This is a genomic window from Acinetobacter sp. 'aerobic (ED)' (assembly GCF_904886855.1).
In the GTDB taxonomy this organism is placed as follows: domain Bacteria; phylum Pseudomonadota; class Gammaproteobacteria; order Pseudomonadales; family Moraxellaceae; genus Acinetobacter; species Acinetobacter courvalinii.
Window position 1 is genome coordinate 1 of record NZ_CAJHGI010000005.1, and the last position, 336,263, is coordinate 336,263.

Below are 336,263 nucleotides of genomic sequence, written 5' to 3' on the forward strand. Positions count from 1 at the left end.
GGGTGTGGAAGCACGGTGACGTGTGAAGCTGACCAATACTAATTGCTCGTGAGGCTTGACTATACAACACCCAAACAGTTGTTGTATTCAAGATAAATTCAATACATAACTTGATTTAGTGTAAAAACTGGTTACAATACGACTCGATTAAACTAATCCGTTAATAACTCTTTCGGTACTAAGTGGCAAAAAATGTAAGACCACCCAAAACCAAAACAGTTTGCTGGCGACAATAGCAAGAGTGAACCACCTGATCCCTTCCCGAACTCAGAAGTGAAACCTCTTAGCGCTGATGGTAGTGTGGCACTTGCCATGTGAGAGTAAGTCATCGCCAGCTTTTAAATACGAAACACCCCCTAACTAACGTTAGGGGGTGTTTTTTATTGGATAGAGAAAAATACATTGAATAGCATCTCTTGAGGAGTATGTTATTGTTTTATAGGTTGAATCAAAATAACAAAAGGATGACATTTAAATGATCAATAATAACCTTGCTATGACTTCAGAAGAATTCGTAGAGGAATTTAAACTTTTAAGAGATGATCTGATCCAGAGTTACTTTACTGTTGATTCTGAAATATCACGAATCAGTCTATTAGAAAAATCTGGTATGAATCATGAACAGATTCATTTAACTAAAAAAATTGTTTCAGAAGCCCTAACTGATGCGTTGTATACGGTTTTGCTAGGTCTTGATGGTAGTGCAACAATAGGTCAATATCAAATCATGTATAAGCTATTGGATGAGCAATCCAATGAACTGACTGGCGACTTGGAGTCGATCGCATGGGAAAAGTTTCATGGTCAAAATATATAACAACAAATTTGCACATTGTGCACCGAGATGAATTGAGCTTAGAATTTATATTTATGCTATTTAGATATTCCTATGAAATGGGTTGTCGCTGAAACGTATTCTTTTCCTTATGAAGCCCAAATTGCCAAAACTCAACTTGAAGCTGCTGGTATTCCTGCCCGTATTGAAAATGAACATACCATTAATATGGATTGGCTTTATTCCAATGCATTGGGTGGGGTTCGGTTATTGGTTCCTGACCGTTATTTCGAACAAGCACAAGCATTACTGGCGCAAGACTTTAGCCAGGAATTAGAACAAGAGTTTGGTTTAAGTGAGCGTTGTCCTCAATGTGGAAGCACAGATATAAAGCCTTATACGGAAGGAAAACGGCCTGCTTATCTGGTTTTCTTATTACTTGGTTTCCCGTTATTCTCGTATAAACATGGAACCAAGTGTCAACAATGCCAACATTTCTGGAGTTAAGCTTATATAAGCATTGATTAACAGAACCAGATTTGAACTTATACACGGCATCCTGTAAAAATAGATAAAAAATCAAAAAGGAAAAAAAGATGCAATATAAAGGAAGTTGTCATTGTGGAAAATTAACCTTCATTGCGCAGGGTGAACTCACTGAAGCGTTGTCTTGTAATTGTTCAATTTGCCAGAAAAAAGGTTCTTTACTCTGGTTTTTACCTCAGAGTGAAGTTGAGATTACTGTGGATGACGATGCTCAGGCGACTTATCAATTCAATAAGCATGTGATCGAGCATCATTTCTGTAAGGTTTGTGGTATTCACCCTTATGCAATCGGTGTAGATCCTCAAGGGAATACCATATGTGCGATCAATGTGCGTTGTATTGATGATCTGGAACTGGAAAGTATCAAGATCAATCACTTTGATGGTCGTTCGGTATAACCTCAAAATCTAGAGTATAAAAATGACCAAGAATAAAAAGTTAGACCTTGAACAGGTTGCAAGGCTATTCGACATCTTAAAGCAGCGCTTTGAACAAAATATGCATCGTCACAAAGATCTGAATTGGTCTGATATTGAAGGTCGATTACAGCAACAGCCAGAAAAGTTATGGTCACTTCATCAAATGGAAGAAACGGGTGGAGAACCAGACATCATTGTATTGGATGCAAAGTCACCAGAAATTGTCTTTTATGATTGTGCCGTAGAAACACCAAAAGGGCGTAGAAGCCTGTGTTATGACCGTGCTGCTTTAGACGCACGTAAGGAACATAAACCCGATAATAATGCGGTCGATGTTGCTGAAGCCATGGGAGTTGAATTACTCACAGAAGAGCAATATAGGCAGTTACAGGCAATGGAAGATTTTGATCTAAAAACCTCGAGTTGGGTCAAAACGCCAGAGGATGTAAGAGCTTTAGGTGGTGCAATTTTCTGTGATAGTCGTTATGGTCGGGTTTTTACTTATCATAATGGTGCTCAATCTTATTATGCGACGCGTGGATTTCGAGGCCGATTAAAAATATAGTTTTATGCTTTATCACAGGTTTTGACCTATTTTTTAACTTTTAATTTTGCCAAGCGCTTGCTTGGTTTTTCCGGTTTTGCTACTTTAGTGCTCATTCAATAAACAATGATCAATAATTGCTAGGAAGCAGAATATGCACCTTAATCCTTTGTACTATAACGAGCAGCATCTGGAATTTGCCAAGAGTATTCGACGCTTTGTTGAAAAGGAGATTTCGCCTTTTGTGAATGAATGGGATGAGAATGAAACTTTTCCGCGAGAGCTATATAAGAAGGCCGCAGATATTGGTTTATTGGGATTAGGGTTTGAAGAGCAATATGGCGGGATTGCAGGGACAGATGCATTTTATACGCTGTTAGCTTCGATTGAGCTGGCAAAATGCGCGTCGGGTGGTCTTAGTGCTTCTTTACTGTCGCATACCATTGGTGCGCCTCCGATTCAGCACTTTGCAAATGAAGCGGTGAAAGCTGAAGTGCTGCCTCAGATTTTATCGGGTGAAAAAATCTCGGCACTGGCAATTACTGAGCCAGGCGGTGGTTCAGATGTCGCTTCACTCAAAACCAAGGCAGTACGTGACGGTGATTATTTTCTGGTCAGTGGTGAAAAAACCTTTATCACTTCGGGGATGCGAGCAGATTATTACTCGGTGGCAGTGCGTACTGATCCAAATGCGAAAGGGGCAAATGGGATATCCATGCTGCTGATTGATGCGCATAGTGAGGGAATTAGCAAAACCAAACTGGATAAGATGGGATGGTGGGCATCCGATACCGCGCATTTGCATTTTGACAATGTCAAAGTGCCTGTTAGCCATTTATTGGGTCCAGAAAATATGGGCTTTCTGGTGATTATGAATAACTTCAATATGGAGCGTTTTTTCCTTGCTGCCAGTAGTTATGGTTTTGCCCTGACCTGCTATGAAGAGGCATTGGATTGGGCACAGCAACGCCACACTTTTGGCAAGCGTCTAGTTGATCATCAGGTCATGCGTCATAAGCTGGTAGATATGGCAACTCGATTGACCGCAACCCGTGCTTTACTCGAGGACACTGCTTATCGCTTGGGCAAGCCTGAATTGCAAGGCAGTGAACTGATTGCCCAGATTTGTATGTTGAAGAATGTTGCCACTCAAACCATGCAATTCTGTGCCGATGCGGCGGTGCAGACACTCGGAGGCATGGGCTTTATGCGTGGTACCAAGTCTGAACGAATCTATCGTGAAGTAAAGGTCAATATGATTGGCGGTGGTGCAGAAGAAATTATGAAGGATTTAATCAGTAAGCAATTGGGGTATTAAACTGATCTCTAGGAGCTTATTGTATAGGTTCAAGCCAATAAGCTCCTTTTCCCTCTGGATGAACTGCGATATACCAAAGTGATGAATCCTGAGCGTAGACCAAAAACTGGAATCCCTGATCCTGCATTTCTTTCTTTTTACCTCGAGCTGCATTATTCATTTTAATTGGTATGGCACCTTGGGCGCTAAAATAGTTCAGATCTGTGGGGGAAAAGGTAAAAGAACCATGGCCTCTATTTAGGTCTAAATCATTTATTTCAATAATATTTTTTGTACTCGGTGGTAAAATCGGAGGCAGCCAACCACGTTCAAATGCATGTTCAGCTTTCGCATGCTGCAAATCTGTAAACTTGGTTGTAACAATATCATCTGTACAACCCAGTATTAGGCTGGAAAGAAGAATCGTGATGATACGTTGCATATATTTCGCCTAAAGAATTGGCATCAGTTTATTTTTATCGTTATGGGGCCGATATTTCAATAATTAAAAGGCTTGATATTTTTGATCTGTCCAATCGCTATTTAAAATTGCCCAACGTTCATGGTCTTTCCATTCTTTTCCACCGACTCGCAGATATTGGCGGGAGAAGCCTTCTTTCACAAAACCTGCATGTGATACAAGACGAATAGAGGGCAGATTATCGGGTTGGATATTGGCTTCTAATCGATGTAAATTCAGTGTTTGAAATGCTTCTTGTAAAACCAGTTGTAGCCCTTGTCGCATATAGCCTTGTCCTGCATAAGGGTAAAAGGCTTCATAACCCAAGTAAGCAGAATGGAAGTGACCTCGAACGATATTGGAGATGTTAAAAGTGCCGACAATGGCATGATTCTCTTTCAAGCAGACAAAATAACGGTGTTCTTGCGCGAGGTAGTGTTCAAAATTAGCAGGTGGATAGGTCCATGGCCGATGCAGTTGAATACTACTCTGGTAAGCCTGTTTGATTTCGGCTAAATCACTGAGTAGGGGCTTACGTAAATAAATATGCGACATTCTCTTCTTTCTACATTTGGCTTATTCGTATTGCTTTAACTCATTTTCTAATTCTTCTTTTAAGTCGAATGGATCTATAATCCAAACAGAAATATCTAAATTTGGTAGAACTCCAATTTTTATACCATCATCATTTAGAATCTGTAACCATTTTTCGATAAAAGTATTGAGATCGACTTTAGTTGGTGTGAAAGAAGGATAAATTTCACGGAACGAGGCCGCGTAGTCGGCATGTGGCCATATAGGTAAGTATTCTAAATTTTCTTGGGGCGTAACGATAAGATAATTTGCATGTTTATCTTCTAATATCCAGAGTTCTTCCCAGTCACATACTTTTGAAACAAAATGCTCATAACGTTGTTTAGGTGTAAAAGAAAATATATTTTCAATTTGTTTAGGATGCATGCGATAACTCATTATTTCACCGCCATTTCCCAAACCATTTCAGTCAGTTCATCAATTTTGACTTTACCTTCAGGTCTGTACCAGGTTACGGTCCAGGAAATCGAGCCACCCAGCAAACGACGCCAGATAAAAGCTTCATGTTTCACTTTGCCCTGAGCACGTAATTTTTCAATCACGTCTAGCCAAACCTGCTCATATTCATTGCGCATCTTCAAAAGATAGTCTTGCTTCTCTTTAGAAAGGGCAAACCATTCATGTACCAGTACTGCCATCGCCGCACCGGTATCACCGGCAATCGATAATAATTCAGCTTTGATCAAATGACGTAATTGTTGTTCAGGATCGCTTGAGCGTTCAGCCGCTTCTTTTAAACGGGCGAAGTTATAGATAATGGTTTGTTCCATCACCGTCGCCAGAATTTCATCCTTGCTTTTAAAATGATGGAACAGGCTACCTGATTGAATGCCAATAAATTCACCAAGTTGACGAACCGTGGTTTTGTCATAACCTTGCTTATAAAACAGATAGGCTGCGCCCTGTAATAAACGCCCACGTGGACTATCGTCAAAGCAAACAATCTTGGGTATTTGCTCAATTGAAGTTGCGATCATGCCTATCCGTCTATCCTGTTCAAGCTAAAGTGTATTGTAACAAAATTCATTCGATGCTTTGTCTTATCTTTTTATAACAAGCAGTTGCTTGAGTTTGTCTTTTTTTGCCAATACAGCATAGCATTATGTACTTTACAAACCAAGCACTTGCTTGGTAATGTTAAGGCGTTTTTAGCAATAACAATGAGAAAGCGCATGACAACTGTCAAACAGGATGACCAGAGGCTAGTTAAAATTGGGTGTGCATCGGGCTTTTGGGGCGATACCAACACTGCTGCATTTCAGTTGGTCCATCTGAGTGATATTGATTATCTGGTCTTTGACTATCTGTCTGAAATTACCATGTCGATTATGGCCAAGGCGATGATAATGGACCCAAGTCATGGGTATGCGCTGGATTTTGTCAGTCGGGTGATGTCACCACTGATCCATAAAATTGCCGAGAAAAAAATAAAAGTGATCAGCAATGCAGGCGGGGTAAACCCACTGGCTTGTCGTGATGCCTTACAGAAAATCATTGATGAAAAGGGCTTGGATTTAAAAGTTGCAGTGGTGCTCGGTGATGATGTATTGCCAAAGCATGCAGAATTATCAAAACAAAATATTCAGGAAATGTTTAATGGCGATGCGTTACCTGCACAGGTTGCCAGTAGCAACGCCTATCTCGGTGCTGTTGCGATTCGCGATGCCTTGGACTTGGGTGCGGATATTGTGATCACGGGCCGGGTGGTGGATTCAGCAGTCGTACTGGCGCCTTTGTTACACGAATATAAATGGTCACTGCATGATTATGACAAGCTGGCGCAAGGTTCACTGGCTGGGCATGTGATTGAATGCGGTGCACAGTGTACAGGTGGAAACTTTACTGACTGGCGTCTGGTTGAGGGCTTTGACAACATGGGCTTTCCGATCGTGGAGGTCAGCGCTGATGCTTCATTTATCGTGACCAAGCCCAAAGAGACGGGTGGTCTGGTTTCAACTGCGACTGTAGCAGAGCAGATCGTTTACGAAATAGGCAATCCGCAAGCTTATCTTTTACCTGATGTGACTGCTGATTTTAGTCAAGTCCATTTAGAACAGGTGGGCGAACATCGAGTCAAGGTGACTGGTGCCACAGGTCGCGCACCAACCCGGCAATATAAAGTCAGTGCGACTTATGCGGATGGCTACCGAGTTTTGGTTAGTTTCTTGATTGCGGGTCGTGAAGCACCAGAAAAAGCCCAAGTGATTGCTGATGCCATTCTGAATAAATGTGAACGCGTTTTGGCACTACGTTCAGTTCCTCCTTTTAGTGAAAAGTCGGTTGAGATTCTCGGTATTGAAAGTACCTATGGTGTGCATGCCCAAATCCAAGATAGCCGTGAAGTGGTGGTGAAGATCGCGGTCAAACATCTGTTTAAAGAAGCTTGTATGTTCTTTGCCTCGGAAATTGCTCAAGCTTCAACAGGGATGGCACCTGCATTGGCAGGGATTGTCGGCGGCCGTCCGAAAGCATCCGCTGTAGTGAAGCTGTTTTCTTTCCTGATTGATAAAGATCAATTAAAAGTTGAAGTCGACTTTGCGGGGCAGCGTTATCCGGTAAAGGTTCCTGTTGGGCAAAAGGTAGCAGAGGTCGAGCTACATCCCGTTGGTGAAGTGGCAAGTTATCAAGGTGATGAGATTGAAGTCCCTTTGATTGAGCTAGCACATGCACGCAGTGGCGATAAGGGCAATCACAGCAATATTGGTGTGATCGCGCGCAAGGCTGAATATTTACCGTGGATTCGTGCAGCTCTGACCGAGGCCAATGTTGCCGCATATATGCAGCATGTTTTAGATCCTGAAAAATCAAAAGTGATTCGTTATGAATTACCTGAGATGCATGCGCTGAATTTCATGCTGGAAAATGCATTGGGGGGCGGGGGAATCGCCAGCTTGCGGATTGATCCACAAGGTAAGGCGTTTGCACAGCAATTATTGGATATGCCGGTGAAAGTGCCTGCACAACTGTTAGAAAAATATTAAGGATGTAAACATGGGTTATCAATCAATTTTCAGGGCAGATGCATTTGCTGACAAAGTCATTATTGTGACAGGTGGAGGTTCTGGTATTGGCCGTTGTACTGCACATGAATTGGCATCCTTAGGTGCACAGGTCATCATTACCGGTCGAAAAATTGAAAAGCTGGAAAAAGTCAGCCAAGAAATTCTGGAAGATGGCGGCAAAGTGCATTTCATCGTCTGTGATAACCGAGATGAAGAACAGGTTAAAAACATGATTGCCGAAGTTATTGAAAAATTTGGCAAGCTGGATGGATTGGTCAATAATGCAGGCGGACAATTTCCTTCTGCATTAGAGAATATTTCTGCCAATGGTTTTGATGCCGTGGTCCGTAATAACCTGCATTCCACCTTTTACCTGATGCGTGAAGCCTATAACCAGTGGATGGCAAAACATGGCGGTAGCATCGTGAATATGACCGCAGATATGTGGGGTGGTATGCCGGGCATGGGCCATTCAGGTGCAGCACGTTCAGGTGTGGATAACCTGACCAAAACGGCTTCTGTGGAATGGGGCAAATCTGGAGTACGTGTTAATGCAGTTGCACCGGGCTGGATTATTTCTTCGGGTATGGACAACTATAGTGGCGATTTTGCCAAAGTGATCATTCCAAGTTTAGCGAGCAATGTTCCATTAAAACGGATGGGCACAGAGTCAGAGATCTCCTCAGCGATTTGTTATCTACTTTCCGATGCAGCGGCTTTTGTATCGGGCGTCACCCTGCGTATTGATGGAGCCGCATCACAAGGCACACGCATGTATCCATTGGCTGATGCGACCAATAATGACGCCTTTAACGGTTTCCATCGTGCGTTTATTCCTGACATATTCAAAACAGATGGAGAATAAGTATGACGATTCTCCAATCTGAAATTGTAGTGGGTAGTGAACAATACCAACAAAATCGGGAGGCGTTATTAACCCAGTTAGCTGAAGTTCGTGCTGTACAGCAAAAAAGTATTGATAAGTCTTATGCGGCAAAACCTAAGTTTGATAAGAAAGGTAAAATCTTGCCGCACGAACGTATTCGTTTACTATTAGATGCGGATTCACCTTTTGTCGAGCTATGTGGTCTGGTTGGCTACAACATGCATGATGATAAAGATGGTTCCGAAGCAGGCGGTGGTGTGATTGCCGGGATTGGTTTTGTCAGTGGGGTCCGTGCGCTGGTGTCTGCCAGTAACAGCGCAATCAAAGGCGGTACCATGTCACCCATGGGCGTGCATAAAACCCTACGGCTGCAAAAGATTGCCCTGGAACAAAAATTGCCGATGGTGACCTTGACCGAAAGTGGTGGTGCAAACCTGAATTATGCCGCGGAAGTATTTACTTATGGTGGAATGACCTTTGCCAATCAGGCACGTTTATCTGCGGCAGGGATTCCACAAGTGGCGGTGGTGCATGGCAATGCAACTGCGGGTGGTGCTTATCAGCCGGGTTTGTCTGACTATGTGATTGCGGTGCGCAAGCAAACAGAAATGTTGTTGGCAGGACCGCCATTGTTATTGGCGGCAACAGGTGAAGTTGCGACTGCGGAAGAACTGGGTGGGGCAGAAATGCATACCCAAGTGTCGGGTGTCGCGGAATATCTGGCTGAAAACGATGCAGACGGTATTCGTTTGGCGCGTGAGATTTTTGAGCATTTGAATTGGAAAGAGCAAACTGCACAATCCAATCAGAGTTATAAAGAACCGCGTTATGCGGCTGAAGAGCTGTTAGGGATTATTCCACAAGATCCAAAGCAACCCTTTGATATGAAAGAGATCATTGCGCGGATTATCGATGATTCAGATTTTCTGGAGTTTAAACAGGAATATGATGCCTTAACCGTGTGTGGTTGGGCCAAAGTAGGCGGACTACATATCGGCATTATTACCAATAATGGTCCGATCACCCCGCAAGGGGCAGCTAAAGCAGCTCAGTTTATTCATCTGTGTGAGCAGACCCAACGCCCTCTTTTATTCCTGCATAACACCACCGGTTTTATGGTCGGAACCGATGCCGAGCAGAACGGCATTATTAAACATGGTTCCAAGCTGATTCAGGCGGTGGCCAATGCAACAGTACCCAAGATTTCGATTGTGGTAGCAGGCTCTTATGGCGCAGGTAACTATGCCATGTGTGGCCGTAGTTTATCGCCGCAATTTATCTTTGCATGGCCAAACTCACATGTGGCGGTGATGGGCGCGGCACAAGCTGGCAAAGTCTTGCGTATCGTAGCTGAAGGCAAACAGAAAACTTCGGGAATGGAACCGAATCCGCAGATGCTGGATTTTCTGGAACAAAGTACAGCAATGAAACTGGAACAGCAGTCGACGGCGTTATTCAATACGGCCATGCTGCATGACGATGGCATCATTGATCCAAGAGACACCCGTAAGGTCCTGATCTTTTTATTACAAACCATTTTTGAAGCACAACAACGTGAGTTAAATCCAACACGATTTGGTGTATCGAGATTTTAATAATCCCTCCCGACCTCCCTTTTTAAAGGGAGGAGTTCCCCTCTTTAATTAAAGAGGGGTTAGGGGAGATTAATTTTAAGGAACAAAAACAATGAAATTTACCGCAGAACATGAAGCCTTACGCCGTACCACACGCCAGTTTGTTGAAAATGAGCTGAATCCGTTTATTCCGGAATGGGAAGAAGCGGGCCGTTTTCCGATTCATGAGGTATTTAAGAAAATGGGGGATCTGGGCTTATTGGGGATTTGTAAGCCTGAGGAAAATGGTGGTTTAGGACTCGACTATTCGTACAACCTTGTAGTGGCAGAAGAATTAGGTCGTGCTGCATGTGGTGGAGTGCCCCTAGCGATTGGCGTGCAAACCGATATGGCAACACCTGCACTGGCACGCTTTGGCAGCAAAGAGCTGCGCGATGAGTTTTTGAATCCTGCCATTCGTGGTGAATATGTGGCGTCGATTGCAGTATCTGAAGTACATGCAGGTTCTGACGTGGCAGCGATCAAAACCACAGCAAAAAAAGATGGTGATGATTATGTGATTAATGGCAGCAAGATGTGGATTACCAATTCACTGCAAGCCGATTTCTTCTGTTTACTTGCCAATACCTCTGACGATAAGCCACACGTCAATAAATCCATGATTATTGTTCCTGCAAAAACGGCAGGGATCAGCTTTTCAGAACCCTTGAATAAATTGGGGATGCGTTCAACCACGACTGCACAAGTCTACTTCGACAATGTGCGCGTACCGCAACGCAACCTGGTTGGGGTTGAAGGGATGGGCTTCATGATGCAAATGATGCAGTTCCAAGAGGAACGTATGTGGGCCTGTATCAATGCAGTGGGTGGGATGGAAAAAGTCATTCAGCAAACCATTGATTACACCAAGGAACGGAGCACTTTTGGTCAGCCTTTAATTCATAACCAGTACGTTCATTTCCGTTTTGCTGAATTGATGACCGAAGTTGCAGCACTGAAAGCCTTAACTTATCAGGCCTGTGAGCAACATATTGCGGGTGAGGATGTGACCTTGATGGCCTCAATGGCGAAGCTGAAAGCGGGACGATTAAGCCGTGAGGTTGCCGACAGCTGTCTGCAATATTGGGGTGGTAATGGCTTTATGTGGGATAACCCGGCATCACAATTGTTCCGTGATGGGCGCTTAGGTTCGATTGGCGGCGGTGCAGATGAAATCATGTTAGGAATTATCTGCAAGCTCACTGACATTCTGCCGAAGAAACAGAAAAACTAGGGGCTGATGTATGACACTTTCAACTTCTATTGCAGGCTTAGAGATGGATGACAGCATTCAGCTGGAACAGCAAGGCAGTATTTTAACCGTATGGCTAAATCGTCCTGAAAGCCGTAATGCCATGAGTTTGAAGATGGTCACCGCCATTCAGCAGGTGTTTAGCCAGATTGCCGATGATGTCTCGATTCGTGCGGTGATTTTTCGCGGTCAAGGTGGGCATTTTTGTGCCGGAGGCGATATCAAGGATATGGCAGGACTGCGGGTTGAAGCTGCCAATAGTGGTAGCTTACAAGCTTATGTCGATTTTAATCGCCGTTTCGGTGCCATGATTGAGCAAGTGGATCAGGCTCCTCAAACTGTTGTTGCTGTGCTGGAAGGTGCAGTGCTGGGAGGCGGCTTCGGCTTAGCCTGTGTGTCAGATATTGCCATCAGCCGTGATACCGCCCAGTTTGGTTTACCAGAAACCGGCTTGGGGATTTTGCCCGCGCAGATTGCGCCTTTTGTGGTGAAACGGATTGGACTAACCCAAGCCCGTCGTTTGGCATTATTAGGTTTACGCTTTGATGGCAAGACCGCGCTGGATTTAGGTGTTGTTCATCAGGTGGCATCGAATGAAACGGAATTGGAACAGCAGCTTGAACAGACCATTCAACAGATTAAACGTGCTGCGCCTCTGGCTTCCCGTGCGACCAAGGCGTTATTACACCGAACCCTGAATGAACCTTTAGATCAGCTTCTGGATGATGCAGCACAACAGTTTGCAGATGCAGTTGCGGGTGCCGAAGGACAGGAAGGCACCATGGCCTTTATCCAAAAGCGTAATCCGAGTTGGTTTGACTAGAAATCGTACTCAACTGCTGTTTGAACAGCAGCAACGAGGGGATTGAATCGTAGAGATGAAACAATGAGTTTTTCAAAAGTCTTAGTGGCAAACCGTGGTGAAATTGCTGTACGGGTGATGCAAACTGCCAAAGCAATGGGTTATCAAACGGTTGCGGTCTATTCAGATGCCGATGCCAATGCCCGTCATGTGCAGGTAGCGGATGAAGCGGTTTATATCGGCGCATCTAAAGTTTCCGAATCTTATTTATCTATTGCCCAGATTATTGCCGCCTGCCAAAAAACCGGGGCAGATGCGGTACATCCGGGCTATGGGTTTTTGTCTGAAAATACTGATTTTGCCCAAGCCTGTCTTGAGCATGGCATCACTTTTATTGGGCCAACTGCGGCTGCGATCGAGTTGATGGGCAGCAAGCGTCTTTCGAAAATAGCCATGACTCAGGCAGGCGTGCCATGTGTACCGGGCTATGAAGGCGATCAGCAGGATATCGATTATCTGGCTGAGCAGGCTGAGTCTATATGTTATCCTTTGATGGTCAAGGCTTCGGCAGGTGGGGGTGGACGAGGCATGCGTCTGGTCCAGCAGGCTGCTGATATCGTGGAAGCCTTAAAAACAGCACGGTCGGAAGCAGAGAACGCCTTTGGCTCTGGCGAGTTAATCCTGGAAAAAGCCGTGATTGCACCAAGGCATGTCGAAATACAGGTCTTTGGTGATACGCATGGCAATTATGTGTATTTATTTGAACGGGACTGTTCGATTCAACGCCGACATCAAAAGGTGGTCGAAGAAGCACCATGTCCGGTGATGACACCCGAGCTTCGTCAGCAAATGGGGGAGGCGGCAGTGGCCGCAGCCAAGGCCTGTGATTATGTCGGCGCTGGTACGGTCGAGTTTCTACTTGATCAATCGGGTGAATTCTATTTCTTGGAAATGAACACGCGTCTGCAAGTTGAGCATCCGGTGACGGAAATGATTACCGGACTAGATCTGGTGGAATGGCAGTTGCGTGTGGCGAATGGTGAAACTCTGCCTTTACAGCAACATGAGTTGAGCTTAAACGGGCATGCGATCGAAGTTCGTTTATATGCCGAAGATCCACGTCAGGATTTCCTGCCACAAACAGGGAAGGTACTGCGTTGGCAACCCGCAGGTAGCGATGGGATGTTGTCAAATGTCCGTATTGACCACGGCATGTTAGAACAAGGTGAAATCAGTCCCTTTTATGATCCGATGGTGGCAAAAGTGATTGCTTACGGGAAGACCCGTCAGGATGCCATCCGTTTACTCGCCCGTGCCGTGGATGATTGTGTATTGCTGGGGGTGAATAGTAATAAACAATTCCTGGGCAATTTATTACGTCATCCGATTATTGTGGCTGGAGACACCAATACTGCTTTTATTCAGCAACATTTTCAGGATGATGTGAGTCTGCATCAACAAAGCCTGACGCTTGAAATATTCGCTGTGGCAGCCGCACTGTTTAGCCAGAAAAATCAGCAGCAAGTGGCTTGGCAAACGGGTGTTGCTATGCCATTTCCATTGAAACTGAAATATGCCGATCAGCAGCTCTTGTTACATGTACAACATGATCAGCAGCAGCTCAAAGTCGAGTTATGTGATCAACAGGCAATCCTCCAGATTGTCAGAATCAATAGGGAGGAAATCATTTATAGCTGTGACGGTGTTCGCCGTAAGATGGCCTATGTGTTTGATCAAGATCAACTATATCTGGACGCAGGCAATGGTAATGTCATGCTTGAAAATATCACCTATGCCGCACCTGAAGCAGCAGAAGTGGTGGGAGATGGCAAAATCCGTGCGCCAATGGATGGGGCAATTGTGAATCTGCTGGTTAATGTGGGGGATCAGGTGGTAAAAGGGCAAACCTTATTAGTACTTGAAGCCATGAAAATTCAGCAACAGATCAAATCGGATGTCGATGGGGTGGTAGAGGAATTGATTGGTCAGGTCGGCCAACAGGTGAAAAAACGTCAGCAATTATTAAATGTTGCTTTGCTTTGATTTTATGGCTTGATTGAACCCTTGCGACCTGCCATCGCTTGGGTTCAAGCGATTTAAGGGAACATTTTCAAGCGTAAACTCTCTAAACGGCTTTGATACTGCTGTTGCCATTCGGCTTCTGAAAGCTGTGTTTTCAGCGGTTGCATCTCTTGTTGTAACTGCTGCAAGGCCTGCTGATATTGATTGACTTGCTGCTGTTGTTGAGCCTCCTGTTGTTCTCTTTGCTGAACCTGTCGGCGTTGCTGCTCGGTCAAATATTGCTGCTGTAATTGCTGCTTTAACCGTGCCGTTTCTGCCGGGTTGTGTGAGCCTTGCTCGAGCAGATTCAAGGCCTGTTGATATTGTCCGATCTTGCTTTCCTGCTGAGTTGCATCTGGATACTGTTTTTGCAACTGTTCAAAGGCTTTTAAACGTTGTTCAGCACTCAGATTCTGTTTCTGTGCCAGATCATGATAGGCAAAATGATAATTTGCATACTGTCGTTCTTGTCCAAAGCCTAGCATGGCTTCGGCTTGGCCTAAGGTCTGCTCCCTGAGTTTCCAAAGCGCGTCAAAACGTTCTTTAGGAGATAATGCGGTTGAGAGTACCGTGCTTTGCATCTGTTGTTCATATTGCGGAATCCGTTTCAACAGATTCGCAACTAAAGCTGCAAATTTCTGGTCGGGATAATTGGCCAAAGCTTTTGCGAGCGCTGCATTACAGTCAGAGACAGGACAACTGGCTTTAAAATCATTTAGAAATTCAGTGATGTTGCCAGGTTGCTGTTGCAGCATTTTTAATTGTTTTAACAGCGAGTCCTGAAAAATTTCATCCTTGCTTTTATTTGGCATGCTGTCATCGTTCATCTGTGCTGATGAATCCTGAGATGAGGCTGTGGATTTGGTGTACTGGACTGCAGCGGAAGAGGCGGTGCTCTTCCAGACTACAATCGCAACCAAGACCACGACAACAATCAATATTGTCAGCAATAGTCTTTTATTCATACCGCATTCCGTTTATGGTGTGTAATTAAATTGACCCATTACCGGGAAATGATCGGAGAGATCCCAGGTCATGAACAGGGAGTCCGCCGTACTGCGCAGAATACGCACATCATTACGCGACTGTGTTGGCTGACGATGGTTATTGGAAGCCACAATATAGTCCAGATATTCAACATTTGAACCGCCAGAACCTGCCGCTCCTGCCAGCTTATTCACACGTGGATCAAAGGTCGAAGCGGTATAACCTGTGCTTGGTGCTGCGGTTGCATTCAGGTTGGTCAGCATGTCTTGATAATCTTGCGGCCATAACAGTTTATTGACATTAAAATCTCCGCCCATCAGTACGGCATCAAAACTTGGAATATTTTGTTGATTGACCAATTGGCGAATCTGTTTGAACTGGGTCTGGCGTAATGCGCGTGCGGCATCAGTATCAAAAGATGCAGTATGGGTTGATGTCACATGATAGGCCTTACCATTCTTAATGATTTCAGCATAGAGTACGCCTTTATCGGCAAAGCAGTCGGTGCCGGTACAGTCCGGATAAATCAATTGTGCTGTTTTCACGATCGGATAGCGGCTGACAATCACCAGACCACTGTCAAACAGGTTATAGCCCGAACCGACAGGAATATGGGTTTGATACGGATATTGTTGTGCCAGTTGATTCAACATGTCTGTGCGTGAAGAGGCAAAAGCTTCCTGCATCATAATCACATCGTAGCCGTTTAAATGATTGGGCAATTCAGCCAGACGTTCACTAATCTTACTCGCCACCATAGGCAGGGCATAAATATTATACGTCAGGACTTTGAGTTCATCGGCACTGGCTGAAACCGGTTCTGGAACGGTGTTTTGATGAATAGTGTAGTGGAAGTCATCATAACCGCCAGTATATTCGGCTTTTACCGCAGCCTGAGCGGATAAACCCGCATAAGTGGTATTAATCCGATGAACATTACGATCTGAATACCACGGTGATGTTGTCGTCGCGGTTTGGATGCCATGCTGTATGTTGCTGCCAGACCAGGTGCCAGTCATGGTCTGCTTTAAAGTCACTTGTGAGTTGCCGCTGCTGACGATAGTATCAAAGTTATAGGTTTTACCGGATTTGATCCCGGTATAACGGTTGATCCTTAAAATACGTTTGGTTTCATAAGGGGCGATTTGTGTGGCTTCCTGTGCCCATTCATTGCCTTGCTGTAAGGCCGCTCCCGTCTGATTGACTTGTACCGATACCGTTTGCGGTGTGGTATTGGTCACAAAAACATAGGAATCAGCCATCGCCTGCTGACTCGAAAAACCACTAATCAATAACGCAACCCCTGCGCCGAGTTTTAAGCTTTTCAGCTTCATTTTTCTCTCCATCGTGCTCATTATGTTGGAACAAAAACGAGATGTGTTATTAAAATTATTCATTTATGAAAAATTTATGATCGTTATTTGTTCGAAAATTATAATAATGAAAAAATATTGCTAAATCATTTAAATTAATGACCATTCATCTGATGTTTTGAAAACTCTATCTTATTTATAGTTATGAATATTTTAGAGAGAACTAAACGGGGTCCAAAATCTTTCTAAGATCGTAAAAATATACAAGTGTTCATAAACGAAAATAAATAGGTGGATGCAAATTCTATGATGCATAAAATGAAAAAAATCTGACAAGGATGACACCCTGTCAGATTAGTTATTTTATGAGGTGTTTAGGCTTGATCTGCTTCGGAAATCGCCGTACTGGCCTGCTTTAGGCTATAAAGAAGCTGGCCTAATAATACGTCCTTGTTACTTAAGGTCACCATAACCATCGGATGATGCTGGGCCGGGATAGAGGTCAGGATCGCTTTACCATTTTCAGCATCCAGTGTAATACTTTGACATCCGGTTAACTGGATTTCATTCAGAAAAGCCGTGACCATAGCCAGAATTGAACTACTGACAGCAGCCAGCTTGGTACTGTTATACGGATTTTTCTTATAAATTGCCGCGAGTTCAAACCCGTCTGTTGAGCAGAGCATAATATAATCCACCCCTCGAATATTCATCAGAATATCATTGGCTTGAGCCTTGGCAAACTGGATCAGCTCTTTGGGTGCGGTACGTTGCTGACTGGGAATACTGAACATAATTCTTCTCTTTTATAAAGTAATTAATTTGTTGCTTTTAAATTGACTTCTAATGCTGCAATAAGAGATTCAATCATGAGCAAGATATGCTCTTGTTTACGCGCATCGATAAAAAATAGAGGATAGTGATAGTCATTCTGAATCAGCCAGTCCCGATAGATCGTAGTCGGCTGTTCTTTGTTTTCATCGACATGGGTAATGCCAATCGAAATATTCTGGGTGTAATCTTTAAAGGTTTCCAGATAGGCTTCAAGTTCTTCAATCGGCACTTTGCTGTTATGGTCGACCAGTAAAATAACGCCCAAGGCACCTTGGCAGATCACTGGCCAGATAAAATCAAAACGTGATTGACCTGGTGTCCCGTACAAGCCGATCTTTACCCCGTCATCCAGCGTAATTTCGCCATAATCAATCCCTACCGTGGTTTGCATCTTGTTATGGGCCTGACTGTCTGTGTTTAATGCCTCAGTCGCAAGCACAGGAATTTCTGAAAGCGATTTAATCGCTTCGGTTTTTCCTGCGCCCATACTTCCTGCAAAGACAATTTTATATTGTTGGAGAATCATAGTATTCCTTAAAGCCCAAAGCGGCGTCTGATTTTGCCGAAAAATTTATTTAAAAAACCTTTTTGTTCAATCGTTTGTTCTTCAGTTTCTGTTTTTAGGTAATGACTTTCTGAAGCAGGAATAATGCCGCCATTGTTCGAAATCATGCAGGCCGCAATAAACTGTTGAACCGTTTGAATGGGAAGTTTTAGCTGTGTGGCGACCTGATAAAGTTGCGCGCCTTGTATAAAGCAGGCTGAAAGTAGTAGGGCGGTTTTACGACCTTCGCTTTGAGCAGGCTGCGGCCAGTATTCGATTTTATAATATTCATTTTCGTTGGGTGCCAGACGTTGGAATTCGATCGAGTGCCAAAACAGATTCCAGACCCAGTCCTGTAAGTTATATTCCACTTTACGGGACACTTTAGTGAAATTGGAGGTGGTTGCAAATTCGTATTTAAAGCTGTGATTGGTTTTGGTATGAATGCGTGTCGGCTCCAGCCAGGCAATTTGACTACGGGTATCGATGATGGCCAAGGTACCGTGATCATCAAAAAGATGCAGTCTGGCATTATCGGGATTGAGCATATCCGTCAAATATTTTTCATTAATGGCATTGTGGCTGGAAACGCGTTCGGTTTTGGGTTGCTGGGATTGTTGATGAGAGAGATAGCTCAGTAGACGAAACTGAATCCAGTTTTTTAATGCCTCGCTATGCTGAAACGGTAAATACAGGGTATTGTGTTGTTCGATATGATCTGAGCCTTCTCCTTTCGCCACTTTTAAGCAGGGTAGTTGTTTTTGTTTTAAAATGCGTTGAATGCCTTCGGACTCGAAGAAATTTTCATTGATTAATAGTAAGTCGATATTGGGATCGGCAATATTGATCCAGTTTATGCCAAACTCGTGTGGTATGGTTTTTCTAAGTTCTATTTTTAATTCATCTGAAACTTTTAAACTTATACCTGAAATTGCGATATTAATGCAATGTCCATTCATAGTATCACTTTAATGTTTTTAAAATATTGGACTGCAAAAAATAGCCATTATACTAAAGGCTAATAATAGGCAACTTGTATTATTTCTATTTTATGATAATGAATAAATAAAATAGAAATATATACAAGAAACCTAATGTATTAAATATTTTTAAATTAAGAATTAAGCAAAATCTAACTCTTTTTCGAAGGTTTTAAGTTCGTGACGCGCCATGGCAAGATTTGATTTGGTACGGTCTAAAACAAGATAAAGGAACAAATTGCCATTGCTTTCTAATGGACGGATCAAGTGATATGCCTTACCTAAGGTGATCAGGATATCTTCAATATCATCGTTAAGTTTCAATGAGTTGGCTACGCGACGTTTGGCGCGGATAACTTCGGTATTACCAGCAGCTGCCAATTCTAAATCCAGTGAACCCCCACCTTGTGTTGCTAGCGCCAAACCGCTTTCTGTATCTACTAATGCTGCTGCAACGAACCCATCAATATTTGTTAAGCTTTCTAATGAAATTTTAGCCATGATTTTATCTCTACTGATACATCTTTGTTTATGAATTTATATATACACTACTTTTGTTTTTGATTAGTTTTCAAAAGTAGATAAATTTATTATAGGAAACTCTTTTATTAAATCAATCATGCTTTAGATTAATTGAAATTTAAGGAGTGCTAATAATTGACATTTTTTGTCAGATTAACAAATAAAAATATTAATTAAGATGAATAATTAATTGTTAGTGTGATTTTATTCACATTAATAATTAAGATAAATATGTAATTGGGATTGTAAATAAATGTAAATTTATTAATTAGAAAGTTTGAATTATTATTTTAATAATGATTAATTTTCTACTAAAATGATGATAAAGAAAGAATTTAATTCTTTCTTTATCGGCTTGTCTCAAATCAGCCAGAGATTAACTGGCAATATGAACAATACAAAAATATAAGAATGACCAATGCTACCAGAGGAGAAACAAGATAGGCCCAGCCGGGTACCACTGGCGGGACAATATCTGCAGCTTCATGCGGCTCATGAGCCTCAGGTTTGGCCTGATTTACCATCTGGTTAAACTCCTGCATGGTGGCTTCAAGAGAAACCTCTTCTTGAACAACCGGTTTGGAGCCCAATAACTCTGTCAAATGGTTGGTTGACCAGACCCAGTCTTCCGCTTGGCCGGATAGATGTTCAATTTGACCCATTAACAGTTCGGTCAGTCCGGTTTGTCCGAAGCTGCCGGTCTGGTCAAGCTGCTTTAACTCTGTTAGTTGTAAAGCCAGTACTTCTGAAACACTATTTTCGAGTTCAGACGCTTTAAGCTCAGACTGATTATGCGGGGAGGTGGTCAGGTGACGAGCAATCTCTTGGATATAAAGCGGATCAGCGGTTTGAACTTCCTGATAAAGTTTCTGGGGATTCTGTTTCCATAAGCTGATTAATTGTCCAAGAGTTAAAATATTGACTTCATCAATATAAGACTGTTTTTCTTTTGGAGAATATTGGCTAAAAAGCTGCGGTTTTTGAATTTTAATCTGTTCAGCAAAATACTGAACCAAGTCAAATGCCATTGTGTCTCTCCTTGCTTAATCTAAAATTCTGAGTGAAGGTTTCTTTTTCGTAGGTTCTGCTTCTTGCTTGGTTTGTTCTGTTTCTGGTGCAGCAGTTTCTTCCATATCTTCATATTCAGAAGGATCAAAGAATAGGCCTTGTCCATTTTCTCTGGCGTAAATTCCAAGTACGGCACGGATAGGCACATAAATTTCTTTGGCAACACCGCCAAAACGGGCGGAGAAAGTGATCGCATCATTACTCATATGCAGTTGATGCACTGCATGCGGCGCGAGGTTCAAAACAATTTGCCCATCTTTTACAAATTGTAGCGGAACATCTGTGTGCGGTTGGGTTGCATCCACTAACAAATAAGGCGTCAGCTGGTTATCGCAAATCCATTCATAAATGGCACGAGCAAGGTATGGGCGTGTAGGCGTAAAAGTTATTTGCTCAGACATAATTGAAAAACTTATTAAATCGTAGAAATCAATTCATTGTAGCTGTTTTTTTCTTGAGCTGTCATTGATTTAATGAAAGATGGGCGGCTAAAGATACGATGACAATACAAGAAGATCGGTCGGCAATGCTGTGCCGGTAATTCGATTCCCATACTTTTAAGGCGCAAGAAGATCGGGGCTAGCATGCAGTCCAGAATCGAGAAGGTTTCTGACATGAAAAATGGAAAATGCTGAAACAGGGGCGTCAGTGAAATCAAGGTATCCCTGAGTTCTTTCTGTGCTTTTTGTTTTTGTTTCAGGTCCAGGCTATCGGCATGTCTGAGCATATGATCTGCCAGTTTGAACCAGTCCTGTTCAAAGCGCCAGATATATTGTCGCTGTTCAGCTCTGGCCATCGGTGCATCGGCATAGAGTTTATTCTGGCGATAACGGTCATCTAGATATTCAGCAATCACGTTGGCTGAAAATAGCTTTAGGTTTTGTTCAATCAACATCGGCAGCTGATTGTAGGGATTGAGGTCTGCCAAATCCTCATCTTCATGGTCAGTGATAATGAGCTGATATTTGATTTGTTTTTCAGCAAGTAAAAAACGAATCCAGTGTGAGCGGAAATCATCTGCATGACTATAAAGCGTAATGCCTTGCACAGGGCTTGGGGGATTTTCTAAAGACATAAATCCAAAAAATTCTGATTGACTGTTTAGAATACTAAAATTAACGTTGGAAAGCACTTAAACATTAATAATATGAGCCTTACAGAATAGATTTATTATTCAATAAGTTCAATGAGAGAAAATAGAATGAAACGAGATTATCTGATTGTATTGTGCGGTGTGTTGTTACTAGGTGGTTGTGCGGGTTCGCCTAAGGGAGTGGGGCAGAGCAATAGTTCTTCGGTAGAGAGTGAGGCGGCAGCTGATGCCGTGATTGCTGCTGGGGCTGATGAGGATAGTGGGCAACAATATGGTGGCATTAAAAAGCAGTATGTGGTCAAAAGCTGTCAGGTGACCATTTTTAATGATGGACCGATCCAGATGGTACATGAAAAAACCGGGCAGCCGTGTAATGCACCGATTCCGAAAGATCATCAATTTTCCAAAAGCACTCGAAGCTATCAGCAAAATGGCTGTACTGTCACCGAATTTGCTGCTGCCGATGGCACAGGTGATGCAGTCATGGATTGTTCTAAAAAGAAGTAATAAATAAAGGCAATAAAAAAAACCTCGGAAAATCCGAGGTTTTTTTGTCCAATTCGTAAAACGATTAACGTTTAGAGAATTGAGGACGTTTACGTGCTTTACGTAAACCAAGTTTCTTACGTTCAACTTCACGAGCATCACGAGTAACGAAACCAGCTTGACGAAGAGCAGGTTTTAAGTTTTCGTCAGCAGCGATCAATGCACGAGTAATACCGTGACGGATAGCGCCAGCTTGACCACCAATACCACCACCTTTAACAGTGATGTAAAGGTCAAATTTTTCAGTAACTTCTAAAAGTTCTAAAGGCTGACGTACAACCATACGAGCAGTTTCACGACCGAAATATTGCTCTAAAGTACGATTGTTGATTACGAGTTTGCCTGTACCAGCTGACAAGAAAACACGTGCAGTTGCGGTCTTACGGCGACCTGTACCATAATTAGTAGCCATGTGCTGTATCCCTTAGATGTCCAAAACTTGTGGCTGTTGAGCAGTATGAGGATGCTCGCTACCAGCGTACACTTTCATTTTTTTGATCATTGCATAACCAAGAGGACCTTTTGGTAACATACCTTTAACCGCTTTTTCTAAAACAGCTTCAGGTTTGTGAGCAATTAACTTCTCGAAGTTAGTCTCACGGATACCACCAGGGAAACCAGTATGGCGATAGTATTTCTTATCAAGTGATTTGTTACCAGTCACTTGAACTTGTTCAGCATTGATCACAACGATGTAATCGCCAGTGTCAACGTGAGGAGTATAAGAAGTTTTGTGCTTACCGCGTAAACGACGAGCGATTTCAGTCGCAAGGCGACCTAAAGTTTTGCCAGAAGCATCAACAACATACCAATCGTGTTGAACTTCAGCTGGCTTAGCGCTGAGAGTTTTCATTTAAACCACTACCTATTATAGTTGGTTTGGACGGTGGAATCTGTCCAAACAAAAGGAGACCGAATTCTACATGAGTTTATATCCATGCACAAGAAAAAAACGCTACCGAAGCCAGAAATTGCTGCAATGTGACTGAATTGGGAACTAATCGGCGGTGAGTTGCAGGGTCTGTTATTTCGCTTGAGACAGCGCCGGGATTAACCTATTATTTTTTATGCCAATTATTTGAAATAAATAGAAGTATTTACCTCTTCTCTCGGGGAATTTGATGAAGTTGTCGTTTTCTACAAAAATGGTTGTAGTCACCTTGCTGGTGGGTGTTTGTGCGACTCAGACCCATGCACGACGACTGTATAAATGGGTCGATCAGACCAGTGTGACCAATTATTCTGAATTCCAGCCGAAAGAGGGCACAAGCCGTAAACTTGAAGTGCTGGAAAGTCGTGGCAACGATCATATTGATCCTGCAATGGCGGTTACCGCTGAAATGAAAGCCATCGAAATTCCGGTAGATCCGCTAAATCTGCAAGGGACATCAAGTAATACGTTGGCAACTCCCGCACCTCAGTTACCCGCACCGACCACCCAGACCATCGTAAAGCAAGGGGCTATGGTCGCTGCTTATGCCCGTCCAGCCAGTACAGTCGTGAACACTACAGCACTTGAGAAGAAAGAAGCTCCACTTCAGCAGGCGCTGCCAGCAGCAGAAAAAAAAGACAGTATCAGCAACCCTTTTGCTGACAAGCCAGTAAGTACGGTTGCCGTGAGTGAAAAAAAAGAAGAAATGGCTTTGGCGCAGCCGGAGAAGAAAGCACAGCCCAAAGTAAATCCATGGACCCGAAAGGTTGAATTTGTTCCTTCCAATCTTGTTCCACAGAACCTGTCTAAAGCTGTGCTGCCTGAACGCTGATCCAGCAGCTTGATTGAACGGATAAAATAATGTCTTATGAGTGTGAATCCAAATAAAAAGACTCATGATGCTGCGCGTAAAACAATTTCTATTGGGCTGTCTGTTCGGTCTCATCACAACTTATTTCATTCTGATCACCGGGTTTGGAATCTATTACGGTTTTAGCGGGATGGTCGGCGTGGCCTTAGTCAGCATGTTTATGCATTTCACACCTTTTCCATATCTGCTTTATTTGGCAGGTGGGCTGATTTTTTTCTGCATTCCAGCGCAGCGTTTTAGCCAGACCCATGGCCAACTGTGGAAATGGCTGGCTATTGCTATTGTGGTTGCCGGGGTCCTAGTTTGCTTGTCAGAACTTGCGCATGTGCTCGGCTGGTTAAATGCCGAGTTTCATTTACCACGAAAACCGGAAGACTAAATACTTCAACACTCATATTCTGACTTTTATAAAGGCTGAACTTAGCAAGGGTTTAGGCAAGACCGTGTTGATTTTAACGAAGAGCCATTACTTTTTTGGCTGTATGTACTGTAATAAAGGGCTATTGCTGATCTTTCAACAGAATTTATAAAAAGGTAGGGCTATAGCTGCTTTTAGATTTTGGTTACACTAGCAGGAAATCAAAAAGACTGGCGCTAGATATGCTTCCTTTATATGTCACTTCAGGTGAACCCGCTGGAATTGGTCCAGATATCTGTCTGAGTCTGGCGGAACGGATTGATGAGCGGCCGCTGGTGGTATTGGCTGATATCGAAATGTTGCAGCAACGTGCCAATCTACTCGGTTTAAATGTTGAACTGGTTGCTTATCAGGGACAAACAGCATCGAGTTTGCAGGGGCAACTTTTTGTTGAACATGTGCCCTTGGCAAAACTGGTGAATTTAGGGCAGTTAGACTCAGCCAATGCAGCTTATGTATTGGAGCAATTGCGTCGTTCGGCTGATTATGCCATGTCTGGACAAAGTGTTGGTGTGGCGACGGCGCCTGTACAAAAGTCCATTATCAATGAGGCGGGCATCGCGTTTAGCGGACATACCGAGTTTTATCAGGAGTTTGCTGGTGTTGATCGTGTGGTGATGATGCTGGCGACCAAAACGCTACGGGTGGCTCTGGCAACCACTCATTTGCCGTTGCGCGATGTGCCTGCTGCGATTAGTCCTGAACGTTTACATCAGGTGCTTGATATCCTGATTCATGACTTAAAAACCAAATTTAAAATTTCTGCACCGCGTATCTTGGTATGTGGTTTAAATCCGCATGCGGGCGAGGACGGCTATTTAGGTCGTGAAGAAATTGAGGTGATTAATCCTGTGCTGGAAAGCTATCGAGCGCAGGGCCTGAACATGAGCCTGAGCTTGCCAGCAGATACTTTGTTTACCCCGGAAAATCTCAAAGATGCAGATGCGGTTTTTGCGATGTATCACGATCAAGGCTTACCTGTGTTAAAATCACAGGGCTTTGGTGAAGCAGTAAACATTACATTAGGTTTGCCATTTATTCGAACCTCTGTCGATCATGGTACGGCACTCTCTCTTGCAGGCACTGGACAGGCAAAAGCATCGAGCTTGCATGTTGCAGTGGATTTAGCACTTGATTTGGCAAGAATCTCCCCCAGCCCCTCTTTATAAAAGAGGGGGGAATTAAGTTTCAAATATTGAGTATAAATATATGTATCAAATTAATGCCCTAAACCCTAAAGATGAAGGGCATCAGGCTCGAAAACGTTTTGGTCAAAACTTTTTACATGATCAACGTGTGATTGCCAAAATTGTACGCTCAGTCAATCCTCGTGCGGGCGAAAACATTGTTGAAATTGGCCCTGGTCTGGCAGCATTGACCTCACCGTTAATTGGTGAGTGTGATGCGTTGACCGTAGTTGAACTGGACCGTGATTTGGCAGCAGGCTTGCCAGGCCGTGTACCACATCCTGAGCGTTTGACCATTGTTGAAGCAGATGCCTTGAAGTACGACTTTACCCAGCTGTTTCAGGAAGGCCGGCCACTGCGCGTGGTAGGGAATTTACCCTATAACATTTCAACACCACTGTTGTTCCATCTCTTGGAGTTTGGTGACAAAGTCAAAGACATGCATTTCATGTTGCAAAAAGAAGTGGTTGACCGTATTACCGCAACACCCAATACCAAAGAGTATGGTCGTCTGTCGGTTATGATTCAGTATTACTGCAAACCAACTTTCTTGTTTGAAGTACCACCTGGATCATTTAACCCTCCGCCAAAAGTGACGTCAGCAGTTTTCCGTTTAGAGCCATACGAAACCAAACCGATTGTGGCAAAAAATGAGAAAGCGTTAGCGCGTTTGGTGGGGCATGTATTTACTCAACGCCGTAAAACCTTGCGTAATAGCTTAAAAGGCATGCTGGTGGAAGATGGCTTTGAAAAAGCTGGGGTTGATCCGATGGCGCGTCCAGAAACCTTAAGTCTGGCAGATTTCGTGGCGCTTTCCGATCAGATGGTGGCCTGATGTCTAAGCGCTATAATTATGTCATTGGTGATGTGCAAGGCTGTTTTGAAGCACTAAAAGCGTTGCTGAAAGAAATCCGCTTTGATCCGGACCAAGACTTTTTATGGTTCGCTGGCGATATGGTGGCGCGTGGTGAAAACTCGGTCGGTGCCTTACGCTTTATTAAAAAGTTGGCTGACCGTGGGGCCGCTGCAACGGTGTTGGGTAATCATGACCTGACCTTGATTGCCTGTGCGCGTGGCTTTAAAAAAGCCAAAGAAAAAGACCATACCCAGGAAGTGATTGACGCAATTGATGGCGATGAGCTGATTGACTGGCTACGTAAACAGCCTTTAAGTCTGTCTCCCAATCAACACACCTTGATTACTCACGCGGGCGTACCCTGTATCTGGAGCGCTGAAAAGACAGTTGCATTGGCGCAAGAAGTGCAACAGGTTGTTGCGCATGATGATCTCTCGGTGCTGGATGCTTTTCTGGCAGAAATGTATGGCTCACAGCCGGATCTGTGGTCGGATGAGCTGACAGGTATGGCGCGATTGCGTTGTATCACCAATTATCTGACCCGTATGCGCTTAACCGATGCCGAAGGTCGTCTGGAGTTTGAATTTAAGGATGCACTCGATGCGCCAATGCCAGCGGGTTTTCAACCTTGGTTTGAGTTTGAAAGTCAGGCCGCACACACCCATCAGCTGATTTTTGGACATTGGGCGGCATTACAGGGCAAGACCATTAGTCCTCAAATTCAAAATGTGGATGGTGGCTGTGTCTGGGGACAACAATTGGTGGCTTTACGTTTAGAAGATCAGCAGCTTTTTGCGGTAGATAACCCGCTTGCCTGATGGATGCAGTGCTATTTTTAGATGCCCATTTTTGCTTGGAAAATGGGCATTTTTTATTTTAAGACTGTCAAAAAACTGTCATACACTGATCATTAAAGTGTCAAAAAATGCTTATAAGCTAAAAGCATGAAAATAACGACACAAATGGATGGCGATATGCAGAGTACATACGCGACATCTCTATTCAAGCAAGAGTTTCCTGAAAATTTTAAATTTTACTTTAAAAGGAAACAACTCAAAAATAAACAAGATGAATTGTCTGAACTGCATGATCTGGTTCGTCCTCGTCTCCGTATCGCGATTGTGACTGAAACCTGGCCCCCAGAAATTAATGGTGTGGCTTTATCCATGATGCAGTTATGTCAGGGTTTACAGCGACTTGGGCATAAAATCTTACTGGTACGTCCCACACAAAAAACAGTCTGTACCGAATTCCATCCTGATCAGGAATGTCTGGTGATGTCTCAGCCGATTCCCAAATATCCAAGTGTGCAATTCGGATGGCCACAATATCTCAAGGTGTCCAAAGCCTTTGAGAAATTTATGCCGGATGTGGTGCATATCGTCACAGAAGGGCCCTTGGGTCTAACCGCTTTGCAGGCCGCAAAATCGCGAAAGGTTGCAGTGTCGAGTGGCTTCCATTCAGCCTTTCATGACTTTAGCCGGTTCTTTGATCTGGCTTTTCTGGTCAAGCCGATTCAACGTTATCTGACCTGGTTCCATAACAGTACCGATGTTACCTGCGTACCCAGTCAATACACCGAACAGGCTTTACGCGGTTTTGGCGTAACCTGTCCTTTGGTGGTGGTCGGACGTGGTGTGGATACGGAAAAGTTTTCACCGAAACATCGTTCAGAACAGCTTCGCCAACAATGGGGCGCTGATGCAGATACCCGTGTCATGCTATATGTCGGGCGTTTGTCACCTGAAAAAGAAGTCGATGTGCTGATCAAGAGTTTCCATGCCTTACAGGCACAACAAGGTAAAAACACTAAATTCGTGATTGTGGGCGAAGGGCCAGACCAGACACGCCTGAGCAAAATGGCGCAATCCAGTGATGTGATCTTTATGGGGAGCCTGAGCGGGAAAGCGCTTTCGGCGGCTTATGCCAGTGCCGATGTGTTTACCTTTGCCAGTCAGGCAGATACCTTCGGAAATGTGGTGTTGGAAGCCATTGCCAGTGGTTTGGCAGTGGTGGCCTATGACTATGTCTGTGCCCATCAACATGTTCGGCATGGGGTCACCGGCTGGTTGAGCCAGCTTGGAGAGACCACGGATTTTATTCAATCCATTTGTCATTTACCTGCGCTACCGCAATTGAGACAAATGGGCTTACTGGCTAGCGAAAGCGTACAACACAGCAGCTGGCAGTTTCCGGTACAACAATTAGAACATGCATTTTATCAGGTCGTGAGGAGTCTCCCATGACGCCGACCTAAATCCTGAAGAGGAGAAAAAGTATGAAATTTCAAAATGCAAAAATAAAAATGCTGGATCTCGATTTAAAAGGGTGTGTCTATCTCAACCATCTTTCACAGTCGCAACGTATCGCTTTATTTTTTAAAACGATCAGCCGATTGGGTGATGGGCCATTTTGGTATGTCATGTTGCTGTCAGTTTGGGCGATGCATGGCTTGGCATATGGGGTGCAGATCTTGTATCTGATCGGGGCGGGTTCTGTAGGCACCTTGATTTATAAATTTTTAAAACATAAAACTACCCGTCCAAGACCTTATCAGGTGCATCAGGTCATTGTCTTGGGGGAGCGACCGCTCGATCATTTCAGTTTTCCTTCGGGTCACACCTTACATGCGGTCATGGTCACCATCACTTTGGGTTATATCCAGCCCCTGTTATTGATCCTGATGCTACCGTTTACGATCTTGGTCGCATTGTCACGGATGATTCTGGGGCTACACTATCCAAGCGATGTCATTGTTGGTGCAATGATTGGTGCATCGGTGGCAAGTGCGATTATTTTGCTGGCACCGAGCTTTAATCTGGTTCTGTAACGCATTTTACAAGCGTTTTAGCGACAATTTAGCACTTCAACACTATCTCTTAAATCCGGTGTTTTGTTAAAGTAGGCTCAATCACATACATTTATTCAGGTTGTTATATGGGCTTACGCTGGACAGATACGATTGATATTGCAATTGAACTTACCGAAGCACATCCAGATGTCGATCCACAATGGGTACGATTCACCGATTTGCATGCCTGGGTGTGTGCATTACCAGACTTTAGTGATGATCCGAATAAATCAACCGAAGGTTTGCTTGAAGCCATTCAAATGGCCTGGCTGGATGAAGTTCGTTAAAAATTCGTCAGAAATCGCTGAACTTTTGCATATTCAAGCTGATTATTAACGATGACATCGGTATAATGCGGCAAATTTTTTAGTTTAGACCATAATAGGAGTCAATCATGGCGATTGAACGTACTTTATCTATCGTAAAACCAGATGCAGTTTCTAAAAACCACATCGGCGACATCTTTGCTCGTTTCGAAAAATCAGGTTTGAAGATCGTTGCTACTAAAATGAAACACCTTTCTCAAGCTGATGCTGAAGGTTTCTATGCTGAGCACAAAGAACGTGGTTTCTTTGCTGACCTCGTTGCATTCATGACTTCTGGTCCAGTAGTTGTTTCAGTTCTTGAAGGCGAAAATGCAGTTCTTGCTCACCGTGATATCTTGGGTGCAACGAACCCGAAAGAAGCGGCTCCAGGCACAATCCGCGCTGACTTCGCTGTAAGCATCGACGAAAACGCTGCTCACGGTTCTGACTCAGTTGCTTCTGCTGAGCGCGAAATCGCTTACTTCTTTGCTGATAACGAGATTTGCCCACGCACTCGTTAATCCAAAGTATTCGAGCCAGATAAGTGGTATACTACTTATCTGGTTTTTTATTTCTTATTGATTGTATTGTGCAAATAATGCACAGTATTTTTTAGCGCTGATATTGTTTAGGTAAATATACATGAGTTCTGCAGTGGTCGTTTCATCAGAAAATTTAGATGAAAAACAACAGTCTGTTACTACGCCTGTCGTTCAAGCTGCCGAGCATAAAGTCAATTTACTTGGCATGTCTCGAGCTGAACTGGAAAAATTCTTTGAAGATCTGGGCGAAAAAAAGTTTCGCGCCGGTCAGGTCATGAAATGGATTCATCAATATTTTGTGACAGATTTTGCCGAGATGACCAATATCTCGGGCAAATTACGTGAAAAATTAGAAAAAATCTGTGAAATTAAAGCGCCTGAAGTGGTGCATCGTAACTATTCCAAAGATGGCACCCGTAAGTGGGTATTCCGTGTCGGTAATGGTGAGGGCTCGCTGGTTGAAACGGTCCTGATTCCGGCTGATGATAAAACTGGCGCGCGTAAAACCCTGTGTATTTCTTCACAAGTGGGCTGTGCACTGGATTGTTCATTCTGTTCTACCGGTAAGCAAGGTTTCCAGCGTGACTTAACCCCTGCAGAAATTATTGGTCAGCTGTGGATGGCGAACTATTCCTACATGGAAGAAGTGCCGGTTGCTGAGCGTGAACGTACTGTCACCAATGTCGTGATGATGGGGATGGGTGAACCCTTACTCAATTACGATGCTGTGCTCAGTTCGATGCAGTTGATGCTGGATGACTTTGCTTATGGCATGTCGAAACGCCGTGTCACCTTATCAACCTCGGGCGTGGTGCCAAAGATCGATCAACTGGCGCAGGATATTGATGTTGCCCTGGCAATTTCATTACACGCACCGAATGACGAATTGCGTAATGAACTGGTACCGATCAATAAAAAATATCCGTTACAGCAACTGATTGCGGCTTGCCAGCGTTATTTGGGCAAAGATGGCAATGAAAGTTCTCGTCGCCATGTCACCATTGAATATGTGATGCTGGAAGGGGTCAATGACCAGCCTGAGCATGCACAGCAATTGTTAAAGTTGCTGAAAAACTTACCAAGTAAAATCAATCTGATTCCATTTAATCCGTTCCCGCATGCACCGTATGGCCGTTCGAGCCGTAACCGCATTATTGCCTTCCAAAAAACTTTGTCGGATGCCGGATTTGTGTGTACGATTCGTCAGACACGTGGCGATGATATCGATGCGGCATGTGGACAATTGGTAGGACAGGTGGCTGACCGAACCCGTCGTGCTGAACAGTGGAAAAAGAAAGTGGCGCAACGACAAGAAATATTGCGCACACAAGGATAAAACTTGGGGAAAAAGCGTTGAATACAACTCGATCAAAAACGATTATAGCGACAGCTGTTGTGTTTACTTTACTTGGCTTAACAGCTTGCCAGACGCCATCTACAACATTAAAAAAAGATCCTGAAAAAGCGGTGCAGGTGCGTACGCAACTTGCGGCAGAATATATTCGTACACGTGATCTGGATTCAGCCAAGCGTTCGCTTGATCAGGCATTAAAACTGAATTCCCGGGATGCCAACGCCAACATGATGATGGGCATCCTGCTGCAACAGGAAGGCAGCGCAGCCAATATGGAAAAAGCGGAGTCTTATTTCAAGCGTGCTATTTCCTCCGAACCAGATAATGCTCAGGCGCGTAATAATTACGGTACATATTTGTACCAGCAGCAGCGCTATAATGAAGCCATTGAGCAATTTACCCGTGCGGGCGCAACTCTGGGTTATGATCAGCGTTTTCAGTCGCTGGAAAACCTGGGGCGAATCTATTTAAAACTCGGCGATGTGGCGAATGCTGAAAAAGCATTCAAACAGGCGCTACAAGCGAATCGAAACGCAACAATTTCAATGTTAGAGTTGGCGGAAATTTTCTATTTGCAACAAAATAATAGAGATGCATCGCAACTATACGAACAATATGTTCGTAATGTAGGTCAGAAAAACCAGGGTGCCCGTGCGCTTTGGATTGGTTTACGCATTGCTCGGGCAAATGCGGATCAGTTAGGAATGCAAGTGTTAGTCAATCAGTTACGCGCTTTATTTCCTGATAGTCCAGAATATCAACGTTATTTGCAATTACAGTACAGTACTGAGGCCGTATGGAAATAAATCCAAATTCACATCAGCCAACTGGCTCAACCTCGCCATCGTCTGCGTTAGGAAATATTCAACGACCTGGTGAGTATTTGCGTCAAATTCGTATTGCACAAAAGAAAGAAATTGAAGAGATTGCAAACGTATTGAACATGCCGGTCAAAACCTTGACGGCATTAGAGCAAGATGACTACAAGTCATTGCCAGAAGCGACCTTTATCAAAGGCTATTATCGTGCTTATGCCAAGCATTTAAATGCGGATGCAAGCGCGATCATTCAGCGTTTTGATGAAATCTATGTTAATGATACCGGCCTTAAAGCCAGCCATGCCCTGAATAACTCTCCGATTAAGATCATGGGGAAATTGTCAGGTTCGAAAAGCGTACGTAACCGTAAATGGTTAAAACGCATTGCGATTGTGGCAGCGGTGGCAGTATTGGCATGGTTAGCGGTCATGGCTGTACAGAATTGGACATCAAGCCATAAGGATGATGCGGATGTACCAAAGATCAAAAACTCTGAAGTTGAAATTCTGCCGATGGGTGGAAATACAACGGCAGCAACATCTGGTGACCAATTAGTGCTGAACTTTAGCCGACCAACCTCTGTGCATATTGTGGATGCAACAGGTAAAGTATTGGCAACAGGTCGTCAGGCATCGACCTTGAATCTGAGTGGTCAGTCGCCATTCCAGATTCGTTTGGACGATGCGACCGCTGTATCCCTGGTTTTGAATCAGGAACAGATTTCATTGTCTCCTTATACCGTCAATGGAAAAGCAGAATTCCGTTTGTCTCGTTAACGACAAAGAGTAGAGCTATACGATGATTGTGAACCCCATTAAACGCCGCCCGACACGTAAAATCCGTGTCGGTTCGGTGTATGTCGGTGGTGATGCCCCGATTAGTGTTCAAAGTATGACGAATACTGAAACCTGTGATGTCGATGCGACTGTCGCGCAAATCCAGCGCTGTGCAGATGCTGGTGCAGATATCATGCGTGTTTCTGTTCCTTCAATGGAAGCAGCAGAGGCATTTGGTGCTATTCGTAAACGTGTGACCGTGCCTCTGGTGGCGGATATTCATTTTGATCATCGTATTGCGTTGGCTGTGGCGGATTATGGTGCCGACTGTTTGCGCATTAACCCGGGGAATATCGGTTCAGATCAGAAAGTACGTGAGGTGGTTGCTGCGGCAAAACATCATGGTATTTCGATCCGTATCGGTGTGAATGCGGGTTCACTGGAAAAAGATTTACAGGCGAAATATGGCGAGCCAACCGGGCAGGCCTTGCTTGAGTCGGCGATGCGTCATATCGATATTCTGGACCGTCTGGACTTCCATGAGTTCAAAGTCAGCGTAAAAGCTTCGAATGTTTTCCTGACCATGGATGCGTATCGCTTATTGTCGCAACAGATTGATAATCCTTTGCATCTCGGTGTCACAGAGGCAGGTATCTATCGTACCGGTACGGTGAAATCAGCCATCGCGCTGGGTGGATTATTGATGGAAGGCATTGGCGATACCATGCGTATCTCGCTTGCTGCCGAGCCGGAAGACGAGATTAAAATCGGGTTTGATATTTTAAAATCGCTGGGCCTGCGCTCAAATGGCATTAACTTTATTGCTTGTCCAAGCTGCTCACGTCAGGAATTCAATGTGATTCAGGTGATGCAGGCACTGGAAGAGCGTCTAGAAGATATCCGTACCCCGATGGACTTGTCTGTGATCGGGTGTAAGGTGAATGGTCCGGGTGAAGCCAAAGAAGCGGATATCGGGATTGTCGGGGCATCTCCGCGTTCACTGGTGTACCGTAATGGCGAAAAGAGCCATTTAATCGACACAAATCAGTTGGTTGATGAAATTGAAACAATGGTTCGTCAACGTGTTCAAGAGCTTGAAGAAGCAAAATCTAAAGAAATTATTCGTAGTTCATCATGAGTTCAATCGTCGCTATCAAAGGTTTTAATGACATCCTTCCAACGCAAACTGCGGCTTGGAGAAGTCTGGAACAACAACTTGCATCTTTAATGGATGCGTATGGTTATCAACAGATCCGTTTACCGATTGTTGAGCAAACCGGTTTATTCAAACGTGCTATTGGCGATGCGACCGATATCGTTGAAAAAGAAATGTATACCTTTTTTGACAAGGGAAATCCGCCTGAATCACTGACGCTACGTCCAGAAGGGACTGCGGGTTGTGTACGTGCCTTGCTTGAACATAATCTGTTGCGCGGTGCGACGCCACGTGTGTGGTATATGGGACCGATGTTCCGTTATGAAAAACCGCAAAAGGGCCGTTACCGCCAGTTCCATCAGTTTGGTGTAGAAACCTTTGGTGTGGCAACACCCGATATCGATGCCGAGTTGATTTTACTGACAGCACGTTTGTGGAAGCGTATGGGCGTTGCGGACAAGGTTCAACTTGAGTTGAATACACTCGGGGAAACCGACGAACGTGCAGAATACCGTGCTGCATTGGTTGAGTTTTTAAATCAGCACAAAGATGCTCTGGATGAAGACTCGCAACGTCGTTTAAGCACCAATCCATTGCGTATTCTGGACTCTAAAATTGAGTCGACCCAAAAGATTCTGGAAAATGCGCCCAAGTTGCATGATTTCCTCAAAGAAGATTCAATCAATCACTTCCAGCAATTACAGCAATACCTCACTGATGCGGGTATCGAGTTTGTGATTAACCAGAAGTTAGTCCGTGGTTTGGATTACTACAACAAAACCGTATTTGAATGGACCACCACCATGTTGGGTTCACAAGGCACGGTGTGTGCAGGTGGTCGCTATGACGGTCTAGTCGGGCAGTTAAAAGGTAAGGCGGATCAGTCTGTGCCTGCGGTTGGCTTTGCGATGGGCATGGAACGTTTGCTCCTGTTGCTCGAGCAAGTCGAACAGGCCAAAGCAGTACGTGATTGCGAAATCTTCTTGTTGGCTGAACCGGCTTATCAAGCCAAAGCTTTGGTCTTGGCGGAACAGATTCGTGATCAGCTGGAAGCGGCAAATAGCCCGATTCGTTTAAAAACAGGTTCACAAGGCAGCATGAAAAGCCAAATGAAAAAGGCCGATCAGTCAGGTGCGATTTTTGCGATGATCTTGGGTGAGCGCGAGTGGGAATCACAGCAGCTTCTCATTAAAGAATTGGCGACTGCAGAACAGTCTCAAGTTGCTTTGACTGAACTGACGCCGTTTTTGATTGAAAAATTTAAACAATAAGTTGAAGAATTTAGGAAAAGGACAATCACATGAGTTTAAGTGATGATGAACAGCTCGACAGTTTAAAGTCGTTTGCCAAAAAATATGGTTCTGCAATCATTAGCGGAATTCTCATTGCCTTGATTGCCTTTTTCGGATGGGAATACTGGCAAAAGAAAAATCTTGCCGAAGCCCAGAACCAGACGGCGAAGGTACAGAAGTTGATGGATGAGGCCAAAGCTGCCACAGGTCAGCCCAATGCCTTTGCAAGCCTGTCTGAGGCTGCAGATAAAATTGTGAAAGAAGATGCCGATTCTGCACAGGCAATTCAGACACAATTTGTTATGGCGAAGCTTGCGTATGACAAGCAGGACTATGCTGCTGCTGAAAAAGCCTTGAAGAAAGTTGAAAACTCAAAAGTAAAAGACGAGGGTTTGCTACAGGTTGTAAAAATACGTTTGGCTGATGCGCAATTGGCACAAAACAAATTTGACGAAGCCTTAAAAACCTTGTCTGCTGTGACAGAGCCTGCGTTCAAGGCTACTGCTGATGAGCTTCGCGGTGATATTTTTGTTGCGAAGAAAGACAACGCCTCTGCGCGTAAAGCGTATCAAAGTGCATGGGATAACCTGCTCGAGCGTAAACAGGAGCGTCAGCTTTTACAAATTAAACTCGAAAGTGTCGGCGTTTTAGTAGATGATCCTGAGTTTGAGCGCCCGATCTTAGATACCAAAGTGGATGAGTCTTAATGCAGAATAAACTAAAACTTCCTTTGGCAATTGCAATTGCTTCAGCTTTACTTGTTGGATGTTCGAGCAATAAAGTAAAAGAGGCAAAACCAAATCCATTGCCAAAAATCACGCAAGAACAAAGTTTAAACCTTGTTTTTTCACAAAGTGTTTCGTCTACCAATGCGGCTGAGGCTTTGCGCTTACAGCTGGATACAGACAATGGTGTGATTTTTGCGATTGACCCTGATGGTCAGGTGTCTGCTTACAAAGGCAAAGAACGCCTTTGGAAAAGCAAGATTACCAAACAAGAACTGACTGCCGGTGTAGAAGCCGGTGAAGGGATTGTGGTCATTGGCAATCGTAAAGGACAGTTATTTGGTTTAGATCAGGCTACAGGTGAGCAAAAGTGGACGGCAAAACTGTCAGGTGCCATTCTGTCGCCATCCTTGATCCAGTCGGGTCGTGTAATTACCATTGCCAATGATGGCACTGTGTTTGCGCATGATGCAGTAACAGGCCAGCAAGTCTGGGCCTATAAACTGCCAAATGTACAGTTTAGTTTACGTGGTCAGCCAGCCCCAGTGCGCTTGGATGAGCGTACCGTGTTGATTGGTTCTGCCAATGCTTATGTATATGCACTAGATATTATCAGTGGTGTGCCTCGCTTCCAGCGCCGTGTGGCGATTAGCGATGGTCGTTCAGACATCCAGCGTTTGATTGATGTAGTCGGCGATCCGGTTGTTGCAGGTCAATTCCTTGTCACCACAAGCTTCCAGGGTCAGGTTACTGTAATCGATCTTGCTTCACAACGTGTGGTATGGAGTGAAGATGCCAGCAGTACCAACACTGCCGAAGTTGCCGAAGATAAAGTATTCGTGACCACAACCGATGGCAAGTTAAATGCTTATAACTTGGTGACTGGCGAGTTGGTTTGGCAGAATGAAGAACTGTTAAACCGCCAGCTGAGCAACCCTGTGATGTTAGGACAAAACCTGGTGGTGGGTGATCTGGATGGTGTACTTCATCTGATTAATCCGGCCTCAGGCAAGTTGATCGGTCGTGCCAAAACCAGTGGTGAAGTGCGTTCATTGCGTGTGATTGACAACCAGCTTTATGTTGCAACACGAAAAGGTGCATTAACCATTTGGCAGAATCGTTAATTTTGCCTTAGCTTGTGCTAAAATGCTCAATTAGCTATTGCTAATAAAAGAATGATCGGGGTATTTGTTTAAACAAAACCCCGAATTTTTATTGTGATTACTTGATCACCAAAATCTTCCATACTGTTTCTGATACGATGTCATCAACGATGGCTCGTCTGAATTAAGGTTAATTTATGAAACCCGTTATTGCGCTCATTGGTCGTCCAAACGTCGGAAAATCAACGCTATTTAACCAAATCACCAAAAGTCGTGATGCTTTGGTTGCTGACTTCGCTGGTTTAACTCGTGACCGCAAATATGGCGATGCGGTTTATCAAAATAAATCATTCATTGTCGTAGATACGGGCGGTATTGGTGAGAATGAAGGTGGCATTGACTCTTACATGGCCGAGCAGTCAAAAACAGCTATCCATGAAGCAGACATTATTGTGTTTGTGGTAGATGCACGCGCTGGTTTATTGGCGTCGGATGAGCAGATTGCCCGTGAGCTACGTACATTAGGCAAAAAAGTCCATCTGGTGGCCAACAAGGTCGATGGTGTCCATGCAGAAGCTGCATTAGTTGAATTCTACAAGCTTGGTATGGGCGAACCAATGCAGGTTGCGGCCAGCCATGGTCGTGGTGTGCAGCAAATGCTTGAAGAAGTGTTGGCTGAAGTGCCTGAAGATGAAAATCCGGACGAGCACAATAAAAATACCGGTTTGCGTTTAGCGATTATCGGTCGTCCAAACGTGGGTAAATCGACGTTGGTAAACCGTTTACTTGGGGAAGAGCGTGTGGTTGCGTTTGACCAGCCAGGTACAACCCGTGATTCGATCTATATTCCTTATGAGCGTGATGGTCGTCAATATACCTTGATCGACACTGCCGGTGTACGCCGTAAAGGTAAAGTCGATGAGATGATTGAGAAATTCTCAATCGTTAAAACCCTGCAAGCCATGAAAGATGCGCATGTTGTGGTCGTGGTGGTCGATGCACGTGAAGGGATTGTTGAACAAGACTTGCATTTGATTGGTTATGCACTTGAAGCAGGCCGTGCCATGGTCATTGCGATCAACAAATGGGACAACATGACCGAGTATGATCGTAAGCAATGTAAACTTGATGTGGAACGTCGTTTTGACTTTATTCCATGGGCAAAAATCCATTTGATTTCAGCCCTACATGGTACAGGCGTGGGTGAGCTTTATCCTTCGATCCATCGTGCTTACGAGTCGGCAAACCTAAAAGTTTCACCGGCGAAACTGACCCAGATTTTAAGTGATGCTACTGAGGCGCATCAGCCACCAATGATCAGTGGGCGTCGTATTAAAATGCGTTATGCGCATATGGGCGGACAAAATCCACCAACCATCGTCATTCATGGTAACAAGGTGGATAAGACTCCAGCGGATTATCGTCGTTATCTGGAAAACGTATTCCGTAAAGTCTATAAGCTTGAAGGTACGCCAGTTCGTATTGACTTTAAAACCTCAGAGAACCCATTTGAAGGACGTAAATCCCAAGTGGACGAACGCGTTGCAGCACGTAAGCGTCGTTATGTTCAGAAGTTTAAGAAAGCTGAAAAGAAATTCAAGCGTTAAGCTGTATTCGATGCTCAAAAGCCCAAACTTTGCTTTGGGCTTTTTTATACACAGGAGATGTTGCTCATGACGACAGGTATCATACACATCCATGTTCAGGCATTGGCGCAGCTGCTGCAAAAGGATAAAACAGATTTTGCCGATTTTAGAGGCTTTAATCATTATCAAAAACAGCAGATTCAGGCGCGACGTAATCAGCTTCTGGCTCATCAACTGCATTGCACTATAGATGATCTGGGGTTTTCCAAACATGAGCATGGCAAACCTTTTTTAAGTTCCCATTCCTTACATTTTAATCATTCGCATAGTCAGCAATATTATGCACTGGCAATGAGCGAATGTGTTCAAGATATCGGCATTGATGTTGAAGCGCTGGACCGAAAAGTCCGTTTTGATGCCTTGGCCCGGCATGCTTTTCATCCTGAGGAATACCAGACTTGGCAGCAGCAAGATCAAGACACAGAATATTGGTTTAGGGTCTGGACCACCAAAGAAGCAATTTTAAAAGCCTCAGGTCTTGGTATTCGTTTAGACCTAAATAGTTTGAATACGCAGATTCATCCTACAAATCAGGGTGGTATGTGTTCGCATCCATTGATTGGCACTTTTGCCTATCAGAACTTTATCCTGAACCAGAATCTTGTGGTCACCATTGCATGGCGGGCAGAGCGGTCTTGCCGAGGTTTTCAATTTCCACAGATCCAGATTGTTCAGTATTAAAGCATCGTCAGATAGAGCAGATTTTAACGCAATAAAAAAATGCCAGCATATTGCTGGCATTTTATTTGAATCAAAGAGGAGAGGGATTTAAGGAATCTCTTCTTCTTCAAATTCAGGTTTAACTTGGACAATAAAGTCCTGACGGTTCAGACCACGCCATAAAGCGAATGCTGTACCGATATAAATCGATGAGTAAGTTCCCACGAATACACCGACAAACATGGCAACAGAGAACCAGTGTAAACCATCACCGCCCAAGAACATCATGGCAAGAACCACAAGTAATAAGGTCATCGAGGTATGGATGGTACGGCGTAAGGTTTCTGTCAGTGCAATATCGACGATTTCACGTGGCGTGGCACCACGAATCTTACGGAAGTTCTCACGGATACGATCCGAGACAACGATGTTATCGTTAAGTGAGAAACCGATCACCGCAAGGACTGCAGCCAATACGGTTAAGTCGAAAGGCCACTGGAACAATGCGAATGCACCGATAATCAGTACGATGTCATGGAATAATGACATGACCGCGCCCATCGCGAGTTTAAACTCGAAGCGAATGGTGACGTAGATCAGCATCAAGATCAAAGCCAGTGCAACAGCGCCTGCAGAACGCACGTAAAGCTCATTTCCGACAGCACCACCTACCGCATCTACTTTATGCACTTCAACGGTGTTATTCGGTAATTGAACCGCTTTGGTGATGCTATTGCTGAGGTCTTCGACATTCAGGTCTTCTTGCACAGGCATACGCACGATCAGGTCGGTATTACTGCCCAAGGTTTGTACTACGGCATCTTTAAAGCCAGCACGGTCAAGTGCCTGAACCACTTGCGTAGGCTGTACACCTTGCTTGTAGTTCAATTCGGCTGAAATCCCCCCAGTGAAATCCAGTCCGAGATTCAAGCCTTTGGTCACGATAAAGAAGATACTCGCAATCGTCAGCAGGATCGACAAGATTGCCGCCGGTTTGGCAATCTTCATGAACGGGATAATTTTCAGGTTATCCGGGCGACCGTATTGTTTTGAGTCTGGTTGAGTCAGATCAGTCATATGAATCTCCTTAAATACTCAACTTTTTCAAATTACGGCGTTTGCCATAAATGAGCTGGACGATGGCACGAGTGACGGTAATGGCCGTAAACATTGAACAAATAATACCAATCATCAATGTTACCGCGAAGCCTTTAATCGGACCTGTTCCAATCGCGAACAAGATAAACGCAACCAGTAAGGTGGTTAAGTTCGAGTCAAGAATGGTGTTATAGGCTCGATCATAACCTGCCACAATCGCCTGTTTGGGCGAGGCGCCCCAGAGCATTTCTTCCCGTATTCGTTCACAGATCAGGACGTTGGAATCGACCGCCATACCAATGGTAATCACGATACCCGCAATACCTGGCAGGGTGAGGGAAGCACCAATCCATGACATCACGGTCAAGATCATGGCCAAGTTAAAGACCAGGGCAAAGTTTGCGATCAGACCGAATAAACGGAAGAACACGACCATCCAGATGGCAACCAGCAAGAAGCCGATCTGAGTTGAGAGTACACCCTTATCAATGTTTTCCTGACCGAGGCTAGGACCAACCACACGTTCTTCTACGAAGTACATCGGCGCAGCAAGTGCACCTGCACGCAGCATCAAGGCAAGCTCGGCTGCTTCTTGTGGTGAATCCAGACCGGTAATCCGGAATTGTGAACCCAGCACCGCCTGAATGGTTGCCGCATTGATCACCACAGATTCGGTATATGGGGTACGAACTTCAGTCTGAACGCCTGTATTCGGATCTGCGACATAAGAGATCTTCTGTTTATTTTCGATAAACAGAACTGCCATCCGTTTGCCAACTGCACCACGCGTTGCATCTGACATGAGCTTACCGCCGGCAGAGTCCAAAGTAATGTTAACTTCAGCACCACCAGAATCCTGGCTAAAGCCAGAACTTGCATTCTGCACACGCTCACCAGTCAAGATACGGTTACGTTGTAACAGCAACTGACGACCACTATCCAGTGATTGGTAAGCGAACACCTCAGTACCAGGAGGAAGTGGCTGACCGTTATATTTACCGGTATACGGATCGATATATTGATCATTGCTGTCTGCAACCAGACGGAATTCCAGGTTGGCTGTACGACCCAAGACACGTTTTGCCTCAGCCGTATCCTGTACACCCGGTAATTCAACTACAATACGGTTGCTGCCTTGGGTTTGTACCAAAGCTTCTGCCACACCCAGTTCGTTGATACGGTTACGTAGGGTGGTTAAGTTTTGGTTCACTGCATAAGACTGAATTTCCTGACGACGGGCATCGGTATAATTCAGTCTTAAAGTCGCACCAGATGAGGTCGCAACTGCCTGTTGAGTAAACTCGTTACCATTACGACGCAAGAAATCAGTCGCTGCATCGCGGTCTGCATTGTTTGCAAACTGCACTGTAATGGTGTTGTTGTTTAACGCCAGGTTATTGAATTTGATTTTGTTATCACGGAATTGACGACGCAAATCAGTCGCAGATGTTTCCATACGCTGACTAATCGCTTTATCCATGTCGACTTCGAGCAAGAAGTGTACACCGCCACGTAAGTCCAGACCGAGTTTCATCGGTTTAGCCCCAATCTTTTGCAACCACTCCGGTGTGGTTGGCGCAAGGTTGAGTGCAACCACATAGTCATCACCAAGATCACGACGAAGCACTTCTTTGGCTTTTAACTGCGCCTCAGAAGAGCTTAAACGTAATAATGCCGCATTGTTGGTGAAGCTATTGTCGTGACTGCTAATATCGGCAGTTTTTAAAATCTGCTCAGCTTTTTGCACGATGGTCTGATCAATCTTGGTGCCGGCTTTTGCGCCAGAAATCTGGACGGCAGGCTCATCTGGATACAGACTTGGAAGTGCATATAACGTACTGATCACAAGGACAACCAGGATCAGTAAATATTTCCATGCAGGGTAACGCATTCGCTTTCTTCTTAAATGAAAAAGTCGTGCTGAGGCACGACTATTTTATGATTAAAGGTTATTTAATGTGCCTTCAGGTAATACTGAAATGACACTCGCACGCTGGATTTTTACCTCAACACCACGAGTGAGTTCAACGACTGCAAAGTCACCTTCGAGTTTGATAATTTTCCCCATTAAACCACCAGCAAACACGATCTCGCTGCCTACACCCAGACTTTCGATCAAAGAACGGTGTTCTTTGGCACGTTTTGCCTGAGGTCTCCAGATCAAGAAATAGAAGATTGCGATAAATACCGCGATCATCAACAAGTTAGCCATAAGACTTGGACCTTGTGTTGCACCCGGTGCAGCATGAGCAGTAGAGATGAAAAGACTCATTTCGTTTTCCTAAAATTAAAAAGCCAAAAAATTAACAATAAATTCCAATTCGTTTTGCAATGTACCTTGTCTTGCGATTAGGCGCAAATCTTGATGCATTTACCTGACATTAGTCTTCTGGGCAAGGCGGAACATCTAATCCACGACGTGCATAAAAGTCCTGAACGTATTCATCAAATGTGCCGTTATCCAGCGCATCACGCATACCTTGGGTCAGGCGTTGGTAGTAACGCAAGTTATGGATGGTGCCGAGCATTGAAGCCAACATCTCACCGCACTTCTCTAAATGATATAAATAGGCACGGGTAAAGTTTTTACAAGTGTAGCAATCGCAATGTGGGTCTAATGGCCCTTTGTCATGACGATATTTGCTGTTACGGATTCTGACCAGACCATCGGTCACAAAATAATGACCATTACGGGCATTACGGGTTGGCATCACGCAGTCAAACATATCGACGCCACGGCGTACCGCTTCCACGATATCTTCCGGTTTACCCACACCCATCAGGTAACGTGGTTTGTCCTGTGGCATTTTATTCGGTAAATAATCAAGCACCTTGATCATTTCTTCTTTCGGTTCACCGACCGACAAGCCACCAATCGCATAACCGTCAAAACCGACTTCCAACAAGCCTTTCAGTGACTCATCACGCAGGTCTTCGTACATGCCCCCCTGAATGATGCCGAATAAAGCATTTTTATTCTTGAGTTCATCATGGTGGTGGGTTTTACAACGTTTTGCCCAGCGTAAAGAAAGCTGCAATGATTTTTGCGCTTCTTCATGCGTCGCAGGGTAAGGAGTACACTCATCAAAAATCATCACGATGTCTGAGTTGAGTACCTGTTGAATTTCCATCGAAATTTCTGGAGACAGGAACACTTTTGAACCATCGATCGGCGAACGGAAGGTGACGCCTTCTTCCTTGATCTTACGCATTGCACCCAGACTAAAGACCTGGAAACCGCCCGAATCCGTCAAAATCGGTTTATCCCATTTGATAAACTCATGTAGACCGCCGTGCTCTTTAATCACTTCCAGACCAGGACGTAAATAAAGATGGAAGGTATTCCCCAGAATAATTTGTGCCTGAATGTCTTCAATATCGCGCGGCAACATGCCTTTGACCGTGCCGTAAGTACCGACCGGCATAAATACAGGTGTTTCAACCACACCATGTTCTAAGGTGAGTCGACCACGACGGGCGCGCCCCGACTGGCCTAATTTTTCAAATTTCATACACTATCCATCAAGGCGAAAAAACAGTTCGCTGATCAAAAGCGGCTATTTTCCTTGATTATGGCGTCCAGTTCTACTACTAAATGTAGCCATAGCCAAAAAATAATAATCTCTCCTAACCCCTCTTTGAAAAGAGGGGGATAAAGGAATATTTTTTATGGGAAATTCAAATGCACTAAAAATTCGGTTTATAGTCAAAATTGTCAGTGGCCAGATTATCCTTAAACGGACGAATGCTTTTCTTGGATAAGGTCAGGGTATTGATCAGGTTATTGGGAAATACTTCGATCTGGTTATTAAACAATTCCACGTTACGGTTAAAAATTGTAATCGCAGCACCGACATTCTCGTTTTGTTCCTGAATATCATCCATCATCTTGCTATACAGCGCGTCCGCTTTCAGTTCAGGATAATTCTCGACCACAACATTCAAGCTACGGATTAGCTCTTTGCTCATTTTCTCAATCTGTTGTAACTGTGAAATATCCGTGTCATTGACATTCAGATTGAGGATCTGCTGACGCAATTCAGTGACTTTTTCCAAAGTGGATTTCTCGAACTGGGTATATTGGTCCAGCGTTGCTTCCAATGCTTCTAGTGTTTTTACTTTTTGACGTTCAAAATTGGCCACTTCTGACCATGCCCGTTTGGTGGCATTAAAATAGCGTACGATGTTGTTGCGGATCGACACGCCCCAGACAATCAGCACCACAAAAATCCCCAAGAAAATGAGTAAACCTGTCATCGCTTGCCCCTTATTGTTATTGCGAGATGATTAGCTAATTAAATTCAGCATGAGTTGTTGAAACTTCTGATACTGCGGCATGGTCATGGTGCGCAAGTGTCCGCGTAATGCCGGAATATCATGTATTTCACTGCGTTTACTGGCGGTTTGGAAAAGATTTTGTTCGCCTAAATAACACAGAATTTGTTCTTGATGATGATAAATTAAATCACCGTTAAAATGTTGAAAAAAATCATGTAATTTTAAAGTTAAACTCGGACTGACCTGCTTGGCCAACTGATGTTGATCCAGACCAAAAATATTCAGTTCCTGATTAATCAGGATATCGCTGCTTTGCCAAGCACTGCTATAGGGCTCAAAAAAACGGGAACGCTGATCACTGACTGCAATCCCCAAAGCAGGCATTTGAAAAATAAAGGCGCCCCATAAATCTTTATGGATCTCTTTGACGATTTTCTTATCGTTACCCTGATCTTGCAGGATTGGCATTTCATTAACGTAGTGATATTGAAAAAGCAATACCTGATGCGTGTTTGTGCCATCGTTCCATGTCGTGGATGCGTATTGGGTGATTTCGTTGGATTCACTGCCACGATTAAATAAGGGGAAATGTTGTTTTAACTTACTCATCACCAGTAGTGGTTGCGCCTGAATCGGTAAATAAGCAGGCAATTGCTGAAACTGCAGGCCATAACGTAATACCGTGATGCGTTGTTCAAGATAATTGATTACACGGTTGAGAGGTTCTCGTGGTTCATACAGGAGATACGCCAGAAAACCAGTCAGAAATGCCCCGAGCAGGCTCCAGATATATTGAATATGCGGATGCAGAAAATAGCCAAACACCAGCGTGCCGATGCTGATGATGCCCAGTAAGTAGGGCAGGGCATTAAAAAAACACAGATTATGATCTTCACGCCAAGGATGCAAAGCATCTAACAAATCCTGATCGCTATGCGATTTTTGTCCAGCCTCCCACAAACGGGCGATATTACGAAATACCTGCGCATTTTTTTTACGCCGGATATGGAGGGCTTGTTGTACGGTATCGATCGGCATGGCGTTTTTATGTCATTATAATTGCTGGGTATAAAATGAATTATGCGTTAAATTTCAGAAACTAAGAAGTACCTTGCGGGTTATTTTAACCGTTATAAATGCAATTAGAGGGTCTTGAGCAGACTGTAGAAAGCATCTTGTAAACGTTGAAGTTTTGGCATTTGCAACTGTTCCAGCTTTTCAGCCAGTTCATTGATGCTCATGGCCTGAAACAAATAATTATTTTCGGCCAAAGGCGACTCATTAAATAACCAGCACATCACACTAGTGTGCGGATCGACATAAAAATCGCCATGAAAAGCCTGCATCATCTGCTCAAGTGCCAGTAAGCGTTCTGGTGTTAAGAATTTCACAAACTCAAATTCATTGACACCACTTTGCTGGTACTTGTGGTTAAAACGGATATCACTGGACTGCCATTCAATGCCAAGATGACAACGGCTTTTATGTGCGGCTGAAATACTAACGCCTTTATAGGGAAAATTCTCCATCAGCACCCCCCACAAATCACAATGAGTGGTTTCCCAAACCTCTCTTCCCTGATTATCGGTTGTTTTGGTTAAATAAGTGTAATGATATTTAATCACTGAATAATCATAGTTTTTCTGTTTAATGAGCATTTGCCCAGTAAGCAAGGTTGTCACGGTATTGTCTTTATCACCGAGTTGAAATAAGGGATGTTCCTGTAATGCATGGGGTAATGGTGTATTTTCATGATCAAACTGAACCTGATAGGTCTGTTCCAGCAGATAAAGCCTGAGTTCCTGTTTTAAGTTTTCCAGTTCAATGGTCGGAATGCGATAACGCAGCCCAAGAGCAAACAAAGCAACACAAACAATCAGGTAGTAGGCTGAGAACAAAAGGCCAGCCAATAAAAAAATCAGGCTCAGTGTGGTCAGCGCCCAGTAAAGGTAATTCTTGATATACAGGTTTTGCTCGCCTTGCCAATGTTTTAAGCGATGAATAAGCGTGTCGGGTGTGGGCTGTTCCTCAAGCAATTGGCGAATGGCCTTAATATTTTCTAAGGTCACCTGATTATGCATAAGTTGATTTTGAAAGGTTTTTTGAATTTTTTTTGATATAAATGGCATGGTTTTCTTAAATCATTATTCTGAAAAAAATAGGCTAAACCTGAATTTAGCCTATTGATTGTTTTAAGCGTCGAGTTTATCAATCAGCATCGCATCGCCATAACTAAAGAAGCGATAACGTTGTTGCACTGCATGTTTATAAGCAGCCAAAATATTGTCACGATTCGACAAGGCTGAAACCAGCATCAATAAGGTCGATTCAGGTAAATGGAAGTTAGTAATCAAACGGTCCACGATACAGAACTGATAACCCGGATAGATAAAGATCTGGGTATCACCGGTCCATGCTGCAATTTTGCCTTGGTTGGCCTGTGCTGCACTTTCCAGCGCACGGGTCGCCGTAGTGCCTACTGCAATCACCTTATTACCGCGTGCCTTGGTTGCCAGAATCAGGTCAATGGTGGCTTGTGGGACATCACACCATTCACTGTGCATGATATGGTTGGTAATGTCTGTAGTGCGTACAGGCATAAACGTTCCTGCACCGACATGTAAGGTCACAAAGGTTTTTTGTACGCCTTTAGCGGCTAATTTTTCTAACAGGTCTTGATCGAAATGCAGGCTGGCTGTGGGTGCAGCGACACTGGCAATTTTTTCAGGGTCGTGGAACACGGTCTGATAACGTTCAGTATCAATCTCTTCGGCTTCACGATTGAAATAAGGTGGAATCGGGAGCTGACCGTATTGATCCAGTACCGACAAAATCGGCTGGGAAAACTTCACCACAAACAGGTTTTCATGGCGACCTTGTACGGTGACAGGAACCGCATCTTCACCGATATACAGTTCTGCGCCTGCTTTAGGTGAGTTACTTGATTTGATATGGCAATGTGCAGTGTGGGTATCCAACATACGTTCAACCAGTACTTCGATTGCCCCACCAGTGGCACGTTTACCTTTTAAGCGTGCTTTCATGACTTTGGTGTCATTCAGTACCAGTAAATCACCGTCTTCGAGTAGATCGAGAATATCGGTAAAGGCATGGTCGTGATATTGACCTTGCGCATCGATATGCAGCAGGCGAGATGCGCTACGACTGTCTAAGGGATAGCGAGCAATAAGTTCATCGGGGAGATCAAACGAAAAGTCGGAGAGTTGCATACATCTAAAACATTGCAAAAATTGGGCGTAGTATAGTCTTTTTTGCGTTTTTTCGCTGAGTTCGCGTGTTTATTGATAGAAAAATATCTGAGTGATTTAAAAGTGAGCAATAAGCGGTAGTTAGTGTTTGACAATAAAATCAAACAGGTTATTATACGCAACACAAAGCATCGCACTCTTCCCGAGGTGGTGAAATTGGTAGACGCGGCGGACTCAAAATCCGCTGTCAGAGATGACGTGTCGGTTCGAGTCCGACCCTCGGGACCAAGATTCAAAGACCCCAAGCTGGTATTAAAGGCTTGGGGTTTTTTATTATCTTAAGTTGTATTGTTAATTATAGAATGTTAGATTTAAGCTTTAGGATATTTATAGGGTTTTGAATTTTAATAATTGTTTAAATATATGAAATGTTATTTTATTAATTATACTAAATTAAATTATTACAATAAAATTTAGATAATAAATTAAATATTTAACTTAAAGTGTTCTATGACATTAGAACACTTTAATCTTGGTTAATTATGCATTTTCTTTAATGTGTTGCCTTATTTTTAATGAAGCAAGAATATTTTTAACATTTTTTAGAGCTCGATCATATCGCGTAAAATGCAGCTTATTAGCGTCCACGAACTTATAAATTATCTGCTCTAAATTTTCACAAGCATTTTCTAAGTACTTTAGTTGCTCGTTTGTCATTGTTTTAGAAAATTTATTATAGAAGGCCTCATATCTAGAAATTGGTCGTAAAACCTCACTTTTTCTTTTATTTCCTTTTTGGATTTTTAGGATTAATTCATATGAACGTTTAAATGATTCAAAGGCTAAATCATGCTCTTGAGTTTCTAAGTTTATTGCATATTCAATGTGATATCTTGAATATTGAGTTTCAATATCATCTGTCCAGTAGCCATCAATTCTATTTGCTAATGATAGTGCAGTATCCAAATGAGATTGTGCATATTTTAAGTTGTTAGAGTCTGGGTGGCTTAGTCGAGCAATTGCATACTGTAGCCAGAAGTGGGGATTATTTCGCTCTTGTGGTATCTCTCTCAAACCTTCATAAAAATTAATTAGCGATTCACGTTTCCCTTTATTAGGCAAAATTTTCTGTGCATATCTGAAACTTGCTAAATCTTTATATATTTGCATATATAAATCATTGCTTTCAAAGGAATTTGATCTTACGTTTTTACATAATTCAATTAGGTATTTCACAATTAAATTTGAATCAGGAAAATTGTTCAAAATATATTGTGCCATGATGGATGATTTTGGAAATAAATATCCATATTCAGTTTTGTAGATTAAATGACTAAAAGCTGGGCTAGAACGAAAAATTGATGAGCTAATATTATTTTCACCACTTAGTGTGGAAATCAAATAATTTGTTGGATTTTGAATATTTGTTATGTTTAAGCATAAAATTGCTAATATATTCTTTAAAACACTTTCAGATGCTTTCATCTCATCGAATATAGTGTCAAGCTTTTTTGCAACCTGCGGTGATTCTAATATCCCTAATAAGAGACCGCTGATTTCTCTTTTGGCTTTTTCATTGATATAATTTTCCTTGCTTTTTTTACTAAGAGCATGTCGGCTTCCCCATAGTCCGTATCTATCATAATATTCTATAAATTTTGAAACATCTTGTTCAGATAATTTGTCAATCTCAACTTCATATGTTTCAGATGTATTTAATATTTTTTTATTGAATAATATATCATCAATATAACGTTCGTGCTCAATAGTTCTTGATATTAATAATAATTTTGTTGTAGATTTTCTAGCCATGTTTATGTGGTTAACGATTTCAAGGTTATTAGTATAGTTCTCAATTAGAAAGAGGCATTTGTCATATTGTTTTATTATCTTTTCAATTTCATAGAATGCAATAGCATTCGAGTGAACATCATTGAGAGTGAATACATTGTATCCATCTATTATAAGTCTGTAGCATAGAATTTTAGATAAAACTGATTTTCCATTTGCTAATTCTGAGTATAATATTAAGTTTTTGTTGTTTTTTAAATCATTTATACACTGATCTTCTTCATGTCTTTTTATTATATAATTATTTCGATTGTTACTTAGGATATCATTAGATAATAAGATTTCGTTTAGGTTCCCAAAAGACATTAAATCAGAAACATCATCATGTCTAATTGGAATGTTATCTTTATTATGAAAAGTTAACTCTTGAAAATTATTCAATGGAACTTCATCTATTTTTAATTTTATACTTTCTGTTATATTTAAATCATTCGCAAAAGATTTAATACCAATTGGTTTTACTGTTCCGAAATCTACTATATCCATGTCATCTATTTCAGTTTCGGTTAGGTCAACTTTATCAATAAAAAAGGTCTTATTCTTTACACTTTCATCCTCAAACATTATCTCTTGTATATCAATGTCATACATTGAATATCCAATAAAAAAAATTGCTTGAGCTGTTTGAATGTCATTTCTAAATACATTACACCATGCAGATTCTCTGAACTGTTGAGTCAAGTAACTAGTTGATGTTAGTTTAAATGATGTATTTAGTTTGGTCTGATCAAGGGTTTCAATATATCCGTTTATATGAATAACATTCTGCTTTGTTATCTCTCCTCTTGGACTTTTGTCTGCGTCCAGAGATTGATATCTTAAGCTGTTTTTTGCTGCCGATACTTCAAAGGCATTGTCATAATTTGTTGTATATACACGTAACCATGGAATACTTGCTATTGTTTCATGATCTTCACTTGTCCTATTTACTAAGAAATGATCCTTTAGAAGTTCTACTAATTCATCTGCACTTTTTTTTAATAAATATTTTTTACATGCTCTTTTTAAATCATCTGTTTTGGAGATGGATGCTTTATCACATAGAATATTAGCCAAACCTGATGCAGTGGGTAAGGTGTTTCCTACAATGGATTTCAACCCAAACGAAAACCCAGACCCTAAAAAAAGAATTGCTTTTCCATTTTTTGCACAACTTAATGCTTGTTCGTAGTTCATGGTTACTCTTTATTAATTTTAACTATATTGTCGTCTATCCTGATCTTTAATTTTATCTTTTTATTTTTATTTTTCAATGCTATTTTTAATATGATTTTATAGTTATTAGTTAGGATAATATTAGATATAAATATTTAATTATTTTACTAAAGATTTAAGTTTTTTGAGGCAATCGGAATTCTAAGTTGTTTTTCTAAAACTTTATAAGTTAATTGAAAATTTATAAAAATGAAAGAGCTTAATTTTTTATTTAACTCCTATAAGAGACTGTAATAAGATCTTATTTAAATGCTGTTTCCTTGTTTAATTTTAATGAAATTTCACGTTTTGTTGCGAATTGATTAAATCAACAATTGCCTTTTCTGTTAAAGTTTGTTAATACTAAGTGATAGTTTTCACATTTTTTCTATAAAACGTAAAGAACCGTATAACGAAAATATTCGAGAGGCGGGAATGGCGATTCAATTATTAGAACTACAGCAAGCCGAGAAGCTAAGCGCTTGTAAAATCTCTCTTTCTTTGGGGCTAAACTCAGAGCAGAACCTGCTTGAGCAATTTTTACAGTTCAATCGAAAACTCATGCAAGCCAGTACGGCATTACTCGCTTTTCATCAGGAACCTTACCTTTGGCATCGTTGCCCTGAAAAGTTACAAGCAATAGATACCTCCAAAATTAGCAAAAGCCTAAATACACTTTTCGTCAATGGCGATCTGGTCGACTGTGATCATCCACAATATCAGACCCTATTGGCATTTTTACATCCGATTAAAAAGAAAGTCCAGTCAGCAATTGCCTTACATCTCAGGCATCCGGACCAAACCTCACTGGGTTATATCATTCTGTTTGATGAAGCAGCACAAGGCTTTAGTGAGTTACAAAAACAATTGCTACAAGAGCATTGCATCAACTTCATGCAACAGCTGGAACTGAAATTTAATCACGATGAACTCAAAGAATTATACGAACAAGAAGCCGCACTGAATTTTAGTAAAACCAAATTCTTTTCCATTATTTCCCATGACCTGCGTGCACCATTTCATGGTTTGCTCGGTTTTGCGGAAATATTGGCCAAAGAACGTGACACCCTAGATGAGTCGAGCATCCAGAATATTGCCGATTATCTTTATGATACTTCGCAGTCGACCTATAACCTGTTGGAAAGCTTACTGAATTGGGCGATGGCAGAGGGTGGGCGCTTTGTCTATCATCCGATTAACTTCAAGTTGCGCCAGATTACCAATATTGTGACCGATATCCTGAAAACACTGGCCATCAAGAAGAATATTGAACTGATTAATGAGGTCGATGAAAATCTGAAAGTCTATGCCGATATGAACATGATCACCTCGGTGATTCAGAATCTGGTGTCCAATGCCCTGAAGTTTACCGATGTAGACGGCTCAGGCAAAGTCTATATCCAAGCACAACATAAAGGCACCTATGTTGAGGTTTATGTCAAGGATACGGGGCTGGGCATGACCCCGGAACAAATCAAGAATTTATTCCAGCCGCGTATTACCATGAGTTATAAAGGCACTGCAGGAGAAAAAGGTGCCGGGCTGGGTTTAAGCCTGTGCAAACGCTTTGTGGAAATGAATCTGGGGGAAATCAATGTGACTTCCAATGAAGGGGAAGGCACGGTGTTTACGGTACTGCTTCCGATAGAGCGTGAGCAGGTTGATTTGTGTACAACTCAAGCGAAAACCAAAGCAAAATTAGTCTAAAGTGATTTTAAAGATAAGCTTGTAACTGATATAACTAACCAAGATGAGATGACATCAGTCGAGCCTTTTGATATGAATGCGCAACAACTACAAAAAACCTTGGTCGCAAGCCAATATGCTGAACAAGTTTTAAATTTATACCAAGCAGAATTAGAACAAGATTATCACCAAGATCAATTCCTTGAGTCATTATCGACTGAAACCATCTATCAAAAAGTTCAACAGGCTGTGGCTGAGATCAGCAATGAACAAGCCTGGATGAAAGCCTTGCGTGTGCTGCGTGCCAAGTTGATGTTCCGCTGGATCTGGCAGGATGCCAATCAATTGACCAATGTGATCACGCTAACCCGTGAACTGTCTGATTTTGCCGATGCCAGTATCTGTGCTGCCAAAGCTTTTGCCTTACCGCCTTTATTGGCCAAACATGGTGAACCGATCGGTTATTCAGGTCAGTTGCAGGATTTGATTGTCATCGGAATGGGCAAGCTGGGTGCGCAAGAGCTGAATCTGTCCAGTGATATTGACCTGATCTTTGCCTTTGATGAACAGGGCGAAAGCAATGGGCGTAAATGTATTGATGTGCAGCAGTTCTGTATTTTGTGGGGACAGAAACTGATTTACCTGCTGGATCACATTACTGCTGACGGTTTTGTATTTCGTGTCGATATGCGCTTGCGTCCGTGGGGCGATGGTTCGGCTCTGGCGATCAGTCATAGCGGGCTGGAAAAATATCTAAGCCAGCATGGACGTGAATGGGAACGCTATGCCTGGATTAAGGCACGCGTTATTACGGGCGGCAAAGCAGGTTCAGAGTTATTGGACATGTCGCGTCCGTTCGTATTCCGCCGTTATGTCGATTATTCCGCTTTCGCAGCCATGCGTGAAATGAAGGCGATGATTGAGCGTGAAGTCATGCGCCGTAATATTGAAGAAGATATTAAGCTCGGCGCAGGCGGAATTCGTGAAATTGAATTTATTGTGCAGGTGTTCCAGCTCATCTACGGGGGATCGAAGCGTGAACTGCAAGATCGTCAATGTCTGGTCAATTTACATCATTTAGGTGAAGCGGAGTTGCTGGATCAGCAAGCGGTGATTGATCTGGAAGATGCCTATCTGTTTTTAAGACGGGTGGAACATGCGATTCAGGCCTTGAATGATCAGCAGACTCAATCCTTGCCTACCGAACCCGAACTGAGACAGCGGATGCTGGATACCTTGGGCTTTAGCGATTGGGCAGCATTTCTTGAAGTGTTAAACCAGAAGCGTGACAAGGTCAAAGTCCAGTTTAAGCAATTAATTCAGGAAAAAGAGTTTGCTGAGCCGGTGGATGATTTTGTCCAGCTAGAACAAAAACTCAATGCGGTACTGGATGACAATGCCAGAAACCTGATCCAGAACTTCTGGCATGGGCAAGCTTTACGTAAAATTCCTGCCAGTGCTTTGGAGCGGTTAAAGAAATTCTGGCCGCATTTGATAGAGGCCATTTTACAGTCGGATCAGCCGCAAGTGGCTTTGTTGCGCTTGATGCCATTGGTCGAGTCGGTACTGCGTCGTACCGTGTACCTGGTGATGTTGATGGAAAGTCGCGGTGCCTTGCAGCGACTGGTAAAAATGTCGACCGTCAGCCCATGGATTTGTGAAGAACTGGCGCAGTATCCCGTGCTGCTGGATGAGTTCCTGTCAATGGATTTTGGTCTGCCACAACGCAAAGACCTCGAAGACTCTTTACGTCAGCAATTGCTGCGCATCGAGATTGACCAGGTTGAAGACCAGATGCGGGTATTACGCTTATTTAAAAAGAGCAATGTCCTGACCGTCGCTGCCAGTGATGTATTGGCAGAAAGTCCGTTGATGAAAGTATCGGATGCACTGACCGATATTGCTGAAGTGAGTGTACAGGCAACCTTGCGTTTAGCCTATGAAGCTGTCGCAGCACGGCATGGTTATCCTTTGGGGAATGATGGGCAACGTTGTAGTCTGGATCGTAAAGGCTTTGCTGTGATCGCGTATGGAAAATTAGGCGGCATCGAGCTGGGTTATGGCTCAGATCTGGATCTGGTGTTTATTCATGCGCTTGAAGAGCAGGGTGAAACCGATGGTCGTAAGGGCATTAGTGGGGCCGAGTTTGCGATTCGGGTGGCACAGAAGTTTATGTCGCTGATGACCACGCAAACCCTGGATGGACGTGTTTATGAAATTGATACGCGCCTTCGACCATCGGGTGAAGCCGGCATGTTGGTGACCAGTTTAAAAGCCTATGAACAGTATCAGCAGAAAAATGCCTGGTTATGGGAACATCAGGCTTTAGTCCGTGCCCGCTCGATTGCAGGTGATCAAAGTTTATGCCAGCAATTTGAGCAGATCCGCTGCCAAATCCTGACGCAAGTCCGTGATGAAAATGAAGTGCGTGAAGAAGTGTTAAAAATGCGTCAAAAGATGAAAGATCATTTGGGATCATCTTCTGAGCAAAAAAAACATGGTATTTTTCATTTAAAACAGGACTCAGGTGGTATCGTTGATATCGAATTTATGGCACAGTATGTTGTGCTTGCATGGAGTGGGACGAATACAGATCTCGCCCATTTTTCCGATAATGTAAGAATTCTAGAAGATGCTGCTAAAGCAGGCTGCTTATCCAGTGAAGATGCCACAGCATTAATACACGCTTATCTCCGTGAACGAACTGAGAGCCACCGTCTAGCGCTTGCAAATCAATCTATGCAAGTCAATGCTGCGGATTGGCGCGATACCCGGGAGATCGTTTGCAAGTTATGGCAAAGATTAATTGATCCAACTGCGCAAGCATTGGAAAGTGAATAATTGTGTAAAAAAGAAAATGGAGTATGTGCGATGAGTTTGGCTGATCGTGATGGTTTTATTTGGCAAGATGGAAAATTGGTTGATTGGCGTGATGCAAAAATTCACGTCCTGACTCATACACTACACTACAGCATGGGTGTCTTCGAAGGCGTCAGAGCTTATGAAACACCGAATGGTACCGCAATCTTCCGTTTGCAAGATCACACTAAGCGCTTATTAAATTCAGCAAAAATTTATCAAATGAATGTTCCATTTGATCAAGCGACATTAGAACAGGCACAAATCGATGTTGTGCGTGAAAATAAACTGGCGTCTTGCTACTTGCGTCCATTGATCTGGATTGGTTCTGAAAAGCTTGGTATTGCAGCGACAGAAAATACCATTCATGCCGCAGTCGCAGCATGGGGCTGGGGTGCATACCTCGGTGAAGAAGCAATGGCACGTGGTATTCGTGTAAAAACCTCTTCATTCACGCACCATCACCCGAACGTGACCATGTGTAAGGCAAAAGCATGTGGTAACTATACGGTATCGATTCTGGCGCATCAGGAAGTGGCACGCTCGGGTTATGACGAAGCCATGTTGCTTGACCCGCAAGGCTTTGTTTGCCAAGGTGCAGGCGAGAACGTGTTCCTGATCAAGGATGGTGTGTTACATACCCCTGACCTGGCGGGTGGTGCACTGGAAGGGATTACCCGTCAAACCGTGATTACCATTGCTAAAGATCTGGGCTATGAAGTGGTTGAGCGCCGTATCACCCGTGATGAATTCTACATTGCAGATGAAGCATTCTTTACCGGTACTGCGGCAGAAGTGACGCCAATCCGTGAGTATGATGACCGTGAAATCGGTTGTGGTTCACGTGGACCGATCACCACTGAAATCCAGAAGACGTTCTTTGATGTGGTTCAAGGCCGTAATGACAAATATGCCCACTGGTTAACTTATATCAAATAAGTTCAAAGCAGTGCAAAGGCGGAGCTTCGGCTTCGCTTTTTTATTGACGAATTAATAGTAAAAAAATGCCTGGGCTGTATGCTAAGATGGCACTATATTCAGTGCATATGTCTGAACGTTTTTAAGTTTTATCATAAAGCGGGACCGCATATCTCAAGCAATTAAGGTTATCAGATGGTAGATATTCAACAAGATTCGGCAACTCCTGAAGACAATGTCATTTTGTGTATGAAATGGGGAACCAAATATGGTGCCGAGTACGTTAACCGTCTCTATAACATGGTCAAACGTCATCTGACGTTGCCATTTAAAATGGTCTGTCTGACGGACCGTACCGAAGGCATTGACCCTGCTATTCAATGTTTCCCGATTCCATCGCTGGATCTGCCGGCAGGCAGCCCTGAACGCGGCTGGAACAAGCTTTCGACCTTTGAACCTGATTTGTATGGTTTAAAAGGCAATGCGTTGTTTATCGATCTGGACGTGGTCATTGTCGATAATATTGATTGCTTCTTTCAAGCCGAAGGTGAGTTTCTGGTGATTCATGACTGGAAACGTCCGTGGCGGATTACCGGCAACAGCTCGGTTTATCGTTTTAAACTGGGTGCTTTCCCTGACGTTCTGCCATATTTCCGCGAGCACTTTGATGAAATCCGCGAGAAGTTCCGTAACGAGCAGGAATATCTGTCTTGGTTTATGCACAAAGAAGGCAAGCTCAGCTATTGGGATAAAGACTGGTGCAAGAGTTATAAATACCATTGCTTAAGAAAAGTTCCTTTTGCTTACTTCCAGCCACCGGTTAAGCCGAAAGGCGCAAAAATTATTATTTTCCATGGTGAGATCAACCCACCTGACGCGATCAGCGGTGGTGGCGGTAAATGGTATCGCTATGTGTTGCCATCCGACTGGATCAAAGAGTCTTGGCAGTAAGTCTAATACGGGTCATTTCTAAAGCAGGGATGACAAGCATAAAAAAATCAGGCGATTTGCCTGATTTTTTTGTATTTAGGGATTTAGATATTGTGATACTGGCGATACCAGTCCACAAAGTTTTTCACCCCATCCACAACCGAAGTTGCTGGCTTGTAGTTAACATAGTTTTCCAGTGCCGAACTATCTGCAAAGGTATCTGGTACATCACCAGGCTGTAGCGGAAGCAGCTCTAAAATCGCTTCTTTACCCGCAGCTTGTTCAATGGCCTGAATATATTCAATCAGCTTCACGGTACGATTGTTGCCAATATTAAAGATTCTAAACGGGGCATTGCTGGTCGCAGGATTCGGATGATTGCTGTCCCAGTTTTCATCAGGTGTCGCGATCTTGTCACTGGTCCGGATAATACCTTCTACAATATCATCGATATAGGTGAAATCACGGGTATGGTTGCCATGATTAAACACTGGAATCGGTTTGCCTTCAAAAATATGCTTGGTGAACTTGAACAAGGCCATATCCGGGCGTGTCCACGGTCCATAGACGGTAAAGAAACGTAGGCCTGTGGTCGGGAGTTTAAATAAATGGCTATAGCTATGCGCCATCAACTCATTGGCACGCTTGGTTGCTGCATAGAATTGTAACGGATGGTCAACGCCATGCTGTTCGCTAAAGGGCATGGTGGTATTGGCGCCATAGACACTGCTGGTACTGGCATAGGTTAGGTGAGGCGTTGCTGCGTAACGGCATGCCTCAAGGATATTGGTAAAGGCAATCAGGTTGCTTTCCACATAGCTATGCGGATTTTCCAGCGAATAACGAACACCGGCCTGTGCCGCCAAATGAATCACACGGTCAAAAGCATGTTCTTTAAAACATTGATCCACCGCTGCTTTATTGGCAAGGTTTTCCCTGATCAGGGTAAAACTGCCTGTATCGTTGCGTTCAGCCAGTAACTGTAATTGCTGGGCACGTGCCTCTTTCAGGGATGGATCATAATAATTATTAAAATTATCAAAACCGACCACATCATCACCGCGTTCAAGCAGTTTTTGTGCAACACTAAAGCCGATGAATCCAGCAGCACCTGTGACTAGAACTTTCATTCATCGCCTCCAAAAATATCTCGGGTATAAACTTTATCTTGTACATCTAGTAAGTCATTCGACAGGCGATTGGCAATAATCACATCACATGATTGCTTGAATTCATTTAGATCCTGGGTAACTTTCGATTTAAAGAAGCTATCTTCATGAAAGGTCGGTTCATAAATGATGATTTCAATGCCTTTGGCTTTCAGGCGTTTCATCACCCCTTGAATCGCCGAGGCACGGTAATTGTCCGAACCGCTTTTCATCACCAGACGATAAATACCGACTGTACTCGGGTTTCTGGCGATAATCGAATCGGCAATAAAATCTTTACGGGTACGGTTGGCATCAACAATCGCCTTGATCAGGTTGCTTGGCACATTGTTATAGTTGGCCAATAACTGTTTGGTGTCCTTTGGCAGGCAATAGCCGCCGTAGCCAAACGAGGGATTGTTATAATGACTGCCAATACGCGGATCAAGACAGACGCCTTCAATCACTTGCTTACTGTCCAGTCCGAAGCTTTGTGCATAAGTGTCCAGTTCATTGAAGAAGGCCACCCGCATCGCCAGATAGGTATTGGCAAACAGCTTAATCGCTTCAGCTTCAGTTGAATGGGTCAGCAATACCGGAATATCCTGCTTGAGTGCACCTTCTACCAGTAAATCTGCAAATTGCTGGGCACGTTCAGACTGCTCTCCCACAATGATGCGGGATGGGTAAAGGTTATCGTGCAAGGCTTTGCCTTCACGTAAAAATTCAGGCGAGAAAATAATGTTTTCGGTCTGGTATTTCTGTTTGACTTGCTCGGTGAAACCCACAGGAACCGTTGACTTGACGATCATGGTCGCGTTTGGGTTAATGGCTAGTACATCCTGAATTACACTCTCAACACTTTGGGTATTAAAGTAATTGGTCTGTGGGTCGTAATCGGTGGGCGTGGCAATAATAATAAAATCAGCATTTTGAAAAGCCTGCTGCTGATCTGTGGTCGCTGTAAAATTAAGTTGTTTTTCTTTTAAGAACAGGGAAATATCATGATCTTGAATCGGTGATACCTTGTTGTTCAGTAAATCTACTTTACTTTGTAGGATATCAAGGGCAACAGTTTCATGGTGTTGTGCAAATAGCATTGCATTTGACAACCCAACATACCCAGTTCCAGCAATCGCTATTTTCATAAGTACCTAACAGATTCGACATACATGATGGACGGTTAATAGGATAACCACAGTGAACCGAGTTTTAAATCCCATTCTACCGGTGTAATGACCATTCGTCCTGCATTTGGGGTGAGCGTAATTTCACTGAAGTAAACGTGATCCTGAGATAATAAGAAATCTACTCGACTATAACCATACGCAAAACAGAGTTTTTCTGACAATTCAATAATTTTTTCCAATTGTTGAGGTTTGGCTAAAGCATCGGGTGAGTTATCTTTCAGATCAACACGAAAGGGCTGTAAGTTCCATTCAGTATCATACATGTTTGAATAGTCATTACCTCGGGTATCTTGTACATCAATTTCCAGATATTCTGGACGGCCTTCAAAGCAGTGAACACGACAGGTGGTAATAACTGACTGGGTGGCCGGATCGACATATAAATCAACATATTGTTCAATCAGAATTTTGGGGCAAATATCTTTGTAGTGCCACTCACGTTTTCTGAAATACATGTTCTTTTTCATGTGATCTTTGATTTTAGCCTTGGCCGTGGTGACATCAAGTTTGCTTTTATCACGGCAAATCTTGGCACTGCCACTGTCATGCGTACATTTCAACACAAACTGATTCGGTAGTTGCTCAAAATCGATTTCATCAGCACAGGCATAGACGCCAAGCAGAGGAACCAAATAGTCATTGCCTACTTTTGCTGAAATTAAATCTCTGACGGCACATTTATCTGCCAGCTTGGTCAGTAACGGACTTCTTTCATAGATCATGCGCGCCGTGACTTTTTCATTAAAGCTTTTGGGTGCGCCAAAGTCAGGCGCATAGCCCAACTTACACATAAAACGTTTAGTGAGATACTTTTTATCTGAAACAAATTTAGTTCTAATTACTTTGGCTTGATATTCAAAATAGTCATAGTTAATCATTTTAAAAAAAGGTGTAATCCCGAAAAAGTAATCGATAATTATAGTAAATATGCTTAAATTCGTCTAATAAAAATATAAAGATTTTCTTTACTATCTTATTCCAAAAGGTTTGATTTTGTTAAGGATTGTTGGGTTTTAGCTTGCTTGCCCATACGGTAAAAATGTGATGATAGAAGCATTAAAGATCATGAGGGAAAACAATAAAATACTCAATAAATATAATATATTGATTTATATGAAATGATTGATCTTTTAACGTCGAACGCTCTTACGAAAAGAGGCTGACGGTAAACAGATCAGTGGTGTTATCATAGGAGATGAGATTAAACATCTTTAGCCGTATTTTCGTGCTTTCTAATTGTTTCAGAGTGAATTGATGAGTGAAATGATGCAACCGGTTGATGTGGTGATTGCCTGGGTAGATGGTAATGATCCAAAGTTAAAGCAAAAACGCCTACAGTATCAGGGCAAAACACAGGCCTCTGATGCGGTAAGTGATACCCGCTTTGCCAGTAACCATGAAATTTACTATAACGTTGCATCTATTTTAAAGTACGTTCCATTTTGCCGTCATATTTACATTGTGACCGATGCGCAGCAACCGCAATGGATTGATGATTTTGTCACGGATGGCATTTGTGAAGCCGGCAAGATCCGGATTGTGGATCACCGTGAAATTTTTGCCGGTTATGAACAATATTTACCCACCTTTAATACCCGTTCGATTGAAACCATGCTGTGGAATATCCAAGGTTTATCAGATTACTTTTTCTATTTGAATGACGATTTTTTCTTTAATGCGCCAGCGCAGTTAGAGGATATTATTGTCGACCAGAAAATGGTGATTTATGGTCATTGGCAAAGTAGTTTTGCGCTCAAGGCCAAACTCTGGTACCGCCAATTGTTAAATCAGTATTTTGCCAAGCCGATTCAACCCAAACATATGATTGCGCAAATGTTGGGGGCAGATATGCTTGGATTTAAAAAGTTTTTTGAAATTCACCATTATCCGCATGCTGTGGACCGTAACATCCTGCAAGACTATTTGCTTGCGCATCCGGAGTTTCTGGAAAAACAGATTCAGTATAAATTTCGCAGTGTCGAGCAAATTAACCCGATTTCATTGATGAATCATTTAAAGATTAAGCAGAATGAAGCGATGTTAAAACCTGATCTTGAGATTGCTTATTTAAAGAATGAAAGTAGTTTAAATAGCTTCTTGCATAGCCTGAACAATGTGCAGATTAAATATGGCTGTATGCAAAGTCTGGATCAGTTGAGCGATGTTGCAGCACAGCAGATTTATACGGCTTTAAATCAGAAATTAGCAGGCTACTTACCCCACGTTTTATTGGCGCAAACAGCCGAAGGATAAAGAATGAAAGTTGTAACTTATCTGATTAACCTGGATGGTAGTGATCAACGTCTGGCAAGTGCGACCGCACAGTTGCAGCAACAAGATTGGCCGTTTATTCGTTTTTCTGCCTATGATGGCCGTGGCAAAGCGCTGTCCGAGTTTAAACAATATGATGATGCCGAGGCGCAGCGGATTTTAGGACGTAGCCTGATCAACTCCGAGCTTGGGTGTTATCTGAGCCATTATGGTTGTGTGGAAAAATTTCTCCAAACAGATGCCGATTATCTGGTGGTGTTGGAAGATGATATTCAGGTGCTACCGAACTTTAAAAATAATCTGCAATCACTGCTGAACTATCTGGATCAACATAAAGAGTTAGACTGGTATGTGGTGAATCTGGCGGCGAAAAAGAAGAAGCTTGCCAAAGATATTGTGCAGATAGAGCAATATAACTTATGGCATGCCTACTATTTCCCGATCCGTGGTGTGGGGCTGGTCTGGTCGAGAAAAGGCGCTGAGGAGTTTGTCAAACTCGGTAAAGAGATTCATGTGCCTGTCGATATCTTCTTCCAGGGCTGGCTCAGTAAAAATGGCAAAGGCTTAGGAGTTTGGCAGCCGTTTGTGAAACCTGCGGGTTTGGATAGTGATATTCTGGGCACGGTTGCAACACAGGGCATTCAGCGTAAGGATCTGGAAAAGCGTGATGCCTCGCATGGCTTAAAAAAACAGAAACGTATGTGGCGTGATCGCTTTTACGCATTCAAGCATCTTTATTTTTAATTAATATTGTCCGGTCAAATCACCTGAGTAAAAAGCTGAGGTGATTTGAAGATACGGCTGAGTAACCTGTATGAAAATATTTAAAAAAATATTCTATCTCTTGAAGTTCTATACGATGTATTCGAACCAGAAGAGAGGGGTGAATCCAGCCATCGACAATGAAGCAGATTTGATCGTGATTAATCCGACCACCCCTGATGCGGGTATTCCCAAGAAAATCTGGATGTATTGGGAAGGCCCACTGGCTGGATTTGTAGAAAAATGTGTGGAACAGGTCAAAAAGACCAATCCGGATTATGAAGTCCATTTTCTTACGCCAGATACCGTCAAAAACTTCTGTGATATTGATTTTGGTCGCTTCCCTAAGGCAACACCGCAACAAAAGGCCGATCTGCTCCGTTTTGAACTGATTTATCAATATGGCGGAATCTGGTTAGATGCCAGTACAATTGTCTATGAAAGTCTGGACTGGATTCAGGCATTGGTCAAAAAGACTCAGACCCATAGCTTTGCTTATTATCGGGCCAAGAATACCACGATCAAAACCTTTCCTGTTTTAGAAAACTGGTTATTGGCAAGTGCAGCAAAAAATCCATTTTTCAAGTACTGGTTTGATGAGCTGGTTATAGCGATTGAATTAAGCCCGAAAGCTTATCTGCAAAAATTGAAAGAAACAGAACCTAATTATCAGGACTTGTTTCAGCATATTGGTCGTCTGGAGTACCTGGTAGCGTATGTGGCTTGTCAGAAGGTGATGCGTCAGCATTTGCCTAGTATGTGCCTCATTAACTGCGATAAAAATGCACTGTATTTTCAGGTGAAACACCAATGGGTCAAAGAGAAAGTACTGATTGATATGGCAATTCATCACCCGCCTGCTGAAATGCCAAAGCTGATTAAGCTCGCAGGCAAGGAGAGAAAAACCCTGAGTCATTATTATGAAAAAGGGATGTATCTGGAAGATTCATTACTCGATATCTAAATCAGAGGCGGTTAAGGGCTAAAGCAATGTTTTCGGATCAATCTTCTCAAAGGCTTGAACTGCACTACCTTGAGATAGATTAAACACATGAATTCCTTTTTGATGAAACAGTGCTGCAGCGACATCAAAGGCTTGGAATACTTCATTGACATGACGATTTAAAGTCGTCGGTTGTTGATGCTCATGTTTTTCATAGAAACGGGGTTGTGTGAAATTGTTCATATCCAGACCCGCAATATAAATTTCTTTATAACTTAGGGTGTAGATCACCTGAAGAGCTACATATGCGACCGTAAAGTAGTCGAAAGTTCCCTTGAAGATATCTTGTGAAAAGCCAAAGCCTTTCTGGATAAAAAAGTCCTGTTCATTTTGATCATAGTGCTTGGCATGATCTAAAAAAAATTCAATGACATTATCTGTAATGGTTTCAATGATCTTGATCTGACAGCGGATCTCTTCTATCCGAACTTGTCTGAGAATCATATCTAGACAACGGGGTGTGGTGAAAAAGGTGCAGTCTGTATTCAGGACTTTCAGAACCAAATCAAAGCGACAGTCAACAAAGTTATGGTCAATAATGATGTAGCTGGAAAATGTGATTGACTCAAATGCGATTGCACCGTTGACCCCAATATAGTCTATGTCTGGGCGATGCAGAATTTCGGGATCGAGTTGCTGAATAGAAGGACCTGCTGCCACCAGCATACATTTCTTGTGGTTTATCTGTTGTGGGGCAAGATTATTAGAAACCAGTTGTTTTTTATAATAAATCCGTTCAATGCGATAGTGCTGGTCTCTTGTTACAGTATAAAGCGGCCAGTAACGACGGTTATGTTTTGCTGCTTTAGGAAAGAAAATTTTATAAATTAATTTATAAAGGCTTCTGGAAATTGAACCTGAGAAGAAGTGAACCATTTAAACGGACCATTTATAAAATATCGTTAAGAACAATGGAACCAGATGCTCACAGGAGACAGCCTAGTTCCATTTATATTAGTCATCTAAAGAAAAACTTTTCTTTTTAAACTTGGCCTTTAAATTATGCAGAGAGCGGGCAAACCAGTTTTTGTCTTCAGGACGTGTCACTTTGTTTCCACGATAATGAATTTGAGTGGCTTTAGAAAAGTCACCAAAAGGTTCAATCTGGTAATTTTCCGGACGATAGCCCGCCGCTAATGCTTCTTCATAATACTGGTCAAAGAGTTGCGTCAGGTCGCTTCTTGGATGAGGCATGATTTTACCGTCAAACCAGTGTTTTTGACCTGCAGCTTCTAAGCGCGGTAAAGAATATTTATGGCTGAACTGAGTGCCCATATCTGAATAATGTAGAATTTTGATCTGATCAATAGCTAATTCTTCGCCATCAATATTATTGTATGAATCTTGATAAGGCTGAACCAGTTTTGGCTTATCTTTTAACAAACGCATCAGTTTTTTGTGGCTTTCAGGATCTGCCTGTATGTCTTTTAATGGCGGTAAGTAGGCTTTCGCTTTTTCGCAATCCCATACACAGGTGCACAGTCGGGCCGAGTTCTTGCCACCTTTGGCAATCACCATGGCATCATCTTGCTTAGGGTGAGCCCATAATTCTGCGATATCGCATAACACAACCACATCCGCATCCATATAAATGGCACGGCCCTGAAAATTACATGACTCTGGAATTGCCCATCTAAACCCTGAAAAAGGGGTCGCCCAATGCTCAGTGTGCCAGCCTTCGCCCGTCTGTTGATTGGTATACCATGGACTATTTGGGTCATGGCTGAGCTGCATCCATATGATTTCAACGGGATGTTTGGTATGCTTGCGGACACTATAGTCCAGTACCATCATTTGTTCTAGATCACAGTTATTGGGATCGCAACCGACAAAAATTTTAATTGTGGAGTTAGACATTCCTAGCTTCCATCTTTAAGGCTGTATTCATAATTATAGTCTAAAAAGAGTGACGATTTTTGAAAAATTTCTCAGGTCGTGATGGATTTATAACGTGTTTATGTGAGGCAATGTAGTGATAACAAATACATTTATTGAAAAAACCAAAAAAAAGATTGCCAGAGCTAAAGTTGTTTCTTTTGATATATTCGATACTTTGTTATTACGTCCTTACCTTTCGCCTCGTGATTTATTCCTGCATATTGAAATTGACCAATGTCTGGAAGGATTTGCTTTTGCGCGAAGAGAAGCAGAATTGAGCGCCAGAAAGAAAAATCCTGATAAACAGGAGATTTGTTATGATGATATTTATAATGAAATTGAAGCACGCTTTGCAAGCGCCAAAAAAATTGAATTAGATTGGGAGTTTATGGTGCTCCAGCCGAATCCTGAAATGAAAATACTTTGGGATTATGCGCTTGAGTTAAATAAGAAAGTAATTGTCATATCAGACATGTATCACTCATATGAAGACCTTAGCCAGTTACTTATTAAAAATAAATTTCATGATTTTGCGCATCTCTATGTATCTAGCCGCTATGGTAAAACCAAGAAAAAAGGGACTTTATTTGAACAGGTCTTCCATGATCTACAGGTGAAACCACAGGATATTGTCCATATAGGGGACAATAAAAAGGGGGATTTTAGAACGCCAGCAAAATTAGGCATGCAGGCCATTTTATATAAACAGGTTACACATCAGTTTTTAGCCATAAATGAGCGAGCAAGACGATTTACTGAACAGAATGTCTCAAGTTTAGGCAAAAGCATTTTAGTGGCTATGTTGGCTATGAGATGGCGTAAGCAAACTTTGCAACAAGAACGCGCTCAATATTGGGAAGATATTGGCTATGCCTATGCAGCACCTCTGGCTTATAGTTATAGCAAATGGATTGAAACAACAGCTCAGCAGAAACAACTGGATCATCTTTTATTTGTTGCTCGAGATGGGTTTTTATTACAAAAAGCTTTTAAGCATTTCCATTGTGGTGAGATAAAGACAAGTTATGTGTATGCACCACGTTTACTGAATCTGGTTTATCGTCTGGATTATGACAAACGTAATATTGAGCATGTCCAAACGATTGTGGATTTCTATAGCCAGAAATATGCAGATATCCGTGAGTTAAGAGAGACTCAATCCCTGATTAAAGCAAATGATTATCACCAGTTTATTCAATCACATAAGCATATGTTTGAGCGTTATGCCAAAGAAATGTATGCAGATTATCATATCTATATTGATGCAATTGTGAATAAACAGGAGAAAGTTGGTCTGATTGATAGTAAGACCATCGCATTTACTTCACAAAAAATGTTGGAAGATGTCTTGCAGCGACCAATTCAGGGATTTTACTGGTCGACACTTTTGCCTTATCGAACTAAGAAATATGCTTTTGATACTTTTATACCCAATAACTTAAATATGCTTGATCCAAATGTGTTTACTAAAAACTGGAAATTTATTGAGCTACTTCTAAGTTCACCCGAGTTTTCCATTCAGGGGGTTTCACAAGAGGGGCGAGCGATCTATAAAGATGATCCGAGTACAGATGAACGAGTCATCAAAGAGAATTACAATCAAATTGAGAAAGGTGCTGAAACCTTCTATACCGATATTAAAGCTATTTTTGGTCAAACACCTGTTTATATAGAAGGACAGGAACTTGTTTCCTGGGTGAATATCTTTTGTGATCACCCTAACAGTCATGACATTAAAGAAATGACTGAGATCAGATTAGCTATTGATGCCTCCCATCACCGTAGTGTCCCTTTATTCTCGATGAAAACTTCATGCCTGGACTTTTTTAAACAACCTAAGGTGACCTTGAATGCGTTAAAGGGTATCGCTTGGAGAACGCCGCTACAATCACTTATTTTACATATACTTAAGCCAATAAAAGTAAAAAGGAAACAGACCAAACAAGTTAAAATCAGCTTTTTTCCTTATCTTAAAGTGCGATACTTTTTGTGGACCTTATCGCTGTTTAAGCGATTTTCTTTTCAATTAAGTTTAGGCAACCACAAAGAACATAACTCTTAGTGTTGTGTGCCTTATTAATCAGCTGAGTCAGGGCGCTTACTTCTCGTATTTAGATCAGCTTGCTTAGCTTTGCTAAGTATTTTTGTTTAGAAAAGGACGTGTTGAGTAAATTTTTAATGAGCAGGCTATATTGAATATTTTCTTAAAGTATTGAATTTAATGTGTTTGATGGTGAGCTTGTTTGCGGGGTGAAATGAGCTTTCTAACTGAAATATTATTTTTTATCCTATATTTAAAGGATTTCATTTCATCTCAATTTATGTGTATCTGAAATAATGTACATCATAATCAAAAACAAGTATTCTTAGCGCCTACAGGCATATGGCCTAATTTGTATGAATTATTACTATCCCGATATGAAAAAGTTTGTTGTAAGTCTCTCAAGCGCAGTCGAGCGTCGTCAGCATATATCAGCTCAGTTTGAGAAACAGGGCATCGAATTTAGCTTTTTTGAAGCTGTGACACCTGATATTGCAGCCTCAGATGCGCAAGTCATGAACCTCAGTATCCATGAAAATCATATTGCTCGGGGAGAACTTGCCTGTTTCATGAGTCATGTTCACTTATGGAAAAAAATTGTTGAGGATAATATCCCTTACATGGCTATCTTTGAAGATGATATTCATCTCGGTGAGAAAGCGCATGTTTTTTTAAATCAATCGGACTGGATTGAAAAAGATTGGCATTTAGTTAAATTAGAAGCATTTACCCCTAAAGTGATACTTGGTCCTAAGCATAAAGATTTTCCTCAGGAAGGTCGCGAGATCTATAAATTAACCGGCAAGAACTTGGGTACGGCAGGTTATATCCTCTCGTTAGAAGGGGCAACGTTTCTTTTAAATGAAATTAAGAAAATGGATTATATTATTCCATTAGACAATTTTATGTTTGAATATACTGTTAAAAATCATAACTTTATGATGTATCAAATGCAGCCTGCCTTATGCATTCAGGATACGATCTTGCACTATCGCTCGACCAGTATTCAACTTAAAAGCCAGTTAACTTCTGAAAGAAAGAAACGAATGCATGCAAACAAGGCCAATGGGTTACAAAAAATTATGGTCGAGTTGGCTCGAATTACATCACAATTGAAGATTACTCTATTTGCCCGTCGAGTGACTTTTAAGTGAAAAATTTTGTTATCAGCTTAAAATCTGCTACGGATCGTAGAAAGCATATTGAAGAACAGTTTGGAGAAAAAGGAATCGTATTTGATTTCTTTGATGCGATTGAACCTCCGCAAGTTGATCTTCAAGCTGAAAAAATTGGCTTGATTCTTCGTCAAGGTGATCTCAGCCGCAATGAACTTGCATGCCTGTTAAGCCATGTGTCTTTATGGCAAAAAGCTGTAGATGAAAAAATACCAGCAATCGCAATTTTTGAAGATGATGTACATTTGAGCCATGATGCAGAGCTGTTCCTAACTGACTCAAGCTGGTTGCAGTATGATATTGTCAAGCTGGAAAAATCATATAAAAGTGTAATTTTAGACTTGGAAAAAACACAAGTTTTCAAGGATAAAGAGTTCATTTTAAGGAAGTTAAAAAAACCTCACTTAGGTGCTGCTGGTTATATTTTGTCCTATCAGGGTGCGTTAGCACTTCTGGATTATATGAAAAGCCAGAATGAACTTGATCATGTTGATCAAATTGTTTTCCGGAAATATATTCATGAAGGCGAGCTTGGAATCTATCAATTGAATCCCGCTTTATGTATTCAGGACTATATCCTAAATCCTGAAGAACAAAAATTTAAAACCAGTCTGCAATGGCGTAATAAAGAAAAAATTAAGGTCAAAGGATTGAAGAAGTTATTGCGCGAACTGAACCGCTTTTTCACTCAGTTGAAAGAGTCTCCTTATAAAACCAAGCTCAAATTTATGAAAAGTAGTAAGCATTAAGCTCGCGTTATATTGGTTTAATCGTGACTCTTTTCTCGCTTTGCATCATGCGAATATTTCCTTGTGGTTCATTTTATATGGTTTAGTTGTATAATCCTGATTTTTATTCTCAAGCATGATGGTTGTCTAAGTGAGTATTTTTGTTATTAGTTTAGATTCTGCGGTTGAGAGAAGACAGCACATTGAAGCAGAATTTAAAAAATATTTAGTTGATTTCAACTTTTATGATGCAATCACCCCGGTCACATCTGATGAAGCCGCAAAAAGTGTCGGAATTGATTTAAGTCGACGTGGAGACTTAACAAAAGGGGAGGTTGCCTGTTTGTTAAGCCATGTCATGCTCTGGAAAAAGATCGTTGATCTTGATCTGAAGTATATGGCTATTTTTGAAGATGATATTTATTTGGGTGAAAATATACAGAACTTTTTTAATGATTTTTCATGGATCCCAGAAGATGTCCATATCATTAAATTAGAAGCTTTCGATAAAAAAGTGGATATGGCTTTTTTCCCAAAATTATCAAAAGATGGGAGAAGCTTATATCATCTTAAAGCCATGCATTTAGGTGGAGCGGGTTATATTTTATCAAAAGCAGCAGCTGAACATTATCTTGCACTTATTGCGAATATGCCAAAATTGGTACCTGTAGACCACATTCTGTTTGGTTGTGATGTTAAATATGGGAAGTATGAAACCTATCAAATTACTCCGGCGATTTGTGCTCAAGATTTCTATGTTTATAATAAATATGATAATTTGCCAAGTCATTTGGAAGAAGACCGTTCAGTCCGTCATAGAGCTGAGAAGTTGGCCCGACTGCAACAAAAGAAGAAACTAAGTCTATCACTCAAAGTCAAAAGAGAAATTTTCAGATTAATTTCGCAACTTCTAAAGCTTACAAAATTCTCTGCATATCGAACGGTAAAATTTAAATAATTAGGTTTTATTTATATGAGCTGTCTGTAAATTATTTATAGACAGTCTTATCACCGCCTCTAAACCGTTTATAACCCCACATATATTCAGCAGGAAAGCGGTTGATCATCTGCTCAACTGCCTGATTGAGTGCAGTGGTCGCAACTTCGATATCTCGATCATACAGTGCTGGATTATTCAGATCATCGCAATACACATCAAATCCCTCACCATCGTCACGGCGGAAACAGCTTAATCCTACCAGACGACATTGGGTTTTCTGTGCCATTTTGCTGGCCAGTGTACTGGTCAGGCAAGGAATTCCGAAAAAAGGAACCACGACACCGCCAGACGGATCGGGAACATGGTCAGGCAGAATTACACTGAAACCACCTTGTTTTAGATTCTTAAATAGAGCTTTGACACCCGAAGCATCTGTCGGCACTAAAGTTGCGTTGAGGCGTTGACGTGCATGTAAGGCAAATGCATTGAACCCCGAGTCTTTCATCGGCTTATACATGATGGTCGGGATACCATATTGATGTACCCAGGCATTCATCATTTCCCATGTCCCCAGATGTGGGGTAATGATCAGTGCGCCACAAGGATCGCTCAGTGCATCGGTCAGGACTTCCAGATGATGCACGGTATGAATCTGTTGAATGCTCCACTCGGGTGGCATGGCCCAGCATTTTCCAGATTCGATATAACTGAGACATTGCTTGGTCACACTTTCACGTGCAAGCTGTTCCTTTTGCGCTTGGCTGAGTTCAGGATAAGCCAGCCCAAGATTGACTCTGGTTTTCCACAGCATACTTTTATTCGGGTTTTGATTGATAAAGTAAGCCGCCACTTTCGCGATACTGCGCAAAAATGGGAGGGGTAAAATACGGAGCAGAGTAGGGTAAAACGACATGCTAGTAGGTCTTATTTATCGGCATTGCCTTTAAGCACCATATAAATCAGTGCCACAAAAATCAGTAAGGCGCCCACCAGACTACTTACGCAGAAGTATAAAATACGTTGGTTGGTATCCATATTGAAAAGTTCATTTGCCAGGATGTAACGCATAAAGAACCATTGAGCAAGTGAAAACACAATAATGATAATTGTATGTCGACGTACATCAGGACGCATTGCCATAAGACTGACCTCTCAATAAAAAGCAGTCTATTATGCCATTAGCGGACATGATCTCAAAGCAAAACTCGGTATTATAAAAAAACCCTGCAGCGCGCAGGGTTTTTTTGAAGCATAAACTCAAGGTTTATTTTTCTTCAGCTTTTGGCTTTTCGCGTAAACGAATACCCAAGTCACGCAATTGATTTGCTTCAACTGGTGCTGGCGCTTGAGTTAACGGACATTCAGCAGTCTTGGTTTTCGGGAATGCAATTACATCACGAATCGAAGATGCACCTGTCATCAGCATGATTAAGCGGTCAAGACCGAATGCCAAACCACCGTGCGGAGGCGCACCATAACGTAATGCATTCAGTAAGAAGCTGAATTTCTCTTCTGCTTCTTCTTCACCAATACCTAAAGCTTCAAAGATTGCCTTTTGCATCTCTAAAGTATAGATACGAAGTGAACCGCCACCGATTTCAGTACCGTTCAATACCATGTCGTAGGCAACAGAAAGTGCTTCACCTGGATTATTCTTCACTTCTTCAACGCTTGATTTTGGCAGTGTGAATGGGTGGTGAACAGAGGTCCATTTACCATCATCCGTTTCTTCAAACATTGGGAAATCAACCACCCAAAGTGGCGCCCACTCACACGTTGCAAGGTTAAGATCATGACCGATTTTCACACGAAGTGCGCCCATCGCATCGTTTACAACTTTGGCTTTATCTGCACCAAAGAACACGATGTCGCCATTCTCAGCACCAACACGTTTTAATAAATCAAGTACGATTGGCTCGATGAATTTAACGATTGGAGATTGAAGACCTTCGATGCCTTTTTCAAGTTCGTTGACTTTGATATAAGCCAAGCCTTTTGCACCGTAGATACCGACGAATTTGGTATATTCATCAATTGCACTACGCGGTAATGAACCAGCACCAGGAACACGTAAAGCAACGATACGGCCTTTAGGATCTTTGGCAGGGCCAGCGAAAACCTTGAACTCAACGTCTTGCATCAAGTCTGCAACGTCAACAAGTTTCAATGGAATACGCATATCCGGTTTGTCAGAGGCATAATCACGCATTGCGTCAGCGTAAGTCATACGTTCAAACTTATCGAATTTTACATTCAATAATTCGTTGAACATTTTAACGGTTAAGCCTTCCATTAAATCCATGATGTCATCGTCACTCATGAACGATGTTTCAACGTCGATTTGGGTAAATTCAGGCTGACGATCCGCACGTAAATCTTCGTCGCGGAAACATTTCGCAATTTGGTAATAACGATCGATACCGCCCACCATCAACAACTGTTTGAACAACTGTGGTGATTGTGGAAGCGCATAGAAGCTACCATTTGAAACACGGCTTGGTACTAAATAGTCACGTGCACCTTCTGGCGTTGCGCGTGTCAAAATTGGTGTTTCAACGTCAAGGAAACCATGATCTTCAAAATAGTTACGGATCAGGTTGGTGACTTTAGAACGGAAACGTAAGCGCTCTAACATTTCTGGACGACGGATGTCCAAGAAACGGTATTTCAAACGAATTTCTTCTGAAATATTGGTATTTTCGTCATTCAATGGGAATGGCGGAGTATCAGAAGCTGCAAGAACTTCAATCTCTTTACCTAAAACTTCAATCTGGCCACTCACCATGTTGGCATTTTCAGTACCTTCATAGCGACGACGAACACGACCTGTAATTTTTAAAACAAATTCTGAACGTGCTTTATCTGCTGTTGCGAATGCTTCAGGGGTATCTGGGTCGATCACCACCTGTACGAGACCATCACGGTCACGCATATCAAGGAAAATCACACCGCCATGGTCACGGCGACGATGAACCCATCCGCATAAAGTCACTGTTTGATCGATTTGGGCTTCAGTTAAAGAGCCACAGTAATGAGTGCGCATCATATTGAATTATTTATCCAAACTATATTGGCTGTAGAAGGTGAATGCGTAAACAGCGCAGCACCAATGAAGGGGAGATTATGCCTTGTTGAACGTATAGTCTCAAGTCTTAATGTTTTCAAGCGAATTTTAAACACACGCTTTTTGTTAAAATGATTTGCTACGGCTAGTTCGATCCAAAAACAAGAATAATAGACAGGCCATGGTGAAGACGGTTAAGCCAGCTTGCGTAAATTCATTCATCGATTTGCCAATAAAAAAATAACGTTCAGTATTCCAAAGATCAGTATTGATATGGCGGTTATAGTCAAACACTGAAAATAGCCCATATAAGATGGAAAGAATCATACTGATGAGTGCAAATCCCTTGAGTCGAGTGGGAACGGGATGATGATGTTGATGCGTCTTATAATAATGCCAGCACATTTTTATTAAAAAGGGCAGCGCAAGAATTGAAGAACCAATCTGCAAGACAAAGTGTAGTGGATAACTAAAACCCCACAATGAAATGTTCTGAGCCAGCGTTTCTTTAAAAGCAAATGTTCGAAAATCAAGATGGGTGAGCCCATCCCAAATCAAATGTGTGCTGATTCCAATGATAAGTGCAATACAATTTAGAAAGCTAAAAGAAATAAAATCATCCAGTGACTTGATCCCTAGAGGATCTTGAATCTCAAGACAACGATAAGTCACAGGCCGATAGATGATATACCACAATAGACAAAAGCAGAGGCCAAGCGGTAGGTTCGGAAATAAGAGACCGGCCCATTGATGGGTTAAAGGGGTATTTTCTTGTGTAAATAATCGATAAAGATCAGGTGTCATACAACCAATCGCCAAGGCGGCGACAGGTAAATGTCCCTGGCTCAGTTTGGATAAAGGTGGAGCAAGTACAGCATGTGACAGAGTAAAAGGCATATCGTTGGGGAATAACCATTGATTGCAAACATGGACAAGCAGTTTAACAAATGTGCTTGGTCAGACTGTTTTTTATTGCAAAATAAATGAAATGTTATAATATAACAAAAAATAACGATCAACTGATTCGAGACACGGTATGTCATTTCCGCACAATATTTTGACCTTATCCATTTTAGCTGCTGTTTCTGTATCTGCCTTTGCTGCAGAAAATGAACTGGTGACCACCTTAGATACCATACGTATTAAAGCGCATCCGCTTGAGCAAACCTCAAAAGATTTTGCGGTTGCAGATACCGTTGTAGATGAAAAACGTTTACAACAGGGGGCTGTGACCATTGGTGAAGCGCTGAGCAGTGAGCCTGGCATTTATTCCAATCAGTTTGGTGCAGGTTCAAGCCGTCCTGTCATTCGTGGACAAGATGGCCCACGCGTTAAGGTGCTGCAAAATTCATCAGAAAACATTGATGTTTCTACCTTGTCCCCTGATCATGCAGTCACGGTAGATCCGGCACTGGCCAAGCAGGTTGAAGTGATTCGCGGGCCATCTACCTTATTATTTGGCGCGGGAACCGTTGGCGGGCTGGTCAATGTCAATGACAGCAAGATTCCAACAGCAATGCCTGAAAAAGGTTACGAAGGGAATGTTGGTTTACGTTACAACACAGGCAGTGATGAAAAGCTGGCAACTGCAGGTGTCACGGTTGGTCTGGGTGATCAGGTGGCGTTACGGGTCGAGGGGCTGAAACGTGAAGCCAATGACTATATCGCACCTGACTATCGCCATGAAGGTGAGAAAGAGCGCCGTGTCGGCAATACCTTTGCCAAAGGCGAAACCGTCAATGTTGGTTTATCCTGGATTTATGATCGCGGCTTTACCGGAATTTCTTATAGCAACCGTCAGGATCAGTATGGCTTGCCGGGGCATAGCCATGAATATGAAAGCTGTAAAGCCCATCTGAGTGGCCGTCCGCATCTGCACTGTGGTGACCATGATCATGAAGAGGGCGAGGACGATCACGATCATGGACATGGCGATCACGACCACGATCATGCTCATGAAACCGGGCCGTGGATTGATCTGAAATCTGAGCGTTATGATGTGCGTACAGAATTGAATGATCCATTTGCTGGCTTTAAAAAGTTACGTGCGCAAGCCAGCTATACCGATTATCAACATGATGAAATTGAAGAAGACACTATCGCCACTCGCTTTAAAAACAAGGGCTATGATGGTCGTTTAGAGTTGGTACACAATCCGATTGGCCCATGGGAAGGGGTGATTGGTACGCAATATGGTCAGCAAAAACTGAAACTTACTGGTGAAGAAGCTTTCTTGGCGCCGAATACCACCAAGAAGTGGAGTATCTTTGGCTTAGAGCATGCACAATTTAATGATGTTCATGTAGAACTGGCAGCTCGTGCAGAAAAACAGAAAATTGATATTGATGATTCAAGCAAAAAAGATTTTGACGGTTCAGCCTTTTCTGTTTCGGGTGCTGCTAACTGGGAGTTTGCACCAGACTATAAACTTTCTTTGGTTGCGTCACATCAGGAGCGCTTACCGCTGGCGCAAGAGTTATATGCCAATGGTGGGCATTTTGCCACCAATACCTATGAACTGGGCAATGATGGTTTAAGTAAAGAGAAGTCAAATAATGTAGAGCTCGGTTTGCATTATGACAACGACAAGTTTGACTACCATGTGCATGTCTATCACAACTGGTTTGATGACTATATCTATGCGCAAACCCTAGACCGTTATAAAGATTTCCGTTTGGTGAAATATACCCAGGATCAGGCACGTTTCTATGGTGCAGAAGCGGAAGCGGGGTATCAGATATCGGACATGTATAAAGTAGGCGTATTTGGTGATTATGTTCGTGGCAAGATCGACAATGAAAATGCCCCGCATGTGCCGGCTGGACGCTTGGGTACCAAAGTGAATGCGGACTTTGGTGATGGTTTTAGCGGTTCAGCTGAATACTACCATGTGTTCCAGCAAGACAAGATTGCAGCGTATGAAACCGATACCCAAGGCTATAACATGTTGAATCTGGGAGTGGCGTATTCAGGTAAATACAGTAATGTCGGGGATTATCGTGTGTATTTCAATGCCAATAACCTGCTGGATGATCAGGTGTATCAACATGCATCGTTCTTGTCGACCATTCCACAAGTGGGCCGTAACTTCACTGTTGGGGTGAATTTTAACTTCTAATTTTTCACTTAAATCTTATTGAAAAATCAAAGTATAAGCTCTAGCCTACATAAAGTTCCCCCTCTTTGATAAAGAGGGCTGGGGAGATTTTTATTCGGCTAGGGCTTTTTTTGTTTATATGCGTATCTTCCAACGAATCCATCGAAAATTAAACTGGTCAGGTCGACGTTACATGGCAGTCATATTGAGTATTTTTGCGATTGGGTATATTGCTTCGGCAATCTACCACACCGTAAAGCCGCTCCCGAAAGGGCTGGATTTTACCGGGCAGCTGCGTCATGCCAATGTGAAATTTTTAGCCGATCAGACCTATATCGATGCACAAGGCCAGCAACAGGTCGATCAGCATATTTTCAAGGAAGTCTTCCATTTAATTGATCAGGCCCAGACCACTATTGTGCTGGATATGTTCCTGTTTAATCAGGAAGTCGGCGCTTCTAAGGTGAAACAGTTGCCTTTGATGCAGGAGTTGACCGATGCGCTGATCGTGAAGCGTCGTTTGCATCCCAATGTCGAAGTTGTGGTGATTACCGATCCGATCAATTCGGTGTATGGCGGGATGACACCGAAACATTATCTGCAATTGCGTCAAGCAGGTGTGGATGTAATTGAAACCGATTTAAAACCATTGCGTGCTTCTAATCCGCTTTGGTCGGGATTCTGGTATATCTGCTGTCAAAACCTGGGCAATAATCCTGAAGGCGGCTGGTTAAGCAGCCCGTTTGGCAATGATAAGATTACCTTACGCAGTTATCTGGAGTTATTTAACTTCAAGGCCAATCATCGTAAAACTTTGGTGGTTGATACGGTGGATGGCTGGAAAAGTCTGGTGACCTCTGCCAATCCGCATGATGGCAGTTCGCATCATAGCAATGTGGCACTGGTGGTAGATGGGCCAACCGCCATTGATGTTTTACAAACTGAACAAGCCGTTGCCAACATGTCAAAGGGTTCCAGTCCCTTTGTGATCATGGGTGGGGTGAGTGAAGACAAAACCTTGCCGCAGGTGCAAGTGCTGACTGAAAAAGCCATTTATGATGCTGTACTGAAAATGATTGAGACAGCAAAGCGCAATGAGCATCTGGATATGGCCATGTTCTATTTGTCGGAACGCAAGATCATTAAAGCCCTTAAACAGGCGCAACAACGTGGTGTCAACATCCGGATCATGATCGATCCGAATAAAGATGCATTTGGCCGTCAAAAGAATGGTATGCCCAATCGTCAAGTCGCATCAGAACTTCATGCTGCCGGTATTCCCATTCGCTGGTGCGATACGCGTGGTGAACAGTGCCATAGCAAGATGTTGCTGAAATATAATGCCCAGCAAGCGGAAATCATTCTCGGTTCTGCTAATCTGACCGCACGCAACCTGAAAAACTATAATCTTGAAACTGATATGCGTGTGATCGGTTCAGCACAAGCGCCTGTATTTAAAGATGCAGGGCAATACTTTGATGCCGCATGGACAAATGCCAATGCACGTCAAATTACAGTGGATTATGCAAAATATGCCGATGAATCCAAAGTGAAATACTGGATCTATCGTTTTATGGAATGGTCAGGCTTATCCACTTTTTAATTCAGCATAAATAGAGTTCTACACAATGGCGAAGATTAAACTGAATATCAGACAGGATCAGCAGATTGATTTAGAGGTACATCAATTTAATCATTATGCCGATATTGTTGAAATTCAAAGTTGGGCAGAACTGTTAGAATGCTATCGCTCCCTTAAACAGGAAGTCTATCCTAAAAAAGTGTTTCTGGTTCTGGATGATCGAGCACAGGCAGAATACACCTCGATGCATGCGGTCGAGGATGAGCGTCTGTATGTTGATTTTAGTGACGACCTCAAGGGAATTGAAGTTGATGATCCACGATGGGAGCAAACGTATCAAAATGTATGTGTTCTAAAACAATTGCAGCATTATCTTCAGCAATTGAATGATCCCGCACAGCAGCAGCGTTTTGAAAGCCTGGCTGAAAAAATGCAGCATTACGATGAAAATGACTTAGAAGCACTGCTTTATTTCAATCAAGATCTATTGATTTCTACTCATACTGAAATCATGGTTAAAGTGGCGGCTGTTGAAACAGAAGCATTGAAATTGGCGATGCTGCCGAATGGCTATTTTTCTTGTGATTTTGATCCTTTCGAGAATTATGCGCTGATTCAAAAAATGCAACCCTATGGTTTTGAATTTATCGGCCTCGGAGCAGCGTTATTAGGATGGATCAAAACAGCAGATTTTAAAGCTGAAAAGGTTGAAGATTTAATTCAGGATTTGGCGTTGATTTATCCTTTAGACGCTTCCCATCAGCAACAACTGAAAGCGCTCATTTTAAAACATGATTATCTGATTTTACCTTATTCTGAATCACCGCAAGAATATTTAGATTACGACCTATCCTGATTCAGGTTGAGTGTTCAACACGCTAAATTCAGCAGCTTAGTTGGCATTCAGCGTGTTGAAAGTGATATATCCTCAATAAAAAATTAAGGACTCGGTGGAATCAACTGATCCAGATCTTTATCGGCCATTTGCTCCAGTTCACTTAAATCGGTTTTGATTTTCCACTGGCTTTCATCATCGACCGGGTTCGGTAAGCGCGCCTCTAACCAGTCACAAACCACATCCGGGCTAAATTCCGGATGATTACACTGGATCACCCAGCCTAGAAAATCTTTGGCTTCACCATTCATATAGGGTGGTGGTGATACAGGGAAAAACTGGGTCGGTAAACGTTCATTGGTGGATAAATAATTGAGGACATGCCCAAGTTCTTGCACAGTTTGCCATGCCAAGGCATGTTCAACATCAATATTGAATTTAAACCACCAGGCATGCTGACCATCTGCACCATGCGCCACGATACGGGATTCTTGTACGCTAGGCACTTTACAGAAAAATTGATAGAGACGATCAAAATTCATTTCAGCCACAGATGTTGCCTCAAAACCAAAAAACTGATTCTAACATATCTACGCAAAGCTACAGCTTGCTGCATTTTATCCATGAAATTGGACAGTTAATCTGAAAAAATATGATGACAACAGTGGCGCTGGTTTTTTATTCTAAAATAGAAAGACACTCTGCTTTTAGGGAGATCACGATGCAGCAATTTCAACCTTATATTTATGGCTTGGCAGCTATATTGAGCTATCTCCCTATGATGAGCCATGCTGATAATGCTTGGGGTGGTTATAGCGGGGTAGAGCGCCGTTCCTATCACCAGCAGAGGCCGGCCTATCAACCGCCTGCACAAGACCCGTTTGCATTCTCGAATCAGCGCGCGACACCGACTGCACCACCAAAAGGCTATTATTATCAGCCCTATCAAAATAATGATTATCCTCACCGGAATTATCGACCGGGTGTTCGTGTCGAATATTATCCGGACACTCAATATGAGCGTAGCTATCGCCGCGAGTCTTTTGTGGTGGGAAATGAGCTACCGGGTGAGTTCCGTAGCGAGCGTTACGTGCTGCGGGATTGGGATTCTTATTCTTTGCGTGAACCGCCACGTGGTCGACATTGGGTGGTGGTCGATGGGCGTTATCTTTTAGTGACGGATGACAACTTTACTATTGAGATGATTCGCTGATCTGACATCTGCTTTTTAATTTTGGATGGAGCGGATTCTCCATAATTTCTCGCTATTCATTACAAAGCTTTGCAATGTCGTGGGTTTTATTCATGCTTTCTCCTAGAGTTTTTCTTAATCTGGTTTTAGATCAAAAAACTCAGGATCACACAATGAAAAAGACCGTCGTATTGCTTGTATCAACACTGATGCTTGGTGTCTCTGCTTCAGCCATGGCAGATTCAAACCGTTGGAATCATGATCATAAAGACCGCTATGATCGTTATGACCACCGCTATGATCACCGTGAACAACCACGCTGGTCGAATGGCGATCGCGGCAATCATTATGGTCAACGCATCAATTTCAAACGTGGCGAGCGTTTACCGTCAGAATTCCGTAGTCATCGTTATGTGGTATCTAACTATCGTAACCACCGCCTTTATCAGCCGCCACGTGGCTATAACTGGATGCAGGTACAAGGAAAATATGTACTGGTGGATTCCAAATATCGTATTTTCCGGGTGGCATAACCCCTAAATTAAAAAAGCAGGCAATCAGCCTGCTTTTTTAATTTATGCCAGTTCATCATCTTGTGGCCGAGGTGTTTTGTTGGAAGGCAAGGGTTGTTCCTGATCTTTACCACGAATCACGGAAGGGTAGTTCCACGATGCAAAACGTACCACCAGAATCGCCACTGCCAAAATCAGGATCGAACCTGTAGTAATCACCAAATCCATTGATGCTTTATGGTTATGCTGAATATCGGCAATCAGCAAACGGGTCAGTGCGGTAATGGCAACATAAATCAGAAAGCGCACTGGCATATGATTGGTCTTGAAATAAATCCCGACCATGGCGCCCAGTTCCAGATAGATAAATAGCAGCAAGATATCATCAATGGTGGCGTACTGTTTTACGGTCAGAATTTCAATCACGGTATGTACGGCTGACCATGCAATCATACAGCCGATAATAAACAGGGCTAAATAATGAAAGGCTTCAACTGCGTAATGACCGAAGCGATCAAGTAGACGAGGTAAGCCTTCAAGTTTATCTTTGGAGTTCGACATACGGTTTATATGCTCAACATGATGATTGGAATGATATGCAAGTTTTATGCTGATTTTATTATAGGCATAAAAAAACTGCCTCAACCTAGATTGAGGCAGTTTTTATGATTGAATGCGACTTAAGCTTGATTGGTGAAGTAATCTTCGCTGAAGTTCATGATCAAGTCTGAACCTGCTTTGATTTTCGCTAAACGCGCATCGAGTTCAGGCAAGATACGATCGACAAAGTATTGCGCTAATGCAATTTTGTTCTGGTAGAAGTCACCAGATTTGTCTTTTGCCGCTGCTGCAATTTTTGCGAACATATAAGCAAAGCTGAGTAAACCAACAGCATGTAGATAATCAACTGCAGCTGAGTTCGGGAACTCTGCATTTTCGGCTGCTTGTTCAATGATGAACTGGGTGATCGCTTCAATTTCAGTTGCAGCGTCTAGAGTTACATCTTTAATGAAGTTCAAATCTGTATCTAGATCATTGGCAAAGTCACGGATCTCGGTGATGTATTCTGCGATGAATGCCCCACCACATTTAATGGTTTTACGACCAATTAAATCTTGAGATTGAACGCCGTTGGTGCCTTCGTAAATTTGAGCAATACGAAGATCACGGATACATTGTTCCATACCCCATTCACGGATATAACCATGACCACCGAACACCATTTGCGCATCGAGCGTCGCCTGGAAAGCGGTGTCAGTGAGGTAAGCTTTTGCGATTGGTGTCAAAAGAGCAACGCGATCATTGGCTTTCTTCACGGCTTCAGCATCAGTTGAGAATTTAGTGATGTCGAGCTGTTGACCCACATACACCGCAAATGCACGAGATGCTTCGTTGTTGGCACGTACATTGAGCAACATACGACGTACATCACCATGTACCAAAATGCTGTCTGCCGGTTTGTTTGGTGATTGAACGCCAGAAGCACTACGACCCTGTAAACGGTCAGTCGCGTATTGTGCTGCGTTTTGATATGCAAATTCAGAAGCACCAAGACCTTGGATACCCATTGATAAACGTTCGTAGTTCATCATCACGAACATCGCAGCAAGGCCTTCGTTTTCTTTACCGACCAGATAACCTTTGGCACCGTCAAAGTTCATCACGCAAGTTGCAGATGCCTTGATCCCCATCTTGTGTTCGATTGAACCAGGACCAACAGGGTTGCGTTCGCCCAAAGAACCATCTTCATTCACCAAGAATTTCGGTACGATAAATAACGAAATGCCACGTGAACCTGCAGGTGCATCAGGGGTTTTCGCAAGGACCAGGTGAATGATGTTTTCAGCGAGATCGTTATCACCACCGGTGATGAAGATTTTCGTACCGGTAATGTTATAGGTCCCATCTTCATTGCGTTCAGCTTTGGTTTTGATAATGCCTAAATCTGTACCTGCATGTGGCTCGGTGAGACACATGGTACCTGACCATTCACCCGAATAGATTTTAGGTAAATAGGTTTCTTTTTGCTCTTGTGATGCATAGCTGTTTAAAGCCATCCCTGCACCCACTGAAAGAAGCGGGTAGAGCATGAATGATGGGTTGGTGGCGAACAGCATTTCATCAGACAGTACCGTCAGCATTTTTGGCATGGCCTGACCGCCCCATTCTTCGTCTGCACCTAAGCCGATCCAGCCGCCTTCAGCGTATTGACGGAATGCTTCTTTAAAACCTGCTGGTGTGAAAACTTCACCATTTTCCCAACGTGCGCCTTCTTCATCACCCGTACGGTTTAACGGATGTGTCACGTTTTGGGCAAATTTCGCCATTTCTTCTAAAATTGCTTCAGCTGTTGCAGCATCTACATGAGCCAGGTTTTCATTGGCCTGCCAAAATTGTTCTGCTTTAAATACATCATTCAAGATGAATTTCATGTCTGCTAGAGGAGCATTGTAAATTGGCATAATCGTTCCTTTCTACGCACAGCGTCATGTGCAAAATGATCAAATAAAACGAACAAATGAATTGAATCGTATAAATTTAGCATTGATTAAACAAAAAAAGGACGGTCAAAACTGACCAGTCCTTTTTCCGTGATGAACGTTGCATCTCATTCTAAACTATGTTTAGAAAGCGAAGTGTTCCGCATCAAGTTCAAACAATGGCGCAACGCCAGTTGAAAGTACGTCTACATGCGAACGAACACGTGGCAGGATCTTCTTGAAGTAGAAGCGAGCTGTGGTCACTTTTGCATTGTAGAAGTCAACATCAGTGGTACCTTCTGCTAATTTCTCTTGAGCAACAAGTGCCATACGTGCCCATAAGTAAGCAAGCGTTACATAGCCAGAGAAGTAGAGGTAATCCACCGCAGCTGCACCCACTTCATCCGGGTTTTGCATTGCACGCATACCAATTTGCATGGTGATATCGCCCCATTCCTTGTTTGCAGCAGCCAATGGTGCAATGAACTCTTGCATCGCCGCATTGTCTTTGTTTGCTTCAACAAATTTATGGATGATCTTGGTGAAGTCTTTTAACATTGCACCTTGAGTTTGCAATACTTTACGACCTAACAAGTCAAGCGCTTGAATCTCGGTTGTTCCTTCGTATAGGCAAGCGATACGTGTATCACGTACAATTTGCTCCATACCGTGTTCAGAAATAAAGCCGTGACCACCAAAGACTTGTACACCGTGCTTCGCAGATTCAGAACCAGTTTCAGTTAAGAATGCTTTTGCAATTGGCGTTAACAAAGACAAGATATTGTCAGCAAACTTACGCTCTTCTTCAGTTTCGCCTTTTTCAACGATGTCTGCATATTGAGCCAATAAGTAAACCAGCGCACGACCACCTTCAGCAAATGACTTTTGCGTTAACAGCATGTTGCGAACAGCAGGGTGAACGATAATTGGGTCAGCTTCTTTTTCAGGTGCTTTAGGACCAGAAAGCGAACGCATCGCTAAACGGTCTTTCGCATACGCCAAAGCGCCTTGGAAAGAAGATTCAGATGCAGATAAACCTTGAACCGCAGTACCGATACGCGCTGTGTTCATGAAGGTGAACATGCAGTTTAAGCCACGGTTTTCAGGGCCAATCAAGTAACCTTTTGCTTGGTCGAAGTTAATCACACAAGTCGCATTACCATGGATACCCATCTTGTGTTCGATTGAACCACAACGTACTGCATTACGCTCGCCGATAGAACCGTCAGCATTGACATTGAACTTCGGTACAATGAATAGAGAAATCCCTTTGGTACCTTTTGGCGCGCCCGGTAAACGTGCAAGTACGATATGGATGATGTTCTCAGCCATGTCGTGTTCACCAGCAGAGATAAAGATTTTCTCGCCAGAGATTGCATAGCTGCCATCCGCATTTGGTTCAGCTTTAGAACGGATGATACCCAAGTCAGAACCTGCATGAGATTCAGTCAGGCACATGGTACCGGTCCAAACACCTGAAACAAGGTTTGGCAAGTAAGTATTTTTTTGCTCATCAGAACCGTGGTGTTCTAAAGTACGCACAGCACCATGAGAAAGACCAGGGTACATACCCCATGACCAGTTTGCAGTACCCACCATTTCAGAGATTGCGATCCCTAAAGAGTTTGGTAATGCCTGACCGCCGAACTCTTCATCAGCAGAAAGAGACGGGAAGCCAAGTTCGATATATTTTTGATACGCTTCTTTAAAGCCTGTCGGAGTCGTAACAACACCGTCGTTCCAAGTACAACCTTCACGGTCGCCCACTTGGTTTAAAGGAGAAAGTTCGTTTTCGCAGAAATCAGCCGCTGCTTCTAAGTATTGATCAACCAATTCACGGCTTACTGTGTCTTGAAATGCAGGAAGTTTTGCGTAATGTGCTTCAGCATTTAATAATTCGTGCAAGACGAACTGCATATCACGTAAGGGTGCTTTGTATTGTGGCATAGCGGGTTCCTCAATACTGGTTAAACCAGAGTTATAATCTTAGTCAATGATAAATGTGCCCAAGAGCACCATTTTGTAGCGCTAATCGTGCAACAAGTTATAGTTCGGTACAAGCTTTTGCAGGTCATTTCTTAGTGACTGCTAAGTCAAAGTTTATGGTTCAACCTGTTTAAGCGCTTAGATTGTAGGTGGTTTTCCAGCATTTGAGTGAAACTGTTCAGCTAAAATCGTAAGCAGCTGTGTAGTCACAAAAACTGTATTTCAACCATAAAAAAAGGCGCTTTGAAAGCGCCGGAGAGGAGAGGGTGATTACGTTGTTGGATTCGCTTGACGCTTGAATTGTGATTGGTCTGGGGTAAAGCGAACTTCACAAGTACCTTGAATGACACGTTTATTCCATTGCACATTGACGCGTTCTCCGATACGTTTACCTTGACATGCCTGTTCGATCTGGGCGCGTTGTGCCTGATTTTGCTGACGCATTTGTTCGCGTTGTTCTGAACGCTGTTCACGTTTCGCTTGCCATTCAGCACGCTGTTCAGGGGTAAGTGGTGCACGTTGCATATTGTGACGATGGTGGTCACGATCCATTGACTGTTCCGCTGGTGTGGTCGACTGACAGGCAGCCAAACCTAAAACAGAACCGAGTAAGGTGGTCATCAATACAATTTTTGTCTTGTTCATTGTTTTATCCAGCGTCTGCAGTTGTGATTTGATGCTTAAAGATTAGATAATAAAGATGAAGAAACAATGGAGAGTTTTTTTGAACCATGTTGGTTACAATCCATAAATAGAACACTATTGAGATTAAGCGTTTGAATGTTCGTCGTGTCCCTTTAGCCTTACGCCTGTTTTTAACGGTATTACTGACTACCTTGCTGATCGCGACCATCAGTCTGGGCGTTTTGCATTGGACCATGCAAAAGAACTTTGCCCGCTATGTGGCCGATGTCGAGATGCAGAAACTGGATCGGCTGATTGCTAACTTAGGCAATGTTTATACGGTTTATCACGACTGGGGCAATGCCATTCAGGCGCAGATCTTGCAAATCGAGGGAACTGCAGCGCCAGACGACTACGACCGGCTGTCTCAATGGTGGTTACGTCGCCAGTATGACATTGCCTTGCAGCAACGTTATTTTAATGACCATACTTTATTGAGTCTATCTCCGACTTTGGCGCAAAATAATGTTGAGATGAGAAACCGTCAGATCTTTAATGATGAAGAACTCAAAATCCTCAAACAAAATTTACCCTCCGAATATCAACCCTTTGAAGGACTACGTTTTCCACTCAGCCCAAGCCAGTTCCGTTTAAAGAAAGATGATAAAGATGACAAACAGGAGCATAAATTAAGTGCGCCTGCCGAGCATGGTAAAAAGCGTTTTGTCTCGATTCCTGACCGTTTAGGCCTGAGTTCACGCCTATCTTTATATGATGAAAATCAGCAGTTTATTGTCGGTGAACCGGCTACCGATCAAATCTCGTTCCGTCCGATTATTGTGGATGAACGGGTGGTAGGTTATCTAGGCCTAAAACCGGTACTGGACCAGGATGATGCATCCAGTATTAACTTCTTTAGTAATCAAAAACGCTATCTGCTTTTGGTCTATGCATTAACGGTATTGTCTAGTTTGATTGCAGCACTGCTAATGGCGACCTATTTTAAAAAGCCGATTCAACGCCTGTTAAAAGCCACTTTAGAATTGACGCGTGGTAACTATCAGCATCAGGTGAAGATCAGACGTAATGATGAATTAGGTGATTTGTCCAATCAGATCAATCATCTGGCAGACATCTTGCACCATCATGAAGAGTCACGCCGTCAATGGGTATCCGATACCTCGCATGAGCTGAAAACGCCATTGGCCGTGTTGCAGGCACAAATCGAAGCGATGCAGGACGGGATTCGTAAAGCCACACCTGAACACCTTGCGGCCATGATGCGTCAGGTCAGCAGTTTGAAAAAATTAACTCAGGATCTGGCGGATCTGGCTCAGGCCGATGCACAACAGTTGAAATGTTATTTTGCCGAAGTCAATCCGTGGGATGTGGTGCTGCAAGAAGTCGAAAACTTCAGATCAACCTTTGAGCAAAATCAGCTGGACGTTACCTTGTCGGGAGAGGGCGCTTTACTCTCGTTAGATCGTGATCGTTTTAAACAGATTATTGTCAATTTGCTGGGGAACTGTGTTCGCTATACTGAACAAGGTGGAAAAATACAGATTCACACTCAACAAGATGAGCAACAATGGATATTGTATGTAGATGACAGTCCATTGGGGATGAATGATGAGCAACTGGCCCGTCTGGGTGAACGTTTCTACCGTGTCGACGATTCACGTACACGCAGTACAGGCGGTACAGGGTTAGGTTTGGCTTTATCATGTAAACTGGCACAAGCTTTAGGTGGTTCACTGACTTTCGATCATTCACCATTAGGTGGATTACGTTGTGTACTGACTTTCCCGAAACAAAATACGTAACTTTTAGATCCTCTTTGGTTGAGGATGATGGATAGGATGAAGACCATGAAACATATCATGTTGGTTGAAGATGAGGTTGAACTGGCACAGTTGGTTCGTGATTATTTGGAGGCTGCTGGTTTTGAAGTCAGTATGTTCCATGATGGTCAAGATGCATATACCCAGTTCCAGCAACGTAAACCAAGCTTGATGATTCTGGATTTGATGGTGCCGCGTATGGACGGTTTAACCATCTGCCGTAAAGTACGTGAGCAGTCTGATCTGCCGATCATTATGGTGACGGCACGGACTGAAGAAATTGACCGTGTTTTGGGTCTCAATATGGGTGCAGATGACTATATCTGTAAGCCTTTTAGTCCCAAAGAACTGGTTGCCCGTGTTCAGGCTGTTTTGCGTCGTTTAGAGCGTAAAGCGGAACCTGAACAGAATGATCTATTCCGTATTGATAAAGCGCAGCAACGCATCTGGTATCAGCAAAAAGCATTGACCTTGACCCCAACAGAATTCCGTTTACTGGAGCTGTTTTTAGAACATCTTGGACAGGTCTATTCACGTGCACAGTTGCTCGATCATATCAATCCGGACAGCTTCGATGTGGCAGACCGTGTGATTGATAGCCATATTAAAAACCTGCGTCGTAAGATTTCAGAAGCAGCGGATACAGGCAATCGTCATGAATGGATTCAAGCGGTGTATGGTGTCGGTTATCGTTTTGAATATCCAGATGAGTAATCAGCATTACGTGGTTTGTAGTGACACATAATCAAAAATCTGGAACAGTTTCTATAGATGAACTCATCTCTTTTTCTTCGGATAGAGAGAATGATATGAGATGAGTTTTAATGAGGGTAAAGGGTAGAGCGCGGCAAAAAGTTTTATCCTGTGGCTACCCCTTGCGCTGCTACAACGCAGCTCATATCCAAGAAAATGTAGAATAGTTTTCTTAAATTAGCTCATGGTTTTCTTTGGATAGAGGAACTGAAAGAGGACGAAATTTTGTGACGATAATGGGCAAAGCACGGCAAAAACTTTTATCCTGTGGATAACCACAGCGTTATCCACAGAAAATGTGGATAGTTTCGCAAAGATTTTGTCGAAATTATCTGCTTTTCTGGTTTTAAATGGAACATCACTGGATTCTGCGCAAACTAAGATTACATTACTTTACAATCACTTGTGATGAGCTGGATTGCTGTAATGAGATTATTTCTGGATTAGAAACTTATCCCCTGAATAAGCCTTGCTCGGTTTGATCATCGCCTTTATCCGCAAGCTCATCTGAGCATTGCCCCCATTAGGGGTGGATGATAATCGGCGTATGATCAGCAACCAGTTGCCATATTTCGTCTATATCCGAGTTGGTCACTGCAATACAGCCTAAGGTCCAGTCTTTGCGTGGCATATAGCGTGCACTGGCAGGAAATGAGGTGGCACGTGTCGGCACTGTCCCGTGAATCATCACATTTCCTCCCGCAGAACGATTGTGCTGTTGGGCATAGGTCGTATCAGTTTTATTGGGGTAGGAGATATGCAAAGATTTATAATAAGCGCTTTGTGGATTGCGCCAATCAATAGAATAAGTTCCCTCAGGCGTTTTGCCATCACCTTCAAATTGTTTATGTCCGATCGGATCAAAGCCTAAACGTATCGGATAACTGCGAATGACTTCCTGTTGATGTTTTAATTGTAGAATACGTTGGCGCTTAAAGACTTCAATTGAGGTCACGGGTTTATTCTGTTTGAGCTGTTGTATTTGTTCGGCTGAAAGTGGCGTATGGGTTGCTGCAAATGTGGGGATGAACTTGCCATACTGATAAAAAGCCAGTGCCAATAAAATGATTAAAGCAACACATCCAACAATCAATCCAGTTTTCATGATGTTCTTCTTTTTAAAATAAATAGCTCACCTGAGCCGCAATCGCGACCCAAGCGAATCACAACGACTCAAAATTAAGATGAACAGCTCACCATTACCTCTGGTACATCACTTGGTAAAGGGGCAGTATCTGCTTCGGTTTCCAGATCAGGCTGTTTTTGATAGGGCTGATTCAGCAGCTTAAATAGACGGTCAACCTCACTAAAATCACCACGTTCAGCCTGCTCAATGGCTTTCTGCGCCATATGATTGCGCAGGATATACTGCGGATTGGCCTGTTGCATTTGCTGGTTTAATTCATCCGTATCCTGATGTTGACGGATATTCTGGTAATGTGTCAGGAAATCATCAAACTGTTGCACATGAATACAGTCATCTCTTAAAGCTTTATAATCTTGCTGTTGCAAACGAATAAAGCTTTGGGTGTAATCCAGTTGCTCGGTTTGCAAAATTCTCAAGAAGGCAAAGCTACAATCCAGACTGTCTTTATGAAAATGCGGCAGTCCCATTTTTTGACAGAGTCCCTGACCATAATGCTGCAAAAAGGTGGGTTCAAATTTCTCTAGGCAACTCGCCAGATCTAGTTTGAACTGTTCTTTATCTTCGGCCGATGCTAATGGAATCAGGTTGTTTAGCCATGTCCACAGATTCCAGTGCCCGATGCTTGGCTGGTTCTGATAAGTATAACGGCCCTGATAATCGGAATGGTTGTTAATCCAGTTTGGACGGAAACGTTCCATAAAACCGTAAGGGCCAAAGTCCAGTGTTGAACCGGTAATATTGAGATTGTCGGTATTCATCACCCCATGTGCAAAACCGACCAGTTGCCATTTGGCAATCATGATCGCAGTTCGTTCAATCACGGCTTGAGCAAAGGCCAGAATTGGATGTTCAGCTTCAAGGCATTCTGGATAATGCCATTCGATACATTTTTGCGTGAATTCAGCCAACAGTTCAGGCGCATATTGATTGATCCATTCAAAATGACCCAAGCGAATATGGCATTCGGAAGTGCGCAACAGCATTGCCCCTAGCTCTAGGGTTTCGCGTTGTACGCCCTGAGTTGAACTGGTAAAACCGACTGCATGACTTGATGCGACACCCAAAGCATTTAAGGCATGTCCAGCGAGATATTCACGAATTACCGAACGCAGCACAGCACGGCCATCGCCCATGCGCGAGTAGGGGGTTGAACCTGCACCTTTGAGATGTAGATCAATGGTCTCGCCGTGTTTATTCAGGATTTGTCCGATCAGCAAACCCCGACCATCACCCAGTTGTCCTGCCCATTGTCCAAATTGATGCCCCGCATAGACCATGGCAAGTGGTGGAAATTCGGCAAAGGTTTTTTGACCGCTACAGATTTCCACCCAGTTAGCTTTATCTTCTTCGCTCCATTGCAATTCATCTGCCAAGGCTTCATTGAAATGGCCTGCTTTGGCACCACGCAACGGACTGGGCTGTTGCTGATGATACAGCTTCGGATTTAAAGAATCATAGCGAGGGTTAAATTGCATAAGCGAATCATCTTGAAAGACTGATCTATGACTATAACAAATTAACCGATGCAATGGGGAAGCGTAGAACAGAGGGATGAAACAGCAGATATAAAAAATGGCCTCAATTTGAGACCATTTTTAATTGCTAAGCTGTTATTCAGAAACAGGCGCTTTTTTGATGTTACGCATCAAGGTTTCCAAACATTCACGGTGATGACTTAAACGATGTTCAAGTAACTGGAAATCAACTTTCAGCTTATGATCCATTTGATGGATTTTTTCAGCCATGGCTGCTTTTTTCGCATGAAGCTCTTGTTCTTTCAGCTTGGCCCAATCATTTAAGGTATGGGTAAATGCTTCATATTCTTGGGCAATACGTTGTTTCATTTGCACGATGTCGGTATTGACATCATGCCCATAGATCGCAAGATCGCGTTCCGCATATTTAAACTTCATCGCAAGTTCAGCTTTTTTGATATTAAAGCTTGGAATACGACGTAAGTTCTTCGCTAAACCGAGCTTTGAGCTGGTCCAGATTAACCATTTGGTTGGGTCATATTGCCACCATTTCACGCCATTACGGTAGTCGTACTGGAAGATGTGATGGTAGTTATGATAACCCTCACCCCAAGTGAAAATAGCTAAGACAAAGTTGTCACGTGCGGTATTTTCATCGGTATAAGGACGTTTGCCCCACATGTGGCAAAGCGAATTGATGAAGAAGGTCACATGGTGACTGATGATCAAACGCAATAAACCACCCAGTAAAATCACGCCCCAGATGTCGCCAGTCGCCCATCCGATTAAGCCCAGTACACCGACATGAACAGCGATGACCATTGGCACATAATATTTATGCTGGAACATCACCAGTTTGTCATTGAGCAAATCAGGGGCATTTTTAAAGTCAGGTTCAGATGGCGAGTGATCGCGAATCATCCAGCCCAAGTGTGCATACCAGAAACCACGTTTAATTGAATACGGGTCTTGATCGACATCATCGACATGGCGGTGATGGGTGCGGTGACCTGAAGCCCAGAACAAAATACTGTTCTGCACAGCAAAGGTACCGCCAATCATCAATAAAATTTTCAGCGGTAATGCCGCTTCATAAGCACGATGCGCCCAAAGACGATGATAACCAGCTGTAATGCCCAGGCTACTCAGCGCCAAAAGGAAGATCATGCTCACCCAAGCACTTACACTAAAATCATAATAATAAGCGTATAAAGGGATTAAAATAGCGGCAAGAATTGGTGTGCCAATTAAGGTAATGCTAGCAGTCCAGTTAATGGGTGCCTTTTTGAGTGGGGCGGAAGTCATATCCGTCAGCGCTCCTAATAACCTTGTTTGTACAAGATAATAAAACTAAACGAGATAGCAAAACCAATCATGACGATATATTGCTATTTTATCACTGATATTAGCATGCCCAAATCGATTAGCACTAGTATTATTGTACAGTTGTATCGGAAGAACAGTAACAGAATTCATTTGTAAATATGGTCAATGAATTAAAAGGTGAAATAAATCAATGTCTGAGCAAATTACCATGAAAAATCCCATTTTTTCTTTGAAGGCATTTTTTAACAAAACTTTAATCTTCTCTGCCGCTGTCATGCTTGCAGCCTGCCAAAGCCAACCGCAGCCCGCGCAAAAACATAGCTTGCAGCCAAAACGGGTGACACAGCCACCTGCCATGCAAGTCCGTAAAAGTACCGATGGTGTGCAAGATGTGGACTGGCAAATTACCACTATCCAAAGCAAGCGCGCGTTGTTCTTTAACCAGTATCCCGGTTTTCAGCTTAACTCGGTTTCCAAGATGGTGTCAGGGCATACCGGCTGCAACAATATTTATGGTCGTTATAAATATGATTTCAGCCAGCGTAAACTGGATTTTGATGTGATGGCACAGCATCAAAGCTGTAACCGCGCTTTGGCGCAAGAGGCAGATTTGATGGATGCGATTCAACGGGTTGAACGTTTCCAGCTGGATGGTGCAAACCTGTATTTATTAGATGCAAAAGGGCAACGTTTGATTCAGGCCCAGCGTAAGAAATAAAACAAAAGGCGGAATTTATTCCGCCTTTTCTTATTTAAAATGTTGCAACATGGTACTTGGAACATCGGTAATTAAACCTTGAATACCTAACTGCTGCAGGTGCTTGGCACGTTCAACCTCATTCACTGTCCAGACACTAATCTCAAGATTGGCCTGTTGGGTCCGTTCAATGATTTCATCTGTCGCCAAGGCATCTCCCCAGCCAATCTGACAGCAGCCATATTGCTGCGCTAGTTCAATCGCATATTCCCCAATTGGAATTTCAACCAATAATCCTCGCTTAAAATGACTTTGATGGCGCTGTAAGGCAGCTAAAATTTTGACATCAAAACTGGTAATGGTTGCGCTTTGCTCAAAACCTTTTAAATCTTGATGCAGTTGATAGACCAAGCGTTCAGCTGCTGCATCATCTGCAACGGCTTTAATTTCAACTTCGATATGTTCAAAGTCAGTGAGACACTCAAGAACATGGGGAAGGCTAGGGGTATATTCTTCAAAGGCCCATGCCTGCCATTGATGGCGATGATCGAATTGCTGAGCTTCGAATAAATTGCAGCTTTCAACCTGCTGGGAACGACCCGCAGTGCGTACAAAGTCATCATCATGGATCACGACCAGTTGATCATCTTTCAATTGGCGTACATCAAACTCGACTGCATGTACGCCTAAATCATGCAGATAACGAAAACCACCTAAAGTGTTTTCAGGAGCTTCACCACGCGCACCACGATGACCAATAATTCGCATTTGTCTCTGCCTATTGAAAAGTTATGCTTGATCGATACTGTCGTTAATATTCTTTTGCCATAGCACTTCACTACCACCTTCGGCGCGTTGTAAAGCTCGTGAGGCAACGAATAACCAGTCGGATAAGCGATTCAATAATTGTAGCGCAGTCGCCTGAATATTCTGGTCGCGATGATGTACCGACAATAACGCACGTTCTGCACGACGGCAGACGGCACGGGCTTGATGTGCATAACTGCAAGCCAAAGTGCCCGATGGTAAAATGAAGTCTTTTAACATCGGTAAAGACTCATTCATGTGGTCGATTTCTTTTTCCAGAAAGTCGATGCATACCGGTTGAAGCAGGTGATAGTTTGGAATACAGACTTCGCCACCTAGATCGAACAACCAGTGTTGGATCAGGCTTAAGCTTTTATCCCAATGCGCTTTAGTTTCAATTTGGCTGGCACTGATTTGTGCGCGCAGTACACCAATGGTTGCATTGAGTTCATCGACATCACCGAGAGCAGCAATGCGTAAATCATCTTTGGCAACACGTGAGCCATCTCCCAGACCTGTTGTGCCTGAGTCACCTGTACGTGTATAGATTTTACTTAAACGATGTCCCATAGTTCTGTTTCTCTGATCCTGAAAATAAAAAGGGGATAATGTCGGTCAGAACATTACCCCGAAACTGGAGTTAAGAAAATGTTTTTATTATTTTAGCGCAGGATTAATAACGGAATGTGACACCAGCAGAGGCTTGACGTCCACCGTTGATGTAGTACACGCCATTACCGTTATAAGCAGTTTTATAATTTACATCACCAATGTTCTCAATATTTGCAAAGAGTTTGATCATTGGGATAGGTTGCCAATACACGTTTACATTCGTGGTGACATAGCCAGGGGTAGTTGTTGGTGTTGTTGATGGCCAATCTGCAAAATCTTTTGAATTCGATTTCGCAATAACAGAAGCCGAAACACCATATTCTCCATCATCCCATCCCGTTGTAAGGGTTAGGCTTTGACGTGGGCGACGAGTTAGATCTTTTTTGGTTTCATCATCTTTTGCTTGTACATAAGCATAAGTTGTAGTTAAAAAGAGTTCATCTTGCTGCCATTTAAATGAAGCTTCGCCACCAGTAAAAGTTGCTTTATTAACATTGATCAACTTGCCTGCTTGAAAACTAATGAGGTTATCCACTTTATTGCGATAAATAGATAAGCCTAAGTCGATGTTGTGGTTTAACTTTTGATCTACACCAATTTCATAAGAAAAGCTTTCTTCTGGTTTTAAATCAGGATTTGCACCCCATGATAAGGCATATAAGTCATTGGTGGTTGGTGCACGGAAGGCAGAACCGACATTGGCATATACACTGGTAAGGGGTAATACTTGGTAGCGAATCGCCCCTTGACCAACGGTATGCGTACCAAATTTATCGTTGTCTTCAACACGAATACCCACTTGGGTGTCTAAGCCATTATGCTGATATTGATGTTGAGCAAAATAACCAATGGTATCTACGGATTCTTTATATTTGACGTCTTGTCCACCGTATAGATTTTTTGAGTAGACATCACCTTTAATATCTTTAAAGGTTGAACCAACTAAAATATTTTGGGCAGGCGTAATTTGCCATTTTGTGTAAAGTTCAGCTTCCTGAGTTGTACTATGTACGTAATCTGAAGAAGTATTTTGATCAATATTATCTTTATATTGCGAAAGACGGGCATGTACTGCAAGATTATCTAAAACATTGAGGCGACCTTTCATATTGATAGCTTCGTTTTTAAAGTCTTGAGAAACTAAGTTACCGTAATTATCGTAATCGCTATAGCCTTGGTTCTCACTATAATCAACAGAAGCCGCGTATTGTTCTTTATCTACTCCAACTTTTGCACTATAGCCTTTCTGATCAAAGCTCGCCTTTTTATTGTTTTTTGCATCAGTAACAGGCGTACCATCTGTTTCTAAGCGTTGTCCGCGAATTTGAGCATAAAAACCATTTTCAGCCAGGTCTGCGCCGACAACAGATTTATAGGTTTTATGTTCACCAATTTCACCTGTTACAAATGCAGAGGTTTTTTCAGGTGTTTTAGATATCAGTTGAACGACTCCACCAATTGCATCGGCACCATATAAAACAGAGGCTGGGCCTTTGAGAACTTCGATCTGTTTAATATCTGTAGTATCAATAAAAGGGAGCGATGCTGCACCTGAGGTATTTGAGTTTAGACGAACACCATCTCTTAAAAGCAAAGTGTGATTCGAGTTTGTACCACGTAAAAAAATAGAAGCAGCTTGTCCATAGCCGCCAGTTTGTACCATATTGATTGAAGCATCAGTTTGTAATAACTGAGGTAGAGATGCGATTGGTGATTGTTCCAGAATCTTAGGCTCAATAATATTGATACGTGCAGGAACATTTTCAATTTTCTGTTCACTACGAGATGCAGTCACGACAATCGTATCTAGCGTCGCAGTTTTATCGCTGGCTTGATCTTGAGCAAAAGCAGGTGAAGAAAACCCCATCGCAATAGCGATAGCACCAACTAAACGAGTCGGTTGTAAAACAGTAGACATGACGTCGCTCCAGACATTCACCCGTCGTGAATGATAATGTGGAAATAAACAACAAGCAGGTCTCCGGACTTCACTATAATCATCAAACAAATGATATTACTCATCATCTTCCCACATCGTTCCGATGCAGTGATTTGGCGTTAAGCTGGGATAAGTAATTCAGTGTTACCGTTGCGAGGGCAGTGCTGGAATTTCACCAACTTCCCTATAAGCAAAAGAAATTGCTTTAGACTTGTTGCAAGATTACGCAAAGTATAAAGTGTTAACGTTTCTTAAACAATTGCATTTCAGAATGAACTTTGCACAAAGTGAGTCAAATTGCATTACAATGCGAGAGCTTCAAAATATTCAGACTAGATTGGACAGCTCATGCGCCAAAGCCAGATGCGAACTCGCGCCAAGATTTGTGGAATTACCCGAATACAAGATATTCACGCCGTTGTACAATCTGGTGCAGATGCGATCGGCTTTGTTTTTTTCCCGCCAAGTCCGCGACATGTCAGTATTGAGCAGGCGCAAGCATTGGCAAAGCAGGTCCCGCCTTATGTACAGCTGGTCGGCTTATTTGTAAATGCAACTGCTGAAGAAATCCAGACGGTGCTTGATTCGGTTCCTCTGGATGTATTACAACTACATGGCGATGAAACGCCAGAACAATGCCAATTCATCGCAACGCAATGCAAACGTCGCTGGTATAAAGCGATTCAGGTCAAACCTGGTCTGGATGTGGTTGCTGAAATCCAGCGCTATCAAGTAGCGGGCGCCAGTGCAGTGTTATTAGATGCTTGGCATCCTGAGCTAAAAGGTGGGACAGGGCACAGTTTTGACTGGACGCAATTTCCCCAACTCGATATTCCACTCATCCTGGCCGGGGGCTTAACCCCTGAAAATGTCAGTGAAGCTATTGATACCACAGCTGCTTTTGCTGTGGATGTCAGCGGAGGCGTCGAGTCCGCAAAAGGTATAAAAGACCAACAACTCATTGAAAAATTTATGCAAGGAGTCCAACGTGGATCAGCAAAACTCTAATCAAGAAAATCAGGTGATTGATTACACCCAGTTTCCCGATGCGCAAGGGCATTTCGGTATTCATGGTGGACGTTTTGTATCAGAAACGCTGATGGCTGCACTTGAAGACCTCGAAAGTCTTTATGGTCGTATGAAGAATGATGCACAGTTTTTAGCAGAGTTTGACCGTGATCTTGCGTTCTATGTTGGTCGTCCGAGTCCGCTGTATTATGCCGAGCGATGGTCTCAGCACCTCGGCGGTGCGCAAATTTACCTGAAACGTGAAGACTTGAATCATACCGGTTCGCACAAGGTCAATAACACCATTGGTCAGGCTTTATTGGCAAAGTTGTCAGGTAAGAAACGCATCATTGCGGAAACAGGTGCAGGTCAGCATGGCGTGGCGACGGCAACCATTGCAGCACGTCTGGGTATGGAATGTGTCGTGTACATGGGTGCCGAAGACGTGAAACGTCAAGCCATGAATGTCTATCGTATGCGTTTGTTGGGCGCGACGGTGGTGCCCGTACAAAGTGGTTCAAAAACCTTGAAAGATGCCATGAATGAGGCGATGCGTGACTGGGTCACCAATGTTGACAGTACTTATTATGTAATTGGTACTGTGGCTGGTCCTCATCCATATCCGCAACTGGTTCGCGATTTCCAGTCGATTATTGGTCGTGAAGCGCGCCGTCAAATCCAGGAACAGGCAGGGCGTTTGCCAGATGCTTTGGTCGCTTGTGTTGGCGGTGGTTCAAATGCGATGGGCTTGTTCTATCCCTTCCTGAATGATCAAGATGTGAAAATGTACGGTGTTGAAGCCGCAGGTCATGGCATCGAAACAGGTAAACATTCTGCGCCGTTGAATGCAGGACATGTGGGGGTATTACACGGTAATCGTACTTATTTGATGTCGGATGAGCAAGGGCAGATCATTGAAACGCATAGTATTTCAGCTGGTCTGGACTATCCAGGCGTAGGTCCGGAACATAGTTTCCTCAAAGACATGAACCGTGTGGAATATGTGCCAATCAATGATGATGAGGCCTTACAAGGTTTCCGTGATCTCACCAAGATTGAAGGTATTATCCCAGCATTGGAAAGTTCACATGCGATGGCTTATGTCACTAAACTTGCACCAACCATGTCCAAAGATCAAATCATTATTGCGACAGTTTCAGGCCGTGGCGATAAAGACTTGATGACGGTTGCGCGTATTGATGGCGTGGAAATGGTGGATATGTAGGTCTTAAGATGCCAAGTCTGTTTATGGTGATGCTGGGTGGCCGTCATGCGCGTGCCAATACCGAAGTACATGATGTGGTGATGGCAATTGGTCATAGCTTGTCTGAGCTTACACCCCAGTTGAAACAGGCCTGGTTTGGTGAATTAAAAGGTTTGCATATTGATGCCTGGGCGCAGATTTCAGGTGTGCAGTCGCAAGGTGTGAATTATCAGATCCAGTTTTCTGATGCGGCACCATCAGCATCAGATAAAAAGCTGTACTTGATTAATCTGGGCGGCTATACGCCAAATATTTTTGGTGAATTGCATAGCTATCATCTTGTCGTTGCAGCTGATGCAGTGGCGGCAAAACAGTTGGGCAAACAGTTCATTGAACAACACTGGCATAAGCCACATACCGATCGTGTAGTGGATGTCGATGATTGCATTCCGATAGATCATATCGCAGGGCGTTATATCCATTTGGTTCAAGGTGAATTTAGTCCGATGATTTGGGAAAATACTTATCTCACCTTAGCTTAAGCATGATTTTAGAAAAGAAATAGGGAAGCAATTGCTTCCCTGTTTTTATTTAGGATCTGATTAAGGTGTGACTTTGATTCGATCAGTTTTAGGTGCGGTCAGAGGAGAATGCTGAGCCACATATTGTTCTAGGGCATCAATATCTTGTCCGCCACCAACTGGATTTTTACCTTGTTTTAATACCGTGAAGTTATCACCACCATCGGCAAGGAAGCTGTTTACAGTTACACGGTAAACCTTGTTATCATCCAGCGCTTGTCCTGCAACCAAGATATTGCTGGCGCGTGGTGAAGCCGAGTTGTCTTTCTTATAGGTATAACTGAACTCTTTTGATGGCTGCAAGATACGTACCGTGGCTGCATTGGCACCTGACCATTGTTGCTCAAGCACATCACGAATCTGTTTGCCTGTCAGACTTAATGTCACAATCGAGTTGCCAAATGGCTGCACGGTAAAGACATCACCAAAGGTAATCTGATTATTGGTATTGACCAGTAAATCGGCGCGTACACCGCCCGGATTCATCAGGGTAAAGTCAGAACCTTGATTGCTTGCAGTGAGTGCCATGGCCTGTTGTGCATCGGCAATTAAATTACCCAGAGCACTTTCACCACTTTCGGTGGCATTACGATTAATCACACCATCTGCCGTACCGACAACACGGGCTGAAATGCTGGTCACGGCTTGACGATATTTATCCAGAATGGCTTCAATGCTTGGGGTTTTATTGAATTTCTCGTATAGATCCGTCAAGTTCACTGTGGTTGAGCCCGAGGTATAGGCTTCACTTTGAATCGGAACCTGTTTGGCATCTTTCTTAATCACATCACCTGTTTTGCCATCCAGTTCTAATTGAATATTGGTAATGGCGGTACCGTATTGTCCGGCAGAGGTGAGCAGGAACGGTTTTTGCGGATTCTTGGTCGAGTAATCACAAATATAAGATTGATGGGTATGTCCAGAAACCACTACATCAACTGCAGGATCTAGGCGATCGAGGATACCGAGTAATGGACCGCTAAGGCCATCACAAGTTTTCTTATTAAATTTGGTACTTGGTGCGACGCCTTCATGTACTACCACCACAATCGCTTCAATGCCTTGTTTCTTTAACTCTGGAATCAAGGCATTAACCGTATCGGCTTCATCGTTAAAGTTAACGTCTTTAATACCCGCAGCCGAGACAATGCTGGGTGTCGCTTTCAGGGTCATACCGATAAAGGCTACCGGAATGCCACCATAGCTTTTGACTTTATAGGCAGGGAATAAGGTTTTGTTGGGATCAGCCTTCATCGAGACATTGGCAGCCAGGAAGTTAAACTTGGCACCCTCAAATTTTGGATTGATCTGGCAGGGTTTGGTACTGGTATATTGCTGACAGCCACCATTCTGCAAGCGACGTAATTCATCGGTACCCCGGTCAAATTCATGATTGCCGACTGCGTTAAAATCGATCTGAATATCATTCATGGTTTCAATGGTCGGCTCATCCAAAAACAGGGATGAGGTCAGTGGTGAGGCACTAATCAGGTCACCTGCCGAAACGACCGCATTATTTGGATATTGCACGCGTAATTTTTTAATCGCATCGGCAAAATAACTGACGCCCCCGACAGGAATACGTACCGTTTTGCTACTGTCATTTGGGTCATCTGCTTCTATAAAGCGTTTAGGTGGTTCAAGGTTACCGTGAAAGTCATTAAACGCAAGAATGTTGATATTTTGATTTTTGCGTTGAACCGTTGACGTTCCATCATTATCGTCATGATCATTACAGGCCGTTAACGCCAGCATCATCAGACAGAGAACTTTGGCTTTTAATAACTGTTGAGTCATCATTGTTTTTGATCGGGTGGTATAAGATTGTTTTTAAAAATAAAACTTCTGTATGAATGTTTGATGAAATTATGAGCTAGAATCATTTGGCAAGCACTTGGATTGAGCGCTAAGAACTACGGTGCAGTTATCATTTTTACAGATAAAACGATTAGCAAATTTGTCCACTTAAGCTTTATGATTGAAGCAGTTGCAAACCCGTACTCATGGAATGAAAGAATGGATTTGATACAAACCAATGGTCAGCCACGTTATGGACGTTTTGATCAGGTACCCTCAAGGATTAATCTGGATGACTATATTTATAAAACGCCTTATGGACAGGTATTAACTGGCTGGCGCAAGCAACTGAAATATAAAAAATTTAAATTCTGTGGCTTGCAACATGAGCATTACAGCATTGGTGTGGCAATTGTCGACCTATCCTGGGCTGGGCATGCGTTCTTTTATATTTATGATCACCAGACTAAAAAGGTGATTGAGTGGAATGCGATTCAACCTTTGGCATTCAAAACACAATTGGATGAGCAGCCGTTATTTAGTCAAAGTTCGTTCAAAAAATCAGCCTATCAATTCGATATGCAGCATGCCAATGGCGTGCGTTATATTCAGGTCAGCAAACATGGTGAGATCCAGCTAAAAGCCCGGATTTTTTGTGCAGGGACCGATGCCTTAAGTTTATGTAGCCCGACCGGGATTAATGGCTGGACCTATACCCAGAAGCAAACCACATTAGCGGTTGAGGGCTTTTTCATTAGTCCAGCTCAGCAAAAGATTGAATTTAATGCTTATAGTCTTGCGGCTTTGGATGATACCTGTGGCTTTCTGCGCCCTGAAACAGCCTGGTTCTGGTTGTCTTGCCAGTTCCGTGATGCACAAGACCGTCGTATTGGTATCAATCTGGCATCAGGCGTCAATGAAAGTTTTGGCAACGAAAATGCCTTGTGGGTGAATGGCCGTTTATATCCGCTGACAGATGCTTTATTTGAGCAAAAGAATGAAAATACCTGGTCGATTCGTTCTTTGGGTGGATGTTTAAATCTGGTGGTTGAAACAGGCTGGTGCCGGTTTGAAAATATTAATCTGCGTATGATTGGCAGCCAGTTTAATCAATGGCAGGCTAAAGTCAGTGGAACGATTGCCCATGAACAGGTTGAATTGGTGGCATTAGATAATGAATATGGCTTATTAGAACAGCATTATGCAAAGTGGTGATGCTGAAAATAAAAATCCCCTCAATTGCAAGGGGATTTCTTTAGATTAGATTAATGAACTAAAGTCCCGCTTGCCAGAACGCTTCACCTGCTGCAATCGGATCATTGGTCTTAGCTAAAGTATCAATCCAGACATCATACTGGCGAATCACCGGATGTTGATTTGGATGGAAATCCTTTTTAAACCAGTCACTATATTGCGCTCTTTTCGCAGTCAAAATACCGTTGCGACCAAAGAACCACGGCAAGCCTTTACGCGCCATATCAAAACGTTGTCTTAAGCTAAAACCATCGGTTTTGAGCATCACATCAGTACGATACAGGGTAAAACCAAACATCATCACTGTGGTAAAGACCAAGGCAAAGCGACGGGTTGCTTCCGGGACTTCACCGACTTCACGCATCACATCAAAAGCCACATCGCGATGTTCCATTTCTTCAATGGCATGCCAGGCAAACAGCGCACGTACAAAAGGATCTGCTTCTGCCAAGGTTTCTTTTTTACTATAGAAGGTATCTGCCATCAGTGCGGTTAAATGCTCGGCAGCTGCGGTCATGGCAATATTGTATTGAGGAGAGCGATTCTTCAGTTCAAAGCGAAAGATTTTCTTTAAGCGGGTGGTGAACTGCTCCACAGGCATCCCTTGATCTTTCATGATCTGGTTCATTTTATCATGCGCGATACCATGCTGTGCTTCCTGCCGAATAAAATCAGCGACACGTTCCTGCAAGTCTGGATCATCAATTTTGTCTCGGAATAAACGGACGCATTCAATAAAATAACGCTCGCCATCGGGGAAGGTCAGGCTGAGGGCATCAAACATACGGGTACGGAATGGGTCGCCACCGAACCAGAAGCGGGGTGCCTGCTCGAGATGGAAGTCCAGTTTGGTTCTGACCACGGGATCAACTTGATAGGAAACATGTGCATTCATCTTTGCTATTCCTTGTTTTTCTTCATGTCGCCAGTATGGAAAAAGTCCGATGAAATGTTTTGACAGTTACAGCCAATTTTTATACAAATAACGACAGCTCAGGATGAGGTTGGCCCATGTCCGTTAAAATAATCATTGGATATTTACGTTTGTTGAATCGCGTTTTGCAACAGGAACAAATTGATTTGTCTAAAGTTGTTGCGCCTGAACTTTGGCAAGCCTTTCAGGCCTGTCTGGAAAATCCGGATGAGCGTGACTTTGATGTCGAACGTTATGCATTGTTGTTACAGGCAGCTCAAGCACATTTTACCCGTCCGATTACTTTAGTTTTGGCTGAACATGCAAATTTGCAGGATTTGGGCTTGATGGGTTATCTGGCCTCAACCAGTATGGATCTCCAGCAGGCACTTCAACTCTTGCAACGATACTACTCGCTGGTGTTTAAACAAACCAATCTGGAACAGCTCGATGTCCAGCAGTTTCCTGATTACATCCAGATTGTCTGGGGCGCATCTTATTGCGACTATCGGGAAATGTATGAGCTGAATCTGGCCTTGATCTTTAAAATCGCGCAATCGATAGTGCAGGATGCTCTAGTGCCACCGCAGATGATCCAGTTTGGTTATGCCCCGCATACGGCACTGTATCATTTTGAAAAATTCTATGGTTGTCCGATTCAGATTCAGCAGGGCCAATATGCGATCCGCTTTTCCAATCAGGTTTTAAAGGCAAAAAGTATTGCGGCAGACCAGCAACTGAATCAGGTTTTGTCTACTCAGGCACAGCATTCATTGAACAGTGTCAGCTCGTTTGAGGTTCAGCAACAGCAATTTAGACAAAAAATCCATAGCTTGATTGAACAGGGCTTAGTGCAGCAGGAAGAGGTATTGCAAAGTTATGTGGCGAAGCGTTTGCATTGTTCGGAACGGACACTTCAACGTCAGTTGAAGGCTTATGAATTGAATTTTCAGGATGTGCTGGATCAGTATCGTCTAGAACAGAGCAAGCTGTATCTGCAACAAGGTAAGTCTTTGTCTGAGATTGCGGAGCGGCTGAATTATGCAGATCAGAGTGCGTTTGGACGGGCATTTAAGCGTTGGACAGGCGTTACACCCAAGCAGTTTTTAAAATCTCTGTAGATTTTAGATCAAGCTTTTAATTAATAAGTGTTTAGCTAAGGTAGTTTAATTTATAAACAAACAAATGGGTTTGATATTTTCCTTACTTTTCAGGGATGAAAAGTAACAAAAATCCTCTGTTGGGCTGACGCTACGTCCTGAGCAAATTTTAAAGCCCTGCTTTGAAATGCAGCACAAGGCTAGTCCAACGGGCGACATCCATGTCGCCTACCACGATAGTAGATACTTGTCTAAATTGAAGCGTTATTGAGAGTGGGATTTGAGCAGTAATTCAATCTTCTACGGTTTTTTTAAACGCGGATAATTAAAGACAATGGCAAGCACCGCACAAACCGCAAGAATCCAGCAATAGTAGATATTGCCAATTAATTCAACCGGAGAAAGTTTGGCAATCGAACAGGCCAACAGTAACTGCGCTCCATAAGGAATCATGCCTTGAACCACACAAGAAAAAATATCCAGTAAAGCTGCACTCCGTTTAGGATCTACGCCGTATTCTCTAGCCACTTCACGCGCCATATCGCCCGATAAAATAATCGCAACGGTATTGTTGGCCACAAATAGATTCGAGAAGACCACCAGAAAACTAATACCGAATTCACCAGCACGCTGTTTACCGAATTTAAATAGGCGGGTAATCGCATAAATGCGTTGAATCAGCCACTGCAATCCGCCTTGTTTTTGCATCAGGGCGGACAGACCACCCAGCAACATGGAAAGTAATGCCACCTCAAACATGCCGACAAAGCCGTCATAAATCGCACTATTCAGCTTGAGCACATCAAAATCCGGTTTTTCAAGCAGCCCCATCAGACCCGATAAAATCACACCGATCATTAGCACTGCCAAAACATGCAGACGGGTAAAAGCAAGAAAGAACACCGCCAGATAAGGCAGAATCAGCCAGAGATCATAAGGCTTGGATTGAATGGCTTCTGCCTGATGGCTCATGGAAATATAAACCATTAAGGTGATGACGGCAGCGGGAAGTGCAATCCAGACATTGACCCGAAATTTATCTCTGAGTTCAACATTCTGACTACGGGTAGCTGCAATGGTGGTATCCGAGATCATGGATAGATTATCACCAAACATGGCGCCACCAACCACCGCACCAATGGCATAGACCGGCGCAATATCAGTCGCTTGAGCAAAACCAAAGGCAATGGGCGCACAGGCTGCAATGGTGCCCATCGAGGTACCCATGGCCGTAGCAATAAAAGCGGCAATGATAAACAGCATGGGTAAGACAAATTCTGGCGAAATAAGCGAAAGTCCTAACTGTACCGTCGCATCGACGCTGCCAATGGCACTGGAAACACTGGCAAAGGCACCTGCCAGCATAAACACCATAAACATCAGAATCAGATTCGGGTGACTGGCACCTTGCAGGAATTCTTCAATCGCTGTATTGAGTTTCTGTTTATACAGTAAAAGTGCGAGAATCACCGCAGGTATTGCAGCCACAGGCGCTTTAACCTGATAAAAGGCGAATTCAGTTCCGATCATTGAATGATAAAGACCACTCCCAAGAAAGATGATCAAAAATACCAATAGCGGCAGCAAAGCAAGGGCATTGCTTTGTACTTTTTCGGGAGAGTGGGCAGACATAAAATAAAAAGGAAACTTAAAAATTTCGGCTAGTATAAAGGAGCTTGGCGAAATTCTAAAATGCTAAGCGATCAGCCTGAAATTAGGAATCTTTGATCATTGAGAAAAAACTCAAAATATAGATAAATGTAGCAGAGGAGTTGTAAGTCGCAGGATTCGCTGTCGCATTCACGTCAAACTCTGTTCAATGAACAAAAAATAGCGTTACAATGCAGTGTTTTTAAATGACCACAAACAACTCCTTAATTTATATAAATCAGGAAAGCATAATCCTATGTCACGTCTTGCCACTCGTTTTGAACAGCTTAAATCTCAGCAACGTAAAGCGCTTGTTTCTTATGTAATGGCAGGTGACCCGCATCCACAAGTCACTGTTCCATTGCTTCATCAAATGGTTGAGGCAGGGGTTGATGTTATTGAACTGGGTCTTCCGTTCTCTGACCCGATGGCAGATGGTCCTGTAATTGCTTTGGCAGCTGAGCGTGCTCTGGCAGGTGGAACCAATACTTTAGATGCATTGGATATGGTGAAAGCTTTTCGCGAAAAAGATCAAACGACACCGGTTGTTTTAATGGGCTATTTAAATCCTGTTGAAGTGATTGGTTATGAAAAGTTTGTGACTTATGCGAAAGACTGTGGTGTTGATGGCGTACTTCTGGTGGACTTACCACCTGAAGCATCTCAGCAATTAGGTGAAGTTCTTAAACAAAATGGAATGGATCAGATTTTCTTGCTTGCGCCAACCTCAACCGACCAGCGTATTCAACATGTGGTCAATCAGGCAAGTGGTTTTGTCTACTACGTGTCACTCAAAGGTGTGACGGGTGCAGCAACCCTAGATACTGCTGAAGCAGCAGCGCGTATTGCAAAAATTAAATCTAAAACCAGTGTACCAGTCGGTGTTGGTTTCGGAATTAGTGATGCGGCGTCTGCAAAAGCGGTGGGTCAGGTTGCCGATGCCGTGATTGTGGGAAGTGCTTTCGTTAAATCTTTTGCGACATTGCCAGCAGATCAAGCTGCGCAACAGACGGTGAATAAAGTGAAGGAGCTTCGAGCTGCGCTCGATGAGTTAGTATGAGTCAAGAGTTAACATCAGGGAAGGTTCTTAACCCTTCAACCCCTTGGACTGAGCGTCATGTACCTGGTATTCAGGTGGCAGATCAACAGCAAACGTTTAAAGCGACCTTTACTGAGCCTACGATTGAATGTCCTGAGTGCCATGCACTGGTGACACGTACTGCCATGTCATTTAATGCCTATGTCTGTCCTCAGTGTGATGAGCACCTGCGTATGCGTGCGCGTGATCGTTTGAACTGGTTCTTTGATCAGGTCAATGGTGAGTTAGGTCAGGAATTTAATGCCAAAGATCCATTAAAGTTTGTGGACAGCAAACCTTATCCAGATCGTATGCGCGAAGCGCAAGACAAAACGGGTGAGACAGAAGCACTTGTGGTAATGCAAGGTTCGCTTAAAGGTTTAGACCTTGTTGCCTGTGCCTTTGATTTTGATTTCATGGGCGGTTCAATGGGCACGGTTGTGGGCGACCGTTTTGTTCAGGCGGCTGAACGTGCCATTGCTTTACACCAGCCGATGATCTGTTTTGCAGCCTCAGGCGGTGCACGTATGCAGGAAGGTATGTTGTCCCTGATGCAAATGGCGCGTACTGCAGCAGCCATCCAGAAAATGAAAGAAGCACGTGTGCCTTATGTAGTGGTGTTAACTCATCCAGTTTATGGTGGTGTAACGGCTTCATTGGCCATGTTAGGTGATGTACATATCGCTGAACCGAAGGCGATGATTGGCTTTGCCGGTAAGCGTGTAATTGAACAAACCGTACGTGAGAAACTGGAAGAACCGTTCCAGCGTGCAGAATATTTGCTTGATCATGGTGTGGTCGATCAAATTGTTCATCGTCATGCATTACGTGATACTGTATACAGACTTGTTGCAAAACTGATGAACTTACCTTGAAACCGCACGCTCCACATTCAACGGATACATTAACAACATGGCTCGATTATTGGGGCCATGTTCATGTTACAGGCATTGATTTAGGTTTAGAACGCGTTATTCCTGTGGCTGAAAAGCTGGGTGTGATGCAACCTGAGGCGAAAGTATTTACTGTCGCAGGTACGAATGGTAAAGGCTCAACCACGACAACTTTAGCTGCAATTTTAAATGCACAAGGTTATAAGGTGGGCCTGTATCAGTCACCGCATATTTACCGTTTTAACGAGCGCGTAAAACTGGCGGGTGCCGAGGTAGATGATCAGCGTCTGATAGGTGCTTTTGTACAGGTCGATCAGGCTCGCCGTGAATGTGGATTAAGCCTTTCTTTTTTTGAAGCAACCACTTTGGCTGCTTTTGTCATTTTTAAACAGCAACAATGTGATGTCTGGGTACTTGAAGTCGGACTGGGTGGTCGTCTTGATGTAGTCAACGTGATTGATCCAGACATTGCTGTGATTACCAATATTGGTTTAGACCATGTCGACTGGCTCGGTGATACGGTCGAAAAAATTGCCTTCGAGAAAGCAGGGATTATTCGTCCGAATATTCCGGTGGTTTTTGCCGGGCAACAGCAACTTCCACAAGCCATTCAAGATAAGGTGGCTGAAACACAAGCCCAGTTATATACACTTAATCAAGATTATTTCTATCAGCTGGATGAAAATGGGCAAACATGGTCATTTGCATCTTCTGGTAGCACCTTAAAGCTTCCTGTTGGTCAGCTGGCTTTGGATAATATTTCAACTGCGGTTGCTGCTGTACTGGTGAGTGGAATAGACATTTCACAACAAGCCATTGCAACGGGTATTCAGCAGGCACGCCTACAAGGCCGTTTTGAAATCAGACAAATTCAGAATAGAACCGTTATTTTTGATGCGGGGCACAATGCCCATGGTGTCGAATTTTTGTTGAAGCAGTTGCGAAAATTCCTAAAATACAATAAACAGTACACAGAAGTTGTTGCAGTATTTTCAATGTTGGCAGATAAAGACATTCCATCTGTCACTGATTTACTAAAAACAACAGTAAAAGATTGGTTTATTGCTAATTTAGATGTGCCTAGAGCCGCACCAGTGCAACAGATTCAAGATGCATTGCAAGGGCAACAGGTCCATGAGTTCGGCAGTATCCAGCAAGCGTTTGAAACTGTGCTGAAACAAGGTAATAACAATCAGCTGATTTTAGTCTGTGGTTCGTTTCATACTTTAGAAGCGGTCTGGGAGTATTTAGAAGAATGTCGATGAATAACAAACAACGTTGGATGGGTGGCGTTGTTCTATTAGGAGGTGGTGTTTTATTGGCCGCACTGCTTCTTAAAGGTAATGAAGAAATAGAGCAAGATCATACGCAAGCTACCGTTACTCATCCTATTCCCAAAACAGCCACTAAGCCAAAAACTGCTCAGCCTGCCCAAGAGAGTGAAATGGTTTCATTACAACCTTTGGCGGTTGATGTTGAAACAGAAAAACGTTTGCTTGAAGAACAACGTCGCTCTCGTGAAAAAGCAGTTGCTGAACAAGAGGCACGTGCAGCTGAATTTTTAAAAATGCAGCAGCAAGCAGAAGCAGCTGCAGCGCGTAAAGCGGCTGAAGAATACGCGGCAATCAATGCACGTCGCACCGCTGCACAAGAAAGTTCAGACAATATCCCGCCTGAACTGGTTGAAGATGAAAAAGCTAAGGCAAAACGATTGGCTGAAGACAAACGCAAAGCGGATGAAAAGAAGCGAGCGGAACAGTTAAAAGCAGACCAGCAAAAGACGACTGATGCTGATAAAAAGCTAGCGGAAGATAAACGTAAAGCAGAAGCAGCAAAGAAAGCGGAAGCTGATCGCAAAGCTGCGGAAGACAAACGTAAGGCAGATGCAGACAAGAAAGCTGCTGAAGACAAGCGTAAAGCAGAAGCGGATAAAAAAGCTGCCGAAGATAAACGTAAAGCTGAAGCAGACAAGAAAGCTGCGGAAGACAAACGTAAGGCCGAGGCGGATAAGAAAGCCGCTGAAGATAAACGTAAGGCAGATGCAGACAAGAAAGCTGCTGAAGATAAGCGTAAGGCAGAAGCTGAAAAGAAAGCCGAAGCTGAAAAAGCCCGTGACCTGATGGAAAACGGCGATAAAAAATGGATGGTACAAGTAGCACTGGCGGCTAATCAGGCCAATGCAGATGCCGTGGTATCGAAATTACGTGCTAAAGGCTATAAGGTAACCACTAGCCCGACCTCTAAAGGTATTCGGATCATGGTTGGTCCAGCCAAAGACCGTGATACTGCGGATACGACCCGTAAGAAAATTACCACTGATGATAGTCTGAATATGAAATCAGCCTGGGTAATTGACTGGGTGCCACTCGACCAGCGTTAAATGAAACCCTTTTGATGGGATGCTATGAAGATGGGTTCGACAGTTGCTGTTGAATCCATTTTACATTTTCAGGGCTCAGCAAATGCTCGATATTCTTCCAGATCACATGAAAACCATAGCCACCTTGTTTCATTTCTTTTACCGCATCTTCAATTGACCAGTGTTCAAAAATAATGCGATACATGGCAATGGTCGCACCTGTACGGTCTGAACCATGATAGCAATGGATTAAAACTTTTTGATTGTTCTGTTTGGCAGTTTGAATGGCACGCATCGCTTGTAATAAGTCTTCGCGATTGATCGCCCAGGTATAAATCGGGATATGGACCAGATTAAATGGCTGGTCTTTAAGCACCTTGGCATCGTCATTGCGTGCACGAAGGTTGATCACCGTATCAATATTGTACTGTTTTAAGCTTGGAATTAACTGATTGCTCGGCTGTTCACTACGAAACACATCACTGCTGATCTGATAAAAATTATGGGTGTGTGAGATCAGTGTTCCCCAATTTTCAGGGCGTTGTTCATCATCCAGACCTGGATGTTTGATACAGCCACCGATACTGAGGCAGGAAGTGACTGTAAGCGCGATGAGTGCTTTTTTCATAAGATAGCTTGATAGCGACTGAATTCAACGGGATCGTGTGCACAAATTAACTCAATCTTGGGTTCATGTTGAGCCAGATATTGTAAGCGTTTCAGGTTATGCAAACGCTGCTGGTTATCTTCAGCCAATAAACGTTCGGTAAGATCGAGCGCTCTGAGTTTATGTTTAGGATTGAGTTCCAGATGAGAAAAGTAGGCATCACCACAGAATAGAATCCAGCCGTCCTGTTTTTTTATTGCAATGCCAGTGTGTCCAAGTGTATGTCCGAGCAACGGCACCATTAAAATTTCATCCTGAAACAACGGGAGGCCTTTTACGCGCTGGAGATTAAACCATTCTTCACCATCGTTATGTTCTGCAAAGCTCCAATGTCGATGCTGTTTAAACTGCGCGGTTTTATAACGTAGTTTGCCTTTGCCAGATAAAGTCTGGGTTGCATTAAATTCAGTGGCCAGCACATGCACGGTTGCATGGGGAAAATCAGAGATGCCGCCTGCATGGTCAAAATCCAGATGGCTCACAAAAATATGTTTTACCTCATTGGGACTAAAACCGAGTTGCTGAATCTGTTGAATGGCACTGAGTTTCAAGTTTGGCACGATAGAACCAAATTGTGTCAGTAAACTGCCAAGGCGCTGTTCGGTATGTAAATAGTCTTGCAGGCCTAAACCGGTATCAATCAATACCAATCCCCGATCAGTTTCAATCAACAGGCAATGACAGACCAGATGGGCTTTCCAGCCTTTTTGTCCAAATAAAGGCGCGCAGACAGGGCAGAAGCTGCCACAATGCAGGTGATGAATGTTATAGATCATGATGATTTTTATTGTGTTCCGGATCGAATTATTTTTATAACGTATCGATTCAGAAATACCAAAACAAATTTGAATCAGACCGAAAAAAGCCTATCGCTGAGATAGGCTTGATATTTTGTCTTGTATTGCGATCTTGCGAAGCTTTAGTCGCTTCTCAGGAATGAGCGTTGCTGGTCTTTATGGCTACGCACTTCGTTTGTCTTGCGCTTCGCTTGAAGCCTTTAATCGGCTTCAATCTTGCTCAGGCTGGGGCGTGAGTCTTAAATACGGTTTGACGGCTTTATAGCCTTTCGGGAAGCGTTGTTTGATTTCTTCCTCATCCTTTAATGACGGCACAATCACCACATCTTCGCCTTGTTGCCAGTTTGCGGGTGTCGCGACTTTATGGTTGTCGGTAAGTTGCAGTGAGTCGATCACGCGCAATACTTCATTAAAATTACGGCCTGTTGATGCCGGATAGGTAATGATCAAACGCACTTTTTTATTCGGATCAATAATGACCAATGAGCGAACGGTTAAGGTTTCACTGGCATTGGGATGAATAAATCCATAAAGTTCAGACACTTTTCGGTCTTTATCCGCAATGATGGGGAAATTCACCGTGGTATTCTGGGTTTCGTTAATATCCTGAATCCAGCCTTTATGCGATTCAACATCGTCAACCGAAAGGGCAATCGCTTTAACACCACGCTTGTCAAATTCATCTTTCAGTTTGGCGGTATAACCCAGTTCGGTGGTGCAGACTGGCGTATAATCTGCTGGATGGGAAAATAGAATACCCCAGCTATCGCCTAAAAAGTCATAAAAATCAATGTTACCTTCACTAGATTCTTGCTGGAAATTTGGCGCGGTATCGCCTAAACGTAATGTCATGATGAGTCCTCTATACTTTTTTCTATGTCGTTTCTCTATTCAATATGCAGCATTCACTTTATAAATAAAATTATTGTTTTTGTATTTTGTTATGAACTTTTGAGATATCTCTTAGGGATCTTGTTAAAAAATGATCGGAAATTCACATTCAGGTCGATGTAAGTTTAAGGCAAATTTGCTACATTAACGCATCTTTACTGGTGTGATGTCAGAATCGCCTCGCAGATTTTTTTACCTGTTTGGATGCAAAGCACTTGTAGTTCTTATTTCTGACTCCATAATAACAGCTAAGAAAAAATTAACCGACCTAAGGTTTGTTGTTATTGACGAACCTTATAACAAACAGGATTAGAGAGTTTATTCATGTTGGCAAGTCTGATCGGAGGTATCTTCGGTACAAAAAATGAGCGCGAGCTCAAACGCATGCGTAAAATTGTTGAACAAATTAATGCGCTTGAACCGACGATATCTGCTCTTAACGATGCAGACCTCTCTGCAAAAACTCCAGAATTCAAACAACGTTTTAGTAATGGCGAAAGTTTAGATAAATTATTGCCAGAAGCGTTTGCTGTCTGCCGTGAAGCGGCAAAACGTGTCATGGGCATGCGTCACTACGATGTGCAGTTAATTGGTGGTATTACCTTGCACGAAGGTAAAATTGCCGAGATGCGTACCGGTGAAGGTAAAACCCTGATGGGTACTTTGGCGTGTTATCTCAATGCATTGAGTGGTCAAGGCGTTCATGTCATTACCGTAAACGATTACTTGGCGCAGCGTGATGCCGAGTTAAACCGTCCTTTATTCGAATTTTTAGGCTTGAGCATTGGTGTGATTTACTCCATGCAGATGCCTGATGAAAAGGCACAAGCCTATACTGCCGATATTACTTACGGGACCAACAACGAATTTGGTTTCGATTATCTGCGCGACAACATGGTGTTCTCGCTACAAGAGAAAAAACAACGTGGCTTAAGCTATGCCATCATCGATGAGGTCGATTCGATCCTGATTGATGAGGCGCGTACACCATTGATCATTTCTGGTCAAAGCGAAGACTCATCTCAGTTATACCAGCTGATCAACAGTATTCCGCCAACATTACGTCCACAGAAAGAAGAAAAAGTGGCAGATGGTGGACATTTCTGGGTAGATGAAAAGCAGCGTTCAGTGGAAATGACTGAAATCGGTTATGAAACGGTTGAACAGAAACTGATTGAAATGGGGCTGTTGGCAGAAGGTGAAAGCCTGTATTCAGCAACCAACCTGAATCTGGTTCACCATGTGACTGCTGCAATCCGTGCGCACTATTTGTACCAGAAGAATGTACATTACATTATCGGTATCAATCCGCAGACGCAAAAAGAAGAAGTGATTATTGTCGATGAGAGCACGGGTCGTACCATGCCGGGTCGTCGTTGGTCAGAAGGTTTGCATCAAGCGGTTGAAGCCAAAGAAAACATGGAAATTCAGCCGGAAAACCAGACACTGGCAACCACAACTTTCCAGAACTATTTCCGTCTGTATAAAAAGCTGTCAGGTATGACCGGTACTGCCGATACTGAAGCTTCGGAAATGAAAGAAATTTATGGTCTGGATGTGGTGATTATTCCAACCCACCGTCCAATGGTCCGTGTCGATCATAACGATTTAATCTATTTAAACCGTAATGGTAAATATACCGCGATTATTGAAGAAATTACCAAGATTCGTCAGCAGGGCGTTGCACCGATCCTGATCGGTACCGCGACGATTGAAGCCAGTGAAATTTTATCTGCCAAGTTATTACAGGCTGGTATTCATCATGAAGTCCTGAATGCGAAACAGCATGAGCGTGAAGCAGATATTATTGCGCAAGCAGGTAGTCCGAATGCGGTGACGATCGCAACCAACATGGCGGGCCGTGGTACCGATATTTTGCTGGGTGGTAACTGGAAAGCCAAGCTTGCCAAAATTGAAAATGCGACCGCTGAAGATGAAGCGCGTTTACAGGCCCAATGGGAAAAAGATCACGAAGACGTGTTAAGTTCTGGCGGTCTGCATATCATTGGTTCTGAGCGTCATGAATCACGTCGTATTGATAACCAGTTGCGTGGTCGTGCTGGTCGTCAGGGCGATCCGGGTGTATCTCGTTTCTATCTGTCGCTTGAAGATGATTTGATGCGTATCTTCGCGGGTGACCGTGTAGTTGCCATGATGCGTGCCATGGGCTTGCAAGAAAGCGAAGCGATTGAGCACAAGATGGTCAGCCGTTCGATTGAAAATGCACAACGTAAAGTTGAGGCACGTAACTTCGATATTCGTAAGAACCTGTTGAAGTACGATGACGTGAACAACGAACAACGTAAGATCATCTATTCGCAACGTGATGAAGTTCTGGCAGAAAGTACGCTACAAGACTATATCGAAGAAATGCATCACGAAGTGGTGAAAGGCCTAATTGCCAACTTTATTCCACCAGAGTCGATTCATGACCAGTGGGATATTGAAGGTCTGGAAGGGGCGTTACAGTCTGACTTGGGAATTGAGTTACCGGTACAGCAATGGTTAGACCAAGATCGCCGTTTAGACGAGGAAGGCCTGATTGAGCGTATTGCAGATGAAGTGATTACCCGTTATCGCCAACGTCGTGAGCAAATGGGAGATGAATCCGCAGCTATGCTGGAACGTCATTTCATGTTGAACTCGCTGGATCGTCATTGGAAAGATCATTTGGCGGCGATGGATTACTTGCGTCAAGGGATTCATTTACGTGGTTATGCACAAAAGAACCCTGAACAAGAATACAAGAAAGAAGCCTTCAACTTGTTCGTGAATATGCTGGGAATTATCAAGTCTGATGTGGTGACTGATTTATCTCGTGTTCATGTACCGACAGCTGAAGAATTGGCGGAGCTTGAAGCGCAGCAACAACGTCAGGCTGAATCAATGCGTCTTTCATTTGAACATGATGATGTCGATGGCTTAACCGGTGAAGTTACGGTTTCTGAGGAAACTGAAGGCTTTACCGACAATGCACCATTCCCGGTACCGGAAAGCCGTAATGCGCCGTGCCCATGTGGTTCAGGCTTAAAATACAAGCAATGTCACGGTAAAATCTAAATCCTGATTTTAGATTGAACGATGCTAAAAAAGCAGAGCCTGAGTCTCTGCTTTTTTTACGATAAATAACTTGAGTCAATGAGCGCTTTGTAGTTTCATTATTGAACTTACAGATCTTGATTGAATTCGCATTAAAAGCGGGAAGACAATGAAAAAACCATTACAACTTTTAATTTTGGCAAGTGCTGCAGTGTCAGGTTTTGCATTTGCAGCTGAAGCTCCACAAACCACGACTGTTGATAAAGTATTGGCAGCAAAAGGTACTAACACGGCAGAAGCGCAAGTCAAGCGTGAAGTGACGACTGTGGTTAGCCCGCGTACCGGTATTCGCTATACCTTAGGCGAAACAGGTAACCGTCCAATCGTATTGCAAACTGCAGCAATTGCACCAGCGAACTCTGCCAACATCAATCGTATCGTGGCATCAAACCCGGCATTATCTGCAAAAAGCCAAGAGAAAGCGAAGATTGCTTTAATTGGTGAAACTGCAGTTCAGGCGGCGAATGCGGCTGCTGCACAAACTGCGGGCACCCAAACAGCTCAGGCGATTCAATAAGCAGTCGCTGCGGAATAAAAAAAGAGATGCAATCGCATCTCTTTTTTTATGGCTAAACCAACAGCTTTATAGAAAACTTGGCAGCAGGATCAGGCCAATAATAATCGCAAATAACAACCACTTTGAAGCATAGTACAGTGGACGATTACGTTCTTTTAAACCACGACCGTAATGATGTACCGCATAGCCATATTTGAAAATACGGTTGATGAAACCGGTCTTGTCTTGGTCATCATTGGGTGAGCTTGCAGCTGACATGACATTACGGCCAAACCAGTGGTTGAACTTTTGTGCCCAGCCCCATTTCATTGGTCGTTCAATATCACAGAACAGGATAATGCGCGTTTCATCGGTCTTATTCTCAGCCCAGTGCACGAAGGTCTCGTCAAATACAGTGGCTTCACCATCTCTCCAGCTATAACGCTCCTGATCAACCTCAATAAAGCAGTCATCGCTATTCGGAGTCACCAAGCCAAGATGATAGCGTACCGAACCGGCATAAGGATCACGGTGCTTACCCAGATAACTTCCAGAAGGAAGCTCTGTGAACATCGCCGCTTTCACTGAGGGAATGCTTTCCAGTAGTGCTACGGTTTTGGGACAGAGTTGTTGTGCTGACGGATGACTATCTTGATACCATTTCAGATAAAAGCGTTTCCAGCCACGTTTAAAGAAGGTGTTAAAGCCCGCATCATTATTTTTTTCAGAAGCTTTAATCTGGTTCTGTAGCTGAATGGCTTCCTCGCGAATCACCTGCCAGTTATCTTGCAGTGGTTTGAGTTCAGGGAACTGCGCCACATCAAAGAAAGGTTGGTTCGGCAATTTGGAAAAGCCCGTCATAAACATGTTGATCGGCGCTAAAAATGTCGAATGGTCAAATAATTGTCGAGATGCTTTTAAGCGCTCTTTACCACGTAAATAGGTATATAAGAAGCTGATTAAAAATACGGCAACGATAATCACTGCGTACATAACACAATCGTCTAAGAAAAAATAAAGGCGGTTATTTTAGCACAAAAAATATTTGGAAGAATGCAGTTGCAAAAGCAACTTTATAAGATAAAAGATCATAAATTGAATGGTATTTCAGATGATCTGGATCAGTTATTTACAGATCATCTGAAATTCAGTGCTTAAATCTGATTATTTACATCATCATGTTTGGTTTCACGAATCAGTAAAAAGGCGATTAAAGACAGGATCGACGCACAGCTGAGATATAGGCCCACTGCACCCAGTCCATAACTTTCAGCCAGTTTGGTCGCAATATAAGGAGCAAAAGAGGCACCGAAAATACCTGCCAGATTAAAGGTTAATGCAGAGCCGGTATAACGGACCGAGATGGGAAAAATCTCTGACAGTACGGTACCAATTGGTCCATAGGTTAAACCCATAATCGCAAGACCGATACACAGGAACAAGAACACCAGCAGTGGATTACCTGAGCCTAATAACGGTGCAAAGCAAAGTCCGAACAAGGCAGAAAGTACACAGACTGCAATCGAAGTGTTTTTACGGCCAAACTTCTCTGCAAAAATCGCAGAGAGGGGAATAAAGGCAGCAAAACATAAGGTTGCGAACAGTTGTAACACCAGAAACTCACCGCGCGCATAACCGAGTTTGGTGGTGCCCCAGTTCAAGGCAAAAACCGTGGTGAGATAAAACACCACAAAGGTACAGATGGCGGCGATAGTACCCAGGATTAACATGGGCAAATGTTTGGTCATGACTTCCTTGAAAGGTACATTGACTTCTTTTTGCTTATTCAAGACTTTCTGGAAGGCCGGTGTTTCATGCAGCTTTAAACGGATGTACAAGCCAACCAAGACCAAGATTGCACTGGCAATAAATGGAATACGCCAGCCCCAGGTCATGAACGCCTGTTCTGTCATAAAGGCATTCAGCAGTAAAAATGAACCTGTAGCAAGGATAAAACCGATCGGTGCACCGAGTTGCGGGAACATGCCATACCAGGCACGTTTGCCTTCTGGTGCATTCTCCGTAGCGAGCAATACGGCACCGCTCCATTCACCACCCAGACCTAAACCTTGTCCTAGACGGCATAAGGCGAGCAGGAGCGGGGCTGCAAGACCAATCTGCGCATAAGTCGGTAACAGACCGATACACACTGTTGAAATTCCCATGGTCAGCAAGGCAGCCACCAAGGTTGCTTTACGGCCGATCCGGTCACCGAGATGCCCAAACAGTGCTGCACCGATCGGGCGTGCAATAAAGGCGATGGCAAAGGTTGCCAGTGATTTTAGAACGGCAGCACCATCGCTACTTTCTGGAAAAAATAAATGTGGAAAAATGAGTACAGCGGCTGTGGCGTAGATATAAAAGTCAAAAAACTCAATCGTGGTACCGACAAGGCTGGCAAATAATACCCGTACTTTTGAATTGCTGGCCACTTCCGGGGTGGCAGTCGTAGTGCTTGACGACATACAAGACCTTCATGTTATTCGTTCAAGAAACAGAAGACTGTCTTGAAAAATTCCTTTTGAATGTGCAGTTTTACTTAGAAAAACTGAATGCTATATAAGGACTTATAATACATAACAGTAGATTGCTAAAAAGTGTAATCCTGCCCCTAATAGCACAAAAACATGCCAAATTGCGTGGGTATATCTTACCTTTTTTAACGCATAAAACAATGTGCCGATGGTATAAGCCAATCCGCCTGCAATTAAGAGTTGTATCGCATCTTTGCTTAGATAACGCTGCATATCATCCATCACCAGAATGGCGAGCCAGCCCATCAACAGATAGGCTGCCAGAGAAATCTTCTGGAAGCGGTGAATAAAGACCAGCTTAAACAGGGTGCCGATCAGCGCTATGATCCATAGGGCAATCAGCAGGTAGTGAGCTTTGGAGGTGGGAATCGCAATACTCAAAAACGGGGTATAGGTACCTGCAATCAGATAATAAATTGCAGTATGATCCAGCTTTTTATACCAGTAGCGTTTACGTTCATCCACTGCAAAGTGATAAAGCATGGAACTGCTGAGTAGCAGTACCAGACTAAAGCCATAGACCCATAAACTCATCCACTGGCCTAAGGGCAGAGCATGGCCCTTAACGATTAGAAAAATGGAAGCAATCAAAGCAAGGACAGCGCCAAGTCCATGACTATAGGCATTGATCAGTTCTTCTTTGGGGTCATAATCCAGCAATGTTTTTGAGTTCATCAAGCGATCAGGTGCATAAAAATACAACTGTATCGTAATGCAATTTCCCTTTTAAAGTAAGACGCTTTAAAATTTAGTTTCTATTTGTCAGGTTTTCATTATGTTTGCGCCGAATTTTTCTTTTGAACAAGAACAGCAGTTTTTCTTGGATATCCAGCAATCTATTGAAAATAAAAGCTTTGATCGGCTCATTCTGAGTCAGTACAAAGGGGAGCTGGCACATTTAGAGAAAATCACTTTCCGTAGGATTGAACTGCAAGGACAGGCAATTTTGTCCTGTTTGTATCACCATACGACACAAGACATCACCAAAAACTATTCGATAAGTGAAGGTCTGGAAAAGATTGCTGAATTATTGGCACAATCTAAACAGGCCAATTTATTTACCTTGAATCAAGATATTCAGCTCAAGAAAAATAAAAAGAAAGCCATGTTGACCCACCAGAAAAAACAGGCAGCAACGGACAAGCTTGAACAACAGCAGCATAATCGTGAAAAGCAGCGTTATGTGCAACAGCAAAGCCTGTTCTTAAAACATCTTGGCATTACCGATGAAAAAGGGCAGATCGTGCCTAGCATGGCACGGAAATGGAAACAGATTAATAAATTTATTGAGATCTTTTCCAATGCCTATGAACAGATCGATGCTGCACAGCAGGAATTAAATATTGTCGATTTTGGTTCAGGTAAAGGTTATTTAACGTTTGCCCTATATGATTATTTGCAAGCACAGCAAAAGACGCCTTTAATCACTGGGGTGGAGCTGCGTTCCAATCTGGTGGAGTTCTGCCAGCATGTGGCTGATCAGGTCGGTTTTAATCATCTGGACTTTTTTGAAGGTGATGTTCGGAGCTATCAACCAGAAAAACTGGATGTGATGATTGCATTACATGCCTGTGATATTGCAACGGATTTTGCCATTCATACCGGGATTCGTCTCAATGCATCCATGATCATGTGCGCGCCGTGCTGTCATAAAGAGCTACGACCACAATTACAAAGTCCAGAGGTGTTACAGCCGATGCTTCAGTTCGGCATTCATGCCGGACAGCAGGCAGAAATGTTGACAGATAGCTTACGTGCCTTGTTGCTGAAAGCCTATGGTTATGAAACCAAGGTATTTGAGTTTGTATCTTTGGAACATACCAGCAAAAATAAAATGATTCTGGCGACCAAGCGCAAAGATATACAACAACCTGATGCTAAAATTATGCAGCAGATTCAAGCCTTAAAAGCGATGTATGGGATTGAGAAGCAAAGTCTGGAACTGTTATTGCAAGATCAGATGCCAGTCGAGAATATTGGCTGTAAGTGTTAATTAAAACAGAGAAAACGATGTATCAAGTCAAACAGGGCATTTGGGATCAATTACAGCAAGATGCGAAATTGATCCGGACATTGGTTTTTATTCAGGAACAAGGTATTGAGGAAGCAGATGAGTGGGATGAGCAAGATGCGATCTCACAACACTTTGTCCTTTATGATCAGGATCAGCCGATTGCGACAGCACGATTATTACAAAATAATAGTGTGGGGCGAGTTGCAGTACTGAAGGCTTATCGGGGGCAAGGTCTTGGCCAAATGATCATGCAAGAGATTCTGGCTTATGCACGACAGCAGCAGCGTGAATTTCTGCATCTATCCTCACAAGTGCATGCGATTTCATTTTATGAGCAGCTTGGATTTGCAGTACAAGGCAAGGCATATGATGAATGTGGTATTCCTCATATTGAAATGATCATGCCAATCACAGCAAAGAACTAAGCTGTCATTGGCATTCATTGATCTGATTACTGCTTAGATTGCTCCGCTACTTCGGAACTGGCCGGAGCAGCCTCTTCCTGAGCATGCGCTTTCTGTTGCTGTGCCTTGCGTTGCGCGCCAGGCATATAATCAGGTTCTTGGGTCATCGCTAAATAGAAAAAACTTAAAAAAATGGTACTGAGTACCCCAACAATGATGACAAATTTCCATCCCAATACGGTTTCATTTGAATGTTTTTGTGGGGATGGCTGCTTATTCATAATCAATTCCCAAATAAATAAAAAAATAAAAGCAGATTTTGCGCCTTTTTCGCTGCTGTTGCCAAGTCTAAAATAGCAATGTGAATTCTATTGAGTTAACGGGACAGTCTAAAAGGAAAATATTCGGGAGATATGAAGGATGGATCAACATGACCACGCTGATCCTGTCTTAGTATGAGATTTAAAGTTTGTTCCAGTCTTCGATGGCCTGTAAGCCAACATCTAAACCTACATCATAGCTATAACGGATTTTGGCCTTATTCTTGGTGAGTCGGCCTGCCATATTTTTCAGATCGGGTGGGCAGACTTCCAGAATTTTTTGTCCTGATGGGGTGCGCACAAACTGAACCGAATCATTATAACGTTGTGTTCTGGACAATAGGCTTTGTGCAAAGCCTTGATTTTGCTTGAATAGGTATTTTGCAAGGAACTGATCGCCTTTGCTGCCCGCTTTATAATAATTCTGGGGACGGGTTCGTACGACCATCAATTTGGAAACATCATGCTGTTGTGCTGCCCAAAGTACCGGCAAGGCGTCTGCTACACCGCCATCGAAATAAGGCTCTCCAAACACCTCAACGGCTTGGCGTGTCAGTACCGGAATGGAGCTAGAGGCTCTTAGACCATCCAGAATATTGTCTTTTGAAGCTTTAATATAGGTGGCCTCGCCGGTAATGGCGTGGGTGAGGACAATATAAAATTCAGGATGACTGGCAAATAAATGTGCCTGATTCAGTGGGTGTTCGCTTTCTACGACATCCCACATCCATTTTAAATCGAGCAGGTCACCGCCTTTGAAAAAACGGCCATAATGAATAAATTCTTTTCGAAGCGAATGATCTAAGTAGATCTGTAGGGTACGGCCTTGTTGTGCAGCCAGATAGTTGGCGACATTGGTTGAACCAGAAGAAACACCAACACAGAGATCGAAGGGATTAAATTGTTGCTGTAAAAATGCATCTAGGACACCGCTGGTGAATGCACCGCGCATTCCACCACCTTCAACAACCAGTGCCTGACGATTTTGTTGAAGCATTGAATATCTCGAATAATATGATAAATCCATGTTTTACACGGATTTATCATATTCCACAATAACACTTTAGTGATTGTGCTGGTGGTTTTCCATGCTAGTTTCAGACATCATGGATGATTGTGACATTTCAGACTGAGGCGCCACTTTATTTTTGTTCATCGGCATATAATCTGGTTCATTATTCATGGCTAAATAGAAAACCACCATAAAAATAAAGCTTAGAATACAGGTGATAATTAATGCTTTCCAACCCCACGGTGAGGTTTCTGGACAGAGTTTCTCAGACATAAGATAGTTCCAAAGGACAAAAAAATTAAAGCAAAACTGTTGGTGGTTATAGCATAAATCGTGATGTAATGCTCGAAAGTTTTACTGGCATGCCATTGAAAAAAGAAAAAAGCCCGTACAGACAACGAGTTCCATAAGGGCTGATCTGCAACGCAGAGAGCATAAAATTATTGAATGATTTCTTTTCTCTGCGCGAGGTCTTTTAAGCGTTGTGGTGGTGCAAAACGTTCACCATATTGGTCTGCCAGTTGTTGAGCACGCTGCAAGGATTGCTCAATCCCGTTTTGATTCAGGAATTGAATCGCTCCACCTGTCCACGGTGCAAAACCGATTCCAAAAATTGAACCGACATTGGCATCAATGACAGACTCTAAAACACCTTCTTCATAGCAACGTAAAGTATCCAGCGCCTGTACAAACAGGAAGCGGTCAATCATGTCCTGTTCCGAAATGCTGTTATCTTTCTGCCAACGGCTGAGTCCATCCCATAAATGCTTTTTGCCATTTTCAGGATAGTCGTAGAAACCGGCACCTGCTGCCTTACCTTTACGATTCAACTCGTGAATCATGGTATGCACCACGTCATCGACAGGGGTTTTCGGTAAATCTTTACCTTCAGCCTGTAAGGCTTTACGGGTTTCGCTAGCAACGTGTTCAGTCAAGCTTAAAGAGACTTCATCCTGAATCGCCAGTGGGCCAACCGGCATACCAGCTTTCAATGCTGCCATTTCAATTTTGGCTGGATGTACACCTTCTGCAAGTAAACGCATCCCTTCCTGAATAAAGGTTCCGAACACACGGCTGGTGAAGAAGCCACGACTGTCATTGACGACGATCGGCGTCTTGGCAATTTGCTGCACAAAGTCATAGGCTTTCGCCAAGGTATCCGCAGAAGTCTCTTTGCCTTTAATAATTTCAACCAGTTGCATCTTATCTACTGGACTAAAGAAGTGTAGGCCAATGAACTTCTGAGCATCTTTACTTGCTGTCGCCAAACCTGTGATTGGCAGGGTCGAGGTATTTGATGCAAAGATGCCCCCTTCAGCCAAATATTGTTCAGCTTCCTGAGTCACTTTGGCTTTTAATTCCTGATTCTCAAATACCGCTTCAATGATCAGATCACAGCCTTGCAGATCTGCTGCATCAGCGGTTGCCGTAATCAGCGCTAAAACCTGATCACGTTTTTCTGCGGTCATACGACCTTGAGAAACACGTTTGTCGAGAAGCTTTTGAGAGTAGGCTTTACCTTTCTCTGCATTTTCAACCGAGACATCTTTCAGGATCACAGGGATGCCTTTGATTGCCGTCGAGTAGGCAATGCCTGCACCCATCATCCCAGCACCCAATACACCGACTTTAGTGGCTTGCCATTTTGCAACATCCGCAGGACGACTCGCACCTGATTTGATTGCATTCAGACCATGCCAGAAGGTACCGATCATATTTTTGGAAACTTGGCCCACAGTAAGCTGGGTAAAGTAACGCGATTCGATACGTAAAGCGGTATCGACGTCGACTTGTGCACCTTCAACAGCTGCCGCCATGATCGCTTCAGGCGCAGGGTAGCAACCTTTGGTTTTATCACGTAGCATCGCAGGCGCAATGGCAAGTACTTGTGCTACAGCAGGGGTTTTCGGATCGCCACCCGGAATTTTGTAACCTTTAACATCAAAAGGTTGCTGTGACTTTGGATTGGCTTTGACCCAGGCAATCGCCTTATCTAACAGCTCTTGCTCATTCTCGGCGGTGTCATGTACCAAACCGAGTGATTTTGCTTTATCGACACCAAATTGCTTGCCTTCCATGAGGAACGGAAATGCATTTTGCAGGCCAAGTAAACGTACCATACGCACGATACCACCACCACCTGGCAGCAAGCCTAAAGTGACTTCAGGCAAACCAAATTTGGTTTTTGGATCATTGATGGCAATACGGTAATGACAGCCTAGAGCAATTTCCCAACCGCCACCGAGCGCCGTACCATTTAAGGCAGCAACAACAGGTACACCTAAAGTTTCAATCGCACGTAAGTCACCCTTGAGCTCTTCAATCATCTTGAAAAATTCAGTGGCATGTTCAGGCTGAACCTGAATCAGTTCATCCAGGTCTCCACCGGCAAAAAAGGTTTTCTTGGCAGAACGGAAAATAATGCCTTTCAGATCAGTTTCTATTTTGAGCTTTTGACTGACGTCTTGAAGTGACTCTCGGAATTCTGTATTCATGGTGTTGGCAGATTGACCCGATGAGTCAAGGGTAAGAATTACAATATTGTCAGCGTTTTTTTCGTATTTAATAGCGCTCATGTTGTGCTCCTTACACCAACTCAATAATGGTGGCGATCCCCATTCCACCACCGACACACAATGTGGCCAAACCACGTTTTTTACCTTGACGCTCTAATTCATCCAGCAAGGTGCCTAAAATCATGGCACCCGTTGCACCGAGTGGATGACCCATCGCAATTGCACCGCCATTCACATTGACTTTCTCGGCTGGAACCTTGAGCTCATTGATAAAACGCATCACTACGGCAGCAAAGGCTTCGTTCACTTCAAACAGGTCAATATCATCAATCGTTAAGCCTGCTTTGGCCAAGGCTTTACGCGCAGCAGGCGCAGGACCTGTCAGCATAATGGTTGGATCGGTACCGACCAATGCTGTTGCCAATACTTTGGCACGTGGTTTTAAGCCTTGTTCTTTCACTGCTTTTTCAGAAGCCAGTAACACTACTGCAGCTCCATCGACGATGCCTGAGGAGTTACCTGCATGATGCACATGGTTAATTTTCTGTGCTTCTGGGTACTTCTGTAAGGCAACGGCATCAAAGCCCATTTGTCCCATCATTTCAAAGCTGGCATTCAGTTTTGCCAAACCTTCAACGGTGGTATTGCCTTTAATAAATTCATCTTTTTCCAAGATCAGTACACCTGAATGATCTTTGACAGGCACCACTGATTTATCGAAATATCCCTTTGCTTGAGCTGCAGCTGCTTTTTGTTGTGAACCGACTGCAAACGCATCGACATCTTCACGACTATAACCATCTAAAGTGGCAATTAAATCTGCCCCAACACCTTGTGGTACAAAAGACGACTTTAAGTTGGTTTCAGGATCAAGTGCCCAAGGACCGCCATCAGAACCCATTGGAATACGAGACATCGATTCCACACCACCTGCAACGACTACATCTTCCCAACCAGAACGGACTTTTTGTGCGGCCAAGTTGACAGCTTCTAAACCAGATGCACAGAAACGGTTAATTTGCACGCCAGCAACATCATCATTCCAGCCCGCTGCAATCGCTGCGGTTTTAGCAATATCACCGCCTTGGTCTGCAATAGGCGTGACACAGCCTAAAACGATATCATCTACTTTTGACGTGTCGAGTTGATGGCGTTGTTGTAATTCATTCAGTAATGATGTGAGTAAAGTAATCGGTTTGACTTCATGCAGTGAGCCATCTTTTTTTCCTTTTCCGCGTGGCGTGCGAATGGCATCAATAATGTAGGCCTCGCTCATAGGTTTTCCTTGTATCACCTTAAAATTGTTGTTTATCGAGTGTACTCAATTTAAAGGTCAGTGCAATGATGATAAACGTTGGCAAGTTTGATGTTTTTCGCCAATTTGACGACTTGATTGAAAAATAGATTCATCAGTACACTAACCGACCATAAATAAAATATATTGATTAAATGAAATTCATTAATATTATTGGTACCACAGGTTCTGGCAAATCTACACTAGCCCGACAATTGGCCGAAAAAACAAAATTACAAAACATCGAACTTGATAATTTACTCTGGCTGGATGATTGGCAAGAATCGCCAAATGATGCTTTATTTCTGAAGCTAAAAATCGCGATGGAAAATGCTGAGACTGGGTGGGTCATTGACGGGCTTTATACCCCTACTATTCCAATGATTATGGAAAAGGTAGATACCGTTATCTGGCTTGATTATGCCTTTCACATCAATTTATATCGTTTGAGTAAGCGTACATTCGGGCGTGTGATTAGCAGGAAAAAGTTATGGGAAAACTCGAATAATCGGGAAAGTTTAAAATTGATGCTATCTAAAGAATCTATTTTTATCTGGCTCATCAAATCGTATCCTAAAAATCGAAAGAAATATCTCGACTTAATGCAAAATCCAGCTTATCAGCTTATCAGCATATCCAGTTTATTCATCTGACTTCGCTAAAACAGGCCGCAATATTTTTAAAGCAGATAAAGCCGACACCATGACAGCCATTAAAACCAAAGCACTCTGTATTTTTCGATATCAAGATAAGGTTTTATTGTCACAAGGCTATGACCCAAGTAAAGATGAAATCTATTTTAGGCCAATCGGTGGTGGTATTGAGTTTGGGGAAACATCTACACAGGCAATTGCACGAGAAGTTTTAGAAGAAATTCAACAGCAGATTTGCAAAACCAAATTATTAGGTGTGTTGGAGAATTTATTCACTTTCGATGGACAGCAAGGTCATGAAATTGTTTTCGTATATGAGGCTGAATTTATAGACTCACATATCTATAAGCAACATCACATACAGGGTTGCGAAACCAATGGACATACCTATATCGCACAGTGGTTGAGTCGAGAACAAATCGCACTCAATCAATATCCAGTTTATCCAAAAGGCATTGAACAATGGTTATTCAATGTGTAGTTTAACTCAAGCTTGAGTTTATGGACTCATTCGATAAATCTAAATGAAAGAATTGGTTGTAGGGTGATTCGTTATATTCTGCGAAAGCAGCACCTTCAACAAAACCAAACTTCTTATAAAGTTTGATTGCGGCATCAAAGTGAACGTCTTTTCCTGTTTCTAAGCTCACTCTTTGATAGTGACGTTGCTGAGCGAGTTTTAATAAAAATTCAAGTAGTTGTGCTGCGACGCCTTGACGTAAATGATCAGGATGCGTCCGCATAGACTTGATTTCTGCATGGCCGGGTGTCAGCTCTTGGATTGCGCCACAGCCCAGTAATTGATCATCATTCCATAAGGTATAAAAACTAATTGAATCTTTTTGCAAGCTACTGAGGTCTAATGCAAAACTATGTTCAAGTGGGGTGTTTTGATGCAGGCCATGCAAATGGATATGAATGAGATTTTGGACTTGTGAGTGAGAGAAGTCAGCTTTTTTTATGATCATTGTTGTTCAAGCTTATCGTAAAATTAAGCTTATTTTTTACCATAGTTTTAAACGAGCGTTCAACAATCTCTAGTTGAACACTCGAATGAAAAATTAGTTGTGATGGCCGTGCAATTGACGATATAAACCAGGGGTGACACCTGTCCATTTCTTAAAGGCACGGTGGAAGGTACTGGTTTCACTAAAGCCCACTTGTTGCGCTACATCTTCCAGTGTCAGATTTGGCGTCAACAATAAATGAATCGCTGCATCACGACGCAAGGCATCTTTAACCCCTTGGTAGCTCTTACCTTCGGCAGCCAAACGGCGACGCAACGTTTGCGGTGACAAGTACAACATTGCAGCAACATCATTAAGCGTTGGCATTTCTTCGCCAATCTGGCTCTTTAATACATCACGAATACGTGAAGTAAGTGAGTTGGTGTTTTTGAATTTTACTAACAGTTGTGCAGGTGCAGCTTTCAAGAATTCTTCTAAAGTCTTTTCATCCTGACGGATTGGGAGATCAAGATAATCCGCAGCAAAAGTAATTTCGGTACGTGGCGCATCAAACTGCATGACCGGAGCGAAGAACAATGCATCATATTCATCGGCATGGCTTGGACGTTCATAACCAAAATGAACACGTTCTAAAGGAAGACGGCGTTCGATTAACCATGAAGCCAGACCGTGCCAGATCATTAGCATGCTTTCAGTAATAAAATGATCCGGATCTAAAGCTTTAGGGATATGCGGAACCAAACGGGCTTCATGCTTGTCACGTTCCAGGCTCACCGCCCACTCGTCGCCAAACAACTTATAAAATTGTGATGAAAGTTCCAGTGCCTGTCCAAGCGTCTTGGAATGAATAATCAATTGACACATGATGGCAAAAGTACCAAGACGGCGTGGTTGTACATCAAAACCGACATGTTCGTCTTGAGTAACCATCCATAACATCTTGATAAAACGGGTGTACTGCTCTGGAGAGATTCGAGCTTTCGGTTGGCGCAGTAACTCTGCTTCTATACCGACATGTGAAAGTAACGTTTCAACGTCCATGCCTAGGCGTTTAACACCTGTTAAAGCCGCATTCACGAAGTGGATGCTGATCGTATCACGGCTCATATTGAATCCTTCAGTTTCTTTACTATTCACGATAATTGACCTAAATAACCGTCTAAAATAAAAAGGGCTTGTTGGTTGATCAGATATAGCTGCGACAATAGACATTTTTTAGATGATACAAGGCATGGCTTGTGAAGTTTAGTACTTCTAAATGAGCATGACATAACGCAGTAGCATCAAAAAATGCCTTTGTCCCGTAGGGTTGTGGCAAAAATTTCCTCATCCATCGTTATGAAACTCGGAAATGAATTATCATTCCTGTCGTTTCATGTCTCGTCTGATAAAATTTTTGCTAACAACGCAACATATATATGATCAATTAACAAGCCCTATGGCAATTGACAAGAAAAATAATTGCGCCTTGTATACATGTTAAATTGCCGAAACTATCAAGGTAAATGGCTGAACATGACATTGTTTTTGTGTTTATCCACACCTAGTATAAAAGAAAATTTGAACAAATTGAGTAAAAATTATCATGCCATCTGCTCTAAAGGGATTGAAAGTCCTCGATTTTTCTACTTTATTACCAGGACCATTTGCCAGTATGTACCTTGCCGACATGGGTGCAGAAGTTATCCATATTGAATCTCCAACACGTCCCGATCTGATAAGGATTATGCCACCCTATGCGAATGGTCAGGCCACTGCACATAGTTATCTCAATCGAAACAAGCAGTCAATCGCACTCGATCTAAAAGATGCCGCCAATATTGAACTGATCAAAGCTAAAATTTCAGAGTTTGATATTGTGCTGGAGCAGTTCCGTCCCGATGTGATGCGCCGTTTAGGCTTGGACTATGAGACCCTGGCTGAGATTAATCCAAGATTGATCTATTGCTCAATTACCGGCTATGGTCAGACAGGCGCCTATAAAGATCGGGCCGGTCATGACATTAACTATTTAGCCTTGGCGGGTGTTTCTGGGCATAGTGGACGTCAGGATAGTGGGCCACCGCCTTTAGGAATTCAGATTGCCGATGTCGCAGGCGGTTCTTTGCATGCCGTGATTGGCATTCTTGCCGCCGTAGTTGAGCGTCAACGCAGTGGCTTGGGACAGTATATTGATATTTCCATGACCGATTGTGTCGCGAGTCTGAATAGTATGGCCGCATCCGCCAGTCTGGCCGGGCAGACTGCACAGGCGCCTGAAGCTGGCATGCTTAATGGTGCGAGTTTCTACGACTATTATGAAACTAAAGATGGGCGTTATTTCTCGGTTGGAAGTTTAGAGCCTCAGTTTATGGCGGGTTTGGCTGCTGCTTTAGACTTACCCGTACTGTTAGCCAAAGGTGCCTCTTTTGATCCTGAAGACCGTCAAATGGTCAAACAGGCTCTACAGGACAAGTTTAAAACCCGGAATTTCTCAGAATGGCAACATCTGTTCCAGAGTCTGGATATTTGTGTGGAACCGGTACTCAGTCTGGATGAAGCATTGGCCTCGCCAATGGCCCAACAACGCGGCTGGGTGGTGGATGTGCCTTTATCTGGAAATACTTCACAAACTGAGCCACAGTTGGCCTGTCCGATCAAGTTTTCCCGTTCTCAAATGAAGTATGCCTTTATCGGGCAGGGACTGGGCGAGGGTAAGTGGTAGAAAATATGTGCGACTAATCACTGATTGTTAAAATATTGTACAGTTTGTTAACATTTTGAATAAGTTGTAATTTAAAAATAAGAGTAACCTTTTATACACAATAACATAAAAGGTTACGTAAACATGACAATCTCTAAGTCTTTGATTGTTTCTTGTTTATCCGTTCTATCATTGAGTCTTTTTGCACATCAAACTCAAGCCGCTTCTGCAGCCTTTGACCCAAATGGTCAATGGCTGTTTGGTGATTGGAACGGTCAACGCACGGCGTTGCAAGAACAGGGTTACAAATTTTCTGCTGATTACACGGGTGAATTTGCAGGGGTTTTAGATTCTAAACAGCACTCAAGCCATGGCAGTGAATTCACTGGACAACTGGCTTTGGGTACCAACTTCGACCTGAATAAAATTTTAGGTTGGCAAGATACTGAGGCACAGATCACAGTCACTTACCGTGATGGTCAGTCTTTGTCACAAACTGCAGAGGGTTTACAAGGCCACCAGAGTTCTGTACAGGAAGTCTGGGGTCGTGGTCAAACTTGGCGCCTGACGGATCTCTGGATCAAAAAGAAATTTTTAGATCAGGCCTTGGATATTAAAGTCGGTCGTTTTGGTGAAGGTGAAGATTTCAACAGCTTTGCCTGTGACTTCCAGAACCTGGCTTTATGTGGTTCGCAGGTCGGTAACTGGGTCGGCGATCAATGGTACAACTGGCCAGTTAGCCAGTGGGCATTACGTGTCAAATACAACTTGCAGCCTGACCTGTATGCACAAATCGGGGCGTACGAATACAACCCTGAAAACTTGCAGCGTGGTAAAGGTTTCAATTTAAGTACGGATGGTTCACGTGGTGCGATTATCCCGGCTGAAGTGGTGTGGACACCAAAACTCGGTGCATTGTCTTTACCTGGCGAATACCGTTTTGGCTACTACTACAGTACTGCTGATGCCGCAGAAATTGAAAATCCTACCAAGACTGGACACAAACAAGGTGGCTGGTTCACCGTAAAACAACAGTTAACCCGTCATGATGGTCAGTCGGATCGTGGTTTAACTGGTTTCGTCAATGTCACGGTACATGATTCCAAAACCAATGCAGTTAAAGACATGCAAAATGTCGGTCTGATCTATAAAGGTTTACTGGACCAGCGTCCGCAAGACGAACTGGCTTTGGGTGTCGCACGTATCCATGCCAATGATGAAAATAACAGTTTGCTGGATGAAGAGTACAACACCGAGTTGTATTACGGCATTCATGCCACCAACTGGCTCACCATCCGTCCAAATATTCAATATGTACACCATGTGGGCGCATTGAAAGATGGCGATAAAACCTGGGTGGGCGGCATCAAGTTCCAAACCATTTTCTAATTTCGGTACTCGAGCAATTTTGCAGATGGCGTTCATAAAACGGACTGTATCTGCAAAATACTTGTTGTGATTTGAACTCGACCATCCAGTCGATCATGTCTGCGCTGGATGGATCTACAAATACAAAAGATGCAAGGTGATCTTATGAATCAATCTGCTTCAAAATCTGGGCTTAGAACCTTGACGGTGATCATTATCGCCCTCATTGCGTTGTTCTTGCTCATCGGCGGTATCTGGCTTGCTGCAATCGGCGGGTCTTTTTATTATGTAGTTGCAGGTGTGCTGTTGCTGATTGTGGCAGTACAACTTTATAAACGCGCTTCAGGCCCGTTATGGGTTTATGCTGCCCTTATGCTCGGAAGTGTGATCTGGGGTATCTGGGAAGTGGGTACAGACTTCTGGGCACTGGCACCACGTCTTGATATTCTGGGTATTCTCGGTCTCTGGTTACTCATTCCTGCAGTGACACGTGGTATTGATAATCTGGCATCAAGCAAGGTGGCATTATCATCAACCTTAGCAATTGCGATTGTGGTGATGGTGTACTCAATCTTCAATGATCCTCAGGAAATCAATGGCGTCATCCAGACACCACAACCTGCGCAAGCGAAAGCGGTTGACGGGATTGCACCTGAAGACTGGCCTGCATATGGTCGTAGTCAGGGGGGCGAGCGCTATTCTCCATTGACCCAGATCAATGATAAAAACGTCAAAGACCTGAAGGTAGCGTGGACCTTACGTACCGGTGATTTCAGAACTGAAAATGACTCAGGTGAAACCACCAATCAGGTCACGCCAATCAAGATTGGCAATAACATGTTTATCTGTACGCCACATCAGCATCTGATCTCGATTGACCCGGCAACAGGTAAGGAAAAATGGCGTTTTGATCCTAAACTCAAAACCGATAAAACCTTCCAGCATTTAACCTGTCGTGGTGTGATGTACTACGATGCTGCCAATACCACTGAATTTGCAACCAGTTTACAGACGAAGAAGTCGGCCTCTACCGAGTGTCCACGTAAAGTCTTCGTTCCGGTTAACGATGGTCGTTTAGTCGCAGTGAATGCAGATACCGGTAAGGCATGTTCTGACTTTGGTCAAAATGGTGAAGTGAACTTGCAAGAGTTCATGCCATATGCATATCCAGGTGGTTATAACCCGACATCGCCAGGTGTAGTATCTGGTACCACTGTCGTGATTGCAGGTTCAGTAACGGATAACTATTCGAGCAAAGAACCTTCTGGTGTGATTCGTGGTTATGACGTCAATACCGGTAAGCTGTTATGGGTATTTGATACGGGTGCTGCTGATCCAAATGCAATGCCTGGTCAAGACACGACTTTTGTGCATAACTCACCAAATGCGTGGGCACCGTTGGCCTACGATCCTAAACTGGACATTGTTTATGTACCGACAGGTGTAGGTACGCCAGATATCTGGGGCGGTGACCGTACCGAACTGAAAGAGCGTTATGCCAACTCAATGCTGGCGATTAATGCCACCACAGGTAAACTGGTTTGGCATTTCCAGACCACACATCATGACTTGTGGGATATGGATGTTCCATCACAACCTTCATTGGCGGATATTCAGGATAAATCGGGGCAAACTGTGCCAGCGATTTATGTCTTGACCAAAACAGGCAATGCCTTTGTTTTAGATCGCCGAAATGGTCAGCCAATTGTACCGATCACTGAAAAACCGGTACCACAAACCGTGAAGTGGGGACCACAGACCAAAGGTGAGTTCTATTCAAAAACCCAACCTTTCTCTGACCTTAACTTAGCACCGAAAGACAAGTTAACCGATAAGGACATGTGGGGTGCCACCATGTTTGACCAGTTAATGTGTCGTGTGAAATTTAAACGTCTCAATTATGACGGTATCTATACGCCACCTTCTGAAAACGGAACATTAGTTTTCCCTGGTAACCTCGGTGTATTCGAGTGGGGCGGTATGTCTGTGAATGCAGACCGTCAGGTCGCCGTCATGAATCCGATTGGCCTGCCATTTGTCAGCCGTTTGGTTCCTGCGGATCCAAACCGTCCTCAAACCGCGAAAGGAGCGGGTACAGAACAAGGCATGCAACCGATGTATGGTACGCCATATGGGGTTGAAATCAGTCCGTTCTTGTCACCATTCGGTTTACCGTGTAAACAACCGGGCTGGGGCTATGTGGCGGGTGTGGATTTGAAAACCCATGATGTCGTCTGGAAAAAACGTATCGGGACCATCCGTGACAGCTTGCCAAATCTATTCCAGTTGCCAGCAGTGAAAATTGGGGTACCGGGTCTAGGTGGTTCAATCTCGACTGCCGGTAACGTGATGTTTGTGGGTGCAACCCAAGATAACTACATCCGTGCCTTCAATGTTTCAAATGGTGACAAGTTATGGGAAGCACGTTTACCAGCCGGTGGACAGGCAACACCAATGACTTATGAAGCCAATGGTAAACAGTATGTGGTGATTATGGCCGGTGGACATGGTTCATTTGGTACCAAAATGGGTGATTATTTAGTTGCTTATGCTTTGCCAGATAAGAACTAATTTCATTTAGAAATCATCTTAAAAAGCCCGGATTCGTCTGGGCTTTTTCTTTTTATGGCAATTAGATAGGCTTATCAATAAAACCGTTATTAAATATGCAAAAAAAGCATTTTGTTGATGAATGAAAGCTCGCTATGCTAGTCGCCTTTATAATGAATGACTAGCCATACGCCATGTATTTATATACGGATTTCGATCAACAACTGATTAACCAACGTGTTGCTCAGTTTCGTGATCAGACAGAACGCTATTTAGCAGGAAAATTAACAGAAGACGAATATCGTCCACTACGTTTGCAAAATGGTTTATACGTGCAACGTTATGCGCCAATGCTCCGTATCGCTGTGCCGTATGGCTTGATGAATACCAAACAACTCAGAAAAATTGCTGAAATTGCGACGGAATATGACCGCGGTTATGCCCACGTTTCTACCCGTCAAAATATTCAGTTGAACTGGCCTGCATTAGAAAATGTGCCTGATATTCTGGCTGAACTGGCCACAGTGCAAATGCATGCGGTACAAACTTCGGGTAACTGTATCCGTAATACCACCACAGATCAGTTTGCGGGTGTTGTAGCAGGCGAGATTGCCGATCCACGTCCGACCTGTGAGTTGATTCGTCAGTGGAGTACCTTCCATCCTGAATTTGCCTTCTTGCCACGTAAGTTCAAGATTGCAGTATCTGCCTTGCAAGAGAAAGACCGTGCTGCAACAGCATTCCATGATATCGGTGTTTATCTGGTGCGTAATGATGCGGGTGAAATGGGCTATAAAATCATGGCAGGTGGTGGTTTGGGCCGTACCCCGATCATTGGTAGCGTGATTCGTGAATTCTTGCCGCGAGAAGATCTGATTGCCTATCTTGAAGCGACCTTACGTGTTTATAACTTGCATGGCCGTCGTGACAACAAATATAAAGCACGTATCAAGATTCTGGTAAAAGCATTAACACCAGAAGTATTTGCGCAAAAAGTTGAAGCTGAATTTGAACACACTCGTGAAGCGTTAAAGATTCAACCTGAAATCCTGAAAAAAATGGATGAAGAATTTACGCCATTTGATTATCAGGATCTGGAAGATCAAGACTTCACAGCGCTGTTTGCCGAGCATCCGAAATTCAAACAGTGGTTTAACGTCAATACCAATGCACATAAAGTGAAAGGCTATCGTATTGTTACGATTTCCTTGAAACGTGCAGGGGTTGCGCCTGGTGATGTTACTTCTGAAGAAATGAACTTAATCGCAGACTTGGCGGATAAGTACACCTTTGGTGAGTTCCGTACCACGCACGAACAAAATATTTCATTGGTGGACGTACCACAGAAAGATTTATTTGAATTGTGGCAAACCCTTGAACATCACAACATGGCGCGTGCGCATATCGGCTTTATTACCGATATCATCTGCTGCCCGGGTGGGGATTTCTGTTCATTGGCCAATGCCAAATCAATTCCAATTTCAGAAGCAATTAGCCGTCGTTTTGAAGATTTAGATACCATTTACAATCTTGGCGAGCTTGACCTGAATATCTCGGGCTGTATGAATGCCTGTGGTCATCACCATGTCGGCAATATCGGTATTCTCGGTGTTGATAAAAAAGGTGCTGAGTTCTATCAAATCACTTTAGGTGGTCATGCAGATCATGATGCCTCTTTAGGCGATATCTTGGGGCCATCCTTTGCTGCAGATGCGGTACCTGATGTGATTGAGGAAATCCTGAATACTTACCTTGATTTGCGTAATGAAGGTGAGCGTTTTATTGATACCTATCGCCGTGTTGGCATTCAACCATTCAAGGAGCGTGCTTATGCTTAATACATCGCTACAAGTGCTGTCTAAAGATGGCACGATTGCAGACAATACCTATCAGGTCATTGCAGAAGATGGTACGCTTCCTCAAGGTGATGTGGTATTAACTACGGCACAACTTGATCAATTGGCACAGGTACAGGGCAAAAAAGCGTTGTACATTACCGTGAATGATTCTCCTGAAACCCATCAGTTTCCGTTAAATGAATTTGATGCGATCTTTATTGAGTTTGCCGGTTTTAATGATGGCCGTGGTTATTCATTTGCGGCCTTATTGCGCCGTCAGGGTTACCAAGGTGAGTTACGTGCGGTCGGTGATATCTTCAAGGATGTTTTAAATTATTTAAAACGTTCTGGCTTTGACACCTTTGTGGTGAAAGAAGGTAAGGACATTCATGAAGCCGCTGCGGGTCTTCAGGACTTTACCAACCCTTATCAGGCTTCAACTGCCGTGCCGCAAGCAAGTTATCAGACCGGGGCTTAAGCCTTCTGTAATAAAAAAGCTGAACTCTGGTTCAGCTTTTTTATTTTCTCAAGCTTATTCATCCAGCTGACAATTGATCATCCATTTGATCCCGAACTGATCGGTAAAAGCACCGTAGAGTGCACCCCAGAAGGTTTTTTCCAAGGGCATTTCAACTTGACCATTGACCGATAAGGCATCGAAAAGTCTTTGTGCATCCTCAAGTTCATCTGGGTCGAGGTTAATTGAAATATAGTGATTGTTGCCTTGGGTAAACACACTATGCGGGGCACAGAATTGGTCGTTAACATCTGAGGCCATCAATACCGTAAATTCATTGATCGGTAAAGAAACATGCAGAATCAGGTTCTTATCGGCTTCGGAAAGTGAGACTCCTTCTGTGGGTGGCATATCACCATAACGGCTGAGCATGGCAAACTCACCGCCAAATACCGATTTATAAAAATTAAACGCCTGTTCGGTTTGTCCTTTGAAATTTAAATAATGATTCAGTTGCATGGGGGACGTCCTGTTGTTTTTTTATACACAGCATAACTTATCGGGAATTTAACAATGGGTGCATTATTTTTTGTAATTGCCAAAACAAAAAATCCTGCACTGGACAGGATTTTTCAGCTAAACGATCGAGCCTTAGATCAATTCAATCGCAACTGCAGTTGCTTCACCACCACCGATACAGAGTGCTGCAACACCTTTTTTACCGCCTGTGCGTTTAAGGGCATGAATCAAGGTGAGGATGATACGAGAACCTGTAGAACCAACAGGGTGACCTAATGCACAAGCACCACCATTGATATTCACTTTTTCTGCATCCAGTTTGAAATCATCAATTGGGCACATGGTCACCATCGCAAATGCTTCATTGATTTCCCAAAGGTCAACCTCTTGTGCATCCCAGCCCGCTTTCTTCAATACTTTTTCGATTGCACCGACAGGGGCAATGGTAAATTCAGAAGGGTGCTGTGAGTTAGACGCTGTGGCAATAATTTTTGCCAAAGGTTGTAAACCACGTTGTGCCGCAACTTCGCTTGAAGTAAGGACCAGTGCAGAGGCACCATCAGAAATCGAGCTTGCATTCGCTGCGGTAATAGTACCGTCTTTTGCAAAAGCTGGTTTAAGCGACGGGATTTTATCAATTTTTGCACTTAATGGTTGTTCATCCTGATCAACAACCACATCACCTTTACGGGTAGAAACCGTTACAGGGACGATCTCGTCTTTAAAGTAGCCTTCAGTAATCGCTTTCTGTGCACGATGTAAAGAACGGATCGCGAAATCGTCCATTTGTTCACGAGTATAGTGACGTTGATTTGCCATGTCCTGAGCAAATGAACCCATTAACCGACCTGTTTCTGCATCTTCAAGACCATCAAGGAACATATGATCCTTGATTTCACCATGGCCCATACGATAGCCGCCGCGTGCTTTAGGTAATACATAAGGCGCATTGGTCATTGATTCCATACCACCCGCAACCACAATCTCGGCACTACCGGCCTTGATCATGTCTGCTGCCTGCATTACTGCTTTCATGCCAGAACCACAAAGCTTGTTGATGGTGACTGCACCAGTAGAGTCTGGTAAACCGGCTTTACGCATAGCCTGACGAGCTGGACCTTGTTTGAGGCCAGCAGGTAATACACAACCCATGATGACTTCTTCTACATCAGTTGGTTGTACGCCAGAACGAGCAATAGCTTCTTTAATCGTTACAGCACCTAACTCAGGCGCTGTTACACCTGATAATGCACCTTGGAAGCCGCCCATTGCAGTACGAGCGCCATTAACAATTACGATGTCAGTCATTATGTGTCTCCACACTTATAATTTATAAAAAATGTTCCAAACTTAAGCAGTATATTAAAAAAACAACCGGAATAAAGTGTTTTACTTTTTTTAAGCTAGACTGAGGAGTTTTTAACAGCTGTATATTTTCTCAAAGCGGATATTGCCCATGCGGCTTAAGCGTATTTTAGTATGGTAGTCAGGCGAAGTTGAACAGTAAGTAAAACTGCCATTTGCAGCAAAGGGCAGTCCATTTTCACCCTGAAAAATGATTGCATTGGGAGTAGAGCCAAAAGCACTGTAATGCAGATCACCATATTTAAGCTTTAGGGCAACCGCAAAGAGCAAGACTTCGTTCTGATCTCGTTCCCTATTGCGGTTGCTATCTATAAATCCGATAAAGCCCTGATTCCAGTCTCTGCCACACTCACTTAAATCATTGCTTGGGCAGAGCATCACATTTTTATGATAAAGCAGTGCATCGGTTTTTGCTTTTTGTATATGAATTGTGAGGTTTCTTTTTAAGTAATTGGCTTCACTTGAAACCATTAAGTCGCGAAAATGTGGTAGGGCCATAAAGGTGAGAATCGCCAGAATACTGATCACGGTAAGCAATTCACTTAATGTAAATCCATGTGGTCTAAACATGTTTTTCCTGTCTATTTTTATTAACTTTTTTATTAACAATATGTTAAGGTTGCTTCCTATTTGTGATGGTGAAAATAACTAACAAATAAGTTAAATAATACTTAAGCATAGATTCATAGACAGTAATCTATTAGAAGCTGTATGAAAATTGAAAATTTACGGAACTACAACGGAAATTGTAAGCAATTTTGTCAATAATTTACGAGGTTAAAGTTATCAAGCACTTGGAAAATTCATCAAGTGTTTGTATGATTCAAAGTGAAGTGAATGGCTGAAAATAATGTTGTAGAACATTAATGTTCTCAGTACGAAAAATCATAGGCTGAGCTTACACAACAAACAATTGTTATCTCTGGAGGATATCCATGAAATTGAGTCGTATTGCACTTGCTATGCTTGTTGCTGCTCCTTTAGCTGCTGCTAATGCTGGCGTAACAGTAACTCCATTAATGCTTGGTTACACATTCCAAGACACTAAACACAACAACAGTGTTGAGAATTTAACTAACAGTGCAGAAATCCAAGACGACTTGTTCGTTGGTGCTGCATTAGGTATTGAATTAACACCTTGGTTAGGTTTTGAAGCTGAATACAACCAAGTTAAAGGTGATGTTGACGGCGCTACTCCTAATGCTGAATACAAGCAACAACAAATCAACGGTAACTTCTACGTTACTTCTGATTTGATCACTAAAAACTATGACAGCAAAATCAAGCCATATGTATTATTAGGTGCTGGTCACTACAAATACAAGTTTGAAGATGCTAGCGCTGCTGAATTAGGTCGTGCAGGTCGTGGCTTGAAAGAAGAAGGTACTTTAGGTAATGCTGGTTTTGGTGCTTTCTGGCGCTTGAACGATGCTTTGTCTCTTCGTACAGAAGCTCGTGGTACTTATAACATCGATGAAGATTTCTGGAACTACACAGCACTTGCTGGTTTGAACGTTGTTCTTGGTGGTCACTTGAAACCTGCTGCGCCAGTAGTAGAAGTTGCTCCGGTTGAACCAACTCCAGTTGCTCCACAACCACAAGAGTTGACTGAAGACCTTAACATGGAACTTCGTGTGTTCTTTGATACCAACAAGTCTGATATCAAACCACAATACAAGTCTGAAATTGCGAAAGTTGCAGAGAAGTTAGCTGAATACCCGAATGCGACTGCTCGTATCGAAGGTCACACAGATAACACTGGTCCACGTAAGTTAAACGAACGTTTATCTTTAGCGCGTGCTAACTCTGTTAAATCTTCACTTGTAAATGAATACAACGTTGATGCATCTCGTTTGTCAACTCAAGGTTTCGCTTGGGATCAACCGATTGCTGACAACAAAACTAAAGAAGGTCGTGCTATGAACCGTCGCGTATTCGCTGCGATTTCTGGTAGCCGTACTGTTCTTGTACAACCAGGTCAACAAGCTCAATAATTTGAGTTTTTGAGCTGAATAAAAAGCGACTCGTCAGAGTCGCTTTTTTTATACTGAAAAAAGTTATTTCACGTTGATGAGTAAAGTAGGGCCTCATATTCTAAAAGTAAATCTGGATAGCTGGGCTCTACTGCGAATATCGTGTTGGAATTATTTAGCTTTCTTGAAAAGATTTTGATAGCTTGTTAAAATTTTGATTAAAAAGTGATAAGCTCTCACAGCTTTGTTAGATATTGTTAAATTTAGAATTTTCTAAGTTTTTTGAAGAGAGATACGTCTTTTTGGTGGTACCCTGAGCAAATGTTACTAAATACTTGGAAAATTGGTCAGGTATTTGTATGATTTAAGCTAAGGTGAATGACTGAAAAAGATATAACAAAACTATTTCTCAGCATTCAAAAAAGTTATTCGCGTTTACAGAACAAACAATTTTTTGTTTTTGGAGGATATCCATGAAATTAAGTCGTATCGCACTTGCTCTGCTTGTTGCTGCCCCTATGGCTGCTGCAAATGCAGGCGTAACAGTCACTCCTTTAATGCTGGGTTATACGATGTTCGATACTGAACATAACAACCGTGGTGATAAAGGTCAATTAACCCCAGGCGCAGAGTTAGATGACGATTTATTCGTTGGTGCTGCACTTGGTGTGGAAATTACACCTTGGTTAGGCGCAGAAGTTGAATATAGCCAGATTAAAGGCGATACCAGCACCAATAATGACTATAAAGGTCGTAACATTGCTGGTAATGCTTATGTGACTTCAGACTTGATCACTAAGAACTACGATAGCAAAATCAAACCATACGTATTAGCGGGTGCTGGTCACTACAAATACGAAGGTGATGACATCTATGGTGGCAAGCAAGAAGGTACCTTGGCAAATGCTGGTGGTGGTGTGTTCTGGCGCTTGAACGATGCTTTGTCTCTACGTACAGAAGCACGTGGTACTTACCATTTTGATGAAAAATTCTGGAACTACACAGCGCTTGCTGGTTTGAACGTGGTTCTTGGTGGTCACTTGAAACCTGCTGCACCAGTAGTAGAAGTTGCTCCGGTTGAGCCAACACCAGTTGCGCCACAACCACAAGAGTTGACTGAAGACCTAAACATGGAACTCCGTGTATTCTTCGATACCAACAAGTCTGACATCAAGCCGCAATACAAAACTGAGATTGCGAAAGTTGCAGAGAAGTTAGCTGAGTACCCGAATGCGACTGCTCGTATCGAAGGTCACACTGATAACACTGGTCCACGTAAGTTAAACGAACGTTTATCTTTGGCGCGTGCTAACTCGGTTAAATCTTCACTGGTAAATGAATACAATGTTGATGCATCTCGTTTGTCAACTCAAGGTTTCGCTTGGGATCAACCGGTTGCTGACAACAAAACTAAAGAAGGCCGTGCGATGAACCGCCGCGTATTCGCTGCGATTACTGGTAGCCGTACTGTTCTTGTACAACCAGGTCAGCAAGCTCAATAATTTGAGTGTGTTTACTGAATAAAAAAAGCGACTCGTCAGAGTCGCTTTTTTTATGAACATAAGTTTTTCTGTAGGGTTGATGTAAAAGAAAGGACTTCCTTCTTAAAAAACAGAATAATCTTGATTAAATAATGAGGGTATCGTGAGGATTGTTTAGTTTTATTGAAAAGATTTTGACAACTGGTTAATATTTTGATTAAAAAGTGATAAGCTCTCACTGCTTTGTTGGAGGCTGCTAAGTTAGAATTTTTGGGAGAGAAATAAGTCGTTTTCAGTGACTGCTAAATAAAATGATAAGAAGTACTGAAGAGATATTCAGTATTCACTTAATTGCATATAAAGCGCATTGCTGAAAAGGTACAACAAGACTATTTCTTGGTATTCAAAAGCTATTAGGGTTTACAGAACAAACAATTTTTGTTTTTGGAGAATATTTATGAAATTGAGTCGTATCGCACTTGCTCTGCTTGTTGCTGCTCCTTTGGCTGCTGCAAATGCAGGCGTAACAGTCACTCCTTTAATGCTGGGTTATACCATGTTCGATACTGAACATAACAACCGTGGTGATAAAGGTCAATTAACCCCAGGCGCAGAGTTAGATGACGATTTATTCGTTGGTGCTGCACTTGGCGTAGAAATTACACCTTGGTTAGGCGCAGAAGTTGAATATAGCCAGATTAAAGGTGATACCAGCACCAATAACGATTATAAAGGTCGTAACATTGCAGGTAATGCTTATGTGACTTCTGATTTGATCACTAAGAACTACGATAGCAAAATCAAACCATACGTATTAGCGGGTGCTGGTCACTACAAATACGAAGGTGATGACATCTATGGTGGCAAACAAGAAGGTACATTGGCAAATGCTGGTGGTGGTGTGTTCTGGCGTTTGAACGATGCTTTGTCTCTTCGTACAGAAGCACGTGGTACTTACCACTTTGATGAAAAATTCTGGAACTACACAGCGCTTGCTGGCTTAAACGTCGTTCTTGGTGGTCACTTGAAACCTGCTGCACCAGTGGTAGAAGTTGCGCCAGTTGAACCAACGCCAGTCACTCCGCCACCACAAGAGTTGACTGAAGACCTGAACATGGAACTCCGTGTATTCTTCGATACCAACAAGTCGACGATCAAGCCACAATACAAAACTGAGATTGCTCAGGTTGCTGCAAAAATGGCTGAATACCCGAATGCGACTGCTCGTATTGAAGGTCACACAGATAACACTGGTCCACGTAAGTTAAACGAACGTTTATCTTTGGCACGTGCTAACTCAGTTAAGGCTTCACTGGTAAATGAATACAATGTTGACGCATCCCGTTTGTCGACTCAAGGCTTCGCTTGGGATCAGCCGATTGCGGATAACAAAACTAAAGAAGGCCGTGCGATGAACCGTCGTGTATTTGCGACCATTTCTGGCAGCCGTACTGTTCAAGTACAACCAGGTCAGCAAGCTCAATAATTTGAGTGGGTTTACTGAATAAAAAAAAGCGACACGTCAGAGTCGCTTTTTTGTTGGGTTGTGGTCTGATCATAATAAAAATTAAACATGTAGAATACTCCTGCGTTGCTATTGAAAATACTAAGTTTATTTAATAGGGTGTTACCAGATTTGCTTTTTGAGTTGCTGTTTGGCCTCTTGTCTATCACGACGATGTTGTGCTCGTGGTTTTTCAGTTTCATGCACACCACCTTTATGCAATAAAGGTGAGAGTGCGACAGGATTACGTGCTTTAATTTTCGGCATGGCTTTCAGTTTCATAGTATTAACCTTTAATACATAAAATTTGCTTGAGAGTGTGCACGACCTCGATCAAATCTGACTGGTTTGCCATCACCTGATCAATGTCTTTATATGCACCGGGTATTTCATCAATAACGCCACTATCTTTTCGGCATTCGATGCCTTGTGTTTGCTGAATCAGGTCATCCTGGCTAAATAGAAGTTTGGCTTTATTACGACTCATTTTTCGTCCTGCGCCATGTGAACATGAGCAGAAAGATTCGGGATTGGCCTTGCCTTTAACAATGTAAGAGCGAGCCCCCATCGAGCCTGGAATAATACCTAACTCATCTAGTCCAGCTCGAATGGCGCCTTTACGGGTAATCAGCAAATCTTCGCCATAATGATTTTCTCGGCTGACATAGTTATGATGACAGTTAATGGCCTCTTTGGTCATTTGAAATGGAGGTAGCAGGGGGCGGATTGCTTCTAAAATCAGACGCATCATTTCACGTCTATTCTCAAAAGCATATTCCTGGGCCCATTCAACTGCCTCAACATAATCATTAAAGCTATTTGAACCTTCCGCAAAATAGCTCAAATCTTTATCGGGTACATGCCCAAAACGATGTTGCGCTTCTTTCTTTGCCAGTTCAATGAAGTAGGTGCCAATCACATTGCCTAAGCCACGGCTACCGGAATGTAGCATTACCCAGACTTCCTGATTTTCATCCAGACAGAGTTCAATAAAGTGATTGCCTCCACCTAAAGTACCAAGCTGTTTTTGCCAGGTGGCATCAAATTTCCTGAGCATGCGCACTAGGCCTGGATGCTTTTTAATGATGGGTTGTAAGCGTTTTTCAAGCGGGATAATGCTTGATGCTTTCGCTTTGACCTGTTTATGCAATTCAAAGCCCACTGGCACTTTGCGTTCAATGGCATGACGTAACGGTGCAAGATTGTCCGGAAGCTGTGAAGCTTTCAGATTGAGTTTGATGGCATTCATGCCACAACCAATATCTACGCCGACTGCAGCTGGAATGATGGCATTTTTCGTGGGAATCACGCTACCAACCATTGCACCTTTACCGACATGTACGTCAGGCATCACTGCAATATGTGAATAAACAAATTGCAATTGTGCCATTTTTTTCAATTGTTCAATACTTTCGCTATCAATATCGTTGGTGAAGATTTTCACTGGAACGCCATAAGCAGCATCAGCATTAAGTATTTTTTGTATGCCCATTTTCTTGTCTCGGGATATTTTAGTTTTTCGTCCGAACAGGCATAAAAAAACCCAGCGAATGCCAGGTTAAATAGAGCATTCGGACAAGTGATCAATCGATTTGTACACTTGTCCGTGAGTCGACAGTGCCAAATCTTATCGTGTAGTTCCTGATTGTAATGGCATGCTGTCGTCCTCCTATTGTGTGGTGCCGTTGAAAATATGAGCGGAATTTTACTCATATTTTCATTCGGGTCAAGTGAAAAGTGTTTTTTTATTCGCCTTCTTTCACATTCATGTCTTTATAGGCAATCAGTTTGGTCTTGTGTTTCCACTTATACCCTAGCCAGATCACCAAGAATAATGGAATACTGATATAGGTTGAAACTAGGCCTAACCAGTCAATTTTACCACCCAGCAGGGCTTGATAGTTTTGACCCAAGATAATGATTGAACAAAGAATAAATGCAAACCAGGGTGCGAATGGGAAGAATTTGGCACGATAAGCCAGATCTTCAACCTTATAACCCTGAGCAATATAACCTTTACGGAAACGGTAGTGTGAAATTGCAATCCCTAACCAGACAATGAAACCACACATTCCGGACATGTTGAGTAGCCAGTTAAAGACCTGTTTCTCGCCGATAAAGGTAGTCAGGAAGCACAACGCTGCAACCGCAGTCGTCGCATAGAGTGCATTCATAGGTACGCCACGACCATCCAGTCTGGAGAACCACTTCGGTGCACGACCTTCTTTGGCCATATCAAATAACATACGGGTAGAAGAGTACATGCCTGAGTTACCCGCAGACAGAATTGCGCTGAGAATCACCGCATTCATCAAGCTTGCTGCAAAAGCAAAACCTGCTTTTTCATACAATAACGTGAATGGTGAAAGCGCAATATCTTCACTTTGTGCTGCTTTTAACAACAGTGGATCATCATAGCTGACTAATGTGCCGATGATGAAAATACACAGGATATAGAACAGTAGGATACGCCAGAAGATTTGTTTGATTGCCAATGGAATGGTTTTTTTCGGATCTTTGGATTCACCTGCGGCAACCCCAACCATTTCAGTGCCCTGAAAAGAGAATCCGGCAATCATGGCAACACCAATCAGAGCCTGGAATCCACCAACAAAAGGGGCTTCCTTATACGTCCAGTGTTGAAATACCGATACATTGGGTGTCATCATGATTTTGGCAATCATCCAGATCCCGATGACAATAAACACGATAATGGCAACCACCTTGATCAAAGAGAATAGGAATTCACTTTCACCAAAGCCTTTGACGGTTAATGCATTGATTCCGAAAATAATCGCAAGGAAGATCGCACTCCAGTAGAACCCAGGAATATCGGGGAACCAGAACTTCATGATGAACTGCACTGCAACCAGTTCAAACGCCACGGTAATGGCCCAGTTGTACCAGTAGTTCCAACCCAAGGCAAAACCAAAGCCATCTTCGACATAACGGCTACCATAGGTAAAGAAGGCACCAGAGGTTGGATTATGCGTGGCTAACTCACCTAAGCTGGTCATCAAGAAATAAATCATGATACCGATCAGGGCATAAGCCAGTAACGCACCACCAGGACCTGCATTGGCAATGGTTGAACCTGAAGCGAGGAATAAGCCTGTGCCGATCGATCCACCAATGGCAATCATGTTCAGGTGACGTGCCCCGAGCTTACGCTGTAGGTGTTGAGGAGCAGATGTATCGCTCATAAAAATTCCTTAAAATGTTTATTTTGCACAGGCATATAACACCTTGAATCCTTGTTGATCAGCTTTCACCATACATTGACCAAAACTTTGTTCAATGAGAGGGGGATAGTTCAGAAAACGGTTTGCCACGATCCATAATTCACCTGAATTTTTCAGGTGTACGCTCGCAAGCTGGCAAAGTTCTTCACTTGCATCGTAATTGGTATGAATCCCCTGATGAAAAGGTGGATTGCTTACGATAGCGTCCAGATCTTTGGGCGCATCTCTAAAACCTGTTACTGGTTGTAGAGTTAACTGGTTGAGATCCAGATTGTTTTTCTGGAAAGTCAGTTCAGTTGAACGTAAAGCAAATGCATCAACATCAAGTGCAAAAATTTGCTGGTTCGGATTTAGCTTGGCTAAATAAGCGCTAATAATTCCAGCACCACAACCAAAGTCGGCAATCTTACCTGATTTTACTTGACTAAGGTAAGGGACTAAGACGGCTGTTCCGACATCTAAATGATCCTGACTAAACACACCCGGTAGGGCACAGACCTTTAATTGATCCTGATCTATTTGAACTGTATAGCTTTTTAACCAATGTTCAAGTGGTTTCAACTGCTCAGTTTTTTCGATCTTCATTTGCCAGAACTGGCAATGACGTGCGCTATCCAGCTTCAGTGTTTTGCCATAGAGCTGTAATTGTTTGGCTGCACGTTCTACGCCGCCTTTTTTTTCACCGACCAGAAAGACATTCTGCCCAAGTTTTAGGTGGCTGACCACAACATGCAGAATATAATTCAGTAACTCTTTTGATTTGGGTACAAAAATAACCACCTGATCAAAGCTGGCTTGCGGAAACTCAACCGAAAAATGTGAGTGAATGCCGGTATTTTGAAAAGCCTGATGATCAGCATAATTCCAGCTCCAAACCGATGCCTGGACTTGCTCTGGTAAGTTTTTTGCGAGTTGATCATTGGGTGCATTAATCAGTAAGACTTGCCCCTTTAAATAATCTTGCTGTCTGATGACAACTTCACTACGTGGATCCATTTTGATCTCTCATCAAAAACAAAGCCCAGTCGTGAAACTGGGCACTTGACGTTATTTGTGAATTACTTATGTGTTTCGGGTAAAACAATATTTAAAATCAAGGCTGCAATACCGCCTGTTGCCACACCTGAGCTAAAAATATTTTTAAATAACTCGGGCAAGTGTTCAAGGATTTGAGGGACTTGAGCAACACCGAGGCCGAGCGCAAGTGAAATGGCAATAATCAGCAGGGCACGACGATCAAGGTGAATACTTGAAAGAATATTGATCCCGGAAGCGGCAACAGCACCAAACATGACCATCACAGCGCCACCCAATACGGCTTGTGGTACCGCTTGAATCACGGCAGCAACAGCAGGGAACAGTCCTAAGATAATCAGTAATACTGCAATCCAGATCCCGACATAACGACTTGCCACACCTGTCAGCTGAATCACACCATTGTTTTGTGCAAACACGGAACTTGGGAAGGTGTTGAAGATCCCCGCCAGAAAGGAGTTTGCGCCATTAACCAGTACGCCACCTTTAATGCGTTGCATCCAGACCGGACCATCAACAGGCTGATTAGAAATTTTACTGGTCGCCGTGACATCACCAATGGCTTCGAGTGAAGTGACAAGGTAAATGAAGGCCATTGGAATGAATAAGCTCCAGGAGAAGCTTAATCCAAAATGCATTGGTGTTGGAATTTGAACTAAAGGCGCATCCTGCAGTACGGAAAAGTTTAAATGTCCCATGAAGCCGGCAAGGATGTAACCAATCACCAAAGCAATCAGAATGGCTGAACTTTTGACCCAGATAATCCGAATACGATTCAGCAGGATAATAATGGCCAGCACGCTACATGACATGATCAGGTTATCGGTATTGGCAAAGGTATTGTCCTGCATGGCCGTATAACCACCACCCATGCTGATCAGTCCTTCTTTAATCAAGGTTAAACCAATCAGAAGCACGACAATGCCTGTCACCAGAGGGGTGATCAGCTTTTTCACCCACGGCAAAATTCGGGAGACGCCCATTTCAATAAACGAACCTGCGATGACCACACCAAAAATGGCAGCCATTACTTGTTCAACTGGGGTGCCTGCCGCAACCATTGCACTTCCAATACCGATGATCGGTCCGATAAAGTTAAAACTGGTACCCTGAACAATCAAAAGTCCTGCACCAAATGGGCCAACTTTTTTGCATTGTAAAAAGGTTGCGATACCCGAGATGATTAAAGACATGGACAAGATCATATTGGTGTCTTCGCGAGAGACGCCAAGTGCCAGACAAATCAGCAGTCCAGGGGTCACAATCGGGACTAAAATCGCCAAAAGATGCTGTAAAGCGGCTAAAAATGCAACAAAAGGTTTCGGTCGATCATTGAGTCCGTAGACCAGATCAAGCTGCTGCTGAGGTTGTGAATTCGACATGGGAGTATAAAAAGCGAGAGGCATTAGCGCGATATTCTAATAGAGTTAGCTCGCTTTACCAACGATTCAATGTCACTTCGTCAGAAAAAAAGTGCACTGTCAATAAACTGTCACTACTAAACTGTAGTATTTTTCTGTATAATTTGCCCTCAAATTTAAAGCGTATCGAATTACATGTCAGATATTAAAACTCTCCGTAACATTGCCATTATTGCGCACGTCGATCATGGTAAGACGACTCTAGTCGACAAACTTTTACAACAATCAGGTGCTCTTGGTGATCGCGCAGGCGAGATTGAACGTGTTATGGATTCTAACGCGCTTGAGTCTGAACGTGGTATTACCATTCTTGCAAAAAACACTGCAATCAAATGGTTAGATGCACGTACAAACACCGAATACCGCATTAACATCGTCGACACCCCGGGACACGCCGACTTCGGTGGTGAAGTGGAACGTGTAATGTCGATGGTTGACTGTGTATTGCTTCTTGTTGACTCACAAGAAGGTCCAATGCCACAAACGCGTTTCGTAACGCAAAAAGCGTTCGCGCGTGGTTTAAAACCAATCGTGATTATCAACAAAGTCGACAAGCCAAGCGCGCGTCCAGACTGGGTTATCGATCAAGTTTTTGATTTGTTTGATAACTTAGGCGGTACTGACGAGCAGTTAGACTTCCCGGTTGTTTATGCTTCTGGTCTTCGTGGTGTTGCAGGTCCTTCACCAGAAGAATTAGCGGAAGATATGACGCCGTTGTTCCAAACGATTGTAGATGTCGTTGAACCACCAGCAGTTGACGTTGATGGTCCTTTCCAGATGCAGATTTCATCACTTGACTATAACAGTTTCGTAGGTGTTATCGGTGTTGGCCGTATCCAGCGTGGTTCAGTGAAATTAAATACACCTGTTACTGTTATCGATAAAGATGGCAATACACGTAACGGCCGTATCTTAAAAATCATGGGTTACCATGGTTTAGAGCGTGTTGATGTTGAATCAGCTTCAGCTGGTGACATTATCTGTATTACGGGTATTGATGCACTCAACATTTCTGACACGATTTGTGATCCTAAAAATGTTGAAGCATTACCAGCATTGTCTGTAGATGAACCAACTGTATCGATGACTTTCCAAGTAAACAACTCACCGTTTGCTGGTAAAGAAGGTAAGTTCGTCACTTCACGTAACATCCGTGAACGTCTTGACCGTGAATTGATTCATAACGTAGCACTTCGTGTTGAAGATACTGACAGTCCAGACCGTTTCAAGGTTTCAGGCCGTGGTGAACTTCACCTTTCAGTTTTAATTGAAAACATGCGTCGTGAAGGCTTCGAAATGGGCGTATCACGTCCACAAGTGATCATGAAAGAAATCGATGGCGAAAAACAAGAGCCATACGAAAACGTAACGTTTGACGTTGAAGAACAGCATCAAGGTTCTGTAATGGAACAAATGGGCTTCCGTAAAGGCGAAATGACCAATATGGAAGTTGACGGTAAAGGCCGTATCCGTATTGAAGCAACTGTACCTTCACGTGGCTTGATTGGTTTCCGTTCTGAATTCCTGACTATGACTTCAGGTACAGGGATCATGACCTCAAGCTTCTCGCACTACGGTCCGGCAAAAGCAGGTACTGTTGCGAAACGTCAAAATGGTGTGTTGATTTCTATGGTTCAAGGTACTTGCTTGGGCTATGCATTATTCACACTTCAAGACCGTGGTCGTTTATTCGCTAAGCCACAGTTAGAAGTGTATGAAGGTATGATCATTGGTATTAACTCGCGTTCTGACGATATGGTTGTAAACCCAACCAAAGCGAAGCAGTTAACTAACGTTCGTGCATCAGGTACTGATGAAGCTTTAACTTTAACCCCTGCAATGGAATATACGCTTGAACAAGCGCTTGAATTCATTCAGGATGATGAGTTAGTTGAAGTAACACCAAAATCGATTCGTATCCGTAAGCGTTACTTAACTGAAAACGAACGTAAGCGTAATCGTGATAAATAATTTTTCTTCACTGAAAAATGACAAAACCGCTAAATTTATTTAGCGGTTTTTTATTGCATAAATTCAAGGGGAAGAACATGCTTAAGGACATATTTTTATGAAAATAAAAAGTGTTGTTAAAGTGTGAAATAGCTTTCTTTTTTTGATAAAAATATTAAATTACCAACATTATTGGAATAACTGCGCCTGTGTAATAAACAATGCCAAAACAGGGCGTGATCAAGTTCGACTCTGGAGAGTAATAGATGAGTATTATTAAAGAATTTAAAGAATTTGCAATCAAAGGCAATATGATGGATTTAGCGATTGGTGTCATCATTGGTGGTGCTTTCGGTAAAATCATTGATTCATTGGTGAAAGATATCGTAATGCCTGTGATTTCATGGATCTTGGGCGGTGAAGTGGATTACACCAACTGGTTCCTGATTCTCGGGGATAATCCAACTAACATCACTACGCTCAAAGCGGCACAAGATGCTGGCTTGAATGTATTTGCCTATGGTAACTTCCTCACCATCTTGATTAACTTCCTGCTTTTAGCCTGGGTCGTGTTCTTGCTGGTGAAAGTCATGAACCGTATCCGCAAGCAAGAAGAAGCTGCGCCTGAGCCAGAGGCGATTCCTGAAGATGTGCAATTGTTACGTGAAATCCGTGATGAATTGAAAAAACAAGGCTGATCATTCAGCTGATGTAGAAAAACGGTATCCTTGATGCCGTTTTTTATTGTCTGTAAAAAGAGACGAGTAACTTGCACGATTTCATTTTAAGATGCTGTGCAGATTGAGGGGGAAAATTGATGAATCGATTATTTGTATACGGCACCTTATGCCCAAATCGCGAAAATGCACATATTTTGGGAGGGATTGGTGGAGACTGGCAACCTGCTACGGTGCGTGGCACCATTCATATACTAGACTGGGGGCCTGATCAGGGGCTACCGGCAATTGTCTTAAATCCGCAGGATTCCCTGGTTGAAGGATATCTGTTTAGTACGGAAAAACTTGAGCAAAACTGGCAAATGCTGGATGAGTTTGAAGGCATGCAGTATGAGAGAGTACAGACTGAAGTCCAGCTGGCGACAGGTGAGCCAACCACCGCATGGACCTATGTCATGAAAGAGCGAGCAAAACCTGAATAAAGAATGAGCTTACCATGGGGTTTAAGCTCGATCTGCTTACCTTAAATTGCCCATCCGGAATTTAACTTCGACCAGATGAAAACCAAACTGGCTTTTTACCGGACCATGTAACACACGTTCTGCTGCGGTAAATACCAGTTTGTCGATGACAGGAACCAGCTGTCCTTTTCTGATTTCACCGAGCTCGCCCCCACGTTTGGCAGAGTTGCAGGTCGAATATTGCTTGGCAATTTTGGCAAAATCAGCACCCGACTGAATACGCTTTTTCAGCTGTTCAGCCACATCTTTATCTTTTACGAGAATATGTCGAACAATTGCAGTTTGCATGAGGTTGTTCTCCTTTAATAGCACTTAAATCATTTAGGCTTTGTTGCGTTTTAAAGGCTGGCATTGTGGGCAGAATACACTGGCACGTTGACCGAGCTTTAGATTTTCCAAGGTAGTCTCGCAATTGACGCACATTTCCCCAGCACGGCCATAGGCCAGTAAGGTTTGCTGGAAATAGCCATTTTCACCCATCGCATTGGTGTAATCACGCAAAGTTGAACCACCTAATTCAATGGCTTGTTTTAAGATGCGTTTCACTTCAACCACCAGCTTTTCCACTTGTAGTTTGCTTAAAGTCGAAGCGGGTTGTGCCGGGTGCACACCAATGTTGAAAAGACTTTCTGTTGCATAAATATTGCCAACACCGACCACCACATGGTTATCCATTAAAGCAATTTTAATGCCGACATTTTTTTTACTCAGCTTTTCGCGCAAATAGGCGGCGTTAAAATCATCACTGAGCGGCTCCGGTCCAAGCGGATCAATCAGCTTGCCCTGATGATGCTGATCAAGCCAGAGAATACAACCGAAGCGACGTGGATCATGGTAGCGAAGCTGCTGGTCTTCAAAATCGATGATCAGATGATCATGCTTCCTCAATTCCTCATTCGGCTGGCATAGACGGAAACTGCCGGACATGCCCAGATGCCAAAGCATCTGATCCTGTTCAAATTCGGCCAGAATATATTTAGAACGACGCTTAAGACCGACCAAACGTTGCCCAACCAGTTTGTCCAGATCATTTGGAATAGGCCAGCGTAAGCTCGGGTTCAAGACTTTAACCGCTTGAACGCGTTGCTCTAGAAGGGGGAGTAAACTGGTTTTGGTTGTTTCGACTTCGGGTAACTCAGGCATCGCCAACTCGCAGAATGAACAGATATACTGGATGAATCAAGTATAACGTGTGCTATGGATTATTTCAGAGATCACTATGTCAGATATTTTACCATTAAGCTGGTTTCAACGTGAAACCTCGGAAGTGGCCTATGACTTAATTGGTTGCGTCTTGTGTAAGCGGCAACCTGATGGCCAAGTCATCCGCTGTATCATTACCGAAACAGAAGCTTATTTGGGCGTTCGTGATAAGGCCTGTCATAGCTACAATGATAAGCGGACAGCCCGCACAGAAGTGATGTATCGACCTGGTGGCACGATTTATGTCTATTTAATTTATGGCATGTATGAAATGCTCAATCTGATTACTCAGACCGAAAGCATCCCGGAAGGAGTGATGATTCGTTCTGCATTTTTAAAAGACGCTTCCACTAAAAAGCAATATCAGCTTTTGGCTGGACCAGGTAAATTGACGCGTTATTTAGGCATTGACCGAACCTTAAAAGGGCAATGCTTGGGGGAAGAGTCGGGCTTGTGGGTGAAAGCAGCAACGACACAACCGGAAGTGATATTAACGCCCCGTATAGGAATTGATTACGCCGAAGAAGCTAAAGACTGGCCTGAACGATATTGCTGGAAAGATCATCCTTCGTTGAGCCGATAACCTTACGGGTAGATCATTTTTTAGTAAATGATGCCGTATTTTCCAGATTTACCGTTCTCCGGATTGAATTCAAAGTCCAAACCAGGCACTGCTTTTTGTTATCATAACTCCCATATAAATAAAGGAAATAAGCATGTCCTTATTACGTTTAAACCGACTTCATTACGGTATTTTGATGAGTATGGGCTGCATTTCTAGCCCGCTTGTTTGGGCCGAAGCGTTGGCTCAAGAGGTAGCGGTATTACCGACCCTACGTGTCGAAGCAACACGTACCGATACCACCTATATGCAAACACCTGCCTCCATTTTTAGGACCGATATGCCTAAAAATGATCAGTCCGCTCAGGTTAATTTAACTGAAGTGGTTAAGGGCATTCCAAGTGTTCAGTTACGTAACCGGGAAAATTATGCACAAGATTTGCAGCTCTCGATGCGTGGTTTTGGTGCACGTTCAACCTTTGGTGTGCGCGGCATCCGCTTATATACTGATGGCATTCCAGCAACCATGCCGGATGGTCAAGGTCAAACTTCAAATATTGATTTGGGTAGCCTGAGTCATCTTGAGGTCTTAACCGGCCCATTTTCTTCTCTTTATGGAAACTCTTCTGGTGGCGCGATATTAGCCACAACGCGAGAGGGACAGGGCAAAGATTCGATTGAGATGAGCTATGCGGGTGGTAGCCACAATAAAAATCGTGCAGGTCTCGTGTTACAGGGCGGTGCCAAAAACCAGAATGAACCGAGCTATATCGTCAGCTCTTCTTATTTTGATACCGATGGTTTTCGTGACCATAGTGGTGCCAATAAAGTTTTAAGTAATGCCAAGCTGACATGGGATCTCGACGATGGCAGTAAGGTCAATTGGGTCACCAACTATGTCAAGATCGATGCAGATGATCCGGGGGGGTTAACCCGTGCAGATTGGGAGAAAAATCCGAAACAGGTCGCTAAAAATGTGCTGGATTACAATGCTCGCAAAACAATTGATCAGACCCAGATAGGTTTGACTTGGTCAAAACCCATCAATGATCAAAATGAATTGTATGCGATGACTTATATTGGGCAACGTCAGGTAACACAATACCAGTCTATTCCAGATACGGTACAGAAGAATCCCAATACGCCCTATCAAGCTGGTGGCGTAATTGACTTCAAACGTGATTATTATGGGGCTGACTTCCGCTGGACTGGAAAAGATTTATTACCGAATACCCAATTTAGTGCAGGGGTAGCGATTGATGCAATGAATGAAGACCGTCAAGGCTACCAAAACTTTAATGATGCAGGTGATAAAGGGGTGAAAGGTGCTTTGCGCCGTGATGAACGTAATACTTTGTGGAATGTTGATCCCTATCTACAAGCATCGTGGTCTTTTTTACCCAGCATGCGTTTAGATACAGGGCTACGTTATAGCAATGTGCACTACAAATCAAAAGATCATTATATCGTTGGTTTGAACGGTGATAACAGCGGTAAGACAACTTATGAAGAAGTATTGCCTTCGGTTGCATTAAGCTGGCAAATCATTCCGGAAGTTCTGGCTTATGCGAGCTATGCCAAAGGTTTTGAAACACCGACCTTTACTGAAATGGCTTATCCTGCACAAGGTGGTGCCAGTACGCTCGACTTAAAACCATCAAAAAGTGATAACTATGAACTCGGTTTAAAATCTTCCAATACGCTGGGTGATTTTAACTTGGCGACCTTCTATATCGAAACCAAAGATGACATCGTCGCAGCCGAAAGCATGGGCGGGCGCGCGACATTCCGTAATGCGGATAAAACCCTGCGTAAAGGTGTTGAATTTGCATGGAATAAGAAGCTTTGGAAAGATTTAGCCGTGAATGCCAGTTATGCCTATCTCGATGCAACTTTTGATTCGAAAGTACCTGCTGCTGGGAAGATTGCAGAAATTCCAGAAGGCAATGCAATTCCTGGAATTGCCAAGAATCAAGCCTTTATTGGCGTAGTGTGGCAGCCAGAGCAAGGTTTCTATGCAGGACTTGATACTCAGTTTATGGATAAGGTCTATGTCAATGATATCAATAGTGATGCTGCTGCAAGCTATACCGTGGCATCGATCTATACGGGTTATGCATGGAAATATGCTGATTGGGGCATTAATGGCTTTGCGCGCGTAGATAATCTGTTCGATAAAAACTATGCAGGCTCAGTGATTGTCAACGAAGGAAGCAGCCGTTTCTTTGAACCTGCCGATGGTCGTAACTGGAGTGCGGGAATTAAAGTAAGCAAGCAATTTTAAGGAGCGTTCAGCAGCACTTGGGTGGTAAAGTGCTGCTGCATAAATTATTTTTTAGGTGTCTGAGCTGCCGCAGCTTTTTTCGCAGCAATGGCTTCATCAACTTTAGCTAAAGACTCTTTTGCATTCGGATAATTCTGTTTAGCTAGGCCACTGAAAATTGATCTGGATTCCTCCAGATTTTGTGTAACAATCCCGCCATTCGCTAGCATATTTCCTAATACCATTAGAGAAGGCGCGTATCCTTTTTTCGCTAAATCTTTAAGCGTTTCAACTGCCTGTTGTTGCATAAATGGATTTTTGTTCTTTACCCCCAAGCTCAAATCATAAATCGCTTTTAAATGCACAGCTGGGTAATAGTTCTTTCTTAACAACGGTAATAGTTTCTGCACAGCCATCTGGTCATATTCAGGTTTACCTTGTCTGAATAATATATTTGCAGATTCAACAATCGCTTCTTCTGAACCTTGATTCGAAGCTTTATCCAAATACTCTTTATATTTCTGATCGCTTTTTGCAACACCTAAATCACCCGTGTGATAGAGCTGGGCAAGTGTGAAACTGGCTTTGCCATAGCCTTTGTTAGATGCATCCTGATAGTATTGCAAAGCTTTTCTATCTTCCTTACTTGTTCCTTGTCCCATCTGGTGCATATAACCAAGGTTATAAATCGCTTGGGTATTTCCTGTATCTGCCAGACGGTGCATTTCCTGAAAGGCAGCATTGTAGTCTTTTGCTTCATAGAGTTGAGTGGCTTTTGCAAACACATCAGTGGTAGCATTTTTACTATCAGCGGCGAAGGTAGTATGACTTGCAAGGGTGATTAAACTCGCAATGAGCAATTTTTTCATCTTTATTTTTCCTTTCTCATGTTGATCTGCTTTCATCCTTTGCATAGCAGAACTCAATATGCTGTTGTCATCATAAAAGCTTGCGGAAAAATGTAAATAAGGAATTTGTATAAATCTTGGCAGGGGAAAAAGCGGTTTTTGATCTGTGTTTTTTTATAATTTATTTAAAATCAAATATGTATGATTAATATTTTAAAGAATGGCTTGCAACTCCTTGCTGGCAAAAGAGTCAACAAGCCTCCATATTTTATCTTTATTTCTTCGTACTCGCTTCTTTCAAAAGCTGTTCAATCTGCTCAGCATTTTGTGGGCTACCTGAGAGTCTCATTCCGTTTTGCAGGAATAAAGTCGGTGTGCCATCAATCTGCAGCTTTTGTCCTAATGCCAGATTCTTCTGTATCGGTGTTTCACATTGGGTCGTGCTTTTTGGGGCTTTACGGTGCAACATGTAATCTTCCCAAGCTTCATATTGATTTTTTGAGCACCAGATTTTATTGGCCACCGCTTCGGCTTGAGGATGTAATTTTTTTAGCGGGAACAGGAACAGATAGACGGTGACATTATCCACCGAAGTCATATGTTGCTCGAGCTTTTGGCAGTAAGGACAATCCGGATCACTAAACACATAGAGTGTACGTTCGCCTTTACCTTTAACATATTTAATCGCCTGATCAAGCGGCAGTTGCTTGATATCAATCTTGCTTAACTCGGCTAAGCGGTCCTCGGTCAAATTCTTTTTGTTTTGAACATCCAGTAAGTTACCGAAAAAAAGATATTTGGCTGTTTCATCGGTATAGATAATCTTACCCGCCGCATAAACCTCATAAATACCCGGTAACGGGGAGGGGCTAACTGATTTAACAGCAATCTCTGGATAATTTTTTTTGAAGTTTTGCTCGAGGGTTTTACTGTCCGCATGCACGGTTTGCAAACCGATCAGACTCAAGGTGAGTGCTGACAGCAGTGTTTTGATCATTATTTTCATTAGAAATCAGTCGAGTTAAGGATAGATGAACAATAACGCTCATTTCTATTTTCGACAAGAACGGGATTTCAACTTTATTTTAAATAGGGCAACAATGCGAATTGTAGCAACTCAATCAGCTCAGGGTCCATATATTGATAGTCGTCAGGGATGTCGAGGACAAAGACTTTTTTATGTTGTAGTTGTTTTGAGAACTTTTCTTTAATTTGTTGCTTATGCCGGGATTCCATTACAAAAATTTGATCGGCCCAAGCAATGTCTCTAACTGAAATAGTATGTTTAGCGTGGCGACTGGTCCCTGCTGAACGGGTATGTAGACCATACCCTTGAGCGAAAATCCGTTCAGCTGTTGGACTGCGCCATTGATTACGACTGCAAATAAAGAGGGTGTTCAGTAGCTTAAATCCAATAATTGAAATGGGCTTCACGTAAAAATTTTGCTTTGGAAATTCGAGGGTATTCGATTCCTAATTGTTTGGCACGTGCAAGTTTATCTTGTCGTGTATAGAGATATTTCCATTGTTTAGTCGGTCTCCAGCAAAGTGAAGTATGCCGACAGTCTCGCCCACGAAATAGAAATTTTTGTTTACGACGCCATGCGCGATTACGTTGTTGTGATAAATCATCCATATTAAAAAACTCATGAGTTGATCGGGTTCAGCAGCCGCGATAACACATGAGTTTTCAATATAAGACTAAAGCTTAATTTTTACAAGTGACTAGCTTGGACGCGCCACATCACCATTCAATGCTTCAGGCAAGTCCAGAACAGTCACGCCAAGTTCTGTCAGTGCAGCAGGTTTGGCAATCACAAGCGCGAGATAGCCATCTTCAAATGCAACACTATTGACCACTTCAACATCTTTGCTCAGTTGGGTGGCTGGCGCTGGCACATCTGCTTGAGCCTGGATCAGGTGTAACCAGTGTTTTGGTTTTGCTTTAAACCAAAGACGCGCTACGATTTCCTGACCGAGATAACAGCCTTTATCGAAATGTACGCCATCGCGTTGATGCAGGCGTAATTCTTGTGGCTGGAACAGATGTTCGGTATTTTGCTGAATCCAGGCCTGTCCAGATTGAATCGCTTGAATTTGCCAAGTATTGATATCAGTTTCTGTTGAAGAAAACTCGGTTTGAATACCATTGACTGCTGGAAAAACTGGACCTGTTTGTTCTAGTTTCATTTTGGAAAAAGCACCAAACTTTTTAATATGTTTGGCAAATTCTTCGGCTTGGTCTTGCGTGGTCACTAACTCAAAACTTTCTGGATTTAATCGTTTAATCCATAGACCAAAATGAATACGTCCTTTTAAATCACAAATAGCAGTATAGCGACTTTCATTTTCTGGTATGCGTTCAACGTGAATGGTGACTTGGCCTTGTAGAAATTTTTGTGCATCTACACCATTTAAGCTAAAAGCAGTAAAAGCAAGCTGACTCATAGATCAATCCTAAGCTGCATTCTGATCACTAAAATATGGACTGTTATTTTGCGCCATTTTTCACAAAAAAGCAGCTTTAGATTGTCGATAATCGTGCTCAAATGAAAGATCAGTGGCATCGCATTCGCCTGCCAAGTCGCTATGATAAATCGACCAAACACAATGAGCGTGACATGGGAGAATAATAATGACTGGAACAGTAAAACTACATCGCGTATTGAGTGCGCCTCCAGCGCGTGTTTTTAAAGCCTTTCTTGATCCGGATGCCTTGGTCAAATGGTTACCACCGCATGGATTTACCGCAAAAGTTCATCATCTCGATCCACAGGAAGGTGGAACGTATAAAATGTCCTTTACCAATTTTTCCACAGGTCAAACGCATGGCTTTGGAGGCAAATATATTAAAATTGTCCCGAATGAGCTGCTGCGTTATACCGACAAATTCGACGATCCAAACTTACCCGGTGATATTCAGGTCACGATTGAGCTCAAAGCCGTTATGGTTGGCACAGAGGTGCATATTACTCAGGAGGGAATTCCTTATGTAATTCCTGTAGAAGCCTGTTATCTGGGCTGGCAAGAATCCTTGTATTTATTGGGCCTGTTGGTTCAAGCGGAAATACCTGACGAATAAAGACTTTCGTTAAGTAAAATCGGGTGAGTGAGAAAAACAAAAAAATATTGGATGAATAATTAAATTGGGGAATCAAATGTCTGAACAAGCAATTGTTAAAGGACGAGAGCAGCTTGCGCGTGTTGCCATGCGGGCTGCTTTAGAAAATCAGCAGGCAGAAGAGAGTGTGGAGTTATTTATCCAGCACCATGTTGAAGAAATTGAGCCAGAGTATTGGAAAAAATATTCTGGAAGCGCTGTACCTACACCATTACAGGTGCTGGATTTATTGGTGTTGGCCGATTCATGGCAAAGTGATGAGATTGAGAGCCGTGAAATGCTGGATTTCACTTTACCCGATGAGATAACCCAGTATGTGATTTGTGTCAGCTTTGATGCACAAGGTCAGGTGATTGATATTTGCATGGAAAGCTAAACAGACTTCCAATAGGAGAAAAAAGTGCTGATTGCAATAAAACGTATTTATGATCCTGTTGCAGCAACTGACGGCCAGCGTGTGCTGGTTGATCGGTTGTGGCCACGCGGGATTTCAAAAGAGCGGGCACATCTGGACTTGTGGTTAAAAGAAATTGCACCGTCTACTGAGTTAAGAAAAGCGTTTTGTCATCAGGCCGAGCATTGGTTAAGTTTTCAGAAAGGTTATTATCAGGAGCTGCAAGGTAATCCACATGTGGAACAACTCAGGCAGATGGCTGAAAATCAACAGTTAACCCTGATTTATGCAGCTCAAGATCCTGAGTTAAATCATGCGCTGGTGTTAAAGAATTATTTGCTTGGCAAGGACATTCAACCTTAAAGTTTTGAAAAAAGGCGTCTATCCCGCATAATAGCCTTTTTGAGATTTTTTTATGTCTTTTCCAAATTGCCCACAATGCCAATCAGAATATACCTATCAAGATGGCGATTTATTGATTTGCCCGGAGTGCTCACACGAGTGGAAAGAAGGCGAGACACAGGCTGCTGAAGTACAAGACATTATTAAAGATGCAAATGGCAATGTGTTGGCTGATGGGGATAGCGTCACGGTTGTTAAGGATTTGAAAATCAAGGGCTCATCTTCTGTGGTTAAAGTCGGGACCAAAGTAAAAAGCATTCGTTTAGTACCAGATGCAAGCGATGGTCATAATATTGATTGTAAAATTGATGGCGTTGGCGCAATGAAACTGAAGTCTGAGTTTGTGAAAAAAGTTTAATCAAATAACTTGGAAAGGAGCATGTAAATGCTCCTTTTTTTTATTTACATTATTTACCAAATTTGAACAAAAATTAATCTTCTTAAACGGCAATTGCTGATCTATATTGGATGAGATAACAATCAAAACGTAACTCCAATAAATAGAGGTCCTTATGGCAGGATGGTTCGAAGTAAGTCAGGCAAGTGATGGGCAATACCGTTTTACACTTAAGGCAGGAAATGGTGAGCCAGTTTTAAATAGTGAATTATATAAAACCAAAGCAGCGGCAATGAATGGCATTGCATCTGTTCAGAAAAACAGTCCGGATGATGGCCGTTATGAGCGTTTAACGTCGAAAAATGACAAGCCTTATTTTAATTTAAAAGCAGCGAATCATCAGGTGATCGGGAGTAGCCAGCTGTATGCAAGTGAGCAGTCACGTGACAAGGGCATTGAATCTGTCAAAAATAATGGCCCCTCTGAGACGGTAAAAGATTTAACCGTATAATTGAGCCATAAAAAAGCCGTTTAAATTAAACGGCTTTTTTACATCTGTTAGTCAGATTAACGGACCAGTTTTGCCATTAATTCTTCTTTGTTCAGATTGCTTGCTTCGGCATCGCGACGGCCTTTGTATTCGAAAGTGCCTGCATCCAGACCTTTTTCACCAATCACGATACGATGTGGAATCCCCATCAATTCAAGATCAGAGAATTTCACCCCTGGACGTTCATTACGGTCATCCAGTAGTACGTCGTAACCTTGTGCCTGTAATTCCGCATACAGTGCTTCAGCTGCTTCGAGGGTACGCGGTGACTTGTGTGCATTCATTGGTACAATTGCCACTTCAAACGGTGCAATTGCTTGTGGCCAGATAATGCCTTTATCATCGAAGTTTTGTTCAATCGCCGCAGCTACTACACGTGTTACACCAATGCCATAACAACCCATGGTCACGGTTAATGGCTTGCCATCTTCACCCAATACTTTACAGTTTAAGGCTTCTGAATATTTGGTGCCGAGCTGGAAGATATGACCGACTTCAATACCACGTTTGATCTGAAGTGTACCTTTACCATCTGGAGATGGATCGCCTTCAACCACATTACGTAAGTCAAATACTTCTGTGAATTTGGCATCACGATCCCAGTTGACACCGGTCGCATGTTTGTCCACTTCATTGGCACCGGCAACAAAATCAGCCAATACCGATGCGGCACGATCGACAATCACGGTTAAGCCTTTTTCAACCAGACCTTGTGGGCCACAGAAACCAGCAGTCAAACCATGTTCTTGTAACTGTGCTTCAGTTGCAAAAGTTAAAGGTGCAGCAATTAACGGATGTTTTTCAGCTTTAATATCATTTAGCTCATGGTCACCGCGCAAGAACAGGGCAACCACTGGTGTATTGCCTTTTTCATCGGTTGGGCCTTGTACCAGTAGCGCTTTGACTGACTGCTTGGCATCTGCATTCAGGAACTGACAAACATCTGCAATGGTTTTCTGATTTGGTGTGTCGACAAGCGTATAAGCTTGAGTCGCGGCAGCACGTTCGCCCACCAGAACCGCTTCAGCCATTTCAACATTGGCTGCATAATCAGAGTCAGTCGAGAACGCGATATCGTCTTCGCCGCTGGCTGCCAGTACATGGAACTCATGTGAAGCTGAACCACCAATTGAACCAGTATCTGCCTGTACTGGACGGAAATCCAGACCTAAGCGGGTAAAGATACGGCTGTAGGTGTCATACATCACATCATAGGTTTCTTGCAATGACGCCTGATCGGTATGGAATGAATAGGCATCTTTCATGATGAATTCACGCGAGCGCATCACCCCGAAACGTGGACGAATTTCGTCACGGAATTTGGTTTGGATCTGATAGAAATTCAGCGGTAATTGCTTATAACTTTTCAGTTCATTACGAGCTAAATCGGTAATCACTTCTTCATGGGTTGGGCCCAGTACGAACGGATTATCGTGACGATCTTTAAAGCGTAATAATTCTGGACCGTACTGTTCAAAACGGCCTGATTCTTCCCACAATGCAGCAGGTTGTGTCACCGGCATAAAGACTTCTAATGCACCTGAACGGTTCATTTCTTCGCGCACAATGGCATCGACTTTCTTTAAAACGCGCGTTCCCATGGGCAACCAAGAGTATAAGCCAGAAGCGAGTTTACGAATCATCCCCGCACGTAACATGAGCTGGTGTGAAATGACCTCAGCATCATTTGGGGTTTCTCTTAACGTTGCAAATAAAAAGCGGCTTGCGCGCATGGAAACTGTCCTAAAGTTAAGTGTTATTTAAAAGATGCTACAACAAGGAGCAAAAATAATCGGCTCACTTTGAGCTGCTGGCATTATGACATGAATCATTCAATTTAGCGCAGTATAAAGCACTGCAATGTATGTAAATGTTGAAAATCTAGGGTTATTTAGCAGAGCAAAGGGAGAGGTTAAAGCAGTCATATGGGGCTTTTAAAGACTGATTTTTATTGTAATGTGTTTAAACGGGTGATGATATCGGCATATTCTGCCTCGGTTTTGTGGTAGGCATTGCGCAGGCTTTCTACGGTTTTTTTGACGTTCTCAATATTTTTGGAATTATTGTCCAGATTACTTTTTAACTGGGCTGGCAGCATTTCACCTTTACGATGGTAATCCATTTCCTGACGCTTGAAAGCGATTTTATCTTTTTGCAGTTGCTGTAATTGTTCTTGTTGATAATTGAGCTGTTTTTTTAGGTTTGCCAAAATCTGGTCACGTTTTGCCGTCGCAATTTGCGGGTTGCCATAGGCACGTTTTAATCTTAGATCCTGTTCACGACGACGGGCAACCGATTCACGTTGAGCCGACTGTTGTGCATCCGCAGCAGCATTATAAGGATGGTTGCGCTTCATCACCTGCATATTGCGGTCCAGCGCTTCATACCCATAACGGATATGTTCAGGGGTGACCGAAGTGCTGACATTGGCTACGCCGTTCTTGTCGTAATAACGATACCAGGTGGCCTTGGAAGACTCTATTCCGGCAAAACAGGCGCTGGACACAAAGCATATAAAAAATGAGCAGATGTAAGTACGAGCAATCGTGCTAAAGTGACGAATGCGGAAACCGCACTTTAACGAACCAGTCATTACATTCCCCGAAAAAAAGTTAATTAAATCACTTATTTTTAAATAATAATCAGTTGTATATTAGTGCTAATTTAGACAATTAAAAATACTTATTCGGCAAAAAAATTAGGAATTTAATTAAAAGTGTGACCTGTTTAGGATTGTGTAGCGAAACTGATAGGTTGGTTCAAAAAACTTCATTGATAATGCAAGTAAAGATATGTTAAAAATATCAACTGATCTGTATAAAACAAATTAAACCAACCATAATTTGTATTGAGTATTGGGGCAGGACAATAAATGGAAGATAAATTTCAGAATTTAAAGGTGATGGTGATTGACGATTCCAAAACGATTCGTCGTACAGCTGAAACGTTATTGCAACGTGAAGGCTGTGAAGTCATTACGGCGGTTGATGGCTTTGAAGCATTGTCAAAAATTGCAGAAGCTAATCCGGATATCGTTTTTGTTGACATCATGATGCCTCGTTTAGACGGTTACCAAACCTGCGCATTAATCAAAAATTCACTAAATTACCAGAATATTCCAGTCATTATGTTATCAAGCAAAGACGGTTTGTTTGATCAGGCGAAAGGCCGTGTCGTGGGTTCGGATGAATATTTAACCAAGCCATTCAGTAAAGATGAGTTGTTAAACGCGATTCGCAACCACGTTAGCGCATAAAATTAAAGATTGAGGAAAAAATGGCTCGCATACTTATTGTAGATGATTCACCTACTGAAACTTTTCGCTTTAGAGAAATTTTAACCAAGCATGGTTATGACGTTATTGAAGCAACCAATGGCGCAGATGGGGTGACCTTGGCACAAGCAGAATTACCTGACCTGGTGCTGATGGATGTGGTGATGCCGGGCATGAATGGTTTTCAGGCCACACGCCAGATCAGTAAAGGCAAGGACACACAGCATATTCCGGTTGTGATTGTCAGTACCAAAGATCAGGCCACGGACCGTGTCTGGGGGAAACGTCAGGGTGCATGCGACTATTTGACCAAACCTGTCGATGAACAACAGCTGATTGATGTGATTAAACAACTATTAAGTTAATTTCGCTCAATCTGAGCCTTCTCATTATTCAATACGGGATAGGGTATGGCAGCAAATGGATTTATCGAATTGCTTCGCTTATCCAAGCGAGGCAATAAGCAATACACTTCAACTCAAAACGAAACTCACCGCTGGTCGGGCATCGCATTTGAGATGTTGGGGCAATATTTTGTTGCGCCATTGGGGGAAATTTCCGAGGTGATTTATCCTCCGAAATATACACCAGTACCAAATACCCAGGCGTGGGTACGTGGTTTGGCCAATATTCGTGGAAGACTGCTTTCAGTTTCTGATTTGACACATTTTATTTCAGGACAAAGAAGCCAGTTTTCTCCGACGCAAAAAGTGATTTGTATTAGCCATCAAGATCATTATGTGGGGTTGGTCGTTGATCAGGTTTTGGGGATTCAGCACTTTAATAAAAAGAGTTTTTTCTCTCAAAATAATGATCTGGACCATAAGTTAAAAGACTATTGTCAAGGTCATTTCCACCAGCATAATCAACAATGGCATGTGTTCTTATTGAGTCGGTTATTAAAAAATCCTCAATACATGAATGCATCAATAAAATTTATAAACTAATTTAATGCGCTACGGAACATAAAGGCGTATTTCGGGGAGAAGCTGATATGGGCTTTAAACTTAAAAAAAAGAATGGTAGTGATAGTGCGGGGCTGAAAAAGGGAGGCGCGTTCCTGGATAATATACGAACGCAACTCGATCAGTTTTCCCGTTTATTCGGTGAAAGTGAGAAATCTAAACCGATTATCTATCGTGCTTTAATTGCTTTGGCCCTTGCAGTCATCCTCTTAATCTACTTGTTCGTTAGTGTGCCGCGTTCAAACCAGTTAACCCGAAGTCTGGGTGAGTTGCGTCTGTTGTCGCAAACCATTTCGCGTCAGGCCACCGAAGCGACTGCTTCTGGTAAACCTGAAGAGATGAAAAAGCTGGTTGAGTCAGAAAAGCAATTTACCGAAAACCTGGAAACGGTTGAAAGTGTTTATGGTAAAGGTTCTGATGAATACAAGAAAGTGAGCGAACTTTGGAGCGGCATTTCCAAGAACATTGACTTGATTGCTTCACAACAGAAAGTCATTAACCAGCTTTATGATACCAACATTGCGATTAGCGATACCATCCCCGAGATTCAGGCTGAATATAACCTGATGGTGGACCAGATGGTGCGTGAGAACATGCCGAGTAGTCAGGTAATTATCACCAAGAACCAGGTCTTTATTGCGGAACGTATTTTACGTTCGATCAACTCGGTGCTGGTCGGTACAGATAACTCTAGTGTTTCTGCAAATGACTTCGGTGCCGATATTGATACCTTCGGTGTGTATTTAAATGCCCAATTAAACGGTAGCTCTGAACTGGGTGTAGACCGTATCAGCTCGGCTGCCTTACGTGAATCTGTGGACAGCATTAAGTCTGACTATGATGCCGTGTTGAAATCAGCAGCGGCAACGGTATTGCAAAACGCCAACCAGATCGTGCGTGTTCGTCAGGCCTCTTCACAAATCTTTTCGCAGTCTGATGCACTGTTAAATTCACTCAATGATTTGTCCAATAAAGCGGAAGGCGGCTGGGGTAATGTCATTGCCGGTATCGTACTGATTGGTGCTTTAGGTCTGTTGGTCTTCTCTGCACTGCAATTACTGGCTTTACGTAGTAATACCGATAAAGAGCGTGTCACCCGTTTACAAGACGAATATGACCGTAACCAGAATGCGATTTTACGTTTACTCGATGAAATCGCGGACTTGGCAGATGGTGACTTACGTTCTTATGCAACAGTATCGGAAGATTTTACTGGTGCCATTGCCGACTCGATTAACTTTGCGATCGATCAGTTACGAGACCTGGTATCGCGAATCACCGATACCTCGCAAGAAGTGGCACGCTATACCCAAGATACCCAGAACATTACCAACCAGTTAGCTGAAGCTTCTGAACATCAGGCGCAAGAAATTGCGGGTGCATCCGCAGCCATGAACGAAATGGCACTGTCGATTGACCAGGTATCTGCCAACGCATCTGAATCTGCTGATGTAGCACAACGCTCAGTACAGATTGCGACCAATGGTGCGCAAGTGGTAAACCGTTCGATTGAAGGGATGGATCACATTCGTGAACAGATTCAGGAAACCTCGAAACGTATTAAACGTCTGGGTGAATCTTCTCAAGAGATTGGTAACATCGTCTCGTTGATTAACGATATTGCCGACCAAACCAACATCTTGGCATTAAACGCAGCGATCCAAGCATCGATGGCCGGTGAAGCAGGTCGTGGTTTCGCAGTCGTCGCCGATGAAGTACAGCGTCTTGCAGAACGTTCTGCATCAGCAACCAAACAGATTGAAAGTCTGGTGAAAACCATTCAAACCGATACCAATGAAGCCGTAATCTCAATGGAACAAACCACTTCCGAGGTGGTACGTGGTGCGAATCTGGCAAAAGATGCGGGGATTGCACTGGATGAGATTCAAACGGTATCGGGTGACTTGGCGAAACTGATTGCAAGCATTTCGGATGCGGCAAAACTTCAGTCTGCTTCTGCCAGTCATATTGCAACCACGATGAATGTCGTACAGGAAATTACCTCACAAACGACTACCGCTACGTTTGATACCGCACGCTCGGTTTCTGAGTTGGCAAACATGGCTGAATCGTTACGTGAATCAGTAACTGACTTTAAGTTACCTGAGTAAACCGAATTGGAAAGGCAGATGGGGGTGTCTGTCTTTCCATTTTAGATGTGTTGGATATCTCAACAAGGTGATGGCGCAGTGGAACTACATCTTGTCTGATAGATAGACGTAATTTTTACCCACATTTAGTGGATAAAAACGAAAGAAGCAGCTATGAAACAAATATTAAAAACGTTAGTTGAAACGATGACGCTTCCTGAAGACAGTTATCTTGAACAAGATGCAGAGATTCTTGAAATTTTTATTGAAGAATTGGATGAGATCTTTGTTGAGTTAGAACCATTACTTGTTCAATGGACAGAACAACCACATCAACAGAATGTGCTGAGCGATATTCGCCGTCATTTCCATACCTTAAAAGGCTCTGGAAGAATGGTCGGGGCGAAGTCGTCGGGTGAGCTGGCATGGACCGTTGAAGATACTTTAAATCGTGTGATTGCGGGCACGATTACCTTGAATGCTGATATTCAGCGATATGTACAGACGGTTTTTAATCTTTATCGTTTTAAACTGGCGCATGACTTTAAGGCGGTTCAGGCCCATCAGGTTGATTTTAAACCCTTGGTTTTACTTGGACAACAATTACAACAGCAGCAAAGTCCTGAACCTGCGCTGGCAGAGCTGTTAAATCTTGCCATTGATCTTAATCATGAACAGGTGTTGACTGGCCTTGAGCCAGGAGATGATGCTGCCGTTGAAACTGCTGCACAGGAACAAGAGCTACAGCAAGTTGAGTCTATCTCTGAGCTTGAAGGGATTGCGCCATTTGAAGATGAGGCCTTGGCCAAAGAAACCCTGGCCATTTTCCAGGAAGAGGCCGAAGAGCATCTGGCGACCATCAACCAGTTCTTACAAAATGATCGTCCAAGCAATGATCAATACAATACCCTGATTCGTGCATTGCACACCTTGCGTGGCAGTTCTGCCATGGCGCATGTCGATCATGTTTTTGAAGCCAGTTCAAAAGTTGAGAATCTGTTTAAAACCTTATTGCAGGAAGAACTGGACTCAAGTTCAGATGAGACGGCTTTGCTGACGCATTATGCACAGTTTGTCGGGGATTATTTACATACCTTGAAGCATGCAGGTAGCCCACAAAAGCTCAATGAAATTTATGAGACTTTTAATGTCGCTTGGGATGGTTATGATTTCCAGCTCGAAGAAAAGCATGGCGATGCAGTACGTCCTCAAGGTCTGGTATCTCAGTTAATTGAATTGGAAATTAATGACTTACTGGATGTCGAGTTTGATTTCGAGAAACGTGCACGGCATGAGTTCCCGCAATATGTCCAGTTATTGAGTCAGCAGGCAGAAATCCTGTTACAGCATACGCATCATCATGCAACGATTGGCATGTATCAGTACACCAGCTTGTTGCGTTCAAGCTATCAAGATCTTATTTTTAAACCAAGTTTACTCAATCTTGATTATGCTTTTGAACTTTACCATCAGGTGCATCAACAGTTTATCCAGTTGTTTGATACCTTGGCAGCTGGTCAGCGTGTCACTTTAACCAAAGCCCATGAGCGTGTCTTAAATGAACTGAGTTCATTTACCCAGCAAAATGTTGAGTCTGTGCCGCAAGAATCTGTGGATGTTGAGGCCCATACAGTTGAAGAAGCTTTGGTAATTGAACCACACGCAACGTCAAGCGCTGTGACTGACTTAGCTGCCCAGTTCGCACTGGATAAGCAACAGTTAAATGCAGATGAAGCCAACCGTGATTTTGATCCGGACTTGCTGGATATCTTCCTTGAAGAAGCAGATGAACTGCTTGCCGGGATTGATACTGATCTAAATACATGGGCGGTGAATCATAACAATGTGGATACCTTAAAGAATCTGATGCGTTATTTGCATACCTTGAAAGGGGGAGCAAATATGATTCAGGCTCCTCATATCGGTTTGATTGCGCATGAGCTGGAAAGCATTTATGAGAAGCTGATTAATCAGCAAATTCAAGCAACGCCGGCACTGATTGCCGTGATTCGTGCGGTACAGGATGATATTGCGGATCGTATCCAGATTATTCGTGATCAGCAGGTCGATTATCCTGCAACGCATGCCTTGGCCGTGTTACACAATCTTGGGAAAACTACGGTTACAGCGACGCAAGCAGACCTTACTTATGCGCCACAGCAGCCAGTACTTGAGACGATTGAAACAGAGAGTAATGAGCGCGCTGTTGAGACTGATATTTCGGAAACAGCAACCCCAGCCAATGCGACTGTCGATGTCACTGTATTTGCCGCACAACTGGCACTGGATCAGCAACAATTACAATCAGCAGCGTCCAATCGTGACTTCGATCCAGACTTGCTGGATATTTTCCTTGAAGAAGCCGATGAACTGCTTGCCGGAATTGATGCGGACTTAACTACTTGGACTGCCGATCATCACAATTTAAATGCGCTAAAAAATCTGATGCGTTATTTGCATACCCTGAAAGGTGGGGCAAATATGATTCAGGCGCCTCATATTGGCCTGATTGCGCATGAGCTGGAAAGTCTCTATGAAAAGCTGATCAATCAGCAGATTCAGGCAACACCACAACTGGTTGCGATTATTCGCTTAGTTCAGGATGATATTGCAGACCGGATTCAGACCATTCGCGATCAGCAAACCGATTATCCATCAACGCATGTGGTGCAGTTACTGCAACAGGCAGACCAAACGGTTGCATCTGCTACGTTCGAGCCTGTGCTTGAGCCGGTAGAGACCCTTGAAACAATTGAAGTGGATGTTGTTGAGGCCCAGTCAGAAGTACCTGAATTAGTTGAAGCTGAGCTTGATACGCAAACGCCGACCTTGCAGCCTGAAAGCAGTGGTGTTGCTTCGGATGAGATACGCGATACAACTTCAGCAACTCAAAGCGTTGAGACGGTGGCAGCGTCATTGGATGATGATGTTCGTTCGCTGGTGGAGCAGACTTTCCTGGAGGAAGCAGAAGAGTTACTGGAACAGGCTCAAAGCTTATTGAAGCAATGGTTTGAACAACGCAGTAATCGTAGTCTGCTGCTGCAGTTACAGCGTAATGCCCACAGTTTAAAAGGTGGCGCGCGCATGGCTGAGATGGATGCCATTGCCGTGATTGCCTACCATCTGGAAAATGCTTTTGAGCAGTTTGGTGTGCATCATTTCAATTCAAATGTATATGACAACTTACTCAATACCGCATTGGCATGGTTGCATGAGGCCATCTTTAAACGCCAATATGCCAATTTTGATGGGTTGAAACAAAGTCTGGAGAAGATGGAGTTTGTCGACGTTTCTGCACAGCTTCCTCAGAAACTTTCGGCGAGAGATATCTTCACACCTGAATATAGCATGGAGTTTGTTCAGGGCGATGGCACAGAACCGCCGTCAATGCTGGGTGAGTGGGAAACGACAGAGCGCATTGAGCAGAATAATGAGATGATTCGTGTCTCTGCAGATGTCATCGAGAAGATGATTGACCTGTCAGGGGAAAATGCGATTAACCGTTCACGTATCGAGATGGATCTGGGGCAACTCGGCGGTACGCTGACAGAAATGGAACTGGCGATCAAGCGTTTAGCCGATCAGTTACGTCGAATGGAAGGTGAGCTGGAAAGCCAGATTATTGCACGACATGGCGGGGAAGATGCGCGTTATGCCGACTTCGACCCATTGGAGATGGACCAGTATTCATCGCTGAACCAGTTGTCAAAATCACTGGCCGAGTCAGCTTCGGACTTGGTGGATTTCAAAACCACATTGTCTGAAAAGATTCGTGATACAGAAGGTTTGTTGCTGCAACAATCCCGTATTCAGGCTGAAATTCAAGAAAGCCTCATGCGTACCCGTCTGGTGCCCTTCTCACGCTTATTGCCGCGTTTACAACGTATCGTGCGCCAAACGGCTTCGGCATTGAACCGTCCAACTGAATTAGTGGTGAACAATACTGAAGGGGAATTGGACCGTAGTATTCTTGAACGTCTGGTGGCACCTTTTGAGCACATGTTGCGTAACGCGATTGACCATGGGATTGAAGATCGTGAACAGCGTTTACAGGCCAAGAAACCTGAAACCGGGCATATTGTCCTGAACATTGGCCGTCAAGGTACTGATGTTGTGGTGACTTTCAGTGATGATGGTAAGGGCATTGATGTCAACCGCATCAAGGAAAAAGCACTACAAACCGGTTTAATGACGCCAGATCAGAAGCTAGAACAGGAAGAGATTTTACAATTTATCTTCCATCCGGGTTTCAGTACTGCGGCTCAGGTCACGCAGATTTCTGGGCGTGGTGTCGGGCTGGATGTGGTACAAAGCGATATTAAAGCCCTAGGCGGCCATGTCAGTGTGGCGTCCACCTATGGCACAGGCACGACCTTTACCATCCGTGTTCCAACCACGGTTGCGGTCAGTGATGCCTTGATGGTTAAAGCAGGCGATCAACAGTTTGCATTCCCGCTGGCCCAGATCGACCGTATTGTGCGTATTTCACCTATGGCACTGGAACAATACTTTGACAGTCAGGACGACTATTTCACCATTGACCAGGAACGTTACCGTTTACGCTATCTTTCTGAGTTTGTGGCAGGCCAGCCAATACCGCGTTTGAGTGGCGTGGTGCATTCTTTACCGGTGTTGCTGATCAAAGGTGCCCAAGGCCAGACCACGGCATTACTGGTGGATCAGTTGATTGGTTCACGTGGTCAGATTGTGGTGAAACCGGTCGGACAGCAGTTCTCCAGTATTGGCGTGATTGCGGGTGCAACCATTCTGGGTGATGGTCAGGTCTGTTTGATTCTGGATGGTCAGAATATTGCACGACAAGCGCAGTCAACGGCACGTAGCAAGCAGGCTGATGAAAGCTATACTAAACAGCGTTATGATGAACGTCGCCTGATCATGATTGTCGATGACTCGGTCACCGTACGTAAGGTCACTTCGCGTCTGTTAGAGCGTCAGGGCTATGATGTGGTCACGGCCAAAGACGGTGTGGATGCGATGGAGCAGCTCGAAACAGTGAAACCTGATCTGATGCTACTGGATATTGAAATGCCGCGTATGGATGGTTTCGAGGTCACCAATCTGGTTCGACATCATGAATTGCACCGGGACTTGCCAATTATCATGATCACTTCACGTACCGGAGAGAAACATCGTGAACGCGCATTGTCACTCGGTGTAAGTCAATATATGGGTAAACCGTTCCAGGAAGAGGCTTTGCTGGAAAATATTGAAACTTTACTGGCTGTGCGCTAAGAGGTAGAAAAGAATGGTAAATAAAGGCGCAAACTCGGCATTGGGGCAGATTGACCAGCAAGAGTTACAACATTTAATTACGGTTTCAACCGGATTTATTGATGCCTACATTATTGAATGTCATCAAAAGGTTCCGATGCTGTTACCGCAAAATATCGTGTTGTCGGCAATGGATACCCAGACCAATGTTGAACATATTGAATGGCATGATTTAAAGCTGCCTGTGTACGCTGTAAATGATCCTGCACAGAAACAAGGCGTGGCGCTGGTGATCGAAGGTGAAGATGTATCGCAGCGTTTTGCCCTAGTCTGTAATGAAATGCCTGAGTCGATCCGTTTACGTATTTCGGAGATTGTCGATGAAGAACGGGACATCGATGATAAGACGGTCTTTCAATATGTGAAGATGGGGGAGAACAGGTTTTATGTCCCTCATCTGCAAAACATCCAAACCCAACTGGGGTTGTAATCAAAAAAGGAACTCATTGGAGTTCCTTTTTTATGTGTTCTCGCAATGTTTAAGCAAGTAGCTCTACTAAAATTTGCTCATAGATTTCAGCTAACGGTTCTAATTCTGCGACATTGACGTGTTCATTGATCTGATGGATGGTGGCATTCAATACACCCAGCTCAAGCACCTGTGCACCAGTTGGCGCGATAAAGCGGCCATCAGAGGTTCCACCGCTGGTTGAAAGTACGGTATCAACGCCAGTCACATTCTTAATCGCGGTTTTTGCTGCATTCACCAGCTCGCCTACCGGAGTCAGGAAGGGTAAACCAGACAAAGTCCACTGAATATCATAGTTGAGCTGATGTTTATCTAAAGTCTCAAGCACGCGTTGTTTCAGGATATCGGCGGTAACTTCAGTTGAATAACGGAAGTTAAAAGTCACTTTAAGCGTACCAGGAATCACATTGGTCGCACCTGTGCCTGCCTGAATATTGGAAATCTGGAAAGAAGTCGCAGGGAAATATTCATTGCCATTGTCCCAAACCGTTTCACACAGCTCATTAAGCGCTTTAGATGCAGTATGGATCGGGTTTTCAGCCAGATGCGGATAGGCCACATGGCCTTGTTTACCATGAACGGTTAAAACCGCATTCAACGAACCACGACGACCATTTTTAACAATATCACCCAACTGATGCGTGCTGGATGGTTCACCGACCAGACACCAGGTCATTTTTTCATTGCGCGCTTCCAGTGTTTCAACCACTTTAACGGTACCGTTAATCGATGGGCCTTCTTCATCCGAAGTGATTAAGAATGCAATTGAACCTTTATGGTTGGGATGTTTGGCAACAAAACGTTCCGATGCAACCACCATGGCCGCCAATGCAGTTTTCATATCGGCGGAGCCACGACCATAGAGTTTTCCATCACGAATACTCGGTAAAAACGGATCTGAATTCCATGCATCTAAATGACCGGTCGGCACCACGTCGGTATGGCCTGCAAAGCAGAATACCGGACTTTCAGTACCACGACGCGCCCATAAATTATCAACATCTTCGAAACGCATGTTTTCGATATTAAAGCCAATCTTTGCTAAGCGTTCGGCTATAATCTTCTGGCAATCATGGTCAACAGGAGTTACTGAAGGCTGGCGTAGGAGTTGTAAACTAAGTTCAAGCGTATCGGAATGGTTCATGCGGGATGTAGCTAAATCTGGTGAAATATGAACCGATATAATAGGGGAATCTGATGGAGAAAGGTATTAAAAATAAACCTTATCTAGTTCTAGATAAGGTTCGGTACAGCTTGCTCTAAAAAAATTACATTTTATCTTGAGTTTTTTCGGCGGTTTGAGAGACTTTATCACCCGCTTTAGATACATCCTGCCCAAAACCTTTAAATGTATTACAGCCAGTGAGAACAAAAGCAGTCATGATCGAAGCAACTAAGATTTTTTTCATCATCTTCTCCGTTTAAATGTAATTATGATGTACTTAAGAGGCTAAAAAAATTACTGCAAAATGAACATAAGGGTTTGATGGTAAATGTGTTATAAAATGTTATCTTAGCTATTAACAAGTGAATGAAGTAAAACTACATAAAAGTGAAGCCTGACGGTACATATAAAAACTTGGTGTGGCTGTAGGCTGATAATACAGACCATTGGTCCACCAGAGAGCGGGTTGTGAAGAAGCCTCCTGATCAGGACAGAGCCATTCATGTCTTTGCAAGCGATAATAAGGCGTACTTGGTATCTGAGTTCCCCATTGACCTAAACGCCGTGAAGTATTAATCCAGGATGGAAGACTTGATTTATCCTGTTGCGTAGGCAGGTACAGCTGACCTTTCATGACTGCAAACTTACGTTGAATGCGATGGTTGTTGGCTTCAGTAAACTGGAATTGACGTTCGGTAAAATGTTTGAGTTTGCGCTGTAAGGTATCTTGTCTGTTTAATCCAAACCATTGAGCCAGCGCCAGCTTTCCTTCGCCTAAATAATATTTTAAAGCCACTTCCCAATGTTCAACTTGTTGCGTTTCCTGATTGAGCAAAACAAAGTCCAGTTCACCTAAAGTCACCGCACCTGCAATTTTTTGAATGCTGTGTCCGAGCAACTGATAAGGATGGTAATCATCGTCCAGTAGCCAGAACCAGAGCAGGTTCTCAAATCGCAGGCCCAGTCGTGTGCTTTTGAGTTGAGCCAGAAAATCAATCAGTGGCTGAGGCTGCACATCCAGTTGCTTTAAACGTGATTCATAATTTTGATAATGGGTTTGCCAGATCGGGTCCGGATGTAATTCAAAATGATTTTTCAGGCTGAGATCGTCTGGAATATCTGCCAGAATATTCGGGCTGGCAATACAGAAGGCCAAATGCCGTACGATCGGATTGTTAAACTGTAACCACGGCTCAAAAAAACAAGGGGTGGTAAGCATTTTAGACATCAAGCCACTCAATCATGGAAATAATAGGTTAAGTTTAAGAAACCACAATAAAAACACTTTATACTAGCACGGTTGTAAACAGGTGTTGGTTAATTGCTCAATGAAAACTTTATTCTGGCGTAGTCTGGTCGTGATTTTTATTACGTTGGGAATCATTGGGGCAATTTTACCAGGCATGCCCACCACGGTTTTCCTGATTCTGGCTGCATGGGCGGCTTCCAAAGGCTGGCCGGAAATGGATGCCTGGTTATTAAATCACCCTAAATATGGACCGACTTTACGCAACTGGCGTGAACATGGCACAGTCCCGCGCAAGGCGAAATGGATTGCCAGTATCATGATGCTGCTTAGCGGTATTTTGATGCTGTTCACCAATGCACCGTTTTGGGTGAAAGTCTTTACCGATGTCACCATGTTTATCGTGGCTGTGTGGTTATGGTTACGCCCCGAGCCTGAGCGAGGATAAGCAAACTTAAAGCATTGCTTTAAGGATTTGCCCGAAGCGCAAGACGAGCGGCTATGCCGCGAGTGGCGAGTTGAGCAAAGTCAAGTAAGCTTTGCCCTGAGGAGTGATTAAAGCTTCGTAAGAAGATGAAAACCATATTCGAGTAAATGCATTAAGCAATCTTTATCTTAAGTCCCATCCAAAACATATCCGAATGACACGAACAAAGAACGAAACCAATATCTTCCAATGGTATTTTATTTTCCTACACCAACTTTAAGATTGATACATGACTAAAACTACTGAAAACTACAAGAAAAAAGACTTCATCTATGTTGAAATGAAGATGTTCTATCATCTATCGAGATAACAATGACCTATACCCTTGACCAGGCAGACATCATCATAGACTTGGCACAACAAACGCTACGTTTGCCGAAACAGAATAAATTCTATGTGATCTCTTCGGGCAAAAATGGTATTGGTGAACAGGAAAATAGTGGAAAGACCCCAAGAGGCTGGCATCAGGTTGCCCAAAAGGTTGGCGGCGATGCACCAAAAAATGCAGTATTTATTGCACGCCAACCGACGGGTGAGGTGTATGACTTACAATTAGCCCAGCAATTTCCTCAACGAGACTGGATCTTGTCGCGAATTTTATGGCTGGATGGTCTTGAAGAAGGCTTCAATCATGGGGAAGGGCACGATACCTTTAAGCGTTATATCTATATTCATGGTACACCGGATACAGAGCCAATGGGCATCCCGATGTCGCATGGTTGTATTCGAATGAAAAATGATGAAATTATCGAGCTATTTGAACTCGTTTCCGAACAGGCGCTGGTGTATATATCCGAACAAGCCTTAGAAAACGATATGTGAAAATGCAAATAAGTGCTTAAATAAAATACGAAAATATCAGTTTTTGCATGGAATCACTTATTTTTTAATCATTCGTACGGTTTTTTCAGAAAAGAATGGCAAAAGCGTTTGACAGGCTGTAAAGATTCTCTATAATGCACCTCACAAACGATGAAGACGTTAAGGGCGCTTAGCTCAGTTGGTAGAGCGTCTGCCTTACAAGCAGAATGTCGGCGGTTCGATCCCGTCAGCGCCCACCAAGCCTTTACGTTAAGACTCAAGTGCAGCGGTAGTTCAGTTGGTTAGAATACCGGCCTGTCACGCCGGGGGTCGCGGGTTCGAGCCCCGTCCGCTGCGCCACTTAAGTTTTAATAGTCGTTTGCTATAATTGCAAAATTATCGTGCAGCGGTAGTTCAGTTGGTTAGAATATCGGCCTGTCACGCCGAGGGTCGCGGGTTCGAGCCCCGTCCGCTGCGCCACTTTAAGATTGCAAGAATAGCTAGAGTTAAATAGATTAGAATTTATTTCTTTTATATTTAAACAAGTTTTAAAGCGATGCTTTAGATTTGTTACCTCGCTCAGGGCGCTTAGCTCAGTTGGTAGAGCGTCTGCCTTACAAGCAGAATGTCGGCGGTTCGATCCCGTCAGCGCCCACCATAATTTGTGACATTTACTTCTCTATGGAAGTAATACAGTGCAGCGGTAGTTCAGTTGGTTAGAATATCGGCCTGTCACGCCGAGGGTCGCGGGTTCGAGCCCCGTCCGCTGCGCCATTCTCTTGATTCCCTGTTCAAGAGGGTGATAATGTAAGACACTACGCACTCCGTTTGTCTTGCGTCATAAAAATTGATACTCAATCAATTTTTATTCCTCAGGGCGCTTAGCTCAGTTGGTAGAGCGTCTGCCTTACAAGCAGAATGTCGGCGGTTCGATCCCGTCAGCGCCCACCATATATCTTCCCCAATCTCATATCATTGTAATCAATACAAAGTTATTTTATGATTAGCATCAATAATGATTCTAATACGAAGTATTTTATGAGAAATCCTTATCAACGCAAGGCTGCGTCGAAATCTCAAGCTACATCTGCCAATTCTTCACTCAAAGACACTTACCGTCAGTTTATTCAAAACATTATTATGCAACGTCACGTGATAGCGCTCTATCATGACGGCTGGGCTTTATGCTCAACACCATCAGGTCAGCATGCATTATCGGTATGGCAAAATAAAAGCTTGGCGAAATTACTGATTAAAGACAATTGGGCACAATACGAAATTCAAGAAGTACCCTTGTTGGCTTTTATTGAGAAGATGATTCCATTTTTAAAAGAAAATAATACCATCTTATCTTTGGATTTAACCCCTGAAGGGAATAACCTTCTGGTTAGCCCCGATGCTTTATTATTAGATATTAAGAACTTTTTATACCAGATTTACTTACAACGACCCGATGTATTTGCTGAGTTAAAACTGCCGTTACCGCGTGATATTCGTTTACATCAGCCAGCTTCATCCTCATTGGAATAGTAAAGGGCTCAATCAATATTCATTCAGCAGCCAGCCACTGGCATAAGCAAAATATTCTCTTAACCAGGCGTTATAGCGTGTTGCCAATGGTGTAGTCGCTCCGAGCAGGGTAATATTACGATAGCCTTGTTTTCTAGCAATGGCAGCAGCTCTTAAGGTGTGGAAATCACTGGTGACAATTGCAATCGGTTGCTGGATATTGATGTGTTGGGCTTGTAATAAAGTTTGACTATTTTTAAGGTTTAGTTCAGTGCTGGTGCTTTTATCTTCCAGAATGATTTGTGACTTAGGAATATGGTAGTGCTGCTGTAAATAACCAGACATCACCATAGCTTCGCTTTCGGTTTCACCATAATCTATCCCACCTGTCAGCACCAGTTTTGCATCAGGCTGCGCTAAAGCTACAGGAGCCGCACGATCCAATCGTTTTGCCAGCGTCGCAGAAGGTTGTCCATTTTCTACGCCACTGCCCAAAACAATAATGGCTTTTACCGGTGCAACAGGTTGTGTTTCCGTACGATTATCCGCAAGGTAATCAAAGAAATAGCCTAAGCTGACCAACCATGCCCAGAAACACAGCCAGCCAAAACGCCACAGGCTATGCAGACGGAAGTGGTAGAAAAAGAAACGTTCAACATGATAATAAAAATAGGCATAAAGACAGAAAAACAGTCCGAGCAGTAGCGGGAGTACAGTACCAATATGAATCTTTTTAAAGGCAATCAGAATTGCGCCATCTAAGAACAGAACTGAACCGATAAGGGCTAAAGCAAGACGAATCCATAAACTTATTTGCATAATCTTAATTGTGTCGATTTGAACCGTGCTAAGTGTATGCAAAATTAAAAGAAAGGCAACACTGCGATTGTCTTATAAAAAAACGAGTGACTGGCACTCGTTTTTTTTAATGAGAAGGCTTAATACACATCTCGACGATAACGGCCTGCTTGACGTAATTCATCCAGTTTTTGTTCACCGAGAATATCTGTTAAAGCTTGGTCTACACCTGAGGCCATGCCTTCGATGCTACCACAGACATAAATCACCGCACCTTGCTCGACCCATTTTACTAACTCGTCGGCATTATTCCGTAGAATATCTTGTACATAGATACGCTGTTGCTGATCACGAGAGAAGGCCAGATCAAGTCGTTGCAATGTGCCCATATTTTTCCACGCTTCAATCGTTTCCTGATAGAAGAAATCATGTTCGCGTTGACGTTCACCAAAGATCAGCCAGTTGGCAGTGTAATTTTGTCGGTTACGCTGCTGTAACAGACTCATTAAACCCGCAATACCAGTACCGTTACCAATACATAGAATTGGACGGTTATCATCAATCAAATGGAATGACTCATTGGTACGGATACGTAAGGCAATCGGTTGTTTGAGTGGCGCATACTCGGTTAACCAGCCAGAACCCAAACCGAGTTGATGGTTATCATTATATTGTTGACGTACTACCAGTCTTAACAACTGTTGCGACGGGATACTGGCAATTGAATACTCACGCGTTGGCAAGGTTGGAAGCTGCGCCAGTAACTCTTCGATGCTATTGAAAGGTTGAGTTTCAACACGCAGGTTTTTATCCCATAGTACCTGTTCAACCGTCTGGTTGAGCGATTGCACAATAGTGTGTGTTGCAATCTGGTGTTTAGCTAAAAAGTTTTGGATCGCTATTGGGCTATTTGCTGGCTGAATTTCAGCAATATCACCGGCATGCCAAGTCATATCCGAAGCAGAGGTCAGTTCAATATTATAAGCCGCTTGACCTACACTATTTGGGTTGAGCAGGGTACGCGCACTTAACGTCCATTGATCAAAGACTTTCTCGATATTCATGGCATGTAATTCATGCTGGGTCACCACTGAAAGGGCTTGGTTCCAGCGCTGAATATCATGCGCATTGGCGTTATCTACTTCAATGAGATCAAAGAATGGCTGTGCCTGACATTGTTTTAACCATGCATCGACCGCATAACCGAAGCTGCAATAACTTTCTGGATATTCTTTGGAGCCCAGCGCAAGCACGGCATATTGCATCTGGCTGAGATCAGGCTTTTGCTGCATCAGTTTTTTGCTAAAACCTGAGGCGAGATCGGGTGCTTCACCAGTCCCGTAGGTACTGATCACAAATAAAACCTGTGCTGCCTGTAGCAGGTCCTGTTCAGTCAGTTGCTGGATCGGTTTTACGGTCGTTGGTTGTTGTGCTTCTTGCAGGCTCGTCGCTGTACGCCATGCCAGTTGCTCTGCTACACCGGTTTGAGAAGCATAAGTGATCAGCCAGGGTTGTGCATTCGGATCAATCTGTTGGGTGCTGAGGGATTGACGTGCAGCTTGGGTCAGCTTCTTCTGTTTACGGCGTTTTAAATATAACATCCAGCCGGTCACAAAAAACAGCGGCATGGTCAGTGACGCCAGCATGGCAATAAATTGATAGGTCGAACCAAAGAAACTGCCACGGTGTACAGGCAGCATACTGCTCATGATTTTTTCATTGAGCTTTTTATCTTCATACAGTTCAAGTTTTTCAAACTGTTGATCTTGGTAATTATAGATGGCTTGGTTACGTGCACGCTCATGTTGCGGAATCGCATCGACAAAAGACACTTCAACTTTGGCATCGTCACGCTTTGGAACAGTTAAGGTCAGGCTTGAATATTCGCGTCCGATTTGAGCATTGACGCCTGTCCAGCTCTGGGTCAGGATGCGATTGACCTGCTCGGTTGATAAAGCTTGTTGTTTATGCTTTTTATTTCCAGATTCATTGTGCTGTTGGTTACGTTGCGGTTGTTCAACCCCCATGACTTTGAACATCCCCGCACGCCACCAGTCATAGGACCAGTATAGGCCAGTACAGGCAAACAGCAGATAAAATATCACCACCCATGTGCCGACAACGGCATGTAAATCCCAGATGAAATTACGGCCTTTTAACTTGGGTTTAATGAAGAACCATTGTTTAAAGCTATGCTTCTTGGGAAAGCGTAAATACAGACCACTCAATACAAAGAAAATCAGCATCAGGGTAGAGGCACCAGTAATCTGTGCCCCAAATTCACCTGCCGTTAAATTACGGTGTAAACGTTGGATAAATTGCAACGTATCACGACCTTTAATATCAGGTAAAACTTCCGCTGTATATGGGTTGACCATCATGTTATAGCCACGGCGCGCACCTTCTTTTTTGATATTGACGGTGGAGGACGCAGCGGGATCAGCAGCGATGGTAATGCTGTTAATTTCAATTTGTGGTTGTTGTTGATTGAAATGTTGGTAGAGCTGGGCCGGAGTTAATTTGGGTGTTTGAGCCACTCCAACAACATAGCTGTCCTGATTGATCCATTTGAGGATTTGTGGCTCATATGAGTAAATCGCCCCTGTAACTCCCATTAAAGAGAGAATAAGCCCCGCGGTGATCCCTAAAAACCAGTGTATCTGGAAGAAAACTTTTTTAAACATGGTCAAAAAATGTAAATAGAGTGGAATTCATGTAAAAAATTATAACTCAAGAATAAGAATACAATGTGGATTTTGCAGGTAATATTGATTTTGATTCTCATTTATTTTATGGGCAATAAAAAACCTCTCATGGCGAGAGGTTCTTGTTCATCCGTGTCTTAAATCGATTTAGGCGCGCCTACAGTCTCATTTAAGTGCTTGCGAACGGTATTGAAAGAAAAGTTCTTTGAATCCATGCGCTTTGGCAAGATGTAAGCACCTTGTTGTTGTTCACCTTTAGGCGTTTTTACCTTGAAGTTCACCAGGATAAAGTCAGGAGAGCTATACCATTCATAGATATCTTTCCAGCCAATGGTGGCAGTACCTTCTTGTAGGCCCATTTTTTGGCGCATCACGATCCCGTGCGGTTGTACACCTAAACGTAAGCCTTTAATTTCCTGAACAGGGAATTCGGTCATCTTGCGTTTCACGTACCATTCCAGACCAAATTTCTTGATCAGATAAAACAGCACCACCCCTACAATCACCACCCAGCACAGTACGGTTGAGTAGGTTGAGTAATATTTAATAAGTCCTGCTGCAACCAAGGAAAGCACCACAAGTGCAATCATAATCATCCATGCTTTGCGGCTGAATTTGTTGGTACTACGCCAAATCATAAGTTGAGCTTGACGTTGTTCAGCTTCAGAAACTTCGTAAGGAACAGGTTGTAGCGTATAAGCGTATAGCGTTTTGGCGGTCATAGTGTAAAAAATGAGTCTAGAACTGGGTTAAGTTTAACACCTATTGGCATGCAAAGATATTATGCCAATGGCGAATGATTAGAGCGATGCATACTCGGTGCCGTCTTCATGGGGTTCATGACTCAAGCTTTGTTTCAGCATACTCAAACGGGTGAGTACGCCCAGCATCAGTGACAGTTGTTGTAAGATAATCAATGAATTCTGTTCATTTTCCTCATTGCGGCTTAAACGGTCACGAATGGCTTGCATCATATTCTGTGCGGATAAATCAGGCACTTCGTCTCTGAGTAACGCACCCTGAATATCATCCAGTGCCTGATCCAGTAAGGACAGCACTTCCTGATCTTCAATTTTTTCACGGTGCGCACCCAAGGCAGCGATATAACTTAAAAAGGTATGGCTGAGACAGAGAAATTCGAAGGCCAGACTTTTCTGGTTAACATCAATATTCGGTTCGGTGGCAATGGTTGAAATCAGTGATGCCACTTCTGCATCGGTATTATGGGCCGCCCGACGTACCACCCGATAATTCAGGGCATTATTACGACCATGATGATATTGCGCGACCACTTCGCTCAGGTATTGACATTGGGCCTGTAAAGAACGGCGGATCGAGCGGGGCAGTCTACGGAACTTCCAGTCCGGCCAGATAAAACTCACACCAAACCAGGCCAGCGCGCAACCGAGCACGGTATCAATAAAGCGGGGAAAACCTGCTGCAAAGGCAGAGCCATCCAGATTGAAATTGATGAGCGCCAGAATGGTAATAAAGGCAGTGGCTTGTGCATATTGCTTACTGCGCAGTTCTAAAAATAGCACACCACTCAGCACCAGCATGACCAGTTGTCCTTCAATTGAAGGAATAAAGTAGATAATCGCAAGACCGACAATAATACCAACCAATGTACCGATAATCCGTAAATAGAGGCGGCGCTTGGTGGCGTTAAAATTCGGCTGGCAGACGAACAGCGCCGTTAACATGATCCAGTAACCGTATGCGATATCGGTCATCTGGATAAACACATAGCCAATAAATAGCACAATGGATAAACGTACAGCATGACGGAACAATACCGATTCAGGAGAAAGATGCTGTTTTACACGGACAATAATGTCATTCCAGCCTTTGAGATCATCATCTTTCAGTTGGCTTTCTGCATGCTGGGCATTGATCTTTTGCAGATTGCGTTCGGTTTCCAGATTCTGTAATTGCGCATCAATCGATTTCAGGTTCTGATACAGCGCAAACAGGGCATTAATCCGCACCTGATCATAATGCCCATCTTGCCGCAACTTTTCCAGAGAGGTGCGTAAATTTTCAAAACTATGCTTAAAGCGTTTGTTATGCACATAACGGGTACGACTTAAAATCGATTGAGATAGATCCTGACAGGCTTTGCCCTGAATCGACAGGATGCGCTGGAAGCGGAACAGGATGTCGCTATGCTGGAACACTTTGGCCAGTTTCTGATAATCAATATGCGCTGAATCGGCACGTTCATGAATATCTTGCGCCACAAAATAATATTGCAGGCTGCGTCGGGTATCTTTTTGGCCGCGGTCACCTTTGAGCCGGGTTAACAAGGACATGCGCAGATCATTAAAGATCGCCACCAGCTTGCCATTTTCCATGGCAATATCAATCATGCTTTGTTGATAACTGGATGGGGTCATGTCGACATCAAACAGGTTGGACTTGGCAAACAGGAAACTTCCCAGCGCCGAATAAGATGCCGAAAGCTGATCCCGGACTTTTCGTACCGGGAACAGCAGGAAACTGATGGTAGAGAGTAGGCCATACCAGGCCGCACCTGCAACCAGAAGCGCGGGTTGAACATACCATTGCTCAAATAAATGTACGCCTAGCATGGTATAGACGGAAGTCACCAGACAGCCGTACGCAATGGTGGCATAACGTCTTCCCAGCGAGCCAAGCAAGATCCAGCCGATACAGGAAGCAATCAGGCCGATTGCAAAGGCAACCGGATAAGGGAATAACAGTTGAACCGATGCAGCGGTGATAAAAAATCCGATATAGGTATAAATCAGATTCATGATGCGCACAGAAAAGCGGTCATCAATATCACTAATCGCGGCAGCAACCACACCGAGGGTTAAGGGAATGGTGGCGAGTTGATAATCGAGTAAATAAGGAACGAAAGCTGTTCCGGTAAAGGCAATCAGCATACGCACGTTATACATCAACGTGGTGTTATAGGTTGTTTGTTTTAAACGTCCGAACCAAGGATTCAAGGGTTGTCCTTCTTATATTCTACAATTGAATTTTCATCGTGGCTGTTCACAGGGGTTAAAGTGTTCGCAGACGTTAATATTATGCACAAAACTGATGGGGATGCTAAGCTTAGAATATTCCAAAATTTGTTAAAGTGGGGCAGTATGCAGGCCGAGCAAACCAATCAACGTCAATATTCAACAGCATGGATTATGTTGCTTGCTTTGTTAACTGCGTTAGGGCCGTTATCGATTGATATGTATTTACCCGCATTGCCGCAAATGGCCGATGAATTTGGGGTAAGTACACAAATGGTTGCCAATACCTTGCCTGCCTATTTCTTGGGTCTGGCAATGGGTCAACTGATTTATGGTCCGGTCAGTGACCGGATTGGGCGTAAAAAGCCGCTTTATTTTGGCTTGGCACTATATGCCATCGCCAGTCTGGCGTGTGTCTTTGCAAGCAATGAATGGGCCTTGATCGCAGCCCGTATTTTCCAAGCTTTGGGCGGCTGTGTTGGGGTTGTAATGGCGCGTGCTGCAATCCGTGACCGTCTGGATATGCAGGGTTCTGCACAGGCATTTTCCAGCATGATGATTGTGATGGGACTGGCGCCCATTCTGGCACCCATCTTTGGGGCATGGATTCTCAACTTTTTTCCGTGGCAAGCGATTTTCATTACCTTGGCGCTGATTGGGGTAATGTGCTGGCTCTGTGTGCATTTCTTCTTTAAAGAATCTTTGCCGGTTGAGCGCCGTTTAAAATTATCGGTCTATCAGGTGACCACCCTATATGCGGCGATCTTAAAAGATGAGAGTTTCCGTGTGCCGATGTTTGCAGGCTGCTTAACCGGTGCGGCCTTATTCTGTTATATCAGCTCGGCTTCTGCGGTTTTTATGGGACAGTATGGCTTATCTCAGCAACATTTCTCTTATGCCTTTGCCTTAAATGCAGCAGGCATCATGCTGATGTCTTCGATTAATAAACACCTGAATACCCGTATGGGCATTTACCAGCGTTTAAAACTGGGAGGCGCGATTCAGTGTTTTGGAGCCTTGATTGTACTAGGCGCAGGGCTGATGGCAGATGCACCTCTAGCCTTACTGATGCCGGGCTTGTTTTTGGTGGTCTCTGGGATTGGTTTAACCGGGCCGAATGCCATGGCTTTAGCCATGTCTCAACAGGGCGCGCGTGCAGGTACAGCCAGTGCAATTATGGGCAGTATGCAATTTGCCTGTGGTCTACTGGCCGGGATCATCCTGAATTTCCTGTTCTGGAAAGCGTCCCTGAATATGGGCATTATGATGTTGTTATTTACCAGTGCTGGTTTCTTTGCCATCTTAAAAGTCGGTAAACAACAAAGCAGTATCTCTGGTTAAAGAAATACTGCGGCATCTCGGATGGTTTAATCTAGAAATACGGTGAAGTTTTCAACCGGTTCACGCGGGGTAATGAAGGTGTTGACGATATGGTCAGGGTCGGCATAACCCAAGGCAATGGTACACACCAGTTCTTCATCTTCTGGCGCGCCCAGAATATCCAGAACGATTGGGTGGAAATGATTCCAGGCTGCTTGCGGGCAGGTATCCAGACCACGGGCCTTGGCGGCCACCATGACATTTTGCAACATCATTGAAATATCCATTTTTGAACCGATGCCCATGATTTTATTCACGGTAAAATACAGGGCGACCGGCGCATCAAATAGCTGGAAGTTACGCAGCTGTTGCGCTGCCATTTTCTCTTTTTCACCTTTCTGGATGCCCAGCAAGCCATAGAGACCCCAGCCATTGGCACGACGACGATCGATAAATGGTGAAATCCAGGTTTCAGGGTAGTAGGCAAAGGTCTCCTGATATTGTGCGGTCAGTTCTGGTTTTTGTAGAAGTTCGATTTGTGCAGCGCAGACACGGTCAATCATTTCGGCACGTTTTTGTCCTGTGACCACATAGACTTTCCAGGGCTGGACATTGGTCCCCGAAGGGGCACGGCTGGCGACAGTCAGGATGTCTTTAATGGTTTGGGTGTCCACAGGGGTATCTAAAAATGCACGTACCGAATGACGAGAGGTGATGGCCTCGTCCACCAGGCGGACTTGTTCCGTGTTCATGAAAACTCCTAACATTTTGATCTTCTAATGACAGGAGAATATAAATCAATAAATGTTTTTTGTTGCGGATTTTTCAGGTATAAATATAGGGTTGCATAAAAAATACGCAAAAAAATTAGAGGATTAACACTAATTGTTGTGAGTTTTCTATCTTTTGTTAGGTTTGTGTGAAAAATAATTCTATAAGTAACATAATGAAATCGAAATAATATTTATGCCTACTCAATGGAATCAATAAAACTCTTTAAATAAAAAGTACACACAATATCCGAAATTTATGCATAATACGCCCTTTTTAAAAATGATTAGACTTTCCTTGCTGAATGGCTAAGGGGGAATTTTCTATTTTAAAGACAGCTTGAATTTATCCAATTCAATCTCTGTGGGAAATGTTGAAATATACACTATATACAAGGAGCTTCTCATGAGTTTATCTCTCATCCGTAAGCCGTTCGTAATGCAAGGATTAGCAATCACAGTTGCTGCCTTAATGATGAACAGTACACACGCTGCCAGCGAGCAAGAACAGATTCAGCAACTTCGCGATGAAGTCAAGGAATTAAGAGCTTTATTACAGCAATATGTTCCCCAGGCAAAACAACAAAATGATGCCGCTCAAGTTGCCGTCGCCCCTGCAACTGCAGTAGCTGCAACCAATAATCAAAATACAGCAGCGGTAGTCACAACCGCTGCCCCGAAAAAATCTCCATTAAATTTTAGCACTGCTTCTGGTGCGGAAGTAAAACTGTACGGTTTCTTGCGTGGTGACGCGTCTTATCAGGCAAAAGGTGGTGACGGTATTTTTAACCGCATCAATAAGGTTGATCTGGAAGGTGCTGAAAAGAACAGTGACCGTTTCTATAGCACTGCAACCGTGACCCGTCTTGGTCTTGATTTTAAAGCACCGGTTGAAGGCGCTGACGTTGGCGGTAAGTTAGAAGTGGACTTCCGTGGGGGTAGCAGCAATGACACCATTCGTATCCGTCATGCTTATATGACTTATAACGACTGGCTATTTGGTCAAACTACATCGACCTTCCTGGCCACAGATTTGCAACCGGAAATGCTGGACTTTAACTCGCCACTTGGGATTGGTACCTACCGTACACCTATGGTTCGTTATAGTGGCAAGTTCACACCAGAAACCAGCTATGCGGTTGCTTTAGAAAAAGGCAATGATGATAACCGTGCGCCATCCTTAACCTCAAAAGTAAAATATGATTTTGCTGAAGGCAAGGGAACCACCTCTGCACGTGCCTTGTTGACAGAAGCACGCAGTAAAGCGACCTACGACAACAACAATAACCGCATCAATTCAGGCGAAGCTGAACTGGGTTGGGGGGTTGCTGTGGGTACAAAATATAAATTCACAGATTCATTACAGGCCATGATTGACTATTCGCATGTTAAAGGCGATAGCAAATTCCTGTTGTATACCAACAATGCCTTCAATGTAAATCCAAATAATTTTGATTTGAATCTGAATGAATTTGATGCAGTGACAGTCGGTACAACCTATCAGATTAACCCGAAATTACGTAGTACTTTGGCCTATGGCGCCATGTTTGCAGATGACAGCAATGACTTTGCAAAACAGGCCGTGGTTGCAAAAGACACCGCCCAGAACAAAACCCTGCAACAGGGCTGGTGGAATATCATGTATTCACCAGTAACACCGATTACGTTCGGTCTGGAATATATCTACGGTGAGCGTAAAACCTTTGACGGGCAAAAAGGTAAAGATAATCGTGTAGGAGCAATGGCTCGCTATAATTTCTAAGCCATTTCAACCCGCTGATGCAAATCATCCGTGAAAACTGAATCACCATAACTTGCAAAGGTTCTCACATTGAACTGTATGCTTTTTATAAAGTTGATTGAGTTTTCACTCATTTTTAGAGTTACTATTTTGGCAGTTTTAAAGGGGCTACCCGCCGTCAGATGAACTACCAAGATAAACGGAAGAAGATATGGAATTTACTTTTAATGGTTTTTATACCCTGATTTCAGCCGTTATCGTGTTGTTATTAGGGCGTTTGCTCGTTAATAAAATTGATTTCTTAAGACGCTATAACATTCCCGAGCCGGTTGCTGGTGGTCTGGTTGCGGCCGTAGTTTCACTACTGGTGCATTCGCTTTGGGGTTATAGCATTGTCTTTAGTAGCGAGTTACAAACCAGTTTTATGTTGATCTTCTTTGCTTCGATTGGTTTAAGTGCCAATTTCCTGAAGCTTAGAGAAGGCGGTATCGGCTTGGTGATCTTCCTGGTCTGTGTTGCATCTTTCATTGTGGTACAGAACGCGGTCGGTATGAGTCTGGCAACCTTGCTCGGTATTGATCCGCTGGTGGGCCTGATTGCAGGTTCAATCACCCTGACCGGTGGTCATGGTACAGCAGGGGCATGGGGCGAAATTCTTGAAACCCAGCACGGGATTCAAGGTGCTTTAGCTTTAGGTATGGCGAGTGCAACTTTTGGTCTGATCATCGGGGGTATTATCGGTGGTCCTTTAGCGAAATTGTTAATTAACCGTTATAGCCTTGCTCAAGCGCAGACACCGGCTGAGATCAAAAACCGTGATACGCATCTAGATCAGCATCCTGACGAGCTGGCACCATTTGAAAATCCACATCAAGTCCGTTTAATCACTGCTGATAATGCCATTACCACTTTGGGTATGTTTGCTGCGTGTCTTGCATTTGCAGAGTTCATGACCGGATTCAGTAAGGGCACATGGTTCGAGCTACCAACCTTTGTCTGGGCGCTTGGCGGCGGTGTGATTTTACGTAACATCCTCGAAAGCGTATTAAAGGTAGATATCTTTGATCGTGCTATTGACGTGTTTGGTAATGCATCATTGTCACTTTATCTGGCAATGGCGTTGCTGTCGCTCAAATTATGGCAGCTGGCTGATCTTGCTGGACCGCTCGTTGTCATTTTAGGTGCGCAAACCATTACCATGGCATTGTATGCAGCATTCATTACTTTCCGTGTGATGGGTAAAAACTACGATGCGGCTGTATTGGCTGCAGGTCACTGTGGTTTTGGTATGGGGGCAACACCAACTGCGGTTGCCAACATGCAGGCCATCACCAATATGTATGGACCTTCTCATAAAGCGTTCCTGATCGTTCCGCTTTGTGGTGCGTTCTTTGTTGATTTAATTAACGCAACAGTAATTCAATTAATTTTGAAATTCTTTGCCTAAGTCGGATCAAAAGCCCCTAAAGGGGCTTTTTTGATTCATCCATTGTTATCGTATATGTACGTATGTACATAAAATATTTAAAAGCGAATAAGTGATGAATGAAAAATTAAATGACACCCTGATGGCTTGGGTAAGTTTTTTCAATGATCCTTTATGGGACTTTCTGGTTATTTTCCTTCTGGCAGTAGGTATCTTCTATACCATTGCGACCAAAGCTGTGCAGATCAGAATGTTCTTTCACAGTATCAAAGTGATGAAGGGCAGCCGTAGCAAAGGCGAAGAGAAAGATTCACACGGATTAACACCCTTCCAGGCCTTTGTAACAGGCTTAGCCAGCCGTGTTGGTGTAGGTAATATTGCGGGTGTTGCGATCGCGATTGCGATTGGTGGACCAGGTGCTGTGTTCTGGATGTGGTTTACTGCATTACTGGGGATGAGCTCGGCTTTTATTGAGTCTTCGCTTGCTCAGTTATTTAAAGTAAGAGACAGTAATAGCAAGCAGTTTCGGGGTGGACCGGCTTACTATATTACTCAGGGCTTACGTAGCAAAACCTTTGGTGTGATCTTCGCGCTGGCATTGATCTTCACTTATGGTTTCGTATTCAACTCGGTTCAGATCAATGCGATTGCCAATGCTTCTTCACATGCGTGGGGTTGGGATAAGGCCAATATGATTGCGCACCTGGGCGGTGTTGATCTGGAAATCTCATGGGTTGGTCTAGTACTGGTTGTGTTAGTTGCATTGGCAATTTTTGGTGGTATTAAACGTATCGCTAAATTTGCCGAGATGTTTGTGCCATTAAAAGCAGGTCTATACTTGGCTGTTGCTTTATATATCGCCTTAAGCAACTACGAACTTCTGCCTGGCATTTTCAAATTGATCTTTACTGAAGCATTCCAGTTTAATGCTGCAGCGGGCGGTTTCTTTGGTGCCATGATTTCCATGGCGATGATGCAAGGGATCAAGCGTGGCCTGTTCTCAAACGAAGCAGGTATGGGTTCGGCGCCGAATGCTGCCGCAGCTTCTGATGTGAAGCATCCGGTGAACCAAGGTTTGGTTCAGATGCTGGGTGTATTCGTCGATACCTTTATTGTGTGTACCAGTACTGCGATGATTATCCTGATTTCTGGTGTTTATCACGATGCCGGTTTCGTCGGGGTTGAATTAACCCAGCGTGCGTTAGAGACACAAGTGGGTAGCTGGGGTGGTGACTTCCTTGCGATTCTGTTATTCCTGTTCTGTTATTCTGCCGTGTTAGGTAACTATGCCTATGCGGAAAGTAATGTACAGTTCATCAATAACAATCCAAAAGTCATGTTCATCTTCCGGGTTTTTGTGTTGGTCATGGTGTACTTCGGTGCAATTGGTAGTGTTCCGCTGGTTTGGTCGATGGCTGACTTGTTCATGGGAATCATGGCAACCATTAACCTGGTGGCAATCTTATTGTTAACCCCAATGGCGCGTACCTTACTGAAAGACTATACCGCACAGTTGAAGAAAGGCATTAAAGAGCCTGAGTTCAAGATTGATAACTATCCGGAACTGAAGAAAAAAGTTGATTCTGATATCTGGTAAGTGATTTGAATAACGCTTTGAATGTATAAAAAAAGTCCCTTGCGAGGGACTTTTTTTATGAAGATTTCATGACATATGCAAAGAAATTGATACATCTTTTCAGATGTGCTGACGCTAAAATCCGACACAGAAAAACAGACAATATGGCAACACTGCGTATGAAACAGCTTAAATTCTGGGCCCTTGGTCTTTCAATCATGCTCTTGGCAGGTTGCCAAACTACAGCGCATGTAAGCCCTGCTGTGGAAGATGCTCAGGCACATACTGTTTCGCAACCTTTTAGTTATATCAAACAGCAACAAAAGCGACCTGTGGTGGCATTGGTGCTGGGCAGTGGCGGGGCACGGGGTTATGCGCATATCGGTGTGATCGAAGTGCTAGAACAACAAGGCATTCGCCCTGACTTTATTGTTGGAACCAGTGCGGGCAGTATTGTCGGTTCGATCTATGCCAGCGGTAAAAGTGCTGCTGAACTGCGTGATATTGCCTTGAAGCTAAAAGCCACTGATGTCCGTGATGTCAATCTGAGTCTAAAAGGCTTTTTTGATGGCAAGAAGGTGGAAGACTATATCAACCAGCAAGTCCATAATACGCCGCTACAAAAGCTGAAAATCCCGCTGTATGTGGTGGCGACCGAGTTAAAGGACGGGTCAAAAACCGTATTTAACTATGGCAATACCGGACAGGCGGTTCGTGCGTCTGCTTCGATTCCAAGTATGTTTGTACCAACCATGATTCATGATGTGGAATATGTCGATGGGGGGCTGGTCAGTCCGGTACCTGTGCAGGTGGCACGTGAGCTCGGCGCCGATGTGGTGATTGCGGTGGATATTCTGGCTCAGCCAATCCATACTGAAACTACCAATGTCTGGGGCCTGTTTAACCAGAATATCAATATCATGCAAGGTCGTCTGGCTGAAGAAGAGCTCAAAGAAGCAGATATCGTGATTCAACCTGACCTACGCGAGAAAGCACATATTTTTGATGTAAAAGGCCGAGAGCAGACCATGCAGGCAGGCATTGATGCAGCAAATGATAAACTGGCCGATATACAATGGGCCATTCAAAATAAAAGTAAACCCTCTAGAGCGGATCAGCAGAATATGGCGGTCAAGCAAAATTCAGCTTTGCCACGATGATTGAATATTGTTCAGATTTATAGATGGACTTAAGTGTTTGAGTCTATTTGCTAAAATTCATTTTTTATAAAAACAGCTTATAAATATTCTACAAAAAGCTATTAAAACGCCCAGAAAAATAGTAAATAACTACAAATCATAAAACTTTTCTATCAGAGAGTTTTAAGTTTTAGGTCATAGGATGACCTCATCAAATAAATTGTTTCATAACAAGGATTGTTAAACAGATGTTTAAGTCTTTCTTTCCGAACCCGCGTCTATTTTTTATTTCTGTGGTTGTCTGGCTCGCACTCAATATGCTGTTGTGGTACAGCGGTGGTCATAGCTGGGGCGAATATCTGGGTTTTCCTAAAGGCTATGCGGATGCAGAGCTGTCTGTCGGAGTTAATCGATTCTGGGAGCCTTCTTCACTTTGGTTTTATCTCTGGTTTATCACTGCTACGGCCTTATTTGCTGGATTTTGGCGTATTTTTTCAGATCATAAATGGCAAAAGTGGTCGATCTGGGGTTCAGCCTTTATTTTGTTTAATATCTGGTTTGGCGTACAGGTGAGCTTGGCTGTGAATGCTTGGTATGTACCATTCTGGGATATGATCCAAAATATGCTAACCAATGGTGGAGGAAGTATTACTGATTTATATAAAGAAACCATGGTATTTCTATATATTGCCATGGTTGGTGTGACTATGGCTGTGTTAAATGCTTTTTTTACCAGTCATTATGTATTTCGCTGGCGTACGGCGATGAATGAGTATTATACCGAACACTGGCCTAAGCTACGCCATGTCGAAGGTGCTGCACAACGTGTACAGGAAGATACCATGCGTTTTGCCACGATTGTCGAAGATTTGGGGGTTGAACTGGTCAAGGCAATCATGACATTGATTGCATTCTTGCCATTATTGTTCCAGCTTTCAAAACATGTTCCAGAAATACCTGTAATTGGAGAGCTACAATATTCACTTGTTTGGGCTGCAATTGCATGGGCGATATTTGGTACAGTTTTACTCATGGTGGTCGGGATAAAATTGCCTGGGCTCCAGTTCAATAATCAGAAAGTCGAGGCGGCTTATCGTAAAGAATTGGTCTACGGTGAAGATCATGAAAATCGGGCACAGCCAGCCACATTAAAAGAACTGTTTGAGCGAGTGAGAAAAAACTATTTCCGTCTCTATTTCCACTATACCTATTTTAACTTAACGGCTTCATGGTATGGGCAACTGGATATTCTCTATAATCTATTTGTGCTTTTCCCTGCGATTGCAGCAGGAAAGTTAACACTCGGTTTAATCAATCAGATTGGTGGGGTTTTTGGTAAGGTTCGTGAATCTTTCCAATATCTAATTAGTTCATGGAAAACCATTATTGAGTTGCTCTCTATTCATAAACGTCTTAAAGCATTTGAAAAGATTCTGGATTAGTTTGCTGACTTTGTTCGCTAAAGCCTTGATCAAAGATCAGGGCTTTTTTATTGCCTGAAAATTGGGCTGATTTGTGGTTTTTATGTGAAAAGTGAATATATATTGCAACGAAAATGACTTTATTTGATCAAAGTACTTCACTATAGTCGTTTGATAAAATTAATGATCTCTCATTTTGCTCTTGTATAACTTAGAACCTAAATAAATAGGATAAATCATGAAACCTGTATTGCTCAAAAGTGCATTAGCGCTTGCACTGACTGCTTTTACTGCAAATGTATGGGCAGACCCAGCAATTAAATCCTCCCCAACTCAAAAAAAATCAGGCATTGACCAGCAATTTATTGATCAAACCGTGTCTGCCCAGCATGACTTTTACGATCATGTAAATGGAAAATGGTTAAAAGATACTGAAATTCCCGCAGATAAGTCACGTTGGGGCGCATTTAACGAGTTACATGAATTATCGACCAACCAGTTGCATGCCATTGTTGAACAACTGAGTGCCCAAAAATGGGCAGCAGGCAGCGTAGAGCAAAAGATTGCCAGTCTATATGCCAGTTTTATGGATGAAAAAACAATCGAAGCACAAGGCATTCAACCTTTACAGCCAGAACTGGCACAGGTTGATGCAATTCAAAATAAACAGGACTTCGCTCGATTAATGGGGCATTTCTCGCGTATCGGCGTCAGAACGCCGTTTGATATCAGTATTGATCAGGATATGAAACGCTCTGATGTGATGATTGCAGGTTTGGCACAGCGTCGATTGGGCCTGCCAGATCGTGACTATTATTTGAAAGATGATCAGAAGTTTGTAGAAACGCGTGCAAAATATCTCAAGCATATTGAAAAGATGCTGCAGCTTTCTGGCGATCAGCAAGCCGCCCAGCATGCCAGACAAATCCTCCAGCTGGAAACAGAACTTGCCAAGATTCAGTGGAGTAATGTTCAAAATCGTGATTTATCCAAGCGTTACAATATTTACCCGCTTAAAGATTTGAATCAGTTAAGTCGTAACTTTGATTGGAATAGTTACCTGAAGACGGTTGGGGTAAAGGATAAAATCCAGACTATTCAGGTGCACCAGCTCAGCTATTTTAAGGCGCTTGATCCAGTGCTGAATAAAACCGATTTAGACGTTTGGAAGGCTTATTTTAAATGGAACCTGATCAGCAGTTTCGCCCCTTATCTGAATAAAGCTCTTGTTGATGAAAGTTTCGCATTTTATGGTAAAAGTTTGCGTGATGTGGCTGAACAGGAAGTGCGCTGGAAACGTGGCGTACAAACGGTAAACGGTGTGCTCGGTGACGGTCTGGGTAAAATCTATGTAGAAAAACATTTTTCTGCGGATAAAAAACAGCGCATGGATACCTTGGTTCAGAATCTGATCCGGGCGTATGATCAAAGTATTAGCCAACTGGACTGGATGAGTCCTGCAACCAAAGTACAAGCCAAAAAGAAACTGGCTAGCCTATCCATTAAAGTGGGTTACCCGAAGAAATGGCGTGATTATTCAGCGCTAGACATTAAAGATGGTGATTTGATTGGTAACGTGATTCGTGCCAGAGAGTTTGAACATCAAGATGATATCGATAAGCTCGGTAAGCCTGTGGATCGCGATGAGTGGTTTATGACCCCTCAAACCGTGAATGCGTATTACAACCCATCCTCCAATGAAATTGTATTCCCGGCTGCCATCTTACAACCGCCTTTCTTTAATATTGAAGCCGATGATGCGGTCAATTATGGCGGGATTGGAAGTGTGATTGGGCATGAGATCAGTCATGGTTTTGATGATCAGGGCAGCCAGTTTGATGAATTGGGCAATATGCGTAACTGGTGGACCAAGCAAGATCATCAGAAATTTAAAGCCAAAACCCAGGCCTTGATTGCACAATACAATACCTATGAACCGATTGCAGGGTATCACGTCAATGGTGAGCTGACGCTGGGTGAAAATATTGCCGATAACTCGGGATTATCGATTGCCTACAAAGCGTATCAACTGTCCTTGGCAGGTAAACCTGCGCCTGTGATTGACGGGCGTACGGGGGAGCAGCGTTTCTATATGGGCTGGGCGCAAGTCTGGCGCGCCAAAACTCGTGAAGCACAAGCGATTGTATATTTAAAAACAGATCCACATGCGCCTGATAAAGTCCGGGCCAATGGTGCTTTAGTCAATCAGGCGCCGTTTTATGATGCCTTCAAGATTAAAGCCGGGGACAAAATGTATTTGGCCCCTGAAAAGCGGGTCAGTATCTGGTAATCCAGAATTCAATAAAAACCTGCATCATGCAGGTTTTTTATTGGCTCGATTTAAAGGAAGGCAATTCCTAGTCCTGCCCCTGCGGCCATCACCCAAAGTGGATGGATCTTTTTAAACATCCCGAGCACAGCAGTAACAACTACGATAATGACCAGGAGCAGGTTTTGTGCGGAAGCATCGGCAATCATCCAGGCACTGACCAGGACCAAGCCGACAGTAATCGGTTTCAACGCTTTTTCAAAACGTGCCCGTAACGGATTGGCTTTAAAGCGTTCCCAGAATTTGAGCGCATAAATGGTAATGATGGAAGATGGACCAAACTTCGCCAATGAAGTGACCAGTAAACCTGCTGGACCTGCCACATGCCAGCCGACCAAAGGCACAATCATCATATTCGGCCCGGGTGCCGCCTGTGCCATGGCAAAGAGCGAGCTAAACTGCTCTGCACTCATCCATTGATGCACGGTTACCACCTGATGCTGCATTTCAGGCAGGATGGCATTACCACCGCCAAAAGCCAGCAATGAAAGCTGAGTAAAAACCACGGCAAGGGTGACTAAGATCATGATTTTTTCACTCCCAATACCAGCATGTTAATGGCCAGTAGAATCGCTAAAGTCAGTGCCAACGGCAGCTTGATCCAGATCATAAACACGAAGGTCAGGCCGATGGTAAAAAGGGTCAGGTAACTTTTCAAGATGGGTTTGAGCATCTTAAAGCCTGTGGCAAACAGCAAGCCTGCTGCGGCGGCGGCCAAACCCTGGATCATGTGTTTGACGGCAGGCAGATATTGAAAATGCTCATAGACCTGATAGATCATCAGCACAATTGCAGTTGGGGCGGAGATCAAACCGAGGACTGAACTGATCGCACCTTTCACGCCCTGGAATTCCATTCCAATAGCAACTGCCATATTGATGATGTTACCGCCCGGTAATAACTGGCACACGCCAAGTAAGTCGGTAAATTTGCCAGCATCAATCCATTTATGTTCTTCAACGATAATGCGATGTGCCAGTGGCAACACGCCACCGAAACCCATCAATCCCAATTTCATAAACCCCGTAAAAAGTGCCTTACAATCAGGAGCAGTCGTTAATGGTTCACGCTCTATTGATAGGACTTGGGCTTTCATTGGATTACCTTTCTGTTCAACCTTGTGAGCTATAGCATGAAAGATTTATGGTATATTCACAAATGCTATTTTTGCCATTATCTATACTTTTAAGGTATGTATGATCGATATTCATAAGCTCAATGCATTCGTGGCTGTGGTGGAAGAAAGCAATATTTCCAAAGCAGCAGTCAAACTGCATATGCAACAGCCGCCCTTGACCCGATTGATCAAAAGTCTGGAACAAGAACTGGATACGGCTTTGCTGAAACGTCTGCCTCGTGGTGTCGAGGTCACGGAAGCCGGTAAGGCTTTGTATCAGGAAGCGATTACCATTCTGGCGCATGCCCAGTCGATTCCGAAACGGGTAAAAAATATTGCGCAAGGGCTGGAAGGTCAGATCAATATTGGCTTTACCAACTCCGCAGGCTTACATCCTTTTTTGCCAGCGGTATTGCGTCAGTTTAGGGAACAGTTTCCTGCGGTAGCGATTCATCTGGAAGAGGACAGCAGCACAGCTTTAACGGATGCAGTCATCAATGAAAAACTGGATATCGTGTTTCTACGCAAACCGGCACCGATTCATACCGAAGTCCAAAGTATTCATGTACTGGATGAGCCTTTGATTGTCGCGTTGCCGAGTAATCATCCTTTGGCTGGGCAAGCGGGAGCAATCCGTTTAGTCGATTTGGAGCCGTATGAGTTTGTATTGTATCGCCGTATCGCGGGACAGGACCTGTTCGATAATATTCTGGCAAACTGCTATCAGGCCGGTTTTAGTCCCAATATTGTTCAAGAGGCACCGCGCTTAACCTCGAGCCTTAATCTGATTGCCGCAGGCATTGGACTGTCTATTGTCCCTGCGTCAATTCAGGACTTCTGGAACAAGCAGATTGTGTATAAATCGCTAGAGGCGAAAAAACCATGTATTGCCCCGATTTATGCAATTTGTCGTACCCAAGGCAATAGTGTTCGGGTTGAGCATTTCTTGAGTTTACTCAAAGCCAGTCAGGCGGTTTGGAACGGTTCAATGGTTAAAGTGATAGAAATTTAAAATCGGCCCGGCCAGATGTTGCTGTGATTGATCCAGCGTCACTTTAATGACCCTGAAGTTAAAGTCACCTTCGTCAATATATTTAGCCACACCATGAGTTCTGTAATTCAGTTGTGGAATCTGATAGCTAAAGAACGCCACCTGTTTGGAGGGATGTACCACCTTGACCAGTTTTTGCGGGTCTTTATAGCTGCCATATTCATTTTCAATACTCTGCTTTAACAGATTAGGAAAATAAAGCGTGGCATAAGGCATACCACAACCGACACAGAAGGATGAGTCGTATAATTCAATTGCTTGCTTTTGATTTGGACTCATCAGCAGGGCTGAACCCGTACCATTTGCGCCCGCATTTGCCTCCACATCGCGCCAATCTTTGGGTACCAGAATTGCACCAATTTCAGGTAGCGCAACTAATTTGAGTTGCTTGGCCTGATGTGTATCCAGCTTAAAGTCAAAATGGCAGCTTTTTGCTGTACAGCTTTTAAAGTCTTTTAATAAGCCTTCATCGGCTGGATTCAGCGCAGTCACTCCATAAAAGGGAACACGCACATCGTTGGCAAAGGACACTTCACCCAAAGCATAAATTTGATTTTCGGCTTTTCGCTCTTGAGCTGTATTTGAAAATTTGGGAAAGATCGGCTTAAAGGTGCTGACCTCTGCATGAGTTGAAGTCACTGATAATGTAAATAAAATAGCATGAATTGAAAGTGATTTTTGCATTTTTAGTTTTGTGTTATCGGGTTTAATTCACATTAACATATTGTTTGAGATGAGTGCATTTGACAAGCTGATTTATAGAGAGAATCAACCAGACAGTTCAAGCTTAACGGTATGGTGACTTTAAGGGGGAGATTAAACAATACCTATATTTCAATTTAGATTTTACATTTTGATTTAATTGTTAGATTTTTCTTAATTGTTTATTTTTATATTCTTAACAATTGGCATAAGGATAAATAAAGAAAATAAAATAGTTCTTGATCCTCATAAGTTAGAAGAAATGGCTATGAACATAAACTTAACATTGAAAGCACTTTTAGTTGCTACTGTACTTGGAATGACAGCCTGTGCCTCTATGCCAGGTGGTACATCCAATGAAAAATATCAACCAACCTATCTGCAATCTCATTTGATTAAAGGTAAGACTACGAAAGCTGAAGTGGTTGCAATGTATGGCGAACCTAAAAGTAAGTCTATTGCTTCGGATAAGAGTGAATCTTGGTATTTCAATTCTGGAGCATCAAATTCTCCGCTTGGTGCTTTTGCTTCTTCTTCCTCTCAGACTGTAAATACAGGAATGAATATTCTTAAAAATCGTTTGATGCAGGCAATTCCTGGAGGTGGGTCGGGAGAAGCAGGTGCAATGGTTCAATCTGCTAAAATCGATGCCGTAAATGCTGCTACAGGTACAGCAGGTGGGGCTAGTGGCGTTTCACTATGGATTAATTTTGATAGCAAAGGATATGTAGAGAGATTCCATACGAGCCAATGATCAGTAGAAAAAATTAAAATAGAAAAGCAGAAATGATCAAGGAGTGTTTCTCTATGTAATCACTCTTTTGAAGTTTTCAATTTAAAAATAGAATCTGTTTTCTGATAAATATAAAGTTGACGTAAATGAGAGACCATACTCACTTACGTCAACTCATGATAATTTTTATACCGGATATCATAATAAAACTAGAGTGGAGTATGATTGAACAATAAATAAGTCATATCTAAAAAATTAGTGATCGTAAGCTGACATTGACCTCGTATAAATAGGTTTGATTGCCTAGAGAAATAATCCCTATGAACAAGATACTTACAGTCTGTGGTTTTATTGCGTTGAGTTCGAGTGCTTTTGCCCAAGACATTAAGAGCATTTCTTTCTCGCATCAGGATTGGGAAATCTACTGTAGCAATACGGGTACTTGTCGGGCTGCGGGTTATCAAAGTGAAGCGGAGCGTAATGAGCCTGCTTCATTATTATTGACCCGTCAGGCGGGAGCACGGCAGCCTGTACAGGTAGAATTCGCACTGGCACGTTATGAAGAGGAGTCTTTTCCGGCCGCCAAGCTTAAAAATATTCATTTTTATATCAATGGGAAAGATTTGGGCGCAGTCTCGTTTGAGGGGACTGAATTTCCGCTGATGGGTAAACTTTCAGCAAATCAAGTGAATGCTTTATTACAGCAGTCCCGACAACAGACCGAGATCGTGTTTAAAAATGCGCAGCTGCAATGGAAAATTTCAGATGCAGGCATGACTGCAGTCTTGCTGAAAATGGATGATTTCCAGAAGCGTATTGCTACGGCAGGCGCTTTGATTAAAAAGGGCCAAGCGGATGAGTCGAAGGTATTAGCAGCTCAACCCAGATTTACGGTCAAACAGCTCAAAACCTCCAGTAAACCTTATCTAACCTTGCAGCCAAATAACAAACGCTATGCAGCGTTATATCGTAATTTGATGGCAGCTCAGCCGACACCAAAACAGGAGGGCTTTTGTGAAGGGATGTATGAGGATGGTGAAACAAAGCCTCAAGCGATCGAGCTGTATAAACTGACCAATAAAAAAGTATTGGCGATGACCTTGTGCTGGCGTGGTGCCTATAACGAAGGTTATGGCGCATGGGTGCTGGATGATTCACTTACAAACAAGGCAAACTTTGTGACTGAACAGGCTTCCGAGTTTTATAACGGTATTTTGAGTAGCTCACAAAAAGGTCGTGGTATCGGTGATTGCTGGGCCAGTGATGAATGGGTCTGGGATGGACAGAAGTTTGTACATATGCTAGATCGCTGGACAGGGATGTGTAAAGGAGTTGCCGCGGGTGGGGTGTGGGATCTTGATCAGATCGAAGCCATCGTTAAATAATGCATTGGACATAAAAATAGCCTAAGGAAATATCATGCTAAAGGATAAAAGTGTTTTGACTGCAATGATTCTGCTGGGTGCATCCACCTGTTTTAGTACAACTATTTTTGCTGCACCATTACAGGTTCTGGAATTTAAAAAGGGACAACTGAGTTCAACCGAACAAACGCAGCTTTGTGAACAAGTAAAAGAGCTATGTCAGAACAAACCACAATTGCTAAGTTTGAAAACACCTGATCAAGGTCTATGGCTATTATCTGAGGGCAATATTGCTCGGTTTGGTATTTCAACCACAGGTTTTAAACTATTGAAACAGTGGCATATTCCATTAGCCTCGTCGCAAGAAATGGCACGATCAGGACAGTATATTTTTCCTAAGCTATTTCCCATGGATCAGAATCGTTATGCTGTTGCCATGATTGATACTTTTTCTGAAATGTATTCCGGTGGTGGGGCGGGGATTGAACGGGCCAGCTTTTATGAGTTAAAGGATTCTGGTCAGACGCATCACTTTATTGAAAATTATCCTTTTCATTTTTATCGCATGATTCGGGCCTGTTTCTCGGAACAGGATTATGAACGTTCTAAGGGCAACTGCCATGATGAAGATGGCCTGAGTCTGGATATTCGTCCGATTAAGCCGATGCTTTGGCAATTCCGTTATCGCTATAGTTTGGATGTGTCACCTGCATCAGATTCGGGCGAGAAATCATTTAAGGGCAGTCGTAATCTGAATATTGATTTAAATAAAGCCCCGCAGCAGCCAAATATACCCGCATCTTGGGATTATGCCGGTATGGAATAAATGCGCATGCAGGAATATAGGGTTGTTATAGAAGATCATTTTACACTTTGCCAAAGCTTTAAAGGCGTGGGCTTACGCAATTTACAGCGTCATAACAGATGATTTGCACCGTACATGGTACAAAGGGAAAGATTGCAATTTGGAACTGTGCTTATGTCTCGTGTTTATTCTTCTACCCGCCGTAAATTTTCTCATCTGAGTCGTTCTGTCTTGATGGCTGCGGCTGTGTTGGGTACCACCCAAATGGCAACGGCAGGTCCAACAGTCGATCAACTGAGTGATTGTTTGGTGAAAGCGACTACCGCAGCGGATAAAACCACAGTGTTGCAATGGACGTTTAGTGCTTTAGCTGCGCATCCTGATTTAAAGGCATTTAGCAATGTCACGCCTGAGCAGAAAACCCAGCTGGATCAGAAGCTGGCGCAGGTGTTACAGCGTGTGATTGTAGAGCAGTGTTCGACGCAGACTAAGGCTGTGATCAAAGCCGAAGGAATTCAGGCAGTCGGTCAGGCTTTTCAGCAGTTAGGTCAGAGTGCGGGACAGGATATTGTCAAAGATCCAGCGGTCAGACAGCAGTTGCAAGGTACCTTGCGTTATATTGACTTAAATAAATTGGTTACGACTTTTTTAACGCCTGATATCTGGAATAAGTTGGGTGTGTTAAGAGGGCAGTAAGAGTTTAAGTTGTCTCTATTGATCAAAAGAATTGCTAAAAAATGACCTATACGTATAATTAAATGGTTAATACGTATAGGGAGAAACTTATGCAAGCAAAATTAACATTATCTATTGATAAGAATGTGATTGAACGAGCAAAACATTATGCCCAACAACATCAGCAAAGTGTTTCTAGCTTGGTAGAGGCTTATTTAGACCGTATTTCAGCTCAAGCGAATAGAACGACGAATGAGCTTCATGCCCCAATTACAGAGCATTTAACTGGAATGTTTGCAGAACAAGATAACGGGCAGGATTATAAAGAATTACTTGCAGATGGACGTATGGAAAAGCATCTATGAGTGAGCGTATTTTTATTGATTCTGATGTGATTTTAGATGTCGCTTTAGCGCGCCAGCCATTTGTTGAGGCAAGTCAGTCTGTTTTGGCCTTATGTGAAAATAGAACTTTTACAGGCTGTATTTCATCCAATAGCGTTGCCAATATTTACTATATTTTGCGTAAGTTAGGTGGGGATGAAAAGGCTCGTATATTTATAAAGCAGCTACTAAAATTTTTCGTCATTATTCCTGTTGATCATGTTGGAATTACCAATGCTTTAGAGTCTAAATTTACTGATTTTGAAGATGCTATTCAGCATTTTGCTGCTTTGAGTTTTGGTTGTACGATGATTGTCACTCGAAATATTCAGGATTATAAGTTTGCTGAATTGAAGGTGGTTTTGCCAAGTGTTTTTATTGATTGATTTTGATATATCTCAATGCATTGTTTTAAATAAGTTAGTCACGCCTTTACGTTAATAAATTAAATCCTATCCCTCGTTCATGAGGGATTTTTTTATTTTCTTGGATATTTATTTATCGCAATGAACAAGCCTTGCCTTCATATTCATAACGATGAACCTTATATTCTTGACCATCCCAACGGAATACGGCAAAGCAAAAACCAGAGCCTTCATTAATAAGATCTGGCCAACCATCTTTACCTGTAGTTTTTAGGAAAGTTGGAGTGCCTCGATTCTCGGCAATCATTTTCCATAGTCCTTTTTTCTGTTGTGAGATGAGGTGGTAACCCACCATTTCTCGGCCATAGCATGTTGAATCAGCATCTGAAATGATGGCATCTTTTAGTCCATCACCATTTAAGTCTTGATATGTGGTGATTTTACCAATATCACAGTTACCTTCCCAACCATATTTAGTTTTTTTAAAACCTGCCGCTTTAAAAATGGCCTCAGCATCGGCTTTAGGAACTTGGGGTGTTTGTGCAAAATTAGAAGTGCTGATTAAAAGTAAACAGGTACTCAACAGTAATCTATTTCTCATAAGTTGAAGGATCATGTCTGTTTTAGTTTAAAAATTTATTGTGTGAATATTTTATCCTATAAAAACCAAAAAACCCGCTCTAAAGCGGGTTTTCTTTCGAAATCAGATCAGTTTAACCAATCAATTTCTTCATTAATTCATTCACTTGGGCTGGGTTGGCTTTACCTTTTGCAGCTTTCATGACTTGACCAACAAGACCATTAAAGGCTTTTTCTTTACCAGACTTGTACTCTTCGACCATTTTTTCATTGGCTGCAAGCACGTCTTTGATAATCGCTTCAATCGCACCGGTATCGGTTTCTTGCTTCAAGCCTTTTTCAGCAATGATGTCATCCGCAGATTTTCCTTCTGCTTCCCACATAAAGCCAAACACTTGCTTCGCGATTTTGCCGTTAATGGTATTGTCGACAATACGTGCGATCATGCCACCCAATTGCTCAGCAGAAACAGGAGAGTCCGCCAATTCTAGGCCCGCTTTGTTTAAAGCGCCTGAGAATTCACCCATCACCCAGTTTGCTGATACTTTACCTTGCTTTGCTCCGCCCGCAGCAGCCACAACCGCTTCGTAGAAGTCCGCCATTTCGCGTGACAGCGTCAATACATGTGCATCGTACTCAGTCACACCGAAGTCAGCGATAAAGCGTGCACGACGCGCTTTAGGCAGTTCTGGAAGGGCAGCACGTGCCGCTTCGATCTGCTCGTCAGCAATGATCACAGGCAACAAGTCTGGATCCGGGAAGTAGCGGTAGTCGTTCGCTTCTTCTTTTGAACGCATTGAACGAGTTTCCATCTTGTTCGGATCGAACAAACGGGTTTCCTGATCAATCTCGCCGCCGTATTCCAGAATTTCCATTTGGCGTTCAATTTCAACATTGATCGCTTGCTCAATGAAACGGAATGAGTTGAGGTTTTTTAACTCGCAACGTGTACCGAACGGTTGACCCGGACGACGCAATGACACGTTACAGTCAGCACGGAAAGAACCTTCTGCCATGTTACCGTCAGAAATACCTAACCAACGCACCAAAGTGTGAATCGACTTGATATAGGCAACCGCTTCTTCAACCGAACGCATATCCGGCTCAGATACGATTTCAAGTAATGGTGTGCCCGCACGGTTCAAGTCGATACCCGACATACCTTCGAACTGGTCATGGATTGATTTACCCGCATCTTCTTCAAGATGGGCACGAGTCACGCCAATACGCTTCACAGTGCCATCTTCAAGCTGGATGTCGATATGACCCAAGCCCACAATCGGATTGTCCATCTGGCTGATCTGGTAGCCTTTTGGCGAATCTGGGTAGAAGTAGTTCTTACGCGCAAATACAGAGGCCTGATCGATATAGGCATCAATCCCCAAACCAAAGCGAATCGCAAGATCAACCACTTCCGCATTCAACACAGGCAATACGCCCGGCATGGCTAAATCAACAAGGCTGGCTTGTGTATTTGGGTCTTGACCAAATTCAGTCGATGAACCCGAGAAGATTTTAGATTTGGTTGCAAGCTGAGTATGGATCTCGATCCCGATAACGACTTCCCAACCGTCAATTAACTTTAACTTTTGAGCTTCAGCCATTATGTATTCTCCTCAGCAATTGCCGCACGTTTGGTATGCCAGTCTGTGTTTTGTTGATATTGATGCACAATCGACAGCAATTGTGATTCTGACCAGTAGTTACCAATCAACTGTAAACCGACAGGCAAGCTGTCTTTATCAAAACCAACTGGTGCGTTGATGGCTGGTAGACCTGCCAAGTTCACTGCAAGGGTATAGATATCGCCTAAATACATTTCAGTCGGGCTGAGATTCGCACCGATTTTATAGGCTGTGGTTGGTGCAGATGGTGCAGCAATCACATCCACATTTTCAAATGCTTTGAGGAAATCTTGCTGAATTAAACGACGTACTTTTTGTGCTTTGACATAGTAGGCATCGTAGTAACCCGCAGAAAGGGCATAAGTCCCAATCAGGATACGACGTTGTACTTCAGCACCAAAACCTTCTGAACGTGAACGTTTATACAAGTCCATCAAGTCCACTGGGTTTTCACAACGGTAGCCATAACGTACACCGTCAAAACGTGACAGGTTTGAAGATGCTTCCGCAGGCGCGATCAGGTAGTAAGTTGGTACATAGGCTTCAGTCATGTTGAGATCAATCTCAACCAAGATTGCACCCATGTCTTCTAACTTTTTCAATGACTCTTCAACGCGTGCTTTTACATCTGCGTCTAAACCTGCCACATTGAAGTATTGTTTTGGAATACCAATGCGTAGACCTTTCACTGCTGTACCGTTTAGGTTCGCCACATAGTCATCGACTTCTTTGTTGATCGAAGTCGAGTCTTTGGCATCATGACCCGCAATCACATTTATCAAATAAGCACAGTCTTCTGCAGAACGTGCCATTGGACCGCCTTGATCCAGTGATGATGCATAGGCAATCATACCGAAGCGAGATACACGACCATAGGTCGGTTTTAAGCCAGTTAAGCCACAGAATGAAGCAGGTTGACGAATTGAGCCACCTGTATCGGTACCTGTCGCAATCGGTGCAAGATCAGCCGCCACAGCCGCTGCTGAGCCACCAGATGAACCACCCGGTACATGATCCAGTGCCCAAGGGTTAGACGTTGCACCGATGTAAGAATTTTCAGAGGTTGAACCCATGGCAAATTCGTCCATGTTCACCTTACCTAAAGTCACGAGACCCGCAGCTTTGGCTTTTGCAACCACGGTAGCATCATAAGGTGAAATGAAGTTATCCAGCATTTTTGAACCGGCCGTGGTTTTAATGCCTTGGGTACAAAAAATATCTTTATGGGCAAGGGGAATACCCGCTAGCGCATGTGCATTGCCTGACTTCAGTGCCGCATCAGCCGCATCAGCTTCGGCCAATGCCTGTTCTGCGGTGACGGTCACATAGCTTTTTACTTTCGGGTCAATTTTTGCAATACGCTTTAAATAATGTTCAGTCAATTCACGTGATGAAAATTGGGCTGTTTTTAAGCCTTCAGAGAGTTCACGGATTGATAAGCGATGTAAATCTGTCATATGAAAAATTTCTTTACATTCTAAATATAAAATATTGACTAATCGAATAAAACTTATTCAATTACGCGAGGTACGAGGTACAAACCTGCTTCAGTAGCAGGGGCGACCGCTTGATATTCATCACGATGGTTGCTTTCAGTCACAACGTCAGCGCGTAAAGGTTGCGGGTTATCAAATGGGCTCTTTAAAGGCTCAACATCATCGGTATTAATGCCTTTCAAGCTTTCCATCATGCCAAGGATTTTATTTAAACTTTGAGCATATTCAGCAGATTGCGTGTCATTGAGAGATAAACGTGCAAGGTGTGCGATTTGTGAGACCGTTTGCGCGTTTAAGTCTGTTGTCTGCTGAGCATCTGATGATGTAGACATAACTTTACCTAATTCAGTATTAAAAAATTTCAAAATATCGTGCGTTATAATAAGCGATTGACTTGTTCAAATCATCACATTTAGTTAAAGTTGCCACCTTGTATTCACACAAAGTTTAATTGAGAACGCCCCCGTGATTCTAAAACGACTAATTGGCTTGTTTTCGCCGGATTTAGCCATTGATTTAGGTACTGCAAATACACTTATTTATGCACCAGGCCGTGGCATTATATTAAATGAACCAACTGTTGTGGCAATTCGTCACAGTGGTTCACAAAAAATTGTTGCCGCTGTAGGACTTGATGCTAAACAAATGTTAGGCCGTACACCAGCGAATATTTCAGCGATTCGTCCGATGAAAGACGGTGTCATTGCTGACTTTGAAGTAACTGAGACCATGTTGAATCAGTTTATTGGCAAAGTGCATGAAAAGCGTTTATTCCCGCCAGCACCACGTGTGGTGGTGTGTGTACCATGTAAATCGACTCTGGTTGAGCGTCGTGCCATTCGTGAGGCTGTATTCAATGCAGGCGCACGTGATGTTCGCTTGATTGAAGAGCCAATGGCGGCTGCAATTGGCGCAGGTATGCCGGTTGAGCAAGCCTGTGGTTCGATGGTCGTTGATGTCGGTGGTGGTACCACTGAAATCGCCATCATTTCATTGCAAGGTTGTGTATACGCAGATTCATTACGTATCGGTGGTGATGTATTTGATGAGCAGATCATCAACTACGTTCGTAAAGCGCACGGTTGTGTGATCGGGGAAACCACAGCTGAAGTGATCAAGAAAGAAGTGGGTATGGCTGTTACAGACGGCAAAACCCTTGAAATCGAAGTTCGCGGCCGTAATCTGGCAGAGGGTGTTCCTCGCGCGATTACCGTGACTTCTGATGAAATCACCCAAGCCATTGCTGATCCATTGCAAAGCATTGTCAGTGCGGTGAAATCTGCCCTTGAACAAACGCCTCCTGAATTGTCTTCGGATATTGCAGAACGCGGTATCGTGTTGACCGGTGGTGGTGCATTGCTACGTAACCTGGATAAATTACTTGCGCAAGAAACAGGTCTGCCTGTGATTGTTGCAGATGATCCTTTAACTTGCGTTACTCGTGGTGGCGGTAAAGTTTTAGAGTTCTTTGACAATCCAAACCATGACATGCTTTTCGTTGGTTAAATCATAAGGACGAGGCGGTGCAACCGAATCTTTTTTCAAGACAACCGCCATCTTTTCGCTCATTTGTCATTGCGGTCATTACATGTCTGGTGGTGCTTTTCTTTGATTGGCGCATGCCCTATGTCATCCAACCCGCAAGGGATGTCTTGTATGCCGCGTATAATCCGATTTATGCGCTGGCAAGCTATCCTGTACTGTCGCGAGAATGGCTTAACCAACAAACCAAATCCGAAGCCCAATTGCGCCGTGAAAATACGGCCATGCAGGCTGAACTCCTTCAGGCACAAGTCCGTCTACAAAAGCTTTCAGAACTCTCTGCGGAAAATAACCGTTTAAGAGGGCTATTGGATACGCCATTGATTATTGATGGACGTATGCAGATTGCCGAAGTGATCGGGACCGATGCTGACCCATTGCGGCATATTATTATTATTAACCGTGGTTCCATGGATCATTTAAGAACAGGACAAACTGTGCTGGATGATAAGGGGATTATGGGGCAGATTATTAATGTCTATCCGCATAGTTCACGGATTATGCTGCTATCTGATAAAGAACATTCATTATCGGTACGTCTAGAACGTACAGGAATGCGTGCCATTGTCACGGGTACAGGTGATCTGGGACAACTTAAAATGGAATATGTGCCGACCAGTGCCAATATTCAGGTTGGGGACAAGGTCTATAGCTCTGGACTCGGTGAACATTTTCCGGCAGGTTACTTAGTGGGTACGGTATCGAAAGTCAGTCGACATACCTCGGGCGAATTTGCTGAAATCGACGTGGCACCTGCTGCTCAGCTGGCTAGTGGTCATCACGTGGTCGTCTTATTCTCGGAATCTTTAGCGCAGGAGCAACCGTATGCCGATCGCTAAACTGAACTATGAGAAACGCAAAGATCCACTGTTGATGATTATCCTGTCGATTGTGATAGGTTCCGTGTTGATGATCTATCCGATCCCTTATGAGGCATCCGGATGGCGTCCATCGATGATGTTGATGATCATGCTGTTCTGGATTCTTTACCAGCCGGTCTGGTGCGGGGTCTGGTTTGCCTTCGGGATGGGGCTTTTTGTTGACCTGTTGCTCGATGCACCGTTTGGCTTAAATGCCCTGAGTTTTGTACTGATTGCCTTTACGACACGCTATTTGATTCGTGAACGCCGCATTCTGACCTTCGGAAACTCCTGGGTGATTGCGGTACTGGCGATTGTTGCGCATATTACCTTTCTGTGGATTAGCCAGACCATTGCCGGAACACATTTCTCGATTGCGCGTCACTGGCAACCTGTGGTGACAGGTGTGTTAGCATGGCCACTGGTTTATTATTGTTTGCATAAATGGCGCATATAATTCTCGCATCCAGCTCGCCGCGTCGGCAGGAGCTATTGACACAACTGGGTCTGGACTTTGAAATTTACAGTCCGGATATCGACGAGGCTGTGCAGGATGGGGAAGCGGTTGAACATTATGTTGAACGTTTGGCCCGAGCCAAGGCGCAAGTGGTGTTAGAGCAGTTTCCTCACGCCATTGTGATTGCGGCAGATACCAGTGTAAGTTTTGCGGGTAAAATTATTGGAAAACCGGAATCAAAACAGCATGCCTTTGAAATCTGGGCCATACTGTCTGGACAATGGCATGAGGTTTACTCTGGCCTCTGTGTGGCAACGTCTGCACAGGTGTTGAGTACTGCGGTATGCACTCAGGTTGAGTTACAGCCACTGAGTCCGGCAGCGATGGAAGAATACTGGGCGACTGGCGAGCCAGTAGGAAAAGCGGGCGCCTATGCGATACAGGGAATTGCTGCACAATATATTCCTCAAATTCGGGGCAGCTACAGTAATGTAGTGGGTTTGCCTCTTTATGAGACAGCACAGTTATTAGAAAGGGTTAAAGCCTAAGTATTGGAATACTGGGGATAACACTTTCGGATATAAGAATTTTTATAAAGTTTTGAGTTTGTTATGGCAGAAGAGTTGCTGATTAACGTCACCCCGATGGAATGTCGTGTGGCATTGATTGAAAATGGTACGGTCAATGAACTATTTGTTGAGCGTACGGTTAAACGTGGGTTAGTGGGTAATATCTACAAAGGTAAAGTGGTGCGTGTCCTGCCGGGGATGCAAGCAGCCTTTGTCGATATTGGTTTGTCTCGAACCGCTTTTTTGCATATTAACGATATGGTGTGGTCGCGTTCGCAACCCACCCCCAATGTCTTCGAGCTATTACATCCCGGGCAAATGCTGACGGTTCAGGTCATGAAGGACATGCTGGGAACCAAAGGCGCGCGCCTGAGCACCGATCTTTCTATTCCTTCGCGCTATCTGGTGTTGATGCCGTATGGCAATCACATTGGTGTATCTCAGCGAATCGAATCTGAAGATGAACGGGATCGGCTACGTGGCATTATTGAAGGCATTCAGGCCGAGCATCATTTGCCGGGCAGTGTAATTGTGCGTACTGCCGCTGAAGGCGTCGATGAAGCTGCGATTGCACAGGACATGTGCTATCTCAGCAAGTTATGGGAATTTATCCAGCGTAAACAAAAAGAAGCCGCAACAGCCGAACTGATCTTTGAAGAGTTACCTTTACCGCAACGCATTGTGCGTGATCTGGCCAGTGATGAAACGGCAAAGATCTATGTCGATTCACGCGAGATTCACGGCAAACTCAGCGAGTTTGTGGATGAGTTTGTGCCGACCATTCAAAACCGTTTAATTCATTATCCGGGTGAGAAACCGTTATTCGATTTATATAACGTCGAAGAAGATATTCAAAAAGCCTTGCAAACCCGTGTCGCGCTCAAGTCGGGCGGTTATCTGATGATTGACCAGACCGAGGCCATGACCACCATAGATGTCAATACCGGTTCTTATGTCGGCGGGCGCAGCTTGGAAGACACGGTATTTAAAACCAATATGGAAGCCACGCAGGTGATTGCAAGACAGCTACGGCTGCGTAATCTGGGCGGTATTATTATCATTGATTTTATTGACATGCAGGAAGCTGAGCATCGTGAAGAAGTAATGCGCCAGTTCGAACGTATGCTCGAGCGCGACCACGCCAAAACCAAAATTACCCAGGTTTCCGAGCTCGGTTTAGTGGAGATGACGCGTAAACGGACCCGTGAATCTTTGGAACATTTACTCTGTGAATCCTGCCCAACTTGTCAGGGGCGGGGATATGTGAAAACAGCAGAGACAGTATGTTACGAGATATTTCGAGAGATTCTGCGTTATGCCCGTGCATTTGATTCCAAGGGTGGCTTTACTGTCGTTGCACATCCAGCAGTGATTGATCGGCTCTTAACAGCAGAAGCCCCAGCTGTCGCGGATTTAGAACATTTTATTAATCGTGTGATTAAATTCCAGGTGGAAAATCTGTATACGCAAGAGCAATACGATATCATTTTAACCTAAAGTTGTAACAAGATTTCGCTTAAGCCTTGTTACAACTGAAATTTTACTTTCTATCATGAATTTTAAATACTAGAACCATAGAATGAGCCATAGGTACTTTTGGGTCCCTTAGCAAATAATATGAGGTATATAATGATGAATGTAACTGAAAGATTAGTGAGTCACGGTTTTAAACACGTTTTAGACAGCACCCCTGTAAACACTTGCTACATGGTCGACAGTCAAGGTAAAGAAGTTCAGATTACCACAGCGATGATTCGCTCAGCCTGCCATCAGCTCTTACAGCGTTGCCGTACAATTAAAAAGTAAGGGGCTAACGAAAGCCCCTTAATTTATTCTGTTATTCTAATTTTCGACTTTTTGCGCTTGCGGCAAATCTTGAATCGCCTGTTCAAAACGTTGAATCTCTTCTTCTAAATGTGTCAGTAAATTCTGCATTTTCGGCAAAGCATTACGACATGCAATCAAGCCGACTTCCAGTTTATCCAGATAACTGGTCATGGTGATATTGAGTGCTTGACCATCCATCACAATCGATGCAGGGTAGAGTGCATCCAGTTTGGCACCATTCCAGTACAAAGGCTCACGCGGGCCGGGAACATTGGAAATCACAAGGTTAAAGGCCTGACGCTTCGGCAACATACCTGAGGCAATGTTTAAACCTGCTGGTCCATAGACGACTGCACTATAGTTCAAAATTTCATTGGCGGTCATACGACTAAAGCGTTGTTTTGAGTTCTGTACGCTACGGCGAATGATGTCGAGACGTTCAATCGGATCTTCGATATGGGTGGCCAGATTGGCCAGAATCATGGTAATACGGTTGCTAACATCCGAATCGTCGGTCCGTAAAGACGCAGGCACCATCGCAATCAGCGGCTTTTTCGGCAAGCTATTGTGACTGAGCAGATATTCACGTAAAGCGCCCGAGCAGACGGCCAAAATCACATCATTCAGGGTTACGCCCAATGACTTGGCAATACGGCGGAAACGTTCCAGTTCAAATGATTGTGCTGCAAAACGGCGTGAAGAACTGACGCGTTGATTCAGGATCGAAGGCGGTGCCTGAAAGGTCGAGACATAGTCCGGATTTTTGCCCATCTCTTTAAAGATGGTTTGCGACAGTTCCTGCATAACCTTAGGTGCAACTTCAAGCTGGGACTTAATTCCTTCCATCACACCTTTAATTTTGCTTACCGTCGGTGGCTTAGGCGCTTTTAAACGTTTAGTTCTTTTGCCCTCTACACACCATAAAGGTACCACATGCTTTTCATTTGGATCATGAGAAAGCGATTTTTCAATCAGACGCATGCCTGCCACGCCGTCGACCATGGCATGGTGAATCTTGAAATACATGGCAAAACGGTTGCCTTCAATACCTTCAATAATGTCGCAGGTCCACAGTGGCTTAGCACGATCAATTAGCGAACTATGCTGCTGAGAGATATATACTAGCAGTTCACGGATACGTCCTGGATTTGGCAGGGCAATGTGACGGAAATGATGATCCAGATCGAACTCGCTATCCTCACCCCAGAATAAACCATTCAGCTGATTGTTGAATGGAGGCACAGGAATACTCTTGGACTGACGAATTTCCTCAACTAAATCATGTACAAAGGTCGATGATGCATTTTCAGGAAGCTCGAATAGAAACAATCCCCCTACATGCATAGGCTGTTGCCGTTTCTCTAATGAGAGAAAAATAAAATCAATGGGGTGTAGTGGGCGCATAGCAGATCTAGCCTCTCATCGCATTTTTTATAAGATACTCTATGAGTTCTTATTCGTCTTATTGAACCGTTCTGCGCAGTATATACTGTTTGTTCTGGTTAAAATATGACTTTGTACAGACGAGTCAGGAAAAATAAAACCACTGACGAATCAGTGGTTTTATTTTAATACGGGGCGAAAATCAGTGATTTAGGTGCAAACCGCATTCACGATGTTCTTCACCTTTGGTCGGATCAAAGTAATCTTCATTGTCCGGTAAATTATGTTTTTGCATATATTCCCATAGGTCTTTTGAGGTCCATTTTAATAATGGCGCAACCTTGATCAGACCATCCGGATTAATACTGACCGGGTCCATTTCTGCACGAACTGCGGTATCGGTGGCACGTAAAGCGGTAAACCAGACTTTAGGCGCAGTTTCACGGATTGCACGTTCAAAAGGCTCTAACTTTACTTCAGCGGTAAAGGCTTCGTGTTTTGGATCATCGAGTGCCGGCACAGGACCTTCCAGTGCTTCACGATGTGCGCGTGAACGTTTTGGCAGGTAAGTAAGAAGGTTCAAGTTCAGTAACTTGCTAATTTCATCTACATATCGATAAGTGGTTTCGGTGTTGTAGCCATTATCCATCCAAACCACCTGAATATCAGGTTTGACACGCGTCAACATGTGCAGAATGACAGCTTCGAATGGACGGAAATTCGTTGTCACAATGGCCTTTTCATTTAAGCTTAATGCCCATTCAATTAGTTTTTCAGCATCATTGCCAAATTCTGTATTGATTTGATCCAAATTTAAAGTCATAACACGTTGCCTTTTATGCTCATCGGTCTTCGTCGTTTACACGACATACTGCTTCATATAGTAATGCAATTATGTCTGGTCGGATATGTTCGCCAAGGAAATTCTTATTCAAAAAATCTATGGTTAGACCATGAAAAAAGGGCAATTGTTGAGCACATCTCCATGCTAAACTAGCGCAATTTTTAACACATAGGATAGTTGAATAAGCATGGAAATCGTATGCCTAGATCTTGAAGGGGTTTTAGTTCCAGAAATCTGGATTAACTTTGCCAAAAAAACAGGGATTAAAGAACTTGAGGCAACGACACGTGATATTCCTGATTACGATGTGTTGATGACTCAGCGTCTCAACATCCTAAAACAGCATGGTTTGGGCTTAAATGATATCCAGGCCGTGATTGCAGATATGGGGCCTTTTGAGGGTGCGAAAGAGTTTGTGGAATGGGCACGTACGCATTTCCAGCTGATTATTTTATCTGATACCTTCTATGAGTTTGCACATCCATTGATGAAACAGTTGGGATGGCCAACCATTTTCTGTCATAAGCTTGAAACCGATGAAAACGGCATGATTACGGCGTATAAATTACGCCAGCCAGATCAGAAGCGTCAAGCAGTCAAAGCATTACATGGCTTGAATTTCCGTGTGATTGCGGCAGGTGATTCGTATAATGATACTACCATGCTGGGTGAAGCAGATCATGGTTTCCTGTTTGATGCGCCAGACAATGTGATTGCAGAATTTCCGCAGTTCCCGCCATTGCATGGTTATGAGGCATTAAAGCAGGCGATTCGTTCTGTATCACAACGTGATATTCCAGAATAATGAATCCATTTGATTGCTGATTTTTTAAAACTCCAAAATAATAAAAGGCGCTTAAAGCGCCTTTTATTATGGGTTAATCATTAGAACTTATAGCCAATTTTTAAGCCATATGCGATTGCATCATTATTTTCAAATTCAGCGACATAACCCGGTGTATTAAATTGAGAACCTGATTGCGCTTTGGCATCACCGAGCCAGAAGTATTTCACACCACCCGCAATAAAGGTTGCAGGGGTAGGGCTATATTGAACACCTACACCGACATTCCAGTAGCCTTCTGTTGGGCCTAATGTGGTGACAGGGTTACCTGCACCAGAGTCCCAACCTACAGAGAGGTTGCCAGCCCATTGGTCATTGATTTTGCGACCAACGCCTGCGGTAATCGAGTATTGATCTTCGGTATAGGCCACCAGATCGAAACCATCTTTTTTGCCTGTTGAAGCAATGATTGGTGGTAAAGTCGAAGCAGCACCAAATTTATACGGACGAATCGCAAAGTCTTTCCAGTTCACCCAACGTAAATTCGCGAATGCAACTGTATTTTCCATAATGCCTGTTTGGAAATCGAGGTTAACCGATTGAGGCGTAGTAATTTCTGTCACACCTTCTGAGTTATTAATTTTATTTAAAACAGCATCAAAACCAGCATTACCAGTCATACCCGCTACACCATGCGTTTCATAAGCATTCATTTCATGCTTGATCTTGGCGCGATAAGTTAGAGAGGCTTTAAGCGCAATCTCAGGGACTTGATATGCCACCCCAGCTAACCAGCCCACTGCTTCATCACGGCCTGTTTTAAAATCATAACCGCTATATGCACTATAGCTTTGACCGCGTAATAACACTGTACTGTCTAAGGTTTGATAAACCGCACCTGCATACAGGTTCCAGTTCTGGTTTGGCTGGTAACCGAATAACAGGTTTAAGTTTTCAGTATCCACAGTAACGGATGTGCCACCTTTAAACGGGACAGGGCGGCTTTCGATAAAGTTACTATGACCTGTATATTCTGCATCGGCACCATAAGGCTGATCATAGATCAAACCAATTGAAAATTTGTCGGTTGCTTGAATTTTTAAGGCAGCATTAGGCGAGTAATAATGGTTCGCCATATTGCCTGTATTGTTTTGCGAGATATCTTTACCTGATACATTCGGATCAAGAATGGTAATACCTGCTTCAAAATAATTGTTGGGTTGCAGGAATGCTGCAATTGATTGGCCTGAGCGATCCAGTGCTGCGGCAAATGTTGTCGTTGTTGGAACCAAGCTAAGTAGAAGAGCCGTTTGAATAGCATTCAGCTTCATTAATATGTTCTCTCAAATCACTTTGTAACAGAATGGCGCGAAAAGTATCATAATTTTTATGGGCTTAAATATTTTACAAATGTCAATAAATGAACTGCTAAGGTCACCAAAAATACTTGAGCATTCACATTTTTTATTGGCGAATTTTGTGTGCTAAATAAGCAATGATATTTAACTATTATTTTGATTTTATTTATTAAAAGGGAATAAAAAAGGCCATCCTGAGATGGCCTTCTGTTTTAAATGATTGGATTAGAATTTATAACCAATTTTTAAACCGTAAGCGATCGCATTGTTATCTTCAAACTTAGCGACATATTCGTTACCACCTGCTTGAGCGCCAGTTTGCGCTTTCGCATCGCCTAACCAGAAATATTTCACGCCACCCGCGATAAATGTTGCAGGAGTCGGGCTATATTGTAAGCCTAGACCTACGTTCCAGTAACCTTCTGTTGGACCAAGTGTGGTCACAGGGTTACCTGCACCAGAATCCCAACCTACAGAAACGTTACCCGCCCATTGTTCGCTAAGTTTACGACCCACACCAGCATTTACAGACCATTGGTCATCAGCATATTCAACAAGGTTGAAACCATCTGGACGACCGACTAAACCACCAATTTGTTTAGATAATAAACCAAACTTGTAAGGCTGGATTGCAAAATCTTTCCAGTTCACCCAACGCACATTCGCAAAGGCAACTGTATTTGCCATGATGCCAGTCTGGAAATCTAGGTTAACAGATTGAGGTGTTGTGATTTTAGTTTTCTTACCAGCACTACCTTCTTCAAGAGCTTGAGCCTGAGCTAATGCTTCTGCCGGAGAAATGCCCAATAAGCCAGCTAAAACTGCTGGATTACTTGTTAAAGCTGAAGTCACAGCAAACTTTTCATTAATATTTACTTTGTGATCAATTTCAGAGCGATAAGTTACCGATGCTTTAAGCGCAATTTCAGGAATCTGATATGCTGCACCCACTAACCAACCCGCACCACCTGTTTCTTTAATATCAGCATCATAACCATTGTAGATACTGTAAGCAGTACCACGAAGATTTACTTTACCTTTTACAGTTTGGTAAACACCACCGGCATAAAGATTAATGTTTTTAATTGGTTGATAACCAAAAACGAGTGAAATATTTTGCGTGTCTACTTCTACAGCCGTGTTACCAACACCTAATGAGTTATTCGCATCTTGTAGGCCTTTTTGTAGAGCTTTAACTTGAGGACTGTTCAAGAAGCCTTGAGTGACTGTTGCTTGGGCTTGGGCAGGGGTCATGCCGCTTTGAACAAGCTGATTAATTTGTGCTTGGCCTGCAGTAGAGGTTAAATAATCAGTTACTTTCTTCTGTACTAAAGCATTTGTTTTTTCAACAGGTAACACTGTATCAGAACCAGGATTTGATACAAAAACATTTTCACCTGTATATTTTGCATCAGCGCCAAATGGTTGATCGTAAAGTAGACCAAATGAAACATTGTCTGTCAGTTGAAGTTTTAAGGCCGCGCTAGGAAACATATAATCGTCGCCCATATCGCCAATTTTACGTGTTGTTGACGACGTACCTGCTTCTTGACCTTTTACTGTTGGATCTAGAACCGAAATCCCCGCTTCAAAATAATTACCCGGCTGTAAAAAAGCAGACATAGATTGACCTGAACGGTCTAACGCTGCTGCAAAAACTCCAGTTGCAGGTAGCGTTGCTAAGATCATGGCAGTGCTAAGATGTTTTAATTTCATTTTTAATCTTTCCTTGAACTTCAAGATTCTTAAGTGTTAAGAAGCTATGATCTGACAACAAAAAAGTTATCTATTGTGATTGGCTATAACTTCATGTAACAAAAATACCATAATTAAAATAAGAGTAAATGTTCTAAATGAACTCGACAGTATGAGCAGATCGTAGAAAGTGGACAAAAATAAATCTTAAAAAATTTATATACATATGTGTTTTTATTGGTAATATGATGATAAATATAAAATATTATTTTCAAATAATAATCATTTATTTTTGCAGTTTTGAAAAAAAAGTTTTTTATTTGGTCAAAGATTTTTTGTAAAAAGTGAGATTTATTTCTTCATGATTTAAGTTTTTGATGTTTTTTAAGCCAATTTTCAGAATTTAAATAATTTTGCTGCGAAAGCTGTGTTGTACGGGGACTACCACACTTCAATTTATCTAGGGCTAAACAACAAGAGATGCATAGGCCACATAGGACTAAAATAAAAAAAGCACCTCATGACAAGATGCTTTTTTAAACCTACAGTTGATACAGAGGTTATTTGATATTCGGATCGCCCTGTTTCAAGAAGAAACGTAAGGCCAGCTTTTGTACCCAAGTCCCATAAGGTGGGTAGAACAGTTGGGTCGGGAAGAAACGATGACGGGCAAATACGGTTTTGGCATGAGAAAGTTCTCGGAAACCTTCTTCACCGTGATAAGTCCCCATGCCTGAGTTGCCAATGCCACCAAAAGGTGCATCATGATTGACCACATGCCAGCCCCAGTCATTGATGGTGACCCCACCTGAGTGAGTCTGCTTGAGAATATAATCTCGTTCACCGGCATCATGGCTAAAACAATATAAGGCCAGCGGTCTTTCGCCTGAACGAATATATTGAAGGGCCTCATCTAAAGTATCGTAGGCAACAACAGGTAACACAGGACCAAACAATTCTTCTTTTAAAATCCGCATATCTGCTGTGCAATTCAATACGATATGTACCGGCATACGGCGTGCATCTTTGTCACGATCATATTCACCGCAGGCAATCACCTGTGCACCTTTGGCTTGTGCATCATCCAGTATCTCTAATAAACGTTTGAGATGACGGTCATTTACAATCGATGTGTAATTAGAGTTCGTGCTGATATTTGTACCATACATGCTGGTAAAGCTGGATTGGCATTCAGCAACGAAGTCATCCACCTTTTCTTTTGGCACTAATGCATAGTCAGGGGCAACACAGATCTGACCACAATTGGTCGCTTTACCATGTAATACCCGCTTTGCTGCATCGGCTAAAGGATAGTTACGGCTAATCAGGGCCGGGGATTTACCCCCCAGTTCCAGTGTTACCGGGGTCAGGTTGTCTGCCGCTGCACGCATTACCACACGGCCAATCGCAGGTGAACCTGTAAATACGATATGGTTAAAAGGCAAAGAGGTAAATTGGGCTGGATCTAAAATTTCTTCACCAAACACCGCCACTTCATCTTCCCTAAACACTTCCGCTAGCATACGTTTAACCACGGCATTGGTGGCGGGTGTCACTTCAGGCAGTTTAATCATGACCCGATTGCCCGCAGCAATTGCTGCAATCAGAGGACCCAAAGCCAGATAAACCGGGAAGTTCCAGGGCACAATCACCCCAACCACACCTTTGGGCTGATATTGCACACGAAGATGATTGGATAAAAACAGCAATTCAGTATGGCGTTTGCTGGGGCGCATCCAGCGTTTTAAGTGGCGAATCGCATGTTCTGCCTCAAGTACTGAACCGAGCAAGTCGAGTAATTTTGACTCATCAACTGAGCGTGAACTAAAGTCACTATTGATTGCAGTTGCAATTACATCTTGATAACGGATGATTTGTTTTTTTATTTGGACGAGCTTGCTGCGACGATCATCTAGCTCCGGATAAGGCTTGGCATCAAAAGCACGACGTTGTTGCTTAAAAACCGAATACATATGTTCAGTTGCCGAATCAGCCAAAGCGTGGGAAGTTGAAAGTGTCATTTGTTGCTCCTTTCATGCTTATTAGTAGAATAGACTTTATGATTGATGTGCTTTGTGGTCGATGTTAAATTGAGACAACAAAAAGTAATTTCGTGCCATTATGCATCATCACTCAAGGAAAGAGGTGAGAAAATGCGTAAATCAGCTGCTGGACACAATGTGATTGAAGGGCGCTATGATGATCCAGATACTGGCTCGGGAATTCCCTTACTTGGCTTAAGCAGTTTGCTTAATGAAATGCAGCAGCAAGGATATCCAATCCCCGTTGTGCTGGAAGGAACGGGGATTGCCGCTGAAGCCTTAACCAGCGCTACGTCCAATGTCTCTCAATATCAGAAGTTAAAACTTTTTCAGAATATCCAGCGCCTGTCTAAAGACCCTCTGATCGGAATACGTGCCGGACAAAAGCAACGCTTATCTGATTTTGGGGTATATGGCTATGCCTTGTATGCATCGCGCAATCTGCAACAGGCCGCTGAGTTAGGGATGCGCCATATCAAGCTTGCAGGCCCCGTTCTCAAAAAAACCTTTTATATTCAAAATAACACGGCCATTTTCGAAGGTCATGAAATTATTGCGTTGGGTAAGCTGTTACCGTTGGTGTGCGAGTTCTGGTTTAGCTCCATTCAAACCCTGATTGAATGTGTATTGGAAGCACCGTTTCAAGCGCAAAAACTGTTGCTGCCTTATCCTGCGCCGGCCTATGCCGAAGAATATCAAAAAGCCTTCCGTTGTCCGGTGGAGTTTGATGCTGATGTGATGCAGTGGCATTTTGCACTTGAGTGGCTAGATCAACCCTGTCCCAATGCCAATCCGATTACGGCGGACATGTGCCAATCCTTTTGTGCGCGAATGCTGGGTACAGCGGATGAGCAACAAGAGCCGGAATTGGTACGTACCATTCGCCTGTTACTATTGGATTCGGTCGGGGGCTTTCCGACCGCGCAAGCAATCGCGGATCAACTGCATTTATCCAAAAGGACCTTATACCGTCGTCTGGCAGATCTCGAGATGAGCTATCAGGAGATTTTAGATAGCACTAGAAGACGACTGGCAGATGAATATTTAGCCACCAGTTTAAGTGTGGATGAAATTGCGGAACGATTGGGATTTTCAGATACCTCGAATTTCAGGAAAGCATACCGGAACTGGGTGGGTATTTCACCAAATGAATATAGAGCGCATAAAAACAAGATAATTGAATAAGAAAAATAGGTTTTATTCTCAAAATATGAATTTACTCTTTTATTTTCTGATATAAATTAGAAAGTATATTGTTATAATTTTCCAGTCCTTTTAAATAAGCAGATAGCCGCTTGTATTTTAGCCAAGCGTGTTGCCGGATAATTAAATGATATTTATTTTAATTATCATTCAATAAAATGTGTTAAATTTTAATCAAAAATTGCACCATAATGTGTCATTATTTTAATCAATATAGGTCATTTAAAAAGCTTATTTTGATTGTTCGGTATATAATAATATTTTAAAAATCATAAATTTGATAATAATGAACCCACTTTAATTTTTAAAACATTTTTCATGTGAATGGGTGGGGTGTACATATAATAAAATTAAATGAATTGCTTAAAGTTAAATCGCATAGAATCGGTCCTTAATTCGGGTAAGGTGTTTACCCATAAAAAAAACTTATCAGGCTAAGGATTGCTTTAAATGCTGACTTTTTTAGGTATCAGCATGATCATGTGTTTCATGTATTTGATCATGTCAAAACGTCTCAGTGCATTGGTTGCATTAATCTTAATTCCTTTTATCTTCGCTATTATTGCCTGGGGCTTAGGTTTCTATTTTGAAAGCCTGAGCCATATTCAGTTGGCTGAGCTTGGAAATACCATGCTGGATGGTATTAAGAAGCTTGCTCCAACAGGCGTAATGCTACTTTTCGCCATTTTATATTTTGCTTTAATGATCGACTCGGGCCTATTCGACCCGTCCGTCAGATGGATTTTGAAGAAAGTCAAAGGTGATCCACTAAAAATCACTTTAGGAACGGTCTTTTTAACCCTGCTGGTATCCTTGGATGGTGACGGTTCAACCACCTATATGATCTGTGTGGCAGCCATGATGCCATTATATAAACGGGTGGGAATGAATCCGCTGATCATGACCTGCTTGATGTTGCTGTGCAGTGGTGTGATGAACCTTACGCCGTGGGGCGGGCCAACCGCACGTGCAGCCAGTGCGCTTCAGGTCGATGCCAGTGATGTTTTTATCCCGATGATTCCATCTATGGTGATTGCAGCAGCCTGGTTATTCTTCCTGGCCTATCTCTATGGCAAATATGAGCGTAAACGTCTGGGCGTGATTGAACTGGTGGATATTAGCCATGCGGATAATATTTCCATTTCTAAAGATCCGGAAGCACAACGTCCGCACTTACGCTGGTTTAACGGTATTCTTACCCTGGTACTCATGGCGTCTTTGGTAAAAGGGATTTTACCGATGTCGATCCTATTTATGCTGGGCTTCTGTATTGCATTGGTGGTGAACTACCCATGCGTCAATATGCAGAAAAAACGGATTGCGATGCATGCGGATAGCGTATTGGCCGTGGTCGGTGTGATTTTTGCTGCAGGTGTATTCACCGGTATTTTATCGGGTACGGGCATGGTTGAAGCGATGTCGAAAGGCTTCGTCGCTGTGATTCCGCCAAGCTTAGGACCTTATCTGGCACCGATCACTGGGGTTTTGAGCATGCCTCTAACCTTCTTCATGTCGAATGATGCTTTCTATTTTGGTGTGTTACCGATTTTAGCTGAAGCAGCATCACATTATGGAATTAGCCCTGTTGAAGTAGCACGTGCCTCGATTATTGGACAGCCAATTCATTTATTATCTCCACTGGTACCTTCGACATATTTATTATGTGGTTTAGCCTCTGTTGAATTGGCCGATCATCAAAAATTTACCTTGAAGTGGGCATTTATTACCTGTTGCGTACTCATGGGTAGTGCTTTGATATTTGGTGTTTTTCCATTTTATAATCTGTAATTCTGATTATTCATGTGCTTTTATGTCGAAAATATAAAAGCACATCATTTGATTTGAATCCCTGTTTATTTATTTTTTGCTTGGAATAGAGCGAAAGAGATTTGTTTTAATTTTTTTTGAGATGGTTAGGAAGATAACAATGAAGATGAGAATTTTATTCGTCACAATGATGAGTATTGCAGCAAGTTCTGCATTTGCAGCGCCAAAATTATACGGCGAAATTGATGCCAGTCTGGATTATTTACCCGAAATGAATGCCCATTCATCCAACCGCGATGTATGGAAAGTGAACAGTAATAGTTCATTTGTCGGGATTAAAGGTGAAGAAAAATTAACCGAACATTTAAGTGCTGTTTATTTGGCTGAATGGGCATTTTATGCCGATGGTGATAAAACCGACTGGTCGCAGCGTAATCGTTTTATCGGTTTAAAAGATGACCGTTTAGGTACACTTAAAGTAGGTAAACATAATACCCCATTAAAAGATTTATCCAGCCCAGTTGATAGTTTTAATAACTATATCAGTAATAAAGCCGATATCACGGGAATTATGACGGGTGAAAACCGGGTCAATAATGTCGTGGTGTATGACTCTCCTGAGATTGCATTATATGAAGGTAATCTGGAAGCGAGTGTATTGCTGGCAACAGGCGAGAGCAAAGGGATTGAGGATGACGGGCATGGTGGTGTCAATGTCGCTGGACGTGGTTTGGGCGATGCCTGGTCTGCCTCGTTGAGCTATAACCATCCGATGTTCTTGGTTGGTGTTGGTTATGACAAGGCAATTCCAAGTGATTTCTTGGGACATGGCCTGTTAAATAGCAAAGACACCGAAACTAAAGTTGATGAAGTATTTGCCGCAGCTGATACGGTACGTGTGATTGGACGTTTGACGCCAATCGAAGGACTGGCATTAAAAACCTTATATCAAACCTCTAAAGTTACTGATAAAAAAGGAAATGATGAGGCCGCAGTTGATATCGATGATGCACAGGGCTGGTTAATCGGTGCTGAGTACAAGTTTCCCAATCAGTCAAAATGGGCAGTCAAGGCGCAATATAGCCAGAACTCTACCAGCTTCAAAAATGGCGCAGCTGACTTCGATGTCAAGCAACTGCTTGTCGGAACAGATTATGCCTTTAATAAACAAGTGAAAGTCTATGGTTATGGCGGCTATTCAACTTTTGAGCAGGCCAATGCTAAAGATAAGCAACCTGTAGTCGGTAGTGGTTTAGAATTTAAATTCTAATAAAATAAAAGGTTAAGCTGAATAAGTAGAGGTGATTGACTCTATTTATTCAGTAAGCTGGATTGTTGTTCCGAATGAAGCGGTTGTGTAGCCACGTTTGCAAATCAGTGCAGAATAATCCATAAAAATTCATAATTTTTACATTTTAGTCCTGTATGGTAGGGCTATAAATCTGTCATGGATAGTATGGATAACAACGGAAAATGATTTTTAAAGATACAAATATTGCTTTGTTTAACAGTATCAATACGTTTGCCAAAGATTCACCTGTTTTAGACAAGATCGTAATTTTTTTAGCTGAAGATCTAAATACGGTTTTTATTAGTTTTCTGGTGTTGTTATTGGTGCTTCAGTGGAAAACCTATGGTCTTCTGTTCGCAAAAACCTTGCTGATTGTGCTGTTTTCACTGGTTATAAGTGATGTGATCGAATTCTTTTATCATCATCCTCGACCATTCCAGCTGCATTTGGGCGATAAATTAATTGGGCATGGTGCCTCATCTTCTTTTCCGAGCCAACATACTTTAACCATTGTGATTATTGCCTTCTCTTATTTGCTGGCGGGTTTTAAAAAGATTGGTATCGTTGGTTTGGTGCTGAGCCTGGTGGTAGGCGCATCCCGAGTTTTTGTAGGTGTGCATTTTCCTTTCGATATCGTCGGTTCTTTTATTATCGGCTTTTTACTGGTTGTTGCCACCAACTATGTTTTAAAAGAAATGACGTTAAAAATCAGACGAATCCGTCCCATCCGTGTGATCGACTAGTTTTGAGATATACCTAAAGAAAAACGGAGCAGATGCTCCGTTTTTTTATGGCTGAGTTATCTGAATAAAATAAACAGACAAAATCGTGTGCAGAAAAATAGTAAAAGCAGAACAACAACTATAAACTCAGGCGAAAATCTTACTTAACCAGCAGCTTGTGGAAGGCAAGCTTCATTAAAAGGGCTATGCGCTCAGCGGGACTCGAACCCACGTCGGTCGCTTAGGAGGCAACTGCTCTATCCAGTTAAGCTATAAGCGCATAATTTGATGATTATAAACAAAAAAGTGACTGCAAACGCAATCACTTTTTGAGGAAACCGATCAACTGTTAGTTTTCAGTATTACGATTTAAAAACTTATAAAAAATAAACATCAATACAATCCAGATTGGAATCATCAGCACTGATTCTTTAAAGCCTTGCTGCCACATGATATACAGCACAACACCAATAAATGCCAACACCAGATAGTTACTGAATGGAGACCATAGCGCAGGATATGAGGTTTTGATTTGTGCTGTTTTGATATGACGACGATATTTTAAATGGGTCAAACTGATCATGGCCCAGTTTAAAACCAGCGCACCAACAACAACATACATCAAATGACCTAAGGCATCTTCAGGTACAAAGTAGTTAAGTAACACACAGCCAAAGATCAGGAACGCAGAGAGCAGTACTGCTGGAACAGGGACACCTTGCTTATTGGTTTTGGTAAAGATTTTCGGTGCATTGCCTTGTTGGGCTAAACCAAAGACCATGCGGCTATTGGCATACATTCCGCTGTTATACACTGACAATGCTGCTGTCAGGATAATAAAGTTCAGTAAATGCGCGGCCCAACCGATCCCCATCTGACTGAAAATCATCACGAATGGACTCTTATCCAAACCGCCAAGATCGAGCTGGTTCCAAGGTACAAGCGACAACAGGATCGCCAGTGAACCGACATAGAACACCAGAATACGAATCACCACCTGGTTAATCGCTTTAGGAATCGTGGTCTTTGGATCTTTGGCTTCTGCCGCGGCCATACCGATCAGTTCAATTCCCCCAAAGGCAAACATCAAGAATGCCAACATGTAGAACAGACCATCGAAGCCATGCGGGAAAAAGCCGCCTTGTGACCACAGGTTGCTAAATGAGGCCGTCGAGTTTGCATCGGCAGTGAACAGGAGGAACAGACCAAACAGGATCATGGCCACGACCGCTGTCACCTTGATGATCGCTAACCAGAACTCTGATTCACCATAAAATTTAACATTGGTCAGGTTGACTGCGGTAATCACCACAAAGAAAAACAAGACCGACTGCCAGGCGGGGATTTGCGGCCACCAGTAATTAATGTATTTACCTACGGCGGTGAGCTCAGTCATTGCCACAAGGATGTAGAGCACCCAATAGTTCCAGCCCGTAATAAAACCTGGAAATTTACCCCAATATTTATAAGCAAAATGACTAAATGAACCTGCAACAGGTTCTTCAACAATCATTTCACCTAAATGACGCATGATTAGAAAAACAATCAAGCCGCCAATTGCATACCCCAAAATAATAGATGGTCCAGCAGACTGGATAATTTGCGCAGAACCTAAAAATAAGCCCGTACCAATTGCTCCACCCATCGCGATGAGTTGGATATGGCGGTTTTTTAGTCCACGCTGAAGTTGAGAAGAATCGTTGTTCAAAGGACTGAGCTCGACGAGGAATTAACTGGATTATTCTAATAGATTGATTGATTTTCGCCTAGTAAAAGTACAGCATTGCCATGACTGCAAAGTTGTTTTTAAAAGTTATTTAAAATTATATATTTAGATTGATATTAATGTGAAATTTGCTTCATATTTATACAGTAAAATCCGATTCTTGTTTTTCCCGACGGATGGATTCGCATTTTTGCCATTGTGTAAGCAATGAAAAATACTCAATATAATGCACATATTTTATCCATGAAAATATAATCAGGCACCATTGGTCGTATGGTATTTATAACGGCTGTGCAGTAATTTGAGATGCAAAATACCGCTGCACCAAGAATATGATAAAAGGAAGAATGGACATGAGCTCAGTACCGCAAATCAAAGTCGCTGCAACCTATATGCGCGGTGGCACAAGTAAAGGGGTATTTTTCAAACTGGATGATTTACCCGCAGCGGCACAGGTAGCAGGCAAGGCACGTGATCAACTTCTTCTACGCGTGATTGGCAGTCCGGACCCTTATGGCAAGCAGATTGACGGGATGGGTGGCGCAACCTCCAGTACCAGCAAAACCGTGATTCTGGCAAAAAGTTCAGAGCCAGACCATGATGTGGATTATCTATTTGGACAAGTATCGATTGATCAGCCATTTGTGGACTGGAGTGGCAACTGCGGCAACCTCACCGCTGCTGTGGGTTCATTTGCGATTTCTAATGGTCTGGTCAATGCCGACCGTATTCCTGAAAATGGCATTTGTACGGTACGCATCTGGCAGAAGAATATCCAGAAAACCATTATCGCACATGTGCCTGTGAGCAATGGCGAAGTACAGGAAACCGGTGATTTTGAACTTGACGGGGTAACGTTCCCTGCAGCAGAAGTTCAGATTGAATTCCTGGATCCTGCAGATGATGGTGAAGAAGGCGGCGATATGTTCCCGACAGGAAATGTTGTGGATCAATTGACTGTTCCTGAGGTAGGTACTTTTGAAGCAACATTTATTAATGCAGGCATTCCAACCATTTTTCTGAATGCCGAAGATATCGGTTATCAAGGTACAGAATTACAAGATCATATTAATGGTGATGCGGCTGCTTTAGCACGATTTGAAAAAATCCGTGCCTATGGCGCGGTGCACATGGGGCTGATTAAAGACATTTCAGAAGCAGCTGCACGCCAGCACACCCCTAAAATTGCTTTTGTATCAAAACCAAAATCGTACACGTCTTCAAGTGGTAAAGCGGTTGAGAGCAGTGATGTTGATTTACTGGTTCGTGCCTTGTCGATGGGCAAGTTACATCATGCCATGATGGGAACCGCCGCGGTTGCGATTGGTACTGCCGCAGCAATTCCGGGGACGCTGGTGAATTTGGCGGCTGGGGGCGGTGAACGTGAAGCTGTTCGTTTTGGACATCCTTCCGGCACCTTACGTGTGGGCGCTCAAGCCGAATTGATTGATGGCAAATGGGCGGTGAAAAAAGCCATTATGAGCCGTAGCGCACGTGTATTGATGGAAGGTTGGGTGCGTGTACCTGGGGATACTTTCTAAGCACTGATTGGAATGATGCGATAAAGCCTTCATTTGAAGGCTTTATTATTTGGAATCGATTAAAACTACAAATGCAATTTCTTCAGATAAATAGTGTTATGATGTCGCCATTCTGGCAAGTCTTGTCATTTTCCTTCCATTAAGATTTCCCGAGGCAATTGTGTCATCTATTTCTCAAGTTAATGCGGATGTTTTAAAACAAGCTCAACAACGTATTCAACAGGATTTATTGACAGCATTGGCTGCATTTTCGATTCCAGAACCTTTAAAAGCAGCTGTTCATCATGCCGTCATGCTTGGTGGAAAGCGTGTTCGTCCAGCACTCTGTTATGCCGCAGCATCTTTGCAACCGAATCATAATTTTGCAGCGGCTCGCCGTGCAGCAGTTGCGGTTGAACTGATCCATTGTTATTCACTGGCGCATGATGATTTGCCATGTATGGACAATGATTTATTGCGTCGTGGACAGCCGACTTGTCATGTCGCCTTTGGTGAAGATACAGCACTGTTGGCAGGTGATATTTTGCAGTCGATGGCCTTTGAAATCCTGGGCAGTAGTCTGTTTGATGAACAGGGCCAGGGAACTGAAGCCGCGATTGTGTTGAAGCAGGTACAGATCTTGGCGACCGCGAGTTCAAAAATGGTCTGCGGTCAGGTCCTGGATTTGCAGGCAGAAGGGGCCGGTAAGCAAGTCAATCAGGCCGAATTGGAAAATATTCACCGTAATAAAACCGGTGCCTTGATTCAGGCCGCGATCATGATGGGCGCTGTAACCATCTTTGCGGGCACGGATCAGGCGATTCCTAAATTACGTCAATTTGGGCAAACTATTGGTCTGGCGTTTCAGGTACAAGATGACATTCTGGATATTACTGCCAGCACAGAAACCTTGGGCAAAACCGCAGGTAAAGATGAGCAAACGCAGAAGTCGACCTATCCTGCTTTAATGGGGCTGGAACAAGCACAAGCCTATGCGCAAAGCCTGCATGATCAGGCCTTTGACGCTTTAGCGTATTTTGGGGATGATGCCAAAGAACTGGTCGACATCTCAAAGTTTTTGCTAGCGCGTAAAAGTTAAAAGCCAGTCAGTTTTTCTCCATTGATTGATGTTATAAAAGACCAAGCTTATGGTCTTTTATTTTTTGGAAATAACAAAAATGCAAATAAATACAGCCGATGCGCCATCAATTCAAGATGTGGACACGCTCGCTGAAATATTTAATGCCTATCGGGTTTTTTATCAACAGGCCAGCGATTTAGCGGGTGCAATACAATTTATTGAAAACAGATTAAATAATCAGGATTCAGTATTTTTTATCCGGAAAAATGACAACAACAAGATCATTGGTTTTGTACAGCTCTATCCGACTTTTTCTTCAGTATCGCTGGGTAATGCTTGGATTTTAAATGATCTCTATGTGGATCAGAACTATCGTCGACAAGGTATTGCAGTATCCTTAATGCAGCAAGCCATCCAATTTGCGCAAGACACACAGGCCAAATTTATTGCATTAGAGACCGGTGCCGAGAATATACAAGCACAAAACTTATATCAAAAACTCGGTTTTCAGGAGCAAACAGGAACCCGATTCTTCACTTTATCCTTCAATCATATTTGACCGGATCTCATTGGCCTTGAGCTGAGAAGGCTGCTGTGGAAAATTTAATTTGAGCTATCATGTACGAACATACATAGTCCTAAAATCAAGCCAAATAATAGAGTAGGGGAAAATGTCATGAATCAGAACCAACTCGAACAATGCGCGTTGTACTATGCGCAAAACCTGCCTTTTGCAATCCAGTCGCAACCTTTTGGTCCCGAATTTGAGGTATTCAAAGTCTTTGACAAAATGTTTATGTATATCGGTTTTAATGCTGGAACATTGCTTGTCACGGTGAAATGTAAGCCAGAGAAAAGTCTGGAATATCAGGAACTCTATTCTGCGATTTCAGCGGGTTATCACATGAATAAGAAACACTGGATTTCGATTGCCAGTAGCCCAGAAATCACGCCTGATCTGCTACAGGATCTCATTCAGGATTCCTATGATCTCATCATAGTAAAACTGCCACTTAGAACCCGAAAACTGATCGGAAGTGTTTAAATAAAAAAAGCAGCGTTTACGCTGCTTTTTTTATTGGATAGATGACTTAATGTTTGCCCATGATGCCACGAATGGCATTGAGTACATCGGCAGGCAGAACCACCGTTTTGGCATTGCCAGATTTAGCTAAATCCTGCATTGCTTTCACGTATTGTTCACCGAGCAGATACGCCACAGGAATCTCCTTATCACCTACCGCACTGGTCACCATTTCAATGGCACGTTGTGAAGATTCTGCTAGCACAACCTGTGCTTCTGCATCACGACGCGACGCTTCCAGACGACCATCTGCTTCCAGAATTGCAGCCTGTTTTTCACCATCCGCTTTGGTCACAGTGGCACGACGCTGGCGTTCAGCGGCTGCTTGCGCTTCCATCGCCGCCTGCATGGTGTGTGAGGGTTGAATATCCTGAATTTCCACGGTTTTCAGGGTGATACCCCAATCTGAAATATCATCAGAAATGGCCGCTTTAAGTTTTGCCTTAATATGATCACGCGAAGAAAGCGCATCATCCAGATCCATTTCACCCACGATCGAACGCAGTGACGTCTGCACCAGATTTTGAATAGCCCAGGTATAGTTCTCAATGCCGTACACCGCTTTTTCTGGTGTGGTCAGGTTGATGTACGCTACGGCATTCATCACCAACACCGCATTGTCACGAGTAATCACTTCTTGTGAAGGAATATCCAGAACAATATCTTTGGTAGTAATTTTATATGCCACTTCATCCACATAAGGAATCACGAAGTTTAGACCTGGACTCAACGTGGTATGGTATTTACCTAAACGTTGCACAATCCATTTATAACCTTGGGGAACAATACGCACCCCTTTAAAAATAGTTACACCGATAAAAGCTAAAAAAGCTAAAACAACAATCGTACCGACAGACATTAGAAACCCTCTTTGTGTTTATGACGTATGAGGTTGAACGACTAAATCATTACCCAAAATATCAACCACGCGAACGCGATCACCGACATGTACCGGAGTTGTACAACGGCAATGCCATTCATCAGAACCTAAAACAGGGATCGGAAAGCGTACAATAATTTGTCCATGTTCAAGTCCGGTCTGGATCACCATACCGACTTGACCAATGGTTGCTTCGCGAGGGAGACCTGCTTTGGTTTTATCAATCGACAGCGGTTTGATAAATTTGAACCAGAGAATCGTACATAAAATAGATAAAATACCCCAAGTAATTACTTGGGTGGTAAAACCCATCATCGGGAAAAGCCACAGTAAAATACACACCATGACTGCTGCTATGCCAAACCACAATGCAGCAAAAGCAGGCAAAATCAGTTCTGAAAGAATCAGTAAAATCCCTAATACAAACCAGTGCCAAGGTTCAACTACAAATTCCATAGATTTGCTCGCATAATTAAACGGAGTAGAGGTGAAAAAACATTCACCTTAGCACTGTAGCAGATGATTATCTTTATGAATATGAAAAGATTGTTTTTTTAGGCATTGTGGCTGTTGAGGACTAAAAAACTGGGGATAATGCACGTTTTAGTAGTCTCAACAGCCTTTGAGGAGGAGTTTTAGAATTTTGGTCGTGGTGCCGGTTTTAAGGCAGCGGGAGATTTCTTAAATGCGCTAATTGCACTTTGAATCGCCGTGATCTTGGCCTGAGCTGCTTTTTCACCTTCTAAAATGGCTTGATTACTCGATTTAAGATCCAGTACGCCTAGATGACCCACTTTAGGTTGAATCACGATGGTGGCCTGATTCAGTTCTTCATTAATGCTTTGTTGACCCATAATATTAATGGTCTGGTCTAACAAGCCCCACATGCTGAGCGGCTTACCACCGACAGGTCGTGCAGAAATATCCACCGCAATCACGATATCGGCCCCCATGTCCTTCGCGGTTTTCACCGGAATTGGACTGACCAAGCCACCATCCACATATTTGGTCTTGCCGATGACCGCAGGGACAAACACATTGGGAATACTGCAAGAGGCACGTACCGCCTGACCGGCATTGCCTTTAATAAATTCGGCTTTTTTGCCACTGTCTAAACGGGTGGCGACTGCAGCAAAACGAATCGGGAATTGTTCAATCGGTTTATTGCCGACTTGATTATTCACATAATTCTGGAGTTTCTGACCGAGAATAATGCCTTGGCTATTAATGGTCAGATCACGTAAATCCGATTCTTGCAGTTTCAGGGCAAGGTTCTGCATTTGATAGGGCGTTTGACCGCTGGCATAAATACTGCCGACAAAGCTACCGGCACTGGTGCCTGTCACGATTTTTGGTTTGATGCCATGCGATTCTAAGACTTTAATCACACCAATATGGGCAAAGCCTTTGGCACCGCCACCGCCTAATGCCAGCGCAACCACAGGCTCACGTGCCTGAATTGCGGTGGTGGGTGGAGTTTTCTTTGTGATCTGATCACAGCCAAATAAAGCAAGACCAAAAACAGCCAAGCAGGACAGACGAGCAATGTTCATAACAAATGCAGATAAAATGTACAGGAAGATGGGCACATCAGAGCAGATTTGCCCTTCATTTTCTAGTTTTTTTTCACAAGTTTTTGTAAGGGTTCAGCCAGCCAATCCGGATTTTTCGGCGAGAAGTGACCGACATAACGTTGCATGATCTGATCAAGGTCCTGCTGGTAATGCCCGGTCGGGGTAAATGCGCCCAAACAGTAAATGGTTTTATGGTCATAATCAAAGGCAAACATCACAATCGGAATGCCGGCTGCATGGGCAATGTGATAAAAACCACTTTTCATTTTTTCGGCTTTTTTACGGGTGCCTTCAGGCGCCATACCGACCCAGATTTTGTCATGCTGTTGAATGGTGGCAACCACTTGTTCAGTCAGACCATGGGCACTATCGCGACGAACCGGAATCAGTCCGGCCCAGTTTAATAGTGGCTGGAAAGGCGGCTTGAATAAGGTGTCTTTACCCAGCACGGTCACTTTTAAGCCCAATCCGCCAATTGCCAGAAAACCATACCAGCCATCGATATTGGAGGTATGTGGAGAAATGATCGCGACAGCTTTAGGCAGGTTGGGAATTTCTCCGACCACAGTCCAGCCTTGGGCAAGAAAGAGCTTTTTACACAATGCACGGCTATAAGCTGTGCCACGTTGTGGAACCAAGGGCGGTAAATCTGGAAAATGTTGTGGCATACATGAATATAAATAATGACAACTTTATTCATGTTAAACGCTGATGACAGCGACTGCATTGGCAAAAAATAAGATTTTATTGCCAGAAGAATGAAAGGATTGGATACTGATGCTCCCTTATTACTCCAGCGCTGGAAACTGAAAATGCCGAATCTTCGTCAGGTTTACATTTTATTGTTTTCTTTGTATTGGGCGCAGGGTTTGCCTGTAGGCTTTATGACCCATGCCTTGCCCGTGATTCTGAGGGCGCAAGGTGTATCTCTGGCCCATATTGGTGGCTTTGGCTTATTGATGCTGCCGTGGTCGATCAAAGTGTTTTGGGCGGCCTATGTTGATCGTCTGGCCTTATCATCCCGATTAGGACATTACCGTAGCTGGATTATTCCCACACAATTATCCAGTGTACTGATTCTGATGATCTTGTCCTTTTTCCCGATTCAGGCGCTGGATCAACCCGGCTATCTGCTGGTTTTCTTTGTCTTGCTGTTTTTAATGAATTTAACGGGTGCCACGCAGGACATTGCAACCGATGGTCTGGCAGTCAACTTACTCAAAACAGATCAACAACACTGGGGTAATACCTTTCAGGTGATTGGATCACGCCTTGGGTTTATTGTGGGGGGCGGGGCAGTGCTGTGGTGTCTGGACTGGTTACAGTGGCAAGCCACCTTTTTGGCGTTGGCTTTATTGGTATTTCTCAATACTTTACCCGTATTGTTATACCGTGAACCTACGCATGCAAACTCAACGACAAGAACGCAGACAACTTCTGTGCCCTTGTTGCAGGCGATCAAAGCCTATTTAAACTATTTTCAATCGTCAGCAGAATTAAAAGCCTGGTTACTGGTCCTGATTAGTTTCAAAGTAGCTGACGGGCTTTCAGGGCCTTTATTAAAGCCACTGATGGTGGATATGGGATTGAACTTCACCCAGATCGGGGTTTATATCACCATGTTCGGTGCGGTCGCTGCGCTGGTTGGGGCGGGGATGGCCGGACTGCTGCTCAAGCATTATTCCAGAATCGCCTGTTTGATGCTTTTCTCTACTCTAAAAATTATCAGCTTGCTGGCTTATGCAATGATTGCTCACGGCTATGAAAGCCATGTCCAGATTGCACCTGTCTGGTTATATACCGTCAATGCCTTTGAAGATGCTTGCTCTGCCATGCTGTTGGTGGTGATGCTGACACTGGTCATGCAATATAGTCGTAAACAATGTGCCGGAACGGACTTTACTTTTCAGGTCTCGATCATGGCGACTGTCAGTGGTTTGCTGTATTTAATCAGTGGATTTGCTGGAGATGTATGGGGCTACTCTGGTTATTTGAGTTTTATCTGTGTGGTTGCGATTGTTTGCTTAGGGCCGATTTTTTATTGGAAAAATAAAGTAAGTTCAGTTTAAATTTTTATTACAAATATATTGCCAAACATCATAGAAATGAAACAAGAAATCAGCGTGTTTAAGTTTTCTTTATCTTGATATTTCCTGTTTTTAGTCTGGAATAAAGGTTTTCCTGAATTGAGTTTGTTTTCACAATGTCCTGCCAATTTGCATTATTAATTATTTGATAGAGCAATTAATTTATTAAATTATAAGGATATAGAGTGAAATCTTAATAGACAGCTAAAATGTATAAAAATTAAACTTTAGTCGAAATTAGAATAAATAAATAAGATTTTAATTATTTTGTCATATAAAGTTAATGTGTAGGATTTGTTACAAATTAAACCAGGATGTAAACAATGAAAATCAAAATTGTAACAGCAGCAGTGCTCAGTTTACTTGCAACCACAACATTTGCAGTACCAACCTTTTACGGGGAGATTGATGCCAGTGTTGATTATTTACCAGAAAAAAATGCAACAAAATCAAATAAAGATGTCTGGGAAATCAGCTCAAACAGTTCATTTGTCGGACTTAAAGGCGATGAAAAACTCACTGAGCGTTTAAGCGCAGTGTATGCGATTGAATGGGGTTTTAGTGCTGATGGCGATAGCAGTGACTGGACCCAGCGTAACCGTTTTGTAGGTTTAAAAGATGCCCAGTTGGGTACCTTGAAAATTGGTAAACATGATACGCCTGTAAAACAATTATCTAGTGTGGTCGACACCTTTAATAATTATGTGGCGAACAAAGCCGATATCGGTGGAATTTTCACTGGTGAAAATCGTATTGATAATGTACTGGTGTATGAATCCCCAGCTGTTCAATTACTGGATGGTGCATTTAAAGTGAATGCCTTACTTGCAACAGGTGAGTCATCTGGCATCAAGGCGACTAGCGGTGGTGCAAAAGTTGCAGGTCGTGGTTTGGGTGATGCTTGGTCAGCATCGGTGACCTATGATAATCCATTGTTGGTAGCGGGTATTGGTTACGATAAAGCCATTCCAAGTAACTTCTTAGGGCGTGGCTTCTTGAATGCGGCTGAACCTGCAATTGCAGGGGGGAGTCTCTTCGCTGCAGCCAATACGGTTCGTGCCATTGGTAAAGTAACGCCACTTGAAGGTTTGGCATTAAAAGCCCTCTATCAAAGCTCTGAAGTAGAAAAAGCTGAAGGAAATGCAGCGGGTTCAGAAAATATTGACGATGCACAAGGCTGGTTAGTGGGCGCGGAATATAATCTTCCACAAGCCAAAAACTGGACGGTAAAAGGCCAATATAGTCAAAATGACACCAGTTTTAAAAATAATACTGCCGACTTTAAAGCTAAGCAGGTGATTGCTGGTGCAGACTATGCTTTTAACAAACAGGTCAAAACCTATGGTTATGCAGGTTATTTAACCCTTGAGCAGGCCAGCAAAAAAGATAAGCAACCCGTTGCAGGTCTAGGTCTGGAATTTAAATTCTAAACTTTGCTTTTTGCAAGTACGCCCTTTAAGTTCGCTTAAAGGGCGTTTTTTATTAATTCATAAAATCATCGTAAATTCGGTGAAATAGCATTAAACTGTTTTTAGAAAACAGGATGTTATTTAAACTTTTATTAAAATTATGACTGCACCGAATACTTTTAGTTTGCTTCTGATGCAGTTTAAGTCATTTTTAAGTTTTTATTCTTATCTTTAAAACACTAAGAAATTTATTTTTAGATCATGATGCCTATGTTGCTGCAAAGACTCAGAACCAAGCCAATTTCATTACTCACCTTTAATGTACTACTTGCCATCTGGTTAGGTGTGTTCCTGAACTTCGCTTTTTATGAAAAAATGTTGGCTTTAACACCCTATACAGGTATCAAGGCTGGACTTTTTGTCGTTGCTTCTGTGGGCGTGGTCACGGCTTTATATGCTTTTATTTTTCAGCTATTGAGCTGGAAATGGACCGCAAAACTGCTGGCGATTGCTCTGGTCTTTATTGGCGGTTTTGCTGCCTATGCAGTCAATACCTTAGGGGTCTGGATTACCTCCGATCAGATTCAAAACTTGATGCAAACCAACTTTTCCGAAGCACGAGACACCTGGTCTTGGCGCTTGTTGATCTGGATGGCCGGGATGGTACTGCTGCCGATTCTGGTGATTTTGATGACCAAAATCAAATCTGAATCCATTCCCCGGCAACTGTTTAAAAAGTTGATTGCCTCGGTGGTTTCCTTGGCTTTGGTCGGTGGATTGTTATTTGTTTTCTATGTCGATTTCGCAGCTATTTTCCGTGAGAACCGCGATATCAAAGGCATGATCTCGCCTCAAAATATGATCGCCTCTTCGGTGTCGTATTATAAAAAGAAGGCACCTAAACAGAATTTACCGTTGGTACATTATGGTGAAGATGCGCAACGAACTCAGGCTGCAAAGGGTCTGCCTAAACTGATGGTATTGGTGGTCGGTGAAACTGCCCGCGCAGAAAATTTCTCGTTAAATGGTTATGCCAAAGAGACCAATCCGAAATTAGCCAAACAAAATATTATCAATTTCTCGCAAGTCAGTTCATGTGGTACGGCAACTGCTGTGTCGGTACCGTGTATGTTTTCAGGTATGCCGAGAGAAGATTATGATGAGAGGTTAGCAAGCCATCGTGAAGGTCTATTGGATATTGCCAAACGTGCAGGGTATCAGGTGACCTGGATTGACAATAATTCAGGCTGTAAGGGCACATGTGACCGGGTAGAACAGTTTAAAATTCCTGAGCCGATCCAGCAGAAATGGTGTAAGGATGATGAATGTCTGGATGATATCCTGATTGATAGCTTAAAAGCCTATTTAGCGACGATCCCGAAAGACGATACCCAACCACGTTTAATCGTATTACATCAAATGGGTAGTCATGGACCTGCCTATTATGAACGTATTCCGCCAGCATTCCGGGTATTCAAGCCAACATGTGATACCAATGCAATTCAAGGCTGTACGCAGGAAGCACTGATTAACAGTTATGATAATACTTTGCTTTATACCGATTATGTGCTGGATTCATTGATCGAAACCTTGAAAAATACGACCCAATATCAAACGGGTTTGTGGTATCTATCTGATCATGGTGAATCGACAGGTGAGAGTGGCATGTATCTGCATGGCGCGCCTTATGCCATTGCTCCGACTCAGCAGACCCATGTACCGATGTTGATGTGGTTCTCAAGCGCATGGCAACAACAGGCCAACAAACAGATGACATGTCTGGCCCAACAAAGTAAAAACAAACTGAGCCAAGATAATCTGTTCCCGACCTTGTTAAGTTTGCTTGATGTAAAAACCAAAGTAATAAATGCTAAAGATGACATGTTAGAAACATGTGCTAATCCATAAGGTGAAATGAAATCATGACCAAGATCTTGATGATAGAAGATGATTTTATGATTGCAGAGTCAACATTGACCTTACTGCGATATCATCAGTTTGACGTGGAATGGGTCAATAACGGAGTCGATGGACTGGCTTTGCTCACCAAGCAATCTTTTGATCTGGTGCTTCTGGATTTAGGGCTGCCACTCATGGACGGTATGCAGATCCTGAAACAGATTCGTCAACGCAGTGCCTTGCCGGTTCTGATCATTTCTGCCAGAGACCAGTTGCAAAACCGTGTGGATGGTTTGAATCAGGGCGCAGATGACTATCTGATTAAACCGTATGAGTTTGATGAGCTGTTGGCACGGATCAATGCCTTGTTACGCCGTGGCAATGTTGAAACGGCACAACTGAAAAGCCAGTCACAGTTGCTCAAAAGTGGCGAACTGACGCTGGATGTCGATCAGCATCTGGCTACATTTAAAGGCCAGCAAATCGAATTGTCTAACCGGGAATGGGCGATCCTGATTCCGATGGTGACGCATCCGAATAAAATTTTCTCTAAAGCCAACCTTGAAGATAAGTTGTATGATTTCGACAGTGAAGTCACCAGTAATACCATTGAAGTGTATGTACATCACTTGCGGGCCAAACTGGGCAAAGACTTTATTCGAACCATTCGTGGTTTAGGTTATCGTTTGGGGCAGTCATAATCCGATGCGCAACACCCGTCATTATTCGCTGAAGAAAAGACTGATCTGGGGAACCTCGATTTTTAGCGTGGTGTTGGGTTGTTTTCTGATTTTGGCCGCTTATAAAATTTCATTACATGAAGTGGATGAAATTTTAGATACGCAAATGCAATATATGGCTGAGCGCTCGACCTCCCAGCCTTTGACTACAGTTGCCAGCCGTGTTGAATTGCACCGGACCTATCATGAAGAAGATTTACTGATTGATATCTGGGCCTATAAAGACCAGAGCCATTTATGGCACCAGACCCATCTCTTGGTTCCGCCAGTCAAACAGGCTGGGTTTTACACCCAGAACACGCCGCAAGGGAAGTGGCGTGTTTATGTGATTCCCTTAAAAGATTATCAGATTCAGATCAGTCAGCAGGAGCAGGTGCGAAAAGCGTTCGCCTGGGAACTGGCGGGCAGCATGTTTATTCCGTATATCCTGTTGCTGCCTGTAGCGATTATTGTATTGGCCTTTATCATCAGTCTCAGTCTTAAACCACTGGATGAATTTAAGGAAGAACTGACCCAGCGTGATTCCGATGGCTTATCACCAATTGATGTCAAAGATTATCCGCAGGAATTATTACCGACCATTGAAGAAATGAACCGGTTGTTTGAACGGATTCAGCATGCACAGACCGAACAGAAGCAGTTTATTGCCGATGCTGCACATGAGCTAAGGACGCCGGTGACGGCCTTGAATCTGCAGACCCGTATCTTGATTAGCCAATTTCCTGAACATGAATCTTTGCAGAATCTGAGTAAGGGACTCGCCCGTATCCAGCATCTGGTAACGCAGCTTCTGGCCTTGGCTAAACAGGATGTCGCACTCAGCCTGATTGAACCGAATACCAGTTTCCGTCTTAATGATGTGGCGTTAAATTGTGTGGAGCAACTGGTCAATCTGGCCATGCAGAAAGAAATTGATCTCGGCTTTGAGCGTAATGATTTAATTGAAATGCAAAGCCTTGAATCGACGGTGCATTCGATTATTTTTAACCTGATTGACAATGCAATTAAGTACACACCAGTGCAGGGGATTATCAATATTTCGGTTTATAGCGATACCGATGATTTTGCCTATATCCAGATCGAAGACAGTGGTGCAGGGATCGATCCTGAACAATATGACAAGGTCTTAAAGCGTTTTTACCGGGTACATCACCATTTAGAGGTCGGCAGCGGACTGGGCTTATCAATTGTGGATAAAGCGACCCAGCGTTTGGGTGGTGTGCTGAGTTTATCGAGAAGTATTGAACTGGGTGGATTATCGGTATTGGTTAAATTACCGAAAAAACTTGCCCATCATGAAGACAAGGCAAGTCACTAAATCATTGAGGAAATGACTCAACTGATCTGGGGTGCGGTTTCGGCTTGATCGCGTAAATAACGTAGGAACAGCACACATTTCTGGATACGCTTGCCGTCATTGCCGACTTTACTGACATTAAAGCGTAGCACCCAGTTTAAACGTTTGCCGACTTTGCAAATATCTTTATAGACTTGTGGTTCGGCCCGTAGGGCTTGGTAAAGTTGCTGGCTGGCCTGTTCAAGCTGTTCAAACTCAAAATGATAGGCGGTGGAAAAAATAAATAATAACCAGTCACGTACAAAGCAGTCATGCAGGCTGAGTACATCTTTCGGATCGGTTTCAAAGTCAATAAAGGTAAACTGGTTCTGTTGATCAACCAGAATATTGCGCGCGAAAGCTTCGCTTAAATAACCTTGCTGCTGATGAATATGACTGATGGCTTGAATGGCCTGATCAAATAAGGCATATCTCGCTTCAGGATGATCTTTGAGGCTGCCCAGCTTCTGGTCGAGCTGACTGACAGGACTTTGACGTTGCGAGCCAACATCTTCCAATAAAATGCCTTTTTTTGAAACTGCCAACACATTCGGCGTCGAGATCCCTAGCGCTTTGAGTTGTTGAATGCGTTTGAACTCGCATTGAATGGCCTTCGCTCCGCCCTGATTCGGGACCGGGGTAATTGCACCTAGATTAAAGATCTTGGCCAGCCATTTCAGCGGCGTATAAAGCCATAGTCCATGGCGTTCAGAAGCCTTTTTTAACCATACTTTGCGTAAGCCTAATTCATAAGATTGAATAGAGTCTTGTTGGGAAGCAAGCGTAGATTCTAAAAATATTTGAAAATCCGACATACGACAGCAAAAAAATCCTAATGTGAGCAAAATTCAGTGCCCGCTCAATGGACACTGCTTGTCACTTTACCACATCAGATGCCAATAAAGGTACTGCATCGCGTTTTGCTGCGCGTTGATGATACTTATAAGTAAATGTATAACATACTAAATTAATTACAACACAGACCCATGCTGTCCACAGGTTATGACTGAGGAAGTGGGCACCACGCATCATCTGTGCCCAGCCCATGGCGAATCCAATCAGCGTTCCCGCAAACAGATAGAACCATGCTCTGCGCTTGTGATCGAGGCGATAGACAAAATAACCGGTGATCAAGGCAAAGCCTGTACTGGCATGTCCACCTGGGAAACAATGTCCGGCAGTTGCGGAGAAATCCCAGACAAAACCTGTTACGGTTTCATGGGTCATATACCACGGGCAGGCCTGGGCAGAGTGCGCTTTGAGCAAGCCTACGATGCAGGTACACAAAATACTGACCCAAAACATATAGCCATATTGCCAGCGTTGAGCTTTCAGTTTTTCAACTTTAAATGAAGCACACCACAGCAAAAAGAAGATCACGTAGATGGCAGTTAAAAGCTGTTTAACGTAACTATGGTTAAGTTGTTCCAGAAACCAGTCATGCTTATAAGGAAAATCACCATGTAAGCTGACCCAAGGCGCAATCAGATGTAAGTCAATTGCTCCGCCTACAGGAAACACCAACAGTAAAATAAAAAAACTGATAAAAACTAAAAAGCTCGTCCATAAGAAAAAAGGCGTTCTTAAAATCATGGAACATACTGTTAATGTGAGATAAACATCTCACTATTTAATTCCTAAAAGCTTAATCTGCTCTTAAATTTATATAAAAAAATGTTGGCTGAACGCTTGCTTGGAAAAGCTTAAAGATTTTATAAATCTGGAGGGCAAGTTTGAGCATTTTATCAAATAACGCTCGAGCTTTATTCGATAAAAAGCAGCCATTTAGGCTGCTTTATTTGTTGCATATCGTTTAGGTTAGTGCAAAATTTTATCGAGGAACTGCTGCGCGCGTTCGCCACGTGACGTACCAAAGAATTCATCTTTGGAGCAGTCTTCAACAATTTTACCCTGATCCATAAAGATAATCCGGTTAGCCACCTGACGGGCAAAGCCCATTTCATGGGTCACACACATCATGGTCATGCCTTCTTTGGCCAGCCCGACCATGACATCCAGTACTTCGTTGATCATTTCCGGATCAAGTGCAGAAGTCGGTTCATCAAACAGCATGGCAATCGGGTCCATGCTCAGCGCACGTGCAATCGCCACCCGTTGCTGTTGCCCGCCTGAAAGCTGGGCCGGATATTTATTGGCATGGGCACTGAGTCCAACACGGTCCAGATAAGCCAGTCCTTTTTTATTGGCTTCTGCTTCTGAACGTCCCAAGACCTTGATCTGGGCTATGGTCAGGTTTTCAGTAATGCTCAGATGTGGAAACAGTTCAAAATGCTGAAATACCATACCGACCCGGCTACGCAGTTTGGTCATATCGGTTTTGGGTTCGTGCACGGGTACGCCATCGACAAAGATTTTACCCTGTTGAAAGGGTTCCAGCCCATTGACGGTTTTGATCAAGGTGGACTTGCCTGAACCTGAAGGACCGCACACCACCACCACTTCACCTTGACGGATCTGGGTGCTGCAATCGGTCAGGACCTGAAACTGGTCGTACCATTTACTGACATTTTGGAGGTCTATCATTACTTTATTGTCGCTCATACCCGTAACCTCCTTTGTAAATGTTTAACTGCGAATGTGGCAATGGCGCTGATGGTAAAGTACACAAGTCCTGCAAATAGAATATATTGGGTAAGCAAGGACATTAAATCTCCACGAACATAAGTTGTTCTGAAAAAGTCGAGCAGACCAATGGCATACACCATGGTGGAATCCTGAAACAGGATAATGGTTTGCTGAAGCAATAACGGCATCATTTTTCTAAAGGCCTGTGGCAGGATAATCAGGCGCATCGACTGCCCATAACTCATGCCCAACGCGGATGCCGCGGCAGCTTGTCCTTTTGGAATCGACTGGATACCGGCACGGACAATTTCAGAAAAATAAGCGGCTTCAAACAGCATAAATGCCACGATACTGGAAACCAGTGCGGTATCAATGGTCAGATACTGGCCTGTTGCTGCGGTATAGATAAAGGGAACGGCAAAATAAAACCACATCAGCACCAGCAGCAGGGGAATGGAACGGAACAGGTTGACATAAGCCTGTGCAACCACATTCAGAATCCTGATGGATGACAGACGCATTAATGCCAGCAGCGTACCAATGGCAATACCGCCAATGGTGGCGATGACCACGACTTTTAAGGTAATGCTGAAACCATGCCAGAGAGCCGGTCCGGACTGCTGTAAATCACTGAGAAAAGAAGTGAACCATTCCATGCTACTTACCTCCTGATATTAAACCAGGAATGCGTAAACGCTTTTCCAGCAGGTTCATGGCAAAGATAAGACAGATATTGATGACAATAAAAATCACGGTGACATAGGTGTAGATTTCGATGGTATTCTGGGTGTATTCACTGATGGTTTTCATCTGCGAAATAATTTCTGCCACACCCACCAAAGACGCAACCGAGGTATTTTTCACGCAGTTGGTCAGCTCGGAACTCAACGGCGGTAAAATAGTACGAAAAGATTGTGGCAGAATGACATAGCGGTACAGTTGCAGAGTCGAAAATCCCATGGCATAACCGGCATTAATTTGCCCTTTGGGCAGGGCTTCAATACCAGTGCGCACCTGTTCACAGACACGTGCTGCGGTAAACAGTCCAAGACCGATACTGGCCGAAATCAGGGCAGTGGTATTGGCACCCAGATCATTCATCCACCAGTTTTTAATCGGTGCAGGCAGAAAGTTGGGAACCACATAAAACCAGATAAACAACTGAACCAGTAAAGGGATATTCCTGAACACGGTGACATAGGCCGTACCGATGGCCCTGGCGGTTTTATTTGGAAGTGTGCGCATAATTCCGAGGATACTGCCTAGCAGCATGGCGATGCTCCATGCCACAACAGCAATCACGATCAGCCATCCTAGGCCGGTGATAATCCAGTTCAGGTAGGTGGTGTCTCCAATACCTGTCGATTGCCACAATACTCCCCAGTTCCAGCTATAATTCATAATAACTCCTGAGAAGAAACGGGAGAACATCCTCTGTTTCCCGGTTCTGCAATAATAGTCTTGTTATCGCGGGGAATTACTTATCCCGGTCATGTGGATTGGCAATCAAGGCTTTGAGCTGATCAGACATCGCAAAGTCCAGGTTAATATTTTTTGGTGGAATTGGTTGCTGGAACCATTTTTTATACATGTTATTGATTTCACCAGAAGCATAAGTGGCTTTAATGGCATCATCAACCACCTGTTTAAAGCCTGTATCACCTTTACGCAGCATACAGCCATAGATTTCATGAATTGGCGCAGTGCCGACGATTTCCCATTGATTTGGGTCTTTGGCTTTGGATTTTTCACCCGCCAGTAAAATATCATCCATCATGAATGCGACAGCACGACCATTTTGCAGCATCAGGAATGATTCGGCATGGTCTTTGGCAGAAATGATTTCGCCAATGCCCAGTTCTTGCTGGTGCTGGCGGATATAACGTTCAGAGGTCGTGCCTGCTGTGGTGACCAGTTTCTTGCCTTTTAAATCTGAAAAGTCCTTGATACCGGAGTTCTTGGCCGTGAGCAGTCTTGAACCCACTTCAAAGAAACCAACCGAGAAATCAACCTGTTGCTGACGCTCTTTATTGTTGGTGGTTGAACCACACTCCAGATCAACCGTCCCATTGGAGACCAGTGGAATACGATTCTGGCTGGTCACCAGGTTATAGCGGATTTTCAGGTCTGGCATATTCAGCTTTTGCTTGACTGCTTCAACTACCTTGAGTTGCAGGTCATGGGCATAACCGACTGGCTGATTCGGATTGGAAGCAATGTAGGAAAAGGGAATCGATGAGTCACGATAACCAAGTACAATCGTACCAGAGTTTTTAATTTTATTGAGTGTGCCCGAAGAAGAAGCACTACCATCCGCCGCTTTGTCACCGGCAGCAGGGGCCTTATTGTCGCTACAGGCACTGAGTCCCAACATCAGGGCGCTTGCACAAAGCAGCGAGGTCATGGTGCGTTTAGATGTCATCTACAAAACTCCTTTTGTATCATTCTGATGCATTCGTAATTGTTGCGGTTTAACCGTTCATTGTTATGAAAAATAATGTTTTCTTTCTAAACATAAAAAATACATTATTTTTCATCTTAATCAACTTGCATACGATTGCTCAAGCGATATTGTTTACCGTTTTGTTAATGGTAACTGTTGATGAATTAAGCAGTTTTTAAATGAATGAATTCTGATAAAAATGCAGGATATATAAAGCATAATTTATGCCATTCATGCCGTATGGATAGATGGCTTTATTCAGGCATTGCCGTTCTGGAAGTCTAGGCACAACGACCTAAAGAGACCGTATTTTAAGAAGAGATAAAAAAAGCGGCCTGATCAGCCGCGTTTAAATAAGATAAAAGTTAGAACATCGATTCTTCGGAGTTCGCTGAAATTTTATGGATGGACAGGTCGGCACCACGATACTCGTCTTCCTGGGAAAGACGCAGTCCAAGCGTGGCTTTTAACAGACCATAAACCAGGAAGCCGCCAGCCAGTGCAACAATAATACCCAGACTGGTACCAATGATTTGTGAAATAAGTGAAACGCCGCCAAGCCCGCCCAGTGCTTGTTGTCCAAAAATTCCTGCGGCAATCCCACCAAAGGCACCACATACGCCGTGTAAAGGCCAGACCCCCAGTACATCATCGACTTTCAGTTTGTTTTGGGTATAGGTAAACAGGTAAACAAACAGTGCACCGGCGATGCCACCAATTAGTAATGCACCAATAGGGTGCACAATATCTGAGCCTGCACAAATCGCGACCAGTCCCGCCAGCGGACCATTGTGTAAGAAGCCCGGGTCATTTTTACCCATAAAATTTGCGGCTAGGGTGCCACCGACCATCGCCATCAGTGAATTAATCGCGACCAGACCTGAAATGGCTTCAACCCGTTGAGCGCTCATCACGTTAAAGCCAAACCAGCCGACGATCAGGATCCATGAACCTAAGGCGAGGAATGGAATTGAAGACGGTGGATGTGCGCTGACACGTCCATCATTTTTATAGCGACCATGACGAGCACCCAGTAAAATTACGGCAGCCAAAGCGATCCAGCCACCCATGGCATGCACCACAACTGAACCGGCAAAGTCATGGAAACTTGCACCAAATGTGTTTTCTAGCCACTTTTGCAAGCCATAGTTGCCATTCCAGATCATGCCTTCAAAGAAGGGATAGATCAGCGCCACCAAAAGCAGGGTCGCAATCGCTTGCGAGCGCATCTTGGCACGTTCGGCAATCCCGCCTGAAATAATCGCCGGAATGGCTGCTGCAAAGGTCAGCAGGAAGAAACAGCGCATCAGGTTATAACCATGGTCTGAGGCTAAGGTGCTCCCTGCATGGAAAAAGTTCTGGCCATAGGCAATCCAGTAGCCGACAAAGAAGTAGGCAATCGCTGAAATGGCGAAGTCGGTCAGGATTTTACTTAAGGCATTCACCTGATTTTTATGCCGTACTGTGCCGAGTTCCAGAAATGCAAAGCCAGCATGCATTGCCAATACCAGTACTGCACCGAGCAGTAAGAAAAATAGATCTACGTTTTGCATAGTGGTGCTCAAAAAAAGTGCTAAATTCGATTCTGGCGCATAGCTTTGATTCATTTTTTGCACCAAAAAGGATTTAGTAAATCTAAAAACTCAGGCTGTAGGGGAACAGCCCAATTTAATGAAATAAATAATGCAAAAAGTGCACCAATTTAGAAATTAATTTGTAATTTTGGTGAATAGTGGTGCAATTTGCTTAAAAATAGCACAGTTTATGCGGTGGTTTGAATGCAACATTACCCTGCAAATTTCATTTATTTTTTAGTTGATGAACAAACGCAAGCGAGCATACCACCGTCATGCTTTATCTTGAGCCGATAGACGATCATGCCTGACGATGGCGAGCCTGCGTATTTACAGCACAGGTGGGGTATAGCTTAAAGTTCTGCCTAAAATCCAGAGTAAAAACAGCACCAAAGGTAGATGGACAACCAGTTGGGTGACGGTAAAACCAATCACGTCTTTGGCTTTGAGTTTTAAAATCCCGAGCATGGGCAGCATAAAGAAGGGGTTGATCAGGTTGGGCAATGCTTCTGCTGCATTATAAATCTGTACCGACCAGCCGAGATGCACTTGCAGATCATTGGCGGCCTGCATCACATAGGGTGCTTCAATAATCCATTTCCCGCCGCCAGAGGGTACAAAGAAACCCAGTACCGCAGAGTAGATGCCCATCACAATGGCAAAGGTTTCTTTGGAGGCAATCGAGACAAAGAATTCGGCAATATAGTGGGATAGGGAAAGGTCTTCGCTATTTAAGGCTTGCGTCATAATAAAGGCAATACTGCCATAGAGCGGGAACTGGATCAGAATCCCTGAGACCGCAGGCACCGCCTGACTGACGGCATTTAGAAAATTACGCGGGGTACGGTGTAAGGCCAGACCTAACATTAAAAACACAAAGTTATAGGTATTCAGACTGGAAATGGCAATGATGGGATTGGTTTTGGAAAACTCGATAAACATCCAGATCAAGCCTAATGCCACCACAACTATGGTCAACAGTGGTGAGTTTTCCAGCCAATCGCCTGGTCGGGTCGATTTAACTTCAGTCTTTTCCTCTTCTTCAAAATCCAGCTCAAAATCCTGCATGGTTTTGACATTGTCGCCCTTAGGCGCAGACCAATAGGCAATCGCAATCGAGACAATTACCAATATTAGAGTCATCAGCATCGATTGCCACAGGAAGATGGTTTCAGTAAATGGAATCACACCGGTTAGGTTATAGATCGACTCAGGCAGACTGGCTTTATTGGCCTGTAATTGTGCTGCAGACGAACTGATGCCCAGCGCCCAGGTCGCACCCATGCCAATAATGGCGGCAGCTGCAGCAGCGCGATAGTCCATATGCAGTTCTTTACGCTTGGCCAGTGCAATCACCAGTAAGGCGGTTAAAATGGTACTGACCGCCCAATTGACCAGTGAAATAAGCAGACTTGTGGTGGCAACCAAGACAATGGCACTACGTCCCGAATGCGGAATACGCGCCATCATCTGAATCAGTTTTTTCACAGGCGCAGACACAGAAACCACGTAACCGACGATAATCAGCATGGTCATTTGCAGGGTAAAGGGAATTAAGCTCCAGAAACCGTTACCGAACGAACTGGCAACATCCTGTACCGGGGCACCGATACAGATTGCAGCGAATGAAACAATGATGACACCGAGTAAGGCAAAGATATAAGAGTCTGGAAACCATTTTTCCGACCAGTTACTGATCCGTAATGCGAAACGCTCCAACAGCGCAGGTTGTTTATTCATCTTAAGCATCCATCTTTGATTGTTATAAAGTTCATTTGTCCTAAATGAATTTTTTGTTGCCTAAAACGGCTAAAAGTGATGCTCGGAAAGCATCACTTCAATAAGGGAAATAAAAGGAAGTAATCAGTTAAGCTTGGGCTTCAATCAACAGCTCCACACCCGTGGCCTCCCGGATTTGCTGTTCAGTCACATCAGGGGCTAACTCGACCAGTTTGATGCCTTCAGCAACCACATCCAGTACGCCCAGATCGGTAATGATGCGATGCACCACTTTTTGTCCTGTGAGCGGTAAGCTGCACTGTTTGACGATTTTGGCTGTTCCATCTTTGGCATTGTGTTCCATCAACACCACCACGCGTTGTACGCCGGCAACCAGATCCATGGCACCGCCCATCCCTTTGACCTTTTTGCCCGGAATCATCCAGTTGGCGAGGTCGCCTTGTTCAGAGACCTCCATGGCACCCAGAATGGCGATATTGACGTGACCACCACGAATCATGGCGAAGGATTCACTGCTTGAGAAAAAGGCCGCACCTGCACGTGCAGTGACGGTCTGTTTACCTGCATTGATTAAATCGGGATCGAGTTGTTGTTCGGTTGGAAATTCGCCAATGCCGAGTAGACCATTTTCCGATTGCAGCCACACATCCATATCCTCTGGAATGTAGTTGGCAACCAGTGTTGGAAGACCAATACCGAGATTGACGTAGAAACCATCCTGTAATTCTTTTGCGGCACGTTGTGCCATTTGTTCACGTGTCCATGCCATGATTATGCGTCCTGTGCTTTTAGGGTTTTTTGTTCGATACGTTTTTCAGGTGTGGCGTTCAGTACCACACGATTGACGTAAATGCCCGCTAAATGGATTTCATCTGGATCAAGTTCGCCAATCTCAACGATCTGTTCAACTTCGGCAATGGTAATTTTTCCAGCCATGGCACATTCAGGATTGAAGTTTTGCGCGGTTTTACGGAATACCAGATTGCCGGCTTTATCCGCTTTATAGGCTTTGACCAGTGCCACATCTGCGGTCAGTGACGGTTCAAGGATATAGGTGCGACCATTAAATTCACGTTGTTCCTTACCTTCAGCCACCAAGGTACCTGCACCTGTTGCGGTATAAAAGGCAGGAATGCCTGCGCCACCAGCACGTAGTTTTTCGGCGAGTGTGCCTTGAGGTGTGAGTTCAACCTCAAGTTCGCCGTTTAGATATTGGCGTTCAAATTCTTTATTTTCGCCTACATAAGACGAGATCATTTTTTTAATTTGTCGGGTCTTGAGCAACACACCCAAGCCAAAATCATCAATACCTGCATTATTGGAAATACAGGTCAGGCCGGTTACACCTGTGTCTTTCAGCGCCTGAATTAAGGCTTCAGGAATACCACATAGGCCAAAACCGCCCACTGCAAAGGTCTGCTGATCTTGCACCACATCTTGTAGGGCCAGTGCTGCGGTTGAATAGACTTTATTCATTTTTTTCACCTGTAAATTCCTTGGTTTCTATTAGTTTTAGCACTCAGGGATTATTTACAGAAGTTTAAATTTCTAAAGGATTAATGAGGGAAACTCATTAATACCAGAAAAATCATCGATTTCACTCAAAAAGGTGCTATGACGGGCGGGTTGGTCTTGGTGTAGTAACTGAAGGGGCTTAGCCAAAATCATGTTGTAGCAGGATCTCGATAAACTCGGCTGAAATATTGGAAAGCTCAAAGTCTTTTTTATAGACGATGCCAATCGCCTGCGGCAGTTTACCGTCCTCAATCTCAATCAGCACGTTATGTTCCTTGTCGATAAAATTCTGAAAATGGCGGGGAATGGCACTAACGCCCATATCCAGTGCCACAAAGCTGGAGAGGGAACTGATCTGATGACATTCAACTTTTAAATCTAAAGTCAGATGATTTTTAAGACAGTTTTCTTCAATCAGGTGCCGAACAATGGAGGGATGCTGCAAGGTCACAAAGGGATTGGCGCACAGCTGTTTCCAACTGATCGAATCTGCACTTGCCAGTGGATGCGTCTTGGGCAACAGCGCCAGAAAATCTTCCTCAAATAAGGACTTAAATTCCAGTTGATCATGGCGTGGCGGTTCAAAGCAAATCCCAATTTCAAAAATACCATCCTGAACATTTTCCAGTACTTTCTCATTGGGAATATCATGAATGGAAAAGCTGATATTGGGATGCTTGGCTAAGAAGCTATGAATCACTTGCGGCAAAATCGCATGGGTGACAAAGGGCATCGAGGCAATATTCAGGGTGCCGCGATTGAGTTTAAAACGTTGTTTAACATCCTTTTCCATATCCTCCCAGTTGGCCAGTAATTTCTTGGCATAGGGAATCAGTGATTTTCCTTCCTGTGTCAGCTCGACCCGACGGGTATTGCGCTTAAACAGCTTGCCGCCGAGTTCTTCTTCCAGTGATTTGATACTTAAACTTAACGCAGACTGACTGAGATGCAGTTCAGCAGAGGCATTTGCATAATTCAGGGTACGCGTCAGCGCAAGAAATGCCTTGAGTTGCTTAAGTGTCATGTTCAGTCGCCTGTTCGGAAAGTTTTGATTTATATGGTGTAATTTATAAAAAAAACAGCGCATTGTGACTGGCATTTTTGTTAATTCGCTGGCGCAAGGCAAGCCGTTTGTTTTTAACTCAAGGACAAATGATTATTCACTTACTTTATCTCAATATCGAAAAATGGATTTTAAAAAGAATCAGCTAAATATACTTTAAATGTATTAATGAGTATTTTTTAATAGTTAATTTGTTTTATTAATCAATTAAATTATTTGCTGTTAATTTATGTAGTATATTGATTTTTAATAAAAATTAAAATGATGTATTTTGTTTTAATCGTCTTGTTTTTTATGGTTTTAATGATATTTTAAAATACGTTTGAGCATGTATCTTTGTTTTTTAAATGCTGTATTGCCATCGGCAGTTTCTTGATTTTATTTATGGTTAGGATAACCACCACACAGTATAAAAAAAATAATCTGGTTGACCCTGACATATATTCTTTGGAATGGAGTAAAAGAATATGTGGGACTTATTTGTCATTCTGCTGTCTTTAGGCTTGCTGATGTACACGGCCTATCGTGGCTTTTCCGTCATTCTCATGGCGCCGTTATGCGCCTTGCTGGCAGTCTTTCTGATTAACCCCGCCAATGTGTTGCCGTTTTATTCGGGCGTTTTCATGCCAAAGATGGTCAATTTCATTAAAGACTATTTTCTGGTGTTTTTACTGGGTGCAATCTTTGGCAAAGTGGTAGAAATGTCGGGCATTGCCGAGTCGATTGCCCGCACCATTGTCAACTGGATTGGCGCAAAGAAAGCCATTTTAACCGTGGTTTTACTCGGTGCCATTCTGACCTATAGCGGTGTTAGCTTATTTGTGGCGGTGTTTGCAATTTATCCATTTGCAAATCAGCTGTTCCAACAAGCCAATATTCCAAAACGACTGATTCCCGGCACCATTGCCTTAGGTGCATTTACATTCACCATGGATGCCTTACCAGGTACACCGCAAATTCAGAACGTGATTCCAACGACGTTCTTTGGCACCAATATCTATGCAGCGCCGTTTTTGGGTGTCATTGGGGCGATCTTCGTCTTGAGCATGGGGCTGCTGTATCTGGAGTCACGTCGTAAAGCTGCAGCACGAGCAGGTGAAGGCTATGCAGGTTTTGCTGCTGAAGGTACCGTCACGCAAACGACTGCTGATATCGAGCTATCTAATCAAAACAACGGTTCAGTGCTGCGTCAATGTCTGGCCTTTGTGCCGTTAATTCTGGTTGCAGTGATGAACCGTTATCTATCCACAGCCATCAAAGAATGGTATCCGAATGGCTTTGATTTTAATGCCATTGGTTTAGCCAACTACACGGTTGATGTGGCAAAAACAGGAGCAATCTGGGCAGTCGGTTTGGCCTTGATTGTCGGGATCATTGCGGCAATTTTATTTGATTATCAGCGCGTGGTGACCAACTTTAAAGAAGGGGTGAATGCCAGTATCAGTGGTTCATTGCTGGCGGTGATGAATACTGCGTCAGAATATGGTTTCGGTGCGATTATTGCGGCGTTGCCGGGCTTTGCTTTAATCAGCCATGCACTCGGTACCACCTTTACCAATCCTTTGGTCAATGGAGCTGTGACCACGACCGTGTTGGCAGGGATTACCGGTTCAGCCTCGGGCGGGATGAGTATTGCCCTGAGCGCGATGGCAGAAACCTATAACGCTGCCATTGTCGCTGCGGGCATTCCACCGGAAGTGATGCATCGTGTGGTGGCGATGGCCTCGGGCGGTATGGACACACTCCCACATAATGGCGCGGTAATTACCTTGCTTGCGGTCACAGGCTTAACTCATAAGCAATCCTATAAAGATATTTTCGCAGTGACGATTATTAAAACCTTGGCGGTATTTGTGGTGATTGCTGCATTTACATGGTTTGGGATCGTCTAAGACATATTTTAATTTGAGCTTGCCCATAATAAGGGCGAGCAATCCAGATAAACAAAAACAGGAGTAGCACCGTGACTCAACAACTTGAAGCCAAAGTGGCCTTTATTACCGGTTCAGCCAGTGGCATTGGTCTGGAAATTGCGAAAAAATTTGCGCAGGAAGGCGCCAAAGTGGTGATTTCTGATGTCAATGCCGAGAAATGCCAGCTAGCAGTAGAGCAGTTAAAACAGCAAGGATTTGAAGCCTTGTCTGCGCCTTGTGATGTAACTGATGAACAGGCTTATAAAGCCGCGATTGATTTGACTACACAAACCTTTGGGCGTCTGGATATCCTGATCAATAATGCCGGTTTTCAGCATGTTGCAGCGATTGAAGATTTCTCAACCGAGATTTACCAGAAACTGGTCCAAGTGATGCTGACAGGTTCATTTATCGGGATTAAACATGCATTTCCGATTATGAAAGCACAACAATATGGCCGGATTATCAATATGTCTTCGATCAATGGTCTGATTGGTTTTGCAGGTAAGGCGGGGTATAACAGCGCCAAGCATGGGGTAATTGGTTTGACTAAAGTGGCAGCTCTGGAATGTGCGCGTGACGGGATTACCGTGAATGCACTCTGCCCAGGCTATGTGGATACACCGTTGGTGCGTGGGCAAATTGCCGATTTGGCCAAAACCCGTAATGTGAGTCTGGAAAGTGCTCTGGAAGATGTGATTTTAGCCATGGTGCCGCAAAAGCGTTTACTCAGTGTTGAGGAAATTGCCGATTATGCGATTTTCCTTGCCAGCAGCAAAGGTGCAGGGATTACGGGGCAGGCGGTGGTAATGGATGGGGGTTATACCGCACAGTAATCCGTTTACGTGATTAAAAAAGCCGCTCAATTGGGCGGCTCTTTTATGAAATGACAGTGATGCGTTAGCACAGCGCAATTCGTTTAATTTTTTCATCTGTTACAATGAATCAGCCTTTAATTCTAATACGACTTCATATGAACAATAAATTTGTCAGTTTTTGCTTTTTATCAGTCTGTTTAACTCAAATAAACCAAGCCCAAGCAACGCCATTCAAGACGTATCAATCTGAGCCATTGCATTGTGGCGAAGCAACTTTTCAAGTGATTTCATCCTGTTATGATCCCGATGAAGGCGCATTGAGAGGAAGTGGCGGCGTCATGCGTGAATCTTGTCAATCCAGTCATTTGCTGGTGAACTGGAAAGGACAGCAAAAGCGCATTGATTTTCCAATCGCAACAGCAGCGCAAATGCAGCAATTAAAAAACAAAGGCTACCGGTTGCAAAAAGTGATTCGCCAAGGGGATTGGTCCCCACAAAGTTTGGCCTGTGGACAGGTCAAAGGCATTGATGGGTATTTTGTGGTGGTCAATCAAGCAACCACCAATGATTTGAATCAAGAGTACTTGGGCAAAGGATCGTTGAGTGAAGAACCTGTGTTACTAAATCTGAATGGCACGATGACCAGTGATGCACTGAGACAAAAAATTTATCCCTTGCTGAAACAGGATAAAGTTAAAATCACCAAAGTCGTTTCAGCCAATGCCTTATTTGGCGATGAGTAAAGCTTCGTTCAGCGACTGGTTTATCCAAGCAGGATATTGAGAATGTTGGCTGACTTTGTCGGCTGATTATTGCTACACTTTTTTATTTTTAGGCGGATGCGTGATGTCTTTTGATCTTAAAGTCAGTTTAAAACCAAGGGCTGAACCTTCTGCACAGCAGAAAAAGCTGAATCGCCTGATTGATCAAATAGAACAGCAAAAAATCAGCCTTGCCATGTGGCAAAATGCCCAAGCCGAGATTCAGCAGCACACACGGCAAAAGCTGATGCCTGTGTATAGCGAGCTGCATGACATCCTGTTTCAGCAGTTAGATCAACTTTGGACACTCTTACAGCAGCATGAGTTTTCCAAAGCGGATATGCAGCAACTGGATGAAAAAATTGCCCAGCTTGCCCAACTGTTAAAGTGTTCCAAGATATTGAACGATGAACAGTTAAAACTGGTTAAGCAGATCGATACCTTTTATCAGCAACATGCCCAGCAATTGGCTAAAAAAACTAAAAAAGTACAGCCAATAAGGTATGAACAGGATGAAAGTTATGAACAAAATGCAGAATTAGAACAAGATGATTTTGAGCAGTATGCGGCTGAACAGCAACAGGCTAGGGAACAGGCCAAACTACTTCGACAGCAACAGAAACGTGAACAAGCTGAGCAAATGGCAGCGCAATCGCTGAAAACGGTGTACTTAAAAATTGCCGCGATGATTCATCCTGACCGTGAGCAAGACGAGTCCAAAAAAGAAGAAAAAACTGAGTTGTTTCAGCAGGCCAGTCAGGCCTATGAGCAGCAGGATTTGTTTTATTTATTGAAGCTTCAATTACAACTGGAACAGAATAAAGGTGTAGGCGCTAAAGAGTTATCGGCAGAGCAAGTGAAGTTTTATAAACTGGCTTTGGATGCACAGAGTCAGCAGCTTGAAAGTCAAATTGAAGAGATTCTGGATTCTTTTCAGTTGGGGAAAAAAGTCAAAGCTGAGCATGTGCATATTAGTGATGTGTATAAGGCGATAGATGTGGATTGTGCTGAGTTAAAGCAGCAGTTGAAGTGGGAAAAAGAGCGTTTAAAGTATATGAAGAAGGTGAGTGGGGTGGAAATGTTGTTGGGGCATGGGGTTTTGTAACTTCTCCCTAATCCTCTCCTATAAGGAGAGGGAATGTAAAACCAAATCATGGAATTAATATCAGTAGTTTTGAAGAGACTGATCAGAGAATAATCTAAATCAATCAAATTCTATCTAGTAATGGTATAACTACGTTCTGTTTTAGACTTAATATATTCCTGTGCTTCCCGTAATTTATTCTCTAGTAATATAAAAGCATGATCTAGTAGTTTATCCGATAAAATGATTTGCTTAAGTTGCAAGGTAAGTTGTTCATTGACTTTGAAATTAGAAAGACTTTTTTCTTTAGTCGAGTAAACTTTTAATGACGATGTGTTGTCTGTCTTGTATATAAGATAGATGAATATATGTTGCATTATAGTAGTATTGATATAACCAAATTCATTTTCGTATTCAAAGTCAAGTAATAAAGTAACAGTACAGTCACCTTCATCATTATCTACTACAAAAATACTTTGTAAAAATGCTTGAATACCTTTTTCTACATATTTTGTTTCTTTAAAGAAATTACTAATTGATGGTACAACTAAATATTTATAGTAATTTAATTTATCTATTTCACTTAAAAATCTTAGCTCGACTTCAAATTTATTGTGATTTTCATAGTTAAACATGTCTGTATAAAATTTTTCTAGTAAAGATATATCAAAGCTTTTTAATAAATTGGCCACAAAAAACTCTTGGATACTTTTATGAATAAAGCTATATTCATTTCCATCTCTTAAAATTAAACATATATTTTTTGTTAATTCAGAGATAATATTGTTACTATCAAATTTTAAATCTAATATTTTGCATGCTTCTTCAAGTCCTTCTGAAAAGTATTGTTTATCAAATGAGACTCTATTGCCATTATTTTTAGAAAAAAAACAAAATTCTTGAAAAATTTCCTCTAACTGTGATTGAGTAGCATCAACGAATCTTGCTCTTTCAAAAGGTAATTTAAGATAATCATGCCTGTTCATTAATACATCGAAAATATCACGATAAAACTCTGATACTGATAACGCTATCTGTAACTTAGTTTGATATGTCATTACAAACAAAGTGAGCATTAATGGAGTTCTTAGTAGATCTTTTAGACCTACATCACTTTCTCCAATTTTTTGTACTAACTGTTTTGAGATTTCCAAATCATTTGTTAGTTTTTGGATAAAACCAATTTGATCTTGCTCATCATATGGATTTAGTGTTAAAGATAAGAAAAATGAACTATTTTGTAAGGAGTTGTATGGTCTACTAGAACAAATTATTTTCATATTAGGGAATTTTATTGACCATTGTTCTAATTTAAGAATAACACTAGGAATTAGGTCCTTATTTAACTCATCAAATCCATCAAGGAAAAGAGATATTTTCCCACTTTCAGCTAATGCATCGAAGTTTGAATTAGTAATATTTACTTCCAGAATATCACTTAGATAAGTACAAAGGCAATCTGTTAGACTTTCAGTTTTTTGTATACTTCTTAGTTCTAAAAAAATAGGTAAAGATTTTTTGTGAAATAACTCATTAATTGTTAGATGTCTCATAAGCATGGATTTACCATGCCCAACAGTACCCTCTATAATTAAATTTTCTTTAATATTTAAGTCACGGATAGTATTAAAAGTTTGTATGCTCCCATCTGGTAAGTTAACTTTTGTAGGATAATAGAACTCTGAGATATGTTGAGGTTTTTTGCTATCATAAATGGTTTTAATTATTAGGGTTTTATTGATCTTAAAAAATATTTTTTCAGATGAACTTTCTATGTTCATTTTTGCAAGAAAAGTTCTTCCAGTAATTTTTGTGAAATTATATATATCTTTACAAATCTCAGTAATTAATGGACGAAGAACTAATGCTCCATATGCCATTGTGAGTGGTTCTGTCATGTTGAAATCCTTGTGATTTTTATAAAATGAAATTCTAATTTAAATAAATATAAAAATCCCCTCATTCGAGGGGATTTTTTGAATCAAACTACTGCTTAAAGCGCAGCAATCTGCTCCATACTTTGCTTAATTTTCGCTAACTGATCAGCAAATTCAGCCAATTTCACTTTTTCACCTTCAACAACCGCTGCTGGTGCTTTCGCTACGAAACCTTCATTCGAAAGTTTATTGGCAATTTGATCATGTTGCTTTTGAACTTTATCCAAGTCCTTCTGCAAACGACCCAATTCAGCTTTCGGATCAATCAAGCCTTTCATTGGTACAAATACCGATGCATGGCCTACAACACTTGAAGAAGAAAGCGGTGGTTCTTCGCCTGGTGCCAAGAAAGTAATGCTTTCAACTTTCGCCAATGCTTTAAATAACGCTTCGATACGCGTGATTTGCTCACGTTCAGCATCAGAAATGTTTTGCAGCAATACCGGCAATAAACGCGCATTACCCAAGCCCATTTCACCACGGATATTACGTACCGCACCAATCAGACCTTGTAACCACTGCATATCAGCTTCAGCTTGATCATTGATCTTGGCTTGATCAGGAACAGGGTATTGTGCAGTCATAATCGTAGCACCGCCTTTGCCTAACATTGGCGCAAGCGTTTGCCAGATTTCTTCAGTCAAATACGGCATCAACGGATGAGCTAAACGTAAAGACGCTTCCATCACAGCAAGTAATACACGGCGAACTTCGGCTTTACGCTCTTCAGATACATTGGCATCGTTCAGAACCGGTTTGGTTAACTCAACGTACCAGTCACAGTATTCATTCCAGATAAAGTCATAGATCGCTTGCGCAGCAAGGTCTAAACGATAGGTCGCGAATGCTTGGTGTACCGCAGCTTCAGCTTTTTGCAGACGGCTCATGATCCATTGTTCAGGCAGTTCCCAAAGATCAGGACGTGCTTCTTGACCAACAGTTTGTCCTTCAACATTCATCAATACGAAACGGGTTGCGTTCCAGATCTTGTTACAGAAGTTACGGTAGCCTTCAACACGTTTCATGTCGAACTTGATGTCACGACCGGTGTTGGCAAGCGCACAGAAAGTGAAACGAACCGCATCTGTACCGTAAGCCTGAATGCCTTCCGGGAATTCTTTACGCGTTGATTTCTCAATCTTCGCTGCCTGTTTCGGGTTCATCAAACCCGTCGTACGTTTTGCAACAAGGCTTTCAAGATCGATACCGTCAATCAGGTCGAGTGGGTCAAGTACGTTACCTTTAGACTTTGACATCTTCTGACCTTCACCATCACGGACCAGACCGTGAACGTAAACGGTCTTGAACGGGATCTGAGATGAACCGTCTTCATTTTTCATGAAATGCAGGGTCATCATGATCATACGTGCAACCCAGAAGAAGATGATGTCAAAACCTGTCACCAACACATCAGTCGGGTGGAAGGTTTTGAGGAAATCATTGGCTGCATCTTTCTCTGCATCACCGGTCCAACCTAAGGTCGAGAAGGTCCATAGGGCAGAGGAGAACCAGGTATCCAGTACATCTTCATCTTGGTTTAGAGCAGTATCCGCAGGGATGTTATTTTTGGCACGAACTTCAGCTTCGTCACGACCTACATATACATTGCCTTCAGCATCGTACCAGGCTGGAATACGGTGACCCCACCACAACTGACGTGAAATACACCAGTCCTGAATGTTGTTCATCCACGCCATATACATGTTGCTGTATTGTTCTGGAACAAACTTGATACGGCCATCTTTCACCGCTTCGATTGCAGGCTCTGCCAATGGCGCAATCTTCACATACCACTGGTCAGTCAATAGTGGCTCAATGATCACGCCAGAACGGTCACCGCGAGGTGGTTTCAAGGTATACGGTTGAATCTGCTCTAACCAGCCTTCAGCTTCAGCCTGTTCAACCAGTTTCTTACGCGCTTCAAAACGTTCTAAACCGATATAGTCCGCAGGGGCAGCAATGGTTTTAGAAATCTGCTCGCCGGCTTTGGCAATGTATTCAAACTCGGCCAGAACTTCTGCATTTTTATTGAAGATATTGATGATTGGCAATTCACAACGCTTACCTACTTCATAGTCATTGAAGTCGTGCGCAGGGGTGATTTTTACACAGCCGGTACCAAATTCTTTGTCGACATATTCGTCTTTAACGATTGGAACAGCACGGCCGGTAATTGGCAGGATAATGTTCTGGCCTACAAGATGTGCATAGCGTTCATCATCCAGTGCCACTGCAACAGCGGTATCACCCAATAAGGTTTCAGGACGTGTGGTTGCGACTACAATGTGATCTTTACCATCGTGGGTACGCAGTGACTTGTCTTCAAAGAAATATTTGAAGTGCCACAATGAACCTGCTTCTTCTTTATCTGACTCAACTTCGAGATCAGACAGTGCAGTTTGTAGTTTCGGGTCCCAGTTAACCAGACGCTTGCCACGATAGATCAAGCCATCTTCATGCAGTTTGACGAACACTTCTTTCACTGCATTGGATAGACCTTCGTCCATGGTGAAACGTTCGCGTGACCAGTCTACAGACGAGCCGAGACGACGGATCTGACGGGTAATGGTGCCGCCTGACTGTTCTTTCCATTCCCAGATTTTTTCAATGAACTTTTCACGGCCCAGATCATGACGGCTAATGTTTTGCGCACCCAGTTGACGCTCGACCACCATTTGCGTTGCAATACCTGCGTGGTCAGTCCCCGGTTGCCATAAGGTATTTTTACCCATCATACGATTATAACGGGTGAGGGCATCCATGATGGCATTGTTAAAGCCATGACCCATGTGCAAGCTACCGGTGACGTTCGGTGGTGGAATCATGATACAGAATGATTCACCTTGACCTGAAGGCTTGAAGTAACCTTGTTGTTCCCAGATTTGATACCACTTCTTTTCGATCTCGGTTGGATCGTAAGTGGTTGCAATATTTTGAGCAGATTGAGCGTCAGTCATAGTACAGAAGATTAAAATTGAATAAAAAATTGCATCTATTGTAGCAAAAAATCCTCGCTTCTGTAGGTCTTTCAGCATGCCATCGCCGATTCAATAGAGCCGCTCAAATAATGTCTGCATTCCGGTTTGTTGCAGTGACATGAGAGCACATCCTGTTTCTTGAGCGCAGATGACCTGATTGCAGGCAAGACGGGCTAAATCCTGATAAGGCACTTATAAACTTTGATTTTTTCTCATAAAACCGATGAAAGGCGTTGGATTTTTAAACAAATAAGAATAGATTTATGTGTAGTGCATCACATAACTCAAAAATATTGATGCGTAAAACAACAATATAAAAATGCGAAAACTAAAAAGGGATGATGCTCATGAGTTATTCAATTCTATTGAAGATTAATGAAGTTACGCATGGACAGTTTGAAACAATTCGCCAGCAATTGAATGCAGGGACGCCTGAAAGTCAGGCTCGTCTGCTGGGAGAGGTCTTGTCGGAAATCGCCTGTGATATCGTTGAGCAGGTCTTTTCAGTGTTATTGATCCAGAATCGCCAGCCGACCCAGTTAACGCAAAAATATACGGCTGAATCTGAAAAAATCATCCAGCAAATTATTGGCGCGGTACGTAAATATATGCCCTGGTCGATTTCATTTTTTGGTAATGAACGGCTATGTCCCTTTGCCAACTATTTTTCCGATATGATCAAATATCACGATGAGCAGGTCTATGTGTCTTATCCGATTGACCGACATTTGGTACAACAGGCACATGCCTTGGTGACCCGACTCAAGAATAATGAGATCAGTGATATGGTCGATGTGTTCCAGACCCTGATCCAGATTGTAGATCTGGGCGTAACCAACCTGATCCGTGAACCGAAAAAATGTCTTCACTTTAATACCGTGGTGGATAAAACCCTGAATGGGGTGATTAATATGACGGCTCATCTCAGTTATAAACGTTTGGAAAAAATGAGCGATCAGGTCGATAGCAATGCTGCAACTGATTGTGTGAACCATTTTTTAGCATTTATGCATGTCGATAGCGAATAGAGTGTGATAAATTCGGCGGATACAACGCCAAAAACGATAGAAAAATAGATTGGATAAAAAGGGCTTGTTCAACAAGCTCTTTTTTTTCAATCTAACAATTAGGGTTATTAGAATGAACACCGCCGTTTTTTTAAATATTCATGCGGATACTTATGCACGTTTTGCACATATTCGGACACAATTATTGCAAGGGAGTAAAGAAAGTCAGGCCAGTGCTTTAGGCAGTGTCTTGTCCGAGATGGCCTGTGAAGTCATGGAACAGGTTTTTATCGTTTTATTACAAGAAAATCAACAATATTCGCAAACAGGCGAATCCGAAAAAGTGATTCAGCAGATTCTGGACGCCATTCGTAAATATATGCCTTGGTCGATTTCATTTTTTGGTAATGACCGTTTAATTCCATTGGTTGAATATCTTTCCAAAACCTTACAGATCGAAGATGAAACGGTTTATATGACTTATCCGGTCAAGCAGCCGCTGGCCGAGCAGGTCAAGGCGTCTAGCCAGAAACTGGCCAATGGCGATCACAACGAAATTTCAAAGTCACTTAAATTACTCACCGAAGTCATTGATGCAGGGGTAGATCACCTGATTCGTGAGCCAAAAAAATGTTTAAAATTCAATTTTGTGGTGGATAAAACCTTAAATGGCGTGATTAACATGACCACGCATCTGGGCTATAAACGTCTGGAAAAATTAAGTACCCAGATTGATCAGCAACTGGCCGCAACCTATGTGGATTACTTCCTCAAATTCATGCGTCATTCAGCATAGGTAGGATATAAAAAATGGCAAAACTTAAAAGTCTTGAAAATAAAGTGGTCTGGATTACCGGTGCTTCATCGGGTCTAGGCAAAGCGCTGGCACGTGAATGTGCATTGCAAGGCGCACAGGTGGTTTTGACCTCACGCCGTTATGATGAGCTGGAAGCGGTACGGGTCGGGTTACTCAAGCCTGAACAGCATCTCTCGATTGCTGCCGATATTACCGACGAAGCGCAGATACGTCATGCGCATGAACAGGTGCTGGCAGCAAAGGGGCGGATTGACTGGTTGATCAATAATGCCGGTCTGAGCCAGCGTGCCTTGATTCAGGACACCACCATGCATACTGAACGGACCATTATGGAAGTCGATTATTTCTCGCAAGTGTTCTTTACCAAGACGGTATTGCCGACTTTCCTGAAACAAAAATCAGGCCGTGTGGTATTTGTCTCCAGTGTCGCAGGGCTACTTGGTACGCAATATCGTGCGACTTATTCAGCAGCCAAAGCTGCTATTCACATGTGGGCCAATAGCTTACGTGCTGAAGTTGCCAATGACGGTGTTGAAGTCTCGGTGGTTTTCCCCGGTTTTGTCAAAACCAATGTGTCTTTCAATGCCTTAAACGGTGAAGGTAAACCGCAAGGACATCAGGATGAAGCGATTGAAAATGGTCTGGATGCCGATGTATTTGCTGAACGGGTGGTGGAATCCTTGATGGCAGGGGACGAATACATTGTGGTAGGGGGTAAAAAAGAGCAGCTCGGTGTGCTGGTGTCGCGTTTATCGCCGGGTTTACTGTATAAAATGATCCGTAAAATGAAAGTGAAGTAAGTGCGAATATTATTTTAAAAGGAAATATAAGTGGAAGATAGTCAGGACTTATCTCCGACATCCTCAAGCCATCAAGTATCCATAACAGCGATCATCATTTATGTATTGCTGGCATTGCCTGCCAGTATTTCTGTTGGCGGAATCATAACTTATTTATTGGAGATATCGATCTCCAGTACTGAGATTAAGCAGTATGGGATGATATCAATACTGATATTAATTGCTTCTTTAGTTTTTTTATTCTCCTTGGTTATATTACTGGTTGTAGTTAAAAAAGCACCAAATATTTTACCTGCAATTATCTGGGTATTTGCTGGCTTAACTTTACTGTTGGGATTCTTTAACTGACTGATATCATTAGATATAAAGCCAGTCATAATACTTGAAGGATAGGATGAAATGATAGTAGATAGCCGCAAGAAAGCCGTTTTTAACTGGAGCGGGGGCAAAGACTCTGCTTTGGCCTTGTATAAGGTCTTACAAGAAAAAGAGTTTCAGGTTATCGCACTATTGACCACGGTCAATGAAGAGACCGCATTGTCTTCGATGCATGCCATTCCGCATACATTGCTTGAAAAACAGGCTGAGAGTATTGGCATTCCGCTTTATCCGGTATTTCTGCCCAAGAACCTTCCCGTATATGAACAACGTATGCTGGACGCCGCCAATCACTTTAAGGCGCAAGGGGTGGAGCATTTTATCTTTGGTGATATTTACCTGAGCGACGTGCGGCAATATCGTGAAGAGCGTTTGCACCCTTTAGGCATTGAAGTGGTGGAGCCGATCTGGAATCTGAACTCGGCTGAGGTGATGCAGGATTTTCTGGATTCAGGAATCAAAACCAAAATCATCGTGACCGATGCCAGCAAACTTGATGAATCCTTTATCGGGCAGGATATTGATGCCGTTTTGCTTGAACGCATGCCAGCGGAGGTGGATGTTTGTGGTGAAAATGGCGAATATCATAGCTTTGCTTATGCAGGTGCTTTATTCAAGCATCCTGTTGAGTTTGAAATCGCGGAAACACGTCAGCTGTCATATGAATTTAAGCTGGACAATGGCGAAGAAAAAACCTATCACTACTGGCAGGCGATTTTTGCAGAATAGGGCCAAGGTCCTGTATATGACACAGGGCCGTTAAAATTTATTAAATTATTTCTTTATTTTTAATGGATAAAAGCAGTTTGATCAAGATTATGGAGCTTATGCACAATCGCTAGAGCTTTACCCCAATAGAACCACACCGTAGCAAGCAGGTCTGAGCGCTGCTTAGGGTTGCACAAAAATGAAAAAAGCTTGCCTCACTTTAACCGTGAAGGCATGGAGATTGTAGATGGAACGACGACTTTCACTTTTAGCCAAGGAACGTACGATAGCCCGCGCGGGCTATAATCGTTGGCTGCTACCACCTGCCGCACTGGCAATACATCTCAGTATTGGTATGGCCTATGGCTTTTCCGTATTTTGGTTGCCCTTATCCAAAGCTCTGGGAATTGATGCGCCGATTGAATGTAAAGATATCGGTTTGCTTGAACAACTGTTCACCACGACCTGTGATTGGACAGTGTCTACCCTAAGCATCATGTACACCTTGTTTTTTGTATTCCTGGGCTCATCTGCCTTTTTATTTGGGGGGTGGCTTGAGCATGCAGGACCACGGAAGGCGGGTGTGGTTGCGGCATTTTGCTGGGCGGGTGGTTTGATTCTGGCGGCGCTAGGTGTATATACGCATCAGTTGTGGCTGTTGTGGCTAGGAGGAGGAGTCGGAGGCATCGGGCTGGGACTGGGTTATATTTCGCCTGTATCGACCCTGATAAAGTGGTTCCCGGACCGTCGAGGTCTCGCCACAGGTCTTGCCATCATGGGCTTTGGTGGCGGTGCCATGATTGGCGCGCCGCTCGCGGATCAGTTGATGAAGTTCTTCGCGACCGATATCTCAGTGGGTGTATGGCAAACCTTTCTGGTCTTAGCCGCCATTTATTTTGTTTTTATGATGGGAGGCGCATTTGGTTATCGGATTCCGCCTTCAAACTGGAAACCGAGTGGCTGGCAACCCGCAGCAAGCCATGCGAATGCGCTGGTCACCAGTCGTCATGTACATTTAAATAAAGCATGGAAAACCAAGCAATTTTGGCTGATTTGGGGGGTACTGTGCTTAAATGTTTCGGCAGGTATTGGCATTTTAGCGATGGCGTCTCCGTTGTTGCAGGAAGTGTTTGGTGGACGTCTGATCGGTTTAGAGATCGGGATCAATGAATTAAACACCGAACAAAAAATGCAGATTGCGACCTTTGCCGCAGGTTTTACCGGTTTACTGTCATTATTTAATATTGGTGGGCGGTTCTTCTGGGCATCTGCATCGGATTTCATTGGTCGTAAAAATACCTATTTCATTTTTCTGGCCTTGGGCTTCTTATTATATGTTTCGATCCCACAACTGGCTCATGCCGAAAACCTGCCTTTATTCGTTTTAGCTTTCTGCGTCATTCTGTCCATGTATGGTGGGGGCTTTGCCACGGTACCTGCTTATCTGGCGGATATTTTTGGTACCCAAATGGTCGGGGCAATTCATGGGCGTTTATTGACTGCATGGTCTGTGGCAGGGGTATTGGGTACCTTGCTGATTACCAACATTCGAGATTATCAACTGGCGCATGGCGTAGCTCAAGCCCAATCTTATGATACGACCATGTATATTCTGGCGGCTATGCTAGCCATTGGGTTTGTCCTCAATTTAATGGTCAAGCCAGTTGATGAAGATCAATACATGACCGAAGCTGAATTGGCTGCCGAGAAGGCCTTGGCTCATGAGAAATTACCGCAAGATTCCAGTCTGAATCATGGTGTAGCACATGCACCTTCCAAGACAATTACTGTGGTACTGGCTTGGCTGGTGGTGGGTCTGCCTTTGCTGGCAGGCATTTGCTTTACCTTACAAAAGGCGATCGTTTTATTTCATTAACCTAAAAATTTTAGTCATAAAAAATGCCTCGAGTCATGAGGCATTTTTTATTGTGTTCGATATGTCTGTTGCGGCTTGAGAATATGCGACTAGAACAGCTTATTCGATGATTGCCGTTCCATAAGCAAACACTTCAACCATGCCACCTTGCATCCCCAGTTCTGTGGTGCTGAGGCGAACCCCCATAATCTGTTTAGCGCCCATGGCATGCGCTTCTTGCTTCAGGCGAACCACAGCTTCACGACGTGCACGTTCCACCACACTTTCATAGCTGACCAGACGCCCCCCAAAGAAGTTTCGAATGGAAGCCAGTACATATTTAAAATAATCGTGAGAGATCACCACATTACTGCTGATCATTTGCCCGGGGGCGTTGGTGTGTACAAAGCGATTGGTATCGATCCGGATATGGGCGAACTGTTGTTCTTTCTGATCCAGTTCACGTAAGTGTTTTTGCTCGATATGGCGACCAAAGCCCCAACCCACAGTAAACAGGATCAGAAACAGGACAATCTGAAAAATTAATCCTTCCATACGCTTGCCTACGCGCCGAATGGATCAGGAAGTTTAGGCGCAACAGGCTGCACCACCACCGCTGTACCATAAACAAACAGCTCAGATGCACCTTGGGCAATATTTGAGGTCGAGAAACGGATACCCACAATGGCAGTGGCACCTAAAGCTTGTGCCTTATCAATCATCCGTTGTGTGGCTTCTTGGCGTGACTCTTCGAGTAGTTCGGTATAGCCTGTCAGTTCACCGCCGACAATATTTTTTAAACCCGCCATCAGGTCACGTCCGACATGCTTACTGCGGACGGTGCTGCCATAAACCACATCAAGCTGACGTAAAATTTCATGGCCGGGTACAGATTCTAAACTGCTCAGTAACATTGTTTTCTTCTAAATCATCAATATTTCAGTATTTGAAGATAAGAAATATTCGCAATTGTTGCAATAAAAAAGCTCACCGAAGTGAGCTTTTTTGTCTGCAAAATCAAATTATTTTGCGTAATGTTGTTGTGAGCTTGAAGGCTGGTGCGTAACCGTCTCGCTGGTTGAGGCTTTTAGGCCGCCACCCAGTGTTTTATAGAGCTCAACCTGATTGTTCAGGTCAGCCTGTTGCAATAACAACAAGCCTTGTTCCGCTGAGTAAGCAGAACGCTGAGCATCCAACACGGTCAGGTAACTATCAATACCGGCACGGAAGCGGGCATTTGAAAGTTTATAGGTCGTATTGGTCGCATCAACCAAACGGCGTTGTGCAGTCAAACGATCGCCAATGTTGGCACGTGTTGCCAAGGCATCATTCACTTCACGGAAAGCTGACTGAACTGACTTCTCATAGTTAGCCAATGCAATTTTCTGATCTGTTTCAGAGATTTTGATGTTGGCCTTACGTGTACCCCAGTCAAAGATCGGGATATTCAGGCTTGGACCAATTGACCATAATCCATTGGCTGATTTGAATAAATCACTCAAGTCAGTCGATGCATAACCCGCAGAACCGGTCAGGCTAATGGTTGGGAACAATTGTGCTTTGGCAGCACCAATATTCGCACCCGCAGCACTTAACTGGTATTCAGAGGCTTTGACATCCGGACGGTTGTTCAATAAGTCACTTGGTAAACCGGCACTTAATACACCTTGTCGGGTGATACGCGCAACTTGCTGTTGCGGCAACAGATTCTGAGGAACCTGCTGGCCCACCAGTAAGTTCAACAGGTTTTGTGCCTGAGCAATCTGGGTTTTGTAGTTGGCCACATCATTACGTGCTGTTTCAACTGAAATCTGTGCCTGACGCACAGGAATTTCACTATCAATACCGACATCAAAACGTTTTTTGTTCAGGTTAAACGAGTCTTGTTGCGCTTTTAGCGTCTGATCTGCAAGTTTAAGTTGTGCACTTGCAAACGAGTAATTTAACCAAGCCTGAGTGACCTGACCAATTAAGCTGATTTGCGTGGCATCACGTGAACTTTGCGTCGCGAGATAGCTATCGAGCGCTGCATCTTTCAGGCTGCGTACACGACCCCAGAAATCCAGCTCATAAGACGTCAGACCCAAGCCCACCTGATAGGTTGAATAGGGGTTGCCCGGATCACGGCTAGGGGTGACCTGACGAACGGCACTACCACTTGCCCCAATCGTTGGCAACTGGTTGTTTTCCGAGATCTGATATTGCTGCTGAGCTTTTTGAATATTCAAAGTAGCCGTACGTAAATCACGGTTATTGGCAAGCGCCATATCAATCACTTGCAGTAAGCGCTGGTCAGCAAAGAAATCTTTGTAACCTTGTTCCGCGATTGATGTTCCAGAAGCATTGCCATAAGACGCGTAGCTTTCAGGAATATCTGAGCTTACTACAGGCTCTGGCCCGCGCATGCTTTGGCAGGCAGCCAAAGACAGCGCGAGTGCAGAGATTGCAATGCCACGACTGGAAATAGACCATACAGTTTGCATCACGATCAATGCTCCTGAGTATTTAAAGTTTTAGGTTTGTACTTAAAGATACTACGAATCCACACGAAGAATACAGGGATGAAGAAGATACCTAAAAGTGTTGAAGAAATTACACCACCCAGTACACCATAACCAACCGAGTGTTGGCTACCCGCACCGGCACCGCTTGCAAGGGCAAGTGGCAGTACACCGAAACCAAAAGCCAGTGTAGTCATGACGATTGGGCGTAAACGCATTTTTGCTGCATGTAAGGTTGCTTCAAACAGGTCTTCACCTTGTTCTTGCAATTCTTTGGCGAATTCGACAATCAGAATGGCGTTCTTCGCTGAAAGACCAATCACCGCAACAATCGCCACCTGGAAGTAGATGTTAAAGGATAAGTTTGGATCTCCTTTAATGATCATACCTAACCAGGTCAGTGTAAATGCACCGACGATACCTAATGGTACAACCAGTAATACCGACACAGGGACTGACCAGCTTTCATAAAGTGCAGCAAGACACAGGAACACGATCAATAATGAAAGAACCAGTAATGGTGCTGTCTGGCTACCAGAATCACGTTCTTCCAGAGATAAACCACTCCACTCATAGTCGAAACCGGTCAAGCCCATTGATGGTAACTTACCAATGATTTCTTCCATGGCGATCATTGCATCACCAGAGCTGACGCCCGGTGCAGGGGTACCCTGGATGTTCACCGATGATACGCCGTTATAACGCTCTAGACGAGGAGAACCGTAAGTCCATTCACCTTTGGCAAAGCCAGAGAATGGAACCATTTCACCCTTGTTATTACGTACATACCACTTGTTTAGGTCTTCAGGCATCATGCGTGTATTCGCTTCACCCTGAACATAAACTTTCTTCACACGACCACGGTCAACGAAGTCATTGATATATGAACCACCCCAAGCCATGCTCATGGTGCTGTTAATATCTGCCAGGCTCACACCCATTGCACCTGCTTGTGCCTGATCAATGGTGATCTGGTACTGTGGTGTATCTTCCTGACCATTCGGACGTACACCGGCAAGACGTTTGTCTTGTGATGCCATACCTAATACCGCATTACGTGCCGCAATCAGTTTCTCATGACCTTGACCGCTTACATCTTTCAACTGGATATCGAAACCAGACGCGACACCCAGTTCAGGCATTGCCGGTAACTGTAACGGCATGATGTACGATGCATCTTTCACAATCATGTTCAATGCCATACCACGTTGAATAATGGCACCGATCTGTGATTCAGGCGTTGTACGCTCGCTCCAGTCTTTTAACTTGATGAAGGCCAGACCCGCGTTTTGACCGACCCCTGTGAATGAGAAACCAGCCACAGTAAAGATCGAATCGACGTTTTCTTTTTCCTTGTTCAGGAAATAGCCTGTCATGGTATCAATGACTTTGTCCGTACGCTCCAAGCTTGCGCTCGGTGGTAACTGCACTAAGGTCATGACCACACCCTGGTCTTCTTCTGGCAAGAATGAAGATGGCAACATTTTGTAGATGCCGACCAAAGCTGCGATCACCGCAATATAAAGCACACCAGAGAATAACTTGTGGTGAGTCATGCGATTGACACCACCTTGGTATTTCACTGCAACTTTTTCAAAACTACGGTTAAACCAGCGGAAGAAGCGCGCAAAAATATTATTGCTTTGTTCTTTGTTTGGATCATGTTGCTTTAACAGGGTCGCACACAGGGCAGGGGTAAAGGTTAATGCCACGATCAAAGAAAGGATCATCGCCGTAACCAAGGTGATGGAGAACTGACGGTAGATTACCCCGGTGGTTCCGCTAAAGAATGCCATCGGTACGAATACCGCGGTTAATACACTGGTAATACCCACCAGCGCACCGGAAATCTGACTCATTGACTTCTCAGTCGCAGGCACAGGTTCCAGATGTTCTTCCTGCATCACCCGTTCAACGTTTTCGACCACAACGATGGCATCATCCACCAGAAGACCGATGGCCAGTACCATGGCGAACATGGTCAAGGTGTTAATCGAGAAACCGAAGATATTAATTACGGCAAATGTACCCAGTACAACGACTGGTACCGCCAGAGTTGGAATAATCGTTGCGCGCCAGTTCTGCAAGAACAGGAACATCACGATAAATACCAAGACCACTGCTTCAATCAGCGTGTGGACAACACTTTCAATTGATAGACGAATAAACGGAGTGGTGTCATAAGCAAGCTTGTCTTTTAAACCGCTTGGATAGTTATGACGTAACTCGGATAAACGTTTTTCAACCGCTGCTGCTGTATCAAGTGCGTTGGCGCCGGTTGCAAGTTTGATTGCAACACCACCCGCAGGGTTACCATTAAATTTCGAGTCGAACTGATAGTTATCAGAACCCAATTCTACACGAGCAACGTCACCCAAACGAACCTGTGCACCATCTGACGAGTTTTTCAGGAAGATGTTTTTAAATTGCTCAGGTGTTTGCAACATGCTTTGTGCATTTACCGTCGCATTCAGGACTTGGCCTGCTGTTGATGGCGCACCACCGAGCTGACCGACTGCAACTTGCGAGTTTTGTGCACGAATTGCGGTTGCCACATCGTTTGGTGTCAGGTTAAAGCTGGTCAGTTTTGCCGGATCTAACCAGACACGCATCGCATACGAACCACCAAACACCTGTAGTTCACCCACGCCTGCAACACGGCTTAGCGGTTCAGAAATGTTTGAGTTTACATAGTCTTTAATGTCCGATGCAGACAGGCTGTTATCTGGCGAATAGAACGCGATAACCTGCAAGAAGCTGGCGCCAGACTTGGTGACTTTTACACCCTGACGTTGTACGTCAGCAGGTAACAGCGCTGTTGCCGATTGCAATTTGTTTTGAACCTGAACCTGTGCGATATCCGGATCGATACCTTGTTCGAAGTTCAAGTTAATGGATGCTTGACCATTACCCGCACTGTTCGATGAAATGTAACGTAACCCATCCAGACCATTCATTTGTTGTTCAATGATCTGGGTAACGGTATTTTCAACAGTTTGAGCAGAAGCCCCAGGATAAGTCGCAGAAATCGTGACCGTGGGGGGAGCAATTGTCGGATATTGTGCAACTGGCATCTTTGTCAGCGTGATAATCCCCGCCAACATAATGACCAGTGCAATCACCCAAGCGAAAATTGGGCGATGGATAAAAAATTGAGCCATGCAATCTACCCCTTAAGCTTCTGAAGTTGCTTTTTGTTCAGCTTTTGGTGAGTTGGCTTGCTTTTGTTGTTCAGCTGCTTTTGGCGCTGCATTCTGACCTTCAGCTGCTTTTGGTTGATAAGGTTTTACAGACACTTCCTGTCCTTCTTTGACCTTAGCCACACCGTCAACAACAACTTTATCACCAGCCTGTAGGCCATTCGTTATAATCCAGTCCTGACCTTTGACACCAGCAGTGGTGACCGGACGGGTTTCAATCACACCTTTGGCATTGACAACCATTGCAATGGCTTGTCCTGTCGGTAAACGAGATACCGCTGCTTGTGGAATCAGGTAAGCATTAGGCAAAATCCCTTGCGAAATCTTGGCAGTTGCATACATGCCTGGTAATAACAAATGGTTTGGATTCGAGAACACCGCACGTAAAGTCACGGTACCTGTATCCGGATTGACACTTGCATCAGAGAATGCCAGCTGGCCTTCGACAGGGTATTCCGACCCATCTTCAAGCGTGATTTTGACACGGGTATTGTTACTGTTATTCAAGCTGCCTTTGCTCAGTTGTTGACGCAGACGCAATAACTCGGCACTTGATTGGTTGATATCCACATAGATCGGATCAAGTTGTTGAATGGTCACCAATGGATCGGCCTGGTTTGCAGTCACCAATGCACCTGGTGTCACCGAAGAACGGCTAGACTGACCAGAAATTGGCGCACGCACAGTTGAGTAGCCCAAGGTAATTTCAGCATTTTTCAATGCGGCTTGCGACGCTGCAACATCTGCTTCAGCCAGTTTGACCTGAGCATTGATATCGTCATATTCTTGTTTAGAAACCGCATTGGTTCCCACAAGTTGACGATAACGGCCTTCTTTTACGCGTAAAGCATTCAGGTTCGCTTGTTGACGTAATAACGCCGCACGTGCATTGTCTGCAGTCGCACGGTTGGTATTTGCATCAATTTGATAGAGTGCTTGACCCGCCTGAACGTAGCTTCCTTCAGCAAATAATCGTTTTAAAATTACGCCGCCTGTTTGCGGACGAACTTCTGAAACTTGATACGCAGAGGTTCGGCCTGACAGTTCGACGTTCTGTTCAACGCTTTGTGGTTGAGCAACAATGACACCTACTTCAGCAGGTGGCATTTTTTGAGCAGCAGCAGCTTGCTGTGCATCTTTAGAATCTTTGCTACAACCAACAAGCGCAATGCTTGTTGCTAATGCGCAAGCAGTGAGGGCAGGAGCCCAAAGCTTAGCCGACATCATTATTCCACCTCAATTTAGATTTTTTATCTAAAAACAAATTGTTGCTGAAAGTGCTTTGATACAGCCCAAACCAAAGCAACGCAGTCCAAATCAACCCAATTCCCCAACCGGCAAGAACGTCGGTCGGGTAGTGAACCCCCGCATAAACTCTAGATATCCCCATGAAAATAAACCATAAAGTAGATACTAAAATGACACTGGTGCGATATTTATGTTGTTGGCATAACAACATGATGATACTCGCCAGGGTTGCAGCATAAAGGCTATGGGCACTTGGGAAGGATGCGCCATAACTTTGAACCAAGTGATAAAACTCCATTGGTCTTGGCCGATCAATGCTCCATTTCAGAAGCCAACCAATCACAATACTGCCACTCACGCTTAAAGCGATAAAGGTCACATTCCTATAATTTTTAATCCGGCTTTGGTACACACACAAAAGAGAGGTTAAAAATAATAAAAAAGGCATGCCACCCAGACGGGAGAGCAGAACTGTCACATGGTTAAGCGTAAATGAACGGTGCTCAAAAAAAGCTTGAACACTAAAAAGGTCTAAAGTTGATGCGTTGGCATTCATGAATCCAATCGCACCGAGTCCTAAAAAAAAGCAACCAATACAAAGCAATAGGTACGGCATGCGCTACTCATTATTTGCTTAACCGTTGTTCAGGGTTGTTGAGTGTTTGAAAGTGTACTCGCGAGTACACTTTAGGTCAAGTCTTGAAATTTTATGATAATTTCATTTTGAAGTTTTTTTAAGGTTCAGTAAAAAAACATAACAAAATTTGATGCATATCTCATTTTGGCTTTTAAGTGTTTAATGCGGCATTCATGCGCTGTAATCATTTTTCAAGATGTTTAGAATGCATCAATCCATCAAGTTTCTGACAGAACATCTGTAAAAATAAAGTCATAAATTCACCGCATCCGCTGTGCCCGTTTTTTTAAGTTTAACTAAAAAATCCAGTTCAGATTAGCGATCACCTGTTGCACCAAGCGCAGTATAGAAAGGGGCAACCGATCTATTGAAACTATTTCTGGCGGGTTGATTATATCCAAAAATAGTTCAAATGTTAGACTTGTAGTTTGCTGACTTTTTTGTACAAAGTTAATGAGATGATGAGGCGTTTTTAGGCTGCTCTTCCACTTCAACCGGTTGCTTTGGCGGCCAGAAAAAATCGCTTGGTCGGGTCAGGAAGTGGGTCATCACTAATTTGGCCAAAGGTTTCCATTGTGCAAAACGAACCCGGCGTGCACGCAAAGCCACAATAATGGTCAAGGTAAAGCTGACAAACAAGTTGGTGAGACCAATGAGCAGGACGCCGAGGAACGACACGATAATCAGACCGATATCCGGATTACCAATGGTCATTAGACCCTGGATAAAGTTCGCCGAGGCAAAGGCAATATGACGGATATCCAAAGGTAAACCCAGAATGAATCCAATCGTACCCATACTTCCCAGCATAATCCCGAACAGGAAATTACCGGCTAAGGCACCGAGATTGGTCTCAATATAGCTTGCAAATTTATCCAGACGTTTTTGTCCCATCCAGCGCTTGAGACGTGGATGCTGTCTTAGACGCGGCCCTACCTTACGATAGACGGCCAGATTATCAAAATAGCCGGCAATCAGGCCGGATAAAAACAGACAGACACCGGCAATCGCAGCATGAGGCACCGCTAAAGAAGTGAAAGGGTTGAGGCTATGCAGAATTTTTGCCGATTTGGCGTGATTAAGCAGTGGTTCTCCCAGATTGTATTGCCACAAAAAGGTAATCAGCGCCGCCGTCGGGATCGCAATCGAAATATTCCCCAGAATCGCAATAAACTGGGTTCGGATAATATTAATAATCAAAGCGGCCAGTTCAGCAATCTGGGCAGTTTTACTGCCTTTCTGTTGCTGTACTGTGGTTGCAAGTGCAGCTGCTGTCATGGCCGGCTGTTTGGTTGCCACTGTAAAGTGCAACACGTGAATCAGTAAAAAGCCCAGCGAGTAATTCATACTGAACAAAAAGGCTTGCATTAACGGCGCCAGCACTAAACGTGCAGTTAAAATCTTGAGGCTTGCCATGATGGCAATAATCACACCTGCGCCAGCCGCTGCCTTGTACATGCCAAAGAAGCCAGCCTTGTCGGTACTTACATAATGCTCACCCGTTCTACTGGCGTTTTCAGTCACCTGAAGGGCGATCAGTTCACTGGTCGAGTTAAGTAAATGACGAACACTTTTACTGTCATAATGTGCTTTGGTCAAATCGATGATCAATTCGCCCAGTGCGGTATAACGCGCTTCGGTTTTACTGGCCAAGAGTGTCAGCAACAGTTCAATCCGGTCCAGAGACTGCTCCAGTAACGATAGCAGATAGGTCAGACTGATACTGACCCCGATCCGTTTGGTGGCACGACGTATTTTAAGTACCACATCACGACACTGGTCCAGCATCACAAAGGCTTGTGAGGCATCGGGTGGGGGTAAAACCACAACCGCATCCTGATCTTCAATCTGTTTTTTATATTTCTCAATGAACTCAATGATATCGCGGTTCTGAACCAGAAAAGGCGATTCGTATTCGATAATATCCGGCTGAGCATTAATAAACTCAGGATACAGGCCAATTCCGCTAATCCGGTAAGATAAAACCGTAATTGCCTTGATCAGTTCGTTTTTGGAAACCTGTTTTTCGATGGTATTGCTTTGACTTTCAGCCAAGAGGTTAAATAAGGTCGTCCAGTCCTGATTATCGATCAGATCAAGCCATTCATAATCATTTTCCTGATGAAAGACTTTTCCAATCAGGGTTTTCAGTTGTTGACCATCTTCGACCAGCGGCAGGAAATGTGCCCCTAAACGCTGTCCTAACTGATTCCAGAAACCATCCAGCGAAAGAATGCCGCTATCGGCATATAAACTAATCTGTTTATATTGGCTGATCAGTTTGAGTAAAAAGTTTTGTAGCAGAATGGCAGAGGTTGGGGTGAGTAATAAGATTCTGATCAGGGCGTGAATACGTTGTTTGACTTCATCCGCATCGTTTGGATTTTTAGGGCGGATACGATTGACCAGTTCAATCAGGAGATTTTCATCAAGAACAGCTTGAGGTTGGTCAAGCTGTTCCTGCATTTTTAAAAAAAGATCAGATAAAGTTAAATGCATAAGCAGTCAGAAAAATTATTGTAGTCGATGTAAAGCCATGAGCGTCAAATTGATCAGTGCTTGGCGATATTCATTATCAGGCAGTGCTTTTAATGCTTCCAAAGCCGCATCTGTTTCCTGCTGAGCACGTTTTTGACAATATTCCAGGCCACCAGAGTGATGAACAATCTCAATCACTTTGTCCAGTTGCTCAACACCACCTGTTGCAATACTGCGACGAATAATCGCATGATCATCACCAGTTGAATGAGCTAATGCTGAAATTAACGGTAAAGTCGGTTTACCTTCCATTAAATCATCACCGATATTTTTACCTAATGTTTCTGCATCGGAGGTGTAATCCAGAATATCATCGATGATCTGAAAGGCATTGCCAAAATGGCCGGCGAAGCGACGTAACGGTTCCCTGTATTCTTCCGCCCCCGCTAAAATTGCCGCACCTTCAGTCGCAAGTTCGAATAAACGTGATGTTTTGCCGTGAATAATGCTGAGATAGGTTTCTTCGGTGGTATCCGGCTGATGCTGGGATTGCAGTTGCAGGACTTCACCTTCCGCGATTTCACAAGTTCCGGTTGAAAAATCTTTCAATAAGGTCATGTTATTCAGGTCAACCAACAGATCAAACGCACGTGAGATCAGGAAATCACCGACCAGAACTGCAGTCTGGTTGTTCCAGGTTGCATTTGCGGTTGGACGACCACGGCGCAAGCTCGATTCATCGACCACATCATCATGGACCAGTGTAGCGGTGTGCAGCATTTCAATCACGGCCGCCAGATGCTGGGCCTGTTGCATATCGGCCAAACCGCAGGCGCGGGCTGCAAGTAGGCACATAATCGGACGCATGCGTTTGCCACCGGCTTCGACCACATGCTTGCTGACACTCATCACCAAACCGACTTTTGAGCTAATTCCTTCATTGATGAGGCGATCCATCGCAGCAAAATCTGTCGCAACAGGGGAGAGAATGTCTTGCTTAAAATCGATAACCATATGAAGAAAAACCTCGTATAGGTGGGTAATGTTGCCAAGTGTAGCAATTAATCTGTGACTAAACTGTTATGCAGACGGTGTAATCCGCTATTTAAAACGCGATCATGAACTCTTTGCTCTTAAATTAGACAGAAAAGGGCTGTTCCCACCAAGCGTTATTACTTTACTCACCACAGTACAAAATACAGTTTGTTATTGTCACAATTTGTTTTTGAAAATGTATTGCAAATCTTGACGCGAATCAATCAAAAAAGTGCGCCCACAATCTAATTGATTTTACTAAAAATTCCAAGCAAGTTATCGATATACGGGCATTTATGCAAAATTACTTGTTGTTTGAGCAATTTTCACTTAAAATTTGTCCCCTTGTATAACCCCAGTGGCGTTCGTCTTAAGATCGATATGTCCCTTTATCGGCACGACGACACGGGCAAGTTGGAGTACATTATGTACGCAGTAATCCAAAGCGGTGGTAAACAGCACCGTGTTGTTGAGGGTGAAACCCTTAAAGTAGAATTATTGAAAGCTGAAACTGGCGCGACTATTACGTTTGATGACGTATTAATGGTTGTTAACGGTGACAACATTCAAATCGGTGCTCCAGTTGTAGCTGGCGCAAAAGTAACTGCAGAAGTAGTTGGCCATGGTCGTCACGACAAAATCCGCATCATCAAAATGCGTCGTCGTAAACACTACCGTAAGCAACAAGGTCACCGTCAATGGTTTACCGAGTTGAAAATTACTGGTATCGCAGGCTAACACGAGGAGTAAATAGACATGGCAACTAAAAAAGCCGGTGGATCGACGAAGAACGGTCGTGATTCGAATCCTAAGATGTTAGGTGTTAAAGTTTACGGTGGTCAAACTGTAACTGCTGGTAACATCATCGTTCGTCAACGTGGTACTGAGTTCCACGCTGGTGCAAATGTTGGTATGGGCCGTGACCATACTTTATTTGCTACTGCTGACGGCGTAGTAAAATTTGAAGTGAAAGGTCAGTTTGGCCGTCGCTATGTAACTGTTGAAGCTTAAGTTTTAATGGTTCGAAAAAACCCGCGTTGAGCGGGTTTTTTTATGCGTATAAGTTTTGAATTGTGGTTTAGTCCGAAGCTTTTCCAAAGTTTCCGGTTTTTAAGTCTTCATAGGCCTGTAAAATTTCCTCATAACTGTTCATCACAAAAAAGCCATGTCCATTGATCGGTTCCTGCAAGGGAGGCGCCGATAAAAATAACAGATCACAGTTTTCTAAGGCGGTGATCGCAACATCGGTATCAAAGCTGGACATCACCGCCAAGGCTTGTTCTTCCAGAAACTCTTCATCCGCAGCGAACTGCAGTTTGCCTTTGCGTAAATAAATTAAAGTCGTGTCACCATGATGGGCAGGCAGGATAAGTTGCTGTTGTTTATTTAGATGGACATCTAAAACATTCATTGGGCTATACGTGTGGGCAATGCCCTGAATATTGCGGAACTGACCAGCCACGATACGCACATAACCTGCTTCATGTTCCAGTGGCACTGTAGGGATGCTATGACTCTGCAAGCTTTGATAGTGCGGAGCTGCCATCTTGTCTTTTGCGGGAAGATTGACCCACAATTGCAGCATTTCAAAATACCCACCGCGCTCACGAAAGGCAGGGCTAAAATGTTCCGTATGTTGAATACCGGCAGCTGCGGTCATCCATTGCACATCGCCTGACGTCATGATGCCGCCATGGCCGGCAGAATCCTGATGTTGTAATTCACCTGCAAACACAAAGGTCACTGTTTCAAAGCCGCGATGCGGATGTTCATTCACGCCTTTTTTTGGGCTTTTCGGTGCCAGTCGTCCTGGCCCCAGATGATCCAGTAATAAAAAGGGTGAAGTGGTGTTACCCAGTTCCTGATAAGAAAATACCGACAATGCCGGATAAAAGTCACCAATGGCAAAACGCGTGTCATTACGGTGGATAAAGGCCAGGCTTTTCATGGTGGATTCTATTCAATATGCTTGGCTTTAGCTTAGCAAACGCTACTGATTCGTCTAGATAAAAACGGATCAATAATTTTCTCTCACCAGACATTGACTTGAGAATGAGTGAATCAGCAAAAAGTTGATTTTTTACTCTTACAATCTCTACATAAAGGTCGCAACTTCATACATAATGCAGAACTTTGCGACACGAACTACACAAAACCTGTGCTTTTCTTCATTTTTTTAATGATCAAAAACAGTAAGATGTCGGCATAACAGTAGAAATCTGATAGAAGGTTGTTTTTATGAATTTCGTAAAAAAAATGGCTTATGCTGCAACATTAAGTGCAATCACACTTGCTCCGGTTGTGAGTAGTCAGGTCTTTGCTGCACCTGTTGCTGCATCGGCTCAGCAAGCAACAAACAGTCTGGTTCAGCAGTTATCTGGCCTGCAACGATTCACCGCAGATTTTGAACAAACCACAAAAGTTGCAAGTAGCAACAGCAATAAAACCGCACAGAAAAAAAGTTTGACCGCTCAACATATGAATCAGACCTTTAAGGGAACGATGAAAGTTGAACGTCCAGGAAAATTTTATTGGGAAACTACCAGTCCGGCCAAACAAACGATCGTGACTACAGGTAAGGTGGTATGGATCTATGATCCTGATTTACAGCAAGCCGTCCGTCAAAGTCTGGATGATCAAATTGCCAATACCCCTGCATTATTGTTATCGGGCAATACCAACCAGATCATGCAGTCTTATCGTGTGACCCAGCCGGACCGTAGCAAACTGTATTACACCTTGTATCCGAAACAGCAAGATGGCGCATTCCAAAGTCTCACCATTAGTTTTGGTGCCAATAAAGCACCGAACTTGATGATCTTGCAGGATTCTTTGGGACAAACCACCTATGTACGTTTCAATAATCTTAAAGTGAATCCGTCGATTCCAGCATCGGTGTTTAATTTCACACCGCCTAAAGGGACCGATATTATTGATCAGTAAGTCCTGATTAGATAAAAAAGCCGCAGATGATGCGGCTTTTTTTATTGAACCATTTATAGATACATTTCTTAATTTCATCTACGGGCAAGGCTTTGTATAGTGAAGAAAAACATCAGAGACGTGTAGGACGATGAATACTTCACAATTATCAAAATTTCTTCCCATTCTTCCTATCCTGACGGTTGTCGCATTAGTCGGGTGTCAGCCGAAAAAAGAAGCGGCTACCCCGACGGAAAAAACCAGCGATATTCCGCTGATTCATGCCACCGTTACTGCCGTTAAAATTCCAAAACAAAAAGTGTGTCTGGAAGATGGTTGTACCACCTATGACTTGCAAACGGTACACACCAACCAGACCTGGATAGATGACTATTTCATAAACCGGATGAAAAAGGCTGAGCCGAATGCGTTCGCAAATCTGGCTGACCAAGAGGTTAAAGCTCCCGCTGATGGAATGGTACAGAATGAGAGTAGTACCTCTGTCCGTTTTGTAGGGCAAAATTATAACCTTGCCACCTTTGCAATTCAGAGCTATTCATACTCAACAGGTGCGGCCCATGGCATGTCACATCAGGAGTTTGTCAACTTCGACTTGAAGAACAAGAAGCACATTACCGTGAGCGAACTGCTAAAACCGGAGATGAATAATAAACTTCGTGATGAACTGTATGCTGCAAATCAAAACTGGTTAGAACAACATAACATCAAGAAAGACCAATTACAGGTCAGTGATAATTATTACTATGGCGTAAACGGCATCGTCTTTGTTTATCCATTGTATGAGCTGGCTTCTTATGCAGAAGGAATGAGCGAACTGACCTTGCCATATTATGCGGCGAAGGAGTTTGTCAAAGCCGAATACTTACCGAGCTTGCCAAAAGATGCAGGCTAGTTTGAGTACAGCCTCTACATATCGTGTGTAGAGGCTGTACAAGCGCTGTATTTTTTTAGGTTTAAGCCTTACACTATAGCCAGTTTTTTCCTCTATTCATGATTGATTATGATCGACCCAAAGTTACTCAGAAATAATATTGAAGCAGTGAATGCTGCTTTGGCAAAACGTGGTATTCAGTTAAATGTACAAGAGTGGGCTGATTTAGAAGCTCGCCGTAAAGATTTGCAATCCAAAGCTGAAAACTTACAAGCAGAGCGTAATGCTGGTGCTAAACAAGTCGGTCAAATTAAAAAATCGGGTGGGGATGCTTCCGAAATCATGGCGCGTATGGCAGCCATCGGGGATGAGATCAAAGCCGCCGAAGTGGCTTTGGCTGAGTTACAAGCTGAGCTAGAGCAAAAGTCTCTGGCCATTCCAAACTTGCCAGATGAGTCGGTTCCCTTTGGTAAAGACGAGAGCGATAACCTTGAAATCCTGAAATGGGGTACACCACGCCAGTTTGATTTTGAAATCAAAGACCATACCGACCTAGGTGAAATGATGGGTGGTCTGGAGTTTGAAACAGCGACCAAACTGACAGGTTCACGTTTCAGCGTCTTGAAAGGGCCTTTGGCGCGTTTACAACGTGCGTTAACCCAGTTCATGCTGGATACCCATACTCTTAAAAATGGTTATACCGAAGCTTATGTACCGTATTTGGTCAATGCAGACAGCTTGCGTGGTACAGGCCAACTTCCTAAGTTTGAAGAAGACCTGTTCAAGCTACAAGGTGAAAAAGAGTATTACCTGATCCCAACCGCTGAAGTGCCAGTGACCAACTTCGTGCGTGACGAAATTATTGATGCGGATCGTTTACCGCTGAAATATTCTGCGCATACCCCATGTTTCCGTAGTGAAGCGGGTTCTTATGGTCGTGATACCCGTGGCTTGATCCGTCAACACCAATTTGACAAGGTTGAAATGGTGCAAATCGTGAAACCAGAGCACTCTATGCAGGCGCTTGAAGACTTAACTGCACATGCAGAAGGCATTTTGCAGGCTCTTGGTCTGCCATATCGCAAGATTTTGCTCTGTGGTGGTGATATGGGCTTTGGCGCGGTTAAAACTTATGACCTTGAGGTTTGGGTACCGAGTCAGGATACCTATCGTGAAATTTCAAGCTGTTCAAATATGGGCGATTTCCAGGCACGCCGTATGAAAGCGCGCTACCGTGTGGATCAGAAGAAGATCGAATTGGTGCATACCTTGAACGGTTCAGGTCTGGCAGTTGGTCGTACCTTGCTTGCAGTGATGGAAAACTATCAACGCGCAGACGGTTCAATCGAGATTCCAGAAGTATTACGTCCATATATGGGCGGTGTTAGCTACATCGACTAAACTTTGCATCGAATTTGTGCATAGTTTTTGCTTGAGCTCAATCAGATTGAAAACATAGAGGCGTGACGTGGAAATTTTCCCAATCTCTTTAAAGTTGCAGCAGCAACGTTGTCTGATTGTGGGTGGTGGGCATATTGCCTACCGCAAAGCAAATTTACTGGTCAAGGCAGGTGCAATTGTGGATGTGATTGCACCTGATATCCTGCCTGAATTACGCCAGCTGATTGAACAATCAAGCGGACAATACCATCAGGCATCTTTTTCTGAAACTGTTCTGGCTACGCCTTATCGCTTGGTGATTGCAGCGACAGATCAGCCTGATGTCAATAAAGCAGTATTTGAACAGTGTGAACAGCGTAATCTGCTGGTGAATAGTGTCGATGATATTCCGCATTGCCGTTTTATGGTACCTGCGATTATTGATCGTTCACCCTTGGTGATTTCGGTCGCTTCCAATGGTGCATCCCCAGTGTTATCCAGACAGTTACGCACGCAGATCGAAACCATTGTGCCGCATGGCATGGGCAAACTGGCTGAGTTCTCAGGCCAGTGGCGCAAGCAAGTCAAAGCCAAAATTGCCAATCCGGATGAGCGTCGTATCTTCTGGGAAAACCTGTATGCCAGTCCGCTGAAAGAACAGGTTTTCAATGACAATATTGCTGTAGCCAATGATCTGATTGAGCAGGCTTTAACAGAATGGACCGCACCGAAAGGTGAGGTTTATCTGGTTGGGGCAGGGCCGGGCGACCCAGAACTGCTGACTTTAAAAGCATTACGTCTGATGCAACAAGCAGATGTGGTGATTTACGACCGTCTGGTCTCTGCGCCGATTCTGGACTTGTGCCGCCGCGACGCTGAAAAGATTTATGTCGGTAAAGCGCGTTCTAACCATTCGGTTCCACAAGATGGCATCAATGCCTTACTGGTGGAATATGCGCAACAAGGTAAACGTGTTTGTCGCTTAAAAGGTGGCGATCCGTTTATCTTTGGCCGTGGTGGTGAAGAGATTCAGGAACTGGTCGAAGCCAATGTCACTTTTCAGGTCGTGCCGGGCATTACCGCAGCTTCCGGCTGTTCCGCCTATGCAGGCATTCCACTGACGCATCGTGATTATGCACAAAGTGTACGGTTCCTGACAGGACATTTAAAAGAAGGCTCACCTGAGCTGCCTTGGAATGAACTGGTCTATGAAAACCAGACCTTAGTGCTATATATGGGCCTGGTCGGTCTGGAACGTATTTGCGAGCAATTAATTGCACATGGTCAGCGTCCAAGCATGCCAGTGGCCTTGATTTCCAAAGGCACCACGCCGGAGCAAAAAGTGGTGGTGGGTACTTTGGCGGATATCGCAACCAAAGTATCTGACAATCAGATCGTAGCACCGACTTTAACCATTATTGGTGAAGTGGTCAGTTTACGTGAACAGTTAAAATGGCATGAGTGAGGATAAGCAGCGATTGATTATCGCTGCCCGAACGCAAGGCGAAGGCTATGCCTGAGTGAAGCTAGTGGCTATATTTTTTTAGTAAATTAGGTTCTGTACCAAGCTAGCCAATATATCTATAAGTGAGTAATTAAGTGATTCATGTCGTCCTATACGAGCCTGAGATTCCAGCGAATACAGGTAATATCATTCGTCTATGTGCCAATACCGGTGCGCAACTCCATTTGGTCAAACCTCTAGGCTTTGAGTTGGATGATAAAAAGTTAAAACGTGCAGGTTTGGATTATCATGAATGGGCACGAATGCAAATTTGGGACACTATCGAACTTTGCCTTGCTGACTTAAAAGCGAAAGGGGTTGAGCATGTCTTCCCATTGACGACTAAAGGCAGTGCCACACCGCATACGGTGGACCTGAATCGTCCCGTTGCCTTATTGATGGGACCTGAAACCCGTGGCCTGCCTGAGCAGGTACGTATGATGTTTCCACAAGAGCAGTGGATTCGTTTGCCAATGGCGGAAAACTCAAGAAGCTTGAATCTTTCCAATGCGACCGCTGTCATTGTCTATGAAGCATGGCGACAACAAGGCTTTAAACAACTCTAATCAAAGATCGCCATAAGGGCTTGCCACAACCAGCGTATATCCATTGAGGTCTCTAAACCAGATCTCCCGATGATGCGCATTGGGATTGTATTTAGGGCCTTCCAGAATTTCGACTTGATGGGTTTGTAGTTTTAGTACAATCTCATCAAATCGATTGCTTTCAAACCACAATAACACGCCGTTACCGATCACTCGTTTCGGATCGCCGATATGTGGATGTTCATGCGCTTGCCATTGGTGCAGTTGCAGCACCATGTGTTGCTCAAACAGCAACTGTTCATATTCTTTACCGCCATGACCGCTTTCCAGGCCAAGCATTGCCTGATACCACTGGCTGGTTTTCTCGACATCGCTCACTGCAATTAAAGGTTGTGCAATCATCGCCTGTCCCTCATTTTTATTGGATTTCTTGTTGCTGTATCGCATCAAAACGCTGTTGAGCAAAAATAACGTGTTCGATATTACTCTCAGCCCAGTCTTTGAGTTGATACGCCATTTCTGCTACTTCCAGACCGAGTGGGGTAAGTGAATAATCCACTCGAATCGGGGCGGTATTCTGCACCTGACGCTGGATAAAGCCATCTCGTTCCAACATTTTTAGCTTTTGTGACAAGACCTTGGGTGAAATACCCTGAATGCTTTTTTTCAATAAATTGAAATGTTGGGTGTCTCGTGCCAGCACATTAATAATCATCAGTACCCATTTGTCTGCAATTTTTTCGAAAAATAAACGGGCAGGGCAATGTTGTTGATAAATATCATATTTTAATGCCTGATTCATAGCGATAACCCTCATTTTCTCGATCGAATGTCAGTAGTTACCAGTTGGTAACTAATTGACACCTAGTTTCTAAAATATATCATTAAATCGAACTTTTGAAAAATTTTGGATACTCTCATGACACAAATTGCAGTTGTTTACTTCTCGGGCTATGGTCATACCAAAGTGGTTGCTGAAACTTTTGCGGGTGCAATTGATGCGGCTTTGATTGAAATTGATCAGAATGGCGAGATTACTGAACAAGACTGGCAAACCCTCAATAATGCGCAAGGTATAGTGTTTGGTGCGCCCACCTATATGGCAGCAACGCCTTGGCAGTTTAAGAAATTTGCTGATGCATCTTCTAAAATCTGGTTTACCCGCGGCTGGCAGGATAAGGTGTTTGCGGGCTTTACCAATAGTGCGAGTCTGAATGGTGACAAGCAAGTGACCTTGATTCAATTACAAACCTTGGCATCACAGCATGGGGGTATTTGGGTGAGCTTGGGTTTATTACCTGCCAATACCAAAGCGGCTAAACGTGAAGATGTGAATAATCTAGGTGGTTCTGTGGGGCTGTTAGTTCAGTCACCAGCAGATGCAAGTACAGATGAGATTCCAACAGGCGATTTAGAGACTGCGAAGCTTTATGCACAACGTGTAAAAGCAATCGTTGAAAAATTGCATGCTTAAGATTTTAAGTTAATAAAAAAGACCGCCAACGTAAGGCGGTCTTTTACGGTGTTACTGATTATTGCTAATGGATGAATTATTCCTTAGCACGATTGGCATAAATAGTTAAATTACTGGTAGCTCCAGTACCCCATAAATTCCAGCCTAGCGAAGACTGACCAATCAGGCGCTGTGCATACAGATAAACGCTTGCACCTGGTTCACGGTCATCTACTATACTGCCATCAAATACCTTGTAGACCACTTTAGCTGGATTGGCATTGCTGCTGTCTTTTTCCAGAACTAAGCCAACCCGATCGTCGCCCTCTCTAGAAGTAAAACGGTAGACATAACCTGCTGCAAATTGTTGATCCAGAATCTTTTGAATCTCCGCTGCCTTGGTGGTGTTAGTGATTGGAATCCAACGGTAGTCATAAGTCCCATTGTGTAGATTGCTATTGGTACACAGGAAAGAATATTGCTGAAGATTAAAAGAGGTGGCCATTTCTATATGACAACCTGTTTTACCAAGTTCATTAGCATGTGTTGCCCATGTTGCAGCAGTCACAAGATCTCGGTTAACCACCTTTTCGTTAACTGTATAGACACTGGTATCGCCCACACGTTTTTCGTAAATATTAAATGTACCCTTATCCTTATCAAGCTTATATTGTGTGCGGTAATGGAAGCCTTGACTGGCTTGAGCCGTGAATTCAGCTTTGAACAGTCTATATCTTTCAGTTGAAGTGCCTGTCGTATTGGCCGTGGTGAGTTGGTATTGCCATTTGGCTGCATTTGCTGCGTTATCCTTGATATAGAGGTTACGCATTCTCATTTCTTCTGAAGTGAGTAAAGATGAGGCCGTGTCAGAGGTGACATTGGTATCAATACGGACATCCACCAGTCTAAAGCCAGCATTGGCCTGAGCATCCAGTTGATTTTTGAGTCGTGCTTGTGTCGGTTCCAGATCTTTAAATGCATAGCTACTGGTGGTGACAAATGGATTGGCTTTTAAGGTCTGGAAACGTTTCAGTGGAGATTTTCTCCAGCATTGATCTGGGTCCATAGCCTGTGTGGTTTGATCAATCTTGGCGCCATCGGTTTCATCGCTATCAAGTAAACAAAGGGTATTGGCATCTTTAAAGGCCAAGATGGCAGCATTGGAGTTGTTATTATCTTCATCGCCATAACGCTTCACCCGAGCTCGATAATAAGTGGTTTTATTGCTGCGTTGCGCGTTGCCAATATTGTAATACATTAGCCCCCTTTGAACTCCATCATGTTCAAAATCACCGAAAATCTCTCCTGAGCATTTTGCTTCCTGATAGCGTTCTCCATCAACAATAAGGTCAAATGAATTATTTGAGTCCACATGATTTTCGATCACTAAGCGGAAATTATTGGGTGCTGGATAGCAAAATGGAGATTCCCAAGTTCCTGCAAAGGTTTGCGATACTGGCGTAGGCGTAGGCGTAGGCGTAGGCGTAGGCGTAGGCGTTGGTGTTGGCGTTGGAGTCGGTGTTGGAGTCGGTGTTGGTGTTGGAGTAGGTGTCGGTGTAGGAGTAGGCGTTGGTTCAGACGAGTTTGAGCCTCCGCCGCTACCAGAGTCAAACCAACAGGCGCTGAGTGCGACTGAAAGAACTGCAATTCCACTGCCTTTGATGATATTTTTCATTGTTTTGCATCCTTTGTTTTTGTGGCGTATAAAAAAACATCTGCTTTTAATTTTTCACTGTTATTAAATTTTTTTTAATCATAATCCAGCTATCAAAGGGAAATAAACAAAATGCCTAATTAGATAATTAAATAGGTTTTAAATGTAGAAAATGGAATAAGTAAAGCCAGTTGGGCAGGCTTAAATTGATGATCAATAAATGTATAGGAATATAGCGATAATAAAAAAGACGCATTAAGCGCCTTTTTTATTTTAATTTGATGAGAATTAATGTTTATCATCAAATTCATTATGTTGTGGTGCGTTGTATTTAAAGCCCTTGGTTTTATACCCCAAGTATAAAATACCAAACATGGCCCACCATAAACCGAACTTCAATGCCGATTCTTCAATTTCAAGCCACATCGCAAAGATGCTGATAAAGCCGAGCAAAGGAATAATCACAAAGCTGATTATGTCTTTCAGGTTTTTGGTTCGGCCATCTCGTAAGGCATATCGAGAAATCACAGACAGGTTTACAAAGGTAAATGCTGTCAGTGCACCAAAGCTAATCATTGAAATCACAATATCCAGATCCATAAAGCCCGCAGTCAATGCGACTAAACCGACAATGATAATGTTATACGACGGGGTAAAGGTTTTTGGACTGATATGACCGAAAATCTTCTTATTGATTACGCCATCACGACCCATCACGTACATCAGGCGAGAAACACCTGCATGTGCAGAAATCCCGGAAGCCATGACCGTTACAATAGCAAAGGCCAATACATAAGACTGGAATAATGAACCGCCGACCAAAAGCAGAATCTCGGGTTGAGTTTCAGCAATATTGGTGAAATACGACTTAGGATCATTCGGGAAATAAATCTGCATAAAGTAGGTGCTAATAATGAAAATAACACCAGCAAATAATGCAGTCAGGAAAATCGCTTTCGGTAAGGTCTTTTCTGTATCTTTGGTTTCTTCTGCCAAAGAGCTGAGTGAGTCAAAACCTGTAAATGAGAAGCAGAGCAGGGTCGCACCTGTGATTAATGCACCCACTGACGTGAGTTCATTCCAGAACGGTTCAAGACTCCACAACTGATAGCGGGTTTCAGCCGTAATCGCGCCGTCTGCATTAATCCCCATCTGTAATTTGTCATAAACCAGATAGGTAAAGGTACCAATCACAATCAGCTGCACCAGTACAATCCAGCTATTGAAGTTGGCAACAAAACGGGCACCACGCAAGTTGATCCCTGTCATGAATGCTGTGAGGACAACCACCCAGACCCAGTGATTTACTGTTGGGAACAAGGCTTCCAGATAAATCACCGCCAAGATAATATTGACCATCGGCGAGAGTAAATAATCCAGCCAGGATGACCAACCCACCATGAAACCTACATTGGGATGAATTGATTTTTGTGCATAGGTATAAGCCGATCCTGATGAAGGGTATCGACGGATCATGTGACCATAACTGATTGAAGTAAATAAGATTGCAATCAGGGCAACAATATAAGAGGTTGGAACATGGTGATGACTTTCTTCGGAAACCAGTCCGAAAGTGTCAAACAACGTCATGGGTTGGATGTAAGCTAAACCAATAATAATAATATGCCAAAGACCAAGTGTCTTTTGCAGCTTAGCTACCGATGGAGTCCCAGAGATATTTGTCAACGGCGTTATCCTCATAATCGTTGATCAAGGATCAGCTATGGTTTAAGGATCATTTGAGACGAAATGATCCCCCCTACAGAAAAAACGAAGTGCGCCAATCTATCGTAAAACGCTATAAATTGGCAGTACTTTTACAATTTTTTTAGCAACTTTTTTGCCAAAAGGGTAAACAAAAAGATGAATATCGATTCACCAAAATAAAATAAAGCCTCAATGATGAGGCTTTATTTTGTTTAAAATTAATTAATTCAATGAATTACCATGCTTTTTGCAAGATTGCACGGATATCTTGCAGGTTGGCTTCTTTAGGATTGTAGATGATAGAACCATCATTTAACGCTTTTTCAGCCACTTCATCCAGTTGCGCTTCAGTGATTTTACCTGTTTCGCGCAAGGTACGTGGAAGCTTGGTTAGGCTAAATAAACGGTCTCGCATTGCAAGCACGGTGGCAATGGCTTTGTCGGCACGTAAACTTGCTGGCGTTTGTGCATAAATATCGGCGCCTGCAAGTGGTAGTAACAGTTCACCAATCTTGTCGCCATTAATTTCTTTGTTATATTCAAGCACATATGGCAAGAACAGGTTCATGCATAGGCCGTGGGGCAGGTGAGCGACTGCGCCCAGCGCATGACCGAGTGAATGAACCAGACCAACCATTGAATTCGAGAAAGCAATCCCGGCCATGGTAGATGCCTGAGCAAGCTCTAAACGACCTTGAGCATCGCTTGGGTTATCCAAAACTTTGAACAGGTTTTCACTGATCTTTTTAATGCCGGCGCTGGCATAGGCATCACTCAATGGATTGGCTGCCAGACAGGTATATGCTTCAACACAGTGCGTCAATGCATCCATACCCGTCATGGCGGTTAAATGTGGCGGCAAGGTCTGGGTCATGCGTGGATCGAGAATTGCTGCATGTGGCATCAGGTAGTAAGAGGCAAAAGCCAGTTTTACATTACGCTGCGTATCCGAAACTACCGCCACCATGGTCGCTTCTGAACCGGTACCTGAGGTGGTTGGAATTACGAAGAAAGGTTTTAATGGTTTAGGCAGATTGTGTGCACCTGAATATTGCAACAGGTCATCACCCCCTTCAGACACCAGAATATTGGTTGCCTTAGAGGTATCGATAACTGAGCCACCTCCAATCGCAATAATCGCATCACATTTTTGCTTGCGATACAGTTCTGCTGCTAAGCGAACCACTTCCAGACTTGAATCGGGTGGTACATCATCAAAGATTGCGCCAATGACAGCATCCGTGGTGCTAAAAGCCGCTTCGATCGGGCTGAGTAAACCATTGGCACGCACGCCTTTATCGGTAATGATCATGGGGCGTTTTGCGCCTAAAGTCGCAAGTTCAAAAGGAATGTGCTCTAACGCAGCGTTACCAGCAATGACTTTTACAGGACAGAAAAACTCGTAATAAGGCTTAGCCATGTTATGCGCTCCGTTTCAGATATGATTTTGCGACTTTAAGATAGATATTTTTTGCACCTGTGAATTTTTCTTTTAGTGTCAATTCAGCAGGGTAGCGTTTGACTGCCAGTGAAGCGATCAGTTTTGGTAGGATCAAGGCTTCCATTTTATTCAGGCAGCGCACCAAACGGATGGCGCTGGAGACATCACCATCAGCAATCATACGGTCGTTGGCAAAGGCCTGTGCCGTACTTTCCTGAAAAGAAAACACCAGAAAGGCGTGGGTCAGATGCTTGAAAGTAATGGTCAAATCAGGCTTGCCTTTATAGTTTGACAACAGCTCTAACTGTTTTTCTTCGGTCACACGTGCCACAAACGCAGGTCCATTTGGAAAAACATTCATTGAAAGGATAAAACCAACAGGAAACTTAGACACTTCCTCTTGAACTTCACGATCCACTTGGCTTGCCATTACGAGGCCACGACCCACAACGTCCATCATGAGTTTGACATAGGCAAATTGCAAAGTGGGCTTCACTGCTTTGGTTGAAATCACTTGCTCGTCCCTTGTTAAAATTATGCACTGCTAATTTAGAGTATTTACTCTAATTTATTTTAATTGGATTGAAAAGTAAATTATTCAGATATGACTACAAGGTCATTAAAGAAATCCGTATTTTTTAGGTAGCTAATGAATGTATCGCAAAGCTGCTCAAAGCTTGGGTAATCTTGCAGTAAGTCTTGCAAGCGAACCATTTCTAAACCTGCATAGCCGCATGGGTTAATGGTTTGAAAGCCGGTGAGGTCGCAATCGATATTCAGCGCAAGACCATGATAACTACGACCGCGACGGATCTTAAAGCCCAGTGAACCGATCTTACGTCCATCGACATAGACTCCGGGTGCATCAGGTTTGGCATAAGCTTCAATATTGTATTGTTTGAGCAGATCGATCATGGCTTGCTCGGCAAAGCTGACCAAGGTACGGACATGCCACTTCAAGCGATTTAAATCCAGAAGGAAATAGGCCACCAGTTGACCTTTGCCATGCCAGGTGACCTGACCGCCACGATCGGTATGAACGACCGGAAGATTACTGTGCATCAGAATATGTTCTGCCTTACCTGCTTGTCCTTGGGTCAAGACATCCTGATGTTGTAATAACCAGACTTCGTCAGGGGTGTTTTCATCACGCTGGGTTGTGAAGTCTTTCATGGCTTCAAAACGTGTCGTGTAATCTTGCAGATCATTGAAACAACGAATGATTAAGGTCGGTTTTACAGCACTCATTACAGCAGAATTTCCTTTGCAGCTTTTAATCGGGGAGTGGCTTAATTATGGAATGATTTTGAGCAGATAAATAGCCGTTTAAGCATAGATAGGCGGTTATTTTTAACGTAAAAAAATCCAAAATACTGTCGCATTTTGGATTTCTGTATTAAAGCGCTGTCTTGATTAAAGGACAGGCTGCAAGGTCAGCATAGAGTGCATGAACTTGTTCCAGCTCTTCAAAGCGTAGCTGAGCCGTTAAAGAGTGGTATTTACCTGTACGTGAAGGCTGAACTTTTACTGAGTTGCCATCAAATTCAGGGAAGTGCTTCTGCAAAATATCAACAACAGCGACTCGAAGTTCATCCCCTGCATTACCAATCAGTTTGATTGGATAGTCCATTGGGAAGACCCAAAGATGTTCTTGTAATTCACGAGAAGGAGTGCGGTCTAACATGAGCAACCTCTTAATTTGAAACGCCTGCATCAGTGCAGGCGCTTTTGATCTAATACATAGATGGGGATGAAGTGTTGAACTTCAAGTCTTGAGAAAGGGCTTTAACCCTCACTCAAGATGTCCCAAAAGATTAGTCGTTTTCCAGGAATGAACGTAAGTGTTCAGAACGAGAAGGGTGGCGCAGCTTACGTAACGCTTTCGCTTCAATCTGACGGATACGTTCACGTGTTACGTCAAACTGTTTACCGACTTCTTCCAAAGTATGGTCGGTTGGCATATCGATACCAAAACGCATTTTCAATACTTTGGCTTCACGTTCAGTCAGGTTTTCAAGCACTTCACGGGTCGCTTCTTTTAAGCCTTCCGAGGTCGCTGCATCCACTGGAGAAGTGATGTTCGAGTCCTCAATGAAGTCACCAAGATGCGAATCTTCATCATCACCGATCGGTGTTTCCATCGAAATCGGTTCTTTCGCGATTTTAAGAACTTTACGAACCTTGACTTCGTCCATTTCCAGACGTTCACCTAACTCTTCAGGCGTTGGTTCACGGCCCATTTCCTGAAGAAGCTGACGTGACACACGGTTGATCTTGTTGATCGTCTCAATCATGTGTACTGGAATACGAATGGTACGGGCCTGGTCCGCAATCGAACGGGTAATCGCCTGACGAATCCACCAAGTTGCATAGGTCGAGAATTTATAACCACGACGGTATTCAAACTTGTCTACGGCTTTCATCAAACCGATGTTACCTTCCTGAATAAGATCGAGGAACTGTAAGCCACGGTTGGTGTATTTTTTCGCAATCGAAATCACCAGACGTAAGTTTGCTTCTACCATTTCTTTCTTGGCACGGCGTGCTTTGGCTTCGCCAACTGCCATACGTTTCGAAATCTCTTTGATGTCTTTAACGTTTAGGCCAAGATCGTTCTCGATATCGGCAATCTTTTGCTGGAATGCCAATACGTCTGGACGTACTTTTTCCAGATGGGCTTTGGTTTCAGCAGGCGCTTTGGCAATCTGTTCGTCTAACCAGGCAGGATTTGATTCTTGCTCAGGGAAGGTGGTACGGAACTGGTTACGGTCCATACGGCCACGACGCACTGCATAACGCATGATTTCACGTTCATTTGAACGGATCTGTTCATGGGTACCACGAATCATTTCTGAAATGATTTCGAATAGACGCGGGGTAAATTTGAACATCATGAACACAGCAGCAAGCGCTTCGAGTGCGGCTTTCGCTTCTTCACTGTTACGGCCATGTTTTGCCACAACGGTTTTTGTTTCATTCCAAGCCGCTTCTAATTCCGAGAAACGAACTTTAGCAACCTCTGGGTCTGGACCTGAATCACCTTCAGAGTCATCATCACCTTCAGATTCTTCTTCTTCGTCATCATCATCAAGTTTGACGTCTTTGGCTTTAGATGAAGAATCTTTTTCTTCATCTTCTTCTTCAATCTCAGCTTCTTCCAGAACTTCTGGAATATCTTCATCAGTTTCCGGGTCTAAATAACCAGAAAGAATATCGGCAAGACGGCGTTCGCCAGTTAAAAAATCATTATATTCTTGTAAAACAACTTCAACAGCATTTGGCCAGTAAGCAATCGAGTGTAAAACGTCACGAATACCTTCTTCGATGCGTTTTGCAATGCTAATTTCGCCTTCACGTGTAAGAAGTTCAACGGTACCCATTTCACGCATATACATACGTACAGGGTCAGTGGTACGACCAGGCTCACTTTCAACCGATGCTAATACGGCAGCAGCTTCTTCTTCGGCAACTTCGTCAGCAGCTTCGGTGGATTCACCAAACATGGTGTCATCAGTTTCTGGCGCACGTTCATGCACTGGAATACCAACGTCTTGAAGCATCTGGATGATGTCTTCAATCTGCTCACTTTCCGTAATTGAGTCTGGTAGATGATCGTTAACCTCAGCGTAAGTTAAATAACCTTGCTCTTTGCCTCGGCTAATCAGAGCCGCTACTTGCGAAGTAGGGGAATTCATATCGCTCATCTTTGCTTACTCTTTTGTTGAATCTGTGGCGGTGAAAAACCGTGCATGATAGCACAATTCACGGTGAATGTTTTGGATTTGATCCGTTTGCTCTAAATAAAAAATAGAATGGATTGCACGTTTGTTCATTGAATATGGGGTTAAGTCATAATTTTTCAAGCGTAATTCCTGTTTAAAGAACTTTTTTGATTGTTGATGTCCTTGGATTATAAATACACAAAAAAACTGCCGAAAAAAAGTACAAAACACGGTTTTATAGTAAAAAAAACAAATAAAACTTGACAAGGTGGGCCAAGACCGATAAATAGCGGCTAGACCCATTAACATTTTTTCATTAGAGGTACTTAGTGTCTTCTACAGATTTTGAACTAGATGATGATAACTACGGTGAAGATGATGTTGGTTTTGATGAGTCATCAGGAAAAATCAGCGCTAAAGAATCATTAGAAAAGCGCCGTTTAATTGATGACCTTTTAGCTCAACGTCGTTTAGAACGAGAATTAAAAGATTTTGACTATGATTTCGACGATGATGACCTTGACGACGAAGACTAAGCGAAATTGCTAAGACTTCACGCCCGAAAATGTTATGCTGTTGCCGATGTATTTTTAAAACTGGATTAAACAAAGAATGAGCACGTTAGATTTAGACTTATTGAGTAATTATCTTGACGGTGATCAAAACGAATACGGTCTAGATTTTGCAGCGACTCATGGCTTTTTGTGTGCAATTGCCGTTGGTCCACAATTTGATCGTTGGTTAGATGAACTTTTCGAAGGCAACCACAAGAAACTTCCTGCAGAAGTGCTTGAGCAGGTGAAGCTTTGGTTGGAATCGATTCGTCAGGATTTAGCCAATGAAAATGGAATCGAGTTTCCATTTGAAATCGAAGAAGCGGATGTCGAGTCAAGCTTGGGCGATTGGAGTGTGGGTTTTGTCGATGCAATGTTCCTGAATGAAGATGCATGGTTTGCACCTGAGTTCGAAGAACAGTTGATCGATTTAACTTTACCGATCATGGTCTTTAGCGGGATCGATGAAGAAGATCCACAAATGGAATCTTTCCGCCGTAATGGCCAGTTGATGGATGAGTTGGCAGAAGAAATTCCTGAAAACTTAAATGAACTTTACCTGATGTATCATACGCCAGCGTAATGGTGCATCCAGAGCAGTTTAAAAAAGCTGCTCTGGCAAAATAAATATTAAAACGTCCCGTGTGGACGTTTTTTTATATTTATGTTGTTTTAGCTTTCGCGAAACGTTTTGCCATCCAGCCAAAGGATAATGATAAAACGAGATAATGAAGCAGGGCTGTAAAACTGATTGCAAATAACCATATCCATATTGGTAACTCTGCTATAGCTGCTAGAAAAGGTGCCGTTTCGGGGAAAATCATAATACTAATTATTGTTGTGATAATGCTAATTATGATTGAGGCAAAAAAACAGCCCCAAACTAAAGTTTTTTTCTCGGATGGTTCTGGTATGCGTTGATAATCTTTTACAAAGAAAGCCGCTGCGCAACTGCCTCCTGATATTAAACATATAATAGATGAGCCTGAAGGGGCTTTAAAAAAAGTTTCTAATATTGCAATAATGATCATTGCCAGCGCATAGGCTGCAGAAAATGTCAGGATATATTTTTTCATTTGTTCGGCTTAGCCATATTTCTTGAATAGGTTGAGATATATTAATCTAAAACATAGGTTTTTATACAGAACATTCTATTCAAAATTTCATTTGTTTTTAGTATTAATAATGATTTTGAGAGTGAGAAATCATTATAAATGCGAGTAATGAGTCAAAGGAGAATTATTGATGGGATGAGTGAAATTAAAAATATTTTTGGGATACATTATTTTTTTTGAGTCAATTTAGAAAATAATAATATTGAGTTGAAAATATATCTAGTCAAAGTAAGAATAGCATTAGCGTAGGAAAAATTTTTCAGAAAATACCACTATTTTTTAATAGCCCTTTTTAACACTGAAAGTTTAATTTAAATTTACCGCTAATCTCTTATTTTTTAGCTTTGTTAAGATAAAACTTTTTAATTGCCCACCATGCAATATATGCCATCACAATCAGCAAAATGATGGTGCTGATCCTTTGCATAATCAGACTCATCAATGCCTGATTCTGACTGAAGTGAAAACCCAAATAAGCCAGAAAACTGGTCCAGATCACGGTCCCGGCTGTACTGTAGAGCATGAATTTACTAAACGGCATTCGGCTCATGCCCGCAGGAATACTGATTAAAGACCGCACTGCCGGAATCATTCTGCCAAAAAAGACAATACGATGCCCATGCTTGTTGAACCACTCCAGTGCCTTATCTAAATCGGCAACCTGAATACGCAAGTACTTGCCATATCGTTCTATGAGCCTGACCAGACGAGGTTGAGGAACTTTGCGTCCAATCCAGTACAGCAGCATCGCTGCGAGTATGGAACCTGCGCTACCTGCCATGATGACACCGATGAGCGTCAGTTCACCTTTTGAGGCGGTATAGCCCGCTGAAGGCATAATAATTTCTGAAGGAATAGGCGGAAAAACATTGTCCAGAAACATTAAAAATGCGATACCTAAATATCCCAGTTTTTCCATGATGGAAAGCACCCATTGTTCCAGTCCCATAACGCCTTTATATAATTCATTTGCTTGTTGTTTTTAGCATAGTTGTGCTGGTGCGATTGCTCAAGCAGTGAAACGTTACATCATTTTATCAAGCCCATAAAAAAGCCATAGTTGAACTATGGCCTGGAGAAATCTTTTTTGTCGTTTACAGACGCTTACGTTTTGCAGCCGCAATTTGTGATTGGCGCATACGGAAGCCTGCTTTTTGCTTATCGCTGGTTTTATCAATACAGTAAACACAAGACACGCCATGTTCATAACTTGGCAGTTCAGCTTCAACTTTGGTCAGTGGCCAGCCACAAGCGTGACACTTGATGTTTTCGCCTTCTTCAACGCCGTGAGTTACCGCAGTACGGCCGTCGAATACAAAGCATTCACCTTCCCACATACTTTCTTCAGCAGGTGTTTCTTCGAGGTATTTAAGAATACCGCCTTTCAGGTGGTAGACCTCATTGAAACCTTCTTGAAGCAAGAGAGAAGTTGATTTTTCACAACGGATACCACCCGTACAGAACATCGCAATTTTTTTGTCTTTGTGCTGTTCAAGATTTTGCTTGACGTATTCAGGGAATTCACGGAATGTTTCTGTTTTCGGGTCAATTGCACCCTTGAATGTACCTGCTTTATATTCGTAATCATTACGGGTATCAATCAGAATCACGTCATCACGGCTAATCAGCTCGTTCCATTCTTTAGGATCAAGGTAGTGGCCCACCAAGTCACGTGGCTTTACTTCAACACCTAAAGTTACAATTTCTTTTTTGAGCTTAATTTTCATTTTACGGAATGGTTTTTCAGAGCTTTCAGACTCTTTATATTCCATTGCGTTAAAACCTTCGTCCAAAAGGAATTGATGGATTGTATCAATGGCAGCGCGGTCACCTGCAACCGTACCGTTAATTCCTTCAGAAGCGACAATCAGAGTTCCACATAAATTGATGCGATTCACCAAGTCCAAAAGACGTTGTTGCAGACCTGCTGCATCTGAAACTTCTTTAAATTGATATAGTGCCGCAACAACCCAATTATTGGTCGCTTGCTGTTCTACAGGTGCAAGCTGTTCTACAGTAGCGTTCATGGATAACTCCAAATGTATTAAGATAGGAAAATAAGGCGCATATCTTAGCGTGAAATCTGAAAATAAGCGAGAAAACCATAAAATAAATATGGTTTTATAGGAGTTGGTTTTGAGTAATGATCGTCGAATTCCATCATTGACCCCATGTGCAGGGCGCTGTTCAACGGTATTTGGTGATCTGGTCTGTCGTGGTTGTCGTCGCTTTAATCACGAGGTAATTCAGTGGAATACCTATACGGCCGAGCAGCGTTTGATGGTGTGGAAGCGTTTAGATGCGCAGCTCGATCAGATCCTGGTGCCTTTATTACCGCATGCAAACGTACAGCATGTTGAAGGCTTTATTCAAAATAAGCGAATTCGGGTCTTAGACAGCGCCACTACAGGCCGTAAGCTGTATCATGCTTTAAAGCTCTGCGAGAAGAATAAACATTTGGCCCATGAGAGTGGGCTTGGGATTGCTGATACACAGGTAAAACCGATCTGGGATGAGTTTGAACGTCGGGTACTGGCCTTGGCAAAAGCGAGTTATGAGCTGGCATGGTTACGTGCCGATGGCATCAGTAATACTTTAATGCGTGCTTTAGAGCTGGAAGAAGATGAGATTTAAGCAAGCAGTTGTTATAGAAAATCTTATTGATCATGAGGTTTGTTGATAGACATCTAGCTCATCTTGTTCATATTTTGAGATTAGTTCATCTCCCTGTTATGAAACAGGTTGGATAGTTTTAAAGCGCTAGGGTTACGGGAAAAATATTGTGCCATGATCTGTTGATCTTGTTCACGAATCAAGCTGATTTTAAAACCATGTGTCGTCGTTCCAGAAGAACGCCCTTTAGATCGGTAGATCTTTTCAGTGATGATGTACATATTTTTTCCATCACTAAAGCGTCGATCCTCCAGAGCTTGTAGTTGTATGGGTTGAGGAAAATGATAGAGCACTTTTAATCGTTGATAAAACTCATCATAGATATAAATGTTTTGCTGATCTGCAAAAATATAACTGAAATTTCCTGGATAGGGCTCACTGCTTTGGCTACCAATGAGTTGCAGGTGTGATAAATCAACAGGCGTTGTTCCCCAAAACTTGTGCTCAGCACTATGTGGTAATGAATGTTCATTTAAATAAAAAGTTCGACTGTCTGTTGCTAGATGTAAGTTCTGACTAAAACGGTTGCTGCCACTAAAAATCTGCGTCTGTTGCGCATTTAACTTGCCCAGCTTTTTATCTTGATAATAAACCACTTGGTGATCGTGAATATATTGGCTGTTATTTGGAAATGCTTGGCTCTGTTGCGGATTTAAATCTGTTAATACTTTTGTTTTGTAGTAGACCTGTTGATCATCTTTTGCATAGAAATAGCCGAGTGCATTAAATTGTGGATGTAATATCGCAGTAAAACCAGCTGCATTTGCATTGGCTAGGGGCTTATCCTGAAAGTAAACGTGTTGTTGATCTTTGGTGTAATCATTGCCTAAATAGCTTGTTTGCGCAGGATTTAATTGAGACAAGATGTGGTCTTGCCAGTAAACATGTTGGGGTGTTTTACCGACATTGCTATACAGCTCATCTGCGCGATTAGGAAGATTGCTCAGAGCTAAGCCTGTAAATTGATCGGCCTTTGCTTGGGGAACTAAAAAAGTACCTTGGCCTTGTTTAAAAATATAAACCTGATTCTGGAATGTTTCGAAATTTGTGCCGGAGATTGACTGGGTGTGTTGATGACGCAAATCAACGCTGCCATCGTTAAATTCATGCCAGAGGAGGCAGCCCATAAAAAGGCTAAAACTGGCTAAAATAACAAGGATTAATCCAACTGTAAGCCATCTTTGTTTTCTTTGAAAAGAGGCTAGCGCCTGTTGATCTGCAATTATGCTAATGATGTCAACATGGGTTTTCTTGTTGATACTTGCATTGCTGGTACGTTGTAATTGTTGCTGCTTAGCCAGAGATTCCAGTTTTTTCCAAAACTGTAAAAACTCACTGTGTTGTTGGGTTAAAGTGGCAGGCCACATCCATGAATTGAAATAAAAATATTGCCGATAAGGTACTGTTTGGGTCAGCAGGTTTAAGCTATGGATCTGGGCATGATGTTGTTGTAGTTGAATATGAATTAAATCTTGCCAAGGATAAAAATAAGTCTGCGCTGATTTTTCTAGACCGAGACCTTGCCGATAGAGTTTAAGCGTAATCGTTTGTTTTAAATATTTTTGATAAAGCTGGTTATAAAGATAAAGAACAGGTAGCAATAGACCCAACATCAACGCAATATTAAGCAGTTGGGCAAAGAAGGGGAGAATTTGATAAAAATAATAAAGGCTAAAATCGTAGAAGCAGTAAACCAAAAATAACCAGCTCAGAATGATCAGTGCCAAAAACAGCACAAATAACGGAATCTTCATTTCGTATGCTATGATTGTTGTTTCGTATAGAACAGCGGGTTTTTTGTTCATTGCTTCAATATTTTAGTGGGGCGTATATAAAGATATGTAGGTGTTATTTTTCTCAAGCATAACGGATAAACAAAAAAAAGGATGCATAAGCATCCTTTTTTATCAACGCTAATATGAATTAACGTTTGATGTCGCGTTGAGTCGAGCCTGTGTAAAGCTGACGTGGACGACCGATTTTGTACGGACCGCTGTGCATTTCTAACCAGTGGCTGATCCAGCCTACTGTACGTGCAAGCGCAAAGATTACCGTAAACATTTCTGTTGGGATACCAATCGCTTTCAAGATGATACCTGAGTAGAAATCTACGTTCGGGTAAAGCTTACGCTCTACGAAGTACGGATCGCTAAGCGCAATACGCTCAAGTTCCATTGCAAGTTGCAATTGTGGATCGTTGATGCCTAAAGCTTCAAGAACTTCGTCACAAGTCTGTTTCATGACTTTAGCGCGTGGGTCGAAGTTTTTGTAAACACGGTGACCGAAGCCCATGAGTTTAACTTCTTTACGCTTCACTTTTTCCATGAATTCAGCAACGTTTTCTACGCTACCAATTTCATCAAGCATCTTAAGTACAGCTTCGTTTGCACCACCGTGAGCAGGTCCCCAAAGTGCCGAGATACCAGCAGAGATACATGCATACGGATTCGCACCAGTAGAACCGGCAAGACGAACTGTAGAGGTAGATGCATTTTGTTCGTGGTCAGCATGAAGCGTGAAGATACGGTCCATTGCACGTGACAGAACAGGATTTACCTTGTAATCACGGTCAGCAGGCGTTGCAAACATCATGTGTAAGAAGTTTTCTGCATAACCAAGATCATTACGTGGATAAATGAATGGCTGACCTACAGTGTACTTGTAGCTCCATGCTGCAAGGGTAGGGATTTTTGCGATTAAACGAATCGCGGTAATTTCACGGTGATTTACATCTTCGATGTCTAAACCATTGTGATAGAACGCAGATAACGCACCAACAACACCAACCATTATCGCCATCGGATGAGCATCACGACGGAAACCATTGAAGAAACGGCTGACTTGATCGTGAACCATGGTGTGGTTACGTACTTTAGCGTCAAATTCTGTCTTTTGTTCAGCATTTGGAAGTTCGCCATTTAATAATAAATAACAAGTTTCCAAGTAGTCTGCTTGAGTCGCTAATTGATCAATCGGATAGCCACGGTGTAATAACACACCTTTGTCACCATCAATGAATGTGATCTTAGATTCGCAAGCCGCTGTCGCCATAAAACCAGGATCGAAAGTAAAGTGACCTGATGCTAATACATCTTTAACGTCAATTACATCTGGGCCCAATGTGCCGCTGTAAATTGGTAATTCAATTTCTTTGCCATCAAGCTGTAATACGGCTTTTTTGCCAGTTGCTGCAGACATTCAATAGATCTCCTGTCCTGGTGAATGATTATCTGACTCGAAATACTAATCTTGTCATGTGCGAATCAGACGGTGTCAAAATTTGCTATAAGATTAGTGGCTACTAAAATTTTGTCAATTATACTTAGGGATAAAAAATGACGTTGCTACAGTCAATTAGTCATTCAGTATCGAAGAAAAAACTGAGTAAAATCACAGCACCGGTCGAGTATAATATGTCAAATCAAGATTTAGGTGCAGAAAAAAAATGAAGCATCAGTCCAATTGTAAGTAAATTTTTAGAGAGGCAAGATTTTGCTGCTTATAAAATAAATACTTATCGCTTTTCAAAAGCCTGTGTTTCCCTATGCTTAGCCTGTACTGGTCATTAAAAAAAAATTAAAAACGTGACTTTTAAACTAATAGTTGATTCATTTTGGTGCAATTGATTGTATAAAAAATGACTGACTGATTTCTGCGGCTGACTTATAAAAATAGATTATTAATTGATTATATTTAATATATAAATGAGCACTATTATTTTGAAGTATGCATAAACTGTGATTATTTGGACAAATAAAAACTTAAAAACGAATTATTTTGAGAAAATATAAGAAAAGAATTTATTAAATTAGAAACTATCCATAAAAAATAGTATCTTAATTTTATCATTACAAAACAACTAGATAGTATTTTTTGTCTGAGCATGTTGTTTTTTTGGTCATTATTATGCATGTGAATGATTCTTATTTAAAGTTTTTTTCGACTAAAGCGAAAGCTGATTGTTTGTATTTTGATATTTCACGTTTTATAATTCGATGTCGTTTATAGGTTAGGCATGTGCTGTGCTTGCCTAACAATGCCAGCTTTCCTTTGAATTAATTCAAACAAACTCCGGATGGAGTTTCTACCTACAGGATGCCCGCTGTGAAAAGCAACAGACCTGTCAATTTGTCCATGGGTCAGGTGTTAGCGGTAAATTTACGCTCACCCGTGGCTATTGCATCAATTCTACACCGTCTATCAGGTGTAATCGTTTTCTTATTAGTCGCTGTTCTTTTATGGATTTTGGATAAATCTTTATCTTCACCAGAAGGATTTGACTACGTTAAAAATGTCGTTTTCGGAAATATCCTTGTACGTTTTGTCGTATGGGTATTTGTAGCTGGATTAATTTTCCACCTAATCGCAGGGATCAAGCATTTACTTGCTGACCTCGGTTTCGCTGAAGAATTACAAAGCGGTCGTATCGCGGCTACAGTTTCATTGATCTTATCTGTGATCGGTATCGTCGCAGCCTTTGTATGGATTATGTTCTAATGAAAAGTGCTACAGGTTTAACAGGTTCAGGTTCACGCGATTGGTATATCCAGCGTATCAGTGCTGTAGTGTTGGCTGCATACACTATTGTTTTATTAGGCTGGATCCTTTGCCATAGCGGATTTGGTTATGAACAATGGGCTGGCTTTATGCTGACTTTGCCAATGAAGATCTTTTCTTTATTAGCAGTATTATCGCTGGTTGCACACGCTTGGATTGGTATGTGGCAAGTCTTTACTGATTATGTAACGACTCGTCAAATGGGTCCTTCAGCTTCAGGTTTACGCCTTGTACTTACTTCTGCTGTCATTATTTCAGTGATCGTGTACGCAATCTGGGGTATCCAGATTTTCTGGGCAAATTGATAGGAAGAGATCATGGGCGCTATTAACCCTAAAGAAGATTATTCAAATATTCAAAACCTCACTTTCGATGCCGTTATCGTCGGTGGTGGTGGTTCTGGTATGCGCGCTGCTTACCAACTTGCTCAAGCGGGTTTAAAAGTTGCGGTATTGACCAAAGTATTCCCGACACGTTCGCATACGGTTGCTGCCCAGGGTGGTATTGGTGCGTCGTTAGGTAACATGCAAGAAGATAACTGGCACTATCACTTCTATGACACGGTTAAAGGTTCTGACTGGTTAGGCGATCAGGACGCAATCGAGTTCATGACTCGTGAAGCGCCAAAAGTTGTTTACGAGCTTGAACACCTAGGTATGCCGTTTGACCGTAACCAAGATGGTACGATCTATCAGCGTCCATTCGGTGGTCACTCTGCTAACTATGGTGAAAAAGCGGTTCCACGTGCATGTGCTGCTGCCGACCGTACAGGTCATGCGTTATTGCATACCTTGTACCAAAGCAACGTGAAAATGGGCACCCAGTTCTACGTTGAGTGGATTGCATTAGACTTGATCCGTAACGAAGCAGGTGACGTGCTTGGTGTAACTGCGATTGACCAGGAAACTGGTAACATTGCTGTATTCCAGGCTAAAGCAACCTTATTTGCTACTGGTGGTGCGGGTCGTGTTTATCGTGCATCTACAAACGCATATATCAATACTGGTGACGGTCTTGGTATGGCTGCTCGTGCAGGTATTCCATTACAGGATATGGAATTCTGGCAATTCCACCCAACGGGTGTTGCGGGCGCAGGCGTATTGTTAACCGAAGGTTGCCGTGGTGAAGGTGCGATTCTTCGTAACAAGGACGGCGAACCGTTCATGGAACGCTATGCACCGACTTTAAAAGACTTGGCGCCACGTGACTTCGTATCACGTTCTATGGACCAGGAAATTAAAGAAGGTCGTGGTTGTGGTCCTAAAGCCGACTATATCTTGCTAGATATGACGCATTTAGGTGCTGAAACAATCATGAAACGTCTGCCATCTGTTTATGAGATTGGTAAGAAGTTCGCAAACGTTGACTGTACCAAAGAGCCGATTCCGGTAGTACCAACAATCCATTACCAAATGGGTGGTATTCCAACCAACATTCATGGTCAAGTGGTTGTGCCGCATGGTGTGGAAGAGGGTGAATTCTCTGCTCATTATGATAAAGATACTAAAGAGTATTCTTATAAAGGTACGCGTGACTATGTGAAGCCGGTAAAAGGTTTCTACGCGATTGGTGAATGTTCTTGCGTATCGGTACATGGTGCAAACCGTTTAGGTACCAACTCATTGCTTGACCTTGTGGTATTTGGTAAAGCAGCGGGCGAACACATCATTGATTACGTGACTAAACATCATGGCGATGACTATGCACCGCTTCCAACAGATGTACTGGTTAATACCTTAGAGCGTGTACGTAAACTGGATGAATCAACGACTGGTGAAAATGCACAAGAAGTTGCTGATGCAATCCGTGACATCGTACAAGATCACGCAGGCGTATTCCGTACCCAAGCATTGCTTGACAAAGGCGTGAAAGAAATCCTGGCGATTGAACCACGCGTACGTAACATTCATTTAAAAGACAAGTCTCGCGTATTTAACACTGCACGTGTTGAAGCGTTAGAAGTTGAAAACTTGTATGAAGTTGCGAAGGCTACCCTGATTTCTGCTGCTGCACGTAAAGAATGTCGTGGTGCGCATACCGTGGTTGACTATGAGTTAGCACCGGATCACCCAACTTACTCTTACGGTCGCCGTGATGATGAGTGGATGAAGCATACTTTATGGTATTCATCAGACAACCGTCTTGAATATAAGCCAGTGCGTTTCAGCCCGTTAACGGTTGAAGCAATCGAACCTAAACCACGTACATTCTAATCGGGAGAACCAAGATGAGTAGAGGCACTCGTACATTCGAAATCTACCGCTATGATCCTGATAAGGATAAAGCGCCGTACATGCAAACCTTCAAACTTGAGTTAACCGACAAGCACCGTATGTTGCTTGACGCGTTACTTGCGTTGAAAGTGCAGGATGAATCATTAACATTCCGCCGCTCTTGCCGTGAAGGTATTTGTGGTTCGGATGGTGTGAACATCAATGGTAAAAACGGTTTGGCGTGCTTGTGGAACTTGAACGACTTGCCAGAGAAGATTGTAATCCGTCCTTTACCAGGTTTACCTGTGGTAAAAGACTTGGTTGTAGACATGAACCAGTTCTATGACCAATATGACAAGATTCAGCCGTTCTTGATCAATAACCAGCCAGCTCCGGCGAAAGAACGTTTACAGTCTCAAGAAGAGCGTGAACACTTAGATGGCCTATATGAATGTATTCTTTGTGCATGTTGTTCAACTTCATGCCCATCATTCTGGTGGAACCCTGATAAGTTCCTTGGACCATCTGCATTGTTAAATGCGTATCGCTTTATCATTGACTCTCGTGATACAGCAACACAAGAGCGTTTGGCTCGTTTAGACGATCCGTTCTCTTTGTTCCGTTGTAAAGGGATCATGAACTGTGTATCTGTATGTCCTAAAGGTTTGAACCCGACAAAGGCAATTGGTCACATTCGTAACATGTTATTAGATCAAGCGGGTTAATTCGTTTTTTCTAAGCCAGAAAGGGGCCCCGCAAGGGGCTTCTTTTTTTATTTTGCGAAAGCTTAACGACTGGTTGAAAAGTAACTGCCTGAGTAAAACCTGACTTGAATTTGAGAAATTTAGCCTTAAATATTTATGGATTTTGTTGCTAATTAAAATCATCAAAATCGATATGGTGACTAGGTTGATTTATTTTTAATCAAACTGGATGCGCTTTGTGCAATATTTGTAGAGAATGTTTATTTTTGATCGATTGGAGTGCAACTTTTATCAAAAGGGCGGTATATTAGAATATAATTTGATATGTGTATTTCGCTGCTTTATAGGTGGTATGTGTCAAAAAAATCAATCCAAGCTTGAGAACATGTTAGGATTTCTGCCACAACTGGAATCAAAAAATAAGCAGATTCTTGGGCTTATCAATTAATAAAGCCTTCAAGATTTGTACAGGTTTTAGTGAAAAAGTCAATTTAGAAAAGTTAAAAATTTAGTTAATTTTTCTAAAATGATTTGCAAAAAATTGCTCGATTTCATCGAGTATGAAGAATGAGTTATGTGCCTTGAATTGAAGGTGCATGGCTCATTTGTTACATCACAGGGATTACTCCTGATGTGTAGTAATAATGTCTCAGGGTTGGATTACCTTGGGTAGTAGTGTCGTGTTACCAATTTGGCACTATGAATCATGGGTGTGCTTAAAAGGCAGCCTGTATTATTTTTTGCAATAGGAAATGGGTCCAAAAATGCAAGAAGTTGCTGACGCATTGCGTCTTGACACTGAACTTTCCGCTGATAGTGCAGCGTATATTGAAGAGCTATACGAACAGTACCTAACTTCTCCAACCTCAGTGTCAGAGGATTGGCGTGAATATTTCGATAAATACCCTAAAGGTGATCAACCACACGGCAGTGTGCGCGAGCAATTCCTCCTTCTGGGCCGTAATGCAAGCCGAGTTCAACCTGTTGTTCAAAGCACTGTAAGTACAGAACATGAGCGTCGTCAAATTGGTGTATTACAACTCATCGCTGCTTACCGTAACCGTGGTCATCAAAAAGCTAAACTCGATCCATTAGGTCTTGCGAAACGCGAAGACGTTCCTGACCTCGATTTATCTGCTCACGGTTTAACCAAATCTGATCTTGATACTGTATTTAATACAGGCAACCTCGCCATTGGAAAAGCAGAAGCAACCTTGTCTGAAATGGTTGAAGCCATGGAAGCAACGTACTGCGGTTCAATTGGTGCAGAATATATGCATATCGTTGACACTAAAGAAAAGCGTTGGATTCAACAGCGTCTGGAAAGTGTTCGCGGCAAATTCAACTATACCAATGATCAGAAAAAAGGTTTCCTGGAGCGTTTAACTGCTGCTGAAGGCCTGGAAAAGTATCTCGGTAATAAATTCGTTGGTGCGAAACGTTTTGGTGTGGAAGGCGGTGAGTCTTTTATTCCAATGATGAACGAAATCATTCAACGTGCAGGTAGCGTAGGTTGTAAAGAAGTTGTGATTGGTATGCCACACCGTGGTCGTCTCAACCTGCTTGTCAACATCATGGGTAAAAACCCGGCTGATCTTTTCGGTGAGTTCGAAGGCAAGAGCCTGCATAAAAAAGGTTCAGGTGATGTGAAGTATCACCAAGGCTTCTCTTCAAACGTCATGACACCAGGCGGCGAAGTTCACTTGGCATTGGCATTTAACCCATCGCACTTGGAAATCGTTGGTCCAGTGGTTGAAGGTTCGGTTCGTGCGCGTCAAGTACGTCGTAAAGACATTGGCGGTGATGACGTTCTTCCTGTTATCGTTCATGGTGATGCTGCGTTTGCAGGTCAAGGTGTGAACCAGGAAACCTTCCAGATGTCACAAACCCGTGGTTACACAGTGGGCGGTACAGTCCATATCGTGATCAATAACCAAGTGGGCTTCACGACTTCTGATCCACGTGATACACGTTCTACCGAATATTGTACTGACGTTGCCAAAATGATTCAGTCACCGATTTTCCATGTGAACGGTGATGATCCTGAGGCGGTTATTTTTGCCACTCAAATTGCACATGACTTCCGTCATGAATTCCGTAAAGATGTCATTCTGGACTTGTTCTGCTACCGTCGTCGCGGTCACAACGAGGCGGATGAGCCATCTGCAACACAACCATTGATGTATCAAGTCATCAGCAAGAAAGCAACGACTCGTACTTTGTATGCTGATCAGCTGGTTCAGGAAAAAATTCTTGACCGTGCAAGTGCTGATGCCATGGTTGAAGGCTACCGTTCTGATCTGGAAGCAGGTAACCACGTTGCCAATGCACTGGTTCGTGAGCCGAACAAAAAAATGTTTGTAGATTGGACGCCATACTTGGGCCATGAATATACAGACATTTGGGATACAACATTCAGCATCGACCGTTTGAAAGAGCTTGGTCAGAAGATGAATACATTGCCGGAAGGTTTTGTATTACAGCGTCAAGTTCAAAAAGTCATCGATGACCGTGCAAAAATGCAAACAGGTGAAATGCCACTGAACTGGGGGGCTGCTGAAACCTTAGCTTATGCAACTTTGCTTGATGATGGCTTCCTAGTACGTATCACCGGTGAAGACGTTGGTCGTGGTACATTCTCGCACCGTCATGCGAAATTGCACAATCAGGTAGATGGTTCAGTTTATATTCCGCTTTGCCACATCAAAGAGAATCAGCCACGTACTGCGGTTTATGACTCTTTATTGTCTGAAGAAGCTGTATTGGCATTTGAATACGGTTATTCAACCACTTTGCCGAAAAGCTTGATCGTTTGGGAAGCACAGTTCGGTGACTTCGCAAACTGTGCGCAAGTTGTAATTGACCAGTTTATCGCTTCGGGTGAAACCAAGTGGGAGCGTGTTTGTGGTCTGACCATGTTGTTGCCACACGGTTATGAAGGTCAAGGTCCAGAGCATTCATCTGCACGTTTAGAGCGTTTCTTGCAGCTTTGTGCTGAAGACAACATGCAAGTGATGACCCCAACGACTCCTGCGCAAATTTTCCATGCGTTACGTCGTCAGGCAGTTCGTCCGATTCGTAAGCCAATGATTGTAATGTCACCAAAATCATTACTACGTCATAAACTTGCGACTTCAACACTTGATGAATTGGCAAACGGTTCATTCCAAACCGTGATCGATGAAATTGATCAAATCAATAAAGCAGACGTAACTCGCTTAGTGCTTTGTGGTGGTAAGGTTTATTACGACTTGCTTGAAAAACGTCGTGAACTTGGTCTTAACCATGTTGCGATCGTTCGTATCGAACAATTGTATCCATACCCAGAACAACGCTTGGCTGAAGTTATGGCTGAGTATCCAAACATTCAAGAACTTGTTTGGGCACAAGAAGAGCCGAAGAACCAAGGCGCTTGGTTATTCATCGTTCCTCGCTTGTATGAAGACGTTCTTAAATCTGGTAAACAAATCCGTATTAGCTATGCTGGTCGTGAAGCATCTGCCGCACCTGCTTGTGGCTCGCCATACTTGCATGCAAAACAACAAGCTCAGCTCATCAATGACGCACTTGCTATTGAAGTTGAACAATCAGGAGATTCTAAATAATGGCAACCGAAATTAAAGCACCGGTATTTCCAGAGTCAGTTGCTGACGGTACGATCGCAACTTGGCACAAGAAAGTAGGTGAACCTGTATCACGTGATGAAGTGATCTGTGACATTGAAACCGATAAAGTTGTTTTAGAAGTGGTTGCTCCAGCTGATGGTAGCCTTGTTGCAATCATCAAAGATGAAGGCGATACCGTTCTTTCTGACGAAGTGATTGCTCAATTCGAAGCTGGTGCTGTTTCTGCGGCTGCTCCTGAAGCTGCTGCACCAGCAGAAGCGGCGCCTGCTGCATCTGCACCTGCGGCTGCTGCATCAACTCAACCGGTTGATCAAAACCAGGCACCTGCAGTACGTAAAGCATTGTCTGAAACTGGTATTAATGCTGCTGACGTTCAAGGTACAGGCCGTGGTGGTCGCATTACTAAAGAAGATGTTGCGAACCATAAGCCAGCTGCATCAGTTCAACCATTAAGCGTTGCTGTAGGCGAGCGTATCGAGAAACGTGTTCCAATGACACGTTTACGTAAGCGTGTTGCTGAGCGTTTATTGGCGGCTACACAACAAACTGCAATGTTAACTACGTTCAACGAAGTGAACATGAAGCCAATCATGGAAATGCGTAAGCAATATAAAGATGCTTTCGAAAAACGTCATGGTGCTCGTTTAGGCTTTATGTCTTTCTTCGTTAAAGCGGCAACTGAAGCATTAAAACGCTATCCAGCTGTAAACGCATCTATTGATGGCGACGATATCGTTTATCACGGTTTCTATGACATCGGTGTAGCTGTTTCTTCTGACCGTGGTCTGGTTGTTCCTGTACTTCGTGATACTGACCGTATGAACTATGCAGAAGTTGAAAACGGTATCCGTGACTATGCATTTAAAGCACGTGACGGTAAGTTAGGCATCGAAGACATGACTGGTGGTACGTTCACAATCACCAACGGCGGTACTTTCGGTTCATTGCTTTCAACACCTATTTTAAACCAGCCACAAACTGCAATCTTGGGTATGCATAAAATTCAAGAGCGTCCTATGGCGGTGAATGGTCAAGTTGAAATCTTGCCAATGATGTATTTAGCACTTTCTTATGACCACCGTTTAATCGATGGTAAAGAAGCGGTAGGTTTCTTGGTAACAATCAAAGAATTGTTAGAAGAGCCAGCTAAACTCATTCTTGACCTATAATTTTTTATTTAAAAATCCCCCGAAGTCCCTCTTGAATTACAAGAGGGACTTTCACAAGTCTGATTAGTTTCTGGGTTTGTGAAATTTCTTCTCTGATAAAAGAAGATAGGGGAGATTCATTGGAGATAAAGATGTCTCAACAGTTTGATCTTGTTGTTATTGGCGGTGGACCTGGTGGTTATGAAGCGGCAATTCGTGCAGCTCAACTTGGTTTCAAAGTTGCTTGTATCGAAAAACGTATTCACAACGGTAAACCATCTTTAGGTGGTACGTGTTTAAACGTGGGTTGTATCCCTTCTAAAGCATTGCTTGACTCTTCTCACCGTTACGAAGCAACTGTTCACGAACTTGCTGAACACGGTATTACCACGGGTGAAGTTAAATTTGATTTAGACACTTTGTTGGCACGTAAAGACAAAGTTGTAGATCAATTGACCGGTGGTGTTGCTCAATTACTGAAAGGTAATGGTATCGAGTGGTTACAAGGTACGGGTAAATTACTTGCAGGTAAAAAAGTAGAATTCACACCTTTTGAAGGTGATGTACAGGTTTTAGAACCGAAGTACGTGATCCTTGCAACGGGTTCTGTACCTGTCAATATTCCAGTCGCTCCTGTTGATGAAGACTTGATTGTTGACTCTACTGGTGCATTAAAATTCCCAGAAGTTCCTAAGCGTCTTGGTGTGATCGGTGCCGGTGTGATCGGTCTAGAGCTTGGTTCAGTATGGCGTCGTCTTGGTTCAGAAGTTGTTGTGTTTGAAGCATTAGATGCTTTCTTACCAATGGCAGACAAAGCATTGGCGAAGGAATATCAAAAAATCTTGAAAAAACAAGGTTTAGATATCCGTATCGGTGCAAAAGTTTCTGGTGCTGAAACCAATGGTCGCGAAGTAACGGTTAAATATAACCAAGCTGGCGAAGACAAAGAACAAGTTTTTGACAAGTTAATCGTTTGTGTAGGCCGTAAAGCATATGCAGAAGGTTTATTGGCAGAAGATTCTGGCATTAAACTCACTGAACGTGGTTTGGTTGATGTCAATGATCAATGCCAAACATCTGTTGAAGGTGTTTATGCGATTGGTGACTTGGTACGCGGTCCAATGCTTGCACATAAAGCAATGGAAGAAGGCGTAATGGCAGTTGAACGTATCCACGGTCATGCTGCTCAAGTGAACTACGACACCATCATCAGCGTGATCTATACGCATCCAGAAGCAGCTTGGGTCGGTTTAACTGAAGAACAAGCCGCTGAAAAAGGTCATGAAGTTAAAGCTGGTCAATTCCCGTTTGCGGTGAATGGTCGTGCATTGGCTGCTGGTGATACTGCTGGTTTTGTGAAGTTCGTTGCTGATGCGAAAACAGATCGTCTTTTAGGTATGCACGTTGTGGGTCCTAATGCATCTGACATCGTACACCAAGGTATGATCGCGCTTGAATTCGTTTCTTCTGTTGAAGACTTGCAATTGATGACTTTCGGTCACCCAACTTTCTCTGAAGTTGTACATGAAGCAGCGCTTTCTGTTGACGGTCGTGCAATCCACGCGATTCAACGCAAGCGTAAATAAAACATAAAGTGTGGTTCGCCACACTTTTTTGAATGATGATGATTGTCTGGTTCAGGCAATCATTTATTCAATATGTAGCAGCCTGATTTTAAGAAGACCAGGCTGTATCACACAAACAACATAGTAGGTAACTAAATGAACTTACATGAGTATCAAGCTAAAGCATTATTGAAAGAATATGGCATGCCAGTACAAGAAGGTATCTTGGCAACAAATGCAGACGAAGCAGTTGCTGCATTTGAACAGCTTGGTGGTAAATTCGCGGTAATGAAAGCGCAAGTTCATGCTGGTGGTCGTGGTAAGGCTGGCGGCGTTAAAGTTGCAAAATCTAAAGAAGATGTTATCGAATTTGCTAACAACATCATTGGTACTCGTCTTGTAACGTATCAAACTGATGCAAATGGTCAACCAGTAAACAGCATCATCGTTGCTGAAGACGTTTACCCAGTTGAGCGTGAGCTTTACTTGGGCGCGGTTGTAGACCGTTCTAGCCGTCGTATTACTTTCATGGCTTCTACCGAAGGTGGTGTAGAAATCGAGAAAGTTGCGGAAGAAACGCCTGAAAAAATTATCAAAGTTGAAGTTGATCCTTTAGTTGGCTTACAACCATTCCAAGCACGTGAAGTTGCGTTTGCTTTAGGTTTGAAAGACAAGCAAGTGAGCCAATTTGTTAAAATTATGGGCGCTGCTTACCAAGCATTTGTAGAAAATGACTTTGCATTATTTGAAATTAACCCACTTTCAGTTCGTGAAAATGGCGATATTTTATGTGTAGATGCGAAAGTTGGTATCGACTCTAATGCGCTTTACCGTTTACCTAAAGTTGCTGCTTTACGTGACAAAACTCAAGAAAACGAGCGTGAATTAAAAGCATCTGAATTTGATCTTAACTATGTTGCTTTAGAAGGTAACATCGGTTGTATGGTGAATGGTGCTGGTCTTGCAATGGCAACAATGGACATCATTAAACTTTATGGTGGTCAGCCTGCAAACTTCCTTGACGTTGGTGGCGGTGCAACCAAAGAGCGTGTAATCGAAGCGTTCAAAATCATCCTTGCTGATACTTCTGTACAAGGTGTTTTAATCAACATCTTCGGTGGTATCGTACGTTGTGACATGATTGCTGAAGCAATTATTGCAGCGGTTCAAGAAGTAAACGTAACTGTTCCAGTTGTTGTTCGTTTAGAAGGTAACAACGCTGAGTTAGGCGCTAAATTACTTGATGAATCTGGTTTGAAATTAATTTCTGCGAACGGTTTATCTGATGCCGCAGAAAAAGTTGTAGCTGCAGTTAAAGCGTAAGGAGTATCAATCATGAGCGTATTAATTAATAAAGACACTAAAGTATTGGTACAAGGTTTTACTGGTAAAAACGGTACTTTCCACTCTGCACAAGCTTTAGACTACGGTACAAAAGTTGTTGGTGGTGTTACTCCAGGTAAAGGTGGTACAACTCACCTTGATCTACCAGTATTCAACACAATGAAAGAAGCGGTACGTGAAACAAATGCTGATGCATCTGTAATCTATGTACCAGCTCCATTCGTTTTAGACTCAATCGTTGAAGCGGTTGATTCAGGTGTTGGCCTGATTGTTGTGATCACTGAAGGTGTTCCAACAATCGACATGCTTAAAGCAAAACGCTACTTGGAAACTAACGGTAACGGTACGCGTTTAGTCGGTCCTAACTGCCCAGGCGTGATCACTCCAGGCGAATGTAAGATCGGTATTATGCCTGGTCACATTCACCAACCAGGTCGTATTGGTATCATCTCACGTTCAGGTACATTGACTTATGAAGCTGTTGCTCAAACAACTAAGCTTGGTTTAGGTCAGTCTACTTGTATCGGTATTGGTGGTGACCCAATCCCAGGTATGAACCAAATCGAAGCGCTTCAATTGTTCCAAGACGATCCAGATACTGATGCAATCATCATGATCGGTGAGATCGGTGGTACAGCGGAAGAAGAAGCTGCTGAATTTATCAAATCTAACGTGACTAAGCCTGTAGTCGGTTACATCGCTGGTGTAACTGCGCCTAAAGGTAAGCGTATGGGTCACGCTGGTGCGATCATTTCTGGTGGTCAAGGTACTGCTGAAGAGAAATTCGCTGCATTTGAACGCGCGGGAATGGCTTACACGCGTAGCCCAGCTGAGCTTGGTTCTACTATGTTGCAAGTTTTAAAAGAGAAAGGTTTAGCGTAATACGTTAGATTTTAATCTTTAAAGAACCCCAATGGCGACATTGGGGTTTTTTAATGCCTGAAAATCGGGGTGGGTTCTATAAATATAAGTGGGTTTGACCATAAAAACTGATCCTCAATAAAAATTAAAATTTAGCATTGCAGCCGGAATATACACCTAAAACATTAAATGACTGTCTATTTTTTATGCATTTTAAAAAATTGAATGAGCTGCTTAAATTTCAATAACTTGTACCAAAGTGACAAAAATATTCACCTTCTGACCAAAAAGGAAAAGCTTAAAAAACAGGGATTTTAATCTCCGGTATTTTTAAGTTGATGTTTTAAATCATGAAAAAATCAAAACTGGAATTGTTGTGTATTAATCGGTAAAAGTGTGACATGGTTTGCGAATTTTTATTGAAAATGTTGTTTTTGTGTATATTATTGTTTCTGAATTGCATAGCTTTTTTACAAAGATTTTAAACAATTTGGGGTGAAGCTAAGTAATGAAAAATCAATCAAATTTTTATGGATACTCTCAAATGAAAAAATTAAGTTTAGGGCTTGCTCTCCTGGCTGTATGTGCAACATCGACAACTTTTGCTGCAACTGGCGTGATCACTTTTACGGGTCAGCTGGTTGCTGGAACCTGTAGTGCCAACGTGGCGGGAAGTGGTAATGCATCTGCCTCTGTAACCTTACCAACGGTTAATACCGCTGCTTTAGGTGCGGCAAATGCGACTGCGGGTACCACTGCATTTAAAATCAATTTAACCGGTACAGGTTGTACATCAAGCAGTTTAAATGCGACGCCTTACTTTGAATCAGAAGTGGCTAAAGTGAATGCAGCAGGTCGTTTAATTAACACCGGCGCAGCGACAGGTGTTGATGTGCAACTGTTGACCAACAACCAGACCGTAATTGACGTAAATGCACCAGCACCAACCCAGTCAAGCAGTGTAGGGGTGTCTGCTGGTACAAACAGCAATGACTTCAACTATTTCGCACGTTATTTCGCGACAGCTGCAACCACTGCCGGTGCAGTAACATCATCAGTAAGCTACAGCATTATTTATAAATAATTGTTGTTTCATTTTGGTTGGTTCAGGGGAAATATAACAATATGCGTATCTCATCGATTGCTTTTGGCATTGCAATGCTCAGTTCGATCTCTACAGCAACATGTGCAGGAGTGACGATTACTGGTACGCGTATTATTTTTCCTTCCAACCAGAATACGGTCACGGTTCAATTAAGCAATCCTGATGATCGTCCTGCATTGATTCAGGCCTGGTTAGACAATGGTGACCCGCATCAGATCCCGGAGGCGGATAAGATCCCGTTTATCTTAACGCCTCCATTAACGCAAATTGCTGCAAATAAAGGACAAATGCTGCGCTTAATTGCGAAAGATACTACGGTTTTGCCTCCGGATAGAGAAAGTTTATATTGGTTTAATATTTTGGATATTCCAGCCGCTGAACAGGTAGAAAGCGCAGAAAAGAATAAATTACAGGTGTCGATTCGTTCACGTATTAAACTGTTTTATCGTCCTGTTAATTTAAAAATCTCACAGGAAAAATCATTTTCCAGTGTTATCTTTAAATATAATGAAACTAATAAAAGCATCACAGTAAATAATCCATCACCTTATTATATTAATTTTTATAATGTGAGCTTAAATCCAGATAAAGAAAATTTTGTTTATGCTGATCCATTAATGGTTGCACCTTATTCTACTGAAAGTTTTAAACCTGGAATTCAATTTAAGCCTCAGCATATTAGCTATTTGCTGATTAATGATTATGGTGGAAATCAGGCTTATCAAGCCGTCATCAATGGCGCAGAATAAATGAAGCATGCATTCAGATATAGCGTTATTATTTTATGCATGCAAGCTACTTATGCAGCAGAAAATGAAAATATAAATCAGAAATTGCAAGCGAGAGATGGATCAAATAACCGGATTTATACCTTTGATGCACGTGCATTATTCGGCGGACGCAATCAGGACATTGATCTAACTTCATTCCGCCAGACCAATGGCGTTGCTGCGGGTGTGTACTCACTCAATACCAGTATTAATCATCATCGCTCATTGGGTCAGCTTACGCTTAAATTCGATCATTTGAATGCCGAGCTGACGGCGGTGCTATGTATTGATGAGCAATTGTTGAAACGACTGGATCTACGTCCAGAAGTTTTGGGAAAACTACCTAAAAAGCCATGCCTCACAATTAAAGAGCTGAATCCAGATGCCTACTATGATCTGGATATGTCGGCATTAAGTCTGGATATTTCTTTACCTTTAGCCATCATTAATCAGCGACCAGAAGGTTATATTGCACCTGAACGATTTGAGCAGGGGGTGACTGCTGCTTATCTCGGTTACGATTTTAACCGTTACACCAGTAAATTGAATCAGCGAGAACAAGTCAGCAGCAATTATCTGAATTTAACCGGTGGATTCAACTTCAGTCGTTTTAACTTTCGTCATGCGGGAAGTTTTGACTCAGCTGGAACGCAACTCGGCGGGTATCAATCTTATCTGAATGTCTTGTCTACAGACATTCCTGCGCTGAAAGCACGGCTGCAAATAGGTGACTTTAATACCCAGACTTATGCGATTGATTCGGCGCAAATACGCGGCTTACAGCTTGCTTCCGATATTAGTATGCTGCCGATGTCGCAGCGCAGCTATGCACCTTTGATCCGTGGTTTGGCTAACACCAATGCGTTGGTTTCTGTATTTCAGAATGGCCGAAAAATTTACGAACGTACCGTACCTGCAGGTGAGTTTGAGTTTAATGATCTCACAGCGGTTAATAATAATGGTGATTTAACGGTTCAGGTCACTGAAAATGGTGGGGAAAAACATAGCTTTATTGTGCCGATGCAAGGAAATATGAACCTTGTTCGAATGGGGCAGTTAAATTACAACTTTGCCTCAGGTCAATACAAAATCAACAATAAAACTTCAGAGGATTATATTGGTCAGCTCAGTGCCGAATATGGCCTAAGCAATTATTCCAGCTTATACCTTGGCAGCAATCTTAGTCATGATTTTCAAAGCTATTTATTCGGTTTTGGGCAAAATACGCGTCTGGGAGGGCTAAGATTTGATGCGGAAAAAACAAATTCGAGCTTAGCAAAAAATGATTATGCCGGATGGAAATATAAAGCTGCTTATCAATATAGCTATAGTCCGCTGAATACTTTTCTAAACATTTCAGCACAATATCAAGATCGTGAATATATGACATTAAGTAATACGATGTCTTTACGAAATTTTAATGATTTGAATCAAGCTGAAATTGATAGTCTTTTTCTTACCTATTTATTAAAACAGCAATTTAATATTTCGCTTTATCAAAACTTTAAAGAGGGTTTGGGCTCTGTTTATCTAAATGCCACCCAAAATAAATACTGGAATACCAATAAAGACTATGTGCAATATAGTATTAACTATAGTAATCGCTGGAATAAATTGAGCTATTCTATCGGTTATAGTCAAAATAATAATCAGTTAAATGATGCTGGAAAAGAAAATAAGGTTTATCTGAGCTTGTCTTTACCTTTAGAGTGGCGTAAAAAGCAGGCCAATCTGTATTCTAATATTCAATATGCAGATAACGTCGGCCATCCAGCCACAGCGAATGTGGGTTTCACTGGAACATTAGGGGAAAACAATCAATTCAATTATGGCTTAACCACGACCCAGAACTGGAACAATGGAAAAAATAATTCTGCTGTTTCAGCCAATATCAATTACAGCTTAGCTCAAGTACAACTAGGCGTGGTAACAGGCTGGAGTAATGACCAGACCCAATATGGTTTCAGTGCCAAAGGTGCGGTTGTCGCTCATCCTTATGGAATTACCGCAACCAATAATTTATCGGACACGTTTACCATTGTTCATGCAAAGGGTGCGCATGGCGCTGATGTCGTGAATGCCTGGGGTAGTAAAGTTGACTATTGGGGCAATGCAATTTATACCAATGTTTCTCCTTATGAAGCCAACACCATCCGTTTAGATACCAAGCATTTGCCTCTGGATGTGAATTTAACTGCGAATCAGGCGGAAGTCATTCCACGCCGTTATAGTTCAACCTTGATCAAATTTGATGTCGAGCAAAGCTCAAATATTTTATTAAATGTACAAGTTAAGGGTGAACATCAGCAGATTCCGATCGGGGTGCAGGCAGTGAATCAGGCGGGGCAAGTAGCAGGCATGTTTGGCCAGTCAAATCAGCTATTTATAGAAAAAGCGCAATTATTAAAACAAGATCTCTATGTGCAATGGGGCATGAATGAATCCTATGCTTGCCGTATTGATGCACCAGAAAAACTGCTTCCGAAAAAGAAGCAAGTGAATCGTATTCAGATGATCGATGTGGAGTGTAAATAACATGCTCAAAAAATATGGATTTACGCTCTTATTTACTGTTTTAGGTATTGCTCAGGGGCAACATGCTTTTGCTACGGATAACGGCGTGTGTACTTCTAATCCAACTCAGCCTTTGGCGATGAATACCAGTAGTATCACCGGTTCAACCTCTAACTGGACCTTGGCTACGAATTTTGTGACTTCTATTCCTGCTTACTCTTTGGTGAATTGTTCGAATAAGGTTCCTGATAATTTTGCAGACCGAAAAACTTCTTCTTTTACCACAGTAGGCAGTCATGTCAACTTTGATCAGTCGGTGAGTTATGCCGGTACGACCTATTACAAGATCGTCAACAGTAGCAGTCCTTATTTCAATCAATATGGCTATGTGACGTTTCAGGTTCAGGATACCAAGGCGGGGAAGCCAGTCTTAGCTTTAGCCAAAACCATTAGTTTATATAGCAATGCCACAGGCGAGTCCGCCACGCAAGGTGTCAATATTGTCAATCTCAAGTTCTATTTCACTGCGGCCTTGACGGAGAGTACAGCAGCGGTGCAGCTTGATTTAGGCAAGGTCTATCTGGATCTGACCGAAGGAACAAACCGTTATCAGGATAGTCAGTCCGGTTTTGTACAACTGACCCTGACCCCGGCGAATACCAAGACCTGCAGTTTAAACAATCCGATTGTGACTTTGCCGACCATTGCCACCAGTGCTTTGCCCACCACTGGCACCGAAGCAGGGGGGAAAACTCCTTTTTCAATCACGGCGACATGCAGTTCAGGGCTTGCCAGTACTGCACTTTATTTTGCCATGAGTGACAATTCTAATGTTGGCAATAACACCACCGTATTGAACAATAGTAATGCAGCCACCAGTAATGTCGGTATACGAATATATGATGCATCGAATAATAATGCGATAAGCTATAATACTGAATATCTGTTCGGAACGCTGGGAGCTGGAGCAAATCCGGCTTTAACCAAAAATTTCTATGCAAAATATTATAAGAAAGATAATGTTGCCGCCGTTGCGGGAAGCGTCAATGCACAAGCCACAGTGACGGTGGTATATAAGTAACCAATTCCATAAAAAAAGAGCCTGCAGCAGGCTCTTTTTTATTTCATATCAAACTTATTCTGCCTTCGGTTTATTTAGGCCTTGGGTCAAACCATTGATGTCGCCCCCTTGCAGGCCCAGTTCATTCATCAGGCTATCAATTAAGGGTGCTTGTGAACGGTAGCGTAAGGCACTATTTACCACCTGATCAGATAATGAGGTTGAACCGTTTTCAATTGCTTCACCGGAAGTTGCAGAAGCACCTGCAAAGCCATTTAAACCATTGACTTGCAAGATCTTGATGTCATCAATATTTTCCATCGGTTTCACGCTTTCACGGATAATCTCTGGTAAATGCTTCAATAAGGCCAGACGCACCTGCATTTCAACCTGTTCAGCAGAAAGGGTGTTGGCTGCTTCATTGACTGCACGCGCACCTTCTGCATCGACTTGATATTGTTTCTCTAGGGCTTGAGCCAGCAACACTTTCGCATCTGCTTCACCTTTGGCTTTTAAGCGGATTTTCTCAGCATCCGCTTCTGCGGCAATACGTACGGCTTCTGCTTCATCGGCAGCGGCTTTTTTACCCGCATCCGCAGCAACGGTAATGGCAATCGCTTCTTTCTCGGCAGTTTGTTTCGCTGCAACCAGTTCAACCGCCTTTTGACGTTCAGCGCGTTGGGTTTCACGGACAGTGACAACTTCTTCTTCTGCTTTTACCGCTTCAGCACGGGCTTTATCCGCCAGCGCCTTAGCTTCTGATTCGGCACGGGATTTTTCAGCAATGGCAATGGCACGATCCTGTTCAGCCAGCTCAATGGTTTTCTTCTGTTCAACCTGCGCTTTCTGGATTAATTGCGCTTTTTGAATATTCTCGTTTTCGACATCACGTGCAGAAGCAATCCGTTTAATTTCCACTTCACGTTCCGCAGCAATACGTGCTTCTTCAGCTTCACGTTTTTTGCCTGCTTCCTGAGAGGCAATCTCAGCCAATTGTTCGGCCTTACGGATGGAAATTTCACGTTCCTGTTCTAGCTTGGCATATTCTTCTTCACGCGAAATACCAAGACGGGCACGTTCAGCTTCAAGATTTTTGGCACGGATCGCCAAGTCAGCATCTTGCTCAATGTCGTTACGCTTTTTACGACGATCTTCAATGGTTTCAGTCAGTTTGGTTAAACCTTCTGCATCGAAGGCATTTTGCGGATTAAAAAATTTAAAGCTGGTTTGATCGAGACCGGTTAAAGACACGGTTTCAAGTTCCAGACCATTCTTGGATAAATCTTCAGAGACCACTTGCTGAACTTTTTGCACAAAGTCGACACGCTTCTCATGCAACTCTTCCATCGCCATTTCAGCGGCTACCGCTCGCAGTGAATCGACGAACTTACCTTCAACCAGATCCTTTAGCTCTGGTGGAGACATGGTTTTACGGCCTAAGGTTTGTGCCGCGGTTGCAATGGATTCTGCAATCGGTTTAACACGCACATAAAATTCCGCCATGACATCGACACGCATACGGTCACGGGTAATCAATGCCTGATCCGCGGCACGTTTTACTTCTAAGCGTAAAGTATTCATGTTGACCGGGATAATTTCATGTAAAACAGGAAGCACGATTGCGCCTCCATTTAAAATGACTTTTTCACCACCAAAACCGGTACGCACGAAAGAGACTTCTTTGCTGGAACGGGTATAAAGACGCGCGATGACAATACCAATAAAAATCAGTGCGGCAAAAATAACACCTGTAATAATTAGAATTTCAGTCAATGCTGAACTCAACATTTAAACACCCTCATGTAATAAATATAAATATAAAAACTAAGCAACAATCGCTTGGAAGCCAATTTTGGTTCTTTGCGTTAAAATAACGTCCTGACCTTGATGGAAAACCATATCAAATTCGGGTTCAACCAAGACGTAATGCGTCTGGCCAAACTGGTCTTTTACTTTGGCCTGTGCAGGGGAGTTTGGTCTGGCTTCCCCTAAAATAATGTGTGCGGTACGACCAATCAGGTCATCATGCCGAATGGCGGTGGTTTCATCTTTGGGAATAATCTTGGCAATCAATGCCGCGCTATAACGTACCAGTGGCATTGCCAAAAACAGGCAGGCAGGGGCAATGATCCATGCCGATACATATTGTTCTGTAAACTGGAAAAAAACATCCTGAATAATCAAGCCTGTTAATGCATACAGGGTTAAGAAAATAATTAACCAGATCAGTAACGGGACTTTGCCCAGATAAAGCCATTCTAAAAGCTGGGTAAACAGATTTCCTGACTGTTCCAGTGAAACATCGGCATGGTCAATATCAGTCAGGCTATCAGGAAGAAACTGTTCCAGAAAGCTGGAACTACCGCCAAATAACAGCAAGATGAATTCGAGTACACCGATAAATAGACATAGCATTAAGGCAATGCTAAAAATAAGATTAGAAGGATGTGTTAATAAATCCCAGATCATCAGCGTTTCTCTTATTTCTTTTAGAGATAATTAATAAATTTTTTATAAAAATAAAACAGTTATAAGAATAAAACTAATACGGTTGAATTTCAACTTAAATTGTTCAGATTATGACAGGCGAAAAAAAACGCAATGATTGGGGTTGTCATTGCGTTGAACAACGAATCTGTTTAAAACAGTTTCGGTTGAAAGGAGAAATGTCATGAGATTAGTGTTTGCTAATCTACAACGCAATGTTATTTAAAATCCCGACCAAGTTCATCGGTATTCATGTTAATAACTGTTAATACATGTTAATAAGTGACAAAAAGTGTTAGTTTTATATTTTATCGGGAAGTTCTAAAATCAAACTTAAATCAAATGCTTATATTAAAAAAAGCCCGAAATCGGGCTTTTTATGTGAATAATAACATAAATTAGAATTTAAATAATCCTAAGCCATCTTTAACTTCATCAAGCGTCTGTTGAGTGATAATCCGGCATTTTTCAGTGCCTTGTTTAAGCACATCCATAATGTAATCCGGATCTTTTTCTAACTCGGCACGACGTTCACGGATTGGTGTAATTAGCTCTTTAAGTACACCTTCCAGACGTTTTTTCACTGTACCATCACCGAGACCACCACGACGATAATGCGCTTTTAATTCTTCCACTTCTTCTTTATTCGGATCAAAAGCATCTAAATAAGTGAATACGATGTTGCCTTCAACCTGACCTGGATCTTCAATCCGTAAGTGATTCGGATCGGTATACATGGCATTAACCGCTTTCTTGATGTCTTTGTCAGAAGCATTCAGCACAATGGTATTGCCTAGTGATTTAGACATTTTTGCTTTACCGTCAAAACCAGGTAAACGTGCCATATTGGATAACAACGCTTTACATTCTGGTAACAGGTCATGACCGATTTGACGATTGACACGACGAACCACTTCGTTGGTTTGCTCGATCATTGGAATCTGATCTTCGCCGACAGGAACAACGGTGGCTTTAAATGCCGTGATGTCTGCTGCTTGCGCAATCGGGTAGCACAGGAAGCCCGCTGGAATATCACGCTCAAAACCACGCATCTGGATCTCAGATTTAATGGTCGGGTTACGCTCTAAACGTGCAACAGTCACGTAGTTAAGGTATAGCATGGTCAATTCATTCAGTGCAGGTAAGCAAGATTGCACACAAATTGTGGTTTTGCTTGGATCAATGCCGACTGCCAAATAATCTAGTGCCACTTGAAGAATGTTGTTGCGAACTTTATCCGGGTTATCGGCATTGTCTGTCATGGCCTGAGCATCAGCCAATAATAGATGTTGATGATGACTGTCTTGTAGACCTACACGAGAACGTAATGAACCGACAAAGTGTCCAAGATGAAGTTGTCCAGTCGGACGGTCGCCTGTCAAAATGATTGGACGTTGATCAATATTACTCATGATATGTTCCAAGATTCAGTGATTTAATAAATATAAGATTGATATTATTGTACGGGAAATAATTTTTTTTCGTCAGCGATTGCTGAAACTTTTTCTGAAAAATAATATTGTGAATATATTGAGGGAATCTACAATAGCGACATAAATACAAATGAGGAATTAAAAATGGCGAGTGGTTTATTATTATTACTGGATGATATTGCGACGATTCTGGATGATGTTGCTGTAATGAGCAAAATGGCAGCCAAAAAAACTGCGGGTGTATTGGGCGACGATCTGGCGCTGAATGCACAACAGGTCAGTGGCGTACGTGCAGATCGAGAGCTGCCTGTGGTGTGGAGTGTTGCAAAAGGATCATTTGTTAATAAGTTAATCCTCGTACCATTGGCATTGCTTATCAGTGTGGTTGCGCCGTGGCTGATTAATCCCTTGTTGATGATTGGTGGCTTGTTTCTCTGTTATGAAGGTGTGGAAAAAGTCGTTCATACCTTACAGCATAAAAAAGCCAAAACCAAAGAAGAGGCGAGTGAAGATTTACAACATGTCGAAGTTGATCTGGCCAAATTCGAAAAAGAAAAAGTCAAAGGGGCGATTCGTACCGACTTTATCTTGTCGGCTGAAATTGTGGTGATTTCGTTAGGTACAGTTGCAACCGCACCATTTATGTCTAAAGTGACAGTATTAAGTATTATTGCAGTTGTCATGACGGCCGGTGTCTACGGTCTGGTTGCAATGATCGTTAAAATTGACGATTTAGGTTTATTTTTAACCCAACAGGCTTCTGAATTTAAAAATAAAATAGGACGTGGTTTACTTGCTTTTGCTCCAGTTTTGATGAAGACACTGTCAATTGTTGGAACAATTGCCATGTTTTTAGTCGGTGGCGGTATTATTTCGCATACCATTCCTTTACTGCATCATTTTACCGAAGAAACCGTTGACCATTTAGAGCTGATTCCAAATGTGGGTTCAATCATTGGCGCATTGACGCCGACTTTGATCAATCTTGGAATTGGTCTGGTGGCGGGCGCAATTGTATTGCTTATTATCAGTCTGATTCAGAAAGTTTGGCCAAAGGCATCAACTTAAGCCTGAATCGTCATCATCAGAATAATGTGAGGTAGTTATGCGTTGGAAAGGTCGTCGAGTCAGTACCAATGTTGAAGACCGTCGTGGTGGTGGCGGTGCAAAAGCAGGTGGTATCAGTATATTGGGTCTGGTGGTGGCTTTTGTGGCCTGGAAGTTCTTTGGTGTCGATCCACAACAAGCCTATCAGGCCACGCAAGCCGTCACGGCACAATCGTCTCAACAGGGTAGTGCACCGCAAAGCCTAACCGCTGAGCAGAAAGAGGCAAGTGATTTTGTTGGTACGGTACTGGCAGATACAGAAGATACCTGGACACCGATTTTCCAGCAATTGGGAATGACTTATAAGCCACCTCGTCTGGTGCTATTTAGTGGTGTGGTCCGATCAGGTTGCGGGACTGCGCAAGCCGCGATGGGACCGTTCTATTGTCCGGCAGATCAAAAGGTCTATATTGATACCTCTTTCTTTAAAGATATGCGTCAACAGATGGGCATCTCTGGTGAGCAGAACCAGACCGAGCTTTCCCGTCAGGATCAGGCCGGGGATTTTGCACAAGCTTATGTAATTGCACATGAGGTGGGACATCATATCCAGAATCTGTTGGGAATTTCAGATCAGGTACAGCAAGCACGTGCTCAGGCGAGCCAGGCACAGGGCAATCAACTCTCTGTACGCCTGGAATTACAGGCCGACTGTTTTGCCGGTATCTGGGCGCATCAAAATCAGCAGCGCACCCAATTCCTTGAGCAAGGGGATATTGAAGAAGCGATGGATGCCGCTGAAAAAATTGGTGATGACTATCTGCAGCGTCGTGCCACAGGACAGGTTGTGCCTGATAGTTTTACTCATGGCACAAGTGAACAGCGTATGCAGTGGTTTCAGACCGGTTTGAAATCGGGTGATGTCAACCAGTGTAATACCTTTAAGTGATCAGCCCCGGCGGTTTTTTGTCCTTGATTTTTATACGGAAGATATACGAAGCTTAAGCAGAATTAACGTAAAATAACATGTCTATGCTGAATTGAGGATGATAGGTTTATTACTGTACTGAATCATTTGTAAATAAAATTAAATAATTAGTGAGTCAAACTGCAGCATAGACCTTCATTCTTTATTCAATCATAAAAAACAATAGACTTTTGAATTGCATTTTATGGTTAATTTTAAAGTTTAAATAAATTGTATGTGTTGAAGATTGAAATAAATAAAGAGGTCATATGGGTAATTTTTTTCTTTTACAAGCATTAACGGTAATTTTTGCATTATCCATTGCCACCACTATTTTTAATAAACGAATACTGGGTTTTCCTCAAGCGATTGGGGTCCCGATTGTTTCTGCGATTTTTGTCTTTATTTTACAGTGGGGCGCAAGCCTGTTAAATGGCAACCAGTTTATTACCATTAATATTCATAATATTGAAGCTGCTGTAAGAAATATTGATTTTTATGATTTTTTAATTAATGGTGTGATTTGTTTTATTTTAACCTCTTCAGCACTTAAGTTTAAAATTTCAGATTTAAAAAACTATTGGAAACCTATCGGTATTTTAGCCACGATTGCATTGGTGCTATGCGCAGGATTTTATGCAGGTTTATTGTATTTATTTCAATGGCTGGTTGGTTATCCGGTCCCGATTGGCGTTTTATTGTTATTAGGCGCAGCGCTTGGGGCGACAGATCCTATTGGTGTTAAAGGTGTACTCAGTTCAATTCGTGCGCCACATCATCTCATGGTAAAGCTGGAAGGTGAGTCTTTATTTAATGATGCCATGTGTATTGCCTTATTTATGACTTTATTAAAAGTGCTGCAAGGTGAGCATTTTTCATTATTGGCAACCGTTGAAACCTTACTTTATGAAATCTTTGTCGCGGTGATTATTGGTTTTGGATTCGGTTTTGCAATCTTGCGTTTATTACGCGGTAAACACGAGATGGAGTCATTAATCTTAACCACAGCCTTGCTGGCCAGTGGTTCTTATCTGGTCGCATTATTTGCTCATGCATCAGCGCCGATCGCTTGTGTCATTGGGGGTCTCATTGTCGGCAACAAATGGCAAGAGATTCGTGAACAGCGTGAAATACGTGAAGTGAATCACTTCTGGCATACGGTTGAAGGCATTATCAACTCCTTCTTATTTACCCTGATTGGTCTGGAGCTCTTTATTCTTGATCTGAGTGCTAACCTGATTATTGGCGGGATTATTGCGTTTATTATCCTGCATCTGTCCCGTTTTGCGGCCAACTTTGCTTCTTTTGCCTTATTTCCCTCTTTCCGTAAAAAAAGCTATAACGGCAGTTTAGCGATTCTATCCTGGGGAGGGGTACGTGGTGGTATTTCACTGGCCTTGATTCTGGCTGTGGCCAACATTCCTCAGCTTAGCCCATACAGCAGTATCCTGATTGGTTATACCTTTATCAGTGTGTTGCTGTCCGGGGTGGTATGTGGTCTTGGTTTGCCTGCGGTGATGAATGCGTTCTACTACAATCCAAATGAAGAGAAAGAAGGCTTAAAAGGCTTCTATCAACGCATGTGTAACAAGATGAACCGCCGTGGTTTTAAATATATTATTGGTGAGGATGCTTTAGGGCGAGAGACGATTACTATCTATAACCCTGAAATTTTACTGGATCAGAAAACCGAGGACGGGGTCGCCACCATGCATCACCCAAGTAAACGGGAAGAGGTCAAACGCTTGGAAAATCCTGATAATTTTTAATCGTATATTTTTTTCTTTTGTTAAAAAAAGCCTTTTTATAATGAAAAGGCTTTTTTGTTTTTAGTTAATAAAATCGTTAAATGGTGTGTTTAGTTTAATTAAAGTGTGGGAGCGGCTTTTATTTTAATTTAAATAATATATTTAAAAAGTTTGTTTAATTTAATTAAAATACTTTTTAGGAACTTATTATTTCTTTGTAAATTTATTTGTTTAAAAGTGTAAATTTTTTATTTTTTAAAGTAATTTTTATTTTTTTTGTTGTTGTAAAACATATATTTGTGTAAGTGTTATAATTTATTTCAATGTAAGTTTATTTTCTTTGTTTTGTGAGCTATTTAACATTTATTCGGTTTAATTTAAAGTAGTGTCGTGAACTCTATCACTTGAAAAAATAATTTTAACTTCAGTAATAACGTCATTAGAAATTGATTTGAAATTAATAATATATAATTGAGGAATATAATCATGTCTGAAATACAAATTATTTCCAAGGAAAGTCATAAAACCCTTGCAAATACGACGGAAAAAACAACGACTTTACCATCTGAGGCCACGGTGGTTCTGGTTAAGATCCCTGTCAACGATATCTCAACAGTAAAAAGAGATGGTTCTAATGCCGTTATTTTACTGAAAAACGGAGAAACAATTGTTATTCAAAACTTCTTTAATGAAGGGGCGAATCTGGATAACAGTCTGGTTTTTCAAGGCGAAGATGGTCAACTCATTTGGGCACGTTTTAAAGATGCCGAAAATGATGCGGATGCAGATAGTGACGCAGATGCAGATGCAGATGCAGACACGGAAGGGGCAGTATACTTAGAAGAAACGCCAGCGGTTGTGCCAGAGGCTGCTCCAGAGGTTCCTGTTTCAGATGTGGTCTATCAACCGATTCAGTCTGTAGAACCTTTGCTTTACCATGATGGTGGTATGAATCCATGGTTGTGGGCTGTGCCTTTAGTGGCTGGCGGTATTATTGCAGCCGCAAGTGGCGGCAGCGATGGTCATGGGCGCGATAATAATAATGGTAATAATCCAGACACTACACCGCCAGACACTGGCGCAGTTAAATTTAATGTAGATCCGGTGACTGCGGATAATGTCCTGAATGCGGCAGAATCAGCATCGACCGTCAAGGTGACTGGTACCTTAACCGGTGTCCCTGCTGATGCAGCAAACACAGTGGTGACACTCGTCATTAATGGTAAGACTTATACGGCAACGGTAGATCCAGCAACCGGTAAATGGACTGCTGATGTGGCAGGTAGTGACTTACTGGCTGATAGTGACAAAACCATTGATGCAAAAGTGACTTTCACCGATGCCGCAGGCAATAGCAGTAACGTTACGGATACACAAACTTATAACGTAGATGTGACTGCACCAGCGGTACCAGAAATTGATCCAATTAATGGCAAAGATCCGATCACGGGGACAGCAGAACCTGGTTCAACCGTGACTGTGACCTTCCCTGATGGCAGTACCGTTCAGGTTCCTACTGATCCAACTACAGGTGAATGGACCGTACCCAACCCGGGCGATTTAAAAGATGGCGATACGATTAAAGTTATTGCGACTGACCCGGCAGGTAACCCATCTGCACCGGGCTCAGAAACCGTGGTTATTGATAGCACACCACCAGATACAGATGGTGTTCAATTTAATGTAGATCCAGTGACCGCAGACAACGTTTTGAATGCGGCAGAATCCACTTCGACTGTGAAAATTACCGGCACTTTGACCGGTATCCCTGCTGATGCAGCAAGCACAGTCGTGACACTCGTCATTAATGGTAAGACTTATACGGCAACTGTAGATACTGCAACAGGAAAATGGACGGCAGATGTCGCAGGTAGTGACTTGTTGGCAGATAGCGATAAGACCATTGATGCAAAAGTGACGTTCACTGATGCTGCAGGCAATAGCAGTAACGTGACCGATACCCAGGTCTATACAGTGGATACCACAGCACCAGACAATACCGGTGCAACCCTTGCGATTGATGCGGTAACTGCAGACAACGTATTGAACGCAGCAGAGTCAACTTCGACTGTGAAGGTGACCGGTACTTTAACCGGTATTCCTGCAGATGCCGCCACCACAGTGGTGACTTTAGTTATCAATGGCGTGACCTATACCGCAACTGTAGATCCAGCAACAGGAAAATGGACGGCAGATGTTGCAGGTAGTGACTTGCTGGCAGATAGCGATAAGACCATTGATGCGAAAGCGACTTTCACCGATGCAGCAGGCAATAGCAGCAACGTTACGGATACACAAACTTATAACGTGGATGTGACTGCACCAGCGGTACCAGAAATTGACCCAATCAATGGTACCGATCCAATCAAAGGTACTGCAGAGCCGGGTTCAACCGTGACTGTGACCTTCCCTGATGGCAGCACTGTTCAGGTTCCTACTGATCCAACCACAGGTGAATGGACCGTACCAAACCCGGGCGGTTTAAAAGATGGCGATACGATTAAAGTTATTGCGACTGACCCAGCAGGTAACCCATCTGCACCGGGCACAGAAACCGTGGTTATTGACGGCACACCACCAGATACAGATGGTGTTCAATTTAATGTAGATCCAGTGACCGCAGACAACGTTTTGAATGCGGCAGAATCGACTTCGACTGTGAAGATTACCGGTACTTTGACTGGTATCCCTGCAGATGCAGCAAGCACAGTAGTGACACTCGTCATTAATGGTAAGACTTATACGGCAACTGTCGATGCTGCAACAGGCAAGTGGACGGCAGATGTGGCTGGTAGTGACTTACTAGCAGATAGCGATAAGACCATTGATGCAAAAGTGACTTTCACTGACGCCGCAGGCAATAGCAGCAATGTTACGGATACACAAACTTATAATGTAGATGTGACTGCACCAGCTGTACCAGAGATTGACCCTGTCAATGGTACCGATCCAATCACCGGTACTGCAGAGCCTGGTTCAACCGTGACGGTGACCTTCCCGGATGGCAGCACTGTTCAGGTTCCTACTGATCCAACCACAGGTGAATGGACTGTACCAAACCCAGGCGGTTTAAAAGATGGCGATACGATTAAAGTTATTGCGACTGACCCGGCAGGTAACCCATCTGCACCGGGCACAGAAACTGTAGACCTTACTCCACCGAATACGGGTAACGTTGAATTTAGCGTTGATCCGGTTACAGCAGATAATGTCCTCAATGCAGCAGAGTCAACGTCGACTGTCACAATTACAGGTAAATTAACAGGTGTGCCAGCAGATGCTGCGAGCACTGTTGTGACGCTTGTGATTAATGGTGTGACCTATACAGCAACTGTGGATGCAGCGACGGGTAACTGGACTGCTGATGTGGCAGGTAGTGACTTGCTGGCAGATGGCGATAAAACCATTGATGCGAAAGTGACTTTCACCGATGCAGCAGGCAATAGCAGCAATGTTACAGATACACAAACTTATAACGTGGATGTAACTGCCCCAGCAGTGCCAGAAATTGATCCAGTCAATGGTACCGATCCAATCACCGGTACTGCAGAACCGGGTTCAACCGTGACGGTGACCTTCCCGGATGGCAGCACTGTCCAGGTTCCTACCGATCCAACCACAGGTGAATGGACCGTACCAAATCCGGGCGGTTTGCAAGATGGCGATACTGTTACAGCGATTGCCACCGACCCTGCAGGTAACCCGTCAGCACCAGGTTCAGAAACTGTAGATACAACTCCACCAAACAACAGCACCACCACGATTACCATTGACCCGATTGCGGGTGATAATGTTGTTGATTCAACAGAGGCAGGTGCCAGTCAAGTCATCAGCGGTAAAGTCACAGGCGAGTATCGTGTTGGTGATGTAGTTACTGTCAATGTGAATGGTATCAACATTACAACAACGGTTCAGACGGGTGGTGTGTGGAGTATCACGGTTGACGGTGGGCAACTGGTTCTTGATGCAGATAAAACCATTAATGTGACTATTCAGGCAACAGATGCTGCTGGTAATGTGGGGAGTGTAACGGCTGATGCGACCTACACGGTCGATATCACCACGCCTGTTGTGGTGATTAATCCAATTGCGGGTGATAACGTTCTGAATGCAGCAGAAGCTGGCGTCAATCAAACCATTAGTGGTTCAGTGGTTGGCAGCTTTACTGTTGGAGATAAAGTCACTGTCAATGTCAATGGTACAGATTACACCACTACTTTAGATAACAACGGTAACTGGAGTATTGAGGTTGCTGGCGCTGAGCTAACCACAGATGCGGATAAAACCATTAATGTGACTGTAGATGTAACTGGCGTTGGTTCTGTTACTGCAGATCATACTTATACTGTTGATACAACAGCCCCTGACAACAGTACAACGACGATTACAATTAATCCGGTTGCGGGTGACAATATTCTGGATTCAACAGAAGCAGGCACAGATCAAACGATTAGTGGTAGCGTAACAGGCGAATATAAAGTTGGTGACGTCGTTATTGTCAACGTTAATGGCGTGGATATCACGACAACGGTTCAGACGGGTGGTGTGTGGAGTATTACAGTTGACGGTGGTCAATTGGCGCTTGATACAGACAAAACCATTAATGTAACTATTCAGGCAACAGATGCAGCAGGTAATGTAGGTAATGTCACTGCAGACATTACTTATACCGTGGATATCACCACACCAGTGGTAGTGATTAACCCGATTGCTGGGGATAACATTGTTAACGCAGCAGAAGCGGGTGTCGATCAAACCATTAGTGGTTCAGTGGTTGGCAGCTTTACTGTGGGAGATAAAGTCACTGTCAATGTGAATGGCACAGATTACACGACTACCTTGCAAACAGGTGGTACATGGAGCGTCACTGTTCCAGGTAGCGATCTGACTGCAGATACAGACAGTAAAATCAATGTAATGGTTGAAGTTACAGGTGTTGGGCCAATCAATGCTGATCAAAGCTATACAGTAGATACGAATGCACCAGATACGACAGGTTCGGTATTAAGCATTAATGACGTAACTGCCGATAATGTATTGAATGCTGCAGAATCAGCAGGCACTGTGACCATCACAGGTACTTTAACAAATATTCCAGCCGATGCCGCAAGCACGGTTGTTACGCTTGTAATTAATGGCGTGACTTATACTGCAACCGTAGATGCAGCAACCGGTAACTGGACAGCCGATGTAGCAGGTAGTGACCTGTTGGCCGATGGCGATAAAACCATTGATGCCACAGCGACCTTTACTGATGCGGCAGGTAACAGTAGCACTGTCACTGATACGCAAGTGTATACAGTGGATACCACAGCACCAGACAATACAGGTGCAACCCTTGTAATTGATGATGTGACTGCAGACAACGTCCTCAACGCAGCTGAATCAGCTGGCACCGTGACAGTAACAGGTACCTTGACTGGTATCCCAGCCGATGCAGCAAGCACAGTGGTGACTTTAGTTATCAATGGTGTGACTTACACTGCAACTGTAGATGCAGCGACAGGTAAATGGACAGCTGATGTGGCAGGTAGTGACTTGCTGGCAGATGGCGATAAAACCATCGATGCCACAGCGACCTTCACCGATGCGGCAGGTAACAGCAGCACAGTCACCGATACTCAAGTCTATACAGTGGATACCACAGCACCAGACAATACAGGTGCAACCCTTGCAATTGATGATGTGACTGCGGACAACGTCCTCAACGCAGCTGAATCAGCTGGCACCGTGACAGTAACAGGTACCTTGACTGGTATCCCGGCAGATGCAGCAACCACAGTGGTGACTTTAGTTATCAATGGTGTGACGTACACTGCAACTGTAGATGCAGCGACAGGTAACTGGACAGCCGATGTGGCA

General features: G+C 43.1%; 303 protein-coding genes, 8 tRNA genes, 1 rRNA gene, 1 pseudogene and 1 riboswitch. Of the genes and pseudogenes, 171 read left to right on the plus strand and 142 right to left on the minus strand.

Annotation, left to right across the window (positions count from 1 at the left end):
- Window positions 1-222: 222 nt before the first annotated feature.
- The 6 genes from rrf (at window position 223) to JO943_RS11295 (ending at window position 3,602) form a co-directional block, all read left to right on the plus strand.
- Window positions 223-337 (plus strand): 5S ribosomal RNA (gene rrf / locus JO943_RS11270).
- 138 nt (window positions 338-475) lie between these two features.
- Window positions 476-817 carry a hypothetical protein gene (locus JO943_RS11275; protein WP_202740815.1) on the plus strand — a complete coding sequence of 114 codons (342 nt, stop codon included), beginning with the start codon at window positions 476-478 and terminating at the stop codon, window positions 815-817.
- A 72-nt stretch (window positions 818-889) separates the two neighbouring features.
- Window positions 890-1,282, plus strand: coding sequence for a DUF2007 domain-containing protein (locus tag JO943_RS11280; RefSeq protein ID WP_005226724.1), 393 nt, complete (start codon window positions 890-892; stop codon window positions 1,280-1,282).
- Between the two features lie 89 nt (window positions 1,283-1,371).
- Window positions 1,372-1,719 carry a GFA family protein gene (locus tag JO943_RS11285; protein WP_005226725.1) on the plus strand — a complete coding sequence of 116 codons (348 nt, stop codon included), beginning with the start codon at window positions 1,372-1,374 and terminating at the stop codon, window positions 1,717-1,719.
- Between the two features lie 22 nt (window positions 1,720-1,741).
- Entirely contained in the window at window positions 1,742-2,305 is a 564-nt protein-coding gene (locus JO943_RS11290; RefSeq protein WP_005226734.1) for a DUF4256 domain-containing protein, read from the plus strand.
- A gap of 133 nt (window positions 2,306-2,438) precedes the next feature.
- Entirely contained in the window at window positions 2,439-3,602 is a 1,164-nt protein-coding gene (locus JO943_RS11295) for an acyl-CoA dehydrogenase family protein (protein WP_202740816.1), read from the plus strand.
- Window positions 3,603-3,618: 16 nt separating this feature from the next.
- On the opposite strand, the gene JO943_RS11300 is transcribed toward JO943_RS11295, so the two are convergent.
- From JO943_RS11300 to JO943_RS11315, 4 genes are all read right to left on the minus strand, one after another.
- On the minus strand, window positions 3,619-4,023 hold the full coding sequence (locus tag JO943_RS11300; RefSeq protein WP_202740817.1) for a hypothetical protein: 405 nt from the start codon (window positions 4,021-4,023) through the stop codon (window positions 3,619-3,621).
- 63 nt (window positions 4,024-4,086) lie between these two features.
- Complete coding sequence (locus JO943_RS11305; protein ID WP_202740818.1) at window positions 4,087-4,596, minus strand: GNAT family N-acetyltransferase; 510 nt, start codon at window positions 4,594-4,596, stop codon at window positions 4,087-4,089.
- A gap of 21 nt (window positions 4,597-4,617) precedes the next feature.
- On the minus strand, window positions 4,618-5,001 hold the full coding sequence (locus tag JO943_RS11310) for a DUF2750 domain-containing protein (protein WP_202740819.1): 384 nt from the start codon (window positions 4,999-5,001) through the stop codon (window positions 4,618-4,620).
- A gap of 11 nt (window positions 5,002-5,012) precedes the next feature.
- Window positions 5,013-5,612, minus strand: a complete 600-nt coding sequence (locus JO943_RS11315) for a TetR/AcrR family transcriptional regulator (protein WP_032875072.1) — start codon at window positions 5,610-5,612, stop codon at window positions 5,013-5,015.
- A gap of 195 nt (window positions 5,613-5,807) precedes the next feature.
- Here JO943_RS11315 and JO943_RS11320 point away from each other — a divergent pair, with 195 nt between their 5' ends.
- From JO943_RS11320 to JO943_RS11345, 6 genes are all read left to right on the plus strand, one after another.
- On the plus strand, window positions 5,808-7,616 hold the full coding sequence (locus tag JO943_RS11320; RefSeq protein WP_202740820.1) for an acyclic terpene utilization AtuA family protein: 1,809 nt from the start codon (window positions 5,808-5,810) through the stop codon (window positions 7,614-7,616).
- A 10-nt stretch (window positions 7,617-7,626) separates the two neighbouring features.
- The gene (locus tag JO943_RS11325) at window positions 7,627-8,502 is read left to right on the plus strand and encodes an SDR family oxidoreductase (protein WP_005226744.1); all 876 of its coding nucleotides are present in this window, start codon (window positions 7,627-7,629) and stop codon (window positions 8,500-8,502) included.
- Window positions 8,503-8,504: 2 nt separating this feature from the next.
- Complete coding sequence (locus JO943_RS11330) at window positions 8,505-10,118, plus strand: acyl-CoA carboxylase subunit beta (RefSeq protein WP_202740821.1); 1,614 nt, start codon at window positions 8,505-8,507, stop codon at window positions 10,116-10,118.
- Between the two features lie 91 nt (window positions 10,119-10,209).
- Window positions 10,210-11,370, plus strand: a complete 1,161-nt coding sequence (locus JO943_RS11335; protein ID WP_202740822.1) for an acyl-CoA dehydrogenase family protein — start codon at window positions 10,210-10,212, stop codon at window positions 11,368-11,370.
- Window positions 11,371-11,380: 10 nt separating this feature from the next.
- Entirely contained in the window at window positions 11,381-12,211 is an 831-nt protein-coding gene (locus JO943_RS11340) for an enoyl-CoA hydratase/isomerase family protein (RefSeq protein ID WP_202740823.1), read from the plus strand.
- 63 nt (window positions 12,212-12,274) lie between these two features.
- On the plus strand, window positions 12,275-14,233 hold the full coding sequence (locus JO943_RS11345) for an acetyl/propionyl/methylcrotonyl-CoA carboxylase subunit alpha (RefSeq protein ID WP_202740824.1): 1,959 nt from the start codon (window positions 12,275-12,277) through the stop codon (window positions 14,231-14,233).
- A gap of 53 nt (window positions 14,234-14,286) precedes the next feature.
- Here JO943_RS11345 and JO943_RS11350 read toward each other — a convergent pair whose 3' ends face one another.
- From JO943_RS11350 to JO943_RS11390, 9 genes are all read right to left on the minus strand, one after another.
- Window positions 14,287-15,216: a lipase secretion chaperone gene (locus JO943_RS11350; protein ID WP_202740825.1), complete on the minus strand. Its 930-nt coding sequence runs from the start codon at window positions 15,214-15,216 to the stop codon at window positions 14,287-14,289.
- A gap of 12 nt (window positions 15,217-15,228) precedes the next feature.
- Window positions 15,229-16,572: a sphingomyelin phosphodiesterase gene (locus JO943_RS11355; protein WP_202740826.1), complete on the minus strand. Its 1,344-nt coding sequence runs from the start codon at window positions 16,570-16,572 to the stop codon at window positions 15,229-15,231.
- Between the two features lie 353 nt (window positions 16,573-16,925).
- The gene (locus tag JO943_RS11360; protein WP_004775657.1) at window positions 16,926-17,345 is read right to left on the minus strand and encodes a roadblock/LC7 domain-containing protein; all 420 of its coding nucleotides are present in this window, start codon (window positions 17,343-17,345) and stop codon (window positions 16,926-16,928) included.
- Window positions 17,346-17,368: 23 nt separating this feature from the next.
- Complete coding sequence (locus JO943_RS11365) at window positions 17,369-17,911, minus strand: GTP-binding protein (protein WP_005226752.1); 543 nt, start codon at window positions 17,909-17,911, stop codon at window positions 17,369-17,371.
- A gap of 8 nt (window positions 17,912-17,919) precedes the next feature.
- Window positions 17,920-18,888 carry a hypothetical protein gene (locus tag JO943_RS11370; protein WP_202740827.1) on the minus strand — a complete coding sequence of 323 codons (969 nt, stop codon included), beginning with the start codon at window positions 18,886-18,888 and terminating at the stop codon, window positions 17,920-17,922.
- A gap of 162 nt (window positions 18,889-19,050) precedes the next feature.
- On the minus strand, window positions 19,051-19,410 hold the full coding sequence (locus JO943_RS11375; protein WP_004775651.1) for a hypothetical protein: 360 nt from the start codon (window positions 19,408-19,410) through the stop codon (window positions 19,051-19,053).
- Window positions 19,411-19,796: 386 nt separating this feature from the next.
- Window positions 19,797-20,459: a hypothetical protein gene (locus JO943_RS11380; RefSeq protein ID WP_202740828.1), complete on the minus strand. Its 663-nt coding sequence runs from the start codon at window positions 20,457-20,459 to the stop codon at window positions 19,797-19,799.
- A gap of 15 nt (window positions 20,460-20,474) precedes the next feature.
- On the minus strand, window positions 20,475-20,900 hold the full coding sequence (locus tag JO943_RS11385) for a ClpXP protease specificity-enhancing factor (RefSeq protein WP_005226757.1): 426 nt from the start codon (window positions 20,898-20,900) through the stop codon (window positions 20,475-20,477).
- 14 nt (window positions 20,901-20,914) lie between these two features.
- Complete coding sequence (locus JO943_RS11390) at window positions 20,915-21,574, minus strand: glutathione S-transferase N-terminal domain-containing protein (protein WP_004775645.1); 660 nt, start codon at window positions 21,572-21,574, stop codon at window positions 20,915-20,917.
- Window positions 21,575-21,700: 126 nt separating this feature from the next.
- Between JO943_RS11390 and JO943_RS11395 the strand changes: the two genes are divergently transcribed.
- A complete protein-coding gene (locus JO943_RS11395; RefSeq protein WP_202740829.1) occupies window positions 21,701-22,099 on the plus strand; it encodes a hypothetical protein in 399 nt (132 codons plus the stop codon).
- A gap of 64 nt (window positions 22,100-22,163) precedes the next feature.
- Here the strand turns inward: JO943_RS11395 and rpsI are convergent, their stop codons facing one another.
- Together rpsI and rplM are read right to left on the minus strand one after the other, a co-directional pair.
- Window positions 22,164-22,550 (minus strand): 30S ribosomal protein S9, encoded by a 387-nt coding sequence (rpsI, locus tag JO943_RS11400; protein ID WP_004775642.1) that lies wholly within the window; start codon window positions 22,548-22,550, stop codon window positions 22,164-22,166.
- A gap of 12 nt (window positions 22,551-22,562) precedes the next feature.
- A complete protein-coding gene (gene rplM / locus JO943_RS11405; protein ID WP_005226762.1) occupies window positions 22,563-22,991 on the minus strand; it encodes a 50S ribosomal protein L13 in 429 nt (142 codons plus the stop codon).
- Between the two features lie 268 nt (window positions 22,992-23,259).
- Between rplM and JO943_RS11410 the strand changes: the two genes are divergently transcribed.
- The 18 genes from JO943_RS11410 to JO943_RS11495 all read left to right on the plus strand — a co-directional run bounded on the left by JO943_RS11410 (window position 23,260) and on the right by JO943_RS11495 (window position 39,650).
- Window positions 23,260-23,901 carry a hypothetical protein gene (locus JO943_RS11410; RefSeq protein WP_202740830.1) on the plus strand — a complete coding sequence of 214 codons (642 nt, stop codon included), beginning with the start codon at window positions 23,260-23,262 and terminating at the stop codon, window positions 23,899-23,901.
- 64 nt (window positions 23,902-23,965) lie between these two features.
- Window positions 23,966-24,319 (plus strand): hypothetical protein, encoded by a 354-nt coding sequence (locus JO943_RS11415; RefSeq protein ID WP_202740831.1) that lies wholly within the window; start codon window positions 23,966-23,968, stop codon window positions 24,317-24,319.
- A gap of 221 nt (window positions 24,320-24,540) precedes the next feature.
- Window positions 24,541-25,527, plus strand: a complete 987-nt coding sequence (gene pdxA / locus JO943_RS11420) for a 4-hydroxythreonine-4-phosphate dehydrogenase PdxA (RefSeq protein WP_202740832.1) — start codon at window positions 24,541-24,543, stop codon at window positions 25,525-25,527.
- Between the two features lie 40 nt (window positions 25,528-25,567).
- Window positions 25,568-26,380, plus strand: coding sequence for a 16S rRNA (adenine(1518)-N(6)/adenine(1519)-N(6))-dimethyltransferase RsmA (gene rsmA / locus JO943_RS11425; RefSeq protein ID WP_004775636.1), 813 nt, complete (start codon window positions 25,568-25,570; stop codon window positions 26,378-26,380).
- Complete coding sequence (locus JO943_RS11430; protein ID WP_202740833.1) at window positions 26,380-27,219, plus strand: symmetrical bis(5'-nucleosyl)-tetraphosphatase; 840 nt, start codon at window positions 26,380-26,382, stop codon at window positions 27,217-27,219. Before rsmA ends, JO943_RS11430 begins: the two co-directional genes overlap by 1 nt.
- Window positions 27,220-27,375: 156 nt before the next feature.
- Window positions 27,376-28,647 (plus strand): glycosyltransferase family 4 protein, encoded by a 1,272-nt coding sequence (locus JO943_RS11435; protein ID WP_032870212.1) that lies wholly within the window; start codon window positions 27,376-27,378, stop codon window positions 28,645-28,647.
- A 32-nt stretch (window positions 28,648-28,679) separates the two neighbouring features.
- A complete protein-coding gene (locus tag JO943_RS11440; RefSeq protein ID WP_009513084.1) occupies window positions 28,680-29,231 on the plus strand; it encodes a phosphatase PAP2 family protein in 552 nt (183 codons plus the stop codon).
- A gap of 107 nt (window positions 29,232-29,338) precedes the next feature.
- Window positions 29,339-29,539 carry a Fe-S cluster assembly protein IscX gene (iscX, locus tag JO943_RS11445; protein ID WP_005226785.1) on the plus strand — a complete coding sequence of 67 codons (201 nt, stop codon included), beginning with the start codon at window positions 29,339-29,341 and terminating at the stop codon, window positions 29,537-29,539.
- A gap of 107 nt (window positions 29,540-29,646) precedes the next feature.
- Window positions 29,647-30,078, plus strand: a complete 432-nt coding sequence (gene ndk, locus JO943_RS11450; RefSeq protein ID WP_004775629.1) for a nucleoside-diphosphate kinase — start codon at window positions 29,647-29,649, stop codon at window positions 30,076-30,078.
- 121 nt (window positions 30,079-30,199) lie between these two features.
- Window positions 30,200-31,435: a 23S rRNA (adenine(2503)-C(2))-methyltransferase RlmN gene (rlmN, locus tag JO943_RS11455; RefSeq protein WP_202740834.1), complete on the plus strand. Its 1,236-nt coding sequence runs from the start codon at window positions 30,200-30,202 to the stop codon at window positions 31,433-31,435.
- A 17-nt stretch (window positions 31,436-31,452) separates the two neighbouring features.
- A complete protein-coding gene (gene pilW, locus JO943_RS11460; protein WP_032881569.1) occupies window positions 31,453-32,259 on the plus strand; it encodes a type IV pilus biogenesis/stability protein PilW in 807 nt (268 codons plus the stop codon).
- Window positions 32,250-33,047: a helix-turn-helix domain-containing protein gene (locus tag JO943_RS11465; RefSeq protein WP_199949590.1), complete on the plus strand. Its 798-nt coding sequence runs from the start codon at window positions 32,250-32,252 to the stop codon at window positions 33,045-33,047. The genes pilW and JO943_RS11465 overlap by 10 nt, the downstream gene beginning before the upstream one ends.
- Window positions 33,048-33,069: 22 nt before the next feature.
- The gene (gene ispG, locus JO943_RS11470; RefSeq protein WP_005226789.1) at window positions 33,070-34,185 is read left to right on the plus strand and encodes a flavodoxin-dependent (E)-4-hydroxy-3-methylbut-2-enyl-diphosphate synthase; all 1,116 of its coding nucleotides are present in this window, start codon (window positions 33,070-33,072) and stop codon (window positions 34,183-34,185) included.
- Window positions 34,182-35,474 (plus strand): histidine--tRNA ligase, encoded by a 1,293-nt coding sequence (gene hisS, locus JO943_RS11475; protein WP_202740835.1) that lies wholly within the window; start codon window positions 34,182-34,184, stop codon window positions 35,472-35,474. Before ispG ends, hisS begins: the two co-directional genes overlap by 4 nt.
- A gap of 29 nt (window positions 35,475-35,503) precedes the next feature.
- On the plus strand, window positions 35,504-36,202 hold the full coding sequence (locus JO943_RS11480) for a YfgM family protein (RefSeq protein ID WP_005226791.1): 699 nt from the start codon (window positions 35,504-35,506) through the stop codon (window positions 36,200-36,202).
- Complete coding sequence (bamB, locus tag JO943_RS11485) at window positions 36,202-37,344, plus strand: outer membrane protein assembly factor BamB (RefSeq protein WP_202740836.1); 1,143 nt, start codon at window positions 36,202-36,204, stop codon at window positions 37,342-37,344. The genes JO943_RS11480 and bamB overlap by 1 nt, the downstream gene beginning before the upstream one ends.
- 176 nt (window positions 37,345-37,520) lie before the next feature.
- Window positions 37,521-38,930, plus strand: coding sequence for a ribosome biogenesis GTPase Der (gene der, locus JO943_RS11490; RefSeq protein WP_005226795.1), 1,410 nt, complete (start codon window positions 37,521-37,523; stop codon window positions 38,928-38,930).
- Window positions 38,931-38,996: 66 nt separating this feature from the next.
- Window positions 38,997-39,650 carry a 4'-phosphopantetheinyl transferase family protein gene (locus JO943_RS11495; RefSeq protein ID WP_202740837.1) on the plus strand — a complete coding sequence of 218 codons (654 nt, stop codon included), beginning with the start codon at window positions 38,997-38,999 and terminating at the stop codon, window positions 39,648-39,650.
- An 87-nt stretch (window positions 39,651-39,737) separates the two neighbouring features.
- Here the strand turns inward: JO943_RS11495 and secF are convergent, their stop codons facing one another.
- The 8 genes from secF to queA all read right to left on the minus strand — a co-directional run bounded on the left by secF (window position 39,738) and on the right by queA (window position 48,235).
- Entirely contained in the window at window positions 39,738-40,706 is a 969-nt protein-coding gene (secF, locus tag JO943_RS11500; protein WP_005226798.1) for a protein translocase subunit SecF, read from the minus strand.
- A gap of 10 nt (window positions 40,707-40,716) precedes the next feature.
- Window positions 40,717-42,618, minus strand: a complete 1,902-nt coding sequence (secD, locus tag JO943_RS11505; protein ID WP_005226800.1) for a protein translocase subunit SecD — start codon at window positions 42,616-42,618, stop codon at window positions 40,717-40,719.
- Window positions 42,619-42,669: 51 nt separating this feature from the next.
- Window positions 42,670-42,999, minus strand: coding sequence for a preprotein translocase subunit YajC (yajC, locus tag JO943_RS11510; RefSeq protein ID WP_005226801.1), 330 nt, complete (start codon window positions 42,997-42,999; stop codon window positions 42,670-42,672).
- Between the two features lie 109 nt (window positions 43,000-43,108).
- Window positions 43,109-44,239: a tRNA guanosine(34) transglycosylase Tgt gene (gene tgt, locus JO943_RS11515; RefSeq protein ID WP_005289237.1), complete on the minus strand. Its 1,131-nt coding sequence runs from the start codon at window positions 44,237-44,239 to the stop codon at window positions 43,109-43,111.
- 175 nt (window positions 44,240-44,414) lie between these two features.
- Window positions 44,415-44,984 (minus strand): LemA family protein, encoded by a 570-nt coding sequence (locus JO943_RS11520; RefSeq protein WP_032870134.1) that lies wholly within the window; start codon window positions 44,982-44,984, stop codon window positions 44,415-44,417.
- Window positions 44,985-45,014: 30 nt separating this feature from the next.
- The gene (locus JO943_RS11525; protein WP_202740838.1) at window positions 45,015-46,043 is read right to left on the minus strand and encodes a hypothetical protein; all 1,029 of its coding nucleotides are present in this window, start codon (window positions 46,041-46,043) and stop codon (window positions 45,015-45,017) included.
- Between the two features lie 104 nt (window positions 46,044-46,147).
- On the minus strand, window positions 46,148-47,134 hold the full coding sequence (locus JO943_RS11530; RefSeq protein WP_202740839.1) for a hypothetical protein: 987 nt from the start codon (window positions 47,132-47,134) through the stop codon (window positions 46,148-46,150).
- Window positions 47,135-47,197: 63 nt separating this feature from the next.
- Window positions 47,198-48,235, minus strand: a complete 1,038-nt coding sequence (gene queA / locus JO943_RS11535; protein WP_202740840.1) for a tRNA preQ1(34) S-adenosylmethionine ribosyltransferase-isomerase QueA — start codon at window positions 48,233-48,235, stop codon at window positions 47,198-47,200.
- Window positions 48,236-48,415: 180 nt separating this feature from the next.
- Here queA and JO943_RS11540 point away from each other — a divergent pair.
- Window positions 48,416-48,502, plus strand: a tRNA-Leu gene (locus JO943_RS11540).
- 252 nt (window positions 48,503-48,754) lie between these two features.
- Here the strand turns inward: JO943_RS11540 and JO943_RS11545 are convergent.
- Window positions 48,755-51,241 carry an SIR2 family protein gene (locus JO943_RS11545; RefSeq protein WP_202740841.1) on the minus strand — a complete coding sequence of 829 codons (2,487 nt, stop codon included), beginning with the start codon at window positions 51,239-51,241 and terminating at the stop codon, window positions 48,755-48,757.
- A 453-nt stretch (window positions 51,242-51,694) separates the two neighbouring features.
- On the opposite strand from JO943_RS11545, the gene JO943_RS11550 reads away from it, so the two are divergent.
- The 4 genes from JO943_RS11550 (at window position 51,695) to JO943_RS11565 (ending at window position 57,673) form a co-directional block, all read left to right on the plus strand.
- Window positions 51,695-52,966, plus strand: coding sequence for a sensor histidine kinase (locus tag JO943_RS11550; RefSeq protein WP_005226836.1), 1,272 nt, complete (start codon window positions 51,695-51,697; stop codon window positions 52,964-52,966).
- A gap of 48 nt (window positions 52,967-53,014) precedes the next feature.
- Window positions 53,015-55,786, plus strand: coding sequence for a bifunctional [glutamate--ammonia ligase]-adenylyl-L-tyrosine phosphorylase/[glutamate--ammonia-ligase] adenylyltransferase (glnE, locus tag JO943_RS11555; RefSeq protein WP_202740842.1), 2,772 nt, complete (start codon window positions 53,015-53,017; stop codon window positions 55,784-55,786).
- 30 nt (window positions 55,787-55,816) lie between these two features.
- A complete protein-coding gene (locus JO943_RS11560; RefSeq protein ID WP_202740843.1) occupies window positions 55,817-56,743 on the plus strand; it encodes a branched-chain amino acid transaminase in 927 nt (308 codons plus the stop codon).
- 174 nt (window positions 56,744-56,917) lie between these two features.
- Window positions 56,918-57,673, plus strand: coding sequence for a hypothetical protein (locus JO943_RS11565; protein ID WP_005226841.1), 756 nt, complete (start codon window positions 56,918-56,920; stop codon window positions 57,671-57,673).
- Between the two features lie 83 nt (window positions 57,674-57,756).
- On the opposite strand, the gene JO943_RS11570 is transcribed toward JO943_RS11565, so the two are convergent.
- The 3 genes from JO943_RS11570 to JO943_RS11580 are packed head-to-tail and all read right to left on the minus strand — an operon-like array spanning window position 57,757 to window position 60,868.
- A complete protein-coding gene (locus JO943_RS11570) occupies window positions 57,757-58,782 on the minus strand; it encodes an NAD-dependent epimerase (protein ID WP_202740844.1) in 1,026 nt (341 codons plus the stop codon).
- Complete coding sequence (locus JO943_RS11575) at window positions 58,779-59,948, minus strand: nucleotide sugar dehydrogenase (RefSeq protein ID WP_202740845.1); 1,170 nt, start codon at window positions 59,946-59,948, stop codon at window positions 58,779-58,781. The genes JO943_RS11570 and JO943_RS11575 overlap by 4 nt, the downstream gene beginning before the upstream one ends.
- Window positions 59,949-59,983: 35 nt before the next feature.
- On the minus strand, window positions 59,984-60,868 hold the full coding sequence (locus tag JO943_RS11580) for an ATP-grasp fold amidoligase family protein (protein ID WP_202740846.1): 885 nt from the start codon (window positions 60,866-60,868) through the stop codon (window positions 59,984-59,986).
- A gap of 376 nt (window positions 60,869-61,244) precedes the next feature.
- Between JO943_RS11580 and JO943_RS11585 the strand changes: the two genes are divergently transcribed.
- The 3 genes from JO943_RS11585 (at window position 61,245) to JO943_RS11595 (ending at window position 63,987) form a co-directional block, all read left to right on the plus strand.
- A complete protein-coding gene (locus tag JO943_RS11585; protein WP_202740847.1) occupies window positions 61,245-62,243 on the plus strand; it encodes a Stealth CR1 domain-containing protein in 999 nt (332 codons plus the stop codon).
- Window positions 62,244-62,246: 3 nt separating this feature from the next.
- The gene (locus JO943_RS11590) at window positions 62,247-63,005 is read left to right on the plus strand and encodes a glycosyltransferase family 25 protein (RefSeq protein WP_005289053.1); all 759 of its coding nucleotides are present in this window, start codon (window positions 62,247-62,249) and stop codon (window positions 63,003-63,005) included.
- A gap of 70 nt (window positions 63,006-63,075) precedes the next feature.
- Window positions 63,076-63,987, plus strand: coding sequence for a glycosyltransferase family 32 protein (locus tag JO943_RS11595; protein ID WP_202740848.1), 912 nt, complete (start codon window positions 63,076-63,078; stop codon window positions 63,985-63,987).
- 18 nt (window positions 63,988-64,005) lie between these two features.
- Here the strand turns inward: JO943_RS11595 and JO943_RS11600 are convergent, their stop codons facing one another.
- Window positions 64,006-64,902 carry a lipopolysaccharide biosynthesis protein gene (locus JO943_RS11600; RefSeq protein WP_202740849.1) on the minus strand — a complete coding sequence of 299 codons (897 nt, stop codon included), beginning with the start codon at window positions 64,900-64,902 and terminating at the stop codon, window positions 64,006-64,008.
- A 78-nt stretch (window positions 64,903-64,980) separates the two neighbouring features.
- Window positions 64,981-65,883 carry a hypothetical protein gene (locus JO943_RS11605; RefSeq protein ID WP_005226855.1) on the minus strand — a complete coding sequence of 301 codons (903 nt, stop codon included), beginning with the start codon at window positions 65,881-65,883 and terminating at the stop codon, window positions 64,981-64,983.
- A 115-nt stretch (window positions 65,884-65,998) separates the two neighbouring features.
- On the opposite strand from JO943_RS11605, the gene JO943_RS11610 reads away from it, so the two are divergent.
- From JO943_RS11610 to JO943_RS11625, 4 genes are all read left to right on the plus strand, one after another.
- Window positions 65,999-67,966 carry an HAD-IA family hydrolase gene (locus JO943_RS11610; RefSeq protein ID WP_202740850.1) on the plus strand — a complete coding sequence of 656 codons (1,968 nt, stop codon included), beginning with the start codon at window positions 65,999-66,001 and terminating at the stop codon, window positions 67,964-67,966.
- Window positions 67,967-68,301: 335 nt separating this feature from the next.
- The gene (locus JO943_RS11615) at window positions 68,302-69,099 is read left to right on the plus strand and encodes a glycosyltransferase family 25 protein (RefSeq protein WP_202740851.1); all 798 of its coding nucleotides are present in this window, start codon (window positions 68,302-68,304) and stop codon (window positions 69,097-69,099) included.
- The gene (locus JO943_RS11620; RefSeq protein ID WP_202740852.1) at window positions 69,096-69,869 is read left to right on the plus strand and encodes a glycosyltransferase family 25 protein; all 774 of its coding nucleotides are present in this window, start codon (window positions 69,096-69,098) and stop codon (window positions 69,867-69,869) included. Before JO943_RS11615 ends, JO943_RS11620 begins: the two co-directional genes overlap by 4 nt.
- 130 nt (window positions 69,870-69,999) lie before the next feature.
- Entirely contained in the window at window positions 70,000-70,806 is an 807-nt protein-coding gene (locus tag JO943_RS11625; protein ID WP_202740853.1) for a glycosyltransferase family 25 protein, read from the plus strand.
- 31 nt (window positions 70,807-70,837) lie between these two features.
- Here the strand turns inward: JO943_RS11625 and JO943_RS11630 are convergent, their stop codons facing one another.
- The 4 genes from JO943_RS11630 to JO943_RS11645 form a co-directional block, all read right to left on the minus strand.
- On the minus strand, window positions 70,838-71,701 hold the full coding sequence (locus JO943_RS11630; protein WP_202740854.1) for a lysophospholipid acyltransferase family protein: 864 nt from the start codon (window positions 71,699-71,701) through the stop codon (window positions 70,838-70,840).
- Between the two features lie 11 nt (window positions 71,702-71,712).
- Entirely contained in the window at window positions 71,713-71,928 is a 216-nt protein-coding gene (locus tag JO943_RS11635; protein ID WP_005226863.1) for a hypothetical protein, read from the minus strand.
- A 124-nt stretch (window positions 71,929-72,052) separates the two neighbouring features.
- Entirely contained in the window at window positions 72,053-73,834 is a 1,782-nt protein-coding gene (gene aspS / locus JO943_RS11640) for an aspartate--tRNA ligase (protein ID WP_005226864.1), read from the minus strand.
- A gap of 144 nt (window positions 73,835-73,978) precedes the next feature.
- A complete protein-coding gene (locus JO943_RS11645) occupies window positions 73,979-74,749 on the minus strand; it encodes a DUF4184 family protein (protein ID WP_202740855.1) in 771 nt (256 codons plus the stop codon).
- Window positions 74,750-74,888: 139 nt separating this feature from the next.
- Between JO943_RS11645 and znuD the strand changes: the two genes are divergently transcribed.
- From znuD to JO943_RS11660, 3 genes are all read left to right on the plus strand, one after another.
- The gene (znuD, locus tag JO943_RS11650; protein WP_202740856.1) at window positions 74,889-76,970 is read left to right on the plus strand and encodes a zinc piracy TonB-dependent receptor ZnuD; all 2,082 of its coding nucleotides are present in this window, start codon (window positions 74,889-74,891) and stop codon (window positions 76,968-76,970) included.
- 118 nt (window positions 76,971-77,088) lie between these two features.
- Window positions 77,089-78,552, plus strand: a complete 1,464-nt coding sequence (locus JO943_RS11655; protein ID WP_202740857.1) for a phospholipase D family protein — start codon at window positions 77,089-77,091, stop codon at window positions 78,550-78,552.
- 25 nt (window positions 78,553-78,577) lie between these two features.
- Entirely contained in the window at window positions 78,578-79,387 is an 810-nt protein-coding gene (locus JO943_RS11660) for a hypothetical protein (RefSeq protein ID WP_202740858.1), read from the plus strand.
- An 83-nt stretch (window positions 79,388-79,470) separates the two neighbouring features.
- On the opposite strand, the gene JO943_RS11665 is transcribed toward JO943_RS11660, so the two are convergent.
- Complete coding sequence (locus JO943_RS11665) at window positions 79,471-79,908, minus strand: hypothetical protein (RefSeq protein WP_032870209.1); 438 nt, start codon at window positions 79,906-79,908, stop codon at window positions 79,471-79,473.
- Between the two features lie 179 nt (window positions 79,909-80,087).
- Here JO943_RS11665 and JO943_RS11670 point away from each other — a divergent pair, with 179 nt between their 5' ends.
- The gene (locus tag JO943_RS11670; protein ID WP_202740859.1) at window positions 80,088-80,579 is read left to right on the plus strand and encodes an RcnB family protein; all 492 of its coding nucleotides are present in this window, start codon (window positions 80,088-80,090) and stop codon (window positions 80,577-80,579) included.
- A gap of 152 nt (window positions 80,580-80,731) precedes the next feature.
- Window positions 80,732-81,091, plus strand: coding sequence for an RcnB family protein (locus JO943_RS11675; RefSeq protein ID WP_005226872.1), 360 nt, complete (start codon window positions 80,732-80,734; stop codon window positions 81,089-81,091).
- A gap of 42 nt (window positions 81,092-81,133) precedes the next feature.
- Here the strand turns inward: JO943_RS11675 and JO943_RS11680 are convergent, their stop codons facing one another.
- The 4 genes from JO943_RS11680 to JO943_RS11695 all read right to left on the minus strand — a co-directional run bounded on the left by JO943_RS11680 (window position 81,134) and on the right by JO943_RS11695 (window position 86,181).
- Entirely contained in the window at window positions 81,134-81,631 is a 498-nt protein-coding gene (locus tag JO943_RS11680) for a phosphate-starvation-inducible protein PsiE (protein WP_005226874.1), read from the minus strand.
- Between the two features lie 119 nt (window positions 81,632-81,750).
- Window positions 81,751-83,532, minus strand: coding sequence for an acyl-CoA dehydrogenase C-terminal domain-containing protein (locus JO943_RS11685; protein WP_202740860.1), 1,782 nt, complete (start codon window positions 83,530-83,532; stop codon window positions 81,751-81,753).
- Window positions 83,533-83,694: 162 nt separating this feature from the next.
- On the minus strand, window positions 83,695-85,497 hold the full coding sequence (locus JO943_RS11690; RefSeq protein ID WP_009512093.1) for an acyl-CoA dehydrogenase C-terminal domain-containing protein: 1,803 nt from the start codon (window positions 85,495-85,497) through the stop codon (window positions 83,695-83,697).
- 309 nt (window positions 85,498-85,806) lie between these two features.
- A complete protein-coding gene (locus JO943_RS11695; protein ID WP_202740861.1) occupies window positions 85,807-86,181 on the minus strand; it encodes a heavy-metal resistance in 375 nt (124 codons plus the stop codon).
- A gap of 131 nt (window positions 86,182-86,312) precedes the next feature.
- On the opposite strand from JO943_RS11695, the gene baeS reads away from it, so the two are divergent.
- Together baeS and JO943_RS11705 are read left to right on the plus strand one after the other, a co-directional pair.
- A complete protein-coding gene (gene baeS / locus JO943_RS11700) occupies window positions 86,313-87,983 on the plus strand; it encodes a sensor histidine kinase efflux regulator BaeS (RefSeq protein WP_032870083.1) in 1,671 nt (556 codons plus the stop codon).
- Window positions 87,984-88,028: 45 nt separating this feature from the next.
- A complete protein-coding gene (locus tag JO943_RS11705; RefSeq protein WP_004652437.1) occupies window positions 88,029-88,715 on the plus strand; it encodes a response regulator in 687 nt (228 codons plus the stop codon).
- 562 nt (window positions 88,716-89,277) lie between these two features.
- On the opposite strand, the gene JO943_RS11710 is transcribed toward JO943_RS11705, so the two are convergent.
- The 3 genes from JO943_RS11710 to JO943_RS11720 all read right to left on the minus strand — a co-directional run bounded on the left by JO943_RS11710 (window position 89,278) and on the right by JO943_RS11720 (window position 92,681).
- Entirely contained in the window at window positions 89,278-89,859 is a 582-nt protein-coding gene (locus tag JO943_RS11710; protein WP_202740862.1) for a L,D-transpeptidase family protein, read from the minus strand.
- Window positions 89,860-89,933: 74 nt separating this feature from the next.
- Entirely contained in the window at window positions 89,934-91,376 is a 1,443-nt protein-coding gene (locus tag JO943_RS11715) for a protein adenylyltransferase SelO (RefSeq protein WP_202740863.1), read from the minus strand.
- Between the two features lie 135 nt (window positions 91,377-91,511).
- Window positions 91,512-92,681: an acyl-CoA desaturase gene (locus JO943_RS11720; protein ID WP_202740864.1), complete on the minus strand. Its 1,170-nt coding sequence runs from the start codon at window positions 92,679-92,681 to the stop codon at window positions 91,512-91,514.
- 211 nt (window positions 92,682-92,892) lie between these two features.
- On the opposite strand from JO943_RS11720, the gene JO943_RS11725 reads away from it, so the two are divergent.
- On the plus strand, window positions 92,893-93,420 hold the full coding sequence (locus JO943_RS11725) for an META domain-containing protein (protein WP_202740865.1): 528 nt from the start codon (window positions 92,893-92,895) through the stop codon (window positions 93,418-93,420).
- A 30-nt stretch (window positions 93,421-93,450) separates the two neighbouring features.
- Here JO943_RS11725 and JO943_RS11730 read toward each other — a convergent pair whose 3' ends face one another.
- The 3 genes from JO943_RS11730 to JO943_RS11740 all read right to left on the minus strand — a co-directional run bounded on the left by JO943_RS11730 (window position 93,451) and on the right by JO943_RS11740 (window position 96,736).
- Window positions 93,451-94,167: a glycerophosphodiester phosphodiesterase gene (locus JO943_RS11730; RefSeq protein WP_202740866.1), complete on the minus strand. Its 717-nt coding sequence runs from the start codon at window positions 94,165-94,167 to the stop codon at window positions 93,451-93,453.
- A gap of 21 nt (window positions 94,168-94,188) precedes the next feature.
- Window positions 94,189-94,776 carry a cob(I)yrinic acid a,c-diamide adenosyltransferase gene (locus JO943_RS11735; protein ID WP_005288971.1) on the minus strand — a complete coding sequence of 196 codons (588 nt, stop codon included), beginning with the start codon at window positions 94,774-94,776 and terminating at the stop codon, window positions 94,189-94,191.
- 103 nt (window positions 94,777-94,879) lie between these two features.
- A complete protein-coding gene (locus JO943_RS11740) occupies window positions 94,880-96,736 on the minus strand; it encodes a TonB-dependent receptor plug domain-containing protein (protein ID WP_202740867.1) in 1,857 nt (618 codons plus the stop codon).
- 36 nt (window positions 96,737-96,772) lie between these two features.
- Window positions 96,773-96,987: riboswitch (cobalamin riboswitch) on the minus strand.
- A gap of 118 nt (window positions 96,988-97,105) precedes the next feature.
- Here JO943_RS11740 and JO943_RS11745 point away from each other — a divergent pair.
- The 3 genes from JO943_RS11745 to JO943_RS11755 are packed head-to-tail and all read left to right on the plus strand — an operon-like array spanning window position 97,106 to window position 99,511.
- Window positions 97,106-97,765 (plus strand): phosphoribosylanthranilate isomerase, encoded by a 660-nt coding sequence (locus tag JO943_RS11745; protein ID WP_032870067.1) that lies wholly within the window; start codon window positions 97,106-97,108, stop codon window positions 97,763-97,765.
- A complete protein-coding gene (gene trpB / locus JO943_RS11750; RefSeq protein ID WP_005226888.1) occupies window positions 97,746-98,990 on the plus strand; it encodes a tryptophan synthase subunit beta in 1,245 nt (414 codons plus the stop codon). Before JO943_RS11745 ends, trpB begins: the two co-directional genes overlap by 20 nt.
- An 8-nt stretch (window positions 98,991-98,998) precedes the next feature.
- The gene (locus tag JO943_RS11755; protein WP_005226889.1) at window positions 98,999-99,511 is read left to right on the plus strand and encodes a DUF1543 domain-containing protein; all 513 of its coding nucleotides are present in this window, start codon (window positions 98,999-99,001) and stop codon (window positions 99,509-99,511) included.
- Between the two features lie 60 nt (window positions 99,512-99,571).
- On the opposite strand, the gene JO943_RS11760 is transcribed toward JO943_RS11755, so the two are convergent.
- On the minus strand, window positions 99,572-101,350 hold the full coding sequence (locus JO943_RS11760; protein WP_005226890.1) for a bifunctional metallophosphatase/5'-nucleotidase: 1,779 nt from the start codon (window positions 101,348-101,350) through the stop codon (window positions 99,572-99,574).
- A 216-nt stretch (window positions 101,351-101,566) separates the two neighbouring features.
- Between JO943_RS11760 and JO943_RS11765 the strand changes: the two genes are divergently transcribed.
- Complete coding sequence (locus tag JO943_RS11765; RefSeq protein WP_202740868.1) at window positions 101,567-102,562, plus strand: DUF2804 domain-containing protein; 996 nt, start codon at window positions 101,567-101,569, stop codon at window positions 102,560-102,562.
- Window positions 102,563-102,620: 58 nt separating this feature from the next.
- Here the strand turns inward: JO943_RS11765 and JO943_RS11770 are convergent, their stop codons facing one another.
- Window positions 102,621-103,496: a metal-dependent hydrolase gene (locus JO943_RS11770; RefSeq protein WP_005226892.1), complete on the minus strand. Its 876-nt coding sequence runs from the start codon at window positions 103,494-103,496 to the stop codon at window positions 102,621-102,623.
- Window positions 103,497-103,612: 116 nt separating this feature from the next.
- On the opposite strand from JO943_RS11770, the gene JO943_RS11775 reads away from it, so the two are divergent.
- A complete protein-coding gene (locus JO943_RS11775) occupies window positions 103,613-104,635 on the plus strand; it encodes an AraC family transcriptional regulator (protein ID WP_005226893.1) in 1,023 nt (340 codons plus the stop codon).
- 279 nt (window positions 104,636-104,914) lie between these two features.
- Here JO943_RS11775 and JO943_RS11780 read toward each other — a convergent pair whose 3' ends face one another.
- Complete coding sequence (locus tag JO943_RS11780) at window positions 104,915-106,246, minus strand: Na+/H+ antiporter NhaC family protein (protein ID WP_005226894.1); 1,332 nt, start codon at window positions 106,244-106,246, stop codon at window positions 104,915-104,917.
- A 274-nt stretch (window positions 106,247-106,520) separates the two neighbouring features.
- Here JO943_RS11780 and trpA point away from each other — a divergent pair, with 274 nt between their 5' ends.
- From trpA to JO943_RS11800, 4 genes are read left to right on the plus strand one after another with little or no spacing between them, the layout of a single operon-like run.
- Entirely contained in the window at window positions 106,521-107,324 is an 804-nt protein-coding gene (gene trpA, locus JO943_RS11785; RefSeq protein WP_202740869.1) for a tryptophan synthase subunit alpha, read from the plus strand.
- Window positions 107,321-108,217, plus strand: a complete 897-nt coding sequence (gene accD / locus JO943_RS11790; RefSeq protein WP_004775442.1) for an acetyl-CoA carboxylase, carboxyltransferase subunit beta — start codon at window positions 107,321-107,323, stop codon at window positions 108,215-108,217. The genes trpA and accD overlap by 4 nt, the downstream gene beginning before the upstream one ends.
- Window positions 108,214-109,500 carry a bifunctional tetrahydrofolate synthase/dihydrofolate synthase gene (folC, locus tag JO943_RS11795; RefSeq protein WP_202740870.1) on the plus strand — a complete coding sequence of 429 codons (1,287 nt, stop codon included), beginning with the start codon at window positions 108,214-108,216 and terminating at the stop codon, window positions 109,498-109,500. Before accD ends, folC begins: the two co-directional genes overlap by 4 nt.
- The gene (locus tag JO943_RS11800) at window positions 109,491-110,615 is read left to right on the plus strand and encodes an SPOR domain-containing protein (protein WP_202740871.1); all 1,125 of its coding nucleotides are present in this window, start codon (window positions 109,491-109,493) and stop codon (window positions 110,613-110,615) included. The genes folC and JO943_RS11800 overlap by 10 nt, the downstream gene beginning before the upstream one ends.
- Before the next feature lie 22 nt (window positions 110,616-110,637).
- Here the strand turns inward: JO943_RS11800 and JO943_RS11805 are convergent, their stop codons facing one another.
- From JO943_RS11805 to JO943_RS11815, 3 genes are all read right to left on the minus strand, one after another.
- Window positions 110,638-111,222 (minus strand): dual specificity protein phosphatase family protein, encoded by a 585-nt coding sequence (locus tag JO943_RS11805; protein ID WP_202740872.1) that lies wholly within the window; start codon window positions 111,220-111,222, stop codon window positions 110,638-110,640.
- Window positions 111,219-112,037, minus strand: coding sequence for an MBL fold metallo-hydrolase (locus JO943_RS11810; protein WP_202740873.1), 819 nt, complete (start codon window positions 112,035-112,037; stop codon window positions 111,219-111,221). The genes JO943_RS11805 and JO943_RS11810 overlap by 4 nt, the downstream gene beginning before the upstream one ends.
- A 231-nt stretch (window positions 112,038-112,268) precedes the next feature.
- Window positions 112,269-112,910: a peroxiredoxin gene (locus JO943_RS11815; RefSeq protein WP_202740874.1), complete on the minus strand. Its 642-nt coding sequence runs from the start codon at window positions 112,908-112,910 to the stop codon at window positions 112,269-112,271.
- A 363-nt stretch (window positions 112,911-113,273) separates the two neighbouring features.
- On the opposite strand from JO943_RS11815, the gene secA reads away from it, so the two are divergent.
- Together secA and JO943_RS11825 are read left to right on the plus strand one after the other, a co-directional pair.
- Complete coding sequence (secA, locus tag JO943_RS11820; RefSeq protein WP_005226903.1) at window positions 113,274-116,009, plus strand: preprotein translocase subunit SecA; 2,736 nt, start codon at window positions 113,274-113,276, stop codon at window positions 116,007-116,009.
- Between the two features lie 148 nt (window positions 116,010-116,157).
- Entirely contained in the window at window positions 116,158-116,565 is a 408-nt protein-coding gene (locus JO943_RS11825; protein ID WP_005288925.1) for a hypothetical protein, read from the plus strand.
- A 66-nt stretch (window positions 116,566-116,631) separates the two neighbouring features.
- Here JO943_RS11825 and lpxO read toward each other — a convergent pair whose 3' ends face one another.
- From lpxO to trhA, 3 genes are all read right to left on the minus strand, one after another.
- A complete protein-coding gene (gene lpxO / locus JO943_RS11830; RefSeq protein WP_005226913.1) occupies window positions 116,632-117,537 on the minus strand; it encodes a lipid A hydroxylase LpxO in 906 nt (301 codons plus the stop codon).
- Window positions 117,538-117,698: 161 nt separating this feature from the next.
- A complete protein-coding gene (locus tag JO943_RS11835; protein ID WP_005226915.1) occupies window positions 117,699-119,009 on the minus strand; it encodes an MFS transporter in 1,311 nt (436 codons plus the stop codon).
- A 102-nt stretch (window positions 119,010-119,111) separates the two neighbouring features.
- Entirely contained in the window at window positions 119,112-119,753 is a 642-nt protein-coding gene (gene trhA / locus JO943_RS11840) for a PAQR family membrane homeostasis protein TrhA (RefSeq protein WP_202740875.1), read from the minus strand.
- 100 nt (window positions 119,754-119,853) lie between these two features.
- Between trhA and JO943_RS11845 the strand changes: the two genes are divergently transcribed.
- Together JO943_RS11845 and JO943_RS11850 are read left to right on the plus strand one after the other, a co-directional pair.
- Window positions 119,854-121,071 (plus strand): class I SAM-dependent methyltransferase, encoded by a 1,218-nt coding sequence (locus JO943_RS11845; protein ID WP_202740876.1) that lies wholly within the window; start codon window positions 119,854-119,856, stop codon window positions 121,069-121,071.
- Window positions 121,072-121,088: 17 nt separating this feature from the next.
- Window positions 121,089-121,517: a GNAT family N-acetyltransferase gene (locus tag JO943_RS11850; RefSeq protein WP_202740877.1), complete on the plus strand. Its 429-nt coding sequence runs from the start codon at window positions 121,089-121,091 to the stop codon at window positions 121,515-121,517.
- A gap of 26 nt (window positions 121,518-121,543) precedes the next feature.
- Here the strand turns inward: JO943_RS11850 and JO943_RS11855 are convergent, their stop codons facing one another.
- The 5 genes from JO943_RS11855 to JO943_RS11875 all read right to left on the minus strand — a co-directional run bounded on the left by JO943_RS11855 (window position 121,544) and on the right by JO943_RS11875 (window position 126,620).
- On the minus strand, window positions 121,544-121,777 hold the full coding sequence (locus JO943_RS11855; protein WP_202740878.1) for a hypothetical protein: 234 nt from the start codon (window positions 121,775-121,777) through the stop codon (window positions 121,544-121,546).
- Window positions 121,778-121,958: 181 nt separating this feature from the next.
- A complete protein-coding gene (locus JO943_RS11860) occupies window positions 121,959-122,813 on the minus strand; it encodes a patatin family protein (RefSeq protein ID WP_202740879.1) in 855 nt (284 codons plus the stop codon).
- A 66-nt stretch (window positions 122,814-122,879) separates the two neighbouring features.
- Window positions 122,880-123,101, minus strand: coding sequence for a hypothetical protein (locus JO943_RS11865; RefSeq protein WP_005226923.1), 222 nt, complete (start codon window positions 123,099-123,101; stop codon window positions 122,880-122,882).
- A gap of 167 nt (window positions 123,102-123,268) precedes the next feature.
- The gene (locus JO943_RS11870; RefSeq protein WP_202740880.1) at window positions 123,269-125,404 is read right to left on the minus strand and encodes a 3-hydroxyacyl-CoA dehydrogenase NAD-binding domain-containing protein; all 2,136 of its coding nucleotides are present in this window, start codon (window positions 125,402-125,404) and stop codon (window positions 123,269-123,271) included.
- 10 nt (window positions 125,405-125,414) lie between these two features.
- Window positions 125,415-126,620: an acetyl-CoA C-acetyltransferase gene (locus tag JO943_RS11875; RefSeq protein ID WP_032870030.1), complete on the minus strand. Its 1,206-nt coding sequence runs from the start codon at window positions 126,618-126,620 to the stop codon at window positions 125,415-125,417.
- 173 nt (window positions 126,621-126,793) lie between these two features.
- On the opposite strand from JO943_RS11875, the pseudogene JO943_RS11880 reads away from it, so the two are divergent.
- Window positions 126,794-127,344, plus strand: a pseudogene (locus JO943_RS11880) (AAA family ATPase).
- Window positions 127,341-127,772 carry an NUDIX hydrolase gene (locus tag JO943_RS11885; RefSeq protein WP_202740881.1) on the plus strand — a complete coding sequence of 144 codons (432 nt, stop codon included), beginning with the start codon at window positions 127,341-127,343 and terminating at the stop codon, window positions 127,770-127,772. Before JO943_RS11880 ends, JO943_RS11885 begins: the two are co-directional and overlap by 4 nt.
- Before the next feature lies 1 nt (window position 127,773).
- Here JO943_RS11885 and JO943_RS11890 read toward each other — a convergent pair whose 3' ends face one another.
- Entirely contained in the window at window positions 127,774-128,259 is a 486-nt protein-coding gene (locus JO943_RS11890) for a GNAT family N-acetyltransferase (RefSeq protein ID WP_202740882.1), read from the minus strand.
- 93 nt (window positions 128,260-128,352) lie between these two features.
- Window positions 128,353-129,366, minus strand: a complete 1,014-nt coding sequence (locus tag JO943_RS11895; protein WP_202740964.1) for an AraC family transcriptional regulator — start codon at window positions 129,364-129,366, stop codon at window positions 128,353-128,355.
- 478 nt (window positions 129,367-129,844) lie between these two features.
- On the opposite strand from JO943_RS11895, the gene JO943_RS11900 reads away from it, so the two are divergent.
- The 5 genes from JO943_RS11900 (at window position 129,845) to JO943_RS11920 (ending at window position 137,176) form a co-directional block, all read left to right on the plus strand.
- On the plus strand, window positions 129,845-130,963 hold the full coding sequence (locus tag JO943_RS11900; protein WP_202740883.1) for a CaiB/BaiF CoA transferase family protein: 1,119 nt from the start codon (window positions 129,845-129,847) through the stop codon (window positions 130,961-130,963).
- A 144-nt stretch (window positions 130,964-131,107) separates the two neighbouring features.
- On the plus strand, window positions 131,108-132,331 hold the full coding sequence (locus tag JO943_RS11905) for a carbohydrate porin (RefSeq protein ID WP_202740965.1): 1,224 nt from the start codon (window positions 131,108-131,110) through the stop codon (window positions 132,329-132,331).
- 144 nt (window positions 132,332-132,475) lie between these two features.
- Window positions 132,476-134,881, plus strand: a complete 2,406-nt coding sequence (locus JO943_RS11910; RefSeq protein ID WP_202740884.1) for a glucose/quinate/shikimate family membrane-bound PQQ-dependent dehydrogenase — start codon at window positions 132,476-132,478, stop codon at window positions 134,879-134,881.
- A gap of 173 nt (window positions 134,882-135,054) precedes the next feature.
- Complete coding sequence (locus tag JO943_RS11915) at window positions 135,055-136,698, plus strand: nitrite/sulfite reductase (protein WP_005226932.1); 1,644 nt, start codon at window positions 135,055-135,057, stop codon at window positions 136,696-136,698.
- Window positions 136,691-137,176, plus strand: coding sequence for a DUF934 domain-containing protein (locus JO943_RS11920; protein ID WP_005288880.1), 486 nt, complete (start codon window positions 136,691-136,693; stop codon window positions 137,174-137,176). Before JO943_RS11915 ends, JO943_RS11920 begins: the two co-directional genes overlap by 8 nt.
- Before the next feature lie 54 nt (window positions 137,177-137,230).
- Here the strand turns inward: JO943_RS11920 and JO943_RS11925 are convergent, their stop codons facing one another.
- The 3 genes from JO943_RS11925 to JO943_RS11935 all read right to left on the minus strand — a co-directional run bounded on the left by JO943_RS11925 (window position 137,231) and on the right by JO943_RS11935 (window position 139,609).
- Window positions 137,231-137,674, minus strand: a complete 444-nt coding sequence (locus JO943_RS11925; RefSeq protein WP_005288877.1) for a VOC family protein — start codon at window positions 137,672-137,674, stop codon at window positions 137,231-137,233.
- A gap of 132 nt (window positions 137,675-137,806) precedes the next feature.
- Window positions 137,807-138,982 (minus strand): thiolase family protein, encoded by a 1,176-nt coding sequence (locus tag JO943_RS11930; RefSeq protein ID WP_202740885.1) that lies wholly within the window; start codon window positions 138,980-138,982, stop codon window positions 137,807-137,809.
- Window positions 138,983-139,093: 111 nt separating this feature from the next.
- Window positions 139,094-139,609 carry a GspH/FimT family pseudopilin gene (locus JO943_RS11935; RefSeq protein ID WP_032875266.1) on the minus strand — a complete coding sequence of 172 codons (516 nt, stop codon included), beginning with the start codon at window positions 139,607-139,609 and terminating at the stop codon, window positions 139,094-139,096.
- A gap of 365 nt (window positions 139,610-139,974) precedes the next feature.
- Here JO943_RS11935 and omp38 (JO943_RS11940) point away from each other — a divergent pair, with 365 nt between their 5' ends.
- The 3 genes from omp38 (JO943_RS11940) to omp38 (JO943_RS11950) all read left to right on the plus strand — a co-directional run bounded on the left by omp38 (JO943_RS11940) (window position 139,975) and on the right by omp38 (JO943_RS11950) (window position 143,979).
- Window positions 139,975-141,033, plus strand: a complete 1,059-nt coding sequence (gene omp38, locus JO943_RS11940) for an outer membrane protein Omp38 (RefSeq protein ID WP_202740886.1) — start codon at window positions 139,975-139,977, stop codon at window positions 141,031-141,033.
- A gap of 452 nt (window positions 141,034-141,485) precedes the next feature.
- Window positions 141,486-142,514 (plus strand): outer membrane protein Omp38, encoded by a 1,029-nt coding sequence (gene omp38, locus JO943_RS11945; protein WP_126687657.1) that lies wholly within the window; start codon window positions 141,486-141,488, stop codon window positions 142,512-142,514.
- A gap of 436 nt (window positions 142,515-142,950) precedes the next feature.
- On the plus strand, window positions 142,951-143,979 hold the full coding sequence (gene omp38 / locus JO943_RS11950) for an outer membrane protein Omp38 (protein WP_202740887.1): 1,029 nt from the start codon (window positions 142,951-142,953) through the stop codon (window positions 143,977-143,979).
- 141 nt (window positions 143,980-144,120) lie between these two features.
- Here omp38 (JO943_RS11950) and JO943_RS11955 read toward each other — a convergent pair whose 3' ends face one another.
- The 5 genes from JO943_RS11955 to JO943_RS11975 all read right to left on the minus strand — a co-directional run bounded on the left by JO943_RS11955 (window position 144,121) and on the right by JO943_RS11975 (window position 149,656).
- Complete coding sequence (locus JO943_RS11955; RefSeq protein ID WP_202740888.1) at window positions 144,121-144,279, minus strand: hypothetical protein; 159 nt, start codon at window positions 144,277-144,279, stop codon at window positions 144,121-144,123.
- 4 nt (window positions 144,280-144,283) lie between these two features.
- On the minus strand, window positions 144,284-145,489 hold the full coding sequence (locus JO943_RS11960) for an RtcB family protein (protein ID WP_202740889.1): 1,206 nt from the start codon (window positions 145,487-145,489) through the stop codon (window positions 144,284-144,286).
- Between the two features lie 253 nt (window positions 145,490-145,742).
- Entirely contained in the window at window positions 145,743-147,200 is a 1,458-nt protein-coding gene (locus JO943_RS11965; RefSeq protein WP_009515004.1) for an amino acid permease, read from the minus strand.
- Between the two features lie 18 nt (window positions 147,201-147,218).
- Window positions 147,219-148,235 carry a class I SAM-dependent methyltransferase gene (locus JO943_RS11970; RefSeq protein WP_202740890.1) on the minus strand — a complete coding sequence of 339 codons (1,017 nt, stop codon included), beginning with the start codon at window positions 148,233-148,235 and terminating at the stop codon, window positions 147,219-147,221.
- Between the two features lie 62 nt (window positions 148,236-148,297).
- The gene (locus JO943_RS11975; protein ID WP_199973838.1) at window positions 148,298-149,656 is read right to left on the minus strand and encodes a uracil-xanthine permease family protein; all 1,359 of its coding nucleotides are present in this window, start codon (window positions 149,654-149,656) and stop codon (window positions 148,298-148,300) included.
- Window positions 149,657-149,830: 174 nt separating this feature from the next.
- On the opposite strand from JO943_RS11975, the gene typA reads away from it, so the two are divergent.
- The 3 genes from typA (at window position 149,831) to JO943_RS11990 (ending at window position 152,804) form a co-directional block, all read left to right on the plus strand.
- A complete protein-coding gene (gene typA, locus JO943_RS11980) occupies window positions 149,831-151,666 on the plus strand; it encodes a translational GTPase TypA (protein ID WP_005288850.1) in 1,836 nt (611 codons plus the stop codon).
- 245 nt (window positions 151,667-151,911) lie between these two features.
- On the plus strand, window positions 151,912-152,343 hold the full coding sequence (gene mscL / locus JO943_RS11985) for a large conductance mechanosensitive channel protein MscL (protein ID WP_005226947.1): 432 nt from the start codon (window positions 151,912-151,914) through the stop codon (window positions 152,341-152,343).
- Between the two features lie 119 nt (window positions 152,344-152,462).
- A complete protein-coding gene (locus JO943_RS11990) occupies window positions 152,463-152,804 on the plus strand; it encodes a gamma-glutamylcyclotransferase family protein (protein ID WP_202740891.1) in 342 nt (113 codons plus the stop codon).
- 36 nt (window positions 152,805-152,840) lie between these two features.
- Here JO943_RS11990 and JO943_RS11995 read toward each other — a convergent pair whose 3' ends face one another.
- Window positions 152,841-153,131 (minus strand): peptidylprolyl isomerase, encoded by a 291-nt coding sequence (locus JO943_RS11995; protein ID WP_005226949.1) that lies wholly within the window; start codon window positions 153,129-153,131, stop codon window positions 152,841-152,843.
- Window positions 153,132-153,164: 33 nt separating this feature from the next.
- Window positions 153,165-153,986 carry a bifunctional DNA-formamidopyrimidine glycosylase/DNA-(apurinic or apyrimidinic site) lyase gene (mutM, locus tag JO943_RS12000; RefSeq protein WP_202740892.1) on the minus strand — a complete coding sequence of 274 codons (822 nt, stop codon included), beginning with the start codon at window positions 153,984-153,986 and terminating at the stop codon, window positions 153,165-153,167.
- A 76-nt stretch (window positions 153,987-154,062) separates the two neighbouring features.
- Here mutM and JO943_RS12005 point away from each other — a divergent pair, with 76 nt between their 5' ends.
- Both JO943_RS12005 and JO943_RS12010 read left to right on the plus strand, forming a co-directional pair.
- Window positions 154,063-154,629 (plus strand): DNA-3-methyladenine glycosylase, encoded by a 567-nt coding sequence (locus JO943_RS12005; protein WP_202740893.1) that lies wholly within the window; start codon window positions 154,063-154,065, stop codon window positions 154,627-154,629.
- A 133-nt stretch (window positions 154,630-154,762) separates the two neighbouring features.
- Window positions 154,763-156,892, plus strand: coding sequence for a TonB-dependent receptor (locus JO943_RS12010; RefSeq protein WP_202740894.1), 2,130 nt, complete (start codon window positions 154,763-154,765; stop codon window positions 156,890-156,892).
- Between the two features lie 44 nt (window positions 156,893-156,936).
- On the opposite strand, the gene JO943_RS12015 is transcribed toward JO943_RS12010, so the two are convergent.
- The 5 genes from JO943_RS12015 to JO943_RS12035 all read right to left on the minus strand — a co-directional run bounded on the left by JO943_RS12015 (window position 156,937) and on the right by JO943_RS12035 (window position 160,167).
- Window positions 156,937-157,740, minus strand: a complete 804-nt coding sequence (locus JO943_RS12015; RefSeq protein ID WP_202740966.1) for a tetratricopeptide repeat protein — start codon at window positions 157,738-157,740, stop codon at window positions 156,937-156,939.
- A 253-nt stretch (window positions 157,741-157,993) separates the two neighbouring features.
- Window positions 157,994-158,716 (minus strand): DsbC family protein, encoded by a 723-nt coding sequence (locus tag JO943_RS12020; RefSeq protein ID WP_202740895.1) that lies wholly within the window; start codon window positions 158,714-158,716, stop codon window positions 157,994-157,996.
- 83 nt (window positions 158,717-158,799) lie between these two features.
- The gene (locus JO943_RS12025; protein WP_376746150.1) at window positions 158,800-159,153 is read right to left on the minus strand and encodes a low molecular weight protein tyrosine phosphatase family protein; all 354 of its coding nucleotides are present in this window, start codon (window positions 159,151-159,153) and stop codon (window positions 158,800-158,802) included.
- Complete coding sequence (locus JO943_RS12030; protein WP_123775891.1) at window positions 159,125-159,355, minus strand: hypothetical protein; 231 nt, start codon at window positions 159,353-159,355, stop codon at window positions 159,125-159,127. The genes JO943_RS12025 and JO943_RS12030 overlap by 29 nt, the downstream gene beginning before the upstream one ends.
- Before the next feature lie 89 nt (window positions 159,356-159,444).
- Window positions 159,445-160,167 carry a YgfZ/GcvT domain-containing protein gene (locus JO943_RS12035; RefSeq protein ID WP_202740896.1) on the minus strand — a complete coding sequence of 241 codons (723 nt, stop codon included), beginning with the start codon at window positions 160,165-160,167 and terminating at the stop codon, window positions 159,445-159,447.
- Window positions 160,168-160,348: 181 nt separating this feature from the next.
- Here JO943_RS12035 and JO943_RS12040 point away from each other — a divergent pair, with 181 nt between their 5' ends.
- The 5 genes from JO943_RS12040 to JO943_RS12060 all read left to right on the plus strand — a co-directional run bounded on the left by JO943_RS12040 (window position 160,349) and on the right by JO943_RS12060 (window position 162,484).
- Window positions 160,349-160,801 (plus strand): SRPBCC family protein, encoded by a 453-nt coding sequence (locus JO943_RS12040; RefSeq protein ID WP_202740967.1) that lies wholly within the window; start codon window positions 160,349-160,351, stop codon window positions 160,799-160,801.
- Between the two features lie 76 nt (window positions 160,802-160,877).
- Window positions 160,878-161,216 (plus strand): DUF2004 domain-containing protein, encoded by a 339-nt coding sequence (locus tag JO943_RS12045; RefSeq protein ID WP_202740897.1) that lies wholly within the window; start codon window positions 160,878-160,880, stop codon window positions 161,214-161,216.
- Window positions 161,217-161,240: 24 nt separating this feature from the next.
- Window positions 161,241-161,597, plus strand: a complete 357-nt coding sequence (locus JO943_RS12050) for a DUF488 domain-containing protein (RefSeq protein WP_202740898.1) — start codon at window positions 161,241-161,243, stop codon at window positions 161,595-161,597.
- 52 nt (window positions 161,598-161,649) lie between these two features.
- Complete coding sequence (locus JO943_RS12055; RefSeq protein WP_005288813.1) at window positions 161,650-161,994, plus strand: zinc ribbon domain-containing protein YjdM; 345 nt, start codon at window positions 161,650-161,652, stop codon at window positions 161,992-161,994.
- A 154-nt stretch (window positions 161,995-162,148) separates the two neighbouring features.
- On the plus strand, window positions 162,149-162,484 hold the full coding sequence (locus tag JO943_RS12060) for a YegP family protein (RefSeq protein WP_009515078.1): 336 nt from the start codon (window positions 162,149-162,151) through the stop codon (window positions 162,482-162,484).
- 56 nt (window positions 162,485-162,540) lie between these two features.
- On the opposite strand, the gene JO943_RS12065 is transcribed toward JO943_RS12060, so the two are convergent.
- Together JO943_RS12065 and JO943_RS12070 are read right to left on the minus strand one after the other, a co-directional pair.
- Window positions 162,541-164,256, minus strand: coding sequence for a proline--tRNA ligase (locus JO943_RS12065; protein WP_202740899.1), 1,716 nt, complete (start codon window positions 164,254-164,256; stop codon window positions 162,541-162,543).
- 215 nt (window positions 164,257-164,471) lie between these two features.
- Window positions 164,472-165,116 (minus strand): hypothetical protein, encoded by a 645-nt coding sequence (locus tag JO943_RS12070; RefSeq protein WP_202740900.1) that lies wholly within the window; start codon window positions 165,114-165,116, stop codon window positions 164,472-164,474.
- Between the two features lie 279 nt (window positions 165,117-165,395).
- On the opposite strand from JO943_RS12070, the gene pilG reads away from it, so the two are divergent.
- The 6 genes from pilG to JO943_RS12100 all read left to right on the plus strand — a co-directional run bounded on the left by pilG (window position 165,396) and on the right by JO943_RS12100 (window position 174,574).
- Window positions 165,396-165,779 (plus strand): twitching motility response regulator PilG, encoded by a 384-nt coding sequence (pilG, locus tag JO943_RS12075; protein ID WP_004652356.1) that lies wholly within the window; start codon window positions 165,396-165,398, stop codon window positions 165,777-165,779.
- A gap of 20 nt (window positions 165,780-165,799) precedes the next feature.
- A complete protein-coding gene (locus JO943_RS12080; RefSeq protein WP_004775365.1) occupies window positions 165,800-166,162 on the plus strand; it encodes a response regulator in 363 nt (120 codons plus the stop codon).
- Window positions 166,163-166,207: 45 nt separating this feature from the next.
- Window positions 166,208-166,744: a chemotaxis protein CheW gene (locus tag JO943_RS12085; RefSeq protein ID WP_005226965.1), complete on the plus strand. Its 537-nt coding sequence runs from the start codon at window positions 166,208-166,210 to the stop codon at window positions 166,742-166,744.
- Between the two features lie 47 nt (window positions 166,745-166,791).
- The gene (locus JO943_RS12090; RefSeq protein WP_005226966.1) at window positions 166,792-168,873 is read left to right on the plus strand and encodes a methyl-accepting chemotaxis protein; all 2,082 of its coding nucleotides are present in this window, start codon (window positions 166,792-166,794) and stop codon (window positions 168,871-168,873) included.
- A 153-nt stretch (window positions 168,874-169,026) separates the two neighbouring features.
- The gene (locus JO943_RS12095) at window positions 169,027-174,105 is read left to right on the plus strand and encodes an Hpt domain-containing protein (RefSeq protein ID WP_202740901.1); all 5,079 of its coding nucleotides are present in this window, start codon (window positions 169,027-169,029) and stop codon (window positions 174,103-174,105) included.
- A 13-nt stretch (window positions 174,106-174,118) separates the two neighbouring features.
- Complete coding sequence (locus JO943_RS12100) at window positions 174,119-174,574, plus strand: hypothetical protein (protein ID WP_005226968.1); 456 nt, start codon at window positions 174,119-174,121, stop codon at window positions 174,572-174,574.
- A gap of 49 nt (window positions 174,575-174,623) precedes the next feature.
- Here the strand turns inward: JO943_RS12100 and dapE are convergent, their stop codons facing one another.
- The 3 genes from dapE to JO943_RS12115 all read right to left on the minus strand — a co-directional run bounded on the left by dapE (window position 174,624) and on the right by JO943_RS12115 (window position 177,006).
- Window positions 174,624-175,757, minus strand: coding sequence for a succinyl-diaminopimelate desuccinylase (gene dapE, locus JO943_RS12105; protein ID WP_202740902.1), 1,134 nt, complete (start codon window positions 175,755-175,757; stop codon window positions 174,624-174,626).
- Window positions 175,758-175,881: 124 nt separating this feature from the next.
- Window positions 175,882-176,025, minus strand: a complete 144-nt coding sequence (locus JO943_RS12110; protein WP_165569309.1) for an entericidin A/B family lipoprotein — start codon at window positions 176,023-176,025, stop codon at window positions 175,882-175,884.
- A 108-nt stretch (window positions 176,026-176,133) separates the two neighbouring features.
- Complete coding sequence (locus JO943_RS12115; protein ID WP_202740903.1) at window positions 176,134-177,006, minus strand: DUF1853 family protein; 873 nt, start codon at window positions 177,004-177,006, stop codon at window positions 176,134-176,136.
- Window positions 177,007-177,106: 100 nt separating this feature from the next.
- On the opposite strand from JO943_RS12115, the gene JO943_RS12120 reads away from it, so the two are divergent.
- The 9 genes from JO943_RS12120 (at window position 177,107) to JO943_RS12160 (ending at window position 179,842) form a co-directional block, all read left to right on the plus strand.
- On the plus strand, window positions 177,107-177,472 hold the full coding sequence (locus JO943_RS12120) for a YbaN family protein (protein ID WP_005288785.1): 366 nt from the start codon (window positions 177,107-177,109) through the stop codon (window positions 177,470-177,472).
- A 351-nt stretch (window positions 177,473-177,823) separates the two neighbouring features.
- The gene (gene elsL, locus JO943_RS12125; protein WP_202740904.1) at window positions 177,824-178,333 is read left to right on the plus strand and encodes a cell wall-recycling L,D-carboxypeptidase ElsL; all 510 of its coding nucleotides are present in this window, start codon (window positions 177,824-177,826) and stop codon (window positions 178,331-178,333) included.
- Window positions 178,334-178,496: 163 nt separating this feature from the next.
- Window positions 178,497-178,572, plus strand: a tRNA-Val gene (locus JO943_RS12130).
- A gap of 23 nt (window positions 178,573-178,595) precedes the next feature.
- A tRNA-Asp gene (locus JO943_RS12135) sits at window positions 178,596-178,672 on the plus strand.
- Window positions 178,673-178,715: 43 nt separating this feature from the next.
- Window positions 178,716-178,792: transfer RNA gene (locus tag JO943_RS12140), tRNA-Asp, on the plus strand.
- A gap of 102 nt (window positions 178,793-178,894) precedes the next feature.
- Window positions 178,895-178,970: transfer RNA gene (locus tag JO943_RS12145), tRNA-Val, on the plus strand.
- 39 nt (window positions 178,971-179,009) lie between these two features.
- Window positions 179,010-179,086, plus strand: a tRNA-Asp gene (locus JO943_RS12150).
- Between the two features lie 101 nt (window positions 179,087-179,187).
- Window positions 179,188-179,263: transfer RNA gene (locus JO943_RS12155), tRNA-Val, on the plus strand.
- 87 nt (window positions 179,264-179,350) lie between these two features.
- Window positions 179,351-179,842, plus strand: coding sequence for a DUF2750 domain-containing protein (locus JO943_RS12160; protein WP_005288779.1), 492 nt, complete (start codon window positions 179,351-179,353; stop codon window positions 179,840-179,842).
- A 12-nt stretch (window positions 179,843-179,854) separates the two neighbouring features.
- Here JO943_RS12160 and JO943_RS12165 read toward each other — a convergent pair whose 3' ends face one another.
- The 4 genes from JO943_RS12165 to yccS all read right to left on the minus strand — a co-directional run bounded on the left by JO943_RS12165 (window position 179,855) and on the right by yccS (window position 186,299).
- On the minus strand, window positions 179,855-180,640 hold the full coding sequence (locus JO943_RS12165) for a YdcF family protein (protein ID WP_199973876.1): 786 nt from the start codon (window positions 180,638-180,640) through the stop codon (window positions 179,855-179,857).
- Between the two features lie 119 nt (window positions 180,641-180,759).
- On the minus strand, window positions 180,760-183,303 hold the full coding sequence (locus JO943_RS12170) for a PepSY domain-containing protein (protein WP_202740905.1): 2,544 nt from the start codon (window positions 183,301-183,303) through the stop codon (window positions 180,760-180,762).
- A gap of 158 nt (window positions 183,304-183,461) precedes the next feature.
- On the minus strand, window positions 183,462-184,046 hold the full coding sequence (locus JO943_RS12175) for a YcxB family protein (protein WP_005226976.1): 585 nt from the start codon (window positions 184,044-184,046) through the stop codon (window positions 183,462-183,464).
- Window positions 184,047-184,124: 78 nt separating this feature from the next.
- Complete coding sequence (gene yccS / locus JO943_RS12180; RefSeq protein WP_199973880.1) at window positions 184,125-186,299, minus strand: YccS family putative transporter; 2,175 nt, start codon at window positions 186,297-186,299, stop codon at window positions 184,125-184,127.
- Between the two features lie 144 nt (window positions 186,300-186,443).
- Here yccS and JO943_RS12185 point away from each other — a divergent pair, with 144 nt between their 5' ends.
- Complete coding sequence (locus JO943_RS12185; RefSeq protein WP_202740906.1) at window positions 186,444-187,658, plus strand: multidrug effflux MFS transporter; 1,215 nt, start codon at window positions 186,444-186,446, stop codon at window positions 187,656-187,658.
- A gap of 26 nt (window positions 187,659-187,684) precedes the next feature.
- Here JO943_RS12185 and JO943_RS12190 read toward each other — a convergent pair whose 3' ends face one another.
- On the minus strand, window positions 187,685-188,389 hold the full coding sequence (locus tag JO943_RS12190) for a nitroreductase (protein ID WP_202740907.1): 705 nt from the start codon (window positions 188,387-188,389) through the stop codon (window positions 187,685-187,687).
- A 424-nt stretch (window positions 188,390-188,813) separates the two neighbouring features.
- Between JO943_RS12190 and JO943_RS12195 the strand changes: the two genes are divergently transcribed.
- The 6 genes from JO943_RS12195 (at window position 188,814) to JO943_RS12220 (ending at window position 198,000) form a co-directional block, all read left to right on the plus strand.
- Window positions 188,814-190,169, plus strand: a complete 1,356-nt coding sequence (locus JO943_RS12195) for a DcaP family trimeric outer membrane transporter (RefSeq protein WP_202740908.1) — start codon at window positions 188,814-188,816, stop codon at window positions 190,167-190,169.
- Between the two features lie 190 nt (window positions 190,170-190,359).
- Entirely contained in the window at window positions 190,360-191,595 is a 1,236-nt protein-coding gene (gltS, locus tag JO943_RS12200) for a sodium/glutamate symporter (protein WP_005226981.1), read from the plus strand.
- A 94-nt stretch (window positions 191,596-191,689) separates the two neighbouring features.
- Window positions 191,690-193,171 carry an alanine/glycine:cation symporter family protein gene (locus tag JO943_RS12205; RefSeq protein ID WP_005226982.1) on the plus strand — a complete coding sequence of 494 codons (1,482 nt, stop codon included), beginning with the start codon at window positions 191,690-191,692 and terminating at the stop codon, window positions 193,169-193,171.
- A gap of 158 nt (window positions 193,172-193,329) precedes the next feature.
- Complete coding sequence (locus JO943_RS12210; RefSeq protein ID WP_032883292.1) at window positions 193,330-194,310, plus strand: patatin-like phospholipase family protein; 981 nt, start codon at window positions 193,330-193,332, stop codon at window positions 194,308-194,310.
- Window positions 194,311-194,537: 227 nt separating this feature from the next.
- A complete protein-coding gene (gene sbmA / locus JO943_RS12215) occupies window positions 194,538-195,731 on the plus strand; it encodes a peptide antibiotic transporter SbmA (protein ID WP_005226984.1) in 1,194 nt (397 codons plus the stop codon).
- A gap of 217 nt (window positions 195,732-195,948) precedes the next feature.
- Window positions 195,949-198,000, plus strand: coding sequence for a M13 family metallopeptidase (locus JO943_RS12220; RefSeq protein WP_202740909.1), 2,052 nt, complete (start codon window positions 195,949-195,951; stop codon window positions 197,998-198,000).
- A 50-nt stretch (window positions 198,001-198,050) separates the two neighbouring features.
- Here JO943_RS12220 and JO943_RS12225 read toward each other — a convergent pair whose 3' ends face one another.
- The gene (locus JO943_RS12225) at window positions 198,051-198,566 is read right to left on the minus strand and encodes a chromate transporter (RefSeq protein WP_005226986.1); all 516 of its coding nucleotides are present in this window, start codon (window positions 198,564-198,566) and stop codon (window positions 198,051-198,053) included.
- The gene (locus JO943_RS12230) at window positions 198,563-199,135 is read right to left on the minus strand and encodes a chromate transporter (protein ID WP_005288748.1); all 573 of its coding nucleotides are present in this window, start codon (window positions 199,133-199,135) and stop codon (window positions 198,563-198,565) included. The genes JO943_RS12225 and JO943_RS12230 overlap by 4 nt, the downstream gene beginning before the upstream one ends.
- Window positions 199,136-199,235: 100 nt before the next feature.
- Between JO943_RS12230 and JO943_RS12235 the strand changes: the two genes are divergently transcribed.
- On the plus strand, window positions 199,236-200,168 hold the full coding sequence (locus tag JO943_RS12235; protein ID WP_202740910.1) for a LysR family transcriptional regulator: 933 nt from the start codon (window positions 199,236-199,238) through the stop codon (window positions 200,166-200,168).
- Here the strand turns inward: JO943_RS12235 and JO943_RS12240 are convergent.
- Window positions 200,142-200,891, minus strand: a complete 750-nt coding sequence (locus tag JO943_RS12240; RefSeq protein ID WP_202740911.1) for a DUF4850 domain-containing protein — start codon at window positions 200,889-200,891, stop codon at window positions 200,142-200,144. The genes JO943_RS12235 and JO943_RS12240 overlap by 27 nt on opposite strands.
- 196 nt (window positions 200,892-201,087) lie before the next feature.
- On the opposite strand from JO943_RS12240, the gene JO943_RS12245 reads away from it, so the two are divergent.
- The 6 genes from JO943_RS12245 to JO943_RS12270 all read left to right on the plus strand — a co-directional run bounded on the left by JO943_RS12245 (window position 201,088) and on the right by JO943_RS12270 (window position 205,255).
- On the plus strand, window positions 201,088-201,663 hold the full coding sequence (locus tag JO943_RS12245) for a hypothetical protein (RefSeq protein WP_227614467.1): 576 nt from the start codon (window positions 201,088-201,090) through the stop codon (window positions 201,661-201,663).
- A gap of 299 nt (window positions 201,664-201,962) precedes the next feature.
- The gene (locus JO943_RS12250; protein ID WP_202740912.1) at window positions 201,963-203,027 is read left to right on the plus strand and encodes a DUF1176 domain-containing protein; all 1,065 of its coding nucleotides are present in this window, start codon (window positions 201,963-201,965) and stop codon (window positions 203,025-203,027) included.
- A 34-nt stretch (window positions 203,028-203,061) separates the two neighbouring features.
- Entirely contained in the window at window positions 203,062-203,832 is a 771-nt protein-coding gene (locus tag JO943_RS12255) for a hypothetical protein (protein ID WP_202740913.1), read from the plus strand.
- 153 nt (window positions 203,833-203,985) lie between these two features.
- A complete protein-coding gene (locus tag JO943_RS12260) occupies window positions 203,986-204,507 on the plus strand; it encodes a hypothetical protein (RefSeq protein ID WP_202740914.1) in 522 nt (173 codons plus the stop codon).
- Between the two features lie 89 nt (window positions 204,508-204,596).
- Window positions 204,597-204,851, plus strand: a complete 255-nt coding sequence (locus JO943_RS12265) for a DUF6364 family protein (protein WP_202740915.1) — start codon at window positions 204,597-204,599, stop codon at window positions 204,849-204,851.
- On the plus strand, window positions 204,848-205,255 hold the full coding sequence (locus JO943_RS12270) for a PIN domain-containing protein (RefSeq protein ID WP_202740916.1): 408 nt from the start codon (window positions 204,848-204,850) through the stop codon (window positions 205,253-205,255). Before JO943_RS12265 ends, JO943_RS12270 begins: the two co-directional genes overlap by 4 nt.
- Window positions 205,256-205,367: 112 nt before the next feature.
- Here JO943_RS12270 and JO943_RS12275 read toward each other — a convergent pair whose 3' ends face one another.
- From JO943_RS12275 to gatC, 4 genes are all read right to left on the minus strand, one after another.
- Complete coding sequence (locus JO943_RS12275) at window positions 205,368-205,850, minus strand: hypothetical protein (RefSeq protein ID WP_202740917.1); 483 nt, start codon at window positions 205,848-205,850, stop codon at window positions 205,368-205,370.
- A gap of 97 nt (window positions 205,851-205,947) precedes the next feature.
- Window positions 205,948-207,417, minus strand: a complete 1,470-nt coding sequence (gene gatB / locus JO943_RS12280) for an Asp-tRNA(Asn)/Glu-tRNA(Gln) amidotransferase subunit GatB (protein ID WP_202740918.1) — start codon at window positions 207,415-207,417, stop codon at window positions 205,948-205,950.
- Window positions 207,417-208,895 (minus strand): Asp-tRNA(Asn)/Glu-tRNA(Gln) amidotransferase subunit GatA, encoded by a 1,479-nt coding sequence (gene gatA, locus JO943_RS12285; protein ID WP_202740919.1) that lies wholly within the window; start codon window positions 208,893-208,895, stop codon window positions 207,417-207,419. Before gatA ends, gatB begins: the two co-directional genes overlap by 1 nt.
- 53 nt (window positions 208,896-208,948) lie before the next feature.
- Window positions 208,949-209,266 (minus strand): Asp-tRNA(Asn)/Glu-tRNA(Gln) amidotransferase subunit GatC, encoded by a 318-nt coding sequence (gatC, locus tag JO943_RS12290; RefSeq protein ID WP_004652310.1) that lies wholly within the window; start codon window positions 209,264-209,266, stop codon window positions 208,949-208,951.
- 133 nt (window positions 209,267-209,399) lie between these two features.
- Here gatC and JO943_RS12295 point away from each other — a divergent pair, with 133 nt between their 5' ends.
- The 6 genes from JO943_RS12295 to JO943_RS12320 all read left to right on the plus strand — a co-directional run bounded on the left by JO943_RS12295 (window position 209,400) and on the right by JO943_RS12320 (window position 214,168).
- The gene (locus JO943_RS12295; RefSeq protein ID WP_005226999.1) at window positions 209,400-210,440 is read left to right on the plus strand and encodes a rod shape-determining protein; all 1,041 of its coding nucleotides are present in this window, start codon (window positions 209,400-209,402) and stop codon (window positions 210,438-210,440) included.
- Window positions 210,441-210,457: 17 nt separating this feature from the next.
- Window positions 210,458-211,315 (plus strand): rod shape-determining protein MreC, encoded by an 858-nt coding sequence (gene mreC / locus JO943_RS12300; RefSeq protein WP_005227000.1) that lies wholly within the window; start codon window positions 210,458-210,460, stop codon window positions 211,313-211,315.
- A complete protein-coding gene (mreD, locus tag JO943_RS12305) occupies window positions 211,302-211,793 on the plus strand; it encodes a rod shape-determining protein MreD (protein WP_005227001.1) in 492 nt (163 codons plus the stop codon). Before mreC ends, mreD begins: the two co-directional genes overlap by 14 nt.
- Window positions 211,781-212,341, plus strand: a complete 561-nt coding sequence (locus JO943_RS12310; protein ID WP_202740920.1) for a Maf-like protein — start codon at window positions 211,781-211,783, stop codon at window positions 212,339-212,341. Before mreD ends, JO943_RS12310 begins: the two co-directional genes overlap by 13 nt.
- A 63-nt stretch (window positions 212,342-212,404) precedes the next feature.
- Window positions 212,405-213,859 (plus strand): ribonuclease G, encoded by a 1,455-nt coding sequence (gene rng, locus JO943_RS12315; protein WP_005227003.1) that lies wholly within the window; start codon window positions 212,405-212,407, stop codon window positions 213,857-213,859.
- A 135-nt stretch (window positions 213,860-213,994) separates the two neighbouring features.
- Entirely contained in the window at window positions 213,995-214,168 is a 174-nt protein-coding gene (locus tag JO943_RS12320) for a PA1571 family protein (RefSeq protein WP_104021909.1), read from the plus strand.
- A 36-nt stretch (window positions 214,169-214,204) separates the two neighbouring features.
- On the opposite strand, the gene JO943_RS12325 is transcribed toward JO943_RS12320, so the two are convergent.
- Both JO943_RS12325 and JO943_RS12330 read right to left on the minus strand, forming a co-directional pair.
- The gene (locus tag JO943_RS12325) at window positions 214,205-215,593 is read right to left on the minus strand and encodes a WS/DGAT/MGAT family O-acyltransferase (RefSeq protein WP_005288714.1); all 1,389 of its coding nucleotides are present in this window, start codon (window positions 215,591-215,593) and stop codon (window positions 214,205-214,207) included.
- Between the two features lie 181 nt (window positions 215,594-215,774).
- The gene (locus JO943_RS12330) at window positions 215,775-216,395 is read right to left on the minus strand and encodes a phosphoadenosine phosphosulfate reductase family protein (RefSeq protein ID WP_005227006.1); all 621 of its coding nucleotides are present in this window, start codon (window positions 216,393-216,395) and stop codon (window positions 215,775-215,777) included.
- A 208-nt stretch (window positions 216,396-216,603) separates the two neighbouring features.
- On the opposite strand from JO943_RS12330, the gene thrH reads away from it, so the two are divergent.
- Window positions 216,604-217,221: a bifunctional phosphoserine phosphatase/homoserine phosphotransferase ThrH gene (gene thrH / locus JO943_RS12335; protein WP_202740921.1), complete on the plus strand. Its 618-nt coding sequence runs from the start codon at window positions 216,604-216,606 to the stop codon at window positions 217,219-217,221.
- Between the two features lie 80 nt (window positions 217,222-217,301).
- Here the strand turns inward: thrH and JO943_RS12340 are convergent, their stop codons facing one another.
- The 3 genes from JO943_RS12340 to JO943_RS12350 form a co-directional block, all read right to left on the minus strand.
- A complete protein-coding gene (locus JO943_RS12340; RefSeq protein ID WP_202740922.1) occupies window positions 217,302-218,531 on the minus strand; it encodes an OmpP1/FadL family transporter in 1,230 nt (409 codons plus the stop codon).
- Window positions 218,532-218,783: 252 nt separating this feature from the next.
- Window positions 218,784-220,274 (minus strand): long-chain fatty acid transporter, encoded by a 1,491-nt coding sequence (locus JO943_RS12345; protein ID WP_032875016.1) that lies wholly within the window; start codon window positions 220,272-220,274, stop codon window positions 218,784-218,786.
- Between the two features lie 539 nt (window positions 220,275-220,813).
- Window positions 220,814-222,274, minus strand: coding sequence for a coniferyl aldehyde dehydrogenase (locus JO943_RS12350; protein ID WP_202740923.1), 1,461 nt, complete (start codon window positions 222,272-222,274; stop codon window positions 220,814-220,816).
- Window positions 222,275-222,406: 132 nt separating this feature from the next.
- Here JO943_RS12350 and JO943_RS12355 point away from each other — a divergent pair, with 132 nt between their 5' ends.
- The 4 genes from JO943_RS12355 (at window position 222,407) to JO943_RS12370 (ending at window position 227,299) form a co-directional block, all read left to right on the plus strand.
- A complete protein-coding gene (locus tag JO943_RS12355) occupies window positions 222,407-223,480 on the plus strand; it encodes an AraC family transcriptional regulator (RefSeq protein ID WP_202740924.1) in 1,074 nt (357 codons plus the stop codon).
- Between the two features lie 468 nt (window positions 223,481-223,948).
- Window positions 223,949-225,286 carry a CitMHS family transporter gene (locus tag JO943_RS12360; RefSeq protein ID WP_005227013.1) on the plus strand — a complete coding sequence of 446 codons (1,338 nt, stop codon included), beginning with the start codon at window positions 223,949-223,951 and terminating at the stop codon, window positions 225,284-225,286.
- Between the two features lie 139 nt (window positions 225,287-225,425).
- Entirely contained in the window at window positions 225,426-226,535 is a 1,110-nt protein-coding gene (locus JO943_RS12365; protein WP_032875011.1) for a porin, read from the plus strand.
- 203 nt (window positions 226,536-226,738) lie between these two features.
- On the plus strand, window positions 226,739-227,299 hold the full coding sequence (locus JO943_RS12370) for a phosphatase PAP2 family protein (protein WP_202740925.1): 561 nt from the start codon (window positions 226,739-226,741) through the stop codon (window positions 227,297-227,299).
- A gap of 186 nt (window positions 227,300-227,485) precedes the next feature.
- Here JO943_RS12370 and JO943_RS12375 read toward each other — a convergent pair.
- Window positions 227,486-227,558: transfer RNA gene (locus JO943_RS12375), tRNA-Arg, on the minus strand.
- 69 nt (window positions 227,559-227,627) lie between these two features.
- Window positions 227,628-228,986 (minus strand): amino acid permease, encoded by a 1,359-nt coding sequence (locus tag JO943_RS12380; RefSeq protein ID WP_005227016.1) that lies wholly within the window; start codon window positions 228,984-228,986, stop codon window positions 227,628-227,630.
- A 371-nt stretch (window positions 228,987-229,357) separates the two neighbouring features.
- Between JO943_RS12380 and prpF the strand changes: the two genes are divergently transcribed.
- The 4 genes from prpF (at window position 229,358) to JO943_RS12400 (ending at window position 232,650) form a co-directional block, all read left to right on the plus strand.
- A complete protein-coding gene (gene prpF / locus JO943_RS12385) occupies window positions 229,358-230,545 on the plus strand; it encodes a 2-methylaconitate cis-trans isomerase PrpF (protein WP_202740926.1) in 1,188 nt (395 codons plus the stop codon).
- Between the two features lie 160 nt (window positions 230,546-230,705).
- A complete protein-coding gene (locus tag JO943_RS12390; protein ID WP_202740927.1) occupies window positions 230,706-231,623 on the plus strand; it encodes a polyprenyl synthetase family protein in 918 nt (305 codons plus the stop codon).
- 79 nt (window positions 231,624-231,702) lie between these two features.
- On the plus strand, window positions 231,703-232,164 hold the full coding sequence (locus tag JO943_RS12395; protein ID WP_202740928.1) for a GNAT family N-acetyltransferase: 462 nt from the start codon (window positions 231,703-231,705) through the stop codon (window positions 232,162-232,164).
- Window positions 232,165-232,281: 117 nt separating this feature from the next.
- On the plus strand, window positions 232,282-232,650 hold the full coding sequence (locus JO943_RS12400) for an MmcQ/YjbR family DNA-binding protein (protein WP_202740929.1): 369 nt from the start codon (window positions 232,282-232,284) through the stop codon (window positions 232,648-232,650).
- 46 nt (window positions 232,651-232,696) lie between these two features.
- Here JO943_RS12400 and JO943_RS12405 read toward each other — a convergent pair whose 3' ends face one another.
- The 4 genes from JO943_RS12405 to JO943_RS12420 form a co-directional block, all read right to left on the minus strand.
- A complete protein-coding gene (locus JO943_RS12405) occupies window positions 232,697-233,548 on the minus strand; it encodes an SPFH domain-containing protein (protein WP_202740930.1) in 852 nt (283 codons plus the stop codon).
- Between the two features lie 18 nt (window positions 233,549-233,566).
- Window positions 233,567-234,025, minus strand: coding sequence for an NfeD family protein (locus JO943_RS12410; protein WP_005227022.1), 459 nt, complete (start codon window positions 234,023-234,025; stop codon window positions 233,567-233,569).
- A 179-nt stretch (window positions 234,026-234,204) separates the two neighbouring features.
- Window positions 234,205-235,122, minus strand: a complete 918-nt coding sequence (locus JO943_RS12415; protein WP_005227023.1) for a patatin-like phospholipase family protein — start codon at window positions 235,120-235,122, stop codon at window positions 234,205-234,207.
- 62 nt (window positions 235,123-235,184) lie between these two features.
- On the minus strand, window positions 235,185-235,811 hold the full coding sequence (locus JO943_RS12420; RefSeq protein WP_005288663.1) for a lysophospholipid acyltransferase family protein: 627 nt from the start codon (window positions 235,809-235,811) through the stop codon (window positions 235,185-235,187).
- A gap of 144 nt (window positions 235,812-235,955) precedes the next feature.
- On the opposite strand from JO943_RS12420, the gene JO943_RS12425 reads away from it, so the two are divergent.
- The 5 genes from JO943_RS12425 (at window position 235,956) to JO943_RS12445 (ending at window position 242,596) form a co-directional block, all read left to right on the plus strand.
- Window positions 235,956-237,212, plus strand: coding sequence for an MFS transporter (locus JO943_RS12425; protein ID WP_202740969.1), 1,257 nt, complete (start codon window positions 235,956-235,958; stop codon window positions 237,210-237,212).
- 341 nt (window positions 237,213-237,553) lie between these two features.
- Window positions 237,554-238,660, plus strand: coding sequence for a porin (locus tag JO943_RS12430; RefSeq protein ID WP_202740931.1), 1,107 nt, complete (start codon window positions 237,554-237,556; stop codon window positions 238,658-238,660).
- A gap of 249 nt (window positions 238,661-238,909) precedes the next feature.
- Window positions 238,910-240,547 (plus strand): phosphoethanolamine transferase, encoded by a 1,638-nt coding sequence (locus JO943_RS12435; protein WP_202740932.1) that lies wholly within the window; start codon window positions 238,910-238,912, stop codon window positions 240,545-240,547.
- Between the two features lie 14 nt (window positions 240,548-240,561).
- Entirely contained in the window at window positions 240,562-241,239 is a 678-nt protein-coding gene (locus JO943_RS12440) for a DNA-binding response regulator PmrA (RefSeq protein ID WP_005227028.1), read from the plus strand.
- Window positions 241,240-241,243: 4 nt separating this feature from the next.
- Window positions 241,244-242,596, plus strand: a complete 1,353-nt coding sequence (locus JO943_RS12445; protein WP_005288647.1) for an ATP-binding protein — start codon at window positions 241,244-241,246, stop codon at window positions 242,594-242,596.
- A gap of 17 nt (window positions 242,597-242,613) precedes the next feature.
- Here the strand turns inward: JO943_RS12445 and JO943_RS12450 are convergent, their stop codons facing one another.
- From JO943_RS12450 to JO943_RS12500, 11 genes are all read right to left on the minus strand, one after another.
- Complete coding sequence (locus JO943_RS12450; RefSeq protein ID WP_202740933.1) at window positions 242,614-243,429, minus strand: lipopolysaccharide kinase InaA family protein; 816 nt, start codon at window positions 243,427-243,429, stop codon at window positions 242,614-242,616.
- A 61-nt stretch (window positions 243,430-243,490) separates the two neighbouring features.
- Entirely contained in the window at window positions 243,491-244,207 is a 717-nt protein-coding gene (locus JO943_RS12455; RefSeq protein ID WP_202740934.1) for a phosphatase PAP2 family protein, read from the minus strand.
- Window positions 244,208-244,432: 225 nt separating this feature from the next.
- Complete coding sequence (locus JO943_RS12460) at window positions 244,433-245,158, minus strand: amino acid ABC transporter ATP-binding protein (protein WP_202740970.1); 726 nt, start codon at window positions 245,156-245,158, stop codon at window positions 244,433-244,435.
- A 14-nt stretch (window positions 245,159-245,172) separates the two neighbouring features.
- Window positions 245,173-245,856: an ABC transporter permease subunit gene (locus JO943_RS12465; protein ID WP_202740935.1), complete on the minus strand. Its 684-nt coding sequence runs from the start codon at window positions 245,854-245,856 to the stop codon at window positions 245,173-245,175.
- Between the two features lies 1 nt (window position 245,857).
- On the minus strand, window positions 245,858-246,601 hold the full coding sequence (locus JO943_RS12470; protein WP_005227034.1) for an amino acid ABC transporter permease: 744 nt from the start codon (window positions 246,599-246,601) through the stop codon (window positions 245,858-245,860).
- 76 nt (window positions 246,602-246,677) lie between these two features.
- Window positions 246,678-247,622, minus strand: a complete 945-nt coding sequence (locus tag JO943_RS12475) for a transporter substrate-binding domain-containing protein (RefSeq protein WP_202740936.1) — start codon at window positions 247,620-247,622, stop codon at window positions 246,678-246,680.
- Between the two features lie 386 nt (window positions 247,623-248,008).
- Window positions 248,009-249,196: an ammonium transporter gene (locus JO943_RS12480; RefSeq protein WP_202740937.1), complete on the minus strand. Its 1,188-nt coding sequence runs from the start codon at window positions 249,194-249,196 to the stop codon at window positions 248,009-248,011.
- Between the two features lie 351 nt (window positions 249,197-249,547).
- Window positions 249,548-250,957, minus strand: a complete 1,410-nt coding sequence (locus JO943_RS12485) for a short-chain fatty acid transporter (protein ID WP_202740938.1) — start codon at window positions 250,955-250,957, stop codon at window positions 249,548-249,550.
- A 127-nt stretch (window positions 250,958-251,084) separates the two neighbouring features.
- Complete coding sequence (locus tag JO943_RS12490) at window positions 251,085-251,726, minus strand: CoA transferase subunit B (protein WP_005288623.1); 642 nt, start codon at window positions 251,724-251,726, stop codon at window positions 251,085-251,087.
- Window positions 251,727-251,728: 2 nt separating this feature from the next.
- On the minus strand, window positions 251,729-252,433 hold the full coding sequence (locus JO943_RS12495) for a CoA transferase subunit A (RefSeq protein ID WP_005227039.1): 705 nt from the start codon (window positions 252,431-252,433) through the stop codon (window positions 251,729-251,731).
- Window positions 252,434-252,611: 178 nt separating this feature from the next.
- Window positions 252,612-253,496, minus strand: coding sequence for a LysR family transcriptional regulator (locus JO943_RS12500; RefSeq protein ID WP_005227040.1), 885 nt, complete (start codon window positions 253,494-253,496; stop codon window positions 252,612-252,614).
- A gap of 506 nt (window positions 253,497-254,002) precedes the next feature.
- On the opposite strand from JO943_RS12500, the gene JO943_RS12505 reads away from it, so the two are divergent.
- The 4 genes from JO943_RS12505 to JO943_RS12520 all read left to right on the plus strand — a co-directional run bounded on the left by JO943_RS12505 (window position 254,003) and on the right by JO943_RS12520 (window position 258,132).
- Window positions 254,003-255,427 carry a GntP family permease gene (locus tag JO943_RS12505; RefSeq protein WP_005227041.1) on the plus strand — a complete coding sequence of 475 codons (1,425 nt, stop codon included), beginning with the start codon at window positions 254,003-254,005 and terminating at the stop codon, window positions 255,425-255,427.
- A gap of 71 nt (window positions 255,428-255,498) precedes the next feature.
- Window positions 255,499-256,284: a 3-hydroxybutyrate dehydrogenase gene (locus JO943_RS12510; RefSeq protein ID WP_202740939.1), complete on the plus strand. Its 786-nt coding sequence runs from the start codon at window positions 255,499-255,501 to the stop codon at window positions 256,282-256,284.
- A 137-nt stretch (window positions 256,285-256,421) separates the two neighbouring features.
- The gene (locus JO943_RS12515; protein ID WP_202740940.1) at window positions 256,422-257,009 is read left to right on the plus strand and encodes a hypothetical protein; all 588 of its coding nucleotides are present in this window, start codon (window positions 256,422-256,424) and stop codon (window positions 257,007-257,009) included.
- A gap of 103 nt (window positions 257,010-257,112) precedes the next feature.
- On the plus strand, window positions 257,113-258,132 hold the full coding sequence (locus tag JO943_RS12520) for a molecular chaperone DnaJ (protein ID WP_202740941.1): 1,020 nt from the start codon (window positions 257,113-257,115) through the stop codon (window positions 258,130-258,132).
- 110 nt (window positions 258,133-258,242) lie between these two features.
- Here JO943_RS12520 and JO943_RS12525 read toward each other — a convergent pair whose 3' ends face one another.
- Together JO943_RS12525 and JO943_RS12530 are read right to left on the minus strand one after the other, a co-directional pair.
- A complete protein-coding gene (locus JO943_RS12525) occupies window positions 258,243-260,009 on the minus strand; it encodes an NACHT domain-containing protein (RefSeq protein WP_202740942.1) in 1,767 nt (588 codons plus the stop codon).
- A 95-nt stretch (window positions 260,010-260,104) separates the two neighbouring features.
- A complete protein-coding gene (locus tag JO943_RS12530; protein WP_202740943.1) occupies window positions 260,105-263,005 on the minus strand; it encodes a valine--tRNA ligase in 2,901 nt (966 codons plus the stop codon).
- Window positions 263,006-263,373: 368 nt separating this feature from the next.
- On the opposite strand from JO943_RS12530, the gene JO943_RS12535 reads away from it, so the two are divergent.
- From JO943_RS12535 to JO943_RS12560, 6 genes are all read left to right on the plus strand, one after another.
- Window positions 263,374-264,054: a hypothetical protein gene (locus JO943_RS12535; RefSeq protein ID WP_202740944.1), complete on the plus strand. Its 681-nt coding sequence runs from the start codon at window positions 263,374-263,376 to the stop codon at window positions 264,052-264,054.
- A gap of 112 nt (window positions 264,055-264,166) precedes the next feature.
- Entirely contained in the window at window positions 264,167-264,829 is a 663-nt protein-coding gene (locus tag JO943_RS12540; protein ID WP_005227049.1) for a hypothetical protein, read from the plus strand.
- Window positions 264,830-264,843: 14 nt separating this feature from the next.
- Window positions 264,844-265,650, plus strand: a complete 807-nt coding sequence (locus JO943_RS12545) for an SDR family NAD(P)-dependent oxidoreductase (RefSeq protein ID WP_202740945.1) — start codon at window positions 264,844-264,846, stop codon at window positions 265,648-265,650.
- A 30-nt stretch (window positions 265,651-265,680) separates the two neighbouring features.
- Window positions 265,681-265,998 carry a hypothetical protein gene (locus JO943_RS12550; protein WP_202740946.1) on the plus strand — a complete coding sequence of 106 codons (318 nt, stop codon included), beginning with the start codon at window positions 265,681-265,683 and terminating at the stop codon, window positions 265,996-265,998.
- A gap of 51 nt (window positions 265,999-266,049) precedes the next feature.
- Window positions 266,050-266,757, plus strand: coding sequence for a diphthine--ammonia ligase (locus JO943_RS12555; RefSeq protein WP_202740947.1), 708 nt, complete (start codon window positions 266,050-266,052; stop codon window positions 266,755-266,757).
- A 226-nt stretch (window positions 266,758-266,983) separates the two neighbouring features.
- The gene (locus JO943_RS12560; RefSeq protein ID WP_202740948.1) at window positions 266,984-268,612 is read left to right on the plus strand and encodes an OFA family MFS transporter; all 1,629 of its coding nucleotides are present in this window, start codon (window positions 266,984-266,986) and stop codon (window positions 268,610-268,612) included.
- Window positions 268,613-268,711: 99 nt separating this feature from the next.
- On the opposite strand, the gene JO943_RS12565 is transcribed toward JO943_RS12560, so the two are convergent.
- The 8 genes from JO943_RS12565 to sdsA all read right to left on the minus strand — a co-directional run bounded on the left by JO943_RS12565 (window position 268,712) and on the right by sdsA (window position 279,669).
- Entirely contained in the window at window positions 268,712-269,146 is a 435-nt protein-coding gene (locus JO943_RS12565) for a YbjQ family protein (RefSeq protein WP_005227054.1), read from the minus strand.
- 8 nt (window positions 269,147-269,154) lie between these two features.
- Window positions 269,155-269,505: a YbjQ family protein gene (locus tag JO943_RS12570; RefSeq protein ID WP_202740949.1), complete on the minus strand. Its 351-nt coding sequence runs from the start codon at window positions 269,503-269,505 to the stop codon at window positions 269,155-269,157.
- Window positions 269,506-269,613: 108 nt separating this feature from the next.
- Complete coding sequence (gene adeK / locus JO943_RS12575; RefSeq protein ID WP_005227056.1) at window positions 269,614-271,074, minus strand: multidrug efflux RND transporter AdeIJK outer membrane channel subunit AdeK; 1,461 nt, start codon at window positions 271,072-271,074, stop codon at window positions 269,614-269,616.
- A gap of 5 nt (window positions 271,075-271,079) precedes the next feature.
- Window positions 271,080-274,253 (minus strand): efflux RND transporter permease subunit, encoded by a 3,174-nt coding sequence (locus tag JO943_RS12580; RefSeq protein ID WP_005227057.1) that lies wholly within the window; start codon window positions 274,251-274,253, stop codon window positions 271,080-271,082.
- A 12-nt stretch (window positions 274,254-274,265) separates the two neighbouring features.
- Window positions 274,266-275,519 (minus strand): efflux RND transporter periplasmic adaptor subunit, encoded by a 1,254-nt coding sequence (locus JO943_RS12585; protein ID WP_202740950.1) that lies wholly within the window; start codon window positions 275,517-275,519, stop codon window positions 274,266-274,268.
- On the minus strand, window positions 275,506-276,156 hold the full coding sequence (locus JO943_RS12590; RefSeq protein ID WP_150955084.1) for a phosphatase PAP2 family protein: 651 nt from the start codon (window positions 276,154-276,156) through the stop codon (window positions 275,506-275,508). The genes JO943_RS12585 and JO943_RS12590 overlap by 14 nt, the downstream gene beginning before the upstream one ends.
- 471 nt (window positions 276,157-276,627) lie before the next feature.
- The gene (locus JO943_RS12595; RefSeq protein WP_005288567.1) at window positions 276,628-278,676 is read right to left on the minus strand and encodes a site-specific recombinase; all 2,049 of its coding nucleotides are present in this window, start codon (window positions 278,674-278,676) and stop codon (window positions 276,628-276,630) included.
- 15 nt (window positions 278,677-278,691) lie between these two features.
- Window positions 278,692-279,669 carry an All-trans-nonaprenyl-diphosphate synthase gene (gene sdsA / locus JO943_RS12600; protein WP_005227061.1) on the minus strand — a complete coding sequence of 326 codons (978 nt, stop codon included), beginning with the start codon at window positions 279,667-279,669 and terminating at the stop codon, window positions 278,692-278,694.
- A 447-nt stretch (window positions 279,670-280,116) separates the two neighbouring features.
- On the opposite strand from sdsA, the gene rplU reads away from it, so the two are divergent.
- Window positions 280,117-280,428: a 50S ribosomal protein L21 gene (gene rplU / locus JO943_RS12605; protein ID WP_004652230.1), complete on the plus strand. Its 312-nt coding sequence runs from the start codon at window positions 280,117-280,119 to the stop codon at window positions 280,426-280,428.
- Between the two features lie 18 nt (window positions 280,429-280,446).
- Entirely contained in the window at window positions 280,447-280,701 is a 255-nt protein-coding gene (gene rpmA / locus JO943_RS12610) for a 50S ribosomal protein L27 (protein ID WP_004640422.1), read from the plus strand.
- Window positions 280,702-280,768: 67 nt separating this feature from the next.
- On the opposite strand, the gene JO943_RS12615 is transcribed toward rpmA, so the two are convergent.
- Window positions 280,769-281,638: a pirin family protein gene (locus JO943_RS12615; RefSeq protein WP_199974002.1), complete on the minus strand. Its 870-nt coding sequence runs from the start codon at window positions 281,636-281,638 to the stop codon at window positions 280,769-280,771.
- Between the two features lie 290 nt (window positions 281,639-281,928).
- Between JO943_RS12615 and lolA the strand changes: the two genes are divergently transcribed.
- The 5 genes from lolA (at window position 281,929) to JO943_RS12645 (ending at window position 286,954) form a co-directional block, all read left to right on the plus strand.
- Window positions 281,929-282,633: an outer membrane lipoprotein chaperone LolA gene (gene lolA / locus JO943_RS12625; RefSeq protein ID WP_005227063.1), complete on the plus strand. Its 705-nt coding sequence runs from the start codon at window positions 281,929-281,931 to the stop codon at window positions 282,631-282,633.
- 130 nt (window positions 282,634-282,763) lie between these two features.
- Entirely contained in the window at window positions 282,764-283,525 is a 762-nt protein-coding gene (locus JO943_RS12630) for an RsiV family protein (protein WP_199974004.1), read from the plus strand.
- Between the two features lie 108 nt (window positions 283,526-283,633).
- Window positions 283,634-284,905 (plus strand): serine--tRNA ligase, encoded by a 1,272-nt coding sequence (gene serS / locus JO943_RS12635; RefSeq protein ID WP_005227066.1) that lies wholly within the window; start codon window positions 283,634-283,636, stop codon window positions 284,903-284,905.
- Window positions 284,906-284,972: 67 nt separating this feature from the next.
- Window positions 284,973-286,349: a siroheme synthase CysG gene (cysG, locus tag JO943_RS12640; protein WP_202740951.1), complete on the plus strand. Its 1,377-nt coding sequence runs from the start codon at window positions 284,973-284,975 to the stop codon at window positions 286,347-286,349.
- A gap of 134 nt (window positions 286,350-286,483) precedes the next feature.
- Window positions 286,484-286,954 (plus strand): tRNA (cytidine(34)-2'-O)-methyltransferase, encoded by a 471-nt coding sequence (locus JO943_RS12645; RefSeq protein ID WP_005227068.1) that lies wholly within the window; start codon window positions 286,484-286,486, stop codon window positions 286,952-286,954.
- Here the strand turns inward: JO943_RS12645 and JO943_RS12650 are convergent, their stop codons facing one another.
- Together JO943_RS12650 and JO943_RS12655 are read right to left on the minus strand one after the other, a co-directional pair.
- Entirely contained in the window at window positions 286,955-287,335 is a 381-nt protein-coding gene (locus JO943_RS12650; protein WP_009510690.1) for a VOC family protein, read from the minus strand.
- A gap of 16 nt (window positions 287,336-287,351) precedes the next feature.
- A complete protein-coding gene (locus JO943_RS12655) occupies window positions 287,352-287,735 on the minus strand; it encodes a winged helix-turn-helix transcriptional regulator (RefSeq protein ID WP_005227070.1) in 384 nt (127 codons plus the stop codon).
- Between the two features lie 117 nt (window positions 287,736-287,852).
- Between JO943_RS12655 and JO943_RS12660 the strand changes: the two genes are divergently transcribed.
- Window positions 287,853-288,407: a flavodoxin family protein gene (locus tag JO943_RS12660; RefSeq protein WP_202740952.1), complete on the plus strand. Its 555-nt coding sequence runs from the start codon at window positions 287,853-287,855 to the stop codon at window positions 288,405-288,407.
- Between the two features lie 76 nt (window positions 288,408-288,483).
- On the opposite strand, the gene JO943_RS12665 is transcribed toward JO943_RS12660, so the two are convergent.
- The 7 genes from JO943_RS12665 to rpoD all read right to left on the minus strand — a co-directional run bounded on the left by JO943_RS12665 (window position 288,484) and on the right by rpoD (window position 296,892).
- Window positions 288,484-290,061 (minus strand): PT dipeptide repeat lipoprotein, encoded by a 1,578-nt coding sequence (locus JO943_RS12665; RefSeq protein WP_202740953.1) that lies wholly within the window; start codon window positions 290,059-290,061, stop codon window positions 288,484-288,486.
- Between the two features lie 267 nt (window positions 290,062-290,328).
- Window positions 290,329-291,726 carry an APC family permease gene (locus tag JO943_RS12670; protein WP_032874960.1) on the minus strand — a complete coding sequence of 466 codons (1,398 nt, stop codon included), beginning with the start codon at window positions 291,724-291,726 and terminating at the stop codon, window positions 290,329-290,331.
- 256 nt (window positions 291,727-291,982) lie between these two features.
- Window positions 291,983-293,167, minus strand: coding sequence for an iron-containing alcohol dehydrogenase (locus JO943_RS12675; RefSeq protein WP_005227076.1), 1,185 nt, complete (start codon window positions 293,165-293,167; stop codon window positions 291,983-291,985).
- 1 nt (window position 293,168) lies between these two features.
- Window positions 293,169-293,702 carry a hypothetical protein gene (locus JO943_RS12680; protein ID WP_009511452.1) on the minus strand — a complete coding sequence of 178 codons (534 nt, stop codon included), beginning with the start codon at window positions 293,700-293,702 and terminating at the stop codon, window positions 293,169-293,171.
- Window positions 293,703-293,782: 80 nt separating this feature from the next.
- The gene (gene lipB / locus JO943_RS12685) at window positions 293,783-294,436 is read right to left on the minus strand and encodes a lipoyl(octanoyl) transferase LipB (RefSeq protein ID WP_202740954.1); all 654 of its coding nucleotides are present in this window, start codon (window positions 294,434-294,436) and stop codon (window positions 293,783-293,785) included.
- A gap of 148 nt (window positions 294,437-294,584) precedes the next feature.
- Entirely contained in the window at window positions 294,585-294,872 is a 288-nt protein-coding gene (locus JO943_RS12690) for a YbeD family protein (RefSeq protein WP_004775193.1), read from the minus strand.
- 130 nt (window positions 294,873-295,002) lie between these two features.
- Window positions 295,003-296,892 (minus strand): RNA polymerase sigma factor RpoD, encoded by a 1,890-nt coding sequence (gene rpoD, locus JO943_RS12695; RefSeq protein WP_005227079.1) that lies wholly within the window; start codon window positions 296,890-296,892, stop codon window positions 295,003-295,005.
- 347 nt (window positions 296,893-297,239) lie between these two features.
- On the opposite strand from rpoD, the gene JO943_RS12700 reads away from it, so the two are divergent.
- Entirely contained in the window at window positions 297,240-297,446 is a 207-nt protein-coding gene (locus JO943_RS12700) for a PA3496 family putative envelope integrity protein (RefSeq protein ID WP_004775189.1), read from the plus strand.
- Window positions 297,447-297,522: 76 nt separating this feature from the next.
- Window positions 297,523-298,047, plus strand: coding sequence for a YecA family protein (locus JO943_RS12705; RefSeq protein WP_005227080.1), 525 nt, complete (start codon window positions 297,523-297,525; stop codon window positions 298,045-298,047).
- Between the two features lie 79 nt (window positions 298,048-298,126).
- On the opposite strand, the gene JO943_RS12710 is transcribed toward JO943_RS12705, so the two are convergent.
- From JO943_RS12710 to JO943_RS12720, 3 genes are all read right to left on the minus strand, one after another.
- Window positions 298,127-298,540, minus strand: coding sequence for an ABZJ_00895 family protein (locus JO943_RS12710; protein ID WP_202740955.1), 414 nt, complete (start codon window positions 298,538-298,540; stop codon window positions 298,127-298,129).
- A gap of 370 nt (window positions 298,541-298,910) precedes the next feature.
- Window positions 298,911-299,528 (minus strand): DedA family protein, encoded by a 618-nt coding sequence (locus tag JO943_RS12715; RefSeq protein ID WP_202740956.1) that lies wholly within the window; start codon window positions 299,526-299,528, stop codon window positions 298,911-298,913.
- A 145-nt stretch (window positions 299,529-299,673) separates the two neighbouring features.
- Window positions 299,674-300,606 (minus strand): rhodanese-related sulfurtransferase, encoded by a 933-nt coding sequence (locus JO943_RS12720; protein ID WP_005288517.1) that lies wholly within the window; start codon window positions 300,604-300,606, stop codon window positions 299,674-299,676.
- A gap of 109 nt (window positions 300,607-300,715) precedes the next feature.
- Here JO943_RS12720 and JO943_RS12725 point away from each other — a divergent pair, with 109 nt between their 5' ends.
- Window positions 300,716-301,213 (plus strand): DUF1289 domain-containing protein, encoded by a 498-nt coding sequence (locus tag JO943_RS12725; RefSeq protein ID WP_202740957.1) that lies wholly within the window; start codon window positions 300,716-300,718, stop codon window positions 301,211-301,213.
- A gap of 80 nt (window positions 301,214-301,293) precedes the next feature.
- Here the strand turns inward: JO943_RS12725 and JO943_RS12730 are convergent, their stop codons facing one another.
- Together JO943_RS12730 and gltA are read right to left on the minus strand one after the other, a co-directional pair.
- Window positions 301,294-303,057 carry a DKNYY domain-containing protein gene (locus JO943_RS12730; protein WP_202740958.1) on the minus strand — a complete coding sequence of 588 codons (1,764 nt, stop codon included), beginning with the start codon at window positions 303,055-303,057 and terminating at the stop codon, window positions 301,294-301,296.
- Window positions 303,058-303,175: 118 nt separating this feature from the next.
- Window positions 303,176-304,450, minus strand: coding sequence for a citrate synthase (gltA, locus tag JO943_RS12735; RefSeq protein WP_005227086.1), 1,275 nt, complete (start codon window positions 304,448-304,450; stop codon window positions 303,176-303,178).
- Between the two features lie 897 nt (window positions 304,451-305,347).
- Here gltA and sdhC point away from each other — a divergent pair.
- From sdhC to JO943_RS12800, 13 genes are all read left to right on the plus strand, one after another.
- Window positions 305,348-305,749 (plus strand): succinate dehydrogenase, cytochrome b556 subunit, encoded by a 402-nt coding sequence (gene sdhC / locus JO943_RS12740; protein WP_050441709.1) that lies wholly within the window; start codon window positions 305,348-305,350, stop codon window positions 305,747-305,749.
- Window positions 305,749-306,114, plus strand: coding sequence for a succinate dehydrogenase, hydrophobic membrane anchor protein (gene sdhD, locus JO943_RS12745; RefSeq protein ID WP_005227090.1), 366 nt, complete (start codon window positions 305,749-305,751; stop codon window positions 306,112-306,114). Before sdhC ends, sdhD begins: the two co-directional genes overlap by 1 nt.
- 12 nt (window positions 306,115-306,126) lie before the next feature.
- Complete coding sequence (gene sdhA, locus JO943_RS12750) at window positions 306,127-308,022, plus strand: succinate dehydrogenase flavoprotein subunit (protein ID WP_005227091.1); 1,896 nt, start codon at window positions 306,127-306,129, stop codon at window positions 308,020-308,022.
- Window positions 308,023-308,036: 14 nt separating this feature from the next.
- Window positions 308,037-308,747: a succinate dehydrogenase iron-sulfur subunit gene (locus tag JO943_RS12755; RefSeq protein WP_005227092.1), complete on the plus strand. Its 711-nt coding sequence runs from the start codon at window positions 308,037-308,039 to the stop codon at window positions 308,745-308,747.
- A 743-nt stretch (window positions 308,748-309,490) separates the two neighbouring features.
- A complete protein-coding gene (locus JO943_RS12760) occupies window positions 309,491-312,331 on the plus strand; it encodes a 2-oxoglutarate dehydrogenase E1 component (RefSeq protein WP_005227094.1) in 2,841 nt (946 codons plus the stop codon).
- Window positions 312,331-313,521 (plus strand): 2-oxoglutarate dehydrogenase complex dihydrolipoyllysine-residue succinyltransferase, encoded by a 1,191-nt coding sequence (gene odhB, locus JO943_RS12765; RefSeq protein ID WP_005227096.1) that lies wholly within the window; start codon window positions 312,331-312,333, stop codon window positions 313,519-313,521. Before JO943_RS12760 ends, odhB begins: the two co-directional genes overlap by 1 nt.
- 131 nt (window positions 313,522-313,652) lie before the next feature.
- Window positions 313,653-315,086: a dihydrolipoyl dehydrogenase gene (gene lpdA / locus JO943_RS12770; protein ID WP_004652192.1), complete on the plus strand. Its 1,434-nt coding sequence runs from the start codon at window positions 313,653-313,655 to the stop codon at window positions 315,084-315,086.
- A 135-nt stretch (window positions 315,087-315,221) separates the two neighbouring features.
- Window positions 315,222-316,388 carry an ADP-forming succinate--CoA ligase subunit beta gene (sucC, locus tag JO943_RS12775; RefSeq protein ID WP_005227098.1) on the plus strand — a complete coding sequence of 389 codons (1,167 nt, stop codon included), beginning with the start codon at window positions 315,222-315,224 and terminating at the stop codon, window positions 316,386-316,388.
- A 12-nt stretch (window positions 316,389-316,400) separates the two neighbouring features.
- Window positions 316,401-317,291, plus strand: coding sequence for a succinate--CoA ligase subunit alpha (sucD, locus tag JO943_RS12780; protein ID WP_003655479.1), 891 nt, complete (start codon window positions 316,401-316,403; stop codon window positions 317,289-317,291).
- A 523-nt stretch (window positions 317,292-317,814) separates the two neighbouring features.
- Window positions 317,815-318,354 (plus strand): fimbrial protein, encoded by a 540-nt coding sequence (locus JO943_RS12785; RefSeq protein ID WP_005227101.1) that lies wholly within the window; start codon window positions 317,815-317,817, stop codon window positions 318,352-318,354.
- Between the two features lie 41 nt (window positions 318,355-318,395).
- Window positions 318,396-319,124 carry a molecular chaperone gene (locus tag JO943_RS12790; RefSeq protein ID WP_202740959.1) on the plus strand — a complete coding sequence of 243 codons (729 nt, stop codon included), beginning with the start codon at window positions 318,396-318,398 and terminating at the stop codon, window positions 319,122-319,124.
- A gap of 39 nt (window positions 319,125-319,163) precedes the next feature.
- Complete coding sequence (locus tag JO943_RS12795; RefSeq protein ID WP_227614469.1) at window positions 319,164-321,680, plus strand: fimbria/pilus outer membrane usher protein; 2,517 nt, start codon at window positions 319,164-319,166, stop codon at window positions 321,678-321,680.
- A 1-nt stretch (window position 321,681) separates the two neighbouring features.
- The gene (locus JO943_RS12800) at window positions 321,682-322,740 is read left to right on the plus strand and encodes a fimbrial protein (RefSeq protein WP_202740961.1); all 1,059 of its coding nucleotides are present in this window, start codon (window positions 321,682-321,684) and stop codon (window positions 322,738-322,740) included.
- A gap of 54 nt (window positions 322,741-322,794) precedes the next feature.
- On the opposite strand, the gene JO943_RS12805 is transcribed toward JO943_RS12800, so the two are convergent.
- The 3 genes from JO943_RS12805 to trpS form a co-directional block, all read right to left on the minus strand.
- Complete coding sequence (locus tag JO943_RS12805) at window positions 322,795-324,507, minus strand: flotillin family protein (RefSeq protein WP_202740962.1); 1,713 nt, start codon at window positions 324,505-324,507, stop codon at window positions 322,795-322,797.
- A gap of 36 nt (window positions 324,508-324,543) precedes the next feature.
- Entirely contained in the window at window positions 324,544-325,188 is a 645-nt protein-coding gene (locus tag JO943_RS12810) for a YqiJ family protein (RefSeq protein WP_005227110.1), read from the minus strand.
- Between the two features lie 416 nt (window positions 325,189-325,604).
- Window positions 325,605-326,618, minus strand: a complete 1,014-nt coding sequence (gene trpS, locus JO943_RS12815) for a tryptophan--tRNA ligase (protein ID WP_005227112.1) — start codon at window positions 326,616-326,618, stop codon at window positions 325,605-325,607.
- Window positions 326,619-326,783: 165 nt separating this feature from the next.
- Here trpS and JO943_RS12820 point away from each other — a divergent pair, with 165 nt between their 5' ends.
- From JO943_RS12820 to JO943_RS12835, 4 genes are all read left to right on the plus strand, one after another.
- Entirely contained in the window at window positions 326,784-327,707 is a 924-nt protein-coding gene (locus JO943_RS12820) for a DUF808 domain-containing protein (protein ID WP_005288467.1), read from the plus strand.
- Window positions 327,708-327,744: 37 nt separating this feature from the next.
- Entirely contained in the window at window positions 327,745-328,635 is an 891-nt protein-coding gene (locus JO943_RS12825) for a neutral zinc metallopeptidase (RefSeq protein WP_005227116.1), read from the plus strand.
- Between the two features lie 287 nt (window positions 328,636-328,922).
- Window positions 328,923-330,422 carry a cation:proton antiporter gene (locus JO943_RS12830; protein ID WP_005288466.1) on the plus strand — a complete coding sequence of 500 codons (1,500 nt, stop codon included), beginning with the start codon at window positions 328,923-328,925 and terminating at the stop codon, window positions 330,420-330,422.
- 465 nt (window positions 330,423-330,887) lie between these two features.
- Window positions 330,888-336,263, plus strand: a 5,376-nt coding sequence (locus tag JO943_RS12835) for an Ig-like domain-containing protein (protein WP_202740963.1), incomplete at its 3' end; no start/stop codon positions are given.

Coding starts and splice junctions, on each gene's coding strand:
- JO943_RS11275 (WP_202740815.1), top strand. CDS start 476: ATGATCAATAATAACCTTGCTATGACTTCAGAAGAATTCGTAGAGGAA.
- JO943_RS11660 (WP_202740858.1), top strand. CDS start 78,578: ATGGCGAAGATTAAACTGAATATCAGACAGGATCAGCAGATTGATTTA.
- JO943_RS12400 (WP_202740929.1), top strand. CDS start 232,282: ATGAATCAGAACCAACTCGAACAATGCGCGTTGTACTATGCGCAAAAC.
- accD (WP_004775442.1), top strand. CDS start 107,321: ATGAGTCAAGAGTTAACATCAGGGAAGGTTCTTAACCCTTCAACCCCT.
- JO943_RS12020 (WP_202740895.1), bottom strand. CDS start 158,716: ATGATCAAAACACTGCTGTCAGCACTCACCTTGAGTCTGATCGGTTTG.
- gltA (WP_005227086.1), bottom strand. CDS start 304,450: ATGTCTGCAGCAACTGGCAAAAAAGCCGTATTACAGCTTGATGGCAAA.
- JO943_RS12265 (WP_202740915.1), top strand. CDS start 204,597: ATGCAAGCAAAATTAACATTATCTATTGATAAGAATGTGATTGAACGA.
- JO943_RS12805 (WP_202740962.1), bottom strand. CDS start 324,507: ATGTTGAGTTCAGCATTGACTGAAATTCTAATTATTACAGGTGTTATT.
- JO943_RS11725 (WP_202740865.1), top strand. CDS start 92,893: ATGTCTGAGCAAATTACCATGAAAAATCCCATTTTTTCTTTGAAGGCA.
- JO943_RS11615 (WP_202740851.1), top strand. CDS start 68,302: ATGAATTATTACTATCCCGATATGAAAAAGTTTGTTGTAAGTCTCTCA.
- sdsA (WP_005227061.1), bottom strand. CDS start 279,669: ATGGTTATCGATTTTAAGCAAGACATTCTCTCCCCTGTTGCGACAGAT.
- JO943_RS12665 (WP_202740953.1), bottom strand. CDS start 290,061: ATGAAAAATATCATCAAAGGCAGTGGAATTGCAGTTCTTTCAGTCGCA.
- JO943_RS12830 (WP_005288466.1), top strand. CDS start 328,923: ATGGGTAATTTTTTTCTTTTACAAGCATTAACGGTAATTTTTGCATTA.
- sdhC (WP_050441709.1), top strand. CDS start 305,348: ATGCCCGCTGTGAAAAGCAACAGACCTGTCAATTTGTCCATGGGTCAG.
- thrH (WP_202740921.1), top strand. CDS start 216,604: ATGGAAATCGTATGCCTAGATCTTGAAGGGGTTTTAGTTCCAGAAATC.
- JO943_RS12205 (WP_005226982.1), top strand. CDS start 191,690: ATGAATGAAAAATTAAATGACACCCTGATGGCTTGGGTAAGTTTTTTC.
- JO943_RS11635 (WP_005226863.1), bottom strand. CDS start 71,928: ATGGCAATGCGTCCTGATGTACGTCGACATACAATTATCATTATTGTG.
- JO943_RS12655 (WP_005227070.1), bottom strand. CDS start 287,735: ATGAATCAGGCATTAAAATATGATATTTATCAACAACATTGCCCTGCC.
- JO943_RS11810 (WP_202740873.1), bottom strand. CDS start 112,037: ATGATCTATAACATTCATCACCTGCATTGTGGCAGCTTCTGCCCTGTC.
- JO943_RS12545 (WP_202740945.1), top strand. CDS start 264,844: ATGGCAAAACTTAAAAGTCTTGAAAATAAAGTGGTCTGGATTACCGGT.
- JO943_RS12445 (WP_005288647.1), top strand. CDS start 241,244: ATGCGCAACACCCGTCATTATTCGCTGAAGAAAAGACTGATCTGGGGA.
- JO943_RS12760 (WP_005227094.1), top strand. CDS start 309,491: ATGCAAGAAGTTGCTGACGCATTGCGTCTTGACACTGAACTTTCCGCT.
- JO943_RS11875 (WP_032870030.1), bottom strand. CDS start 126,620: ATGAGCGAGGCCTACATTATTGATGCCATTCGCACGCCACGCGGAAAA.
- JO943_RS11645 (WP_202740855.1), bottom strand. CDS start 74,749: ATGCCTTTTACTCTGTCACATGCTGTACTTGCTCCACCTTTATCCAAA.
- JO943_RS11545 (WP_202740841.1), bottom strand. CDS start 51,241: ATGAACTACGAACAAGCATTAAGTTGTGCAAAAAATGGAAAAGCAATT.
- lipB (WP_202740954.1), bottom strand. CDS start 294,436: ATGAGTGCTGTAAAACCGACCTTAATCATTCGTTGTTTCAATGATCTG.
- lolA (WP_005227063.1), top strand. CDS start 281,929: ATGAATTTCGTAAAAAAAATGGCTTATGCTGCAACATTAAGTGCAATC.
- JO943_RS11335 (WP_202740822.1), top strand. CDS start 10,210: ATGAAATTTACCGCAGAACATGAAGCCTTACGCCGTACCACACGCCAG.
- JO943_RS11805 (WP_202740872.1), bottom strand. CDS start 111,222: ATGAAAAAAGCACTCATCGCGCTTACAGTCACTTCCTGCCTCAGTATC.
- JO943_RS11580 (WP_202740846.1), bottom strand. CDS start 60,868: ATGATTAACTATGACTATTTTGAATATCAAGCCAAAGTAATTAGAACT.
- JO943_RS11755 (WP_005226889.1), top strand. CDS start 98,999: ATGCCAAGTCTGTTTATGGTGATGCTGGGTGGCCGTCATGCGCGTGCC.
- JO943_RS11330 (WP_202740821.1), top strand. CDS start 8,505: ATGACGATTCTCCAATCTGAAATTGTAGTGGGTAGTGAACAATACCAA.
- JO943_RS12660 (WP_202740952.1), top strand. CDS start 287,853: ATGACACAAATTGCAGTTGTTTACTTCTCGGGCTATGGTCATACCAAA.
- JO943_RS12425 (WP_202740969.1), top strand. CDS start 235,956: ATGCCGAATCTTCGTCAGGTTTACATTTTATTGTTTTCTTTGTATTGG.
- JO943_RS11495 (WP_202740837.1), top strand. CDS start 38,997: ATGACGACAGGTATCATACACATCCATGTTCAGGCATTGGCGCAGCTG.
- JO943_RS12165 (WP_199973876.1), bottom strand. CDS start 180,640: ATGCAAATAAGTTTATGGATTCGTCTTGCTTTAGCCCTTATCGGTTCA.
- JO943_RS12260 (WP_202740914.1), top strand. CDS start 203,986: ATGTCTCGTGTTTATTCTTCTACCCGCCGTAAATTTTCTCATCTGAGT.
- JO943_RS11340 (WP_202740823.1), top strand. CDS start 11,381: ATGACACTTTCAACTTCTATTGCAGGCTTAGAGATGGATGACAGCATT.
- JO943_RS12480 (WP_202740937.1), bottom strand. CDS start 249,196: ATGCAAAACGTAGATCTATTTTTCTTACTGCTCGGTGCAGTACTGGTA.
- sucC (WP_005227098.1), top strand. CDS start 315,222: ATGAACTTACATGAGTATCAAGCTAAAGCATTATTGAAAGAATATGGC.
- serS (WP_005227066.1), top strand. CDS start 283,634: ATGATCGACCCAAAGTTACTCAGAAATAATATTGAAGCAGTGAATGCT.
- JO943_RS11410 (WP_202740830.1), top strand. CDS start 23,260: ATGAAGTTGTCGTTTTCTACAAAAATGGTTGTAGTCACCTTGCTGGTG.
- JO943_RS11675 (WP_005226872.1), top strand. CDS start 80,732: ATGAAAAAGACCGTCGTATTGCTTGTATCAACACTGATGCTTGGTGTC.
- pilG (WP_004652356.1), top strand. CDS start 165,396: ATGGAAGATAAATTTCAGAATTTAAAGGTGATGGTGATTGACGATTCC.
- JO943_RS11590 (WP_005289053.1), top strand. CDS start 62,247: ATGAAAGTTGTAACTTATCTGATTAACCTGGATGGTAGTGATCAACGT.
- JO943_RS12475 (WP_202740936.1), bottom strand. CDS start 247,622: ATGACATCTAAACGCACCATGACCTCGCTGCTTTGTGCAAGCGCCCTG.
- JO943_RS12450 (WP_202740933.1), bottom strand. CDS start 243,429: ATGTCGGATTTTCAAATATTTTTAGAATCTACGCTTGCTTCCCAACAA.
- JO943_RS12435 (WP_202740932.1), top strand. CDS start 238,910: ATGTTGCTGCAAAGACTCAGAACCAAGCCAATTTCATTACTCACCTTT.
- JO943_RS12565 (WP_005227054.1), bottom strand. CDS start 269,146: ATGGAAGGATTAATTTTTCAGATTGTCCTGTTTCTGATCCTGTTTACT.
- bamB (WP_202740836.1), top strand. CDS start 36,202: ATGCAGAATAAACTAAAACTTCCTTTGGCAATTGCAATTGCTTCAGCT.
- JO943_RS12455 (WP_202740934.1), bottom strand. CDS start 244,207: ATGATTTTAAGAACGCCTTTTTTCTTATGGACGAGCTTTTTAGTTTTT.
- JO943_RS11860 (WP_202740879.1), bottom strand. CDS start 122,813: ATGCTTCAACAAAATCGTCAGGCACTGGTTGTTGAAGGTGGTGGAATG.
- JO943_RS11890 (WP_202740882.1), bottom strand. CDS start 128,259: ATGATCATAAAAAAAGCTGACTTCTCTCACTCACAAGTCCAAAATCTC.
- JO943_RS12195 (WP_202740908.1), top strand. CDS start 188,814: ATGAGTTTATCTCTCATCCGTAAGCCGTTCGTAATGCAAGGATTAGCA.
- secA (WP_005226903.1), top strand. CDS start 113,274: ATGTTGGCAAGTCTGATCGGAGGTATCTTCGGTACAAAAAATGAGCGC.
- JO943_RS11600 (WP_202740849.1), bottom strand. CDS start 64,902: ATGGTTCACTTCTTCTCAGGTTCAATTTCCAGAAGCCTTTATAAATTA.
- JO943_RS12525 (WP_202740942.1), bottom strand. CDS start 260,009: ATGACAGAACCACTCACAATGGCATATGGAGCATTAGTTCTTCGTCCA.
- rpmA (WP_004640422.1), top strand. CDS start 280,447: ATGGCAACTAAAAAAGCCGGTGGATCGACGAAGAACGGTCGTGATTCG.
- secF (WP_005226798.1), bottom strand. CDS start 40,706: ATGACTGATCTGACTCAACCAGACTCAAAACAATACGGTCGCCCGGAT.
- rplU (WP_004652230.1), top strand. CDS start 280,117: ATGTACGCAGTAATCCAAAGCGGTGGTAAACAGCACCGTGTTGTTGAG.
- JO943_RS11825 (WP_005288925.1), top strand. CDS start 116,158: ATGAAAAAACCATTACAACTTTTAATTTTGGCAAGTGCTGCAGTGTCA.
- JO943_RS11970 (WP_202740890.1), bottom strand. CDS start 148,235: ATGGATCCACGTAGTGAAGTTGTCATCAGACAGCAAGATTATTTAAAG.
- JO943_RS12275 (WP_202740917.1), bottom strand. CDS start 205,850: ATGATCCTTCAACTTATGAGAAATAGATTACTGTTGAGTACCTGTTTA.
- JO943_RS11525 (WP_202740838.1), bottom strand. CDS start 46,043: ATGCCGATCGATACCGTACAACAAGCCCTCCATATCCGGCGTAAAAAA.
- JO943_RS11715 (WP_202740863.1), bottom strand. CDS start 91,376: ATGCAATTTAACCCTCGCTATGATTCTTTAAATCCGAAGCTGTATCAT.
- JO943_RS11315 (WP_032875072.1), bottom strand. CDS start 5,612: ATGATCGCAACTTCAATTGAGCAAATACCCAAGATTGTTTGCTTTGAC.
- JO943_RS11995 (WP_005226949.1), bottom strand. CDS start 153,131: ATGCAAACTGCAATTGTTCGACATATTCTCGTAAAAGATAAAGATGTG.
- JO943_RS12060 (WP_009515078.1), top strand. CDS start 162,149: ATGGCAGGATGGTTCGAAGTAAGTCAGGCAAGTGATGGGCAATACCGT.
- trpA (WP_202740869.1), top strand. CDS start 106,521: ATGTCACGTCTTGCCACTCGTTTTGAACAGCTTAAATCTCAGCAACGT.
- der (WP_005226795.1), top strand. CDS start 37,521: ATGAAACCCGTTATTGCGCTCATTGGTCGTCCAAACGTCGGAAAATCA.
- JO943_RS11355 (WP_202740826.1), bottom strand. CDS start 16,572: ATGAAGCTGAAAAGCTTAAAACTCGGCGCAGGGGTTGCGTTATTGATT.
- JO943_RS12430 (WP_202740931.1), top strand. CDS start 237,554: ATGAAAATCAAAATTGTAACAGCAGCAGTGCTCAGTTTACTTGCAACC.
- JO943_RS12345 (WP_032875016.1), bottom strand. CDS start 220,274: ATGAAATTAAAACATCTTAGCACTGCCATGATCTTAGCAACGCTACCT.
- JO943_RS11520 (WP_032870134.1), bottom strand. CDS start 44,984: ATGACAGGTTTACTCATTTTCTTGGGGATTTTTGTGGTGCTGATTGTC.
- JO943_RS11895 (WP_202740964.1), bottom strand. CDS start 129,366: ATGAGCCGTGATACGATCAGCATCCACTTCGTGAATGCGGCTTTAACA.
- JO943_RS12515 (WP_202740940.1), top strand. CDS start 256,422: ATGAACAATAAATTTGTCAGTTTTTGCTTTTTATCAGTCTGTTTAACT.
- JO943_RS11930 (WP_202740885.1), bottom strand. CDS start 138,982: ATGACTGACATCGTAATTGTTAATGGCGCTCGTACTGCAATGGGCGGC.
- JO943_RS11920 (WP_005288880.1), top strand. CDS start 136,691: ATGCTTAATACATCGCTACAAGTGCTGTCTAAAGATGGCACGATTGCA.
- JO943_RS11435 (WP_032870212.1), top strand. CDS start 27,376: ATGCAGAGTACATACGCGACATCTCTATTCAAGCAAGAGTTTCCTGAA.
- JO943_RS12045 (WP_202740897.1), top strand. CDS start 160,878: ATGTCTGAACAAGCAATTGTTAAAGGACGAGAGCAGCTTGCGCGTGTT.
- JO943_RS12790 (WP_202740959.1), top strand. CDS start 318,396: ATGCGTATCTCATCGATTGCTTTTGGCATTGCAATGCTCAGTTCGATC.
- JO943_RS11720 (WP_202740864.1), bottom strand. CDS start 92,681: ATGACTTCCGCCCCACTCAAAAAGGCACCCATTAACTGGACTGCTAGC.
- JO943_RS12615 (WP_199974002.1), bottom strand. CDS start 281,638: ATGAAAAGCCTGGCCTTTATCCACCGTAATGACACGCGTTTTGCCATT.
- JO943_RS11910 (WP_202740884.1), top strand. CDS start 132,476: ATGAATCAATCTGCTTCAAAATCTGGGCTTAGAACCTTGACGGTGATC.
- JO943_RS11745 (WP_032870067.1), top strand. CDS start 97,106: ATGCGCCAAAGCCAGATGCGAACTCGCGCCAAGATTTGTGGAATTACC.
- znuD (WP_202740856.1), top strand. CDS start 74,889: ATGTCATTTCCGCACAATATTTTGACCTTATCCATTTTAGCTGCTGTT.
- JO943_RS11685 (WP_202740860.1), bottom strand. CDS start 83,532: ATGCCAATTTACAATGCTCCTCTAGCAGACATGAAATTCATCTTGAAT.
- JO943_RS12310 (WP_202740920.1), top strand. CDS start 211,781: ATGGCGCATATAATTCTCGCATCCAGCTCGCCGCGTCGGCAGGAGCTA.
- JO943_RS12410 (WP_005227022.1), bottom strand. CDS start 234,025: ATGGAATTTGTAGTTGAACCTTGGCACTGGTTTGTATTAGGGATTTTA.
- JO943_RS11765 (WP_202740868.1), top strand. CDS start 101,567: ATGGATTTGATACAAACCAATGGTCAGCCACGTTATGGACGTTTTGAT.
- gatB (WP_202740918.1), bottom strand. CDS start 207,417: ATGGCTGAAGCTCAAAAGTTAAAGTTAATTGACGGTTGGGAAGTCGTT.
- JO943_RS12755 (WP_005227092.1), top strand. CDS start 308,037: ATGAGTAGAGGCACTCGTACATTCGAAATCTACCGCTATGATCCTGAT.
- JO943_RS11380 (WP_202740828.1), bottom strand. CDS start 20,459: ATGGCATTTGACTTGGTTCAGTATTTTGCTGAACAGATTAAAATTCAA.
- JO943_RS11560 (WP_202740843.1), top strand. CDS start 55,817: ATGAGTTTGGCTGATCGTGATGGTTTTATTTGGCAAGATGGAAAATTG.
- JO943_RS11680 (WP_005226874.1), bottom strand. CDS start 81,631: ATGTCGAACTCCAAAGATAAACTTGAAGGCTTACCTCGTCTACTTGAT.
- dapE (WP_202740902.1), bottom strand. CDS start 175,757: ATGAACCATTCCGATACGCTTGAACTTAGTTTACAACTCCTACGCCAG.
- JO943_RS11430 (WP_202740833.1), top strand. CDS start 26,380: ATGTCTAAGCGCTATAATTATGTCATTGGTGATGTGCAAGGCTGTTTT.
- omp38 (WP_202740887.1), top strand. CDS start 142,951: ATGAAATTGAGTCGTATCGCACTTGCTCTGCTTGTTGCTGCTCCTTTG.
- hisS (WP_202740835.1), top strand. CDS start 34,182: ATGAGTTCAATCGTCGCTATCAAAGGTTTTAATGACATCCTTCCAACG.
- gltS (WP_005226981.1), top strand. CDS start 190,360: ATGGAATTTACTTTTAATGGTTTTTATACCCTGATTTCAGCCGTTATC.
- JO943_RS11855 (WP_202740878.1), bottom strand. CDS start 121,777: ATGAATAAGCAGCCATCCCCACAAAAACATTCAAATGAAACCGTATTG.
- JO943_RS11770 (WP_005226892.1), bottom strand. CDS start 103,496: ATGAATGCACATGTTTCCTATCAAGTTGATCCCGTGGTCAGAACCAAA.
- JO943_RS12350 (WP_202740923.1), bottom strand. CDS start 222,274: ATGACACTTTCAACTTCCCACGCTTTGGCTGATTCGGCAACTGAACAT.
- gatA (WP_202740919.1), bottom strand. CDS start 208,895: ATGACAGATTTACATCGCTTATCAATCCGTGAACTCTCTGAAGGCTTA.
- JO943_RS11655 (WP_202740857.1), top strand. CDS start 77,089: ATGCGTATCTTCCAACGAATCCATCGAAAATTAAACTGGTCAGGTCGA.
- JO943_RS12405 (WP_202740930.1), bottom strand. CDS start 233,548: ATGTCTGTCGGTACGATTGTTGTTTTAGCTTTTTTAGCTTTTATCGGT.
- JO943_RS12095 (WP_202740901.1), top strand. CDS start 169,027: ATGAAACAAATATTAAAAACGTTAGTTGAAACGATGACGCTTCCTGAA.
- JO943_RS12580 (WP_005227057.1), bottom strand. CDS start 274,253: ATGGCTCAATTTTTTATCCATCGCCCAATTTTCGCTTGGGTGATTGCA.
- JO943_RS11345 (WP_202740824.1), top strand. CDS start 12,275: ATGAGTTTTTCAAAAGTCTTAGTGGCAAACCGTGGTGAAATTGCTGTA.
- JO943_RS11530 (WP_202740839.1), bottom strand. CDS start 47,134: ATGCCATTTATATCAAAAAAAATTCAAAAAACCTTTCAAAATCAACTT.
- trhA (WP_202740875.1), bottom strand. CDS start 119,753: ATGAACTCAAAAACATTGCTGGATTATGACCCCAAAGAAGAACTGATC.
- JO943_RS12730 (WP_202740958.1), bottom strand. CDS start 303,057: ATGAACAAAAAACCCGCTGTTCTATACGAAACAACAATCATAGCATAC.
- JO943_RS12785 (WP_005227101.1), top strand. CDS start 317,815: ATGAAAAAATTAAGTTTAGGGCTTGCTCTCCTGGCTGTATGTGCAACA.
- JO943_RS11850 (WP_202740877.1), top strand. CDS start 121,089: ATGTATCAAGTCAAACAGGGCATTTGGGATCAATTACAGCAAGATGCG.
- JO943_RS12630 (WP_199974004.1), top strand. CDS start 282,764: ATGAATACTTCACAATTATCAAAATTTCTTCCCATTCTTCCTATCCTG.
- JO943_RS11865 (WP_005226923.1), bottom strand. CDS start 123,101: ATGTCTGAGAAACTCTGTCCAGAAACCTCACCGTGGGGTTGGAAAGCA.
- JO943_RS12175 (WP_005226976.1), bottom strand. CDS start 184,046: ATGACCGCCAAAACGCTATACGCTTATACGCTACAACCTGTTCCTTAC.
- JO943_RS11730 (WP_202740866.1), bottom strand. CDS start 94,167: ATGCGAATTATTGGTCATCGTGGTGCGCGTGGTGAAGCTCCTGAAAAC.
- JO943_RS11575 (WP_202740845.1), bottom strand. CDS start 59,948: ATGAAAATAGCGATTGCTGGAACTGGGTATGTTGGGTTGTCAAATGCA.
- JO943_RS12555 (WP_202740947.1), top strand. CDS start 266,050: ATGATAGTAGATAGCCGCAAGAAAGCCGTTTTTAACTGGAGCGGGGGC.
- ispG (WP_005226789.1), top strand. CDS start 33,070: ATGATTGTGAACCCCATTAAACGCCGCCCGACACGTAAAATCCGTGTC.
- JO943_RS12460 (WP_202740970.1), bottom strand. CDS start 245,158: ATGATAGACCTCCAAAATGTCAGTAAATGGTACGACCAGTTTCAGGTC.
- JO943_RS11845 (WP_202740876.1), top strand. CDS start 119,854: ATGTTTGCGCCGAATTTTTCTTTTGAACAAGAACAGCAGTTTTTCTTG.
- lpdA (WP_004652192.1), top strand. CDS start 313,653: ATGTCTCAACAGTTTGATCTTGTTGTTATTGGCGGTGGACCTGGTGGT.
- JO943_RS11415 (WP_202740831.1), top strand. CDS start 23,966: ATGATGCTGCGCGTAAAACAATTTCTATTGGGCTGTCTGTTCGGTCTC.
- JO943_RS11395 (WP_202740829.1), top strand. CDS start 21,701: ATGAAACGAGATTATCTGATTGTATTGTGCGGTGTGTTGTTACTAGGT.
- JO943_RS12100 (WP_005226968.1), top strand. CDS start 174,119: ATGGTAAATAAAGGCGCAAACTCGGCATTGGGGCAGATTGACCAGCAA.
- rlmN (WP_202740834.1), top strand. CDS start 30,200: ATGAGTTCTGCAGTGGTCGTTTCATCAGAAAATTTAGATGAAAAACAA.
- JO943_RS11570 (WP_202740844.1), bottom strand. CDS start 58,782: ATGAAAGTTCTAGTCACAGGTGCTGCTGGATTCATCGGCTTTAGTGTT.
- JO943_RS12270 (WP_202740916.1), top strand. CDS start 204,848: ATGAGTGAGCGTATTTTTATTGATTCTGATGTGATTTTAGATGTCGCT.
- JO943_RS11955 (WP_202740888.1), bottom strand. CDS start 144,279: ATGAAACTGAAAGCCATGCCGAAAATTAAAGCACGTAATCCTGTCGCA.
- JO943_RS11800 (WP_202740871.1), top strand. CDS start 109,491: ATGTCGATGAATAACAAACAACGTTGGATGGGTGGCGTTGTTCTATTA.
- JO943_RS11390 (WP_004775645.1), bottom strand. CDS start 21,574: ATGTCTTTAGAAAATCCCCCAAGCCCTGTGCAAGGCATTACGCTTTAT.
- JO943_RS12650 (WP_009510690.1), bottom strand. CDS start 287,335: ATGATTGCACAACCTTTAATTGCAGTGAGCGATGTCGAGAAAACCAGC.
- JO943_RS12010 (WP_202740894.1), top strand. CDS start 154,763: ATGTCCTTATTACGTTTAAACCGACTTCATTACGGTATTTTGATGAGT.
- JO943_RS11935 (WP_032875266.1), bottom strand. CDS start 139,609: ATGTTTAGACCACATGGATTTACATTAAGTGAATTGCTTACCGTGATC.
- JO943_RS12675 (WP_005227076.1), bottom strand. CDS start 293,167: ATGGCTAAGCCTTATTACGAGTTTTTCTGTCCTGTAAAAGTCATTGCT.
- JO943_RS11360 (WP_004775657.1), bottom strand. CDS start 17,345: ATGTTCAGTATTCCCAGTCAGCAACGTACCGCACCCAAAGAGCTGATC.
- adeK (WP_005227056.1), bottom strand. CDS start 271,074: ATGCAAACTGTATGGTCTATTTCCAGTCGTGGCATTGCAATCTCTGCA.
- JO943_RS11605 (WP_005226855.1), bottom strand. CDS start 65,883: ATGTCTAACTCCACAATTAAAATTTTTGTCGGTTGCGATCCCAATAAC.
- rpoD (WP_005227079.1), bottom strand. CDS start 296,892: ATGAGCGATATGAATTCCCCTACTTCGCAAGTAGCGGCTCTGATTAGC.
- JO943_RS12395 (WP_202740928.1), top strand. CDS start 231,703: ATGCAAATAAATACAGCCGATGCGCCATCAATTCAAGATGTGGACACG.
- JO943_RS12240 (WP_202740911.1), bottom strand. CDS start 200,891: ATGCAAAAATCACTTTCAATTCATGCTATTTTATTTACATTATCAGTG.
- JO943_RS11775 (WP_005226893.1), top strand. CDS start 103,613: ATGTCCGTTAAAATAATCATTGGATATTTACGTTTGTTGAATCGCGTT.
- JO943_RS12705 (WP_005227080.1), top strand. CDS start 297,523: ATGAGCACGTTAGATTTAGACTTATTGAGTAATTATCTTGACGGTGAT.
- rng (WP_005227003.1), top strand. CDS start 212,405: ATGGCAGAAGAGTTGCTGATTAACGTCACCCCGATGGAATGTCGTGTG.
- JO943_RS12120 (WP_005288785.1), top strand. CDS start 177,107: ATGAAAACTTTATTCTGGCGTAGTCTGGTCGTGATTTTTATTACGTTG.
- JO943_RS11740 (WP_202740867.1), bottom strand. CDS start 96,736: ATGTCTACTGTTTTACAACCGACTCGTTTAGTTGGTGCTATCGCTATT.
- JO943_RS11760 (WP_005226890.1), bottom strand. CDS start 101,350: ATGATGACTCAACAGTTATTAAAAGCCAAAGTTCTCTGTCTGATGATG.
- JO943_RS11385 (WP_005226757.1), bottom strand. CDS start 20,900: ATGTCTGAGCAAATAACTTTTACGCCTACACGCCCATACCTTGCTCGT.
- JO943_RS12065 (WP_202740899.1), bottom strand. CDS start 164,256: ATGCGCGCAAGCCGCTTTTTATTTGCAACGTTAAGAGAAACCCCAAAT.
- JO943_RS12005 (WP_202740893.1), top strand. CDS start 154,063: ATGTCAGATATTTTACCATTAAGCTGGTTTCAACGTGAAACCTCGGAA.
- JO943_RS12170 (WP_202740905.1), bottom strand. CDS start 183,303: ATGTTTAAAAAAGTTTTCTTCCAGATACACTGGTTTTTAGGGATCACC.
- JO943_RS12235 (WP_202740910.1), top strand. CDS start 199,236: ATGATCGATATTCATAAGCTCAATGCATTCGTGGCTGTGGTGGAAGAA.
- JO943_RS11735 (WP_005288971.1), bottom strand. CDS start 94,776: ATGGGACATCGTTTAAGTAAAATCTATACACGTACAGGTGACTCAGGC.
- prpF (WP_202740926.1), top strand. CDS start 229,358: ATGAGCTCAGTACCGCAAATCAAAGTCGCTGCAACCTATATGCGCGGT.
- JO943_RS11465 (WP_199949590.1), top strand. CDS start 32,250: ATGGAAATAAATCCAAATTCACATCAGCCAACTGGCTCAACCTCGCCA.
- JO943_RS11965 (WP_009515004.1), bottom strand. CDS start 147,200: ATGAGCGATACATCTGCTCCTCAACACCTACAGCGTAAGCTCGGGGCA.
- JO943_RS12540 (WP_005227049.1), top strand. CDS start 264,167: ATGAACACCGCCGTTTTTTTAAATATTCATGCGGATACTTATGCACGT.
- JO943_RS12255 (WP_202740913.1), top strand. CDS start 203,062: ATGCTAAAGGATAAAAGTGTTTTGACTGCAATGATTCTGCTGGGTGCA.
- tgt (WP_005289237.1), bottom strand. CDS start 44,239: ATGAAATTTGAAAAATTAGGCCAGTCGGGGCGCGCCCGTCGTGGTCGA.
- JO943_RS12370 (WP_202740925.1), top strand. CDS start 226,739: ATGATTTTTAAAGATACAAATATTGCTTTGTTTAACAGTATCAATACG.
- JO943_RS11990 (WP_202740891.1), top strand. CDS start 152,463: ATGAATCGATTATTTGTATACGGCACCTTATGCCCAAATCGCGAAAAT.
- JO943_RS12595 (WP_005288567.1), bottom strand. CDS start 278,676: ATGCATTTAACTTTATCTGATCTTTTTTTAAAAATGCAGGAACAGCTT.
- JO943_RS11325 (WP_005226744.1), top strand. CDS start 7,627: ATGGGTTATCAATCAATTTTCAGGGCAGATGCATTTGCTGACAAAGTC.
- JO943_RS11670 (WP_202740859.1), top strand. CDS start 80,088: ATGCAGCAATTTCAACCTTATATTTATGGCTTGGCAGCTATATTGAGC.
- JO943_RS12715 (WP_202740956.1), bottom strand. CDS start 299,528: ATGGGACTGGAACAATGGGTGCTTTCCATCATGGAAAAACTGGGATAT.
- JO943_RS12220 (WP_202740909.1), top strand. CDS start 195,949: ATGAAACCTGTATTGCTCAAAAGTGCATTAGCGCTTGCACTGACTGCT.
- JO943_RS12485 (WP_202740938.1), bottom strand. CDS start 250,957: ATGAATAAACAACCTGCGCTGTTGGAGCGTTTCGCATTACGGATCAGT.
- JO943_RS12465 (WP_202740935.1), bottom strand. CDS start 245,856: ATGGAATGGTTCACTTCTTTTCTCAGTGATTTACAGCAGTCCGGACCG.
- JO943_RS12720 (WP_005288517.1), bottom strand. CDS start 300,606: ATGAACGCTACTGTAGAACAGCTTGCACCTGTAGAACAGCAAGCGACC.
- rplM (WP_005226762.1), bottom strand. CDS start 22,991: ATGAAAACTCTCAGCGCTAAGCCAGCTGAAGTTCAACACGATTGGTAT.
- JO943_RS12115 (WP_202740903.1), bottom strand. CDS start 177,006: ATGTCTAAAATGCTTACCACCCCTTGTTTTTTTGAGCCGTGGTTACAG.
- JO943_RS12070 (WP_202740900.1), bottom strand. CDS start 165,116: ATGACTGGTTCGTTAAAGTGCGGTTTCCGCATTCGTCACTTTAGCACG.
- JO943_RS12690 (WP_004775193.1), bottom strand. CDS start 294,872: ATGTTAGACCGCACTCCTTCTCGTGAATTACAAGAACATCTTTGGGTC.
- gatC (WP_004652310.1), bottom strand. CDS start 209,266: ATGTCTACATCATCAGATGCTCAGCAGACAACAGACTTAAACGCGCAA.
- JO943_RS11975 (WP_199973838.1), bottom strand. CDS start 149,656: ATGTCGAATTCACAACCTCAGCAGCAGCTTGATCTGGTCTACGGACTC.
- JO943_RS12210 (WP_032883292.1), top strand. CDS start 193,330: ATGAAACAGCTTAAATTCTGGGCCCTTGGTCTTTCAATCATGCTCTTG.
- mscL (WP_005226947.1), top strand. CDS start 151,912: ATGAGTATTATTAAAGAATTTAAAGAATTTGCAATCAAAGGCAATATG.
- JO943_RS12225 (WP_005226986.1), bottom strand. CDS start 198,566: ATGATCTTAGTCACCCTTGCCGTGGTTTTTACTCAGCTTTCATTGCTG.
- JO943_RS12500 (WP_005227040.1), bottom strand. CDS start 253,496: ATGACACTTAAGCAACTCAAGGCATTTCTTGCGCTGACGCGTACCCTG.
- JO943_RS12320 (WP_104021909.1), top strand. CDS start 213,995: ATGAATGTAACTGAAAGATTAGTGAGTCACGGTTTTAAACACGTTTTA.
- JO943_RS11585 (WP_202740847.1), top strand. CDS start 61,245: ATGAGTGAAATGATGCAACCGGTTGATGTGGTGATTGCCTGGGTAGAT.
- JO943_RS11440 (WP_009513084.1), top strand. CDS start 28,680: ATGAAATTTCAAAATGCAAAAATAAAAATGCTGGATCTCGATTTAAAA.
- pdxA (WP_202740832.1), top strand. CDS start 24,541: ATGCTTCCTTTATATGTCACTTCAGGTGAACCCGCTGGAATTGGTCCA.
- JO943_RS11815 (WP_202740874.1), bottom strand. CDS start 112,910: ATGACATTACGTTTAGGCGATACCGCGCCAAATTTCCAGCAAGAATCT.
- trpS (WP_005227112.1), bottom strand. CDS start 326,618: ATGAGTAATATTGATCAACGTCCAATCATTTTGACAGGCGACCGTCCG.
- yajC (WP_005226801.1), bottom strand. CDS start 42,999: ATGAGTCTTTTCATCTCTACTGCTCATGCTGCACCGGGTGCAACACAA.
- JO943_RS12110 (WP_165569309.1), bottom strand. CDS start 176,025: ATGATGAAAAAAATCTTAGTTGCTTCGATCATGACTGCTTTTGTTCTC.
- JO943_RS12360 (WP_005227013.1), top strand. CDS start 223,949: ATGCTGACTTTTTTAGGTATCAGCATGATCATGTGTTTCATGTATTTG.
- JO943_RS11480 (WP_005226791.1), top strand. CDS start 35,504: ATGAGTTTAAGTGATGATGAACAGCTCGACAGTTTAAAGTCGTTTGCC.
- JO943_RS11370 (WP_202740827.1), bottom strand. CDS start 18,888: ATGAATGGACATTGCATTAATATCGCAATTTCAGGTATAAGTTTAAAA.
- JO943_RS11885 (WP_202740881.1), top strand. CDS start 127,341: ATGACAGCCATTAAAACCAAAGCACTCTGTATTTTTCGATATCAAGAT.
- JO943_RS11710 (WP_202740862.1), bottom strand. CDS start 89,859: ATGAAAACTGGATTGATTGTTGGATGTGTTGCTTTAATCATTTTATTG.
- JO943_RS11295 (WP_202740816.1), top strand. CDS start 2,439: ATGCACCTTAATCCTTTGTACTATAACGAGCAGCATCTGGAATTTGCC.
- JO943_RS12810 (WP_005227110.1), bottom strand. CDS start 325,188: ATGATCTGGGATTTATTAACACATCCTTCTAATCTTATTTTTAGCATT.
- JO943_RS12415 (WP_005227023.1), bottom strand. CDS start 235,122: ATGAACATTGCTCGTCTGTCCTGCTTGGCTGTTTTTGGTCTTGCTTTA.
- omp38 (WP_202740886.1), top strand. CDS start 139,975: ATGAAATTGAGTCGTATTGCACTTGCTATGCTTGTTGCTGCTCCTTTA.
- JO943_RS12710 (WP_202740955.1), bottom strand. CDS start 298,540: ATGAAAAAATATATCCTGACATTTTCTGCAGCCTATGCGCTGGCAATG.
- JO943_RS12055 (WP_005288813.1), top strand. CDS start 161,650: ATGTCTTTTCCAAATTGCCCACAATGCCAATCAGAATATACCTATCAA.
- ndk (WP_004775629.1), top strand. CDS start 29,647: ATGGCGATTGAACGTACTTTATCTATCGTAAAACCAGATGCAGTTTCT.
- JO943_RS12795 (WP_227614469.1), top strand. CDS start 319,164: ATGCAAGCTACTTATGCAGCAGAAAATGAAAATATAAATCAGAAATTG.
- JO943_RS11550 (WP_005226836.1), top strand. CDS start 51,695: ATGGCGATTCAATTATTAGAACTACAGCAAGCCGAGAAGCTAAGCGCT.
- JO943_RS11915 (WP_005226932.1), top strand. CDS start 135,055: ATGTATTTATATACGGATTTCGATCAACAACTGATTAACCAACGTGTT.
- JO943_RS12325 (WP_005288714.1), bottom strand. CDS start 215,593: ATGCGCCCACTACACCCCATTGATTTTATTTTTCTCTCATTAGAGAAA.
- JO943_RS11320 (WP_202740820.1), top strand. CDS start 5,808: ATGACAACTGTCAAACAGGATGACCAGAGGCTAGTTAAAATTGGGTGT.
- aspS (WP_005226864.1), bottom strand. CDS start 73,834: ATGATGCGCACTCATTACTGTGGCTCTTTAACTGAAGCCCAAATCGAT.
- JO943_RS12080 (WP_004775365.1), top strand. CDS start 165,800: ATGGCTCGCATACTTATTGTAGATGATTCACCTACTGAAACTTTTCGC.
- JO943_RS12090 (WP_005226966.1), top strand. CDS start 166,792: ATGGGCTTTAAACTTAAAAAAAAGAATGGTAGTGATAGTGCGGGGCTG.
- JO943_RS11925 (WP_005288877.1), bottom strand. CDS start 137,674: ATGCAACTGAATCATTATTTAAATTTCAAAGGACAAACCGAACAGGCG.
- JO943_RS12825 (WP_005227116.1), top strand. CDS start 327,745: ATGCGTTGGAAAGGTCGTCGAGTCAGTACCAATGTTGAAGACCGTCGT.
- JO943_RS12820 (WP_005288467.1), top strand. CDS start 326,784: ATGGCGAGTGGTTTATTATTATTACTGGATGATATTGCGACGATTCTG.
- JO943_RS11630 (WP_202740854.1), bottom strand. CDS start 71,701: ATGTCGTTTTACCCTACTCTGCTCCGTATTTTACCCCTCCCATTTTTG.
- mreD (WP_005227001.1), top strand. CDS start 211,302: ATGCCGATCGCTAAACTGAACTATGAGAAACGCAAAGATCCACTGTTG.
- JO943_RS11285 (WP_005226725.1), top strand. CDS start 1,372: ATGCAATATAAAGGAAGTTGTCATTGTGGAAAATTAACCTTCATTGCG.
- sbmA (WP_005226984.1), top strand. CDS start 194,538: ATGTTTAAGTCTTTCTTTCCGAACCCGCGTCTATTTTTTATTTCTGTG.
- JO943_RS11780 (WP_005226894.1), bottom strand. CDS start 106,246: ATGTCTGCCCACTCTCCCGAAAAAGTACAAAGCAATGCCCTTGCTTTG.
- JO943_RS11960 (WP_202740889.1), bottom strand. CDS start 145,489: ATGGGCATACAAAAAATACTTAATGCTGATGCTGCTTATGGCGTTCCA.
- JO943_RS12560 (WP_202740948.1), top strand. CDS start 266,984: ATGGAACGACGACTTTCACTTTTAGCCAAGGAACGTACGATAGCCCGC.
- JO943_RS11695 (WP_202740861.1), bottom strand. CDS start 86,181: ATGAACAAGACAAAAATTGTATTGATGACCACCTTACTCGGTTCTGTT.
- JO943_RS12185 (WP_202740906.1), top strand. CDS start 186,444: ATGCAGGCCGAGCAAACCAATCAACGTCAATATTCAACAGCATGGATT.
- JO943_RS11870 (WP_202740880.1), bottom strand. CDS start 125,404: ATGAGCGCTATTAAATACGAAAAAAACGCTGACAATATTGTAATTCTT.
- JO943_RS11835 (WP_005226915.1), bottom strand. CDS start 119,009: ATGTCGTCAAGCACTACGACTGCCACCCCGGAAGTGGCCAGCAATTCA.
- JO943_RS12470 (WP_005227034.1), bottom strand. CDS start 246,601: ATGAATTATAGCTGGAACTGGGGAGTATTGTGGCAATCGACAGGTATT.
- JO943_RS12590 (WP_150955084.1), bottom strand. CDS start 276,156: ATGCCGTACCTATTGCTTTGTATTGGTTGCTTTTTTTTAGGACTCGGT.
- lpxO (WP_005226913.1), bottom strand. CDS start 117,537: ATGTACGCAGTGATTATCGTTGCCGTATTTTTAATCAGCTTCTTATAT.
- sdhA (WP_005227091.1), top strand. CDS start 306,127: ATGGGCGCTATTAACCCTAAAGAAGATTATTCAAATATTCAAAACCTC.
- JO943_RS12490 (WP_005288623.1), bottom strand. CDS start 251,726: ATGGCATGGACACGTGAACAAATGGCACAACGTGCCGCAAAAGAATTA.
- JO943_RS11300 (WP_202740817.1), bottom strand. CDS start 4,023: ATGCAACGTATCATCACGATTCTTCTTTCCAGCCTAATACTGGGTTGT.
- omp38 (WP_126687657.1), top strand. CDS start 141,486: ATGAAATTAAGTCGTATCGCACTTGCTCTGCTTGTTGCTGCCCCTATG.
- JO943_RS12355 (WP_202740924.1), top strand. CDS start 222,407: ATGCGTAAATCAGCTGCTGGACACAATGTGATTGAAGGGCGCTATGAT.
- secD (WP_005226800.1), bottom strand. CDS start 42,618: ATGCGTTACCCTGCATGGAAATATTTACTGATCCTGGTTGTCCTTGTG.
- JO943_RS11665 (WP_032870209.1), bottom strand. CDS start 79,908: ATGAATTTTGATCGTCTCTATCAATTTTTCTGTAAAGTGCCTAGCGTA.
- JO943_RS11290 (WP_005226734.1), top strand. CDS start 1,742: ATGACCAAGAATAAAAAGTTAGACCTTGAACAGGTTGCAAGGCTATTC.
- JO943_RS12230 (WP_005288748.1), bottom strand. CDS start 199,135: ATGAAAGCCCAAGTCCTATCAATAGAGCGTGAACCATTAACGACTGCT.
- JO943_RS11310 (WP_202740819.1), bottom strand. CDS start 5,001: ATGCATCCTAAACAAATTGAAAATATATTTTCTTTTACACCTAAACAA.
- JO943_RS12505 (WP_005227041.1), top strand. CDS start 254,003: ATGTGGGACTTATTTGTCATTCTGCTGTCTTTAGGCTTGCTGATGTAC.
- iscX (WP_005226785.1), top strand. CDS start 29,339: ATGGGCTTACGCTGGACAGATACGATTGATATTGCAATTGAACTTACC.
- JO943_RS11375 (WP_004775651.1), bottom strand. CDS start 19,410: ATGGCTAAAATTTCATTAGAAAGCTTAACAAATATTGATGGGTTCGTT.
- JO943_RS12535 (WP_202740944.1), top strand. CDS start 263,374: ATGAGTTATTCAATTCTATTGAAGATTAATGAAGTTACGCATGGACAG.
- JO943_RS12570 (WP_202740949.1), bottom strand. CDS start 269,505: ATGTTACTGAGCAGTTTAGAATCTGTACCCGGCCATGAAATTTTACGT.
- JO943_RS11565 (WP_005226841.1), top strand. CDS start 56,918: ATGGTAGATATTCAACAAGATTCGGCAACTCCTGAAGACAATGTCATT.
- JO943_RS11305 (WP_202740818.1), bottom strand. CDS start 4,596: ATGTCGCATATTTATTTACGTAAGCCCCTACTCAGTGATTTAGCCGAA.
- JO943_RS12800 (WP_202740961.1), top strand. CDS start 321,682: ATGCTCAAAAAATATGGATTTACGCTCTTATTTACTGTTTTAGGTATT.
- sucD (WP_003655479.1), top strand. CDS start 316,401: ATGAGCGTATTAATTAATAAAGACACTAAAGTATTGGTACAAGGTTTT.
- JO943_RS11595 (WP_202740848.1), top strand. CDS start 63,076: ATGAAAATATTTAAAAAAATATTCTATCTCTTGAAGTTCTATACGATG.
- JO943_RS11350 (WP_202740825.1), bottom strand. CDS start 15,216: ATGAATAAAAGACTATTGCTGACAATATTGATTGTTGTCGTGGTCTTG.
- JO943_RS11690 (WP_009512093.1), bottom strand. CDS start 85,497: ATGCCACAATACAAAGCACCCTTACGTGATATGCAGTTCGTCTTGCAC.
- JO943_RS12520 (WP_202740941.1), top strand. CDS start 257,113: ATGTCTTTTGATCTTAAAGTCAGTTTAAAACCAAGGGCTGAACCTTCT.
- JO943_RS12030 (WP_123775891.1), bottom strand. CDS start 159,355: ATGGATGATTTATCACAACAACGTAATCGCGCATGGCGTCGTAAACAA.
- JO943_RS12250 (WP_202740912.1), top strand. CDS start 201,963: ATGAACAAGATACTTACAGTCTGTGGTTTTATTGCGTTGAGTTCGAGT.
- odhB (WP_005227096.1), top strand. CDS start 312,331: ATGGCAACCGAAATTAAAGCACCGGTATTTCCAGAGTCAGTTGCTGAC.
- JO943_RS12495 (WP_005227039.1), bottom strand. CDS start 252,433: ATGAATAAAGTCTATTCAACCGCAGCACTGGCCCTACAAGATGTGGTG.
- queA (WP_202740840.1), bottom strand. CDS start 48,235: ATGCAACTCTCCGACTTTTCGTTTGATCTCCCCGATGAACTTATTGCT.
- JO943_RS11705 (WP_004652437.1), top strand. CDS start 88,029: ATGAAACATATCATGTTGGTTGAAGATGAGGTTGAACTGGCACAGTTG.
- JO943_RS12530 (WP_202740943.1), bottom strand. CDS start 263,005: ATGACTGACGCTCAATCTGCTCAAAATATTGCAACCACTTACGATCCA.
- JO943_RS12365 (WP_032875011.1), top strand. CDS start 225,426: ATGAAGATGAGAATTTTATTCGTCACAATGATGAGTATTGCAGCAAGT.
- mutM (WP_202740892.1), bottom strand. CDS start 153,986: ATGCCTGAGTTACCCGAAGTCGAAACAACCAAAACCAGTTTACTCCCC.
- JO943_RS12190 (WP_202740907.1), bottom strand. CDS start 188,389: ATGAACACGGAACAAGTCCGCCTGGTGGACGAGGCCATCACCTCTCGT.
- sdhD (WP_005227090.1), top strand. CDS start 305,749: ATGAAAAGTGCTACAGGTTTAACAGGTTCAGGTTCACGCGATTGGTAT.
- JO943_RS12035 (WP_202740896.1), bottom strand. CDS start 160,167: ATGAGTCAGCTTGCTTTTACTGCTTTTAGCTTAAATGGTGTAGATGCA.
- JO943_RS11365 (WP_005226752.1), bottom strand. CDS start 17,911: ATGATTCTCCAACAATATAAAATTGTCTTTGCAGGAAGTATGGGCGCA.
- JO943_RS12015 (WP_202740966.1), bottom strand. CDS start 157,740: ATGAAAAAATTGCTCATTGCGAGTTTAATCACCCTTGCAAGTCATACT.
- rpsI (WP_004775642.1), bottom strand. CDS start 22,550: ATGGCTACTAATTATGGTACAGGTCGCCGTAAGACCGCAACTGCACGT.
- typA (WP_005288850.1), top strand. CDS start 149,831: ATGTCAGATATTAAAACTCTCCGTAACATTGCCATTATTGCGCACGTC.
- JO943_RS11900 (WP_202740883.1), top strand. CDS start 129,845: ATGCCATCTGCTCTAAAGGGATTGAAAGTCCTCGATTTTTCTACTTTA.
- JO943_RS12585 (WP_202740950.1), bottom strand. CDS start 275,519: ATGATGTCGGCTAAGCTTTGGGCTCCTGCCCTCACTGCTTGCGCATTA.
- JO943_RS12440 (WP_005227028.1), top strand. CDS start 240,562: ATGACCAAGATCTTGATGATAGAAGATGATTTTATGATTGCAGAGTCA.
- JO943_RS12340 (WP_202740922.1), bottom strand. CDS start 218,531: ATGAAGCTGAATGCTATTCAAACGGCTCTTCTACTTAGCTTGGTTCCA.
- rsmA (WP_004775636.1), top strand. CDS start 25,568: ATGTATCAAATTAATGCCCTAAACCCTAAAGATGAAGGGCATCAGGCT.
- glnE (WP_202740842.1), top strand. CDS start 53,015: ATGACATCAGTCGAGCCTTTTGATATGAATGCGCAACAACTACAAAAA.
- JO943_RS12330 (WP_005227006.1), bottom strand. CDS start 216,395: ATGACTTTAAATTTGGATCAAATCAATACAGAATTTGGCAATGATGCT.
- JO943_RS12420 (WP_005288663.1), bottom strand. CDS start 235,811: ATGCCACAACATTTTCCAGATTTACCGCCCTTGGTTCCACAACGTGGC.
- JO943_RS12085 (WP_005226965.1), top strand. CDS start 166,208: ATGGCAGCAAATGGATTTATCGAATTGCTTCGCTTATCCAAGCGAGGC.
- JO943_RS11280 (WP_005226724.1), top strand. CDS start 890: ATGAAATGGGTTGTCGCTGAAACGTATTCTTTTCCTTATGAAGCCCAA.
- elsL (WP_202740904.1), top strand. CDS start 177,824: ATGACCTATACCCTTGACCAGGCAGACATCATCATAGACTTGGCACAA.
- JO943_RS12160 (WP_005288779.1), top strand. CDS start 179,351: ATGAGAAATCCTTATCAACGCAAGGCTGCGTCGAAATCTCAAGCTACA.